327 protein-coding genes, 10 pseudogenes and 2 riboswitches (1 of these 339 running past the window's edge) are annotated in these 369,329 nt (G+C 71.7%); of the genes and pseudogenes, 185 read left to right on the top strand and 152 right to left on the bottom strand.

The window, feature by feature from the left end:
- A pseudogene (locus tag ACIPPM_RS07345) lies at positions 1 to 95 on the top strand (IS5/IS1182 family transposase); the annotation flags it as partial.
- 8 nt (positions 96 to 103) lie between these two features.
- Here the strand turns inward: ACIPPM_RS07345 and ACIPPM_RS07340 are convergent.
- Genes ACIPPM_RS07340 through ACIPPM_RS07325 form a run of 4 tightly spaced genes read right to left on the bottom strand, consistent with a single transcriptional unit; the run spans position 104 to position 4,756 of the window.
- A complete protein-coding gene (locus ACIPPM_RS07340) occupies positions 104 to 928 on the bottom strand; it encodes a transferase (RefSeq protein ID WP_401444079.1) in 825 nt (274 codons plus the stop codon).
- Positions 925 to 2,190 carry a glycosyltransferase family 4 protein gene (locus tag ACIPPM_RS07335; RefSeq protein WP_401444076.1) on the bottom strand — a complete coding sequence of 422 codons (1,266 nt, stop codon included), beginning with the start codon at positions 2,188 to 2,190 and terminating at the stop codon, positions 925 to 927. Before ACIPPM_RS07335 ends, ACIPPM_RS07340 begins: the two co-directional genes overlap by 4 nt.
- A gap of 41 nt (positions 2,191 to 2,231) precedes the next feature.
- Positions 2,232 to 3,143: a YegS/Rv2252/BmrU family lipid kinase gene (locus tag ACIPPM_RS07330; protein ID WP_401444074.1), complete on the bottom strand. Its 912-nt coding sequence runs from the start codon at positions 3,141 to 3,143 to the stop codon at positions 2,232 to 2,234.
- Between the two features lie 20 nt (positions 3,144 to 3,163).
- The gene (locus ACIPPM_RS07325) at positions 3,164 to 4,756 is read right to left on the bottom strand and encodes an FAD-binding oxidoreductase (protein ID WP_401444071.1); all 1,593 of its coding nucleotides are present in this window, start codon (positions 4,754 to 4,756) and stop codon (positions 3,164 to 3,166) included.
- An 80-nt stretch (positions 4,757 to 4,836) separates the two neighbouring features.
- Between ACIPPM_RS07325 and ACIPPM_RS07320 the strand changes: the two genes are divergently transcribed.
- The 3 genes from ACIPPM_RS07320 to ACIPPM_RS07310 are packed head-to-tail and all read left to right on the top strand — an operon-like array spanning position 4,837 to position 7,744.
- Positions 4,837 to 5,436 carry a TetR/AcrR family transcriptional regulator gene (locus ACIPPM_RS07320; protein WP_401444068.1) on the top strand — a complete coding sequence of 200 codons (600 nt, stop codon included), beginning with the start codon at positions 4,837 to 4,839 and terminating at the stop codon, positions 5,434 to 5,436.
- Positions 5,433 to 7,013, top strand: a complete 1,581-nt coding sequence (locus ACIPPM_RS07315) for a glycerol-3-phosphate dehydrogenase/oxidase (RefSeq protein ID WP_401444065.1) — start codon at positions 5,433 to 5,435, stop codon at positions 7,011 to 7,013. Before ACIPPM_RS07320 ends, ACIPPM_RS07315 begins: the two co-directional genes overlap by 4 nt.
- A 41-nt stretch (positions 7,014 to 7,054) precedes the next feature.
- A complete protein-coding gene (locus tag ACIPPM_RS07310) occupies positions 7,055 to 7,744 on the top strand; it encodes a hypothetical protein (RefSeq protein WP_401444242.1) in 690 nt (229 codons plus the stop codon).
- Here ACIPPM_RS07310 and ACIPPM_RS07305 read toward each other — a convergent pair.
- Together ACIPPM_RS07305 and ACIPPM_RS07300 are read right to left on the bottom strand one after the other, a co-directional pair.
- Positions 7,702 to 8,205, bottom strand: coding sequence for a GNAT family N-acetyltransferase (locus tag ACIPPM_RS07305; RefSeq protein ID WP_401444240.1), 504 nt, complete (start codon positions 8,203 to 8,205; stop codon positions 7,702 to 7,704). The genes ACIPPM_RS07310 and ACIPPM_RS07305 overlap by 43 nt on opposite strands.
- Positions 8,206 to 8,300: 95 nt before the next feature.
- On the bottom strand, positions 8,301 to 9,506 hold the full coding sequence (locus tag ACIPPM_RS07300; RefSeq protein ID WP_401444062.1) for an MFS transporter: 1,206 nt from the start codon (positions 9,504 to 9,506) through the stop codon (positions 8,301 to 8,303).
- 65 nt (positions 9,507 to 9,571) lie between these two features.
- Here ACIPPM_RS07300 and ACIPPM_RS07295 point away from each other — a divergent pair, with 65 nt between their 5' ends.
- Entirely contained in the window at positions 9,572 to 10,417 is an 846-nt protein-coding gene (locus ACIPPM_RS07295) for a DUF1206 domain-containing protein (RefSeq protein ID WP_401444059.1), read from the top strand.
- A 36-nt stretch (positions 10,418 to 10,453) separates the two neighbouring features.
- Here ACIPPM_RS07295 and ACIPPM_RS07290 read toward each other — a convergent pair whose 3' ends face one another.
- Positions 10,454 to 11,245, bottom strand: a complete 792-nt coding sequence (locus tag ACIPPM_RS07290; RefSeq protein WP_401444056.1) for an SDR family NAD(P)-dependent oxidoreductase — start codon at positions 11,243 to 11,245, stop codon at positions 10,454 to 10,456.
- 86 nt (positions 11,246 to 11,331) lie between these two features.
- On the opposite strand from ACIPPM_RS07290, the gene ACIPPM_RS07285 reads away from it, so the two are divergent.
- The gene (locus ACIPPM_RS07285; RefSeq protein ID WP_401444053.1) at positions 11,332 to 12,183 is read left to right on the top strand and encodes a helix-turn-helix transcriptional regulator; all 852 of its coding nucleotides are present in this window, start codon (positions 11,332 to 11,334) and stop codon (positions 12,181 to 12,183) included.
- On the opposite strand, the gene ACIPPM_RS07280 is transcribed toward ACIPPM_RS07285, so the two are convergent.
- A complete protein-coding gene (locus ACIPPM_RS07280; protein WP_401444050.1) occupies positions 12,175 to 13,056 on the bottom strand; it encodes a helix-turn-helix domain-containing protein in 882 nt (293 codons plus the stop codon). The two genes, ACIPPM_RS07285 and ACIPPM_RS07280, sit on opposite strands and share 9 nt — an antisense overlap.
- A gap of 165 nt (positions 13,057 to 13,221) precedes the next feature.
- On the opposite strand from ACIPPM_RS07280, the gene ACIPPM_RS07275 reads away from it, so the two are divergent.
- From ACIPPM_RS07275 to ACIPPM_RS07250, 6 genes are all read left to right on the top strand, one after another.
- Complete coding sequence (locus ACIPPM_RS07275) at positions 13,222 to 14,145, top strand: alpha/beta hydrolase (protein ID WP_401444047.1); 924 nt, start codon at positions 13,222 to 13,224, stop codon at positions 14,143 to 14,145.
- A gap of 437 nt (positions 14,146 to 14,582) precedes the next feature.
- A complete protein-coding gene (locus ACIPPM_RS07270; RefSeq protein WP_401444044.1) occupies positions 14,583 to 15,464 on the top strand; it encodes a CAP domain-containing protein in 882 nt (293 codons plus the stop codon).
- Between the two features lie 104 nt (positions 15,465 to 15,568).
- Positions 15,569 to 16,642: an NAD(+)/NADH kinase gene (locus ACIPPM_RS07265; RefSeq protein WP_401444041.1), complete on the top strand. Its 1,074-nt coding sequence runs from the start codon at positions 15,569 to 15,571 to the stop codon at positions 16,640 to 16,642.
- Positions 16,643 to 16,770: 128 nt separating this feature from the next.
- On the top strand, positions 16,771 to 16,926 hold the full coding sequence (locus ACIPPM_RS07260) for a DUF6131 family protein (protein ID WP_135784581.1): 156 nt from the start codon (positions 16,771 to 16,773) through the stop codon (positions 16,924 to 16,926).
- 145 nt (positions 16,927 to 17,071) lie between these two features.
- Entirely contained in the window at positions 17,072 to 18,316 is a 1,245-nt protein-coding gene (locus tag ACIPPM_RS07255) for a cytochrome P450 (RefSeq protein ID WP_401444038.1), read from the top strand.
- Positions 18,317 to 18,518: 202 nt separating this feature from the next.
- Complete coding sequence (locus ACIPPM_RS07250; RefSeq protein WP_401444035.1) at positions 18,519 to 19,010, top strand: peptidylprolyl isomerase; 492 nt, start codon at positions 18,519 to 18,521, stop codon at positions 19,008 to 19,010.
- Between the two features lie 58 nt (positions 19,011 to 19,068).
- Here ACIPPM_RS07250 and ACIPPM_RS07245 read toward each other — a convergent pair whose 3' ends face one another.
- Together ACIPPM_RS07245 and ACIPPM_RS07240 are read right to left on the bottom strand one after the other, a co-directional pair.
- The gene (locus tag ACIPPM_RS07245; protein WP_401444032.1) at positions 19,069 to 20,037 is read right to left on the bottom strand and encodes a pyridoxal-phosphate dependent enzyme; all 969 of its coding nucleotides are present in this window, start codon (positions 20,035 to 20,037) and stop codon (positions 19,069 to 19,071) included.
- A 29-nt stretch (positions 20,038 to 20,066) separates the two neighbouring features.
- Positions 20,067 to 20,693, bottom strand: coding sequence for a transcriptional regulator (locus ACIPPM_RS07240; protein WP_401444029.1), 627 nt, complete (start codon positions 20,691 to 20,693; stop codon positions 20,067 to 20,069).
- 137 nt (positions 20,694 to 20,830) lie between these two features.
- Between ACIPPM_RS07240 and ACIPPM_RS07235 the strand changes: the two genes are divergently transcribed.
- The 4 genes from ACIPPM_RS07235 (at position 20,831) to ACIPPM_RS07220 (ending at position 25,217) form a co-directional block, all read left to right on the top strand.
- A complete protein-coding gene (locus ACIPPM_RS07235; RefSeq protein WP_401444026.1) occupies positions 20,831 to 21,604 on the top strand; it encodes a GNAT family N-acetyltransferase in 774 nt (257 codons plus the stop codon).
- 121 nt (positions 21,605 to 21,725) lie between these two features.
- Positions 21,726 to 23,078 carry an MFS transporter gene (locus ACIPPM_RS07230; protein ID WP_401444023.1) on the top strand — a complete coding sequence of 451 codons (1,353 nt, stop codon included), beginning with the start codon at positions 21,726 to 21,728 and terminating at the stop codon, positions 23,076 to 23,078.
- Positions 23,079 to 23,148: 70 nt separating this feature from the next.
- Positions 23,149 to 23,835, top strand: coding sequence for a response regulator transcription factor (locus ACIPPM_RS07225; RefSeq protein WP_401444021.1), 687 nt, complete (start codon positions 23,149 to 23,151; stop codon positions 23,833 to 23,835).
- The gene (locus ACIPPM_RS07220) at positions 23,832 to 25,217 is read left to right on the top strand and encodes an ATP-binding protein (protein WP_401444019.1); all 1,386 of its coding nucleotides are present in this window, start codon (positions 23,832 to 23,834) and stop codon (positions 25,215 to 25,217) included. The genes ACIPPM_RS07225 and ACIPPM_RS07220 overlap by 4 nt, the downstream gene beginning before the upstream one ends.
- Here ACIPPM_RS07220 and ACIPPM_RS07215 read toward each other — a convergent pair.
- A complete protein-coding gene (locus ACIPPM_RS07215; RefSeq protein ID WP_401444017.1) occupies positions 25,196 to 26,164 on the bottom strand; it encodes a TAXI family TRAP transporter solute-binding subunit in 969 nt (322 codons plus the stop codon). The genes ACIPPM_RS07220 and ACIPPM_RS07215 overlap by 22 nt on opposite strands.
- Positions 26,165 to 26,278: 114 nt before the next feature.
- Between ACIPPM_RS07215 and ACIPPM_RS07210 the strand changes: the two genes are divergently transcribed.
- Together ACIPPM_RS07210 and ACIPPM_RS07205 are read left to right on the top strand one after the other, a co-directional pair.
- Positions 26,279 to 27,055: an isoprenyl transferase gene (locus tag ACIPPM_RS07210; RefSeq protein ID WP_401444015.1), complete on the top strand. Its 777-nt coding sequence runs from the start codon at positions 26,279 to 26,281 to the stop codon at positions 27,053 to 27,055.
- A gap of 75 nt (positions 27,056 to 27,130) precedes the next feature.
- On the top strand, positions 27,131 to 28,120 hold the full coding sequence (locus ACIPPM_RS07205) for an aminoglycoside phosphotransferase family protein (RefSeq protein WP_401444013.1): 990 nt from the start codon (positions 27,131 to 27,133) through the stop codon (positions 28,118 to 28,120).
- A 3-nt stretch (positions 28,121 to 28,123) separates the two neighbouring features.
- On the opposite strand, the gene ACIPPM_RS07200 is transcribed toward ACIPPM_RS07205, so the two are convergent.
- From ACIPPM_RS07200 to bla, 5 genes are all read right to left on the bottom strand, one after another.
- Positions 28,124 to 29,269, bottom strand: coding sequence for an RNA polymerase sigma factor (locus ACIPPM_RS07200; RefSeq protein ID WP_401444011.1), 1,146 nt, complete (start codon positions 29,267 to 29,269; stop codon positions 28,124 to 28,126).
- 8 nt (positions 29,270 to 29,277) lie between these two features.
- Positions 29,278 to 29,685, bottom strand: a complete 408-nt coding sequence (locus ACIPPM_RS07195) for a YciI family protein (RefSeq protein ID WP_393597512.1) — start codon at positions 29,683 to 29,685, stop codon at positions 29,278 to 29,280.
- 121 nt (positions 29,686 to 29,806) lie between these two features.
- A complete protein-coding gene (locus tag ACIPPM_RS07190; RefSeq protein ID WP_389000207.1) occupies positions 29,807 to 29,989 on the bottom strand; it encodes a hypothetical protein in 183 nt (60 codons plus the stop codon).
- A gap of 232 nt (positions 29,990 to 30,221) precedes the next feature.
- Positions 30,222 to 31,148, bottom strand: coding sequence for a hypothetical protein (locus ACIPPM_RS07185; RefSeq protein ID WP_401444008.1), 927 nt, complete (start codon positions 31,146 to 31,148; stop codon positions 30,222 to 30,224).
- A gap of 261 nt (positions 31,149 to 31,409) precedes the next feature.
- On the bottom strand, positions 31,410 to 32,318 hold the full coding sequence (bla, locus tag ACIPPM_RS07180; RefSeq protein WP_401444006.1) for a class A beta-lactamase: 909 nt from the start codon (positions 32,316 to 32,318) through the stop codon (positions 31,410 to 31,412).
- Positions 32,319 to 32,450: 132 nt separating this feature from the next.
- On the opposite strand from bla, the gene ACIPPM_RS07175 reads away from it, so the two are divergent.
- Together ACIPPM_RS07175 and ACIPPM_RS07170 are read left to right on the top strand one after the other, a co-directional pair.
- Positions 32,451 to 33,314, top strand: a complete 864-nt coding sequence (locus ACIPPM_RS07175) for a LysR family transcriptional regulator (protein ID WP_401444004.1) — start codon at positions 32,451 to 32,453, stop codon at positions 33,312 to 33,314.
- Positions 33,311 to 34,234 (top strand): serine hydrolase, encoded by a 924-nt coding sequence (locus ACIPPM_RS07170; protein WP_401444002.1) that lies wholly within the window; start codon positions 33,311 to 33,313, stop codon positions 34,232 to 34,234. Before ACIPPM_RS07175 ends, ACIPPM_RS07170 begins: the two co-directional genes overlap by 4 nt.
- A 7-nt stretch (positions 34,235 to 34,241) precedes the next feature.
- On the opposite strand, the gene ACIPPM_RS07165 is transcribed toward ACIPPM_RS07170, so the two are convergent.
- The 3 genes from ACIPPM_RS07165 to ACIPPM_RS07155 all read right to left on the bottom strand — a co-directional run bounded on the left by ACIPPM_RS07165 (position 34,242) and on the right by ACIPPM_RS07155 (position 37,734).
- On the bottom strand, positions 34,242 to 34,844 hold the full coding sequence (locus ACIPPM_RS07165) for a hypothetical protein (RefSeq protein ID WP_401444000.1): 603 nt from the start codon (positions 34,842 to 34,844) through the stop codon (positions 34,242 to 34,244).
- 169 nt (positions 34,845 to 35,013) lie between these two features.
- Complete coding sequence (gene katG, locus ACIPPM_RS07160; RefSeq protein ID WP_401443998.1) at positions 35,014 to 37,257, bottom strand: catalase/peroxidase HPI; 2,244 nt, start codon at positions 37,255 to 37,257, stop codon at positions 35,014 to 35,016.
- A gap of 36 nt (positions 37,258 to 37,293) precedes the next feature.
- Entirely contained in the window at positions 37,294 to 37,734 is a 441-nt protein-coding gene (locus ACIPPM_RS07155) for a Fur family transcriptional regulator (RefSeq protein WP_393597497.1), read from the bottom strand.
- Between the two features lie 299 nt (positions 37,735 to 38,033).
- Between ACIPPM_RS07155 and ACIPPM_RS07150 the strand changes: the two genes are divergently transcribed.
- Positions 38,034 to 39,194, top strand: coding sequence for an acyltransferase family protein (locus ACIPPM_RS07150; RefSeq protein ID WP_401443995.1), 1,161 nt, complete (start codon positions 38,034 to 38,036; stop codon positions 39,192 to 39,194).
- Between the two features lie 60 nt (positions 39,195 to 39,254).
- Here ACIPPM_RS07150 and ACIPPM_RS07145 read toward each other — a convergent pair whose 3' ends face one another.
- From ACIPPM_RS07145 to ACIPPM_RS07135, 3 genes are all read right to left on the bottom strand, one after another.
- A complete protein-coding gene (locus tag ACIPPM_RS07145) occupies positions 39,255 to 39,491 on the bottom strand; it encodes a chaplin (RefSeq protein WP_393914680.1) in 237 nt (78 codons plus the stop codon).
- A 301-nt stretch (positions 39,492 to 39,792) separates the two neighbouring features.
- Positions 39,793 to 41,949, bottom strand: a complete 2,157-nt coding sequence (locus ACIPPM_RS07140; protein WP_401443993.1) for a discoidin domain-containing protein — start codon at positions 41,947 to 41,949, stop codon at positions 39,793 to 39,795.
- 200 nt (positions 41,950 to 42,149) lie between these two features.
- Positions 42,150 to 43,241, bottom strand: coding sequence for a GNAT family N-acetyltransferase (locus tag ACIPPM_RS07135; RefSeq protein WP_401443990.1), 1,092 nt, complete (start codon positions 43,239 to 43,241; stop codon positions 42,150 to 42,152).
- A 288-nt stretch (positions 43,242 to 43,529) separates the two neighbouring features.
- Between ACIPPM_RS07135 and ACIPPM_RS07130 the strand changes: the two genes are divergently transcribed.
- From ACIPPM_RS07130 to ACIPPM_RS07120, 3 genes are all read left to right on the top strand, one after another.
- Complete coding sequence (locus ACIPPM_RS07130) at positions 43,530 to 44,750, top strand: chitinase (protein WP_401443988.1); 1,221 nt, start codon at positions 43,530 to 43,532, stop codon at positions 44,748 to 44,750.
- A gap of 130 nt (positions 44,751 to 44,880) precedes the next feature.
- Positions 44,881 to 45,651, top strand: a complete 771-nt coding sequence (locus tag ACIPPM_RS07125; RefSeq protein ID WP_401444238.1) for a polysaccharide lyase family 7 protein — start codon at positions 44,881 to 44,883, stop codon at positions 45,649 to 45,651.
- Positions 45,652 to 45,742: 91 nt separating this feature from the next.
- Complete coding sequence (locus tag ACIPPM_RS07120; RefSeq protein WP_401443986.1) at positions 45,743 to 46,192, top strand: hypothetical protein; 450 nt, start codon at positions 45,743 to 45,745, stop codon at positions 46,190 to 46,192.
- Between the two features lie 62 nt (positions 46,193 to 46,254).
- Here the strand turns inward: ACIPPM_RS07120 and ACIPPM_RS07115 are convergent, their stop codons facing one another.
- A complete protein-coding gene (locus tag ACIPPM_RS07115; protein ID WP_401443984.1) occupies positions 46,255 to 49,629 on the bottom strand; it encodes a pyruvate carboxylase in 3,375 nt (1,124 codons plus the stop codon).
- 76 nt (positions 49,630 to 49,705) lie between these two features.
- Positions 49,706 to 50,560 carry a hypothetical protein gene (locus ACIPPM_RS07110; protein ID WP_401443982.1) on the bottom strand — a complete coding sequence of 285 codons (855 nt, stop codon included), beginning with the start codon at positions 50,558 to 50,560 and terminating at the stop codon, positions 49,706 to 49,708.
- Between the two features lie 281 nt (positions 50,561 to 50,841).
- On the opposite strand from ACIPPM_RS07110, the gene ACIPPM_RS07105 reads away from it, so the two are divergent.
- From ACIPPM_RS07105 to ACIPPM_RS07075, 7 genes are all read left to right on the top strand, one after another.
- Positions 50,842 to 52,365: an ATP-binding protein gene (locus tag ACIPPM_RS07105; RefSeq protein WP_401443980.1), complete on the top strand. Its 1,524-nt coding sequence runs from the start codon at positions 50,842 to 50,844 to the stop codon at positions 52,363 to 52,365.
- Positions 52,362 to 52,769 (top strand): roadblock/LC7 domain-containing protein, encoded by a 408-nt coding sequence (locus ACIPPM_RS07100; protein WP_161149581.1) that lies wholly within the window; start codon positions 52,362 to 52,364, stop codon positions 52,767 to 52,769. Before ACIPPM_RS07105 ends, ACIPPM_RS07100 begins: the two co-directional genes overlap by 4 nt.
- The gene (locus ACIPPM_RS07095) at positions 52,766 to 53,113 is read left to right on the top strand and encodes a DUF742 domain-containing protein (RefSeq protein WP_401443977.1); all 348 of its coding nucleotides are present in this window, start codon (positions 52,766 to 52,768) and stop codon (positions 53,111 to 53,113) included. Before ACIPPM_RS07100 ends, ACIPPM_RS07095 begins: the two co-directional genes overlap by 4 nt.
- Positions 53,114 to 53,126: 13 nt before the next feature.
- Complete coding sequence (locus ACIPPM_RS07090) at positions 53,127 to 53,708, top strand: GTP-binding protein (protein WP_401444236.1); 582 nt, start codon at positions 53,127 to 53,129, stop codon at positions 53,706 to 53,708.
- A complete protein-coding gene (locus tag ACIPPM_RS07085; RefSeq protein WP_401443974.1) occupies positions 53,708 to 54,928 on the top strand; it encodes a cytochrome P450 in 1,221 nt (406 codons plus the stop codon). The genes ACIPPM_RS07090 and ACIPPM_RS07085 overlap by 1 nt, the downstream gene beginning before the upstream one ends.
- Positions 54,925 to 56,151, top strand: coding sequence for a cytochrome P450 (locus ACIPPM_RS07080; RefSeq protein ID WP_401443972.1), 1,227 nt, complete (start codon positions 54,925 to 54,927; stop codon positions 56,149 to 56,151). Before ACIPPM_RS07085 ends, ACIPPM_RS07080 begins: the two co-directional genes overlap by 4 nt.
- 136 nt (positions 56,152 to 56,287) lie before the next feature.
- Positions 56,288 to 57,277, top strand: coding sequence for an aldo/keto reductase (locus ACIPPM_RS07075; protein WP_401443969.1), 990 nt, complete (start codon positions 56,288 to 56,290; stop codon positions 57,275 to 57,277).
- Positions 57,278 to 57,328: 51 nt separating this feature from the next.
- Here ACIPPM_RS07075 and ACIPPM_RS07070 read toward each other — a convergent pair whose 3' ends face one another.
- The 6 genes from ACIPPM_RS07070 to ACIPPM_RS07045 all read right to left on the bottom strand — a co-directional run bounded on the left by ACIPPM_RS07070 (position 57,329) and on the right by ACIPPM_RS07045 (position 63,417).
- The gene (locus ACIPPM_RS07070) at positions 57,329 to 57,826 is read right to left on the bottom strand and encodes a hypothetical protein (protein WP_401443967.1); all 498 of its coding nucleotides are present in this window, start codon (positions 57,824 to 57,826) and stop codon (positions 57,329 to 57,331) included.
- A 56-nt stretch (positions 57,827 to 57,882) separates the two neighbouring features.
- Positions 57,883 to 58,872: an acyl-CoA desaturase gene (locus tag ACIPPM_RS07065; protein WP_401443964.1), complete on the bottom strand. Its 990-nt coding sequence runs from the start codon at positions 58,870 to 58,872 to the stop codon at positions 57,883 to 57,885.
- Between the two features lie 53 nt (positions 58,873 to 58,925).
- Positions 58,926 to 60,170, bottom strand: coding sequence for a beta-ketoacyl-[acyl-carrier-protein] synthase family protein (locus ACIPPM_RS07060; RefSeq protein WP_401443962.1), 1,245 nt, complete (start codon positions 60,168 to 60,170; stop codon positions 58,926 to 58,928).
- 119 nt (positions 60,171 to 60,289) lie between these two features.
- Complete coding sequence (locus ACIPPM_RS07055) at positions 60,290 to 60,607, bottom strand: hypothetical protein (RefSeq protein ID WP_401443960.1); 318 nt, start codon at positions 60,605 to 60,607, stop codon at positions 60,290 to 60,292.
- A gap of 32 nt (positions 60,608 to 60,639) precedes the next feature.
- Positions 60,640 to 62,724: an acetoacetate decarboxylase family protein gene (locus tag ACIPPM_RS07050; protein WP_401443957.1), complete on the bottom strand. Its 2,085-nt coding sequence runs from the start codon at positions 62,722 to 62,724 to the stop codon at positions 60,640 to 60,642.
- Positions 62,725 to 62,964: 240 nt separating this feature from the next.
- Complete coding sequence (locus ACIPPM_RS07045; protein ID WP_401443955.1) at positions 62,965 to 63,417, bottom strand: flavodoxin family protein; 453 nt, start codon at positions 63,415 to 63,417, stop codon at positions 62,965 to 62,967.
- Positions 63,418 to 63,525: 108 nt separating this feature from the next.
- On the opposite strand from ACIPPM_RS07045, the gene ACIPPM_RS07040 reads away from it, so the two are divergent.
- Positions 63,526 to 64,167, top strand: coding sequence for a class I SAM-dependent methyltransferase (locus ACIPPM_RS07040; RefSeq protein WP_401443952.1), 642 nt, complete (start codon positions 63,526 to 63,528; stop codon positions 64,165 to 64,167).
- Between the two features lie 65 nt (positions 64,168 to 64,232).
- Here ACIPPM_RS07040 and ACIPPM_RS07035 read toward each other — a convergent pair whose 3' ends face one another.
- Positions 64,233 to 66,311: a DUF1996 domain-containing protein gene (locus ACIPPM_RS07035; RefSeq protein WP_401443950.1), complete on the bottom strand. Its 2,079-nt coding sequence runs from the start codon at positions 66,309 to 66,311 to the stop codon at positions 64,233 to 64,235.
- A gap of 401 nt (positions 66,312 to 66,712) precedes the next feature.
- On the opposite strand from ACIPPM_RS07035, the gene ACIPPM_RS07030 reads away from it, so the two are divergent.
- The 6 genes from ACIPPM_RS07030 to ACIPPM_RS07005 all read left to right on the top strand — a co-directional run bounded on the left by ACIPPM_RS07030 (position 66,713) and on the right by ACIPPM_RS07005 (position 76,124).
- The gene (locus tag ACIPPM_RS07030) at positions 66,713 to 68,575 is read left to right on the top strand and encodes an NlpC/P60 family protein (RefSeq protein ID WP_401443948.1); all 1,863 of its coding nucleotides are present in this window, start codon (positions 66,713 to 66,715) and stop codon (positions 68,573 to 68,575) included.
- Between the two features lie 115 nt (positions 68,576 to 68,690).
- The gene (locus ACIPPM_RS07025) at positions 68,691 to 70,055 is read left to right on the top strand and encodes an FAD-dependent oxidoreductase (protein ID WP_401443946.1); all 1,365 of its coding nucleotides are present in this window, start codon (positions 68,691 to 68,693) and stop codon (positions 70,053 to 70,055) included.
- Between the two features lie 234 nt (positions 70,056 to 70,289).
- Complete coding sequence (locus ACIPPM_RS07020; protein ID WP_401443944.1) at positions 70,290 to 71,471, top strand: hypothetical protein; 1,182 nt, start codon at positions 70,290 to 70,292, stop codon at positions 71,469 to 71,471.
- A 78-nt stretch (positions 71,472 to 71,549) separates the two neighbouring features.
- A complete protein-coding gene (locus ACIPPM_RS07015; protein ID WP_401443942.1) occupies positions 71,550 to 71,840 on the top strand; it encodes a YkvA family protein in 291 nt (96 codons plus the stop codon).
- Positions 71,841 to 72,128: 288 nt separating this feature from the next.
- Positions 72,129 to 74,738, top strand: a complete 2,610-nt coding sequence (locus tag ACIPPM_RS07010; protein ID WP_401444234.1) for a SpoIIE family protein phosphatase — start codon at positions 72,129 to 72,131, stop codon at positions 74,736 to 74,738.
- A gap of 57 nt (positions 74,739 to 74,795) precedes the next feature.
- The gene (locus tag ACIPPM_RS07005; protein WP_401443940.1) at positions 74,796 to 76,124 is read left to right on the top strand and encodes a tetratricopeptide repeat protein; all 1,329 of its coding nucleotides are present in this window, start codon (positions 74,796 to 74,798) and stop codon (positions 76,122 to 76,124) included.
- 12 nt (positions 76,125 to 76,136) lie between these two features.
- On the opposite strand, the gene ACIPPM_RS07000 is transcribed toward ACIPPM_RS07005, so the two are convergent.
- Positions 76,137 to 77,975: a glycoside hydrolase family 15 protein gene (locus tag ACIPPM_RS07000; protein WP_401443938.1), complete on the bottom strand. Its 1,839-nt coding sequence runs from the start codon at positions 77,973 to 77,975 to the stop codon at positions 76,137 to 76,139.
- 146 nt (positions 77,976 to 78,121) lie between these two features.
- Here ACIPPM_RS07000 and ACIPPM_RS06995 point away from each other — a divergent pair, with 146 nt between their 5' ends.
- Entirely contained in the window at positions 78,122 to 78,328 is a 207-nt protein-coding gene (locus ACIPPM_RS06995; RefSeq protein WP_389000322.1) for a hypothetical protein, read from the top strand.
- Positions 78,329 to 78,341: 13 nt separating this feature from the next.
- On the opposite strand, the gene ACIPPM_RS06990 is transcribed toward ACIPPM_RS06995, so the two are convergent.
- Positions 78,342 to 79,331 carry a lysylphosphatidylglycerol synthase domain-containing protein gene (locus ACIPPM_RS06990; RefSeq protein WP_401443935.1) on the bottom strand — a complete coding sequence of 330 codons (990 nt, stop codon included), beginning with the start codon at positions 79,329 to 79,331 and terminating at the stop codon, positions 78,342 to 78,344.
- 155 nt (positions 79,332 to 79,486) lie between these two features.
- On the opposite strand from ACIPPM_RS06990, the gene ACIPPM_RS06985 reads away from it, so the two are divergent.
- Positions 79,487 to 79,876 carry a BlaI/MecI/CopY family transcriptional regulator gene (locus ACIPPM_RS06985; protein ID WP_401443933.1) on the top strand — a complete coding sequence of 130 codons (390 nt, stop codon included), beginning with the start codon at positions 79,487 to 79,489 and terminating at the stop codon, positions 79,874 to 79,876.
- 10 nt (positions 79,877 to 79,886) lie between these two features.
- Here the strand turns inward: ACIPPM_RS06985 and ACIPPM_RS06980 are convergent, their stop codons facing one another.
- Both ACIPPM_RS06980 and ACIPPM_RS06975 read right to left on the bottom strand, forming a co-directional pair.
- A complete protein-coding gene (locus ACIPPM_RS06980; protein WP_401443931.1) occupies positions 79,887 to 82,238 on the bottom strand; it encodes a glycoside hydrolase family 65 protein in 2,352 nt (783 codons plus the stop codon).
- Positions 82,235 to 82,975: an HAD family hydrolase gene (locus ACIPPM_RS06975; protein ID WP_401443929.1), complete on the bottom strand. Its 741-nt coding sequence runs from the start codon at positions 82,973 to 82,975 to the stop codon at positions 82,235 to 82,237. Before ACIPPM_RS06975 ends, ACIPPM_RS06980 begins: the two co-directional genes overlap by 4 nt.
- Positions 82,976 to 83,079: 104 nt before the next feature.
- On the opposite strand from ACIPPM_RS06975, the gene ACIPPM_RS06970 reads away from it, so the two are divergent.
- The 5 genes from ACIPPM_RS06970 to ACIPPM_RS06950 all read left to right on the top strand — a co-directional run bounded on the left by ACIPPM_RS06970 (position 83,080) and on the right by ACIPPM_RS06950 (position 89,540).
- Entirely contained in the window at positions 83,080 to 83,745 is a 666-nt protein-coding gene (locus ACIPPM_RS06970; protein WP_401443927.1) for a nucleoside/nucleotide kinase family protein, read from the top strand.
- Positions 83,746 to 83,909: 164 nt separating this feature from the next.
- Positions 83,910 to 85,583 (top strand): phospholipid carrier-dependent glycosyltransferase, encoded by a 1,674-nt coding sequence (locus ACIPPM_RS06965; protein ID WP_401443924.1) that lies wholly within the window; start codon positions 83,910 to 83,912, stop codon positions 85,581 to 85,583.
- A 54-nt stretch (positions 85,584 to 85,637) separates the two neighbouring features.
- Positions 85,638 to 86,579, top strand: a complete 942-nt coding sequence (locus tag ACIPPM_RS06960; RefSeq protein ID WP_401443921.1) for a MurR/RpiR family transcriptional regulator — start codon at positions 85,638 to 85,640, stop codon at positions 86,577 to 86,579.
- A gap of 108 nt (positions 86,580 to 86,687) precedes the next feature.
- On the top strand, positions 86,688 to 87,068 hold the full coding sequence (locus tag ACIPPM_RS06955; RefSeq protein WP_030805039.1) for a hypothetical protein: 381 nt from the start codon (positions 86,688 to 86,690) through the stop codon (positions 87,066 to 87,068).
- A gap of 99 nt (positions 87,069 to 87,167) precedes the next feature.
- Positions 87,168 to 89,540, top strand: coding sequence for a SpoIIE family protein phosphatase (locus ACIPPM_RS06950; protein WP_401443918.1), 2,373 nt, complete (start codon positions 87,168 to 87,170; stop codon positions 89,538 to 89,540).
- Positions 89,541 to 89,562: 22 nt separating this feature from the next.
- Here the strand turns inward: ACIPPM_RS06950 and ACIPPM_RS06945 are convergent, their stop codons facing one another.
- Together ACIPPM_RS06945 and ACIPPM_RS06940 are read right to left on the bottom strand one after the other, a co-directional pair.
- Positions 89,563 to 90,237: a peptidoglycan-binding protein gene (locus ACIPPM_RS06945; protein ID WP_401443916.1), complete on the bottom strand. Its 675-nt coding sequence runs from the start codon at positions 90,235 to 90,237 to the stop codon at positions 89,563 to 89,565.
- 67 nt (positions 90,238 to 90,304) lie between these two features.
- Positions 90,305 to 91,156: a hypothetical protein gene (locus tag ACIPPM_RS06940; RefSeq protein ID WP_401443913.1), complete on the bottom strand. Its 852-nt coding sequence runs from the start codon at positions 91,154 to 91,156 to the stop codon at positions 90,305 to 90,307.
- 165 nt (positions 91,157 to 91,321) lie between these two features.
- Between ACIPPM_RS06940 and ACIPPM_RS06935 the strand changes: the two genes are divergently transcribed.
- Positions 91,322 to 92,053, top strand: coding sequence for a TetR family transcriptional regulator (locus ACIPPM_RS06935; RefSeq protein WP_401443911.1), 732 nt, complete (start codon positions 91,322 to 91,324; stop codon positions 92,051 to 92,053).
- Positions 92,054 to 92,169: 116 nt separating this feature from the next.
- Positions 92,170 to 92,574, top strand: a complete 405-nt coding sequence (locus ACIPPM_RS06930) for a Zn-ribbon domain-containing OB-fold protein (protein WP_401443908.1) — start codon at positions 92,170 to 92,172, stop codon at positions 92,572 to 92,574.
- A 46-nt stretch (positions 92,575 to 92,620) separates the two neighbouring features.
- On the opposite strand, the gene ACIPPM_RS06925 is transcribed toward ACIPPM_RS06930, so the two are convergent.
- Complete coding sequence (locus tag ACIPPM_RS06925; protein WP_401443905.1) at positions 92,621 to 93,205, bottom strand: SMI1/KNR4 family protein; 585 nt, start codon at positions 93,203 to 93,205, stop codon at positions 92,621 to 92,623.
- A 36-nt stretch (positions 93,206 to 93,241) separates the two neighbouring features.
- Positions 93,242 to 93,628 carry a PPOX class F420-dependent oxidoreductase gene (locus ACIPPM_RS06920; protein WP_401443903.1) on the bottom strand — a complete coding sequence of 129 codons (387 nt, stop codon included), beginning with the start codon at positions 93,626 to 93,628 and terminating at the stop codon, positions 93,242 to 93,244.
- A 142-nt stretch (positions 93,629 to 93,770) separates the two neighbouring features.
- On the opposite strand from ACIPPM_RS06920, the gene ACIPPM_RS06915 reads away from it, so the two are divergent.
- Both ACIPPM_RS06915 and ACIPPM_RS06910 read left to right on the top strand, forming a co-directional pair.
- The gene (locus ACIPPM_RS06915; RefSeq protein WP_401443901.1) at positions 93,771 to 94,601 is read left to right on the top strand and encodes an SAM-dependent methyltransferase; all 831 of its coding nucleotides are present in this window, start codon (positions 93,771 to 93,773) and stop codon (positions 94,599 to 94,601) included.
- 136 nt (positions 94,602 to 94,737) lie between these two features.
- Positions 94,738 to 96,114 carry a S1 family peptidase gene (locus ACIPPM_RS06910; protein WP_401443898.1) on the top strand — a complete coding sequence of 459 codons (1,377 nt, stop codon included), beginning with the start codon at positions 94,738 to 94,740 and terminating at the stop codon, positions 96,112 to 96,114.
- Positions 96,115 to 96,197: 83 nt separating this feature from the next.
- Here the strand turns inward: ACIPPM_RS06910 and ACIPPM_RS06905 are convergent, their stop codons facing one another.
- The 6 genes from ACIPPM_RS06905 to ACIPPM_RS06880 form a co-directional block, all read right to left on the bottom strand.
- Complete coding sequence (locus tag ACIPPM_RS06905) at positions 96,198 to 96,386, bottom strand: hypothetical protein (RefSeq protein WP_401443896.1); 189 nt, start codon at positions 96,384 to 96,386, stop codon at positions 96,198 to 96,200.
- Positions 96,387 to 96,528: 142 nt separating this feature from the next.
- Positions 96,529 to 97,224 (bottom strand): L,D-transpeptidase family protein, encoded by a 696-nt coding sequence (locus ACIPPM_RS06900; RefSeq protein ID WP_401443894.1) that lies wholly within the window; start codon positions 97,222 to 97,224, stop codon positions 96,529 to 96,531.
- A 145-nt stretch (positions 97,225 to 97,369) separates the two neighbouring features.
- On the bottom strand, positions 97,370 to 98,176 hold the full coding sequence (locus tag ACIPPM_RS06895; protein ID WP_401443891.1) for an SDR family NAD(P)-dependent oxidoreductase: 807 nt from the start codon (positions 98,174 to 98,176) through the stop codon (positions 97,370 to 97,372).
- A gap of 77 nt (positions 98,177 to 98,253) precedes the next feature.
- A complete protein-coding gene (locus ACIPPM_RS06890; protein ID WP_399565732.1) occupies positions 98,254 to 98,883 on the bottom strand; it encodes an MBL fold metallo-hydrolase in 630 nt (209 codons plus the stop codon).
- Positions 98,883 to 99,971, bottom strand: a complete 1,089-nt coding sequence (locus ACIPPM_RS06885) for an S-(hydroxymethyl)mycothiol dehydrogenase (RefSeq protein WP_401443888.1) — start codon at positions 99,969 to 99,971, stop codon at positions 98,883 to 98,885. Before ACIPPM_RS06885 ends, ACIPPM_RS06890 begins: the two co-directional genes overlap by 1 nt.
- Positions 99,972 to 100,135: 164 nt before the next feature.
- Positions 100,136 to 100,435 carry a hypothetical protein gene (locus tag ACIPPM_RS06880; protein WP_401443886.1) on the bottom strand — a complete coding sequence of 100 codons (300 nt, stop codon included), beginning with the start codon at positions 100,433 to 100,435 and terminating at the stop codon, positions 100,136 to 100,138.
- A 171-nt stretch (positions 100,436 to 100,606) separates the two neighbouring features.
- Between ACIPPM_RS06880 and ACIPPM_RS06875 the strand changes: the two genes are divergently transcribed.
- A complete protein-coding gene (locus ACIPPM_RS06875) occupies positions 100,607 to 100,972 on the top strand; it encodes a nuclear transport factor 2 family protein (RefSeq protein WP_393599578.1) in 366 nt (121 codons plus the stop codon).
- Between the two features lie 70 nt (positions 100,973 to 101,042).
- Here the strand turns inward: ACIPPM_RS06875 and ACIPPM_RS06870 are convergent, their stop codons facing one another.
- Together ACIPPM_RS06870 and ACIPPM_RS06865 are read right to left on the bottom strand one after the other, a co-directional pair.
- Entirely contained in the window at positions 101,043 to 102,068 is a 1,026-nt protein-coding gene (locus tag ACIPPM_RS06870) for an alcohol dehydrogenase (RefSeq protein WP_401443884.1), read from the bottom strand.
- A 90-nt stretch (positions 102,069 to 102,158) separates the two neighbouring features.
- On the bottom strand, positions 102,159 to 102,653 hold the full coding sequence (locus tag ACIPPM_RS06865) for a metallophosphoesterase family protein (protein WP_401443881.1): 495 nt from the start codon (positions 102,651 to 102,653) through the stop codon (positions 102,159 to 102,161).
- Positions 102,654 to 102,741: 88 nt separating this feature from the next.
- Between ACIPPM_RS06865 and ACIPPM_RS06860 the strand changes: the two genes are divergently transcribed.
- Complete coding sequence (locus tag ACIPPM_RS06860) at positions 102,742 to 103,179, top strand: MarR family winged helix-turn-helix transcriptional regulator (RefSeq protein WP_393604714.1); 438 nt, start codon at positions 102,742 to 102,744, stop codon at positions 103,177 to 103,179.
- Positions 103,180 to 103,226: 47 nt separating this feature from the next.
- Positions 103,227 to 103,811: a hydrolase gene (locus ACIPPM_RS06855; RefSeq protein ID WP_401443878.1), complete on the top strand. Its 585-nt coding sequence runs from the start codon at positions 103,227 to 103,229 to the stop codon at positions 103,809 to 103,811.
- Between the two features lie 60 nt (positions 103,812 to 103,871).
- Here the strand turns inward: ACIPPM_RS06855 and ACIPPM_RS06850 are convergent, their stop codons facing one another.
- A complete protein-coding gene (locus ACIPPM_RS06850) occupies positions 103,872 to 104,141 on the bottom strand; it encodes a hypothetical protein (RefSeq protein ID WP_401444231.1) in 270 nt (89 codons plus the stop codon).
- Between the two features lie 125 nt (positions 104,142 to 104,266).
- A complete protein-coding gene (locus ACIPPM_RS06845; RefSeq protein ID WP_401444229.1) occupies positions 104,267 to 106,720 on the bottom strand; it encodes a SpoIIE family protein phosphatase in 2,454 nt (817 codons plus the stop codon).
- A 205-nt stretch (positions 106,721 to 106,925) separates the two neighbouring features.
- Here ACIPPM_RS06845 and ACIPPM_RS06840 point away from each other — a divergent pair, with 205 nt between their 5' ends.
- On the top strand, positions 106,926 to 109,058 hold the full coding sequence (locus ACIPPM_RS06840; protein ID WP_401444227.1) for a SpoIIE family protein phosphatase: 2,133 nt from the start codon (positions 106,926 to 106,928) through the stop codon (positions 109,056 to 109,058).
- 114 nt (positions 109,059 to 109,172) lie between these two features.
- Here the strand turns inward: ACIPPM_RS06840 and ACIPPM_RS06835 are convergent, their stop codons facing one another.
- Complete coding sequence (locus tag ACIPPM_RS06835; RefSeq protein WP_401443876.1) at positions 109,173 to 110,576, bottom strand: S1 family peptidase; 1,404 nt, start codon at positions 110,574 to 110,576, stop codon at positions 109,173 to 109,175.
- Between the two features lie 654 nt (positions 110,577 to 111,230).
- Here ACIPPM_RS06835 and ACIPPM_RS06830 point away from each other — a divergent pair.
- The 4 genes from ACIPPM_RS06830 (at position 111,231) to ACIPPM_RS06815 (ending at position 117,411) form a co-directional block, all read left to right on the top strand.
- Positions 111,231 to 111,446 (top strand): hypothetical protein, encoded by a 216-nt coding sequence (locus tag ACIPPM_RS06830; RefSeq protein ID WP_030805100.1) that lies wholly within the window; start codon positions 111,231 to 111,233, stop codon positions 111,444 to 111,446.
- A gap of 109 nt (positions 111,447 to 111,555) precedes the next feature.
- Entirely contained in the window at positions 111,556 to 112,362 is an 807-nt protein-coding gene (locus tag ACIPPM_RS06825; protein ID WP_401443873.1) for an HlyD family efflux transporter periplasmic adaptor subunit, read from the top strand.
- Positions 112,359 to 114,593 carry an NHLP family bacteriocin export ABC transporter peptidase/permease/ATPase subunit gene (locus ACIPPM_RS06820; protein WP_401443871.1) on the top strand — a complete coding sequence of 745 codons (2,235 nt, stop codon included), beginning with the start codon at positions 112,359 to 112,361 and terminating at the stop codon, positions 114,591 to 114,593. The genes ACIPPM_RS06825 and ACIPPM_RS06820 overlap by 4 nt, the downstream gene beginning before the upstream one ends.
- Before the next feature lies 1 nt (position 114,594).
- Positions 114,595 to 117,411 carry an NHLP bacteriocin export ABC transporter permease/ATPase subunit gene (locus tag ACIPPM_RS06815; protein WP_401443868.1) on the top strand — a complete coding sequence of 939 codons (2,817 nt, stop codon included), beginning with the start codon at positions 114,595 to 114,597 and terminating at the stop codon, positions 117,409 to 117,411.
- A gap of 195 nt (positions 117,412 to 117,606) precedes the next feature.
- Here the strand turns inward: ACIPPM_RS06815 and ACIPPM_RS06810 are convergent, their stop codons facing one another.
- A complete protein-coding gene (locus ACIPPM_RS06810) occupies positions 117,607 to 118,029 on the bottom strand; it encodes a subtilase-type protease inhibitor (protein WP_401443866.1) in 423 nt (140 codons plus the stop codon).
- Between the two features lie 453 nt (positions 118,030 to 118,482).
- Between ACIPPM_RS06810 and ACIPPM_RS06805 the strand changes: the two genes are divergently transcribed.
- A complete protein-coding gene (locus tag ACIPPM_RS06805) occupies positions 118,483 to 120,042 on the top strand; it encodes a purine-cytosine permease family protein (protein WP_401443863.1) in 1,560 nt (519 codons plus the stop codon).
- Between the two features lie 101 nt (positions 120,043 to 120,143).
- Entirely contained in the window at positions 120,144 to 120,968 is an 825-nt protein-coding gene (locus ACIPPM_RS06800) for an NAD(P)H-binding protein (protein WP_401443861.1), read from the top strand.
- Positions 120,969 to 120,980: 12 nt separating this feature from the next.
- Here ACIPPM_RS06800 and ACIPPM_RS06795 read toward each other — a convergent pair whose 3' ends face one another.
- Positions 120,981 to 121,889, bottom strand: coding sequence for a hypothetical protein (locus ACIPPM_RS06795; RefSeq protein ID WP_401443859.1), 909 nt, complete (start codon positions 121,887 to 121,889; stop codon positions 120,981 to 120,983).
- Positions 121,886 to 122,305 carry a hypothetical protein gene (locus ACIPPM_RS06790; RefSeq protein ID WP_401443857.1) on the bottom strand — a complete coding sequence of 140 codons (420 nt, stop codon included), beginning with the start codon at positions 122,303 to 122,305 and terminating at the stop codon, positions 121,886 to 121,888. Before ACIPPM_RS06790 ends, ACIPPM_RS06795 begins: the two co-directional genes overlap by 4 nt.
- 141 nt (positions 122,306 to 122,446) lie before the next feature.
- Between ACIPPM_RS06790 and ACIPPM_RS06785 the strand changes: the two genes are divergently transcribed.
- From ACIPPM_RS06785 to ACIPPM_RS06770, 4 genes are all read left to right on the top strand, one after another.
- A complete protein-coding gene (locus ACIPPM_RS06785; RefSeq protein WP_401443855.1) occupies positions 122,447 to 125,779 on the top strand; it encodes a CHAT domain-containing protein in 3,333 nt (1,110 codons plus the stop codon).
- 36 nt (positions 125,780 to 125,815) lie between these two features.
- Positions 125,816 to 126,976: a tetratricopeptide repeat protein gene (locus ACIPPM_RS06780; RefSeq protein WP_401443853.1), complete on the top strand. Its 1,161-nt coding sequence runs from the start codon at positions 125,816 to 125,818 to the stop codon at positions 126,974 to 126,976.
- Between the two features lie 102 nt (positions 126,977 to 127,078).
- On the top strand, positions 127,079 to 128,248 hold the full coding sequence (locus ACIPPM_RS06775; protein WP_401443851.1) for a lactate 2-monooxygenase: 1,170 nt from the start codon (positions 127,079 to 127,081) through the stop codon (positions 128,246 to 128,248).
- A gap of 203 nt (positions 128,249 to 128,451) precedes the next feature.
- On the top strand, positions 128,452 to 128,757 hold the full coding sequence (locus tag ACIPPM_RS06770; RefSeq protein WP_401443849.1) for a cupin domain-containing protein: 306 nt from the start codon (positions 128,452 to 128,454) through the stop codon (positions 128,755 to 128,757).
- 28 nt (positions 128,758 to 128,785) lie between these two features.
- Here the strand turns inward: ACIPPM_RS06770 and ACIPPM_RS06765 are convergent, their stop codons facing one another.
- From ACIPPM_RS06765 to ACIPPM_RS06755, 3 genes are all read right to left on the bottom strand, one after another.
- Positions 128,786 to 130,390, bottom strand: a complete 1,605-nt coding sequence (locus ACIPPM_RS06765; RefSeq protein ID WP_401443847.1) for an RICIN domain-containing protein — start codon at positions 130,388 to 130,390, stop codon at positions 128,786 to 128,788.
- Positions 130,391 to 130,775: 385 nt separating this feature from the next.
- Complete coding sequence (locus ACIPPM_RS06760) at positions 130,776 to 131,153, bottom strand: toxin Doc (RefSeq protein ID WP_401443845.1); 378 nt, start codon at positions 131,151 to 131,153, stop codon at positions 130,776 to 130,778.
- 6 nt (positions 131,154 to 131,159) lie between these two features.
- Positions 131,160 to 131,402, bottom strand: a complete 243-nt coding sequence (locus ACIPPM_RS06755; RefSeq protein ID WP_401443842.1) for a hypothetical protein — start codon at positions 131,400 to 131,402, stop codon at positions 131,160 to 131,162.
- A gap of 161 nt (positions 131,403 to 131,563) precedes the next feature.
- Here ACIPPM_RS06755 and ACIPPM_RS06750 point away from each other — a divergent pair, with 161 nt between their 5' ends.
- A complete protein-coding gene (locus tag ACIPPM_RS06750) occupies positions 131,564 to 133,189 on the top strand; it encodes a multicopper oxidase family protein (protein ID WP_401443840.1) in 1,626 nt (541 codons plus the stop codon).
- Positions 133,190 to 133,238: 49 nt separating this feature from the next.
- Here the strand turns inward: ACIPPM_RS06750 and ACIPPM_RS06745 are convergent, their stop codons facing one another.
- A complete protein-coding gene (locus ACIPPM_RS06745; protein ID WP_401443837.1) occupies positions 133,239 to 133,826 on the bottom strand; it encodes an RNA polymerase sigma factor in 588 nt (195 codons plus the stop codon).
- A 9-nt stretch (positions 133,827 to 133,835) separates the two neighbouring features.
- Here ACIPPM_RS06745 and ACIPPM_RS06740 point away from each other — a divergent pair, with 9 nt between their 5' ends.
- The 4 genes from ACIPPM_RS06740 to ACIPPM_RS06725 all read left to right on the top strand — a co-directional run bounded on the left by ACIPPM_RS06740 (position 133,836) and on the right by ACIPPM_RS06725 (position 138,008).
- Positions 133,836 to 135,212, top strand: a complete 1,377-nt coding sequence (locus tag ACIPPM_RS06740; RefSeq protein WP_401443835.1) for a serine/threonine-protein kinase — start codon at positions 133,836 to 133,838, stop codon at positions 135,210 to 135,212.
- Positions 135,213 to 135,400: 188 nt separating this feature from the next.
- Complete coding sequence (locus ACIPPM_RS06735) at positions 135,401 to 136,114, top strand: DUF4232 domain-containing protein (protein ID WP_401443832.1); 714 nt, start codon at positions 135,401 to 135,403, stop codon at positions 136,112 to 136,114.
- Positions 136,115 to 136,205: 91 nt separating this feature from the next.
- On the top strand, positions 136,206 to 137,459 hold the full coding sequence (locus tag ACIPPM_RS06730; protein ID WP_401444224.1) for an arsenic transporter: 1,254 nt from the start codon (positions 136,206 to 136,208) through the stop codon (positions 137,457 to 137,459).
- 30 nt (positions 137,460 to 137,489) lie between these two features.
- Positions 137,490 to 138,008: a universal stress protein gene (locus tag ACIPPM_RS06725; RefSeq protein WP_401443830.1), complete on the top strand. Its 519-nt coding sequence runs from the start codon at positions 137,490 to 137,492 to the stop codon at positions 138,006 to 138,008.
- Between the two features lie 8 nt (positions 138,009 to 138,016).
- Here ACIPPM_RS06725 and ACIPPM_RS06720 read toward each other — a convergent pair whose 3' ends face one another.
- The gene (locus tag ACIPPM_RS06720; protein WP_401443828.1) at positions 138,017 to 139,759 is read right to left on the bottom strand and encodes a ricin-type beta-trefoil lectin domain protein; all 1,743 of its coding nucleotides are present in this window, start codon (positions 139,757 to 139,759) and stop codon (positions 138,017 to 138,019) included.
- Between the two features lie 294 nt (positions 139,760 to 140,053).
- Here ACIPPM_RS06720 and ACIPPM_RS06715 point away from each other — a divergent pair, with 294 nt between their 5' ends.
- Positions 140,054 to 140,857, top strand: a complete 804-nt coding sequence (locus tag ACIPPM_RS06715) for an endo alpha-1,4 polygalactosaminidase (RefSeq protein WP_401443826.1) — start codon at positions 140,054 to 140,056, stop codon at positions 140,855 to 140,857.
- Positions 140,858 to 140,862: 5 nt separating this feature from the next.
- Here the strand turns inward: ACIPPM_RS06715 and ACIPPM_RS06710 are convergent, their stop codons facing one another.
- The 3 genes from ACIPPM_RS06710 to ACIPPM_RS06700 are packed head-to-tail and all read right to left on the bottom strand — an operon-like array spanning position 140,863 to position 142,848.
- Entirely contained in the window at positions 140,863 to 141,372 is a 510-nt protein-coding gene (locus ACIPPM_RS06710) for a flavoprotein (protein WP_401443824.1), read from the bottom strand.
- A gap of 32 nt (positions 141,373 to 141,404) precedes the next feature.
- The gene (locus ACIPPM_RS06705) at positions 141,405 to 141,605 is read right to left on the bottom strand and encodes a ferredoxin (RefSeq protein WP_401443821.1); all 201 of its coding nucleotides are present in this window, start codon (positions 141,603 to 141,605) and stop codon (positions 141,405 to 141,407) included.
- Positions 141,606 to 141,618: 13 nt separating this feature from the next.
- Entirely contained in the window at positions 141,619 to 142,848 is a 1,230-nt protein-coding gene (locus ACIPPM_RS06700; RefSeq protein ID WP_401443819.1) for a cytochrome P450, read from the bottom strand.
- A gap of 360 nt (positions 142,849 to 143,208) precedes the next feature.
- Between ACIPPM_RS06700 and ACIPPM_RS06695 the strand changes: the two genes are divergently transcribed.
- A complete protein-coding gene (locus ACIPPM_RS06695; protein WP_401443816.1) occupies positions 143,209 to 143,658 on the top strand; it encodes a nitroreductase family deazaflavin-dependent oxidoreductase in 450 nt (149 codons plus the stop codon).
- Between the two features lie 75 nt (positions 143,659 to 143,733).
- Here the strand turns inward: ACIPPM_RS06695 and ACIPPM_RS06690 are convergent, their stop codons facing one another.
- The gene (locus tag ACIPPM_RS06690) at positions 143,734 to 144,783 is read right to left on the bottom strand and encodes a cation diffusion facilitator family transporter (RefSeq protein ID WP_401443813.1); all 1,050 of its coding nucleotides are present in this window, start codon (positions 144,781 to 144,783) and stop codon (positions 143,734 to 143,736) included.
- Positions 144,784 to 144,885: 102 nt separating this feature from the next.
- Here ACIPPM_RS06690 and ACIPPM_RS06685 point away from each other — a divergent pair, with 102 nt between their 5' ends.
- Positions 144,886 to 145,209, top strand: a complete 324-nt coding sequence (locus ACIPPM_RS06685) for a DUF4235 domain-containing protein (protein ID WP_401443811.1) — start codon at positions 144,886 to 144,888, stop codon at positions 145,207 to 145,209.
- A 138-nt stretch (positions 145,210 to 145,347) separates the two neighbouring features.
- Complete coding sequence (locus ACIPPM_RS06680) at positions 145,348 to 145,716, top strand: anti-sigma factor antagonist (protein ID WP_401443809.1); 369 nt, start codon at positions 145,348 to 145,350, stop codon at positions 145,714 to 145,716.
- Here the strand turns inward: ACIPPM_RS06680 and ACIPPM_RS06675 are convergent.
- Entirely contained in the window at positions 145,713 to 146,666 is a 954-nt protein-coding gene (locus ACIPPM_RS06675; protein ID WP_401443807.1) for a ribose-phosphate diphosphokinase, read from the bottom strand. The two genes, ACIPPM_RS06680 and ACIPPM_RS06675, sit on opposite strands and share 4 nt — an antisense overlap.
- 191 nt (positions 146,667 to 146,857) lie before the next feature.
- Between ACIPPM_RS06675 and ACIPPM_RS06670 the strand changes: the two genes are divergently transcribed.
- The 3 genes from ACIPPM_RS06670 (at position 146,858) to ACIPPM_RS06660 (ending at position 149,587) form a co-directional block, all read left to right on the top strand.
- Entirely contained in the window at positions 146,858 to 147,547 is a 690-nt protein-coding gene (locus ACIPPM_RS06670) for a DUF4230 domain-containing protein (RefSeq protein WP_401443805.1), read from the top strand.
- A gap of 84 nt (positions 147,548 to 147,631) precedes the next feature.
- A complete protein-coding gene (locus tag ACIPPM_RS06665; protein ID WP_401443802.1) occupies positions 147,632 to 148,234 on the top strand; it encodes a VanZ family protein in 603 nt (200 codons plus the stop codon).
- Positions 148,235 to 148,351: 117 nt separating this feature from the next.
- Positions 148,352 to 149,587, top strand: a complete 1,236-nt coding sequence (locus ACIPPM_RS06660; protein ID WP_401443799.1) for an RICIN domain-containing protein — start codon at positions 148,352 to 148,354, stop codon at positions 149,585 to 149,587.
- On the opposite strand, the gene ACIPPM_RS06655 is transcribed toward ACIPPM_RS06660, so the two are convergent.
- Positions 149,588 to 149,854 carry a hypothetical protein gene (locus ACIPPM_RS06655; RefSeq protein WP_393599665.1) on the bottom strand — a complete coding sequence of 89 codons (267 nt, stop codon included), beginning with the start codon at positions 149,852 to 149,854 and terminating at the stop codon, positions 149,588 to 149,590.
- A gap of 123 nt (positions 149,855 to 149,977) precedes the next feature.
- Here ACIPPM_RS06655 and ACIPPM_RS06650 point away from each other — a divergent pair, with 123 nt between their 5' ends.
- Positions 149,978 to 151,006, top strand: a complete 1,029-nt coding sequence (locus ACIPPM_RS06650) for a PHP domain-containing protein (protein ID WP_401443796.1) — start codon at positions 149,978 to 149,980, stop codon at positions 151,004 to 151,006.
- Between the two features lie 165 nt (positions 151,007 to 151,171).
- Here ACIPPM_RS06650 and ACIPPM_RS06645 read toward each other — a convergent pair whose 3' ends face one another.
- Entirely contained in the window at positions 151,172 to 152,461 is a 1,290-nt protein-coding gene (locus ACIPPM_RS06645; RefSeq protein ID WP_401443793.1) for an ROK family transcriptional regulator, read from the bottom strand.
- A 125-nt stretch (positions 152,462 to 152,586) separates the two neighbouring features.
- On the bottom strand, positions 152,587 to 155,760 hold the full coding sequence (locus tag ACIPPM_RS06640) for a cytochrome P450 (protein WP_401443790.1): 3,174 nt from the start codon (positions 155,758 to 155,760) through the stop codon (positions 152,587 to 152,589).
- 217 nt (positions 155,761 to 155,977) lie between these two features.
- On the opposite strand from ACIPPM_RS06640, the gene ACIPPM_RS06635 reads away from it, so the two are divergent.
- From ACIPPM_RS06635 to ACIPPM_RS06615, 5 genes are all read left to right on the top strand, one after another.
- On the top strand, positions 155,978 to 156,625 hold the full coding sequence (locus ACIPPM_RS06635) for a PAS domain-containing protein (RefSeq protein WP_401443788.1): 648 nt from the start codon (positions 155,978 to 155,980) through the stop codon (positions 156,623 to 156,625).
- Positions 156,626 to 156,746: 121 nt separating this feature from the next.
- Complete coding sequence (locus tag ACIPPM_RS06630; RefSeq protein WP_401443785.1) at positions 156,747 to 157,241, top strand: FBP domain-containing protein; 495 nt, start codon at positions 156,747 to 156,749, stop codon at positions 157,239 to 157,241.
- A 96-nt stretch (positions 157,242 to 157,337) separates the two neighbouring features.
- Positions 157,338 to 158,597 carry an aromatic acid exporter family protein gene (locus ACIPPM_RS06625; protein ID WP_401444221.1) on the top strand — a complete coding sequence of 420 codons (1,260 nt, stop codon included), beginning with the start codon at positions 157,338 to 157,340 and terminating at the stop codon, positions 158,595 to 158,597.
- Positions 158,598 to 158,644: 47 nt separating this feature from the next.
- Positions 158,645 to 159,673: a hypothetical protein gene (locus ACIPPM_RS06620; protein ID WP_401443783.1), complete on the top strand. Its 1,029-nt coding sequence runs from the start codon at positions 158,645 to 158,647 to the stop codon at positions 159,671 to 159,673.
- Between the two features lie 85 nt (positions 159,674 to 159,758).
- Positions 159,759 to 160,958 carry a lactonase family protein gene (locus tag ACIPPM_RS06615; RefSeq protein WP_401443781.1) on the top strand — a complete coding sequence of 400 codons (1,200 nt, stop codon included), beginning with the start codon at positions 159,759 to 159,761 and terminating at the stop codon, positions 160,956 to 160,958.
- On the opposite strand, the gene ACIPPM_RS06610 is transcribed toward ACIPPM_RS06615, so the two are convergent.
- Together ACIPPM_RS06610 and ACIPPM_RS06605 are read right to left on the bottom strand one after the other, a co-directional pair.
- Positions 160,926 to 161,651 carry a DUF2470 domain-containing protein gene (locus ACIPPM_RS06610; protein ID WP_401443779.1) on the bottom strand — a complete coding sequence of 242 codons (726 nt, stop codon included), beginning with the start codon at positions 161,649 to 161,651 and terminating at the stop codon, positions 160,926 to 160,928. The two genes, ACIPPM_RS06615 and ACIPPM_RS06610, sit on opposite strands and share 33 nt — an antisense overlap.
- A gap of 103 nt (positions 161,652 to 161,754) precedes the next feature.
- Positions 161,755 to 162,360: a TetR/AcrR family transcriptional regulator gene (locus ACIPPM_RS06605; protein WP_401443776.1), complete on the bottom strand. Its 606-nt coding sequence runs from the start codon at positions 162,358 to 162,360 to the stop codon at positions 161,755 to 161,757.
- Between the two features lie 132 nt (positions 162,361 to 162,492).
- On the opposite strand from ACIPPM_RS06605, the gene ACIPPM_RS06600 reads away from it, so the two are divergent.
- Complete coding sequence (locus tag ACIPPM_RS06600; protein WP_401443774.1) at positions 162,493 to 164,007, top strand: cytochrome P450; 1,515 nt, start codon at positions 162,493 to 162,495, stop codon at positions 164,005 to 164,007.
- Here ACIPPM_RS06600 and ACIPPM_RS06595 read toward each other — a convergent pair.
- A complete protein-coding gene (locus ACIPPM_RS06595; protein ID WP_401443772.1) occupies positions 163,969 to 164,787 on the bottom strand; it encodes a pentapeptide repeat-containing protein in 819 nt (272 codons plus the stop codon). The genes ACIPPM_RS06600 and ACIPPM_RS06595 overlap by 39 nt on opposite strands.
- Before the next feature lie 95 nt (positions 164,788 to 164,882).
- Here ACIPPM_RS06595 and ACIPPM_RS06590 point away from each other — a divergent pair, with 95 nt between their 5' ends.
- The 4 genes from ACIPPM_RS06590 to ACIPPM_RS06575 are packed head-to-tail and all read left to right on the top strand — an operon-like array spanning position 164,883 to position 168,965.
- Positions 164,883 to 165,638 carry a (Fe-S)-binding protein gene (locus ACIPPM_RS06590; protein WP_401443769.1) on the top strand — a complete coding sequence of 252 codons (756 nt, stop codon included), beginning with the start codon at positions 164,883 to 164,885 and terminating at the stop codon, positions 165,636 to 165,638.
- A gap of 20 nt (positions 165,639 to 165,658) precedes the next feature.
- The gene (locus ACIPPM_RS06585; protein WP_401444218.1) at positions 165,659 to 167,116 is read left to right on the top strand and encodes a LutB/LldF family L-lactate oxidation iron-sulfur protein; all 1,458 of its coding nucleotides are present in this window, start codon (positions 165,659 to 165,661) and stop codon (positions 167,114 to 167,116) included.
- Positions 167,113 to 167,814: a lactate utilization protein C gene (locus tag ACIPPM_RS06580; protein WP_401443768.1), complete on the top strand. Its 702-nt coding sequence runs from the start codon at positions 167,113 to 167,115 to the stop codon at positions 167,812 to 167,814. The genes ACIPPM_RS06585 and ACIPPM_RS06580 overlap by 4 nt, the downstream gene beginning before the upstream one ends.
- Positions 167,811 to 168,965 (top strand): betaine/proline/choline family ABC transporter ATP-binding protein, encoded by a 1,155-nt coding sequence (locus ACIPPM_RS06575; RefSeq protein WP_401443766.1) that lies wholly within the window; start codon positions 167,811 to 167,813, stop codon positions 168,963 to 168,965. Before ACIPPM_RS06580 ends, ACIPPM_RS06575 begins: the two co-directional genes overlap by 4 nt.
- Position 168,966: 1 nt before the next feature.
- Here ACIPPM_RS06575 and ACIPPM_RS06570 read toward each other — a convergent pair whose 3' ends face one another.
- The 3 genes from ACIPPM_RS06570 to ACIPPM_RS06560 are packed head-to-tail and all read right to left on the bottom strand — an operon-like array spanning position 168,967 to position 171,313.
- The gene (locus tag ACIPPM_RS06570; protein ID WP_401443763.1) at positions 168,967 to 169,938 is read right to left on the bottom strand and encodes an ABC transporter substrate-binding protein; all 972 of its coding nucleotides are present in this window, start codon (positions 169,936 to 169,938) and stop codon (positions 168,967 to 168,969) included.
- Between the two features lie 26 nt (positions 169,939 to 169,964).
- On the bottom strand, positions 169,965 to 170,636 hold the full coding sequence (locus ACIPPM_RS06565; protein ID WP_401443761.1) for an ABC transporter permease: 672 nt from the start codon (positions 170,634 to 170,636) through the stop codon (positions 169,965 to 169,967).
- Complete coding sequence (locus ACIPPM_RS06560) at positions 170,633 to 171,313, bottom strand: ABC transporter permease (RefSeq protein WP_401443757.1); 681 nt, start codon at positions 171,311 to 171,313, stop codon at positions 170,633 to 170,635. The genes ACIPPM_RS06565 and ACIPPM_RS06560 overlap by 4 nt, the downstream gene beginning before the upstream one ends.
- A gap of 114 nt (positions 171,314 to 171,427) precedes the next feature.
- On the opposite strand from ACIPPM_RS06560, the gene ACIPPM_RS06555 reads away from it, so the two are divergent.
- Complete coding sequence (locus ACIPPM_RS06555; RefSeq protein ID WP_401443754.1) at positions 171,428 to 172,213, top strand: pyrroline-5-carboxylate reductase family protein; 786 nt, start codon at positions 171,428 to 171,430, stop codon at positions 172,211 to 172,213.
- A gap of 137 nt (positions 172,214 to 172,350) precedes the next feature.
- Positions 172,351 to 173,316: a pirin family protein gene (locus ACIPPM_RS06550; RefSeq protein ID WP_401443752.1), complete on the top strand. Its 966-nt coding sequence runs from the start codon at positions 172,351 to 172,353 to the stop codon at positions 173,314 to 173,316.
- A 335-nt stretch (positions 173,317 to 173,651) separates the two neighbouring features.
- On the opposite strand, the pseudogene ACIPPM_RS06545 reads toward ACIPPM_RS06550, so the two are convergent.
- Together ACIPPM_RS06545 and ACIPPM_RS06540 are read right to left on the bottom strand one after the other, a co-directional pair.
- Positions 173,652 to 174,545, bottom strand: a pseudogene (locus ACIPPM_RS06545) (transposase); the annotation flags it as partial.
- Between the two features lie 76 nt (positions 174,546 to 174,621).
- Positions 174,622 to 175,191, bottom strand: a complete 570-nt coding sequence (locus tag ACIPPM_RS06540; RefSeq protein WP_401443749.1) for a GNAT family N-acetyltransferase — start codon at positions 175,189 to 175,191, stop codon at positions 174,622 to 174,624.
- 178 nt (positions 175,192 to 175,369) lie between these two features.
- Between ACIPPM_RS06540 and ACIPPM_RS06535 the strand changes: the two are divergent.
- The 5 genes and pseudogenes from ACIPPM_RS06535 to ACIPPM_RS06515 all read left to right on the top strand — a co-directional run.
- A pseudogene (locus ACIPPM_RS06535) lies at positions 175,370 to 175,504 on the top strand (RHS repeat-associated core domain-containing protein); the annotation flags it as partial.
- Between the two features lie 336 nt (positions 175,505 to 175,840).
- Positions 175,841 to 176,917: a S1 family peptidase gene (locus tag ACIPPM_RS06530; protein WP_401444216.1), complete on the top strand. Its 1,077-nt coding sequence runs from the start codon at positions 175,841 to 175,843 to the stop codon at positions 176,915 to 176,917.
- 203 nt (positions 176,918 to 177,120) lie between these two features.
- Positions 177,121 to 178,026, top strand: a complete 906-nt coding sequence (locus ACIPPM_RS06525) for a hypothetical protein (RefSeq protein ID WP_401443746.1) — start codon at positions 177,121 to 177,123, stop codon at positions 178,024 to 178,026.
- Positions 178,027 to 178,434: 408 nt separating this feature from the next.
- A pseudogene (locus tag ACIPPM_RS06520) lies at positions 178,435 to 178,790 on the top strand (ferric reductase); the annotation flags it as partial.
- A gap of 109 nt (positions 178,791 to 178,899) precedes the next feature.
- Positions 178,900 to 179,070: a hypothetical protein gene (locus tag ACIPPM_RS06515; protein WP_401443744.1), complete on the top strand. Its 171-nt coding sequence runs from the start codon at positions 178,900 to 178,902 to the stop codon at positions 179,068 to 179,070.
- Positions 179,071 to 179,079: 9 nt separating this feature from the next.
- Here the strand turns inward: ACIPPM_RS06515 and ACIPPM_RS06510 are convergent, their stop codons facing one another.
- The 3 genes from ACIPPM_RS06510 to ACIPPM_RS06500 form a co-directional block, all read right to left on the bottom strand.
- Positions 179,080 to 180,444 carry an NAD(P)/FAD-dependent oxidoreductase gene (locus tag ACIPPM_RS06510; protein ID WP_401443742.1) on the bottom strand — a complete coding sequence of 455 codons (1,365 nt, stop codon included), beginning with the start codon at positions 180,442 to 180,444 and terminating at the stop codon, positions 179,080 to 179,082.
- A 254-nt stretch (positions 180,445 to 180,698) separates the two neighbouring features.
- The gene (locus ACIPPM_RS06505; RefSeq protein WP_401443739.1) at positions 180,699 to 181,934 is read right to left on the bottom strand and encodes a PucR family transcriptional regulator; all 1,236 of its coding nucleotides are present in this window, start codon (positions 181,932 to 181,934) and stop codon (positions 180,699 to 180,701) included.
- A gap of 239 nt (positions 181,935 to 182,173) precedes the next feature.
- Positions 182,174 to 183,622, bottom strand: coding sequence for an APC family permease (locus ACIPPM_RS06500; RefSeq protein WP_401443737.1), 1,449 nt, complete (start codon positions 183,620 to 183,622; stop codon positions 182,174 to 182,176).
- Between the two features lie 180 nt (positions 183,623 to 183,802).
- Here ACIPPM_RS06500 and ACIPPM_RS06495 point away from each other — a divergent pair, with 180 nt between their 5' ends.
- The 14 genes from ACIPPM_RS06495 to ACIPPM_RS06430 all read left to right on the top strand — a co-directional run bounded on the left by ACIPPM_RS06495 (position 183,803) and on the right by ACIPPM_RS06430 (position 200,327).
- Positions 183,803 to 185,338, top strand: a complete 1,536-nt coding sequence (locus ACIPPM_RS06495; RefSeq protein ID WP_401443735.1) for a flavin-containing monooxygenase — start codon at positions 183,803 to 183,805, stop codon at positions 185,336 to 185,338.
- Positions 185,331 to 186,257 carry an alpha/beta fold hydrolase gene (locus ACIPPM_RS06490; RefSeq protein ID WP_401443733.1) on the top strand — a complete coding sequence of 309 codons (927 nt, stop codon included), beginning with the start codon at positions 185,331 to 185,333 and terminating at the stop codon, positions 186,255 to 186,257. Before ACIPPM_RS06495 ends, ACIPPM_RS06490 begins: the two co-directional genes overlap by 8 nt.
- Complete coding sequence (locus tag ACIPPM_RS06485) at positions 186,241 to 187,635, top strand: flavin monoamine oxidase family protein (RefSeq protein WP_401443731.1); 1,395 nt, start codon at positions 186,241 to 186,243, stop codon at positions 187,633 to 187,635. Before ACIPPM_RS06490 ends, ACIPPM_RS06485 begins: the two co-directional genes overlap by 17 nt.
- Complete coding sequence (locus ACIPPM_RS06480; RefSeq protein ID WP_401443729.1) at positions 187,632 to 188,357, top strand: transporter; 726 nt, start codon at positions 187,632 to 187,634, stop codon at positions 188,355 to 188,357. The genes ACIPPM_RS06485 and ACIPPM_RS06480 overlap by 4 nt, the downstream gene beginning before the upstream one ends.
- Positions 188,354 to 189,712: an NAD-dependent succinate-semialdehyde dehydrogenase gene (locus ACIPPM_RS06475; protein ID WP_401443727.1), complete on the top strand. Its 1,359-nt coding sequence runs from the start codon at positions 188,354 to 188,356 to the stop codon at positions 189,710 to 189,712. Before ACIPPM_RS06480 ends, ACIPPM_RS06475 begins: the two co-directional genes overlap by 4 nt.
- Positions 189,713 to 189,741: 29 nt before the next feature.
- Positions 189,742 to 190,857, top strand: a complete 1,116-nt coding sequence (locus ACIPPM_RS06470; RefSeq protein ID WP_401443724.1) for a Zn-dependent alcohol dehydrogenase — start codon at positions 189,742 to 189,744, stop codon at positions 190,855 to 190,857.
- Positions 190,858 to 190,874: 17 nt separating this feature from the next.
- On the top strand, positions 190,875 to 192,131 hold the full coding sequence (locus tag ACIPPM_RS06465; RefSeq protein WP_401443722.1) for an aspartate aminotransferase family protein: 1,257 nt from the start codon (positions 190,875 to 190,877) through the stop codon (positions 192,129 to 192,131).
- A 99-nt stretch (positions 192,132 to 192,230) separates the two neighbouring features.
- Positions 192,231 to 193,787, top strand: coding sequence for a long-chain fatty acid--CoA ligase (locus ACIPPM_RS06460; RefSeq protein WP_401443720.1), 1,557 nt, complete (start codon positions 192,231 to 192,233; stop codon positions 193,785 to 193,787).
- 41 nt (positions 193,788 to 193,828) lie between these two features.
- The gene (locus ACIPPM_RS06455) at positions 193,829 to 195,508 is read left to right on the top strand and encodes a class I adenylate-forming enzyme family protein (RefSeq protein WP_401443718.1); all 1,680 of its coding nucleotides are present in this window, start codon (positions 193,829 to 193,831) and stop codon (positions 195,506 to 195,508) included.
- A gap of 3 nt (positions 195,509 to 195,511) precedes the next feature.
- A complete protein-coding gene (locus ACIPPM_RS06450; RefSeq protein WP_401443716.1) occupies positions 195,512 to 196,294 on the top strand; it encodes an SDR family oxidoreductase in 783 nt (260 codons plus the stop codon).
- Positions 196,295 to 196,322: 28 nt separating this feature from the next.
- Positions 196,323 to 197,561: an acyl-CoA dehydrogenase family protein gene (locus ACIPPM_RS06445; protein ID WP_401443713.1), complete on the top strand. Its 1,239-nt coding sequence runs from the start codon at positions 196,323 to 196,325 to the stop codon at positions 197,559 to 197,561.
- A complete protein-coding gene (locus ACIPPM_RS06440) occupies positions 197,561 to 198,661 on the top strand; it encodes a phosphotransferase family protein (protein ID WP_401443710.1) in 1,101 nt (366 codons plus the stop codon). Before ACIPPM_RS06445 ends, ACIPPM_RS06440 begins: the two co-directional genes overlap by 1 nt.
- Positions 198,662 to 198,745: 84 nt before the next feature.
- The gene (locus tag ACIPPM_RS06435; RefSeq protein WP_401443708.1) at positions 198,746 to 199,612 is read left to right on the top strand and encodes a phytanoyl-CoA dioxygenase family protein; all 867 of its coding nucleotides are present in this window, start codon (positions 198,746 to 198,748) and stop codon (positions 199,610 to 199,612) included.
- 262 nt (positions 199,613 to 199,874) lie between these two features.
- Positions 199,875 to 200,327 (top strand): hypothetical protein, encoded by a 453-nt coding sequence (locus ACIPPM_RS06430; protein ID WP_401443705.1) that lies wholly within the window; start codon positions 199,875 to 199,877, stop codon positions 200,325 to 200,327.
- Between the two features lie 149 nt (positions 200,328 to 200,476).
- Here ACIPPM_RS06430 and ACIPPM_RS06425 read toward each other — a convergent pair whose 3' ends face one another.
- The 5 genes from ACIPPM_RS06425 to ACIPPM_RS06405 form a co-directional block, all read right to left on the bottom strand.
- Positions 200,477 to 202,228: a phosphatidylglycerol lysyltransferase domain-containing protein gene (locus ACIPPM_RS06425; protein WP_401443703.1), complete on the bottom strand. Its 1,752-nt coding sequence runs from the start codon at positions 202,226 to 202,228 to the stop codon at positions 200,477 to 200,479.
- 128 nt (positions 202,229 to 202,356) lie between these two features.
- On the bottom strand, positions 202,357 to 203,061 hold the full coding sequence (locus ACIPPM_RS06420) for a transporter (protein WP_401443701.1): 705 nt from the start codon (positions 203,059 to 203,061) through the stop codon (positions 202,357 to 202,359).
- Positions 203,058 to 204,512: an MFS transporter gene (locus ACIPPM_RS06415; RefSeq protein ID WP_401443699.1), complete on the bottom strand. Its 1,455-nt coding sequence runs from the start codon at positions 204,510 to 204,512 to the stop codon at positions 203,058 to 203,060. Before ACIPPM_RS06415 ends, ACIPPM_RS06420 begins: the two co-directional genes overlap by 4 nt.
- 206 nt (positions 204,513 to 204,718) lie before the next feature.
- A complete protein-coding gene (locus tag ACIPPM_RS06410) occupies positions 204,719 to 205,336 on the bottom strand; it encodes a TetR/AcrR family transcriptional regulator (RefSeq protein ID WP_401443696.1) in 618 nt (205 codons plus the stop codon).
- A gap of 160 nt (positions 205,337 to 205,496) precedes the next feature.
- Complete coding sequence (locus tag ACIPPM_RS06405) at positions 205,497 to 208,715, bottom strand: bifunctional cytochrome P450/NADPH--P450 reductase (RefSeq protein WP_401443693.1); 3,219 nt, start codon at positions 208,713 to 208,715, stop codon at positions 205,497 to 205,499.
- Positions 208,716 to 208,971: 256 nt separating this feature from the next.
- Here ACIPPM_RS06405 and ACIPPM_RS06400 point away from each other — a divergent pair, with 256 nt between their 5' ends.
- Together ACIPPM_RS06400 and ACIPPM_RS06395 are read left to right on the top strand one after the other, a co-directional pair.
- Positions 208,972 to 210,033 (top strand): zinc-binding dehydrogenase, encoded by a 1,062-nt coding sequence (locus ACIPPM_RS06400; protein ID WP_401443691.1) that lies wholly within the window; start codon positions 208,972 to 208,974, stop codon positions 210,031 to 210,033.
- Between the two features lie 127 nt (positions 210,034 to 210,160).
- Positions 210,161 to 212,380, top strand: coding sequence for a SpoIIE family protein phosphatase (locus tag ACIPPM_RS06395; protein WP_401443688.1), 2,220 nt, complete (start codon positions 210,161 to 210,163; stop codon positions 212,378 to 212,380).
- A 14-nt stretch (positions 212,381 to 212,394) separates the two neighbouring features.
- Here ACIPPM_RS06395 and ACIPPM_RS06390 read toward each other — a convergent pair whose 3' ends face one another.
- Positions 212,395 to 213,600, bottom strand: coding sequence for a cation:proton antiporter (locus tag ACIPPM_RS06390; protein WP_401443686.1), 1,206 nt, complete (start codon positions 213,598 to 213,600; stop codon positions 212,395 to 212,397).
- Between the two features lie 96 nt (positions 213,601 to 213,696).
- On the opposite strand from ACIPPM_RS06390, the gene ACIPPM_RS06385 reads away from it, so the two are divergent.
- Genes ACIPPM_RS06385 through ACIPPM_RS06375 form a run of 3 tightly spaced genes read left to right on the top strand, consistent with a single transcriptional unit; the run spans position 213,697 to position 215,961 of the window.
- A complete protein-coding gene (locus tag ACIPPM_RS06385; RefSeq protein ID WP_401443684.1) occupies positions 213,697 to 214,320 on the top strand; it encodes a TetR/AcrR family transcriptional regulator in 624 nt (207 codons plus the stop codon).
- A 37-nt stretch (positions 214,321 to 214,357) separates the two neighbouring features.
- Complete coding sequence (locus tag ACIPPM_RS06380; RefSeq protein WP_401443682.1) at positions 214,358 to 215,323, top strand: M56 family metallopeptidase; 966 nt, start codon at positions 214,358 to 214,360, stop codon at positions 215,321 to 215,323.
- A 35-nt stretch (positions 215,324 to 215,358) separates the two neighbouring features.
- The gene (locus ACIPPM_RS06375; RefSeq protein WP_401443680.1) at positions 215,359 to 215,961 is read left to right on the top strand and encodes a helix-turn-helix domain-containing protein; all 603 of its coding nucleotides are present in this window, start codon (positions 215,359 to 215,361) and stop codon (positions 215,959 to 215,961) included.
- Positions 215,962 to 216,023: 62 nt separating this feature from the next.
- On the opposite strand, the gene ACIPPM_RS06370 is transcribed toward ACIPPM_RS06375, so the two are convergent.
- From ACIPPM_RS06370 to ACIPPM_RS06360, 3 genes are all read right to left on the bottom strand, one after another.
- On the bottom strand, positions 216,024 to 217,055 hold the full coding sequence (locus ACIPPM_RS06370) for a dihydrodipicolinate reductase (RefSeq protein WP_401444214.1): 1,032 nt from the start codon (positions 217,053 to 217,055) through the stop codon (positions 216,024 to 216,026).
- A gap of 174 nt (positions 217,056 to 217,229) precedes the next feature.
- Entirely contained in the window at positions 217,230 to 217,574 is a 345-nt protein-coding gene (locus ACIPPM_RS06365) for an SsgA family sporulation/cell division regulator (protein WP_401444212.1), read from the bottom strand.
- Between the two features lie 144 nt (positions 217,575 to 217,718).
- Positions 217,719 to 218,114 (bottom strand): hypothetical protein, encoded by a 396-nt coding sequence (locus ACIPPM_RS06360; RefSeq protein ID WP_401443677.1) that lies wholly within the window; start codon positions 218,112 to 218,114, stop codon positions 217,719 to 217,721.
- 308 nt (positions 218,115 to 218,422) lie between these two features.
- On the opposite strand from ACIPPM_RS06360, the gene ACIPPM_RS06355 reads away from it, so the two are divergent.
- Entirely contained in the window at positions 218,423 to 218,965 is a 543-nt protein-coding gene (locus ACIPPM_RS06355) for a DUF6328 family protein (RefSeq protein ID WP_401443675.1), read from the top strand.
- Between the two features lie 19 nt (positions 218,966 to 218,984).
- Here ACIPPM_RS06355 and ACIPPM_RS06350 read toward each other — a convergent pair whose 3' ends face one another.
- Entirely contained in the window at positions 218,985 to 219,902 is a 918-nt protein-coding gene (locus ACIPPM_RS06350) for a LysR family transcriptional regulator (RefSeq protein WP_401443673.1), read from the bottom strand.
- Between the two features lie 182 nt (positions 219,903 to 220,084).
- Between ACIPPM_RS06350 and ACIPPM_RS06345 the strand changes: the two genes are divergently transcribed.
- From ACIPPM_RS06345 to ACIPPM_RS06315, 7 genes and pseudogenes are all read left to right on the top strand, one after another.
- On the top strand, positions 220,085 to 220,822 hold the full coding sequence (locus ACIPPM_RS06345; protein ID WP_401443670.1) for an acetoacetate decarboxylase: 738 nt from the start codon (positions 220,085 to 220,087) through the stop codon (positions 220,820 to 220,822).
- 58 nt (positions 220,823 to 220,880) lie between these two features.
- Positions 220,881 to 221,858, top strand: a complete 978-nt coding sequence (locus ACIPPM_RS06340; RefSeq protein ID WP_401443668.1) for a 3-hydroxyacyl-CoA dehydrogenase NAD-binding domain-containing protein — start codon at positions 220,881 to 220,883, stop codon at positions 221,856 to 221,858.
- Positions 221,859 to 221,903: 45 nt separating this feature from the next.
- Positions 221,904 to 223,406, top strand: coding sequence for a CoA transferase (locus ACIPPM_RS06335; RefSeq protein ID WP_401443666.1), 1,503 nt, complete (start codon positions 221,904 to 221,906; stop codon positions 223,404 to 223,406).
- 205 nt (positions 223,407 to 223,611) lie between these two features.
- Positions 223,612 to 224,712 (top strand): hypothetical protein, encoded by a 1,101-nt coding sequence (locus tag ACIPPM_RS06330; RefSeq protein ID WP_401443664.1) that lies wholly within the window; start codon positions 223,612 to 223,614, stop codon positions 224,710 to 224,712.
- Positions 224,713 to 226,296, top strand: a complete 1,584-nt coding sequence (locus ACIPPM_RS06325; RefSeq protein WP_401443662.1) for a cytochrome ubiquinol oxidase subunit I — start codon at positions 224,713 to 224,715, stop codon at positions 226,294 to 226,296.
- 24 nt (positions 226,297 to 226,320) lie between these two features.
- A pseudogene (gene cydB / locus ACIPPM_RS06320) lies at positions 226,321 to 227,316 on the top strand (cytochrome d ubiquinol oxidase subunit II); the annotation flags it as partial.
- Between the two features lie 36 nt (positions 227,317 to 227,352).
- Positions 227,353 to 228,760, top strand: a pseudogene (locus tag ACIPPM_RS06315) (NAD(P)/FAD-dependent oxidoreductase).
- 159 nt (positions 228,761 to 228,919) lie between these two features.
- On the opposite strand, the gene ACIPPM_RS06310 reads toward ACIPPM_RS06315, so the two are convergent.
- From ACIPPM_RS06310 to ACIPPM_RS06300, 3 genes are all read right to left on the bottom strand, one after another.
- On the bottom strand, positions 228,920 to 229,237 hold the full coding sequence (locus ACIPPM_RS06310) for a putative quinol monooxygenase (protein ID WP_401443659.1): 318 nt from the start codon (positions 229,235 to 229,237) through the stop codon (positions 228,920 to 228,922).
- A 39-nt stretch (positions 229,238 to 229,276) separates the two neighbouring features.
- The gene (locus ACIPPM_RS06305) at positions 229,277 to 229,558 is read right to left on the bottom strand and encodes a hypothetical protein (protein ID WP_401443657.1); all 282 of its coding nucleotides are present in this window, start codon (positions 229,556 to 229,558) and stop codon (positions 229,277 to 229,279) included.
- 136 nt (positions 229,559 to 229,694) lie between these two features.
- Positions 229,695 to 230,231 carry a DUF3556 domain-containing protein gene (locus ACIPPM_RS06300; RefSeq protein ID WP_401443655.1) on the bottom strand — a complete coding sequence of 179 codons (537 nt, stop codon included), beginning with the start codon at positions 230,229 to 230,231 and terminating at the stop codon, positions 229,695 to 229,697.
- Positions 230,232 to 230,241: 10 nt separating this feature from the next.
- Here ACIPPM_RS06300 and ACIPPM_RS06295 point away from each other — a divergent pair, with 10 nt between their 5' ends.
- The 3 genes from ACIPPM_RS06295 (at position 230,242) to ACIPPM_RS06285 (ending at position 231,970) form a co-directional block, all read left to right on the top strand.
- Entirely contained in the window at positions 230,242 to 230,550 is a 309-nt protein-coding gene (locus ACIPPM_RS06295) for a hypothetical protein (protein WP_401443653.1), read from the top strand.
- A 235-nt stretch (positions 230,551 to 230,785) separates the two neighbouring features.
- Positions 230,786 to 231,370 carry a DinB family protein gene (locus tag ACIPPM_RS06290; RefSeq protein WP_401443651.1) on the top strand — a complete coding sequence of 195 codons (585 nt, stop codon included), beginning with the start codon at positions 230,786 to 230,788 and terminating at the stop codon, positions 231,368 to 231,370.
- A 45-nt stretch (positions 231,371 to 231,415) separates the two neighbouring features.
- Positions 231,416 to 231,970 carry a transposase gene (locus ACIPPM_RS06285; RefSeq protein WP_401443649.1) on the top strand — a complete coding sequence of 185 codons (555 nt, stop codon included), beginning with the start codon at positions 231,416 to 231,418 and terminating at the stop codon, positions 231,968 to 231,970.
- Positions 231,971 to 231,979: 9 nt separating this feature from the next.
- Here the strand turns inward: ACIPPM_RS06285 and ACIPPM_RS06280 are convergent, their stop codons facing one another.
- Together ACIPPM_RS06280 and ACIPPM_RS06275 are read right to left on the bottom strand one after the other, a co-directional pair.
- Positions 231,980 to 232,441, bottom strand: coding sequence for an SRPBCC family protein (locus tag ACIPPM_RS06280; RefSeq protein WP_401443647.1), 462 nt, complete (start codon positions 232,439 to 232,441; stop codon positions 231,980 to 231,982).
- Between the two features lie 35 nt (positions 232,442 to 232,476).
- Entirely contained in the window at positions 232,477 to 233,328 is an 852-nt protein-coding gene (locus ACIPPM_RS06275) for an SDR family oxidoreductase (RefSeq protein WP_401443645.1), read from the bottom strand.
- A 237-nt stretch (positions 233,329 to 233,565) separates the two neighbouring features.
- Here ACIPPM_RS06275 and ACIPPM_RS06270 point away from each other — a divergent pair, with 237 nt between their 5' ends.
- Entirely contained in the window at positions 233,566 to 234,948 is a 1,383-nt protein-coding gene (locus ACIPPM_RS06270) for a flavin monoamine oxidase family protein (RefSeq protein WP_401443642.1), read from the top strand.
- Positions 234,949 to 235,042: 94 nt separating this feature from the next.
- On the opposite strand, the gene ACIPPM_RS06265 is transcribed toward ACIPPM_RS06270, so the two are convergent.
- Together ACIPPM_RS06265 and ACIPPM_RS06260 are read right to left on the bottom strand one after the other, a co-directional pair.
- Complete coding sequence (locus ACIPPM_RS06265; RefSeq protein WP_401443639.1) at positions 235,043 to 235,669, bottom strand: TetR/AcrR family transcriptional regulator; 627 nt, start codon at positions 235,667 to 235,669, stop codon at positions 235,043 to 235,045.
- Between the two features lie 114 nt (positions 235,670 to 235,783).
- Positions 235,784 to 237,871 carry a DUF4157 domain-containing protein gene (locus tag ACIPPM_RS06260; protein ID WP_401443636.1) on the bottom strand — a complete coding sequence of 696 codons (2,088 nt, stop codon included), beginning with the start codon at positions 237,869 to 237,871 and terminating at the stop codon, positions 235,784 to 235,786.
- A gap of 386 nt (positions 237,872 to 238,257) precedes the next feature.
- Here ACIPPM_RS06260 and ACIPPM_RS06255 point away from each other — a divergent pair, with 386 nt between their 5' ends.
- Positions 238,258 to 239,121 (top strand): alpha/beta fold hydrolase, encoded by an 864-nt coding sequence (locus ACIPPM_RS06255; protein WP_401443633.1) that lies wholly within the window; start codon positions 238,258 to 238,260, stop codon positions 239,119 to 239,121.
- A 213-nt stretch (positions 239,122 to 239,334) separates the two neighbouring features.
- Here ACIPPM_RS06255 and ACIPPM_RS06250 read toward each other — a convergent pair whose 3' ends face one another.
- Complete coding sequence (locus ACIPPM_RS06250; protein WP_031179268.1) at positions 239,335 to 239,601, bottom strand: GlsB/YeaQ/YmgE family stress response membrane protein; 267 nt, start codon at positions 239,599 to 239,601, stop codon at positions 239,335 to 239,337.
- 271 nt (positions 239,602 to 239,872) lie between these two features.
- Here ACIPPM_RS06250 and ACIPPM_RS06245 point away from each other — a divergent pair, with 271 nt between their 5' ends.
- Genes ACIPPM_RS06245 through ACIPPM_RS06235 form a run of 3 tightly spaced genes read left to right on the top strand, consistent with a single transcriptional unit; the run spans position 239,873 to position 242,443 of the window.
- Positions 239,873 to 241,144, top strand: coding sequence for a saccharopine dehydrogenase family protein (locus tag ACIPPM_RS06245; RefSeq protein WP_401443631.1), 1,272 nt, complete (start codon positions 239,873 to 239,875; stop codon positions 241,142 to 241,144).
- The gene (locus tag ACIPPM_RS06240) at positions 241,141 to 241,737 is read left to right on the top strand and encodes a TetR/AcrR family transcriptional regulator (RefSeq protein WP_401443629.1); all 597 of its coding nucleotides are present in this window, start codon (positions 241,141 to 241,143) and stop codon (positions 241,735 to 241,737) included. Before ACIPPM_RS06245 ends, ACIPPM_RS06240 begins: the two co-directional genes overlap by 4 nt.
- 4 nt (positions 241,738 to 241,741) lie before the next feature.
- Positions 241,742 to 242,443 carry a transporter gene (locus ACIPPM_RS06235; protein WP_401443627.1) on the top strand — a complete coding sequence of 234 codons (702 nt, stop codon included), beginning with the start codon at positions 241,742 to 241,744 and terminating at the stop codon, positions 242,441 to 242,443.
- Positions 242,444 to 242,734: 291 nt separating this feature from the next.
- Here ACIPPM_RS06235 and ACIPPM_RS06230 read toward each other — a convergent pair whose 3' ends face one another.
- Positions 242,735 to 244,033 (bottom strand): NAD(P)/FAD-dependent oxidoreductase, encoded by a 1,299-nt coding sequence (locus ACIPPM_RS06230; RefSeq protein WP_401443625.1) that lies wholly within the window; start codon positions 244,031 to 244,033, stop codon positions 242,735 to 242,737.
- A 334-nt stretch (positions 244,034 to 244,367) separates the two neighbouring features.
- Here ACIPPM_RS06230 and ACIPPM_RS06225 point away from each other — a divergent pair, with 334 nt between their 5' ends.
- From ACIPPM_RS06225 to ACIPPM_RS06215, 3 genes are all read left to right on the top strand, one after another.
- Positions 244,368 to 244,490 carry a hypothetical protein gene (locus ACIPPM_RS06225; protein WP_401443622.1) on the top strand — a complete coding sequence of 41 codons (123 nt, stop codon included), beginning with the start codon at positions 244,368 to 244,370 and terminating at the stop codon, positions 244,488 to 244,490.
- A 120-nt stretch (positions 244,491 to 244,610) separates the two neighbouring features.
- Entirely contained in the window at positions 244,611 to 247,835 is a 3,225-nt protein-coding gene (locus ACIPPM_RS06220; RefSeq protein WP_401443620.1) for a cytochrome P450, read from the top strand.
- Positions 247,836 to 247,901: 66 nt separating this feature from the next.
- Positions 247,902 to 248,948: a zinc-binding dehydrogenase gene (locus ACIPPM_RS06215; RefSeq protein WP_401443618.1), complete on the top strand. Its 1,047-nt coding sequence runs from the start codon at positions 247,902 to 247,904 to the stop codon at positions 248,946 to 248,948.
- A gap of 69 nt (positions 248,949 to 249,017) precedes the next feature.
- On the opposite strand, the gene ACIPPM_RS06210 is transcribed toward ACIPPM_RS06215, so the two are convergent.
- Genes ACIPPM_RS06210 through ACIPPM_RS06195 form a run of 4 tightly spaced genes read right to left on the bottom strand, consistent with a single transcriptional unit; the run spans position 249,018 to position 253,021 of the window.
- Positions 249,018 to 250,055, bottom strand: coding sequence for an NAD(P)-dependent alcohol dehydrogenase (locus tag ACIPPM_RS06210; protein ID WP_401443615.1), 1,038 nt, complete (start codon positions 250,053 to 250,055; stop codon positions 249,018 to 249,020).
- Positions 250,056 to 250,080: 25 nt separating this feature from the next.
- A complete protein-coding gene (locus tag ACIPPM_RS06205) occupies positions 250,081 to 251,334 on the bottom strand; it encodes a cytochrome P450 (RefSeq protein ID WP_401443612.1) in 1,254 nt (417 codons plus the stop codon).
- 56 nt (positions 251,335 to 251,390) lie between these two features.
- Entirely contained in the window at positions 251,391 to 252,794 is a 1,404-nt protein-coding gene (locus ACIPPM_RS06200) for an NAD(P)/FAD-dependent oxidoreductase (protein WP_401443609.1), read from the bottom strand.
- Positions 252,791 to 253,021 carry a ferredoxin gene (locus tag ACIPPM_RS06195; RefSeq protein WP_401443606.1) on the bottom strand — a complete coding sequence of 77 codons (231 nt, stop codon included), beginning with the start codon at positions 253,019 to 253,021 and terminating at the stop codon, positions 252,791 to 252,793. The genes ACIPPM_RS06200 and ACIPPM_RS06195 overlap by 4 nt, the downstream gene beginning before the upstream one ends.
- Before the next feature lie 520 nt (positions 253,022 to 253,541).
- Between ACIPPM_RS06195 and ACIPPM_RS06190 the strand changes: the two genes are divergently transcribed.
- Positions 253,542 to 254,792, top strand: a complete 1,251-nt coding sequence (locus ACIPPM_RS06190; RefSeq protein ID WP_401443604.1) for a saccharopine dehydrogenase family protein — start codon at positions 253,542 to 253,544, stop codon at positions 254,790 to 254,792.
- A 315-nt stretch (positions 254,793 to 255,107) separates the two neighbouring features.
- Positions 255,108 to 256,643, top strand: coding sequence for a class I adenylate-forming enzyme family protein (locus tag ACIPPM_RS06185; RefSeq protein ID WP_401443602.1), 1,536 nt, complete (start codon positions 255,108 to 255,110; stop codon positions 256,641 to 256,643).
- 17 nt (positions 256,644 to 256,660) lie between these two features.
- Here ACIPPM_RS06185 and ACIPPM_RS06180 read toward each other — a convergent pair whose 3' ends face one another.
- Positions 256,661 to 257,248 carry a TetR/AcrR family transcriptional regulator gene (locus ACIPPM_RS06180; protein WP_401443599.1) on the bottom strand — a complete coding sequence of 196 codons (588 nt, stop codon included), beginning with the start codon at positions 257,246 to 257,248 and terminating at the stop codon, positions 256,661 to 256,663.
- 213 nt (positions 257,249 to 257,461) lie between these two features.
- On the opposite strand from ACIPPM_RS06180, the gene ACIPPM_RS06175 reads away from it, so the two are divergent.
- The 7 genes from ACIPPM_RS06175 (at position 257,462) to ACIPPM_RS06145 (ending at position 265,524) form a co-directional block, all read left to right on the top strand.
- On the top strand, positions 257,462 to 257,677 hold the full coding sequence (locus ACIPPM_RS06175; RefSeq protein ID WP_401443596.1) for a hypothetical protein: 216 nt from the start codon (positions 257,462 to 257,464) through the stop codon (positions 257,675 to 257,677).
- A gap of 87 nt (positions 257,678 to 257,764) precedes the next feature.
- Complete coding sequence (locus ACIPPM_RS06170) at positions 257,765 to 259,252, top strand: flavin-containing monooxygenase (protein WP_401443593.1); 1,488 nt, start codon at positions 257,765 to 257,767, stop codon at positions 259,250 to 259,252.
- Positions 259,249 to 260,193 carry an alpha/beta hydrolase gene (locus tag ACIPPM_RS06165; protein WP_401443591.1) on the top strand — a complete coding sequence of 315 codons (945 nt, stop codon included), beginning with the start codon at positions 259,249 to 259,251 and terminating at the stop codon, positions 260,191 to 260,193. Before ACIPPM_RS06170 ends, ACIPPM_RS06165 begins: the two co-directional genes overlap by 4 nt.
- Positions 260,190 to 261,764 carry a GMC family oxidoreductase gene (locus ACIPPM_RS06160; RefSeq protein ID WP_401443588.1) on the top strand — a complete coding sequence of 525 codons (1,575 nt, stop codon included), beginning with the start codon at positions 260,190 to 260,192 and terminating at the stop codon, positions 261,762 to 261,764. The genes ACIPPM_RS06165 and ACIPPM_RS06160 overlap by 4 nt, the downstream gene beginning before the upstream one ends.
- Positions 261,761 to 263,476: an aldehyde dehydrogenase family protein gene (locus tag ACIPPM_RS06155; protein WP_401443586.1), complete on the top strand. Its 1,716-nt coding sequence runs from the start codon at positions 261,761 to 261,763 to the stop codon at positions 263,474 to 263,476. The genes ACIPPM_RS06160 and ACIPPM_RS06155 overlap by 4 nt, the downstream gene beginning before the upstream one ends.
- Before the next feature lie 149 nt (positions 263,477 to 263,625).
- On the top strand, positions 263,626 to 264,564 hold the full coding sequence (locus ACIPPM_RS06150; RefSeq protein ID WP_401443585.1) for a M56 family metallopeptidase: 939 nt from the start codon (positions 263,626 to 263,628) through the stop codon (positions 264,562 to 264,564).
- A 72-nt stretch (positions 264,565 to 264,636) separates the two neighbouring features.
- Positions 264,637 to 265,524, top strand: a complete 888-nt coding sequence (locus tag ACIPPM_RS06145) for an MBL fold metallo-hydrolase (protein ID WP_401443584.1) — start codon at positions 264,637 to 264,639, stop codon at positions 265,522 to 265,524.
- Here ACIPPM_RS06145 and ACIPPM_RS06140 read toward each other — a convergent pair.
- From ACIPPM_RS06140 to ACIPPM_RS06115, 6 genes are all read right to left on the bottom strand, one after another.
- Positions 265,511 to 266,743, bottom strand: coding sequence for a cation:proton antiporter (locus tag ACIPPM_RS06140; protein ID WP_401443582.1), 1,233 nt, complete (start codon positions 266,741 to 266,743; stop codon positions 265,511 to 265,513). The two genes, ACIPPM_RS06145 and ACIPPM_RS06140, sit on opposite strands and share 14 nt — an antisense overlap.
- Positions 266,744 to 266,786: 43 nt before the next feature.
- Complete coding sequence (locus ACIPPM_RS06135) at positions 266,787 to 267,410, bottom strand: TetR/AcrR family transcriptional regulator (protein ID WP_401443580.1); 624 nt, start codon at positions 267,408 to 267,410, stop codon at positions 266,787 to 266,789.
- A gap of 56 nt (positions 267,411 to 267,466) precedes the next feature.
- Positions 267,467 to 269,119: an alpha/beta hydrolase gene (locus ACIPPM_RS06130; RefSeq protein ID WP_401443577.1), complete on the bottom strand. Its 1,653-nt coding sequence runs from the start codon at positions 269,117 to 269,119 to the stop codon at positions 267,467 to 267,469.
- 33 nt (positions 269,120 to 269,152) lie between these two features.
- Entirely contained in the window at positions 269,153 to 271,891 is a 2,739-nt protein-coding gene (locus tag ACIPPM_RS06125) for an aminotransferase class I/II-fold pyridoxal phosphate-dependent enzyme (RefSeq protein WP_401443575.1), read from the bottom strand.
- 134 nt (positions 271,892 to 272,025) lie between these two features.
- Positions 272,026 to 272,451, bottom strand: coding sequence for an SsgA family sporulation/cell division regulator (locus tag ACIPPM_RS06120; protein ID WP_401443573.1), 426 nt, complete (start codon positions 272,449 to 272,451; stop codon positions 272,026 to 272,028).
- A 73-nt stretch (positions 272,452 to 272,524) separates the two neighbouring features.
- A complete protein-coding gene (locus tag ACIPPM_RS06115) occupies positions 272,525 to 272,944 on the bottom strand; it encodes a hypothetical protein (RefSeq protein WP_401443571.1) in 420 nt (139 codons plus the stop codon).
- A gap of 210 nt (positions 272,945 to 273,154) precedes the next feature.
- Between ACIPPM_RS06115 and ACIPPM_RS06110 the strand changes: the two genes are divergently transcribed.
- The gene (locus ACIPPM_RS06110) at positions 273,155 to 273,757 is read left to right on the top strand and encodes a TetR/AcrR family transcriptional regulator (protein ID WP_401443569.1); all 603 of its coding nucleotides are present in this window, start codon (positions 273,155 to 273,157) and stop codon (positions 273,755 to 273,757) included.
- Positions 273,758 to 274,122: 365 nt separating this feature from the next.
- Here the strand turns inward: ACIPPM_RS06110 and ACIPPM_RS06105 are convergent, their stop codons facing one another.
- Positions 274,123 to 275,481: a flavin monoamine oxidase family protein gene (locus tag ACIPPM_RS06105; RefSeq protein WP_401443566.1), complete on the bottom strand. Its 1,359-nt coding sequence runs from the start codon at positions 275,479 to 275,481 to the stop codon at positions 274,123 to 274,125.
- 278 nt (positions 275,482 to 275,759) lie between these two features.
- Here ACIPPM_RS06105 and ACIPPM_RS06100 point away from each other — a divergent pair, with 278 nt between their 5' ends.
- On the top strand, positions 275,760 to 276,041 hold the full coding sequence (locus ACIPPM_RS06100) for a hypothetical protein (RefSeq protein WP_401444209.1): 282 nt from the start codon (positions 275,760 to 275,762) through the stop codon (positions 276,039 to 276,041).
- Positions 276,042 to 276,148: 107 nt separating this feature from the next.
- Here the strand turns inward: ACIPPM_RS06100 and ACIPPM_RS06095 are convergent, their stop codons facing one another.
- The 5 genes from ACIPPM_RS06095 to ACIPPM_RS06075 form a co-directional block, all read right to left on the bottom strand.
- Positions 276,149 to 277,279 (bottom strand): PP2C family protein-serine/threonine phosphatase, encoded by a 1,131-nt coding sequence (locus tag ACIPPM_RS06095; protein ID WP_401443564.1) that lies wholly within the window; start codon positions 277,277 to 277,279, stop codon positions 276,149 to 276,151.
- A gap of 54 nt (positions 277,280 to 277,333) precedes the next feature.
- A complete protein-coding gene (locus ACIPPM_RS06090) occupies positions 277,334 to 277,510 on the bottom strand; it encodes a hypothetical protein (protein WP_401443561.1) in 177 nt (58 codons plus the stop codon).
- A gap of 77 nt (positions 277,511 to 277,587) precedes the next feature.
- Positions 277,588 to 278,334, bottom strand: a complete 747-nt coding sequence (locus ACIPPM_RS06085) for a dienelactone hydrolase family protein (protein WP_401443559.1) — start codon at positions 278,332 to 278,334, stop codon at positions 277,588 to 277,590.
- Between the two features lie 189 nt (positions 278,335 to 278,523).
- Entirely contained in the window at positions 278,524 to 279,750 is a 1,227-nt protein-coding gene (locus ACIPPM_RS06080; RefSeq protein ID WP_401443557.1) for a tetratricopeptide repeat protein, read from the bottom strand.
- Between the two features lie 112 nt (positions 279,751 to 279,862).
- Positions 279,863 to 280,024 (bottom strand): hypothetical protein, encoded by a 162-nt coding sequence (locus tag ACIPPM_RS06075; RefSeq protein WP_401443554.1) that lies wholly within the window; start codon positions 280,022 to 280,024, stop codon positions 279,863 to 279,865.
- A gap of 219 nt (positions 280,025 to 280,243) precedes the next feature.
- On the opposite strand from ACIPPM_RS06075, the gene ACIPPM_RS06070 reads away from it, so the two are divergent.
- The 13 genes from ACIPPM_RS06070 to ACIPPM_RS06010 all read left to right on the top strand — a co-directional run bounded on the left by ACIPPM_RS06070 (position 280,244) and on the right by ACIPPM_RS06010 (position 297,039).
- A complete protein-coding gene (locus tag ACIPPM_RS06070) occupies positions 280,244 to 281,425 on the top strand; it encodes an NADP-dependent malic enzyme (RefSeq protein WP_401443551.1) in 1,182 nt (393 codons plus the stop codon).
- A 42-nt stretch (positions 281,426 to 281,467) separates the two neighbouring features.
- Positions 281,468 to 282,754 carry an adenylosuccinate synthase gene (locus ACIPPM_RS06065; protein ID WP_401443549.1) on the top strand — a complete coding sequence of 429 codons (1,287 nt, stop codon included), beginning with the start codon at positions 281,468 to 281,470 and terminating at the stop codon, positions 282,752 to 282,754.
- A 41-nt stretch (positions 282,755 to 282,795) separates the two neighbouring features.
- Positions 282,796 to 284,334 (top strand): FAD/NAD(P)-binding protein, encoded by a 1,539-nt coding sequence (locus ACIPPM_RS06060; protein ID WP_401443547.1) that lies wholly within the window; start codon positions 282,796 to 282,798, stop codon positions 284,332 to 284,334.
- A 10-nt stretch (positions 284,335 to 284,344) separates the two neighbouring features.
- Positions 284,345 to 285,262 carry a formyltransferase family protein gene (locus tag ACIPPM_RS06055; protein WP_401443545.1) on the top strand — a complete coding sequence of 306 codons (918 nt, stop codon included), beginning with the start codon at positions 284,345 to 284,347 and terminating at the stop codon, positions 285,260 to 285,262.
- A gap of 45 nt (positions 285,263 to 285,307) precedes the next feature.
- A complete protein-coding gene (locus ACIPPM_RS06050; protein WP_401443543.1) occupies positions 285,308 to 286,387 on the top strand; it encodes a thioesterase domain-containing protein in 1,080 nt (359 codons plus the stop codon).
- A gap of 95 nt (positions 286,388 to 286,482) precedes the next feature.
- A complete protein-coding gene (locus tag ACIPPM_RS06045; protein WP_401443540.1) occupies positions 286,483 to 287,778 on the top strand; it encodes an MFS transporter in 1,296 nt (431 codons plus the stop codon).
- Positions 287,779 to 287,836: 58 nt separating this feature from the next.
- A complete protein-coding gene (locus tag ACIPPM_RS06040; protein ID WP_401443538.1) occupies positions 287,837 to 290,956 on the top strand; it encodes an amino acid adenylation domain-containing protein in 3,120 nt (1,039 codons plus the stop codon).
- 55 nt (positions 290,957 to 291,011) lie between these two features.
- Positions 291,012 to 292,610 (top strand): amino acid adenylation domain-containing protein, encoded by a 1,599-nt coding sequence (locus ACIPPM_RS06035; protein WP_401443536.1) that lies wholly within the window; start codon positions 291,012 to 291,014, stop codon positions 292,608 to 292,610.
- A gap of 52 nt (positions 292,611 to 292,662) precedes the next feature.
- Complete coding sequence (locus tag ACIPPM_RS06030) at positions 292,663 to 293,928, top strand: FAD-dependent oxidoreductase (protein ID WP_401443533.1); 1,266 nt, start codon at positions 292,663 to 292,665, stop codon at positions 293,926 to 293,928.
- Entirely contained in the window at positions 293,925 to 294,413 is a 489-nt protein-coding gene (locus tag ACIPPM_RS06025) for an NUDIX hydrolase (RefSeq protein WP_401443531.1), read from the top strand. Before ACIPPM_RS06030 ends, ACIPPM_RS06025 begins: the two co-directional genes overlap by 4 nt.
- The gene (locus ACIPPM_RS06020; protein WP_401443528.1) at positions 294,410 to 295,114 is read left to right on the top strand and encodes an HAD family hydrolase; all 705 of its coding nucleotides are present in this window, start codon (positions 294,410 to 294,412) and stop codon (positions 295,112 to 295,114) included. Before ACIPPM_RS06025 ends, ACIPPM_RS06020 begins: the two co-directional genes overlap by 4 nt.
- Positions 295,111 to 296,544, top strand: coding sequence for an MFS transporter (locus ACIPPM_RS06015; RefSeq protein WP_401443525.1), 1,434 nt, complete (start codon positions 295,111 to 295,113; stop codon positions 296,542 to 296,544). Before ACIPPM_RS06020 ends, ACIPPM_RS06015 begins: the two co-directional genes overlap by 4 nt.
- Positions 296,545 to 296,577: 33 nt before the next feature.
- The gene (locus ACIPPM_RS06010) at positions 296,578 to 297,039 is read left to right on the top strand and encodes an SUKH-4 family immunity protein (RefSeq protein ID WP_401443523.1); all 462 of its coding nucleotides are present in this window, start codon (positions 296,578 to 296,580) and stop codon (positions 297,037 to 297,039) included.
- A 190-nt stretch (positions 297,040 to 297,229) separates the two neighbouring features.
- On the opposite strand, the gene ACIPPM_RS06005 is transcribed toward ACIPPM_RS06010, so the two are convergent.
- Both ACIPPM_RS06005 and ACIPPM_RS06000 read right to left on the bottom strand, forming a co-directional pair.
- Positions 297,230 to 298,261, bottom strand: a complete 1,032-nt coding sequence (locus ACIPPM_RS06005; RefSeq protein WP_401443521.1) for a hypothetical protein — start codon at positions 298,259 to 298,261, stop codon at positions 297,230 to 297,232.
- A gap of 31 nt (positions 298,262 to 298,292) precedes the next feature.
- Entirely contained in the window at positions 298,293 to 298,961 is a 669-nt protein-coding gene (locus ACIPPM_RS06000; protein ID WP_401443518.1) for a TetR/AcrR family transcriptional regulator, read from the bottom strand.
- A gap of 58 nt (positions 298,962 to 299,019) precedes the next feature.
- Between ACIPPM_RS06000 and ACIPPM_RS05995 the strand changes: the two genes are divergently transcribed.
- Positions 299,020 to 300,474, top strand: a complete 1,455-nt coding sequence (locus ACIPPM_RS05995; protein ID WP_401443515.1) for an MFS transporter — start codon at positions 299,020 to 299,022, stop codon at positions 300,472 to 300,474.
- Complete coding sequence (locus tag ACIPPM_RS05990) at positions 300,471 to 300,866, top strand: cupin (RefSeq protein WP_401443512.1); 396 nt, start codon at positions 300,471 to 300,473, stop codon at positions 300,864 to 300,866. The genes ACIPPM_RS05995 and ACIPPM_RS05990 overlap by 4 nt, the downstream gene beginning before the upstream one ends.
- A gap of 78 nt (positions 300,867 to 300,944) precedes the next feature.
- Here ACIPPM_RS05990 and ACIPPM_RS05985 read toward each other — a convergent pair.
- A pseudogene (locus ACIPPM_RS05985) lies at positions 300,945 to 301,055 on the bottom strand (TetR/AcrR family transcriptional regulator); the annotation flags it as partial.
- Between the two features lie 157 nt (positions 301,056 to 301,212).
- Entirely contained in the window at positions 301,213 to 301,350 is a 138-nt protein-coding gene (locus ACIPPM_RS05980; protein ID WP_401443510.1) for a hypothetical protein, read from the bottom strand.
- 375 nt (positions 301,351 to 301,725) lie between these two features.
- On the opposite strand from ACIPPM_RS05980, the gene ACIPPM_RS05975 reads away from it, so the two are divergent.
- The 5 genes from ACIPPM_RS05975 (at position 301,726) to ACIPPM_RS05955 (ending at position 306,274) form a co-directional block, all read left to right on the top strand.
- The gene (locus ACIPPM_RS05975; RefSeq protein ID WP_401443508.1) at positions 301,726 to 302,334 is read left to right on the top strand and encodes a hypothetical protein; all 609 of its coding nucleotides are present in this window, start codon (positions 301,726 to 301,728) and stop codon (positions 302,332 to 302,334) included.
- A 154-nt stretch (positions 302,335 to 302,488) separates the two neighbouring features.
- On the top strand, positions 302,489 to 304,402 hold the full coding sequence (locus tag ACIPPM_RS05970) for a hypothetical protein (protein ID WP_401443505.1): 1,914 nt from the start codon (positions 302,489 to 302,491) through the stop codon (positions 304,400 to 304,402).
- A gap of 429 nt (positions 304,403 to 304,831) precedes the next feature.
- Positions 304,832 to 305,191 carry a hypothetical protein gene (locus ACIPPM_RS05965; protein WP_401443503.1) on the top strand — a complete coding sequence of 120 codons (360 nt, stop codon included), beginning with the start codon at positions 304,832 to 304,834 and terminating at the stop codon, positions 305,189 to 305,191.
- Between the two features lie 72 nt (positions 305,192 to 305,263).
- Positions 305,264 to 305,677 (top strand): hypothetical protein, encoded by a 414-nt coding sequence (locus tag ACIPPM_RS05960; RefSeq protein WP_401443500.1) that lies wholly within the window; start codon positions 305,264 to 305,266, stop codon positions 305,675 to 305,677.
- Positions 305,678 to 305,785: 108 nt separating this feature from the next.
- Positions 305,786 to 306,274 (top strand): hypothetical protein, encoded by a 489-nt coding sequence (locus ACIPPM_RS05955; RefSeq protein WP_401443497.1) that lies wholly within the window; start codon positions 305,786 to 305,788, stop codon positions 306,272 to 306,274.
- 57 nt (positions 306,275 to 306,331) lie between these two features.
- Here ACIPPM_RS05955 and ACIPPM_RS05950 read toward each other — a convergent pair whose 3' ends face one another.
- The 3 genes from ACIPPM_RS05950 to ACIPPM_RS05940 form a co-directional block, all read right to left on the bottom strand.
- Entirely contained in the window at positions 306,332 to 306,544 is a 213-nt protein-coding gene (locus ACIPPM_RS05950; RefSeq protein WP_401443495.1) for a hypothetical protein, read from the bottom strand.
- Between the two features lie 173 nt (positions 306,545 to 306,717).
- Positions 306,718 to 307,107 carry a hypothetical protein gene (locus tag ACIPPM_RS05945; RefSeq protein WP_401443493.1) on the bottom strand — a complete coding sequence of 130 codons (390 nt, stop codon included), beginning with the start codon at positions 307,105 to 307,107 and terminating at the stop codon, positions 306,718 to 306,720.
- A gap of 99 nt (positions 307,108 to 307,206) precedes the next feature.
- On the bottom strand, positions 307,207 to 309,198 hold the full coding sequence (locus tag ACIPPM_RS05940; RefSeq protein ID WP_401443490.1) for a hypothetical protein: 1,992 nt from the start codon (positions 309,196 to 309,198) through the stop codon (positions 307,207 to 307,209).
- A 177-nt stretch (positions 309,199 to 309,375) separates the two neighbouring features.
- Here ACIPPM_RS05940 and ACIPPM_RS05935 point away from each other — a divergent pair, with 177 nt between their 5' ends.
- Both ACIPPM_RS05935 and ACIPPM_RS05930 read left to right on the top strand, forming a co-directional pair.
- Positions 309,376 to 310,317, top strand: a complete 942-nt coding sequence (locus tag ACIPPM_RS05935) for a zinc-binding alcohol dehydrogenase family protein (protein ID WP_401443488.1) — start codon at positions 309,376 to 309,378, stop codon at positions 310,315 to 310,317.
- 109 nt (positions 310,318 to 310,426) lie between these two features.
- Positions 310,427 to 310,714, top strand: a pseudogene (locus ACIPPM_RS05930) (hypothetical protein); the annotation flags it as partial.
- Here ACIPPM_RS05930 and ACIPPM_RS05925 read toward each other — a convergent pair.
- Entirely contained in the window at positions 310,693 to 311,193 is a 501-nt protein-coding gene (locus tag ACIPPM_RS05925; RefSeq protein WP_401443486.1) for a cupin domain-containing protein, read from the bottom strand. The pseudogene ACIPPM_RS05930 and the gene ACIPPM_RS05925 sit on opposite strands and share 22 nt — an antisense overlap.
- Before the next feature lie 25 nt (positions 311,194 to 311,218).
- Positions 311,219 to 312,160, bottom strand: coding sequence for an NADP-dependent oxidoreductase (locus tag ACIPPM_RS05920; protein ID WP_401443484.1), 942 nt, complete (start codon positions 312,158 to 312,160; stop codon positions 311,219 to 311,221).
- A gap of 172 nt (positions 312,161 to 312,332) precedes the next feature.
- On the opposite strand from ACIPPM_RS05920, the gene ACIPPM_RS05915 reads away from it, so the two are divergent.
- A complete protein-coding gene (locus tag ACIPPM_RS05915) occupies positions 312,333 to 313,316 on the top strand; it encodes a helix-turn-helix domain-containing protein (protein WP_401443482.1) in 984 nt (327 codons plus the stop codon).
- Between the two features lie 89 nt (positions 313,317 to 313,405).
- Here ACIPPM_RS05915 and ACIPPM_RS05910 read toward each other — a convergent pair whose 3' ends face one another.
- Positions 313,406 to 314,299, bottom strand: coding sequence for a LysR family transcriptional regulator (locus ACIPPM_RS05910; protein ID WP_401443479.1), 894 nt, complete (start codon positions 314,297 to 314,299; stop codon positions 313,406 to 313,408).
- A 95-nt stretch (positions 314,300 to 314,394) separates the two neighbouring features.
- Here ACIPPM_RS05910 and ACIPPM_RS05905 point away from each other — a divergent pair, with 95 nt between their 5' ends.
- From ACIPPM_RS05905 to ACIPPM_RS05895, 3 genes are all read left to right on the top strand, one after another.
- Complete coding sequence (locus ACIPPM_RS05905) at positions 314,395 to 315,567, top strand: nuclear transport factor 2 family protein (RefSeq protein ID WP_401443477.1); 1,173 nt, start codon at positions 314,395 to 314,397, stop codon at positions 315,565 to 315,567.
- 161 nt (positions 315,568 to 315,728) lie between these two features.
- The gene (locus tag ACIPPM_RS05900; RefSeq protein WP_401443475.1) at positions 315,729 to 316,934 is read left to right on the top strand and encodes a cysteine desulfurase-like protein; all 1,206 of its coding nucleotides are present in this window, start codon (positions 315,729 to 315,731) and stop codon (positions 316,932 to 316,934) included.
- A gap of 75 nt (positions 316,935 to 317,009) precedes the next feature.
- A complete protein-coding gene (locus ACIPPM_RS05895; protein ID WP_401443473.1) occupies positions 317,010 to 317,699 on the top strand; it encodes an HAD family hydrolase in 690 nt (229 codons plus the stop codon).
- Positions 317,700 to 317,720: 21 nt separating this feature from the next.
- Here the strand turns inward: ACIPPM_RS05895 and ACIPPM_RS05890 are convergent, their stop codons facing one another.
- Complete coding sequence (locus tag ACIPPM_RS05890) at positions 317,721 to 318,527, bottom strand: ATP-grasp domain-containing protein (RefSeq protein ID WP_401444207.1); 807 nt, start codon at positions 318,525 to 318,527, stop codon at positions 317,721 to 317,723.
- 234 nt (positions 318,528 to 318,761) lie between these two features.
- Here ACIPPM_RS05890 and ACIPPM_RS05885 point away from each other — a divergent pair, with 234 nt between their 5' ends.
- The 3 genes from ACIPPM_RS05885 to ACIPPM_RS05875 are packed head-to-tail and all read left to right on the top strand — an operon-like array spanning position 318,762 to position 322,028.
- A complete protein-coding gene (locus ACIPPM_RS05885) occupies positions 318,762 to 319,499 on the top strand; it encodes an acetoacetate decarboxylase (protein WP_401443470.1) in 738 nt (245 codons plus the stop codon).
- A 30-nt stretch (positions 319,500 to 319,529) separates the two neighbouring features.
- Positions 319,530 to 320,507 carry a 3-hydroxyacyl-CoA dehydrogenase family protein gene (locus ACIPPM_RS05880; RefSeq protein WP_401443468.1) on the top strand — a complete coding sequence of 326 codons (978 nt, stop codon included), beginning with the start codon at positions 319,530 to 319,532 and terminating at the stop codon, positions 320,505 to 320,507.
- Positions 320,508 to 320,540: 33 nt separating this feature from the next.
- Positions 320,541 to 322,028: a CoA transferase gene (locus ACIPPM_RS05875; protein ID WP_401443465.1), complete on the top strand. Its 1,488-nt coding sequence runs from the start codon at positions 320,541 to 320,543 to the stop codon at positions 322,026 to 322,028.
- 339 nt (positions 322,029 to 322,367) lie between these two features.
- Here the strand turns inward: ACIPPM_RS05875 and ACIPPM_RS05870 are convergent, their stop codons facing one another.
- The 5 genes from ACIPPM_RS05870 to ACIPPM_RS05850 all read right to left on the bottom strand — a co-directional run bounded on the left by ACIPPM_RS05870 (position 322,368) and on the right by ACIPPM_RS05850 (position 326,895).
- Positions 322,368 to 322,835, bottom strand: a complete 468-nt coding sequence (locus ACIPPM_RS05870; protein WP_401443463.1) for a DUF1772 domain-containing protein — start codon at positions 322,833 to 322,835, stop codon at positions 322,368 to 322,370.
- 147 nt (positions 322,836 to 322,982) lie between these two features.
- On the bottom strand, positions 322,983 to 323,750 hold the full coding sequence (locus ACIPPM_RS05865) for a glycoside hydrolase (protein ID WP_401443460.1): 768 nt from the start codon (positions 323,748 to 323,750) through the stop codon (positions 322,983 to 322,985).
- A gap of 42 nt (positions 323,751 to 323,792) precedes the next feature.
- A complete protein-coding gene (locus ACIPPM_RS05860; protein ID WP_401443457.1) occupies positions 323,793 to 325,916 on the bottom strand; it encodes a glycoside hydrolase family 6 protein in 2,124 nt (707 codons plus the stop codon).
- Between the two features lie 171 nt (positions 325,917 to 326,087).
- Complete coding sequence (locus tag ACIPPM_RS05855; protein ID WP_401443455.1) at positions 326,088 to 326,519, bottom strand: PaaI family thioesterase; 432 nt, start codon at positions 326,517 to 326,519, stop codon at positions 326,088 to 326,090.
- A gap of 1 nt (position 326,520) precedes the next feature.
- The gene (locus ACIPPM_RS05850) at positions 326,521 to 326,895 is read right to left on the bottom strand and encodes a winged helix-turn-helix transcriptional regulator (RefSeq protein ID WP_401443453.1); all 375 of its coding nucleotides are present in this window, start codon (positions 326,893 to 326,895) and stop codon (positions 326,521 to 326,523) included.
- 104 nt (positions 326,896 to 326,999) lie between these two features.
- Between ACIPPM_RS05850 and ACIPPM_RS05845 the strand changes: the two genes are divergently transcribed.
- A complete protein-coding gene (locus ACIPPM_RS05845; RefSeq protein WP_401443451.1) occupies positions 327,000 to 327,557 on the top strand; it encodes a carboxymuconolactone decarboxylase family protein in 558 nt (185 codons plus the stop codon).
- Positions 327,558 to 327,561: 4 nt separating this feature from the next.
- Here ACIPPM_RS05845 and ACIPPM_RS05840 read toward each other — a convergent pair.
- From ACIPPM_RS05840 to ACIPPM_RS05830, 3 genes and pseudogenes are all read right to left on the bottom strand, one after another.
- A pseudogene (locus ACIPPM_RS05840) lies at positions 327,562 to 327,993 on the bottom strand (AbfB domain-containing protein); the annotation flags it as partial.
- A gap of 63 nt (positions 327,994 to 328,056) precedes the next feature.
- Positions 328,057 to 330,390 (bottom strand): annotated as a pseudogene (locus ACIPPM_RS05835) (AbfB domain-containing protein); the annotation flags it as partial.
- 247 nt (positions 330,391 to 330,637) lie between these two features.
- Positions 330,638 to 332,116, bottom strand: a complete 1,479-nt coding sequence (locus ACIPPM_RS05830) for a dienelactone hydrolase family protein (protein WP_401443449.1) — start codon at positions 332,114 to 332,116, stop codon at positions 330,638 to 330,640.
- Positions 332,117 to 332,205: 89 nt separating this feature from the next.
- On the opposite strand from ACIPPM_RS05830, the gene ACIPPM_RS05825 reads away from it, so the two are divergent.
- The gene (locus ACIPPM_RS05825; RefSeq protein ID WP_401443447.1) at positions 332,206 to 333,153 is read left to right on the top strand and encodes a MerR family transcriptional regulator; all 948 of its coding nucleotides are present in this window, start codon (positions 332,206 to 332,208) and stop codon (positions 333,151 to 333,153) included.
- Positions 333,154 to 333,176: 23 nt separating this feature from the next.
- On the opposite strand, the gene ACIPPM_RS05820 is transcribed toward ACIPPM_RS05825, so the two are convergent.
- Positions 333,177 to 336,155: an ABC transporter substrate-binding protein gene (locus ACIPPM_RS05820; protein ID WP_401443445.1), complete on the bottom strand. Its 2,979-nt coding sequence runs from the start codon at positions 336,153 to 336,155 to the stop codon at positions 333,177 to 333,179.
- A gap of 201 nt (positions 336,156 to 336,356) precedes the next feature.
- Between ACIPPM_RS05820 and ACIPPM_RS05815 the strand changes: the two genes are divergently transcribed.
- The gene (locus ACIPPM_RS05815; protein WP_401443443.1) at positions 336,357 to 338,669 is read left to right on the top strand and encodes an ATP-binding protein; all 2,313 of its coding nucleotides are present in this window, start codon (positions 336,357 to 336,359) and stop codon (positions 338,667 to 338,669) included.
- Here ACIPPM_RS05815 and ACIPPM_RS05810 read toward each other — a convergent pair.
- From ACIPPM_RS05810 to ACIPPM_RS05800, 3 genes are all read right to left on the bottom strand, one after another.
- A complete protein-coding gene (locus tag ACIPPM_RS05810) occupies positions 338,633 to 339,097 on the bottom strand; it encodes a response regulator (protein ID WP_401443440.1) in 465 nt (154 codons plus the stop codon). The genes ACIPPM_RS05815 and ACIPPM_RS05810 overlap by 37 nt on opposite strands.
- Positions 339,094 to 340,878, bottom strand: coding sequence for a PP2C family protein-serine/threonine phosphatase (locus ACIPPM_RS05805; protein ID WP_401443437.1), 1,785 nt, complete (start codon positions 340,876 to 340,878; stop codon positions 339,094 to 339,096). Before ACIPPM_RS05805 ends, ACIPPM_RS05810 begins: the two co-directional genes overlap by 4 nt.
- Positions 340,879 to 341,156: 278 nt before the next feature.
- Positions 341,157 to 341,330 (bottom strand): CsbD family protein, encoded by a 174-nt coding sequence (locus ACIPPM_RS05800; protein ID WP_401443434.1) that lies wholly within the window; start codon positions 341,328 to 341,330, stop codon positions 341,157 to 341,159.
- A 153-nt stretch (positions 341,331 to 341,483) separates the two neighbouring features.
- Here ACIPPM_RS05800 and ACIPPM_RS05795 point away from each other — a divergent pair, with 153 nt between their 5' ends.
- Together ACIPPM_RS05795 and ACIPPM_RS05790 are read left to right on the top strand one after the other, a co-directional pair.
- Positions 341,484 to 341,654 carry a hydrophobic protein gene (locus ACIPPM_RS05795; protein WP_401443431.1) on the top strand — a complete coding sequence of 57 codons (171 nt, stop codon included), beginning with the start codon at positions 341,484 to 341,486 and terminating at the stop codon, positions 341,652 to 341,654.
- A gap of 281 nt (positions 341,655 to 341,935) precedes the next feature.
- The gene (locus tag ACIPPM_RS05790) at positions 341,936 to 342,172 is read left to right on the top strand and encodes a hypothetical protein (RefSeq protein WP_401443428.1); all 237 of its coding nucleotides are present in this window, start codon (positions 341,936 to 341,938) and stop codon (positions 342,170 to 342,172) included.
- A gap of 94 nt (positions 342,173 to 342,266) precedes the next feature.
- On the opposite strand, the gene ACIPPM_RS05785 is transcribed toward ACIPPM_RS05790, so the two are convergent.
- The 4 genes from ACIPPM_RS05785 to ACIPPM_RS05770 all read right to left on the bottom strand — a co-directional run bounded on the left by ACIPPM_RS05785 (position 342,267) and on the right by ACIPPM_RS05770 (position 347,553).
- The gene (locus ACIPPM_RS05785; RefSeq protein WP_401443425.1) at positions 342,267 to 343,994 is read right to left on the bottom strand and encodes a thiamine pyrophosphate-dependent enzyme; all 1,728 of its coding nucleotides are present in this window, start codon (positions 343,992 to 343,994) and stop codon (positions 342,267 to 342,269) included.
- 87 nt (positions 343,995 to 344,081) lie between these two features.
- On the bottom strand, positions 344,082 to 345,668 hold the full coding sequence (locus ACIPPM_RS05780) for an FMN-binding glutamate synthase family protein (protein WP_401443423.1): 1,587 nt from the start codon (positions 345,666 to 345,668) through the stop codon (positions 344,082 to 344,084).
- Positions 345,669 to 345,787: 119 nt separating this feature from the next.
- Entirely contained in the window at positions 345,788 to 345,964 is a 177-nt protein-coding gene (locus ACIPPM_RS05775; protein WP_107059607.1) for a hypothetical protein, read from the bottom strand.
- A 98-nt stretch (positions 345,965 to 346,062) separates the two neighbouring features.
- Complete coding sequence (locus tag ACIPPM_RS05770) at positions 346,063 to 347,553, bottom strand: sulfatase-like hydrolase/transferase (protein WP_401443420.1); 1,491 nt, start codon at positions 347,551 to 347,553, stop codon at positions 346,063 to 346,065.
- 131 nt (positions 347,554 to 347,684) lie between these two features.
- On the opposite strand from ACIPPM_RS05770, the gene ACIPPM_RS05765 reads away from it, so the two are divergent.
- Complete coding sequence (locus ACIPPM_RS05765) at positions 347,685 to 348,134, top strand: nuclear transport factor 2 family protein (protein ID WP_401443418.1); 450 nt, start codon at positions 347,685 to 347,687, stop codon at positions 348,132 to 348,134.
- Here the strand turns inward: ACIPPM_RS05765 and ACIPPM_RS05760 are convergent.
- The 3 genes from ACIPPM_RS05760 to ACIPPM_RS05750 form a co-directional block, all read right to left on the bottom strand.
- Positions 348,107 to 348,421: a hypothetical protein gene (locus ACIPPM_RS05760; RefSeq protein WP_401443415.1), complete on the bottom strand. Its 315-nt coding sequence runs from the start codon at positions 348,419 to 348,421 to the stop codon at positions 348,107 to 348,109. The genes ACIPPM_RS05765 and ACIPPM_RS05760 overlap by 28 nt on opposite strands.
- A gap of 66 nt (positions 348,422 to 348,487) precedes the next feature.
- Positions 348,488 to 349,138 carry a superoxide dismutase gene (locus ACIPPM_RS05755; protein WP_401443413.1) on the bottom strand — a complete coding sequence of 217 codons (651 nt, stop codon included), beginning with the start codon at positions 349,136 to 349,138 and terminating at the stop codon, positions 348,488 to 348,490.
- A gap of 133 nt (positions 349,139 to 349,271) precedes the next feature.
- Entirely contained in the window at positions 349,272 to 349,913 is a 642-nt protein-coding gene (locus ACIPPM_RS05750) for a superoxide dismutase (protein ID WP_401443410.1), read from the bottom strand.
- 175 nt (positions 349,914 to 350,088) lie between these two features.
- Between ACIPPM_RS05750 and ACIPPM_RS05745 the strand changes: the two genes are divergently transcribed.
- The 3 genes from ACIPPM_RS05745 (at position 350,089) to ACIPPM_RS05735 (ending at position 352,425) form a co-directional block, all read left to right on the top strand.
- Positions 350,089 to 350,721, top strand: a complete 633-nt coding sequence (locus ACIPPM_RS05745; protein ID WP_401444204.1) for a precorrin-8X methylmutase — start codon at positions 350,089 to 350,091, stop codon at positions 350,719 to 350,721.
- Between the two features lie 88 nt (positions 350,722 to 350,809).
- A complete protein-coding gene (gene tsaD, locus ACIPPM_RS05740) occupies positions 350,810 to 351,862 on the top strand; it encodes a tRNA (adenosine(37)-N6)-threonylcarbamoyltransferase complex transferase subunit TsaD (RefSeq protein ID WP_401443407.1) in 1,053 nt (350 codons plus the stop codon).
- A complete protein-coding gene (locus ACIPPM_RS05735) occupies positions 351,859 to 352,425 on the top strand; it encodes a GNAT family N-acetyltransferase (protein WP_401443405.1) in 567 nt (188 codons plus the stop codon). Before tsaD ends, ACIPPM_RS05735 begins: the two co-directional genes overlap by 4 nt.
- A 12-nt stretch (positions 352,426 to 352,437) precedes the next feature.
- Here the strand turns inward: ACIPPM_RS05735 and ACIPPM_RS05730 are convergent, their stop codons facing one another.
- Genes ACIPPM_RS05730 through ACIPPM_RS05710 form a run of 5 tightly spaced genes read right to left on the bottom strand, consistent with a single transcriptional unit; the run spans position 352,438 to position 359,696 of the window.
- Entirely contained in the window at positions 352,438 to 353,232 is a 795-nt protein-coding gene (locus ACIPPM_RS05730; protein ID WP_401443403.1) for an ECF transporter S component, read from the bottom strand.
- Positions 353,229 to 354,872, bottom strand: coding sequence for an ABC transporter ATP-binding protein (locus ACIPPM_RS05725; protein WP_401443401.1), 1,644 nt, complete (start codon positions 354,870 to 354,872; stop codon positions 353,229 to 353,231). The genes ACIPPM_RS05730 and ACIPPM_RS05725 overlap by 4 nt, the downstream gene beginning before the upstream one ends.
- Positions 354,869 to 356,044 (bottom strand): energy-coupling factor transporter transmembrane component T, encoded by a 1,176-nt coding sequence (locus tag ACIPPM_RS05720; RefSeq protein ID WP_401443399.1) that lies wholly within the window; start codon positions 356,042 to 356,044, stop codon positions 354,869 to 354,871. Before ACIPPM_RS05720 ends, ACIPPM_RS05725 begins: the two co-directional genes overlap by 4 nt.
- Positions 356,041 to 356,988 (bottom strand): hypothetical protein, encoded by a 948-nt coding sequence (locus ACIPPM_RS05715; RefSeq protein ID WP_401443397.1) that lies wholly within the window; start codon positions 356,986 to 356,988, stop codon positions 356,041 to 356,043. Before ACIPPM_RS05715 ends, ACIPPM_RS05720 begins: the two co-directional genes overlap by 4 nt.
- Positions 356,985 to 359,696, bottom strand: coding sequence for a prenyltransferase/squalene oxidase repeat-containing protein (locus tag ACIPPM_RS05710; protein WP_401443394.1), 2,712 nt, complete (start codon positions 359,694 to 359,696; stop codon positions 356,985 to 356,987). Before ACIPPM_RS05710 ends, ACIPPM_RS05715 begins: the two co-directional genes overlap by 4 nt.
- A 170-nt stretch (positions 359,697 to 359,866) precedes the next feature.
- Positions 359,867 to 360,002: riboswitch (cobalamin riboswitch) on the bottom strand.
- A 70-nt stretch (positions 360,003 to 360,072) separates the two neighbouring features.
- Positions 360,073 to 360,148: riboswitch (cobalamin riboswitch) on the top strand.
- A 121-nt stretch (positions 360,149 to 360,269) separates the two neighbouring features.
- Here ACIPPM_RS05710 and ACIPPM_RS05705 point away from each other — a divergent pair.
- Positions 360,270 to 361,682, top strand: a complete 1,413-nt coding sequence (locus ACIPPM_RS05705) for a hypothetical protein (protein ID WP_401443392.1) — start codon at positions 360,270 to 360,272, stop codon at positions 361,680 to 361,682.
- Positions 361,683 to 361,724: 42 nt separating this feature from the next.
- On the opposite strand, the gene ACIPPM_RS05700 is transcribed toward ACIPPM_RS05705, so the two are convergent.
- Positions 361,725 to 363,131, bottom strand: a complete 1,407-nt coding sequence (locus tag ACIPPM_RS05700; protein ID WP_401443389.1) for a short-chain fatty acyl-CoA regulator family protein — start codon at positions 363,129 to 363,131, stop codon at positions 361,725 to 361,727.
- Between the two features lie 319 nt (positions 363,132 to 363,450).
- Here ACIPPM_RS05700 and aceA point away from each other — a divergent pair, with 319 nt between their 5' ends.
- Together aceA and aceB are read left to right on the top strand one after the other, a co-directional pair.
- Positions 363,451 to 364,734 (top strand): isocitrate lyase, encoded by a 1,284-nt coding sequence (aceA, locus tag ACIPPM_RS05695; protein ID WP_401443386.1) that lies wholly within the window; start codon positions 363,451 to 363,453, stop codon positions 364,732 to 364,734.
- 92 nt (positions 364,735 to 364,826) lie between these two features.
- On the top strand, positions 364,827 to 366,428 hold the full coding sequence (gene aceB / locus ACIPPM_RS05690; protein WP_401443384.1) for a malate synthase A: 1,602 nt from the start codon (positions 364,827 to 364,829) through the stop codon (positions 366,426 to 366,428).
- A gap of 116 nt (positions 366,429 to 366,544) precedes the next feature.
- Here aceB and ACIPPM_RS05685 read toward each other — a convergent pair whose 3' ends face one another.
- The 3 genes from ACIPPM_RS05685 to ACIPPM_RS05675 all read right to left on the bottom strand — a co-directional run bounded on the left by ACIPPM_RS05685 (position 366,545) and on the right by ACIPPM_RS05675 (position 368,148).
- Entirely contained in the window at positions 366,545 to 366,775 is a 231-nt protein-coding gene (locus ACIPPM_RS05685; RefSeq protein ID WP_401443382.1) for an antitoxin, read from the bottom strand.
- 67 nt (positions 366,776 to 366,842) lie between these two features.
- Positions 366,843 to 367,676 (bottom strand): maleylpyruvate isomerase family mycothiol-dependent enzyme, encoded by an 834-nt coding sequence (locus tag ACIPPM_RS05680; protein ID WP_401443379.1) that lies wholly within the window; start codon positions 367,674 to 367,676, stop codon positions 366,843 to 366,845.
- Positions 367,677 to 367,839: 163 nt separating this feature from the next.
- Positions 367,840 to 368,148: a hypothetical protein gene (locus tag ACIPPM_RS05675; protein WP_401443377.1), complete on the bottom strand. Its 309-nt coding sequence runs from the start codon at positions 368,146 to 368,148 to the stop codon at positions 367,840 to 367,842.
- 187 nt (positions 368,149 to 368,335) lie between these two features.
- Between ACIPPM_RS05675 and ACIPPM_RS05670 the strand changes: the two genes are divergently transcribed.
- Both ACIPPM_RS05670 and ACIPPM_RS05665 read left to right on the top strand, forming a co-directional pair.
- Positions 368,336 to 368,752, top strand: a complete 417-nt coding sequence (locus ACIPPM_RS05670) for an ATP-binding protein (RefSeq protein ID WP_401443375.1) — start codon at positions 368,336 to 368,338, stop codon at positions 368,750 to 368,752.
- 156 nt (positions 368,753 to 368,908) lie between these two features.
- On the top strand, positions 368,909 to 369,329 hold the 5' portion of the coding sequence (locus ACIPPM_RS05665; RefSeq protein ID WP_401443372.1) for a sigma-70 family RNA polymerase sigma factor. Its footprint extends 149 nt past the window's final position; 421 of the gene's 570 nt are visible here — the first part of the coding sequence; its start codon is at positions 368,909 to 368,911; its stop codon lies off the right edge, out of view.

The following is a 369,329-nucleotide window of genomic DNA, read 5'->3' as shown; positions in this document are numbered from 1 at the left end:
CCACGCGCTACGACAAACGAGCCATCCACTACCAGGCCATGGTCACCCTCGCCTGCCTCCGCCTCTGGCTCAACGACTTTCCGGACACCCCCTAGGGCCTGCCTCAGCCGGGGGTGACCTCGAAGGCGAGGTCGTTGTCGACCGTGTAGTAGAGGCGTACGCGGCGGTCGCCGGTCTTTCTCGCCGGGTAGACGAAGGAGTGCTTGCGGTCCGCCACGTCGTCCAGGAGGCGGCCCACCCGGACGGGGGCCGCTCCTGCGGCGGGCAGCACGTCCACGTCCCAGTAGCGGGCGCCCGCGCCGTCGTCGCGGGTGAGTTCGGCGTGGTCGACGGTGAAGCGGAAGTCCCGGCCGTCGCCGTCGGTGCTCGCGCGGAAGGTGCGCTCGGCGCCGTTCTCCCGCCCCCGCACCCGGACGACGGCGCCTTCGCCCGGCTCGGTGCCGTGCAGGCGGGCGGTGACGGTGGTGGTGCGGTCGGCGACCTCGATCCGGTCGGTCTCCGCGTGCGCGGGACGCAGCCAGGCGCGCAGGGCGAGGAAGCCGTCCTGCGCCCGGTAGGGGATGCGGACCGCCACCGGGGACGGCCGGTCGGCGCGGGCGCCGTCGACCAGGACCCGCAGATCCAGCGGGCCGGAGCCCAACCGCTCGGGTTCGGCGTCCGGTTCGCGGACCAGGAAGGCGTCCCAGCGCCCCTCCTCCAGCGCGGGCAGCGGCTCCAGCACGGCACGGCTCCGGTCGTCGCCCGTGACGTGGAGCGGGAGACGGCGTGCGGCGGGGTCGGCCTCGCCGTTGCGGGGCCTGGCCTTGAGCAGCAGGTGGGGGCGGCCGTCCGGTGCGGGCAGGGGAAGGTCGAAGGTGAGGCGGCCGTCGGCGTCCGCCACACAGGTCACGCGGATCACGCGGGGCTCCTTGTCGCTGGTCGTGCTCATCGCCGCCACCCGCGCACGGTGCGCACCGCGGCGGAGGCGGCCGTGTACGCGAGGTCGTGGGCGCTCTGGCCGCCCGCCGTCAGGCGGCGGCGCGCGGCCTCGGGTGCGCGGGCGGGGCGGCGGCCGGCCTTCTTGGCGGCGAGGGCGTCGGCCAGCAGGCGTTCGGCGCCCGCCACGACGATGTCGGGGGCGAAGCGGCGGGAGTTCTCCAGGGCGGCCTTGCCCATGGTGCGGCGGCGTTCGTCGTCGCGGACCAGCTCCAGCAGGGCCGCGCCGAAGGCGTCGGCGTCACCGACCGGGACGAGCCGTCCGTCGACGCCGTCCTGGATGATCTCGCCGGGTCCGTGTGCGCAGTCGGTGCTGACGACGGGCAGCCCGCAGCGCATCGCCTCGACGATGGTCATGCCGAAGGGTTCGAAGTTGGAGGAGACCGTGGCGATGGACGCCTTGACCCACTCGGCCTCCATGGGCACGGCGGCGCCCATCAGGAAGGCGCTGTCGCTGAGGCCGAGCCGTTCGATGAGGGCGCGCAGCCGGTCGCGCTCCTGGCCTCTGCCGTAGATGCGCAGCCGCCAGTCGGGGTGGGCGGCGGCGACGTGCGCGAAGCCGCGGATCAGGGTCTCGTAGTCCTTCATCGGGACGAGCCTGCCCGCGGCGACGATCAGTCTGGTGCGGCCGTCCGAGGGCGGCAGTTCGGGCTCGGGCACGCTGTTGGGCACGGCCTCGACGCGGACACCGGGCAGCCACGCGCCGTGCCGGTAGGCCCGCGCGTCCGCCTCGGAGACGGTGGTGAGCAGGTCGAGACGGCGGTAGGCGCGGCGCAGCACGGTGCGCAGCCGAGGCGAGTGGTGCCCCCAGGTCAGGTGTTCCTGGCCGACGCGGAGCACATGGTCGGGCGCCTGGCGGGCGAGATGCACGTTCAGTCCGGGCCGGGTGCCGATGACGACCTCGGCGTCCGTGGTGGCCAGGTGTGCGGCGATCCGCTCGTCGCTCAGCCCGCTGTAGTCGGAGTGGCGTGCTTCGACGGCCGGGAAGACCCGCGAGGGTTCGCGGTGGGCCGGGTGGTCCTGTTCCTCGCGCAGGTCGATCAGGGACCGCAGCCGGACGCGCGGGTCCAGGGTGAGCTGCGGGCGTTCCCGGTTCCGGAACACGGAGACGATCTCGACGTCGTGGCGTTCGGCGAGTGCCCCGGCCTGGTTGAAGGTCGTGGCGATCGTCCCTCCGATCGGGTACGCGCTGTGGAGCAGGAAAGAGATCTTCATGCAGGTCCAGACCTTGTCGACGCGGGCGCGGTTGCAAGACGTTACCGCTTCGTTCCCTTCGGGCCTGGTGAGGGGCACAGTACGGCGAGGTCGGCGGGGCGGACCCGGACGGTGACGGGCAGCGCGGCCTCCACCTCGCCGTCGGCGCCGTAGGGCACGGGACGGTCGGCCTCGATGCGCAGTTCCCGGCCGCGCAGGACGCGTACCTCGGGGCGGTGCACGTGGGCGCCGGTCTTCAGCTCGTTCATGAGGGCGAAGAAGAGGCGGCGCGGGGCCTCGCGGATCAGCACGATGTCGAGGAGGCCGTCGTCGAGTTCGGCGGCGGGGGCGACGGCCCGGCCGAAGCCGTAGTAGGGCGAGTTGGCGGCTACGACGGTGTAGCCGCGGTGGCGCTGTTCCGCGCCGTCGACGGTGATCCGGTAGTCGGCGGTGCGCCAGGTCGCCACGGCGCGCAGTCCGCCCGCGTAGTAGGAGGCGGCGCCGCGCAGCAGCCGGGACTGGTTGGCGTACCGGTTGGCGAGGGCGTCGACCCCGGCGTACACGCTGCCGAGGACGACGGTGCGGGGGTGGACTGCGGACTCGACCTCGATGGTGTCGACGTACCGGGGCTCGGCGTGCAGCAGGATCTCGGCGAGGGCGGCGGGGTCGGCGGGCAGGCCGAGGGCGCGGGCGAAGTCGTTGCCGCGTCCGGCGGGTACGAGGCCGAGTACGGCGCCGGTGCCGCTCAGCGCTCCCCCGATGCCCCCGGCCATGCCGTCGCCGCCGACCGCGAGGACGACCCGGCCGCTCTCCCCGGCGCGCAGGGCGGTCTCGCGGGCGTGGGCGAGGCTGTGGCTGTACTCGGTCTCCAGGGTGGCGCCCGCCTCGCGCAGGTGCCGGGCCACCTGGAGCAGCGTGGCGGCCCCGGTGGAGGCGCCCGCGGTCGGGTTGACCACGGCGGTGAACTCTCGCATCGGTGTGCCTCCGGGCGCGGTCAGTCGGTGGGGAGCAGGACGCCGGGGTTGAGCAGCCCGGCGGGGTCGAGGCGGGCCTTGACGGCGCGCAGCGCGTCGACGGCGAGGGGTCCGGCCTCGCGGACGTACCAGTCACGGTGGTCGGTACCGACGCCGTGATGATGGGAGATGGTGCCGCCCGCCGCGAGGATCGCCTCGTTGGCGGCGTGCTTGGCCGGGGTCCAGTGGGTGAGGGGGTCCTCGCCCTGGGCGCTGACGACGGTGAAGTAGAGGGAGGCGCCGTTCTCGTAGACGTGGGAGATGTGGCACATGACCAGGGGCGGGGTGCCGGCGCGGGTGAGGGTGTCGGTGAGGGCGGTGCGTACGGCCGTGTACAGCTCGGGTATCCGGGACCAGAACGCGGCGGTCTCCAGGGTCTCGGCGAAGGCACCGGCGTCGAGGAGGGCGTCGCGTAGGTAGGGCGCCGCGTAGCGGCCGTGGGCCCAGCGTTCGCCGGGTTCGGTGCCGACGAGGGTGCCGCCGCACTCCCGGAGGACGGCGGCGGCCTCCTCGCGGCGCCGGGCGGTGTCGGCCGCGGTGCCCTCGTAGCCGGTGACGGCGAGGCAGCCGGTGCCGCCGTCGGCCAGGGCGGCGCCGATGGCGTCGGGCTGGGCGAGGCCGACCAGGGTCTCGGTCTCGTCGGAGAGCCGGAGCACGGTGGGCCGGGGTCCGTCCTGGGCGAGCCTGCGCAGCGCGGCGGCGCCCTCGGTGAAGGTGGCGAACCGCCAGCCCTCGTACAGGCGTTGCTCGGGCTGGGGTCGTACCCGGACGGTGACGGAGGTGATGACGCCGAAGGCTCCCTCGGAGCCCAGGATCAGCTGGCGGAGGTCGGGTCCGGCGGCGGAGCGCGGGGCACGGCCCGTCTCGACGGTGCCCTCAGGGGTGGCGAGGGTGAGGCCGAGGACCATCTCGTCGAACCGGCCGTATCCGGCGGACGCCTGGCCGCTGGAGCGGGCGGCGGCGAAGCCGCCGACGGTGGCCCACTCGAAGGACTGCGGGAAGTGGCCGAGCGTGAACCCCTGTGCGGCGAGCAGGGCTTCGGCCTGCGGACCGCGCAGGCCGGGCTGGAGGACGGCGGTGCGGGAGACCGGGTCGAGGTCGAGCAGGGCGTCCATCCGGCGCAGGTCGAGCGCGATGAACTCATTTTTGTGCGGCGAGAGTCCGCCGACGACACTCGTGCCCCCGCCGAACGGTACGACCGCCACCGCGTGCGCGGCGCAGGCCCGCAGCACGGCGAGCACCTCCTCGTGGGAGGCGGGCAGGACGACGGCCCGCGGTACGTCGGTGAGGTCGCCCGCGCGGATACGGAGCAGGTCGGGCGTGGACTTGCCGCGGGTGTGCCGGACGCGGCTCTCGGTGTCGGTGCGGACGTGGTCCGCGCCGCTCACCGCGTCGACGAGGTCCTTGAGGGCGGCCGGGGCGAGCGTGGCTTCGGGCAGCTCAAGGTCATTCAGCGTGACGGGAGTTGACGGGCTCGGGCGGACGCCGAGCAGGTCGTGCAGGAGTCCGGCCACCGCGTCGGGCAGGGGTGCCGCCTTCGCCGGGTCGCCCCAGCCGTTCCACAGCATGTCCATCGAACGGTCGTCCTCACCCAGTCGGTTCGGTGTGTGCGGCGCCATCTCGCCCCGGCCGCCGGGGCGTTACACTGTTACACATGACGTCCATCCGTCACAACAGTTCGGACGCCGACACCGTGCTCGACGCGGTGCGCGAATGCGTCCTGGCCGTAGGTGTCCGCCGCACCACCCTCGCCGACGTGGCCCGCCGCGCCGGGGTCTCCCGGATGACGCTGTACCGGCGCTGGCCCGATCTGCGCACGCTGGTGGGCGACTTGATGACCCGCGAGTGGCTCGCCGTGGCCACCCGCGCGATGCCCGACGCGTCCGAGGGCCCGCACACCCGCGCCCGGATCGTGACCGGACTGGTCGCGGGCGTCACCGAGTTCCGCGACCATCCCCTGTTCCACAAGATCCTGGACGTCGACCCCGAGCTGCTGCTCCCCTACGTCCTCGACCGGCGCGGCGCCACCCAGGAGGCCCTGCTGACCCTGCTGGCCGACGCCCTGCGCGAGGGCCACGCGGACGGCTCGGTACGCGTGACGCATCCCGAACGGCAGGCCCGCGCCGTGCTGTTGCTGGTGCAGTCCTTCGCACTGTCGCTGCGCACCATGACCGACGAGGACGACCCCGAGCTGGACGCCGCCGCCTTCCTGGGCGAGCTGCGCACCCTTCTGGAAAGGACCCTCACCCCATGAGCAACCGCGACCGCGCAGACCGTACGGCGGCACCGGGTTCGTCGCTCGACGCCGCCCGCCGCACCCGCGAGCTGGCCATGGCGGCCGGGGGCGGCACGGCCGACCTGCTGGTGGTGGGCCTCGGCGCCACGGGTGCGGGCGTCGCCCTGGACGCGGCGGCGCGTGGTCTGGACGTGGTCGCGATCGACGCCCACGATCTGGCCTACGGCACCTCCCGCTGGAGTTCCAAGCTGATCCACGGGGGCCTGCGCTATCTGGCGGCCGGGCAGTTCGACGTGGCGCACGAGAGCGCGGTCGAGCGGGGCGTGCTGATGACGCGTACGGCACCGCATCTGGTCGCCGCGCAGCCCTTCGTGCTGCCGCTGACCCCGCTGGTGTCCCGGGCGCAGGCGTCGCTGGCGTGGGCGGGGTTCCGGGCCGGGGACATGCTGCGGCTGGCCGCCCGCACCCCGCGCCAAGTACTGCCGGTGCCCCGCCGACTGACGGCGGCCGAGGCCCGCCACCTCGCACCCTCGGTCCGCGCGACCGGGCTGCGCGGCGGCCTGCTCTCCTGGGACGGCAAGGTGACCGACGACGCCCGCCTGGTCACCGCCCTGGCCCGCACCGCCGCCGCACATGGAGCACGGGTCCTCACCCGGGTCCGCGCCCTGTCCCTCGGTCCCACCGGCGCCCGTTTCCGGGACGAACTCACCGGCGAGGAAGGGGAGATACGGGCGCGTGCCGTCGTCAACGCGACCGGCGTGTGGGCCGGGGGCCTGGTCGACGGCTTCCGCGTACGCCCCTCCCGTGGCACCCACCTCGTCCTGCGCTCCGAACGCCTCGGCGCGCTCCCGGCGGGCCTGCACATACCGGTGCCCGGCGAGACCAACCGCTTCGTGCTCGTGCTCCCGCAGGGCGACGGCCGCACCTATGTGGGCCTCACGGACGAGCCGGTCGAGGGTGAGATCCCGGATGTGCCCGAGGTGCCGGAGACGGACATCGGCTTCCTGCTGGACGTGCTGGGCTCCGTGCTGGACACGCCGGTGCGGCGGGACGAGGTGGACGGGGCGTTCGCCGGGCTGCGACCGCTGCTGGACACGTCGGTGCCGGGCGCCCCCGACTCGACCCGCACCTCGGACATCTCGCGACGGCACGCGGTGCTGACCTCGGCGGACGGCGTGGTCACCGTGGTGGGCGGCAAGCTCACGACGTACCGGCGGATGGCGGAGGACGCCGTGGACGCGTGCGGTCTGACCTCCGCCCCCTCCCCCACCGCCACGCTCCCCCTGGTCGGCGCCGCCGCCCCGGAACACCTCCGCGACCTCCCCGCCCCCGCCCGCCTGGTCCGCCGCTACGGCACCGAGGCACCGGCCGTCCTCGCTCTGGCCGAGCGGGACCCGGCACTCGCCGAGCCGGTACTCCCCGGCCACCCGGTCACCCGCGCGGAACTCCTCTGGGCCGCCCGCCACGAGGGCGCCCTCGACCCGTCCGACCTCCTCGACCGCCGGACCCGCATCGGCCTCGTCCCGGAGGACCGCGCCGAGGCGCTGACCGTCGCCGCCGAGATCCTGTCGCGGGCCACCCCATCGGGCGTCTGACCTGTTTCGCCGCTTCCCACCAGGGGCATCCGTTGCGCGTGATGCCCCCCGGCCCCGACGCCCCGCCCCCACCCGCGCGCGACTCCGTCGACCTCCGCTTCGACGGCTGGATCACCGGTATCGGCACGGCCTCCGGCACCCGCCTGGTGCTGGGCCACTGGCCCCGCACCCCCTTCGGCCCCTTCAGCGACGTGATGCTGGAACGCCCGGACGGCCACCGCACGCTGCTGGCGCCGACCCGGCGGGTGGCCGACTTCATCGCGGGGACGTACGCCTTCGACGAGGTGCGGGTGGTGCCGGTGGGGGTGCGCGTCGCCGGGGCGCGGTGGACCGTGGCCGCCGGTGCGGCGCTCGACCTCACCTTCACCGTCGGCCGCCGGGGACCGCTGGGCACGCTGCTCAGGATCGCGGGACCCCTCGTCTCCCGCCCCGCCTTCGCCGCCGTGACCGACCCGGTCTCGCGGCTGCTGCTGGGGGTGCCCACGCGGGGCTCCGCCGGGAACGGCCGGTACGAATGGTACGGCGCCCACGACCTGCACCGGCTGACCTCCGCGACCACCGTGCTCGACGGCCACGACCTGGGCCCGCTCGCCCCGGTCGCCCCCCCGGTCCGCTTCGGCTTCGCCTCGACACCCCGCACCCCGTGCCAGGTCAGGGTGACGACGACGGTACGCGACCCGGGGCCGACCTACGGGGCGCCGATCCCACCGTCGCCACCCTCCGCCAGGTGAACAGCGGCCGACCGTCCGCGTTCCATCAGCAACCGGCTTCCCCGTGAGCCGACCGGGCGAAAGCCTGCCTTGCTCCACGCCCTGACGGCACGGCGATTGGACGCTTCGGGATCGACGGTCACCCGGTCCCATCCCACGACGGTATGCAGGTGCCGGACGAGGGCGCGGGCGGCGTCAGGACCGTGCCCCCGGCCCTGGGCGTGGGGCACGAGCACCATGTCGATGCCGCCTTCGTACGGACCGGCGGTCACGTACTGGGCGTACCCCACGGGGTCCACACCTTCGAGGACCAGCAAGGAGACCACTGCGGGACGCCGCCTTCCGATGTACTTGGCGGCCACTTCCTCGCGCCCGAGCGGCTGCCCGCCCCACTCTCGGACGAACTCGGGGTCGGCGAACCACCGCGCGAGCAGCGGCAGATGCTCCTCCGTGGCGGGAACGAGCAACGTCGCCTCGCCCATGATGCCGCCCTCCGGAATCCCCTGCACGACCGCCGACCCCTTTCGCATGCGTGTCCCGTCCAGCGCATCCCCGCGATCACAGCGACACGCGCAACCTACAGACCCCGAGGCGGACGCACCCGTACCCGCGTCCCCACCGCCACCACCAACACGATCGCGCAGGCCGTGAACACCATCCCGGCCCCCCGCACCCCCAGACCCACCGTCAGCGCGCCCACCCCGACGACCGGCAACGAGATGCCCAGGTAGGCCACGACGAAGAAGGCCGAGATGGTGGCGCCCCGGTGTTCCTCAGGGGCCGCCGCGCCGACTGCCGTGAGGCCCGCGCGGAAGGCCATGCCCTGGCCCGCGCCGCCGGTGATCCCGCCGATGAGGAGGAGGGGGAGGGACTCCACCAACAGGGAGGCGCCGACCAGGACCAGGCCGACGGCGAGGACGGCGCAGCCCCAGGGGAGGGCGGCGCGGGCGCCGATGCGGCCCATGAGGAGCTGGCCGCCGGTGGAGGCGCAGAAGACGCTGAAGACGACGGCGCCGGTCACCGCGAGGTCGTGCTCGCCGAGGGTCTCGGTGAGGAAGGCGGGCGCGACCGCCTTGAACAGGCCGAGCAGGGAGAACCCGGCGAAGGCGGCCAGCGCACAGGGGCCGAACACCCCGCGCACCTCGGGCGGTACCCGCATCCCCTGCGGCCTGAGCGGGGGGCGGGCCCCTTCGTGGTGGACGGTCTCCCTCAGTAGCAGGGTGACGACGAGGGCGACCGCGAGCAGGGCGAGGTGGACCAGGAAGGGCAGGATCAGCGGCCGGGGCGCGTACTGGGCGAGCAGCCCGGAGACCAGCGGCCCGAGCCCGAGCCCGCCCATGTTGGCTGCGGTGGCCGCCAGCGCGGCCCGCCCCCGGTGCTCGGGCGGCGCGAGGTCGAGGACGGCGGCCGTACCGGTGCCGCTGAGCAGGCCCGCCGAGAAGCCGGACAGCACCCGCCCGAGGTACAGCAGCGACAGCCCGCCCTCCAGCAGGAAGCACACCGCGCTGAGTGCGGACAGCGTCAGGGCGCCGATCAGCACCGGACGTCGTCCCAGCACGTCGGAGGCGCCGCCGGCGAGCAGCAGGGCGACGATGACGCCGACCGCGTAGACCGCGAACACCACGGTCACGATCAGCTCGGAGAACCCGATCCGCTCCCGGTACAGCCCGTACAACGGGGTCGGCAGCGTGGTGCCCATCATGCCCACGGCGAAGACGCCTGCCGCGCCGAGGTAGCCGGGGCGTCGGCGCCGCCGGGAGGGGGCGCTGTCGGAGTCGATCACAGCTCACCTTGGCACGCGGCCACCGTTCAGGCGTGACGCGGACACGCCGGGGCATCGGGTGTGTCATGGACTCAAGCGTTCTGGCACAGCGCGGTCGGGGGCAGGCCCGGCGAGCGGCCGACAGCCCGGTGATGACCGCGGCGGCGAAGGCGGGCTTCGTCGCCCGTGGACTGATCTACCTGCTCGTCGGGGTCATAGCCCTGCAGATAGCCCTGGGCGGTGACGGCGGCAAGAAGCAGGCCGACCGCGGCGGCGCCCTCGCCGAACTGGCGGACAAGCCGTTCGGCGCCGCCATCCTGTGGATCGTCGGCATCGCGCTGGCCGGCATGGCGCTGTGGCGGTTGTCGGAGGCGGTGATAGGCAGCGCCGGTGAGGACGGCGGCAAGGCGTCGAAGCGGGCGATGTCCGCGGCGCGCGCGGTGTTCTACGCGTTCGTCTGCTACTCCGTGCTGTCCTACGCGGCCGGGCAGAAGGGCAGCGGCGGCGGCTCCTCGGACAAGCAGAGCGACGACGTGACGGCGATGGCGCTGAAGTGGCCCGGCGGCCAGTGGATCGTCGGGGCCGCCGGGCTCGTGGTGATCGGGGTGGGCGTCTACATCGCGGCGCGGGCGGTGATGCGGAAGTTCCGCAAGCACCTGCGCACCGAGGAGATGTCCCCCACCGTCCGGAAGATCGTCGACGTCCTCGGCGTGGGCGGTGGCGCGGCCCGCGGCGTCGTCTTCGCCGTGGCCGGGGTGTTCGCCCTGATCGCGGCCGTCCAGCACGAGCCGGGCAAGGCCAAGGGGATGGACGACACCCTGCGGTCGTTCCGCGACCTGCCCGCCGGGCCCTGGCTGCTGGCGCTGATCGCGCTGGGCCTGGTCGCGTTCGGCGTCTTCTCCTGGTGCAACGCCCGGTGGCGCAAGGTGTGACCCTCCTACCGACCACGACCACGGCGCCCCGCCTTCTCAGGTGAGGGCGCCGCCGTCCACCCGCAACACCGCGCCGGTGACGAAGGAGGCGCGGTCGCTCAGCAGCCAGGCCGCGGCCTCCGCGATCTCCTCGGGCCGGGCGTCCCGGCGCAGCGGGGTGTGTGCCTGGAGCCTTTCCTGGAGGCCGGGCGACTTCTCCTCCCAGGAACGCATCATCGCGGTGGCCGTGTTGCCGGGCGCGATGGCGTTGACGCGGATGCCCTCCGGGCCGTACGTGACGGCGGCCGACTCGGTGATGCTGTTCAGGGCCCGCTTCATCGCGCCGTAGCCCGGCAGTTCGGGGTTGCCGCGCAGGCTGCCGACGGAGGAGTTGTTGACGATGGCCCCGGTGCCGGAGGTGGCGCGGATCGCCGCGACCTCGGCGTTCATGGCGAGCCACTGCCCCCTGAGGTTGACGGTGTAGAGCCGGTCGAACTCGTCCTCGGACAGCTCGTCCAGCGGGCCCGGCGCCTGGTTGGCGGCCCCGTTGTTGAAGGCGATGTCGAGACGGCCGTGCAGCTGTACGACGCGGTCGACGGCCGAGCGCACCGCGTCCCCGTCGGCCAGGTCGCACACCACGTAGTCGGCGGTGCCGCCCTCGGTACGGATCTCCTCGGTGACCGCCTTCAGCTGGTCCTCGCTACGGGCCGCCAGCACGATCCGCGCCCCCTCACGGGCGAAGAGCCGGGCGGCGGCCGCGCCGATACCGCGTCCGGCGCCGGTGATGAAGGCGACCTTGCCGGGGAGCAGTCCGGTGCCGGCGGGAGTGTCTGTCGCTGTGGTGTTCATACGGTCGAGCCTGCGCCGCCCGGCCCCGCTCATCCAGGCACAGGCGGTACCTGGCTGGCACCGCCGGAACGGCGCAGACTGGAGCCGTGGACCGAGACGAACTGGCGGCATTCCTCCGTGACAGGCGCGAGCGGATCGGCCCGGCCGAGGTGGGGCTGCCCGCCGGGCCGCGCCGCCGCACGCCGGGGCTGCGACGCGAGGAGGTGGCGCAACTGGCGTTCATCTCCACCGAGTACTACACGCGGCTGGAGCAGGCGCGCGGCCCGCGGCCGTCCCGCGAGGTGCTGTCCGGGCTGACGCGGGCGCTGCGGCTGACCGACGCCGAGCGCGACCATCTGCACCATCTGGCGGGGGCGCCCCCGGTCCCGCCGTCCGGTCCGCCGCGCGAGGTGCGGCAGAGCATCCTGGACCTGCTGACCCGGCTGCCGGGGACGGCCGCCATCGTCACCTCGGCGATCGGTGAGGTGCTCGCCTGGAACGACCTGGCGGCGGCGCTGATGGAGGACTTCTCCGCACTGTCGCGCCGCGACCGCAATCTGATCCGCCGCGTCTTCCTCGACCCGCACCCGGACGGGCCCCCGCTGTACGGCGTCTCGGACGCGGCCGAGTTCGCCCGCGACTCGGCACAGCGGTTGCGCGCGGCCTCCGCCCGCTACCCCGACTCCCCCGAGGTGACCGGTCTGGTGGCCGAACTCCTGGCGGGAAGTGCGGAGTTCGCCCGGCTGTGGGAGCAGTATGAGGTGTCCGTGCTGCCGACGCTGGCCAAGACCTTCCAGCACCCGGTGGTCGGCCCGCTGACCGTGAACTGCGACGCCCTGCACGTCCCGGACCGGGATCAGCGCCTCATCCTGTACACCGCCACGCCCGGCTCGGCCTCGGAGGAGGCGCTCCGGCTGCTGTCGGTCGTGGGGACGCAGCGGATGGACGTGTCAGGCTGAGCCGCCGCGCCGCCCCTGCGGTGTGTCGTGGTGGGTGTCGGCGGCCCAGGAGGACAGGATGCGCAGGCCGTCGTGGGAGGGGGTGCCGGGTTCGGCGGTCCAGACGACGAGTTGCTGGTCGGGGTCACCGACGCAGGCCAGGGCGTCCCAGTCGAGGGTGAGTTCGCCGACCAGGGGATGCCGCAGCACCTTGTCGCCCCGGCTCAGGTCGGCGACGCGGTGGTCGCCCCACCAGCGCCGGAAGTCGTCGTCCCGTACGGACAGTTCACCGACCAGCGCGGCCATCCGCTGGTCCTCCGGATCGCGGCCCGCCTCCTTGCGCAGCATCGCCACGCAGGACCGGGCGATGCGTTCCCAGTCGGCGTGGAGTTCGCGCATCGCGGGGTCGGAGAAGAGGAGCCACACGTAATTCCGCTGCTTCTCCGGAATGCGCGAGAAATCGGTGAGGAGTGCGGCGGCCATCGGATTCCAGTCGAGGATGTCCATTCGGCGGCCCATGATCAGCGCGGGGGACGTCGCGAGTTCGTTCAGCACCCGGCGCAATTGCGGGTGGGCCTTCTGTACGGTACGGCGGGGCGGCCGGGCGAGGGATTTCCCGGCCAGCTCGAACATATAGGCCCGCTCCTCCTCGGAGAGGCGCAGGATCTCGGCGAGCGCGTTCAGCACGGGTGCGGACGCCCGCCTCCGCCCCTGCTCCAGGCGGGTGTAGTAGTCGGTGCTGATGGACGCCAGCAGGGCGACCTCCTCGCGGCGCAGCCCCCGGACCCGGCGCCGGGCGCCCGCCTCGGGGAGCCCGGCGTCCCGGGGGCTGATGCCGGATCGCCGGGCCTTGAGGAATTCCCCCAGCTCATTGGAGTCACGCTGACCGCTCATGGGTCGAGTGTCGCAGAAAAGGCCCGCGCGGTGAGGGGGCCAGGATTGTCCCTGGACGACCGGGTCGGGGGCTGCGCGCGGCCCATTGTGCGGGAACCCCGTCGGGGGGAGTGTGGAGATGAAAGGCCCTCTGGGTTTTCCCGGAACAATTGAGGAGCAGCACCCATGGAATCCGTACGGTTCAAGAACCGCACCTGGGACGTGGCGGCGGACCTGCGTCTGCCGGAGGACTTCGACCCGGCGAAGAAGTACCCGGCGATCATCTGCGGCCACCCCATCAGCAGCTGCAAGGAGCAGACCGCGGGCTCCGTCTACGCCGAGGCGCTGACCAAGCTCGGCTATGTGACCCTGGCCTTCGACGCGTCGTACCAGGGAGAGAGCGGCGGGGAGCCCCGGTTCCTGGAGGACCCGGCCACGCGTGTCGAGGACTTCCGCTGCGCCGTGGATTACCTCGTCACCCTCGACCACGTGGACGAGGAGCGGATCGGTGTCGTCGGCGTCTGTGGCGGCGGCGGTTACGCGACCCAGGCCACGATGACCGACCACCGCATCAAGGCCCTGGCCACGGTGGTCGGCGCCAACTACGGCCGCCTGATGCGCGAGGGCGACCTCACCCCGGACGCGGCGCTGCACGCGCTGGAGGCGATCGGCAGGCAGCGCACGGCGGAGGCACGCGGCGCGGAGCCGGTGATCACCGGCTACATTCCCGGCTCGGTGGCTGAGCGCGAGCAGGCCGGGATCACCGACATCGACATCACGGAGGCCGTCGAGTACTACACCACCGAGCGCGGGCAGCACCCCAACTCCCCCAACAAGCTGCGCTTCTCGGGGCTGGAGGCCGCCTTCGCGTTCGACGCCTACCATCTGGCCGAGGTGCTGCTGACCCAGCCGCTGCAGATCGTCGTCGGTGACGTGCCGGGCGGCTTCGGCTCGTACCGGGACGGCTTCGAGCTGTTCGACCGGGCGCGCTCGGCGAAGAAGGACATCTTCGTCGTCCAGGGCGCGAGCCACTACGACCTGTACGACCAGCCCAAGTTCACCGGGCCCGCGCTGGAGCGTCTGGAGTCCTTCTTCGCGGAGAACCTGTAGCCCCGCGAGTGGCCGGAGAGGGGGATGGTTCCGTGACATCCCTCACAGCGTCCGATGACCTACGGGTGCCCCTTAGTAGGTGACGAGCCGTGACGACAAGTGCGCTTTGTCCGTCTTGGCGGGTATTTGGATCATGCTGTCCCCCGGACCGGCCGCTCCGTCGGTCAGAAACCCTCGCTTCTGCAAATCATGCGGGGTTCTGACGGCCCGGCAGCAGTAGGCGGAAGCCGCTGCCGCCGGGTCGGCACGCCTTCGTGACCTTGGCAAGGGGCTCCCAGGTCTACGAAGCGCATTAGTACGACAGTCTCTTTGCACGCCTTGTGTGGTCGTCCTAAGAATGACGACTCGCAGGGCGTCTTTTTGCTGTTCGGGAGGCGGGTTCCACCCAGAGGAAGCCGCGCGGCGGCGCCCGGCGTCTACCGAATGAGGTTTCACGCATGGGAAAGCACCGTAAGAACCAGCAGTACCGGCGGGTGCTGATAGCCGCCGTCGCCGTCGGCGCGGTGGGCGTACCGACCGCCGCCGTGGCCTGCGTCGACTGGAAGGACGACTCCCGGCAGCAGACCGAGGCCACCGCCTGGAAGACGGAGCGGAGCCCCCGTCACGAGGCGCACGAGGTGCGCGAGCAGCCCGCCTCCGCGACGCCCTCCGCTTCCCCGAGCGCCCGCACCGAGCACCGGGCCGCCCCGGCGCCCGCCCACCACCGCACCGGGCGCGCGACGGCCCCCGAGGCGGCGAAGACCACCGCGGCCGCCCAGCCTGTCAGGACCGCACAGCCCGTAAAGACCGCCAAGCCGGCCACCGCCAAGCCCGCCGTCGCCAAGTCGGCAGCCGCGAAGCCCGTTTCGGCTCCGACGGTGCGCCAGGTCTCCACCCGGCCCAGCCCCGCGCAGACCGCCACCGCCGCCGCGCCCAGCACCCCGCAGCCCGCCGCGACCGCCTCCGGTGACGTCGCCCGCGTCGTGGAACTGGTCAACGCGGAGCGCGCCAAGGTCGGCTGCTCCCCGGTCCAGCTCAACTCGACGCTGTCCAAGGCCGCGCAGGACCACAGCGCCGACATGGCCGCGCACAACACCATGTCGCACACCGGCTCCGACGGCTCCGACCCGGGCTCGCGCATCACCGCCGCCGGGTACCAGTGGAGCGCGTACGGCGAGAACGTCGCCTACGGCTACTCGACGCCCGAGCAGGTCATGGACGGCTGGATGAACAGCGCGGGCCACCGCGAGAACATCCTGAACTGCTCCTACAAGGAGATCGGCGTGGGCCTCGCCCAGCCCGGCAGCTACTGGACCCAGGACTTCGGCACCGCCCGCTAGTACCCCGGCGGCCAGTACCCCGGCGGCGTGGCGTCCCGTACGGGTGTCCGCATCCCGGTGAGGATGGGGCGGTCGTACGGGTCGGCTGGGAGGCGGGTGTCGGGATGACGGTGGACCGGATCGGCTTGGTCGTGCACGCCGGGCGTCCGGCCGCGCTCGCCGCGGCGGACGCGGTGCGCGCGTGGTGCGCCGAGCACGACGTGGGCTGCGCCGACATCGACGTCTGGCAGGAGGGCGCCCGGCACAGCGCCCGCGACGAGGTCGACAGCGCGGGCGACCCGGACCTCATCGTCACCCTGGGCGGCGACGGCACCTTCCTGCGCGGCGCCCGGCTGGCGGCCGAGAACGACGCCCTGGTGCTCGGCGTGGACCTCGGCCGGGTCGGCTTCCTCACCGAGGTGCCCGCCCCGGCCGTACGGGCCGCGCTGGACGCGGTGGCCGCGGGCCGGTACGAGGTCGAGAGCCGGATGCTGCTCACCATGCGCGCCTCGTGCCCGCTGGGCGTGCCCGAGCACATGGCGGACCTGGTGCGCTACGGGCGCGGCCCGATGCTGCCGCCGCCACGGGTGCGCGGGGAGTGCACGGTCGGCGACGACTGGGGCGTGGCGCTGAACGTCACCGCGCTGAACGACGTGGTCGTGGAGAAGCTGACCCGGGACCGGCAGGTGTCGGTGGGCGTGTACATCGCCGGGCAGCTGCTCGCCTCGTACTCCGCCGACGCGCTGCTGGTGGCGACCCCCACGGGATCGACCGCGTACAGCTTCGCCGCCGGGGGTCCGGTGGTCTCGCCGCGCATGGAGGGGCTGCTGTTCACGCCGGTCGCCCCGCACATGACGTTCAACCGCTCGGTGCTGGCCGCGCCGGACGAGCCGATCGCGTTCCGGGTGCTGGAGCGCTCCGGCCGGGCCGCCGTCAGCATCGACGGCCAGGTCCGGGGCGTGCTGAACCCCGGCGACTGGATCGGCGTGTACGCGTCCCCCCGGCGGCTGCGGGCGGTGCGGCTGGGGCCGATGGACTTCTACGGACGGCTGCGCGAACGGATGAACCTCACCGACGCGCCCGCGGCCGTCGCGGACGGTCAGGCCGCCCCGCTGTGGCCGGTGCGCTCGGCGCCGCCCGGCGACCTCGCCCATCTGGCACTTCCGCCGACTCCCGAGGACGGCCCGCCACACCACTGAGCTGCGGAAACTCCGTCCGGGGCGGAGCGGCCCGAAAGGATGTCCAGGTTTCCCGGCCGGAAGTGAGAATGTGTCCCGCATGGGGGCACTAGGAGAGCAGGCACTTCTCCTACGGCTGGAGGCACACCATGCTCGCCATCGGCGTCATTCTCCTGATCATCGGCTTTCTCACCGGGATCTCGATCCTGTGGACGATCGGCATCATTCTCGCGGTGATCGGCGCCGTGCTGTGGATCCTGGGCGCCACCGGCCACGCGGTCGCCGGACGACGTCACTACTGGTGACTCCTCGGTGGTGACCTCCAGGCCCCTCCGGTCCCCCTGACCGCGCTCCGGCGCGGCAGGGGGACCACTGATGTGGCGGAACCCGGTATGCGGGACACCTGAGGCTGCGGGAGGCTTTCGGACACAGCTGGAGAAGGGACCCGCCATGACCTTCGACTCCGCGTCCGTCGAACCCGTACCTCCGTCCTCACCGCCCCCGCCCCCGGTGCGGCCCTGGCTGGTGGAGGACCTGCCCGCGCTGGACCCCGATCCGTTCCTGGACTCGCTGCTGCGCGACGAGCCGGTCACCCGCATCCGCCTGCCCTACGGGGAGGGGCACGCGTGGCTCGTCACGCGCTACGAGGACGTCCGCTTCGTCACCTCCGACCCGCGCTTCTCCCGCGCGGAGCTGCGGGGCCGCTCGGTGACCACCATGGCGCCGCAGACCGTGGCCTCACAGACGGCCGGTCTCCAGTACATCGACGCGCCCCGGCACACCGTGCTGCGCCGGGTGGTGGCGCGGGCGTTCACCGCCAAGAGCATGGCCCGGCTGCGGCCGCTGGCCGAGCGCACCGCCCGCGAGATGCTGCGGGGCATGCGGCGCGCGGGCGCCCCCGGCGACCTCATGGAGCATCTGTACACGCCGTTCCCGATCGCGGTGGTCTGCGCCTTCCTGGGCGCCGACGAGGACGACTGGCGCGACTGGGCGGGCAACTCAGAGGCGCTGCTGACGAAGGCGAACGCGAAGGAGCGCAACCAGGCGGCCCGCCAGGACACCCGGAGCCGGGTCGTCGCGCTGCTGGAGCACCGCCGCACCGAGCCCCGCGACGACCTGGCCGGAGTGCTGGCCGCCGCTTCGGCGAGCGGGGAGATCACCGACGACGAGGCGATCTCGCTCGCCATGGCCGTGTACGTCAGCGGCGGGCACGCCGTGCGCAACAACAGCGGCTCGATGATGTACGCGCTGCTCACCCATCCGGACCAGTTGGAGCGGCTGCGCCGGGAGCCGGAGCTGCTGCCGAAGGCGGTGGAGGAGCTGTTCCGGTTCGTCCCGCACCGCAACGGCGTCGGCATCCCCCGTGTCGCCCTGGAGGACGTGGAGATCGGCGGCCATCTGATCCACAAGGGGGACGTGGTCTACAACGCCTACGTCGCCGCCAACCGCGACCCGTCCGCCTTCCCCACCCCGGACCTGCTGGACTTCGACCGCTCGGGCGCGGGGCACGTCGCCTTCGGGCACGGCCCGCACTTCTGTCTGGCCGCGCTGATGGCCCGGATGGAGGCCGAGGTGCTGATCGAGGCCGTGCTGACGGAGTTCCCGGAGCTGCGGCTCGCCGTACCACCCGAGGACGTCGAGTTCCAGCGGGACGGCCTGATTCGCGGTCCGAGAACACTGCCGGTGACCTGGTAGCGCCGGGCAGGGTTTGCCCCCGCGTATACGGGAGGCCGGTCTTCGGGCCAACATCTTAGGAGATAGGCTCACTTGACAAGGTCGATGAGTGTTTGCGGGTGCACATTTGACCCCGCGTGCCCGCAAAAGGACCGTCCCGACCCGGTCCGTCGTGCCCGGCTCCGGCGAACGTCCGGGACCGACCGGCGGTAGGTTGATCTCCATGAGCGACAACGTGTACTTCGACATCACCATCAACGACGAGCCCGCGGGCCGGATCGTGTTCCGTCTCTTCGACGACGTCGTGCCCAAGACCGCGAAGAACTTCCGCGAGCTGGCGACCGGCGAGCACGGCTTCGGCTACGCCGGTTCCCCGTTCCACCGCGTCATCCCGCAGTTCATGCTGCAGGGCGGCGACTTCACCAACGGCAACGGCACCGGCGGCAAGAGCATCTACGGCGAGAAGTTCGCCGACGAGAACTTCAACCTCCGCCACGACCGTCCGTACCTGCTGAGCATGGCGAACGCGGGCCCGAACACCAACGGCTCCCAGTTCTTCGTGACCACGGTCGTCACCCCCTGGCTGGACGGCAAGCACGTCGTCTTCGGCGAGGTCGTCGAGGGCCAGGAGATCGTGGACCGCGTCGAGGGCCTCGGCAGCGGCAGCGGCGCCCCCAAGGCCAAGGTGGCGGTCTCCGCGAGCGGCACCGTCTGATCCGCCCCGCCATTCGCCGTGCCCCCGCACACCGGGGGCACGGCGGCCGGTGCCCGGCTCAGCCCGCGGTGAGTTCCGCGAAGCGCCGGGTGTCGATGTTCCCGCCCGAGGCGATGATGCCGACACGTGGCGGAAGGTTCTCGACGCGCCCGGACAGCAGGGCCGCGAGCGGGGTGGCACCGCTCGGTTCGAGGACGATCTTCAGGCGTTCGAAGGCGAACCGCATGGCGTCGACGATCTCCTCGTCGCTGACCAGCGCGATGGCGTCGATCAGTCGCTGATTGAGCGCGAAGGTGATCTCGCCGGGGCTCGGCAGGACCTGCCCGTCGGCGATGGAGCGGGGCACCGGGATGGTGACGCGCTCCCCCGACTCCAGTGACCGCTTGGTGTCGTCGCCCGCCTCCGGCTCCACGCCGATCATCCGCACCGACGGGTACAGGGACTTCGCCACGACGGCGCTGCCCGCGATGAGCCCGCCGCCGCCCACCGGGACCACCAGCGCGTCCAGCTCCCCGGTGTCCTCCAGGAGTTCCAGCGCGGCGGTGCCCTGGCCCGCGATGACGTCGAGGTGGTCGTAGGGCGGGATCAGGGCCAGCCCCCGGTCCTTCGCCAGGCCCTCACCGAGCGCGCCGCGCTCCTGGGTGTAGCGGTCGTACGTGACGACCTCCGCGCCGTAGCCGAGGGTGGCCCGCTTCTTGGACTCGGGCGCGTCCTCGGGCATCAGGATGACGGCGGTGGTGCCGAGTTCTCGGGCGGCCAGCGCGACCGCCTGGGCGTGGTTGCCGGAGGAGAAGGCTGCGATGCCCTTGGCCAGCTGCTCCGGCGGCAGCAGCCTGGCGGCGTTGTAGGCGCCCCGGAACTTGAAGGCGCCGACCCGCTGGAAGTTCTCGCACTTGATGAACACCCGCGCCCCGACCCGGGCGTCGAGGGTGCGCGAGGTGAGGACGGGGGTGCGGTGGGCGACGCCCTCAAGGCGGGCGGCGGCCGCGCGGACGTCGTCGAGGGTGAGGTGCGGTTCGGCGGGCATCGTGGTCCCCCAGGGTGTGGTTCGGGCGCTTACTTGGTGTAGTTGTAGACGGTCGCTCGGGAGACTCCGAGCAGGTCGGCGATGGTCTGGGCGGCGTCCCGCGCGTCGAACCAGCCCTCGCCGTGCAGGTGCCGTACCAGCTCGCGCTTGGCGTCCCGGCCCAGCGACCTCGGGGTGCCCCCGCGCCGCGCGGCCAGCTCCTCCACTGTCCCGCGCAGCTCCCGCGAGCGCCGGTCGCGCAGTGTCTCGGGCGGTTCGGCGCCGTGTTCGGTGCCGGTGGCGACCAGGTTGGCCAGGGCGAGCGCGACCGGCGAGAGCACGGAGACGTCCAGGTTGAGGCAGAGCGCCGCGATGTACTCGCCCGCGCTGTTCCGGATGCCGATGGAGGTGCTCTTGGCGGGGCGCCCGTCGGGGAATCGGTTCGGGTAGTTCTGCACGACGTCCGGGTAGGCGGGGTCCGCGATGCGGGCCAGGCCCAGCTCGGTCGCGGGGTCGCCGGGGGCGCGGCCGGACAGGTTGTTCTCGATGATCCGGATCGCGTGGTCCGGGTCCCGCAGATCGTGCAGCACGACCTCGCACAGCCCCGGGAACATCCGCCCCAGCGCGACGGCGACCTTCTCGGCCTCGCCCAGCAGATGCTCGTCCTCGGACCCCATCGACACGCCTCCGTAGCTTCTGGACGGGTTTTCCAGTTCTGGACGATACATCTAGGAAGACCTCGGCACCAGGGGCGATAATCGGTTGGCCGCGCGGACCCGCTGTGGCAGCGTGCGGTGCCGTGCCCCTAGATGCCGTGCCCCGTGATGCCGCGCCACTCGATGTGCAGAACTTCGCCGCCGCCCACCTGCTGCGCCGCCCGGAGCCGGTGCGGGTCGGCGGCTTCGTGGCGGGCTTCGACCCCGCGACGACCAGCCCCTACGTCAACTACGCGACCCCGCTGCCCGGCACCACCCCCTCGGAGGCCGACGTGGCCGCCCTGGTGGCCGAGTTCCGTGGGCGCGGGCTGCTCCCCCGGCTGGAGTTCGCGCCGGACGCCGCGCCCGAGGTGGAGGCGGCACTGCGCCGGGCGGGCTTCAGCACCGAGGCGGTGCACGAGTACCTGGTCTGCACCCCGGCCACGCTGACTCTCCCCGCCGGTCTTCCCCAGGCCGAGATCCCCGCCTCGGACGAGGAGTTCACGGAGATCGACGCGGCGCTCGCCGAGGCGTTCGCCGGGGAGTTCCCGGCGTCCGCCGAGGGCGCGGCCCGGCTGCGGCGGACGCAGGAGCGGGGCGGCGCCGTGAGGTTCGTGCGCGCGGACGACGGTGGCTGTGCCGGGGCGGCCAGTTGCTCGGCACCCGCCGAGGGCACGGCCGAGCTGGCCGGGGTGGGCACGCGGCCCGCGTACCGGGGGCGGGGTGTGGCGGCGGCCGTCACCTCCGCGCTGGCCGGGGCGATGTTCGAGCGTGGCGCGGAGTCGGTGTGGCTGGAGTACTCGGGCGACGGCTCCCGGCGGGTGTACGAGCGGGTCGGCTTCCGCCCTGGCGGCACCCGGCTGTATCTGCGGCTGGGGCGCCCGCTTCCTTAGCGGCGTGTTAGATCTGCGCGTCGTCCCTTGTCCGGGGCGGGTGCGCGGCGCATGCTCGGGCGGCACTCGGGTCCGGCGTCCCACGGCGGCGGGCCCCGTCCCCCTTTTTTCTGGAGCCGCCATGTCCGCGTCCGCAGCACCGCCCACGCTGACCCCCGCCGCCCGCCGCTTCGCCCTGATCGGCGGGTCGCTGGGCAACCTCGTGGAGTGGTACGACTGGTTCGTCTACGCCAGCTTCGCGATCTACTTCGCGGACTCCTTCTTCCCCGGCGACAACCCGACGACCAAGCTGCTGAACACCGCGGGCATCTTCGCGGTCGGGTTCCTGATGCGGCCGGTCGGCGGCTGGGTGCTGGGGCGGGCGGCGGACCGGCACGGCCGCAAGAGCGCGCTGACCCTCACCGTCACCATGATGTCGGTGGCGGCCCTGCTGATCGCCGTCGCCCCGACCTACGGGCAGGCGGGCTACTACGGCGCGCTGGTGCTGCTGCTCGCGCGGCTGCTCCAGGGCCTGAGCATCGGCGGCGAGTACGCGGCCAGCGCCACCTATCTCACCGAGGCGTCCGCGCGGAACCGGCGCGGGCTCGGCTCGTCCTTCCAGTACGTGTCCATGACCTGCGGGCAGTTGCTGGGCCTGGCGATCCTGATCACCATGCAGCACACCCTGACCACGGAGCAGCTGCAGAGCTGGGGCTGGCGGGTGCCGTTCGTGCTGGGCGCGGTGTTCGCGCTGGTGGTGTTCTGGCTGCGGCGGCGGCTGACCGAGACGGAGGCGTTCACCGAGGAGACGGGCGGCGGCACCGACACCGCGCGCGGCTCCCTCAAGGCGCTGTGGGAGCACCGTCGGCAGGCCGGTCTGGTCATGGCGCTGACCCTGGGCGGCACGGTGGCCTACTACACGTACACCACGTACCTCACCAAGTATCTGATCGGCAGCGCGGGCATGGCCAAGTCGACGGCCACGCTGGTGAGTTTCACCGCGCTGGCGGTGTTCGCGGCGATCCAGCCGCTGGCCGGGATGCTCTCCGACCGGATCGGGCGCAGGCCGCTGCTGATCACCTTCGCGCTGGGGTGCACGGTGGGCACGTATCCGATCATGACGGCGCTGGGGTCGGCGCACTCGTACTGGTCGGCGCTGGGGCTGTCCCTGCTGGCGCTGGTGATCGTCACCGGGTACACCTCGATCAACGCGGCCGTGAAGGCGGAGCTATTCCCGACCCGGGTGCGCGCGCTCGGCGTGGCCCTGCCGTACGCGCTGGCCAACGCCCTGTTCGGCGGGACGGCGGAGTACGTGGCGCTGTGGTTCAAGGACGCCGGGCACGAGAGGATGTTCTTCTGGTACGTGTCGGGGTGCGCGCTGGTCTCGCTGGTCACCTACGTGCTGATGCGGGACACCCGGGACGCCGCGCTGAGCCGGGCCGAGGCGGAGACGGACACCGGTTCCACGCTCACCCCGGCGAAGGCGGCCGGCTGACCCGGTGCGATCCGGGACCCGGCGGGCCGCATAAGCTGCGGCCCAGGTCACCACGGCACGAGGATTCTCCATGCACGCCCTGCTCGTCGAGGACGACGACCGGATGGCCCAGGCGCTCACCACGGCCCTGGCCCAGCGCGGCCACACCGTGCGCCGCGCCGCCCGCGCCCTGGACGCGCTGCGGCACGTGCGGGAGGCCCAGTTCGTGCTGCTGGACCTCGGGCTGCCCGACCTGGACGGTCTCGAGCTGCTGCGGCGGCTGCGCACGGTGTGCGGGGCGCCGCTGATCGTGGTGACGGCCCGCTGCGAGGAACGGGACATCGTGCAGGCGCTGCGGGCGGGTGCGGACGACTACGTGGTGAAGCCGTTCCGGATGAACGAGCTGATGGCCCGCATCGACACCGTCCGCCGCCGCACCGGCGCGGTGGTGCCGCCGTCGCGCGCGGACGCCGACCGGGGTCCGGTGCGGGCCGGGGACGTGGAGGTGGATCTCGCGGGCCGCACGGTGACCGTCGCAGGCACCGAAGTACAGCTGACCCGGCGGGAGTTCGACGTACTGGCGGTGCTGGCCGCCCGGCCGGAGGAGGTGCACTCCCGCGAGGAGATCCTCGACCGGGTCTGGGGGGACGCGTTCCTCGCCGCGTCCCGCTCGCTGGATGTGCATGTGGCCGGGGTCCGCGCGAAGACCGGCCGGGCCGAACTGGTCCGCACCGTAAGGGGGTTCGGGTATCAGCTGGGCTCGCCGGGTACGCGATGAGGCGCAGGCTGCTGGCCGTGCTGATGGTGCTGATGGGCGTGGCGGCGCTGCTGCTGTCCGTCCCGCTGGCCGAGTCCTTCGCCGCGGGCCGCACCGAGCATCTGCTGCTCCAACGGCGGGCGGACGCCGTCCGGTTCGCCGACCTCGCGGACCGGGTCCGCTCCCCCGCCGACCGCACCGAGCTGACCACCGAGATCCGCCGCTACGCCGGGCTGTACGGCGCCTCCGTGGCGGTGTCGGACACGGCGGGCCGGACGGTCGCGCGGGCGGGGAGCGCGGTGCCGTCGGCCGAGGCGCGGGAGGCGCTGGGCCGGGCGCTGACCGGCCGGTCCACCGAGCGGCTGCCGACGGTGCGGCCGTGGGGTCCGCACCGGCTGGTGCTGGCCGAGCCGGTGGGCCGGGACGAGCGGGTGAGCGGGGCGGTGCTGATGGCGGTGCCGACGGGTGCGGCGCGCCGGGACGTGACCGTGCGCTGGCTGCTGATCGGGTGCGGCGCGCTGGCCGCCTTCGCGGCGGCGGGCCTGGTCGCGGCGGGGATCACCCGCTGGCTGATGCGTCCGGTCCGCGATCTCGACCGGGCGGTGGCACGGCTGGCGTCGGGCAGGCTGGAGGCGCGGGCCGTGTCGGACACCGGGCCGCCCGAACTGCGCAGTCTGCGCGAGCAGTTCAACGCGATGGCGGAGGCGGTCGCGGACTCGATCGGGCGCCAGCGGGCCTTCGTCGCGGACGCCTCGCACCAGTTGCGCAATCCGCTGGCCACGCTGGTGCTGCAACTGGAGAACGTGGAAACGCATCTCCCGCCGGGCCCCGGCCGCCAGGAGCACGCCCGCGCCCTGGACGAGACCGAGCGGCTGGCCGAACTCCTCGACGGGCTGCTGGCGTTGGCGCGGGTTGAGTCGGGTTCGGCCGAGCGGGTCGAGCAGGACCTGTCCGGCGCGGTGACGGCCCGGCTGGCGGCCTGGGAGCCGGTGTTCGACGCCTCGGAGCTGACGCTCACCGGGGACGGGGTGCCACCGGGGCTGCGGGTGCGGGCGGTGCCGGACGCGGTGGGGCGGGTACTGGACGCGGCGCTGGACAACGCGGTGAAGTTCGTGCCGTCCGGCGGCCGGGTGACCGTGACCGCCCAGCGCGCCGGGGACGGTCAGGTCGTGGTGCGGGTGAGCGATGACGGGCCCGGCGTCCCCGAGGAGCAACTCCCGCTGCTCACGCGCCGTTTCGTCCGGGCTCCCGAGCATCAGAACGTGCCCGGCACCGGCCTGGGGCTGGCCATCGCGGACGAGATCGCCCGGCTCAGCGGCGGACGGCTGGTCGTGGAGGCGGCGCTTCCACGCGGGCTGCTGGTGGAGCTGTGGCTGCCGGGTCAGCCGTACACGGACCGGTAGTAGGCCACGGCCCCCGGATGCAGCGGGAGATCGCCGGTGGCGACGGCGAAGCGGGGTTCCAGGCGCGCGCCCGCGGTCACCTCCCGCAACAGCACCCGCCACCGGTCGAACACCACCCGCAGCACGTCCCGTGCCTCCCGCTCCGGAACCCGGTCTCGGGCCAGCAGATAGTTGCCGACGCCGATGGTGGTGACCGGCCGGGTGAGCCCGTACACCCCCGCCGGGAGCGTGACCGCCGAGTACACCGGGCCGTACGCCGCGCGCAGCGCCTCCGCCTCGGCCTCCAACGAGACGAAACGCAAGGGGAGTTCGCGGGCGAGGGCCGACAGGGCCGGGGTGGGCACCCCACCCGCCCAGACCACGGCGTCCACGGTGCCCCGGCGCAGCGCGGCCACCGACTCGGCGAGCCCCAGCCGCTGTTCGCGCACCGCCCGACCGCCCGTGAGACCCGCCACCCCCAGCAGGCGCCCGGCGAGCACCTGGGCCCCGGAGCCGGTGGCGCCCGTGGCGACCGGGCGGCCCGCTAGGTCGGCCACGGAGCGGACCGGGCCGTCGGCACGCGCCAGCAGATGCGTGTAGTTGACGTAGACCCGGGCGAGCGCGGTCACCGGGGCCGCGGCCGTGAAGGGCGCCGCTCCGTGCAGCGCCTGCTCGGCGGCGTCCGCCATGGCGAGGCCCAGGTCCGCCGAACCGGCCGCCAGCCGACGCAGGTTGTCCACACTGGCGGCGGTACTGACCGGGGTGATACGCGGGTGCGGCGGGGTGCGCGCGGCCTGCTCGGCGAGGGCGTGACCGAAGGCGTGGTACGGCCCACCGGGCGCGCCCGTGGCCAGGGTGAGCCGCCGGTGCGGGCCGCCGTCGCGGGCGCAGCCGGGCAGCGCGAGGGCCGGTCCGCCCAGCAGGGCGGACCGCAGCAGCCCGCGTCGGCTGATCGGCTCTCCGGTCACCGCGGCAGCGTAACGCCCCTGCCGGGAGCGGCCGGAGGGCGGTGGGCGATGCGCCCCCGGCAAATGCGGCTATCGTTTGCGACCTCATCCCCCCGGCCTTGGAAGGATCTCGGCGTGGCATGGAAGGCACTGCGCTCGGCGCTGGAAGCGGTGTATCTGCGGCGGCTGCACGGCAAGTTGGAGGGTCTGCCCCGGCCCCGGCATGTGGCGATCATGCTGGACGGCAACCGGCGCTGGGCGCGCGGCGCGGGGCACACGGACGTCCGTGAGGGCTATCGCGTCGGTGGCGCGAAGGTCACGGACTTCCTGCACTGGTGCGCCGACGCCGAGATCAGCCATGTCACCCTGTGGATGCTCTCCGACGACAATCTGCACCGTCCGGCCGCCGAACTCGAGCCGCTGCTCGACATCATCGAGGAGACCGTGCGCCGGGTCTGCGCGACGGACGCGCCGTGGGAGATCGAGATCATCGGCGCGCTGGACCTGCTGCCGGGCGACACCGCGCGGGTGCTGAAGGAGGCCGCCGCCACGACGGCCGGCCGGGGTGGCCTGAAGGTCGACGTGGCGGTGGGCTACGGCGGGCGCCGGGAGATCGTGGACGCGGTCCGGGCCGCCTTCGACAAGCACATCCGCGCCGGGGGCGACCCGCGCGACCTGGCCGCCGACTTCGACCTGGAGCACATCACCGACAACCTGTACTCCCCCGCCGGGCACGACACGGACTTCGTCATCCGCACCTCCGGCGAGCAGCGGCTGTCCGGGTTCCTGCTGTGGCAGTCGGCGTACGCGGAGGTGCACTTCGTGGACGTGCTGTGGCCCGCGTTCCGCCAGATCGACCTGCTGCGCGCGCTGCGCTCGTACGCGGCCCGCGAGCGGCGTTACGGCCGCTGAGCGGACGTCGGTCCGCGGTCGGCGGAGCGGTGAAAACCCCTGGCCAGGGGCGGTTTCGCATGCTGGAATGACCCGATGGAACGCACGGCTGACGTGGACCGGGGGACGTACCCGGAGGTGGTGACGCCCTGGGAGCAGGAGGCGTGGCGGGGCCAGGTCTTCGACTGGGTGGAAGGCCGACTCGCCGATCGTGGGCTGCGATTGAGCGGGGCGCCTCGGGTTCGGGTGCGGCCGTGGTCGGTGACGATGCGGATTCCGGTCGCCGGGGGCGACCCGGTGTGGTTCAAGGCGAATCCGCCCGCGAGCGCCTTCGAGGGCCCGCTGACCGCCGCGTTGTCCCGCTGGGTGCCGGAGCATGTGCTGCGGCCGCTGGCCGTGGACGCCGGGCGTGGCTGGTCGCTGCTGCCGGACGGTGGCCCGCTCTTCCGCGAGACGCCCGGCGATGTACCGCCGCGCGTGTGGGAGGAGTTGCTCACCGGATACGCCCGGATGCAGCGCGCCCTGGTGCCGCGCGCGGACGCACTCGCCGGGCTCGGCGTGCCGAGGCTGCGGGTGTCCGAAGTGCCCGCCTCCTTCGACCGGTTGCGGGCCGGGAACGGCTCCCTGGACCCGGACCAGCGGGCGCGGCTCGACGCGCTGCGCCCCCGGCTGGCGGACTGGTGCGCGGAGCTGGCCTCGCTCGGCGTCCCCGACTCCCTGGACCACGCCGACCTGCACGAGGGGCAGCTCTTCCACCCCGGGCCGGGCCGGTTCACCTACTTCGACTGGGGGGACTCCGTCGTCTCCCACCCCTTCGCCAGTCTGCGCGTCCCGGCCCAGCGGGCGTGCGAGCGGTACGGGCCCGAGGTGCTGCCGCGGCTGCGGGACGCCTACCTGGAGCCGTGGACGGACGTCGGGCTGTCGGCGGCGGAACTCCGGCGCGCCGCACGGCTCGCGTGGCGGCTGGGCGCGCTGGGCCGGGCCCGCTCCTGGACCCGGCTCTTCCCGTCCGCCGCCTCGGCCGCGCCCACCGACATGGCGGGCGCCCGCTCGCTGCTGGAGGCCGGCGACACTCCCCCGCTCTGAACGTCAGCGGGACCGGCGGGAGTTCAGCCGGGCGGCCTGGCGGGTCAGGTGGTCGCGCTCGGGGAGGCTGGTCGCCCGGTGGGCCGCCTCGGCGTACAGCCGGGCCGCCGTCGCCGGGTCGCCGTCCCGCTCGTGGAGGTAGGCCGCCACCGCGGTGTACCGGGGCAGCGAGTCGTCCAATGCCGCGAGCGCGGCCAGTCCGGCGCGTGGTCCGTCGGCCTCGCCGACGGCGACCGCGCGGTTGAGCCGGACGACCGGGCTGTCGGTCAGGCGCGTCAGCTCGTCGTACCACTCGACGATCTGCACCCAGTCGGTCTCCTCGGCGGTGGGCGCGTCGGCGTGGAGTGCCGCGATGGCGGCCTGGGCCTGGAACTCGCCGAGCCGGTCGCGGGCCAGGGCCGCCTGGAGGACGGCGACGCCCTCGGCGATCGCCGTGGTGTCCCACCGGCCGCGGTCCTGCTCGGCGAGCGGCACCAGGCTGCCGTCGGGCGCGGTCCGGGCGGCGCGCCGGGCGTGGTGGAGCAGCATGAGGGCGAGCAGTCCCGCGACCTCGGGGTGGTCGATCGCGGCCGCGAGCTGCCGGGTGAGCCGGACGGCCTCGGCGGCGAGGTCTATGTCGCCGGAGTAGCCCTCGTTGAAGACCAGGTAGAGGACGCGCAGCACGGTGGCCACGTCGCCGGGCCGGTCGAGGCGAACGCCGGAGACGGTGCGCTTGGCGCGGCTGATCCGTTGCGCCATGGTCGCCTCGGGCACCAGGTAGGCCCGGGCGATCTGGCGGGTGGTGAGGCCGCCGACGGCGCGCAGGGTGAGCGCGACCGCCGACGACGGCGTCAGCGCCGGGTGGGCGCAGAGGAAGTACAGCTGGAGGGTGTCGTCCCCGGCGGTCGCGGGACCGGGCGCGGGTTCCTCGTCCACGCGGTCCTCGCGCCGTCGGCGGGCGGTGTCCGCCCGGTGCGCGTCGAGGAACTTGCGCCAGGCGACGGTGATCAGCCAGCCCTTCGCGTCGCGCGGCGGGTCGGCAGGCCAGACGCGCAGCGCCTCGACCAGGGCGTCCTGCACGGCGTCCTCGGCCGCCGCGAAGTCCGCTCCGCGGCGTACGAGGACGGCGAGCACCTGGGGGGTGAGGCGGCGCGGCAGGGCCTCGTCCATCGTCCGGGTCAGTCCGTGACGTGGCAGTGGTCGCCCAGGAACGGGCGCAGCTCCAGCCATTCGTGGATCGGCTTGCCACCGGCTCCGGGGGCGGCCGACAGTTCCCCGGCCAGTTCGAGGGCCCGCTGGTGGCTGTCGACGTCGATCACCATCCAGCCCGCGATGAGGTCCTTGGTCTCGGCGAAGGGGCCGTCGGTGACCGGCGGGCGCCCTTCGCCGTCGTACCGGACGAAGGTCCCCTCGGGGGCGAGTGCCTGGCTGTCGACGAACTCGCCGGTCTGCTGGAGGCGGGCGGCGAACTCGTTCATGTACCGCAGGTGGGCCGAGATCTCCTCCGGCGTCCACTGGTCCATGGGTACGTCGTTGGCCGGGGCCGGGGCGCCGCGGTAGTGCTTGAGCAGCAGGTACTTGGCCATCGTGGTCCTCCTCGCCGATGCGACCCATTGTGGTCGCGTTCGCAGCGGGGACGGAGCCGGACACGGGTTCTCGACATCGCCCGGCCGGTTTTTTCCGCGCGTTTCTTCCGCGCGGTGAGGGTCAGCCTCTGCGCGCCGTGCCGCCGGTGGCGCGGAGGTGGTCGCGGCGGGCGTTGTTGTAGCCGCGCAGGTGGACCTTGGCGACGGCGCAGGCCGCGCCGTCGGCACGGCACTGGCGGCAGGTCCGCACGTGCTGCTCATAGGTGGTACGGGCGTTTTCCAACGCCTCATCGGCAGAGGACATGGTCATCTCCGGAGGAGGGCGCACCCGTGCGGGCGACGCCTGGTTGACTGGCTAGTAACTTCCGGAGAAAGATCATCATGTTACTGCCGGTACTGGGAAACCGGCCCGGCAAAGACCGGGTACGCAGTCCGTCTGCGCAGGTCAAGGGTGTGTGAACGCCGAAAGAGGGGGAACCGTCCGCCGACGGTTCCCCCTCCTGCCTCCCCTTCCCGCGCCGGTGACGCGGGAGGGGTCAGGAACGGCGTGCGCGCGAGGCGTACACCGTTCCGGCTCCCACGGCCAGCACGAGCGCGGCCCCACCCGCGAGCATGCCGACCGGGGCGCTCGCGCCGGTCTCCGCCAGCGGCGGGTTGCCGCCGTTCGGCGAGGACTTGGGGGCGGGCCGGCTCGGCTGGGCGGGCGGCACGTCCGGGTTGGTGGACGGCGTCGCGCCGGGCTTCGGGCTCACCGGGGGCTTGCCGCCCTCGGCGGGGGCACTCGGCTCGCTCCCGGCGGGCGGCGCGCTCGGCGCCGGGCTCGCGGAGGTCTCCGGCGCGGACGGGCTGGGGGTGGCCGACTCCGGCGTACCGGACTCGCACCGCTTGTCCCCGCCGTTCCAGGCGGCTATCAGGTGGTACGGGGTGAGGACACCGGCGCGCACGTCGGGCAGCGGGCCGTGACCCTCGCCCTCCTTGCCGTCGTAGGTCACGTCCTCGCCGTACAGGTCGATCTGGCCGAAGCAGTCGGGCGCCTTGACGCTCAGCTTCTGCCAGGTACGGCCGTCGTCGTCCTTGCCCGCGACGTCCTTCGCGGTGAGGCTGACGGTGGCCTTGTCGATCATTTCCTGGCGGCCCGAGGAGGCCCAGTCCGGGCCCTCGGTGGTGTACTCGGCCAGGGAGACGGGGTAGGCGCAGCCCTCCCCGACGCTCTGGCCCGGCGCGAGGCGGACCTCGACGGTGCCGGGGGCGGAGTCCCAGCGGTGGAACCCGCCCTGCGAGGACCAGTCGGGGCCGACGACCTTGCCGTCGGCCCCGACCAGGCGGTACTGCACGGTGGCGGACGAGCAGTCGCCGCCCTCCTGGGCGTGGGCGGCGGTGGCGCCGATCAGGGGCGCGGCGGCCGCCGCGAGGAAGGCCGCGGCGGTGGTGGCGAGAAATCTGGCTGGTTGCGAGCGTGCCAAGGTGAGCCTCTGTCCGTTCAAAGGTGTGGGAGGTGGCCGGGCGCGCGCGAACCGGCGCGCGGCGCCCATCGTCCCTTCGCCCGCCCGAGGCGGAACGAGGACGGTCAGAGTCTTGTCGCCTTTACAACTCCCGTCAATTTTCCACGAGTTGAGCATCATCACAGTCTCGGGGGACCGATTGCGCAGGTCAGCACGGACGGCAGATTTCGGTACGGGACCCGACATCCCCGAATTGCGCGGGTCGGCCCCACCGGGGCACGGCTACTCGCCCGGTGCCAGGGTGGCCGCGAGGAGGCGGGCCGTCTCCGCGATCAGCGCGTCGTCCACCGGCGCGTCGGGAGTGGGCTTGGTGGACAGCACGGACAGCAGCAGGGGCGTCCCCTTGCCGGTCCAGGCGACACCGAGGTCGTTGGCGGTGGCGTAGGAGCCGGTGCCCGTCTTGTCCGCGAGGAGCCAGCCGGGCGGCAGACCGGCGCCGAACCGCTTGGCGCTGGTGGTGTTGCCGCGCAGCCAGCCGACGAGCTGCTGCCGGTCGCCATGGCTCAACGCCCGTCCCAGGGTGAGCAGTTCGAAGGTACGGCCGAGGGCGCGCGGGGTGGTGGTGTCGCGCGGGTCGCCGGGTACGGCGGTGTTCAGGTCGGTCTCCCACCGGTCGAGCCTGCTCACCCGGTCGCCGAGGGACCGGAAGAAGCGGGTGAGTCCCGCCGGGCCGCCGATCCGGCGGAGCATCAGATTGCCCGCCGTGTTGTCGCTGTACTGGATGGCGGCCGCGCAGATGTCGCCCAGCGACATCCCGGTCTCCTGACGGGCCTTGGTCTGCTCGGAGTTGGCCAGGATGTCCGCCGGAGGGTAGTGGATCACCTCGTCCAGCGCGGCACGCCCGCCGTGGTCGCGCAGGACGGCCGCGGCGGCGATCGCCTTGAACGTCGAGCACATGGCGAACGGCTCGTCGGCGCGGTACGCCACCGTCGCGCCCGTGCGCGGGTTGTGCGCGTACACGCCGAGCCGCGCCCCGTACCGCTTCTCCAGCGCGGCCAGCTCGGGGCGCGGGGCGGTGGGGCCATGAGAGGCACCCCAGGCGGGGGCGGCGGAGGTCGCGGCGGCGGTCGCGGTGAGAGCGGCGCCCGCGCGGAGCAGGCTGCGGCGCGGCACCGGGGTGACACGGGTCATGTGCGTTTTCCTCCACGGGAGTTGGGCCGTCGGGGGCGTTGGATCACCGACGGGGACAGCGAAACAGCAGGGCACCGCTCATGTCCAAGAGTGAACTTTGAACGTGCCATGACTTATTGATATGACTCCTGGATGGATCTGCTCGCGCATCTGGCGGCTTTCACCGCTACGGCCGACGAGATGAGCTTTTCGCGCGCGGCCGAGCGGCTGGGGATCGCGCAGCCGCTCCTCAGCCGCCGCATCAAGTCGCTGGAGGCGCACTTCGGCGGCCAGTTGTTCGACCGGTCGCGACGGCAGGTCGCGGTGACGGAGTTCGGCGGCTCCCTGCTCCCGTACGCGCGGGACGTGCTGGAGCGGGCCGAACGGCTCGGGCAGGCCGCCCGCTCGGCACGTGCCGCGCGGGTACGGGTCGTGGGCGTGCCCGCGCACTGCGCGCCACTGGCACTGGCCGCGGTGATCCGCGCCGGTACGGAACACGGCACCACCCTGACGGTACGTGAACTCCCGCCCAGGCAGCGGCAGTCGGCCCTCGGTGACGGCTCGCTGGCCTACGCCCTGCTCCGCGTGGCCCCCGAGCGGGCCGCCTTGCGTGTCCCGCTCGGCCTGGCGGAGGCGGGGCAGCACGCACGGCGCTCCGTCCACCTGGAGGACCTGCGCCCACCCCGAGGCGCGGCCGGGCTGCCGATCCTGACCCTGGAGGAGGACGAAGTGCCGTACGCCCAGGACCGGTTGGCGCGGGCCGCCGCCCGTGCCGGGCTGCCGGAGACGCTGGTCGGACCGGCGGGCCCGGCCGCAGCCGCGCTGGCCGACACGCTGGCCGGGCGGGCGCGGCTGCTGTGCGCTGAGCCGCTCGCCCGGCAGCACGGCGCGGGCTGGACCCCGCTGGCCGACGCCTCCCTGCACCGGGGGTACGAGGTCGGCGCGAGCGAGTACCACGGGGAGAGCGGCGAGGTCCCGGCGTGGCTGACGACGACCCTGGCGGAGGCGGCCGGATGAGCACCGAGGTCGGCTACACCGCCACGGACGGCCCCCTGCGCGATGTGGCGGACGGCATCGCCCGCGGGTGGGACGCGCTCGGGGTACGGGGTTCGTTCCTGGCCCGGAACATCGACACCGGTGAGCAGCTGGGCTTCGACGTCGACGTGCCGGTGCCGCTCGCCTCGGTGGTGAAGGTGCCGCTGGCCCTGGTGGTGCTGGACCGGATCGCGGCCGGGGAACTGGACCCCGCCCGGCCCGTGGCCTTCGTACCCACGGCGGGCGACGCCGGTCCGACCGGGCTCGCCGCGTTCCGCCATCCGGCGACGCTGGCCGTCGGCGATCTGCTGCTGATGATGCTCTCGGTGAGCGACAACGTCGCCGCCGACCTCCTCCTCGACCTGGTGCCGGTGCCGGAGGTGGACGCCCGGCTGCGCGCCTGGGACTGCCCCGGCCTGCGGGTACGGCACCGGCTGCGGCACATGTACGCCTGCGCGGCCGGAGCCTGTGGCGACGACTTCTCGCTCGCGCTGGAGCTGGCCGTACGCGACGAGCGCACCGGCCGTCACACCATCGAGACGCTGGACCCGGCGCATGCCAGCACCGGGACGGCCGGGGCGCTGGTGTCCCTGCTGGAGCGGGTGTGGCGCGACGAGATCTCCGACCCGCGCGCGACCGCCGAGCTGCGCCGTCTGATGGGCCTCCAGGTCTTCGCCCACCGGATGGTGGGCGAGCTGCGCGCGGACTCGTTGCGGTTCAGCGGGAAGACGGGGTCGTTCCTGCATCTGCGGCACGAGATCGGGGTGGTGGAGGCGGACTCCGGGGACCGGGTGGCGCTGGCGGCGCTGACCCGCGCGGACCGCAGGGCGTCCCTGGCGCCGGACATCGACCTGGCCATCGGGGTCGCGGCCCGGCGCGCGTTCGAGGCACTGCGGGGGTGAACGAGGCTCAACCCCGGCCACCGCTGAGCCGACGCCACTCGGGCCCGACGCGCCTCCACTCCTCGTCCCACTCCGCGAGCCGACGCCGGACGAGCGAGTTGCACGCCAGCCGTCCGGAGGCCCAGACGACCGTGCCGGTGATCTGAGCGACCAGGAGGCCGGTGAGGACGGTCTGGAGCATGGCCTCGGCCATGGAGGCGGGCGGCGGCACGGTGCGCCCGGTGCCGTCCGTCCACAGGTCGACGCCGGTCCCGGCCGGGGTGCCGGGGCTCACCTTGGCGCGGTCGGTGTGCACGGCGCCCTCGCCGTCCGTCCAGCGCACCTTGGCCCATACGCGTTCGTCGTCGTAGCCGCCGCGCGCGGGCGGGGTCTTCGGCGCCGGTCCGGTGAGCACCGCGCGGACCTGGTGCACCTGGTCGCGGCGCGCGGACAGCGAGGAGTCCACGGAACTCGCGGCGGCCCAGCCCGCGAGCGCTCCGCCCAGTACGACGAAGATCCAGGTGAGGAGCACGACCCACGCCTCGACGAGGTCGCCGCGCCGTCGCAGTGGATTGCGCCGCCAGCGCCACAGCCGTACCGGGGTGGTCGCCTCCGGAGGTGTCCGAGCCATCGGCAGCCGCCTCCTCTCGCCTGCCCACACCACCATCGTGCACCTGACCCGGCGAGCCCGCAGTCCGGACGGCCGGGATGGAAGAACCGCAGGCGGGAGAGGGTGCCAGGTAAAACGGGGCGCCCCCGGACCGGTCGGTCCGGGGGCGCCCACGGCGGAGTGCGAAGGCTCAGGCGAGGTCGAACCGGCCGAGGTTCATCACCTTGTGCCACGCGGCGGCGAAGTCCTGGACGAACTTCTCCTTGGCGTCGTCGGAGCCGTACACCTCGGCGACGGCGCGCAGCTCGGCATTGGAGCCGAAGACCAGGTCGGCACGGGTACCGGTCCACTTGGCCGCGCCGGTGGAGGCGTCACGGCCCTCGAAGGTGGCCTGGTCCTCGGAGGTGGAGCTCCACGTGGTGCCGAGGTCGAGCAGGTTGACGAACCAGTCGTTCGTCAGCACGCCCGGCGTCTCGGTGAAGACACCCAGGTCGGAGTTCTCGTAGTTGGCGCCCAGGACCCGCAGACCGCCGATGAGGACGGTCAGTTCCGGGGAGCTGAGGGTCAGCAGGTTGGCGCGGTCGACGAGCGCGTACTCGGCGCGGGCCGGGTTGGCTCCCTTGCCGGAGTAGTTGCGGAAGCCGTCGGCGGCGGGCTTGAGCGCCTCGAACGACTCGACGTCCGTCTGCTCCTGGCTGGCGTCCACGCGGCCCGGCGTGAAGGGCACGGTGACCGGGAAGCCACCGTCCTTCGCGGCCTTCTCCACCGCGGCGTCACCGCCGAGGACGATCAGGTCGGCCAGGGAGACGTGCTTGGCACCGGCGGAGGCGTTGAACTCCTCCTGGACGCCCTCCAGGGTGCGCAGCACCAGGGCGAGCTGGTCCGGGTCGTTGACCTCCCAGCCGCGCTGCGGCTCGAGGCGGACACGGGCGCCGTCGGCACCGCCGCGCTTGTCACTGCCGCGGAAGGTGGACGCGGACGCCCACGCGGCGCTGACCAGCTGCGACACGGTGAGGCCGGAGTCGAGGATCTTGCCCTTGAGCGCGTCGGCGTCGGCGGCGTCGATCGGCTCGCCCTGCGGCTGGGGCAGCGGGTCCTGCCAGAGCAGGGTCTCCTCCGGGACCTCCGGGCCGAGCAGCAGCGACTTCGGGCCCATGTCGCGGTGGGTCAGCTTGTACCAGGCGCGGGCGAAGGCGTCCGCGAACTCCTCGGGGTTCTCGTGGAAGCGCCGGGCGATGGGCTCGTAGATCGGGTCGAAGCGCAGCGACAGGTCCGTCGTGAGCATGTTCGGCGCGATCTTCTTGTCCGGGTCGAACGCGGTGGGCACGGTGTCCGCGCCCGCGCCGTCCTTCGGCTTCCACTGCTTGGCGCCGGCCGGGCTCTCGGTCAGCTCGTACTCGTAGCCGAAGAGGTTGTCGAAGAAGCCCTGGCCCCACTGGGTGGGGGTGTTGCTCCAGGTGACTTCGAGGCCCGAGGTGGTGGTGTCGGGGCCCTTGCCGGTGCCGTAGGAGTTCTTCCAGCCGAAGCCCTGCTGCTCCATCGGGGCGTCCATCGGGTCGGGGCCGACGTCGCTCGACGGGCCCGCGCCGTGGGTCTTGCCGAAGGTGTGGCCGCCCGCGATCAGGGCGACGGTCTCCTCGTCGTTCATCGCCATGCGGCTGAAGGTCTCGCGGATGTCGCGGGCCGCGGCGATCGGGTCCGGGTTGCCGTTGGGGCCCTCGGGGTTGACGTAGATCAGGCCCATCTGGACGGCCGCGAGGGGCTTGTCCAGCTCACGGTCGCCCGTGTAGCGCTCGTCGCCGAGCCAGGTGGTCTCCGGACCCCAGTAGACGTCGGCGTCGGGCTCCCAGGCGTCGACGCGGCCGCCGCCGAAGCCGAAGGTCTTGAAGCCCATGCTCTCCAGCGCGACGTTGCCCGTGAGGATCATGAGGTCGGCCCAGGAGATGTTCTTGCCGTACTTCTTCTTCACCGGCCAGAGCAGGCGGCGGGCCTTGTCCAGGCTGACGTTGTCCGGCCAGCTGTTCAGCGGGGCGAAGCGCTGCTGGCCGGTGCCGCCACCGCCGCGGCCGTCAAGGGTGCGGTAGGTGCCGGCGCTGTGCCAGGCCATGCGGATCATGAGCGGGCCATAGTTGCCGAAGTCGGCCGGCCACCAGTCCTGGGACGTGGTGAGCACCTCGGCGATGTCGCGTTTCACGGCCGGGAGGTCGAGCGCGAGGAACGCCTCGGCGTAGTCGAACTCCTCGCCCAGCGGGTTGGCGACGGGCGGGTTCTTGGCAAGGACCTTCAGGTTGAGCTGCTTGGGCCACCAGCGGTCGTTGCCGCTGCCGAGGGCCGGGTGCAGGGACGTGGGGCTGGTGGCGCCGTGCGCGACGGGGCAGCCGCCGGTCTCCTCGGGCTTCGGGTCGGTGACGATCGCGTCTTCGTTGTCAGGCATGTCGATCCTTCCGGAAAGGGCGAGATAACCCGGCGCTCAGGAGCTGCGGCCGGTGGAACAGGCGGAGCAGGTGCCCCAGTACACGACCTCGGCCTCGTCGATGGCGAAGCCGCGGTTGTCGGAGGCGGTCAGGCAGGGCGCGTGGCCCACCGCGCAGTCGACGTCGGCGACGGCGCCGCAGGAGCGGCACACGGCGTGGTGGTGGTTGTCGCCGACGCGTCCCTCGAACCGGGCGGCGCTGCCGGCCGGCTCGATGCGGCGTATGAGGCCCGCGGCGGTGAGCGCGTGCAGGGCCTCGTAGACGGCCTGGACGGAGATGTGGCCGACTCGCTCGCGGACCTGCGAGGCGATCGCCTCGGCACCGAGGTGGTCGCCCGCGCGAACGGTGTCCAGCAGCGCGACGCGGGCCGCCGTGACGCGGAGGCCCGCACCGCGGAGTTCCGCGGCGGCGGTGGTCGGAGGCTGGGATGCGGTCATGGGAGAAACCTACCGCCATAAACACGAGAGATTCAAGAAAACGAGCTGTGCAACTATTTGACTTCTTAGGGTGACCGGTCGGCACCAGAAGGTATCGAGCGAAACGGAACCCGAGGTTCTGGTTCCCCGCCGTGGCCCTGCTCACTCGTCCGGGTGCTCCGGCCCCGCCATCCGTGGCAGGGCGAGGAGTGTCTCGTTCGGCAGCAGTGTGACGTTTCCGGCATGACGTGAATGTGGGGGTCTGGCAGGGCAGCAGTCCCCTTCATGCCCCACGCGAACCTCCAGCGGCAGGTGATTGGATGACCACGGCGACGACCCGGACGCCCCGGACGCCGCCCGCACGGCCCGACGCGGCCGGCGCCGCCTCCCCAGCGGATGGCGTCAGACCCTCGCTGCCCTCGCTCACCGGACTGCGCTGGGTGGCGGCCCTGCTGGTGTTCGGACTGCACATCAACAACTTCGGCTACCTCGGCGGCCAGGCGGGGCGGCTCGTCTCCTGGGCCTTCACCCCCGGTGGCACCGGGGTGTCGTTCTTCTTCGTGCTGTCCGGGTTCGTGCTGACCTGGTCGGCCCGGCCCGGCGACCGGGCGCCCGGCTTCTGGCGGCGGCGGATCGCCCGGGTCTACCCGGTGCACCTGGCCACCGCCCTGCTCGCGGTCACCATCGCCTTCGCCATGGGCAAGCCCGCGCTCCCGACCTGGAAGCAGACCCTGGCGAACGTGTCGCTGGTGCACTCCTGGTGGCAGCCCTGGTGGCAGACGCTCAACCCGGTCAGCTGGTCGCTGGCCTGCGAGGCGTTCTTCTACGCGCTCTTCCCGGCCCTCTTCTGGCTGCTGCGCAGGCTGAACGCGCGCGGGACGCTGCTGCTCGGCGCGCTGGCGGCGGTGACCGCGCTGGTCCTGGCCTGGGCAGACGCCCACCACTGGCTGAACCAGCCGATGTACTCGCTGCCCCTGGCCCGGCTCCCGGAGTTCGTGCTCGGTACGGTCACCGCGCGGCTGGTGCTGCTCGACCGCTGGCGCGGCCCCGGCCTGGAGGGCTCGCTCGCCCTGGCCATCCTCGGCTACTTCCTCGTCCCCCAGGTGGCGCCCGGCTACGCGGCCACGTCCTGCACCCTGGCCGGGTTCACCCTGCTGATCCCGGCGGCGGCGGTCGCGGACCTGCGCGGGCTGCCCTCGCTGTGGCGGGGGCGGCGGCTGGTGCGGCTCGGGGAGCTGTCGTTCGCGTTCTACATGGTCCATCTGCTGGTGCTGCGCGCGGGCATCTCCGTCCTGGGTGACAAGCCGCGCTTCGGCGCGGCGGCCGGGATCGGGGTGACGGCGGCCGCGTTCGCGATCTCGCTCGGGCTGTCCTGGGCGCTGTTCGAGGGCGTGGAGCGTCCGGTGCGGCGCCTGCTGCTGCGGAGCGGCCGGCCGAAGGAGCGGCCCCCACTCCGGAAGGAACCGGTCGCGGCCGACTGATCCAGCACAGCCGGGTGCCGGCCCCTCGCGGAGAGGGACCGGCACCCTTCGCACGCGCCGTCAGGAGTTGGCGCAGATGTTGCCGAACGCGGGGTTCAGCAGGCCCACGACGTCGATCGTGTTGCCGCAGAGGTTGACCGGGATCTCCACCGGGACCTGGATGACGTTGCCGGAGGCGACGCCGGGGCTGTTGGCGGCGACGCCGGTGACGGGGTCCGGGTCGGCCGCCTGGGCCGCCGTGGCGCCGGAGAGGGCAAGGGCGCCCGCGAGAACGGCTGTTGCAGCAAGCTTGCGCATACGCATGAGATGCCTCACTGGTCGAGGTTGGGACTCTTCCATCAGAGCGGCAGCTCGGGCGGGGCGCCCGCCGTACTACTCCGTTCGGGCTGGTGGCCCCCGGTCCGGCGGTCGTCCGAGGCGGGAGCGAAGGCTCCCGGTGGGTGAAGTCGGCCCGGCCGCCCAGGAGTTGTCCTGGACGACCGGCCGCTCGGACGCCTGGCCGGGCCGGGGGCCGTGCACGGAGGACCGACCGGCCCGCCGTGCACGCCACCCTAGGCGCGTCGCGCGGAACCCGCCTTCCGGGCTCCGCGCGTCCGCGCTACGGGAACTGAGTGATCTTGGACGGGATGGTGTCCGACCCCGAGGTGGGGGCGCCGGTGTTGTTGACGACGTGGGCGTACTGGCCCTTGCCGCCGAGCGAGATCACCAGGATGTCGTGCAGCTTGACCCCGGAGTTCACCGGGACCTGGAAGCCGTGCGCCTGGACGATGGAGGAGTCCGTGGTGAAGTTGCAGTAGCTCCCCAGACCCCACGCCTCGTGCGAGGTGACCGAGTCGGCGACCTTGTAGGCCGCGTAGCCGACGATGCCGTCGTGGGTGATGGCGGCGGAGTTGGGCACGTCGTACGCCTTCTCGTTCTGGAAGAAGATCGTGCGCCCGCGCTGTCCGGCCCAGTACACGTCGTACTTGTTGTAGTGCTCGACGAACAGGCCGGTGGCCAGGACGTCGTTGCCGTTCACGCGCAGGCCGTAGTCGGCGCGGTTGGTGTTCCAGCCGACTCCGCTGCCGTGGTCGGCGCGCCACAGCCAGGTGTGGTCGATGACGACGTTGTTGCTGTTGACCACGACCGAGTTGGTGGCGAGGCCGGGTCCGGCACCGCCGATGCGCACGAACACGTCCTGCATGGTGGTGGGGTTGGCCGCGTGGTCGGCGGTGGAGCCGGCCGGGCCGATCCGCAGCAGAGTGTCGGAGTTGGCGCTGCCCGCGTCGATGAGGAAGCCCGCGAGCTTCACACCGTCCACGTCGGCCACGTGCATGGCGTCGACGCCGTTGTCCGGGACGATGGTGGCGAGACCCAGGCCGAGGACCACGGTGTTGGCGCGGTTGACCTCGATGGCCCGGTCCAGGTGGTAGACACCTGGGGTGAACAGGAGGTTGAGCCCCTGGGCGAGCGCCTGGTTGATGGTGGCCGCGGTGGCGCCGGGCTTGACCACGTAGAACTGGTCGAGCGGCAGCGAGGACCCCGCGTTGGCGGGCCAGGACACACCGCGCGCGTTGGTGCGCTTGGCCGGGACGAACACCTTGTACGTGGAGCCGTCGAGGTAGAGGAACGGCTTCTCGCGCGAGACCGGGGTGTTGTCCAGCGTGGTGTACGGGCCGCTGTCGAAGTTGGTCGCGGGCGCGCCCTGGACGCCGCTGAAGACCATGTTCCAGACGCCGTTGGTCCAGCCGCCGACCGAGCTGTCGCGGGTGTACCACTGCTGCTGGGAGTAGGGGCCCACCGTGCCGTCGATCTTCGAGTCCGCGATGTAGCCGCCGGACGCCCAGCCGTAGCCGTTGGGCGAGAGGTTGAGCCCGCCCTGGACGTGGATGCGGCGGAACGGCGCGGCCTGGGCGACGGCCCAGCGGTCGGTGCCGTTGACCGGGCGGATGGCGAGGTTCTCCGCCGAACGCCAGAAGTTCTGCGTGGCGTTGCCGTTGAACCAGCCCGCGTCCACGGTGATGTCACCGTTGATCTGGACGTCGTCGGGGTTGAGACCGAGGCCGGAGATCGAGGTGTAGAAGCCCAGCTGGGCGTTGATGTTGTTGTACGTGCCGGGCTTCATCAGGAACTGGTAGCGCGCGGAGCCGAACTGGTTCGACTCCTGACCGGCGAAGACGCTGTCGAACTTCTGCTGGAGGTTCGGCGTGCTCGGGTCGACGACGATCACATTGGGACCGAGGTCGCCGCCGCCCTGGACCGGCGGGACACCCGTGGTGCCGGTGTGCACGGCCATCTCCCACAGCGAGTAGCCGTAGGTGGTGCCGCGGGCGGTGGCGTTGATACGGACGTAGCGGCCGGAGCCGCTCACCGCGTACGCGGTGGTGCCGCCGGTGGCGCCGGTGACGGTCTTCAGCGTGGTCCAGTTGGTGCCGTCGGTCGAGCTCTGGAGCTGGAAGTCCTTGCCGTAGGCGGCTTCCCAGTTCAGGTCGATGCCGCACAGGTCCTGCACCGAGCCGAGGTCGACGCGGAGCCACTGGGGGTCGGCGAACGCGCTGGACCAGCGGGTGCCCGCGTCGCCGTCGAAGGCGGCGGAGGCCGGGGTGCCCGCGTTCTCGGTGGAGGACGCGGTCGCGGGCTTGCCCTGCGCGGCGTTGGCGGTGTTGCAGCCGGCCTGGGCGGCGTCCGGGGCGGCGACGGCCGGTGGTTGGAGGGTGGGCAGGGCGAGCAGTGCTGCCGTGGCGGCGAGCGCTGTCCCCAGGGATCTCAGTCTCATTGCGGCTCCCTGCGAATGCGGGACCGGGAGACCGGCCCCTGCTTAGTTCATGTTTTGATTTAAGGGATGAACCAAACGGGCGCAAGCCTTCGGAAGCCAAATCCTTCGCGCACAAGGGCGTTCACACCCAGCGGCTGTTCACATGCGGGCGGGACTGTCCGGACCATGTGCTTTGGTCCCGACAGCCCCGCCCGGTGTCCTCAGCGGCCCGGCCGCCCCTGGGTGCGTAGTTGACCGACCGTCTTCAGCAACCGATCGGCGGGGGCCAGCAGTTGGGGGTGGGCCAGCACCGTGTTGCGCAGTCCGCGCACCGGTCGGCGCCATACCCGCTGGGCCATGGCCACCGGATGGGCGCGGGCCGCGAAGCCCTCGCCGACCCGCAGTTCGCGGGTCTTGAGCCAGTCCTTGTACTCCTTGTCACCGCGGCCGAGGTCGACCAGGGTCACCCCGCTGCGGGCGGCACCCTCGGCCGTGCGCAAATGCATCATCAACCCCGGTGAGTAGTAGTGCAGTTCGGGGTCGTAGGCGGTGAACCAGGCGGCCAGGACGGTGCTGGAGCGGGGTCCGAAGTGGGCGGCGACCGGACGGTCACCCGCGTACAGCACGGAGAGCACACCGGTGAAGTGCTCCTCGCGGACGTGGAAGAGGTGGTTCACCAGGTCCACGATCCAGGGGCGGGAGAACCGGTCCATGCGGCCGGTACGGCGGTACTGGGCCGACTTCCAGCGCATCAGGGTGCGCAGCACCTGCGGGTCGCGCTCGTCGAAGACGAACCGCACCTCGCCGATGTCCCGCCCGAGCCTGCGTTCCTTCTTCAGGGTCGTCTTGGCGAGCCCGGGATAGGTGGCGCGCAGCCACGCGGCATAGGTGCCGTCGCCGGGCTTCACGTCGATGACGGGCGAGGCGAAGGTGCCGGTGAGGTGCGGGGCGAACGGCCGCTGTTCCTGGACGAGATGGTCGAACTCGAAGATGCTGAGCCCGCAGGCGCGCAGGAGTTCGGCCGTGTCCCAGGTGACGCCGGGCCGGTGCACCAGGGCCTGACAGTCGGACAGTCCGAGGCCGATGGCCCGCCCGGTGCCCAACGGACCCCGTTCGTACGGGAGGAAGCCGACCGGCTCACCGCCCTCGCGCAGCACCGCGATGCGGACGCCGCCGCGATGACGGCCGACTCCGATGGCGAACTCCGGTGCGAGGAAGGGGTTGGCGTACTCGGGTGACTCGTCCATCGCCCGGTGCCAGGCCCCGCGCAGCGCGGAGGTCAGTTCGCCGGGTCTGTGAATGGTGATCTCCACCGTGCTTCGCCCCGCCCTTCATGTGATCGTCCCCCTCGCGCACCGCCCACTCAAACATGGCGAAACGGTACGCACAGCGTCCAGGGTGCCCCAGAGGGCGGACGCTCCGCCACGGTTCCGCGCAGATCGGCGGGGATGACAAGTGCCCTGCACAGAGCGGGCGTTCACTTACCGCCGAGTAAAGAGACGGTTTGGTCCAGTCCAAAGACGCGTATTGGACTAGACCAAGTTGGGTGCCGTCCACGACTCTGGCATTCCCCCTCCCCCACCCCCCTCTGGAGGCTCGTAGTGAGACGTCTTCGGGCATGTCTGGGCGCGGCCGCCGCCGTCACGCTGGCCGCGGCCGGCACGACGGCACTGGTCGCGGGCAGCGCCTCGGGCGCCGCGAGCGCGCTCGACAACCGCTGGTACGCGGCGGCCCCCTATCTGATGCCGACGGACAACGACCCGCCGAACGCGGCCGCCATCATGGACGCCACCGGCCTCAAGGCGTTCCAGCTCGCGTTCGTGCTGGCGCCCAACGGCGGTGGCTGCTCCCCGACCTGGGGTGGCACCTCCCCGGTCTCCTCGGACACCGCCGTGCAGTCGGTGATCAACACCATCCGGTCCAAGGGCGGTGACGTCTCCATCTCGATCGGTGGCTACGGCGGCACCAAGCTGGGCCAGACCTGCGCCGACCCGGCGGCCACGGCGGCGGCCTACCAGCAGGTCATCACCAAGTACGGCCTGCACGCCATCGACTTCGACCTGGAGGAGCCGGAGTACGAGAACACCGCGGCCATCCACAACGAGATCGGCGCGGCCAAGATCCTCCAGCAGAACAACCCCGGCCTGTACGTCTCGGTGACCACGGCCGGTACGGCGGACGGCACCGGCTGGTTCGGCAAGCAGATGCTGCTGGAGGCGAAGTCCCAGGGGTTCACCCCGAACAACTTCTCCATCATGCCGTTCGACGGCGGCTTCAACGGCGCGGCGAGCCAGACCAGCGCGCTGGCCAACTTCAACGGCATTCTGCGCTCCACCTTCGGCTGGGACGAGGCCACGGCGTACGCGCACGAGGGCTTCTCCGGGATGAACGGCCGTAGCGACACCGGGGAGTACTTCTCCCAGGCCGACTTCCAGACCGTGCTGGACTTCGCCACCGGCCACCACATGGACCGCTTCACGTTCTGGTCCTTGAACAGAGATCGCCAGTGCACCCCGGCCGACAACGGCGGCCGTACGTCCGGCACTTGCTCCAGCGTGGCTCAGAGTGCCTGGGACTTCGCCAAGTTCTCGGTGAAGTTCGCCGGTGCGACCCCGCCGAACTCGACCCCCACGCCCACCCCGACCCCGACACCCCCGAACCCCGGCAACTCCTGCAAGGCCGCCTGGAGTTCGTCGGCCGTGTACGTCGCCGGGGACGAGGCGTCCTACAACCACCACAACTGGAAGGCCAAGTGGTGGACGCAGAACGAGACGCCGAACGGCTCCGACTGGGGCCCGTGGCAGGACGAAGGCTCGTGCTGACCGCGTGACCTCTTGACGGGCCTGGACCGGACCTTTAGCTTCACGGGTCATCGACGTCCAAGGATGCGTTCGGTGTTCAGCATGCTGAACGCATCCGGCCCGGCGACAGGACCCCCACATGACCCCCCACATGATCCGTTCCCGGCTGCTCACGGCGGCTGCCGCGAGCCTCGCCCTCACTCTCGGCGCTTTCGGCGGCACCGCGCACGCGGCCGATCCGAACAAGGCGCCCGGCGGCAACTTCGACCTCTCGGTCTGGCAGCTCCAGGAGCCGGTCGGCTCCCCCGGCTCCCCCACCACGATCTCCTCGTCCCGGCTGCGCGGCGCGAACGGCTACCAGGACGCGTACTTCTACACCGACACCCGCGACGGCGCGATGACCTTCTGGGCGCCCGAGAAGGGCGTCACCACGCCGAACTCGAACTACGCCCGCTCCGAGCTGCGCGAGATGAACCGCGACGGCGGCGCGGCCGACTGGGCGCTCGGCGGCACGCACCGGATGAACGCGACCCTGCGGGTGGTGTCGGTGACCAAGAACGTCTGCGTCGGACAGATCCACCTCGGCTCCGGCGGCTCCTCCACCAAGCCGCTGCTGGAGCTCTACTACCACGCGGACGGCGACATCGTCCTGGGCACCGAGAACTCCCCCTCCGGCGGCCAGACCCCGCACACGGTCGGACATGTGTCCATCGGAAAGACCTGGACGTACGGCATCGCCGTGACCGGCGGGAACACCATCGAGCTGACCGTCAACGGCAGCACCACGCGCTACCCGATCCCCGCGTCCTTCAACCCGTACAAGCAGTACTTCAAGGCCGGGTCCTACAACCAGTCGTCCTCGGACTCGACCACCAACGGCGCCCGCGTCGCGTTCTACGGGCTGACCGTCCAGCACGGGTGACCCACGCTCCCACCTGCGCGAGTGGTGCATTCGGGCGAACGGTCGTAGCGTCGGCTCACGGTCGGACACAGCACGACAGGTGGGAGCGACCATGCGCGGATCACTGGTGGGAACGACGGTCACCCTGGCGGCGGGAGCCCTGCTCACCGCGGCGATGACGACGGCGTCGGCCAGCCCGCCGACGGCCCCCCAGCCACAGCGGACCGCGCCCGTGCTCGTCGACTGCCAGTTCAAGAAGACCGTGCGGCCAGCCGACTTCCTCCTGGCCTGCGGTGACGGCAACAGCAGGCTCAGCGGGCTGAAGTGGTACAAGTGGGACTCGGAGTCGGCCGTGGCCGAGGGCGTGAACGTGGTCAACGACTGCAAGCCCTACTGCGCCAAGGGCGTCTTCCGCTCCTACCACGTGACCGTGCGCCTCGACCGTCCCTACGGATGGAAGAAGAACCCGGACGTCCAGCGCTACACCCGGATGAGCGTGACGTACGACGACGCGCGCCCGAAGGGCTTCACGCAGACCATGGTCTACCCGCTCTGGGACTGATCCCGCCCGTACGCCGTCCGCTCCGGCCCCCGGTACGAGGGGCCGGAGCGGACGGCGGCGGCTCAGGCCAGCTCGACCAGCAGGTCTCCGCCCTCCACCTGCTGGATGCGGTTGATCGCCAGCCGGGACACCCGGCCCGCCTTCGGCGCGGTGATCGTCGCCTCCATCTTCATCGCCTCGATGGTGGCCACGGTCTCCCCGGCCGCCACCTCGGCGCCCTCCTCCACCGCCAGCGTCACCACCCCGGCGAACGGCGCCGCGACATGGCCCGCATTCGAACGGTCGGCCTTCTCCGTCACCGGAACGTCGGTGGCGGCCGAGCGGTCACGGACCTGGATCGGCCGGAGCTGACCGTTGAGGGTCGACATCACCGTGCGCATACCGCGCTCGTCCGCCTCACCGACCGCCTGCAGCTCGATCAGCAGCCGCACTCCGGGCTCCAGGTCGACGGCGTACTCCTTGGCCGGGCGCAGTCCGTAGAAGAAGGACTTGCTGTCCAGCACGCTGGTGTCGCCGTACGCCTGCCGGTGGGTGTCGAACTCGCCGGTCGGGCCGGGGAACAGCAGCCGGTTCAGGGTGGGCTTGGGGTCCTTCTCCAGCCCCTCGCGGTCCTCGGCGGACAGCTCGCGCACCGGCTTGGCGTCGGCGCGGCCGCGCAGCGCCTTGGTGCGGAACGGCTCCGGCCAGCCGCCGGGCGGGGTGCCCAGCTCGCCGCGGAGGAAGCCGATCACCGAGTCCGGGATGTCGAAGCGGTCCGGGTCGGCCTCGAAGTCGTCCGGCGAGACACCCGCGCCGACCAGGTGCAGGGCGAGGTCGCCGACCACCTTGGAGGACGGGGTGACCTTGACCAGGCGGCCGAGGATGCGGTCGGCGGCCGCGTACATCGCCTCGATCTCCTCGAAGCGGTCGCCGAGGCCGAGCGCGACGGCCTGGGTGCGCAGGTTGGAGAGCTGACCGCCGGGGATCTCGTGGTGGTAGACGCGGCCGGTCGGGGAGGCGAGGCCCGCCTCGAAGGGGGCGTAGACCTTGCGCACGCCCTCCCAGTACGGCTCCAGTTCCTCGACGGCGTGCAGGCTGAGCCCGGTGGGTCGCTCGGAGTGGTCGGTGGCGGCGACCAGGGCGGAGAGCGAGGGCTGGGAGGTCGTCCCGGCCATGGAGGCGACCGCGCCGTCCACCGCGTCGACGCCCGCCTGGATCGCGGCGAGGTAGGTGGCGAGCTGGCCACCGGCCGTGTCGTGGGTGTGCAGGTGCACGGGCAGCCCGAACTCGCTCCGCAGCGCGGTGACCAGCTTCGCGGCGGCCGGGGCCCGCAGCAGGCCCGCCATGTCCTTGATGGCGAGGACGTGCGCCCCGGCGTCGACGATCCGTTCGGCCAGCTTCAGGTAGTAGTCGAGCGTGTAGAGCCGCTCGGCGGGGTCGCTGAGGTCGGCGGTGTAGCAGAGCGCCACCTCGGCGACGGCGGTGCCGGTCTCGCGCACGGCGTCGATGGCGGGCCGCATCTGGTCGACGTCGTTCAGCGCGTCGAAGATGCGGAAGATGTCGACGCCGGTCGCGGCCGTCTCCCGTACGAAGGCGTCGGTGACCTCGGTGGGGTACGGGGTGTAGCCGACGGTGTTGCGGCCGCGCAGCAGCATCTGCAGACAGATGTTGGGCACCGCCTCGCGCAGCGCGGCCAGCCGCTCCCACGGGTCCTCGGCGAGGAAGCGCAGCGCCACGTCGTAGGTGGCGCCGCCCCAGCATTCCAGGGACAGCAGCTCGGGCAGGGTGCGGGCGACGACGGGGGCGACCGCGAGCAGGTCCTTGGTGCGCACCCGGGTGGCCAGCAGCGACTGGTGGGCGTCGCGGAAGGTGGTGTCGGTGACGCCGAGCGCCGGGGACTCGCGCAGTTCGCGGGCGAAGCCCTCGGGGCCGAGGTGGACCAGGCGCTGCCGGGAGCCCGCCGGGGGCTCGCCCGCCGGGAGTGCGGGCAACTTGGTGACGGGGTCGAGGAGTTCGGGGCGCTCGCCGTGCGGCTTGTTGACGGTGACGTCGGCCAGGAAGGTGAGCAGCTTGGTGCCCCGGTCGGCCGAGTGACGGGATGTCAGCAGATGCGGGCGCTCCTCGATGAACGAGGTGGTGACGCGTCCGGCGCGGAAGTCGGGGTCGTCCAGCACGGCTTGCAGGAACGGGATGTTGGTGGACACGCCCCGGATGCGGAACTCGGCGACCGCGCGCCGGGCGCGGCCGACGGCGGCCTGGAAGTCCCGTCCCCGGCAGGTGAGTTTGACCAGCATGGAGTCGAAGTGGGCGCTGATCTCGGTACCGGCGTGGGTGGTTCCGCCGTCGAGGCGGATGCCGGAGCCGCCGGGTGAGCGGTAGGCGCTGATCAGGCCGGTGTCCGGGCGGAAGCCGTTGGCGGGGTCCTCGGTGGTGATCCGGCACTGGAGGGCGGCGCCGCGCAGGGTGATCCGGTCCTGGGCGAGCCCGAGGTCGGCCAGGGTCTCCCCGGCGGCGATCCGCATCTGGGACTGGACCAGGTCGACGTCGGTGACCTCCTCGGTGACCGTGTGCTCGACCTGGATGCGGGGGTTCATCTCGATGAAGACGTGGTTGCCGTCCCGGTCGAGGAGGAACTCCACGGTGCCCGCGTTGCGGTAGCCGATCTCGCGGGCGAAGCGCACGGCGTCGGCGCAGATCCGGTCCCGCAGCTCGGGGTCGAGGTTCGGCGCGGGGGCCAGCTCGATGACCTTCTGGTGGCGGCGCTGGAGCGAGCAGTCGCGTTCGTAGAGGTGGATCACGTCGCCCTCGCCGTCCGCGAGGATCTGCACCTCGATGTGGCGGGGGTCCACGACGGCCTTCTCCAGGAAGACGGTCGGGTCGCCGAAGGCGGACTCGGCCTCGCGGGAGGCGGCCTCGATGGACTCGCGGAGCTGGGCGGGCTCCTCGACCCGGCGCATGCCCCGCCCGCCGCCGCCCGCGACCGCCTTGACGAAGACGGGGAAGCCGATGTCGTCGGCGGCGCGCACCAGTTCGTCCACGTCGTTGGAGGGCGCGGAGGAGCCGAGCACGGGCACCCCGGCCGCGCGGGCGGCGGCGACGGCGCTGGCCTTGTTGCCGGTGAGTTCGAGGATGTCGGCGCTGGGGCCGACGAAGGTGATGCCCGCCTCCTCGCAGGCGCGGGCCAGCTCGGGGTTCTCCGAGAGGAAGCCGTAGCCGGGGTACACGGCGTCCGCCCCGGCGCGGCGGGCGGCGGTCACGATCTCGTCGACGGAGAGATAGGCGCGGACGGGGTGTCCGGGCTCGCCGATCTCGTACGCCTCGTCGGCCTTGAGCCGGTGCAGCGAGTTGCGGTCCTCATGGGGGAAGACGGCCACCGTGCGCGCGCCGAGTTCGTAGCCCGCCCGGAACGCGCGGATGGCGATCTCTCCGCGGTTGGCTACCAGCACCTTGCGGAACATCTGGGATTCCCTTCAGCCTGCCGGCGACGAACACCATGGTGTCAGCCACGTCCTGCCCCCGTACTTCGCGGAAACACTAGGGGGTGCGCGCCGGGGTCGAAGTGCGAAAACCGTCACATTGACGTGTCCGTGTCGGGTCGGTCGGAAGTACGGGCGGGATGCGGGGGTTCGGGACCGGAGGCACGGGCGGGGCGGCGGGCGGGGGTACCGGCCGGGATGGAGGCTGCCCGGCGTGCGGCAGGCGGAGGCGGCGGCCGCGCAGCAGGCCGAGGAGGACGGCGGCGGACACGGCGACGAGGTGCTCGCGCCCGGCGAGGTTGGGTACGGCGAGGGACTCCCACACCATCGATCCGCCTGTCAGGGTGAAAACCACGGGGGCGCGCCGGACCACGGCCAGATAGGTGAAGAGGCCCACGACGGCCGCCGACGGACCGGTGTCGAGGACAGCGCCGTACTCGGCGGGCAGACCGAACCCCCACCAGCCGGGGCCCAGCTCGATCATCAGCCGGGCGGTCAGGGTGCCGGCCAGCGTGGTGACGTAGGCGATGGCCAGGGTGCGGACGCGGCCGAGGACCAGTTCGGCGAGCGCGAAGGCGAGGAACAGCTGGGTGATGCCCGCCCATACCGGCAGGTCGAGCGCGGGGACGTACAGCGAGACGGGGGTGCGCAGCAGGGAGAGCCAGAGCGGGAGGTCGGCGGTGACGCCGCCGAGCCGCCGGACCCAGGTGGCGCCGAGGGGGTACTGGGCCAGGTCGTGGAAGAGGATGACGCCGGACGCGGCGACGAAGGCGAGGAGCAGCCCGGACAGTCCGCGGTGGGCGAGGCGGCGTACCGGGTCGACGACGACGGCGTGCCATTCGCCGCGCAGGGTGCGGCCGGTGAACCGGGCCGCGCGCACGAGGAGCGTCCCCGCTCCCGGGTCCCCCGCCACGCGCCGCTCCCCCTTCGCCGTCAACCCGCCGGGGCGGGCGGTGACAGTCCATCGGGCCGGGAAGCGGGAGTCAAGATCTACGGCTTCGGTGGATTCGCGACCAGCGCCCGGTTCACGGCCAACGCCACGTTTTGGACGTCCACTTCATGGAAGGCCGCTGCTTTCTTTCCATTTTGATCATCAACTCTCGTATAGTGACCGCCGGTTCACCCAAGACGCTGTTTCTTGTCGTTTCTCGTCTCCCGACCACCCCCGATTGCCGCGAGGACCAGACCGGACCGATGACCGCGCCCACACCCCCTGGCGACCGCCCAGCCCTCCGTACGCCCGCTCTCGCCCTGGCCGCCACCGCCGTCCTGTCGGCGCTCGCGCTCGGCGCGGCCGTGGCGGTGGCCCCGCACGCGGCGCGGACCGCGCTGCTGTGGGCCGGGGATGCGGCGGCGGTGGTGCTCTGTATCGCGGTGACCGTGGCCGCCCACGCCCGGGACACCGCCCGCAGGGCACGGCACCGGCTGGAGAAGGCGCTGGCCGACGTGGCCCGGCTGGAGCGGGAGCGGACCTCGGCGTCCGAGGAGACCCGTCGGGAGCAGCAGCGGCTCATCGACGAACTCGCGGCCCAACGCGCGGAGTTCAGCACCGAGCGGCTCCGGCTGGAGCAGGACGGCGCACGAGAGGCGGAGCGGCTGCGCGGCGAGGTGCTGCGACTGTCCGGCGACCTGGAGAAGGCCCGGCGCGAGCGGGCGGCGGCCATCTCGGCCACCTCCAACACGGCCGGCCGGATGCAGGCGTTGGCCACGGCCACCCTGGCCGACCTGCGGGCGATGGAGGAACGGCACGGCGACGAGGACGTGCTGGCCGACCTGCTGCATCTGGACCACCGCACCGCGCAGGCCGGACGGCTGGCGGACTCCATCGCCGTGCTGACCGGGGCGCGTTCGGGACGCCGGTGGGCGCGGCCCATCGCCATGGAGTCCATCCTGCGCGGCGCGATGGGCCGGATCGGCGGCTACCGGCGGGTGCGGGTGCACTCCGTCAGCACGGTCGCCGTCGCCGGGCACGCGGCCGAGGGCGTGATGCACGCACTGGCCGAACTGCTCGACAACGCCACCAACTTCTCCCCGCCGACCGCCGAGGTCCACGTCTACGTGGAGGAGGTCCCGGCCGGGGTCATCGTCTCCGTGGAGGACAGCGGCCTGGTGATGGGCGACGTCCAACTACGGCGCGCGGAGCGGGCGGTGACCGGTGACGTGTCCGGCCTGGGCGGTCTGACCGGTACCCGGCTCGGGCTCGCGGTGGTCGGCAGGCTGGCCCGCAAGCACGGCCTGAAGGTGTCGTTCCGCCCCTCGGCGCGCGGCGGCACCGGTGTGCTGATGCTCGTACCGCAGGAGATCCTGACCAGCCCCGCTCCGGCCACCCCGGCGGCCGAGCGCCCCGCTGCCCCGGCCACCCCCGTCACGCCTGCCGCCCCCGTCCACGAGTCTCCCGCACCGCCCGCCGACGAGGTGCACGGGCTGCCCCAGCGTCGGCGCGGCCGCACGCTGGCCGAGGCCGAGCGGTCCCGGTCGGCCGCACCCGACGGCACCGGGCGGACCGCGCCCGACCCCGACCAGGCCAAGGTCCGCGCGGCCCGCTTCAGCAGCTTCCGCAAGGCGGTCCGGCCCGGCGGCGGAGCCGAGGACCCGGCCCCGCACACCCGGCCCGCCGAAGCGCCCCCGAGCGATCCGGCCGACACCCCCGATGTCTCCCGTCCCACCCCTCCCCCTGAGCAACCGCACACGCATCTGGAAGGCGACCCCACCTCATGACCGGCCCGACCACCGCCGACGACACCCTCACCTGGCTCCTCGAGGGCCTGCTGGAGAAGACTCCGGGCGCCCGGCACGCGCTCGTCCTCTCCCGTGACGGCCTCAAGCTGTGCCGCACCCCCGAGTTGTCCGTCGACCAGGCGGACCAGCTCGCCGCGATCGCCGCGGGCATCCAGTCGCTGTCGCACGGGGCGTCCGTGGAGTTCGGCGACGGCAGCGGCGGCGTCCGCTCGGCCATGGCCGAGTTCTACGGCGGTGTGCTGTTCATCGTCGAGGCGGGCCAGGGCGCCCACCTTGCCGTGGTGACCAGCGAGGACGCCGACCCCGGAGTGGTCGGCCACACGATGAGCGAGCTGGTGGAACAGCTCGGCGAGCATCTGACCGCTCCGCCCCGCTCCTCATGAGCCGACCGGGCAGGGACGACGCTCCCGACCGTCTCTACACCATCACGCGGGGACGGATCGGGACCGGCGTCGGCAGTCCGCTGGACCTGGTCACACTGATCGTCGCCGAGTCGGCGGCGGCCACCGGCATGCAGTCCGAGCATGTGGCCATCCTGCGGCTGACGGAGTTCCCCACCTCGGTGGTGGAGATCTCCGCCGAACTGCGCCTGCCCGTCAGCATCACCAAGGTGCTGCTGTCCGACCTCCTGGCCACCGGCCATGTCAGCGCCCGCCATCCGCGCCGCCCCGCCATCACCGACCCCGACATCCTGGAGCAGGTGCTCGTTGGACTCCGCAACCTCTGACGCGCGCACCCCGTTGGGTGCCTCCGCCGACAACGGTCTGAAGATCGTCGTCGTGGGCGGCTTCGGCGTCGGCAAGACCACGCTGGTGCGCTCGGTCAGCGAGATCCGTCCCCTCAACACCGAGGAGACGATGACGCAGGCGGGCGCCTCGGTGGACGACATCGCGCAGGTGGGCGGCAAGACGGCGACCACGGTCGCCTTCGACTTCGGCCGCATCACGCTGGACGCGCACAACGTGCTGTACCTGTTCGGGGCGCCCGGCCAGGAGCGGTTCTGGTTCCTGTGGGACCGGCTGTTCTCGGGCACGCTCGGCGCGGTCGTGCTGGTGGACACCCGCCGGATCGACGACTCCTGGTACGCGATCGACCGGCTGGAGCGGCACGGCACGCCGTTCATCGTGGCCTGCAACGACTTCGGCGGCCCGGTGCGCGCGGGCGCGGACGTACGCGCCGCCCTGGACCTCGACCCGCACGTCCCACTGATCGACTGCGACGCCCGCTCCCGCGAGTCCGCGAGGGACGTCCTGATCACCCTGGTCAGCCATGTGCGGGCCCGGTACGCCACGGCCCCCGCGGTCAGAGGGGAGCTGGTGTGATGTCCGAGGCCGTACCGCTCGGCGGACCCCGCTTCCAGACCGAACCCGCCTGCCTGTACCGGGAGATGCGTCGCGACCACGGCTCCGTGGTCCCGGTGGAGCTGGACGGCGGCATCCCGGCCTGGCTGGTGGTGGGCTATCGCGAGCTGCATCAAGTGACCGGCGATCCGGTGCTGTTCAGCCGGGACTCCGAGCTGTGGAACCAGTGGGAGAACGTCCCGGACGACTGGCCCCTGCTGCCGATGATCGGGCACCGCCAGCCGTCCATCCTCTACACGGTCGGGGAACGGCACCGGCAGCGTGCCGCGATGATCAGCAACGCGCTGGAGACGACCGACCCCTTCGAACTCCGGCGCCAGGCCGAGCGGTTCGCGGACGAACTGATCGACACCGTCTGCCTCTCCGGCGAGGCCGACCTCGTCGCCCAGTACTCGGCCCTGCTGCCCGTACGGGTCCTCGCGCACCTCTACGGCTTCCCGGACGACGAGGGTCCCGGCCTGGTCACCGCGCTCAACGACATGATCGACGGCCGGGAGCGGGCGCTGGCCGGGCAGTCCCACCTCGCCACCTCCATGGCCCGGCTGGTCGCCGACCGCAGGGAGCGGCCCGCCGACGACGTGGTCTCCCGGATGCTGGCCGACGACAGCGGGTTCACCGACGAGGAGATCGTCCAGGACCTGATGGTGATGATGGCGGCCGGGCACCAGCCGACCGCCGACTGGATCGGCAACTCGCTGCGGCTGATGCTGACCGACGACCGGTTCGCCGCCTCCCTGTTCGGCGGCCGCAACAGCGTCGCCGAGGCGATGAACGAGGTGCTGTGGGAGGACGCGCCCACCCAGAACGTGGCGGGCCGCTGGGCCGCGCGCGACACCCACCTCGGCGGTCGCCGGGTCCGCGCCGGTGACCTGCTGCTGCTCGGTCTCCAGGGCGCCAACTCCGACCCCCAGGTGCGTACCGACGCCTCCGCGCTGACCGGCGGCAACAACGCGCACTTCTCCTTCGGGCACGGCGAGCACCGCTGCCCGTTCCCGGCGCAGGAGATCGCCGAGGTCATCGCGCGCACCGGCATCGAGGTCGTCCTCGACCGGCTGCCCGACATCGACCTGGCGGTGCCCGCCGGGTCCCTCACCCGTCGGCCCTCGCCCTGGCTGCGCGGGCTGACCGAGCTGCCCGTGCGGTTCACTTCGACCCCTGCCCTGGGAGGCACGTCACGATGACCACCGGTACCGGGATTTCCCGTATCGCCCTCGACCCCTTCGTCTCCGATCTGGACGGCGAGAGCGCGGCCCTGCTCGCGGCCGGACCGCTCGCGGCGGTGGAACTGCCCGGCGGGGTGCCCGTCTGGGCCGTCACCCGGCACGCCGAGGCCAAGGCACTGCTGACCGACCCGCGCCTGGTGAAGGACATCAATGTGTGGGGCGCCTGGCGGCGCGGCGAGATCCCGGCGGACTGGCCGCTGATCGGCCTCGCCAACCCGGGCCGCTCGATGCTCACCGTGGACGGCGCGGACCACCGCCGGATGCGCACACTGGTGGCGCAGGCGCTCACCCCGCGCCGGGTGGAGCTGATGCGGGAGCGGATCGGGAAGCTCACCCAGGACCTGCTGGACGCGCTGCCCGCCGACGCCGGGGTGGTGGACCTGAAGGCGGCCTTCGCCTATCCGCTGCCGATGTACGTGGTGGCCGAGCTGATGGGCATCGACGAGGCCGCACTGCCCCGCCTCAAGGTGCTGTTCGAGAAGTTCTTCTCCACCCAGACCCCGCCCGCCGAGGTCATCGCCACGCTGACCGAGCTGGCCGGGATCATGGCGGCGACCGTCGCGGCGAAGCGTGCCGAGCCGGGCGACGACCTCACCAGCGCGCTGATCCTGGCGTCGGCGGACGGCGACCACCTCACGGACGAGGAGATCGTCGCCACCCTCCAGCTGATGATCGCGGCCGGGCACGAGACGACGATCTCCCTGATCGTCAACGCGGTCGTCAACCTCTCCACCCACCCCGACCAGCGGGAGCTGGTGCTGTCCGGGCAGGCGGACTGGTCGGCGGTGGTGGAGGAGACGCTGCGCTGGTCCACCCCGACCTCGCACGTGCTGATCCGCTTCGCCACCGAGGACGTGCCGGTCGGCGATCGCGTGATCCCCGCCGGGGACGCGCTGATCGTGTCGTACGGCGCGCTCGGCCGCGACGAGGAGGCGCACGGGCCGAGCGCCGGGGAGTTCGACATCACGCGGGAGACGAAGAACCGGCACATCTCCTTCGGCCACGGCCCGCACGTCTGCCCCGGCGCGGCGCTGTCCCGGCTGGAGGCGGGCGTGGCCCTGCCCGCGCTGTACGCCCGCTTCCCGCACCTGGACCTGGCGGTCCCGGCGGCCGAACTGCGCAACAAGCCCGTGGTCACCCAGAACGACCTGTTCGAGCTGCCGGTCCGCCTGAACGGGTGACTTGACTTCGAGCGCTCTCCAGCTCGTAGCGTCGCAAGCGCTCCGGTGCCCGGCATCCCTCCACGGGATGCCGGGCGGCCAGATCCGTCGCTAGATGGATGAAGGGGCCCGAACGCGTGCGAAAGGTTGGAACCACATGCGACAGCGCAGTCTGCGTGACCTGCAAGTTTCCGCAATTGGTCTGGGTTGCATGGGAATGTCGGCCTTCTATGGGACGGCCGATCAGGACGAGGGCGTGGACACCATCCGGCGCGCCCGCGAGCTGGGCATCGACTTCCTGGACACGGCCCAGATGTACGGGCCGCTCACCAACGAGTCCCTGGTCGGCGAGGCGATCCGGGGCCACCGTGACCAGTACGTGCTGGCCACCAAGTTCAACTACCGGATGGACGACGCGGTACCCGGCGACATGTCGTCCGTCGGCCGCCAGGACGGCTCGGCCGAGCATGTCCGGGCCTCGGTGGAGGGCTCCCTCCAGCGCCTCGGCACGGACCACATCGACCTGTACTACCAGCACCGGGTCGACCCGAACGTGCCGATCGAGGAGACGGTGGGCGCGCTGGCCGAGCTGGTCGCCGAGGGCAAGATCGGGCACATCGGGCTGAGCGAGGCGAGCGCGGAGACGCTGCGCCGGGGCAACGCCGTCCACCCGATCACGGCCGTGCAGAGCGAGTACTCGCTGTGGTCGCGGGACGTGGAGGCGGAGGTGCTGCCGACCTGCCGCGAGCTGGGCATCGGCTTCGTCGCCTACTCGCCGCTGGGCCGAGGCTTCCTCGCGGGCCGCTTCTCCTCCCCCGAGGAACTGGACAAGGACGACTACCGCCGCAGCAGCCCCCGCTTCACCGACGAGCACCTCCAGGCCAACCTGCGCCTCGCGGCCAAGGTCAAGGAGATCGCCGAGAAGAAGGGCGTCACCCCGGCCCAGCTCGCCCTCGCCTGGGTCCTCGCCCAGGGCGAGCACATCGTCCCCATCCCCGGCACCAAGCGCCGCTCCTACCTCGAACAGAACGCCGCCGCGGTCGACATCATCCTCACCCCTGAAGAACTCGCCGCCATCGACGCCGAGTTGCCCGAGGTGTCGGGCGAGCGGTACGACGAGGCGGGGATGCGCGCGGTCAACCGCTGACGTCCGCTGTCCGGCCGGGCCCGGGGCGATCCGGGTCCGGCCGGGCGGGGATCACTTCGCGGGCTTCAGGTCCGTGATCTTGCGGGTCGTCAGGTCCGACTGGACGTCGATCCGGGTGACCTGCGGGTGCTTGCCGTCGCTCCAGGTGAGGGTGACGCGGCTGGTGGCGTGGCCCATGCCGGAGCCGGTGTAGGCGACCTTCCACTTCACCGGCACGTTCTGGGCGAAGAGGATGCCGTCGGCGTGGTTCTTCTTCTCCCAGGCGGTGACCTTCTTGCGGGCGGGGGGTGAGAGGTAGAAGTTGCGCAGGGCCTTGGCGTCGGCGCCGCTCGCCGGGTCCTCGGTGTCCCAGACGGCGTCGATGTAGGCGCCGTAGAAGTCGGTGACCCGCTGGGTGACGTTGCGGGGGTCGCCCTGCGCGGAGGAGGCGGTGGCGGGCCTGGCCGCGGCGGTGGTCGTACCCGCGAGCGCCGGGGTCACGGCGGCCAGGGCGAGGCCCGCGGCGAGAGCGACGACGGTCAGCGGAGTCGTACGAATGCGGATGGACATGTGTCTCGATTCCCCGTATACCACGCGGCCGGGCCGATCCCGGTCGTTGACGGTGCCTAAGACCGCAATTCTCGCGTGCCGGTTCCCGTTTCCGGTGCTTTGGCCTCCTTGCGCCGCGCCCGTAGCCGACCGGCGTCCGGCCAGCGCACGTCGTAGGCCCAGCCGAGGCCCTCGAACCAGCGGATCAGGCGCGCGCTGGCGTCCAGTTGACGGGTGAGGACGCCGTGCCGGGCGCTGGTCGGGTCGGCGTGGTGGAGGTTGTGCCAGGATTCGCCGAACGAGAGCGGGGCGAGCCACCACACGTTGCCGGAGTGGTCCCGGCTGCGGAACGGGCGTGAACCGGCCGCGTGGCAGATGGAGTTGATGGACCAGGTGACATGGTGCACCAGGCAGATCCGCACCAGCCCGGCCCAGAAGAACGCCGTCGCCGCGCCCGCCCAGGTCCCGGTGAGCAGCAGGCCGAGCAGCGCGGGCAGGGCCAGCGAGAGCACCACGAACACCCCGAAGCCCCGCGAGATCAGCCGTAGCGCCGGGTCGCGTTCCAGGTCGGGCGCGTACGTCCGGGTGGAGGCGTGGTCGGTGTCGAACAGCCAGCCGAGGTGGGCGTGGAACATGCCCTTGGCGAGCGCGGCCGGGGTGCGGCCGTACCGCCAGGGCGAGTGGGGGTCGCCGTCGCGGTCGGAGTAGCGGTGGTGCTTGCGGTGGTCGGCGACCCAGGTGAGCAGCGGCCCCTGCACGGCGAGGCTCCCGGCGACGGCAAGTGCGATCCGCAGCGGACGGCGGGCCTTGAACGAGCCGTGGGTGAAGTAGCGGTGGAATCCGACGGTGATCCCGAGCCCGCTGACCAGGTAGAACACGGCGGCGAGGACGAGGTCGGTGGGGCTGAGCCCGTTCCGCCAGGCGAGCGGGACGGCGGCGAGCAGCGCGAGGAAGGGCACGGCGACGAAGACACCGATGAGGATCTGCTCGGCGTTCGGCCAGGACCACACCCGGCCGAGGGGCGGTACGGCGTCCGGGATCTGCGGCGCTTCCGGGACTTCCGGCACGGGTGGGACCTTTCGGCTGGGCACGGGCACGTTGTGGGCCCGGTGGGGAGTGACTACTCGGTGGCGGTGAAGGCCAGTACGGCGTTCTGGCCGCCGAACCCGAACGAGCTGCTGAGGGCGGTGTGCATCGGCAGCGGGCGGGGGGTCTTGGTGACCACGTCGAGGTCGATGGCGGGGTCGAGGGTGTGGAGGTTGGCGGTGGGCGGGACGAGCTGGTGGCGCAGGGTGAGGGCGGTGCAGGCGGCCTCGATGGCACCGGCGCCGCCGATGGCGTGGCCGATGGTGCCCTTGACGGCGGTCACCGGGGGCGGGCGGTGGAAGACCTGGTGGAGGGCGTTGTGTTCGGCGAGGTCACCCTGCGGGGTGGAGGTGCCGTGGGCGTTGACGTGGTCGACATCCTCGGGGGCGAGCCCTGCGTCGGCGAGGGCGCTGCGGATGGCGCGGGCGGCGCCGTCGCCGTCGGGGTGCGGGGAGGTGAAGTGGTGGGCGTCGCAGGAGGCGCCGTACCCGGCGACCAGGGCGGCCGGGCGGGCGGCGCGGGCGCGGGCGTCGGCGATGCGTTCCAGGACGAGGACGGCGGCGCCCTCGCCGAGGACGAAGCCGTCGCGGTCGCGGTCGAAGGGGCGGGACGCCTCGTGCGGGGCGTAGGAGCGGCGGGACAGGGCGCGCATCTGGGCGAAGCAGGCGGCGGTCATCGGCAGCCGCGCCGACTCGCTGCCTCCGGCCAGCACGAGGTCGCAGGCGCCGGAGAGCAGCAGGTCGCGGGCGAGGCCGATGGCGCTGGTGCCGGAGGCGCAGGCGGTGGAGACGACGAGGTTGGGTCCGGTGGCGCCGAGGTCGAGGGCGATCTCGGCGGCGGCCATGTTGGGCACGCTGCGCGGCAGGGCGAGCGGCGAGACCCGGTCGGGGACGCGGGCGGCGAGCCGGTCGAACTCGGCCTGCCAGCCCTGCATCGAGCCGGTGCCGACGCCCATGACGATGCCGATGCGCGGGCCGTCCCAGTCGCCGGGGGTGAGTCCGGCGTCGGCGACGGCCTCGCGGGCGGCGAGCAGGGCGAAGGTGGTGAAGCGGTCGAGGCGGCGGCTGAGCCGGTGGCCGAGGAGGCGGGGTGCGTCCAGGTCGGGCACCTGGCAGGAGAACGCCACGGGCAGCCCGTCGAGCCCGGGGTCGGCGGTGGCCGTGGAGATTCCGGCGCACAGGCCCTCCCAGGCGGCCGCCTGTCCGACACCGGCCGGTGTGACCAGTCCCAGTCCGGTGACGGCCACGGGGGCGCGCCGGGTCGCTTGACCTGCGTTCACGAGCTGCATGTGCGGTGATTATCCGGACGTCCGGGGCGGCTGCCGGGGCGCCACGACCCGTTCGGCCCAGGACGGCACCGGCTACCACCCAGATGCCCGAACGTCCTTGACGCGGTCCCTCATTTCCGGTCGGTGGCCGGGAGTACGGCGGGTGCGGCCTGGCGGCGGCGGGGCCGTGACCGGCCGGGCCCGGTCTGGGTGAGCAACGCCTCGGCGACGGCGCGTAGTTGGCGGGCGGTCGTGCGGCAGGCGGCGGCCTGGCGGGCGAGGGTGGGCCTGCTCCACTCCGGTGCGGCGGTGCGGCCGCTCAGGGTGGCGGCGGTGGCGAGGAGGCGTCGGGCGTAGCCGTCCATCAGGTCGGCGTCGGTGCGCAACCGCGCTATGCGGTCGAGGAGTTCGGCGGCGATCGGCTGGGCGGGGGTGGAGTGGCTCACCATGGCGGCTCCCGGTCGCGTGGGGTCGAGGAGGTTCAGCGCGGCAGGACGGCGCCCGCGGCACGGTGGACCATGAACTGCGGGCAGGCCACGACGAACAGCGGCCGGGCGGTGTCGATGCCGAGCCTGCGCAGCTGTCCGGCCATGGGTTCGGCGGCGGCGGTGTCCAGCCGGAGCCGTACTCCGGCCCCGGCGTGCAGACGGGGCCGTCCGGAGGTGCGGATCGCGGTGCGTACGGTGCTCTCGCCGCGCCGCCCGTACAGCGCCCAGTCGGGTTCGGGGCAGCGCACGCCGGGTCCGAGGCGGCCGAGCACGGCGATGCCGAGGCCGGGCGCGCTGAGCCGGAGCCGGTGGGCGGTGAGTTGGACCTCGGCGGCGGCGCGTACGGCGGGCAGGCCCCAGAGTTCGCGGGCGGCGACGCGGGCCTCCTCGGTGGTGACGGCGAGGGAGAGGACGTGGCGGCCGGTGCGGCGGAGGTCGGCGCGGCGCAGCACGTCGGTGGCGAGGTCGGCCGGGCGGGGCCGCCACAGGTCGTCCACCGGCACGGACAGGGCGACCTCGGTGTAGGGGCCGAGGGTGGAGCAGCGGTGCTCGTACAGCGAGAGCACCGCCAGGGTGTGCCGCCCGATGCCGCTGGGCCGCACCCAGGGCACGTCGGGCAGGAGGGCCCGGACCGCTTCGGTATCGACCGGGAAGCAGAGGTGGGCGGCTGCGGAGTCCTGGTAGCGCACGGGCACGCCGACCGGGCCGGTGGCCGTCGGGACCGAGGCGGTCGGCAGGGTGAGGAAGGGGTGACCCTCGGGCGGCCGGGCCGGGTCCTTGAGCTGGTACGCCTGACTGCGTACGACGGGGCCCCGGTACGGGGTGAGGGCCTGGTCGATGTGCTCCCGCGCCTCGGGGGCGACGGTACGCAGATGCCCGATGTACTCGCGCAGCAGGTGGGACTGCGGGTAGGCGCGGGTGGGTCCGGTGTAGCGGGCCTCGTACCGGCCGGGGTGCGGGTCGGCGGTGGTCGCGGCGGGGACGAGGTCGTGCTCGTTGGTGAGGTGGCCGACCCAGGTGCGGGGGTCGGCGGGGCGCCCGGCGGGGGCCGGGGAGCCGACCGCGACGACATGGGTGATCCGGTAGGCGCGGCAGAACGCGGCGTCCCGCGCGAGGTTGAGCAGTGCGGTGCCGCCCTCGCCGTGCCCGATCAGGGCGAGTTCGGCACCGCGCGGGATGCCGTGGTCCTCGATGGCGGGCCGGAGTGCGCGGGTGTAGGGCGAGTCGGCGGAGAGCTGCTCGCGCCAGGCGCCGACGACATCGCGCGGGGAGCCGTGGCGGGGGCGGCCGGGGCTGGTGCCGGGGGCCTGGACGACGTACCGGACGACGCCGTCGGGGCCGCGTACGTTCTGCACGAGGACGCGGCCCTCGGGGGCGAGGAGGTCGATGTTGCGGAGGAAGCCGAGGAGCGAGCCCTCGGTGGCGAGGGTCTGCTTCTCCCGGTCGCCGAGGTCGACGGCCTCGGCGGCGCCGTGTTCCGCACCGGGGTCCGGTTCCGTCTCATCGCGCGGTTCGGCGTCCAACAGGGCTCGTACGGTGAGGAGTTCCGCCAGTACGGGGGTGAGTGCGGCCAGGGCGCGCTGGGCGCCGGGGTCCCGGAAGAGGGTGCGCAGCGCGCGTACCGCCTCCCGGTCGCCGCGGGTGCCGAGGGCCGCGGTGAGGCGGCGTATGCCGGGGTCGCGGGCGAGTTCGGGGTGTCCGACGAGCACGGCGGCGATCCGCAGCCGCAGCGAGGTGACGGCCGTCAGCGCGGCCAGGGGTTCCCCGCCCCGGCGGGCACCGAGCAGTCTGGTGAGCCTTCTGCCGGTCCGCGCGGCGGGGGCGCCCAGGCCGCGTGGGTCGGTGAGGGTCCGCAGCAGCGCCCAGCGGGCGGTGAGTCCGGTGCGGGGGTGGCGGGCGGAGTCCTTGTGGGGTGGGGCGAGCAGGGCTTCCGCGGTGCGTTCGGCGACGGCGCGGACGCCCTCGGCGACCTCGGCGACCTCGTGGGCGCCCTCGCGCAGGAGTTCCTCGGTGGTGCGCCGGTCGGCGTCCTGCCCGCCGGGCGCGGGCCGTCCGGGTGCGTGGCCGTCCGCTCGCATCCGAGGCTCCCTCGATTCAGACGACGTACGACGGGATGCGACCGCGTCCGCAGGGACGCGGCCTCGTGACCCATCGTCGGCCAGGGGTCCCGCGCCCGCACCTTCGTCCGGCCGGTGGGGGCGGCGGGACCAGCGGTTTCCCGGTCCGGCGCCGGGCCGGGCGGGGACCGCGGGGGATGCGCGCGGGCACCGCCGAACGGGCGACCCCGGTGTCGGCCGAGCGGGCCCGGCGCACCGGTGTCAGCCGACGAGGCCCGCCGCGAGGACGGCGCCCAGTTCCCAGCACGCCTCGGTGTCGGCCTTGCCCGGTGCGCCGGTGACGGTGACCGGCTCGGCGGCGCGGCGCCAGCCGAGGCCGGTGGTGATGGCGTCGATGGCGCGGGCGGCACCGGTCACGTCGTTGCCGCCGTGCACCCAGTAGCCGAAGGGGCGGCCCCTGGTGTCGTCCAGGCAGGGGTAGTAGATCTGGTCGAGGAAGTGCTTGAGGGCGCCGGACATGTAGCCGAGGTTCGCCGGGGTGCCGAGGAGGTAGCCGTCTGCGGCCAGCACGTCGGAGGCGGTCGCGGCCAGGGCGGCGCGCCGGACGACTCGGACACCCTCGATCTCGGGCGCGGTGGCGCCGGACACGACGGCCTCGAACAGTTCCTGGCAGTTCGGCGAGGGCGTGTGGTGGACGATCAGCAAGGTGGGCACGCCCGCACCCTGCCCTGTCCACGCTTTCCGGCGCAAACGCGGGCTTCGCGGGCAAAGGCATGGGTACGACGATGCCGGGCACCGGTACGGGACACGGGAGGAGCCGTTTTGGCCGAGGAAGATCCGCGAGCAGAGGCAGCGGTGGTGTTCGACACGCTGGGCATCGCGTACGAGCAGGCGTTCGCCACCTCGGGGCCGCATCTGGCCTCGCTGAGCTGGCTGCTGGACCATCTGATGCCGGGCAGCCGGGTGCTGGACGTGGGCAGCGGGACCGGTCGGCCGACCGCCGAGGCACTGGCCAGGGCGGGGCACCGGGTGCTGGGTGTCGATGTGTCCCCGGTGATGGTGGATCTTGCCGCGCGCCAGGTGCCGGACGCGGAGTTCCGCGTGGCCGACATCCGCGAACTTCCCCTGGAGGAAGGCTCGTTCGAAGCGGTCTGCGTGTACTTCTCGCTGCTCCAGATGTCCCGTGCCGAACAGCGGGACGTACTGGGTGCGTTGGCGCGGGCGCTACGGCCGGGAGGTCTGGCGGTGCTGGCCACGGTCCCGGTGGACGTGGCGGACACGGAGACGGAGTTCATGGGGCAGCCGGTGCGGGTGAGCAGCTTCTCCCCGGAGGACTTCTCCCGGCTGGTCACCGACGCGGGGCTGACCGTGCTGTCCGAGGCCCACGCCACCTTCGTACCGGCCCACCCGGACGCCGGGCCGGAGCCGCATCTGTTCCTGTACTGCCGCCGTACGGCGCACTGAGCAGGCGGAGAAAGCACTGAGCCCCCGGTCCCACGAGGGAACCGGGGGCTCACGTCATGCTCGGGTCAGTAGCGCAGACGCCGGGCGCGCAGCAGCATCACCAGGCCGGACGCGGCCAGCAGCACACCGAGCGCGGCGGGCCACAGGTTGGCGCCGGTCTCCGCGAGGCCGCCGTTGCCGACCGCCTGCGGCTCGAGGTTCGCGGGCGGCGGCGTGGTCACGGCGGCGGCCTGTGCCGGGGCGGAGTCGGACACCTGGGGCGCCGCGCTGGTGGCCGGGGCGGTGGCCGGGGCCGCCGGGGCGGTGGACTCGTCCCGGCCGCCCTTGCCGCCGTCGTTCTTGCCGCCGTCGTTCTTGGTGGTGTTGGGCGGCGCGAACGTCGCGTCGACGCGGGGCGCCTCGACCGGGTTGGACTGGGCAGGGTTGGACTGGGCGGGCTGCTGGGCCGGGGCGGTCTCGGCGGGCTTGCCCGGCTGCTCCGGCTGCTCCGTCTTCTCCGGCTGGGACTGCGCGGGCTTCTCGGGGCTGGTCTCGGCGGGCTTCTCCGGCGCTGCGGTCGCGCCGGGCTCGGCCGTGTCCTGGCCGCCGGGCTCCTCGCCCGGCCCGGCCGTGGCGCCCTTGCCGTCGTCGCCGGGGCCGCACTGACGGCCGGAGTTGATGCAGTCGACCATCGTGCGCATCAGGTTCTCGTCGAAGACGTTGATGAAGTCGCCGTGGTCGGTGACCGGCTTGTGCTGCTGCTCCGGGAAGGAGTCGACCGCGAAGAGCGGGGTGCCCTTGCCGCCGTCGGCCAGGCTCGGCGCGTCCACGTCGTAGACGATCCGCTGGACCAGCTGCGGGATGGCCTTGAAGCCCTCGGGGCAGTTGCCCTGGGCGTCGGCGAAGGCCACGTGGGTGCGGTGGTTGGCGCTGTCGGCGTTACGGCCGTCCCAGCAGCTCTGGAAGTGGAAGCTGCGCACCACGTCGCTGCCGGACGGGCACAGCGGGTACTTGTCCTTGAGCTGCCGGTCCTCGAACCCGGTGCAGCTCCAGGAGGCGTTGGCGTTGGCGGGGCCGTTGACGAACGCCTTGGCGTCGCCGGTGATGATGCGCAGCAGCCGCGGCATCTCGGTGACCTGGCCGCTCGGGCTACCGACGAAGGTCAGGGTGACCTCCTTGGGCGTGACGATCTGGCCCGCGTTGCCCTCGGTTCCGCCACCCGGCGCTCCGGCGTCCCGCTCCTGCTTGCCGTTCTGCAGACGCAGCACCGGCCAGTAGTACGTCGACTTGTCGCCCTGGTCGGCACAGCTGGTCTTGGCGGCGGCGAGGTCCTGGTCGCTGGCGAAGGCGGTGTTGGACTGGTTGCCGACGTAGTCGTGGAAGTGGTGGGCGCCGTTGGAGACACCGGGGGCCACGATCACGTTGTCCGAGTTGAACAGGCCGTTCTCGTTGACCCCGCACTCGGTGCGGAAGGTGCCGCCTGGGGGCGCCTTGGGGGCGTTGGGCTGTACGGAGTCGATGGCCGCGTAATCGGCGGCGACGGGTCCGTTGCCGCCCTGCCCGGTGCCGCCGTTCTGCCCCTGGCCGCCCTGTTCCTGACCCTGGCCGCCTTGCTGCTGGCCCTGGCCCTGGTTCTGGTCCCCGCCTTGTGAGGGCGCGGCGGACTCGCCACCGGGCGCCGCCTCGGCGGGACGCAGGGTGCAGGGGGCGAACTGGTCGAGCTGGTCCGGGCGGTTCCCGGCGCGGCCGATGGCGTCGGCGATACGGCCGAGGGTCGCGGTCCGCTTGTCCTTCAGCGGGTTCATCACCGAGTTGTCGGCGGCGTTCGGGTCCTGGCGGAGCGCGTCGGCCGACTGCTGGAGCCGCTGGTACGCCTCCGCGATCTGCTGGTCCAGCCGGGCCAGTTCACGGTCGACGTCCGCGCGGGCCGCCTCGGGTACGTCGGTCAACTGGGCGCCCACGTCGGGGCAGTCGACGGTGGCCATGCCGGCCGACCTGAGAGATGCGTTGGTCGCGTCGCCGGAGCCCTGTCCGCCCCAGCCGCCTTCGCTGGCCGACGCGTAGACGTTCGCCGCGACGAGGCCGCCGCCGCCGAGAATCAGCGCGACCGCGGCGAGGGTCACGCGTCGTGCGCCGGTCGGGCGCCTGCGCCTGTTCGGTTCCAAGATCGTCCCCTGCGAGTCGTGGTCGGTGGGGGCATGTGGCGCCCCACACTCTTACGCGGGGTGGTGCCGATGTGTTCATCGCGGCCCGGATTTCTTGGCGAACTCTCAAGAAAACCCGGCCACATGGGGCGCATGCGGCCACGAGTGCACCCGTAGAGGGGAGTTGGCCGCACGGGCGCCTAGTCTGCCCATCCGAACACGGCGGCGAACATCACAAATACGTATCGGACATTCCACCCGACGACCTTCACACGAGTGACACAAGTTGGCTAGGTTGACCGCAGGCCGCCCGGCTCCCCCATTCCAGTGAGCCCGCAGCGGCGTCCGGTACGGGAGATTCGACCGACTTCCGGGCGCGCCGGGCCAACTGCCCCGCGGGGCGAGGAAGGAGTACGTCTCCCATGGCGCCGGAGAACCACGAAGAGGTTCGGCAGCGGATCGACTCCCTCTACGCGCGTGCCGAGACCGCGACGGGCAACTACAACGCGACCCGTGCGATGGCGGCGGCCTCCCGCAAGCGGGGCGTGCCGCTGGCCAAGCGGCCCGGCAGCCGTCAGGACCCGGCGCTCGACTCCGTGACCCGGCAGTGGTTCGACGCGGCCCGTGCCAAGGCCGGTCCGACCGTGGCCGCCACCCTCCCCGCCGACCGGATGCCCGACAACACCCCTGTGGTGGAGCGGACTTGGACCGCCGCCGAGCTGGGCCTGCCCAGCGCCGAGCCGGAGACGCCCGCACTCCCCGCCGGCCCCTCGCAGCGCCCGGTGGCCGAACTCACCGGCGGCCCGTCCGCCCCTGCACTGGAGGCGGGTACGGCGATCGTGCTCCCTCCGGCCGCACCCATCGCCGCGCTCCCTGCCGCGCCGGTCGCCCAACTCCCGCCGAGCGCGACCGAGTCGACTTCCGCGGTCCTGCCGATCGGCGGACCGGACCTCGGTGGACCGGACCTCGGTGGACCGGGCCTCGGCGGAATGGGCCTGCCCGCCCCCCTCGGCATCCCCCCGATCCCCGCGCCGACACCGCCCGGCGGTGCTCCCGGCGTGCTGCCGACCCAGCCGGCCGGACCGGCGCGCACCTCCCCCGCCGACCTCAAGGCGGGCAACCGCCGCAAGCTCGCCTCCGCCAGGGACATGATGTCCCGCCACTCCTGGACCGCCGCTCCGGCGCAGGCGTGGGGAGGCGGTACTCCGCAGGCGCCCGCACCGGGCGCCGCACAGACTGCCGCGCCGGAGATCGCCAGCTCCGGCGCGGCGCAGACACCGGCCGCTCCGACGGGCATGTGGACGGCACCCCCGGCCCCGGTCACGGACACCGGCCCGCTGACGTACCCCATGCCGGACGCGCTGGGTGACACCGGCTCGCTGCCGTACCCGATCCCCGGCCCGCTGACCGACACCGGCGGCCTGAGCTATCTGGCCCCGGCCCCGCAGACCGACACCGGCACCCTGCCCGCCGTGGACACCAGCGCGTTCGCCTACCCGGCCACGCCGCCGACCGCGTACGACACGGGCGCGTTCCCGGCGGGGGCGTCCCTGGCACCGACGTACGACACCGGCGCGTTCCCGGCCGTGCCTCCGGTGGCCGAGGCGGCCCCGGCCCCGGTCCCGACTCCGGCTCCCTCTCCAGCCCCGATGTACGGCACCGGCGCGTTCCCGGCGGCGCCTCCGGTGGCCGAGGCGGCTCCGATTCCGGCCCCGACGTACGGCACGGGCGCGTTCCCCGCCGCACCCGCCTTCCAGCCCGCACCCCCGACAGCCCAGCCGACCCCGCCACCCGCACCGGCACCGGCACCGGCACCGGCACCCGCGCCCGTCCCGGCAGCGCCCGCATACGACCCCACCCCCCAGCCCCCCGCCTTCAGCACCGGCACCTTCCCCGCCGCACGCCCCGCCTCCGAATCCGCGCACGTCGTCCGCGCCGCCAAGGCCATCGCGTTCGCCGCCGCCCAGGTCGGCAAGCCGTGCGTCTGGGGTGCCACCGGGCCCGACTCGTTCGACTGCTCCAGCCTCACCCAGGGCGCCTGGCGCACGGCCGGGGTCGAGCTGCCGAGGTCCGCGCACGAGCAGGCGGCGGCCGGGACCGAGGTGGCGCTCGCCGCGGCGCTCCCCGGTGACCTGGTCCTGTTCTTCGAGGACGACCGGCATGTGGGCCTGTACGTCGGCAACGGCACGATGATCCACGCGCCGGGGCCGGGCGCGACCATCCGCGAGGAGTCCGTCTACGGCGCCGGAGAGGCCGCGATCCACCGGGTGATCAGGCCCGCCTGACCGCCCATAAAACGTGTTTATGAGCTCATAGACCGGACCCGTGTACTAACTTAGGGCTGCCTTAGCTTAGGCTTCCTGATCGAGTCGCCTGTCCACACTCGAAGGGAACCTGATCATGCCGCGCCCCCTGCGGGTAGCCATCGTCGGAGCCGGCCCCGCCGGGATCTACGCCGCCGACGCCCTCCTGAAGTCCGAGACGGCCACCGACCCCGGTGTGTCCATCGACCTCTTCGAGCGGATGCCCGCCCCGTTCGGCCTGATCCGGTACGGCGTGGCGCCCGACCACCCGCGCATCAAGGGCATCATCAACGCCCTGCACCAGGTGCTCGACAAGCCGCAGATCCGTCTCTTCGGCAATGTCGACTACCCGCGCGACATCAACCTGGACGATCTGCGCGCCTTCTACGACGCGGTGATCTTCTCCACCGGCGCCATGGCCGACCGCGACATGTCGATCCCCGGTCTCGACCTGGACGGCTCCCATGGCGCGGCGGACTTCGTGTCCTGGTACGACGGCCACCCCGACGTGCCGCGCACCTGGCCGCTGGAGGCCGAGAAGGTCGCCGTCCTCGGCGTCGGCAACGTCGCCCTGGACGTGGCCCGCGTCCTCGCCAAGACGGCGGACGAGCTGCTGCCGACGGAAATCCCGCAGAACGTCTACGACGGTCTGAAGGCCAACAAGGCGCTCGAGGTCCACGTCTTCGGCCGCCGTGGCCCGGCGCAGGCGAAGTTCAGCCCGATGGAGCTGCGCGAGCTGGACCACTCCCCCAACATCGAGGTCATCGTCGACCCCGAGGACATCGACTACGACGCGGGCTCCATCGAGACCCGGCGTGGCAACAAGCAGGCCGACATGGTCGCCAAGACGCTGGAGAACTGGGCGATCCGCGACGTCGGCGACCGCCCGCACAAGCTCTTCCTGCACTTCTTCGAGTCCCCGGCGGAGATCCTCGGCGAGAACGGCAAGGTCGTCGGCCTGCGCACCGAGCGCACCGCCCTGGACGGCACCGGCAACGTCAAGGGCACCGGCGAGTTCAAGGACTGGGACGTCCAGTCGGTGTACCGCGCGGTCGGCTACCTCTCCGAGAAGCTGCCCAAGCTGCCCTGGGACCTTCAGACGGGCACCGTCCCGGACGAGGGCGGCCGGGTCATCGAGGAGAGCGGCGCCCACCTGGCGTCGACGTACGTCACGGGCTGGATCAGGCGCGGCCCGGTCGGTCTGATCGGTCACACCAAGGGCGACGCCAACGAGACGGTGGCCAACCTGCTGGACGACCACGCCAACGGCCGTCTGCACACGCCGTCCGCGCCGGACCCGGAGGCCGTGTACGCCTTCCTGACCGGCCGCGGAGTCCGCTTCACCACGTGGGACGGCTGGTACAAGCTGGACGCCGCCGAGCGCGCCCTCGGTGAGCCGCACGGCCGGGAGCGCGTGAAGCTCGTCGAGCGCGAGGACATGCTCCGGGAGAGCGGCGCCTGAGGACGTAGCGCCCGCTGCACGACGCGAGACCCCGACGAGACCGGTCGCCCGGCCCTCGTCGGGGTCTCGCGCGCTCGGGGCCCGGCCCCCTACGGGGCGCGTACGAAGCGCACCAGGGGCGCACACGACCGCGCGCGCCCCTGTCCGACGCGCCGCCCCGGGACCCGGCGCCCCGGTGCCGGGGCAGAGCGGTGATACTGGAACGCGCACTGGCCCCCACCAGCAGATTGGCCCATGTCGAACTCCGCCACCGACCGCGCCCCCGTCCCGCAGACGCTCTGGGCGGCCCGCGGTCGTCACACCGGTCCCGCCCCCGAGGACGTCGTACGCCGCACCCTGAGAGAACGCCACAGGAGCGGGGATCTGGACGATTTCTCGGAGCCGCCCGCGCCCGGGGACTCCACGCACCACGTCTTCGAGGCCCGCTGGCGCGCCGGGGGCGCGGTCACCGTGCGGGCCAGGCTCACCCTGGTGCTCCGGCCGGAGCGGCCGGGGCACGAGTGGACGCTCGTCGCGGAGGCCGAGCAGCCGTGGCAGGAGGACTGGCCCTCTCCGGCCACCCTGTTCTGGCCCGAGGGCGGCACGTCGTCCGACGGTGACGGCGAGTGGGACCACCACCCCACCGTGCCGGGTCTGCGCTTCCGGCAGGTCAACGCGCTGCCGCTGGACGACAAGGAGATGCGTCGGCGGCTGCGGGACGCGGCCCGTGAGGCATGGTGCGTCAATCTGGTCGTGCACGAGGCGATGACGCCGGACGAGCGCGGGAAGCTGCCGCTGGCGCGGCTGCTGCCGCCGGGCCTGCGGCACCGGGTGATCGAGCACCGGGCCACTCCGCAGCAGTTCCGGGCGGTCAACTGGGCCCTGAAGGATCTCGGGGTCGAGGTGCCGCGCGGTGGTGCCGTGCTGCTGCCCTGGGACCCGGCGCCGGACGGCTACGACCGGCAGGCGCACCGGGTGCGCAGTGTCTTCCTGGACGGCTCGGAGCCCACCGACCTGGTCGCGGCCCTGCGGGACTTCGCCGCGCTGTCCAGGCCGCGGCCCCGGGGGCTCGGCGAGGCGCTGACCGATCTGCGGGAGAACTGGACGCTGATGACCCCGCAGGAGGAGCTGGAGCGGGAGCGGCGCATGGTCGTCCGGTACCGGGAGGCGCTGGACGCGATGACGAAGTCGCGGGATCTGTACCGGGAGGCCGCCGAGCAGGCGCACGAGGCGCTGGCCGCCTACCGCGACACCCCGCTGCCCGGCCTTCCCCAGCAGCGGCCCTCGGCCCGTGCCCAGTCGCCGTTTCAGCAGCTGACCCGGACGTTCGAGCGGCTGCGGCTCCCGGCGCGGGCGCAGCGGCCCGAGACTCCTGACACCGACCCCGACCCGAAGGCCGCCCCGGAGGGCGAGGCCGAGGGCAGCGACCGGGTGTGACCGGGCGGCTGCCTCGCGCCACAGCGGGCAGTAGGAAGAGGGCGCGGGCAGGCCGCGGAGCGGGAGGGGACAGGGCTCATGGACAACTCCACGATCGTGCTGGTGCTCGCGGCCGTCGCGGCGGCCGTCGTACTGGTTTTCGCCGTCGTCCTGCTGGTGCGGCTGGTCAAGGCACGCCGCTCGCTGCGGGACGCGGGGCTGCCGACCGGGCCGCGCTGGGTGTTCTGGGGCGCGATCCTCTATCTGGTGCTGCCGACCGACCTGCTGCCCGACCCGGTCTACCTCGACGACATCGGCGTGCTGCTGCTCGCGCTGCGCAGCATGCGTGCCGCGACACGCCCGCTGCCGGACAAGCCCGGCGACTTCTGAGCGTCCGGCGCCTCAGGACGGTTCGGGTGATCCCGTACGGGTTTCCACCGACCGGGTGAGCAGAGGGTCGGCGCAGGTGAGCGCGGATCTACCCCACAACGCCCTTCACCTCGGGGGATGGCCTCGCCTGACGGAGCGCGGCAGTGTAGACATGGGCACATGGTGCGACTGCCCGGCCGACCCGACACGCGGGCGCCCCGTTCGTTCGGGCATCCGCGCGCGCCCTTCGGCGCGCGGCATCCGGGCGGTGACGGCGAGGGCGGTCCGCCCGGAGTCCCGCGCGCCTCGATGACCGGACGCAGCCTGGCGGGGCAGGTGTTCCTGCTCCAGGTGGTGATCGTGCTGCTGCTGGTGGTGTCGGCCGTGGTGGCGCAGGTGCTCCAGGTACGGCACGACAGCGATCTGGAGGCCCGTAACCGCTCCCTGTCCGCCGCCGGTGCCTTCGCCAACGCGCCGGGTACGGCGGCCGCGCTGCGTTCGCCCGATCCGACGGCGATCCTCCAGCCGAGCGCGGAGGCGGCCCGCAAGGCGACCAAGGTGGACTTCATCGTCGTGATGAACACCGAGGGCATCCGCTACACCCACCCCGACCGGGACCGGATCGGCAAGAAGTTCGTGGGGACCATCGCGCCCGCCCTGCGCGGGGAGACGGTGGTGGAGGAGCTGACCGGCACGATAGGTCCGCTGGTCCAGGTGGTCGTGCCGGTGCGGGACTCGGGCGGCAAGGTGGTCGGGCTGGTCTCGGCGGGCATCACCACCGCGCACGTCGGCGGGGCGGCCGACCAGCAGGTGCCGCTGCTCCTCGCGGCGGCCGCGGCGGCGCTCGCGCTGGCCACGGCGGGCACGGCGCTCGTCAGCAGACGACTGCTCCGCCAGACGCATGGTCTCGGCCCCTACGAGATGACCCGGATGTACGAGCACCACGACGCGGTGCTGCACGCGGTCCGGGAGGGTGTGCTGATCGTCGGTGACGGCGGCAAGCTGCTGCTCGCCAACGACGAGGCGCACCGGCTGCTGGACCTGCCCGAGGACGCCGAGATGCGCAGCGTGCTGGACCTGGGGCTGGACGACGAGACGGCCGGGCTGCTCGCCTCCGGGCGGGTCGCCACGGACGAGGTGCATCTGGTCAAGGACAAGCTGCTGGCGATCAACCAGCGCCCCACCGATCTGGACGGCGGCCCGCCCGGCAGCGTCACCACGCTGCGCGACTCCACCGAGCTGCGCGCCCTGTCCGGCCGGGCGGAGGTGGCCCGCGAGCGGCTGAACATGCTGTACGACGCCGGGGTGGGCATCGGCACCAGTCTGGACGTGAGCCGGACGGCGGAGGAGCTGGCCGAGCTGGCGGTGCCCCGGTTCGCGGACTTCGTCACGGTGGACCTGTTCGACCCGGTGCTCAAGGGCGAGGAACCGAAGCCGGGCAACGAGCTGCGGCGGGCGGCGTTCAGCGGCATCCGCAAGGACGCACCGCTGTATCCGCTGGGCGAGCGCATCCGGTTCGTGCCGACGTCGCCGCAGGCGCGCAGCCTGGCCACCGGGCAGTCCGTGGTGGAGCCGGATCTGCGGGAGGCGCCGGGCTGGCAGGCGCAGGACCTGGAGCGCACCGAGCAGATCATCGAGTACGGCGTCCACTCGCTGATCACGGTCCCGCTGCGAGCGGGGAACCTGGTGCTGGGGGTGGCGAACTTCTGGCGTTCGGAGAAGCCGCAGCCGTTCGACTCCGAGGATCTGGCGCTGGCGGAGGAGCTGGTGGCGCGGGCGGCGGTGTCCATCGACAACGCCCGCCGCTACACCCGTGAGCACAGCATGGCGGTGACCCTCCAGCGCAGTCTGCTGCCCCGCACGCTGCCCGCGCAGGACGCGCTCGAGATCGCCTACCGGTATCTGCCCGCGCAGTCGGGGGTGGGCGGCGACTGGTTCGACGTGCTGCCGCTGCCGGGTGCGCGGGTGGCGCTGGTGGTGGGCGACGTGGTGGGGCACGGCCTGCACGCGGCGGCGACCATGGGACGGCTGCGTACGGCCGTGCACAACTTCTCCTCGCTCGACCTGCCCCCGGACGAGCTGCTGGGCCTGCTGGACGAGCTGGTGGCCCGCCTCGACCAGGACGAGACCCCGGAGGACGGCGCGGCCGCCGTCACCGGCGCGACCTGTCTGTACGCGGTGTACGACCCGGCGTCCCGGCGCTGCACCATCGCGCGGGCCGGGCATCTGCCGCCCGCGCTGGTCCTGCCGGACGGCACGGTCGAGTTCCCGGACGTGCCCGCCGGTCCCCCGCTGGGCCTGGGCGGGCTGCCGTTCGAGACCGCCGATCTGGAGCTGCCGGAGGGCAGCCGTCTCGTGCTGTACACGGACGGTCTGGTGGAGGACCGCGAGCGGGACATCGACGAGGGTCTTGACATGCTGCGGGACGCCCTGCGGCACGCGCCCGGCGCCTCGCCGGAGGAGACCTGCCGTGTCGTCCTCGACCGGCTGCCGGTGCGCCCCACGGACGACGTCGCGCTGATCGTGGCCGAGACCCGCGTCCTCGGCGCCGACCAGGTCGCCCAGTGGGAGGTGCCCGCCGACCCGGCGGCCGTCTCGGAGATCCGCGCCAAGGTGACCCGTCAGCTCGCCGACTGGGACCTGGAGGAGCTGACCTTCACCACGGAACTCATCCTGAGCGAGCTGGTCACCAACGCCATCCGTTACGGCCGGGGCCCCATCGGCGTACGCCTGCTGCGCGGCCGGGCCCTGATCTGCGAGGTCTCGGACGGCACCACCACCTCCCCGCACCTGCGCTACGCCGCCAGCACCGACGAGGGCGGCCGCGGCCTCTTCCTGGTGGCCCAGCTCTCCGACCGCTGGGGCACCCGCTACACCCCGACCGGCAAGATCATCTGGGCGGAACAGCCGCTGCCCTGAGGCGCTGCCGGACAACTGCCTTGAAGAAGTCAGCCGCCGGACGGCATGATCATGGGCATGTTCTTCCGCAAGAAGCGCCGCCGCCCCGAGTCCCCCGAACTGCAGGATGCCTGGGCCGCGTTGGATTCCTCCGACGTCCCCGGCGCCCTCCGGCTGCTGCGCCCCGCCGCCGAGGAGGCGCCGCTCGCCGAGGTGGCCCTCGTCGTCGAACGGGCTGCCACGGCCGCCGACTTCACCGATCTGGCCGAGGCCGCGTCCGCGCTGACCGGCGGCTCTCGGGAGCCGCGACCGCTGTTCCGCTTCGGGTACGCGTGCGTCGAGCGCGGTGTCCCGTTCCTGGCGATCCCCGCCCTGCGGGTGGCGCTGCGCGAGGCCCCGGACTCCCTCGCCATCATGCGGGAACTGGTCTCGGCCTACGAGCGTGAGGGCCGACACCGCGAGGCGGCCGACGAACTCGCCCGGTACGAGGGCCGGTTCGAGGAGTGGCCCGACCGCTACCTGCTGGTCTTCAACTCCCTCATGGTGGGCGACCTGGAAGCGGCCCGGCGCCACCACGCCCCGCTGGGCGATCCCGAGGACCAGGTCTGGCAGGCCACGCGGGAACGGCAGAATCTGATGCTGCGGCGCGCGGCGGACGCGGAGCAGGCCGGGCCGCTGGATCTCACCGACCTGCGCGGCTGGCAGTACGTGCTGGGCGGCACGGTCCTCGGCACGATCTCCCCGTACGGTTTCGACGCGGGCATGACCGGCCGGTACGCCTTCCTCCAGGACGAGGAGGAGCAGTGCCTGCGCGGTCTGCTGCGGCTGCGGACGCTGCTGGAGGCCACCGGGGTGCGGCCCCGGTCGGTGTCGCTGCTGCCGGACCGCGACTCCCGTGTGCTGGGCCTGGCCGCCGCCGAGGTGCTGGGCCTGTCGGCGGAGCCGTTCGCACCGGACCGGGAGGACACCGTGGTGGTGGCGTACGACCTGAACGAGCTCGCCGGGCACGAGGACGGCCCGGACATCCTCGTACAGTTGCGGGAGCGGACGCCGGGGCAGGTGCTGCACGAGCACGCGAGCTGCTGGACCGATCCGCCCGTCGTCGCGGCGGACAGCGTGACGCTGCTGCACCAGGTGGTGACGGCGCCGTGGGGCGCTCAGCTCCGGTCCGACGCGGAGGGCGGTGTCGAGCGGGGACCGGCGGACGACCGTCCGGAGCAGGAGCTGGCGGCCATGATCGTGGCCGCCTCGAAGGACCCCGAGGCCGACTCCGGCGACGGCGAGGGTCCGGACGACTCCGACGAGGCGTTCACCGTTTTCGCGGCCGCCGTGCGCGGCAGCTGGCTCCAGGGCTCGCGCTCGAAACTGCAGTCGTCGGGTCCGGTGCCGAGTTCGCGGTTCGCCTGAGCGGGCGGCGGCTCAGCCCAGCGCCTTGTCGAGGTTGAAGGCCGCGCTGATGAGGGACAGGTGGGTGAACGCCTGGGGAAAGTTGCCCTGTTGCTCGCCGGTGCGGCCTATTTCCTCGGCGTAGAGGCCGAGATGGTTGGCGTAGGTGAGCATCTTCTCGAAGGCCAGGCGGGCTTCGTCGACGCGACCGGCGCGGACCAGTGCCTCGACGTACCAGAAGGAGCAGATGGAGAAGGTGCCCTCGTCGCCGCGCAGGCCGTCGGGGCTGGCCTCGGGGTCGTAGCGGTAGACGAGGGAGTCGGAGACCAGGTCCTCGGTGAGGGCGTCGAGGGTGGAGAGCCACTTGGGGTCGGTCGGCGCGATGAACTTGGCGAGCGGCATCATCAGCAGGGACGCGTCGAGTACGTCGCTGTCCTCGCACTGGGTGAAGGCGCCCCGCTCCTCCGACCAGCCGCGGTCCATGATGCGGCGGTAGATGTCGTCCCGGGCGCGGCGCCAGACGGGCAGGTCGGCGGGCAGGCCGCGGCGGTTGGCGAGGCGGATGGCGCGCTCGATGGCGACCCAGCACATCAGGCGGGAGTACAGGAAGGGCTTGCGGCCGCCCCGGGTCTCCCACACGCCCTCGTCGGGCTGGTCCCAGTGCTCGCACACCCAGGTGACCAGGTGGCACACGTCGTCCCACTGGGCGCTGGAGATGGGCTGGGCCCACTTGTCGTAGAGGTAGATGGAGTCGATCAGGGCGCCGTAGATGTCGAGTTGGAGCTGTGGGGCGGCAGCGTTGCCGACCCGGACCGGGGCGGAGCCCAAGTAGCCTTCCAGGTGCGGGAGTTCACTCTCGGGTAGCTCGGTTCGGCCGTCGATGCCGTACATGATCTGCAGCGGGCCCTCGGTCGCGCCGTCGCCGGGGCTGATGTGGGTGGTGAGGAAGCGCATGAACGCCTCGGCCTCGCCGGTGAAGCCCAGGCGGAGCAGCGCGTAGACGGCGAAGGCGGCGTCGCGGACCCAGACATAGCGGTAGTCCCAGTTGCGCTCGCCGCCGAGCTGTTCGGGCAGGCTGGTGGTGGGGGCGGCGACGATGGCGCCGGTGGGGGCGTAGGTGAGCAGCTTCAGGGTGAGGGCGGAGCGGTGCACCATCTCGCGCCAGCGGCCCCGGTAGCGGGAGTGGGCGAGCCAGCGGCGCCAGTAGTCGACGGTCGCGTTGAACTCGTGCTCGGCCTCGGCGTGCGCGCAGCCGCGCGGGGCGATCTCGCCGCCCGCCTGGTCCAGGGCGAACACCGCCGTCTCGCCCTCGCCGAGCTTGAACTCGGCCCGGGCGTCCCGTTCGTCGCACTCCATGGCCACGGTGGCGGTGAGCGCGAGGGAGCGTTCCCCGGCGTCGAACAGCAGCCGGCCCTCCTCCTCGCGCACGGTGTGCGGTTCGGCGCCGTACCCGAAGCGGGGGGCGACCAGGGCCCGGAAGGGCACGGTGCCGCGTACGCAGACCACGCGGCGGATCAGCCGGTGCCGTCCCTCCTCGCCGGGCCGGGCGGTGCCGACCGGCATGAAGTCCTGCACCTCGCCGACGCCCTCCTCGGTGAAGAAGCGGGTGATCAGCACATTGGTGTCGGGGAAGTAGAACTGCTTGGTGTGGGCCGGGACGGAGGCGGCCAGCTCGAAGCGGCCGCCGCGCTCGGCGTCCAGCAGGGCGGCGAACACGCTGGGGGCGTCGAAGGACGGGGAGCAGTACCAGTCGATGGTGCCGTCGCTGCCGACGAGGGCCACGCTGCGCAGGTCCCCGATGAGGCCGTGCTCGGCGATCGGCAGATAGCGGTGGGTCTGCCTGGTCTCCTGCTGGAAGGGCGTCTCGGCCATCGCTGCGGCCTCCCGTGCTGGTGTGCGGCTGCCCATCCAGCGTAGGTCTCCGGATGCGCACGGGCGTCCGGCGGCCGATGGTGAGAGTGTGCCCCGTTCGGCGGCACCGGCACGGATGCGCCCATCCGGCCCGAGGAGGAGGCGTCATGTCGAGTTCCACGCCCGAAGAGTCCCGGTCGGCCGACGACCACTGCACCCCGGACGCCCTGCTGCACACCGCCCCCGCGGGCGGCATCACCCCGGAGGACCTGGTGATGGCTGCGGGCAGGGACGTCACCCCGAAGAGTCTGGACTGGGCCCGCCGCAAGCTGGAGACGGAGGGCTCGGCGGCCGTGGAGAAGCTTCTGCCCTGACCGGTCGGGAGCCTCACAGCGCCTTGCGGCGCAGCAGCACGGCGAGGGTGAGCAGGCCGGGCGGCAGGGGCAGCCAGACGGTCAGCATGCGGTAGCCGAGCACGGCCGAGGCGGCCGTCGCGGCGGGCGCGCCGGACGTGGTGAGCGCGAGGACGAGCGCCGCGTCCAGCGAGCCGAGTCCGCCGGGCGTGGGCAGGAGGGCGGCCGCGCCGCTCGCGGCGAGGTAGAGCAGGGCCACCTCGGGCGCGGGCAGCGGCAGCGCGACGGCACGCGCCACGGCGACGAGCACCCCGCAGTGCAGCGCGGCGAAGGCGAGGGACCCGCCCCACAGGGCGACGGCGCGCGCGGGCCGGGCGTGCACGGCACGCACGTCGCCCAGCAGGGCGGTCAGCGCGCGGCGGCAGCGCGGCCGGAGCGGTCCGGCGGCGACCGCCGTGACGAGCGCGGCCGCGCCGAGCGCGCCGACGAGCCAGATCAGCGGCAGTTCGGGTACGCGCAGCAGCCCCGGACAGAACGGCACCAGCAACGCGATCAGCGCCAGCCTGGACACTCCCCCGGCCCCGCCCTTGACGGCGAGCGCACCGGCGGAGCGGCCCATGGGCAGCCCGCAGCGCAGCAAGAACCGCAGGTTGACCGCCCCGGCGCCGATCCCGGCGGGCAGCAGATGGTTGGCGGCGCACGCGGCGAACTGGGCGGCGACGAGCCGGACGCCGGGCAGCCGCTCGGTGACGGCCCCCTGCTGGGCGAGCGCCGAAGCCGCCCAGGTCCCGACGGCGGCGACGGCCGCGACCGACAGCCAGCCCTGGTCGGCGAGCGTCAGCCGCACCGCCCCGTCGCGCACGGTGGGCCAGTACCGCTGGGTGAGGTAGGCGAGGAAGAGCAGGACGCAGAGCAACAGGGCCGTCTGCCAGACGAGGCCCCGCAGCCGCGGGCCCGGTCGGGCGTCCGGGGCCGGGAGCGCCTCGGGAGCCGGATGGTCGCGGGTGGCGCGCGTGTCCGTCATCGGCACCCCTCCCCCTCCACGGAAGCACCCGCCGACGGCGTCCGGGAGAACGGGATGCCGCGGCGAAATCACGGTCAAACTAACGTGGATCGACGCCGCCCGCCGCCCGCGTACGGCCATCCGGCGGTGGCCCTACGCGCTGTAAGGTGGAAGGCATGGCTGGTGCAGGGCCTCTCGGCAGGGCGGAGCGGCGGGGTGCGGGGGCGCTGGAGGGTGAGGTGCTGGCGGCGCTCTGGGGTGCGGGGCGGGCGCTGACCCCGGCGCAGATCCAGGCCGAGATCGGCGGGCTCGCCTACAACACGGTGCACACCATCCTCAAGCGGCTGTACGACAAGGGTCTGGTGCTGCGGGACGCCGACGGGCGGCGCGGCGCGTACCGTCCGGCGAAGGACGCGGCGCAGCTGACCGCCGAGTCGATGCGGGCGGCGCTGGACCGGAGCCCGGACCCGGTCGCGGCGCTGCGGCGGTTCGTGACCGGCCTGACCGCCGGCGAGGAGCGCGCCCTGCGCGACCTCCTCGCCGACGGCAAGGACGAGCACCGCTGACCGGCGCGGGTCAGAGCCCCTTCGGCACCCGGTGCGGTGGCTGTTCCGGGGTCGGGCGCTGGGTGAGCGGGGGCACGGTCCGCACGGCGGGTTCGTCGGTCTCCAGCGTCACGGTCTCCCCATGGTGCTCGATGATCAGCGGCGGCCCTTCGAGCAGGGTGTACGTCGTCTTGTCCGCGCCGATCTCCACGCGCAGCCTGCGCCCCCGGAACTGCAGGTGGAAGGCGAGCCGACGCAGCCGTTCCGGCAGCCGGGGCGCGAAGCTCATCCCGGCCGGGCCCCGCAGCACCCGCCGCATGCCGCCGAACCCGGCGACCAGCGCCATCCAGGTCCCGGCCAGCGAGGCGATGTGCAGTCCGTCGCGGGTGTTGTGCTCCAGGTCGTGCAGGTCCATCAGCGCCGCCTCGGTGGTGTAGGCGTAGGCGAGCCGCAGATGGCCCGCCTGGGCGGCGATGACGGCCTGGCAGCAGGCCGAGAGGGAGGAGTCGCGGACGGTGAGCGGCTCGTAGTAGGCGAAGTTCCGGGCGACCTGCTCGTCGTCGAAGTAGGACGCGCAGGTGTACATCGCCAGGACCAGGTCGGCCTGTTTGACGACCTGCTTGCGGTAGAGGTCGAAGTACGGGTAGTTCAGCAGCAGGGGGTAGTGCTCCGGCTCGGTCCCGGCGAAGTCCCAGCGCTGGTAGCGGGTGAAGCCCGCGCTCTGTTCGTGGACGCCGAGTTCGTCGTTGTAGGGGATGTTCATCGCCTCGGCCGCGTCCCGCCAGGCCGCGCTCTCCTCCTCGTCGGCGCCGAGATGCTGCGCCTCGTCGGGGTAGCGTTCCACCGCGTCGGCGGCGGCGAGCAGGTTCTGCCGGGCCATCAGGTTGGTGTAGGTGTTGTCGTCGGCGACCGCGCTGTACTCGTCGGGCCCGGTGACGCCGTCGATGTGGAAGGCGCCGCGGTGGTCGTGGTGGCCCAGTGAGCGCCACAGCCGGGCGGTCTCCACCAGCAGTTCCAGGCCCACCTCGCGCTCGAAGCGGACGTCGCCGGTGGCCTCGACGTAGCGGACGACGGCGTCGGCGATGCCCGCGTTCACATGGAAGGCGGCGGTGCCCGCGGGCCAGTACGCCGAGCCCTCCGAGCCCTCGATGGTGCGCCAGGGGAAGGCGGCGCCGCCGAGCCCGAGCTGGGCCGCGCGTTCCCGGGCGGCGTCCAGGGTGTTGTGGCGCCAGCGCAGCGCCTCGGCGACGGCGCGTGGCGCGGTATGGGTGAGCAGGGGCAGCACGAACATCTCGGTGTCCCAGAAGGCGTGCCCGTCGTACCCGGAGCCGGTGAGGCCCTTGGCGGGGATGGCGCGCTGCTCGGCGCGGGCGCCCGCCTGGAAGACGTGGAACAGGGCGAAGCGTACGGCCTGCTGGATCTCCTCGTCGCCGTGCACCTCGACGTCGGCGCGGGCCCAGAAGTCGTCGAGGGCCTCGCGCTGCGCGGCCAGCAGCCCGTCCCAGCCGTCGTGGGAGGCGGCGGCGAGGGCCGCGTCCACCTGGTCGGCCATGGCGGGCAGCGAGCGGGTGCCGGACCAGCCGTGCGCGACCAGCTTCTCCACCCGCAGGGTGTGTCCGGGCTCCAGTACGGAGGTGACGGTGAGCCGGGCGACGTCGACGCCGCTCTCGCTGCGGCTGGTGGTGCGGCCGGGCCCGGTGACGACGTGGTCGGCGCCGACCGCGACCCTGAGTCCGCTGCGCTTGGTGCGGTGCACCAGCCGGAGCCGCTCGCCGGAGGCGAAGCCGTCCTCCTGCTCCAGCGGCGAGCGCAGGCTCATCGCGGCGCGCGGGTCGCCGTTGGGTTCGGGGAGGCTCTCGTTGGCGACCAGCTCGGACTGGATCACGACGCGGCTGGGGCGGCCGACGGCCTCCACCTCGTAGGCGACGGCGGCCACCGCGCGCTGGGTGAGGGAGACCAGCCGGGTGGAGCGCACCCGGACCGTGGACCCGGCCGGGGAGGTCCACTCGCAGGTGCGTTCCAGCACCCCGCGCCGCATGTCGAGGACGCGTTCGTGGGAGACCAGGCGGCCGTAGCGCAGGTCGAAGGGTTCGTCGTCCACCAGCAGCCGCAGGATCTTGCCGTTGGTGACGTCGATGACGCTCTGCCCGGACTCCGGGTAGCCGTAGCCCGCCTCCGCGTACGGCAGGGGGTGCACCTCGTGCACGCCGTTGAGGTAGCTGCCGGGCAGGCCGTGCGGCTCGCCCTCGTCGAGGTTGCCGCGCCAGCCGACATGCCCGTTGGACAGCGCGAACACCGACTCGCTCTGGGCGAGGACGTCCAGATCGAGGGTGGTCTCGCGCACGTGCCAGGGTTCGACCGTGTAGGCCCGCTCAGTGATCACCGCTTGCCTCCCAGCTCGGCGAGGTCTTCCACGACGATATGCGCGCCGTGCGCGTACAGCGCGTCGGCCTGCCCGGTGCGGTCGAGACCCACCACGTATCCGAAGCCTCCGGCGCGGCCCGCGTCCATCCCGGCGAGCGCGTCCTCGAAGACGGCGGCCCGCTCCGGGGGCACGCCCAGGTCCTTGGCTGCGGCCAGGAAGGTGTCCGGCTTCGGCTTGCCCGGCAGGTGCCGTTCGGCGGCCACCACACCGTCGATCCGGACGTCGAAGAGGTCCTCGGCGTCGATCGAGCGCAGCACGTCCTGGCAGTTGGCGCTGGAGGAGACGATGGCGGTGGCCAGCCCGGCCGCGCGCACGGCGGCCAGGTAGCGCAGGGTGCCCTCGTACGCCTCGACGCCGTCGGTGCGGATCTTCGCCAGGAGGAGTTCGTTCTTGCGGTTGCCGAGGCCCTGCACGGTGCCCGCGTCCGGCGGGTCGTCGGGGCCGCCCTCGGGGAGTTCGATCCCGCGGGACTTCAGGAAGGAGCGGACGCCGTCGGCGCGAGGGCGGCCGTCCACGTACTCGTCGTAGTCGGCGACCTCGTCGAACGGCCGCGCGTCCGGGCCCTCGTGGTCGCGCAGGAAGGCGTCGAAGGTCTCCTTCCAGGCGGCCGCGTGCACGACGGCCGTCTTGGTGACCACTCCGTCGAGGTCGAACAGGCATGCCTGGATGGTGTCGGGCAGTCCGAGCTGAGTCATACCCTGCTCCCTTCCCCGGATCAGGCGCGGCGATCACGCCTCGCGGAGCGGAAACGGGGCGCCCGGCGGCCGCCCCGCGCACGCCCGGTGGCACACTCTGCTGCATGCCGCCGACCTTCGACGATCTTCTCCTCCGCGCCCGCAGCCTGGTCAAGGGCGGGCGGCGCGCGGTCCTCGGTATCGCGGGCGGTCCGGGCGCGGGCAAGACGACCCTCGCCGGACACCTGGTGCACGCCCTGAACGCGGACGGGCCGCCCTGGGTGGCGCACGTCCCGATGGACGGCTTCCATCTGGCCGACGCCGAGCTGGACCGGCTGGGCCGCCGGGACCGCAAGGGGGCGCCGGACACCTTCGACGCGGCCGGGTACGCGGCGCTGCTGCGGCGGCTGCGCGAGGCGCCCGCCGACGCGGACGAGGTGGTGTACGCGCCCGCCTTCGAGCGGGACCTGGAGCAGCCGGTGGCGGGTTCGATCCCGGTGCCGCCGTCCGCGCGCCTGGTGGTGACCGAGGGCAACTACCTTCTGCTGCGCGAGGGTTCATGGGCCGGGGTGCGGCCGCTGCTGGACGAGGTCTGGTACTGCGAGGTCGACGAGCCGGAGCGGGTACGGCGGCTGGTGGCCCGGCACGTGGAGTTCGGCAAGGAGCACACGGCGGCGGTGGCCTGGGTGCTGGGCACCGACCAGCGCAACGCCGAGCTGATCGCCACCACCCGGGACCGGGCGGACCTGGTGATACCGGCCTCGGCGCTGCCCGTGCCCGGCCGGGGCTGAACCGGCGGGGGTCCGGGACCGTATCCGGGGATGCGCGGCGGAGGGTCCGCCGAGCGGTCCGGCGGGGTGGTGGCACCGCCGGTCGCGGGAACGGTGCGCGGACACGGGCCTGACCGGGGCCGGTCGTCGCCGGGACCGGCGCGGCGCGTGCCACCGTGGGGCGGATGATGGCGAGCGAACACCACGGGACCGGGACGATTCCCGCACCGGCGCCCCCGGCCCCACCGCTCCCCCGGGTACGCGGGCGCCGATGGCTGGTACCGCTGTTCGTGGCGCTGCTCCTGGCCCAGCTGGCGGCGGCGATGGTCACCACGGCCGTCCGGCAGACGCCCACCATCGACGAGCCGGTGTACGTCGTCACGGCCACCGACTACCTGCGCGAGCACCGGCTGCGCTACAACCCCGAGCACCCGCCGCTCGGCAAGCTGCTGATCGCGGCCGGGGTCGCGGTGGCCGCCCCGCACTACGACCCGGACACCCCCGGCACCCAGGGCGACGCGGGACGGCACCTGCTGTACGAGTCGGGGAACGACCCCTGGCGGCTGATGCTGTGGGCACGGCTGCCGGTGATCGCGCTGACGCTGCTGGGCGGGCTGGTGGTGTTCGCGTTCGCGCGGGACCTGGCGGGCAGGGCGGCCGGGCTGGTGGCGCTGGCGCTGTACGCCTTCGCCCCCGACGTCGTCGCGCACGGTTCGCTGGCCACGCTGGACATGCCGATGACGGTCTTCCTGCTGGCCTCAGTCTGGCTGGCCCGGCGGGCCCGGGACCGGCCCCGGCGGTATGTGCCGCTCGCCGGGGCGGCGCTGGGCGCGGCGGTGGCGACCAAGATGAGCGCGCTGCCCGCGATCCCGCTGCTGATGCCGCTGGTCGCCTGGTCGGTGTGGCACGCGCGGGCGGCCCTGGGACGGCGGCGCCGGGTGCTGTCGGCGCTCGGCGGCGCGGGCACGGTGCTGCTGGTGGCCCTGGCCGTCGTGTGGGCGACGTATTTGGTGGTCAACCCCCGGCTGGGCTTCGCGCCCGCCGAACCGCTCCCGCCGCTGGCGGGCAAGCGCGCGCTGGTGAGCGGTCTGCTGCCGCTGCCGCCCGCGTACGGGGCCGGGCTGCGGACGCAGTTCGCGTTCGAGTACTACCCGTGGGAGGGCTTCCTCTTCGGCCGGGTGTACACGGGCGCCCTCTGGTACTACCTGCCCGTCGCGCTGCTGGTGAAGACGCCGCTCGGGCTGCTCGCGCTCGGCGCGGCCGGTGCCGTGACCGTGCTGGCGGTGCCCCGGCTGCGTCCGGCGGCCCCGTATCTGCTGCTGCCGCCCGCGCTGCTGCTGGCGGTGGCGATGACGGGCGCGCGGGACTTCGGCACCCGGTACGCGCTGTTCGTGCCGGTGTTCCTGGCGCTGGCCGGGGGCTGCGTCACGCTCTGGCGGCACCGGTGGGCCAAGGTGCTGGCCGGGGTGCTGATGCTGTGGGTGGCGGTGAGTTCGCTGCGGGCGTTCCCGTACTACCTCCCGTACGCCAACGAGGCGTTCGGCGGTCCGGCGCGGACCCATCTGCTGCTGCACGACTCCAACGTGGACTGGGGGCAGGACCTCGGCGCGCTCGCGGACCGGCTGCGGGAGCGGTATCCGGGCGAGCGGGTCTGGCTGGTGTACAAGGGCAGCGGTGTGCCGTCGTACTACGGCATCCGCGCCGGTGATCCCCGTACGGTGCCGCCGGAGCGGGTGCGGGGGCTGCTGGTGGTGTCGGACTCGGCCGTCGCCAAGGCGCGGGGGCGGCTGGCGGAACTGATCCGCACGAGCCGCCCGGTCGACGAGGTGGGCCACTCGATCACGCTGTACCGGCGCTGAGCCCGAGGGCCAACACGCCGAGTGGCCTGGGGCGGTGGGCTATGTTGGCTCGTCGTGGGAGACAAAGTCGACGGTCCGGCGCCCTCGCCGCAACAGGCACGCGCCCAGGCATCAGCGATCAGTTCGGGCGGGTCCGCCACGGGCGCCGGGGCCGCGCCGACCTCCCAGCTGCGGGCGCTGTTCGACGGGCCCCGGCTCTCCCCCGGACAGCGCCGGGTGGCGCGGTATCTCATAGAGCACCTCACCGAGGCCGCGTTCCTGTCCATCACCGAGCTGGCCGACCGGGCCGGGGTCAGCCAGCCCTCGGTGACCCGGTTCGCGGCCGCCGTCGGCTTCAGCGGGTATCCGGCGCTGCGGGAGCGGCTCCAGTCGATCGCGCTGGGCACGCTGGCGGGCGGCCCCGGTGAGGAGGACCGCGCCAACGAACTCCAGGCGGCGGTGGACGCGGAGATCCAGAACCTGGAGCATCTGCGCCGCGACCTGGCCGACCCGCGGCGGGTGGTCCGGGTGGGCCGCGAGCTGTCCCGCTCCACCCCGCTGACCGTGCTGGGGCTGCGCATCTCGGGGTCGCTGGCGGAGTACTTCGGCTACGCGGCCCGGCGTATCCACCCCGATGTCCGGCTGGTGACGCGGGGCGGCAGCGTGGCCTGCGACGCGCTGCTGCAGTCCCGTGAGGCGGGCGGCACCTGGGTGCTGGCGTTCGCCATGCCCCGGCATGCGCAGGAGACGCTCGCGGCGCTGCGGGTGGCGCGGGAGGCGGGGCTGAAGGTCGCGCTGGTCACCGACCTCGCGCTCGGCCCGCTGGCGGAGGCGGCCGATGTCACCTTCGCCACCGGCACCGGCTCCCGGCTGGTCTTCGACTCCTACGCCGCGCCGGGCCTGCTGGCCGCCGCGCTGCTCCAGGCGATGACCGACGCCGACCCGGAGCGCGCCCAGGGCCGCCTGGAGAAGTACGAGCAGGTCGCCGACCAGCAGCAGTTCTTCCTGCCGGAGTGAGGGAGCGCGGTGCTTTTCGCACCGGCGTGGATGAATGTTTTCATCCGTCTTGAAAAGCCGTTGGCATATATAAATACTGCTCCCGGACGACGAGGCACTCCGGAAGCGATGAGCATGCCGATCACCACCACGCGCATCAGCCCCGACTGGCCCTGCCAGGTCAAGCAGCCGGGCAGCTACGACTGGGAACGCTCGGCGGCCAAATGGCTGCGCGAGCTGATCCCGGCCCGCTACGCCAGCTATCCGGCGCTGATCCGGCACCCCGTGCTGCTCGCCCGGCACGCCGGGCTCCAGGTGCGGCAGGAGATCCGGGTGGCACGCACCGCGCTCCAGACCGCCCGCGCCGAACTGCCGATGCTCGGACTGCCCGAATCCGTCATCGAACACACCATCAAGCTGTACGCGGCCGAGCTGCTTCAGCTCCAGCACATCGCGCGCAGTGTCCGCGCCGTCTCCGAGGCGCTGGGCACCCGTGGCACCGGCCGCTGACCCGGCCTTCCGCGCCCCTCGTCCGACACCCGCCGCCCCTGATGGGAACGGTTGTGCCGGACAAGTGAGCGAGCGGCCGGGTTGTGCCATGCTCATCGCGTGACGAGCGAGCCCACCCCCTCCGCGGACCCCGGCTACGGCGCCGATGTCGCGGCGCTGGCCAAGGTCGTGGCCCGGCAGCGTGCCGAGCTGGAGCGGCTGCGCGATCTCGCCGCCTCCTCGGCGGTGCTGGAGCGGGCCAAGGGCGCGCTGATGGCCCTGACCGGCCGGTCCGTGGACGCCGCCCACGAGGAGCTGCTCGCGCGCGCCGAGGCTGGCCGCCGCACCCTGATCGAGGAGTGCTGGCTCACCCTGGGCGCGCTGGAGCGGCCGAAGCCGGTCACCCCGGACACGGCACCGGCCGGTGTCCTGGAGCCGGGGTCCGCCGTCTCCCGGCAGCCCGCGCCCACCGCGCCCGGCGACCTCGCGGACGTCCTCGGTGATCTGGGCCGCGACCTGGTGCGGGTCGGCTCACCGCAGGAGCTGGCCGGATATCTGCTGCGCCACCTGGGCCCCGACGCGGCCGCCGACGCCGTACTGCTGTACCGGCGCCTGCCCGAGGACGGTCTCGAACTCATCGGGTACGCGGGCATCGACGCCGCCCTCGCCGGGCGCTGGCACCACATGCCGACGCTGAGCAGGCTGGCCCCGCTGGAGTGCCTGCGCACCGGCGAGCCGCGCTGGCTGGAGGACCTGGCGGCGGACCGGCGTCAGTACCTGCTCGGGGACCCGCCCGAGCGGTGGCTGTCGCGGGCCTGGCTGCCGGTGCCCGCCGGGCACGGCTCCGGCGTGGCGCTCGGCGTACTGCGCACCCAGGAGGGGCCGTTCGAGCCGCGTGAACGCCAACTGCTGCTGGCGGCGGCCCGGTTGTGCGCGGGACGGCTGCGCGCCTTCGCCGCGGACCGGGACGGCGAGGCGGGCGGGGCCACGCGGTCCGTGCAGGCGGTGCTCGACGCGCTGCCGGGCGCCGCGATCCTGCTGCGTCCGCTGCGCGCCGCCTCCGGCGCGGTGGAGGACTACCGTATCGAGGCGGTGAGCCCGGAGGCGGTCGACGTGTTCGGCAACACCGGCCGCGAGATGCTCGGCCGGCACATCCTGGAGAGCTATCCCACCGTCGCGGGCGAGCAGTTGTGGCACGGCTATCTGACGGCGCTGACCACCGGAGTGCCCTTCGAGAGCGCGCCGTTCGCCTACCAGGACATGGTGGACGGGGTGCCGCTGACCGCCACGTACTCGGTGCGGGCGGCACCGCTGGGCGACGGCCTGCTGGTGACGTGGCTGCGACTGGACCCGGAGGACCGGCAGGAGCAGCGGCTGTGGGACGTGCAGCGGCTGGGCAATCTGGGCTGGGCCAACTGGAACCTGGTCACCGGGGAGACCTCCTGGTCGGCGCAGACGTACGCCGTGCTCGGTCTGAACGCGGCACGCGGGCCGGTGCCGCTGGCGGAGCTGCCCGCGCTGGTGGCGCCGCAGGACGCGGCACCGCTGCGCGGCGCGATCACCGAACTCGTCGACCACGCACGCCCCTTCGACGTGCCCTTCCGTGTCGACGCGCCGGGCGGGGTGCGGCACCTGCGGATCGTCGCGGAGGCGGTGACCGAGCCGGACGGGACACCCGCCGAGGTGCACGGGTTCGTGCAGGATCTCACCGCCCAGCGCAGCGCCGAACTCGCGCTGGTGGAGAGCGAGCGGGCGATGCTGCTCCAGCGCGGGGTGCTCCAGGCCGAGCGGGCGCTGGCCGACCGGTTGCAGCACGCGCTGCTGCCGCTGCCCGCGGGGCCGGTGCGGCTGGCCGGGCTGCGCGTCGAAGTCGCCTATCTGCCGGGCCAGTCGGGCATCCAGGTCGGCGGTGACTGGTTCAGCGCCGTCGAACTCTCCGACAGCACCGCGCTGTTCGTGGTCGGCGATGTGGCGGGGCATGGCATCGGGGCGGTCGCCACGATGGCCCAGCTCCGGTTCACCGCCAAGGGCATGGTGGGCACGGGCTCCTCGCTCACCGGTGCGCTGACCCGCCTCAACACCCTGCTGCTGCACTCACGGGACGGCCGCTCCACCGCGACGATGGTCCTCGCCCGGTACGACCCCACCACCCGGGTCCTCGCCTGGGCCCAGGCCGGGCATCCGCCGCCGCTGCTGGTGCGCGGGGGCACTGCCCGCTTCCTCGCCCGGCCCGTCGGCATGCTGCTCGGGGCGAGCGCGACCCCGGTCTTCGAGGCGGCCGAGGCCCGCCTGGAGCCCGGCGACCGGCTGCTGCTGTACACCGACGGCCTGGTGGAACGCCTCGGCGAGGACGTCCACGCGGGTTTCGCCCGCCTCGCCGACACGGTCCGCGCGCACGGCGGCGACAGCCTGGACGCCCTGCTCGGCACGATGCTGGTGGACGAACACCGCGACGACGTGTGCGTGGTGGACATCCGGCTGCCGGAGGAGTGAGGTTCACCCGGCTCGCTCCGGCTCACCCCGTGCCGGTGCGGAACTCCAGGGCGCGGCGGGTGTCGTCGCCGTAGACACCGGTCTCGTCGCCCCGGATGCCGTACCAGAGCTGGAACCGGGCTACGGCGGCGGTGAGTTGGGGGTCGTAGGCGCCGGTGGCGGCTCCTTCGTGGAAGACGTCGGGGATACGTAGCAGGCGGCGGCGCAGGTCGGTGACCTCGGGGCCGGAGTCGCCCTGGCGGAGGGTGCCGGGGCCGTCGGGGTCGGTGACCGAGGGCGCGGTGGAGGCGGTGGCGGCGGGGGCGGTCGCCTCGGCGGGTGGCGGTGCGGGGCGGGCGCTGGCCTCCTCGCGGCCGGGGAGCAGGAGGGCGCCACCGAAGCCGACGAGGGTGGCCGCGGCCAGGCCCAGGCCGATCGCCCAGCGCCGGTGGGCGGAGCCGGACGGCGCGCCGGGGCCTGTGTGTCGGCCTTGGGCTGGGCGCGAACGTGTGTCGTCGGGCGGTACCGGTGGCAGTTCCTCGGTGTCGGCGTCGGCCGGGGGCGCGGTGGGTGGCTCCGTCCGCACCCCGGCCCCCGGCTCCGGCATCAGCTCGCGCATCAGCTCCGCGAGGGCGTCGGTGGGGCGGGCCCGCAGGACGCGGACGGGTTCCACGACCCTTGCGGGGCGCGGGCGTTCGGGATCGGGGGGTGTCGGCACGCTGCTCTCCTTCCGTCCCTCGCCGGGAGATACGGAGCGCGGGGCGGCGTCGTTCAGCAGGCCCCCGTCACGCCGGAGCCAGGGCTCCCGCCAGCACGAAACGGCTCAGGGACGCGGTGAGGGTGCCCACGAACGCGTCCTGGTCCTCCTCGCCGAGCACGTCCAGGGAGAGATACGGGTTCAGGTCCTCCAGCTCGACCAGGAGCAGGTCGCCCTCGAGGGTGCGGCACGCGTCGACGCGCTGGATGCCGTGGCCGAGCGCGTTCCAGTCGATGAAGCCGCGCGCGAACTCCAGGTCGGCTGCGGTCGCCCGGTACGGCTTCAGGGTCCAGCGGTCGCGGGGGTCGGGGGCGTAGAGGGCGTACTGGAAGTCGTCGTCCACGAAGTAGAAGGACACCTCGTGGACGAAGTCGATGTGCGGCTGGACCAGGACCGAGCCGTCCGCGACCGGGGCGTCGGCGACCCGGCTCGCCGGGACGGTGCGCAGGCCGAGGGAGTCCGCGCCGTAGGTCGGCTTCACCACGTAGCGGTCGGCGACGGGCAGCCGGTGCAGGTCCTCGGCGCGGTCGACGGTGGGGATGACCGGGAGCCCGGCCTCGGTGAGGTCGAGCAGATACCCCTTGCCCGCCATGTCGGCCTTGCCGGTCAGCGGGTTGTAGACCAGGGTGCCGGTCTCCAGCGCGCGGGCGCGGAACGCCTCGTACTCGGTGTGATAGCCCAGCACCGGGCCGCTGTTGCGGACCACGACGGCGTCGAAGCCCTCCATCAGCGCGGCCGCGTCCATCGGATGGCACAGGGCGAGATCGAAGCGGTCGCGCAGCCGGGAGGTGAGGAAGACGTCCTCGTCGCCGTAGCGGCGCCCTCGGGCCGGGTACGCCAGGTCGGTGACGTAGAGCAGGCGGGGGCGGGCGGAGGGCATACGGGATCTCCTCGTACGGGCCGGGTGCCGACAGGGTGGAGAAAGGTTACGTCGCAGCGGACGGACGATGATCGCCGGGCCCGCACGGAGCACTCGGTTCCCTCATCAGGACCTGTCGGCTGCACTCAGTGCCACAGATGGCCCCCGGATGCTACTTTCCCGTCCATGAGCACCAGCAGTGCGGCGCCGCCCGCGAAGCCGCCGATGCGCGACGCCCTGGTGGCGGCCGCCTTCCAGCTCTTCCTGGAGCGCGGGTACGAGCAGACCACGGTGGACGACATCGTGGCGCTGGCGGAGGTCGGACGGCGGTCGTTCTTCCGCTACTTCCCCTCCAAGGAGGACGTGGTCTTCCCCGACCACGAGAGCTGCCTGGCCGACATGACCGCGTTCCTCGCGGCGGGCGAGGACGACGAGGAGCCGGTGCGGCGGGTGTGCGACGCGGCCCGGCTGGTGCTGCGCATGTACGCGGAGAACCCGGCGTTCTCGGTGCAGCGCTACCGGCTGACGCGCCGGGTGCCGGGGCTGCGGGCGTACGAGCTGTCGGTGGTCTGGCGCTACGAGCGCGCGCTCGCCGCGTATCTGCGCGGCCGGTTCGCGGACCGGACGGACGGCACGCTGCGCGCGGACGTGATCGCGGCCGCGGTGGTCGCCGCGCACAACAACGCCCTGCGCTCCTGGCTGCGTTCGGACGGCAAGGGCGACGCGGAGGCGGCCGTGGACCACGCGCTGGGCTGCGTCCAGACGGCGTTCGCCGACAACCCGGTCCGGCCCGCGCCCTCTCCCTTCCCGCCCGAGTCGCCGCGCCCCGACGACGTGGTGGTCCTGGTGGCCCGCCGGGACGCTCCCCTGTGGCAGGTGGTCCGGCAGTTCGAGGCGGCACAGGGCGAGGGCCGCTAATTCAGGGTACGCAGTGCCTTTACGAGTGACACTGAGTGCCATACGCTGTCGCTCGTGCACGGTGGCACGGCATCGGGCATGAGCGGATTCCGGCCCAGTGCAGGGAGTTGACGAGCGTGTACCACCACTCAGCAGGAACGGCCCAGCCGGTGGCAGGCTCGGCGGGCCTCCTCACCGAGCGCCCCGCCGACTCCATCGAGTACCAGCGCTGCGGCTGGTGCGGCACCGCGATGTACCACCGCCTCCTCTGTCCGGTCTGTCAGGGCAGCGACCTGCGCACCGAACGCAGCGAGGGCGTCGGCACGATCCGCCACTCCACGATCGTCCACCGCAACACCCCCGCCGCCCGCAACGTCTCCCTGGTCGAACTGGCCGAGGGCTTCGTCGTCCGCGGCCGCGTCATGGGCCCCCCGGTCGGCATCCACAGCGGCGACCGGGTCCGCCTCTCCACGGCCAAGGACCCGGTACGCGGCGAGCCGGTCTTCCAGCTCCTGGACGAGACGTGCCGGGCCTGGACCTGAGAAGCGCGCCCTCGCCGGGAGGGACGGGCCGAGGGCCGGCGGCGAATCAGCTCCCGGGCTCCGGCAGAGACCGGTCCGGACGACCGCGGAGCTGCGGCGAAGTGAGTTCGAGGGCCCGGTTGTCCCGGCCCCGGGACATGTGGTCGAGCCACCGCTCGTACCAGGCGAGGAAGTCCTGGGCGGAGGACACGTCGGGGCCCCAGTGACTGTCGGCGTTACCGGTCACCACCCGGCCCGCGAGGGGGCCGGTGAGAGCCAGCAGGCCGACGTCCGAGCAGCCCATCTCGACGAAGTGCAGAAAGAGGTCTCCGTCCTGCGCACCGCTCGGCGGACGGAAGCCGCGTGGCTCGCCGGGCCCCGGGCTCGGCTCCATCACGAGCAGCACGCACTTGTGGAGGGGCAGAAGACCGTAGAAGGGCCCCGCGCCCGATCCGCCGATGTGGAGCAGAAACTGTCGGTAGGCGTCGGGGAGAGTGACCGACTTCTCCGCCTCGAAGGCCGCGATCCGCCGGTCCGACAGCCGTGGGCCGAGGCGGAAGCGATGGCTCTCCTCGCCGAAGGAATGGCTGCGCAGCGGCTGGAACGGTACGGCGGCCAGTTTGCGCCGCACCCGGGGTATCCGGGGGTCCATCGGGCCACTTCTCCCGTCCGGAGTCATTGGCTTCCCCTAGGCGGGGAACGTCACCCGAATACCCACCGTGCCCTCGGTCCCGCGTCGCAGCTTGCTGCCGAGGAGTGTCAGGCGGCCCGCGATGCCGTACTTGCGGGCGATCAGGGTGCGGTAGCGGGCCGTGGTGGCGGGGTCGGCGATCTCGGCCTTCGCGGGGAGCTGGGCGCCGGTGGGGCGGCCACGCATGTCGCAGGGGCCCACGAGGACGTCGGCGCGGCGGCGGATGCGCTTGACCTTGTAGCTGTCGGCGGCCGTCCAGACGCCGAGGGCGTCGCCGTCGGGCACGACCCAGACCGGGGTGGCCACCGGAGTGCCGTCCTTGCGGTAGCTGGTGACCAGCAGATACTTGCCCGAGCCGAGCCGGGACACAAGCGCGTCGTCCATGCCCCGAGTCTACGAGGCGGGCCGCTGCGGGCCCCGGCCGACACCCCCCAATGCCGCGGACCTGCGGCGAGGATCAACTCCGGCGTCTAGATTGCGTCTTGACCGGTACCTCTCGCATCAGGCACCCCAGGAGCTGACCCCCGTGACCGACAACCCGGCCGTCACCAACGACGTGGCCGTGTCGCTGCGCGCCCGCATCAACACCGGCCAGCCGCACACCGCCCGGATCTGGAACTACTGGCTCGGCGGCAAGGACAACTACGAGGTCGACCGCGCGGCGGGCGACCAGATCCGCCAACTGCACCCCGGCATCGGGGAGTACGCCCGCCACGACCGTCTCTTCCTGGGCCGCGCCGTGCGTCACCTGGTCGGCGAGGTCGGCATACGGCAGTTCCTGGACATCGGCACCGGCCTGCCCACCGCCGACAACACGCACGAGGTCGCGCAGAGCGTGGCGCCGGAGACGCGGGTCGTCTACGTCGACAACGACCCGCTGGTCCTCACGCACGCCCGCGCCCTGCTCACCAGCACCCCCGAGGGCCGTACCGACTATCTGGACGAGGATCTGCGCAACGTCGACGCGATCTTCGAACACGCCGCGAAGACACTGGACTTCAGCAAGCCGGTGGCCCTGATGCTGCTCGGCGTGGTCATCTTCATCGGCGACGAGGAGGACCCGTACAGCCTGGTCCGGCAGCTGCTGGAGCGGCTGCCCGCGGGTAGCTACCTGGTGCTGTCGCACACCGTCACCAGCCCCTCGATGCCGGACGTGGACGAGGCGGTGAAGTTCTGGAACGAGCACGGCACCCCGAAGCTCACGCAGCGCACCCCCGAGGACGTGACCCGCTTCTTCGACGGCCTGGAGCTGCTGGAGCCGGGCGTGGTGTCCTGCTCGCGCTGGCGTCCCGAGGGTGCCGGGGAGGGCGAGCCGGAGGAGGTCGCCATGTTCGGCGGGGTGGCCCGCAAGAACTGACCCCGCCGACCGGGCGGAATCATGCCGTCCGGTGAACACTCCCGGCCCCGGACCCGTACTGACGGGGGGCGCTCATGACCGGAGGGCCCCGTGCCGCCGGTACGGGCGGTGCGCGCTCGGGGTTCGGGAGTCTGGCATGAGGCACGCACGACGGCGGGTCGTCCGGCGAGTGACACGGCTGGCGGCGGTCGGCGGACTCCTCCTGGGAGGAGGGATGGTCGCGCAGGCGGCCATGGCGAGCGAGACCCCGGCCGCGCCCGCGACGACGTTCAGCGCGGCCGGTACGGCCGGGGACAAGGGCGCGGCGCTCGCGGCGAAGCTCGGCACGGCCCGCTCGGCGGGCAACTGGGTGGACGCCGAGGGCCGTCCGGTCGTCGCGGTGACCGACGAGCGAGCGGCCGCCGAGGTGCGGCGGGCGGGGGCGCTTGCGAAGGTCGTCGGGCACAGCATGAATGAGCTGAAGTCGGCCACCGGCGCGCTGCGTTCGGCGCCCCGCGTGACCGGCACCGCGTGGGCGGTGGACTACCGCACCAACCGGATCGTGGTGAGCGGGGACCGTACGGTGTCGTCCGGCGACTGGACGAAGATGACCCAGGTCGCCTCACGCATCGGGAACTTCGTGACCATGGAGCGGACCGAGGGCAGGTTCACCACCCGCCTCAACGGCGCCCAGCCGATCCTGTCGACCGGCGGCCGCTGCTCGGCGGGGTTCAACGTGACCAACGGGCAACAGGAGTTCATCCTCACGGCCGGGCACTGCGGGCCGACCGGCTCCATCTGGTTCGCCGACGGCCAGGGCACCCGGCAACTGGGCGCGACGGTCAACAGCAGCTTCCCCGGCGGTGACTTCTCCCTCGTCCAGTACGACACCGGCAAGGCCGGGCAGGGTGCCGACGTGGTCGCGGTGGGCGGCGGCAAGGGGGTGCGGATCACCGGGTCGGCCGACGCGGCCGTGGGCCAGCGGGTGTTCCGCAGCGGCAGCACCAGCGGGCTGCGCGACGGCCAGGTGACCGCACTCAACGCCACCGTGAACTACCCCGAGGGCACGGTCACCGGGCTGATCCAGACCAATGTGTGCGCCGAACCCGGCGACAGCGGCGGCCCGATGTTCTCCGAGGGCATCGCGCTCGGCATCACCTCGGGCGGCAACGGCGACTGCACCACGGGCGGTACGACGTTCTTCCAGCCGGTGACGAAGGCGCTCGCCGCGCTGAACGTCAGGCTCATCACCGCCACCCCGCCCCCGGGCGCCGCCCGGAGCGCCTCCCCCACCCCCGCGACGGAGGCCGGCCAGAGCGGGATGACGCCGAGCGCGGCCCAGCCCGGTTTCTCGGCGCCGGTGACCGGTGTCGAGGGAGAGACCCTGCTGGCCCGGCTCACCGACCCCCGGAACGTCGGCCCCGGACTGCTGGTGATCGCGGGCAGCGTCATCGCGCTGATCGCCACCCGGTACATCCGCGCCGAGCAGGACCGCAAGGCGTACCAGCGGTACTACTCCGCGACCTGGGGCTGACCCCGGCCCCGGCGGGCGCGACGAAGGAGGGCACCCGGTCACGGGTGCCCTCTCGGCGGTACGACGATGGCTGCGGGGTCCGGTCAGACCGAGCGGCGCGGTGTGGGGGCCGCGGCGGCCCACTCCATCACGAGGCGCTGGTACTCCGCGCGCTGCTCGCTGGTCAGGATGCCGCCCGACCGGCGCCACAGGGCCCGGATCTCCTCGTTGACCTCCGCGGCCGAACGCCCGCAGGAGGCTTCAGCAGTGGTGGTGGACATGGTGTGAAGCATATGCCGGTCCCCGTGAAGGCAGCGTGAATAAGTACGCGCTATTCGGGCATTTCGGACCGTGTTACTCATCACGTCAAGAAGCCGCGCGGAAGGGCGAGTTCGGCTCCACCGCTCGCCCCGCCCGTCCGCGCGCGGGTCCCGCTCAGGTGCCGGGCTTGCGGCCGTAGACGAAGACGTCGTCGCCGTTCTTCAGCAGTGACCAGTACTTCTTCGCGTCCTTGGTGGTCATGTTCACGCAGCCGTGGGAGCCCGGCGGGTTCCACATGCTGAGACCGACGGAGTGGAACGCCTGCCCGCCGTCGAAGAACTGGCTGTAGGGCATCGGCACGTCGTAGAGGTTGGAGACGTGGTCGATGTCACGCCAGTAGATCTTCTTCAGGCCGGTGCGGGTCTCGTACTTGTCGCGGCCGGTGCGCACCGGGACCGGCCCGTAGACCAGCTTCTTGCCGTCCTGGACCCAGCTGAGCTGGAGGGTGAGGTTCACGCAGGCGATGCGGCCCTTGTTCACCGGGCACTTGCCGTCCTTGTTGGGGTTCTTGCCCACGGCCTTCTGCCGGTTCATGAGGTCCATCACACCCCAGGTGACCGGTCCGGCGTAGCCGATGTTGGGGGTGATGCCGTGCTTGTTCTGGAAGCTGCGGATGGCCGAGCAGTCCCCCGAGGACTGCTTGCCGTCCGCGGTGCGGCCGAGGAACCGCTCGACCTGCTTCTGGTACGGGCCCGCCGTGGTGGTGCAGCTCGCGGCCTGGGCCGGAGTGGCGGTGGCGGCGATGGTGAGCGGCGCGACCAGCGCGCCGACCCCGAGTGCGACGGCTCCCCGTCTGCGTATGTCGCCCATGGTCGGCCCCATCCCTTCTCCCCTGCGGGTCCCGGGGACGTCCCCCGGGCGGTCGCCCCGTGTTGTTCTCGGGGCTTCGGCCTACTAGACCGGCTCATCGGCCGGATGGTTGTGTTTCCGGCATGCTGTGACGAAACGGTGAACTTTACCCCGGCCCGGTGCGGCTCCCGTCCAGCGCGGTCCGGAACCCGGTGTGCACCGAGGTCAGGCCGCCGTCGACGACGAGGGTGGTGCCGGTGATCCAGGCCGCGTCGCGGGAGGCGAGGAAGGCGACGGCCGCCGCGATGTCCTCGGGCTCGCCGACCCGGCCGAGCGGGTAGCAGTCGCGCACGGCGTCCAGGTCGTCGTCCCGCCCTTCCCAGGCGGAGGTGCGCACGGTGCCCGGCGCGACCAGGTTCACCCGCACCCCGCGGGCGGCCGCGTGCCCGGCGAGGGTGCGGGTGAGGGAGCCGAGACCGGCCTTGGCGGCGCTGTAGGCGTGGTTGCCGAAGTCCATCAGGCCGTTGACCGAGCCGATGCTGACGATGGCGCCGCGGCCGGAGGCGGCGAGGTGGGGCAGCGCGGCCTGGCTGCAGCGCCGGACACCACCGAGGGTGATGTCCAGATCACGGGCCCAGGACTCGTCCGGGTCGTCCTCGAACGCCGGGCCTTCCGGGGAGCAGTGGGCGGCGCAGTTCACCAGCACGTCCAGCGAGCCGAAGGTCTCGACCGCGTGGGCGACGGCCGCCTCCACCGAGGTCCGGTCGGCCACGTCGCACGTCGACGCCGCCGCGGTGAGCCCCTGTCGGCACAGCTCGGCGGCGACGCGTTCCGCCTCGGGTGCGTCCTGGTCGGTCACCAGGACCCGGGCGCCCTCCTCGGCGAGGCGCCGGGCGACTGCCGCGCCGATGCCCCGGCCCGCGCCCGTGACGAGGGCGCCGTGGCCCGGGAAGCGGTGGGTGAGATCGGTCATGGGCCGACGGTAGGGCAGCGGGAACCACCGCGACAGAGGCTGTTCGGCCGCGGTGATCCCCTGTCGGGTCGTACGGCTCAGTGGCCGCGCTCGATCCATTCCTGGAGGTGGCCCGACTCCTCGCCGATCGTCGTCGGGTCGCCGTGGCCGGTGAGCACCTTGGTCTCCGGGGGGAGGGTGAGCAGCCGGTCGCGGATCGAGTCGATGATCGTCGGGAAGTGCGAGTACGAGCGCCCGGTGGCGCCGGGGCCGCCCTGGAAGAGGGTGTCGCCGCTGAACACCGCGCCGAGACCGGGGTCGTAGAGGCAGACGGCGCCGGGGGCGTGACCGGGGGTGTGCAGCACGGTCAGGTCGGCTCCGGCGGCCTCCAGGACCTGGCCGTCGACCAGGTGCTCGTCGGGCTCGCGGTCGGGGTGGGTGAGCTGCCACAGCGGCAGGTCGTCCGGGTGCAGCCAGATGGGGGCGCCGGTGCGTTCGGCGAGCGCGGGGGCCGCGTTGACGTGGTCGTTGTGCGCGTGGGTGCACACGATCGCGGTGAGCCTGCGGTCGCCGACGGCCGCGAGGATGGCGTCGGCGTCGTGGGCCGGGTCGATGACGACGGCCTCGTGGTCGTCGCCGACGATCCACACGTTGTTGTCGACGTCCCAGCTGCCCCCGTCGAGGGTGAACTGGCCGGAGGTGACGAGTCGTTCGATGCGGGCGGTCATCAGAACTCCACCACCGAGCGCAGCACGTCACCGTGGTGCATCCGCTCGAACGCCTGCTCCACCTGGTCCAGTTGGATGGTCTCGGTGACGAACGCGTCCAACGGCAGGCGCCCCTGGAGGTGCAGGTCGATCAGCATCGGGAAGTCCCGCGAGGGCAGGCAGTCGCCGTACCAGGAGGACTTGAGGGAGCCGCCGCGGCCGAAGACGTCCAGCAGGGGCAGTTCGAGCTTCATCTCTGGCGTGGGCACACCGACGAGGACGACGGTGCCGGCCAGGTCGCGGGCGTAGAACGCCTGCTGGTAGGTCTCCGGGCGGCCGACGGCGTCGATCACCACGTCGGCGCCGAAGCCTCCGGTGAGTTCGCGGATCGCCTCGACCGGGTCGGTCTCCTTGGAGTTGACCGTGTCGGTGGCGCCCAGCGTGCGCGCGGTCTCAAGCTTGCGGTCGTCGATGTCCACGGCGATGATCTTCGCGGCCCCGGCCAGCGCGGCACCGGCGATGGCCGCGTCCCCGACACCGCCGCAGCCGATGACAGCGACGGAGTCACCGCGGCCGACGGCGCCGGTGTTGATGGCCGCGCCGATGCCCGCCATCACACCGCAGCCGAGCAGTCCGGCGACGGCCGGGGAGACCTCGGGGTCGACCTTGGTGCACTGCCCCGCCGCGACGAGCGTCTTCTCGGCGAAGGCGCCGATACCGAGCGCGGGGGTGAGTTCCTGCCCGGTGGAGGCGAGGGTCATCTTCTGCTTCGCGTTGTGGGTGTTGAAGCAGTACCAGGGGCGGCCACGCAGACAGGCCCGGCAATTGCCGCACACCGCACGCCAGTTGAGGATCACGAAATCACCGGGCGCCACCTCGGTGACGCCGTCCCCCACCGACTCCACGACACCGGCGGCCTCATGGCCTAGCAGGAAGGGGTAGTCGTCGGAGATGCCGCCCTGCTTGTAGTGCAGATCGGTGTGGCAGACACCGCACGCCTGGATGTCGACGACGACCTCGCCGGGGCCCGGATCGGGAATCACGATGGTCTCGATCCGTACCGGCTCGTCCTTCCCCGGTGCGACAACGCCGCGTACTTCCTGCGCCATGGTCTGGCCCCTTTTCGTCGGTGTCCCTGTCCGCTCGACCCTACGCCACCGGGGGCAGCCGCCGGGAAGGCTCGACAGGGCTGGGACCAGCGGGTTTCCCGGCATGACAGAGGGCCGCCCGGTCACGGACGGCCCTCCTGGATACGGCTGTTCAGACGGGGCGCCTACAGGCCGGGGAGCAGCCCGGTGACGGGGGCGGCGAGGTCGGTGACCTGGTGCAGTTCGTTCAGCCGGTTCAGCTCGCTCACCTGGTTCAGGCCGCGCAACTGCTCGCCGACGCGCGGGACCTGGCTCTGGGCCTGGGGCGGGAGTTCGCTGACGGCGGCGTCGTCCAGCACGGTCATCGGGTTGAGCTGCCCGCCCGCCGGTGCGGTCGCGTCGGCCGCGTTCGCCATGGGTACGGCAAGGCCCGTGACACCGACGGCCAGACCGACGGCGGCGACGATGCGTCGTGTTGAGATCATGCCTTGAGCAACGCCCGTACCCCGTCGCCGGACACGGGCGGTGGCCGTCGCTCACCCGACAGGCGGACCCGGTCTCTTGCGTTTGCCGTGTCCGCCGGGGCGGAGGAGTCTCGGATGTGGGCCCCTGCGGCCCGCCGCCCGCCGGGCCGCGGGCGTACCAAGGAGGTCACCATGGGCAGCAAGCAGGACTCCGCCTTCACCACCGAGGCGTTGCGCGAGGCCATCGAGGCGGACTCCGGAGAGGGTCTGCTCGCGCTGTACGAGGACGACGCGCAGATCCGCGTCATCGACCACGCCGACCAGCCGAGCCATCCCAAGGTGCTGCGCGGCCGGGGCGAGATCGAGGAGATGCTCGCCGACATCTACAGCCGCGAGATGATCCACCGGCTCGACCAGTGCGTCATCGACGGCGACCACGCGGCGTTCACCGAGTCGTGCCAGTACCCCGACGGCAACAAGGTCTACGCCGAGTCGATGGTCACGCTGCGCGACGGCCGGATCTCCGACCAGATCATCATCCAGGCATGGGACGAGTAGGCGCGTAGCTCGCACGGGTCCAGGTCGGCTCTCGGCCGACCTGGACCTTCCCGGCCCGGCGCCGACCGGATCAGGTGGTGAGGACCATCCGGAAGCGGGCCTTGCCCGCGAGCATCTTCTGGAAGGCGGAGTCGGCGTCGTCCAGCGGCACGGACTCGCTCATCGGGCGGATGCCGTGCAGCGCGCTGAACTCCATGGTGTCCTGCACGTCCTGGGAGGTGCCGGAGGGGTGGCCCTTGACCTCGCGGCCGGCCATCAGGAGCTGGACCGGGCTGATGTCGAGCGGCTCCATGGTGGCGCCGATGACGACGAGCTGGCCGCGCGGGGCGAGGCCGTCCACGGTGGCCGACATGGCGTCCGAGTTCCCGGCGGTGGCCAGCACCACCTTGGCGCCGCCGAGCGCTTGGAGCGCCTCGGCGACCGGGGTGCCCGCCGTGCTGTCGATGTAGTGGTTCGCGCCCAGTTCCCGCGCGAAGTCGGCCTTCTCGGCGCCGCGCGCGATGGCGACGGTCTCGAAGCCCATCGCGGCCGCGTACTGCACGCCGAGGTGGCCGAGGCCGCCGATCCCGAGGACGGCGACCAGGTCGCCGCCGGGCCGGGCGTCGGTGTGCCGCAGCGCGTTGAACGTGGTGACGCCCGCGCAGGCCATGGGGCCGGCGTCGGCCGCGTCGAGGCCCTCGGGGATACGGGCGAGCGCGTCGACGGGGACGATCACCTGCTCGGCGAAGCCGCCGTCGTAGGCCCAGCCGGGCACCTGGAGGCGGACGCAGGTGATGAAGTCGCCCTCGCGGCAGGGCTTGCACCAGCCGCAGCTGCCGCCGAACCAGCCGACCGCGACCCGGTCGCCGACTTTCCAGTCCCGCTCCGCGGTGCCCTCGCCGAGTTCCGCGATCCGGCCGGCGATCTCGTGTCCGGGGACCTCGGGGAAGGTGATGCCGGGCAGCCCGCCCTCGACGAACATGGCGTCGCTGTGGCAGATCCCGCACGCCTCCACGGCGATCCGCACATGGCCGGGGCCCGGCTGCCGTACCTCCCGCTCGACCAGTTCGAAGCCGCCGCCGGGTTCCGTCACCTGCGCCACTCGATAGGTACTCATACGCCTCTCCGGAGAACGTCACCACAGCCCGCGAGGGCCCTCGCTCCAGCAGACCAGCCCCGCCCCGATCCCGCGCGCCGGAGCGACGGGCTACGGGAGTGCGTGCGTGGTGACGTCGGTCAGGGCGCCGTCCGCCACGGTCATGGTCATGTACGTGCAGTGCGGCTGGCGTCGGCGGTCGGTCGGTGAGCCGGGGTTGAGCAGGCGGAGGCCGCCGGGGGCGGTGGTGTCCCAGGGGATGTGGCTGTGCCCGAAGACCAGGACGTCGAGGTCGGGGAAGCGGGCGGCGCAGCGGGCCTCGCGGCCGGTGGCCTGGCCGGTCTCGTGCACCACGCCGAAGCGCAGGCCACCCAGCTCGGCGTACGCCACCTCCGTGAGGCGGGCGCGCAGGTCGGGGCCGTCGTTGTTGCCGTACACGCCGATGAGGCGGCGGCTCCGGGACTCCAGCACGTCGAGGGTGGCGGTGTCCACCCAGTCCCCGGCGTGGAACACCACGTCGGCGTGCGGGAGTTCGGCGAGCAAGCGGTCCGGGAGCCGCTTGGCCCGCTTGGGGAGGTGGGTGTCGGACATCAGGAGGAGGCGCACGGTCCCAGCGTAGGGAAGCCCAATGGACAGGTAAAACTGAACAGTCTCAACTGGACAGGCTGGGCTGACGCTCCCTACGGTGGCGGACATGGTCCACATCTCCGGCTCGGCCGCCCGCGCGGCACGCGATCTCCGCGTGGTGTTCAGCAGGCTGCGGCGCCGCATCCGTGAGGTGGCGCGGGACGCCGATCTCACGCCGCCGCAGGAGTCCGCGCTCTCCCTGGTCGGCAAGCACGGCGCGGCGACGGCGAGCGCCCTCGCGGCGGCGGAGGGCGTCCGGCCGCAGTCCATGGCGACGACGCTCGCCGCGCTGGACGGCCATGGGCTGATCCGCCGCGCCCCCGACCCGGACGACGGCCGCCGTCAGCTCGTCACCCTCACCGAGGCGGGCCGGGCCCGCGTGGAGGGCAACCGGCAGCTCCGCGAGGAGTGGCTGGCCCGCGCCTTCCAGGACCGGTTCACCGAGGAGGAGCGGGAGACGGTCCTGACCGCGCTGGAGCTGCTGGAACGGCTGTCCCGCCCCTGAGACCGGCCCCCTCCCCTCATCCCCCACCCTTTTCGAGAGGCCCCCGCATGTCCGTCACCACGCTCGACCCCCGTACCGCCCTCGTCGTGATCGACCTCCAGGCCGGGATCACCGCGATGCCCGTCCAGCCGCACTCCGCCGCCGACGTGGTGGCCCGCAGTGCCGAGCTGGCCGACGCCTTCCGCGCCCGTGACCTGCCGGTGGTGCTGGTCCGGGTCTCCTTCGCGGCCGACGGCGCGGACGCCGTGCCCGGCCGTACCGAGCGCCAGGCGCGCGGCCTGTCCTTCCCGGAGGGCTGGGACGTCATCGTGGACGAGCTGACCGGCCACCCCGGTGACATCCAGGTCACCAAGCACAACTGGAGCGCCCTGTTCGGCACCGACCTGGAGGTGCAGCTGCGCCGCCGGGGCGTCACCCAGATCGTGCTGACCGGCATCGCCACCAGCATCGGTGTGGAGTCCACGGCCCGTGACGCGTACGCGGCCGGATACCACGTCACCCTGGCCACGGACGCCATGTCCGACGCCGACGCCGACGCGCACACCAACAGCGTCGAGCGGATCTTCCCCCGCCTCGGGGAGAGCGGTACGACGGCGGAGATTCTGGACCTGCTGGCCAAGACCCACGCCTGAGCGCGCCAGGGCGGCCCGGCACCCACACGGGTGCCGGGCCGTTCCGCCATCGTCGTCCGGTCAGTCCCCGGCTGCCGCCGCCCGTTCCACCTCGGCCTCGACGTCGGCGCGGGCCCGCCCGGTCTCCCGGGCGTAGTCGCTCAGCGCGGTCTGCACATCGCGGGCCAGGTCACGCCAGGCGCGCAGGGCGGTCTCGTACGTCCCGGACTGCGCGCCGGTCATCGCCCGCTCGGCCGGGGGCCCGTAGGTGTCCCGCAGTTCGTCCACGGTGGCGTGGGCCGCGGCGGCCGCGCGCTGCTTCTGGACCAGTTCTTCGAAGGTGTGTGCCACACCAACCGACCCTAGGCACGCGGGGCGAACGCGCCACTCGGGGCCGCCGTCCGCGCCGTCCGCCGGGGTCCGTCTCGCCGTGCCGTCGCCCGCCTCGTCAAGCTCGCTCATCCCCCACCCGTCCCTCACGCCTCGTCCGTCATCAGCTCCGCCCAGACCTGTTTGCCGCCGCTGACCGGGACGGTGCCCCAGGCGCTGGAGACCGCCTCGACCAGCAGGATGCCCCGGCCGCCGGTGGCCTCCCAGCCGACACTGGTCGGTTTGAGGGGGCCGCGCGGCGAGGAGTCGGTCACCGCGATGCGCAGCCGGTCGCCGACCAGGCTCAGGTCGAGCCGTACCTGCCCCTCGGTGTGCACGAGGGCGTTGGTGACCAGCTCGGACACGATCAGCAGGGCGGTGTCGGCGGTGTCCTTCGGCAGGTCCCAGACCCGCAGGGTGCGGCGGACGAAGCGGCGGGCGTGCCGGACCGCCTCCGGGACCCGCCACACGCTCCAGCTCTCGCGCCGCGGACGTACGGCCATGCCGTCGTAACGCACCAGCAGCAGCGCCACGTCGTCGCCCCGGTGAGCGCCCGCGAGCAGGGCGTCGGCGGTCTGTCCGAGGTGGGCGGGGTCGGCGGCGGCGAGGTCGCGGGCGAGCCGGTCCATGCCGGTGTCGAGGTCGGTGCCGGTGGATTCGACCAGGCCGTCGGTGGTGAGCGCGAGGACCGTGCCGGGCTTCAGCTTCAGCGGGGTCATCGGATACTCCGCACGGGTGAGCACTCCGAGCGGCGGCCCGCCCTCGGCCTGCACGATCTCGGTGCTGCCGTCCGGGTGGCGCAGCACCGGCTGCGGGTGCCCGGCGCGTACGCACAGCGCGGTGCCCTGCTCCATGTCGATGTCCACGTACACGCAGGTGGCGAAGAGGTCGCTCTCCATGTCCAGCAGCAGCCGGTTGGCGTGGGCGGCGACCACGTCGGGCGGGTGGCCCTCGGCGGCGTAGGCGCGCAGGGCGGTGCGCATCTGGCCCATGAGGGTGGCGGCGCCCGCGTTGTGGCCCTGGACGTCGCCGATGACGAAGGCCACGTGGTTGTCGGCGAGCGGGATCACGTCGTACCAGTCGCCGCCGACCTCCAGTCCCTCGGTGGCGGGCAGGTAGCGGGCCACCGCCTTGGCGCCGGGGAGGCGGGGCAGTCGGCGGGGCAGCAGGGTGCGCTGGAGCATGCCGACGAGTTCGTGCTCGGCGTCGAAGGCGTGGGCGCGGCGCAGGGCCTGTCCGGCGAGGGCGGCGCAGGCGGTGAGCAGGGCGCGTTCGTCGGGGGCGAACTCGTGCGGGCGGTCCCAGCCGATCAGGCAGGCCCCGGCCATCCGGCCGCCCGCGGGCAGCGGCAGCACGGCGAGCCCGCCGGGGCCGACTCCGGCGAGGCCGGGCTCCAGGTCGGAGCCCGCGGGCCAGACGTGGGCGCGGCCGTCGCGCAGCGCGGCGGCGAGGGCGGGCATCGCGCGCACCGGCGCGTCGGGCCACTCGCCGCGCCACTCGGCCCGCCAGAGTTCGGGCCACGCCTCGGGTTCGGGCGGGTCGAGGACGGTGACGACGAGCCGGTCGTTCTCCAGTTCGGCCAGGGCGATGCGGTCGGCGCGCAGGGGTTTGCGCAGGGCGTCGACGACGGCCTGGCCGACGTCCTTGACGGTGCCCGCGGTGGCGAGGTCGGCGGCGAGGCGCTGGACGCGGGCGACGTCGGTGACGTCGGAGCGCAGCTTGGTGGCGTCGGCGACGGTGCCGACGAGCCGGGCGGGGCGGCCCTCGCCGCCGGGCAGCGGGCGGCCGCGCAGCCGGAGCCAGCGGGGTACGCCGGAGGGCTGGCGGACGCGGAACTCCAATTCGCGTTCGTCGAGCGACATGTGGTCGGGTTCGACCACGGACATCAGCGCGGGCAGGTCCTCGGGCACGGTGAGCCCGAGCAGCGTCTCCACCTTGCCGTCGAAGTCGTCGCGCGTGATGCCGAACAGCCGCAGGATCTCGTCGCCGACCTCGACCCGGCCGGTGTCCATGGCGAGGCTGAAGGCGTCGGCGGCGGGCTCGCGGGAGTCGGCCGGGCCGGAGTCGGGGACGGCGATGGCGCGGGAGATCAGTTCCAGCGCGGCCCGTTCGCCGGGGTCGAAGCCTTCGGGCCGTTCCGCGACCGCGAGCAGGCACCCGCTGCCGGGCCCGGCGAGCGGCAGCACGGCCAGGGAGAAGTCCGGCGACGGGGTGCGGCGGGACTCGGCGCGGTCGGCCAGCTCGCCCGGGCCGAGCCAGCGGGGGCGGCCGGTGCGGCTCGCCTCGGCGACCGGCGCGCCGCTGTCGGCGGGGTAGCCGTCGCGCAGCCCGAAGAGCGTGCGGGGCAGACCGGCGGACTCGGCGAGCCGCAGCACGGAGGGGTCGTCACCGGGGACGTACACCCCGGCGAACGCGGCCCCGGCGAGGACGAGCGCCTGTTCCAGGAGGCGGCGCGGCAGGTCCGGGGCGGCGGGCGCGGCCATGAGTGTGGCGAGGACGTGCTCGGCACGCCCGGCTCCCGTCCTGCGCACCGCAGCACCCTCACTCGCCACATCGGCCATTACAGCGCGTGCGGGCGCGCGGCGCAGCCCCTGTGCACCGACCACGCGCGGTTTTTCCCTACCTCGCGATCGCCGTAAAAGCCCTGAAGGGCTACGTACTCGCCCTTTCCGCGCCCGCTTGAGCCGTGTCCGGACCGGGTACTCGGACGATTCCCCGGATCCGGGACTCGTCCGCAGGCAAGGGCGCGAGGGGCCGTACGAGGAGGTGGTCGGCGTGTCCGACACGCCGGACCCCGCGCGGGAGCCCTCGGGGGCCGGACGCCCCCTGCTCTCGGTCACCCTGACCGCGATGATGGAGGACGTGGGCGCGCACTCCGGCGCGGTCTACCTGCTGCGGCCGGATGTGCCGGTGCTGGAGATGGCGGTGATGGCGGGACTGCCGCGGGCGTTCGCGGCGCCGTGGGAGCGGGTCGGGGTGAGCGCGCCGATCCCGGTCGCGGAGGCCGTGCGGCAGCGGCGGCCGGTGTGGGTGGCGGGCGGGGAGGAGATGGCGCGCCGTTTCCCGCGCGTCGCGGTGGTGCTGCCGTACCCCTTCGCGCTGGCGGCGCTGCCGCTGGCGACCGAGGACACCGTGCACGGCTCGGTGTTCGTGACCTGGCCGGCCGGGCACGGCCCGGAGCTGTCCGAGCGGGAGCGGACGCTGCTGGCGGCGGGGTGCGAGCGGCTGACCCGGCTGCTGGAGCGGGCCACGGCCGAGAACCGGACGCTGGGCCCCGAGCGCGATCTGGTGGCGGCGCCGGACGCGGCCGTCGCGGACACGCTGGGTCCGGTGGAGGCGGCGCGGATGGTGGCCCGGCTGCCGTACGGGCTCGTGTCGCTGGACCTGTACGGCCGGATCGGCCATGTCAACGCGGCCGCCGCCGAACTCCTCGGCCGTCCCGCCGCCGAACTGCTCGGCACGCTGCCCTGGGTGTCGGTGCCGTGGCTCGACGACCCGCTGTACGAGGACCGTTACCGGGCCGCGCTGATCAGCCGCCGCCCGACCTCGTTCGTGGCGCTGCGGCCGCCCGACCACTGGCTGTCCTTCCGGCTCTATCCGGGCAGCACCGGGCTGAGTGTGCGCATCACCCGGGTCCGGGTGCTGACGGAGCCCACGGATGTGCCCGCCGGAACGCGGCCGCACCGGCTGGTGACGATCTCCCGGCTGCTGAGCCTGACGGGGGCGCTGACCGAGGCGGTGGCGGTGGACGATCTGGTCCAGCTGGTCGCGGACGAGGTGGCTCCCGCGGTCGGCAGTCACGCCCTGGTGCTGCTCGCCGCCGAGGAGGGCCGGATGCGGGTGCTCGGACACCGGGGGTTCCCGGACGAGCGGGTGGTGCGCTGGTTCGACGGCATGCCGCTGACCGAACGGACGCCGGGTACGCGGGCGTTGAGCAGTGGGGTGCCCGCGTTCTTCGAGTCGGTGGAGCATCTGGAGCGGCTGTATCCCGTGCGGCGCGAGACCCGTGACGGCTACGCGGCCTGGGCGTACCTCCCGCTGGTCGCGTCCGGGCGCCCGGTGGGGACGTGCGTGCTGGCGTACGCGGAGCCGCACTCCTTCCCCGCCGAGGAGCGGGCGGTCCTGACGAGCCTCGGCGGGCTGATCGCCCAGGCGCTGGAGCGGACGCTGCTGTACGACGCCAAGCACCGGCTGGCACACGGGCTCCAGGAGGCGCTGCTGCCGCACTCGCTGTCGCCGCCGCCCGGCATCGAGGCCGCCGCGCGCTACCTCCCGGCGACCCGTGGCATGGAGATCGGGGGCGACTTCTACGACCTGGTGCCGACCCGGCCGCAGGCGTCCGCCGTGATCGGCGACGTCCAGGGGCACAACGTGACGGCGGCCGCGCTGATGGGCCAGATCCGCACCGGTCTCCGCGCGTACAGCGCGGTGGGGCAGGCGCCGGGCGAGGTGATGGGCAGCATCAACCGGCTGCTGATCGACCTCGGCACCGAACTCTTCGCCAGCTGCCTCTATCTCCGCCTCGACCCCGCGCACGGCCGGGCCGTGATGGCGCGGGCCGGGCATCCGCCGCCGCTGCTCAGGCGTCCGGACGGCCGGGTACGGGTGCTGGACCTGGCCGGGGGCCCGCTGCTCGGCATCGACTCGACGGCGGCGTACCCGACGACGGACGTGACCCTGGCGCCGGGCTCGGTGCTCGCCCTCTATACGGACGGACTCGTGGAGTCGCCCGGCGTGGACATCGAGGACGCGCTGATCGATCTGGGCGCGCTGTTCTCCGAGGCGGGCGACGGACCGCTGGAGGACGTGGCGGACGCGCTGGTCCGGCACGGCACGGCGGACCGGGAGCGGGTGGACGACGTGGCGGTGCTGCTGCTCCGGGCGCGGGACGGGAGATGAGCCCCGGCACACAGAGGGTCCGGCCCTCCCGCCGGAGGGCCGGACCGTCCCCGCCCGACACCCTCGTACGGCCGGGCGGGGGGCTCGAGTGCGGCTCAGCGGAGCCGCGGTGGGTCAGTTGGAGCCGGTGAGGGACGAGGTCCCGCCGCGCTGACCGCCCCGGTGGTGCCGCTTGGTGCCCTTCTCCTCGGCGGCACCCGCGCCCGCCTGGTCGTCGGCACCGGCACCCGCGCCCGCACCGGCCTGGTCTTCGGCGCCCGCACCGGCACCGGCCTGGTCGTCGGCGCCCGCACCGGCCTGGTCGCCCGCACCGGCTTCGTCACCGGCGCCCGCCTGGTCGTCACCGGCACCCGCACCGGCACCCGCGCCCGCGCCCGCGTCGCCGAGGGTGGCGCCGGTGGCCGCGAGGGCGGCGGTGACCGGCTGGAAGAAGGTCTCGCCGCCGCTGGTGCAGTCGCCGCTGCCGCCGGAGGTCAGGCCGATCGCCGCGCCCTCCTGGGTGAACAGGGAGCCGCCGCTGTCGCCGGGCTCGGCACACACGTCGGTCTGGATGAGCCCGGTGACGGTGTCGACGCCGTTCGGGTCGGTCTCGCTCTGGAAGTTGACGGTGGCGTCGAGGCCGGTGACCTGTCCGTCGTGCAGTCCGGTGGTGGAGCCCATGCGGAACACGGTGGAGCCGACGGTGGCCTCGGCGGCCTGGGTGATCGCCACGGTCTGCCCGTTGCCCGCGTTGACCTCGCTGGGCGCCTGGGTCGCCGGGTCGTCGTACTTGACGAGGGAGAAGTCGCCCTCGCCGGGGAAGGTGGCCTGGTCGACGGTGGCGATCGGCTGGCCGGTCTCGGAGTCGGACCACTGCTTCGCCGCGACCCCGCAGTGACCGGCCGTCAGGAAGGCGGGGCTGCCGTCGGAGGCGGTGACGTTGAAGCCGAGGGAGCAGCGGACGTTGCCGCCCTGCACCTGGGAGAAGATCGCGTCGCCGCCGGAGACGAAGGTCTTGAAGGTGCCGCCGGTCTTCTTCAGCGTGGCCGTGCCGGAGCCGAGACCGTCGACGGTGGACTCCAGCCGGTCCCACTTGGCGCCGGTCACCGTGGAGTCGGCGCTGACGATCACCTTGTTGGTGCGCGGGTCGACGGCCCAGGCGGTACCGGGGATGGACGCCTTGGTCCGCAGGGTCTGCGCGGCGGAGCGGAGGTCGGCGGTGCTGTTCTCCACCTGCCGTACGACGGCGCCCGAACTCTTCGCACGTGCGACGGCGGCCCCGTCACCGACGGCGTTGACGACGAGCTGCCGCTTGGCGCTGTCGTAGTAGGCACCGGCGAACTGGCCGCCGAGGGACTGCTTCAAGCGGGTGGCGAGCGTGGTCGCGTCGGTGGTCTTGAGGGTCCTCGCGGTGCCCGCCGCGGCCGCCCCCTGGTCCTGGGAGTTGTCCTGGGAGGCCATGGCGTTGGGCAGCAGCAGGGCCGCCGCTCCGAGGGCCGCGACACCGCCCACCGCTATCGCGGCCTTCCTCTTGGGCATGCGCTTGTGACTCAACTTCTCGACCTCCTGGGTACGGGGGTCTGCCGCTGTCGGGCAGTTCGATGGGGGGTGCCGGCTGGCTACAGGTACGGGCGTCCGGCCCGGCGCGTTCAATCCCGATTGCCAACTTCGTTGTGTGCGTGGGGAATCAGCCACGACCAGGCCCGACCTGACACACCGGCATCTCGATCACCACACGTCACGGAGCGGTGGCCCTCCGTCCAACACGCGGAGCGGAATCCCCGCTTCAGGGAATCTGCACATCCCGCACCCAGGCAGGTCACGGACCGCGAGGTTTGCGCACCGGTACGGGTGTCCCGGACACGCCTTTGGAGAGGTGTGCCGGATTCGCGTTACCCGCGGTAGTGGAGACGGCGCGATGACGGCGGGGGGAATGTGAAGGAGAACCGTCCACGTCGTGCGCGCCCCTGCACGAATGCACCGCACCGTGGGCCGAACTCGCTGGTGAGAGCCCTGCGCAAGTGGAATCCGGCGCGGCGTGCGTGCTTTGATCCATCGCATCGCAGGAACCGCCCCACGGCAGCCGGAGACGGCGGCCGGAAGGTCTGGAACTCCTAGCGGTCGCGGCCGTCATCTGTCCCCAGAGGGGGCCGCTCCCCCCTTGTGAAGACCTATACGAAGGGAAGTTCCCCCATGAACTCCACCCCCCGTGTCGAGACCGTCGAGATCTCGGACGCCGAGCTGGACAACGTTTCCGGCGGTCTGTCCGTGAACGCCCTCTCCACCGTGACCGGCGCCGTCAACGGCATCGCCCCGGTTTCCGGCCTGGTGGACACCGCCGTCGGCACCGTCGAGGGTGTCACCGGCCTCAACACGGCCCCGGTCACCGGCCTGGTCGCCGGTCTCTGACCGCACCTCGGTGTCACCGAGAGTCCCGGACCCCCTCGCGGGTCCGGGACTCTCGGGCGTCCCGAAACTTTTTCCGTGACATCGTCTCTCCTCGGGTGAGGGAAGTTCCGTGCAGTTCCGCCAACAGGCCCTCGCCAAGCTCCAGTCACCGGAGGATCTCGACCTCCCGGTGCGGCTGGCACGCCCGCAGGGGTGGCTCGTGCTGGGCATCACCGTCGTCGTGATGGCGGCCGCCTCGGTGTGGGCGGTGACCGGTACGGTCGCCTCCACCGTGAGCGCCCCGGCCATCCTCAACCACGGGCAGGGCAGTTACGTCCTCCAGAGCCCCGTCGCCGGTCAGGTCACCGGTGTGCTCGCCAGGCAGGGGCAACGGCTGCCCGCGAACGCCCCCGTGCTCAAGGTCCGTACCGCGCAGGGTGATTCCGTGATCCGGACGGTCGCCGCGGGCCGGATCACCACGCTGGCCGCGACCATCGGCCAGATCGTGCAGACCGGCGCCGACGTGGCCGCCGTGGAGAAGGTCGCGCACGACTCGGACCCCCTGTACGCGACGGTGTACGTCCCCGCGGAGAACGCCGCCGCCATCCCCGCGCACGCCACCGTGGACCTGACCCTGTCCTCCGTACCGGCCGAACGCTACGGCGTGCTGCGCGGCCGGGTGAAGTCGGTGGACCGTACGGCGCAGTCCGCGCAGTCGGTCGGCGCGTTCCTCGGCGACAACCAGCTCGGACAGCAGTTCACGCGTAAGGGACGTCCGGTCGCCGTCCTCGTCGCGCTCGACAGGTCGGCGTCCGCGAAGAGCGGTTACCGCTGGTCGACGGCGGGTGGGCCGCCGTTCGGGCTCGACTCCATGACCCTGGCGTCCGGTTCGGTGCATCTGACCGACCAGCGCCCGATCGATTGGCTGCTCCCGTGACCGCCCCGACCGACACCGCGCAGGAGAACCGCGGCCGCAGACGGGCCGCACCGGCCCGCCGCCCGGTACCCAAACCCCGTGGCGGCACGGTGCGTACGCCCACCGTGCTGCAGATGGAGGCCGTCGAGTGCGGCGCCGCCTCCCTCGCCATGGTGCTCGGCCACTACGGCCGCCATGTCCCGCTGGAGGAGCTGCGCATCGCCTGCGGTGTCTCCCGCGACGGCTCGCGTGCGAGCAACCTGCTGAAAGCGGCCCGGAGTTACGGGCTGACCGCCAAGGGCATGCAGATGGACCTGGCGGCGCTCGCCGAGGTGCGCGCCCCGGCCATCCTGTTCTGGGAGTTCAACCACTACGTCGTCTACGACGGCATGGGCCGCCGCTTCGGCCGGCGCGGGGTGTACATCAACGACCCCGCCAAGGGCCGCCGGTTCGTGCCCATGGAGGAGTTCGACGGCAGCTTCACCGGTGTGGTGCTGGTGCTGGAGCCGGGCGACGGCTTCAGCAAGGGCGGCCGCAAACCCGGAGTGCTCGGCGCGATGCCCGCCCGGCTGCGCGGCACGGCGGGCACGCTGCCCGCGGCGGTGCTGGCGAGCCTGCTGCTGGTCGCGGTGGGCGCGGCGGTGCCCGCGCTCAGCCGTACCTATATCGACATGTTCCTGATCGGCGGCCAGACCTCCCTGCTCGGCGTGCTGTTCGCGTCGATGGCGACCTGTGTGGCGCTGACCCTGGTGCTGACCTGGCTCCAGCAGGCCAATCTGCTGCACGGCCGGATCATCTCCTCCACCCTGTCCAGCGCGCGCTTCCTGCGGCATCTGCTGCGGCTGCCGGTCACCTTCTTCTCCCAGCGCTCCCCCGCCGACCTCGTCCAGCGGCTCCAGTCCAACGACCAGGTCGCCGAGACCCTGGCCCGCGATCTCGCGGCGGCGGGCGTGGACGCGATCGTGGTCGTGCTGTACGCGGTGCTGCTCTACACCTACGACCCGCAGCTGACCTTCGTCGGTATCGGCGTGGCACTGCTGAACATCGTGGCGATGCGGCTGGTGATCCGGCTGCGCGCGACCCGCACCGCCAAGCTGCGGGCCGACACCGCGCGGCTGACCAACACCTCGTACACCGGGCTCCAGCTCATCGAGACGATGAAGGCGACCGGCGGGGAGGACGGCTACTTCCGGAAGTGGGCCGGGCAGCACGCGGCGACGCTGGAGGAGCAGCAGAAGCTCGGGGTGCCGAGCGCCTGGCTGGGGGTGGTCGCGCCGACGCTGGCCACCTTCAACAGCGCGCTGATCCTGTGGATCGGTGGCCTCAGGGCGGTCGAGGGGCACATCTCGGTCGGTCTGCTGGTGGCGTTCCAGGCGCTGGTGGCCCGCTTCACCGCGCCGCTCACCCGACTCAACGGCGTGGCGGGCCGCATCCAGGACTTCGCGGCCGACGTGGCCCGGCTGAAGGACGTGGAGAACTTCCAGGCCGACCCGCTGTACGCGCGCCCCGGCGGCGCCGACGACACCCGCAGGCTGCGCGGGCACGTCGAGCTGGAGGGCGTCACCTTCGGCTACAGCCCGCTGGACAAGCCGCTGCTGACCGACTTCGACCTCACGGTGGGTCCGGGGCAGCAGGTGGCGCTGGTGGGCGGTTCGGGCAGCGGCAAGTCGACGGTGTCCCGGCTGATCTCGGGGCTGTACTCGCCCTGGGAGGGCGTGATCCGGATCGACGACCGCCGCCTGGAGGACATTCCGCGCGGCGCGCTCGCCGCCTCGGTGTCCTTCGTGGACCAGGACGTGTTCCTCTTCGAGGGCTCGGTCCGCGACAACGTGGCGCTGTGGGACCCCTCGATCCCGGACGAGGCCGTGGAGGAGGCGCTGCGGGACGCGGCGCTGTACGACGTGGTGGCGCGCAGGCCGGGCGGGGTGCACAGCAAGGTCGAGCAGGACGGCCGGAACTTCTCCGGCGGCCAGCGGCAGCGGCTGGAGATCGCGCGGGCGCTGGTGCGCAGGCCGAGCGTCCTGGTGCTGGACGAGGTGACCAGCGCGCTGGACGCGGAGACCGAGCTGACCGTGATGGACAACCTGCGCAGGCGCGGCTGCGCCTGTGTGGTGATCGCCCACCGGCTGAGCACGGTCCGGGACAGCGACGAGATCGTGGTGCTCCAGCACGGCACGGTCGTGGAGCGGGGCAGGCACGAGGAGCTGGTGGCGCGCGGTGGCGCGTACGCGGCGCTGGTCAGGGAGCGGTGAGATGACGTCCACGCACGATGGTGATCTGGTGCTGGGTGCCCTCGGCTCGCTCGGTACGCGGGTCGACTGCGCCGGGCTGAACCGGCTGGATCTCGAAGGTCCGCAGGTGCTCTGGCTGGTGGCGGCGGGCGCCCTCGACCTGTTCGCGGTGGACGCCGCCGAGCAGGGCCACTGGCACCACCTGGGCCGGGTGGAGGCGGGCGCGCTGCTGCTCGGCCCGGTCGCGGGACCCCAGCACACCCTGGTGGCCCGCCCGGTGCGGGACTGTGTGGTGCACCGGGTGAACCTGCGCGAGCTGTACCAGGGCGCGCACACCGAGACCTGGTCGTACGACGAGTACGGCAACCCGCAGTACGTGCCGCCCTCCTCCAGCCCGCTGGAGTACGCCCTCGCGCTGGGCGTGGGCCGCGGCCTGTCGGTGCTGTTCCAGGCGCCGCTGGCCGAGGACCGGTCGGTGGCGCCGTCGGACGACGACGTGTTCTGGATGCAGGTGCCGCCGGGCAGCGCCCAGTACGGCTCGATGTACGGCGCGGAGGCGGCCGCCGATCTGCTGATGGACCCGGCGCTGTGGCAGAGCCTGGTCGACCAGCAGTACCGGCTGCTGACCGCGCTGGACCGGTGGATCGAGCAGCTGGAGCGCACCCACGAGACGCGGGCGGCGGCCGGTATCAAGGCCGGTGAGGCGGTGCGCGCCCACGCCGACCAGACGCTGCTCGCCTCCATCGGCAAGCGCTCGGCGCAGCGGACGACGGCCGCCGACGCGGACGCCGGGTACGCGGCCTGCAAGCTGGTCGCCCGGGCGGCCGGGATCACGCTGGCCGACCCGGCGCGCGGGATCGGCGAGAGCGAGCGCCTCGACCCGGTGGAGCGGGTGGCGCTGGCCTCGCGGGTGCGGGTGCGGGCGGTGCGTCTGGAGGGCAACTGGTGGCGGGAGAATGTGGGCCCGCTGGTCGGTCATCGGGCGCTGTCCGGGGCGCCGGTGGCGCTGCTGTGGCGGCGCGGCGGCTATGTCGCGGTGCAGCCCGCGAACGGCCGGGAGACGCCGGTGGAGAAGGCGAACGCGGAGGAGTTCGAGCCGCGTGCGGTGATGTTCTACCGGCCGCTGCCCGAGAAGCGGCTCGGCCCGCTGGGCCTGCTCCGGTTCAGCCTGGGCGGGACCCGGAACGATCTGCTGAACCTGCTGCTGGCGGGGCTGGTGACGGTGGTGATCGGCGCGCTGGTGCCCATCGCCACGGGCAAGGTGCTCGGCGAGTACGTGCCGCAGGCGCGGGAGAACCTGATCGCGCAGGTGTGTCTGGCGGTGATGCTGAGCGGGGTGGTGTCGGCGGCGTTCACGCTGCTGGAGAACCTGACGATCCTGCGCCTTGAGGGCCGGATCGAGGGAGCGCTGCAACCGGCGGTCTGGGACCGGCTGTTGCGGCTGCCGACCCGGTTCTTCAGCGGGCGGTCCACCGGTGAGCTGGCGAGTGCCGCGATGGGCATCAGCTCGATCCGGCGGCTGCTGGCGGGCGTCGGCCCGGTGGTGGCGCAGTCGGTGACGATCGGCGCGATGAACGTCGGTCTGCTGCTGTACTACAGCGTGCCGATGGCGCTGGCCGCGATCGCGATGCTCGTGGTGATCGGCGGCGTCTTCACGGGGCTCGGGCTGTGGCAGGTGCGCTGGCAGCGGCGTCTGGTGACGCTCGGCAACAAGCTGAACAACCAGGCTTTCCAGACCCTGCGCGGGCTGCCCAAGCTGCGGGTGGCGTCGGCGGAGAACTACGCGTACGCCGCGTGGGCCGGTGAGTTCGCGCGCAGCCGGGAGCTCCAGCAGAAGGTCGGCCGGATCAAGAACCTCAGCTCGGTGCTGGGCGCGGTGTATCTGCCGGTGTGCACGCTGGTGATGTTCATGCTGCTGGCGGGCCCGGCGAAGGGCTCGATGTCGGCGGCGTCGTTCCTCACCTTCAGCACGGCGGTGACGATGGTGCTGACCTCGGTCACCCAGCTCACCGGCGCCTTCGTGTCGGGCGTGGCGGCGCTGCCGCTGTTCGAGGAGATCCGCCCGGTGCTGGACGCCACCCCGGAGGTGCGGGCGGGAAGCACCCGGCCGGGTCCGCTGACCGGCGCGCTGGAGGCCCGGCGGCTCTCCTTCCGGTACTCCGACGACGGCCCGCTGGTCCTGGACGACGTGTCCTTCGCGGTGCGGCCGGGCGAGTTCGTCGCGGTGGTCGGCCCGAGCGGCTGCGGCAAGTCGACCCTGCTGCGTCTGCTGATCGGCTTCGACAAGCCGGTCTCCGGCAGTGTGCTGTACGACGGCCAGGATCTCGGCGCGCTGGACCAGTCGGCGGTGCGGCGGCAGTGCGGGGTGGTGCTCCAGCACGCGCAGCCGTTCAACGGTTCCATCATGGACGTGGTCTGCGGCACCGAGCCGTACTCGCCGGAGGAGGTCATGGCGGCGATCGAGCTGGCGGGCCTCGCGGAGGACGTGCAGCGGATGCCGATGGGACTGCATACCATCGTCGCCGGGAGCGGCGCGGTCTCCGGCGGGCAGCGCCAGCGGCTGATGATCGCCCAGGCGTTGATCCGCAGGCCGCGCATCCTCTTCTTCGACGAGGCGACCAGCGCCCTGGACAACGAGACCCAGCGCACGGTCATCGAGTCGACCCGCAAGCTGAACGCGACCCGGATCGTGATCGCGCACCGGCTGTCCACCGTGATGGACGCGGACCGGGTGGTGGTGATGGAGGAGGGCAAGGTGATCCAGCAGGGCACCCCCGCCGAACTGCTCGCCGACACCGGCGGCCGGCTGCACGAACTGGTGCGCCGCCAGCTGGCGTAGGGGCAGACGCAGCTGGATGTGCCGCTTCCCGGCGAGGCCCCCCACGGACCTGCCGGGAAGCGGCTGTGGGTCCGGAAGGCGGCGGCCCCACTCCGCCTCGCCCTCCCGGTACGGGATCGCCGGTCGCTCCGCCGTAGGGGCCGCACTCCCCACTCGCGAAACCGGCCCTGTGCACGGAGCCCGTGCGATCCCGGTCTAGAACGCGAAGACGCTGCTGTCGAGCGCGTCCTTCGCGCAAGCGTTGCCGAACGTGCGCTCGTAGGCGACCCGTTGGCCCTGCCAGACCCCCTGCACGGTGACGACCACCGGGTCGTACTGGCGGGTGCAGTGCACGTCGGGGCGGGCCTTGAGGGCGGTGAAGTCGCCTCTGACCCCGCGCAGTTCGGCGCAGGCGGCGACCGCCGCGGGGTGGGTTCCGGTGGCCGTGGGCGCGCAGCTCAGGGTGACGGCGCGTTCCGGGGTGACCGTGGTCGCGCCGTCGCCGTGTCCGGTGGTGAGGACCAGTGCCGAGGGCGCGTACAGGGAGGCGGGCGCGGCTGCGGCGGGCCCGGTCAGGGCTCCGCAGACGGCGGCGGCGGTGAGGCCGAGGGCCCCGGCCCAGCGCGCGGTGTTCCGCATGGTGTGCATCCTTCCGCTCGATCAGTTGAGGGTGTGCCGCCCGGAACCCTGTGGGGCGCCGCTGCGGCGTGCGCCACTCTGCCGAGTCCGCAGCCGGAACACACATCCCACCCATGACTTTCAGTAACATTGCGTATTGAATCAGTGGCGCGAAGTCACGGAATTCGAACACGTCGGCCCCGTAACGCCGGGGATTCCGCATACCCGCATCGGCCCGATGGCCGGAACTCACCGCCTGAGCAATCGGCCTGAAACATTCCGGTCACGCATGTCGGGGCCGCTTTCACGATCCGCCCGTGACACCTTCACGATTCCTCGCGTTCGTACGGGTGGCGCCGGGCGGGACGGGTGGGCGAACCCTCCATCGGGGCGGTTGAGGATGGATGAAACATCCCCTGGCCGCACGCTCCGATCCGGCCGTACGGTCGGCAGACCCCGTACCTGGAGCCCCAGTTGACCTCACAGCCCACCGACTCCCCCGCCCCGGCGCCCTCGCTCACCGAGGTCGAGCCCTACGGTGTGGAGCGGATTCCGGACGCGGAACGCACCGCGACCCCGTTCGATCTGTTCCGGGTCGCCTTCGGCGGCGCCAACACCTTCTCCACCTGTGTGCTGGGGGCGTTCCCGATCCTGTTCGGGCTCTCCTTCTGGCAGGGCCTCGCGGCGACCGTCCTCGGGGTGCTCGCGGGCGCCCTGATCCTGTGTCCGATGGCGGTGTTCGGCCCGGCGAACGGCACCAACAACGCGGTGTCCTCCTCGGCCCATCTGGGCGTGCACGGCCGCGTGGTGGGCTCCTTCCTCTCCCTGCTGACGGCGGTGGCGTTCTTCTCCATCTCGGTGTGGAGTTCCGGCGACGCCCTGGTCGGCGGCGCGCACCGGCTGTTCGGCCTCGGGCGCGGCACGCTGTCGTACGTGGTCGCGTACGCGCTGTTCGCCGGGCTGGTGCTCGCGGTGTGCGTGTACGGGTTCCGGTTCATGCTGTTCGTCAACAAGATCGCGGTGACCTCGGCGACGGTGCTCTTCCTGCTGGGCGCGGTCGCGTTCGGCGGTGACTTCGACCCGTCGTACGCGGGCACGTTCACCGCCTCGGCGGACGCGGCCACGCAGGCCATGTTCTGGCCGTCGTTCATCGGCGCGGCCCTGATCGTGCTGTCCAACCCGGTGTCGTTCGGGGCGTTCCTGGGCGACTGGTCGCGGTACATCCCGGCGGACGCCCCGCGTCGGCGGGTGGTCGGCGCCGCGTTCCTCTCCCAGCTCGCCACGCTGCTGCCGTTCGTGTTCGGGCTGGCGACGGCGAGCATCATCGCCACCAAGGCGCCGAAGTACGTCGACCCGGCCGCGCCCGACTTCGTGGGCGGGCTGCTGGCGATCTCGCCGAGCTGGTTCTTCCTGCCGGTGTGTCTGCTGGCCCTGATCGGCGGCATGTCCACGGGCACGACCGCGCTGTACGGCACCGGGCTCGACTTCTCCTCGGTGTTCCCCCGGCTGTCGCGGGTGCGGGCGACGCTGCTGGTCGGCGTGGTGTCGATCGCGTTCATCTTCGTCGGCCGGTTCGCGCTGGACCTGGTGCAGTCGATCTCCACCTTCGCCACGATGATCATCACCTGCACCACCCCGTGGATGGTGGTGATGATCCTGGGCTTCTTCACCCGTCGCGGCTGGTACGACCCGGACGCACTCCAGGTCTTCAACCGACGCCAGCGGGGCGGCCGTTACTGGTTCACCCACGGCTGGAACTGGCGCGGGATGACCGCCTGGTGGGTGTCGGCGCTGCTGGGCGTCCTCTTCACCGACATTCCCGGCCAGTTCGTCGGCCCGCTGGGCGACCTGGCGAACGGCGTCGACATCAGCCTGCCGCTGTCGCTGGCCGTGGCGGCGGTGCTGTACCTGGCCCTGCTGTGGCTGTTCCCGGAGCCTCGGGCCGCGTACGGACCACAGGGCGCGCGGTGGGTGCCGACCAAGGAGGCTCCGGTGCCGCCGATCACGGAGGCGCCCACCCTGACCACCGTGTGACCTCCGCCACAACCCTGTCGCTTTCCTCTAGGTACCTACTGTCCTCGCGACAGTAATTTCGCCGTGCACGAGGCAAGTCGGACTCGGGACGGAGAAACAACATGATCGTGGTGACCGGAGCGACGGGGAACGTCGGACAGCCCCTGGTGCGGGCGCTGCTGGCGGCGGGCGAGCGGGTGACGGCGGTGTCCCGGCACGGCTCCGACCGGCTCCCGGAGGAGGCGCGGCAGCACCGGGCCGACCTGGCCGACCCGAAGAGTCTCGCCCCCGCGCTCGACGGGGCAAAGGCGCTGTTCCTGCTGACCTCGGGCGACTTCGCGGCCACCGAGGGCGCGTTGGGCGACCTGCTGGACGTGGTCCGGTCCGGGGGTGTCGAGCGGATCGTCCTGCTGTCCTCACAGGGGGTCGGCACGGGCGACCATCCGTCCGGCCCGGAGGACGCGGTCCGCGCCTCGGGGCTCGGCTGGACCGTGCTGCGGGCGGGCGGCTTCCACACCAACACCCTGCGGTGGGCGGACGCGGTGCGCGCGGAGCGGACGGTGACGGCGCCGTTCGGGGATGTCGGGCTGCCGACCGTCGACCCGGCCGACCTCGCGGAGGTGGCCGCGCTGGCGCTGCGGGACGCCACCCATGCCGGGCGCGGGTACGAGCTGACCGGACCGGCCCCGGTGTCGCCGCGCGAGCAGACCGCCGCGATCGGGGAGGCGCTGGGGGAGCCGGTGCGGTTCGTGGAGCAGACGCGGGAGGAGGCGAAGGCGGTGATGACGCGGTTCATGCCCGAGCAGGCCGTGGACAGCACGCTCGACATCCTCGGGTCGCCGTCGGCCGGTCTGCGGCGAGTGAGCCCCGACGTGGAGAAGCTGCTGGGCCGGGCGCCCCGGTCCTACGGCGAGTGGGCGGTACGCCATGCGGCCGCCTTCCGCTGAGGGCTGGGCCGGTCAGTCCGGCTTGCCCAGCAGCCGGGTCACCTCCTCCCCCGTCGCCGGGGTGAGTCGGCCCGCGCACTCCAGGCCGAGCGCCTGGGCCAGGTCCTTGCCGTGCAGGTCGACCAGTGCCTCCGCGAGTTCCGCGAAGGACGCCGCCGCCGTGCGGCCGCGTACGGCTCCGGTGGCCGCCGTGACCACGCCGACCAGCGCGGCGGGCCACCACCAGGCGGCAAGCAGGAGGTAGGCCAGGCCCCAGGCGGTGAGCCGGGCGGCGGCACTCAACGCGGCGCGGGCGGAGCCCAGTTCGGCCCGTGTGCTGTCGGGGGCGAGCAGCCAGAGGTGGGGCCAGGCGACGGTCAGGTCCAGGCGGTAGGCCCGCCAGACGCGCCGGTCGGGGGTGGTGACCCGGTCGCCGGTCCAGCAGGGGTGGCGGGGTGCGACGAGACCGACCTCGTTGCGGCGGACGTACCGCGCCTCCGCCTCGTCCGCGAGAGCGTCGGCGTCGGCCGCGCCGCCCAGCCGGGCCCGCCCGGCCGCGACCAGCGCCGTACGGTAGGCGTCGTCGGCCGCCCGCCACCGGCGCAGCCGCCGTGCCGTCAGCCACCGGGTCACCGGGCCGCGCGGCCCCGTCAGCCAGACCCGCTCGACCAGCGCGCCCACCGCCTGCACACCGGTGCCGGTCAGCGCGGCCCCGGCCAGCACACCGACCGCCACCACCGCGAGCACGCCCACGCTGTGCGCTCCCGGCGCGGCGGCGAGGGTGTCCAGGCGCTCCCGCAGCCGCCCGGTGTCCTGCCAGTGCCGCTGGCCGAGGGTAACCGCGACGGCCAGGGCGACGAGGTACACCAGGCCGGGGATGGCCAGCAGGGCCAGCCAGCGTTCGGCCAGCTTGCCGCCGAGCGCGTTGAGGAACGCGGTCACGGGCGCAGCCCGGTCTCCCGCAGCGGCCGTCCGAAGATCCCGCACCGCGCGGCCGGGCCGCCCTCCGGCGCGGGCGCCTCGACGCGGGCACAGCCCCCGCCCGGACAGGCCAGTACCCGCAGCAGGGGGTGCCCGGCGCCGGAGAACCTCCGGTAGACGGGCGGTGTGTCCGTCCGGTACGAGCCGAGGCCCGCGGTGAACCCGGCGGCCAACAGCAGGTCCTCCAACTCGTCGAAGGACTCCTCCAGTTCCTCGGGTGAGCGGCCACCTCGCACCTCGGCGGTGATGTGGTCGATCAACCGGTGCCCGTCCGGCCCGAGTTCGGGCACCCGGGAGGCGCCGAGCCGGTGACACAGCGCCGCGAGCCGCTCGTGGCCAGGCCCGTCGTGGCCGTCGTCGCCGTCGACGTCACTCATCCCCGGACCTCCCCGTGTCGGCCGACAGACGACTCAGCATAACGAGAGCCTCCGGTGGACCAGTTGGGTAAAATCGGGCTCAGGGACTCCCGTGGGGCAAGCCACGGGTCAGAGCCCGCGGCGAGACATACGGGGGCCGTCATGGCGGACGCGCACGGAGCCGTCAACGACGCGCTTCGCCAAGTCGCCGCTCTGGTCGATGAGTTCGACCGCACGGGTGAACGCCATTCGCTGGACCGCGCGGTCGGCGTCTGCCGGGACGCCCTGCGCACGACACCGACGGACGACCGCGGACGCACCGCGTTACGGGCGGGGCTGCGCAGCACCCTCGTGATGCGCTGGTCGGCGCTCCGCGACCGGCGCGACCTGGACGAGTCGATCACCCTGGGCCGTCTGCTCGCCGAGGGCACGGCACCCGACGAGCAGGACCTCCGCCTGCTGGGCCACATGCTGGCCGAACGCTACGAACTCGACCGTGATCCGGCCGACTTGGCGACAGGGATCACCGCGTTACGGCGCGCCGCCGAACTGCCCGTGCGCGGCTGGGACAACCGGCCGTTCATCCTCGACACGCTCGGCGGCCTGCTGGAGAAGCGCGGCGAGGCGACGGGCGACGGCGCCGACCTGGTGGAGGCGGAGCGGCTGCGCCGGGTGGCCCTGGCCCTGCTGCCCGAGGACTCGCCGGAGCTGCCCACCGTACGGAACAACCTGGCGGCGACCCTCCGCCACGCCGCCGAGCTGTACCGGAACCCGGACCAGGCGCGGGAGGCCGTGGAGCTGCTGGGCGCGGCCCTCTCCGGCACCCCGCCCGACTCGCCGCGCCGTCCGCAGGCGTTGTTCAACCTGGCCACGGCCTGGCAGACGAAGGCCGAACTGACCTCCCAGACGGCCGACGTCGAGGCCATGGTCGCCGCACACCGCGCGGCCCACGCCGAGACCCCCCAGGGGCACCCCCTGCGGGTGCGGACCCTCACCGGGCTGGGGGTGGCGCTGCGGCTGGCGGCCGAGCACACCGAGGACACCGAGCCACTTCGGGAAGCCGTGGCCCTGCTGACCGAGGCCGTGCGGGAGACGCCTCAGGGAAGTCGGCCGCTCCCCCACCGGCTGAACAGCCTCGGCAACGCCCTGCACCGGCTCGGGGAACGCACCGGCGACGCGGCCCTGCTGGACGAGTCGGTACGCGTCCTGCGCGCCGCCATCGCGGAACCCTCGCCCCAGGAGGAGGGCCACTTCGACCGGGTGGCGAACCTCGCCCTGGCCCTGCGCGAGCGCTACCACCAGACGAGCGACCTGGAGACGCTGCGCGAGGCCGCCCGGCTGGCCCGGCTGGCGCTGAACACGCCCCGTACGGCGCGGGACTCCGACACCCCGCTCGCCAACCTCGGGGTGATCCTCCAGACCTGGTCCGACCGGACGGGTGACCCGGACGCCGCGAGCGAGGCCGTGGACGCGGCCCGCGAGGTGCTCGCCCGGACCCCACCGGGCGGCACGAAGCGGGCCATGCGGCTGAACCACCTCGGCAACGCCCTGTTCAAGCGGTACGAGTCCGGCGGCGCCCCGGCCGATCTGGCCGAGTCGGTCGCGATCCTTACCGAGGCCGTGGAGCGGACGGCGTACGGCACTCCGGAGCACGCCGACCATCTGCACAACCTGGGTCTGGCCCAGCTCACCGGCGCCCGCGCGGCCGAGGACCCGGCGCTGCTGAACCAGGCGGTGACCACGCTGGGCCGGGCGGTGTGGGCGTCGGCCCCCGGCGCGCCGCACATCGCCAACCGCCTCCAGTCGTACGCGTCCGCGCTGCGCACCCTGCACGAGGTGACCGAGGACCCGGCCGTGCTGCTCGCGGCGGAGGACGCCTACCGGCAGGTCGCCCGGATCGCGACGCTGCCCGCGGCGCAGCGGGTCCGGGCCGCGTACTCCTGGGGCATCGCCGCGGGGGACGCGGGCCGCTGGGAGCAGGCGCTCGAAGGGTTCGAACTCGCCCTCTCCCTGCTGCCGTTCAGCATCACCAGACGGCTGAACCGCAGCGACCAGGAACACGGGCTGACCAGTGTGCAGGGGCTGGCCGCCGACGCCGCCGCGTGCGCGGTGCACCTGGGCCGCCTGGACCACGCGGTGCTGCTGCTGGAGCAGGGGCGGGGGGTGCTGCTCGGGCAGACCATCGCGGCGCGTGCCGAACTGGAGCGGCTGCGGGCCGCGTATCCGGAGGCCGCCGACCGTTTCACGGGGCTGCGCGACCTCATCGAGGCGCTGGACTCGGCGGAGGACGAGACCGGCCAAGGGGTGAACGCCGACGAACGGCACGCGCTCGCGGCGCGGTGGGAGCGGCTGGTCGCCGAGATCCGCGCGCTGCCGGGCTTCGGCGGCTTCCTGGCCGGTCCGACCACCGCCGAGGTCCAGGCGTGTGCCGGGCCGGGGCCGGTGGTCGTGGTGTACGCGAGTCCGTACCGCAGTGACGCGCTGGTGCTGCTGCCGGACCGGGTGCTCCTGGTCCCGCTGCCGGACGCGGGACCTCCGGCCGTGGAGAGGCAGGTGGGGCGCCTGATCGCCGCGCTCGCCGGGGCGGCCGACCCGGACGGGGAGCGGGCCGCCCAGGAGACGGTCGCGGAGGTGCTCGGCTGGACGTGGGACCACGTCACCGGGCCGGTCCTGGACGCGCTGGGGCTGTCCGCTCCGCCTCCGGACGGCGCCTGGCCGAGGCTGTGGTGGTCGCCGGGCGGGCCGCTCGCCGCGCTGCCGCTGCACGCGGCCGGTCACCACGGCGACCCCACGCGTACGGTGCTGGACCTCGCGGTCTCCTCCTACACACCGACCGTCCGCGCCCTCGCCTACGCCCGTGCCCGCGCGGCGGGCCGTCCGCCGACCGGGCGCCTGCTCGCGGTGGTCGTGCCGGACGCCCCCGGTGCCCGCAGGCTCGGCGGGGTGCGCCGGGAGGTGCGGGAGCTGAGCGCGCTGCTGCCGACCGAGGTGGTCGCGGGCGCGCGTGCCACGTTCGCCGGGGTGCTGGCGGCGCTGCCCGCGCATCCGTACGTGCACTTCGCCTGTCACGGGGTGAGCGAGCCGGACGACCCGTCTCGGGCGCGACTGCTGGTGCAGGACCACCAACAGCATCCGCTGACGGTACGTCATATCTCGCGCCTCGAACTGCCGGACGCCCGGCTGGCCGTGCTGTCGGCCTGCGAGACCGCGCGGGGCTCGGAGCGGCTGGCGGACGAGGCGATCCACATCACCTCGGCCTTCCAGATCGCCGGGTACCCGCACGCGATCGGCACCCTCTGGCCGGTGCACGACGCTGTGGCGGTACGGGTGACCCGGAGCCTGTACCGGGGGCTGCGTGGCGAACCCCGCGCCGAATCGGTGGAGTTGGACGCCGAACGGGCGGCCCTCGCGCTGCACCACGCCGTCCGGGAGTGCCGGACGGCCTTCCCCAGCAGCCCCAGCCTGTGGGCCGCCCATGTGCACTCCGGGGCGTGAGACCCCGGAGCCGGACGAGAGAGGAGGGGTCGGGAGATGGCCCTTGGACGACGCGGGAAGCGCGGGGACGACGCGGGGCGGGACGCCCGGCCGACGCCCCCGCCGGAACCGGAACTGCCCCCGGCCGCCGACCTGGTCTTCACACTGCTCGGGGACGACGGCAGCGAGCAGGAGATCTCACGCGTCGGCCTGCCCCCGCACGAGTTCTACGGCATGCGGGCCAACGCGGCCCATCAGCGGCTCGGCCCCGAACACCCGGAGACGCTCCTGGCGTTCCGCGACTACGCCCGCGTGCTGACCCATATGGAGGGCCGCCAGGAGGAGGCGCGCGAGCGGCTGTGGGACCTGGTGCGCATCCAGTCCCTCACCATCGGCTACGTCCACGAGGACACCCTGACGACCGCCGCCGACCTGGCCGGTCTGATGCACGTCACGGGCGAGCTGGGCAAGTCCGAGGAGGTGTGGCGCAGCGTGTGGACCAGCCGGGCCGAACTCCTCGGCCCCGACCACCCGCACACCCTGGACAGCGCGGCCTCACTGGCCTCGGTGCTGGAGGACCTGCGCCGGGAGGCGGAGGCGGCCGCGCTGCGCCGGGATGTGCTGGAGCGCCGGAAGCGGCTGCTCGGCCCGGACGACCCGGCGGTCCTCTCCGCCACCGGCAGCCATGCGGCGGCGCTGGTCAAGGCGGGCCACTGGGCCGAGGCGGAGCGCGAACTGCGCCTGATGGTCGCGCGGTTGGAGCTGCTCGGCCTCCAGGACGACGGCATCGGGCTGGCCGCGCGGGCCAACCTGGGCGCCGCACTGTGCCGACTGGACCGTCTCGACGAGGCCGAGGCGGTGATGCGCTCCGTACTCACCGCCCAGCAGCGCGCCAAGGGCCCGGACCACGACGACACCCTCTCCACCCGCAACAACCTCGCAGCCGTGCTCCACGCCCGCGGGCGCTACGCGGAGTCGGCGCACGTCCTGCGCGAGGTCCTGGCCCTGGTGTCCCGCCGGAGGGGCGAGGCCCATCCCGACACCCTCCACGCCCGCGACAACCTGGCCAACGTCCTGATCGACAACGGCGACCACCAGGAGGCCGCCACCCTCCTCACCCGCTGCCGGGCCGACTACGCCAGGATCTTCGGCCCCCACCACCCCCTGACCCGCACCGCGGCGGAACGACTGGCCTGGCTGCGGGACAACTCGTCCTGACCATTGCCCCCTTGAGCCCGAACGGTGGCCCGACCAGGCTCCGGTGCACTCTCTGAGGCACACTGAGCTGAGCATGACACCGTAGAGAGAGGGAGCGGCGGCGTGGGCGCTCGGTGGGCCGATTTCCAGTACGAGATCTATCTGAACGGCATGAACGGGACGGTGCCCCGGCTGCCCACCGATCTGACCCGGCTGGCGGAGCTGGCGGAGCACCGGCTCGGGCCGGGCCCGGTCGGGTATGTCGCGGGAAGCGCCGGCGACGGGAGCACCGAGCGGGCCAACCGGGCCGCGCTGGAGCGTCGTCGGATCGTGCCGCGCATGCTGCGGGACGTGTCGGAACGGGACCTGTCCGTGCGGGTGCTGGGTCGTACGCTGCCCGCGCCGCTCGCCCTCGCGCCCGTCGGCGTGCTGTCGATCATGCACCCGGACGCGGAGTCCGGGGCCGCACGGGCCGCCGCCGCGCAGGGCGTGCCGTACACCCTGTCGTCGGCGTCGAGCACACCGATGGAGACCGTCGCGGAGGCGATGGGGGACGCCGAGCGGTGGTTCCAGCTGTACTGGGGCAGCGACCGTGAGGTGACCCGGAGCTTCCTGGGCCGGGCGAAGGCGGCCGGGTTCTCGGTACTGGTCGTCACGCTGGACACCCCGTTGCTGTCCTGGCGCCCGCGCGACCTGGACCGGGCGTATCTGCCGTTCCTGCAGGGGGTGGGCACCGCCAACTACTTCACCGACCCCGCCTTCCGTGCCGGACTGGCCAAGCCGGTGGAGGAGGACCCGAACGCGGCCGTCCTGCACTTCCTCGGCCTGTTCGGGGACGCCGGGCACACCTGGCCGGACCTGGCGTTCCTCCGGGAGCACTGGGACGGCCCGATCGTCCTGAAGGGCATCCTGCACCCGGACGACGCCCGCGAGGCCGCGGAGGCCGGGATGGACGGGGTGGTGGTCTCCAACCACGGGGGCCGTCAGGTCGCCGGTTCGATCGCGGCGGCGGACGCGCTGCCGGGGGTCGTGGACGCGGTCGGCGACCGGCTGGACGTGCTGTTCGACAGCGGCATCCGTACCGGCGACGACATCGCCAAGGTCCTGGCCATGGGCGCCCGCGCGGTACTGCTCGGCCGCCCCTACGCGTACGGGCTCGGCCTGGACGGGCAGGCGGGCGTCGAGCATGTCATCCGCAGCGTGCTGGCCGAACTCGACCTCACCCTGGCCCTCTCCGGCCACGCCACCCCCGCCACCCTGAACCCGGCCACCCTGACGGAGGGACCTGCCTAGTGGCTCGCCTCGGCTCGTCGGCCGGGTGATGGAGGAGCCTCGGGCGTGGGCCGGGGGTTGGCTCGGGTCCGGCCCCGGAGACAGGCTTTGCACAACGGTCGACCACTTGTTTCCGCTGCGCGGATAGCTTTCAAGGCATCCATTGGTCCTTAGGTGCGGGCTCGTTCGGTATGACCGACCAGGCCCGTGAGGAGGGGTGTGCCATGAGTGCGATCGACCTGGCGGAGACTGCGGCCGGCCTGCCGGAGGCATGGAGCTCTCGCATGCTGGGCATGGTGGGGGCGGCCTGCGTAAAGGTGCTGCGCATGGACGCGCTGCCGGTCGAGGAGGAGAGCCATGGGGCCGCCGAGGCGCTGCTGGTCCTCGACGGCCGGCTGGAGCTGGAGGTGGACGGCATGCCGGTGTCGGTGCGGGCGGGCGAGCTGTTCATGGTGGCGGCGGGAGCGGCACACGCGGTGCGCCCCGGAAGCCGGGGCACATTGGTGATCGTGGAACTGCCGGAGGAGTGACGGCTCTTCGGGCTGCCTCGGCCGGAAGCTACGCGCGCACCTCACTGGGCGACGACGGTCCAGACGTCCGGGACGCCTGTCCACCCTCCTGCGCCGAACTAGGCGCCGACGGGGTGTCGGTCAGCCAGTGCTGGGCCGACGAGCGGTCCCGGAGCGAGACCACGATGTCGGCGCCGGGACGCGCGTCGGCCGACGCCAGGGCGAGCGTCTCGTCCCAGCGGGGCAGCAGCTCGCCCTGCACGGTGAGGTCGTAGCGCACGTCGTCGCCGCGCTCGGTGCCCGCGTCGTCGCAGGTGCCGAGGATGACGACGGCGGCGTCCGCGTGGGAGTCCAGGCAGAGCTGGGGGTCGGCCTGGCTGTGCAGGAGGCCGTCGGCGTCGTAGGTCCACTGCTGGGTGAGGGCGTCGGAGCACAGCGCCAGCGTCACCAGCGCGCCGCGCTCGGGCTCGCCCTTGATGCCCAGGCAGAGCCCGGCCGCGACGTTGCGCAGCCGGATCGGCCGCCCCGCGAGCGGCAGGGCGGGCTTGGAGGCGGCCGCCGAGGGCCGCGCGGTACGGGGGTCGGCGGCGGGCGCGGCCCCGGCGGAGGCCACGGGGGTGCGGCCGCCGTCGTCCTCGGGCCATACCGCGACGGCCAGGCCGGTCACCAGCAGCCCGGCCGAGACGAAGCCCGCCCCGGTACGCAGCGACCAGCCGGTGCCGCGCCCGCGCCCGGACCGGGCACCACGGGCCGGTGCCCCCCGCTTGCCGCCGCGCCTGCGCCCGCCGGAGCGTGGGGCGGCCTCGGCCCGGGTGACGGACTGCCCCCGGCCGGGGCGGGAGTCGAGGTAGCGGCGGGCGCCCCAGCCGAGGACCGCCTCGGCGAGCAGCAGCCCCGGGCCGGTGTCGATCTGGCCGAGCTGTTCGGCGGCGTACCGGCAGTAGGAGCAGGCGTCCAAGTGCTGGCGGACGTCGGGCAGTACGGCCCCGCCCCGGCGCACGGGCACGTCGAGCAGCCGGTTGTAGTGGCGGCACTCCCCACTGGGGGCCAGCTCACGGTGTGCGCGCAGCACACCCGCGCGCAGTTTCTCCCGGCTCTGTTCCAGCGCGGCGGCCGCGCCCACCGGGTCCACGCCGAGCAGCGCGGCGGGGACGGCCACCGGCTCGGCCTCCACCTCGGTGTGCCACAGCAGCGCCTGTTCGAGCCGGGGCAGCAGGTGGAAGGCCCGCTCGGTGAGGGCGCGGTTCTCCGGGGTGAGCGAGTTCGCGGCGCGCATGCCGCGCCCTCCGGCGGGCTTGGCGAGGCCGGGCAGGGCGGCGGTGACCCGGTCGGTGGCCGCCCAGTCGAGGACCGTGTCCCGTACGGCCACCAGCAGCCGGGGCCGCAGCGCCTCGGCGGGCTCGCCGAGGGTGAGCCGGTCCAGGGCCTGGTGGAAGACGGTGGCGGTGACCATCTGGGCCAGTGGTCCGGGGCCCGCGAGGCAGATGACGGCGTAGTCGGCGGCGGGCTGCCAGTGCCGGGCCATCAGCAGGGCGGCGGCCCGGGACGCCTCCACGTCCGAACCGGCGCGCAGCGAGGCGGCCGTGGACTCGTCGGACTCCCCCGCCGCCGTGCCGGGCAGGTAGGGAGGAAGAGGCGGCTGAGGGGTGGTCACTGAGCGGATTCCTTTGGCGCGTGCGGAGCGTCGGAGCGGACCTCCGGGAGGCGCACGGGGAGCGGGGACCCTTGCGGCCCACGACCGGCGTGGCTCCGGCCCGGCCGTCCAACTGCCGAATCGGTCCCGGACTTCACCCCCCGCACGGGAGTGTCACCCTCGCACAACATCTCCACACGCAACAAGGCGCACGTCCCACATCGGCGGGTTTGCAGGGAAGTCGGAGTCGGGTGGGTTCCGCGCGCCCCGTGTGAAGCCCGCGCACACGACGGCCGCCCGCGCGCGCTTCACCCGGCGCGCGAGGCGGGTGTGGACTGGGCGCGGTCCCGCCCGGAAGACCCCCCGGCCGATCGCCGTACGGCTTCCCCCGTCCGCCGGGGCGGTGTCAGATCCGCCAGGACCGCAGCCGGTCGGCCGCGCCGTACACGTCGGCGCGGCCGTCGGTCACCTCGCGGACGAGGTCGACGAGGGCACCGTACGGCGGGTCGATGCCCGCGCCGCTGATGTGCAGATAGGCGACGGCGGTGGCGCAGGCGAAGCGGGCGTTGGCCGCGGGCAGCGGGCGGAGCACGGCGAGGGTGTGCAGCAGGGCGGCGGCCCGCCAGGCCGGGTCGGAGTCGACGCCCAGCCGGGGCGGGTCCACGCGGTGCCGGGCGACGGCGGCGACCAGGGCGGAGAAGTCGTCCACCGAGGGCTGGTCGGGCAGGACGTCCTCATGACGCTGGAGCAGCCAGGGGACGTCGATGTGGATGACGGGTGGCATCGCCGGTCAGGCGGCCTCTCCCCTGGCCTGGACGGCCTCGTCGTCGGGGAACGCGGCGGCGAACTCCGCGGCGTGCGCGGTGAAGAAGGCCCGGAAGGTCTCCGCGCCCTCCTTCAGCGCCCGGTGCCGGGCGATGTCCGCCGCGGCCGCCTCCCGGACCAGGGCCTTCATCGACGTACCGCGTTCCTTGGCGATCTGCCGCAGGTCCGCGAGTTCGCGCTCGCTGAACTCCACGTTGAGAGCTGGCATGCCCTCACGGTACCGCGAGGGTACTCACCCGTAAATCGAGCCAGATCAGCCGTCCGCTCCCCCGGTACCCGGCGCCCCGTTCTCCTCGCCGGGCCGACACCAGCAGACGCGCCGCCCTCAGATCCCTCACATATGAGCACAAAAAGTGTCTTATTTCCTTCATGCATACACCTTCGCGGCGTACTCTCCTCCGCGTCCCGCTCGCTGCCGCGGGCGCGGGACTCCTGGCCGCCTGCTCCGACTCGGGCCCCCGGCCCCGGCCCGGACCGCGCGGCACGATGATGGCGGCGGGGAACTTCGTCCCGCCGGGGCCCGCGGGTTACGTGGAACCGTCGGGTCCGGAGGTCCGGGCCGCCGAGCGGCGGCGCGGCTCGGGCCGGGTGCGCATGTTCACGCTCACGGCCGGCGAGACCACGCTGGACCTGGGCGGCCGGTCCGTGCGCACCTGGGCGTACCAGGACGCGCTGCCCGGACCGCTGGTGCGGGCCACCGCCGGTGACGTGCTGAGCATCACGCTCGCCAACCGGCTGCCGGAGACCACCACGCTCCACTCGCACGGGGTCCGGCTGCGCTGCGACATGGACGGCGCGCCGGGCCTCACCCAGGAGTCCATCCCGGCCGGAATGGACTTCAACTACCGCTTCACCGTCGCCGACCCCGGCACCTACCTGCTGCACAGTCACGTCGGCATGCAGCCGGACCGGGGCCTGTACGCGCCGCTCGTCGTGGACGACCCCAGGGAGCCGCTGAAGTACGACAAGGAGTGGGTGGTCGTCCTCGACGACTGGGTGGACGGGGTCGACGGCTCCACCCCGGAGAAGGTGCTGCGGCAGCTCAAGCCGGGCGGCGGCATGGCGATGATGGGCCCCGAACACCCGGCCCGCCCGACCGCCCACCCGCACGAGCACCCGATGTCGGCCATGCCCAGCCCGCCGAAGAGCACCGGCCCCAACCGCATGCTGCACGGGCCGAAGAGCCGCATCCTGGACGGGGTCGGCGGCAATGTCGCGTACCCGATCTACCTGGTCAACGGGCGCAGGCCGGGCGCGCCGACCTCGTTCAAGTGCCGTCCCGGTGAGCGGGTGCGGCTGCGCATCATCAACGCGGGTTCGGACACCGCCTTCCGGGTGGCGCTCGGCGGTCACAAGATGACGGTGACGCACACCGACGGCTACCCGGTCCAGCACCGGGAGACGGACGCCCTGCTGATCGGCATGGCGGAGCGGTACGACGTGCTGATCACGGCCAAGGACGGGGTGTTCCCGCTGGTCGCCCTGGCCGAGGGCAAGGTCGGGCAGGCGCTGGCGGTGCTCCGTACCGATAACAGCAGAACCGTTCCTCCTGCCGATGTGAAGCTGCCCGAGCTGGACCGCGAGGTGGTCCCCGCGCGCCGTCTGCTGCCCGCCGACTCCGCCGCCCTGGACCACCGTGAGCCGGACCGCGAGATGCGGATCAGGGTCACCGGCACCATGGAGAAGTACGACTGGGGCTTCGACCACAAGCAGTACGACGTGCGCGAGCGGTACGCGGTACGGGCGGGCGAGCGGGTCCGGATGACCCTGATCAACGCCACCGACATGTGGCACCCGCTGCATCTGCACGGCCACACCTTCGCGCTGACCGGGATCGACTCGGTGGGCGCCCGCAAGGACACCGCCGTGGTGCTGCCGCACCGCAAGCTGGTCATCGACTTCGACGCCGACAACCCCGGCCTGTGGATGCTGCACTGCCACAACCAGTACCACTCGGAGAGCGGCATGATGACGATCCTCGGCTACAAGAAGTAGGCCGACCGCGCGACATGAGCCCGTCCCCCGGACCCGCCCCAGCGGCGGGTCAGTGGGCGCGCAGCCAGGGCCGCACCCGCTTGCGGGCCTCGTGCAGCCGGGACTTCAGGGTGCCGAGCGGGATGCCCGCGCGTTCGGCGGCCTCGGCGTAGTCCAGACTGCACAGGTCCCGGTAGACCAGCGGCGCGACCAGGTGCGGGTGTTCGCGCTCCAGCCGGTCGAGCGCGTCCAGCAGGTCGAGCCGGGAGCCCGCGATGACGCTGGTGGTGCGCGGGTCCACGGGTTCCGGCACCTCGGCGGGTGCGGGCTGTTCCGCGGCCCGCCGCTTCAGCTCGCGGTACTTCTGGCGGCAGCAGTTGGCGACGACCGTGTACAGCCAGGTGCTGAAGCGGCTGCGGCCCTCGAAGCCGCCGATGTGCCGGGCGACCTGGAGCAGTACGTCCTGGGCGGCCTCCTCGGCGTCCTCCCGGCAGGGCAGGAAGCGCCCGCAGCGGCGCACCACCTCCGGCCGCAGCTCGGTCAGCAGCTGGTCCAGGGCCGCCCGGTCACCCGCCGCCGCCAGACCGGCCAGCTCTTCGGCCCTCGCCGCGTCCGGCACGTCCGCTCCCCCCCTCGGAGTCGATCTCAGGGCAGGCATGATAGTCGTATGCACCCCCCGGAGCGGATCGGCCGGTACCGCCTTCAACAGCGCCTGGGCAGTGGCGCCTTCGCCACCGTGTGGCTCGCGCACGACGACGAACTCGACGCCATGGTGGCGGTCAAGGTCCTCGCCGACAACTGGTCCCACCGCCTCGACGTGCGCGAGCGTTTCCTGTCCGAGGCGCGGCTGTTGCGCCGGGCCGGGTCCAGCCGGGTGGTGCAGGTCTACGACATCGGTGAACTGGACGACGGCAGGCCGTACTTCGTCATGGAGTACGCCGACGGCGGCACCGTCGCCGACCTGCTCGCCGCGGGTCCGCTGCCGGTCACCGAGGCGCTGGAGCTGACGGCGCTGGCCGCGCGGGGGGCCGCCGCGCTGCACGAGGCCGGGATCGTGCACCGGGACGTCAAGCCGACCAACCTGCTGCTGCGCACCGCCCCGGACGGCGGGCGGCGGCTGCTGCTGGCCGACCTGGGGCTGGCCAAGAGCCTCGCGCAGGCGTCGGCGCTCACCCTCGCCGCGGGTTCGGCGGGCTACCAGCCCCCGGAGCAGGCCGAGCCCGGCGCGGGCATCGACGAGCGCGCCGACGTCTACAGCCTGGGCGCGGTGGGCTACGAGCTGCTCACCCGGGCCGTGCCGGGCCCGCCGGGCAAGGTGCTGCCGCCGGGCCGCCTGCGGACGGGCCTGGACCCCGCCGTGGAGCGGGCGGTGCTGCGGGCGCTGGAACCGGACCGGGAGCGGCGCTGGCCGTCCGCGCGGGCGTTCGCGGACGAGCTGGACCGGCTGGCGGCGGGCCCCGCCCGGCCGGGCTGGTCCGGCGCGGTGCGGGGCAGGCGCGCGGTGTTCGCGGTGGCCGCCGCGGTGGGTCTGGTGGCGGCCGGGGGCGCGGTGGCGCTGGTGCTGCACCGGCCCGCCGGGGGCGCCGAGGCGGCGCGGGTGCGGGACGCCTCCGGCCGGATCGCGGTGGAGGTGCCCACGGGCTGGGACCGGGAGCTGCGCGACTCCGGGTGGGACCCGCGGGCGCTCGGGCTGGCGGCCGGGCGGGAGCCGGGGCTGGTGGTGGCCGACGACCTGTCCCGCTGGTCCGACCTCGGCGCACCGGTGAACGGCGTGTTCGTGGGTGTCGGCGAAGGGGATCTCACCGGCCGGGTGGACGCGCTGGCGCACTCCGGCTGCCGGGGCGCGGACCGGCGCGCGTTCTCGGGGTCCGGCTGGCGGGGCACGGTCCGGGTGTGGAGCGGCTGCGCGGGCGGGGGCTCGGTCACCGAGACCGCGCTGCGCCCCTCGGACGGCGCGCACGGCCCGCAGCTGTACGTGCAGGTGCGCCAGCACGGCGACCCGGACGCCACCGACGGCATACTCCGCTCGCTGCGGGTCACCTGATCGGGGGGAACCCTCGTCCGGCGTGGCGGGGAGGCCCCGGTGAGCGGAGACTTCTTCGGGCGCGGAAGTTTTTCCCGCCGCGTCCCGAACTTTTCCGCCGGACGGCGCATCGGAAGGTGTGACGGCGCATCGGGCGCCGACGGCACGCGGTCCCCGTGTGCCGTGGATTTCAGGGAGGCATGTGCGACATGGCGAACTCATCCCCGGCCAGGCGGCGCGGGACCCTGCTCGTGGGCACCGCCGCCGTACTGGGCCTCCTGACCGCCTGCGGCAACGGCGACGTGGGCGCGGCACCGGCGAAGACGGTGTCCGGCTCGGCCGCGCCCGCGACCGAGACCTCGAGCCCGGCAGAGTCCACCGGGTCCACCGGCTCGCCCGACCCCGTCGACACGCCCTCGCCGGTGACCCAGAGCGGCGGCACCTCGAACCCCAGCTCGGCGCCGGACACGTCGACGCGGACCGTCAAGCCGGACAGCGCGAAGAGCACCCGCTGTCACACCTCGGAGCTGCGGGCCGCCGTGGGCCGCATGGACCCGGGCGCCGGGCAGGAGAACTTCCCCGTCGTGCTCACCAACAAGTCGTCCCGCACCTGCACCCTGCGCGGCTATCCGGGCGCGGCCTTCGTGAACGCCTCCGGCACCCAGCTGGGCCCCGACCCGCAGCGCACCTCGGGTTCCCCGGTGACGGTCACGCTCCGCCCCGGCCAGAGCGCGTGGGCCGGGCTGACCTTCTCCAACCCGCAGATCAGCGGCGCGAAGACGGCGAAGCCGACCTCTCTGGTGGTCACCCCGCCCGATGAGCGGGACCCGCTGAAGGTGACCTGGACGGGCGGTGCGGTGCCGGTCTCCGGGAACGCGTCCTCGGTCCGGCTGACCGTGTTCGCGCCCGGTTCGGGCGCCTGACCGGGCACGACGGCGCCGGGCCCCGGTCGGCCCGGCGCATCGGGGTCTGTTTTCATGAGCGGGCACATCACCCCAGGTCCGGAGGAACGCCCTGAACACCCCGCTCGCCGAGGCCCTGTCGGCCGTCCTGCTCGTCGCCGTGCTCGCCTGGGCGGTGATCCGGCCCTTCGGCTGGACGGAGGCGGTGCTCGCGGTGCCCGCCGCCGGTGTCGCCATCCTCACCGGCGCCATCTCCCTCGACCACGCCCGCGACGAGGTGGCCCGGCTGGGCCCGGTCGTGGGCTTCCTGGCCGCGGTGCTGGTGCTGGCCCACTTCTGCGACGTGGAGGGCCTGTTCCGGGCCTGCGGCGCGTGGATGGCCCGCTGGTCGCGGGGGCGGCCGGTACGGCTGCTGACGGCGGTGTTCGCGCTGGCCTCGGTGATCACGGCCGTACTGAGCCTGGACGCGACGATCGTGTTGCTCACCCCGGTGGTGTTCGCCACGGCCGCCCGCTCCGGCGTGCGCCCCAAGCCGCACGTCTACGCGTGCACGCATCTGTCGAACACGGCGTCACTGCTGCTGCCGGTGTCCAATCTGACGAACCTGCTGGCGTTCGCGGCGAGCGGGCTGTCCTTCACCCGGTTCGCGGCACTGATGGCGCTGCCGTGGCTGGCCGCGATCGGCGTGGAGTACGTGGTGTTCCGGCGCTTCTTCGCCCGCGACCTGTCGGCGGCGGCACCGGCCGCGCGGGACACCGGGGAGGAGCCGCCGCTGCCGGTGTTCGCGCTGGTCACCGTGGGCTGCACGCTGGCCGGGTTCGTGGTGGCGTCGGCGTTCGGTGTCGATCCGGCGTGGGCGGCGGCCGCGGGCGCGTTGGTCATGGCCGGGCGGGCGGTGCTGCGGAGGCAGGCGACCCCGCTGTCCGTGGTGCGGGCGGCTTCCCCGCCGTTCCTGGCGTTCGTGCTCGCGCTGGGCGTGGTGGTGCGGGCGGTCGTGGACAACGGGCTCTCGGACGCGCTCGGGCACCTGCTGCCCTCGGGGAGCGGGCTGCCCACGCTGCTGGGGATCGCCGCGCTGGCCGCCGTGCTGGCCAACCTGATCAACAACCTGCCCGCCGTGCTGGTGCTGCTGCCGCTGGCCGCGCCGGGCGGGGCCGGCGCGGTGCTGGCGGTGCTGCTGGGCGTGAACATCGGCCCGAACCTCACCTACGCCGGTTCGCTGGCCACCCTGCTGTGGCGGCGGATCGTGCACCAGCACGACGAGGGCGTGGACCTCGGGGAGTTCACCCGGCTGGGTCTGATCGCGGTGCCCTCGGCGCTGGCGGTGTCGGTGGTGGCACTGTGGGGGGCGCTGCAAATCTTCTGACCTGGTGGCGTGGAGCGAGGAGGACATCGGATGCGTGCGGTCGTCTGGCTCGTCGAGGGCACCTGGCCCGCCTGTGTGGACGCGGTGCGCGTGCACGCCCCGCACGCCCGTGAGGTGGTGCTGCTGCATGTGACGGGACCCGAGGTGCCGGATGTGGCGCATGGCGCGTTCGCGGGGCTGATGGGGCGGGGGCGGGCCTGGGGGCAGGGTCCGGCGGAGGGCTGGGAGGCCGATCCGGGGGACCGGCTGGCGGCCCTCGGCGACGGCTCGGCGGCGGAGCTGCTGGACGCGGCCGCCGAGCGGCTGGGCCGCCCGTGCCTGCGCGAGGAGCGGTCGGGGCGGCCGGAGCGGGAGGTGGTCGCGGCGGCCGAGGGCGCGGGCCTGCTGGTGCTGGCCCGCGACGGCGACCGGTCCCGGCTCGGCCCGCACAGCCTGGGCCCGGCCGCGCGCTTCGTCGTCGACCACGCCCCCTGCCCGGTCCTGCTGGTCTGGCCCGGAGAGGCTCCCGACCTGGGCACGATCCCGCCACCCCCGCCGCACCACCGCTGAACGACGGCTCAGCGGTGCCTGCCTCCGAAGCCGCCGCCACCGCCCCCGTACCGGCGTCCACCGCCCCCGCCGTCCCAGCCGCAGCGGTCCCGGTACGGGGAGCAGGTGTCGTCGTCCGTCGCGCTGGGCGTGGGACTTGCGGTCGCCGTCGGAGCGGGGCTGCTCGGGGCCGTACTCGTGGAGTGCTCGGCCGGGGTGGGCTCCGCCGGGGTCCGGCGGGCCGGGGCCTTGGTGGCTCCCTTGCCCTTGTCCCAGTTGACGACCTCCATCTGCGGGTCGTTCCCGGCGGTGTCCACCACCCAGCGCTGGACGGCGGTCTCGGCACGGTTCTTCAGCACCAGCGCGCCGGAGCCGTCCGTGGCGGCCGGGGTGAGGGCCAGGTTCTGGTCCCAGCGGGGTACCAGGGTGCCCTGGAGGGTGAAGTCGTAGCGGATGAAGCGGCCGTCGGTGCCGGTGGCCGAGCAGGGGGCGAGCCGGACCGAGTAGCCGAGCCGGGAGTCCAGGCAGAGGGCGGGCGCCGCGTCGCTGCGCAGCCTGCCGTCCGCCTCGTACCGCCAGCGCTGGCCGGGTGCCGAGGAGCAGGTGACGACCTCGGTCTCGGCGCCCTCGACGGCCTTCTGGCCGACGATGCCCACGCACCGCCCGGAGGCGACGTTGTGCAGTCGGCCGCGCACGGTGGGCCGGTTGCCCTCCGCCCCCGCCCAGGACGGCTGCGGCGCGGGAGTGGAGGTGCCAGGTGTCGAGGTCGGGGCGGCGCCGCCGCCCGTGACAGGACCGCCTTCGGTGCCGAGCACGGACCACAGGACGAGGGGCAGCGCGACCAGGGCGCTCACGGTGGTGACGGCCAGCGAGACGTTGCGCCTGCGGGCCCGCCGGGCCGCGCGTTGGGCGGTACGGGCGTTGGGGGCCTCGTCGGCCGTGACGGGTGCGGCGGCCGGGGGCGCGAAGTCCTCGCCGCCGGAGGGCAGCGGCGGCGCGGGTACGGGCGGTGCGGCGCTGTCGTCGGCGCGGGCGGCGAGGTAGGCGGTGGCGCCCCAGCCGAGGACGGCCTCGGCGAGGGCGAGGCCGAGCCCCTCGTTGAAGCGGGCCAGCTGGTCCGCGGTGCGGTCGCAGTGGCCGCAGCCGTCGAGGTGGCCGCGCAGGTCCGGGTCCATGGCGAGGCCGCCGCCGCGCCGGAAGGTGACGTCCAGCATCCGCAGATAGCGCCCGCACTCGGCGTCGGGGGCCAGTTCGCGGTGCGTCTGGAGGCACTCCTCGCGCAACCGGTCGCGGGCGCGGCCGAGTTCGACGGCCGTGCTCTCCTCGTCCAGCCCCAGCAGCGCGGCGGGCACGGCGAGGGGCTCGCCCTCGACCTCGGTGTGCCAGAGGACCGCGCGGGAGGGCTGGGGCAGCCGCTGGAAGGCGCGCGCCAGCAGCCGCCTGCCGGGCGCCGGGAGCAGCCGGGCGGCGGCGCGCTGCCCGCTCGCCTGGTCGGGCCGCAGCGCGGGGTGCAGGAGTTCCTGCCTGCCGTCGGTGTCCCATTCGGCGGCGATCCGCCGTACGGCGACCAGGAGTTGGGGGCGCCAGGCGGCGGACGGCCCGGCCTGGCGGAGCGACTCGCCGAAGAGCCGGGTGAACGCGGCCGTGGTCAGCATGCCCGCCGCGCGCGGTCCGTCGGCGCAGAGTCGGGCGTACGTGAAGGCGGCGGCCCAGTGCCGGTCGAGGAGTTCACCCACGGGGTGCAGCCCCGGCGTCGTTCCCGTCCACTTCATGAGTTCCGCGCTGAGTTCACCGTCGGATATACCGAACGGCCTCGTGGAATCCTGGGAATTCGACAGCCCTTCGCCCTTCACGCTCTGTTCCTCCAGAATCCACCCGGAATCAGGTCCGTACCAATCGGCGGGAGGGTGGCCGAGCCGACATCAACTCCCGTTCGGTGAGGGACAATCACTCCCGTCACAGCGACGCACACTTTCGCACAGGGCCACAGTGGGGAACAAGAGATCTCCCGTCGGAAAACGGGTTCACGGGAGATCTTTGACCCGTATTCAGGAGACACGAAATCGTTGACGCGTCATAGAAAGCCCGGTGCCGGGAGCCGAGCCGTTCTGCTCGCCCTCACCCTGCTCCTCACCGGCTGCGGCACCGGGAACCACCCGGCACCCCGGCTGCCGCCCCGGCACGCGGGGTTCGACTACCAGATCGGCGGCGCCTATCCCCCGCCCGCCGGGGTCCGCGTGGTCACCCGCGACCGCGCCGACTCCCCCGCCGAGGGCCTGTACAACGTCTGCTACGTCAACGCCTTCCAGGCCCAGCCGCAGGAGCGCGCCGACTGGCCGGCCGACCTGCTGCTGCGCGACCGCGCGGGCCGGGTGGTCGTCGACGAGGACTGGGACGAGCCCCTGCTCGACATCGGCACCCCGGCCAAGCGGGAACGGATCGCCGACCGGGTGAACCGCTGGACCGACGGCTGCGCGGACCAGGGCTACGACGCCATCGAGCCCGACAACTACGACAGCTACACCCGCTCCCGCCACCTGCTCACCCCCGCCGACGCGACCGCCTTCATGCGCCTGCTCACCCGGCACGCCCACGCCCGCCACCTGGCCGTCGGCCAGAAGAACACCCCGGAGCTGGCGGGGCGGCGCGAGGGCACCGGTCTCGACTTCGCGGTGGCCGAGGAGTGTGGCCAGTACGACGAGTGCGGGACCTACGCCCGCGCCTTCGACGACCGGGTGCTGGACATCGAGTACACCGACGACGGCATGCGCAGGGCAGTGGCCGACTGGGGCTCCCGGCTCAGCATCGTCCGCCGCGATCTGGACGTCTCCCCACCGGGCGAGGCGGGGTACGTACGCCGGACGGGTTGATGCCCTCAGGGGCGGTCCAGCAGCTCGAGACCGCCTACCCAGTCGAACCCGCCCGGCACCCGCCCCTCGCCGAAGCGGACGCCGAGACCGCGCAGCCGGGTCAGGCTCTCCTGGTAGGCGGGGTGGGCGGCCAGCGCCTCGCCCACGCTGGGCAGGACCGCGATGGGCACGCCGAGCCCCAGCGCCTCGCAGAGGGTGCCGACGACCAGGGTGTCCGCGATGCCCTGGGCCCATTTGTTGAGGGTGTTGAAGGTCGCCGGGGCCACCACGACCGCGTCCGGCGGCGGGAAGGGGCGCGGGTCGGCCGGGGAGCGCCAGGCGGAGCGGACCGGGCGGCCGGTGCGGGACTCGGTACCGGCCGCGTCGAAGAAGCCGTTCATCGCCGCCGGGGTGGCGATCACCCCCACCTCCCAGCCCCGCTGCTGGGCCCCGGCGATCAGCGTGCCGACGCCGGAGGCGACACCGGCCGCGCAGACGACGACGTAGAGAAAGGGTTTCCCGGTGGGTTCGGTCACCGGGAAACCCTACAAGTCCTGCTGAGCGGTGGTCAGTTCTCGGTGACGGTGATCGCGCCGACCGGGCAGGCGCGGGCCGCCTCCCGGAGCATGGGGCTGCCCGCCCCGTCCTCGGCGCCGGGCAGCAGCGTGCTGTAGCCGTCGTCGTCCTGGGTGAAGACGCTCGGTGCTGCCAGCGTGCACTGGCCCGCGCCGATGCAGAGGTCCTTGTCGATCTCGATGTCGGTGTGCATGGCGAGAAGCCTCTTACCAGGTCACGGGGAGTTCCAGCATCCCCTGGATCGTGTCGCCGGGCTTGAACGGGATCTCCTCGGCCGGTACCGCGAGGCGCAGGCCGGGCAGCCGGGCGAGCAGGGTGCCGAGGGCGATCTCCAGCTCCGCGCGCGCCAGGTTCTGGCCCAGGCACTGGTGGATGCCGAAACCGAAGGCGACGTGATGGCGGGCGGAGCGGTTCCAGTCCAGGGCGTCGGGGTCGGCGTACACGGAGTCGTCGCGGTTGATCACCGAGGTGGAGAACATCACCCCTTCCCCGGCGCGGATGGTGACGCCGTCGATCTCGATGTCGTCGACGGCGACCCGGACCAGGCCGTCCGCGATGGACAGCATCCGCATCAGCTCCTCGACGGCGGTCGGCAGCAGCGTGGGGTCGGCGCGCAGCTCGGCCAGCCGGTCGGGGTGCTGGAGCAGGGTGTAGGTGCCGAGGGAGATCATGTTGGCGGTGGTCTCGTGCCCGGCGACCAGCAGGATGACGGCGAGCGAGACGAGTTCGCGCCGGTCGAGCGCCCCGTCGCTGAGCTGCTTGTGGACCAGGTCGTCCAGTACCCCTTCGCCGGGCTCGGGGTGGGCGGCCTTGGCGTCGATCAGGCCGCCGAGGTAGCTCTCCAGCTCCTTGCGGGCGTTCTGGCTGTCCTCGGCCGTCGGCCCGCGCAGCAGCTTGCGGGACTGCTCCTCGAAGAACTCGTGGTCGGCGTACGGCACCCCGAGCAGGCCGCAGATCACCATGGACGGCACCGGCAGCGCGAACGCCGAGACCAGCTCGGCCGTCGGGCCCCGCTCGATCATGGCGTCCAGGAGGTCGTCGACGATCTCCTGGATGGCGGGCCGCATCGCCGCGGCGCGTTTGACCGTGAACGACGGGATCATCATCCGCCGCTGGATCTGGTGCTCGGGGTCGTCCAGGCCGAGGAGGGCGACCCGGCGGTCCCGGACGCCCGCGAACCGGGCGGTGGGGATGGGGAACTCCGGGCGGCACCGGTCGCTGGACAGCCGGGGGTCGGCGAGCAGCGCGCGGGCCGCGCCGTGCCCGGTGACGGCCCAGACCTCCCGGCCGTCGTACAGGGTGACGCGGGCGACCGGCCGCCCTTCGCGCAGCGGGCCGTACCCGGTGGGCGGGTGGTAGGGACAGGTGCGGTCCTGCGGGAAGGCGACGGGGTCTGCCGCCTTCGCGGGGCCGGTGGTGTCCGTCAGTTCCGTCATGGGGGACCTCGCAGACGAAGAAATACCTCGAACCGATCTTCATTAGATGCCCCGGGCACCTATAGGGCGACGCCAAGTTCGGCCAGATCGGCGACCCGTCGGATCTGGCCGAAGAATTGCGTCCGCCGGGGGTGTCCAGGCACCGGAATCCGGTCGTCCGACGCACATCGGTCCTCCCAGTGTCGTCGCCCGCGCCCCTTTTCGGCCACCCCCGGCCGGAGACGGCCGAAGAGATCCGGCTATTCACCCGCGTGGCCCAGGGATTGCGCGGTACGGATGATTCCAGCGGCCCTCCGTGTTGCGGTGGATCGCAGACGTGAAGCCGTCGGCACGAGGAAACACGACGAAGGGGACGAAGCCATGCCTCTTGAGGGCGAGTACGAGCCGAGCCCGGAGCAGTGGGTGCGCGATCAGGTCGAGCTGTACGAGAGCTCCGGCGGGACCGAGGGGACGACGCTGCGGGACACCGGAATGCCGGTGATCGTGCTGACCACGCGCGGCAACCGCAGCGGCAAGATCCGCAAGACGCCGCTGATGCGGGTGGAGCACGACGGGACGTACGCGGCGGTCGCCTCCCTGGGCGGCGCGCCCAAGCACCCGGTCTGGTACTTCAACGTCCAGGCCGATCCCGAGGTCGAGCTCCAGGACGGGCCGGTCAAGCGGGAGATGCGGGCCCGCGAGGTCACGGGCGACGAGAAGGCGAAGTGGTGGGAGCGGGCCGTCGCCGCCTATCCGCCGTACGCCGAGTACCAGGAGAAGACCGACCGGGAGATCCCGCTCTTCGTGCTGGAGCCCGCCAAGGCGAGCTGAACGGGCGCCGGGGGACGGTTCGCACACCTTCCGCGCGTCGCGGGTGTGAACCGTCCCCCGGCGGGCACGTGAGGGTCAGGCCCCGCCGCGCTCCCCCGTCGCGGCGGGGCTTTCGTGCACGGCACGCTCGCTGTGGTCGTGGTTCGTATGATCGTGGTCCGTGTGGTCGCGGTCGGTCACGTCGAGGAAGATCTGCCCGGCGTCGGGGAACATCTCGGCCACGGACCGCTTGATGCGGACGGCGACCTCCTCGACCTCCTCGCTGTCCATGCCCGGCACCAGGTCGACGCGGGCGGCCACGAGGGCGGAGTCGATGCCGGTCTTCATGGTGAACAGCGCCTCCACGCTGTCGATCTCCGGCTGGGCCCGCAGCAGTTCCCTTATCCGGCCGGTCAGCTCGGGGTCGGCGGCCTCGCCGATGAGCTGGTCGCGGGCGTCGCTGCCGAGCCGGTAGGCGATGTAGACCAGCAGGGCGCCGATCAGGATCGACGCGCAGCCCTCCCAGACGGCCTGGCCGGTGAGCATGTGCAGCACCATGCCGATGGCGGCGAAGGTCACGCCGAGCACCGCGGTGCCGTCCTCGGCGAGCACGGTACGCAGCGCGGGGTCCTGGACATCGCCGACGCTCTCCCCCTGCCGATGCACCTGGCGCACCGCCCGGATCAGGGAGATGCCCTCGGCGACGAAGGCGACGCCGAGGACGATCAGGCCCGCTATGTAGCCGCTGAACGTCTCCTCACTGCCGTTCCTGATCGCCTCGAAGCCCTGGAAGAAGGAGAAGCAGCCGCCCATGACGAAGATGCCGACCGCGGCGAGCAGGGACCAGAAGAACCGTTCCTTGCCGTAGCCGAAGGGATGCCGGGCGTCCGGCGGGCGGCGGCTGCGCTTCAGCGCGGCCAGCAGGAACACCTCGTTCAGGCTGTCGGCGACCGAGTGCGCGGCCTCCGACAGCAGGGCGGGCGAGCCCGCGAAGATCCCGCCGACGGCCTTGGCGACCGCGATCACCAGGTTCGCGCCGAGTGCCACGAGGACGGTCACACGGGTATGGCTGTCGGTCTTGGCGTCCTCCTGGCCGTCTCTGTCGTCGGTCTTCGTGTCCGGCTGCTGTTCCGAAGTAGCGCTCACCTGTCGCCGACTGCCCCCGGCGGGGAGGATCACACGGGCCCGGACGGGGGAGGTCGGGGGCTCACGGGAGAGGACGCGGGCCCGGTGAGGAAGGAGTGACACATGGCGAAGAAGAACAAGAACATGAGCAAGATCAAGGCGCCCCTCCTGCACAAACCGGTCGGTTTCGCGATCAGCTGGGCGGGCGGTGCGCTGGCCGGGCTGGCGTTCCGGAAGGCGTGGATGGTGATCCGGCACGAGGAGGAGGCGCCCGATCCGCTCGACCAGGACCGCGGCTGGGGCGAGATCCTGCTGGCGGCGGCGATGCAGGGCGCGATCTTCGCGGTGGCGCGCAGCGTGGTGGACCGGACGCGGGCCAAGGCGGTCATGCGCTCCACCGGCACCTGGCCGCACCCGAACGCCACTCCGGCCGTCAAGCGGGGCTGATCACAAACGAACAGATTCGAACTGACTACGTCAATCTCGAAGACATATGTCAAGCGAACATGCTCAAATTCCTCCTGTCGAGCTTGGTTGCCCAGGCGGCGCGGTGCGTCGCGGGCGCGGGTGGGAGGTGGTGCCGTCGTGCGGGAGGAACCCACCCCGCCCACCCGGCATCTGCGCGTGCACGAGGACCGCGGGTACATCGTGCTGGAGTTACGGGGTGAGATCGACATCGCTTCGGCGGCGGAGATCTCGCCCCTGCTGGACCGGCTCACCGGCCGCGAACACGCCCGTGTCGTACTGGATCTGCGCCCCGTGGAGTTCTTCGACTGCTCGGGGCTGCGCCTGGTGAACCGGGCCCGGCGCCGCGTCCTGGAACGCGGCGGCCACCTCCATCTGGTCTGCGTCCACCCCCTGACCCTGCGCGTCCTCCGGGCCACGGGCCTGACCGCCATCCTGCCCCCGCACCCGACCCTGGAGTCGGCCCTGCGGTCCGGGGACCTCCGCTAGGCCTCCGCGGGCTGCTCGAAGAGCGCGCTCACCGATTCCCCGTCATGGATGCGCCGTACCGCTTCCGCGAGGGCCGGGGCGATGGACAGTACCCGGAGCTTGTCGGTGCGCTCGTCCTCCGGGACCGGCACGGTGTTGGTGCAGACGATCTCCAGTACGTCGGGCTGCTCGCCCAGCCGCTTCAGGGCCCCGGCCGCGAACAGGCCGTGGGTGCAGGCGACGCGGATCGAGCGCGGGCCCAACTCCCTCAGCCGGTCCAGGAGTTCGAGGACCGTGCTGCCCTTGGCGACCTCGTCGTCCAGCACGATCACGTCCCGGCCGGTGATGTCGCCGATCACCGAGCTGATGCTGACCCGGTCGTCCGCGAACCGCTGTTTGGCACCGGCGGCGACCCGCGCGCCGAGCAGCCGGGCGAAGGCGGCGGCCTCCTTGGCGTTGCCGAGGTCCGGGGAGACGACCGTGGTGCGCGAGAGGTCGTACTGCCGGAAGTGCGCGGCGAGTTCGCGCAGCGCGTGCAGGTGGTCGACCGGCACCGAGAAGAAGCCGTGCACCTGCGGGGCGTGCAGGGTCATGGTCAGCACCCGGCTCGCGCCCGCCGCCACCAGCAGGTCCGCGACCAGACGGCCGCCGAGCGAGATGCGGGGCGTGTCCTTCTTGTCGGAGCGGGCGTAGGAGTAGTGCGGCATGACGACGGTGATCCGGGCCGCCGAGGCGCCGCGGGCCGCGTCGCACATCATCAGCAGCTCGACCAGGTGCTCCTGCACCGGCCGCACCAGTGGCTGGAGCAGGAAGACGTCCCGTTCCCGGCAGTTGGCCCGGAGCTGGACCTCCAGGCAGTCGTTGGCGAACCGGCTGACCCGTGCCGGGCTGAGGGTGACGCCCAGATGCGCGCACACCTCCTCGGCCAGCCGGGGGTGGGCGCTGCCGCTGAAGACGGCGATGTCTCGCACGATCCGCTCCTCGCATGATCGGTACGGGCTGGGCGGCCATGCTATCGGCCCTCCCCCGCCCGCCCCGGACGCCTGGCGTGGCGGGTCTCGTACGGGAGCGGCAGGGGTACGTACGTCAGCGGCGGGGGATGGTCAACTCGCTTGCTTGTTCGCTTACTTGGTGGGCATCCGAGGAGGGGGAAGGGAGAACCGTGGAGAAGACGACTACGGCCGGCGGCACGACCGAGGTCCAGCGGCGGCCCCGGCGGCGGACGCCGCTCTGGGTCAAGGTACTGGCGGGCATCGCCCTGGTGCTGGTGCTGCTGTTCGCCGGGATACGGCTGGCCGTGCTGCCCGGCATCAAGGACCTGTTCGGCACCGAGTCCCGCGACCGCTCGGGCCCGGCGCTGCTGCAGTCCATCCAGGACATGAGCCGCTACCAGGCCGCCTCGGGCAACTTCCAGGTCGTCGTGGACCTGGAGAAGAACGCCAAGTACCTGCCCGACGCGCTGCGCGGCACCCGCACGCTGTACGTCGGCGCGGGCACCGTGGACGCCTATGTGGACCTCGGCAAGGTCGGCGAGAAGGACGTGACGGTCAACGACGACCGCACCTCCGCCGTGCTGAAGCTGCCGCACGCCCAGCTCGGCAAGCCCGCGCTGGACCCGGACCGCTCCTACGCCGTGTCCAAGCAGCGCGGCCTGCTCGACCGGCTCGGCGATCTGTTCTCGGACAACCCCAACGGCGAGCAGGCGGTGCAGAAGCTGGCCGTCAAGCACATCGGCGAGGCCGCTCAGGACAGCGAGCTGACCACCCGCGCCGAGTCCAACACCACCGGCATGCTCCAGGGCCTGCTGCGCTCCCTCGGCTTCAAGGACGTACGCGTCTCGTACGGCTCCTGAAGCTTGGCCCGGACCGGCATCACCGGCCGTTTACCGGGCACTCGCTGCTTCTCACGGGGATGTTCACGACTGGAGGACCACCGCATGGCCCGTACCGCCCTTCGCCTGCCGACCGTACTGCGCACCCCTTTGCGGCGGGGGCGCCTGGAGAAGGCCGAGCCCGCGCCGGTCACCGAGCCGGAGACGGTGACGGAACCGGCGCCGGTGGTGGCGGAGCGCAGGCCGCTGCCGCTGCCGATCCGGCTGCCGATCATGCTGCTGGCGTTCATCTTCATGGTGGCGTTCGCCATCGCGCTGGCCCGGATCACCCTGGAGCCGTCGCCCGCGTCGGAGGCGCTGACGCACAGCAACATGCACCCGGGCAACTCCCTGAAGGCGTATTTCGAGTACGGCACGGTGCGCGACACCCTGAAGCAGATCGGCGGCAACGTCCTGCTCGGCGTGCCGTTCGGCGTGCTGGTGCCGGTGCTGGCTCCGCGGGCGCGGGGCGTGCTCCAGGTCCTGTTCCTCACCGCGCTGGTGATGCTGATGGTGGAGCTGACCCAGGGCGCGCTGATCACCGGGCGCGCCTTCGACATCGATGACGTCATCCTCAACACCACGGGTGCGCTGCTGGGTTGGCTGCTGCTGGGTCGCAGGCTCGGGCGGGCGGTGCACGCGCGGCGGCCCAAGGTGGTGGCGGACTGAGCGTCCTCCACCGGTTTGTCCGAGCCGTCGATCGCTGGTCTGTACCAAGGTATTGACGGCCCCGGTCCCGATCTCTACAACAAGAGGCGTCACTCCCCCCATGTGAAACGGAGAGTCATGGCATCCCCACGCCTGCTCCGCAGATGCCTCCTTGCCGCTCTCTCCGCCGCGCTGGTCGGTTCGGCGGCCGTCGGTCCCGCGAGGGCCGATACGGCCGCCGCCCCGGCCGTCGCGGCGGCGACGTTCTCGGACTCCTTCGACGGCCCGGCGGGTTCGGCCGTGGACGGCTCCAAGTGGACGCTGGAGACCGGAGACAACGTCAACAACCACGAGCGGCAGTACTACACCTCGGGCACCAAGAACGCGGCGCTGGACGGCCAGGGCCACCTGGTCATCACCGCGAAGCGGGAGAACCCGGCGAACTACCAGTGCTGGTACGGAAGTTGCCAGTACACCTCGGCCCGGCTGAACACCTCGGGCAAGTTCAACGCGCGGTACGGGCATGTCGAGGCCCGGATGAAGATCCCGCGCGGGCAGGGCATGTGGCCCGCGTTCTGGATGCTGGGCACGCCGGTGAACTGGCCGGACTCGGGCGAGATCGACGTGATGGAGAACGTCGGCTTCGAGCCCTCCACCGTGCACGGCACCATCCACGGCCCCGGCTACTCGGGCTCGGGCGGCATCGGCGCGGGCTACTCGCTGCCGAACGGGCAGGCGTTCGCGGACGCCTTCCACACCTACGCGGTCGACTGGGCGCCGGACTCCATCACCTGGACCGTCGACGGCAACGTCTACCAGCGGCGCACCCCGGCCGACCTGGGCGGCCGGACCTGGGTCTTCAACAAGCCGTTCTTCCTGATCCTGAACCTCGCGGTCGGCGGCTACTGGCCCGGCGACCCGGACGGCTCGACCCAATTCCCGGCGCAGCTCGTCGTGGACTCGGTGTCGGTGACCACGAGCGGCGGCTCGACGGGCGGCAAGGCCATCCGGGGCCTGGCGGGCAAGTGCGCGGACGTGGCGGCGGCGAACTCCGCCAACGGCACCCCCGTACAGCTCTACGACTGCAACGGCAGCGCCGCGCAGCAGTGGACCGTCGGCTCGGACGGCACGATACGGGCGCTCGGCAAGTGCCTGGACCTGAAGGACAACGGCACGGCGGACGGTACGCCCCTGCAACTGTGGGACTGCGCGGGCAGCGCCAACCAGAAGTGGGTGGTCTCCGCGGCCAACGACATCGTCAACCCCCAGGCCAACAAGTGCCTGGACGTGACGGGCGCCAACGCGGCCAACGGCACCCGCCTCCAGCTGTGGACCTGCAACGGCACAGCCGCGCAGAAGTGGACGGTGGGCTAGTCAGCCCTCGCCTCGGCGGGCGCCGCGCACCCGCCAGGTGAACTTGTCGCCGCCGACCCAGCGGACCACGTCGGGGTCGTCCAGATCGTGGATGACGATGCCGCGGGCGGCGGCGGCCTCCAGCACCCCGGTGATCGACGTGACCTCGCCGATCACCTCGCCGTCGATCTCCATGACCCGGAAGGGCGGCGACCCCGGCTTGCCCGGACAGACCCCGAGCACCCGGATGCGCGGGTTGGACATGTACGGAGCTGATTGTTCGGTCATGTCTCCGAGCGTAGAACGCGAGGCGCGGGGACGGCTCGTCCGCACGGGCCGTCCGGGCCGTCACCGTGCGGAGACCGCGCCGGTGGGCAACCCTGGAGGTCCGTGCGGAGCCGGGAGGTGGCCATGGAACCCGTCGCGGCGCTGGACCGGATCGCCTTCCTGCTGGAACGCTCCCTCGCGCCCACCTACCGGGTACGCGCGTTCCGTACCGCCGCGCGCGTGCTGAAGGACCTCCCCGAGGACGAGATCACCCGGCGGGTCTCCACGGGGACGCTGCAGACGCTGAAGGGGATCGGGCCGAAGACCGCGAAGGTGGTCGAGGAGGCGGTGGCCGGGGAGACACCCGCGTATCTGCGCTCCCTGGAGGAGGACGCCGGGGGCCCGCTGACGGCGGACGGCGGCGAGGAGCTGCGGGCGCTCCTGCGCGGCGACTGCCACACCCACTCGGACTGGTCGGACGGCGGCAGCACCATCGAGGAGATGGGCTGGGCGGCGGCCGAGCTGGGCCATGAGTGGACCGCGCTCACCGACCACTCCCCCCGTCTCACCGTGGCCCGCGGCCTCTCCCCCGAGCGGCTGCGCGAGCAGCTCGACCTGGTCGAGACGCTGAACGAGCGCTGGGCACCGTTCCGGCTGCTCACCGGCATCGAATGCGACATCCTGGACGACGGCTCGCTGGACCAGGAGCCGGAGCTGCTGGAGCGGCTGGACGTCGTGGTGGTGTCGGTGCACTCCAAGCTGAAGATGGACGCCGCCGCGATGACCCGGCGGATGGTGGCCGCCGTGTCCGACCCGCACGCCGACGTGCTGGGCCACTGCACCGGTCGGCTGATCACCGGGCGCGGGCGGCCCGAGTCGTCGTTCGACGCGGACGAGGTGTTCGCCGCGTGCGCCGAGGCCGGTACCGCCGTGGAGATCAACAGCCGTCCGGAGCGGCTGGACCCGCCGAAACGGCTGCTGCGCAGGGCGGTGGACGCCGGGACGCTGTTCTCGATCGACACCGACGCGCACGCGCCCGGCCAGCTGGACTGGCAGATCCTCGGCTGTGCCCGCGCCGAGGAGTGCGGGGTGCCCGCCGGGCGGGTGGTGAACACCTGGACGGCGGACCAGTTGCTGGACTGGACCCGCGAGGGGCGCCTACCCACACCCTGACCGGGTGACCCGGATCACCTCGCCGGGCGGGAACGCCACCCGCTGGTTGTCCGTTGAACCAGACGTGGACGCGGGCCCGACCTGACCTGGACCCCGTCCGCTGATGGACCGCCCCGGTCGTGATTCCCCCGTCACGGCCGGGGCATCTTCGTGTTCCGGCTCGGGTCAGCGCGGGGTGCGCTCGTCCAGCGCGGCCCGCCAGGCGGGCGGCCGGTCCTCGGGCGCCGGTTCGGCACGACGGCCGCCCCGGCCGAAGAAGTCGGCCAGCGGCAGGATCGCCGCGCCGACGGTGACCGCGTCGGGCCCGAGCCGCCCCAGCTCGATGGTGACCTGGTCCGCCGGGTACCTCAGCGCGTAGGTGGCCGCGTGACGGCGTACGGCGGGCAGGAAGCGGGTGCCGAGCTGGAGTCCGGCCCAGCCGCCGATGAGGATGCGCTCGGGCTGGAAGAGGTTGATCAGGTCGGAGAGGCCCGCGCCGAGGTACTCGGCGGTCTCCTCCAGCACGGCGAGCGCGACCGGGTCGGCTTCCGTGTCCCCGGCCGGGTAGGCGGCGGCGAGCATCGCGGTGAGCGCGGTCTCCTCGTCGGTGCCCTCGGGCGGGCGTCCGCCCTCCTCACGCCAGCGGGCCAGCAGCGACTCGGCGCCCGCGTACGCCTCCAGGCAGCCCGGCGCCCCGCAGCGGCAGCGGCGCCCGCGCACCCGTACCGTCAGATGGCCCCACTCCACCGCGCGGCCGTGCTCCACCTCGGGGGTGACCAGGCAGGCGCCGACGCCGGAGCCGAAGAGGACCACCAGGGCGTTGCGGGCACCGCGCCCGGCGCCGAACCACATCTCGGCCTGGCCGAGCGTCTTGGCGCCGTTGTCGATGAAGTACGGCACGCTCTCGGGGAGCCCGGAGGTCGCGCGGAGCAGCCGCTCCAGCGGGACGGCGTCCCAGCCGATGGTCTGGCCGTGCACCACGGCGCCCCGGTCGGCGGTGTGCTCGATGATGCCGGGCACGCCCACGCCGACACCGAGCAGCCGCTCGGGTCGGGCGCCGTCGGCGGCCAGCACCTCGGCGACGCCGTCCCGGATGTGGCCGGTGATGTCGTCCACGTCGTAGCCAGGGCGGGTCAACGGGCGTTCGGCGCGGGCGAGTTCGGTGAGGGCGAGGTCGAACAGCTCGACGCGGACGCGGGTCTCGCCCACGTCCACGCCGATCATCTGGCCGCTGTGCGGGGCGACCCGGAGCAGGGTGCGGGGGCGGCCGCCGTCGGAGTCGACGCTGCCCGCCTCCTCCACGAGTCCGTCCGCGATCAGGTCGGCGACGACATTGCTCACCGAGCCGGAGCTGAGTCCGGTGGCCGGGCCCAGTTCGAAGCGGCTGAGGGGGCCGTCGAAGTACAGCCTGTGCAGCACGGCCGTGCGGTTGCCCCGCCTGAGATCGCGTACCGTGCGCCCGTTCCGCCCCGCCATGTGGCCCCTTCCGAACCGTGCCCGACCTGCAACATACCCTTCGCGACAGGCCGGGCACGACTTCTCGGGCCCCCTTATTTCATGCTGTGAGATTTCCAGGGGGTGCGGGTGGGGCGGGGTGTGACTCAGCCTGCCGCGTACACGTCCTCCACATAGCGGCCCGCGCCGACCAGCTCGTCCAGCCAGCGGGTCGCCGCCGCCTCGTCCGCGCCGGGGGTGCGCTCGCGGTACAGGGTGCGGAACGCCTCGCGGACGCCGGGTGCCATGCGGGCGCCGTCGCCGCAGACGTAGATCCGCGCCCCGGCGCCGAGCAGCTCCCAGACCTCGTCGGCCTCGGCGGCGATCCGGTGCTGGACGAACATCGCGCCGTCGACGGGGGCCGCGCTGAAGGCGGGACGCAGCGAGACGGCTCCGGCGCTCTCGGCGGCGCCCAGTTCGGTCGCGTGGAGGTAGTCGGCGTCGGGGGCGTCGCAGCCGAAGTAGAGCAGTGCGGGCGGGAGTTCGGCGCCCCGGGCGCGGTCGGCCACCCGGTCCATGACGACGCCGCGGAACGGCGCGAGACCGGTACCGGCCGCGATCAGCACGATGGGGGTGGAGGTGTCGGTGCGGAACGCCTCGCGGCAGGGCTGGACGCGGGCGTACACCGTGTCGCCGGGCTTCACGCCGGCCAGATGGCCCGAACCGGTGCCCCGGTAGCGGCCGTTGCCGGAGCGGGCGGGGGCGTCCAGCACGGAGACCATGAGGTCGGCGTGGCGCGGGTCGGCGGCCGGGGAGGAGGAGATGGAGTAGTGCCGGGGGCGCAGCGGGGTGAGCAGGTCCAGCAGCCGGGGCCAGTCGAGGGCCTCGCGCAGGGCGGGGTGGTCCTCGATCAGTTCGAGCAGGGTGCGCGGGTCGCCGTCGGTGAGGGCGGCGAGGGCGGCGCGCTCGGGCGGGCACGGGTTGGCCGCGGCGAGCAGTTCGCGCTGGCGCGCGGTGGGCTTCTCCTGCAACTCGACGTGCCGGGTGAGGAGTTCACGCACGGTGAGCGGGCGGTCCACGGCGAGTCCGTCGCGGCGCGGCCGGGTGGCGCGGATGTCGAGCACCGTGTAGGGGTCGGCGCCGAGTGCGGCGAGGGCCCGTTCCACGGTCTCGGGGGCGTTGCCGGGCAGCACGGTGAGGTGGTCGGCGGTGCGGTAGGTGACGCCGTCGGGCAGGGCGACGCGCAGGAACCGCTTGACGCGGGGGTGTCCGGGCGCGGTGAGGTCGTACGCCTCGGTGACGGTCATCGGGAGCAGCTCGTGCCGCTCGACGAGGGCGTCGAGCGGGCCGCCGGTCAGGGCGCGGACCTCGTAGGCGGTCTCGGGCTCGTCGGCGGGGGTGGTGGCGTCGGGGTCGCCGTACTCGGTGAGCAGGGCGGTGCGCAGCGCGGTGGTGTAGTCGCGGACGGCGCCGGTGAGGTCGCCGGAGGCGTCGGCGGCAGCGCGCGGGGTGAGCCGGGTGGCGCCCAGTTCGGCGAGGCGGGCGTCGATGCGGGTCGGCATGTGCTGGTAGGTGGCGGCCCAGTTGCGGTCGCCGACGCCGAGCACGGTGTAGGTGACGCCGGTGAGGTCGTGGTCGCCCTCCAGCCAGGCGGCGAAGGCGACGGCGTCGTCGGTGGGGCGGCCGTTGTAGGAGGCGGCGGCGATGACCACGGGGCGGTCGGTGGGGAGGCCGTCGGCGTAGGCGTCCAGCGGGGCGACCTCGGTGGCGGCGCCGAGGGCGGCGGCCTCGTCGGCGAGCTGTCCGGCGAAGTCGCGGCAGGTGCCGTAGTTGCTGCCGTGCAGGAACAGGGCGGCGGTGCCGGGGCGGACCCGGGCGGGCAGGCCCTGCGCGCCGGTGTCCTCGACGGCCGTCACGGCGGCGGCGCCGGGCAGCGGGGAGTGGACGCGGTCGGCGTCGGTGCGCGGGGTCAGGCTGAGGGTGAAGCCCTCGGGCTTGAGGGTGAGGGTCTCCTTGATGTCCAGCGCGTAGTCGGCGTGGTCGTGCAGCCGGTAGCGGTGGACCAGCATGGCGAGCAGCATGGTCGCCTCGTGCAGCGCGAACTGGCGGCCGATGCAGGCGCGTTCACCGGTGCCGAAGGGCTTGAAGGCGTGCACGGGGCGGGCCGCCTCGGCCTCGGCGGTGAAGCGGTCGGGGTCGAACAGCTCGGGGTTGTCGCCCCAGACGGGCTGGCGGTGCAGCATCGGCACCAGCACGCTGACGGCCTGCCCGGCGCGCAGCGGGACCCGCCCGCCGAGCAGGGTGTCCTCGCGGGCCTCCCGGCTGAAGGCGGCGGCGGTCGGCCACAGCCGGAGTGCCTCGTTGAGCACCTGGCGGGTGTAGGTGAGCTTGCCGATGTCGTCGTAGGACGGCTCGGGGTCGGCGGTGTCGCCCCACAGGGCGTCGGCCTCGCGCTGGACCAGGCGGAGCACGGCGGGGTGCTTGGCCAGGTAGTACAGGGCGAAGGACATCGCGCCGGAGGTGGTCTCGTGCCCGGCGATGAGGAAGGTGATGACCTGGTTGCGGATGTTCGCGAGGTCCAGGGTCGTGCCGTCGGCGGGGTGCTCGGCGCTGAGCATCAGCCCGAGCAGGTCGGTGGCCTCGCTCTGGTCGGTGCCGGTGCGGGCGGCGATGACCTCGTCCACGACCCCGGCGAGGTAGTCGGCGTCCTCGCGGAAGGCGGCGTCGGCCTCGGTGTAGTCGCCGCCGGGCACGCGGGCCAGGCGGGTCATGCTCCACTGGAGGCAGCGCACCATCGACTCGACGAAGGGGTGCGGCTCGGGGCGCTCGAAGGAGCCGAAGTCGTAGTCGAACCCGGCGAGGCCGATGGTGTCGAGGGTCATCCGGGTCATGTCGTCGGGGACGTTCACCGGCTGTCCGGCGCGGGCGGAGCGGTCCCATGCCTCGATGAGCCGCTGGGCCACCTTCAGCATCACCGGGTGGTAGGCGCGCATGGAGCCGAGCGCGAAGGCGGGCATCAGGATGTCGTGGGCCTTGGCCCAGTTCGGCTCGTCGTTGTACGCGGTGAAGAGGCCGTCGGCGGCGAAGGCGCGCACGTTCTCCAGCGCGGGCCCGATGTGCTTGGCGAACCGGTCCTCGTCGGCGAGGTCGGCGATCAGGTCGGCGTCGGCGACGAAGAGGGCGTCGCGCCCGTGCAGGCGGCGCACCAGCACCGGCCCGTGGGTCCGCATCAGCTCCATGACCTGCTGGATGGGGGTGCGGGTCGGCCCGGTGGCGGAGATGTCGACGACCGGCACGCCGGTGAGTGCGGGGGGCTCGGGGTGCGGTGCGGTGGGGGGCATGGCGCGGCAACTGCCTTTCGCGGGGCGGGGACTGGCGTTTCGCGTGGGGGCTGGCGTCTTCCAGCGTGCTCCAGCGGCGGGGCGCGCCCGTGCCGGGCCACTACACGAACGTGCAGTGGAAAGTGGGCGCGGGCACTTGCGCACTGCCTGCGAAGTTGCCGCTGACCTGGGTTTTCGTCTTGGATGGTGGGGACGGTTCGGCACCTGGGAGGCTGGCGTGGAGTGGGGGCTGGCGGATGCCGTGGTGTGGCGCAACCGGGCCCTGATGCTCTTCGACCGGGTCGCGGTGCCGGTCGCGGTGTGCGACGTGTACGGCAAGGTGGCGATGGCCAACCCGGCGATGGCCGCCGAGTGCGGTACGTCGCCGGGGCAGCTGCGCGGCCGTGACGTGCTGGAGCTGTTCCGGCCGCAGGAGGCAGGCCAGGTGGAGCGGATCGCCCAGGCGCTGCGGCTGCGGCACCGCTCCCGCTACCAGGTGTCGGTGAGCTGGAGCGGGCCCGGCGGGGTGGAGCGGCACGGCGAGCTGACCGCCGACCCGGTGAGCGACTCCACGGACGAGACCCCGGCACTGCTGGTGATGCTCCGGGTACTCGGGGAGACCGAGCCGGACCCCGCCCCGGAGCCCGCGCCGGTAACCCCCGTGGAGGGCGCGGTGCTGGCGCTGCTGGCCCAGGGCGCCACGACCGGCCGGGCCGCTCGCGAGCTGGGCCTGAGCCGGGACGGTGTCACCTATCACCTGCGTCGGCTGTCCGCCCGCTGGCACGCGGCCAACCGCACGGAACTGGTCGCCCGCGCCTACGCCCTGGGTGTGCTCGCGCCGGGCGTGTGGCCGCCGAGGGTCCGGGAAGCCGAAGCCGACGAATAGCCGACGGGCAGCCGGCGAGCAGGGGGCGCACGGAAAACCGCTTGGCCCGGCACGCCGGACTTCTATACCCTCATAAACCTAGACCCCCTAGGCTCACGGCTACAACAGAAGGACTCCCCCTATGCGCCCCCTCACCGAGCAGGACATCCGTGCCTCCTTCGTCAACTGCTCCAAAGGTGACGCCAAGCGGCTGGCGGTCCCCCGCGACCTGGGCGAACGCCCCTGGGACGACCTCGACTTCCTGGGCTGGCGCGATCCGGGCGCGCCCGACCGGGGCTATCTGGTGCTCGAACGCGGCGCGGACGTCGTCGGCATCGCGCTGCGCTCCCCCACGGTCCGGCGCGGGTTCCAGCACCGCAGCATGTGCTCGGTGTGTCTGACGACCCATCGGGGCGGCGGGGTCTCCCTGATGACCGCCCGCAAGGTGGGCGCGGCGGGCCGTGACGGCAACTCCGTCGGCGTGTACATGTGCTCCGACCTGGCGTGTTCCCTGTATCTGAGGGGGAAGAAGGTGCCGGAGTCGGGGTCCAGGTTCGAGGAGAGCCTCACGACGGAGGAGCAGATCGCCCGCGCGGGCGGCAACCTGACGGCCTTCGTCGATCAGCTGTACGCCTGAGGGGGAGCCCTTTCGCGTGCACGGTGCTCGAACGGCCCCGTTCGACGCGGTGACGGAAAGGGAAGACGCCAAAGGATGCCAGACGTACGGAAGTGGATGGACGCGTCGCAGCGACGCAAGTGGGCCGACGCGCTGCGGCGCCTGCTCGCGCGCCGCCGGGAGCCGGTGGTCGTCCAGACACTCAGGTCGGCCGCGGCGGCCACGGTCGCCTATGTGATCGCGCTGCGGCTCAGCCCGGAACCGGCGCCGCTGACCGCGCCCCTGACGGCCCTGCTGGTCGTCCAGGTCACCTTCTTCGCCACCCTCACCAACGGCATCCGCCGGGTGAACGCGGTGGTGACCGGTGTCCTGGTCGCCATTGTCTTCAGCCTCCTGGTCGGCCTGACCTGGTGGAGCCTGGCGCTGCTGCTGGTCGCCGCGCTGAGCATCGGTCACCTGGTGCGCGTGCACGAGTACGTGAACGAGGTGGCGATCAGCGCGATGCTCGTGCTCGGCGTCACCACGGTCGGCTACACCGCGTGGGCGCGGATCGTGGAGACCCTGATCGGCGCCATCATCGGCATGGCCTGCAACTTCCTGCTGCCGCCCCCGGTGTGGGTGGACGCGGCCGGGCGGTCCATCGAGTGGCTCGCACGCCGGGTGCGTCAGCTGATGCTCCGGATGGGCGAGGAGGCGTCGGGCACCATTCCCTGGCAGCGGGCGGCCGAGCGGCTGCACGAGGCGCGTCGGCTGGACCACGACATCATCCAGGTGGACGCGGCCCTGCGGCAGGCCGAGGAGAGCCTCCGGCTCAACCCGCGCGTCAAGGAGGGCCTGCTGCACCGGGTGGTGCTGCGCACCGGCCTGGACACGCTGGAGATCTGCACGGTCGTTCTGCGCGTACTGGCCCGCTCCTTCACCGACCTGGCGAAGTCACGGGGCGCCAAGGAGCTGTTCCCGCCGCCGATCGGGGCGACCGTGGAGCAGGTGCTGTCCGAGATCGCGGACGCGGTGGTGAGCTTCGCGGTGCTGGTGACCACCGATCTGAGCGCGAACGCCGAGTCGGCCGAGTCCCGGCTGACCGCCGAGCTGCACATGGCCGCCGCCACCCGCGACCGGCTCGCGGAACAGCTCCAGGAGCACGTCGAGGAGGACTGGGCGGACTGGCAGCTCCTCGGCGCGGTCCTGACCGAGGTCAGCCGGATCATCGACGAGCTGGACACCGAGCACCGCAGCCACCGTCTGCTGGAGGAGCTGGACCGGGTGTCCCGGCAGCAGCGCGCGAAGATGCCCCGGATCAACCGGTTGCGCCAGCGCCTCGGCGTCCAGGAGGACCTGTGGCGGAACCGTGCGGGGGTCGGCGGACGTTCTGGGTGACGGGACACCGGACAGCACCGGTGCCGCAGCTTCGAGGGGGCGGGCCGATGGCCGAGCGGGCCGGGGTACGGATCGACGGGAACACCTTGCGGCTGGGTGACGGGGTGGTGGTGCGCTTCGTGCGCACGCTGCGGCTGCCGGAGCGGGGTACGCATCCGCTGCCGCCGGGGCTGGGCGAGTTCCCGCTGCGCCGGGTCGCGGACTACGCCGACCGGGTGCCGGAGGCATGGCGGGCGCGCGGCGGGGTGCTGCTGCCGATGTACCTGCGCGAGGCGATGTGGCTCAACTTCGCCGGTACGACGGAACCGGCCGCCCTCCAGGTCGGCGTCGGCAAGGTCTGCGCGGTCTCCGGCAAGCCCTGGCGGGGGCGGCTGGCGCGGGACCCGCAGAACTACGTCACGCTCCCCCGGCAGCCCTGGCTGGACGGCGTCAACTCCGGCAAGGGCACCGTCCGCCAGTTCGTCGCCGTACCCCTCGGGCTCGGCGCGACCGTGGAGGGGCAGGTGACCGGCGAGGAGACCTGGGGCGGGGTGCAGTTGCAGGCGTTCGGGCTGCGCCCGGAGGTGCTCGAGCGGTGGCGGGCGGCCGAGCGGGCCAGGAGCGCGCCACTGGCCGGGGGTTACGGCGCCGCGCCCGCCTTCGCCGCCCCGGCCCCCGGCGGTCCGCCGCCCGCGGGTGCCGCTCCCCGGCGGGCGGCGGCGATGGGGCTGGGCGTGGGCGGTTCGATGCGCCAGGAGGTCTACCGGGACGAACGCCCCGCGTCGGACTGGTCCGACACCCCGTCCGGCCGGGTCTTCGTCCACCTGGTCACCCCGCCGGAGTGGCGCCGCATCACCGGCGAGGAGCCCCCGCCCTCGCCCGTGGACCGGGCCGCGTACACCCGGGCGGGCCTGCCCTGGTTCGAGCACTACGACGACGAGGCCGACGACCTCTCCCCCGCCGACCCCCTGAAGCCGGTGCGTCCGGTGGGCGACTGGCTGGGCGACGACCTGGACCCGTGGCAGCAGCCGACGCCGGGGCAGGTGGTCCCGCTGAAGGACGCGCCGGGCAAGCCGGTGGCTGACGGGGACTGGTGACCGGCCGCACCGTCTTGCCTTCGGCGGGCGGTCCGCGACAGGGTGGCCGGGACCACGGTGACGGGTGAGGGACTCAAGGGGCGGCATGGACAAGGCGGCGCGGGCGGAGCGGGACGGCTGGAGCAGGCGGCGCTTCGTCGGCGCCATGGCGGGCACGGCCGCCGTCGTGACGGTGCCCGCACCCGCCGCACCGCCCCCGGACCCGACCCCGGACCCCGCCCCGGCGCCACACCGTCAGGCGGCCGCCGAACCGGGGCCCCGCCCGCTCCACCTGGGCACCTACACCTCCGTGGAGGGTGGCGGAAAGGGCGTGTCCGTGGCCCGGTACGACCCGGTGTCGGGCGCGGTCACCGACGCGGAGCCGCTGGCCGAGATCCCCGACCCGTCGTATCTCGCCGTCCACCCAGACGGGCACACGCTGTACGCGGTCGACGAGCGTGCGGACGGCGCGGTCACCGCCGTGCGGCTCTCCGACCGCGAGGTGCTGGGCAGCCGCAGCACCGGGGGTTCGGGTCCCTGTCATCTCTCGGTGCATCCGAGCGGCCGCTGGCTGCTGAGCGCGAACTACGGCTCGGGCAGTGTCGCCGTGCACCCGGTCGACGCCTCGGGCGCCCTCGGCGAGCGCACCGCGCTGGTCACGCACACGAGCCCGGCGCCGGGACCGGGCCAACAGGGCCCGCACGCGCACCAGTTCATCACCAGCCCGGACGGCGGCCATGTCCTCTCCGTCGACCTGGGCACCGACACCGTCTACACCTACCGGCTGGACGCCGAGCACGGCACGCTGACCGAGGTCTCCCAGGCGCACACCCGGCCGGGCGCGGGCCCGCGCCATCTGACGTTCCATCCGAACGGGCGGTACGCCTACCTGGCCAACGAGGTGGACGACACGGTGGCCGTCTGCGCGTACGACCCGGCGACCGGTCGGCTGACCGTGGGCGAGCCGCAGCCCTCGGGGGCGAGCGGGGACGCCACCAACTATCCGGCGCAGTTCGTGGTGACGCCGGACGGCGCCTTCGCATTCCTCGCCAACCGGGGGCACGACAGCGTCGCCCGGTACGCCGTCGAGGAGGACGGCTCCCGGCTGCGGCTGCTGGGCACGGTGCCGGTGGGCGGGGACTTCCCCCGTCAGTGCGCGCTCTCGCCCGACGGCCGTCTGCTGTTCACGGCGAACCAGCGCTCCGGCACGGTGAGCGTGTTCCACGTCGACACCGGTACCGGAGCGCTCAGCCGCGCGGGTGAGCCGTTCGTGTCACCCGTCGCCGTCTGCGCGGTGCCGCTGTAGGGCGCGCGGGCAGGCGGCGGCGCTGGCCTGGGTGAGCAGCGCGTGCATGCGCTCGGTGAGCTGCGAGACGTCGTCGGCGGGCGTGTGGAACGCCAGCCGTACGTCGCCGTGCGCGCGGGTGCGTTCGATGCGCAGGGTGAGCCCGTGCCGGTCGACCGCGACCGGGGCCACGCGGGTCACGGCGTGCAGGCTCTCGGGTCGGACCAGCCGGGTGAGCCGCTCCACGGCGTCCGGGTGGGAGTCGGCGAGGTGGGTCAGCAGCTGCGCCTCGGCGGTGGCCAGCGGGTCGGGGCGGGCGGCCGCGAACTCTTCCAGGCCGATCAGTACCGCTCCCGAGGGCTGGCGCAGCACCACCCGGGTGGGCTGGAACAGCAGCCGCGCGCCGCGCTGGGTGAACCAGCCGGCGAGCCACAGCCGGGCCCGGATGCGCTGGCGCACCGGTACCGGGGACACATCGGCGAACTCCAGCACGGCGGTGGGCTCGCCGCGCGGGGCGCACAGCGCGGCGGCGAACAGCGCGCTGTCCTCGGGGATGTCGAGCAGTACCCCGCCGTCCCCCGTCACGGTGTGCGCACCGACGTACTCCTCGCGGGCGCCGTCCGCGGTCACCGCGCACGACCACGCGGCCGCAAGGACCGACCGCGCCCGCTCCGCCGCTCCGGGTCCTGCCGCCCAGTCCTGCGTGTCACCCATCCCGAGTCCTCCTTAGGTAAGCCTTGCCTAACCTATCGAAGTTCCGGGCATACGCCAACCACGCTGCGCCGATCGGGTGACACGCGGTGGATCAAACGCCCCGTCAGGCGATGGCGCCGAGCAGCGCCCGCGCGCACAGCTCCCGCACCTGGTTCCGGCCCGGTTCGCCCTCGCGCAGCCACTCCAGGCAGACGGCGGTGGTGAAGGCGAGCCAGCCGCGCACGGCCAGCCGGGCCTGCGGGGCGCCCTCGAAGGCGGGCCCGAACTCGGGGTCGGCGGCCAGCGCGGCGAGGATCTGCCGCTCCTGCGCGGCCAGCGCCCGCTGATAGACCCGGCGTACGGCCTGGTCACCGGCCGCGTCGGCCCGGTGGAAGGCGCGGAAGCCGTGGGCATGCGCCTCGACGTACCCGAGGTAGGCGTCGAGCCCGGCGCCGAGCTGTTCGCGCACCGGTACGCCGGGGACGGCGGCGGTCATCCGCAGCATGCGCTCGCTCTCCCGCTCCACCACGGCGGCGAAGAAGTCCCGCTTCGTCGGGAAGTAGTGGTACAGCAGCCCCCGTGAGACCCCGGCGATCTCGGCGACCCGCTCGATCCACACGTCGTCGTACGGGCTCTCGGAGAACAACCGCGCCCCGACCGCCAGCAGTTGCTCGCGGCGCTCCTCGGTGCTCAGTCGGCGCCGGGCGCGTTCCCCCTGGTTGGCGGCCATGCCGTCACCCTACTGGACGTGTTGCTTGACGTCGGTTCAGTAGGCGGACCAGACTGCCAGCACTATTGAACTCGCGTTCAACACGCGGGTGGTGGACGGACAACAGGCCACCGGATCAAGGGAGATCGCGTCATGGCCGACACGACGGGGGCGGGGCTGCCCAAGGGGTTCCGTAGTGCCGAGCAGGGCTGGCCGGAGCTGGAGCGCATCCCGCATCCGCCGCGCCGACTGCCCCTGCTAGGCGATGTGCTGGGCGTCGACCGGCGCACCCCGCTCCAGGACTCGATGCGTCTCGCACGCGAACTGGGTCCGATCTTCCGACGCCGGGTGCTCGACCGGGAGTTCGTGTTCCTGTGGGGCGCGAAGCTGGCCGCCGACATGGCGGACGAGACGCGGTTCGCCAAGCACGTCGGGCTCGGAGTGGCCAACCTGCGCCCGGTCGCAGGGGACGGGCTGTTCACGGCGTACAACCACGAGCCCAACTGGCAGTTGGCGCACGACGTGCTCGCGCCGGGCTTCAGCCGGGAGGCGATGGCCGGGTACCACGCGATGATGCTGGCGGTCGCCGGGCGGCTGACCGGTCACTGGGACCGCGAACTGGCCGCCGGGCGCACGGTGGACGTGCCCGGCGACATGACCCGGCTGACGCTGGAGACCATCGCCCGCACCGGCTTCGGGCACGACTTCGGCTCCTTCGAGCGCGACCGGCCGCACCCCTTCGTCACCGCCATGGTCGGCACCCTCGCGTACGCCCAGCGGCTCAACAGCCTGCCGATGCCGCCGCTGCTCCAGCGGGGCGCCGCCCGGCGCAACGCGGCCGACATCGCCTACCTGGACGACACGGTCGACGCGCTGGTGGCCGAGCGCCGCCGCTCCGGACGCGGGGACGGCGACCTGCTGGACCGCATGTTGGAGACCGCCCACCCCGAGACCGGGGAACGGCTGTCACCGGAGAATGTCCGCAAACAGGTGATCACCTTCCTGGTGGCGGGCCACGAGACCACCTCCGGCGCCCTTTCGTTCGCTCTGTACTACCTGGCGAAGCATCCCGAGGTGGCCGCCCGCGCCCGCGCCGAGGTGGACCGGGTCTGGGGCGACACCCCGGAGCCCGGCTACGACCAGGTGGCCCGGCTGCGCTATCTGCGCCGGGTGCTGGACGAGTCGCTCCGGCTCTGGCCGACCGCGCCCGCCTTCGCCCGCGAGGCCACGGAGGACACCGTGCTGGCCGGGGAGCATCCGGTGCGCCGGGGCGGCTGGGCGCTGGTGCTCACCCCGATGCTGCACCGCGACCCCGAGGTGTGGGGCGAGGACGCCGAACGGTTCGACCCGGACCGCTTCGACGCCAAGGCGGTACGGGCCCGCGCACCGCACACCTTCAAGCCGTTCGGCACGGGCGCGCGGGCCTGTGTGGGACGCCAGTTCGCCCTGCACGAGGCCACCTTGGTGCTGGGCCTGCTGCTGCGCCGCTACGAGCTGGTCCCCGACCCCGGCTACCGGCTGAAGGTCACCGAGCGGCTGACGCTGATGCCGGACGGCCTGCGTCTCGGCCTGGAGCGCCGGACGGCTCCCGCCGCCGCACCGGTGGGTGCCCCGGAGCCGGACGCCGGTTCAGCGGGACGCTGTCCAGTGCGCGGGGCGGACGAGTGAGCCCGGCAGCCTGGTGCCGGGTCCCCCGCGGGCGGCGTTGACCTGTGGCTGGGTGAGGAAGAGCGCGCCGGTGAGATCGGCGTCGGTGAGATCGGCGCCCCGTAGATCCGCCCCGATGAGGTCGGCCTGCCGCAGGTCGGCGCCGGTCAGGTCGGCCCCGATGAGGCAGGCGCCGCGCAGGCTGACCCCGCGCAGGTCGGCGCCCTTGAGCTTCGCGCCCGCCAGGTCCGCGCCCCGCCGGTCCCGGCCCTTCCTGCGACCCCTGCGGGCCAACTCCGAGGCCTGAAGCAGGAGTTCAGCCACCTCGTGCCAGTGTTCGGCCGGGTCCAACGTCGCCAGCTCCTCGGGCTCCTGTGCGGCGAGGCGCTCGGTGTGTTCCAGCGCGCGGCGCAGCTCCGGGTGGAGGGGGCGGGCGGCGTCGAGGGCGAGCGCCTCGGTGAGGTACCGGAGCAGCTCGTGCAGGCGCCGGACGACCGGGAACACTTCGAACATCAGCCGGGCGTGCTTCTTGCCACCGGTGCGCCAGTCCCGGCCGCCGAAGGTGACCTGGGAGACGCGCTGGCCCGCGCCGAAGCAGTCGTACACCGTGCATCCGGCGTAGCCCTTGGCGCGCAGCTCGGTGTGGATGCCGCAGCGGTGGTCCTCGCGCAGGTTGGCGCAGGGTTTCCCGGCGGGCTTGTCGTGCGCGAAGTCGGCGGAGCGGGCGAAGGGCAGGGCGACGCAGCAGAGGCCGAAGCAGTTGGCGCAGTCGGCGCTGAGGACGGGTATGTGATCAGGCATCGCGGCAAGGGTACTGACCTGCGCGGTCCCTCTTCCGCCGGGCTCCGGTCTGACTACGCTGCCCCTGTCCGATCTTCGAGGCCCGAGGAGACGCGATGCGTGTGGCCCTGTTCCTGACCTGTGTCAATGACACGCTCTACCCGGACACCGGCCGCGCCGTGGTGAGACTCCTGAACCGCCTCGGCGTCGACGTCGACTTCCCCCTGGCCCAGACCTGCTGCGGCCAGGCGCACTACAACACCGGCTACCGGCACGAGACGGAACCCCTGGCCCGGCACTTCGCGGAGGTCTTCGGGGAGTACGACGCGATCGTCACCCCGTCCGGCTCGTGCGCGGCGATGGTGCGAGAGCTGTACCCGAGGCTGGGCGAGCGGGCCCGCGCGGAGGGGCGCGGGGAGGACCTGGCCGACGTACTGGCGCCGGTGGTGCCGAAGACGTACGAGCTGACGGAGTTCCTGGTGGACGTGCTGGGCGTCACCGACGTCGGCGCCGCCTACCCGCACAAGGTCACCTACCATCCCACCTGTCACGGCCTGCGCTCCCTCGGCCTCGGTGACCGGCCGCGCCGCCTGCTGGCGGCGGTGCGGGGTCTTGAACTGGTCGAGCTGCCCGGCGCCGACGAGTGCTGCGGGTTCGGCGGCACCTTCGCGGTCAAGAACGCCGGGGTGTCGGCGGCGATGGGCGCGGACAAGGTACGCAACGCCGAGTCGACCGGCGCCGAGGTGCTGTGCGCGGCCGACAACTCGTGCCTGATGCACCTGGGTGGCACGATGAGCCGGGCGGGCTCTCCGGTGCGGCCGGTACACATCGCGGAGATCCTGGCGAGCACGGAGGAGGAACCGGCCCGGTGAACGAGACGACCTTCGTCGGAATGCCCGCCTTCCCCGAGGCGGCAAAGGAAGCGCTGGCCGACAGCACCCTGCGCGGCAATCTGCGGCACGCCACCCACACCATCCGCGCCAAACGGGCGGCGGCCGTGGCGGAGGTGTCCGACTGGGCGGAGCTGCGCGAGGCGGGCAGCCGGATCAAGGAGCACACACTCCGCCATCTCGACCGGTATCTGGAGCAGTTGGAGGAGTCGGCCACCGCGGCGGGCGGCACGGTCCACTGGGCGGCGGACGCGGCGGAGGCCAACCGGATCGTCACCCGACTCGTCCAGGAGACAGGCGAGTCGGAGGTCGTGAAGGTCAAGTCGATGGCCACGCAGGAGATCGGGCTCAACGAGGCGCTGGAGGCGGCGGGCATCCGGGCCTACGAGACCGATCTGGCCGAGCTGATCGTGCAGTTGGGCGAGGACCGCCCCTCGCACATCCTGGTCCCGGCCATCCATCGCAACCGGGCCGAGATCCGCGACATCTTCCGTACCACGATGGCCGGTTGGGGCCGTCCGGCGCCCGAGGACCTCTCCGACAGTCCCGCCGAGCTGGCGGAGGCCGCGCGGCTGCATCTACGGGAGAAATTCCTGCGGGCCAAGGTCGGAGTGTCCGGGGCCAACTTCATGGTCGCGGAGACCGGCACGATGGTGGTCGTGGAGTCCGAGGGCAACGGACGGATGTGCCTGACCCTGCCGGAGACCCTGATCTCGGTGGTCGGCATCGAGAAGATCGTCCCCACGTGGCGTGACCTGGAGGTCTTCCTCCAGACCCTCCCCCGCTCCTCCACGGCCGAGCGCATGAACCCGTACACCAGCATGTGGACCGGCACGACGGACGGCGACGGACCGAAGACCTTCCACCTGGTCCTGCTGGACAACGGTCGCACCGACACCCTCGCCGACGAGGTCGGCCGCCAGGCACTGCGCTGCATCCGCTGCTCGGCCTGCCTGAACGTGTGCCCGGTGTACGAGCGCGCGGGCGGCCACGCCTACGGCTCGGTCTACCCCGGCCCGATCGGCGCCATCCTCAGCCCCCAACTCCGGGGCACGGCAAGCGAGATCGACGCCTCGCTGCCGTACGCGTCCTCGCTGTGCGGGGCCTGCTACGAGGTGTGCCCGGTCGCCATCGACATCCCCGAGGTACTGGTCCACCTGCGCGAGCGGGTCGTCCAGGGCGGCCCGGCGGTGCGCGAGGGCAACCGGGTCGTGCTGAGGCCCGCCAAGGGGCACGCGGCGGAGCGGGCGGCCATGCGGGCGGCCCGCTGGACCTTCACCCGCCCGGACGCCCTGCGCACCGGCCAGCGTCTCGCCTCCCGTGCCCGCCGCCTCCGCCCGCGCACCCTGCCGGGGCCCGGCGCGGCATGGACCCGGACGCGCGATCTGCCGGAGGTTCCGGCCGAGCCGTTCCGGGACTGGTGGGAACGCACCCGAGGCGGCGAGGAGGAGACGAAGTGAGCGACCGGGAACGCGTCCTCGGCCGGGTCCGGCACGCGCTGGCCGACGTACCGGAGGACGACACGCCGTACGACCGGGCGATCCCGCGCGACTACGCGCGCGAGCACGGCGAGCGCACGGTCGCGGAGACGGTGGAGCTGCTGGCGGCGAACCTGGCCGACTACCGGGCCGTGGTGCACAGGTGCGCGGGGACGGATCTGCCCGCCCTGATCGCCCGGCTGCTGGCGACGCGGGGCGCTCGGAAGGTACTCGTGCCGGACGGGCTTCCGTCGGCGTGGCTCTCGGGCGCCGACCTCGTACCCGTCCCCGACCGCGCGGAGAGCACCCCGTACGAGCTGGACGCCGTCGACAGCGTGGTGACCGGCTGCGCGGTGGCGATCGCCGAGACCGGCACCCTCGTCCTGGACGGCGGGCCCGGCCAGGGGCGCCGCCGGATCACCCTCGTGCCCGACCACCACATCTGCGTGGTCCGCGTCCCCGACCAGGTCGTGGCGTCCGTGCCGCAGGCTCTCGAACGCCTCTCCCCCACCCGCCCGTTGACCTGGATCTCGGGGCCGTCGGCCACCAGCGACATCGAGCTGGACCGGGTGGAGGGCGTGCACGGGCCGCGCACGCTGGAGGTCGTGTTCGTCGGGGTCATCCCTTCGGTCGGCGGGACCGGGCGGCCGGACGGGACCCCGGCTAGCGTGGGGGAATGATCCGGTTCGAGCAGGTCAGCAAGCGCTACCCGGACGGTACGACGGCCGTGGACGACCTCTCCTTCGAGGTGTCCGAGGGCGAACTCGTCACGCTGGTCGGCCCCTCGGGCTGCGGCAAGACGACCACCATGATGATGGTGAACCGGCTGATCGAGCCCACCGCGGGCCGGATCGTCGTGGACGGCGAGGACATCGCGCGGGTCGACCCGGTCCGGCTGCGTCGCCGGATCGGGTACGTCATCCAGCAGGTCGGCCTCTTCCCGCACCGCACGGTGCTGGACAACACCGCGACCGTGCCGTCCCTCCTCGGCTGGAAGCGGGCGAAGGCGCGGGCCCGCGCCGCCGAGCTGCTGGACCTGGTCGGCCTGGACCCCAAGACGTTCGGCGCGCGCTACCCCGAGCAGCTCTCCGGCGGCCAGCGGCAGCGGGTCGGGGTGGCGCGGGCGCTCGCGGCCGACCCGCCGGTGCTGCTGATGGACGAGCCGTTCGGCGCGGTCGACCCGGTGGTGCGGGAGCAGTTGCAGGACGAGTTCCTGCGCATGCAGCAGGCGGTGCGCAAGACGGTGCTGCTGGTCACGCACGACATCGAGGAGGCGGTCCGCCTCGGCGACCGGATCGCGGTGTACGGCGAGGGCCGCATCGAGCAGTACGACACCCCCGGCGCGGTGCTGGGCGCCCCCGCGACCCCGTACGTCGCCGGGTTCGTCGGCGCCGACCGGGGCCTGAAGCGGCTGTCGGTGACCGCGATCGAGCCGGACGACCTGGAGCAGCCCCCGGTGGCCCGCCCGGACGAGCCCGCCGGGTCGGCGGCGCGGCGGCTGCGCGAGGAGGGCGCTCGCTGGGCGGTCGTCCTGGACGCGAACGGCGACCTCAACGGCTGGGTGGGCCTGGAGGAACTGGCGGCGGGCGGCACGGTCGGCGAGCTGGCCCACCGGATGACGGCCTGGGTCCCGGTGGGCGCCCCGCTGAAGCAGGCGTTCGGCGTGATGCTCCAGTACGACGCCGGGTGGGTCGCGGTGCTGGACGGCTCCCGCCTGCTGGGGGTGCTGACCCCGGCCAAGCTGCACGAGGCGCTGCGCCGGTCGGTGGACGCGGACGTGCTGGGGGTGGCGCGGGGTCAGGTGCCGTTCGATTCGGTGTCGGACGCGTAGGTCACTTGATGAGGCCCTTGTCCTTCAGGTACGTGCGGGCCACGTCGGCGGGCAGCCGACGCCAGCTGTCGACCTGTTGGTTCATGTCGGCGAGGTCCTTCGTGGTGAGGACGTCGTTGAGCTTCCCGAGCGCCTTGGCGACCCGCTCGCTCCCGGCGCGGGCGCGGTTGACGACGGGGACGATGTAGTCGGCGTTCTGGAGGTGCTTGTCGTCGGCGAGCAGGACCAGGCCGAAGGAGCCGAGGGTGGCGTCCGTGGTGGTGGTCAGCACCATCTGGTCCCGCCCGGACTGCACGGCCTGCTTGGCCGGGGTGGTGCCGACGCCCTTGGGATCGACGGCGGTGATGTCGATCCCGTACACCTTCTTCAGGCCGGGGGCGCAGTACGGCCGCTTCACGCACTCGTCGCCCGCCGCGAGGCGCACCTTGAGGCCCGAGGCGCCCAGGTCGCTGAGGGTCTTGAGGTGGTGGCGGCGGGCGTAGGAGGCGCTGACCGCGAAGGCGTTCTGGTCGACGGCCCGGCCCGGCGGGAGGACGGTGAGCCCGCGCGGGGCGGCCAGGGCGCGCAGGTTCTTCATGGTCTTGGCGAGGTCGGGCGAGCCCGCCGGGGGTGCGTCGGCGCCGTGCGCCTTGGCGTTGAGCCAGTCGGCGAAGGTGGCGGCGTACTCGGGAGCGACGTCGATCTGCCCGGACTCCAGGGCGGGTTCGTACAGCTCCCGGTTGGCGACGGTGATGAGGGACGTCTGGTATCCGGCCTGGTCGAGCAGCTGGGCGTAGAGCTGGGCCAGCAGGTCGCTCTCGGTGAAGCCCGCCGAGCCGATGACGAGGTGGTGGCTGTCGCCGGGCGGCGCGGTGACGGCGCCCTGGTTCTCCAGGGAGGGGCCGGAGCCGCAGGCTGTGAGGGTGGCGAGGGTGGCGGCGGTGAGGACTGCGCGGGCTCTGACCGGCTGCCGTACGCCGGGGCGGGGTTTCACCGGTCGACGCGCATGGGGGCGGGGTTTCACCGGCCGCCCCTCGCCCAGGCGGGCCCCAGCCGCTCCACGACCTCGAAGACGCCCTCCACGAGCAGCGCGAACAGGGCGACGAGGATGGCACCCGCGACGACCTGCGGGGTGCTGGCCAGGTTGAAGCCCGCGGTGATGATCCGACCGAGGCCGCCGCCGCCCGCGAGCGCGGCGATAGTGGCGGTGGCGACGAGCTGGACGGCGGCGATCCGTACCCCGTTGAGGATCATCGGCAGCGCGAGCGGCACCTCGACCCGGACCAGTGTCTGCCGCCCGGTCATCCCCATGCCGCGCGCGGCCTGGACCACGCCCCGGTCGACCTCGCGCATGCCGACGTAGGCGTTGGTGAGCAGCGGCGGCACGGCGAACAGCACCAGGGCGACGACGGTCGGCCCCTCCCCCCACTTGCCGACCGGCGTCAGCAGGAGGAGCACCAGCACGGCGAAGGTGGGCACGGCCCGGCCGACGTTGGAGATGTTGACGGCGAGCGCGCCGCCCTTGCCGAGATGCCCGAGGACCAGCGCGACGGGCAGCGCGATCAGGCAGCTGACGATCAGGCAGACCACGGTGAGCAGCAGGTGCTGCAGCAACCGGTGCCAGACCCCGTCGTCGCCGGACCAGTGGGCGGGGTCGGCGAGCCAGTCCCAGGTGGAGCCGAGCACGTTCATGTACGGCCCTTCCTGGCCCACGGCGTGAGCAGCCACTGCACGCCCAGCAGGAGCAGGTCGGCGGCGACGGCGATGAGCACGCACAGCACGGACGCGGTGAGGACCTGGGCCTTGAAGTAGGTGTTCATGCCCGCGTAGATCAGATTGCCGAGCCCGCCGAAGCCGACGATCGCGCCGATGGTGACCAGGGAGACCGCCGAGACGGTGGCGATCCGCAGCCCGGCCATCGCGGCGGGCAGCGCGAGCGGCAGCTCCACGGCGAGCAGCAGCCGTACGGGCCCGAAGCCGAGCCCGCGCGCGGCCTGCCGGGTCTCCTCCGGCACGGCGCGCAGCCCGGCGAGGATGTTCCGGACGAGCAGCGTGAGCGAGTACAGCACCAGCCCCGCGACGACGAGCGTGGCGGAGAGCCCGTACACCGGCAGCAGCAGGGAGAACATCGCGAGCGACGGGATCGTATAGAGCACGGTGGTGACCGCGAGCACCGGTCCGGCGGACCAGCCCCAGCGGCGGGCGAGCACGGCGAGCGGCAGCGCGATGACGAGCCCGATCAGCACGGACAGCGCGGTCAGCTCCAGGTGCTGGCCGACCGCGTCGAGGAGGATCTGGCGGCGGGTGCTCAGATAGTCGCCGCAGATCCACTCGTTGCGCGCGAGGCAGTCGTCCGGGGCGGCGGTCACCCGTCCATTGCACCGGCCGGGGCAGCGGGTCGGCGCGTTGTGGTGACCCGTACGGGGGCCGGAACGCCCCTTTTGGTATCACTTCTGGCATCCGAAGCGAGGAGTGTGGCGGCTGTGGAACGCATCGTCGTGGTCGGCGCCGGCCACATGGGGTCGGTCATCGTACGGGGTCTGCTGGACGGGCTGCCGGGGGTCGAGGTGGTGATCGTGGAACCCTCGGCCGACCGCCACCCCTCCCTGGACAGCCGCGCGGAGGTGACGGCGGCGTACGACCCCCGCCCGGACGACCTCCTCGTCCTCGCCATCCCGCCCCAGGCGTTCGACTCCTTCGCGGACGGCCTGCCGCGCGGCGCGTGCGCGGAGGCGACGGTCGTCTCGATCATGGCGGGCGTACGGCTGGAGACCCTGGCGTCGGCGCTGGGCACGGGGACGGTCCTGCGCGCGATGCCGAACCTCGCCGCGCGCGTGGGCCAGAGCATGACGGTGCTGTGCCCGGGCGACCAGGTGCCCGCCGACGGGGTGGAGCGGGCGAAACGTGCACTGTCGGTGATCGGCAAGGTGCTGGTGGTCCAGGACGAGTCCCTGCTTGACGCGGCGACGGCCGTCGCGGGCAGCGGCCCGGCTCTGGTGGCGTACCTGGCCCGGTCCTTCACGGACTTCGCGCGGGGGGCGGGTTTCGACGCCGCCGACGCCCTGCTGCTGACCAGCCAGGTGCTACGCGGCACGGCGGACGTACTGGCGGAGCCGGGCGTGACCCCGGAGTCCCTCTACGAGCAGGCCAGCACCCCGAACGGCACCACGGCCGAGGGCATCGCCACACTCCGGGAGCACCGGGTGGGCGAATCGGTGCGAGCGGCACTGGAGGCGACGGCGGAGAGGGCGCGGAAACTGGCGGGGTGAATGGCTTGGCGTGGTCGGCCCGCGGCCGAGAAGTCGGCCGGGTGAGACTCGGCCCGGTCGGCCAGGAAGCCGCGGCGGAGAGGGCGCGGAAACTGGCGGGGTGAGGACTCCGCCGGGCCGGGCGCTAGGTTGGCGGCATGAGCAACCTTGACCTCGCGCCGGAGCCGAGCGCGTGCGGTGGCCGTGGCTTCGTCGTCGCCGAACCGGTCCGCGAACTGCTGAGCCCCCGTACGGTGAAGCTCGGGGAATCCACCGAAGTCCGCCGCCTGCTGCCGAACCTGGGCCGCCGCATGATCGGCGCGTGGGCTTTTGTAGATCATTACGGGCCCGACGACATCGCGGACGAGCCCGGCATGCAGGTGCCCCCGCATCCGCACATCGGCCTCCAGACGGTGAGCTGGCTGCACGAGGGCGAGGTGCTGCACCGGGACTCGACCGGCAGCCGCCAGACCATCCGCCCGCGCGAGCTGGGCCTGATGACGGCGGGCCGGGCGATCAGCCACTCGGAGGAGAGCCCGCGGTCGCACGCGCGCTACCTGCACGGAGCCCAGCTGTGGGTTGCCCTGCCGGACGAACACCGCCACACCGACCCGCACTTCGAGTACCACGCGGACCTGCCGACGGTGACGGCCCCCGGTCTGACGGCCACGGTGATCCTGGGCACCCTGGACGGCACGACGTCCCCCGGCACCACGTACACCCCCCTGGTCGGCGCCGACCTCACCCTCACCGAGGGCACCCGAACCCAACTCCCCCTCGACCCCGACTTCGAGTACGGCGTCCTCGCGATGTCGGGCTCCGTCCACGTGGACGGCGTCCCCGTCACCCCGGGCTCCATGCTCTACCTCGGCTGCGGCCGCACGTCCCTCCCCCTCCACGCGGACTCCGACGCCTCGATCATGCTGCTCGGCGGGGAGCCGTTCGCGGAGGAGTTGATCATGTGGTGGAACTTCGTGGGGCGTACGCAGGAGGAGATCGAGGAGGCTCGGGAGGAGTGGATGAGGGGTTCGCGCTTTGGGGAGGTGAAGGGTTACGACGGAGATCGGCTTCCCGCCCCCCAACTCCCGCCCGTGCCAGTGAAACCACGAGGGCGAGTGCGTTGAACTGGCACTTCTCAAAGCTCCACCACATACGGCTGGACAACGGCAAACCATCTCGTCGGGCTAGCATCGCATCGCAGAAGCAAACACTCCTCTGGCCGGTCATACGACCCACGCGCGACGTGCAAGTTTCGCCAGGCTTGACCGCCCTTGCTCGGACTGATGCTGACCCAATGCTGACTTTGCTGACGGCTAGTCAGGCTTTCACGTGGGGCTCTGCTCGTGCTTGTCGCACTGCTCTCACCACGCCGTTCTCGAACTTGCGCCCCACATCGTCGACGCAGCACCCCTCGCTCAGCACACACAAAAGCTCGGCCCCCTCAGGGACGATGCTGACCGGGGTCGGTGAAGTTGGCCTGGGCCTTCGGCTTCGGGCGGGCCTTGGCGGCGGCCTTCTCACCGGCGTCGGTGACGGCCTGCTCGTCGCTGCTGCCCGCACGGGCCTGGCGGCGGCGCTCGATGTCCTCAGCATGCTTGCGGGCCTTGTCGGCGGCTTCGGCCTCGATCTGGGCGCGGGCTGCCTGCAGGCGTGCGAGGCGCTTTTCGCGTCGGTCGAGTTCGGCGGGAAGGTCGGTGTCCTTGCCGTCGGGGCCGAAGGCCTGGTCCTCGGCAGCGTCGGTGGCCTCGGCGTCGGCGAGCAGGGCGGCGGCCTTGGCCTCCAATGCGGCGATCTCGGTCTCGATCCGTTCCTCTCTGTCGACCAGACGGCCGTAGCTCATCGCCTTGTGCTTGGAGGCGCTGGCTTCGAGCTTGGTGCCGTCCAGGGCGACGCGGCCCATCTTGACCATGCCGAGCTTGGTCGCGAGGTGCAGCGACTGGGTGAACAGGTCGGCGAGGGCGTCGAGGTGGCGGCGGCGGAACCGGGCGATCGAGCGGAAGCCCGGGGCCGCCCCCGCGGCCAGATAGCGGAAGGCCACATCATCGGTGCACTTGCGTTCGATCGCCCGCGACGAGCGCACTCCGGTGGTGTACCCGTAGATCAGCAGCCGGACCATCAACCGCGGGTCATACGGCGGGAACCCGCGCTTCTCGGTGTAGGACGCCAGGATCGGGCCCAGATCGAGCACCTCGTCGACCAGTTCGGCCACGAATCGGGCCAGATGCCCCTCGGGCAGCCACGCATCCAGCGACGGCGGCAGCATCAGCATCTGATCGGGGACGAACGCCCGGAAGGTCTTCTTCACCGCCACCGTCGGCGCGGTCTCCTGCTTCACCACCGCCGCCGGATCCACCTCGAACAGGCCATCCCCACCAGACATACCAGGATTCTCCCGTATGGAAGATCGCGAACAGGATGCGCCGTCGGGCTCAATCGCCTGATCGACTGCCAAGATCCGCGGACAGCGCCGCATAGATGTACTCGCTGCCCCAGCGATCCCCGTCGAGGTCGTTCTCGACCAGGTGTGCCTCCCGGCGCATCCCGAGGCGCTCACAGACCCGCACAGACCCGGTGTTCTCCACATCCAGCCGTGCGTAGAGCCGGTGCACGCCCAGCGTGTCGAAGGCAAACCCGGCCAGCGCCGCGGCCGCCTCGGTCGCGTAGCCGTACCCCTGGTGACCTGGGTCGAGAGTCCAGCCGATCTCGGCCTGAGCGGCGCGGGCATCGGCCAGGGTGAGGCTCACCTCGCCAAGGACGCCGGGCTCATCGCGTCGGCAGACAGCGAGCGCCAGCTTGTCCCCGTCGGCGCGCCAGGCCGTCTGCGCCGCACGCTCGGCGGCAACCTGCTCGCTGCGCTCACGCGTGTGCGCCGGCCGGTACAAGTAGCGCGCCACGCTCTGCAGGCTCTGGTAGGCGTACAGGTCGTCGGCGTCGCCGGGAGTGAACAGACGCAGCGACAACCGGGACGTGGTCAACGGCAGCAGCGAGGCGATGTCCATGCGGACCTCCGGGACGCGGATGTGGATCAAGTTGCGGACGGATTGTCGCATCACGACTGCCCGGCGGCCACGCCTTTTCTAGAGCAGCGCTCGGCAGCCGCACTTCACCACGACGCGCGTTATTCCAGGAGTTGTTTACTGACCCACGCTCCTAGGTGCTGAACAGCGTTCCACCGAGATGGCCACCGGACTCAGCCTCATAGGGGTTCGTCTCTACAACTCCGCCATCGGGCGCTTCCTGTCCACCGACCCGGTCTACGGAGGCAACACAAACGCGTACGAGTACTGCGTGGGCGACCCCGTCAACTGTTCCGACCTCAACGGAACTTTCCGGTACAGCTATTGGAAAAACGCCTGGTGGTCGCCCATCAACTGGAAGCCCCTCGCCCACCGCAGTCGGGCTACCCGGACGGCTGCCCTGTGCGGGTCTGTTCAGCAGGAGGAACAACAGACACCGTTGCTGTTTCGGCCAACGGGCACGTCCTTCAGGCCGATTGCGCCTCAATGCGATGCAGGGACATCTTCGGTTCATTCTCTGGCCACTTCGCCTCACCAGCCTCACCCGTGCCGATCACCAGCTTCCAGGTACGCGGGGGTACGAATGCGAAGACGTGAAGTGCACCGAGGAATAGCCACGATGGCGGGGGGCGTGGTTCTCGTGCTGGGTTCCATGCCGGCCGCGCAGGCGGCTCCGCCGGCCCTCACCGATCCCGTCAAGGCCGAAGCGATTGCTGAGCGCTTGGGCAGCGATCGGACGGCAGGTGTCTACTACCGCAACGACCGAGTTGTCGTGGCCGTCACCGATCAGGGCGCTGCGGAGACCGTACGCAACGCCGGCGCGACACCGGAGGTCGTCTCCCACAGTGCGGCCGAACTCGGATCAGCAAAAGCCAGACTGGATCAACTGCCCGGCATCCCGAACACCGCATGGCGCGTCGACCAGGCAAGCAACCGGGTGGTCGTCCAGGTGTATGACGGAGTTTCCTCAGCCGACCGGTCCGTCATAGAGGACGCCGTCTCCAGGTACGGCGACACGGTCGAGATCACGGAGCACTCCGGAAAGATCGAGCGATCCTCCTACGAGATGCGCGGCGGTGTGGGCATCACGTCGACTTACCAGCGCAGCGGCCAGTGGTGGAGCACCTTTTGCACCGCCGCCTTCAACGTGCAGAACAGCTCCGGCAAGAAGTACTTCCTCACCGCCGGACACTGCTTGGAAGACGGTTATGCCGAGTACTGGAACCGACGCAGTGGCGATATCCCTCTCGGCAAGAACACCGCCAACTGGGAATACGGCAACGACTCGAACCAGTCCGACTACGCAGTGGTCGAGTACACCAATGCCAATGTCGTTCCGTACGGGACGGTCCAGTACAGGGACGGCTCGTCGAGTCAGATCACTCGCTCCGCTTCTCCCTTCGAAGGCGAGAAGGTGAAGCGTGTCGGTACGGTGAGCCAGGACCTGGACGGAATGGTGCTGGGGACTGAGGCGACGGTCACCTACGACGACGGCACCACCCTGCGTCACATGATCGAGGCGAGTACCTGCGATATGCATGGTGACAGTGGCGGGGCGCTGTTCAGCGGCGAGACGGCCCTGGGCATCACCTCGGGCGGCAACTATCTGGAAAAGCCCTGCGGGGACACTGACGGCCAAGCAGATCGCAGTAGTTGGTACGAACCCGTATGGCGCGTGCTCGGCTGGGAGAACCTGGCGGTCTACTAGCCGGTGGTGCCGGAGGCCGTCCCCGCACCGCTTGCGTCCGCCGCTGAAAACGGGCCCGGCCGGCGGTGCGGGGAGCCGTCCATGAACCCGGCGGCCATCTTCTGCGTCGAAGCCATGGACCAGGGGCGGCATCCCCGAGTTGGCGAGTCACAGTGTCGCTCTTCGAGCAGGGCATCCTTCACAGGCGATCTCGAGGTAACTCCATGAACACACATGCCAAAGGCGTTCTCGGCACGTTGCTCGTGACCGGGCTGGGTTTCTGCCTCCTTGCCTCGTGCGGCAAAGGCTCCCCCGGAGACGGCAGTCACACCGAGTCAGCGCAGAGTCAGAAAAGGCGTGCTCGCCAAGTGGCAGAAGCCTGGGAGGGATCTGCGTCCGCGAGCATCTGGAACAAGGGTTACTACCCGATGGGAGACGTCGTACAGGGGCCGCCGTCCGGTTGGCACAGCCAGGCGGACAAACGAGCCTTCGAGGCCAAGAACTATGTCCTGAGCGGCAAGTTGCCGACGGCCGGTGCCCAGCAGGGGAAGGTGAGCTGGAAGAACGGAGACGCTCTCGATCGCCCACTGTCGAGCGCTCAGGCGGCGTACGATTCACTCGCCCTCAACAACACCAAGGGACCTCACCTGACCGTGACGGGAGCACGGCTCGGCGAAGCAACAATCGTCACTTCCCGCGGCGAGGCGAAGGTTCCCGCCTGGCTGTTCACTCTGCACGGCTACGACGAACCGCTGAAGCGCCTCGCGGTTTCCCCCTCCCGCCTCCCCAAATCGCCCATCAAGCAACTCGGTCAAGGGGAATCCGGTGGACTCCGGAGCCTCGCCGGGCTGGCCGACATGCCGAACGACGGTCGATTCGTCACGGTGGTGGCCACACATGGATCCTGCGACGACGGACCTGTTGTGAAGGCTTTTGAGACCGACCAGAGTGTCGTGCTGTATGCCGCGGTCGTCGGCGAGCGCGAGGGGCCCTGTAACGCCTCGATGGCTGAGCAGAGGGTGAAAGTGGAACTGCGAGAGCCAGTCGCTGACCGCATCCTCATCGACGCCCTCACCGGCCGGCCGATCCCGTACGCCGACCGGAACGGATCGTCGCCCAGCTGGACGTGACTCAGCCTCGATCTTGCCTGAGGAGCAGCAGCCGATCGGGCGGCCCCGTACAGGATCAGAGTTGGACCGCGCCCCTGCCGGAGCTCGCCTCGATGAGATCTATCGTCCGTTTCGACGAGCTGGCGGCGGGGGTCGGCGATGCGAGTGAGCCTCGCGGAGGCCGTGCCACCGCCCGCCATCGTCGCGGTGACCTCTTGCTGCCCGCGGGTCGCGACACCAGACACCTCCACATCCAATGGGCCGGGCCGGTCACGGAGCGCCAGCGGGGAGCGGGAGGCGACCGCCAGGTCGAACAAGCGCAGGATGCGCTCGGTCTCGCCGCAGAGCGGGGCGTGCACCGCTTCGGTGGCCAGGGTGAGGACGCGTTCGGTGACCGGGCGGGTGCCGCCCGCGCGCGAGGCGGCCTAGGTGGTGCTGCACTACCCGGACATGTTGAAGGCGCTCGCCGCCCTGGTGATCTTCCTGGTTACAGCCGTGGTCTCGGCGCGGGCCGCGCGCGGCCCGGCTCAGCCACGAGACCTGGTGCCACCTGCATCTGGCGACCTACGCCGCGGTGTTCCTCGCCTTCGGCCATCAGTTGTCCATGGGCGCCGACTTCGCCGGTGATCCCGTGGCGCAGGCGTGCTGGTACGGCGTGGTCGCGGCACTGGTCTGCTGGTTCCGGGTCCTGAAGCCTGTCCGGCTGTCCCGCCGGCATCGGCTGCGGGGTCGCCGAGGTACGCTCCGAGGGTCCGGGGGTGGTGTCGGTGCTGATCACGGGCCGTCGCTGACCGATGTCGACGAGATCGCGCGTGTACGGGCGCGGCTGGATCTGGTCCTGCTCGCGGTCGCCGGAGCGCCCCCTCCCCCGCCAACTCCGCCTCGGCCAGCGTCATGACGACCGTCGGCATGGTCGAGGAGGGCGCCATCCGGGAGCACGTCCGCAAGGGCGGACGCTGGCGCGACTCGGTCGTTCACGCGATCCTCGACCACGAGTGGGCCACCGTGTCCGCAGGGCCCGCCTGCCCGTCCGCGGGGAGAGCGGCCGGGCCTGGCGAGCAGTAGCCGGCACCTTCAGGAGTTCCCGCGCCTGCGGCGACGGAGCGTCCGTCGCGCCAGCGTCCTGCTGCCGCTGAGGAAGTCGTTGAACCGGTCCACCCCGGAGATGGTTCGGAGGACGAACGGCTGCATCAGCAGCGACATCGACGCCGAGTACTTCGAGGTGTTCGACCAGATACCGGCGAGGTCGTCCGCCATCTCACCGTCGACCATGTAGTCGGCGAGCTGATGGGCCACGTACGGCACCTGACAGAGGCCGTGGCCGTTGCAGGCCATCGAGTAGAAGACGTTGTCGCCCACCTGCCCGGCGACCGACAGCCAGTCCGGGCTGATGCCGATCCAACCGCCCCAGGCCCGCTCGATGGCCACGTCGGACAGCGTCGGGAACCGGTTGGCCAGGTCCTTCCCCATGTCCTGCACCACAACGGGGTCCGGGACCCGGTCCGGGAGCGGGAACGTCTGGCCGCGCTGCGCCTGGCGGACACCGCAGACGATGGTGTTGCGCTCGGTGAGCCGGTAGTGGGTCATCACCTGGTGCTGGGTGATGATGCCGCACCGACTGGTCCAGTCCAGCTCGGCGAGCCGCTCCGGCGCGATGGGCTCCGACTCGATCTCGATGACGTACAGCGGCGTCGCGAGGTTCTTGGGCGTGATGTCCCACTCGCCACCGTAGGCGTTGGTCGCGAGCATCACCTTGCTGGCCCGCACGGTGCCGTGCGGTGTCGTGATCTCGACGATGCCGCGTGTCCGCCGGACATCGCTCACCCGCGTCTGCTCGTAGACCTGGGCCGAGGAGGCGAGCACCGCGCGACGCACACCGCGAGCGAGCTTGCCCGGGTTCAGCATCCCGCCGATGGATTCCCGCATACCGCCCACGAAGCCCATGGGGAGGCCGAGTTCCTCGCGGTTCCCGACGGTCCCGCCGCCACCGAAGGCGCGCAGGATCGCCGCCTGGGTGCGCACCCTGAGCATCATGAGGGGCGAGACCGCACCCCACACCAGGCCGTTCGCCACGTAGTCGCACTCGATGTCGTGCGTCTTCATGAGGTTTTCCACGTAGCGGCCGGCGTGCTCCGCCAGTTTGGCCATGACGGGCATCTTCTTCGGGGACTGGACGCTGAGCATCCGCAGGTCGCCACCCGGCGCCCCGGCGATCTGACCGCCGTTGCGCGAGGCCGAGCCGTAGCCGCAGAACTCGGCCTCCAGCAGGACCACGTCCTGGCCGCGCTCCGAGAGGCGCAGCACGGCCGCCATGCCACCCATGCCGCCGCCGATGACGGCGATGTCGCAGGTGAGGTCCCCGTCCAGTGCGGGCCGCACGTCATCCGGCCGGTCGATCCAGCCGGTGAAGTTGCTGTACGTCGTGGTGTCGGTCCTCATGGTGTCCTGATCTCCTTTACGTGGGTTTGTCCTGCATGCTCCGCGTCAAGGTCTGCTCGGCGGCGCGTCCGAAGCGCTCGCTCCCGTTCAGCGGATCGACCGTGACAGGCAAATGACTAAGTCATTTGATCTACTTTTACGGTACCACGGCCCCATCACGGGCTCAGGTGTGGTTGTCAGGGCTGTTCACGGGCCGGTGGACGCTTGCCCCCTCACCGGTTCCCGTCCTGCGTCGGCGCCCGCTACGTCCGGGTTCAGCCCGGGTGGACAGCCACGATGTCGGGCGCGATGTCCAGCACCAGCAGTGCCGCCGCGACGTGCGCCGGGTTGTCCTCCACCTTGACGGCCGAGAGCTCATTGGCCCGCGATACCCGCCGCTCGACGGTGTTGCGGTGCGCGTAGAGGTTGGCGGCCGCGCGCGTGGTGTTGAAGCCGCACTGCACGTAGGTGAGGAGCGCCTGCCGTAGAGCCGGGTCGGCCTCGGCCAGCGGCCCGAGGGTGTTGACGACGAACCGACGCGCGCTGGCACGGTCCTTCGTGAGCGCGTCGATCAGCTCGACGTCGGCGTAGGCGGTGAATCGCCGGGCGGACCCGAGCCGGATGACCAGCGCCTGCGCCGCCAGGGCGCCTTGGTGGCTGGACCGGAAGCCTTCGAGACCGCGTCCGGGCCTTCCCACCGCCGCGTGGACCTGGTCGGTCTCCGCGAGGGCCTTCGCCACATGGAGAAGGTCGGGGACGGCCTCCCCCGAGAGCCAGATCCACCGCGACGTGGCACTGGCACGCGCCACCAGGGCGCACCGGCCCCCGGCCGCGGAGCGCACGGCGGAGACCGCCTGGTCCAGGGCGTCGGCCTGCCGCGGGTCGTCGATCCACAGCACGAGACCGACGTGCCACCGCGCCATCCGGTAGCGCAGGCGCCCTTCGGCGAGATCCTCCGCCATCGGTGCCCCGCTGGCGATGAGCTGGATCAGTGCGATCCCCTCGGAATCCGTGTTGTCCATCGCCGCGGCCAGACCGGCCTGGCGCAGGGCCGCGACCGAGTCGAGGGCGTACTGCACCAGCGACTTCCCCGTCACGTCCAGCACCCCTACGAGGAGGTCGGGGTCGGCGCAGTCCGCCACGCACTCCTCCAGCCATCGCCGCCAGCCGATCCCCAGTGCCACGCGCCAGGCGACGGCGAAGTCCGGCGCGATGCCACGGCAGACGAGATCGTTGATGTACGCCGTGGTCCGCGGGCCGACGTAGGGTTCCACCCGCCGTCCCGGTTGCTGCACGTTCGAGGTCAGCCACTGGACGAGATCGGAGCGGTTGAGCTCGCGGTCCTCCTCGACCAGCGACGCGTCCGCGAGGAGGGCCGGATCGTTCTGCGCGAGGAGCGAGGGCCTCGCGAAGGCGTCGACCATGGCCTCCGTTTCCGTGAGCAGCCGCTGGCACAGTGACCTGATCACATCAGCGACCTCGTGGGAGGGCGCGGGCCACAGCTCTTCCATGTCCTTAGTTTCCCCTGATCGCGAGGGGCCGATGCTGCCGAGGTGCCGGGTCACCAACAGTCGCACGGCCCATCTACCACCGCGGGCATGGGTCTCCAGGAGTCCGCGGGCAGCGTTTAGCTTCACTAAACCGCGCGGCAGGTTTATCAGGCTGGCGGCACGGCCGCAAGGGACTCGACGCGAAGTACCTGAGCGAGTTCGGGTAGGTCCTGTCGCCCACCCCGCCGCCCGCGGAGCTCCTAGAGCTGATCGAAGACGGCCGGTCGGCGTGCGCGCAGGACGAGAGCCTGCACCGCCCCGGCCACGGCCGAGAGGACGACGAGCCCGCCCATCACCCAGGCGCCCGCCACGGTGCCGACGAGCAGCGGGAAGTTGATGACCATGAAGAAGACCACACAGGCCAGACCGAGGAAAGCCACCACCGGAGCCACCACCGTGCGCCACACCGACTGCCGCTCAGCGGCGCGCCGGAAGAAGCCGATCACCGCGAGGCTGGTGGCCGCCATCAGCAGGACGATGCCGAGGGTGGCGGCGCCGGAGAACCAGGCGTAGAGATCTCCGATCGGGTCGAGTCCGAGCGCGGCGACGACGAGCGTGATGGCGAAGGCGACCGCCGAGGCGACGGCCGAGGACGCCGACGGCGCGCGGTGCCGGGGGTGAACGACCCCCAGCGAGGCCGGAAGGACACCGGCCCGGGACAACGTGAACTGGTAGCGCGTCACGACGTTGTGGAAAGCCAGCACGCAGGCGAACTGACTGGTGATCAGGAGTACCTGCATCACGTCGGCCCAGACCGCGCCGACGTACGTCCGGGCCACGGTGAGGACCAAGCCCTCGGGGTCGGCCTTCGCGGCCCCGGTCACCGCGTCGACGCCCACGCCCACCGCGACCGCCCACACGGTGAACGAGTAGAAGACGCCGATGATCAGGATCGCGACATACGTGGCCTTCGGGACCGTGACATCGGGGTCCTTCGCCTCGTTGCGGAAGACGGCCGTCGCCTCGAAGCCGATGAACCCGAAGACGGCGAACATCATGCCGAGGCCCGGTGAGCCGGTCCCCACCATCGAAGGGGACAACGGTTCGGCCGTCAGTCCGTGGGCGCCCCCATGGCCCACGATGCCGAAGTCCATGACCAGGAGCAGCAGGGACTCCACCACCAGCACGACACTGAGCACCTTGGCACTCAGCTCGATGTCGCGATAGCCGAGGAAAGCGATGACGCCCAGCGACACAAGTGCCCACAGCCACCACGGGGAGTCGATGCCGGGGTACCGCGCGATGACGTTGCGCGTCGCGACGCCGACGTAGGCGTTCACCCCCACGAGAAGCAACGTGTAGGAGAAGAGCGCGAGGGTCGCGGCCGACAGACCGGGTATCCGGCCCAGCCCCGCCTGGACGTAGGCGTAGAAGGCGCCCGCGTCACGTACCCGGCCGGCCATCAGCGTGAAGCCGACCGCGAAGACCAGCAGCAACACGGTCGCCAGCGCGAAGAAGAGCGGCATTCCCGGGCTGTCGCTCGCCGCGAAGCCGAGCGGCACACCGCCGATCACCAGCCCGAGCGGCGCCGCCGCGGCTACGACCATGAACACGATCTGCGATACGCCGAGCCCACGGTCGAGCAGGGCCACCGATCCTGCCTCACCCCCGGATGCTTCGCCGTGCCCTGTCTTCGAGAGGCCGCTCATGTCGACCGCCTTTCAGCTCATGGGCCGGTTCCGGCCGCCGATCACCGTAAGGGCGCGGCTGTGCGACTGGCTTGTGCACGGTGCACCTGACCTGGGCGAAGCAGGTGCTCACTGTCGTTCTCACCGCGTTCGTGGCTGACGACAGTGAGATGACCGCCACAGGAACAGCGAGGAAACGCCATGACAGCTGAGGTGTTGGACGCCGTCGAGGAGTTCGACGTGGTGATCATCGGAGCAGGGATCTCCGGGATCGGCGCGGCCGCTAATTTCAGCCGGGAGCTCCCCCACAAGTCGCTCGCCGTGCTGGAAGCGCGAGACGACATCGGGGGCACCTGGGACCTGTTCCGCTATCCCGGCATCCGCTCCGACTCCGACCTGCACACGTTCGGTTACGACTTCAAGCCGTGGCGCCACGAGGTCGCGATCGCCGACGCTCCGCTCATCAGGGAGTACCTGCGGGAGGCGGTCGAGGAGAACAAGGTGGACCACGTCCTCAAGCTCCGCCACCGGGTCGTCAGCGCGGAATGGTCGTCGGCGGATTCGAGGTGGACCCTCACCGTCCAGACGCCGGACCCGGTCACGGGTGCCACCCGGACCAAGACGATCCACGCGGGATGGGTCTTCGCCGCCACCGGCTACTACCGGTACGACCAGGGATTCTCCCCGGAGTTCCCCGGCCAGGACGACTTCGAGGGGCAGATCGTCCATCCCCAGCACTGGCCCGAGGGTCTCGACTACAGCGGGAAGAAGGTCGTGATCATCGGCAGCGGGGCGACCGCGATCACGCTGGCGCCGTCCATGACCGCCGGGCCGGGCGCCGCCCGGCACGTGACGATGCTGCAGCGCACTCCCACCTACGTCATGGCGCTCCCCCGGATCGACCGGATCGCCCTCGCGCTCACGAAGCTGTTCGGAGAGAAACGCGGGTACTCCGTGACCCGGTTCAAGAACATCTGGTTCGACCGGGCCGTCGTCAAGGGGCTGCGGACCTTCCCCAAGGCCGGGCGGGCGCTGATCCGGCGCGAGAACATCAAGCGCCTGCCCAAGGGATTCGACGTCGACAAGCACTTCAACCCGCCGTACGACCCCTGGGACCAGCGGCTGTGCCTGGCACCGGACGGCGACTTCTTCGACGCGATCAAGGAGGGCAGGACGTCCGTCGTCACCGACACCGTGGCAAGGTTCAGCAAGCGCGGCATCGTCCTGTCGTCGGGCGAGGAGCTGGAGGCCGACGTCATCGTCACCGCGACGGGACTGAACCTGCGGCTCTTCGACGGCATGCCCATCACGGTCGACGGGCGCCAGATCGACGTCGCGGACACCCTCTGTTACCGCGGCATGCTGCTGAGCGGGCTCCCGAACTGGGCGATGGCGATCGGCTACACCACCTCGTCCTGGACGCTCAAGGTGAGCCTGATGTGTCGTTACTTCATCGACCTGGTCCGGCACATGGACGCCCGCGGATACGACACGGTGGTACCGGTCGCGCCGACGGGGACGGCACTCCGGCCCGTCATGGACCTCAAGGCCGGATACGCGAAGCGCGGCGAGAAGTTCCTGCCGAAGCAGGGGCCGTCCGCCCCCTGGCGGATGGCGATGTCCTACCCGGAGGACGCCAAGGCCCTGCGCGGTCCGGTGGTCGACGAGAATCTCGAGTTCGGTGTCGGCCGGTCCGGCGCGCGGCGACCCGGCGGGAAGCGGGCGACCCGTGTCTGAGACGAACGGCGCCGACCAGTACGCGACTCTGCCGTCCGGACTGACCATCTGCTTCCGGGACTTCGGCGACAAGGCCGACCCCGCGATACTGCTCATCGCCGGACTGGGCGAGGACCTCACCTTCTGGACCGACTCGTTCTTCGGCTCACTCGTCAGCCGCGGCTTCCGAGTCGTCGCGATCGACAACCGCGACGTGGGCCAGTCCACCTTCGTCGCCACTCCCCCTCCCGCGCTCTGGCGTCAGATCGCCGCCCGGCCGCGCGGCGACGCGTACACGCTGGCCGACATGGCTCAGGACGCCATCGGCGTACTCGACCATCTCGGGATTTCGCAGGCCCACGTGGTCGGCCGGTCGATGGGCGGAATGATCGCGCAGACGATCGCGGCCACAGCACCTGAGCGGGTCCTGTCCCTGACCTCGATCTACTCCACCACCGGGGCACGGAAGATCGGCCAGCCGGCTCTGTCGACGATGCGGCTCCTCGCCGCCCCGCCGGCGAAGACCAGGACCGCGGCGGTCCGTGCGCACCTGCGGCTCACCCGGCACGTCGCGGGACTGGGACATCCGATCGATGACGCCGCCGAGGCGGCTGTCGCGGCGCGTGGCTGGGACCGCAGCGCCGGTGATCAGGCGGCCGGCGTCGCGCGCCAGATCCAGGCGATCCAACGCTCTGGAGACCGGACCGCCCAGTTGACCGGAATCACGGCACCGACGCTGGTCATCAACGGTGACCGGGATCTGCTGGTGCACCCGAGCGGCGGCGCCGCGACCGTACGGGCGATCCGTTCGGCGCAGCACGTGGTCATTCCCGGTATGGGCCACCACCTTCCCGAGGCCCTCGTCGGCCCGGTCACGACGTACATCTCGCAGCACGCGAACCGCGTGGGTGAGGGGGGAAACCATGTCCGGATCTCGTAAGCACGGTTCTGGGGACACCGCGGTCGACGTCGTGGTCGTCGGTGCCGGCTTCGCGGGGCTGAGCGCCGCCGAGCGGCTGGTGAGCACCGGGCGGTCCGTGCTGGTGCTGGAGGGCCGCGACCGGGTCGGCGGCCGGTCGTTCTCCGGCGAGGTGGCAGGCGTGAAGGTCGACCTCGGAGCGACGTGGGTGGCAACCCGCCACACGGCCATCCGGGACCTCGCGAGCCGAGTCGGGTGTACCACGACCGACCAGTTCGCCGAGGGTCGCAACGTGCTGTGGATGGCAGGGCGGCGCCGCACCTACAGCGGCACCATTCCCAAGGTGTCCCCCGCGGCCCTGGTGGACATGGCGCGCATGCAGACGGCGGTGAACAAGCTGGTCGCGACCATCGACGTGAACGCCCCATGGGAGACGCCCGGGGCGAGCCGGCTCGACGCCATCTCGTTCGGCGAATGGCTGGACCGTAAGAAAGCACTGCCCAGTACCCGTGCGCTGATGACCGTCATCAGCAAGGTGCAGTGGGGCTGCACCCCGGGAGACGTCTCCCTGCTGCACGTCCTGCGCTACATCCGCGCAGCGGGCGGGCTCGACCACATGCTGGACGTCGAGGGCGGAGCGAACCAGGACCGGTTCGTCGAAACCACCCAGGAGATCGCCAAGCGGGTGGCGGAGCGGCTCGGCGACCGGGTGCGGCTGGAGACACCGGTGCGCGGCATCGCGCAGGACGACAACGGCGTCACTGTCCGCACCGACTCCAGCGAGATCCACGCCAGGTACGCGATCGTCACGGCCACCCCGGAGCACCGTGCCGCCATCGAGTTCGACCCCGCTCTGCCCAAGCAGGCCGAGGGGCTCACCCGAACCTGGCGCATGGGTGTCCTCAGTAAGGCCTTCGTGGCCTACGAGAGGCCGTTCTGGCGGGCCGACGGATGCTCCGGTGAGGCGGTGACCGACACCGGAACCGTGTTCATCACCTTCGACGTGTCACCCGCCCACAGCGGACCGGGCGTCCTGATGACCTTCTGCGACCCCCGCGTCTTCGACGGCTTCGACCCCGAGACCCGACGCGACCTGGTCGTCAAGCAGCTCGTCGACCTCTACGGTCCGCAGGCCCGCACCCCGATCGACTACCTGGACCACTGCTGGGGATCGGAACCGTTCGCCCCGGGCGGCCCCCATCCTGTCGCCGGCCCGCACGCGACCGTGAGCTACGGCAAGGCGCTGACCGAGCCGCACGGCCGCATCCACTGGGCCGGCACCGAAACCGCCGGCGAATGGGCCGGCACCATGAACGGCGCGGTCCTGACGGGCCAGCGCACCGCCGAACGCGTCGTCACCCTCCTGTCCCGCGACGTCCAGGCGGGGGTGTCGCGGTGAAGGACGCGCTCTTCCTGCTGGCCGACCTGTGGATGATCTTCGCCGGGTACTTCTACGGCTGGAAATTCATCCGCCGGTACGGCAACTACCTCCTCGGTCTCGAGTGGATGGTCGTCGCGACGTCGGGCAGCAACTTCCTCATCTGGTCGCTGTCCGGAGCCAACAGCGGCAGTGTCCTGTACGACGTGGCGTACTTCTTCGACGCGTTCTCCAGGTCGGTGGGCATCACGCTCATTCTGGTCATGGGCCTGATGCAGGTCACCCACCGCTGGAAGCCGAGCCTCGGCGTCGATGTCGGCGTGTTCGGGGTCGCGGTCGTGGCGGGCCTGTTCCTCCGGCCCTTCCACGGCGCGGATCTCCACACCGACCGGGGCGCGTTCTCCGTCGCCGCCTTCTATGTCGTCGTCAATCTCCTCACGGCGGTCTTCCTCGGGTACTTCGTCAAGCGGCTCTGGACCGCGGGCGCGAAGCGGTCGGCGATCTGGACGGGTCTGGTCACGGCCGCGGGGACCACCATCGCGTTGACCTACGACTTCTTCCCCCTGCCCTTCGACGACGCGAACCGCACGATCTTCTACACCGCGGCGCTGGCGACGTGGGGCACCCAGGGATTCCTCTACTTCCGCGCCTACCGCACGCTGCACGACCTCAACGCGGCCCCGGACGCGAACGCCATCGGACCGATCACCCGAACCCCGGACACGAAGAGGGAGTCGATATGACGGACAAGCACCTGTACGCGGTGGTGGACCCCGCGACCGGCGAGCTGGTCGAGGAGTACCCCACCGCCACGGACGCGGCTGTCGACGCAGCGCTCGACGCGGCGGTCAACGCCCACGCTCAGTGGTCGAAGCAGACCTCGGTGGCTCAGCGTGCCCAGTTGCTGAGCACCGTCGCCAAACTGCACAACGAGCGCAGTCAGCGACTCGCCGAGATCATCCACCGGGAGATGGGCAAGCCCCTCGACCAGGCCGTCGCGGAGGTGGAGTTCAGCGCGGCCATCTACCAGTACTACGCGGACAACGCGCCCACGTTCCTCGCCGACGAGCCGATCGAGCTGCTGGAAGGAGAGGGCACCGCCTTCGTCCGCCGCCAGCCGGTCGGCGTGCTGCTGGGGATCATGCCCTGGAACTACCCGTACTACCAGGTCGCTCGCTTCGCCGCCCCCAACCTCGCGCTGGGCAACACCATCGTGCTCAAGCACGCACCGCAGTGTCCGGAGTCGGCCGCGGCTCTGCAGCAGCTGTTCACGGACGCGGGTTACCCCGAGGGCGCTTACGTCAACGTCTACGCCACCAACGAGCAGGCCGCCGGCATCATCGCGGACTCCAGGGTGCGAGGCGTCTCCTTCACCGGCTCGGAGCGAGCGGGCGCGGAGGTCGCCGAGAAGGCCGGGCGCAGCCTCAAGAAGGTGGTGCTCGAACTGGGCGGCTCGGACCCCTTCATCGTGCTGTCGACCGACGACCTGGACGCCACGGTCGACGCGGCGGTGGAGACGCGGTTCGAGAACACGGGGCAGGCGTGCAACGCCGGTAAGCGCGTCATCGTCGCCGACGACCTCCATGACGCCTTCCTGGAGAAGTTCACCGAGAAGGTGCTCGCCATGGCCGACGGCCTGGCGCCCCTGTCCTCGGTCGCCGCCGCCGAGCGCCTCGAGGAGCAGGTCGAGCGGGCCACCGCCGAGGGCGCGACCTTCGTCTCCGCGGGACAGCGCGCGGGAGCGTACTTCCCGCCCGGCGTTCTGACCGGCGTGTCACCGGCGGCGGCGTCGGCAGTCGAGGAACTCTTCGGCCCGGTCGCGACCGTCTACCGGGTCGCCTCCGAGGACGAGGCCGTCGAGCTGGCGAACGCGACCCCGTACGGACTCGGTTCCTATGTGTTCACGACGGACGCCGAGCAGGCGATACGCGTCGCCGACCAGATCGACGCGGGCATGGTCTTCGTCAACGGTGTCGGCCTCGAAGGCGCGGAACTGCCGTTCGGCGGTGTCAAGCGGTCCGGCTTCGGCCGCGAACTGGGCCGGGCCGGAATCGACGAGTTCGCCAACAAGAAGCTCATCCGCACCGCTCGGACCTGATCGCCACAGCGCACGGAAGGACACCTGACATGACCATCGAATTCGACGCCGCCGTTTTCCGGACCCCGAACGAACCACTGACGATCGAGAGGGTGACTGTCCCCTCGACACCCCCGCCCGGCGACGTGCTCGTACGGCTCAAGGCGAGCGGGGTGTGCCACAGCGACCTGCACGTGCTCCTAGGCGAATGGGACGTGCCCGCGCCGATGATCCTCGGCCATGAGGGGTCGGGCGTCATCGAGAGTGTCGGCGACGGCGTCACGACGCTGAAGCCGGGCGATCACGTCGTGCTGTCCTGGACGCCTTCCTGTCGCCGCTGCCGCTACTGCATCAGTGGCAGGCCGGTCCTCTGCGACATGGTCAGCGAGCACTCGGCGAACCACCTGTCGTTCGACGGCCGGTCCCGGATCACGTCCGTCGGCGACGGCGACGTGTACAGCTTCGCCGGCCTCGGAACGTTCGGCGAGTACGCCGTGGTGCCGGAATCCGGCGCGATCGCCATCCGGGACGACGCCCCGTTCGAACAGTCGGCTCTGGTCGGATGCGCCGTCACGACCGGAGTCGGCGCGGCCGTCAACACCGCCAAGGTGCGTCCGAGCGACACCGTGGTGGTCCTGGGCTGCGGCGGCGTCGGCCTGAACGCGATCCAGGGAGCCCGGCTCGCCGGGGCCCGGAAGATCATCGCCGCGGACATCTCCGACGAGAAGCTCGAGCAGGCACGCGTCTTCGGCGCGACCGATCTGATCAACAACGGCCGCGAGGACTTCGCGGACCGGGTGCGCCAACTCACCGACGGGCGCGGCGTGGAGATCGCCATCGAGGCGATCGGGCTGCCGCGCACCATTGAAGCGGCCTACGAGGTGCTGGCGCGGGGCGGCACCGCGGTGGTCGCCGGGCAGGTCGCGGACGGCATGCGGGTCTCCATCGATCCCTTCGTCATGTCCGATCAGGAACTCTCGCTCATCGGCTCCAACTACGGGTCCAGCAAGCCTGCTTCCGACTTCCCGTTGCTGATCGACCACTACATGAACGACCGCATCGACCTCGACTCCCTCGTGACGAGCGTGATCGGTCTGAAGGACATCAACGAGGCGTTCGACCAGATGAAGCGCGGCATCGGCATCCGCTCGGTGATCACGTACTGAAAGGCGGGGACTGTCACATGGCCCTGGAATCATCACGCTCGGCCTTCGAGCGGGCCCGCCGGAGCATCGGCGGGGGTGTGGGTTCCGGCCTGCGCGCCACCATGCCGCCCCATCCGCTCTTCGTGCGGGAGGCGCGGGGCGCGTACGTCTGGGACCTGGACGGCGACCGGTACACCGACTATGTGATGGCCTGGGGCCCACTGGTCCTCGGTCACGGTGACCGGCGCGTGCTGTCCGCCATGTCCGAGGTGGCGGCGAAGATGCAGGTCGTCGGCACCGGCCACCCGCTGGAGTATCTCGCGGCGGAAGCGGTGCTCGATGCCGTGCCGCACGGCGAGCGCCTGCTGTGGAGCAACACGGGGACCGAGGCGGTGCAGGTCGCACTGCGGCTGGCGCGCGCCGCCACCGGGCGGCGCCGCGTGCTCAAGTTCGCCAGGAGCTACCACGGTTGGCATGACACCGTGTACGCCGGGATGTCCGAGGACGACTGCGATCGGGCCGCGACGCCCGGCGGACCGGGGCAGTCGGCCAGCGTGCTGGACGACCTGGTCGTGGCACGCTTCAACGACGTGCGACTGGCCGAGCGCCTGCTGAGCGAGGCCGTCGAGCGCGACATCGCGGCAGTGCTCGTCGACCCGGTGATGAGCAACGCGGGCGTCGAGGCACCCGCACCGGAGTTCCTGTCGACGCTGCGCACTCTCTGCGACCGGCACGGCGTGGTCCTCGTCTTCGACGAGGTGATCGCCGGGTTCCGGATCGCCCGGGGCGGGGCGGCCGAGAAGTACGGCGTACGGCCCGACCTGTCCGTCTTCGGCAAGGCGATGGCGGGCGGTTTCACCCAGAGCGCCGTCGTGGGCCGGGCGGAGCTGGTGGATCAGGTGGCGACCGGTGTCGTGCATGCCGGAACCTTCAACGCCAACCCGATCGCACTGGCCGCCGTCGAGGCGACGATGCGCGTCCTGGCGGACCCCGCGGTCTACGAGCTGCTCGACCAGCGGGGGTCCGAGTTCGAAGCCCTCGTCGGTGGCGTCCTCCGTGCGTCTCCTGGCGCCGGACGCTTCAACAGGGTCGGCTCGCTCCTGCAGTACGTCCCCGCCGACGGCGCCACCGGACTCCACGGAACCGGCGGACTCTGGACCAAGATCCTCGAAGGGATGCTGCGCCGAAGTGTCCTCTTCATGCCGTCCGGCAAGGTCTTCCTCAGCACGGCGCACACCACCGCCGACATCGAGGCGACCGCCGAGGCCCTGGACCGAACCCTGCGGCAGTCGTGACCGCTCCATCAAGCCACCTCTGATCCCCACCCACTCCGGGCCAGGCCGTGTGTTCCATGCTCCGCGGCCTGGCCCGGCCCCACCCTCCCGGAAGACACCATGCTGAACCTGTCGGTCCTGCTCGAGGACTCCGCGCGCACGCACCCGAACCGGGACGCGGTCGTCCTCGGCACTACGCGCCTCACCTACGCGCAAGTCGACGCCGCCGCCAACCGGGTCGCCAACCTCTTGGCCGACCGAGGTGTCCGGCCCGGTGACAAGGTCGCGCTCAGTTGCCCGAACCTGCCCAGCTTCCCGATCGTCTACTACGGCATCCTCAAGGCCGGTGCGGTCGTCGTACCCCTCAACATCCTGCTCAAGCGCCGGGAGATCGCCTACCACCTCGCCGACTCGGAGGCCAAGGCGTACTTCTGCTTCGAAGGCGACGCGGCCCTGCCGATGGGTGCGGAGGGACACGCCGGGTTCAGCGAGACCGCGGGCTGCGAGCACTTCTTCCTCATCACCGCCGATCCGGCGGCCAAATCCCCGATCGAGGGCGTCCAGACCATGGGCGCCGCGCTGCGGGGCACGGCGACGACGTTCGACAGCGTGGGCACCTCGGGGGACGACCCGGCCGTGCTCCTCTACACCAGCGGTACGACAGGGCAGCCGAAGGGCGCCGAGCTCAGCCACGCCAACCTGGTTCTCAACACCCTCGCGTGCAACCGGGTGCTGGAGAACAAGCCTGCCTCGGACACTCATCTGGTCGTGCTGCCGCTGTTCCACTCCTTCGGCGCGACCGTGCAGATGAACGCCGGCTTCTCGACGGCGAGCACACTGGTGCTGCTGCCACGGTTCGACGCCCGGCAGGCGGTGTCCCTGCTGCGGCAGGAGGACATCACCGTCTTCGCGGGCGTCCCCACCATGTGGTGGGGCCTGTTGGGGGCGCTCACCGACGATGTCGACGTCGAACGCATCGCGCGGAACCTGCGCGTCGGTGTCTCCGGCGGTTCCGCACTCCCCGCAGAGATCATCAAGAAGGTCAGGGAGCGGCTGGGCGTCCAGGTCCGGGAGGGCTACGGCCTCTCCGAGACCTCGCCGGTGGTGACCTTCAGCGACCCGGCGCGGGAGCCTCGGCCCGGTTCCATCGGCGTGCCGATCTGGGGAGTGGAGCTCAAGCTCGTCAAGCCGGACTGGTCGGAGGTCGAGGACGACGGCACGGGCAGCGCCATCGGGGAGATCGCGGTCAAGGGCCACAACGTGATGAAGGGTTACCACGGCCGCCCCGAGGCGACCGCCGAAGCCGTCAGGGACGGCTGGTTCCGCACCGGCGACCTGGCCCGCCGGGACAAGGACGGCCTCTACTACATCGTCGACCGGGCAAAGGACCTCATCATCCGCGGCGGCTTCAACGTGTACCCGCGCGAGATCGAGGAGGTCCTGATGACGCACCCGGCGATCAGCCTGGCCGCGGTCGTCGGCGTGCCGCACGAGAGCCACGGCGAGGAGATCAAGGCGTTCATCATCCTCGACCGTGACGCCGAGGCCCATCCCGACGAGCTGATCGCCTGGGGCAAGGAGCAGATGGCCGGGTACAAGTACCCGCGCATCGTGGAGATCGTGCGGACCCTTCCGATGACGTCCACCGGGAAGATCCTCAAGCGCGAGCTCGCGTGACGGCTCGGCACACGCATGGACCTCGGCAGGAAGGACGACAGATGACGATGGATGAGGGTCGGCAGGGGGCCACGTCTCTCGACGGGTCCGGTACGGCAACGGCTTCGGCCCCCGCCTCACTGGTGGCCGCGTGGCAGGACCGGGTGGCGCGGAACCCGGAGGGCGTGGCGCTGCGCTACTTCGACGGGGCCCTGTCCGCAAGGGAGTTGGACTCCGCGACGGATGCCCTGGCCGCCGCGTTCGAGGCGCGCGGAACCAAGCGGGGCGACCGTGTCGGCGTGTACCTCCAGAACGTGCCGGGGTACGTGCTGGTGTTGCTGGCCCTGTGGAAGCTGGGAGCCACCGCGCTGGGGCTCAACCCCATGTACAAGCGGCAGGAGTTGCGCCGCATCATCGACGACTCCGGGGCGGTCGGCGTCGTCTGCGCGGACGCGGACGTCCACGAGACGCTCGGCACGCTGGCGGGCAGCTCGGTGCGGTGGCTGGTCAGCACGTCGGCCCTGGACCACCAGTCGAGGAACGACCCGCGCGTCCTCGCGACGACGCGGCGCCACGCCCCGGCGCCGGACGGCGACCTGGTGGCCCTCATCGACGAGTTCGCGGGACGCGGCCCCTCGCCGGTGCAACTGACCCGCGACGACGTCGCGTTCCTGACGTACACCTCCGGTACGACCGGCCCGCCGAAGGGTGCCATGAACACCCACGGCAACGTCCTCGCCGTGGTGGCGACCTGTGCGCCCTGGACCGGGGTGAGCGCGGGGGACGTCGTGTTCGCCATGGCCCCGCTGTTCCACATCACCGGCGCGGTGGTCAACGCGGCGATCTCCCTGCTCACCGACACCACGCTCGTCCTGGCCGGCCGGTTCCACCCCGAGGTCGCCCTGGAGGCGTTCGCCGAGCACGGGGTGACCTACACGATCGGCTCGATCACGGCGTACAACGCGATCTTCGAGCTGCCGCACGCCGGGCCGGAACACTTCGCCTCGGTGAAGAACCTGTACTCGGGTGGGGCGCCGATCCCGCCCGCGACCGTGGAGCGGTTCCAGGAGCGGTTCGGCGCCTACATCCACAACGGTTACGGGATGACCGAGACGACGTCCGCCGTCATCGCGGTGCCCGCCGGGCTCAGGGCGCCGGTGCACCTGCCGAGCGGCACGCTGTCCATCGGCAAGCCGCTGCCCGGTCTCACCGCGCGGGTCGTGGACCCCGAGGGACGGCCGGTGCCGCACGGGGAGCAGGGCGAACTGGAGCTGAGCGGGCCGCAGGTGGTGCCGGGGTACTGGGGAAAGCCCGATGTCACGGAGCTGACGATGCCGGAGGGGCGGCTGCGCACCGGTGACGTGGCCGTCATCGACCAGGAGGGCTGGGTCTATCTCGTGGACCGGCTCAAGGACCAGATCAACGTGTCCGGCTACAAGGTCTGGCCGCGCGAGGTCGAGGACGCGCTGTACGAGCACCCCTCGGTGCTGGAGGCCGCCGTGGTCGGGCGGCCGGACGAGTACCGCGGCGAGACGGTGGTCGCCTACGTCTCCCTCAAGTCCGGCCTGAGCGCCACCGAGGACGAGCTGATCGCCTTCACCCGCGACCGGCTGGCCGCCTACAAGTGTCCCCGCCAGGTCCACTTCATCGCCGACCTGCCCAAGACCCAGACCGGCAAGATCCGCCGCGCCGAACTCCGCGGCCTCGACGGACCGGGGGCGTTCTCCCCCACGAAGGACTGATCCATGAGCGACAACCACACCGATCGGGGCCGTTTCTCGGGCCGCGTCGCCGTCGTGACCGGAGCGAGCCGGGGCATCGGCCTCGCCGTGGCGGAACGGCTCGTCGCCGAAGGTGCGCGCGTGTGCATCACGGCGCGTAGCACCGGCCCGCTCGAGGAAGCCGCGGCTTCCTTCCCTCCGGGCAGCGTCATCACGGTCGCCGGTAAGGCCGACGATCGCGAGCATCGCCGCGAGGTCTTCGACACCGTCGCCCGCGAGTTCGGCGGGCTGGACGTCCTGGTGAACAACGCGGGCATCAATCCCGCGTACGGCCCTGTCGTCGGACTCGACCTCGACGCCGCACGCAAGGTACTGGAGGTCAATGTCCTCGCCACCCTCGCCTGGGTGCAGGACGCGGTGGCCCACCCGAAGCTCGGTTTCAGCGAACGCCGCGGCACGGTCGTGAACCTCTCCTCCGTCACCGGCGAGACCCCGGCACCCGGCATCGGCTTCTACGGGGTGAGCAAGGCGGCGGTGTCCCACCTGACCAGGACTCTCGCCGTCGAGCTCGGCCCGGAGATACGCGTCAACGCGGTGGCTCCCGCAGTGGTGAAGACCCGGTTCGCCGAAGCCCTGTACGAGGGCAAGGAAGCCGAGGTGGCCGCCGACTACCCCCTGCGGCGTCTGGGCGTGCCGTCCGACATCGCCTCGGCGGTGGCGTACCTGGCCTCGGAGGACTCCTCCTGGGTCACCGGCCACGTCCTCACCGTCGACGGCGGCCTCACGGTCGCCGGCGGCACCGCGTGACGACCCTGACCACCGACGAAGGACAACCATGACTTTCCCTCACCTTCCGCCCCACGTCGCGGACCTGCGTGAGCGCACCCGCCGGTTCGTCCGCGAGGTCGTCGTCGACGCGGAGCCCGCACCGGGCGAACGCCTCGACCGCGCCACCCGTGACCGGCTGCAGTCCGCGGCGAAGGAGGCGGGTGTCTTCGCGCCGCTCGTGCCGACGGAGTTCGGCGGGCAGGGCCTGCCCATCGAGCACTGGTCACCGATTCTCCAGGAGGCCGGCTACTCGCCGGTCGGCCCGGTCGCGCTCAACTGCATGGCACCCGACGAGGGGAACATGCACATGCTGGAGCAGATCGCGACCGAGGAGCAGAAGAAGCGCTATCTCGCGCCCCTGGCGGCGGGGGAGGTCCGTTCGTGCTTCGGCATGACCGAGCCCCACCCCGGAGCGGGGTCCGACCCGGCCGCGCTGCGGACCAAGGCCGTGCGTGCCGACGGCGGCTGGATCATCGACGGCCACAAGCGCTTCACCAGCGGTGCCGTGGGTGCCGCGTTCTGCATCGTCATGGCGCGTACTCCGGCCGTGGACGGCTCTCCGGAGGGGGCCACGATGTTCCTGGTCGACATGACGAACCCCGGGCTCCGGGGCGGCGAGGCGATCCACACCGTCGATCGCTCCATCGACGGCGGTCACCCGCACCTGTACATCGAGAACTGCTTCGTCCCCGACGACGCGGTACTCGGCGAGGTCGGACTCGGGTTCCGCTACGCGCAGGTCCGGCTCGGACCGGCGCGTCTCACCCACTGCATGCGGTGGCTGGGGCTGGCACGGCGGGCGCACGACATCGCACTCGACCGGGCCGGGAAGCGGGAGTTGTTCGGCGGCACGATCGATTCACTCGGCCTGGCGCAGCACCTGATCGCGGAGTCCGTGATCGACATCGAGACGTCCGACGCGATCATCACCAAGACCGCGGCGCTGCTGCAGAGTGACCCGAAGGCGGGCTCGGCGATGTCTTCGGTCGCGAAGGTGCACTGCTCGGAGGCGATCTTCCGGGTGATCGACCGTGCCATCCAGATCTGCGGCGGGGACGGGGTCTCCGACGGACTCCCGCTGGCGCAGTTCCTGAACGAGGTCCGCCCGTTCCGCATCTACGACGGCTCCAACGAGACCCACAGGTGGGCCATCGCCCGCCGCGCCTCGGCAGGACGCGGCGCCGCGGTCCGGGCCGGGGAGTCGTACCAGGGCGATGCGGTCGTGGGCCGGGACGGAGGCGCGTGATGCTCACTGTCCCCGACGGCGTGGAAGTCGTAGCGAGTTGGGAGAGCGCCCGTCGTCTCGACAGCCCTCCGCTCCTGATCCTCGACTCGGTCACCGGCTTCCTCGACCAGCACGGCATCGGCAGCGGCCCGATCGCCTGGCAGCGCATCGGTGACGGCCACTCCAACGTCACCTACCTGATCGAGCGCGGTGACAGGTCCGTCGTCCTGCGTCGCGGGCCGCGTCCACCACTGCCGAAGTCGACACACGACATGGTGCGCGAGGCCCGTATCCAGAGCATCCTCGGCCGGCACGGGGTACCGGTGCCGGAGATCATCGCCGTGTGCGAGGACGAGTCGCTCCTCGGTGTGCCGTTCTACGTCATGTCCCGGCTCGACGGCACGGTCATCACCGACACCATCCCGCCGCACCTCTCCTCCGCCGGACAACGCGTGGCCACCAGCGAGGCGGTCGTCGATGTCCTGGTCGCGCTGCACAGCATCGACGTGACCGAAGGCGAACTCGCCTCCCTGGGCTTCCCCGAGGGATACCTCCGCCGTCAGGTCGACAGGTTCCGCGGGCTGTGGGAGGTCAACACCACCCGCAGCCTGCCCGCGGTGGAGCGCATCGGGGACTGGCTCGGCCGTAACCTGCCGACGAGCGGTACGGCCTCGGTGGTGCACGGCGACTACCGCATGGGCAACCTCATGTTCGCGCCCGAGGCTCCGGCCAGGGTCCTCGGTGTCCTCGACTGGGAGATGGCCACCCTCGGCGACCCGCTCGCGGACCTGGGGTACCTGACCGCCACCTATTCCGAGGCAGGCAGCCCCGCCACCCCTCTCGAACTCACCCGGGTGACCCGGTCGCCCGGCTACCTCACCCAGCGCCAGCTGGCGGAGCGTTACCAGTCCCGGACGGGCCTCGATCTCACCGCGCTGCCCTGGTACCAGGCCCTCGCCCTGTGGAAGGCAGCGATCTTCTCCGAGGCCATCTACACCCGCTGGCAGCGTGGTGAGCGACCCCATGACACGTCCTTCGGACCGTCGCTCGAAGCGGGTGTCCCCCGACTGCTGGAGCGGGCCGGCCAGTACGCCGGTCTGACGGCGGCCACGCGCCGCTGATCTCACCGACTCGGCCCGGTCCCGGTCTCCAGCTGCACCAAGAAGTCACGTGACCAACGAAGTTCACGCCAAGAAGGAGATTCCATGACAGTGGAGAAGCAGACCCAGACCTTGTCGTCGGTGACGACCGACACTCCGACGGAGGAGATTCTCGGGCTCCTGGCCCGTGACGGAGGCGTCATCGTCAAGGGTTTCCTGACGACGGAGCAGATGAGCCACTTCAACACCGAGATCGAGCCGCCGTTGCAGGCGCTCCGTCCGGGCTCGACCCACGAGAACGAGATGGTGGCCGCCTTCCATGGCAGCAACACCAAGCGGCTCACGAACCTCGTCACGCACAGCGCGACGTTCCGCAACGAGATCCTCGAACACTCCCTGGTCCACGAGGTCTGCGACCAGATCTTCCTCCCGGAGTCGGGGACGTACTGGATGACCACCGCCCAGGTGATCGAGATCGGCCCCCACAGCCAGGCCCAGATGCTGCACCGGGACCTGGAGAACTGGTTCCCGTTCATCGGGATGGGGCCCGACGGCCCGGAAGTCACCCTCAACTTCCTCATCGCCCTGACCGACTTCACGGAGGAGAACGGCGCCACGCGCGTCATCCCGGGGAGCAACCACTGGAGCGACTTCGAGGACCGCGGGACTCCTGAGCAGACCGTCCCCGCGATCATGAACGCCGGAGACGCTCTCCTCTTCAGCGGCAAGACCGCGCACGGTGGTGGCGCCAACCAGACCGACGACGAGTACCGGCGGGCCGTGGCCTTCGCCCTCAATCCGGGCTTCCTCACCGGTGAGGAGGCGTACCCCTTCCTGGTCGACATGGAAGTCGCCAGGACGCTCTCGCCGCGAGTCCAGCGCATGCTCGGGTTCCGCTCCCAGTACCCGACGGGCTCTCCCGGCCTGTGGCAGGTCGACTACGCCGACCTGGGTGACTACCTCGATCTCTGAGAGACGAGCCGCAGCCTCTCGACGCGGAGATGGTTCCGCATTCCCTCACCTTTAGGCGAGAGGCAGGTCTCATCCTTCGCCGGAGCCCAGACGCGATTTTCCATACAAAGTATGTTTCACTGGCAGAAGTTTCCATACGACGTATGGAACTCGGGGTGCAGCCCATCGTGGCGTCCTCTCGTCCGGACAGCACCCCGCGAATCGCACCAGTGATCTCAACAGCCTTTGCGCTGCTGGACCACTCCAACCGAAGGAGAAAACTGTGAAGAACTTCGCGAAGCGCATGAGCGTCGCCGTCGCCTCTCTGACGATGGCCGGCGGAGCCCTTCTGGGTGCCGGCGGCGCGGCGTCAGCCGCGACGCCGACGTCCGGGCAGGTCAAGAGCGTGGCCGTCAGCACCGAGGCGATGGACCACGGCCGGGGCGGCATCCACCACCACGACCGGGACCACCGCCAGCACGCGGACCGCGACCACGACCACCGGGACGGCAAGCACGGCCAGCGCTGGAGCCGGGACCACGACCACCGCTGGAACCGTGGCCACGACCACCGCTGGAACCGGGACGCCGACTGTCGCTGGGATCGCCACTACGACTGGCGTGGGGACCACCGTGACGGCGACCGGCACGACCGTCACAACGACGACCGGCGTCACAGCACGGACCGTGACCGTGCGAACGGCCACGGCGCCAATCCGTACAGCGCCGCTCGCTGATCCAAAGGCCGCGTCTGCCCGTAAACCCGACCACACGTCGGACGGGCGCCTCTGACCGGCGGAACCGGAACCGCCCGCGGGCGGTTCCGGTTCCAGGGCGAGGACACCTCTACGTCAGCGACCCGTCCAGTAGTGAGGGCGGCCAAGCCTCAGCGGACGCGTTCCAACTGCTTGCGGTGCAGCCACTTAGGCAGTCCCGGCGCTTCCAGGAAACCCTCGGCCCGGGCGGCGGCCAGCCCGATGCGCAGTACGTCGGTGCTCTTCTCGAACAGCATGTAGCGGGGTTCCCAGGCCGGGCGGTACTTCGCGTTGGCGCGGTACAGCGACTCGATCTGCCACCAACGGGAGAAGAAGGCGAGCAGGGAGCGCCACAGCCGCAGTACCGGGCCCGCGCCGAGCCGTGCGCCACGCTCGAAGACGGAGCGGAACATGGCGAAGTTGAGCGACAGTTGGCTGATCCGGGCCTCGTCGGCGCGCTGGATGAGGTCCAGCACCATGAACTCGATCAGCCCGTTGTCGGACTCCCGGTCCCGGCGCATCAGGTCCAGCGAAAGCCCCTTGTCCCCCCAGGGGACGAAGCTCAGCAGCGCCCGCAAGCGGCCGTCAGCGTCCGTGCACTCGAGCATCAGGCAGTCACCGTCGGCAGGGTCACCCAGCCGCCCGAGCGCCATCGAGAAGCCCCGCTCGGTGTCCCCGTCACGCCAGTCATCGGCGAGGCGCACCAGCTCAGCCATCTCCCCGGCGGGGATCTCGGCGTGGCGCCGGATACGCACGGTGTACCCGGCCCGCCGGACCCGGTGGTACGCCTGCCGGACGCCGCGCATGGCACGGCCTTCCAGGGTGAAGTCCGCGATGTCGACGATCGCCTCGTCCCCCAGCTCCAAGGCGTCCAGGCCATGCCGCGCGTACACAATTCCGCCGCGCTCGCTCGCGCCCATGACCGCGGGCGTCCAGCCGTGTTCGCGGGCCTCGGTGAGCCAGCGGTCGATCGCGCCCGGCCACGCCTCGGGGTCGCCCAGCGGATCGGCCGAGGCCAGCGAGACCCCGCCGACCACCCGGTAGGTCACCGCGGCCTTGCCGCTGGGCGAGAAGACGACGCTCTTGTCCCGGCGCAGCGCGAAATAGCCCAGCGAGTCCGCCTGCCCGTGCCGCACCAGCAACTCACGCAGCCGGTCTTCATCGGCGGCGGTGATCGGGTCCGTGGCGCGCACCGAGCGGAACGCGGCCCACAGCACGGCCACGAACACCGCCGCGCTCGCGATGTTGATCACCGCGTCGGCCCAGCTCGGCGTGGAGATACCGGGGAAGTCGCCCTGCGCGGGGTCCATGGAGACCGCGCGCATCAGGCCGTAGGCCCAGCGGTCGACGAAGGTGGAGGACCGTGCGGGTGCCTCGTCTGCGACGGTGACCAGGAGGGCGGCCAGGACCGAGGTGACCAGGAGACCGCCGGCCGCGGTCAGGACGGCACGCCTGGGGTTGGAGCGATCCCCCTTGGCGTAGAACTCGCGTCGCCCCGCCAGCAGGGCGCCCGCGAACAGCACGGTCAGCGCCAGTGAGAGCCAGTTCTGCGCATGTGCCCGGAACTCGGGGACGAACGCCAGGACCGCCGCGAACACCGCGCCGAGGAGGCCGGACAGCGCCAGGTTGAGTATCCAGGCGGCCCGCTTGCGCCTGCGCAGGGTCACCGCCAGGAAGACCGCGAACGCGCCGGACGCGAAGCCGGGCGTGACCAGATAGGGCGTGAACAGTTCCGCCGTGTTGTGCCGCCGGATGTCCTCACCGAAGGACACCCACACCGCGCCGAGCACGTTCACGGCGGCGACCACGCGGAGATACCCGATCCCGAAAGCGGCGCCCCGCCGTGCCCATCTGCCGTCAGGCCGGTCCTCACCCGTACTCAAGCGATGTCTCCAGACCTTGACGAGGATGGTTTGCAGACATCCACACTAAAATGCGATTCGATATCGAGTGCTGGCTCAGCCGGTCCGCCGGGCGGATTGGGATACAGATCACGCCTGGTACGGCCCCACTACGGAGACGTGGGCAGCGCCCTGCCTGATTCGTTCGGAGCCGGTTCCACGCCTGTCGCCACGTTGTGGTCGTGCAGCGCGCGGTAGGCGATGAAGTAGACGAACGCCTGGGTTCCCCAGGTGGCGAGAGCGAGGATGTAGAAGGTGGTGCGGTATTCGTCGTCGCCGGACAGCGGGAAGAAGTCGTACGTGAGCGCGATGGCCGTTCCCGCCGCGGTGGCGAGCGCGACGCCGATGGCCGGCCCCCTGACACCGCTCTTCCAGAGGCGCCACGAGAACCAGGCGAGGAACAGGGTGGCGAGCAAGTTGACCACGACGAAGAACGTCGCCGGGACGACGTGCAGCTCATGGCCGTGGAACTTCCTGAGGTAGAGCCCGGCGACGACGCCGAGCGCGAACACGGCGATGTCGACGGGCAGAGTCGGCTTGTACCGATGGGTCACCCTCAGGAGGCCCATGACGAGGATCAGGGCGACACCCACGGATCGTGAGAAGGCGTCCAAGAAGTACGCGACGACGTACATGGGGCTGCCCTCGTCGCCGCCGAGGAGGGACCAGGCGAGGAAGTTCGAGGCGGAGATGGCGAGGATGAACCACTCCAGGCCGAGCAGGTAGTTGCCGTACCGGCGGATGAATTTCCATCCGTAGAAGAAGCCGGTGAAGATCAGCCAGCAGTCGGCCAGTACGAAGAGCAGCTCTTTCACGATTGCAGTTCCTCGGGGTCGGGCCTCCGGCGCTGAGCCGAGGGCCGGTCTGCATGGGATCGAGCGCGTGACACCAGCACGGTCGCGACGACCAGCAGGGCGAGAACTGCCGACAGCCAGTAGCCGGTCCCGTAAAGCCCTCCTGCGGCAACCTCAAGGCCGGTGCCTCGCACCGGAACCAGGTAGGCACTGAGGTCGCCGCTCACCAGTGCCGTGCCGAGGGTGAATCCCACGGCCATGAAGGTGCCTGCGGCGCCGGCCGCCATCCCCGCCTTCTCCTCGGGCGCCGCCATCTGCACCACGGTGAAGCCCGCCGTGTAGCCGATCCTGCAGCCGAGCCCCATGACGGCGGCGCCGACGAGGTAGTGCCACCGCTGGTCGTGCTCCACGGCGAGCCAGGTCAGCCCCAGCGCGTTGATCAGGGCCGCGAGAACGAACACGGATACGGCGTGGCCGTTGAGCAGAGCGCGGTCGAGCACGGCACCACGGATCAGGAACGCCACCGCGAAGGGCGCCATGAGCAAGCCGGTCCCCAGAGCACTGAGCCCGAGGCCGTACGCGTCCGCGGGGCGCAGGAGCGTGGGGGTGGTCTGTGCGTATGTGCTGAGCAGGAGCATGAACGCCGAGTTCATCGCCGCGATCAGCGCGATGCAGACGCACGAGGCGGTGACCAACGGCGCCTTCATCAGCGCGACGTCGAACACCGCCGAGGACGATCTGCGCTCCGCGCGCACCCAGGCGACACCGCCGAGGACGCCGGCCACCAGCGGAATCACCGCGGCTCTGCCCCACACGAGGCCCTGCGTCAGGGTGAGCAGGAGGGCGGCGACCCAGGCGATCATCCATATCGAGCCGAGCACGCCTATGCGGCGGGTGCGCTCGGCGGGTGGCATGCGCGGAATCGTGGCGTGGCACACGACAGTCGTGGCCGCGCACGCGGCGGTGAGGACGATGAAGAAACTTCGCAGCGACAGGTCCTTGACGACGAGACCGCCGCCGACCACACCGACGACGATGCCGACACCGGTGGCGATGACCAGGACCGCGACGCCCACCGCGATGCCGCTCTCGCCGAGCCCGCGGCGCAGAAAACCCAGCGGGAGCAACTGTGCCGCGCCGCCGAAGCCCATCAGTGCGCAGCCGACCAGCAGAGCCGGGTACGAGTCGCCCACGGCAGGGACGAGCGCACCGACCGTGAGGAGTGCGGAGGCCGCCACGGTGGCCTTCCGGTCGCCGTACACGTCGGCGACGCGCGGCAGCAGGATGAAGCCCGCTCCCCCGCCGAGGGTCAGCGCCGAGTAGAGCCACGTCGTCTCGGCCACGGTGGCGAGACCGTACCGCGCCTGGATGACCGGCAGGAGCGGCGGCAGGACGAAGACGACCGCGTTGGTCAGGACGACCAACAGCGCGCCCACGCCGATGAGAACGACAGGTCGACGGATTTCTGTCATGACTTCCCCGGTTCCTGATCAGCACGGCGACGACCGGATGTGCGGGGGTGTCACGACCTGGCGCGTTGGTCTGGCCATGTCAGGTTCAGCCCCGGCGTCCGCACGCTAGGGCGAAGTTAGTCATCTGTTCAAGACGTATGACCCAGAAATATCGAGCGCGGTCGCGTCCGCGAGGGAGGCGGGCGCCCTGTCGGAGGGCGTGACCATCACACCGTCGGCGAGCATCCCGCCGAGGGGTTTCGTTCGCGCTCGCTCAGGTAGGACTTGAGGATCGCGCAGGCGGTGGCGGTGTCGCGCAGCGTGCGCTCCTTGTCCCCGTCGGTGAGCAGCTGCAGGGAGAGCCCGTCGACCATGGACATCGCGACCCGCACCACCGAGTGCAGCTCCTCGTCCGAGAGCGACACGTCGACCTGGCGCAGTACGGCCTCGGTGGACCTGAGGAAGGTGTCGTAGAAGCTGACGGACAGCTCGGGGTCGTTGCGCTCGGCCCACAGCGTGACCTCGATCATGGCCCGCACGCGCACGGGGTTGTCGACGCTCCACCGTATGGCGTTCGTCAGGCTCTGCTCCATGACGTACGACAGCGTCGCGCTTCCGTCCTCGGGCAGGACGACGTCCACGGGCATCTCCGCGGAGAGCTGCTTGAACACGGCGAGCAGGAGGTTTTCCTTGTTCTGGAAGCAGTAGTGGAGGGAGGCGAGGGGCGCTTTGGCCTCGTCCGCGATCTTCCGGGTGGTGGCCCCGTCGGCACCCTCGCGGGCGACCACCCGAACCGCCGCCTCGAGCAACTGCTGTCGCCGCGCTTCCGCCGACACGTACGCCATTCAGCCCTCCGGAAGACCGTGACCGAGAGTATTGACTCAGTCATTTGAACTACTTCAACGGTAGCACGGCCCCTTTGCCGGATTTTGCCGGATTTGATGAAACGACCAGGTCAGGGGACACACCCGACGGGCGCGCCCCCTGACGTCGGGGTATCTGTGGTCAGCCGACCCAGACGTCCTCCACGTACCGGCCGGACTCGACCATGCCGGCCAGCCAGGCGCTGGCCTCCTCGTCGCCGGAGCCGGTGTGCTCGCGGTGGACGGCCATGAACGCCTCCCGCACGGCGGGGGCCATGCGGCGGCCGTCGCCGCAGATGTAGACCCGGCCGCCCGCTTCCAGGGCGGCCCAGACCTCGTCGCTCTCGCGGGCGATCCGGTCCTGGACGAAGCGGGCCCCGTCGACGGGTGCGTGCATGAAGGTGGGACGCATGCTGACGGCGCCCGCCGCCTCGGCGGCCTCGAACTCGTCCTGGTGGAGGTAGTCCACGTCGGGGTGGTCGCAGCCGAAGTAGCACAGCAGGGTGCCGGTCGAGCCCGTGTGGTGCCGGTCCAGGACGGCGCCCCGGAAGGGCGCGAGACCGGTGCCCGCGCTGACGAGGATCACGGGTACGGAGGTGTCCTCCGGGAGGCGGAAGGACTCGCTGCACGGCAGCACCCGCGCCCGTACCGTGTCACCGGCCTCGATCGTCTGCACGTAGTGCGAGCCGATGCCGCGGAACGTGCCCTCGCCTCCGCGGTGCGGGGCCGCGAGCAGCGAGACCATGAGGTCGACCTCGCCCGGCTGGGCCGCCGCGGAGGAGGAGACCGAGTAGTGGCGGGGGCGCAGGACCGGCAGCAGTTCGAGGAAGCCCTCGAAAGGCAGCTCGCAGGCGCGGTATCGCTCCAGCAGGTCCAGCACGCTGGTACCGGGTACGGTCACCTGCTCCCGGAACGTCTCCTCGTCCGCCGCGGCGAGCCGGGCCAGCGGCTGCTTCTCCGGCGGGCAGGGGGTGCGCTCGGCCAGCACCGCGATCTGCTCGCTGGTGGCGGCGTCCTGGAGCTCGACGAAGTCGGTCAGCAGGCGGCGCAGCGTCAGCGGCCGGTCGACGGGCAGGGCGTTCCGGCTCCGGCGCCGGGTCCGCAGCCGGACCGTGCGGTCCAGGTCCAGGCCGAAGCGGTCGGCGACCCGCCGCACCAGCTCCTCCGGGTTGCTCGGCAGCAGCGCGAGGTGGTCCGCGGTGCGGTAGGTGACGCCCTCGGGCAGCCGCAGCCGCAGGAAGCGCTTGGAGCGGCCGAGTTCGTGGTCCGTGTCGACCAGCTCGTATGCCTCCAGGACCTCCATCGGCTGGACACCGTGGCGGGCGGCGAGTCCGTCCATGACCGACTCGGTGGTGTCCTCCAGCTCGTACAGGCCCTCGCCCTCGTCCTCCGCCTCGGCGGCCGGAGCGGCGGCTCCTTCGACCTCCGTGCCGTACTGGTCGAGCAGCGCGGTCCACAGGTCGGCCGTCCACCGGTCCACGGTGCCCCCGAAGTCACCGGAGGCGTCGGCGGCCGCACGGTCCAGGATGCGCGTGGCGCCTGCCGCGGCCAGACGCTCGTCGATGAGGGTGGGCACCCGCTGGTACGTGGCGGCCCAGTTGCGGTCGCCGACGCCGAGGACGGCGTACCGCAGGCCGTCCAGCTCGCCGGGCTGCAGACCCTCCAGCCAGGTGACGAACTCGGCCGCGTCGTCGGTGGGCCTGCCGTTGTAGGAGGCCGCCACGATCACCACGGGTCCCTCGGCGTCGAGCAGTCGGCCGGTGTGGTCGTTCAGGGAGGCCACGGCCGGTGCGAACCCCTGGTCCGCGCCCTCGACGCCGAGGTCACCGGCGATGCCGGAGCAGGTGCCGAGGTTGGAGCCGTGCAGCAGGGTGAGGGCGGTGCCGTCGGCGCGCCGGACCGTGGCCGCCGCGTCCTTCGCGCCCGAGACCACGCTCGTGGCGACGGGCTTCCTGCGCTCGTCGCTCGTGCGGCGGGCCAGCTTGAGGCTGAACCCGTCGGGCTTGATGGTGAGCGACGCCTTGATCTTGAGCTGGTAGTCGGCGTGGTCGAGCAGCCGGTAGCGGTGCACCAGCAGACCGAGCAGCAGCGTGGCCTCGTGCAGGGCGAACTGCCGTCCGATGCAGGCGCGTTCACCGTTGCCGAAGGGCTTGAACAGGTGCACCGAGCGGGCTTCCTCACGCTCGGGCGAGAAGCGGTCGGGGTCGAACAGCTCGACGTTCTCGCCCCAGGCCGGGTCGCGGTGCAGCGCGGGGGTGATCACCATCAGCGGCTCGCCCTTGCGTACGCCGTACTTGCCTCCGATGACCGTGTCCTCGAGGGGCTCCACGGCGAAGCCCGGAGCGGTCGGCCACAGCCGCAGGCTCTCGTTGAGCACCTGACGGATGTAGGCGAGCTTGCCGATGTCGTTGTAGTCGGGGTCGGGATTCTCCGTGTCGCCCCACAGGGCGTCCACCTCGGCCTGGGCCCGCTTGAGGACCTCGGGGTGCTTGGTGAGGTAGTAGAGCGCGAAGGAGAGGGCGCCACTGGTGGTCTCGTGGCCCGCGATGAGGAAGGTGATCACCTGGTGGCGGATGTTGACGTCGTCCAGGGGTTCGCCGGTCACGGCGTCCTTGGTGTGCAGCATCATGCCGAGCAGGTCGTCGGTGCTGGTGTCGCCGGATTCCCTGCGCTGCCGAATGACGTCGTCGACCAGGTTCGCCATCAGCTCGGCGTCCTTGCGGAACTGCTCGGCCTGCTTGCGCCGGAAGATCTCCGTACCCGGTATGGACTCCCCCTTCTCCTGGAGGAAGTGCAGCGCGCGACCCATCGCCTCGACGAAGGGGTGCAGGTCGGTGCGGCGGAACGAGTTGAAGTCGAAGCCGAAGCCGCACAGGCCGATGGTGTCGAAGGTCAGCCGGGTCATGTCGTCGGGCACGTCGACCGACTGCACTTCGGCGAGCCGGTCCCACTTGCCGATGAGAGAACGGGCGACCGTGAGCATCGTGCCGTGATAACTGCGCATCGCGCCCAGTGAGAACGCCGGCATCAGGATGTCGTGCGCCTTGCGCCAGTTCGGCTCGTGGTTGAAGGCGGTGAACAGCCCGTCCTTGGCGATCTGCCGGACCTCGACCAGCTCGTCGTGCACGTTCTTGCGGAAACGGCTCTCGTCGGCCAGCTCCTCGACCAGGTCCAGACCCCCCACGATGACGGTCTCGTTGCCGAAGACACGCTGCCGGTACACCGGCCCCAGCTCCTTCACCTCCTTCAGGACGTGGGTCAGGAACTCGGCGCCTCCGGGGAGGGTCAGGGCGTGGCCGATCAGGGGGAGCGAGGGACGCTCAGGAATCGCCTGGGTCCCGCCGACGGTCGTCTGGGTCATGAACGTACCTTTCGTTGCTCATCAGCGGTCGCTTGCCCACCACCATACAGACGACCTTGTCACCTGCTCATGTCGAGTGACCGTATTGCTCGACACAGTCGTTCGCGGGAACCAAAGAAGCAGGTGGAACGTAGGGCTCGACACGCTTGACAGCCGCCCGCGTCACACGACACGGTTATGTGACTTGAGCGACTGACCAAGTCGCCTTGGCGCCACATTTCGCGCGCTTCTCCCGAGCAAGAATCGAGGGCCCACCATGAGCAGCATGCTCGCCGGACGACTCCGCCTGGACAGCCGAACCTTCGCCGTCGAAGAGGTCCCGATCCCGGTCCCCGGTCCGGGCGAGGTCCTGATCGAGGTACGCGCCGCCGGGGTCTGCCTGTCCGACGTCCACCTGATCGACGGCAGCCTGAGCCCCTTCTTCCCGGTCGACGCCGTCACCAAGGCGGGCGCCGTGACGCTCGGCCACGAGGTCGCCGGGGTCGTGCACACGCTCGGCCCGGACACGAAGGGCGACTGGACCCCCGGGCAGCGCGTGGTGCTCCAGGCCGGCGAGGCCTGCGACGACTGCCCCGGCTGTCTGCGGCGGATGATGTGCCAGCGACCGCTGACCCGCGGTCTGGACTACGACGGCGGCTGGGCCCAGTACACGGTCGCCCGCGAGGCCACCCTGCTCCCGATACCGGACGACCTGCCGTTCGACCAGGCGGCGATCATCCCCGACGCGGTCTCCACCCCGTACGCCGCGATCGTGGGCACCGGTGCCGTCCGGCCCGCACAGGCGGTCGGCATCTGGGGCGCGGGCGGTCTGGGCGCGCACGCCGTGCGGCTGGCCCGGATGGTCGGCGCGGCCCCGATCATCGCGATCGACCCGCTGCGCTCCGCCCGCGAACGCGCCCTCACCTTCGGCGCGGACGTGGCCCTCGACCCGCTCGCGCCGGACTTCGCGGACGCGGTACGGGAGGCGACGGCCGGACGCGGCCTGGATGTCGCGTTCGACTTCGCCGGGGTGGGCGCGGCGCGTGCCCAGGCCGCGTCGGTGCTCGGTCCGTTCGGCTCGCTCGTGCTCGCCGGTCTCACCCCGGAGCCGGTCACGATCGCCGACAGCATCGGCTTCTGCTTCAACGCCAACCAGGTACGCGGCCACTACGGCTCCGAGGCCGAGCACGTGGAGCAGCTCGTCGGTCTCGCCTCGGCCGGGCGGATCGACCTGGCTCCGTCCATCACCGCCCACGTGCCGCTGGCCGAGGCCGCGGAGGCGGTCGCCCGTCTGGAGAACAAGGTGGGCGACCCGATCCGCCTGGTGCTCACTCCCTGAGACGAATCCCGTGTGCGTGCAGCCCTTCCGGGGTCCCGGAAGGGCTGCACGCACGGCTATCGGCACGGGTGTCCGCCTCACCCGCCCCGGAAGGACAGACAGCGTGATCTTTCGATAGGTTCACCGTATGAGCGCAGAGGTCGACAAGCTGCTGCATGGCCTGGTTCAAGGGCTCCGCCCCCAGGTGGGTGAGCGGGCAGACACGCTCATCGATCGGCTGCGCGACGAGTTGCCCGGTCTCTGGGAGCACGAGGACCTGGCGGTACTGGCGCTCCAGGAGATCACCGGCCACCTGACGACCTTCCTGGACCTGCTCGACGGTCAGGTGGCCATGGACGAGGTCGCGCCGCCGGATCTGGCCATGGAAGTCTCCCGTGAATGCGCTCGCCGTGGCCTGCCGCTCAGCGGGCTCCTGCGGGCGTACCGGATCGGCCACATGATCCTGCTGCGGCAGATGCAGGCCGAGGCCGCCCGCCTCACCGACGACCCGGAACTCGTCAGCGCCATCGTGACGCGGATGACGGACTCGGGGTTCGCCTACGTCGACATCGGCTCGGAACTGGTGGTCACCGCCTACCAGGAGGAACGCGAGCGCCGCCTGCGACGGCGACTCGCCCTGACCGACGCGGCGGGACGGCGCATCGGCACGACCCTCGACATCACGCGTACGGCCGAGGAACTGGTGGAGGTCGGCACGGAGGACTTCGCCGACCTCGTGGTGGTCGACCTCCTCGACAGCGCGGTGAGTGAAACCCCTGTCACGGACGACGCGTCGCTCCGCCGTGTGGCACTGGGTACCCCCGGCGCCGTCCAGGACTGCCCCGTCGGCGGGACGGGCCACCGCTACCCCGAGGGGTCCGCGCAGGAGCGGGCTCTCAGGAGCGGGCAACCGGTGCTCCGCGTCGGCGTGGAGGCACCCGGGTCCGCCCCGTGGGAGCCGCAGGCCGGAGATTCGGTCCTGCTGCTTCCCCTCCAGGCTCGCGGGGCCGTCCTCGGCCTCGTCCAGCTCTTTCGCGGCCCCTCCGCCGCCCCGTTCGATCACGAAGATCTGTCGCTGGGCCAGGAGATCGCGGCGCGGGCCGCGGTGTCCATCGACAACGCCCGCCGCTACACCCACGAGCGCCTCACCGCCCTCACGCTCCAGCGCAGTCTGCTGCCCCAGCGGCCCGTGCGGAGCGCGGTGGTCGAGACGGCTGCCCGCTATCTGCCGAGCGGGGGCCGTGCGGGGCTGGGCGGCGACTGGTACGACGTCATCCCGTTGTCCGGGGCCCGGGTGGCGCTGGTCGTGGGCGACGTGGCGGGCCGGGGCCTGGAGGCCGCCGCCGCCATGGGCCGTCTGCGGATGGCGGTCCGGGCCTTCGCCGACATCGACCTGATGCCCGACGAACTGCTCACCCACCTGGACGACGTGGTCATCCGCCTCAGCCGCGAGGAAGGCAGGGACGAGGGCGGACTCGGCGCCACCTGCCTGTACGCCGTCTACGACGCCTCCACCAGGACGTGCTCCCTGGCGAGCGCCGGTCACGTCCTGCCCGCCCTGGCGACAGCGCCGCCCCTGGACGCGTCCTCCGGATCGGTGGCCAAGTCCGTCGAGTTCCTCGACGTACCCATGGGACCGCCCCTGGGTCGGGGCGGACTTCCTTTCGAGACCGCCCAGTTCGACGTCCCCGAGGGCAGCCTGCTCGCCTTCTACACCGACGGGCTCATCGAGGGCGGCGCGTCCGGCGGGACCGGTTCGCATGCGGTGCTCCGCGAACACCTCGCCTCGGCACCGGAGTCGCTCGACGCGGTCTGCGACGGGCTGCTGGACGCGCTCATGCCGGATCAGCCGGTCGACGACACCACGGTGCTGGTCGCCAGGACGCGCGCGCTCGACCCGCGGCACATCGCGGTGCTCGACGTCCCCTCCGACCCGGCGGCCGTGTCCCGCGCCCGTCGCTTCGCGGCCGGTCGTCTGGAGGAGTGGGGGCTGGAAGACCTGTCCTTCGCCACGGAACTGATCGTCAGCGAGCTGGTGACGAACGCCGTCCGGTACGGCCGGAGCCCCATCCAGCTACGGATGATCCTGCAGGCCTCACTCACCTGTGAGGTCTCCGACGCCAGCAGCACGGCTCCGCACCTGCGTCGTGCGCGCACCTTCGACGAGGGCGGCCGCGGTCTGCTGCTGGTCGCCCAGATGGCCGACCGCTGGGGCACGAGGCACTCCCGCGACGGGAAGGTCATCTGGGCCGAGCAGCCCCTCCCCCGTGCGGACGACGGCTCCGGCGAGGGTGCACAGGCCGTACCGGGAGTCGATCTCACGATCACCGTCCCCTCGACGCTCGACGACGCCTTCCCCTCCGCCTGAGGCGACCGGCGGCGCTACGCGGGGCCGGTCCGGGACCCCTCCCCGCCGTCGGCGATCACGGCGCGCCGTCCCAGCCACCGGGCGAGGGGCTCCGCCGTCACGCCGTGCAGGATGACGCTGAGCAGCACCGTGGAACCGGCCAGCTTGAGGACGAGCGAGGCGTCTCGCGCTCCCAACTCGACGTAGGCGAGGACCGCGAAGACGATGGACGTCACCCCGCGCGGGCCGAGCCATCCCATGACGTTCCGTTCGGCCCGGGTGAAGTCCGTGCCGGTCAGTGAGAGGACGACCGGCACGTACCTGGCGGCGGTCAGGGCGAGGAAGCCATAGGCGACGACGGTGAGTTCGATGCCGTGCGCGAACTCGTCGGCGACCAGCTTCCCGAAGGCGAACCACGCCCCGATGGCCATCAGCTGGCTGGCGTCGTGCACGAGATCGAGGTGGTCGCGTCCGACGTCATGAGCGGTGCGGGCGTAGCACATGCCGGTGACGAACGCGGCGACGAAGCCGTTGCCCCCGATCAGGACGGCACCGGCGTAGGCGAGGAAGGGCAGCGCCAGACCGGCGAGGCGCAGGACCCGGGGCTCGGCCCAGCCTGCCAGGTGACTCCGTCGGACGAGCCAGGAGGCACCCAGGCCCAGGGCCGTGCCGACGAGTACCGCGAGTACGGCACCCTGGAGCGCGTTCAGCACCAGATCCGCGAACGAGTCGTCGCCGTGGCCGACCGCGTTGGCCACGGCGAAGACGAAGAGCGGGGAGATGAGGCCGTCGTTGAAACCGCCCTCGATGTTCAGCGCGGCCCTGACCCGCCACGGCACCCGCTCGTCCTTGAGGAGGTTCAGCACGGGGGCGAGATCCATCGGCATCACGACCAGCGCGGCCACCACGAGCAGCCACCAGCCGGTCCCGGGGAAGAGGGCCGCGCCGAAGAGGGTCGCGAGCCCCACGGAAGCGGGCAGGGCCAGCCCCAGCAGCCGGTGCTCCACCGTCGGGTTTTCCAGCCGCTCGTAGCTCCTGGCCTCGGTCGCGTCGGCGAAGAGCATCACGGCCAGTACCAGTTCGACGCTCCGCCGGAAGGCATCGGTCTCGAAGTCCAGGCGTAGGACGGGGTGGTCCCCACCCGCCAGCACGGCACCGGCCAGGACGAAGGCGATCGGTGCGGTGATGCTCCAGCGGGCCAGCCGGTCCGATACCAGGGCCCACAGGAAAATCAGAGCCATGACGACGAGCAGGACGATCACAGGAGCCACCTTGGTCCTCCGGTTTGCTGCGAAATCGAGACTTAGTCAAACGACTGAGTCGATATAGTGGCACGCATGGCTCACGTAACCGCGGCCGAGCGCCGCCCACAGTTGATCAAAGCCGCCATCGACCTGATGGCCAGGGAAGGCGTGGCCGCCGGCAGCACGCGCGCCATCGCCGCCGAGCTCGGAGTCGCGCAGGCCACGGTCCACTACACCTTCGGCACGAAGGAGGACCTGTACCGCGCGGTCATGGACCAGATCACCGATGACCTCGTCGAGCAGGTGTGGCGGGCGGCGCCGGAGGACGCGGGATTCGAGGAGACCTTCAGCGCCCTGGCGGCCCAGTTGTGGGGCGCCATGCGTGAGCCGTCCTCGCACCATCAACTGCTCAACGAGCTGGCCATGTTCGCCCGGCGCGTGCCTGGACTGCACGAGGCCCGGCAGGGGCATTACCGGCGGGTCGTGGAGGTGACCGCGCGACTGATCAGCGAGACGGCCGCGAGGGCCGGACAGGAGCTGACCCCGCCCGCGGACACGGTCGCCCGGTTCTTCCTCTCCGGCTTCGACGGCCTGACCCTGCAGGCCCTGTGGCTCGGGGACGAGGCCGCGGAGCAGGAGGGACTGAGGGCGCTCGTGGCCGCGACGGTGGCTCTGGCCAAGGGGCACGTCGCGTTGCCGGAGATGCCGACGGTCTGAGCATCGCACACGAAGGGACATCCATCGGAGACATGACATGATCGGCTGCCTGCTCCTCCTTCTCACCGTCAGCCTGACGGCCGGTGTACCGGCCGCCCGACGACTGGACCGGGCGACCTGGCCCGATCGGGAGCCCGTACTCGGTCTGTGGGTGTGGCAATGTCTGGTCGCCACCGCTTTGCTGAGCTGCCTGACCGGACTGCTGCTCGGCACGGCCGCGGTCTTCCGGACCGTGCGCGACTCCCTCTTCGAGTCGGCACCGCCAGGCGTCCTCGCCGCCTACGAATTGGCCGCGGCCCCCGCTTGGACCATCGGGCTCACCGTGCTCCTGGCGGCGGGCGCGGTGTGGACGACGGCCGTGCTCGCCGGACGGTTCTGGGCGATCAGCCGGACCCACGCGGTGACCCGCGACCGTCTGCGGCGACGGGCGCCGGATCTACCCGGCGGCCTCCCCACCGCGAGCGGGCCCCTGCTGGTCCTGGAGGACGAATACCCGGACGCCTGGTGGCTGCCCGGCAGCCCGTCCCAACTCGTCGTCACCACAGGTGCGATACAGCGGCTGACCGACCGCCAGCTCGATGCCGTCCTCACCCACGAGCGCGGCCACGCGCGTGCCCGCCACGACTGGCTGCTGCACCTGTCCGCCGCCCTCGCCAGCGGGTTCCCCCGGGTCCCCCTGTTCACCCACTTCTGCGAGCGGACCCACCAACTGGTGGAACTGGCCGCCGACGACACCGCCGCGCGGCGCTGCGGGCACGTCACCACCGCCCTCGCCCTCATCGAACTCAACCAGCACCGGGGGGTCCTCTCCTGCGCCTCCAGCCGCCGCGCGCTGGGTGACCGGGTGGACCGCCTGCTCAGTCCCCCGCCGAGACTGAGGCGCCGCGACTGCGTCCTCATCGCCATGGCGGCGGCGCTGACTCCGTCGCTGCCCCTGCTCATCACCCTCGCACCGGGGATCGACGCACTCGACTGGAGTGCCACGGGCAGTCAGGGGATGTGACAGGCTCTCGCACGCATGCCTTAGCCTCGGTGTCCATGGACGACAACGGGGAAGCACGCGGGGCACCCAGCGGCTCCCAGGTTTTTGACGAGTCCACAGGCGCGCGGCTCAGGGAGATCAGACTCGGCCGTGGGCTGTCCCTGACGGAGGTCGCACATCAGGCAGACGTCACCAAGGGCTTCCTGAGCCAGCTGGAGCGCGGTCTGAGCAGAGTGTCCGTGCCGACGTTGCTGCGGGTCTGCGATGTGCTGCGGATCGGGGTCGGAGAGCTGTTCGCCTATCCGGATGAGCCGATCGTCACCGGCGGAAGCCCGATCGACATGGGTGGTGAAGGCGTCTCCGAGTACCTGCTCACCCCTGCCGACAGCACGGCTTTCCAAGTCTTCCGTTCCGTCGTCGAACCAGGCGGGGGCACCGGTGGCCCCTACCGGCTCGACACCGACACGATCTTCGCACTGGGACTGAGCGGCACGACCCGCCTGATCGTGGGCGGCGAGACACGGATGCTGTCCGCCGGCGCCTCCACCTCGTTCTCCGGCCGGACACTTCACCAGTTCGACAATCCGGGTACGACGGCGAGCGAGGTCCTGTGGGTCCTGTCGCCTCCGCTGCTCAGCAACACGCGCGGAGAACGATGACGGCGCGCGTCGCCGGGGGGTGTCAGTGCGCCTCGCTCGAAGACTCGAACTCGGCTTGCTCCTCAAGGTTTCGTGGTCTCCCGTGACGTCCGGGCTGCTCGTCGCGCCCCCTTGGCCGCGACCGCACGGGTGGGCAGATCTCCCATCGACAGGAGACCGGGTTCCGCCGCGACGACCGCGGCGGCGGCGTTGACGGCCGCTGCGATCGTGCTGAGGAAGGAGTCGAAGCCCACGCGGGAGCGAAGGTCGATGACCTGCTCCTCACCGACGATCCGATAGTCGTCGCCCGCGGTCACCTCGTCAGTCGGCTCGAAGAAGCCGAACATGATCTCCAGGTCGATCACCGCTTCACCGTCGAGCACCCCGCGCGCCGCGTGCGTGACGGCCGAGATCCGCCCCGGCTCGATGCGCAGGTGGTCCCCGACTCGCGGCGACGTCGTCACGACAGCGGGCTCGACCTCCCCCACCTCCACCGAGTCGAGATCCCACCCGAGCCCCGCCGCGAGCGCCGCGATGGCCTGCTCGAAGCCGTAATGGCCGACGACGTCGCCACGGCTGCGAGCCGCCTCGAACTCCTCCGGGTCCAGACCGAGACCGAACTTCGAGAGGATCGCTCCGTAACGCGACATGTTCGTGCGTCGGCGGATGCGCACGCTCTCCACGCGCTGGGTCAACGCGGTCAGCAGGAGCGGAAGCGTGTCCATCAGGACGCCCGGGTTCGCCCCGCCGCCCAGAACCGTCACACCGTGCGCCTTCGCCGTGTCGTCGAGCCGCCGGGCCAGCTCCGGATGGCTACGCCAAGGATGGGCGAGTTCCTCGCAGATGCTCAGGACGTTGTACGACCGCTCCAGCAGGGGCAGCAGGGTGCCCACGACCTGGTTCAGATCCGAGGTGGTCGCCACGACCGCGAGGTCAGCGGCAGGCAGATCGGCGAGGTCGCTCACGACGACGACGCCGTTCGGTGCGCCGCCGAGCACCACTCCGAGATCCTGACCGACGACGCGCGGGTCTCGGTCCACCGCTCCCACGATGTCGACGTCCGTGCGCTCCAGCAAGGAGGAGGCGATGGCCCGGCCGGTGGCACCGAGACCCACGACGACTGTCTGACTGCTCAACTTCGCTCCCTTGCACGACTGAACGAGCGTGACCGCGCGGCGTGTTTAGTGGCACTAAACACAGCCAAGCTCTATCACGCCGTGGGGGTCACAACAAGGGGTGCCCGCATTGAGGGCGCGGTCCGAACGGGGCACCTCGGGTGAGCTGCTGGCTCACCCCTCGGCGAGCAGATGGGTCAGCAGGGCGTCGGTGTCCACGTGCCGGGACTCGGTGCCGGTGGGGACCACCGCCTCCGTGGCCCGCAGAAATGCCGCGATCTCCTCGGTCGGGGCTTCGAACAGGGCCGTGCCGGTCGGCGAACTGAGCCGGATGCGGACGGCCTTGCCGGCCGTCCTGCGGGCGGGCCAGATCCGCACGTCCCCCTCACCGACGGGTTCCGCCAGACCCGCGGCGAGCAGGTCCCGGCCGATGATCCACTCCACGGTCTGTCCGGTGCCCGGATGGACGAACGAGACACGGACGGCATAGGGATCGTCCAGCTCGTACGCGAGGTTCATACGCAGTGGCAGGGTCACCGGTCCGGGCGCGAAGAGGAACTGTACGGGCAGCCCGGTGATCGCGGCCTTCGACGGTCTCATCGGTCGTGCTCCTCAAGTCGGGCGGCACCTGCTCGGCGACGGCGGGAGGCTCGGATGCGTCAGTCAGCGAACGGCGCCGGACCGGACCACGACGATGTGGCGGCTCGCCTCGCCCCGCTCCGGGAAGCGATGCGCGTCGTACCCGTTGCCACAGAGCTGGCTCAGACCGTGGTCCCAGCGGTAGAAGTCGGGGTCGCCCGGACCGGGCAGCAGGGCGCAGGGGTCGCGGCCGTCACGTGAGCGCGGGGCGTGGACGGCGGGCGCGCGGTGGCCGTCGGAACCGTCGAAGCGCCCGTCGTGACCATGGACCCGGCCGTGGCCACCGGCGTCCGTACCGACACTCGCGTGGTGCCCGGTCTGCGGCGCGGCGGACGCGATGCCACCGGCGCCCAGCACGGCCCCCCCGGCCAGCAGCAGCGACGCGAAGACGACGCCCATGTGCTTCGTGGTGGCGGTCATGTGATTCCTGCGGATGCGCACGGGGTTCTCCTCGGTTTCGACTCGCTTTCCATACGTCGCATGGAAGCTGCTTCAGTTTTACCATACGTTGTACGGAAACACGCAAGCCGGCGAGCTTGAGGCGCGTACCGGTGCATGCCGGGGGCTCTACCGCACCAGGGTCGCCGAGGGGCTGGGCGCCGCCACGTCTCAGCGGGCCGTCACGCCGTGCCACACCCCGATGAGCGCGCAGCGTGTGCCGTCCGAAGACTGACGCCCTAGTCTGGCGAAGGCGGCGCAGCCCGTCCCTCGCATGTGCTGGGAGTCCCATGCAGATTCGCTACCAGCTCCAGGCCCAGCGTCGCGAAAAGGCGCGGGAACGGGAGAGCCTCACCGTCGCCGAACTCCTTCAGGAACTGCGCGCGGTGCAGACGGGCGTGCAGATCCTCTTCGCTTTTCTCCTCGGCCTCGCTTTCAGCGGTCGTTTCACGAATTTGGACGATGTCGAGCTCGGTATCTACGTCGCGACCCTGGTGCTGACGGTCATCACGACAGCCCTCATCGCCACTCCCATCGCGCTGCACCGCCGGATGGGCCACGGCGGCTCCAGTCCTCGCATCGTCCCTATCGCGGCGCTCATGGCAGAGATCGGATTCGTCCTGTTGGCCCTGGCCCTCAACGGCGCGATCCTGCTCGTCACGACCTTCGTACTGGGGCGTCTCGCGGGCATCTGCATCACGATCATGACGACGTCGGTCTTCGTCGCGCTGTGGCTCGTACTGCCGTGGGTGCTGCGTCCTACGCGGGCCGCGAGGGTGTCGCACCGCCAGTCCGGCGCCGGTCAGCGGGTGAAGGCGTCACGCACCCCGTGACGGGCGGAACACGGGCCGGTCACGACGCCATGTGGCGGGTGATCAGCTCCAGCAGGCGCAGCACGGCGGGGTCCGCTTCCGGCCGGTGCACCGCCACCAGGGAGGTTTCCAGGTAGGGCGATTCCCCTCGTAGAGGCACGAAGGTGACTTCGGGCACTCGGAAGTCGCGCAGCCGCTCGGGCAGGAGGCTGACACAGAGTCCGGAGGCGACGTAACTGAACAGGCCGGTCAGGTCGTCGGACACGGCACGACTGCGCGGAGTGAACCCCGCTTCGTGACAGGCCAGTTGTACTTGGTGCGCCAGGGCTGGGAGTACCGCGGGATCGGGCAGGACGAAGTCCTCTTCGCTCAGGTCGCCCAGCGTGATCTCGGCGGCGTCGGCCAGCGGGTGATCGTGGGGTACCGCCGCGGCGATGCGTTCGACGGCGAAGCCGCGGCTGACCAGGTCCGCCGAGAGCGGTGAGGGGTCGCGGAGGAATCCCAGATCCAGGGTGCCGGAGCGGACCATCTCGGCGAGGGCTGCCGCCGAGTCCTGGTGGAGGTGTACGCGCAGGCCGGGCAGTTCCTCGGCGGCCGCGCGCAGCAGACGCGGCAGGTAGTGGTGACTGAGAATGCTGACGTATCCCACCCGGACGTCACCGGCCAGGCCACCGGCCACCCGGCGCGCGCGCTCGATGGCCGCGGACTGCGCATCCAGCAGACGCCGCGCGTCCGCGGCGAACGTCTCACCGGCAGCGGTCAGCGACACCCCGCCCGACCCGCGCTTGAACAGACGCACCCCCAGCCCCCGCTCCAGACGCTGGATCGACTGACTCAGCGGGGGCTGGCTCATGGACAGGCGTTCCGCGGCCCGACCGAAGTGCTTCTCGTCCGCGACCGTCAGGAACTGCTCCAGCAGGCGCTTGGTCAGGTGAATATCGTCAATCATATCGGTCATGACTCAACTATATATTGGACAGACCCACATTGCTGGGTGTCCACTGAGTTGTGGGTGCTCAGCACGAAGCGCCCTTCCCCCGAAGAAATGCGATTCGGGAGAGGTCCGCGCGTATCTCCGCGGACCACGACAGATACCCCGCCTCGCCCTCTGCGTGGCGCGCTTCTCCCCAGGAGGCTTTTATGCAGAAGCAGGATGTCGCCCGGCTCTTCACCACTCCGGTGGACGCCCCCGCCTATGCGCCCACCAGGTACCAGTTCACCAACCGCGAGTACCTCAACATCTACTACCGCACCGACCCCGACGCGCTGCGCCGACTGGTTCCCGAACCGCTGACGGTGACCAACCCCGTCGTCCGGTTCGAGATCATGCGCATGCCCGACGTCACCGGCCTGGGCGACTACACCGAGGCGGGCCAGCTCGTCGCCGTCGAACACGAGGGCGAGGCGGGTGAGTTCAACCTCGCGATGTACGTCGACAGCGTCCCGGCGATCTCCAGCGGCCGCGAATACAGCGCGTACCCGAAGAAGTCCGGCTCCCCCTCCCTCTACGTGGACTCGGACACGTTGGTCGGCACGCTCGACTACGGCACCCTGCGGGTGGCCACCGCCACGATGGGCTACAAGCACCACGCCATGGACCTCGACGAGGCCCGTGCGGAGATCTGCTCGCCCAACTTCATGATCAAGACGGTGCCGAACTATGACGGAAGCCTGCGGGTGTGCGATCTCGTCCGCACTCAGGTCACCGACGTCACCGTGAAGAGCGCCTTCACCGGTCCCGCCCGCCTGGAGCTCTTCGCCCACGTGATGGCTCCGCTCTCGGACCTGCCCGTCCTCGAGGTCGTCAGCGCCAGTCACATCGTCACCGACCTGACGCTCAACCCGGTCAAGCCCGTCTACGACTACCTGGCCGCCTGATCCAGCGGCGACCGGGACAACTCTCACCACCTCGTACTTCTCGAGAAAGGCTCGACCCATGACCCCCACTTCTGAGCCCGCTCTGGGTTCCTACCAGCGCGCCGCGATCATCGGCGGCGGCGTGATCGGCATTTCCTGGGCCGGTCTCTTCCTCGCCCGCGGCATCGAGGTCGTCATCAACGACCCCCGCAGCGACATCGAGGACCTGGTCCTGGCCGGACTGGCTGAGATCACCCCCGCCTTGGCGGAGCTCGGACTGCCCACCGAGAACCTCGCCGCCGGTCTCACCTTCGAGGCCGACCTGGCCACCGCGGTCTCCGGCGTCGACCTCGTCCAGGAGAACGGCCCCGAGCGTCTGGAGCTCAAGCAGCAGATCTGGCAGACCATCGAGCAGAACGCCCCGGCGCACGCGCTGCTGGCCACCTCGACCTCCAGCATCCCGGCGACGGCCATCGCCCAGGCGATGTCGCAGCCCGAGCGCCTGATCGTGGGCCACCCCTTCAACCCGCCGCACCTCGTGCCGCTGGTCGAGATCGTGCCCGGTGAGAAGACCTCCGAGGCCACCGTCCGCCAGGCCAAGGCGTTCTACGCCGTCCTCGGCAAGAAGCCGCAGGTGCTGCGCAAGGAGATCCCCGGCTTCGTCGCCAACCGCCTGCAGTCCGCGATCTTCCGCGAGTGCGTCTACCTCGTGGCCCAGGGCGTGGTGACCGAGCAGGAGCTGGACGACATCGTCACCTCCTCCATCGGGCTGCGCTGGGCGGTCGGCGGCCCCTTCCGCACCTTCCACCTCGGGGGCGGCCCGGCCGGACTGCCCCACTTCATCGAGCACCTCGGCCGCGCCATGGAGGCCGACATGTGGCCGGCCCTGGGCAACCCCACCTTCGACGACACCACCGTCGCCACCCTCGTCAACCAGGCGAACGAGGCTTTCGGCGGTGGCACCGTCGAGGAGCTCGCCGCCGAGCGGGACCGGGCGCAGATCGCCCTCATGCGCGCCCTCGGCGAGACGCCGGACGCCGCCACCAGCAACGTCTGACCAGCCTTTCCCCCCACCGCACCACACGTGAGAAACGAAGAGATCATGTCCCTCCCTGACAAGTCCCTCACCGGCAAGATCCAGAAGGCGATCGCCAACCCGGCCACGGACGACGCGTTCGACGTGCACGCCGAGACGAACGAGGTCCTCGCGGGCATCGGCCTGCGGCCCGGCGACACCGGCGGCCACATCACCTTCGAGGGCGCCGACCCGGTCGTGCCCAGCACCCTGCGCCTCGGCGCGGCCTCCGGCATCTCGCTGGTCGCCAAGTCCGCGGCCATCGCGGCCCTGTGGAAGGACCGCACCGGCCGCGGTCAGGACATCCACATGGACCTGCGCAAGGGCCCGCACCGCCTGTGCCCCTTCTACGAGGGCAAGTGGGAGCTGCTCAACGGCTACACCAGCGGCACGCCGTCGATCATCAACATGGCGTACGCCAACAACTTCTACCGCACCGCGGACGAGCGTTGGATGATGCCGTTCAACATCTATCCCAACATCAAGGTCGCCGCGCAGCGCCTGCTCGGCGTCGGTGACGTCCCCGAGCACGTCGCGGCCGCGATCTCGAAGTGGAACGCCCGGGAGCTGGAGCAGGCCGGTGCCGAGGCCGGCTGTGTCATGCCGATGGTGCGCACCCCGCAGGAGATCCTGCAGGAGGAGCAGTACAAGCAGGTGCTCTCCAAGCTGCCGCTGGTGGAGATCACCCGCATCGGCGACAGCGACCCCGAGCCGCTGCCCGCCAACCCCGTCGCCCCGTTCGACGGCGTGAAGGCGCTGGGCATGGGCCACATCATCGCCGGTGCCGGGGCGGGCCGCGCCATGGCGCTGCACGGCGCCGACGTGCTGAACCTGTGGCGGCCCTACGAGCTCGAGCACGACGTCACGTACAACACCACCAGCGTGGGCGTGCGTTCGGCCACGGTGAGCCCGTACACCAAGGAGGGTCTCGCCCTCATCCACAAGCTCCAGTCCGAGGCGGACGTCTTCTACGCCAACCGGCGTCCCGGCTTCCTGAACCGCGTCGGACTGTCCGAGGAAGAGGTCATCGCCCGCCGCCCCGGCGCGATCTACGCGACCGTGTCGCTGAACGGCAAGACCGGCCCGTGGAAGGACTACCTCGGCTTCGACCAGACCGCGGGTGCCCTCACCGGCCTGCTGCACCTGGAGGGCGACGGCGACCAGCCCGCGCTGCCGCCGATCACCGTCGTCAACGACTACCTCGTGTCGTGGTTCATGACGGCCGGCATCGCCGAGGCCCTGCGCCGCCGGGCCAAGGACGGCGGCAGCTACCGCGTCCACGTCTCCCTGTCCCGCGTCGCCCTGTGGATTCTCTCCATGGGCATCTTCGACCAGGACTACGCGAAGCAGATCGCGGGCACGGGCGAGCTGCACGCCTACCCGGACCCGGAGCTGTTCACCGCCGAGACCCCCCTCGGCCACTACCAGGGCATCACCGACCAGGTCCGCATGTCCGACACGCCCGGCGCCTACCGCCAGATCCTCGTCCCCCGCGGCTCCCAGCGCCCGGAGTGGCTGACCACCGCCTGACCGTCGGTCTCCGACAGTCCACCCGTCCGTGCAGCAACCCTGACGGGCTGACCGGGCCGACCGCCCCACAGGTCACCACCGTGCCCGACCCCGCGAAACGGAGCCGGGCACGGTGGTTCCTGCGGCGGCCCGCGTCGAATCCTCCCGCGCCGTGTCACCCCGCCAGTGCCGCGCGCTCGTATCCACGTAAAAGGAGCCGGCCTTCATGACCACTCCGACCGCCGTCCACCCCACACCCGTACGAATACACCACGCCTCCCCCAGTCGGCGCTCCACCGTCGTCCGGCTGGTCGCCCTGATGATCGGCCCGGTCCTGGTGTGCCTGGGCCTGGGGCTGAGCTACCTCGGCGCGTTCCACGACCCGCAGCCCAACGACATGAAGGTGGCGGTCGTGGGCTCCTCGCCCGAGACCAAGGTCCTGGCGCAGACCATCAAGGACAAGGCCGGCAACGGCCTGGACGTCACCACGGTGCCCACCCGGCAGCAGGCCCGTGAGCACCTGCTGGACCGTGACCTCGTCGGCGCCTACGTGCCGACCCCGAAGCACCCCGAACTCCTGGTGGCCCGGGCCGGTTCCAATTCCGACGCGAACACGGCCCAGTCCATCTTCCGGATGGTCACCGACAAGCAGGGCGTGCCCCTGAAGGTCACCGACGTCGCGCCGCCCACGCCGCAGGACCCCAATGGCGGCGGCCTGTTCTTCCTGCTGATCACCCTCAGCGTCGCGTCGTACTGCTGTGTGCTCGTCCTGGCGCCCCTGGAGCAGGCGCTCGGTATGCGGGCCCGCGCGCTCATGGGGCTCGGGGCCTGCCTTGCCGTGAGCGGTGTCGGAATCCTGCTCGCCGGACCCGTCTTCGATGTCGTCGACCACTCCTACGGCTCCGTCTGGGCCATGAGCCTGCTCTACTGCGTCGGTGTCTTCGCCGTCGGTCTCGGGCTGCAGACCTTCCTCAAGCAGCTCACCCCGCTGGTGCTGATGGGCCTGTTCGTCATGCTGAACCTGACCAGCGCCGGTGGTCTGATGAGCCCGGAGCTGCAGAACGACTTCTTCGGAGCGCTGCACTCCTTCTGGAACGGCGCCGCGTTCGTCGAGGGCGCGCGCAGCATCCTCTACTTCGACCACCACGATCTCGGCTCGCACCTGCTCTCCCTGTGGCTGTGGCTGGCTGCCGGAGTCCTCCTGACCCTGCTGGCCGCCCGCACCGAGACGCGCCGCGGGCTTTCCCGTCTCTCGTTCGAGCAGCGGGGTCTTTCTTCGGACCAAGTTAGTGAATGTGTTCACATTCACGAACAGGGAGAGTGCTAGATGAACCTGGCCATGGCACCCGAGACCCTCGCCCGCTGGCAGTTCGGCATCACCACCGTCTACCACTTCCTCTTCGTCCCGCTCACCATCAGCCTCGCGGCGATCACGGCGGGCCTGCAGACCGCATGGGTGCGCACGAGCAAGGAGAAGTACTTCCACGCCACCAAGTTCTGGGGGAAGCTCTTCCTGATCAACATCGCGATGGGCGTGGTCACCGGCATCGTGCAGGAGTTCCAGTTCGGCATGAACTGGTCGGACTACTCCCGCTTCGTCGGTGACGTCTTCGGCGCCCCGCTCGCCATGGAGGCGCTGATCGCCTTCTTCTTCGAGTCCACCTTCATCGGCCTGTGGATCTTCGGCTGGGACAAGCTGCCGAAGAGGCTCCACTGCGCCTGCATCTGGATGGTCTCGCTCGGCACGGTCCTCTCCGGCTACTTCATCCTCGCGGCCAACTCCTGGATGCAGCACCCCGTCGGCTACACGATCGACGAGAAGACGGGCAAGGCGCGGCTCACCGATGTCTGGCTCGCCCTCACCCAGGAGACCACGCTCGTCGGGTTCGCCCACGTCCTCACCGCGGCCTTCCTGACCGGCGCGGCCTTCATGGTCGGCATCTCCTGCTTCCATCTGTGGCGGGCCAAGCGCGCCGAGGCCGGGGGCGAACAGCCGAGCGAGAAGCGGTCCAAGCAGATATCGGCACTGCGCGTGTCGCTGCGGACCGGTCTGGTCATCGCGGTGATCGCGGGCCTCGGTACCGCGCTGAGCGGCGACCGGATGGGCCAGGTCATGTTCGAGCAGCAGCCGATGAAGATGGCTTCCGCCGAAGCGCTGTGGGACACCCGGAGCCCCGCACCGTTCTCCGCCTTCGCCGTAGGCGATGTCGACCAGGGCCGCAACAGTGTCGAGGTGGAGATCCCCGGACTGCTGTCCTTCCTCGCCCACCACGACTTCCACGAGGCGGTGCCGGGCATCAACGACATCGCCGCACACGAGGCGAAGCTCTACGGCGGCTCCCCCGGCGACTACCTGCCGAACATCTTCATGACTTTCTGGGCCTTCCGTCTGATGATCACGTTCGGCATGACGTCCTTCGCGTTCGGACTGGTCGGCCTGTGGCTCACCCGCCAACGCCGACTGGTGGCACCGCGGTTCCGCACCAAAGCTGACGAGGTGCCTCGCCTCATGCTCACCGCCGAGCGCGAGTTGCACCCCACCCTGACCAAGTGGTTCTGGCGGATCGGCGTCCTCACCATGGGCTTCCCGCTGATCGCCAACTCCTTCGGCTGGATCTTCACCGAGATGGGCCGTCAGCCCTGGGTCGTCAACGGCCTGATGCGAACCGCCGACGCCGTCTCCCCCGGCGTCAGCGACGCCCAGGTGATCACGTCCATGAGCGTGTTCACCCTCCTCTACGCGGTCCTCGCCGTCATCGAGGTCCGGCTCATGGCCAAGTACGCGAAGGCCGGCCCCGACATCACCGAGAAGCAGCCCGTGAGGGACCCGCTGTTGCGGGGACCACGCGGCACCGGCTCCGGCTCCGGCGAGGACACGGACGCCGACCAGCCCCTGTCGTTCGCCTACTGATACCCGGAAAGGAGACATCGGGTCATGCACCTTCACGACCTCTGGTTCGTACTGATCGCCTTGCTGTGGATCGGCTACTTCTTCCTGGAGGGCTTCGACTTCGGCATCGGCGTCCTCACCAAGGCCCTCGCCAGGAACCGCGCCGAGCGCCGGGTCCTGATCAACACCATCGGACCCGTATGGGACGGCAACGAGGTCTGGCTGCTGTCCGCGGTCGGCGGCACCTTCGCCGCCTTCCCCGACTGGTACGCCACCCTGCTCAGCGGTTTCTACCTGCCGTTCCTGCTCATCCTCGGCTGCCTCATCCTCCGTGGCGTCGCCTTCGAGTACCGCCACAAGCGCGGTGAGGAGCGCTGGCAGCGCAACTGGGAACACACCACCTTCTGGTGCTCCCTGATCCCCGCATTCCTGTGGGGCGTCATCTTCGCCGACATCGTCCGCGGTGTCCCCATCGGCGCGGACCACGACTACGCCGGGGACCTGGGCGACCTCGTGAGCGGCTACGCCCTGCTCGGCGGCTTCTTCACTCTGGCGCTGTTCACCTTCCACGGCGCGGTGTTCGCCACCCTGAGGACGCTCGGCGACGTGCGGGTACGAGCCCGGAGCCAGGCCCGCGTGCTGGGCCTCCTCGCCCTGGCCCTGGGCGCGGCGTTCCTGATCTGGACCCAGGCCGACCATGGCAGGGGCCGCAGCCTGGTCGCCGTGGTGATCGCGGGTGTCGCGCTGGCGGCCTCGCTGCTGCTGAACAGGCGTGGCCGGGAGGGCTGGGCGTTCGGGCTGTCCGGAACCGCTGTCGTCGCCGCGTTCTCCTCGCTGTTCCTGGCCCTCTTCCCGGACGTGATGCCCTCCACGCTCGACCCCGCGTGGAGCCTGACCGTGACCAACGCGGCGTCCGGCCACTACACGCTCACGATCATGACCTGGGTCGCCCTGATCGTCACCCCGCTGGTCATGTCCTACCAGGCGTTCACCTACTGGGTGTTCCGCCGCCGGATCGGCGTCCAGCACATCCCCGGCGCAACGACGTCCGCCGCGCCCTCCCCGAAAGGAATCACCATGTCCCCCGCCCACGCGGCCCAGCCGCCCCGCATTCTGATCGTCGGCGGTGGCTACGCCGGTCTGTACACCGCCCTGCGCGTGCTGAAGAAGCTCCGCGGCGACGAGGCCACGGTGACCGTGGTCGACCCCCGCTCCTACATGACCTACCTGCCGTTCCTGCCGGAGGCCGCCGGAGGCAACGTCGCCGACCGCAACCTCGTCGCCCCGCTGCGGCCCACCCTCAAGAAGGCCGAGGTCGTCACCGGACACGTGGTCGCCGTCGACCACAGCCGCAAGACGGCGACGATCGTCCCCCCGGCCGGTGACGAATACGAGCTCGGCTTCGACCATCTCGTCGTCGCCACCGGCTCCCTCCCGGACCTTCCCCATCCCCGGTCTCGCGCAGTACGGCATAGGTCTGAAGACCGTCGAAGAAGCCGTCTCCTTGCGCAACCACGTGCTCTGGCAGCTCGACAAGGCCGACTCGACCACCGACCCCGAGGCGCGTCGCAAGGCCCTCACCTTCGTCTTCGTCGGCGGCGGCTTCGCCGGTGTCGAGGCCGTCGGTGAGATCGAGGACATGTGCCGCGACGCGGCGAAGAACTACCGCACCATCGGCCGTGAGGACATGCGCTTCATCCTCGTCGAGGCCGCGAACCGCATCCTGCCCGAGATGGGCCCCGACCTCGGTGTGTGGACGAAGGAGAAGCTCGAGGAGCGCGGCGTCGAGGTGTACCTGAACACCTCGATGGAGTCCTGCACCGACCAGCGGGTGCTGCTCAAGAACGGGGTCGAGACTCCCGCTTCCACCATCGTCTGGACGGCCGGCGTCAAGCCCAGCCCGCTCCTCACCGGCTTCGGGCTGCCGCTCGGACCCCGCGGGCACATCGACACCGCGGCCACGCTCCAGGTCCAGGGCTTCGACTACGTCTGGTCGGCGGGCGACAACGCCCAGGTGCCCGACCTCGCCGTCGGCGACGGCGCCTGGTGCCCGCCCAACGCCCAGCACGCCTACCGCCAGGCGAAGGTACTCGGCGACAACATCGTCGCCCGACTGCGCGGCCGTCGGCAGAAGGAGTACAAGCACGCCAACCTCGGCGCGGTCGCCAGCATCGGCCTGCACAAGGGCGTCGCCATCATGTTCGGCAAGATCAAGCTCAAGGGCCTGCCTGCCTGGTGGTTCCACCGCCTCTACCACGGAGCCATGATGCCCACCGTCAACCGCAAGGTCCGCGTCTTCCTCGACTGGACACTCGCCATGTTCCTGCGCCGCGAGACCGTCGGACTCCCCGAAATGGCCCACCCCCGCGACGCGTTCATCGACGCCGCCCTGCCGCAGCCGCAGCTGCGCCGGGCCGACCGGGGCAACGGCTTGTCCCTCGTCACCGGCAACGACCACTCCGGTGGTGTGACGACCACTCCATGACATCCGGGCCTGTCGGCGCGCGGGAGGGCTCAGCCGTCCCGCGCGCCGACGGGTTCGCCATGCGGCGGCGCGCGGTACCGGAGTCGCCCTGGCAAGCTGACGCACGCATGCCGATGGGGCGAGAAACTGACCGTTTCTCGCCCCATCGGCATGCGTGTGTCAGAGAGCGCCCTTGCCCGGCTCTCCGGCCGGGAGCGCTTCGAGGACGACCACCTCCGGCGGGCCGTCCAGGGCGCTGGCGAGGGCCTCTCCGACCCTGGCCATCACGGCTCCCTCGCGGTGCGCCTGGAGGTCCTGCTCGGAATCCCACTTCTCCACCATGACGAAGTGGCCGTCCGACCCCTTCTTCTTGTGCAGGGAATAACGGGAGCAGCCGCGCTCGGCGTGCACTTCCGGCACCACTTCCCGAAACACCTTCTCGACGAGTTCCTCTTGTCCGGGCTTCGCAATCAGCTGGGCAACGATGACAACCGGCATACCAAATACTCCTTCAATCGAGTTCTTCTTTAGACAGCCTCAGCCGTGACAGAGGGCTGGTACGTCACCACGGAACTGCACCAACTGGTCGTACACCCAGGGGTAGTAGCGACTGTCGAGGCTATACGGGTCCTCACATCGGGTGATGTGCCGATGGCTGAGGCCGCTTTCATCGGCGTGCTCTGCCGTGCTCACATGAGAACCGTGTCCGCCGACCGGCGCGACGGCCGCCGAGGCAGAGCCGCCCGCGGCGAACAAAACAACTCCGGCAATCATTACAGAGGTGGCCGCTGACGCCATGCGCAATATCAGCTTACCCATAGTGATCCCCTTGCCTTGTCCGCTTCTCCATTTACCCTGATTCATCCTCGGAAATGGAGGCGATCGAGTTTCACTACGACCGTACGCGCCAACCCTCTCACCGCAGTGCGGCCTTACTACATGTTCCTGTAGGCCGTCACCCGTGAAAGTCCTTGATACTGCCGGTGACCTGTACCTTTCCACTCCGCCCACCGAGGTGTTTCAACGCCCTCGCGGCAGCGTGGGCGCCGGGACCGGGCATGTGCAACCACGGCTGCTCGTTCACCGCGTCGGCGACCTTCCAGTGGCCCCGTTCGACGACTCCGAGGGCGGCGTCGATCACCTTGTAGTGCTGCACCGCGGAGTGGATGGCCTGGGACTCGACCCAGACGACGACCCACTCCCCCGGCGCGAAGCCGACGCGCCTCTGCACGGCGCGGATCAGATCCTCGTCGTGGAGGTGACCGTCTCCGAAGTTGAACCCGACCAGCGAGTCGCACCCGAACTCGGCCTCCCGGACGGTCCGGAACTCCAGGTCGGGGAGGGCGTGTGCCAGCACGCTGAGCAGACCCCGCCCCTGACTGTGCATCGACCGCCGTGCCACCGGCTGCTGCATGGTGATCTCTGCTGCTTCCGGGGAGTATCCCATCGCCCCTAGCCGGTCGATCTGGTTCACGGTGGGCCGGCGGGCCACCGTGTTGAGCTTGGCCTCCGCGCCCGGGGCGCGTGCCGCCGACGTGTGCCATGAAGGTCGCGAGCCGCGACGGGCGCAGGTCTGCGGTGGTCGGCAGGCGTTTCTGCTTCTGCCGGACGGGGCTCGCGCACCTGAAGACGTCCTGGTGGACAACGCGGTCGCGCCCAGATCCGACGTCGGGCACGCGGCCGCCGTGCAGTTCCTTTGCTCACGCCGTATTCAGGACGGCGGGAGCGAAGTCTTCGAGGCCGGCCGTCTCGCGGTGCGCTGGTTCGAGCAGCAGGTCGGGCCTGAGACACATCAGCTCATGACCTCGTGACCAGCAGCGGGATGCTGCTGACACGAGGCGGTGTCCAACGTCTGCGTCTGGCCACCGCTCCCCCAACCGTTCAGATGCGGAACAAGCTTTAGAGGTTGTCTCACGTGGCACGGTTCCGCGAGCTGCTTGTAGCAGCTCAGGGCGGTGGCTTCGGCCAGGCTTCGGCCTCTTGGGCGCTGCGGTCCGCGTACGGGATTCTTGAGGCCACGAGTAGCCCGTGGCAGGCTCATGCCGCATGATCGATGACTTCGCGAAGGACAACCTGCACGGGAGACTGCGGCGGGACCGCAAGTCGCTGCTCTGGAAACTCGACGGCCTGTCCGAATACGACGCCCGCCGACCTTTGACGACGACCGGGACCAACCTCCTCGGCCTGGTCAAACACGTGGCCGGCGTCGAGGCCAGGTACTTCGGTGAAGTCTTCGACCGGCCGTCCCCGGAACCGCTGCCCCGGTGGCAGGACCACAACGGCAGCGATCTGTGGGCAGCTGAGGACGAGACGCGCGATCAAATCATCGAGTCCTACCGGCGCACGTGGGAGCACTCAGACGCGACGATCGACGAGCTTGCCCTCGATGCCCCCGGCCACGTGCCGTGGTGGCCGGAGCCTTATGCCAACACGAACCTGTTCGCCATCCTGGTCCACGTCCTCGGCGAGACCAACCGGCATGCCGGGCACGCCGACGTCCTGCGCGAAGGCATCGACGGCCGAACCGGGATGCGCCCCGAACACGAGATGCAGATCGATGAAGAAGCCCGCGCCGCCTACTGCGCGAAGATCGAGCAGGCCGCCAGATTGGCCGCGTCAGGCAAGGGTTAGAGGGTGTCCCACGTGACTTGATGTCCGAGCGGCATCATGCCGACCGTGAGTGCTGATCTGTCGAAGCGTCTGGTTCCTGATGAGCTCTGGGAGCTGGTCGCCCCATTACTGCCGTCGTTCGCGGCTCGACCGCAAGGTGGCGGGACCGCTCCGCGTGACGAGCGGGCCGTGTTCACCGCAGTGGTGTACGTGCCGTCCGATGCCCAGGGCGTCCCGCTCGCCGTGGCCGTGTCAGGTGCGAACATGCACGACAGTCTCGCCCTCGAGCCGCTCATCCTCGGCATCCCCGCCGTCCGGTCCCGTCGGGGACCACGGCGGCGCCGGCCCGTCAAACTCCGCGCGGACAAAGCGCACTTCCCCGCCGAACACCTCAGCTGGCTGCGCGAGCGTGGACTCGTCGCGCGCATCGCGCGGCCAGGCATCGAGCCCGGCGAACGCCTTGGCAGGCACCGCTGGAAGATCGAGCGGTCGATCGCTTGGCTCTTCGGCTACCGCCGCCTGACCGTCCGATACGAACGCAACCGCTCCCACTTCCTCGCCTTCCTCGGCCTGGCCGCTGCCCTGACCCGCTACGAGAAGCTCGGGAAACTTGCCACGTGAGACGCCCTCTCAGGCGACCGTGCGAGCAAGGATTCCCAGCGTGGCACGCAGACCGGCTTCCGGGATGACCGGGAAGATGCCCGACTCCCGGTACTTGTCGTCGATCTGGCTCCAGTCGTAATACGAAGTGACGAGCGTGCCCGACTCGTTGGGCGTGAGACGGTACCCGTACAGGTGGCGGATGGGTGGCTGGATGGTGCCCGAGATCGTCCACTCCAGGAGCGCGTCCGGTTCGTAGCGGGTGATGATCACGGTCACGTCGTAGCGGCCCATGGGGAGATCTCCGAGAGCCTCCCGGTCCATGTGGACGACGAACTGGTCGCCCACCGCGCTCACGAGCTCGCCCTCCGCCGATTGCAGCATCCCCGAGCTGTCGATGGCCACGTGGCCCTGGGGTGAACGCAGCACGTCGAAGATCGTGGAGGGGGACGCGGCCAGCTGGCGCGTGACTTCAAAACGGTCCGTAGTCATGCCCAACCCTTTCATGCGTACGCCGACAGACCGCGCTACTGCGCGACCCACGCACCCGTCATGCCGAGGACCCTCGACCCGTCCGGGTCGGCCAGCTTCGAGGAGACGAAGGCCCGGGCGCCGTCGGAGGTCTGTACACGCAGCGCAGGCTGCTCGGTGTTCAGCACCTCGACCACGACCGCGGCGGCGTCCCGCGCCGACTGGGCCGCGGCGAACGCGTCGGCGGTGCGCGTCAGGTAGGCGTCCATCGCGGGGGCGTAGGGGCCCATCCGGTCCGCGAGGGCGGCCCGGTCGTCGGGGATGCCGACGTTGGCGACGAACTCGCTGGCCACCGCACCGGGCTCGATGAGCGTGACGCTCACCCCGACGGTGGCGGCGACGGGTGCGAGTGACTCGAGGTAGCCCTCGACGGCGAACTTGGCAGCGCAGTAAGCCTCGTTGAAGGGCTGGCCGACGACACCGCCGACGCTGGAGACGGTGAGGACCCGGCCCCCGCTCGCCCGCAGGTGCGGAAGGGCGGCGGAGGTGGTGTTCAGGACGCCGAAGAAGTTGACCTCCATGACGCGGCGGGCCGCCTCCACCCCGTCCGTCTCCAGCGTGCCGACGTGTCCGGAGCCCGCGTTGTTGATCAGCGCGTCCAGCGCGCCGTGCTCCGCCACGACCGCGTCCAGGCACTCCTGGACGGACGCGGGCTCGGTGACGTCCAGCTTCCGCACCTGGATGCGCTCGGTCACCCCGGCCTCGGCGGCGGCCTCCTCGAGGAGACCGGCCTTCGTGGTGTCCCGCATGGTGGCGATCACCTGCCACCCGGCGCGCGCGGCCCCGAGCGCCGTCTGCAGGCCGATGCCACTGGAGGTTCCGGTGATCAGAACAGTCTTGCCGGTCATGTCGAGAACTCGCATTCGTCGGAACAGCCACGAGCAGGTCCCACTCGGTGAACCCGTGTTCCCAGGCTGTCGTGGACCCTGCGGTTCAGATCATGACCCTTGGAGTGCGCTCCAAGGCAAATGCGACACCCATCGGTGCAGGTCCCGAGCGGCACAGACGCCCGGCCACCCCCGCCACTTCCAAAGTTTCATACGGCGTATGGTAATACTGGAAGTACCCAAGCGAAGGAGAAACCCATGACTATGGGAACCAAGGGCCGCTCCAAGGTCACGGCAGTCGATGTCGTGATCGTCGGTGCGGGCTTCGCCGGTCTGAGCGCCGCGGAGCGGCTCGAGAACATGGGCCTGTCCGTCCTGGTCATCGAGGGCCGGGACAGGGTCGGCGGCCGGTCGTACTCGGGTGAGGTGGCCGGGGTCAAGGTCGACCTCGGGGCGACGTGGGTCGCCGAGCGCCACACGGCGATCCGGGACCTCGCCCTGCGACTGGGGTGTTCCACGACCAGCCAGCACCACGAGGGCCTCAACGTCCTGTGGATGGCCGGCCAGCATCGCACCTGGACGGGCACCCTGCCGATGGTCGAGCCCGTGGACCTGGAGGACCTCGGCCGCGTCCAGGTGGAGATGGACAAGCTGCTGGAGACCATTGACGTCGACGCCGCCTGGAACTCCCCCAACGCCGGTGAGCTGGACTCGATCTCGTTCGGCGAGTGGCTGGACCAGCAGCAGGCGGGCACCAGCACCCGTGCACTGATGGCCATCGCCAGCAAGGTGCAGTGGGGATGCAACCCGGGCGACGTGGCGCTGCTGCACGTACTGCGCTACATCCAGGCCGTGGGTGGGCTCGACCACATGCTCGCCGTCGAAGGCGGCCAGCAGCAGGACCGGATCACCGAGACCACTCAGGAGATCGCCCACCGGCTCGCCGAGCACCTCGGCGACAAGGTCGTGCTGGACACCCGCGTCAACCGGATCTCCCAGGACGACAACGGCGTCACGGTTCACACCGACGACGCCGTGATCAACGCCAAGTACGCCATCGTCACCGCGGCCCCCGAGCACCGCGCCTACATCGAGTTCGAGCCGGCCCTGCCGGAAAAGACCGAGGGGCTCATCAGGACCTGGCCCATGGGCGCGCTGAGCAAGGCGTTCGTCGCCTACGACAAGCCCTTCTGGCGCGAGGCGGGGCTCTCGGGCGAGTCCCTGACCGACACCGGGACGGTGTTCATCACCTTCGACGCGTCGCCCGACGACGGACCGGGCATCCTGATGGTCTTCTGCGTCCCGCGCGTCTACGACGGGTTCAGTCCGGAGATCCGGCGCAGCCGGGTCACCCAGCAACTGGTCGACCTGTTCGGCGCCCAGGCGAGCGAGCCCATCGACTACGTGGACCACTGCTGGGGCACGGAACCGTTCGCCCCGGGTGGCCCGCACCCCGCTGTGGCTCCCTTTGCGTCCACCAGTTACGGCAGCGCGCTCACCGAGCCGCACGGACGTATCCACTGGGCCGGGACCGAAACCGCGGGCGAGTGGGTCGGCACCATGAACGGCGCCGTCCTGACTGGTCTGGACACCGCCGAGCAGGTCGCCCGGCGACTCGGCGTCGAAGGCGCCCAGGCTTGAGCGATCCGCCCCCCTTGAAGCAGCGACCCGGACCAGCGCCGTCAGCGGCACCGGTCCGGGTCGCCGCGGTCGTACGTGCCCGGTCCCCGGCGGATCAGTGGCCGACCGCACCACCAGCGGCGAGCCGGGCTTCCAGGCCCGCGATCAGCGTGTCCACCGCGAGGAGGAACATGCGCTCCTGGTCAGGACCCGCAGGGGCCACGTCCGCGGGGTCGGGGCCCTCACCGTCGTTCGCGGGAGGGGACTCGAGGGTCGCCCACCGGTGGAGCGAGCCGTTGAGCTCGGCGGCGAGCACACCGACGACGACGGCGATCATCAGCGCCGCGATCTCCGGGACCTCCGACCGCGGAATCCCGGCAGCCTCCACGATCGCGGTGAGCGCGATCCAGAACGGGTCGTCGGCCCGGATGAAGTCGGGCTGCTGGGTGATCGAGTAGGCCATGAGCTGGGGGTGACGATGCGCCAGGGCCCGGAAGTCCGTGGCGAGCAGGCGGATGCGCTCCTGCCAGGAGACGTCCTCGGGCAGCTCCGTGCGGAACTGGCCGCCGACCACTCTCGTCACGCCGCGCATGAGCGCGTCCTTGTTCGGCACGTGGTAGTACAGCGACATCGGGTTCGCGTCGAGCGCGGTGGCGAGCTTGCGCATGCTGAGCGCCTCGACGCCTTCCGCGTCGATCAGCCGCAGGGCGGCGGCGTAGATCCCGGCCTCGGTCAGAGGCACATCCCTCTTCCTCGTTCCCCGCGCAGGACGACTCACCTTCTTTTCCATACTGCGTACGATACCAATGTCATACGGCGGAGGAGTTCGCGACGAATCGGACGTGCGCAGTAGGCGCTATCGCCCGTCCTTCTTGTACTTCAGGGTCCGCTCCTCGTTCAAGCGCTGGACCAGGTCGTAGGCGGCCAGGGCGAGGGGCTGGAGGTCCGCGGTGCGCAGGTTGTCCGCCATCCGGCGCAGCTCGGCCACCAGGGCGACGGCCTCCTCGCCGGGCCTGCCCACCTTGTCGTCGACCGTGCCGAGCGCGCCGAGGGAGCCGTGGATGTGCTCCCAGCCCTCCTTGCGGTCTCCGACCTGGTTCTTCTCCTCCTCGGTCAGATGCTTGTAGTTCCGCAGCAGGTCCTTGCCGACCGGGATGCCGTCCAGCCATTCGGAGCGGGTCAGCGGGATCTGCTTCCGCTCACGGTGGCCCGCCTCCCCGTGCTCGACGGCCCGGGAGTACAGCGAGACGTCCCCGCTGCCCGGCAGTCCCGCCGCCCTGAGGACGAACGCGGTGAACTCGCCGGGGTTCGCGCGGTAGTGCACGCGCAGCGGATGGGGCAGCAGCGTGAAGTTGTGGGCGAAGGAGGTGCGGGACATCATGCCGCCCGCGATCGACTTCGAGTTCGCCTTGTCGCCCAGCTCGGAGCCGTACGCCAGGTAGCTGCCGAGCAGGGTGACCAGACCCACCAGCTCGCTGGTGGGCTCACCCCGGGTGATCTCCTCGGGGAGCGCCCTGGCCTGGTCCTCGGCCGACCGCCGGATGCCGTCGACCCTCTGGAGGCTGTCCTGGTGCAGGTCCTGCCTGGCCTCCTTGCGCTGCTCGAACGCGGACCGGCCGGTGAACCTGGGCGCCTGGTCCGGCAGTTGGAGGTACTCCAGCAGCCGGGGCAGCTCGGACAGCTTGAACCCGCCGGTCATCTGCGGTGTGTAGACCAGCTCGCCGTTCAGCGGGAACACCCTCATCCCCGGTTCGGCGTCGAATCCGGGCACCCGGACGTCCGCGAGGGAGAAGGACTCGGCGTCCTTCCGGGCGTCCAGGGCGGCCGAGACGCTGGTGATCGCGGTCATCACCGCGACGACCTCGTCCCTCGTGCTGAGCGGGTCGGTCACCCATTCCAGGGCCGAGCCGCCGGTCGGGCTGACGTCGGAGGTGAGTCGGTAGTTCCTGCCCCGGCCCACCGTGCCCATCTTGGGTATGTCGCGGCCGCGCACCGGTGTCTCGCGGATCAGATTCTTCATGAGCAGCGGCAACTCGACGGTGGTCATGAGTTCTTCGTACTCGGCGGAGAACTTCTGCCGCAGCGTGTCGAGCCGTGCCGCGCCCTCAGCGGTCGGCAGGTACTCCCCCGGCTCACCCCCGGGCACCGGGGTGAGCCACCTGTCCTTCAACTTCTCTTTCGAGGACTCTTCGGACGGCTCCAGGAGACGGGCGTAGGTATTTTGGGTGGCGATCGTGGCGAGGACCCGCGCGCCGCGGAGCGCGTCGCGCTCCGCTACCTCGTTCTGGTAGTTCTGCTCGTCCTGGTCGGTCAGGTCGTTGTGGTCGCGCACCCGCCACTGCGACTCGAACTCGAAGCCCACGCGGCGCTGGACCGCGGTGCGCTGGACGCCCTCGTCCCGGTGCTCCCCGCCGTCCCCGGTGTGGTGGTGGACGCTCTGCCCGCGGGCGACCCGGGCACCGACCTCCGACGCCTCACGCTCCCAGCCGTCGCCTGGATCGCTGAGGCCCGCGGGCGCGTCGAGCTGGGTGGTGTGATGGATCTCGTGGGCCATCGTCTCGACGTCCCGCAGGACGCTCGCGCTCTGTACGACGATGTCGGTGCCCACCGTGTACGCCTTGGCGTCGATGCTCGCGGCGGCCTGTTCGTCGACCTTGACCCTGAGATGGTCGAGCGGGGTGCCGAAGGCGTTCTCCATGGTGGTGCGCATGCTGTCCGGCAGTCGGCTGCCCCCGCGCCCGGCCGCCCTCGCGGCCTCCCGCACGGCGTCGGACCCCGTTGCGTCGCCTCCCCCGAACGCCTGCACGGCGCCACGGTCCGAGCCGGTGGCACTCCGGTTCCGCTCGCGCTCGACCATCCGCGCGGTGGCCGTGTTCCCGACCGCCCGCTGCAGGGCGCCCAGCGGACCCGCAGGAAGGGGCCTGCCCCCGTGGGCAGCGGTCATGGCGGTCTGCGGTCTGCCGGTGTTGCGAACGGGGGCGCGTCCCTGAGTCTGTTGACGGTCGGGGGCCGCGTTCCCTCGGGGTTCACTGGTATGCCGCATGGCGCAATCCGTTCGAACGAGGTCTCGTGCGTCATCTCTTGCGTCGCCTCGAAACACGATCCTGCCGCACGCGTACGGCGCGCCGGAAGGGCAGCGCGGGCCGACAACAGGGCAGTTCCCGCTGCCCGAACGGCCATCCGGCAGACGGCCCACCCGGCCGCCCGCGACGCCACGCCGCACGGACGGGCAAGTTCACCTGAATGCCTCGCGTATGAGGCGGGCCCAAGGGAGGGGCGCAAGCCTGAGGGCCTGGGCGTCGTGCGGCGCCCTCACCCCTAGGGAGCGGCATGAACGTATCCGGCAGGTCGCCTCGCCACGCGAAACTCGTCCGCTGGGGAGCGGCCCTCCTGGCCGTGTCCGGGACCGCCGCTCTGGCCACCGTGGCCGCCTACGCCGGTGGTCCCGACGCCGGGGACGCACCGAACGCGAAGCCGACGATCGTTCTGGTGCATGGCGCGTTCGCGGACGCGTCGAGCTGGAGCGGTGTGGTCGAGCGGCTGCAGAAGAGCGACTACAAGGTCGTCGCGCCCGCCAACACCCTGCGCGGCATTCCGCAGGACTCGACCTACCTCGCGAGCCTGCTGAAGTCGATCAAGGGGCCGATCGTACTCGTCGGTCACTCCTACGGTGGTGAGGTCATCTCGCAGGCCGCCGCCGGGAACGACAACGTCAAGGCGCTCGTGTACGTCAACGCGATCATGCCGGACGTCGGAGAGTCCTTCACCAGCCTGTCCGCGAAGTTCTCGCCTCCTCCGCTGCTCAGCGCCCTCAACCAGGTGCCCTACCGAGCCGGTGACGGCAGCAGCGGTACGGATGTCTACGTCCAGACCGACAAGTTCCACCAGGTCTTCGGCGCGGACCTGCCGAAGAACCGCACCGACGTTCTCGGCGCGTCCCAGCGGCCGATCGCGCAGTCCGCCTTCACGGACAAGGTCACCGGAGCCGCCTGGCGCGACAAGCCCGTCTACGTGCTCATCGGCCGACAGGACCTCGCGATCAACCCCGACCTGCAGCGTTTCGAGGCCAAGCGGGCCAAGGCCCGCAAGACGGTGGAGATCGACGCCTCCCATGTCTCGCTCATCTCGCAGCCACAGGCGGTCGAGCATCTGATCGTCGATGCCGCGGATGACTACGAGTGGCAGAAGAAGTAGCGCCGGACGCCGCTTGCGCAGGCCCCGGCTTTCGCGAGACGACGAGGATGGCCATGTCGTCCCGCTGCCGTCAGGAAACGGCGAACGGCACCGGTCGCGGGGGCGAACCCCGGGGCCGGTGCCGTTCCGTTCCGCCGTCCGGTCGTGGAGTCGCACATGCGGGCGCGGGGCCCGGCGGGAACTCCGGCTACGCGGACGGATCGCCGGTCGCGGTCAGTGCGAACGCCGACCGGTCACGAGGCGGTACAGCAGGAGCACGATCACCGAGCCGACGACGGCGGCGATCCACGTCGAGAGGTGGAAGAAGCCGTTGATGGAGTGCACACCGAAGATCACCTTGCCGAGCCAGCCGCCGAGCAGACCGCCGACGATGCCGATGAGCATCGTGACGAGGCAGCCGCCCGGGTCCTTGCCCGGCATGAGCGCCTTGGCGATGGCGCCCGCGATGAGGCCGATGAGAATCCAGGCGATGATGCCCACGGTGCTTCCTTTGCTGTAGGGGATGCCGAGGAAGACCCGACGGGAATTCCGCCGGGGCTGCCCGCCGGTCGCTCCGCGCGGAGGACCGGCGACACACGAATATCCACTCGGGAGCACTCCACACGGCATCCCGTCCCCGTTTCCTCCAACTGGCCCGCCCGGCACCCCCGAGAGCCATGTCCAGTTCGTCGGCAGCAGCCTCACCCCCGTCACCGAACAATAATTACACGTTGTCATTGACGTCACGTAAGTGGAGTCCTAGCCTCGCCCTATGACGAGACAGAAGAAGAGGATTGTCTTCATCGGCGCGGCGGGTGACATGTGCCGAGTCGCGATCGAGCGTTTCGCCGAAGCCGCCGGGGGCGCGGACTGGAAGCTGGAGCTGTACGACATCCGGCCCGACGCCCTCGACGCACTGGTCGCGAGCCTGCCCCCCGGATCGGCGAGCTCCGGCTCCTTCGACCTGTTCGACCCGGTCGCCCTTCGTGAGGCCATCGAGGGTGCCGCACTCGTCGTGCTGGGCGCCGGGCCGTACATCCGCACGGCGGAGCCGGTCATGGAAGCGTGCATCGAGAAGGGGGTCCCCTACCTGGATCTCGATGACGACGAGGCCAGCACCCGAGCCGCGATGGAGCTGGACGCGGAAGCGAAGGCGGCCGGCGTGCCGATCTTCGTCGGCTGCGGCGCGTCCCCCGGACTCACCAATGTGATGGCTGCCGATGCGACACGCGACATGGACAGCGTGGACCAGATAGACGTGGGCTGGGCGACCGGTGACGAGGGGCCGGTCGAGTTCGGGCGTGCCGTGCTCGATCACGCGATCCGAGGCTTCGCCGGACCGTGCCAGACCTGGGAGAAGGGACGGGCGGTCACCCACCAGACGTTCGTGGAATCGGATGTGTTCGACCTGGGTGGTTCGTTCGGCTCTGCCTATCGGCTGTACGAGTGCGCCCATCCGGAAGCGGTGACCATGCCGCGACGATGGCCCGGCGCGGACAGGATCCGTGTCCTGGGAGCCCTCGACCCGGCGCCGGTCAGCGGCGTCATGCGCGGAGTCGCCGTCGCGGTGGAGGACGGGAGGATCTCGATGGACCAGGCCATTGATTTCGTCAACGCCGTCGTCACCGACAAGCCGGGCTCGCCGAAGGTGTGGCGCCACGCCCTCGCAGGGCTGTGGGGTTCGGTTCGCCGGGGTGAGATCGCCGTGGGTGAGGTGGCGAAGTACTTCGCGGCCGCAGCACGCAAGAAGCACCCCGACTTCCGCGGCATCAACTACGTCCGGGTGACGGGCAGGCGCGACGGCAGGAGGGTCGTCTCGATTCGGCGCGTTCCGGTCAGCGGGCCGGGCACACCGTGGACGAGCATGGCGGCGGGAACCGGATCGGCGACCGCGGCGTTCATGATGCTCGCGGTCGACGAGCTGGGCGGTCTGGCGGGTGTCCTCGCGCCGGAGGACTGGGCGAACCCGGAGAGGTTCTACGCCGCGATGGCGCGGGCCGGGCGGACGTCGGTCGATCAGGTCGTCGAGGTGCTGCAGCCATGAGCAGGCGCCCGAAGCACGACCCCAAGGAGTCGGAACGCGAGATCCTCCACGCGGCGGAGGCCTTTCTCAGGGAGCGGCCGTTCCGGGAGATGACGGTGGACGCGGTCATGAGCCGGACCGGGCTCAAGCGGCCTGCCTTCTACGTACACTTCCGCGACCGTCACGACCTGGCGCTTCGCGTCGTGGAGGAGCTGGGCCTCGAACTCGGGGCGATGATCGACCGCTGGCTGACGGGCGTCGATCTGACCGTCGACGCCAGGTCGGCGTTCCAGGGCCTGGCCGAGGTCTACGCCGAGCACGGTCCTGTACTCCGGGCGCTCTCGGAGGCGGCGGGCAGCGACGACAAGGTCGAGGCCGCCTACAACGCCCTGGTGCAGCGGTTCATCGATGCCACCGCCATCCGTATCTCCGCCGACCAGGCCGCAGGGCTCATCAGTGCGGATCTGGATGTCGAGGAGACTGCCCGCGCCCTGGTCTGGATGGACGAGCGCTATCTGACGCAGGCGTTCTCGAGACAGCCCCACCCGGATGTGCGACGCGTGGTCGACGTCCTTTACAACATCTGGTTCTCGGCGCTCTACGGAGGGGATTGAGTTCATGAAGGAAGGCGCTTTCATACTGGCCGACCTGTGGATGATCTTCGCGGGGTTCTACTGCGGCTGGAAATTCTTGCGGCAGTACGGCAATCATCTGCTCGGCCTGGAGTGGATGATCGTTGCTACGTCAGGCGTCAATTTCCTGATCTGGGCGCTTCGCGGCGGGGACCAGACCGATCCGCAGGGCATGCTCGTGTCCTTCTTCGACGCATTCTCCCGAGGGGTCGGCATAACCCTCATCCTGATCATGGGCCTGCTGCGGGTCACCCATCGCTACCGCCCCGGACTGGTCCTGGACATCGGAGCGTTCACCCTCGCCACCGCGGCCGGGCTCTACCTCGTGCGGTTCGGCGGTCATGGGTTCCACCTGGGCCCGGCGACCTTCTTCGTCGTCGTCAACGCGCTCACGACGCTGTTCCTGGTCTACTTCACGTGGCGAGTCTGGAAGACGGGCGCCAGAACCCGAGCGGTATGGACGGCGCTCGCGACCGCGGCGGGAACCGTCATCGCGATCACCTACGACTTCTTCCCACTCGCCGGTGACGACGCCCACCGCACGATCTTCGCCAGCGCCGCGCTGGCGACCTGGGGCACTCAGCTCTTCGTGTACTTCCACGCCTATCGCGCCCTGGCGCGCCACGACCGGGCGGCCGAAGCCGACGGGATCGCGATGCCGCTGAGCGCGGCAGGGGGGAACCGCTGACGAGAACCGGCGACATGGCAGGACCCGGCCATCGGCTGTCATGGGATCTTGAAGCCCGGCAGTAGCAAGGCCACACAGGACGGCGCGGTGCCGTGCCCCGGCGGAGGCGAGGGGCGCGGCACCGCGGTGCGTCGGCCGGGCGGCCGCCGGAGCCGACTGCGGGGACGCGGAGCCGGTGCCGTCACGCATCCGCCGCGCGGCACCCCCGGGCCTGTCCCCTGACGTGGCGACCGGACCCCCGCGAACCGCTTCGCGGGGGTAGGCGCGTGGCAGGGGCCTCGCAGGGGGCCTTCAGCTCCTGCCACGGTTGAGACGATCCGCCAGCCGGTCGGCCATCCATCCGGCCGTCAGCGTCGCGCTGTTGAGGAAGGGCGACGGAGCGAACCGCGGCCGGTCCCGCCACAGGGGGGCGAGGTCGTCGTGGAGTTCGTCGCCGGCGAGCCGGTCGGCGAGCAGCGCGCCGAGGTAGGGAGCCTGGGCGAGGCCGTGGCCGTTGCAGGCGATGGAGTAGAAGACGTTCTTCGTGGACTCTCCGACGACCGGCAGCCACGACGGAGTCATCGCGATCCACCCGCCCCACGCCCGCTCCACCGCGACATCCCGGAGTGAGGGGAACCGGTCGTGGAAGCCTCGGGTCAGGTCCGCCACGACCGAGGGGTCCGGCTGACGAGAACCCAGCGCCGAATGCGCCAGCTGCAGTCGGCGAACACCGAACGCGATCGTGCCGCGGGGCGTGATGCGGAAACTCTGCATCAGGTTGTGCAGGGTCACGAGGCCCGCCCGGCTCGTCCAGCCGGTCGCCTCCAGGCGCTCGGGCGCGATGGGTTCGGTCTCGGCCATGCTGACCCAGACCGGCGCGGCCAACCGCTTCGGAGCGAACGCGAGATCACGCGAGTGGGCGTTCGTGGCGAGCACGACCCGTCCGGCACGGACTCGTCCGCGCGGCGTGCTCAGGTGGACCGACCCGCCGTGACTTTCCACCGCGCGCACGGGAGTCCGCTCGAACACCCGCACCCCAGCGCCGCGGAGTGCCTTGCGCACACCGAACGCCAGCAGACCGGGGTTCAGCGTTCCTCCGCCGCGCTCGAAGCTGCCGCCCAGGATGCCTTCGGGCACACCGAAGTCACCCCCCTCGACGAACTCGGCGTCCGCCCCTGCCTTCTGGAGGATCTGGGTGTTCCGCTTGGCCTTGCGAAGCTGCCCCTTGGAGACGGCGGCCATGAGGTTGCCCGTCCGCTCGTACCCGCAGTCGATGTCGAACCGGTCGAGCAGGCCCTCGACGAAGGGAACAGCTCCCTCGGCGAAGCGCACGACGTCCCGGAAGCGGCGTGGGTGCATCGTGCTCAGGATCTGGGGGTCGCCCGCGGGGGCGTTCGTCAACTGCCCGGCGTTGCGCGAGCTCGCCCCGGCGCCGCAGACTCCGGCCTCGATCAGGACCACGTCGACGCCTCGCTCGACCAGTCGCAGGGCCGTCGCCATGCCGCCCAACCCGCCACCGACGACTGCGACATCACATTCGGTGTCGCCCTCGAGCGCCGGCAGGACATCGGCGGGGGTATCGGCCCAACCGGTGAAGGCCGAGTACGTCACTCCATCAATGATCGTCACCTCACGCTCCCACGGCTGAACATATGCCGCCGACGACGTGGGCTTCGCGTGGTTCCGGTGGGCTGTCGAACTCAGTCACATGAGCCTCCCTGATCATTCGAAATTAGATCTCGATTCGACTTCGACTCTATGGATCGTAGGAGGAGCCGTCAATTCGCGTGACGAGCCACGCCGCGAGCGCGTGGATCACCGAACGAACGCACCCGGAAGCCTCCGGCGCGACTTTCCGTACAAGGTATGGTTCACTGGTAGCGGGTTTCCATACGACGTATGGAACTCTGGGTACGTCCCGTCGCGGCAACCCCGCTCGCTCCCGGTGCCCCGGCGCGGAGCGGCCGAGGACCACGGCATCAGCCACGCGGGGGACGACCGGCGTCACAGCGCGTCCCGCGACCAGGCGGTCGACCACGGCGCCAACCCGTACAGCGCCGCTCTCTGACACGAAGGCCGCTTCTGCCCGTGAACCCGACCACGCGTCGGACGGGCACCCCTGACCGGCGGAACCCGAACCGCCCGCGGGCGGTTCCAGCTCACAGATCACGGAAGGCGATTCGCCACCATGACCGAAACCCGACTCTCACCGCAGCCCGCAAGCCACGACTTCTCCGTCGTCGACGCTTCCACGGCTTCGACCAGCAGTACGTTCCTCCAGGGCCTCATGGACGTGGCCCGGCAGCAGGGTCCGAACTTCGTCCTGCGTGAACAGGGCGAGGACGCCCTCTACGTCAGCGGCCTCGACCTGGTCACCGAGCTCTCCGACGAGCAGCGGTTCCGCAAGGCGATCGGCCCGGATCTGGAGAACGTCCGCGAGTTCGCCCACGACGGCCTGTTCACCGCGTACAACGACGAGCCGAACTGGGCCAAGGCGCACGACATCCTGATGCCGGCCTTCGCTCTCGGGTCGATGCGCACCTACCACCCCGTGATGCTCAAGGTCACCCGTCGGCTGATCCAGGCCTGGGACCAGCGGGGGGCCGCAGGCAACCCGGTCGATGTGTCCGACGACATGACCCGGATGACTCTGGACACCATCGGCCTGGCCGGGTTCGGGTTCGACTTCGGTTCGTTCGACCGTGACGAGCCGCACCCGTTCGTCGATGCCCTGGTGCGCTGCCTCAGCTGGTCGATGGACAAGCTCGGGCGTACCCCGGACGGCGACTACACGGAGGCCGACGAGGCGTTCCGCGAGGATGCCGCCTTCCTTGCCTCCGTGGTGGACGAGGTCATCGCGGCGCGCACCGCCCCGGACGCTCCGGTCCTGGAGCACGAGGACCTGCTGGACCTGATGCTCACCGCCACCCACCCCTCCGACAGCACGACCCTGGACCGGGAGAACATCCGCAACCAGGTCATCACCTTCCTGATCGCCGGGCACGAGACCACGTCGGGCACGATGTCCTTCGCTCTCTACAACCTGGTGAAGAATCCGGCCGCGCTGCGTCTGATCCAGCGCGAGGTGGACGAGCTGTGGGGCGACACGGCCGACCCCGAGCCGTCGTACGACGACATCGGCAAGCTCACCTACACCCGCCAGGTGCTCAACGAGACGCTGCGGCTGTTCCCGACGGCCCCCGGCTTCTGGCGCGAGGCCCGCCACGACACTCACCTGGGCGGCATGCCGCTGCGGGCCGGACAGTGGGCGGGGGTACTGACCCCGATCCTGCACCGCGACCCCGTCTGGGGTGACAACCCCGAGCTGTTCGACCCCTCCCGCTTCTCACCGGAAGCGGAGGCGGCGCGTTCCCCGCACGCCTTCAAGCCGTTCGGTACCGGCGAACGGGCCTGCATCGGAAGGCAGTTCGCCCTGCACGAGGCCACCATGCTGCTCGCCATGCTGGTCCACCGCTACCGGCTGCTCGACCACGCCGACTACCGGCTGAGCATCCAGGAGACGCTCACCATCAAGCCCGAGGGATTCACCCTCGCCATCGCCCCGCGCACCCCGGCCGACCGTGCCGCCAACCGTGCGGCCGTCCCCGCGTTCGGCGTCGCCGCGGCCGCCGACGAGGAGTCGGCCGACGCCGACGGCCTGCCCACCCGAGTGCGGCAGGACACCGGCCTCCTGCTGCTGCACGGCTCCAATTACGGCACCTGCCGTGACTTCTCGGCCCAACTGGCGGACTCCGCCGCAGAGATCGGATGCGAGACCGCCGTGTCCGCGCTCGACGCACACGCCGACGCGCTGCCCACCGACCGGCCGGTGGTGATCACCGCCGCCTCGTACAACGGGCAGCCCACCGACGACGCGGCCGCTTTCGTCCAGTGGCTCGAGAACGCCGGACCCGGCGCCGCCGACGGTGTCACGTACGCCGTCCTCGGCATCGGCGACCGCAACTGGTCGGCCACTTACCAGCGCGTCCCCACCCTCATCGATGAGCGGCTGGCCGCGCTCGGTGGAACCCGGCTGCTGGAGCGCGCCGAGGGCGACGCCTCGGGTGATCTGACCGGCGCGGTCAAGGCGTTCACCGGCACGCTGCGCACCGCCCTGCTGGAGGGCTACGGTGACCCCGCCACGGTCGGCGCCGCCCCGGAGGTGGACGCCGACGCCCCCGCGTACACCGTCACCGAGGTCACCGGCGGCGTACTGGAAGCACTGGCCGCCCGGCACGGGATGGCGGCGATGACGGTCACCGAGACCGGCAGCCTGACCAGTCCCGGCTACCCGCGCGCCAAGCGCTTCGTGCGCCTGGCACTGCCCGAGGGCGAGACCTACCGCACCGCGGACCACTTCACCGTGCTCCCCGCCAACCACCCCGACCTGGTCGAGCGTGCCGCCGAGATCCTGCGGGCGGACCTGGACACCGTCCTCAACATCGCGGCGAGCCGCCCGCGTCGTGACGGCATCGCGGTCGACCGGCCGGTGACCGTACGCGAGTTGCTCACGCACTTCGTCGAACTCCAGGACCGCCCGACCGCAGGGCAGTTGACCACTCTGTCCGACCTCAACCCGTGCCCGCCCGAGAAGAAGGCACTGGGGGCCCTCGCCGACGACGCCGAGGCCCTGGCCGCCGACCGGCGTGGCCTGCTCGACGTGATCGAGGACAACCCCGCGCTCGGCGAGGTCCTGACCTGGCCGGTGCTGCTGGACCTGCTGCCGCCGATCCGGCCGCGCCACTACTCGGTCTCGTCCTCGCCGACGAGCGACCCCCACCACGTCGATCTGATGGTCTCCCTGCTCCAGGCACCCGCACGCTCAGGCCGGGGCACCTTCCGCGGCACCGGATCGGGATACCTGAACGGCGTCCGTGCGGGCGACACCGTGTACGCCCGGATACAGCCGTGCCGGGAGGTCTTCCGGATCGACCACGATGCGGCGACCCCGGTGATCATGATCTCGGCCGGTACCGGCCTCGCCCCCTTCCGAGGCGCTGTCGCCGACCGTCTCGCCCTTGCGCTGAACGGCTCCGAACTCGCCCCCGCGCTCTGCTACTTCGGCTGCGACGCCCCGGACGCCGACTACCTGCACGCCGAGGAACTGCGCGCCGCCGAGCTGGCGGGCGTGGTCGCCATGCGTCCGACCTTCAGCGAGGCGCCGGTCGACGACCAGATGTTCGTCCAGCACCGCATCGCCGCCGAGGCCGACGAGGTGTGGAAGCTGCTCGGCGACGGCGCCAAGGTCTACGTCTGCGGCGACGGCGCCCGGATGGCCCCGGGCGTACGCGACGCCTTCCGGGCCGTCTACCTGGACCGCACTCCCGGTGCCGACGACGCCGACGCCACCGCCTGGCTCGACTCGCTGGTCTCCGACGGCCGCTACATCGAGGACGTCTACGCCGCGGGCTGAGCCGCACGATCCGCTCCAGCGGAAGCCAAGAACCGACCACCCCACAGAAGTCAGAGGTTCCATTCCATGAACACCATGCTTGCCGGACGCCTTCACGTTCCCAGTGGTGCGTTCCGCGTCGAAGAGGTCGCCATACCCGTCCCCGGTCCGGGTGAGGTACTGATCGAGGTCAAGGCCGCGGGTGTGTGCCTGTCCGACGTGCACCTGATCGACGGCAGCCTGAAGCCGTTCGTACCCATCGAGGAAGTCACCCTCGGGCACGAGGTCGCCGGAGTGATCCACACCCTCGGCTCCGACCTGCTCGGCGACTGGTCCCCTGGGATGCGCGTGGTCCTGCAGGCCGGCCAGGGCTGCGGGCGGTGCGACGACTGCCGCCTTCGCATCGGGACGTGTGTCGAGCCCCTCACCCGCGGCCTCGACTACGACGGCGGCTGGGCCCAGTACACGATCGCCCGCGAGGACACCCTCGCCCTGATCCCGGACCACCTGCCGTTCGACCAGGCGGCGATCATCCCGGACGCGGTCTCCACGCCGTACTCCGCCATCGTGACCACCGGTGAGGTCCGCCCGGCCCAGGCCGTGGGCGTGTGGGGCGTGGGCGGCCTGGGCGCCCACGGCATCCAGCTCGCCCGCCTGGCCGGTGCCGCACCGGTCATCGCCGTCGACCCGCTGCCCAGCGCCCGGGAACGCGCGCTGGCCTTCGGCGCCGACCTCGCACTGGACCCTGTCGACCCGGGCTTCGCCGGGGCCGTGCACCAGGCCACGGCGGGCCTCGGCCTGGACGTCGCCCTCGACTTCGCCGGTGCGCCCGCCGTACGGGAACAGGCCGCAACCGTCCTCGGACAGAACGGGATCATGGTCCTGGCGGGGCTGACCCCCCACCCGCTCACCATCACCGACAGCACGCAGTTCAGCTGGAAGAGCAACCAGATCCGCGGCCACTTCGGCTCCGGCTTCCGGGACCTCCACCAGTTGATCCGGCTGGCATCGGCCGGGCGCCTCGACCTGTCTCCCTCCATCAGCGCCCACATCCCGCTGACGGACGCGGCGGAAGCGGTCCACCGGCTGCAGAACAAGATCGGGGACCCGATCCGCCTGATACTCGTCCCCTGATACCTCGATCTCCCCGCAGGACGGGACCGGCCGTGCCGGCGCGCGGCCGGTCTCCCACGGCTACGACTCTCAGGTCTGTGGCGTGATCACGGCGCGGCCTTTGATCCTGCCGTCGTGCAGGAGCCGGTACGCCTCTGCGGCGCGATCGAGGGGGAAGTGTTCCACCAGCAGCTCGATCTTGTTCTGCCGGGCCAGGGTGACCACTTCCATGAGTTCGGTGAGGGAGCCCCAGTAGGGCGCGGTGACCGAGCACTCGTGGGGCGGGCTCAGGAAGTTGACCGGGAGGGCGCCGCCGCCGAGACCGACGAGGGTCAGGTCGCCGAGCACCCGGGCCACCTGCGCGGCCATGCGCAGCGTCGGATCGACGCCCACCATGTCCAGCACGAGTTCGGCGCCTTGGCCCCGTGTCATGTCCCGGATGCGCTCGACCGTCTCGCCGTCGGAGGTCAGCGCCTCGTCCGCGCCCATGCGCTTGGCGGTCTCCAGCTTGTCCGCCGCCGTGTCCACCGCGATGACGGTGGTGGCCGCGCTGAGCGCGCGCAGGATCTGGATGGCCATCTGCCCCAGCCCTCCGGCTCCTATCACCACCGCGGTGGAGCCGGGCCCCAGCAGGTGCAGCGACCGCTTGACAGCGTGATAGCTGGTCAGGCCCGCGTCGCTGAGGGGAGCGGCGTCCCGGGGGGCGAGGTCGCCGAGCGGGATCAGGAACCGCGTCGACGGGACAAGCAGACAGTCGGCCATCCCGCCGTCGTACTCGGCCAGACCGCCTCCGACACCGTTTGTCTCCAGGCAGTAGTTGTCCTGGCCCTGTCGACAGTTGGCACACACCCCGCAGCCCCACGGACCGTAGACGATGACAGGATCGCCGACGGCGACGCCGGAGGCACCGGGGCCGGTCGCCTCGACCCATCCGGCGTTCTCGTGGCCGAGTGTGAGGGGCAGTCCGGTGCCGTCTTCCGGTCCCGGTTCCTCCATGATGTGCAGGTCGGAGTGGCAGGCGCCGGCGCCTCCGATCCGGATCAGGACCTCTCCCGGCCCCGGTTCGGGCACCGGTACCTCGCGCAGCTCTGCCGGCTTCTGCCATGCGACGAGTCGGAAGGCCCTCATGGCGCTCCCTTCGAGCGGATCAGTGTCAGCCGCGAACTCCGTCGGCGTCCATCAGGACGTGACGCGGGCCGCGGAAGACCTGGTTGTGACGGTACGGCGGCGGGTCGGTGACCAGGCGCGGGTTCTCGACGCGGCGGATGAACTCCTGCACCGCGACCTGGACCTCCAGCCGGGCGAGTGGGGCGCCGAAGCAGAAGTGGATGCCCTGGCTGTAGCCGAGGTGCTCGTTGTCGGGGCGCTCCAGGTCGACCTGCTCGGGGTCGGGGAACCGGTTCGGATCGCGGTTGGCCGAGCCGTACACCAGGAAGATCGGCGAGCCCTTCGGGATGGTGGTGCCCGCGATGTCGATGTCCTCGAGCGCGGAGCGGGTGAACCAGAACTGCACCGACGACTCCAGGCGCAGCATTTCCTCCACCCCGGGCACGATCAGCTCGGGCCGAGCGCGCAGTTCCGCGAGCGCCTCCGGATGCCTCAGGAGGGTCAGCAGGCTGTGGGCGATCAGGTTGACGGTGGTCTCGTGCCCGGCGAAGAGCAGGAGGAGAGCGTTGCTGATGATCGCGTCCCTGGGCATGGGACCCGACGCGCTGTCGTCGTGCACCATCGCCGACAGCATTCCGGGTCCGGGCTCCCTGGCGTATCGGTCGATCAGCCCGGACATGTACCGATGGATGTCGGCGTAGGCCGCGTCGCCCGCCTGCTGTCGGCCCAGGACCTCCTCGGACTTCGCCTCGGGGCCGAAGTCCAGGGAGTCCAGGGCCGATTCGATCCATGCGTGGAAGAGCGGTTCGTCTTCCAGCGGCACGCCGAGGATCTGGCAGATCAGGGACACCGGCAGGGGATAGGCGAAGTCGTCGACGGCGTCGAAGCGGGGCTTGTCCCGCAGCTTGTCCAAGAGGTCGTCCACGATGCGGTGGATGTCGGGCTCCGTGCGGGCGATCCAGTCAGGTGCGTCGGGAGGGCCGTAGAAGTGCCGCGTCATCAGGCGGCGGAACCGGTCGTGCTCGGGCGGGTCCGAGCTGATGATGTCCGGCGTGCTGAACTCGTCCGCCGTCGTCTCGCCCTCGCCCCCCGCGATCCAGGACAGCCGGGGACACTTGGTGGGGTCCGAGCTGACACGGGGGTCATGGAGGAGTTGGACGACCTCCCAGTAGGTGCCGACGACGTAGGAGCCGTCCGGCTCGCGGGTCACCGGCGTCTTGCGCAGCTCCTCGTAGAACGGATAAGGATCGGCGCGGTTGGCATAGCGGAGTGCCTGCTGCCAGGGGGTTTCCTCGTCCATGATGTTCCTCCGCTCGTGAGGCGCTGTTCGGCCGCGCGCGTCGGCCGAAAGCCACGTCACCGGCCGGGACGCTGGAACTCGGCCCTGCGTTCGGTCGGGTCGTGACCGGTCAGGACCACGTCGGGTACTCCGGCCGGGACGCCCGGCGTCGGGAACTCGGCCGGCATCGGCTGCATGAAGTCGGGCAGGTCCCAGCCCGCCCGCGGGGGCGGGAACGGCGCCGACTGCTCGATCAGCCGCCCGTAGTGCTCCAGCCACTTGCCCCCGTCGAAGGCGACGGCGGCGACGATGCGCCCTCTGCGACCGTAGGCCGCGACGAAGCGGCGCTCTCGGACGGACCCTTGCGTGAACACGATCTCGTCGCCGAAGGGAGGCACCCCCACGGACTTGATGTTCCGTCCGAACTGGCCGGACCAGAAGCCGGGAAGCAGCAGGTTCGGCCGGTAGTCGGGCTCAAGGTTGATCATGTTGTGGGCGGCGACCTCTGCGCCGAAAACGGCGTTGTCCCAGTGCTCCATCGCGAGGAACTCGTAGTCGTACAGCACGTACGGTGAGCGGGCGATGTCACCTGCCACGTAGACGCTGTCGGTCGCCACACCGTTGATGTCGAAGGCACGGCCTCCGGCGTCGCAGCCGACGCCCCAGTAGCCGGCCGCGAGACCGGAGCCCTCCAGCCATTCGACGTTGCGGATCGATCCGAGCGAGGCCAGCACCAGGTCGGCCTCGACGGTGGTCCCGTCCGAGAGCCGCGCGCGCCGCACGTGTCCGGCGGTGTCACCCTCCAGCGCCGACACACCCACCCCGCAGCGCAGATCGACCCCGTGTTCGCGCTGCATCTCAGCGGCGATCTTGCCGATGACTCCGCCGAGGGCGCCGACCAGCGGTGCCGAGGCCCGCTCGGCGACCGTCACCGGGATGTCGAGTTCCCGGCAGACGGATGCCGCCTCCGAGCCGATGAACCCGGCGCCGATGACGAGCACCCGCGACGGGCGTGCGGCCAGCGCCTGCCGCACCTGTGCCGCGTCGTCGCGCGAGCGCAGGGTGTGCACCCCGTCGAGGGCGGCCTCGGCCGGGTTGGGCCACTGCCGCGCCCGGGTTCCCGTGGCGATCAGCAGTCGGTCGTACGGGACCTGCTCGCCGCCGGCCAGGTGTATCAGTCTGTTGGCCCGGTCCAGTTCGACGGCCGCGTCCCCGAGCCGCCACGTGGCGTCCGAGCCCCGCAGCCGGGGCAGTTTGGTGTTGTCGGCCGACACCCACCCCTTGAGTACCTGCTTGGACAGGGGAGGACGGTCGTACGGCTCGTAGGGTTCGTCCCCGATGATGGTCAGCGGACCGGTGAACCCTCCCTCACGCAAGGCTTCGGCGGCCCGGAGCCCAGCGAGCGAGGCACCGACGATGACGATCCTGCCGTTGGCCCTGAAGTCGCCGACCAGTTCCGCGAATGTCTCCGACAGGTTCATGAGGCGGCACCCCGGTCCGCGTCGTCCGGCTCGACGTCCACCCGGTCTATCTTGATCGCCTGGACCGGGCAGGCCGCCGCGGCCCGCTCGATGTGCAGGCGCTGCGATTCGTCGGGATTGGGTTCGTAGGAAAGGGCCTCGTCGCCGGTCAGCTTGAAGACCTCATGGGCGAGGTACACGCACTGCGCGTACCCCTGGCATCGGTTCAGGTCCACGACGATGCGCATGACACTGCCTCCGTCCGCAGGTCCCAGCCGAAGCCGAGTGCCGAGAATCCGGACTCCGGTCAGCACGTCCGGATCGGGTGAACGGGCCCGGCAGCGGTGCGGTCCCCGGCGGGGGCATCTGGATTCGGGCCCATTGACGAAAAGGCTTCTCCGCCCCGCCTCTTTGTGACGATACCGACCCATTCATCACCTTGCATGCGCCGTACGGGGCCGGGCTCGTCAGGCAGTCACCGTCGGCGGGGTCCCTCAGCCGTCCGAGATCCAGCGGTGCAACCGGCCCGGCAGACCCGGTTGCTCTCGAGCAAAGCCTCCAAGACCTTGACGACGGCCGTTGGCCCACCCTTAGACTGAAAGCCGATTCGAAATCGAATTCCTGTCATCCGGGCTACCGGACGAATCGGGACACGGATCACGCCGGATGCACGGGTCGTCGGACCACCAGCAACAACGGAGCGGAGAGAGTCGTGGCTCACTGTTATGACATTGGCATGCGCGGGCTTCAGGGCACCGGAGGTGCCGCGTGACGGCGCGGAGGGTCGTCTTCATCGGCGCGGCCGGGGAAATGTGCCGCGTGGCCATCGAGCGCTTCGCCAAGGCCGACGGGGACTGGGAGCTGACCCTCTGCGACATCCGGCCCGAGCTGCTCAAGCCCCTGCTGAAGCGGCTGCCGCCGGGCCGGGCCAGGGCCAGGCGCCTGGACCTCTACGACCGCGCCGACCTGAGGGAGGCGATCGACGGCGCCGCCCTGGTCGTGCTGGGCGCGGGACCGTACATCCGCACCTCGGAGCCCGTCATCTCGGCCTGCCTGGAGGCCAAGGTGCCCTACCTCGACTTCGACGACGACGTGGAGAGCACGGAGCACGCGCTGACCCTCCAGGACAAGGCGCGCGAGGCCGGGATTCCCGTCTACGTGGGCTGCGGTGCCTCGCCGGGCATGAGCAACGTCCTCGTCGTGGACGCGGCGAGCGAACTCGACACCGTCGAGGACATCGACCTGGCGTGGCTCGTGGGCGACGAGCGGCCGCAGGTGGGCCGGGCGGTGCTCGAACATCTCATGCACATCGCCGCCGGTGACTGCCTGACCTGGGAGGACGGCGGCCCCGTCGTCCACGAGTCCTACGTGGAGACCGACTCGGTCCCGATGGGTGCCGGTATCGGCGAGATCCTGCTCTACGAGACGGCCCACCCGGAGCCCGTCACCCTCCCCCGCCGGTACCCCGAGGCGCGACGCATCCGATGTATCGGCGGCCTCGCCCCCTCGCCCTTCAACGGTCTGGCGCGCGGTCTCGGCCTGGCCATCCAGGAGGGGAGGATCACCGTCGACGAGGCGCTCGACTTCCTGGAGGCGATCCTGAAGAACCGGGTCAGCGATCCCAAGGCTCTGCGATACGCGCTGCGCGGGATGGTCGGCCAGGTGCGCCGGGGCGAGAGCGGGGCGGGCACGCTGGCCAAGTTCCTGCTCTCCTCGGCGCTGGGCCGCAAGGAGAAGTGGCAGGGAGGTCTGCTGGCCCGCGTCACCGGTACCCGCAACGGCCGGCCGGCGGTCGCCGTCCGGCGCACGCCGGTCAGCGGCACGGACACCTACCTGGTCAGCAGCATGGGCAGCCTGACCGGCACCGCGTGCGCGGCGTTCATGGTCCTGGCCCTGGACGAGACCGGCAAGCGGTCCGGCGCCTTCTCCCCCGAGGACTGGGCCGACCCCGAAGCCTTCTACAAGGCGCTGGAGCGCGTCGGCACTCCGCGCCACGAGATCGTCGAGGCGCTCGTCTAGGGCCTTTCTTCCGGATCAGGCCGGCTCGGGCCGACGGCGCCTTCTGGCTGACCCGAGCGGGGTCTGGTGCGTGCAGCTGCAAGGCGGAGGAGGGAGTCGACGCGGAGCGTCGGCGAGTGACGACAACGCCGCAGATGTGCGTGCCAGACCCCGCGACTACGGCAAGATCCGGAAGACAGGCCCTAGCCCGTCTCGCCACCGGATCTGGCGGCCGGGGCACCGAAGCGGCGGTGCCCTGGCCGCCTCGTGCCGAGAGCGGCACGGTTGCTCCGGTCGCACCCCCACCCGTACCCGCACCCCGAATGGAGCCGCCGCATGAGCCGCGCAGTCATCGAGATACCCCGCTCCACGTGTCCGTTCCCCCAGGACGCCGTGGTCCGCGGCGCCGACGGTGTTCCGCGCTACACCGATCTGCCCGAGACCCTGCTCGACGTGCTGCGGACGCATGCCGAACGGCGGCCGGAGGGCGAGGCGGTGGTCGAGTTGGGCGGGGAGCGCCTGACCTACGCCCAGCTGTGGGCGCGCGCCGCGCGGGTGGCGGGGGGCCTCCGGGCGGCCGGGCTGGAGCGCGGCGACCGGGTGGCCGTGCGGTATCCGGCGGGCATGGACTGGGTACTCGCCTTCTGGGGCACCCTGCTGGCCGGGGGAATCGTGGTGGCGGTCAACACGCGGTCCGCTCCGCCGGAGGTCGAGTTCGTCCTCACCGACTCCGGCGCCCGCGTCGACCTGGCGCCCGGCACCCCGCTCCCCGACGGCGACCCGTACACGGCCGAGGGCCTCGGCGCCGACGACGTGGCCGCGCTCTTCTACACCTCGGGCACGACCGGCCGCCCCAAGGGCGTCCCCACCACGCACGCCGCGTTCCTCACCAACGCCGAGAACATGATGCGCTGCCTCGGACTGCCCCGGACCGTCGGGCCGGAGCTGCGCACGCTGGTCTCCGTACCGCTCTTCCACGTCACCGCGTGCAACTCGCAGTTCGTGGTGGCCGCGTACGCGGGTGGCACTTCGGTGATCATGCCCGCACTCGACCTGCCGAAGCTGGCCGGTGCGCTGGCGGCGGAGCGGATCTCCTTCCTGGTGACCGTGCCCGCCGTCTACGCACTCCTGCTGCGGCACCCGCCCTTCGCGGACGCCGACGTCTCCGGGGTTCGCACGGTCGCCTACGGTGGCGCGCCGATCGCCCCCGCCCTGGTGCGGTCCCTCAAGGCGGCTTTCCCCGGCGCGGCACTGATGAACGGGTACGGCATGACGGAGACGGCCTCACTGATCACCGTGCTGCCGGACCGGGACGCGGCGGAGCACGCCGACTCCGTCGGCTACGCGGTGCCCGCGGTCGACCTCGGCGTCGCCCCGATCGGGGACGATCCGCAGGTGGGCGAGCTGGTGGTACGGGGCGCCAACGTGACGACCGGCTACTGGAACCGGCCGGAGGCCACGGCGGAGGCGTTCGTGGACAGCTGGCTGCGTACCGGCGACATCGTGCGCGTGGACCCGGCCGGGCGGGTCCACATCGTGGACCGGGCCAAGGACATCATCAACCGGGGCGGGGAGAACGTGTCCAGCGTGGAGGTGGAGACGGTGCTGCTGACGGCGCCCGGCGTGGCCGACGCGGCGGTCCTCGCGGTGCCCGACGACGTGATGGGCGAGAAGGTCGGAGCGGTGCTCCAGGGCGACGGGGCCGGGATCGACCTGCCCACCGTGCTCGCGCACTGCCGGGAGCGGCTGGCCGACTTCAAGGTGCCGCAGTACGCCACGGTGACCGTGCATCCGCTGCCCCGCAACGCCGGGGGCAAGCTGCTGAAGAAGCAGCTCCGCGCCCAGGTCGAATGGGGCGACCCGTTGCGTTAGCGACGGTACGGCCTGACCTACGCGTCTTCGGGGGCGTAGGTCAGGAAGTAGGCGGTGAGCATGCGACGGGCTTCGTCGATCGTCGCGTCGTCGCCGTCCGGCGAGCGCCGGAAAGCCACGTCGAAGAGCCGGTTGGCGGCCTCGAAGGCCATTTGCGGGACGAAGCGCGAGGTGTCGGCGGCGATCAGCTTCCGCTCCAGGAGGAGGAGCCAGAGCCGCTCCGCCTGGGCCTCGTCGAAGGTGCGGACCAGCTCGTCCAGCGCCTCGTTGCGCCCCGCGAACCACAACTCGGTGCAGCTGCGGTGGCGTCGGAAGTACGTGAGCACGACGTCGATGAGGGCGTCCGCGATCTCCCGGACCGTGCCCGGCCCGATGTCCCGCAGCACGGTGTCCACGACGGCGTCCAGAGCCCGCATGTGCTGCTGCAGCAGCTCGGCGTCGACCTGGTGCCGGTCCGGGAAATAGTGGTACATGGAAGCGGTCGGAATGCCGGCCCGCTCCCCGATGGCCTTGAGCGTGGCCGCCTCGTAGCCCTTCTCGGTGAGCAGGGCCTCCGCCGCGTCGAGGATGGCGCGCCTGCGCTCCACGCCTCGCCGCTGCACCACGGGAGGCCGGGTCGGAGCCGTTGAATCCTTGTCGAACACGACTCGAAATCATATCAGCCGCGACCTGGGAAGACCTTGCCGACGGAGGTTGACACTCTATGAACGGCCCATAAACTCGACTACGATTCGTATTCGAATCCCGTACGACCATGCCCGGTGCCATCGACCGCGCCCTGCTCCCAGGTGCCACGTCGAGCAGAGACGGAGAAGGTCATGACCGAAAGCTCGTGCGAGGGTCTGCTCCGATCGCTCGGCGGCTTCGGGGCTTTCCTCGACGCTGCGGGATTCTGGTCGATCGAGGGCGGGACCGAACGCCTGCCCCACGCGATCCCCGGCGAGCCCGAAGCCGCCCTCCGTCCGACAACGCCGGTCGGCGCCGTCGAGGACGACGGCTCCGGTGTCCGGGCGCTCGCCGACGGTCCGTCGTGACCCGGCGCCGCGCAGCGCCTGCGGTCGGCCCACCGCAGTCAGGCAGTCAGCACGACCCCGCCGCCGTGACGGCGGCAAGGAGGCACCATGACCAACACCACCAACGGCTCGGCCGCCGATGTCGATGTGCTGATCGTCGGCGCCGGGATCTCCGGCATCGGCGCGGCAGGTCATCTGACGTCCCGGCGCCCCGGTACCACGTTCACGATCCTGGAGGCCCGGGAGTCGATCGGTGGCACCTGGGACCTGTTCCGGTATCCCGGTATCCGCTCGGACTCGGACATGTCCACCTTCGGCTACGGCTTCAAACCGTGGACCCACCGCAAGGCCATCGCCGACGGCCACCTCATCCTCGACTATCTCCAGCAGACCGTCGCCGACAAGCGCCTCGCCCGGCACATCCGGTTCGGGCACCGGGTGATCGGCGCGGAGTTCTCGACGGCCGAGCGGCGCTGGACGGTCACCGCCGAACGGACCGACACCGGGGAGCAGTTGACGTTCACCGCCCGCTTCCTGCTCCTGGGCACCGGCTACTACGACCACGGGGAGGGGTTCACCCCGGAGTTCGCCGGGGTCGAGGACTTCCACGGCCGGGTGGTCCATCCGCAGCACTGGCCGGAGGACCTCGACCACACCGGCAAGCAGGTGCTGGTGATCGGCAGCGGCGCCACGGCGGTCACGCTGATCCCTGCGATGGCGGGCCGGGCGGGGCACGTGACGATGCTCCAGCGGTCTCCGGGGTACATCTTCTCGCTGCCGTCCGAGGACGCGGTCGCCGGTGTACTGCGGAAGGTGCTCGGCCAGCGGCGGGCGCACGGACTGGTCCGGCGCAAGAACATCTGGCTGACCCGGAGCATGTACAAGCTGTGCAGGCGGGCCCCGAAGCTCGCGCGCAGGCTGCTCATCGCCGGGGTGCGGCGGCAACTCCCCCGGCACTTCGACGTGGACACGCACTTCACGCCCAGCTACGCCCCCTGGGACCAGCGGCTCTGCGTGGTGCCCGACGGCGATCTGTTCAAGGCGCTGTCGAGCGGCCGGGCCTCCGTCGTCACCGACCGGATCGCACGGTTCACCGAGTCGGGCATCCTGCTGGAGTCGGGCCGGGAGCTGGCCGCCGACATCGTCGTCACCGCGACCGGGCTGAACATGTCGCCCTTCGGCAAGGTGCGGCTCCAGGTGGACGGACGCCAGGTCGACCCGTCCGACACCACGGCCTACAAGGCGATGATGCTGTCCGGCGTCCCCAACCTGGTCTTCGCACTCGGCTACACCAACCTCTCCTGGACCCTCAAGGTGGACCTGGTCTGGGAGCACTTCTGCCGCCTGCTCGACCACATGAGCTCCCACGGCTACGACACCGTCACCCCGGTGCTGCACGACCCGGCGATGGAGCGGGTCCCGTTCATGGACCTGTCCGCAGGCTACGTCGAGCGCGGGATCGGGGCCTTCCCCAGAGCTGGGACGCGTGGTCCGTGGACGGTGGAGATGGCGTACGAGAAGGACGTGGAGCGGCTGCGCGACGGGCCGGTGGCGGACGCCGCCCTGCACTTCACCGGGACGAGGCGCGCCCGGTGAGCCGCCAGGTCACCTTCCCCAGCCACGGCGTCACCTGCGGCGCCACGCACCTACCGGCCAAGAGCGACGCGCTGACCGGTCCGGCCGGGCGCCCGTGCGTCGTCATGGCCCACGGCTTCGGCGGCACCCGCGACAGCGGCCTCATGGGATACGCGCAGGGCTTCGCCGACGCCGGGATGGACGTGTTCCTGTTCGACTACCGGGGCTTCGGCGACTCCGGCGGCACGCCCCGGCAGGACGTGTCGGTACGACGGCAGCGGCAGGACTACCACGCGGCCCTCGCCGCCGCCCGGCACCTGCCCGGCGTCGACCCGGACCGGATCGTCCTGTGGGGCACGTCGTACGCGGGCGGCCATGTCGTCGCCGTCGCCGCGCAGGACGGGCGCGTCGCGGCGGCGGTCGCGCTGACGCCCGCCACGGACGGGCTCGCCACCCTGGCGCACGTCGTGCGCCTGGCGGGGGTGGGCCGACTGCTGGAGCTGGCCGGGCACGGCCTGCGCGACGTGGCGCGGGCCCTCACCGGGCGGCGGCCGCACCACCTGCCTGTCGTCGGCCCGCCGGGGACCGTGGCGATGATGACCACGCCGGACATCGACCGGATCAGCGTCGTCATGGCCGGTCCGACCTGGCGCAACGAGGTCTGTGCCCGCGCCGCGCTGAAGGTGGGGGCCAACCGGCCGGTCGGGTACGCCGGGCGGGTGTCCTGCCCGGTGCTGTTCCAGGTCGGCCTGCACGACCGGGTCGCCCCGCCCGGCGCTGCCCGCCGCACCGCCCGCCGTGCCGGTCGGTGGGCGCGGCTGGCCGAGTACCCCCTGGACCATTTCGACGTCTACGACGGACCCTGGCAGGAACGCGCGCTGGCCGACCAGCTCGGCTTCCTCACCCGCGTCCTCGGTCCGTGTTCCGCGCAACTCCCGCTCTCATCGAAGGAGATGGAATGAGCTCGTACGACTACGTGATCGTCGGTGCCGGATCGGCGGGCTGCGTGCTGGCCGCGCGGCTGTCGGAGGACCCCGAGGTACGGGTGGCGCTGATCGAGGCGGGCGGTCCCGACACCGCGCCCGAGATCCATGTCCCGGCCGCTTTCCCGCAGTTGATGAAGAGCGAGCTGGACTGGGACCTCGACAGCGAGCCCGAACCGGGCATCGGCGACCGGCGGACCTATCTGCCGCGGGGCCGGGTGTTCGGCGGTTCCAGCTCCCTGAACGCGATGATCTACATCCGGGGTGCCCGCGCCGACTACGACGGCTGGGCCGCGGGCGGGGCCGAGGGGTGGTCGTACGCCGATGTGCTCCCGTACTTCCGGCGCGCCGAGGACAACGAGCGCGGTGAGGACGAATTCCACGGCGTGGGCGGGCCGTTGACGGTGAGCGACGGTCGGTCCGGGCATCCGCTCGCGTCGGCCTTCGTGGACGCCGCCGAGCAGGCCGGGTACAAGACGAACGACGACTTCAACGGTGAGCGCCAGTTCGGCGTCGGCCGTTACCAGGTGACCCAGCGCGGTGGCATGCGGTGCAGCGCCGCCGTCGCCTATCTGCATCCGGCGCTCCAGCGGCCGAACCTGACCGTGCTGTCCTCGGCGCGCGCCCACCGGGTGGTGATCGAGGGTGGTCGCGCGGCGGGCGTGGAGGTGGAGCGCGGCGGCACAGTCGAAGTGGTGCGCGCCGAGCGGGAGGTGATCCTGTCGGCGGGGGCGTACGAGTCGCCGAAGCTGCTGATGCTGTCCGGGATCGGGCCGGGCGCGGTGCTGTCCGCCTTCGGGATCGGGGTGGTGCGGGATCTGCCGGTCGGCCAGGGCCTCCAGGACCACTACATGGCACTGCTCAACTTCCGTACAGGCACGGAGTCGTTGATCGCGGCGGCGACCGAGGAGAACGCGGCGCTGCTCCAGAGCGAGGGGCGCGGTCCGCTGACCTCCAACATCGGTGAGGCGGGCGGTTTCTTCCGTACCCGCGACGAACTCGACGCCCCGGACGTGCAGTTCCACGCGGCCCCGGTGCTGTTCCATCAGGAGGGCCTGGGCGCGGCCGCCGAACACGGCTTCGCCTTCGGCCCCTGCGTGCTCGCTCCGACCAGCCGGGGCGCGGTGACCCTGCGCTCCCCGCGGCCGGACGCCGCACCCCGGATCGTGCACAACTACCTGACGACACCCGAGGACCGGGACGCCATCGTCGCCGGGATCAGGATCGCGCTGGACATCGCCGCCCGACCGGCGGTGTCGGACCTCGTCACCGGTCCCTTCGACGTGCCCGCCTCCGACTCCGACGCGGACCTGCTCGCCTGGGCGCAGCGGGCCGGACAGACCCTCTACCACCCGACGTCGACCTGTGCGATCGGCTCGGTGGTCGACCCCGAACTGCGGGTGCTCGACGTGCCGGGCCTGCGGGTGGTCGACGCCTCGGTGTTCCCGTCCGTGACACGGGGCAACACCAACGCACCCGTCATCATGGCCGCCGAGAAGGCTGCCGACCTCATCAAGGCGGGCGACCGACGACAGGGAGCGACACGATGACGGCCTCCATACCCGCGACCGGCCGGGCGGCGGAGATCGACCGGGCGCTCGACGAACTGACCCGGGGCGAGGCGGCCTGGGCCGCGCGGAGTCTGGCCGAGCGGCGCGAGCTGCTGGAACGGGTGGGCGCGGCGACCGCGGCCAACGCGCGGGACTGGGTGCGCGCGGCCGTCGCGTACAAACGGCTGCCCGAGAACGATCAGCTCGTGGGCGAGGAGTGGATCACCGGCCCGTACCCGGTGCTGACCTCGGTGGGCGCACTGTCCGCGAGCATCCGGGCGTTGGAGCGCGGGGCGAGCCCGGTCGACGGCTTTTCCGTCGGGCGAGCGCCCGGTGACCGGGTCGCGGTGCGCGTGCTGCCGCACGGTGTCTGGGACCGGCTGTTGCTGAACGGGTTCTCCGCCGAGGTGTGGATGCCGCCGGGCGTCCCGGAGGAGCGGGTACGCGCCCGAGCGGGTCTTTCCCTGCGTCGGCCGACCGAGACCGGGGGCGTCGGTGTCGTGCTCGGGGCGGGCAACATCACCTCGATCCCGGTGCTGGACGTGCTGTACGAGGTGTACGCGAACAACCGGGTGGTGGCGCTGAAGCTCAACCCGGTCACGGATGGTCTGTTCGAGGTGTTCAGCCGGGTGCTGGCCCCGCTGATCGAGGCCGGCGCCGTCCGCATCGTCACCGGCGGCGCGGACGTGGGTGCGTACCTCGTGCACCACCAGAGGACCGGGCACGTTCACATGACCGGGAGCGCGGCCACACATGACGCGATCGTGTTCGGTACGGGCCCGGAGGGAGCCGCCCGCAAGAGGGCCGGGACGCCGCTGCTGGACAAGCCGGTCACCAGCGAGCTGGGCGGGGTCTCCCCCACCATCGTGCTCCCTGACGTCTGGACCGACGCGGACCTGCGCTACCAGGCCGGGCACATCGCCACCCAGCGCCTGCACAACGGCGGGTACAACTGCGTGGCGAGCCAGGTGGTCGTGGTGGCCGCAGACTGGCCGCAGAAGGACCGTTTCCTGGCCCACCTGCGGTCCGCCCTGTCGGGAGCGCCTGAGCGGCCCGCCTACTATCCGGGCAGCGACGAGCGCGTACGCGCGGCCCGTGCCGCGTATCCGGGCGCCGAGGCCGTCGGCGGCGGGCGGGTACTGATCGAGATCCCCGATTCCGACGAGCCGGGTCCGGCGCTCACCGAGGAGTACTTCTCACCGGTGCTGGCCGTCCTCGAACTGCCGGGTGACACACGACAGTTCCTTGATCGCGCGGTCCGCGCCGCGAACGAGCGGTTCACGGGCACGCTCGGGGTGAACCTCGTCGTGCATCCGCGTACCGTCTCCGCCCTCGGCCCCGAACTGGACCGGGCGGTGGCGGCGCTGCGCTACGGCACCGTCGCGCTGAACGCCTGGACCGGCGTGGGCTACCTGACCGCGACCGCCACCTGGGGCGCGTTCCCGGGGCACACCCCGGACGACGTGCAGAGCGGGATCGGCGTGGTCCACAACGCCCTGCTGCTGGACGAACCGGAACGCACCGTCGTCCGTGGGCCGTTCCGGCCCGCGCCGCGCGCGCTCCTGCACGGGAGCGCGGTCATGTCGCCCAAGCCGCCCTGGTTCGTCGACAACCGCACCGCCGCCACCACCGGCCGGCTCCTCACCGAGTTCGCCGCGGCCCCCCGCTGGTCCGCACTGCCGGCGATCTTCGCCTCGGCGCTGCGCGGCTGAACCGGGCCCCCACCACGCAAGTCGCTGCGCCGGTCCGCCCCGAGGGGACCGGCGCAGCGAGAAACAAGGAACGCCAGACAGATGCATCACACGCCGGGGCGGACCCCCGTCCGCCGTACTCCCCACCGAGCCCCCACCGGAGCCCCGGCATGATCGGCTGCCTTCTCCTGCTCGCCGCCGTCAGCCTGACGGCAGGCGTACCGGTCGCCCGCGCGCTGAACCGGGCGACCTGGCCGGAGCGGGAACCCGTGCTCGGCCTGTGGGTGTGGCAATGCCTGGTCGCCACTGCCCTGCTGGGTTGCCTGACCGCGCTCGTCCTCGGCACGGCCGCGGTCTTCCGTACCGTGCGCGACGCCCTGTTCGACTCGGCACCGCCCGGGGTCCTCGCGGCCTACGGCTTCTCCGCCGCCCCCGCCTGGGCCACCGGGCTCACCCTGCTCCTGGCGGCGGGCGCGGCCTGGACGGCGGCCGTGCTCGCCGGCAGGTTCAGGGCGGTCCACCAGACCCGGGTGGCGACGCGCGACCGCCTACGGGATCGGGCACCCGAACTACCCGGCGGTCTTCCCGCCGCGAACGGGCCTCTGCTGGTCCTGGAGGATGAGTACCCCGATGCCTGGTGGCTGCCCGGCAGCCCCTCGCAACTCGTCGTCACCACAGGTGCGATGCACCGGCTGACCGACCGCCAGCTCGATGCCGTCCTCACCCACGAGCGCGGCCACGCGCGTGCCCGCCACGACTGGCTGCTGCACCTGTCCGCCGCCTTCGCCGAGGGCTTTCCCCGGGTACCGCTGTTCACCCACTTCTGCGCGCAGACCCACCGCCTGGTGGAACTGGCCGCCGACGACACCGCCGCGCGGCGCTGCGGGCACGTCACCACCGCCCTCGCCCTCATCGAACTCAACCAGCATCGCGGGGTCTTCTCCTGCGCCTCGAGCCGCCGCGCGCTGGGTGACCGGGTGGACCGCCTCCTAGCTCCCCCGCCGAGACTGAGGCGCCGCAGGCGCGCTCTCATCACGGTGGCGGCGATGCTGACTCCGTCACTGCCGCTCCTCATCACCTTCGCGCCGGGGATCGACGCCCTCGACTGAGGCACCGCGGACCCTGCTACGGTTTCGACTCCGATTCGACTTTCAGCGTGAGCCGAGAGATGGGTGGCGCACATGGGCGCGGAATACACCGAGGAGACCTACGGAGGCGTCGCGGTGCTCGTGGGTGCCCGGCGGGGCGCCTATCCGTACGCCAACTCGCTCCTGGTGCGGGGGACGGACGCCACGCTGGTCGTCGACCCTTCGTTGTCGCTCGTCGGCGGGGCACCGCCCGCCGATCTGGTCCTGGTGAGCCACGCGCACGAGGACCACATCGCGGGGCTCGACGGATACGACGTGCCGGTCCACGTCCACGAGGAGGACCTCGGCCCGCTGCGGTCCCGCGCGGTGATGGTCGCCGGGTTCGGCTACCCGCCCGAGGAGGCCGACGCCGCGGACCGGATGCTGCGCGACGACTTCCATGTGACGGGGCGCCCGGACGCGCTCGGCTTCACCGACGGCACCGTCTTCGACCTCGGCGGTCGCACGGTCACCGCGGTCCACCTCCCCGGCCATACACGAGGCCACAGCGGCTTCCTGGTCGAGCCGGACGGCTTCCTGTTCGTCGCGGACATCGACCTCACCTCGTTCGGCCCGTTCTACGGGGACGCCGGCAGCGACCTTCCGGACTTCGAGGCGTCGATACGCCGGTGCGCGGACATCGACGCCCGCTGGTACGGCACCGCCCACCAGAAGGGCGTGATCGAGGGCGCGTCGGACTTCCGGCGCGGGCTGGCCGAGTTCGCTGAGGTGATCGAACGGCGGGAGGCGGCGCTGCTTGCCTTCCTCGCCGAGCCGAGGACGGTCCCGGAGATCGCCGAGCACCGCCTTGTGTACCGGCCACATGTGGCGGGACCACACGTGGAGCCGGTGGAACGACGTACCGCGACCCACCACCTCGCCCGGCTGGCCGCCAGGGGCCTGGTGCGGGAGACCGAGCCCGGGCTGTTCAGGACGGCCTGATCCGCGGCTGCCCCTCCTCGGCCGCCGCCACGAGCCGGGCGCGGCGGTCGAACCAGCGGGCCAGGGGCTCGACCGTGATGCCGTGCAGAAAGATGCTCAACAACACGGTCGCGCTCATCGCCTTGACCACGAAGGCAGCGTCCTGGCTGTTCAACTGGGTGTACGCGAGCACCGCGAAGACGATCGAGGTGACCCCGCGGGAGCCGAGCCAGCCGCTTGCCCAGCGTTCGGGCCAGGTGAAGTCGGTGCCGATGAGGGACACCAGCACGGGGAGTATCCGTACGACGGTGAGGGCGAGCAGCGCGTAGCCGATGAACGCGAGATCGACACCCTCCGCGAACACGTCGGCGATGAGCTTGCCGAAGGTGAACCACACGGCGAGGGTCATCAGGTAGGTGGCATCGTGCACCAGGTCGAGGTGATGCCTGCCCAGCGAGTGTGCGGTGCGTGCGTACCAGAGCCCGGTGACGAACGCGGCGACGAAGCCGTTGCCGCCGAGCAGCACGGATGCGGCGTAGGCGACGACGGGCAGCGCCAGACCGGCCAGGCGCAGATCGGCGGCAGTCGCCCACCCGGCGGCCAGGGAGCGGCGCACCACCCCGATGGCGAGGAAGGCGACGACGGTGCCCGCGAGCACCGCGTAGGCGGCGCCCTTGACCGCGTCGAGCACGAGGCTGCCGAAGGAGTGCCCCTGAGCGGTGACGAGGTTGGCCACGCAGAAGACGAACAGCGGTGAGATCAGGCCGTCGTTGAAGCCGCCCTCGATGTTGAGGGCGGCCCGCACCCGGAGCGGCACCCGCTCGTCCCGCAGGAACATCATGATCGGCGCGAGGTCCATGGGCATGACCACCAGGGCGGCCACGCCCAGCAGCCACCAACTGGTGCCGGGGAAGAGCACAGCGCCCGCCAGGACGGCGAGAACGAGAGACGCGGGCAGAGCCAGGCCCAGCAGCCGGATGTCGCCGACCGAGCCCTCCAGCCACTCGTAGTCGCGCGCCTCGGTGGCGTCGGTGAAGAGCATCACCGCCAGCACGAGTTCGACGCCCCGCTGGAAGGTGTGCGTCTCCATGTCGAGCGTGAGGATCGGATGGTCGCCACCGGTCAGGAGGATGCCGGCCCCGGCGAACGCGATGGGCGCGGTGACGCTCCACCGTGCCAGCCGGTCCGAGACCGCTCCCCAGAGGAACAACAACGACAGCAGGACGAGCAGTGCGATCACGGGATTCACCCTAGTCGGTCACGTGACTGATGGATTTGCCGGTTCAGTCCGCGATGGCGCCGACATCCGCGCGCACCCCTGCGAGCCCCACGAGCATCTCCGTGACGGCTTCGAGGTCCTGCCGGGAGCGGGCCTCGTGCGGGTCGCACACATACTGCATGATCAGCCCGTCGAGGCTCGCCACGACAAGCCTGGCCAGTTGGGCGAAGGGCACCGCGCAGCTCTCCCCGGCCCGCTGGGCGGCCTGCTGACACCAGTCCGCGATGACGGCGCCGTACCGCTCGTACTGCCAGCGAGCCAGGCTCTCCATCCCGGCGGTACGCAGGGCATGGTTGGTCAACTCGTACTGCATGACCTGGAAATCGGGCCGTCCGTCGACGAGACGGGACCAGAAGTCGGCGATGCCGAGCCGGATGGCGTGCTCCAGGCCGCCGTCCAGGTCGGCGGCGGCCCGGAAGACCCCCGCCGTCTCCTCGATCACGTCCTCGATGACGGCGCGCAGGAGGAGTTCCTTGGAGGGGAAGACGTACTGCATCGTCCCCAGCGGGAGGCCGGCCTCGGCGGCGACAGCCCGCAGCGACGTGCCGCTCACTCCGTCCCTGGCCAACGCGATGCGGGCTGCGGCGACGCACTGCCGGTGACGAACCGATGCTTCGACGTAAGGCATAGCTCTACTTTCTCAGTCGTATGACTGAAATGTCGAGAGCTCAGCGCTCCTTGACGTCACCGTGCCCGGGCCAGGACGCGCCGCAGACGAGCGACGTCGTCAGCATCGACTCCGGCCGGACGCAGCACCGCGTTCCAGGCATCGGCGTACTCGGCTCCATAGCGGTGCCCGTGCCCGGCGGGGACATTGGTGGCGAACGGGAGGTCGGCCGTGACCTGCCAGAACGTCACGAACGGGACCCAGAACATGGACTCGAGCACATCGTGGCCGGGGGCCTCCCCGATCCAGTCCGGCTCCTCGTAGGTGAGCTGCGGGCCCCACCACACGATGGGGTCGGACGGGTGGACCAGGTACAGCACCCGCGAGCCCTTCCAGGGCGCGCCGGGCGGTGGGATGGTCGCCCCGGCGCCGTCGACGAAGCGCACGGTGCGGCCGTCCTTGTAGACGGGCTGGATCTCCGGGCTGCCGGGTTCACGCTGGTCGGTGAACCGCCGGAACAGCGTGTTGAACTGGGGCGGCCCCGCGAAGACCGCACCCGACGTGCGATTGCGGAGGTCGTACTCCCCGCTGAACGCGGTCTCCGCGCCGAACGAGCCGAGGCTCTCGCCCGCCACGAAAAGGCGCGGGCGGCTGTCCGGGGGCAGCTTCGACCAGACGTCGTACACGGCGTCGAAGAGCTCGCGGCCCGCCTCACGGGCCTTGGACTGGTCGACGAGGTAGGACATCCAGGAGGGCAGATACGAGTACTGAAGGGCCACGGTCGCGCAGTCGCCGCCGGTGAGGTACTCGAAGCTGTCCACGGCGGCGGGGTCGACCCAGCCACTTCCGGTCGTCGTCATGACCAGCAGGTCCTTGCGCCGGAACCCACCGGCGCGGCGCAGGTCGGCCACCGCGCGGGCGGCCCGGCCTTCGGTGCTCCCGGCCGTCTTCAGCCCCGCGTAGACCCGGATCGGTTCCTGCGCCCGGTGACCCGTGAAGTCCGCGATCCGCGCCGCCGTCGGACCTCCGGCCGTGAACGTCCGCCCCTTCATGCCGAGTGTGTGCCAGGGCACGGTCGAGCCCGCAGCGCCCGAGCGCAGCGCGCTCGCCGGACGGCTCACTCCCGCCTCGGTCTGCTGGTCACGCAGCGAGAAGGCGTGGTTGGCCGCCGCCACCAGGCCGTCGACCAGCAGGCCGCTGAGGACCAGGAAGCACCCGGTGGCCACCAGGATTCCGCCGACGGCCCGTGCCGCCCGTGGACCGATCCAGTGCCGCAACCGGGCGGCGAGCTTGCGGTGGACCCACCGGACACCTCGGGCCCCCGACACGATGAGAGCGAACACCAGCAGGGCGATCAGCGGCATGAGGATGGTCTGGAGGGGGCTGTAGTCCGTCACCTCGAGCAGTTGGCGGATGCGGTGCTGCCAGTACTGCCCGAGCCCGAAGGCGACGCCGAACAGAACAACCGCGACCACCGCGAAGACGGCCCAGGACCGACGCGTCGCGGGACGCGGTCCCCGGTCGGCGAAGGCGCGCCAGATCCAGGCGGCCACGACCGCCAGCCCGTAGCCGATCGAGGCCAGGATGCCGGTGATCACGCCCTGGAGGATTCCGCCGCGGGGCAGGAGGGACGGGGTGAAGGACAGACCGGCCAGGAGGAGAGCTCCGCAGGCTCCGGGCAGCGTGGCCCGCGGCATCCTCGCCGTCGGGGTCGGTGTGTCCGTGGACACGGGCAACTCCCTGTTCGTCAGCGTGCGGCCGGCTCAGGCCGGTTCGTCCGTGAGCGCCGACCGGGTGAACACCCGGTAGCCCTGCGCCGGGTCGAAACCGTGGATCTCCTTGGTGTCCAGAGCGTCCATGAAGTCGAGGATGTCCGTGCTGAACTCCTGGCCGGGCACGAGGATCGGGAAGCCCGGTGGGTACGGGGTGACGAAGATCGCCGAGACCACCGGTTCGCCCGCTTCCAGCCGGTCCCGCACCTCGCCGGAGCCGAGGAACTCGCACAGCTCCGCACGGTAGGCCAGGTAGTACGCCTTGCGGATGTTGCCGTCCCGCGTCGCGCCGCCGGGGTCGGCACGGAAGGTCGCGTGGAAGCGGGAGAAGTCGGGCAGCGGCGGGTGGTCGTGCGCGAGTGCGTCGGCCTGTCGGTGGAACCTGCGCCTCTGGTCGGGCGACATCTGGGCGGCCGCCTCCTCCAGGTCCTCCGCGATGCCGATCAGGGCGCGCAGCAGGTGCGCGACGGCGGTGCGGGTGGTGCCGATGTTCGTCATCGCGAGCACCGTGTTGCGCGTGGTCTTGTTGACCTGGATGCCCCAACGGTCCATCAGCTGCTCGTGCTTGAAGGTGTCACCGTCGATACCGGTGGCGGAGGTCTCGATGGTGAGCCGACAGGGGTCGAGGACGAACTCGTCCATGCCCCATGCCTCCTCCATGGCGAGGGGCCCGGCGTGCAGCGGGCATTCCCCGGCCCACGACCGGTACTCGGGCGGGATCAGGTCGGCGCTGGTGAGCACCCGGAAGTACTTGGACAGCAGGGGATGCTCGGCGATGCGGTCCCGCACGGTCATCGCCAGTTCGAGCTGGCGCAGCACGAGTTCGTATCCCTCCAGCTCGACCTGGCACCGGCCTGCGTCGAGGGAGGCGAGGATCTGGTAGTTCGGCGAGGTCGACGTGTGCGTCATGTACGCCTCGTGGAACTCCTCCTCACCGCGCAGGCCGAAGTCGTCGTCGTGGATGTGGATCATCGAGCCCTGGCGGAGGGAGGTCAGCGTCTTGTGCGTCGACTGCGTGGCATAGGCGCGCACGCGGACCTGATCCGGGTCCGGGAGCAGCGGTTCGCGCACCAGCTCCTCGTCCGTCATGTCCCGGACCCGGGCGCGGTGGCGCTCGTACTCGGCGCGGTACTCGTCCGTGGCGAAGCGCTCGGACAGTCGCGCCGCCGCCGCCATGGCGGTGCGCCGCCGGTAGACGGGGTGGCAACGGGCGAAGGCGAACCACGCCTCGTCCCACAGGAACGCCAGGTCGGGCTTGATCGCAAGGCATTCCGTCATGACCCGTTCGACGTCGTAGACGATCCCGTCGAAGGTGCAGTTGGTCAGCGAGATCAGGGCGATCTCGTCGAGCCGTCCCTCGCGGCGGTACGTCAGCAGCGTCCGCTTGATGTCCGCCAGCGGGATCGCGCCGTACATGGCGTACGCGTCGAGCGAGTAGCTGTCGAGGTAGGCGACGTTGGACCCGGCCAGCACCTGCGCGTAGTGGTGCGACTTGTGGCAGTTGCGGTCCACGAGCACCACGTCGTCCGGAGCCACCAGCGCCTGGATGGCGATCTTGTTCGCGGTCGAGGTCCCGTTGGTGACGAAATAGGTGCGCCGGGCGCCGAAGGCCCGGGCCGCCAGGTCCTGCGCCTCCCTGATCGCACCGTGCGGTTCGAGGAGCGAGTCCAGCCCCCCGGCGGTGGCGGACGTCTCGGCCAGGAAGAGATTGAGACCGTAGAAGTCACAGAGGTCGTGGACCCACTCAGAGCGCACCACCGAGTTGCCGCGTGAGACGGGCAGCGCGTGGAAGACGCCGGCGGGCCTGCGCGCGTACTCGACCAGGGCCGAGTAGAACGGCGTCCGGTACCGCTTGCCGACGCCGCGCAGAATGGTCAGGTGCAGGTCGAGAACGTCTTCCTGCTGGAGGATGATCGAGTCGTACTCACGCCCGATCTCAGTGGCCAGCCGTTCGACCGAAGCCTGTTCCACCAGGTAGAGGTCCAGTTCGGGTCGTATCGCACGGACCTCGCGGGCGAACACGCGGGCGCGGTCGGCAGCGGTCATGTAGTCCAGTTCCGGTACCAGGGAGGTGGGAACCAGATCGCGCAGCAGCGTCTGGTCGATCGCCGAGCGGGTGCGGAAGTCGGGGCGCGTCACGACCGCCTGGACCCAGGGGTTGATCATGATCGCGATCAGCGCGCTCTCAAAGCTGGACACCGTGATCGCGTCATAGACCAGGGGGTCCTCAGGACGGCGCAGCGCACGCAGTTCGCGGTGCAGTCTGGCTTCCTCCGCCTCGGACAGATCGGCGACGACCAGTACGTCGAAGCCGGGCCGACGGATCACGGGATGATCCGCCACCCTGTCGTCCCCACCGTGCATGCCGGTCAGCGACGCGGCGGTGACCGGCGGGTCACCGATCAGGCCGCGTCCGATGCCTTCCGCCGCCCGGCTCAGGCCGAGGTACGAATGCTCGCGCTGGTCCCGCAGGGTCGCGACGGCATGCCGGCCGGGACGGCTGAAGTAGTGCGACAGGACCTCGATGTCCGCGAGCGCCGCGTCCAGCGCGGCTTCGGCCCCGGCCCGCTCGGCGGGGTCGAGGCCGGGCACGGCCAACCGGCGGGCCAGGTCGCTGATCGACCACCAGAGGTCGGTCTGCAACTGGGCGACGCTGGTGTAGGCGTGCACTCCCTCGGATTCGCTCGGCGCGGTCGACTGCGCCGCGGGCCCGCTGGGCTCGGCTTCCATGGGTATCGGCTTCCTGGATCAGGCGATTCGACAAAGGGTGGAACAAGCGCACTCGCTCCGAGCCTCGTGCCCGACCCGGGTCGCAGCAGCACGGGGTGGTCCGAACGGGGCTCCTCCGCGCCCGCCGTGCCGGCTCACCCTTCGGCGAGCAGGTGGGTCAGCAGGGCGTCCGTGTCCACGTGCTGTGACTCGGTGCCGCTGGGGACCATCATCTCGGTGGCCCGCAGGAATGCCGCGACCTCCGCGGCCGGGGCCTCGAACAGGGCCGTGCCGGTCAGCGGGCTGAGCCGGATGTGGACGGCCGCGCAAGCCGCCGTGCGAGCGGGCCAGATCCGCACGTCGCCCTCGCCGACGGGTCCTGTCAGGCCCGCGGCGAGCAGGTCCCGGCCCATGATCCACTCCACGGTCTGCCCGGTGTCCGGGTAGGTGAACGAGACACGGACGGCATAGGGATCGTCCGGCTCGTACGCGAGGTTCATCCACAGGGGCATGATCACCGCCCCGGGCGAGAGAAGGAGCTGTACGGGCAGCCCCGTGATCGCGACCTTCGACGGTCTCATCGGTCGTGCTCCTCAGCTCGGGCGGGACCTGTTCCGCGACGGCCGGACCGGGCGGCGGGCTCAGACGCCTCGGTCAGTGAACGGCGCCGGTCCGGACGACTATCTGGCGGCTCGCCCCGTCCCGCTCCGGGAATCGGGGTGCGTCGTACCCGTTGTCGCAGAGCCGGCTCAGACCGTGGTCCCAGCGGTAGAAGCCGGGGTCTCCGGGGCCGGGCAGCGCGGCGCAGAGGTCACGGCCGCCACGCGAGCGCGGAACATCGGCTTTGGGCGGACGGTGACCGTCGGGCCGGTCGGAGTGGCGGTCGTGGTCGTAGCCCCGGCCGTGGTCGCGGGCGTCCGCATCGACGCCCTGATGGTGCCCGGTCTGCGGCGCGGCGGACGCGACGCCACCGGCGCCCAGCACCGCTCCCCCGGCCAGCAGCAGTGCGGCGAAGGCGGCGCCCATGTGCTTCTTGGCGGTGGCGGCGGTCAAGTGGCTCTTGTGAATTCGCATGGGGCTCTCCCTCGATTCGGTTCGATTCGGTTGGGTCCGCCTTCCATACGTCGTACGGAAGCGTGGTTCCAGTACTACCATACGTTGTATGGAAATGCGAACCCCCCGCCTCAGGTCGAGGCCGGAACGGCGCGGACAGACGGCATGGGCGGTAACATACGACGTATGGAACCTGGCAAGAAGCCTCCGCGAGGAACACGGAAGAGGGAGGTGCCACTCACCGAGAACGGCATCTATGACGTGGCACTGCGGTTGATCGAGACCGACGGGGTCGAGGCGCTCACCATGCGCAAGCTGGCGACGGCACTGGACGCAAACCCGATGTCGCTGTACCACCACGTACCGAACAAGGAGGCCGTACTGCGCGGAGCAGCGGCCCGCGTCGGCTCACGGTTCAGCGCGCAGGACCCGGAGGGTCTGCCCTGGCAGGACCGCCTGCGCCACATGTTCCTGGATTTCCGCGAGTTGGCACTCGAGCACCCGAAGCTGATGACCTACTGCCTCGTGCGCGCCGAGTACATACAGCCCGACGACTCCTTCTGGCTGGACCTCACCGACGTGCTGGCCTCGGCGGGCCTGCCGACCGGGGAGATCCCACGGGTGGCCGCCACCCTGTGCGCGACACTCACGGGACTGATGATCAGCGAGCTGACCGGTGTCGTGCAGCAGTGGGCCACCCTCCCCTCCGCTCCCGGCAGTGACGAATGCCCGGCGCCCACCCGGGCCGAGCTGGACGCGATGGTCCACTTCGCCCTGGACGCGGCGGTCACGGGCGTCGAGAACCACCCGGCCCGGGTACGCGAGCGGGACTGAGGCACGAACCGACGCTAACCGGGTGTTCTAGCAGATGAACGGCTCCATCTCGCGCGCCCTGCCCAGCAGGAGGGTCGCAGTCCCGCGACGCGCCTCGCAGTATGAGCTCGCGAAGAGCTCTACCGCTGCGCACGCTCGGCAAGCATGCCGACCATGTAGAGGGAGCCGTAGGCGATGAACACGTGGTAGAACACGCGCAACGCGACGCCCTTCGCCTTGCGCCTCTCGTTCATCCTGTCCGTGTCATGTCGCTCGCTGGTCAAGGCGCTTGCTCTTTCTGGAGGCGTGGAGGTCTGGAGTTCCTGGAGTCACGCACGGCTGGTCGGCCCTGGTCGGCCCTGGTCGGCACCGGCACGGAGCCCGCGTCAGCTCTTCAGAGCCGCGAGTACCGCCTTCGCCGCGTTCTCGCCCGACGTAGCCGCGTCAGCGAGTGAAGGCATGTCGAGCTGGTAGTCACCGGCCAGGTGGATCGGGCCGAGGGGAGCCCGCAGCGCAGGCAGCGACGCGCGGCGTCCGGGGGCCCAGAAGGGGACCACACGGTGGTGTCGCCGCACGATGCCCTCACCGAGCTTGCCTCGGAGCTGGGGGTAGACCGAGATCAGGTCCCGTTCGAACCGGCCGGTGATCTCGTCGTCGGACAGCTCGAAGAGGTTGTCGGCGGCGGCGCCGCCCGCGAAGCAGGCAAGAGCGCCGCCCGGCTTGCGCGTTCCGCCCTTGCGCATGGCGGCGGCGTGGTTGAACATCGCCTGGAACGAGAGCTGGGGCGTGGACACGCCGAAGAAGTCGTCCCAGGGCTGGGGCCCCTCCTCGTCGGTGAAGAAGCCGACGATCACGTAACGGCCGTAGCGAATGTCGTCGAACGCGTTGCGGTAGGTCTGCGGGAGTCCGGGGAGGATGCGCGTCGCGACATCGCTGGGAACCGCGACGATGGCTCGCTTCGCGCGCACCCGCACCGGTCCGTTCGCGTCCACGTAGTTCACGACGACCCCGCCCCCGTCCGATTCGACGGACCGGACGCTCGCGCGGAGCCGGAGGCTTTCACCGAGACCGTCGGCCAGAATGTCGGTCAGCGTCTGGTTGCCTCCCACGGGGAGCGCGAAGTTGGGCACCTTCGCCGGGTCCGTCAGCGCGATGCCGATCGACGTCACCAACTGGGTCGCCGCCGTTTCGCCGGGCTCACATCCCATCCACTGGCCGGACCACGACCGGACGATGTCACGAGTCAGCTCGGAGCGGACGCCACGCAGCAGGTCCGACGCCAGACGCCTGTCCATCTTGGCGCGCACCCGCCGCGCGAGGCCGCTGTCCGACTCCAGGAACGGGGCGGCCGAGATGATGCGGGCCCCCACCATCGCCATGCCGATGCGGTCCATCAGGCTCATCCGCGTACGGAACATGAGCGCGAAGAGCTTGGAGGTGTCGACGATGCCCCCGTTGAGGGCCAGCGCCACGCTCTTGCCGGTCAGCGATCCCATCTCGATGTCGTGGTGGTGGAGAGCGTCGATCAGCGGCCCGGTTCCCTCGGTGAACTGCGTCCCGACGTTGATCCAGTAATCGCCCTTCCGCACGGTCTCGACGCGTCCGCCCGCCCGTTCCGACGCCTCGAGCACGACGACATCGGTCTTGCCGTGGAGGGTCGTGGCCGCCATCAGCCCGGCCATGCCGGCACCGACGACCACGACGTCGCGGCTCTCCTCGCGCACGGCCTGCACCGCGTTCGCCATCTTCTTCCTCGCTTCATCCCGCAGGGACGGCTCTCGACGGTGGGGGTGATCAGCCGAGAGACGTGATCCGATCTCGAATCGAATTCGACTTTAGCGGCTGGGTAGCGTGCGGGGATCACCGCCCCCCTCCTGCGTGTAGGCGCCGAACCGGCTTGCGCAACGGCTGATGCGACGGTCGTTCCCAGCGCCTCGGACAACGCTGTGGCCTGGGGAGACGTCGTGCTCGTAATTCCTTCGCCGGTCGCACGGGACGCCGATAGGCTTGGCGGGTGATCAATATGGCGGTGCGCGGTGACCGTGGGAGCGTCGTGGCTCGGGGCGAGGGCGGTGTGGAGTGGACCGCGGCCTTCGCGGACCTGGACCAGGCTGCCTTCCCGATGCTCTGGGCCCTGACCCCGTACGGGGACGCGGTCTTCAACAAGCGTCAGGTGCCGCTGCTGTTGGCGGAACTCGACCGACTACCGGCTGCTTGTGGCGGGGACTGGGTCGGACAGGCACGCGAGTTGTGCCAGGTCGTCGAGCGGGGAACGCATCTGTATCTATGGTTCATCGGCGACTGACCGGGGTCAGGCGATGGTCCCGTTCAACCGTTCGATGCGTTCGATGCGTTGCGGGCAGCTTGCCCGGTGTGTGGGGCGTCATCCCGGCCCGGCTTGTCGCGGTGAGATCACCGAGGCCGGTCGCGTGCTGGGGGCGAAGGGACCGCGGCCGGTTTCCGGGCGACGGCGAGGATGGCCATGTCGTCCTGCTGCCCGCCTCCCGTCCAGCGGTGGACGTCCGCGGTGAGCGCGCGGACCAGGGACTCGGGGGTGTCGAAGCCGCGCCCGGCGAGACAGGACGAGCAGGGATCGTAGAAGAGGCCCTCGCCATTGCGCGCCTCGGTGACGCCGTCGGTGACCAACAGCAGCAGGGCTCCGACCGGCAGTGGCAGGACGTCGACCTGCGCGGGCTCCGGGCCGGGGGCGAGTCCCGTCAGGCCCATGCCCAGGGGCAGCTGCGGAACGCCGGTGTCGAGCCGGGTCAGCCGTCCGCCGTGCACCAGGTACGGTGCCGGATGGCCGCGGTTGAGGAGTCGGACGACATCGCCCCGCGCGGACACCTCCACCAGCAGGGCCGTGACGAAGGCCTCGGTGGCGATGTCCTGTGACAGGCCCCGGCCTGCCTCCCGGGCCAGTGCGCCGTCGAGCCGTTCCGCCAGGGCGGCCAGATCGCGGGCGTACTCGGCTTCCTGGCGGAACGCGCCGATCGCCACCGAAACCGCGGCGACGGCCTGCAGACCCTTGCCGCGCACATCCCCGATGATCATGCGGATGCCGAACGGGGTGTCCTGCACCGCGAACAGGTCCCCACCGATCCGCGCCTCGGCCTGGGCCGCGATATAGCCGGAAGCCACGGCCAGGGGCCCTACCCGGTCGGGAGGTTGCGGCAGCACAGCCCGCTGGACGGCCTCCGCGATGCCCCGGGCCTGTGCGAGATCACGCCGTTGGCTCTCCACCAGCGCGTTCACCGCCAGGGCCAGGGCCCCGATCACGCCGATCACGGCCAGATCCACCCAGAGCGCCGACGCCGGGCGCCCCCGGTAGAGATCCAGGCCCACCGAAGCGGCGACCGCCACGCACGCGAAGCCCAGAGCCGTCCGGAACGACAGCGTCGCCCCGGCCATCAGCGGCGACGCCGCCAGCAGGGGAAGCCCCACGTAGGGGCGCGGCGCGAAAGCGGTGAGCAGCCCGCCGACCACGAGGACGCATGCCGCCAAGGCCCAGGGGGACTTCCCGGACGCGCGTCGCAACCTCTCCACGGATGTCTCCTCGCCTGGCCTACGACGGTACTCAAAGGGGCATACCCGTTGAATTCACCCGCGGATCACTCGATGGGGGCAGCGGTTTCCCCGGGACCAATGGAAGCCTCCGCCGGTGACCACGTTGCCGGTGACCGCGACGTCGCTGACGGGCGAGACGTACCCGACCGTGTCCGCGCTGATACGGACCGCGTTGCGCGAGGCACCCGAGGCGCCTGCCTCGATCGTCACGTGGTTGTCGATGATGTCGACCCGGCCGATCCGTCCACGGCCCGGCCCCGGCCCGCTCGGTGCGGGCGGTGGCGGTTTCACCCGGGGCGTGGACTCGGGTCCTCCGTCACGGGCAGGCACTCGGCGAGCAGGGCGACGATGTCGCGCCAGGCCCGCCGCGCATGCCGGGGGTGGTGGCCGACGCCGGGACGCACGGTGTGACCGACCGTTGGATGGTGGAAGGCGTGCAAGGCGCCGCCGTAGACCGTGAGGCGCCAGTCGACGCCCGCGGCCTGCATCTCGGCGGTGAACGCGTCCCGTTGTGCGGGCGCCATGATCGGGTCTTCCGACCCGACCCCGGCCCACACCGGGCAGCGGATGCGCGCCGCCTCGCCCGGTCGGCCCGTGATCAGCCCGTTGACCGTCGCGATCGCACGCAGGTCGACGCCGTCGCGCCCGAGTTCCAGCGCGATCGCGCCCCCGGTGCCGTAGCCGACGGCGGCGATGCGGTCGGGGTCGGTTCGCGGTTCGGCCCGCAGCACGTCGAGCGCCGCGTGGCCGATGCCCCTCATCCGGTCGGGGTCGCCGAGCAGCGGCATGCAGCGGGCCAGCATCTCCTCGGGGTCACCCAGGTAGCGCCCACCGTGAAGGTCGAAGGCCAGCGCGACATGTCCCAGCTCGGCGAGAGCATCGGCCCTGCCTCGCTCGACGTCGCTGAGCCCCGTGCCCTCCGGTCCGAGCAGCACCGCGGGCCGGCGGTCGACACCGGCCGGGAGCGCGAGGTGGCCGATCATCGTCAATCCGTCGGCCGGATACTCGACCGTACGCGTCGTGATCGTCGTCATGAGTACGGACTGTAGGGATCGTCGGGCCCGTTCCGGCCGCTGTTCTGCCGCTGGCGGAACAGCCCGGTCATCCCGGATACGGCGAGGCTCACATGAATGCATCACAGTCGGCGTCCCGGCGGGATGTCGGCCGAAGGTGCGGGCGGGGCGAGGGACCGAGTGCTCCAGGACGTGGTGCCCGCGGACTCGTCACCCGGTGGACGACGCGGTTCCCTCGGCCACGGAGCGCCACACTTCTGCGGCGAGGTCGAGCATCCCGGCGTGCCGGACCTCGGCGGCGAGCCCGCGCAGTCGCAGGAGGGCGCCTTCGTCCCCGGCGCGCGCGTCGAGCAGTCCGCGGAGCACCTCAAGCCGGATGCGGTCGCGGTAGGAGAGCAGGTGGGCGCCGTCCTGGGCACGCTTGCACAGCTCTCGGGCATCGTCCAGTTCACCCTTCTGGAAGGCGAGTTGGGCCCGGAGGAACAGGCTCTCGTGATGATGCTGAGGGGTGCCGGCGAGCTCGAGCGCGGGCTCGACGGCCCGGAGATAGCCCTCGGCCTCCTCGATCCGGGCAGGTTCGGCCTGCAGCGCGAGTGATGCCGCCGCCAGCCGCATGCGCATCCAGAGGGTGAGATCCTCGCGGCTGTCGAGTGCCGCCAGAGCCCGATGGAGCAGGGACGTGGCCTGCTCGTACTGGCCGAGGCGGGTGTGGACCGTCGCGCTGACCCAGAAGCACTCGGCGGCGAGCGCACCCTCGGTTCGCGGGAGCGAGCCGCACGCGTCCGCGCTCTGTCGCGCGGCTTCGGCGAGGTTGCCGAGTTCGGCCTCGACGGAGGCCAGCAGAAGCTTGCTGCGGAGCAGGTCCGCGGTGGGCACATGGAGATGATGCCGCTCGCACAGGGCGAGAGCCTCGCGTACGCACTGGCGAGAGGCTTCGGCATCGCCCAGGTTACGGACGCTTCTGGCGAACCTGATCCGCGAGTGCACCCTGAGCAACGGGCGTTCCATGGCGTCGCTGAGGTCCCGCAGCTCTTGGAGTACGCCGCGCTCGTCCTCGTAGTCGCCGAGCGCTCGGTGCAGGCCGGCCAGCTGGGAGAGGGCCTGCCAGCGGGTGTGCGGGTCGATGTCGAGGGTCTCGGTGAGCGCGCTCTGGAGCATCGCGCGCGTCTCGGCGTCCCGCTCCTTGTCGAAGAGCGTGAAGCTCGCGGCCAGGACGTCCCCGAGGTCGGAATCGGGCGGCGTGTCGAACGACTCGCCCGGAAGCTGCAGGTGTTCGACGAGATAGTCGACGGCTCGCTGCGTGGGCGGGCGCGCTCCGGACTCCAGCCTGGAGAGGTACGCGGCGGACATTCCGGGGCCGGTCAGATCGGCTTGCGACTTGCCTTGCAGTCGCCGCAGCTGGCGCAGGCGTCGGCCGAATGCGGGTTGCTCCAGCATCCGTACCACCTCGTGACATCTTGGTTCTCTTTGACCGGGCAGGGTTGCCCCTGGTAACCGTTGCCCGAATTAGGCAATGACCATACCAGGGGCGACAACTCCCCGCGGCCGATCAGGGCCAGTCGATGTTGCGGTACGGGGATGCCACGACGGCTGTCGAGGTCGCTCCCTCCGCAGCGGTGTGGCTCGCCGAGGTATTGCCGAGCTGGATGGCCCCGAGGGCCAGGAGTGCGGCAAGGCCGAGGCCCACCGTCGCGTGCAGAACAGCCGTCATTGACTTGATCTCCCCCACTTGCGGCCCATCAGAACATCCCCGTCCGCCTGTTGGCGACCGGCGTCCCCCCCTGGGGTCAATGGATGCAGGTGAAAGGTAATCGCACGTGACGAGCTTGGCAAGCATTGACAACATTCGGCAAGTGTCTCTACCTTCAGCGGCGAACCGCTGGGACCGCTGGCTGAATCCGGACGCCCGGCCACAACGGAAAGGGCGACCATGACCGCAGAGCTGTCCCACTCCCTCCAGGCGGAGGACCCGGTGCTGGCCTACCACCGCGCCGGAAAGATGGAGATCTCCGCGACGGCACCGCTGCGTGACGCCGACGACCTCTCCCTCGCCTACACCCCGGGGGTTGCCCGGGTGTGCACCGCGATCGCGGCCGACCCGGCGCTCGCGTACGAGTACACCTGGAAGTCCACCTCGGTGGCCGTGGTCACCGACGGCACGGCCGTTCTCGGCCTCGGCGACATCGGTCCGGAGGCGTCGCTGCCCGTGATGGAGGGCAAGGCGATCCTGTTCAAGCAGCTCGGCGGCATCAACGCCGTACCGATCGCGCTGAACTGCACCGACCCCGACGAGATCGTCGAGACGGTGGTGCGGCTGGCACCGGCGTTCGGCGGTGTCAACCTCGAGGACATCGCGGCCCCGCGCTGCTTCGAGATCGAGAGTCGGCTCCAGGAGCTCCTGGACATCCCGGTGTTCCACGACGACCAGCACGGCACGGCCATCGTGACGCTGGCCGCGCTGTGGAACGCCGCCCGCGTGACCGGGCGCGAACTCGCGGACCTGCGCGCGGTGGTGGCCGGCGCCGGGGCCTCCGGCATCGCGGTGGCCCGCATCCTGCTCGACGCGGGCATCGGGGACATCGTCGCCTGCGACAGCAAGGGGATCGTCCACGAGGGGCGCGACGACCTCAATCCCGCCAAGCGGGCCCTGGCCCGCGACTCCAACCGCGACGGCCGCACCGGCTCCATCGCGGACGCGATGCGCGGCGCCGACGTCTTCATCGGCCTGTCCGGCAGCCCGATGGCCGAGGAACCCTTCGCGACCATGGCCCCCGACGCCATCATCTTCGCGCTCTCCAACCCGAACCCGGAGATCCTGCCCGCCGCCGCGCGTCGCTACGCGGCCGTTGTCGGCACCGGCCGCTCCGACTTCTCCAACCAGGTCAACAACGTGCTCGCCTTTCCCGGCATCTTCGCCGGAGCGCTCCAGGTACGGGCCACCCGCATCACCGAGTCCATGAAGCTGGCCGCGGCCCGCGCGCTGGCCGACGTGGTCGCCGACGAGCTGACGCCCGACCGGGTGCTGCCCGACTCCTTCGACACCCGCGTGGCGCCCGCCGTCACCCGCGCGGTCGCGGCCGCCGCCCGCCACAGCGGAGTCGCCCGCGTCTAGAGAACCAGGCGACCGAGCCGGACGAACGAGGAACGAGAAGACATGACCCTGCACGCAGTCGTCGGCATCAACTGGGGCGACGAAGGAAAGGGCCGGATGATCGACTATCTGGCCCGCGACGCGGACCTGGTGGTCAGATACCAGGGCGGCAACAACGCCGGCCACACCGTCATCAACGACCTTGGCACCTTCAAACTCAGGCTGATCCCCTCCGGCATCTTCAACCCGGGCACCGTCAACGTGATCGGCCCCGGCACGGTCCTCGACCTGGAGTCCCTCGACGAGGAACTCTCCCAGCTCCGTACGCGCGGCATCGACACCTCCGGGCTGCTGATCTCCGACCGGGCGACCGTCTGCTTCCCCTTCCACCGGGACCAGGACGCCCGGGAGGAGGACCGCCTCGCCGACCAGCCCTTCGGCTCCACGCGTCGCGGCATCGCCCCCGTCTACGGCGACCGCCATCTGAAGAAGGCCCTCCAGCTCGGGGAGCTCTTCGACGAGGAGCTGCTGCGCGAACGGCTCGCCCCGGTGATCGAGTGGAAGAACCTCGCCCACGGCGCGCTCTACCCGGACGCCCCGCCGATCTCGCTCGACGACATGGTCAAGTGGGGCCACGAGCACGCCGAGCGGCTGCGCCCGTTCGTCCGCGACGTCAGCCCCGAGCTCCTGCGTGCCGAGCGCGCGGGACAGCACATCATGTGCGAGGCGCAGCTGGGCGCCCTGCGCGACATCCTGTACGGGATCTTTCCGTACACCACCTCCTCCTCGACACTGGCCGGTTACGCCCCGGTCGGCTCGGGCCTGCCCGGTACGCCGCTCGCCCGGGTGACCGGCGTGATGAAGGCCTTCTCCACCTGTGTGGGCGAGGGACCCTTCGTCACCGAGGAGGACGGCGAGTGGGGCGACAGGCTGCGCACGGCCTCCGGTGAGTACGGGGTGAACACCGGACGCCCGCGCAGGATCGGCCACTTCGACGCCGTCGCCTCCCGCTACGGCGTCCGCGTCCAGGGCGCGGGCGAACTCGCGCTCACCAAACTGGACAGCCTCAGCGGCCTGCCCGAGCTGCGGATCTGCACGGCGTACCAGATCGGCGGGGTGCCGGTCACCGACTTCCCCATGACCCATCTCCTCGGCGGCGCCCGCCCGGTGTACGAGACCGTGCCCGGCTGGGACGAGGACCTCACCGCGATCCGGGACTTCGACAGGCTCCCCCCGGCCGCGGCCGCCTACGTGCTGCGCGTGGAGGAACTCGTCGGCGCCCACGTCCGGTACGTGTCGGTGGGCCCCGAGCGCGAGCAGCTCATCGATCGCGGCCCGCGGCGCCCCTGAGCACTCCTCCCTGCAGCCACCACGAAAGGCTCGGCCAACCAATGTCAGCCGAAAGCGACGCAGTGCCGCGCTCCGACCGGGCCCGGCGGTTCGCGGTCGTCGGTATGGGAGCCAGCGGCGTCGGCGTCTTCGTCGAGCTGGTCCGCTCGCTGGCCGCGAGCGACCTTGCCGCGGACGCGGAGATCCACATCTTCGAGACCAAGGAACGGCTCGGCGCGGGCGTCGCCTACAGCACCCCGCACGACTGCCATCTGCTGAACATGCGGGCAGGCACCATGAGCGTCCACGCCGACGACCCCGGGCACTTCGTGCGCTGGCTCGCGAGCCAGGAGGACGGGACGCGGGCTTCGTCGGGCACCGACTACGTGCCGCGCCGGCTCTTCGCCGTCTACCTGCAGGAGTTCTTCGAGGAGGCGCTCACCCGGGCACGCCGGCACGGCATCAGGGTCGTCACCCACAGGTCCATGGTGAGCGACTGCCGCGAGGACTCCCGCGGAGTCCATCTCATCGCCGGGCTCGACCACTTCCTCTTCGACTACTCCTTCCTGTGTCTGGGCGACCTGCCCTCGACCGAGTATCTGGAGTTCACGAAGGTCCCCGCCTACGTCCATTCGATGTGGCACGGGGCCGGCCTCGAAGCGATCGACCCGGACACCACGGTGGGCATCCTCGGCACCAGTCTGACGGCGGTCGACGCACTGCTTCAGCTTCGTGCGTCCGGCCATCGCGGCGTCATCACCTGCTTCTCCCGGCGCCGCTCCCTGCCCAAGGTCCAGGGCCCCCGGGTACGCCACACGCTGCGTCATGTGACCGAGGAGAACCTGCGACTGCTCACCGAGGACCACACCAGGAAGCTGGAGTTTCCCGAGGTCGCCGAACTCTTCCAGCGCGAGCTGGAGGACGGCCTCGGACTCGCGATCGACTGGCGGCGGGTACTGACCGAGCCCTCGGCGGCGTTCACCCCGACGCTGGCCAGGGACATCGAACTCGCCGAGAACGGCCAGACGCTCTGGTACTCGATCCTCGACGCCACCTCGGAAGTCGTCCCGCAGGTCTGGCGGTCCATGTCCGCCGACGCCCGCGCGGCCTTCATGACCGATCACCTGTCGATCTGGTCGATGTTCCGCCACTGCATGCCGCTGGACAACGCGCACCGGTTGCTCGCGATGGCCACGGAAGGCGCGTTCCAGGTGGCCAGCGGCCTGACCGCGGTGACGTACGACGAGGAGCGTGCGGTCTTCCGCGTCGAGGTCGCACCGGTGGGTGGCGAGGCCGCGGCGTACGACGTCGACCATCTCGTCAATGCCACCGGCACCGGCTTCGCGCTGGAGCGCAGCGACTCCTCACTGATCCAGAACATGCTGATGCGCGGCGACATCAGTCCTCATCCGCTCGGCGGTATCGACGTCGACTTCGACACCATGCGGGTGGCCCGGCGCGACGGCTCCTTCTCCGAGCGCGCGTTCTACGTCGGACCGCTCACCCGCGGCGTGCACTTCTACACCAACTCGTTCGAGACGAACCTCGCGAACGCGCACAGCGCGGTGGCCGCTCTCGGCACTCTCTCGTACGCCCACTAGGAGATCCCTCATGCGGGTGGCGTTCTTTGTCGGCAACGACATCACGTCCCACTTGATCGTCGGCCAGGTGCTCAACGATGTCCTGCGCGCCGGCCACACCCCTTACATCTGCTACACCAACCAACAGCCCGGCGCCCGTGCCGAACCCGAGCTGCGTGAGCTGTTCCACTACGAGCGCACGCTGCTCGGCAGTTGTGTCTACCCCTATCTCGACAGCCTGTCGGCCCCGCTGCACGGTGCCCTGCTGTCCCCGGCCGGCATCGCCAGACTGCACCGCGACAAGGTGGTGGTCCGGGTCGTCGAGGACGTCAACGACCCGGCGTTCCTCGCCTATCTGGCGGCCGAGGACGTACGAGCCGGATTCTCCGTCCGCTGCTACCAGAAGTTCCGGGCGCCGCTCATCGACCACTTCCGTCCGGCTCCGGGAGCGCCCACCCTCTTCGCGAACCTGCATCCCGGAATCCTGCCGCGGTACCGCGGCGTGCTGACCTTCGCCCGCTCCATGCTGCACGCGGAGGCCGAGGCCGGCTTCACCCTGCACCGGGTCGACGAGGACTGGGACGCGGGCGGCGTCATCTCGCTGTCGCGCGCCCCACTCCATTACGGACGCTCGGTCCTGGAGAACATGGCAGCCCAGCGCGGGCAGGCCGCCGGGCTCCTCCTCGACGCGATCCGGCGGGCCGCGGACGACGGCCGGTGGGAGGACCGACCGCAGGACCCCGCCGCGGCCGGGTACTACTCGCATCTCCGCCGGGACGACCTCGACGAGCTGCACCGCAAGGGCATCGAGCTGTTCCGGCCGCGCCCCCTCATCGACCTCATCGTCAGCGCGTTCACCCCCGCCGGATCGCCGGAGAGCTTCGAACTCGGCGGAATCCTCACGGGAATCACCAGCCGACGTCCCGACACCGTGGGCGCGCCCGCCTGACCCGGCGCCCCTCCCACCCGTATCACCATCAGAAGGGACGCCCCCATGGCGTTGAACCGTAATGACATCGAACAGATCCTCAGCGAGATCTGGGAGGACCTGCTCGATGTCGACGTCGAGCCGGACGACGACTTCTTCGAGCTCGGCGGCTACTCGCTGCTGATCGTCAACGTCGTCACCGAGGCTCGCAAGCGCGGTCTGGAACTCGCGGCCAACGACATCTACACGCACAAGACCGCGGCCGCGATCGCGGACGCCCTGAGTGCCGCGACCGCGACCGCCGCGCCTGCCGCGGGCGCCGACCCCGACTTCAGCACGGTGTGGGAGAGCGGCCTGAGCCCGATGCGGACCGAGCCCTCGACCACCCTGGTGGCGCTGGCTCCGGAAGGCACCGGCACTCCGGTCTTCTGCTTCCACTGGGGCACGGGCAACGTCCGTTTCATGGCCGACCTGGTCGACACCTTCCGTGGCGAACGGCCCGCCTACGGGCTGGAGATGGCCGGGCTGTGGGGTCGCGAGCGACCCGCGCTCTCCATCGTGGAGATGGCCTCGCGCTATCTGAAGGAGATCCGCGCGGTCCAGCCCGAGGGCCCGTACCTGTTCGTCGGCCCGTGCGCGGGCGGTCGGATCGCGTACGAGATCGCGCGGCAGCTGGAGGCGAACGGCGAGGAGGTCGCCGTGCTCGCCGTGATCAACACCATGCCGCCCGGCACCACCGAACTGGACGCGGCCTGGGGGCTGCGCGAGCTGTACGACTTCCGGCTCACCTCGCTGCGCGAGCGGTACTCGGTGCCCGACCTGTACACCGACCAGGAGCGGGTGCTGCGCGGCATGGTCGACATCGCCTGGCTGGACGAGGGCGTCGACCCCGCCGACCTGCACTGGCGGCAGGCTGTCTGGGCCGCCGGCGTCTTCGCCCAGGAGCACTACGAGCCGCGCCCGTACGGCGGTGAGGTCACCGTCATCCAGCTCGCCGAGGACGCGGACCGCCCGGAGGCCGACTGGGGCCCCCTGGCCGGCTCCACGGAGACCCACGCCTTCACGTCGGCCGGCACGCTGGCGCTGCTCCGTGACGCCGCCGTCGCGGAGGTCATCGCAAAGAAGCTGGCGAACCACAGCGCCTGAGCCGCCGCGACGGCCGTCCCGGGACCCCGACGGACCCCGACGGGCAGTCCCACCGAACCGACCATGACCGATGAGACTCGAAGGTAGACGCGACTGTGGCAAGCAATCCGGCCGTCAAGGCGATCCGCTCCTGGGCGAGCGACCTCGTGCCCGCGCGGGGGCCGGCCCGCCGGCTCGCCGTACTGACCGTCGTGCAGGCGACCGGTTTCGGACTCTTCCTGACCGCCAGCGCCATCTTCTTCCAGAGTGCCATCGGCCTGTCGGCAGGCCAGGTCGGCGCCGGACTCTCCGTCGCCGGCCTGGCCGGGATGGCGTGCACGGTGCCCATCGGCCGCCTCGCCGACCGGTTCGGGGCCCGCCTTCCGCTGCTCGCCTCCTACGCCGCGCTGACCATGCTGTTCGCCACGTACTGCGGTGTCACGGGGTTCGTCGGCTTCCTGGTGCTCGCCGCCCTCGTCTCGGTCTGCGAGACCTCCTCGCATCCGCTGCGGATGACCCTGACCCACGAGGTCTTCCCGGCGGACGAACGGGTCCGCGTGAGCGCCCAGATGCGCAGCCTGTTCAATGTGGGCTTCATGCTCGGCGCGGCGATCGCGGGCAGCGCGCTCGCGGTCGGCAGCCGGTCCGCCTTCTACGCGGTCGCCCTGCTCACCGCGGTGGCGCACGCCTGCTGCGCCGTGATCACCTGGCGACTGCCGGGCAGGGCGAAGAAGGCCGCCGAGCCGGACTCTCCCGCCGAGCCCAGGTCTCGCTCGGGCCTTCGGGACATCAGGTTCGTCTCGCTGGCGCTGCTGTGCGGTGTGCTCGAGTTCTACCAGCCGATCCTGATGGTCGCTCTCCCCCTGTGGATCATCGGTCACACGGAGGCCCCGAGCTCGGTCAACGCCGTTCTGCTCATCCTGGACACCGTCCTGGTCATTGCCTTCCAGGTGGCCGCGAGCCGGGGCGCCGAGACCGCTGCGGGCGCCGCGCGGACGCTGCGCCGCTCCGGGGTGCTGCTCGCGGCCTGCTGCCTGGTGTTCGCCTTGACCGAGAACGTCTCGGCGGTGGTGGCCGTACCGCTGCTGCTCGTCGGAACGGCCGTGCTCGTGCTCGGAGAGCTCAGCCAGGCCGCCGGCTCGTGGGGACTCTCCCTCCATCTGCCGCCGGCCGGCAGACAGGGCGAGTACCAGGGGGTGTTCGCGCTCGGCCGCGGGCTGCAGCAGACCGCGGGCCCGTTCCTCGTCACCGCCCTCGCGGTCGGCCAGGGCCGGATCGGCTGGGTGCTCCTGGCGACCCTGCTGCTGTTCGCGGGCCTCGCCTGCCCGCCCCTTGCCCGAGCGGCCGAAGCGGCCAAGCAGGCTGCCGCCCAGGCGGACCCGAGCCCGGCGCACCCCGAGCCGGTGCGCTGAATCCCGCACCTGTGCCGCTGGTCCCGCCCCTTCTCGAGAATGTGTGAGACGACGACCGATGACGAACTCTCCCGCCGCGTCAGCAGACCGGCGTCCGATCGATGCCGCCACCTCGCTGCTGGAGCTGTTCCGGCTGGTGGCCGCGGGTTCCCCGGACGCGGAGGCGGTCCATGACGACGGCCGAACGCTCAGCTATGCGGAGTTGGACGCGGCGTCCGACAGGCTCGCGGCACGCCTCGCCGCCGCCGGTGTGGGACGCGGTGACCTGGTCGGGCTGCTGCTGGAGCGGTCGGCGGACATCCCGGTGGGGATTCTGGGCGTGATGAAGGCGGGGGGTGCCTATGTGCCGCTCGATCCCACGTATCCGGCCGAGCGGCTGCGGTACATGGTTCAGGACGCGGGCGTACGCATCGTCGTGGGCGCGGTGGAGGAGGCCGCCGACCACGGGCTGGACGAGGTCGCCGTACTGGCCCCGCATGACGCGACGTCTGCCGAACTTACCGTTCCCATCGTGGAGTTGGCCGGGGACGAGTCGGCGTACGTGATCTACACGTCGGGTTCGACGGGTAATCCCAAGGGCTGTGTGGTGACGCACGGGAACGTGCTGTCGCTGCTGCGGGGCGCGCTTCCGCTGTTCGAGGTGGGCGCGGACGACCGCTGGGCGTTGTTCCACTCGTTCAGTTTCGATGTGTCCGTGTGGGAGCTGTGGGCGTGTATCGCTTCGGCTGCCACGGCCGTGACGGTGCCGTTGCGGGTGGCGCAGTCTCCTGCCGAGTTCCTGGAGCTGCTGGCCGGGCAGCGGGTGACGGTGCTGGGTCAGGTGCCGTCGGTCTTCCGGTCGTTGGCGATGGCCTACGAGGAGGCGGGGCGTCCCGCTCTGGCCCTGCGTCATGTGGTGTTCGCCGGCGAGAGCGTGGATCTGGATGTCGTCAGTGGCTTTCTGCAGAAGTACGCGGGCAGCGCTCCGGTGGCGGTGAACATGTACGGGCCGACGGAGACCACGGTGTACGCCACGCATCGGGTGCTGACCCAGGCGGACTTCGACGGATCGGTGCGTTCGCCGATCGGGGCCGGACTGCCCCATCTGCGGCTGGAGATCCGTGACGAGGATCTGCGGCCTCTCGCCGACGGCGAGGTCGGGGAACTGTTGATCGCCGGTACCGGCGTCGCCACGGGGTATCTGGGCCGACCCGAACTCACCGCGGAACGCTTCGTGACGCTGGACGGACCGCAGGGACCCGACCGCTACTACCGCACCGGCGACCTGGCACGGAAGCTGGCCGACGGTTCCTTCGAATACCTCGGCCGCAACGACCAGCAGGTCAAACTCCGCGGTCACCGGATCGAACTCGGCGAGGTGGAAGCCGCACTCCGCGCCCATGAGTGGGTCCGTGACGTGGCCGTCACCGTGGTCGACACCGCGGCGGGCGCGACGTTCTTCGTCGCCTGTGTCGTGCCCATCGAGGGCGCGCCCGCCGAGACCGCGGGCGAACTGCGCCGGTACGCGCGGACCGTGCTGCCGCGCTACATGGTGCCGGACCGCTACCAGGTGGTGGAGACACTGCCGCTCACCGGCTCCGGCAAGCTCGACCGGAAGGCCGTGACCGCGCTGGCGGCCCGCCCACCCCGCGTCGGACAGGCGTCGGCCGCGTCGACCGGGGACCCGCACATCGATCTGGTGGCGGAGGTCTTCGCCGAGGTACTCGACCTCACCGGGGTGGCACCGGACGACGACTTCACCGCGCTGGGCGGTAGTTCCCTCGGAGCAGGCCGGGTCTGTGCCCGGCTGGCGGCCCGGCTGCGGCACCCGGTGCCCGTGTCCGCGCTGTTCCGCCACCCGACGCCGGGCGCACTCGGAGCCTGGCTGCACACCGTGGAACACGTCACCCCGGCGGACGCCCCCGCGGAGGGCGGCACCGACCGCACGCCGCTCACTCCCGCCCAGGAGGGCTTCCTCACCCGGCACCTGATCGCGCCGGACGATCTGGCGGGGCACTGCCTCGGTGCCTGGGTGGGCGAAGGCGACCTGGACGAGCGGGCCATGGGCCGCGCGATGGCCGACGTACACGGCCGGCACCCCGCACTGCACTCCACGTACACGATGGACCGCGGACGCACGTTCGTGCTGCCCGGCGCCTCGGAACCCCCGGAGCTGGTGCGGCTGCCGGGCGCCTCGTCGGTGCCCGAGGCGCTGACAGCCGTCCGTACCGCGCTCGCCGCGCCCCTCGACCCGACGTCGGGCCTGCTCTGGCGGGCCGTCCTCGCGCCGGTCGCGACCGGCGGCTGGGTGCTCGGCCACGCCGTGCACCACGTGGCCTTCGACGGCTGGTCGGAGTCGGTCCTGGCGGACGACCTGGCCGTCGCCTACAACGCCCGCCGCGCCGGTGACGAGCCCGCCCTCCCCTCCGTTCCGTCCTCGCAGCAGGCCTGGACGATGCGGGAAGCGCATCTGCGCTCCGCCGGCCTGGACGACCAGCGAACGCGCCTCAAGGCCGCGCTTCAGGGCGTGCCGGACCTCAGCTACCCGTCAGCACCGGAGGGCGCGAGAGGCGAGGTGCCCGAGGTGCTGCGCGTCGAAGTGCCGCTCGGGGCCGCGGAGACGGCGGCACTCGACCGGCAGGCGGCCGCCGCCGGGCTCACCCGCTTCCCGCTTCTCCTCGCCCGCTACGCCCAGGCGCTGTCCGAACTCACCGGCCAGGACGACTTCGGCATCGGGGTTCCGGTGGCGCAGCGGATCGACACCCGCCTCGAGTCGGCCGTCGGCTGCCACATCGGCACGGTCTGCGTGCGTGTGGGCGGCACCGTGACGGCGGGCGGCGACGCGGCCGTGGCCGAGGCCGGACGGCTGGTCCGGGCGGCGTTCGCCTGCCAGGACGTGGGCATCCCGGAGATCGTCCGGCTGGTGAACCCGCCGCGTACGACCCGTGCGCCCTTCTTCCAGACCCTGTTCGCGTACCAGGACAACGCGCCCGCGCGTCTGGCCCTCGACGGGGCGCGAGCCGAGTTCCGCCGTCTGCCGTATCTCGGCATCCCGGCGGAGATCCAGGCCGAGGTGTGGCCCGCCGGTGACGGCCTGCTCGTCGTGCTCAACGCCGTACGGCCGCAGGTCCCCGAGGACTTCGCGCACGGCCTCGCCAAGACCTTCGCCGACCTGCTCCGTGCCGACGGCTCCGCCTGACCCGATCGCCGCCGCGGCACGCCATTACCCGTTCTCGAGAAGCTGTGAGACCCGCATGAGCGACACCTCCCTGCCCAGCTCCCCCCGACCGCACCTCGATGCCGCCACGTCGCTGCCGGAGCTGTTCCGGCTGGTGGCGGCCGGCCGCCCGGAGGCCGATGCGATTCACGACGACGGCCGCACCCTCAGCTACGCGGAACTCGACACCGCCTCCGACCGCCTCGCCGCCCGGCTGACCGCACACGGTGTGAGCAGCGGTGACCTGGTCGGCCTGCTGCTGGAGCGGTCCGCCGACATCCCGGTGGGCATCCTCGCGGTGATGAAGGCGGGCGCGGCGTACGTGCCGCTCGACCCGACGTATCCGCAGGAGCGGCTGCGGTACATGGTCCAGGACGCCGGGGTGCGTACCCTCGTCGGCTCTCCCGACCGGGCCACGGCCTGTGGTCTGGACGAGGTCGCCGTCCTGACCCCGGACGACGACGGAGCCGCCGAGCTTCCCATCCCGGTCGTGGAGTTGAGCGGTTCCGAGCCCGCCTACGTGATCTACACGTCCGGCTCGACCGGCAACCCCAAGGGCTGTGTGGTGACGCACGCCAATGTGCTGTCGCTGCTGCGCGGCGCGCTTCCCCTGTTCGACGTGGACACCGAGGACCGCTGGGCCCTCTTCCACTCCTTCAGCTTCGACGTGTCCGTATGGGAGTTCTGGGCGTCCATGTCCACGGGCGCCACCGCGGTCACCGTGCCCCTGCGCATCGCCCAGTCGCCCGCGGAGTTCCTGGGGCTGCTGTCCGAGCAGCGGGTCACCGTCCTCGGCCAGGTACCGTCCGTCTTCCGCTCGCTGGCCATGGCCCACGAGGAGGCCGGCCGCCCCGGTCTGGATCTGCGGTACGTGGTGTTCGCCGGTGAGAGTGTGGACCTGGACGTGGTCGACGGCTTCCTCAAGGCGTACCCCGGCACCGCACCGGTCGCGGTGAACATGTACGGGCCGACGGAGACGACGGTGTACGCCACGCATCGGGTGCTGACCCAGGCCGACTTCGATGGCTCGGTGCGTTCGCCGATCGGGGCCGGACTGCCCCATCTGCGGCTGGAGATCCGTGACGAGGACCTCAGGGGGGTTCCCGACGGTGAGAGCGGTGAACTGCTCATCGCCGGCACCGGCGTTGCCGAAGGCTATCTGGGCCGACCCGAGCTCACCGCGGAACGCTTCGTGACGCTGGACGGACCGCAGGGACCCGACCGCTACTACCGCACCGGCGACCTGGCACGGAAGCTGGCCGACGGTTCCTTCGAATACCTCGGCCGCAACGACCAGCAGATCAAACTCCGCGGCTACCGCATCGAACTGGGCGAAGTCGAGGCCGCGCTCCGCAGCCATCCCACGGTCGAGGACGCGGCCGTCACCGTGATCACCACCGCGGCGGGGGCGACCTTCTTCGTCGCCTGCGTCGTGCAGGCCGAGGGCGCTCCCGAGAAGCCCACCGGTGTGCTGCGCGAGCACGCGCAGACCGTGCTGCCGCGCTACATGGTGCCGGACCGCTATCAGGTCGTGGAGGCACTGCCGCTCACCGGCTCCGGCAAGCTCGACCGCAAGGCCCTCGACGTGCTGGCGTCGACCCGCCCGGCCCGCTCCGCCCGAAGGACACGCGCCTAGCCGTTCCCCGCACCATCGGCTCCCCCCCTGTCGCCCCTGCCATTGGAGAACTGTGAACACCTTCGACCTGGCTGTCATCGGCGCCGGCCCCGCCGGCCTCGCCGCCGCCCAGCGACTCGCCGGCTCGTCGATATCGGTCGCGTTGATCGACGGCGGGAAGCCCGTCACCGAGCGCGACCGCTATGCCGCCTCCGACATGACGCGCGGCCATGGCGGAGCGGGCCTCTTCTCGGACGGCAAGTTCTCGTTCTTTCCGTCGGCCAGCGAGCTGTGGACCCTGCCGCGCTCCTCCGACCTGCGGGACGCCTACGCCTGGACCTGCGAACTGCTGGGCTCCTACGGGCTGGACACCCCGCCGTTTCCCTCCGACCCGACCGCTTACACGGTCGGCGCCGGGGAGTGGGTCCTCAAGGAGTATCCGTCGGACTACCTGCCCCTGGAGGCGCGACTGCGGCTGACCGCCGACATGGTCGCCGCGACCGATGCGACCGTCCTCGACGAGTTCGAGGTCGAGAGCGTGGCGTACGACCGCGACGCGGACCACTTTCGGCTGGCGCTGCGCGACTCCAAGGGACAGGAGTCGGAACTGGTCGCCCGGCGACTGCTGTTGGCCAGTGGCCGGTTCGGCCCGCTCGGCCTGCGTGAACTGACCGAAGAGCGGTCCTTCCGTCGGCTCGAGGTGGGATTCCGGATCGAGCAGCCGGCCGACCGGGCGTTCTTCCGCGACATGAGGCAGCTCGACCCCAAACTGCGTTTCCGTGAGGGTGACGGCAGCGTGGAGTGGCGGACGTTCTGCGCCTGCCGGGACGGCGAGGCTGCGCTCACCGAGACCCAGGGCCTGTGGACCGTGTCCGGGCGCTCCGACTGCCCTTCCACGGGGCGCTCCAACGTGGGCTTCAACACCCGCATCCTGGACGAGACCGTGGCCCGACGGGCGTTGGCACCGGCGCTCGCCGCGATGGGCGACGAGGAGTCGTACTTCGTCCTGTCCATGGACGCGCTGGTGAACGACGAGCCGGAACAGCTCGCGGCCTTCGACCGCGTCTACGGCCCGGAACTTCGCGAGATCATGCTGCGGGGACTGTCCCGCCTCGCGGAGGCATATCCTGACCTGCGGAACAACGGGACCCAGCTCATCGGCCCCACGCTCGAGGGCGTCGGCTGGTACCCGAAGGTGGACGGTGACCTCAGGCTGCTCGACACCCCTGCCTGGGTCGCCGGTGACGCGTGCGGCCTGTTCCGCGGCATCGTCGCGGCCATGATCAGCGGTCACTACGCGGCGGACTCCGCGCTGCGCGAACTCGAGGGGTCCCGATGACGGCTGCTTCTTCCGGGCACCGTACGCCCGTTGTCGGTGTCGGCGCCGTGGTGATCCGGCCCGACGGCGCCGTATTGCTCGGCCACCGGATCAAGCGGGGGGAGTCCGCGAGCTGGTGCCTGCCGGGAGGCCACGTCGAGGCGGGTGAGTCCTTCGAGGCCGCCGCCGTGCGCGAGATCGCCGAGGAGAGCGGCATCCACGAGGTGAGTCACGCACGGGTCTTCACGGTCGCCCTGCACACCGCCGCCGACCGTACCCGGGTGACCGCGGGTGTGGTGGCCGAGGTGACGGAGCGGAGCGCGGTGCCGGCCGTCCTGGAGCCGGAGGTGTTCGACGAGTGGATCTGGGCCCGCCCGGAGGCCCTGCCCGCGCCCTTGTTCCCGGCCAGCGCCGCACTGCTCGCCTTGTGGGCGGGTGGGCGTGCCCCCGACGGCTGGACCCCGTACGCGGCGGCGTCGCCGGACGGCGGGCCGGTCCTGCCATGAGCCGACTGCATGTGTTCGACATGGACGGCACCCTGCTCAGCGGCACCACCGCGAGTCTGGAGATCGCCCGCCGTCTGGGGTGTGTGACCGATCTCGTACGGCTGGAGGAGTCCTTCGCCGCCGGAACCGTCGACACCTCGGCCTTCGCCGCCCGGATCTGTCAGCTCTGGCAGGGCCTGACCCCACGCGTCACGGCAGAGGTGTTCGCCGCCGCCCCGTGGATAGGTGGTCTGCGGGACGTACTGGCGGACATCCGGCGTCGGGGCGAACGCTCGGCCGTGGTGACCCTGTCGCCGGATTTCTTCGCCGAGCGACTCACGGCCTTCGGGGTGGACGACGTGGTCGCCTCCCGCTTTCCCCCGCTGCCGCTGCGCGCCCTGCCGGACCCGGCGGGAATCCTCACCCCGGCGGGCAAGGTGGAGGCCGTGGACCGCCTCCGCGCCGTTCACGGCCTGGAGCGTGACTCCTGTGTCGCGTACGGCGATTCCGGCTCGGACATCCCGCTGTTCCGCGCGCTGGAGCACACCGTCGCGGTGAACGCCACCGAGAGCCTGCGCAAGCTCGCGCGCAGTCGCTACGACGGCGACGACCTGCGCGCGGCCTACCACTTGGCCAGATCCCGATCGGCGCCTGTCCCGGCGCCTCGCCGACCCGTCCCGTCGCCACCGTCCAAGACGTTCAAGGAGCCCGAGCGGACATGAGTCCGGAACCATCCGAGCCCACATCATCCGAGCTCGACTTCCATTTCGGCACGCGGGCCTGGACGAAGCTCCTCGTCCTCTGCACGGCCATCCTCTTCGAGGGGATGAGCCTGTCGAGCATCAACGTGCAGCTCGCCGGCATTCGCGGCAGCCTCGACCTCCGGCCCGACCAGCTGCAGTTGGTCGCGGGCGCCTTTCTCGCCACCTATGCGGGACTGCTCCTGGTCGGCGGCGCGTGTGCGGACCGGTGGGGCCGACGGCGCATGTTCCTCACCGGAGTGGCTCTCTTCGGCGCGAGCTCACTCGGCGCGTCACTGGCCCAGGAGGACGTGCTGCTCACCGTCGCCCGGGCACTGCAGGGCGTGGGCGCCGCCGTCACCGCGCCCGCGGCGGTGGCGTTGATCGTCACGAGCTTCCCGGAGGGTGCCGCACGCAACCGGGCCCTGGGTGTCTTCAGCGCGATGGGCGCGGCGGGCTTCTCCCTCGGAGTCGTCGTCGGCGGCGTACTTACCGAGGCTTTCGGCTGGCGGGCCGCGTTCTTCCTGTATGTGCCGCTGAGCCTGCTGGTCGTGGCTCTCGGCACCCGGGTCCTCGACCGTGACACCACGCGCTCCGGGACGGCCCGGAGGCGGATCGCCTGGCCGCCCGCGCTGCTGATCACCGGCGGCCTGATCGCCGTGGTGTACACGATCGGGCGGCTCGGGACCGGATCACCGGCCGGGATCGCAGTCGTCGGCGGTACGGGCCTCGTGGCGACGGCCGCGTTCTTCGCGACCCAGGCCCGGTCCCCGGTCCCGCTGCTGCCCCCGGCCCTCATGGCCGATCGCCGCGTCGTCGCTTCCTGTGTCGCTCTCGGCAGCGCGTTCGCGGCGATCACGGGTGCGATGTTCCTGGTCGCCCTTGATCTGCAGGACCGTCAGGGCTACTCCGCCATGGCGGCGGGGCTCGCCTTTCTGCCGCAGGGACTCGCCGTGGGCGTCCTCTCCACTCCTGCGGCGCGCCTGGCCGACCGTCGTCCCACCACCCGGCTGCTGCTCGGCGGACTCGCCGTGATCGCGCTGGGGCAACTGCTCTACACCACCGTGCAGAACGGCGGCTACCTGACACACTTGCTGCCGGCCGCCCTCCTGGTCGGCGGCGGCATCGCCCTGACGTACCCAGCCGCGGTCATGCTGACCAGCTCCGCCGCGTCACTGGACGACCAGGGCACCGCGTCCGGTGCCCTGACCGCCGCCCAGCAGGCCGGGGGCGCACTGGGAGTCGCGGCGGTGACCGGTCTCCAGAGCATGGCACCCGGCAGCTTCGGAACCGGAACCACCGGCCTGTGGGGATGCTTCGGTTTCGCCGCTGTCGGCCTGCTCGGCTGCTCCGTGCTGCTCCTGCGCGGCGAACGGTCCGGCGCGGCTCTGCGCGGACCTGAGGCCGGGTGACGTGGTCGGCGAGGGAGTGGCTATGTTCTCGGCATGAACGATGCTGAAGTCGCCGCGCTCTTGGCCGGATGTGCTCGGTGCCCGTACCCCGGGGTGTGGCTGGACTCCCCTCTTGCCGAACGCACGGTCGAGGGTGTGCGGTATGCCCTGGTCGCGGTCGACCCAGGGCTGAGCGCGCTCGCCCTACGGCGTGCTGACGGCTCGCTGTGGTGTGTGCCGGAGGGCGGTGCTCCGCAACTGGTGAACTCCAGCGTCGAGGCGTTCGTCGCCTTCAACCGCGCTTACGAGGAAGCCGCTGGTGAGGCCGCTGCATACGAGGGGCCCGGTGACGGTCTGAGCGAGGACGAGACCGTGGACCTGGCCGAGCGGGCCGCGGACGCGCTCACGGAAGCGTTGCTGGAACGATTCGGGATGCTTGACGCCGAGGCCGTTGCCGACGAGAACTCCTTCTGGCGCATCGGGGCCGAGGAGCTCGGCTACGGCATGATTGTGTGACCACGCGGATCATCGGGGCAGGCTGCTCAAGCTGCGACGACAAGGGGGCGTCCGCCCCGGCGGAGGCCCTTTTCGGCGGGCGAGCAGGCGGCGTAGCGCCTCACGGCCGATGCGGATGATCCGGCCGTGGACTTTCCACAGGTAGGCGACGTATGACGAAGTTGGTGCTGCCCCGACGCGGGATCTGCCGCTACTGGATGCTCCAGCGGTGCGGATGCTCGGGATCGTCAGGACAGGCGAATATGTTGAGCTCACCCCAGCGGCCCACGGTGACCTCCGTGGGAGTGGCACAACGGTGAGTGGGCTGGTCATGGTCCTCCAGCGGTTTCCAGCTGCCGCTGCCGCCGTCCCATTCCGAGCTGTCGATGGTCAGCAGCAGGTGCATCGGTGTCGCGCAGGTCGGACAGTCCATGGGGCAGGGGTCGGTGGCGTGCCAGGAGGCGAAGCCGCCCGCGCGCCAGCCCGGCGGGATGGACAAGTCGTACTGGTAGCCGAGGGGTTCGTCCGTGCTGTCGTCCGCCGACTGCTCGGCTTCCTCTTCCAGGGCTTCCTCCCAGGCGTCGATCCGGGCGCGCGGTTCCTCCGGCAGCAGGCCGGCGAACGGGTAGGTGACCACCTGCTCCGGGTGCAGCACACAGGGCTCGGGTACGAAGCCGTCGGACCCGACGACCAGCGGCTGCGGCGGCACGGTCAGCACCTCGCCGACCTCCCACGACCGTCGCCAGCGCAGGTGCAACTCCAGGTCGTACCCGCCCGGACCGTGCGCGTCTAAGGGACACCAGAACACTTGGAGCAGATCGCAGTCGGACGGCCCCGCCCGCAGGTCCGGCACATCCCGCCGGTACAGCTGCGCGAGGCCGATCATCGGCAGCGGGTCGGTCTCGGACGCCCCGGGAATCCGGTGCTCCCGGTGCAGCTCGTCCAGGAGCTTCCGTTCCTCATCCGTCGGGCCGGGAGCCTGCTCGCGGGCCCATGCGGCAGACAGAACCTGCCGATGGCGGTGGATGTCGGCCGGGCGTCGACCACGCCCGCGGGTGTGTGCCTCGCCGCACACCGGCCAGGGCTCGTCCGCCGGCCACAGCAGAGGACCGCCCACGGAACTGGCGGAAGGGTCTGGCCTGCCCGGCCGCGGATGGAGCCGAGTCGTCGTTCCCCGAAAGGTGACCAACTCCGGGAAGAGCGCCTCGACATCGAGCGGCCGGGTGGGAGTGGTCCTCGTCATGGACACGACCCTATACGCCTCGAAGCCCCGGTCAGCGGCTGACGAGCAGGCCGTCCACCAGGGACTGGAGCCCGTCCCGATAGGTGTCCTCGGCGGTCAGCGGAGCCCAGCGGTCCGCGGCCTGTGTCAGGCGGGGCAGCTCGCTCGGGTCGAGATCGGCGAAGACCTGCTCCCGGTAGGTCGCACGGTCGTCGTCCGCGCGCCGTCGGGCCGCCGATGCCCTGACCACGATCTCTCCGGCGGTGTAGTACCAGATCGCCCGGTAGCCGTGCACGGCCCGGTCGAGGGAGAGGCCGCATTCGACCAGGCCGTCGACGATCTGCTCGACGAACCACAGCGCGCTCGTGGACAGCAGGTCGTCGGCGGTCAGCACCTCCACGATCCAGGGGCAGGCGGCGAGCGCCTCGCGGACGGCGGTGGCGGCAACGATGATCCGCTCGCGGGGCTGGGCGGGCAGTTCCGGGCGGCGCAGGGTCCGGGCGGCGTAGTCGTCCAGCAGGAGGACGAGCAGTTCCTCCTTGTCGCGGACGTGGTGGTACAGCGCCATCGGTGTGCTGCCGACCTCCGTGGCCAGTCGGCGCATGGTCAGCCGGGCCACGCCTCCCTCGTCCACGATCCGGCGGGCTGTCTCGATGATCTCCTCGCGAGAGATACGGGCAGGCCGACCCGGGGTCTTACGCGGTACGGACGGTTGCGGCATGCCGCCCATCATTCCCCAGCCGTCGACAACGGCGAACCCCGGCGCTATGTTTTCTTACATGTATAGAAACTCTCGCGGGCGGCCCGGAGTGGTGCTGGCGGCAGCAGCCGTCGCCCAGTTCGTCGTCGCCCTGGACATGTCCGTGGTCAACGTCGCGTTACCCGCGATCCGCACGGCGCTGGGATTCGCGCCGCTCGACCTGTCATGGGTCGTGCACGTGTACGCGCTCACGTTCGGCGGGTTCCTGCTGCTGGGGGGACGCGCTTGCGACCTGTACGGCCGACGGCGGATGTTCGTGCTGGGGCTGAGCGTCTTCGGGCTGTGCTCCCTGGTGGGCGGCCTGGCCCAGGAGCCCTGGCAACTGATCGCCGCACGCGCCGGTCAGGGCCTGGGCGCCGCCGCGGTGGCACCGGCCGCGCTCGCGATGCTCACCACCACCTTCACCGAAGGCCCGCAGCGGGTACGGGCGTTGGGGGTGTGGAGCGCGGTGAACGCCGCAGGCGGCGCGCTGGGCGTACTGGCAGGTGGACTGCTGACCGAGTACGCGAGCTGGCGCTGGGTCATGCTGATCAACCTGCCCATCGTCGCGGCGGCGCTCGTCTTCCTCCCCGCGGGGGTGTCCGCCGGAGCATCACCCGAACCCGCCCGGCGGGAGAGGCTGGACGCACTGGGCGCCGTCCTGGCGACAGCCGGAGTCGGGCTGCTGGTGCTCGGTGTCGTCCGGACCGACACCCTGGGCTGGGGCTCCCCCACCACGTGCGCGACGCTCGCCGCCGCGGCCGTGCTGCTGGGCGTCTTCGCCTTCGCCGAGGCGAGGGTCGCCGCACCGCTGCTGCGCCTCGGTCTGCTGCGCGGCCGCTGGGTCGCGGGCGCGAACGTACTGGTGTTCCTGGCCGCCGCCGGGCAGTTCGCGGCGTTCTACTTCGTGTCCCTGTACATGCAGCAGGTCCTGGGTATGAGCGCGGCGGCGACCGGCACCGCTTTCCTGCCCTTCTCCCTGGGGCTGGTCGCGGGAACCGTGGTCGCCACCCGTGTCACCGCGTCCCGGACCCCCCGCGCGTCCTTGGTTCCCGGCGCCCTGCTGGCCGCCGCGGGCCTGGGCTGGTTCGCCCTCATCAGCCCCGACGGCGGCTTCGTCGCCGACGTGCTCGGGCCGTCCCTCGTCACCAGCTTCGGCACCGGACTGGTCCTGGCTCCGGTTGCCGCTGCCGCCACCACCGGCGTAGCTCCACATGAGGCCGGCATGGCCGGTGGTCTCATGAACAGCTCCCGCCAACTCGGTGGCTGCATCGGCCTGGCCGCCCTGGCCACCATCGCCGCGCGCCACTCCGGCGCGACCGCCACCCCCGCCGCGCTCAACGACGGCTACGCCCTGGGCCTGGCCATCGCCGCCGCCATGTTCGTGCTCGCGGCGGTCGTGGCCATCGGCGTACTGCCGCGCCGCCGAGCCACCATCTCCGTCCCGCGATCCACCGATCCGGCAGAGAACCAGCTGGAAGGAACTCCGTCATGACGACCACCGCCGTCGACCTGTTCGCCTCGGCACTGCGTTTCCACCCCGACGGCGAAGTCCGAGCCGTCGAACGGCAGATGACGAGCGGCGACTCGGGCACCTGGCAGATCGCCACGTTCCACGTCGAGACCGACGCCGACGTGCACGCCGACCACTGGGAGATGCACCCGGAGGCCGAGGAGGCGGTGTGCTGCCTGACCGGCGGCATCCGCCTCTACTTCCGCCCCGACGCGACCGGCGCGACCGAGGACATGGTGCGACTGCGGGCAGGCGCCGCAGTCATCATCCCCCGCGGCCGCTGGCACCGCCTGGAACTGGACGCCCCCAGCGACCTGATGTCGGTCACCCGCCGACACGGCACCCGCCTCGAAAAACGCACCGAAGCCCACTGATCGGTGCGGCTGCCGACGAGTAGGAGCTGACCAGGACCATCGCCCGCCACCGCGCGACCCGAGACCGGGGCTCTTCGGTCACGACCGAAGTGGTCGCAAGGCACCGGCGATGACAGCGGTCACCATCCTGCGGACCGAGGCGATCTGCGGTGGGGGGCCTGTCCGGTCGGCGAACAGCAGATGTCCGGATCGACCTGCTCGGCGGCCACGCCACGATGCCCTACACATCCGTCGTGATCACCTCGACCCGTCATCCAGGATGACCAGGTTCACCGCGAGCGGCGACATCGACCCCACGAAGGTTCGTCGGCAAGGCTGTCGGGGTCCCCGACAGCCGTCGCGGTGGCTATCTCTTGCCCTTCTTGACCCTGCGCTCGTACATCGTCCAGGAGACGGAACTGATCACGACAATGACGATGATCATGATTACCCCGGTGGGCCAGAAGCTGCCGTCACCCTCGGAGGCCAAGAAGAGGTGATCCACGAAGGTCCTTCCCTGTCAGCAGACGATCGGGTCCCGTCCCATGCCCGATGCGAGCCGAAGTAGTCGATGGTGCGGTCCGCCGCGGTGTGTTGGCAGTGTCTGGACGGGAGGCCGACTTCGGATTCCCTCCGGCTCCTTCCTGATCCCCCGCGAGCGGAGGGTGTCGCGGGCGTCCGTGCCTATTGTGTACCGAAAACTCTCTTTTGGTTCCTCCGCGTCACCCAACGCACCGAAACGCAACCGTCGGGACTCGCTCCGGCATCCTTCCGTGCAGGTCGCTGGAGGCCATTTACCCAACGATTAGCGGGCAGTTGACCTCAAGGTTTCGTGGTAGCGTCCTTGTTCTGAGGGATAGCGCAACCTGAAAGGGAAATCGTGAACACGGAGAAGATCGCCGCTCGCCGCCTCTCATTGGAAGAGGTGACGAAGCTCGATGTGAAGGACAAGCTCTTCGTTTCCGCCGACACGGCGGAACTCAAGCTTCCCGGCTGCTATGTCCCTGCTTTTCTTACCAAGTCCGGTGAGCATTTCGAGGGTGGCTCGATAACGGCGAGGACCATATTCCAGGAGGAGGTTTCCTGCCTCCCCGACGACGAGAACGAAGCCGGAATCTTCCTGGCCGACGAGAACGGCTCGGCGACCATCGAGGTCCTCCAGTCCGCCGGTGTCGTACTGGATCTGGCACTCTTCGTTCCCAGTGGGGACAAGGGCGCCCTCTCGGCCCTCTACGCCGCGGCCCGGCAGGCGTTCGGCGCCGACGTCGTGCAGATCTGGCGCCAGGGCCTCAAGGAGGTTCCCGACGTCAAGGTCGACATCTTCGAGGAGCAGGTTCCCCGGGGCCGCAAGGGGGGCGACACCCCCAAGCGTGACCGTCGCGCGATCGACACCTACCCCACCCGTGCGGACTTCATCGAGTTCACCGCGGGATGGAAGCCGGTCGTCGAGATTCACCGTCCGGTGATTGACGACACCCCGACCATTTGATGCGGCGTCATTTCTGACGTCGCCCCAGGCTGCCATAGCGGCGCGGGGGTGCGCTGTCCAGCCACCACCGCGCACGTGGCCACCGCCCGGCGAGATAGATTGACCGGACCGACAGCACGGGTGCCGTCCGTGCGGGCGTGGGGGCGGGGTGGGCATGGGGGGTGCCGCGGGTATCTCGGACCGCGAGTTCGAGGTCCTCAAGACGGACTACGAGATGGCGCGGGAGGACGAGCGCACCTTCGCCACCATCCAGGCGGCGGTCGCCGGGATCGTCGTCGCGCTCCTGGCGGCCCTGGCCACCGTGCTCACCCAGACCTGCCAGCTCAACCACCGGGCGAAGAACTGCACCGAGGCGCCCGCCCTGTTCCTGGCCATCGCGCCCGCCATCCCCTTCGCCGCCCTGGCGCTGCTGCAACTTCTGGGCCTGGTCGCCACGTTGCGCAGCTACTATCTGCGGGCCGTGGAGGCGGAGCTGCGCCGGGTGGCCGCCGTCCCCCTCGGTGAGCTGACGGGTGTCGGCCTCAGCTCCCCCTCGTACGCCGCGCTGATCGCCGAGGCGTCCACGATGCGCCGCGGCCGCTCCCGGTACCGGATTCTCAGCATCCTGGTCCTGCTCATCACCCTGTCGGTCTTCTCCGGTCTGACGGCCTTCATCGCGGTGAGCCTGGGCGGCCGCACCGGGCTCGTCATGGCCATCGGCTACGGCTGGGCCTTCCTGCTCCTCGTCGCCGATGTCGCCGCCGCCACCATCGGGGGCCGCTCGACCTTCCTGCGCCTGGCCGAACAGCTCGCCGTCCGGCAGGGCACCGGCCTCCTCGCCGGGAGCCCGCCACGTGGCCCTCGCCGACGCGGCCTGCTCTCCTACCTCGTCCTGCCCCGTCCCGAGGACTGGGTCAAATGGCTGCTGATTCCCCTGGCGTTCACCGTCGTCGTCCTCGCCCGCGACCTCACGCCCCAGTGGGGACGGCTGCTCCTGACGATGCTCCTCGTCGAGTACCTGGTCTATGCCGCCCGCTACCAGGTCAACGACATCCGCGGCTACGCCGAGGACGCCTCCCATCCCGAGGCCGCCGCGCGCATGCGTCTGCCCCACCCCGCCGACCCGGCGGCACGGCGTCTTGTCGTGGTGTGCAGCGCGCTGGTCGCCGCGTTGCGCCTCGTCACGGCCTTCGGCGTCGCCGCCGCCACCGGGCTGACCCGCGGCCTCCTCGCGGCGACCGCCGTCATCGTCGTGGCCGGGATGCTCTACGAGTACCTGCGCACCGCCGAGGCCCGCCCGGGCGGCGCACACCGTGCCGCCGCCCTGGGCCTGTGGCTCCTGGTGGGCACCGGGTACGCCCTGCGCTACGCGGTGGGCGCGCACGCCGCCGGGCTGCCGGTCGGCGACCCGCTGGTGTGGACGGGTGCCCTGTACGCCTACGGCCTGGGCGTGATGTTCGTCCTGCTCACCTGGGTCCTGGAAGCGAGCGCGTACTGCGACGCGCCGCGCCCGGGCCGCTGGTACGCCTCGCCCGTGCTGCGTGCCAAGCCGCACCTGCTGCTCCTCCTGCGGCACGTGCGGGGCGTCACCCTGATGCCCGGGCCGCCGCCCGCCGGGCAACCGGCCCACGCGAGCTGCGGGGAGGTCCCCGTACTACGCGGCCGATGCGCCCCGGCAGCGCCGTGGAACCTGGCGTACTGGGCCACCGTCGCGGCCGCCGCCCCGCTCGCCCTGTGCCTGACCGGCCTCACCCCGGACGATGCCGCCGGAGTGTGGGTTCTGGCCGCCTCGGCACCGGTTGCCGCGCTGCTGCCGCTGGCGGGCGGTCCGGCGACGCGGACGCTGCTCCTGGCGGCGGGCACCGTGCTGCCCGCAGTCGGCGTGGCGCTGCTCGCCGGTCTCGGGGCCGCCCTGTTCACGGCGCTGCCCTTCGCGGTGTGCGGCGGCCTCTACACCTCCTTCCGGCAGCAGTCCTACCGCGACCTGAAGCACTTCCTCCCCGACCTGACCGCCGCCACCCGCCAGACCGCCGCTCGCGCGCTCCGCGCCCTGGTCGGCCGCGCCACCTGGGACGACCTGACCCACTGAGCGCCCGCCACGTCGCCACGGACGCGGCCGACGGGCGGCCGGTCGGGCTCGGACCTGACGCAGGTCGGCACACAGGTGATCTTGACAGGACACGTACAGAATCATGCAAGATCCCTCACATCCAGCTTCTTGATCAAGAAGCAGTCGCTCCCTCGATGGAGCCGTGCGGAGGGACGAGCACGTATGCCACTCGACGAAACCGGCCGCACCTCGACCGCAGGCCGAAGACGGATGTCTGCGCGAGGTCCTCAGCGATGCCGACAACTTCGTGATCATGCGTGCGAGGCCCGAATGGTCCTGACCCGGACACGGAAACCGGCACTCACGGGTGTGCTGTGCGCGGCCGTTCTGGCCACCGTCGCCTTCTTCGCCCTCCGGGGTCCGGACCTCCCTTACGGGGTCGCGGCGTCACCGGCCGTCGATGTGCAGGTGGCCGGGGACGAGCCCGAGAGATCCGACGCCGAGACGGTGATGCGCGCGTACGTGCAAAAACTCGTGGCGAAAGACGCGAAGGGCATCGAGAAGCTGGCGCGGCCCGGGAACCTGGACACGCGATGCGTCGCCGACCACTGGGTGTCCAAGTACGGCGAAGCCGCCGAACTCGGGCGGGTGTTCGTCCGCGTCTACGCGGCGGACACCCCGAGCCGGACGCACGCCTTGCTCATCTACGACGGCACGCAGGACGAACAGAAAGTCAGGCTCCAGAAGGTCGAGAACGTCTGGTGGATCAACATGGGGCGCGTGCGGGGATCGGGTGTCGATCCCTGCGGGGCTCCGGCGCACGACTGATCCCCGCCCCCTCAGGACACCTGCCGTCCCCGCGGTCCCCTGGAGGGATTTCGGCGTGAGATCCTCACCCCCGTGGCTACCGAGAACCAGGTGGGAGAGCTGTTGCACCAGCGCGGCTGGCGCACGGAGTTCAGGGTCGCTGAAAGGGTGAACGCGTGGGCCGCCCTGGTGAGCGCCGTCGAGCGCGGCTACGGCGACCATGTCGACGAGTACACCAACGACCTCTACTGCCGAAACTGGCTGCACGAGGCATGGCTCCTGCTGGACGAACACATCGTCCAGCTCTGGACCCCGCAGATCAAAGCCCTTGACGACCGGTACAAGGCCGCGACCATCGACGACGACGGCATGGCGCTCGACCAGTTCCACGGGCTTCCCCGATACGGCCTGTGGTGGTGGCGGCGTCACCCTCGCATCCTCACCGGGAACCTCGGGCGTTCCCTTCGCTCGGCCGGTGCCATCGGCGTCGCCCCGGACACCGCCTGACCCTCGGCGCACGGGTTTCGGAACAGTCCTCAGTCCCTTCCGCCTGAGGTGGAATGCTGGGTACGACGATGGGTTACCCGTGGACGGGCAGAGGGAAGTGACACACGCATGACCTACCCAGCAGCCCTTGACGGCGAGGACCTCCTCGCCCCGGCCGGCATTCTGGAATTCTCCGACGACCTCCGCAGGTCTGACGTTCGCCCGCTCCGGGACTTCCTCGCCGCGCGCCTGGATGAGATCACGCTGGCCCAGCCGGTGGGCAGCGATGCCCACTGGGCCGCCGGACACCTCGCCGAGACCGTGGACGCGGCCTGCCGCGACCTCAGCGACGCACTGGTCTCGTGGGAGATCGAGCTCCTGGAGGGAAACATCAACCGTCCAGGTCTCGTGCAGAGCCTGCGTCAGAGCCTGGGAATCGACTGGAACCGGCTCATCAACACCGCCCGGCGCTTCGCCGACCACCCCGACTACCTCCCCCGCTGGCGCCCCCTGCGCCACTGCTGCGTCGAGCACGCCGAGTTCCTCGACCACGCCCTCGGTGACGAGGCCGACGGCGGCATCCTGCACGCCCCGGACTCGGGCTCCGACCCGTCGTAGCCGTTGCCGAAACGCCCCGTCCCGGGGACACTGATCGGCGGCAGACGCCGTGAACGCTCACGCCGCGGTGCCCGGTCCGGCCTCCCGAGGGTCTCCGATCGGCCAGGTCGCTCCCTCGTCCGCTTGTCGACGACGGCCGCGGTCGGTCTCGTCCAGCTCCCAGTGATGTCGGCACTCCTCGCACCGGACGCCGTCCACGAGTTCGGTCTCCCCGTTGGGGCAGTCGGTGCCGTCTCCGCGTCCCGTGCACGCTTCCGTGGTGTCTGCCATGGGGTCGACGGTGCGGCGGCCCTCCGAGGCTGCGGGAGGGGGCGTGGCGGGGCGCACGGGCGCTCGCTGCGGGCAGCACGGCACAGTTGCCACCAGCAGCCCCATTAGCGTTCACGCGGACTGCTGAGCAGCCTTCCCCGAGTGGGCGACCGGTGAGCGCTTGAAGGGCTGGGTCAGGAGTCGGGGTCGACCTCGGGGTGGGTGAACCGGGTGGGCTTGCCCAGCGACCGGGCGTAGGCGATTTCGGCTCGGGTGCTGTCTCCGATGTAGTCGCCGACCACGAGCACCTCGTCGGCGAGCCGGATCTTCGCCCGGTGCAGGTCGTCGAGTCGGACCTTCAGCGCCTCGGCCTCGGCCGGGTCGGCCCAGAGTTCGTGCGGCGACTTCAGGTCGCACCCCGGCTTGACGACGATGTTCCCGGCGCTGGTCTCCCGCAGATCGGCCTCGGTCATCTCGGCCATGAAACGGGTGGAGCCGCAGATCACGACGATACGCGGGAGGCTCAGCCGCTTCTTCGCGTCGGCGAGGTTCTCCTCGGGGGTGAGCGGTCGCGGGTATGACACCGGTTTTCCTCCTGCGGAGACGAGGACGAGGGCGTCCAGGATCTCCCGGACGCTGTGTCGGCCAGGGACACAATCGGCCATGCCGGATCGACCCCGTCGTCACGGCAACGCGAGCACCTCGTCGATCGCGGACGAGATCTCCTCGTGTTGCAGGAAGGCCCGGTAGTCCCCGTACTCCGAGAGCCGTCGGTCGGAGCTCCGGAGCGTGCGCAGGGTTGCCCGGGCCGCCGGGGAGACGGTGCCGATCCGGGCGAGGGCGCGCAGGGCGTCGAGGAACGGGCCGTAGGCGTCCCCGCCACCGGCGACGGGAAGGAGGTACTCCTCCAGGACGGAGACGGTCGGCTCCGGTTCGCCGGTCATCGACCACAGTGCGACCGCCGCGTCCAGCCGCAGCCGGTTGTCACCGTGCTCCATGACATGCCGCACCCGGTCCGCGTAGCGTGCGGCCGCCGTTCCGAAGTCACCCAGTAGGCCGAGGGCGACGTGCAGCGGTTCGTCCTCGGTCAGTACCGTCTCGCCGATGAGCCGCAGCGCCGAGTCACGGTCGCCGCCCAGGCGCCAGGCCGCCCAGGCCACTCTGAGGTGGTTGCCCGAGAAGTCGGGGACCGCGCAGCCGCGTACGGCGGGCTCGGTCGACTTCGCGGCAGGCCCCATCGCCGCCAGCGCGTCGATCGCGTGGAACGCGTACCGGGCGTCGCCCAGCAGAGCCACCACCTCCGGCAGCGCGGGCGCCGCGGCCGGGCCCCACGCCGTGAGGACCTTCAGGAAGCGGCAGGTCACCGGGGAGCCCGAGCCGTCCTCCCGGAGCAGCTCCCGCACCCCGGGCAGTAGCGCCTCCGCGTGCGCCCCCAGCGGGATCAGGACGTCCTCGACCTCCGGCAGGTGCGGGTCGCCCAAGACGTACCCGCGGGCGCCCGCGCCCCGGTACGGCGCGTACAGCCGCTCGACCAGCCCCGGCAGGGCGCGCACGTCGCCGATGCGGGTCAGCGCCCAGCGGGCGTGGTCGCCCACGGTGCCCTCGAGGACATCGGCCTCGCCCGGGTCGTCGAGGAGGGCGGCCAACTCGTCGGCGTACGGCGCCGCCCGCGACCCCAGCACGGCCAGCAGGTGAGCCGCCCGGTACCGTACGCCGTCGTCCGGGTCGGCGAGCAGCGCGCCCGCGAGCGGCAACAGCGACGACGCCGCGAACGGCCGGTCCACCGACAGCCGCCATGCCTCGTCCAGCGCGGCGCGGCACAGCAGGGTGTCCCCGTTCCGGCGGGCCGTGTCGATGAGCCGGACGACGAAGTCGAGCGCCGTCCGCGGCGCGTTCTCGAACAGGTAAGCCGTCCAGGAGATGACGTCCTCGCGGGTGAAGGCACTTTCGACATCCGGTATGTACCAGATCGCCTCGAACTGTGGGCGCACGGCCGGGTCGGAGAGAACCTCCACCAGTCGATCCAGCTCACGGACCGACGCCCGGGAATCGAATGCGGCCCAGGCGTGCACGGCCGCGATCCGCATGACGGGACCGTCCGTACGCAGCACCTCCGCCACCACCGTCCGTACCCGGTCCACCGGTTCGGCTCGGGCGGAGCGGGCCGCGGCGGTCCCCAGGGCGAGCAGCAGCGGCAGCCGTACCGTCGGGTCCGTCTCCGTGTGCCACCGTTCCAGCAGCACGCCGACCCCCTCTGCGAGCGGCAGGGCTTCTCTCCGCACGTCGGGCCGGGGGTCCGCGAGCAGGGCCTGGATCGTGGGGTGTTGAGCCCGCCATGCGTCACGCCATCCCGCGTCCACCAGGGCGGGGTCCGCTTCGGCCGCCGTCCTGGACAGACTCGCCAGCAGCTGGACGAGCGTGGTCCGGGCACCCATGTCCGCATCCTGGGCGAGTGCAATGATGAACGGCAGCGCGGCGGTTACGACGGAGGCTATGCGGCCGGTGCCCGGCGCGTAGCAGTCGAACAACGGATAGCAGTCTTCCTCGGTCGCCGAGGCGCCCTTGCGCGCCAGGCGACGCAGCGCTCGTCCCATCTCCTCGGCCGGATGGTGCCCGAGCGTCGACTCCAGCTTCTCCCACGGCACATCGTCCAGCGCCTCAAGGACTGTCCGCACCACCCGTGACCCCCGTGACCTCGTGAATCGGCTTCCCCGCCGGACATCCTGTCATCGAAAGCCGACTGCTTCGATGTACTCGGTGCCGAGTCGCGCCGGCTCCGCCGACTGTCCAGGATGGACAGCGGAACGCGCGTCGATGACGAGACCTTTCACCCCCTACCGCGGAGGCGTCCCGTGCGAGCAGTCGTGATGGACCAGTACGGCGGCCCCGAGGTCCTGAAGGTACGGGACATCCCGGTGCCCGGCGTCGAGCCGGAGCAGCGGCGGATCGAGGTGACCCGCTCCGGGGTCAACTTCGCGGATCTGCTGGTCCGCGAGGACGACTACCTCACCGGGGTGCCGTTGCCCTTCGTTCCGGGGAACGAGGTGGTCGGCCGCTCGGAGGGGGAGCGCGTGGCCGCGTTGATGCGCGGCGGTGGCTACGCGCAGGTCTCCACGGCGCGGGTCGCCACCACGTTCCCCGTCCCGGACGACATCGACGACGACACCGCGCTGGCGCTCACCCTGCAGGGCCAGAGCGCCTGGCACCTGCTGCACACGGTGCTGCGGGTGCGGTCCGGGGAGACCGTGATCGTCCCCGCGGCCGCGGGCGGTGTCGGCTCGCTCGCCGTCCAGCTCGCCAAGCGTGCGGGGGTCCGCGTGGTGGCGATGGCCGGTACGCCGGAGAAGCGGGCGTTCGTGGCCGGACTCGGGGCCGACGCCGTCGTGGACAGCAGGTCCGACACCCTCGCCGACGATCTCGCGGCGGCGGCCGGGGGTGGCGCTCAGGCCGCGCTGGAGATGACCGGCGGGGACACCTTCCGCGCCACGATGGACGCGCTCGCCCCCTTGGGGCGCATGGCCGTGTACGGCGGCGCCGAGTCCATGGAGACGCCCGTCGACACCCGTGAGCTGATGTCCACCGGGAAGGGCGTCCAGGGCTTCTGGCTCCCGCTCCTCTACGGCAAGCGCGAGCTGCTGACCGAGGCGGCGGACGACCTGTTCGCGGCGGTCCGTTCCGGCGACCTCCGGGTTCCCCCCGTCACCGTCTACCCGCTCACCGAGGCGGCCCGGGCCCAGGAGGACCTGCGCGCCCGCCGCACCGTCGGAAAGGTCGCCCTGGACCCAGCGGCCTGACGACCGGGTCCGCGGGGGGCCACCCGTCAGATCGCTTCGAGTTCGAGGCCGGAGCAGCCGCCGCCGACGGGGTAGTTCCGGGCGCGGCGGGGACGGCTTCGACGTCTGGGGGCTGCCCACGGTCTACGTCAGCGGGGACAACGCCTCCCTCGACACGGTCAGGGAGATCGCCGAGCGCTTCGCCCTGGTGGACACCGCCATCCTGTTCGCCGGTGCGCCTCGCTTCCCCGCGCTGTTCGACGGCGGGCTGCTCGTGCTGGACAGCGCGGAAGCGGCCTGCACCGCCGCCGGTCTGGCCGACCGCCTGGACCAGGACTGGACGCGACGCGCCCGAGCCCGGGCACCGGCATCCAAGGGCCGGTCCCGCCCGCCGAGTTACAGGAACTCGCTCCGATAGGTCGAGGCCAACTCGGCGGCGAGGAGGCGGCGTTCGGCGCGCTCGTCCTCCGACAGCGGCGGGGGCGGCGCGTCCTTGCCCGCGACGACGTCACCGATGCGCAGGAAGTACTCGTCCTGCCCGGCCGGGGTGCACATGCACAGCATCCGGGCCGAAGCACCGGACACATTGCGGAAGTTGTGCGGAGCGTTGGCCGGGATGTTGATCGTGGACCCGGCCCGTACGGTGTGCTTCTCGCCGCGGAAGGTGAACTCGAGCTCGCCCTCCAGGATCGTGAACATCTCCTCGAAGTCGTGCCGGTGCGGCGGCGGGCCTCCGCCGTCGGGGACGTGCATCTCGATCAGGCAGTAGCGGCCGTCGGTCTGCTCGCCGGTGACCAGCATGCCGTAGGTGTTGCCCACCAGGGAGACGTACGTCGTGCCGGGGTCGTCGGGGTGCGCCACGGTCAGCGAGCGCGCCGGATCGTCGTCGGGGATCATCGTGGTCCTCTCCTTCACCGATCGGTCAGACTGGCGTGACGACGATCTTGCCGTTGGGCAGCGTGCCCGCGGCGGCGTCGGCGTGCAGCGCGGGCAGCTCGGCCAGCGGCACCCGCCGCGCGACCTCGACGCGCAGCCCGGCGCCGTCGACCAGCTCCACCAGGTGCGCCAGCTGCTCCGCGTCACTGCGCACGAACAGGTCGATGCCGCGCACGTCACGCTCCTCGTCACTCGGCGCGGGCATCCACACGGTGGTGTTGACCAGAACACCACCGGGGCGGATGACACCGAGGAGTGCGGCCAGTTGTGCCGGTTCGACCGGCGCGAGATTGAGGACGACGTTAACCGGCCCGCTCACCGCCGCGACGACATCGGTGGTGGTGTGGTCGATGACCTCGTCCGCGCCCGCCTCCGTGACGCGTGTGCTACTGCGCGGACCTGCCGTGGCGATCACGAAGGCGCCCGCCTGCTTGGCCAGTTGCACGGCGTAGCCGCCGACCGCGCCGCCCGCGCCGTTGATCAGTACACGCTGTCCGGCGGTCAGCCCGGCGTGCTCGAAGAGCGCCTGCCACGCGGTCAGGCCCACCAGCGGCAACGCGGCCGCGTCGGCCGGCGCGATGCTCTTGGGCGCCGGGGTCAGGGCCTCGGCCGGTGCCAGGACGTACTCGGCGGCGGCGCCGGGCTCCCCCATAGGCAGGAAGCCGATGACCTGGTCCCCCGCCCGGAGGCCGGTCACGCCCTCGCCGAGCGCGTCGACCGTGCCCGCGACGTCGATACCGGGCGTGTGCGGCAGCGTCACCGGGATCGGCCCCCGCATGAATCCGGCGCGGATGTTGGCGTCGACCGGGTTGAACGACGTCGCCGCGACCCGGACCAGCACCTGCCCGGCGCCCGGAACGGGCTGCTCCACGTCCTCGTGACGCAGGACGTCGGGGTCGCCGTACTGGTGGTAGCGCACTGCCTTCATGGTTCTTCTCTCTTTCACCCGAGGAGACCGCGGGCGAGGGATAGTCGGGGAGGTCGAAGCGCCTGCCCAGCGTAGGAACAGGCGTACGGACGAGGGGTGTACCTTCGCGACACGGGATGGGATCGCGGCGACATCCTCTTCGCCGCGGCATCCTCATCGGGGCGGAGGACACATGGTGAGCGGGCGGCGTTTACCCGGCCCGGTCGGCAAGGTGGGCACGTTCGCCGTCGACGCCGACTCCACCGGCACCGGCCGGGGCACGTGGGAGCCGTTCATCGACACCTGGAACGACCGGATGGGCGACCTGTATCCCCTGCCGGAGTTCAGCGCCTCCACGGTCGACGGCTTCCAGGGCACGATGCGCTCGGTGGCCCTGGAGGACACCGCCGTCAACGAGCTCTGGGCCTCCTCCCCCGTGAGCACCCGGGCGGTGGGTACGCACGAGCACGACCAGGTCAGGCTGTACGTCGGGCTGCGCGGCGCGGTGACCCTGCGGGACCCGCACGATCAGGGCGGTGACGCGGACGTCGTGTCCGGCACCTATTTCATGCACCACGTCGTGACGGAGAACCACTTCCACACCACGCCCGTGATCGGCACCCGCATCTTCATCTTCCCCGGCGACGCCCTGCGGTCCCTGGTCGCCGGGAAACCCCGCACCGGCCCGGCGGCGTCGCCCGCCGCGCAGATCCTCATGGCACACACCAGCATGGTGCAGCGGACCGTGAGCGGCCTCGGCCCGGCCGGAGCGCACGCGTCCCGCAACGCCCTGCTCGAACTCGCCAGAGGGCTGGTCCTCGACCACTTCGACGACCGCGAGCCCATCTTCACCCCGGCCCTGGCCCAGGCGGCCAGGAACCTGGCCGACACCCGGCTCACCGACGCCGAGTTGTCGCCCACCACGATCGCCGGTCAACTGCACGTGTCGGTACGCACGTTGCAGCGGGCCTTCGCAACTCTGGACGAGTCGTTCAGCGCCTACATCCGCCGCCGACGCCTGGAAGCGGCGGCCGAGGCGCTCACCGCCCCCGGATCACGGCTCAGCGTCTCCGAGGCCGCCGCGCTCTGGCACTTCACCGACAGCAGCCACTTCATCCGCGCCTTCAAGAAGCAGTACGCCGCGACCCCGGCGCAGTTCGCCCGCCGGGTGACGTGAGGACTCAACGGGGCACCTGCCGGCCCGTAAGCCGGGCTGGGCGAGTCGGCCGATGTGGCCGGACAGCGGGCCCGGTCGCCCAGATGCCGCTACCTCGGTCGTGGGACCTGGGCCGCGACGAGCTGGTCATGGAGAGCGGCCGCCCAGGGGTGGGGCTCGCGGCGCGGTGTGATCGTGTAGAGGCCCCGGGTCGGGGGGTCCACGAGGCCGACCGTGACGACATCGGACCGCAGCGCGCGCGTCAGCGCTCCGGGTATCAGCGCGATGGCGTGACCCGTGGCGACCAGGGCCAGCTTGCCGGGCAGGTCGGCCGCGGTGAGGTCGATACGGGCGGTGACACCGGCGCGGGCGGCGTGCTGGCGCAGCAGCGCCGCCGAGCCCTCGTTGTCCTCGACCCAGATCTGGTCGGCCAGCGCCCGCACGGGTACGGGACCGCGCCCGGCCCGGGGATGGCCTGCGGGCAGGACGGCGACCATCTCGTCCAGCCCGAGGAACCGGCGTTCCACCCTCGGGTCCGCCGCCAGCCCCGGTGGTGCGTCGGTGACCACGGCGATGTCGAGGTCACCGGCGATCACCCGGTTGTGCAGCTGTGCGCTGAGCGCCGGGAGCAGGCTCCACCGGACGGGTCCGGCCTGGTTCAGCAGGTTCCGGACGGCCTCGGGGACGATCCCCGCCGCGAGTGAGGGCGTCGCGCCGATGGCCAGGGGCCGGTCGGCCACCCCGTCCCGCACGTCCCGTACCGCGCGAACCGCACGGTCGGCCTCCGTGAGCGTCGCCAGGGCGTGGCGCCGGAAGACCTCACCTGCCGGTGTCGGGCGCACGCCCCGCGCATGACGCTCCATCAGGGTCACGCCGAGCTGCCGTTCCAGCCCGGCGATCTGCCGGGAGACGGCGGACTGGGTGTGGTTCAGTTCGGCCGCCGCCGCCGACAGGGACCCGACCCGGCACACCGTCACGAAAGCACGCCACACGTTCAGATCCATGGCGGCAGTATGGCCTGTCGGTATGCGACTGTCGCAGGGCCGGTGTGCGAACTCTGCGCTTGTCGCACCGCTCGTGGTGCACCAGGGTGGCGGGCATGATCACACCGCATTCGATCGCCGTCCTCGGCCTGGGGCGCATGGGCGGCGCCATCGCGACACGACTGGCGGGCGAGGGCGGGGACGTCGTCGGCTGGACCCGTTCCGGGCGCGCGTCGGGCACCGTCAGGACGGCCGATGACCCGAAGAAGGCCGTGGCGCGGGCCGACCTCGTCCTCCTGTCGCTGTTCGACGGACCGGCCTGCCGACAGGTCCTGGACGACGTGAGTGACTCGCTGGGAGCGGACACGGTCGTGCTCAACACCAGCACGATCGCTCCCGCCGAAGCCTCCACGCTGGCGCGGCGGTTCGGCAGGTCCTACGTCCACGCGCCCGTGCTCGGCTCGGTGCCCGCGGCCGCCTCCGGCGCACTGCGGGTCCTCGCCGCCGCCGACCAGGACGTACTCGACCGGGTCCGGCCGGTCCTCGAAGTCCTGGGCAGCGTCCGGCGCGTGGCCGACGCCCCCACCGCCGCCGTGCTCAAGCTGATCGCCAACAGCGGCCTCACCGGCGCCGTCCTGGCACTGCGCGACTCGCTGCGGCAGGCCGACGCCCTCGGCGTGACCCGCGCTCAGGCGCTGGACATCCTCGAACTCGGCCAGCTCGGCGGGCTCGTGGCTCGCAAGCGCCCCTTCCTCCTCGGCGAACCGGACGCGCCTACGGCCGAGTTCACGATCGGCGCGCTGGCCAAGGACATGGCCCTGCTGACCTCCGCGTCGGGAGTCCCGCTGCGCGGCAGTTCGGGCCTGTCCGGCGCTCCCGAGGCCGACATCGCGTCGGCCGCCACGGTCGCCGCCGTGGAGGACTCCCTGCTCGCACCGCTCCGTGCCTACATGCGCGGACACGCCACCGGCGACTCCGCCCACTTCCGCGACGCGTTCCTGCCCACCGCCCACATCGAGGGCATCCGGGACGGCGCCTTCGTCTCCTGGCGCCTGGACGAGTACTGCGCCCTCTTCCCGGGCCACCCCGCCCCGGACGAGTCGACCCGTAGCCGCCGCATCGACACCGTCGACGTCCACGGCACCGTCGCGACCGCCACCATGACGCTCTCGCACGGCGCGGACACGTTCACGGACGTCTTCCTGCTGGTCCGCCAGGAAGACGGCTGGCGGATCGCCAACAAGGTCTACCACCGGGAGCCGCACGTCCCGGGCGAACGTCCGCAGTGACAGCCCCCGGACTCGACGACGGGTCGCCGCCGCAGGCGGTCTGTCGGCGGTGGCCGCCTTCTGCGACGATCCCACCGGACCGCCTACCGTGCTGCGAGGTCCATCCGTGCCGGGCCACCGGGGCGGAGCGGCCCCCGACCCCACGACGCGAGGACCTTCCCGTGACCTACGACGTCAACGCCCTGCGCGCCCAGTTCCCCGCCCTCCGCGCCGGTATCGCGCACTTCGACGGCCCCGGCGGCACGCAGACGCCGACGCCCGTCATCGAGGCCATCGCGGGCGCCCTCGGCAGCCCCCTGTCGGTGCGGGGCACGGTCGCCCCCGGCGAGATCAACGCCGAGCGGATCGTGGGCGACTTCCGGCACGCGATGGCCGACTTGCTGGGCGCCGATCAGGCCGGGATCGTCTTCGGCCGCAGCGCGACCCAGCTGACCTACGATCTGGCCCGCACGCTCGCCGCCGGGTGGACGGCGGGCGACGAGGTGATCGTCTCCCGGCTCGACCACGACGCGAACATCCGGCCGTGGGTCCAGGCCGCGGAACGGGTCGGCGCGGTCGTCCGCTGGGCGGAGTTCGACCCGGCCACGGGTGAGCTGCCCCCGGAGGCCGTCGGCGCGCTGCTCTCCCCGCGCACGCGACTGGTCGCCGTGACCGGCGCGTCCAACCTGATCGGGACCCGGCCCGACGTCCCGGCCATCGCGTCCCTCGTGCACGCGGCGGGGGCGCTGCTCCATGTCGACGCCGTCCACCTCGCCGCGCACGCCCGCGTCGATGTGCGTGACCTCGGTGCCGACTTCGTGGTCTGCTCCCCGTACAAGTTCTTCGGCCCCCACCACGGTGTGCTCGCGGCCGACCCCGCGCTCCTGGCCACCCTGCGCCCGGACAAGCTGGCCCCGTCCAGCGACGCGGTCCCCGAGCGCTTCGAGCTGGGCACCCTGCCGTACGAGGCGCTGGCCGGGACCATCGCGGCCGTGGACTTCCTCGCGGACCTCGCCCCGAGCCGGGAGGGCGGCAGGCGGGACCGGCTCCGGGCGGCCTACGCGGCGATCGAGACCCACGAGAACGCCCTGCGGGAGACCGCGGAGGACGGCCTGTACGCCCTGGACGGAGTGACGGCGTACGCACGGGCGGCGGACCGGACCCCCACCCTCCTGCTCACCTTCCGGGACCGCCCCGCCGTGGACGCGTACCACTTCCTCGGCACGCTCGGCGTCCACGCCCCGGCAGGCTCCTTCTACGCCCTCGAAGCCTCCCGGCACTTGAGCCTCGGTGACACCGGCGGTCTGCGTGTGGGGCTGTCGCCCTACAGCGACGCGGAGGACGTGGAGCGCCTGGTCGCGGGGTTGGCCATGTTCCTGAAGAGCTGAGCGGCCGCACCGTTCACCCGGGGGAAAACGGGTACCCGGCAGGGAATGCGGACACGAGGAGACGAGGTGCGTTCCATGCCCCCCACCGATGACCAAGGCGCCGCTCGCGCGGCCGTGTTCGACGTGGACGGCACTCTCGTGGACACCAACTACCTGCATGTCACGGCGTGGTGGGAGGCGCTGCGGCAGGCTGGGCACGACGTGCCGACGCAGGCGATCCACCGGGCCATCGGTCTCGGTTCGCGTGACCTCGTGGCCCATCTGCTGGGCATGGACAGGGCCCGCGAGGAGGCGGAGGCGCTGGGTGCCGCCCACAAGACCCTCTACGGCCAGTACTTCGGGCGCCTGACGGCTCTCCCGGAGGCCGGGCGGCTGCTGCGGCGCCTGGCGGACGACGGCTGGAAGGTCGTCCTGGCCACGTCGGCGGGCGGCCAGGAGCTGTCCGCGCTACGGACCGCGCTCGACGCCGACGACGCGATCTCCGGCATGGCGAGCGCCGACGACGTCACCGAGGGCAAGCCCGCCCCCGAGCCGGTCGAGCAGGCGCTGGAGCTGGCGGGCGCGGGGCCGGAGGGATCGGTGTTCGTCGGCGACACCGTGTGGGACATGCAGGCGGGTAGCCGGGCCGGGGTCACCTGCGTGGGGCTGCTCTGCGGCGGGATTCCCCGCGAGGACCTCGAGAAGGCGGGCGCGGACACCGTATACGACGACCCGGGCCAGCTGCTCGCCTCACTCGCCCGGAGCCCGCTGGGCCGCCGTCCCTGAGTCCCCCCACCCGAGGTCGTTTCAGCCGGTCCGGCAGAACCTGCGGTCCCGCTCGGCCAGTCGCGTCCGGGGACCGGCCGAGCGCAGGACGACGTCCAGGACCCGGTCGGAGTCGGCGGCGTAGCAGTTGCTGAACCAGGCCATGTTCGCCTCCACCACCGCCCATTGACCGGCGGTGCCGTGCTCGGGCGCGGTGAGCAGTCCGATGTCCAGGACCACCGCGCTGGGCAGGCCGTCGCCGCACCTGGTCAGGAGGTCGTCCGCGAACTCCCGGGCGGCGTCCTCGTACCGGTGCCCGTGCAGCGGTTCGGCGTCGAGACGGCCGAAGGTGGTGTACTGCGAACCCGTACGGACCTCGCCGTCCAGGATGTGCAGGCGGAACTCCGCCGCCCAGGTCACCACGTCGCTGATCAGCACCGGCACGTCCGGTGCCAGTTCCGGCCCGGTCGGGAGGTGGCTGCCGTCGGCGTAGACGGCGGCCGGGAAGCTCTTTTCGCGGGGCGGCTTGACGAACGCGGGCCGGGTCAGAGTGCGCGCCTCGCCCAGGGTCGCCGTGGTGATGTGCCGTCCGGTGTACTGGCGGGGCAGCGTGGCCAGCCAGTCGTCGGACGGCTCCAGGAGCGCGACGTCGAGGTCGTCCACGACGCGTGCCGCGAAGGCGGGGCCGCCGTAGTAGTGGCCGCCCGCCCTGCGTACGGCGGTGGGCGTGAGGACGTCCACGTCCATCCCCCGCCGCCGCGCCGACGTCGAGAGCAGCTCGGACGTCGTGGTGTACTGCGGCGCCAGCGCCAGAAAACCCTGCTTCGTCACGGTCACCGACCATGCCATCCGCTCGGCCGGACGGTCCACAGCATTCCTGCCGGGGGCCCGAAGTGCCGCTCGTCGGCCACCACCAGAAACTGTTCCAACAGCCTCCTGATGAGCTGAATATCCTCAAGCATATTGCTGATGGCTACATCATATATTGGACGGACAGGGGCGATGAGGTGTCCACTGGAACACGAGCGTCACCGGAACAGCGTGTCGCACTTTCCCCCACGGCCCTCTCCCTGGAGGCCCCTCATGCGCAAGCAGGACGTCGCGCGGCTCTTCACCACCCCGGTGGACTCCCCCGCCTACGCCCCCGCCCGGTACCGCTTCACCGACCGCGAGTACCTCAACATCTACTACCGCACCGACCCCGAGGCGCTGCGCCACCTGGTGCCCGAGCCGCTGGTCGTCACCGACCCGGTCGTCCGCTTCGAGATGATGCGGATGCCCGACACCACCGGTCTCGGCGACTACACCGAGGCCGGGCAGCTCATCGCCGTCGAGCACGAGGGCGAGCGGGGCGAGTTCAACCTCGCCATGTACGTGGACAGCGTGCCGGCGATCTCCAGCGGCCGGGAGTACAGCGCGTACCCGAAGAAGGGCGGCTCCCCGCGCCTCTACGTCGACTCGGACACCCTGGTCGGCACCCTCGACTACGGCACCCTGCGCGTCGCGACCGCCACCATGGGCTACAAGCACCACACGCTGGACCCGGACGAGGCCCTGACGGAGATCAGCACCCCCAACTTCATGGTCAAGACGGTCCCGAACTACGACGGCACCCCGCGCATCTGCGAGCTGGTCCGCACCCGGATCACCGACGTCACCGTCAAGAGCGCCTTCACCGCCCCGGCCCGGCTCCAGCTGTTCGCCCACGTCATGGCGCCGCTCGCCGACCTGCCGGTGCTGGAGATCGTCCGGGCCGGCCACATCGTCACCGACCTGACGCTCGCTCCGGTCGAGCCGGTCTTCGACTACCTCGCCGCCTGAGCGTCACCCGATCGAGAAAGCCACCGAACCATGACCTCTCCCACCGACCCCGCCCTGACCTCCTACCGGCGTGCCGCGATCATCGGCGGCGGCGTGATCGGGATCTCCTGGGCCGGTCTCTTCCTGGCCCGCGGCATCGACGTGGTGATCAGCGACCCGCGCGAGGACATCGAGGACCTCGTCCGTACGGGCCTCGCCGAGATCACCCCGGCCCTGGCCGAACTCGGTCTGCCGACGGAGCACCTCACCGATGGGCTCTCCTTCGAGGCCGACCTCGCCACCGCCGTGTCGGACGTGGACGTCGTCCAGGAGAACGGCCCCGAGCGCCTGGACCTCAAGCAGCAGATCTGGCGGACCATCGAGGACGCGGCTCCGGCGCACGCGCTGCTGGCCACCTCGACGTCCGGCATCCCGGCGAGCGCCATCGCCACCGCGCTGCGGCAGCCCGAGCGACTCGTCGTCGGGCACCCCTTCAACCCGCCGCACCTGGTGCCGCTGGTGGAGATCGTGCCGGGCGAGAAGACGTCGGCGGAGACGGTCGAGCGGGCCAGGGCGTTCTACGCCGCTCTCGGCAAGAAGCCGCAGGTGCTGCGCAAGGAGATCCCCGGCTTCGTCGCCAACCGGCTCCAGTCCGCGCTGTTCCGCGAGTGCGTGCACCTCGTCGCCGAGGGCGTGGTGACCGAGCAGGAGCTGGACGAGATCGTCACCTCCTCCATCGGGCTGCGCTGGGCGGTCGCCGGGCCGTTCCGCACCTTCCATCTGGGCGGTGGCCCCGGCGGACTCCCCCACTTCATCGAGCACCTGGGCCGCGCCATGGAGGACGGCATGTGGCCGGCCCTGGGCAACCCCACCTTCGACGAGGCCACCGTCACCACGCTCGTCGACCAGGCTGACGAGGCGTTCGGCGGGCACTCGGTCGAGGAGCTGGCCGCCGAGCGCGACCGGGCGCAGATCACGCTGATGCGTGCTCTCGGCGAGACGCCCGGCTCCGCCGGTACGCACGCCTGAACCACCGACCACGCACACACGAGGCGAAGAAGCATGGACCTCACGCAGAAGATCAAGAAGTCGATCGCCAACCCGGCCACGGACGACGCGTTCGACGTGTACGCCGAGGCGGCGGAGGTGCTCGCGGGCATCGGCCTGAAGCCGGGCGACACCGGCGGTGACCTCACCTTCGAGGGCGCCGACCCGGTCGTGCCCAGCACCCTGCGCCTCGGCGCGGCCTCCGGGATCGCGCTGGTCGCCAAGTCGGCCGCCGTCGCCGCGCTGTGGAAGGACCGCACCGGCCGCGGCCAGGACATCCACATGGACCTGCGCAAGGGCCCGCACCGGCTGTGCCCGTTCTACGAGCGGAAGTGGGAGCTGCTCAACGGCTATCCGGGCGGCACCCCGTCCATCATCAACATGGCCTTCGTCAACAACTTCTACCGCAGTGCGGACGGCCGTTGGATGATGCCGTTCAACATCTACCCCAACATCAAGGTCGCCGCGCAGCGCCTGCTCGGGGTGGGTGACGTGCCCGAGGACGTCGAGGCCGCGATCTCGAAGTGGGACGCGCGGGACCTGGAGCGGGCGGGCGCCGAGGCCGGGTGCGTGATGCCGATGGTGCGCACGCCCCAGGAGATCCTGGACGAGGAGCAGTACCAGCAGGTGCTGTCGAAGCTGCCGCTGGTGGAGATCACCCGCATCGGCGACAGCGACCCCGAGCCGCTGCCCGCCGACCCGGTCGCGCCGCTGGACGGGGTGCGGGCGCTCGGCATGGGCCACATCATCGCCGGTGCCGGGGCCGGACGGGCCATGGCGCTGCACGGCGCGGACGTGCTGAACCTGTGGCGGCCGACCGAGCTGGAGCACGACGTCACGTACAACTCGACGGGTGTGGGCGTGCGTTCCGCGACGGTGAGTCCGTACACCGAGGAGGGGCTCGCCCTCATCCACCGGCTCCAGTCGGAGGCGGACGTCTTCTACGCCAACCGGCGCCCCGGCTTACTGGACCGCATCGGCATGTCGGAGGAGGAGGCGATCGAGCGCCGCCCCGGTCTGATCTACGCCACCGTCTCCCTGAACGGGCGGACCGGCCCGTGGCAGGACTACCTCGGCTTCGACCAGACGGCAGGCGCGCTCACCGGTCTGCTGCACCTGGAGGGCGACGGCGACAAGCCCGCACTGCCGCCCATCACGGTGGTCAACGACTACCTGGTCTCCTGGTTCATGACCGCCGGTATCGCCGAGGCACTGCGGCGCCGTGCCATGGACGGCGGCAGCTACCGCGTCCACGTCTCGCTGTCCCGCGTCGCCCTGTGGATTCTCTCCATGGGCATCTTCGATCAGGAGTACGCGAAGCAGATCGCGGGCACGGGCGAGCTGCACGCCTACCCGGACCCCGACGTCTTCACCGCCGAGACCCCCCTGGGCCACTACCAGGGCGTCACCGACCAGGTCCGCATGTCCGACACCCCCGGCGCCTACCGCCAGATCCTCGTCCCCCGCGGCTCCCAGCGCCCGGAGTGGCTGACCACCGCCTGACGCACCACGCCGGGACGGTCACGGCCGTCCCGGCACGGTCCGCCTCAACGCACGGCGGCGCTCACCGGCCCCGCCAGGACGGGCGGCTCACCGGTTCTCCAGACGGGGCGTACGAGCGTCCGGCTCATCCGCCAGCCGCCACCGGTGAGCCAGAACTCCGCCTCCCAGACCCCGCCCACCGTGAACAGGGGGTCGGCGCCCTCGCCCCGTGCCGGCCTTGAACCGGCGGAGGGCCTCCTCCGTCAGCCGTACCGCGCCCTCGGCCGTGCCGACCGGTGTCGCCGTCCGCATTCGACCTCGACAAGGCTTGAGGTCAAGGCCCCCTCACCGGGGAGCGTCTCACCCGACGACGCAGGCCAGGGCCGTCAGGACGAACGCGCCCGTGGCGAACAGCGTCCGTACGGTGTGCAGCGCCCGCCACCGGCCCTCGAACGCCGTGCGGGCGGCCCGCTCGTCCCCCCGCTCCCGCGACGAGTCCAGCGCGTTGTTCAGGGGGATGTTGCCGACCGCGGTGATCGTGTGGCCGACCAGCGCGCAGGCGGCCGCCGCGCCCAGGAGCACCGTGGCCTCACCTCCGCGCCCCTCCGGTGCGACGAAGCAGGAGACGAGTGGGAGGACGGGCGAGCCCAGGAAGAGGAGCAGGAACAGCGGGCCCGGCACCTTCCGGTTCACCGCCCTCATCACCAGGGTGAACGACGCGTCGTCCACCTCTCCGAGCGCGGGCATGACGCCGGACTGGAACGCGATCATGTATCCGGCGTACAGACCGGTGCAGCACAGGGCGAGGATCTCGATCGCTTCCGACATGGCGGTCATCATCGCGGCTCGGGAATGGCGCACACAGGTATGGTTTCGGACGCGCCACGGGGTGCGCGGCCGGTTTCCGACGCGGCGGCGCCGGGGTCGTGCGGCGTCTCGGGACGACGGCGCACGACCCCGGCGAGGGTACTCAGGTCAGTTGACGCCCACCGAGAAGCTGGTGACCGCCAACCCCGCGCCGTTCTCCCAGGGTTCGAAGCCCGCCTGGACGCTGGTGAGGTACCAGTCCGGGGTGGCGAGGCCCTGGGAGACGGTGTGGTCGATGAACTCCTTGATGTCGAAGTTCAGTCCGGACAGGGACGAGGGAGCGACATAGGAGATCACGTCGTTCGAGCCGTTGCTGCCCCGCCACACGTCCCAGGTGTGCCCGGCGAGGGTGACGGTGCCGGTCACCGAGCCGATCGGCTGGATGGGCCCGGTGCGGTTGAGCCAGATCATGATCTCGGTCTTGTTGACGCCGTCCGTCTTCGGCGTCGGGTCCAGCCAGATGTCGTACGCGGCGTCGTACACCGCCCCGCCGACGTACTGGTACGCGATGCTGCTGGGCGCGCTGCCGATGCTTCCGATCCGCTTGGGGAGGTTCGTGCCCGGCGAGCAGTTGGTGTAGTGGCAGCCCGCGAAGATCGAGGGGTACGACTTCGGGGCGCCGTTGGTGGGCACGGAGCCGTCGGCGCGGGTGAGCTGGAAGCCGTCGCCGACCTGGGTCACGCACTGCGGGGCGGAGGTGCCCCAGGCGTTGTTCTGCACGACGTAGCCGCCGGGCGTGGTGACCGAGCCGAACTGGTCGCAGACCTGTGCGTCCGCCTCGGCCGCGCCGGAGGTGGCGGTGAGGGCGGTGACGGAACCGGCGGCCAGGACCAGGGCGGCCACGAGGGGGCGTAACTTGCGGGACTTCAGGTGCATGGGGGGAGTTTCCTTCCGTACCTGCGTGGGGGGGACTGCGCTTTACGGCTCGACGCCCCAGGCGAGCGTGCCGTTGACGTAGACGGTCACCTTGGGGGCGTCGGCGTACGACGTGCCCGTGCCCCGGCTGTAGTCGTCCGCCTCGTCGAAGTTCGACCAGTCCGACTTGGCGACCCGGAGCTGGAGGTCGCCCGTGCTCGCACCCGCGGCCAGCGAGCCCGAGGTGAAGGTGACGTCGAGGGTGCGGTCGGCGCCGGTGCGGGCCGCCGGGAGCGTCGTGACGGAGGTCTTCACGGCGGAGCAGCCGAGCTGGGCGTAGTCGCACCACGTCTGGTAGCCCGCGGCGGCGGACTCGCCGGTGAACCAGTACCGCACGGTCACCTTGGACAGATCGACGGCGCCGGAGCCGGAGTTGACGAGCTGGATGCCGGGGCGGATCTGGTTGTCGGCGGCCGAGGAGTCGTTGTTCTTGTACTGCGCCTTGAGCCCGGTCGAACCGCCTCCCCCACCGGACGCCTTGGTGGTCGCGGAGAGGGCCGCCGAGGCCGCCGAGACGTTCCCGGCCGCGTCCTTGGCCTTGACCGTGTAGGTGTAGGTGGTGGCGGCGGACAGGCCCGTGTCGGTGTACGAGGTGCCGGTGGCGCTGCCGACCTTGGTGGCGCCCCGGTAGACGTCGTACCCGGTCACGGCGGTGTTGTCGGTGGCCGCGCGCCAGGTGAGGGAGACGCTGTCGGCCGTCGTGGCCGTGGCGGCCAGTCCGGTGGGTGCGGTCGGCGCCTGGGTGTCGCCGCCTCCGCCGCCCGAACCGCTCAGCGGCGGGTAGGCGTTGGCGAGCAGCTGCCGGAACTCCGCCGAGAACCAGTGCCCGGCCAGCGGGGAGTTGGGCAGGGCGCCGGTCGGGTTGTTGCCGTTGCGCCCGTTCCCGGCGTACGTCGGGTCGCACATCCGGTCGAAGCCCTTGCCCTCGTCGTTGTCGAGCGGCTGGCTGGCGCCGTCGGACTCACCCGGGGGCTTGGCCCAGACGTACGCGTCGATGCCGGTGTCCGGCGCGGTCGCCGGGCGTTCGCCGATTCCGGCACCGCTCTGGTTGCACCAGTTCCCGGCATGGATGCGCCGGTCGATACGGCCGCCGTCGACATAGGCGTCCACGCTGGTCGAGGGGCCGGGACCGGTCGGCCGGGCGGAGCCGCCCCAGCCGTTGCGGGAGGTGTCGATCAGCATGCCGATGCCGCTGTCGAAGCCCTGGGCGACGAGGGCGGAGCGCAGCCCCTGCGCGAACGTCGTCTCGTCGTCGTACTGGTTCCAGTCGATCCACTTCGACTGGCGCACGGTGGTGCCGTTGACCGTGTCGGTGATCTTGACGTGGGGTTCGCGGGTGGCCGAGTAGTTGGCCGTGTTGACGATGAACCCCGTCACGTCGTTCACGGTGGCGCCGCTGGTGGTCGCCGCCTTCTTGAACTCCTGGGCGGACGGCACCAGGTTGGAGTCCCAGCCGAGCCAGCCGTGGTGTCCGGCGTCGATGTAGTTGTAGGCGTTGGGCAACGCGCCGAGCTTGTGCAGGGCGTAGCCGACGCCCTTCTCGTAGTTGCCGTTGGCCTTCATGGTGGCGCACTGGGGCGTGGAGCCCGCCGTGCCGCCGGCGTTGGTGACCAGGTTGGGCAGCGAGTCGGGCTCGATCAGGTTGACGATGCGCAGGCTCGCGTACGCGGGGTCGGCGAGGACGACCGCGATCGGATCGATGTAGTCGGTCTGGTAGCGGCCCAGTTCGTCGGCGCCCAGCTCGCCGTTGGAGGCGAGGGCGGCGCAGTCCCGGCCCGGCAGGTCGTAGATCACCAGCTGGACGAGGTTCGCGCCCTGCGCCTTCGCCGCGTCGAGGTGGGCCTTCAGGCCGCGCGCCTCCGAGGTGCCCTTGATCGCGGCGATCCGGTCCAGCCAGACGAAGGTCGGCTGGTTGGACACCGCCGAACCACCGGGCTCCGCGGCCGCCTTGGCCGACCAGTCGGGGTTCACGTACGGCTTGGCGCCCACGTAGGGGTTGTCCAGCTTGGCGGCGGCCGAGGCGTGCTGCGGCAGGGCGCCGAGGGAGAGCGTGCCGAGGAGGGCGGCGGCGGCCAGTACGGCGGCTCGTCTCGGGGCGTGCGGGTGTGCGGCTCTACGGGAGGACATGCGGGTCTCCTGAAGGTCACGGTGAGCGGGTGGGGGGTACGGCAACGCGCTGACGGTGCCCGGCAACGGGCCGTGCACCTACCTTGGGAGCGCTCCCACCGTGCGGCCGCTCAACGGAACTGTCAACACCTGATGCTCGAACTCGCGTTGACGGCCGCACCTTTGGCGGCTTCAGTTCCCTCGCGCGGGCTCCGGCACGGCGATGGTCCCCTGCGCCACCGCGCACAGCGTCACCTTGCCCGCGCCGTCCACCACCGACAGATCGCAGCGGCACACGACACGGGACCGGCCCGCCCGCACGACCTGGGCATGGGCGCGCAGCAACGTGCCCTCGGCCGGGCGGAGGTAGTCGATGGTGAACCCGGCGGTGAGCAGCCGCGCGCCCACGACGGTGCCCGCGGCGAACGTCAGCGTGTTGTCCGCCGCGTAGGCGAGCACGCCGCCGTGCAGGAAGCCGTTCTGCTGGCGCAGGTCGTCGCGGATGTCCAGCTCCAAGGTCGCCTCCCCGTCCCCGAAGGCCACCAGGCGGGCACCGAGCAGATTGCTGAACGGCTGGGCCGCCAACACCTTCTGGGCGAGGGTCAGATCTAGGGCGTCCGTCACTTCACACCTGGTCTTCCGTGTTCGTCAGGGGGTCGCCGGGCCGCTCGGCGAGGGTCTCGGCCCAGCCCTCGGCCCAGCGGGTGAGCGGACCGAGGGCGCGGCAGGCTTCCTCGCCGAGTGGGGTGAGGGTGTAGTCGCTGTCGTCCCGCTGGGCGACGAGCCCCGCCTCGGCGAGTTCGAGGAGGCGTCGGCGCAGGACGCTGGAGGACATGCCGTCGCAGCGCTGCTGCAGGGACCGGAAGCCGCTCGGCCCCTGGTGCAGCTCCCAGAGGACGCGCAGGCTCCAGCGCCGCCCGAACAGGTCGAGGGCGGCCATGATCGGACGGCCGGTGGCGGACCCGCGCACCGGCAGCCCTGGCCTGGGTGCCTCTGTCATGCGACCCGACATCCCCCCTGGTGCTTCGTTTTCCGAAACGCTAGCATCCCTGTCGCTTCGGAAACAGAAGCAGAGTCGGGAGAGACCAGAGTCGGGAGAGACAAGTGACCGCTCGTATCGCCCCCGTGTCCCAGCCCTATCCGGAGTTCGCGCAGGAGCCACTGGCGCGCCTGTCCTCGCCGGAGGGCGATCCGCTCGTCCTCTTCACCACCCTGGCCACCGACCGGCGGCTCTTCGAGCGCTTCTTCGGCGGGGGCCTGCTGGACCGTGGGCAGCTCACCCTCAGGCAGCGCGAGATCGTCATCGACCGCGTCACCGCCCGGTGCGGAAGCGAGTACGAGTGGGGCGTGCACGTCAGCGTCTTCGCCGAGAAGGCCGGACTGACCCGTGAGCAGATCGTGTCCACGCACGCCGGTGGCCCGGAGGACGGCTGCTGGTCCGCGGAGGAAAGCTGCCTGGTGCGGCTCGTCGACCGGATCGACGCGGGCTGTCGGCTGGACGACGCGGACTGGTCGGACGGCCTGCGGTACTTCACCCCGCAGGCCGTCCTGGAGATCCTCATGCTCTGCGGCTACTACCGCACGGTCTCGTACGTCACGGGCGGCCTGGACCTCCCGCTGGAGCCGTGGGCCGCGCGGTTCGCGCAGTACGGGACGTCCTGAACCGTCACGGTGCCCACGGCGCCGCCAGGGTCCAGCTGCTGTCCGCCGTCAGGGTCTGCGGACGGTTGAAGCCGTCGCCCGCGGTTCCGGCGGCGATGTACACCTGGGCCTCGAAGTGGCGGAGGTAGGAGCCGGGCAGGTTGAGCGACTCGAAGGTGACGCCGGTGCCGCTCAGGCCGGGGCGGGCGCAGAAGGTGGCGTCGGCGCGGAAGAGGGCGGAGCCGTCGTCGGGCGAGTTGCGGGCCCGGCTGTCGGCGTGCCGGAGGAACTGGCCGGGGAAGTTGACCGACTCGAACGAGTAGCAGGAGGAGTCGGCGAGCCCCCGGCGCACCGTGTAGGTGGCGTCCTGCTTGAGCTGGGCGCTGCTGCCCGCGTCCACGACCTCGGTGTAGGCGAGGCTGTTCGCGTGCCGCAGGTAGCGGTTGGTGAAGCCCCAGGTGGTCACCTGGAGGGAGCGCCGTACGTCGGTGGGCAGGAGGACGGAGCTGCGCCACAGCGCGGGCTGGGCCACGTCCCAGGTGGCGTCGGCGGTGAACGAGGTGGCGGTGTCCCAGGCGTTGGGGCCGCCGCTGCGGGCGAGGTACACGTTGTCGGCGTAGTGCCGCAGATAGGAGCCGGGGAAGTTGGCCGACTCGAACGAGGTGCCGCCGGAGGCGAGTCCGGGCCGGGCGCACCAGGTGGCGTCGGCGGCGAAGGAGCCGGCGGTGTCGGAGTCGATGCGGACCCGGCCCGAGGCGTGGCGCAGGTAGCGGCCGGGGAAGTTCACCGACTCGAAGGAGTAGCAGCGCGGGTCGGACAGGCCGGTCACGGTGCGGAACGAGGCGTCCTGGCGGGCCCCGTCGGCCGAGGCACCGCTGAGCACGTCGGTGCGGGCCGGCGAGTCGGCGTGGCGCAGGTAGCGGTCGGTGAAGCCGGGCGTGGTGACCTTGAAGGACCGTACGTGCCCGAGGGTGAGCGGGGCGGGCGAGTTGAGGTTGCGGGAGGCGGCGATCAGGTCGCGGTGGGCGGTGCGGAGCCGGGCGGTGTCGACCTTCTGCACCCGCCGGTCGTAGCTGAACAGCCCGTTGTACTCGCCCTCCACGTCGGTGATCTCGGTGTAGACGTACGCGGAGACCCCCTTGGTGGTCATGAGCTGCTGTACGTCGCGGACCATGCCGGTGTAGCGGTCGTCGAGCTGGGCGCCGCTGGAGACCTGCTCGTAGGCGAAGAACTGGCCGTTGGGGCTGTACTCGTGGCCGGGGGTGCGCAGTCCGATGCCGCCGAACTCGCCGAGCACGGAGACCCTGGAGTCGGTGGGCCTGGGTGCGTCGGGCCCGGTGTAGACGTGCCAGTCGAGGATGTCACCGGTGCCCGGATCGCCCTTGGACTGGCAGCAGTTGTAGCCGCTGTGGGGGTTGACGAGGCGGGAGGGGTCGTAGTTCTTGAGGTCGGTGGTGACGCGCCGGGTGGCGTTCAGGTCCCACTCGCCCCAGCCCTCGTTGAACGGGACGTAGGTGACCACGGCCGGGGAGAAGCGGTGTTCGTCGATGATCTCGCGGGCCTCCGACTCGAACTCGGCGGTCTGCGCGGAGGTCCGGTTCTGGTCGGCGGCGGTGGTGGAGGGGATGTCCTGCCACACCAGCAGGCCGAGCCGGTCGGCGTGGTAGTACCAGCGGGCGGGTTCGACCTTGATGTGTTTGCGGACCATGTTGAAGCCGAGGTCCTTGTGCTTCTGGATGTCGGAGGCGAGGGCGGCGTCGGTGGGCGCGGTGTACAGGCCGTCCGGCCAGAACCCCTGGTCGAGGGTGCCGATCTGGAAGACGAACTCCCCGTTGAGGGTGGGCCGCAGCACGCCGTTCAGCATCTTCTTGCCGATCTCGCGCATGCCGAAGTAGCTGGTGACGCTGTCGACGGCCGCGCCGGAGGCGTTGCGCAGGGTGACCTTCAGGTCGTAGAGGAACGGGTCGTCGGGCGACCATCGCCGGGCGTTCGGCACGGGTACGGAGAACTCGGTGAAGCCGCCGGTGGCGCTGCCCACCACGGTGGTGCCGTTCAGCGCCTCGGCGCGCACGGTGTGCCCGGTGACGTCGCCACGGGTGAAGACCTTCACGCGGGCGGTGTTGGTGGCCAGGTCGGCGCGGATGTCGACCGAGTAGATGGAGGAGGCCGGGGTGGGCTCCAGCCACACGGTCTGCCAGATGCCGGAGGTGGGGGTGTAGAAGATGCCGCTCGGGTTGGCTACCTGCTTGCCGAGGGGCTGCTTCTCCCCGCGCCCGTCGGTGGGGTCGTAGACCCGTACGACGATCTCGTTGGTGCCGCCGTTGAGCCGCGCGGTGATGTCGGTCTCGAAGCGGTCGTAGCCGCCTTTGTGGGTGGCGACCTGGGTGCCGTTGACCCAGACGGTGGCCTCGTAGTCGACGGCGCCGAAGTGCAGTTGGACGTGGCGGCCGTTCCAGCTCTGGGGGACGGTGAAGGTGCGCCGGTAGAACATCAGGTCGCGGTTGTCGTTGCGCATGATGCCCGACAGCGCGGACTCGACCGGGTACGGGACGAGGATGCGCTCGGGGAGGGTCTGACCGAGGGGCGGGGCGGCGTTGCGGTTGACGTTCCCGGCGCCGTCGGTGGGCGGGTTCAGGAACTCCCACTCACCGTTGAGGGACTGCCAGTCGGGCCGCGTCATCTGCGGGCGCGGGTACTCGGGCAGCGGGTTGGTGGTGGACACCTGGCTGGTCCACGGGGTGGTCAGCGGGGGCGTCTTGGGTACTACGGCGGCGGCCGCGGTGCCGGTGGTGCCGACGAGGATTCCGCCGACGGCCATCAACAGGGCCGCCACACAGGCGATCAGGCGACGCATCGAACTCCTCCAGGGCAGAGCTGGACGGGCAGGACGGTGCGCGGATTCCGTGGCGCTGACCATCGTGCGGGCCGGGAGCGGGAGTCCGTGCGGTGGGACGGGCGGCGCGTGAACGGGGACGAACCCCGCACCCCGGCCCGGGCGTCGGCCCGGCGGTGAGGTGCGGGGAACGTAGCACGGAACATTCTTCAACGGAATCACTCAGGACCGATCAGAAACCAAACCCGTTCGCCCGCGTGGGTGTGGATCAGGCTCCGAGGTGGCCGAGCACGCGGCCCATCGCCTCCCGTATGACCGAACGCGCCTCGTCGGTGTGGTCCATCGTCTCGAAGCCGTGACGGCAGTGCGGGGCGGTGATGACCTCCACCTCGGCGCCGCACTCACCGGCGGCTGCCAGGAAGTGCTCCACGGTCGCGTCGAGCATCGGGTCCTCCAGACCGACGCGCGTGAGCACGATCGGGAGGTCCCCCGCACCGCGCACCGCCGCTGCCGGACGGAACTGGTCGGCGTCCGTGCCGCGCCCCGGAAGCGGCTCCAGCAGGGGGTAGTTGGCCGCGACGCACCGCAGCCACGGCGGAGGCGCGGAGAGCCACGGTGCCGCCATCGGGCTGCCGCCGGAGAAGAACCAGAGGGCCACTCGGTCGCCGTCGACCCGAGGGTGCGCGCGGATGAGGTCGACGGCCGCGGACACGTCCTCGGCGGCCCGGGCGAGGTCGTCCGGGGCGTGCAGGCTGTGGTCCAGCGTGACGCCCACGGCTCCCAGTTGGGCGGTGAGTGCGCCGTACCCGGTGAAGGCCGGCCAGTCCCGTGGTGTCGGCTGGATTCCGGCGGGCAGCGGGCCGCCGTGCACGAACAGCACGGCGGGGCGCGGCTCTTGGTCGTCGGGCAGATAGAGGTCGACGTGCTCCCCGCGCTCCCGTGGCCGGTCCGGCACCTCCACGGCGAACGGCCGCAGGTGGTCCGGGACATGGTCGGCGGGGAGCGCGAGGCTCTCCCCCTCACCCGCCGCGGCCTGCCGCAGGGCCTTGGCCAGCAGGTCCGGCTCGGACAGCATCGGCCAGTGTCCGGTGGGCACTTCGAGGAAGGTGTTGCCCGGCTGGGTGAGCTGGCTCAGCCGGGGGACGCCGAGGGAAGCCATCCAGCGCAGCCGGTCGATGGTCGAGCCGTCGGCCGGGCACAGGACCCCGGTCCTCGGGATGCGGGCGGCGCTCTCGGAGAGCCGGAGCGGCTGGGTGAGCGTGGCGGCGGGCTGCGGCAGGGCCCGCGCGGCGAGCTTGTCGAGTACGGCCGGGGTGAGCCCCTCGGTGCTGCCCATGCGCTGCCATTCCTCGCGCGTCGGCGGCGGCACCTCGGTCGCCCCGCTCGCGGGGCGGGGCAGGGCGGGGAGTACGTCGAGGGCGGTGTCGCCGTCCTCGGGCAGCCCGGCCGCGTCCAGGTGGACGACCCGGACGACCCTGTCACGGCGCCGGTCGGCGGCGCCCAGTGCGGGGAGCAGTCCGTAGCCGTGTCCGACGACCACCACCCGCTCCCCCGCCGCGTCGATCTGGCGGATCACCTCCGCGATGTGCGTCTCCAGATCGGAGGAACTGCCCTTGGAGAGCGTCGCGCAGAGCACCCGCGCCCCCGCCCGCCGCAGTACCGCCGCCACCCGGTCCCACACCCAGTCCCCCGTGTGTGCCTCCGGCACCAGGACGAACGCGGCCTCGACCCCTGTGTCCACCGTCATCCCCGACTCCTCCCGCTGGTCCGGCGCGGCCCTGTCGTCGGCCGCGCGCGCCGCTACCGTAGGAACTCCCCCTGGAGGAGGTTCAAGGCGTGACCGGCAGTACTTCGTGGAGCATCGGGGAACTCGCCGCGCGGGCGGGCGTCACCGTGAAGACCGTCCGCTTCTACTCCGACCAGGGGCTGCTGCCCGAGACCGGACGCAGCTCCGGAGGCCACCGCCGCTACGGCCAGGAAGCACTGGGGCGACTGCGGATGATCCGCTCCCTGCGCACCCTGGACCTGCCGGTGCCGGACGTGGGCCGGGCACTGGAGCGGGACGACGCGCTGGAGGGGCTGGTCGCGGACCGTCTGCGTGAACTGCGGCCCCAACTCACCTCGCTGCGCTGGCGGGAGGCCGCGCTCCACCTCCTCACGGACTGCACGCCGGACGAGCGGGCCTCGCGGCTGGACCTCATCGGCGCCATGGGCCTGCCGCCCGACACCGACGTCCTCGCCCGCTTCTGGCGGCGGTGGCTCTTCCCGGCCCGGCTGCCCGCACCCCTGCTGGCCGGGATCGTCGACACGGCGGTACCCGCACCGTCCCACGACCCCACCCCGGCGCACGTCCTGGCCTTCGGGCGGCTGCGGGCGATCGCCACGGCACCCTGCCCACCGGGCCTCCTGGACCGGCCGCCCGCGCCGAAGCGGTTCGGCGACGGCTTCCGCCCCGCCGTCCTCTACTCCGGGCTCACGGAGGCGTACGACCTCGCCGCCCCGGAGCTGCGGGCCGGGCGGGCCCCGGCCGGGGGCGCGGCGCTGGACCGGTTCGTCGGGGCCTGGGCGGAAGCCGGAGGTGCCCGCGACGACGCGGCGTTCCGGCACCGGCTGACCGGTGTCCTCGCCGACGAGCCCCGCCTCGACCACTACTGGGACGTGGTGTCCGAGCTGGCGACCCCGCCCGGCGCCGCACCGGTGCCGACGCCGGGCGCGGCGGAGGCGTGGCTGCGCGAGGCGCTCAGCGGCACGGCCGGAGACGGGGACGCGATCGTGCGCGTATGACTCGCGGCCGACCCCGCACGGGCCTAGGGGCGCGGTTGCGGGGACGACGGCGCCTTGCGGTTCACGTCGCACTCCTTCTCCGTCAGGGGGCGCCGGTCGCCCGCGCGGCGGGAGCAGAGGACGGTGCGGTCGTAGTGGGCGCCGCCGGTGTTGGCGACGCGGACCAGGGAGATGGCGTAGTTGTCGCGGGTGCCCGGTTCGAGGCCCTGGTCGTGGGCGTTGTCCTGGGTGACGGCGGTGAAGTCGATGCGGCCGGTGGCGAGGTTGTCGATGTTGGTGCGCAGGAGGCCGGACCACGCCTCCGCCCGGCCGCGTGGCTGTCCGTCGCCGGTCGCGGCGCGGTAGAGCACCTCGGTGGCGTCGTGCATGAGCATCGTCTGCCCGTCGCTGAGCGCGCTGTCGGTCTGCGGGGTCGCCGCGCTCAGGCCGAGGATCTTCTCCTGGTCGGGGCCGAGTTTGCGCAGGTTGTTGACGAAGATGGTGCCCTGGTTCTTGGTGCCGGGGGCGGTGAGGACCAGGTGGTAGAGGGTGACGTTGGCGGCGACGCTGCTGCGCTCGGAGTCGAAGCCCGCCTGGGAGAGGTCGTCCCCGGCGAGGACCGCGATCTGCTTGCCGTTGCAGCCGGGCTCGGAGGTGATGCCGTCCATCAGGGCATTGACGTCCTCGGTGCGGCCCGCGAAGTAGACGACCCGGGGCACCTCGCCCTCCTGGCAGATCTGATCGACCTGGCGGCCGAGGACCGGGCGGCCGTTGCTCAGTTCGTACCGTTCCAGCCGGTCGACGCGGTAGCCCACGTCGGTGAGCATCCGGGCGCCATGGTCCATCTGCTCGCGGGTGTAGCGGTCGTGGGTGACGGGGCTGCGGCCGAGGACGACGGCCCGGCCCGCGGTGCCGTAGCCGTGGGTGCCGGGTGCGCGCAACTGCTCGGCCAGCAGCCTGAGTTGCCGCACCTGCCACTGGTCCGTGGCGGCCAGGTTGAAGAAGTTGGGCTTGTCGAGCAGCCAGGTGCCGGAGTTGGTGCCGGAGACGACGGGGAGTTCGGCCTGCCGCAGGGTCTCCAGCACCTGGTCGGTGTCGGTCATGTCGCGCCCTATGCCCACCACGCCGACGATCGTACGGTCCCGGCGCGCCACCTCCACGATCCGCTCGGCCATGGTGGCCTGGTTGGCCATGTCCGTGCCGCCGTTGGCGACCAGCAGGCGCAGCTTCACCGGCTGGGAGGCGTTGTTGGCACGCTGGGCGATATAGGCGCCGCGCAACTCCTCGAAGCCCTTGACCAGTTGGTCGTCGTTCTTGCCCTCCGGGTCGGGTCCGCTGAGTGGACCCGCGTAGACCAGCGTGACGTAACCGCTGTTGCCGATCGACTCGTTCTCCTGACGGATGAGTTCCTGGAGCTGCCGTGCGACCGGGAAGGTGACGCCGCCGGTCGCCACGCCGACGCACTCGGAGCCTTTTCCGCTCGACGCCTCGACACGGCGGGTGTCCTGGTTGGCGCCGCGCAGGTCGCTGGAGCAGTACTGGCTGGTCAGCCGGTGGTCGCGGACGCCGAGCCCGAGCCCGGTGGCGGCGAGGACGAGGGCCAGTGCGGGCAGTGACCACAGCCAGGTCCAGCGGGGGCGCCCGGTGGACAGCCGGGAACGGCGCGCGGAGCCGACGCCGAGGTCGGGGTGGAGCAGCAGCCCCTCCGGCAGCGGCACCCGCAGCACCCACGGCAGGGTGCTGCCCTCCAGGCTGGGCGACTGGCTGACCCGGCGGGCGCGGTTCCAGCTCGCGTACCAGGCGGGCAGGTCGGCGCCGGAGCCGTTGAGATGGCTCGCGGCGGGCTCGGCCGCGTAGCTGCGCTGGAGCAGGCCGATGTCCTCGTGCCGTACGGCGGCGATGACGAGCAGTGGGTCGAGTTCGCTGCGGATGCTGCGGATGTCGCTGACGGCGCGCAGGAGTTCGATGAGGCCGTTGTCGGGGGTGGCGTCGGGCAGGACGAGCACCGGCGGGGTGGGGCGCTTGCGGCCGCGCAGGTCCAGCGACCAGGCGCGGTGCGCGTCGCGCAGGTCCTCACGCAGGGCGTGCACCCGCAGCTGGAGGTGGCGGCGCTGGGCGTCCTCGTCGCCGCTGCCGGTGCGGTGTTCGTCGAGGAGGCCGCCGTCCTGGATGTCCCGCGCCACGGCGGCGACCCGCTGGCGCACCGCGCCCGGCGGCCAGAGCCGCAGCAGGCGCCAGGTGAGGCCCTCGCCCCGGTCGGCGCGCGGGCCCTGGTTGAGGTAGGTGGTGCTGAGGAACCAGCGGACCTCGCGGCGCAGCCCGAGGAACACCGGCGCGCGTCCCGGCAGGATGCTCAGGGCGAGCAGCGCGGCCATCACCACGGCGAGGAACAGCAGTGTCACGTACCAGGGCTTGTCGGTGATCAGGACCGCGACGACCGCGATGAGCAGGGCGGGGACGGTCCGGGAGGCGTCGGTGGCGGCGTCCCGCAGCCGGGCCGTCCACTGGATGCCGCCGGGCCGCCAGCCGGTGCGGTTCAGTCCGTGCAGCAGCTCGTCCGGTTCGGCGTCGGGCCCGGCCTCCCGGACAACGTTCTCTATGGCGAGGAGCAGCTCGCTGCGCGGGAAGGTGTACTGGCCGTACTGGCGTCCGCCGCCGCGCCAGGCGTGCGGCTCGACGTACGGCTCGCTCCCGGAGCGGGCGGGCTTGCCACCGAGAGCCTGGACGACCCGCAGGGCGCGCACCATGGGGCTGCCGCCGTCGGTGGGGTCGACGAGCGCGGACTGCCGGACGGCGGCGAACGGCACTCCACGGGCCCGTAGTTCCTGCCGCAGCTCGGCGAGGCTGCCGCGGGCGGCCTCGTCGCCGTCGTGCGTGCCGCCCTCCGCGTACAGCACGAACTCCGGCAGTGCCATGGGGCTGCGGCGCCGGAACGCCTGGAAGATCGCGTCGAGCATCTCGATGAGATGCGGGGTGGTCGCGTAGTGCCGTCGGCTCTCCGCGCTGCCCGGCAGGGTCACCAACTCATCCTCCTCAGGGTCGACTTCGTACTCCGTTCGGACAATCAGTGCTGTGCAGTCTGCCCAGCCGGTGTGCCGTGCGAGGGAGAGTGGCACAAATGTGACCAGGCCGCGGCGGGACGGGCATCAAAGGACGGAAGCGGGCGATCGGCGGGTGGCTTTGCGATCATTGGCCTTTCGCCGATCGAAAAGAGTGGGTCTCGGATGGACGAGGACTGGTTGTCCCAGCGGGTGCGCAACGCGGAGGCGTCCGTCGCGGGCGGCTTCGACCTGTCGGCGTGCGTGACCGAGCGGATTCACCTGCTGGGCGGTGTGCAGTCGTACGGCACGCTGCTGGCGGTGGACGCGGCGACCGGGCTGGTGGACACCGCCGCCGAGAACACCGGGGCGCTGCTCGGGGCGGACGCGGCGGAGCTGGTGGGGCGGCCGGTGACCGCGGTGCTGGACGCGGCGGACTGGGCGGAGGCGGTGGAGTCGGCCGTCGAGGGCGATGCGGTGGCCGTGGCCTTCCCGGTGACCGCGGGCGCGGAGCCGGTCCGGTCGGCGTTCGACCTGGGGGTGCATCGCCGGGACGGGCTGGTGATGCTGGAGTTCGAGCCGCGGGAACCGGGCGACACGCTCCGCTTCGCCGGTTTCTACCAGGGTGTCCGGCGGGCGCTGCGGCGGCTGCGGTCGGCCACCACCGTGCTGGACTGCTGCCGGGCGGCGGCCCGCGAGGTGCGGGCGCTGACGGGGTACGACCGGGTGGTCGCGTACCGCTTCGACGGCACCGACGGGCCCGGCGAGGTCGTCGCCGAGGACCTCGCCGAGGGGCGCGAGCCGTGGCTCGGGCTGTGGTTCCCGGCGACGGACATCCCGCCGCAGGCCCGGCGGCTGTACGAGGAGAACTGGATCCGGGTGATCGCCGACGTGAACGACCCGACCGCCCGCCTGCTGCCCCCGGTCCGCCCGGCCACGGGTGAGCCGCTGGATCTGTCGGGGGCGGCGCTGCGTACCGTCTCGGAGTTCCATCTGGAGTATCTGCGCAACATCGGGGTGCGGTCCTCGATGTCGGTGTCGCTGCTGCGGGAGGGGCGGCTGTGGGGGCTGATCGCCTGCCACGGGGACACTCCCACCCGGCTGGCGCCCGAGGTGCGGTCGGCGTGCGAGCTGTTCGGGGTGGCGTTCTCCATGCAGCTGGCCGCCATCGAGGAGCGGGAGCGGGCCGACGCGCTGGCGCGGTCCGGTCGGGACGCGGCGGCGGTGGCCGAGCTGCTGGACGCCGATGTGGACGGTTCGCTGTTGCGGCACGAGGCGGAGCTGCGGCGGCTGGTGGACGCCGACGGGGTGCTGCTGGTGCGCGGCGGGCGGGCGTCCGGGGCGGGCCTGGCGGTCCCCTCGGAGCTGGCCGCCGCGCTCGGCCGGTACGCGGCGCGGCTGCGGTCCGGCGAGGTGTGGGCGACGGACCGGCTGGGCGAGCTGCTGGCCGAGGACGGCGTGGACGTGCCCCTCACGGCGGACGGTCCGGCCGGGGTGCTGATGCTGCCGCTGAGCCCGGACGGCGACTACCTGGCCTGGCTGCGCGCGGAGCGGCCGCTCCCCCGCGCCTGGGCGGCGGACCCGGCCCGGCCGGTGCTGGTGGGTCCGCGCGGCGAGCGGCTGACCCCGCGCGGCTCGGGGGCGGTCTTCCGGTCGATGATGCGGGGCCGCAGCCTGCCGTGGAGCACCCACGACGAGGCCGCCGCGCTCGAGATGGGACGGCTGTTCACCCGGCTGGTGCTCCGGCACGCCGATGAACTGGCCGCGCTGAACGACGAGTTGCGGCTGACCAACCTGGACCTGGACTCCTTCGCGCATGTCGCCGCGCATGACCTCAAGGAGCCGCTGCGGGGCATCGCCAACGCCGTCACCTTCACCCTGGAGGACGCGGCGGACGGCCTGGACGCGACCAGCGTGCGCCGACTGGAGACGATGCGGCGGCTGGCCGCGCGCATGGACGACCTGCTCAACTCCCTGCTGCACTACGCCCGGATGGGCCGGGCGGGGCTGCGCCGCACCGATGTGTCCCTGGACGAGATCCTGGACCGCGCGCTGGAGGTGGCGGGCCCCCGCCTGGCCGAGGAGGGCGTGACGGTACTGCGCCCCGAGCCGCTGCCCCGGGTGAGCGCCGACCCGGACCGGGTCTACGAGATCCTGCTGAACCTCCTGGTCAACGCCGCGAAGTACGCCGCCGACCGGCCCGACCGCACGGTGGAGATCACCATGGAGGACGCGGTGCCGCCCGGCGCGGACTCCGCGGTGCCCGCGGTGGTGGTGCGTGACAACGGGATCGGCATCGCGGCGGAGCTGCACGAGGAGGTGTTCGACCTGTTCCGGCGCCTGCACGCCCCGCAGGAGCACGGCGGCGGCACGGGGGTCGGCCTCGCCGTGGTCAAGCGCATCGTGGAGCGCCACGAGGGACTGCTCTGGCTGCGCAGCGCGCCCGGCGAGGGCACCGCGTTCTACTTCACGCTGGGCGAGGACCGGCCCGCCGACTGACCCTTGTTCTGCTGCCAGTAGTCCAGGGCGCCCTTGAGGACGGTACGGAAGAGGTCGAAGTTGAGCGGCTTGTAGATGTAGCTGTCCGCCCCGGCCGCGTAGCAGGCGTCGACCTCGGCCGGGGCGGTGGAGGAGGTGAAGACCACCAGGGTCATCTCCGCCAGCTCCGGCCGGGCGCGCAGCGACTTCAGCACCGCGAAGCCGCTCATGCCGGGCATGTTGAGGTCGAGCAGCACGATGCCGGGCACCTCGGGGGCGGCCAGCAGCCGGTCGACCAGGCCGTCGCCCCGCGAGGTGAACTCCAGCCGCAGGTGCGGGTGGGTCCGGGACACGGCGCGCTCGATGGCCTCCGCGTCCTCCTGGGAGTCCTCCAGGACGAGGACGCGCTCCATGTCGACGGGCTTCAGGGGTACGTGGTCGGGTGTCATCGCTGTCCTCTCACCCGTGCGATCAGCACGGCCGTGTCGTCGTCGCCCAGGTGCCGGAACGCGGAGGCGGCGGCCACGATCCCGGCGGCCGGTTCGTCGCCGCCCGCCAACTCCCGTACGGCGGCGGGCAGGTGTTCCTCGAAGTGGGTTCCGTCGGCCGAGCGGGCCTCGATCAGCCCGTCGGTGAACATCAGCACGGCGTCGCCGTCGCCGAGCCGGACCCGTACGGGCTCGTACGTGGTGCCGGGGACCACCCCGAGGAGCAGTCCGTGCGCGGGTACCTCGGTGACCTCGCCGTCGGCGCGGCGGAGCAGCGGCAGGGGGTGGCCCGCGGCGGCGATCTCGGCGTCCCAGCCGCCGTCGGCGGGGGTGAGGACCACGACCAGGGCGGTGACGAAGCGGGTGGCCCGCTCGTCGGTCAGTGCCCGGTTCAGCCTGCTCAGCGCGGGGCCGGGCGCGGTGCCGTCCTCCAGCAGCGTGCGCAGGGTGTGCCGGGCCAGGGCGGTGAAGGCGGCCGCTTCCGCGCCACGGCCGCACACGTCGCCGATGAACAGGGCGACCTTGCCGCCCGCGGCCACCACGTCGTAGAAGTCGCCGCCGACGTCGAGGCTGGTGTCCCCCACCTCGTAGGCGGCGCTCAGTTCGAGTCCGTCGACCTCGGGCAGTGCGCGGGGCAGCAGATGGTGCTGCAACAGCCTCACGTGCTCGCGCCGTTGGGCGTAGAGGGTGGTGGTGTCGATGGCGAGGGCGGCGCGTCCGGCCAGGTTCTCCAGGGTGAGCGGGTCCGCTGTGCCGTCGTCCTCGCCGCCGTAGAGGAACGTGAGGGTGCCCAGGGTGCGGCCGCGAGCGCGCAGCGGGCTGACGCTGAGCGCGGACAGGGCGAAGGGGGCGTCGGCCGTGTCCGGGGCGAAGGGGCCGCCCGCCAGGTCGGCGCCGCGCAGCACCACGCTGTCGCGACCGGCCGCGGCGGCGCACAGGGTGGCGTCCAGCCAGGGGTCGTCGTGGGCGATCCCGGCGAGCCGTTCCTGTGCGGTGACCGCCACATGGGCCACGGCCACCGGTTCGAGTCGGCCGTCGGGGCGGAACAGGTGCACCGCGCACCCCTCGGCGACCGCGGGCACGGCGAGCCGGGCCACCCGGCCGAGGGTCTCCTGCGCATCGAGGCTGGCGTCCATCTGGAGCGACGCCTCGGCCAGGAAGGCGTCCCGGGCCTGCCGTCGCTCGTCGGAACGCGCCGCCAGGATGCGCTCGTTGCTGGCCATCAGCACGTCGGCCACCTGCGCGAGCTGTTCGCCGAGCCGCTCGACGGTCACCGGGTCGGGCAGGTTCTCCAGCCCGACCCAGAGGCCGGCGGTGTCGCCGGTGGCCAGCGGGAAGACGCACTCCAGTACGACGGCGGCCTTGGAGTCGAGCAGCGTCCCCTCCACCAGGGGCAGGTGCGCGCGGTCCGGTCCGGCCAGGTCGTGCAGGCGGGACAGGGGCTCGTCGCCCGCGTCGGGCGAGGGCGGAAGCGTGGGACCGCCGGGCCAGTCGGGTGCCGTGGGGAGCCAGGTGACGGGGTTCTCGCCGCCCGCGGCCAGCAGCCGCATGTACTGAGGTTCGCGGACGCCCCAGCGGGCGCCCACCACGACGACCGCGCCGGGCAGCTGGATCAGTGCGCGGTACACCTGGTCCGCGATGCCCGTGACGTCCTCGACGGCCATGGCGTCCAGCCAGAGCCGGTGCAGCCATTGCCACCAGGCGCCGGGCGCCGGGGGCGACGGACTGGCCGGATTGTTCACGCGGGTCTCTCCATGGGTCCCCATGCTAGGCGCAGTGGCCGGGATGGCACCGTACGGGGTGCTCGCCCGTGGAACGCGACGAATTCGCCGGAGAAATACTCTGGGCGGAGAATGTACTGGCGTCACGATTTCACACCGCCGTCGGTGACGAATGGGCAACGATTTCAAAATGTCGCGGCATGGGGGGCGTGGCATGAAAGAACGGCGTGCGGCCGAACCTCGCACCTCGACAGGTGCCGGTTCCGCCGCACGCCGTTCCTCCGGAACGCTCCGCCGGATCAGTCCTTGGCGACGTCCTTCAGCTTCTCCTTGGCCTGGCGGGCGTCGCCCGTGGCCTGCTCGGCGCGGCCCTCGGCGGTCAGCTTCTCGTTGCCCACCCCGCGGCCCGCGGCCTCCTTGACCTTGCCGCTCGCCTGCTCGGTCGTGGCCTTGGCCTTCTCGCTGGCGCTCATGCCGCTCACCTTTCGCTGTGCCGCTGTTGCCTGACGAGATGGCGAATGACCGCGTATCCGTTCCGTAAACCTCGTGAACCTCGTGAACCAGATGTGATTCAGATGTGTGTGCGACGAAGACGCGGGCATTCGGCGGCCAGGAGGTTGATGACAATGGTTCCCCTGATTCTGGTTCTTCTTCTGGCTCTGATTCTTTTCGGTGCGGGCTTCGCGCTCAAGGCACTGTGGTGGATCGCGGTGATCGTGCTCGTCGTGTGGGTGCTCGGCTTCATCGTGCGGCCCGCCGGGAACGGCGGTCGTAAGGGTCGCTGGTACCGCTGGTAGAGCGCCCCCGCGCGGCGAAGTGGCCCGGCCGGAATCGGCCGGGCCGTTTCGTCATGTCCGGGATCGGGCGTATCGCCGCCCTTGCCGGGGTACCAGGGAGTACGTCGGCCCCGCGGGGGGCCGCAGGGGAACCCTGCAACCTCCTTCCCCCGCGGGGCCGACCCGCGCCCGCCATGCCCCTCCCCCCGGCCCGGCGTCACTCCTTTGCCCTACACCAGGTGCGCCCCTCACCGCCGCCCCGGAACGTGGTGCAGGTGTCGTCTAGCCCGTGAGGGAGAGTCATGATCATCAAGTTCCTGTACGACAAGGGTCTGCGCAGCGAGCACGCCAACACGGTGGCCTGTGCGGCCATCGGCCTGTCCATCGCGTCCTGGTTCACCTCGCGCAAGGTGGAGGGCCAGGGCCTGGAGCGGGCCGACCGCTGGGGCATATTCGTCGCCACCTGGCCCGCGACCTGGTTCGGCCTCGGCCAGGCCCTGAACCAGTACGAGCGGAGCGTCCTCGCCTTCGGGCGCTGACGGCGACGCGTCCCCGTCGCGGCCGGGAACCCCGGTCCGAGCATGAAGCGGCGGCGCCCGGTGTTCTCCACCGGGCGCCGCCGTACGGGGTTGTTCAGCGGCTCGAACTCGACAGGTTCTCCCGGACCTTGGCGATGGCGAATCCCCAGCCCTGCTGGACGGTCGCCTTGCCGGGTACGGCGATCTCGTCGGGGTTGGTGAGCACGTCCAGCAGCACGGGTCCCGGCTCGGCGAACGCGCGCTTCACCGCGTCGGCCAGCTCCTCGGGCCGGGTGACCCGGATACCGGTGATGCCGAGGGCCTGGGCGACGGCCGCGAAGTCGGGGTTGTCGAGGACCGTGCCGAACTCCGGCAGCCCCGCCTGCTCCTGCTCCAGCTTGACCATGCCGAGGCGCTGGTTGTCGAAGACGACGAGCTTGACCGGCAGCCGCTCGGTGCGGATGGTCATCAGGTCGCCCAGCAGCATGGACAGCCCGCCGTCGCCGCAGAAGGCGACGACCTGCCGGTCCTTGTCGAGCAGCTGCGCGCCGATCGCCTGCGGCATGGCGTTGGCCATCGAGCCCAGGTTGTAGGAGCCGAGCAGACGGCGGTCGCCGCGCATCTCCACGAACCGGGACAGCCACACGGTGGCCATGCCGGTGTCGGAGGTGAAGATGGCGTCCTCGTCCGCGACGGCGTCCACGGCGGCGGCCAGCGCCTCGGGCCGCACGAGGTGGGAGCGGTTGTCGAACTTGGAGCGGACCTTGCCCAGCAGCCCCCGGTCGTGACCGGGCGAGGCGAGGTCCCGCTGTCCGTCCTGCCACTTGGTGAACTTCTCGCGCGCCGCGTCCAGATGACCCCGGTCCGTGCGCTGCCCGACGCGCGCCAGCAGCCCCCGCACGGTCGGGCCGACGTCCGCCGCGAGTCCGACGTCCACCGGCACCCGGCGCCCGATGTGCTCGGCGACCCGGTCGATCTGGATCACCTTCTTCCCCTCCGGATACCAGTCGCGGTACGGGAAGTCGGTGCCGAGCAGGACCAGGGTGTCGGCGTGGTCCATCGCGTGGGCGGCGGCCGGGTTGCCGATGAGGCCGGTCTGGCCGACCTGGTAGGGGTTGTCGCCCTCGAAGCCCTCCTTGGCCTTGAGGGTGATCACCATCGGCGCGGCCAGCCGCTCGGCCAGGGTGAGGACCTCCTCGCGGCAGCCGCGCGCTCCCCGGCCGACGAGCAGGGTGACCTTGCCGCCGTCGTCGATCACGGAGGCGGCCTCGTCCAGCGCGGGGTCGTCCGGCCGGTTGGCGGAACCGGTCAGCGACAGCCGGACCGGCCGGTCCTCGGGCAGCTCCTGGTCACCGATGTCCCCGGGCACGGTGAGCACGGCGACGCCACGGCGACCGACGGCGGTGCGCACCGCGACCTCCAGCAGCGCGGGCAGCTGCGCGGGCGAGGTGACGGTGGCGCGGAAGACGGCGACGTCCTTGAAGAGCAGGTCGTTGTCGACCTCCTGGAAGTAGTCGGTGCCGATCTCCGCCTGCGGCACCTGCCCCGTGATGGCCAGGACCGGCGTGCCGCTCTTCGCGGCGTCGTACAGGCCGTTCAGCAGGTGGACCGCGCCGGGACCGACCGTGCCCATGCAGACCCCGAGCGTGTCGGTCAGCTGGGACTGGGCACCGGCCGCGAAGGCCGCCGCCTCCTCGTGGCGGCAGCCCACCCAGGACACGGCCTCGGAGGCGCGGATGGCGTCGGTGAACGGGTTGAGCGCGTCGCCGACGACGCCGAACACCTGGCGTACGCCGAGTTCCTCCAGCGTGTCGACGACGAGACGGGCGACGGTGCGGGCCATGGGGTGCGTCCTCTCCACGGGCCCTTGAGGCCCGCTGGTGTCGTACGGCGCGCGGTGTGCCGCCGTACCGGTACGGGTGCCTGCGGTTCAGCCGGCGAAACGGTCCGGGTCGGCTGCTTTCCAGTCGGCGGCCCAGGCGGCGGGCGGCCGCTCGATCAGCTCGCCGGGGGCCAGCCAGTCGTGGAGCCCGGCGTAGGAGCGGAAGTCGCCGGTGGGGGTGTCGCGGCGGCGCAGCATCTCCGGGCGCAGGTCCTTCGGGTCGGTGACGCCCATCGCGGCCATGATCTGCTGGGCGCTGCGGACGGTCGCCTCCTGGTAGCGGCGGACCCGCTCGGACTTGTCCGGGACGTCGAGGGCGCGGGCGCGGCGCGGGTCCTGGGTGGTGACGCCGGTGGGGCAGCGGTTGGTGTGGCAGCGCTGGGCCTGGATGCAGCCGACGGCGAACATCATGCTGCGGGCCGCGTTGGTGTAGTCGGCGCCCATGAGCAGCCGCTTGACCAGGTCCGCGCCGGTGGCGACCTTGCCGCTCGCGCCGACCCGGACACGGTCCCGCAGTCCGGCGCCGGTCAGGGCGTTGTGGACCATGATCAGCCCTTCGGTGAGGGGCATGCCGAGGTGGTCGGCGAACTCCAGCGGCGCGGCGCCCGTACCGCCCTCGGCGCCGTCGACCACGATGAAGTCGGGGGTGATCCCCTCGGCCAGCATCGCCTTGCAGACGGCGAGGAACTGGGTGCGCGAGCCCGGACAGAGCTTGAACCCGACCGGTTTGCCGCCCGCGAGGTCCCGCATCCTGGCCAGGAACCCGACCAGTTCGCGCGGGGTGTGGAACTCGCGGTGGTACGGGGGTGAGATCACCGTCTCCCCCTGCGGGACCCCGCGCACCTCGGCTATCTCGGCGTTCACCTTGCCGCCGGGCAGGACACCGCCGATGCCGGGCTTGGCGCCCTGGGAGAGCTTGAGCGAGACGCACTTGACCGAGGGGTGGGCCGCCTTCTCGGCGAACTTCGCGGCGTCGAAGCCGCCGTCCTCGGTACGGCAGCCGAAGTACCCCGTGCCGATCTCCCACACCAGGTCGCCGCCGGGGCGCAGGTGGTACTCGGAGAGGCCGCCCTCGCCGGTGTCCTGGGCGAAACCGCCGCGCACGGCACCGGTGTTGAGGGCGAGGACCGCGTTGGCGGAGAGGGAGCCGAAGCTCATGGCGGAGACGTTCAGGAGTGCCATGTCGTAGGGCTGGGCGCAGTCGGGGCCGCCGATCCGGACCCTGGGCGGCGTGTCCGGGGTGTCCACGGGGGCCATCGACGGGACCAGGAACTCGTAGCCCTGCTGGTACATGTCGCGTTCGCTGCCGAAGGGTTCCTCGGCGTCGATGCCCTTGGCCCGCTCGTACACGATGTTCCGGGTGTCGCGGTCGTAGGGGCGGCCGTCGAAGTTGCGCTCGACGAAGTACTGCTGGAGTTCCGGGCGGATCGCTTCGAGGAGATAGCGGGCGTGGCCGATGACGGGGTAGTTCCGCAGCACCGTGTGGCGGCGCTGGAGGAGGTCGTAGCCGCCCAGCAGGCCCAGGACCCCGAGGACGCCCGCGGCGAACCACCACCAGGGGGACACGTGAACAGCGGCGGAGGCCGCGGCGGCGGCACCGATCAGAAGGAGACCCACGGCCCCGAAACGCACCATGGCTTCCCGGTAACCGCTGCCGGGGCCGTCATGCAGCCGCCGGGTAAGGAACGCACGTGAGTTCGACATGGCCGCGCCGGGCAGCCGAGTCACCGCTCGACCGCCCGGCGCGGAGGGCTTCAGCGTCTGCGGCCGCGGGCGCTCCAGCCCGCGCCGATGCCCGCGACGTGCAGCGCCAGCAGGGCGAGACCGATCAGCATGACGTTGGTCGAGCTGAAGGTGTCGTTGGTGGAGATGTCCGCCGCGTTGATCAGGAAGGCGATGAAGAACAGGACCGCCGAGATGATGGCCAGCATGATGTGCTCCCCTTCGGGTTCGGGTGAGTGAGGTCTTCCGGAACACAGACCTGATGCCCGTGAAGGGGTGCGCCAGTCACCTCGGCGGCACCGCCTTTTCACCGCTCGACGTGTCCGGCCTTCCGGCACGCCTCGGCGCCCTCGCATTTCTGAAGGTCCGTCAATGTCTTGTGCAGCGCGTCCTGTTGGGACTTGGGCAGCGAGGAGGCCCGGTTGTGCAGCTGGTCCGGGTCGTTCCTGGTGTCGTAGTACTCGCGCTCGCCGTCCGCGTACTCGACCCACAGTGCGTCCGGGGTGCGGATGGCCTCGTAGGAGGGCGGGTTGCCGCTGTTGTCGTCCGCTGCGTCGGGGTCGTCCTTCTTGGAGGCGGGGTGATGGTGTTCGATCAGCACCGCCTGGCGCCAGTCGGTCACCTGCTCGCCGTGCAGCAGGGGAGCGAGGCTGTCGCCGTCGGCCGTCCCGCTCGGTTTCACCCCGGCGAGGTCCTGGAAGGTGGGGCTGAGGTCGACGTTCGCGGCCGGCTGGGTGATCTCCTTGCCCGCGGCCACGCCCGGCCCCGCGACGACGAGCGGCACCCTGATGTCGGTGTCGTACGCCGTCTGCTTGCCGGGGCGCAGCCGGTGCTCGCCCATGTGGAAGCCGTTGTCGGAGCTGAACACGATGTACGTGTCGTCGGCGAGCCCCTTGGCCTTCAGCTCGGCCCGGACGCGCCCGATCATGTCGTCCACGGCCTGCACGGAGCGGGCCCGCTTGGCGAACTTCTGGTCGATGGAGCGCTGTTCGTCCGCGGAGAGGGGCTTGAGGCCGCTCTGCCACTTGGGCGTGGGCTCGGCGGGCTTGTCGTAGGCGGGGGTGCGGGGTGCCTTGAGGCCGGGGAAGTCCTTCTCGTCGCGGGGCGCGGGGGTGGAGGGGCCGTGCGGGGCGAAGGTGGCCAGTTCGAGCACGAACGGCTTATTGGCCGCCGCGGAGGAGTCGATGAAGGAGGTCGCCTTCTTCGACACCACGTCGGTGAGGTAGTCCTCGGGGTCGTGGCCGTACTTCACGACCTTGCCGTTCTCGTTCAGGCTGTAGTCGAACTCGGGGTAGCCGTTGCCCGCCACGTCCCACTCGTCCCAGCCCGGCGGGACGTAGGGCTTGCCGGTGCCGTGCTGGTCGGCGGGGAGGTAGCCGTTGAGGTACTTGCCCATGAAGCCGGTGCGGTAGCCGGCCTTCTGCAGGGCCGGGCCGTAGCAGTCGCGCTCGTTGCCGTTGCGGTTGTAGGCGCCGTATCCCCCGTCGTCACCGTTGTTGGTGAACACCCCGGTGTTGTGCGGGTACTTGCCGGTGAGGATCGAGGAACGGGACGGGCAGCACAGGGAGTCGGTGACGAAGTAGTCGGTGAACGAGGTGCCGTCCTTCTGTAACTGCTTCACGTTCGGCATGTACGGCACGAGGTTGGTCGCCAGGTCGTCGGTGAGCACGAAGACGATGTTGGGCTTCTTCGGGGCGTCGGCCGTGTCGCCGCGCGCCTCGGTGCTTCCCGGTGCGCTGCAGGCGGCGAGCAGGAGGGCCGCGGCCCCCAGGCCGCCGAGCAGCCGATGTCGTTTCATCGCGGTGAGACCTCCAGGTCGGGGACGGGAGGGCAGCACCGTAGGAACCAACATTGTCGAAACTCTGTGGAGGGCACCGAACCGCTGGGCAGGAGACGATGTAGGTGTTCCCGAGTGGAAGGTGTGACGAGATGAGCGACCGGACCGAGAGCCCTGCGGATGTCGTGCGCGCGCTGTACGACGCCCTGAGCGGGGGTGACGTGCCGGGCGTCCTGGCCAGGGTGGCCCCCGACGTGATCGTCGACGAGCCGAACCGGCTCCCCTACGGCGGTGTGCACCGGGGCCGCGAGGCGTTCGCGGAGTCCGTCCTGGGCGGGATCACGGCCCACGCCGACTTCAGCATCGACGCCGCCGACGTCTTCGAGGGCCCGGCCGGGGTCGTCGGCAGGCTCACCGGCTCGCTCAAGGCCCGTTCCACGGGCGAGGAGTATCCGCTGACCGTGGTCGAGGTCCACCGTGTCGAGGACGGCCTGGTGCAGGAGATCGACGTCTACATCAAGAATCCCGAGCGGCTGGCGGAGTTCTTCGCCCACGCGGAGTCGGGGGCGCCGGATCACTCCGGGCAGTCGGCGTCGAGCTGAGCGAGCCCCTGCTCCCAACGCCGACGCCGCTGCTCTTCGGCCTCCTCCCACCAGGGTGTCCCCCGCTCCCCCAGCGCGACCTTGGCCCGCTGCACCCGGTCCCGCGCCGCACGCTCGGCTTTCTCGTCCTTCGCGTCGCGCACGGCACGCCGGGCCGCCATGAGATGCCGCCGGAGGCGGGCGGCGGTGTCCTCGGGCACGTCCGGGTCCGTCGCCCGCCACCGTCGGCCGTTGATGACGACGAAGTGCCCGTCGGGCGTCTTCTCGGGCGGGGAGGGCGCGGGCATGCCCCGATTCTCACCAGCGGGGGTGCGGGAGCGGGCGGGGCACGCCGGGAATGCTCTGGACGCCCGTCAGTGCTGCGGCAGCAGCATGGCGTCGCCACGCTCCTTGGCGGCGGCGTACCGCCGGGCGACGTCCTGCCAGTTGACGACCTGCCACATGGCCTCGATGAAGTCGACCTTCTGGTTCTTGTACTGCAGGTAGAAGGCGTGCTCCCAGGCGTCGAAGACGAGCACCGGGACGGAGCCCTGACCGACGTTGCCCTGGTGGTCGTAGATCTGCTCGACGATCAGGCGGCCGCTGAGCGGCTCGTAGGCCATGACGCCCCAGCCCGAGCCCTGGGTGGTGCCCGCGGCCTTGGTCAGCTGGGTCTTGAAGCCCTCGAAGGTGCCGAAGGACTCGGTGATGGCGTCGGCGAGGTCGCCCAGGCCGTCCTGGGCGAGGGGCTCTCCGCCGCCCTCGTGCGGGGCGGTCATGTTCTGCCAGTAGATGCTGTGCAGGACGTGGCCGGAGAGGTTGAACGCCAGGTTCTTCTCCAGCCCGTTGGTGCAGCCCCAGGAGTCCGTGTCCCGCGCCTCCGCGAGCTGCTCCACCGCGGTGTTCGCGCCCTTGACGTAGGCCGCGTGGTGCTTGTCGTGATGCAGCTCGATGATCTCGGGGCTGATCACCGGCGCGAGCGCCGCATAGTCGTACGGCAGTTCCGGAAGCGTGTACAGCGCCATGTGGGACGCCCTCCGATGTTATTGCGAACAGTATGCAAATGCACGCTAACAGTAAGAACCGGACAGGGCGTCGAAGACGACGGCAGCGCCCGCACGTGTCGTGCGAGCGCTGCCGTCAAGGGGTGCCGATCCGTCAGGGAGTGAGCAGCAGGCTGTCGCCGCGCTCCTTGGCGGCGGCGTAGCGCTTCGCCACGTCCTGCCAGTTGACGACCTCCCACATGGCCTCGATGAAGTCCACCTTCTGGTTCTTGTACTGCAGGTAGAAGGCGTGCTCCCAGGCGTCGAAGACCAGGATCGGGGTGGAGCCCTGGCCGACGTTGCCCTGGTGGTCGTAGATCTGCTCGACTATGAGGCGCCCGCTGAGCGGCTCGTAGGCGAGGACGCCCCAGCCGGAACCCTGCGTCGTCGCGGACGCCTTGGTGAGCTGGGCCTTGAAGTTCTGGAACGAGCCGAAGGACTCGGCGAGGGCGTCCGCGAGCTCACCGACGCCGTCCTTGTCGAGCGGCTCGCCGCCACCCTGGCCCGTCATGTTGTGCCAGTAGATCGAGTGCAGGATGTGGCCCGACAGATGGAACGCCAGGTTCTTCTCCAGGCCGTTGATCGAGCCCCAGGACTCCTTGTCCCGCGCCTCCGCCAGCTGCTCCAGCGTGTCGTTCGCGCCCTTGACGTACGCGGCGTGGTGCTTGTCGTGATGCAGCTCGATGATCTCGGGGCTGATCACCGGCGCGAGCGCCGCGTAGTCGTACGGGAGCTCCGGGAGCGTGTACACCGCCATGTCCAACGTCCTCCGACATAATTGCGAGTGATGTGCAGTTGCACGCTATCAGCGACAAGGTGCCCCGCTGATCCGGCATCAGTCCTCGGACTTGTATGCTCACCGCCGTGTCCGCGGCCGGGAGGACGACCTCTCGGGCGACCCGCCGGACGAGAACAGCGAGAAGGGCGGCACGGTGAGTCCCCACGTCTACGAGAAGGACGGGGCGGCCATCTACCGCCAGTCCTTCGCCACCATCCGCGCGGAGGCGGACCTCGCGGGCCTGCCCGACGACGTAGGTCAGGTCGCGGTCCGCATGATCCACGCCTGCGGGATGACCGACCTCGTGCGGGACCTGTCGTACACGCCCAAGGTGGTGGCCCGCGCCCGCGAGGCACTGCGCGCGGGTGCGCCGATCCTGTGCGACGTGCGGATGGTGGCCAGCGGGGTGACCCGTAAGCGGCTGCCCGCCGACAACGAGGTGCTCTGCACCCTCTCGGACCCGGCCGTTCCGGAGCTGGCGGCGAAGCTCGGCACCACGCGCAGCGCCGCCGCGCTGGAGCTGTGGCGCGACCGGCTGGAGGGCGCGGTCGTCGCCGTCGGCAACGCGCCCACCGCTCTCTTCCGGCTGCTGGAGATGATCGAGGAGGGCGCTCCCCGCCCCGCCGCCGTCATCGGGGTGCCCGTCGGCTTCGTGGGCGCGGCGGAGTCGAAGGACGCCCTGGCCGGGCATCCGGCGGGGCTGGAGCACCTGATCGTCCGCGGCAGGCGCGGCGGCAGCGCCATGGCGGCCGCCGCGCTCAACGCGATCGCCTGCGAAGAGGAGTAGCGCCGGTAGCGCCGGGCCGCGTTCCCGTCTGCGCCGCTCTTATTGCACAATGGTTGCAATAGCTTAGGTGACGCAGAAGGGAGCGGGCGTGGGCTCTCCGATCGTGCTCGGGATCGAGTCGTCGTGCGACGAGACCGGTGCGGGACTCGTCCGCGACGGACGCCTGCTGGGGCATGCGGTGGCGTCGAGCATGGACGAGCACGCCCGCTACGGCGGAGTGGTGCCCGAGATCGCCTCGCGCGCCCACCTGCATTCCCTGCGCGCCGTCGTCCGGCAGGCACTGGACGACGGCGGCCTGGAACTCGGTGACATCGGCGCCGTCGCCGTCACCACGGGGCCCGGGCTGTCCGGCGCGCTCCAGGTGGGGCTGGCCGGCGCGAAGGGGATCGCGTACGCGCTCGGGGTGCCGCTGTACGGGGTGCACCACCTCGCCGGTCACGTCGCCGCCGACACCCTGGAGCACGGACCGCTGCCCGACCCCTGCATGGTGCTGATCGTCTCCGGCGGCCACACCTCGCTCCTCCTGGTGCGCGACCTGGCCCGCGATCCGATCCTCCATCTGGGTGACACGCTCGACGACGCGGCCGGGGAATGCTTCGACAAGGTCGCCCGTGTCTTCGGACTGCCGTACCCCGGCGGCCCGGCCGTCGACCGGGCCGCCCGTGACGGAGATCCGCGCGCCGTCCCCTTCCCGCGCCCGCTGCCCGGCTCGTACGACTTCTCCTTCTCCGGCCTCAAGACCGCGGCCGCGCGCTGGGCGGAGAGCCACGCGGGCCGGGACTTGCCCGTGGCCGATGGTGCCGCTTCCCTCCAGGAGGCCATCGCGGACGTACTGACCCGCAAGGCGGTCGCCGCCTGCGCCGAGCACGGTGTGAACACCCTCGTCGTGGTCGGCGGGGTCGCCGCCAACTCGCGGGTCCGGTCCCTCGCCGAGGAGCGGTGCCGGGCGGCGGGCATCGAGCTGCGAGTGCCGCCGCTGCGGCTGTGCACCGACAACGGCGCGATGATCGCCGCCGTGGGCGACCTCCTCGTACGGGCCGGGGCACGGCCCACGCCGCTGGACGTCTCGATCGACCCCTCGGCGCCGCTGGAGTACGCGGCGCTGCACCCCGGCACGGCCCTGGCGGGTGCGGGGCGATGAGCGTCCGGGTGTGCGCGGGGACGGAACTGCTGGACCTGGGTACGGCCCTGCGCTCGGTCTACCTGGACGCCTTCGGCGCCCCGCCCTGGCACGAGGGCGAGGCGGAGGCGGACGCCTTCACAGCGCGGCTGGTCGCGAACGTCGGGCGTCCGGGTTTCGTCGCGGCGGTCGCCGCCGAGGACGGGCGGCTGACCGGCTTCGCCACCGCGTGGACCACACCCGCGCCGTTCCCCACCGACCGCTCCTACGGGCAGGCCACGGCCGCGCTGGGCTCCGAGCGCACCCGTGCGTGGCTGTGCGGCGCACTGGAGATCGACGAACTGGCCCTGCGTCCGGCGGCCCAGGGCACCGGTCTCGGCGCCCGCCTCCTCGACGCCGTCACGCGGGACTGCCCGGAGGGCCGGGCGTGGCTGCTCACCTCGCAACGGTCGGCGCGCGCCCTGTCGTTCTACCGCCACCTGGGCTGGCACCAGGCCACCCACCCCACCCCCGACGGCGGCGGGCTCATCGTCTTCCTCGGCCCCCGCCACCCCGCCCGGCACCTGACCGTCCAGCCCCTGTGACGCGTGCCGCCCTCACGACGAGGGCGGCACGAAGGTGACCGGTGCCCGGAAGCGGGCCCTGCGTGCCGCGCGCCGGAACGTGGTGAGTACGGCGGGGCCCGCGAGGAGGACGCACACGAAGTTGGTGACGGCGCGGCCGGTGTCCCAGCCGAGCGAGGTGGCCAGGTCGAAGGCGACGTAGCGGTGCCACTGCTCGGTGAAGGGCAGGCCGGGCAGGTAGGCGATGGAGCTGTTCGGGTCGAGGGAGAACGGCCAGAAGGACAGATTGAGCAGGAAGCCGAAGAGGTAGCCGGAGACCGATCCGTAGCAGGCGAGGAGGAGGACCTCCCGGCGTCCGGTGGCCCTGGGCAGGAACCCCGCGAGCATGCCGACGAACGCGCAGCCGAACATCTGGTACGGCATCCAGGGGCCGACGCCGCCGGTGATGAGGGCCGACGCGAACAGGGAGGTGCAGCCCAGGGTGAACCCGAAGCCGGGTCCGTAGACGCGTCCGGCGAGGACGAGGACGAAGAAGACCGTCTCGATACCGGCGGTACCGGCGCCGAGCGGACGTAGGGCCGCGTTGACGGCGGACAGGACGCCCAGCATGGCCAGCGCCTTGGAGTCGATGCCCCCTTCGGCGATCTCGGACAGCACGACGCACAGGACGAGGACGAGCAGCACACCGAAGATCAGCGGCGGTGCGAAGTTGGAGCCGAACGTGCCGGGGGCCACGACGAAGGGCCAGAAGAAGGCGACGACGCCCAGGAACGCGGCCATGGCGATGACGACGCCGACGCGGGGCGTGAGCCGGATGGCGGCGTTCATGGCCGCGCCCCCTCGGGCTCGGTCTCGGTCTCGGCGAGCGCGGCGGTGACCTGGCCGACGGTGAGGAACGGCAGGGGTGCCAGGATCTTCGCGGTCTGCGGTGCGAAGACGGGCGAGGCCACGATGACCTCGGCGGTGGGCCCGTCCGCGACGATGTCTCCCTCGGCCATCACCACCACCCGGTCGGCGGCGCGGGCGGCGAACTCCACGTCGTGGGTGGAGACGACGACGGAATGCCCTTGTGCGGCCAAGTCGTCCACCACATCGATGAGTTCGCTCTTCGCCCGGTAGTCGAGGCCGCGGGTCGGCTCGTCGAGGAGCAGCACCTTCGGCGCGGCGGTGAGCTGGATGGCGAGCACCAGGGCGAGCTTCTGCCCCTCCGAGAGGTCCCGTGGGTGGGTGGCGTCGTCGATGCCCGGCGCGAGCCGGTCGAGGAGGGCCCGTGCGCTCACCCCGGTCGCGGACTCGGTCTCCGCCTGGCCGAGTTCGTCGCCCACGCTCTCCAGGTACAGCAGATCCGCGGGGGTCTGCGGGACGAGCCCGACGAGCTGCCGGGCGTCGGCGGCGCGCAGTTCGTGGGGGTCCGCCGTGCCCGGGCCCCGGGTGACGGCGACCGTTCCGGCGCGGCGCGGACCGGTGCCCTGTAGGGCCCACAGCAGGGACGACTTGCCCGAGCCGTTGCGTCCCATCAGGGCGGTCACCTCCCCCGCGCGCAGCACGAGGTCCACCTCGCGCACGGCGGGCACGCCCTGGTACGCGACGGTCACCTTGCGGGCGGTGAGCAGCGCGGGCCGGTCACCGTCGGGCGCGGCACGCACGGGTGCCGGTGCGGTGAGGCGTGCCCGCAGCGGGGCGGCCCTCCTGCGGGCATCGCGGATGGACAACGGCAGGGGCTCCCACCCGGCCGCACGGCCGAGTTCGACGATCGGCGGTGCGATGGACGAGGTGCGCAGCATCGCCTCGGGCGCACCGATGTGGGCGTGGCCGTCGCCGGGGAGGTGGATGATCCGGTCGGCGTACTGGACGACGCGTTCGAGCCGGTGCTCGGCCATGAGGACGGTGACGCCGAGGTCGTGCACGAGCCGGGTGACGGCGGCGAGGACTTCCTCGGCGGCGGTCGGGTCGAGCGCGGAGGTCGGTTCGTCCAGCACCAGGACGCGGGGGTGGGCGGTGAGGACGGAGCCGATGGCGACGCGCTGCTGCTGTCCGCCGGAGAGTTCGTGCAGGGCGCGGTGGCGCAGGTCGGCGAGGCCCAGCAGGTCGAGGGTCTCCTCGACCCGCTTGCGCATGGTGCCGGGCTGGATCGCCAACTGTTCCATGGCGTAGGCGAGTTCCTCCTCCACCGTGTCGGTGACGAAGCCGTCCAGCGGGTCCTGGCCCACCACGCCCACGACGTCGGCGAGTTCACGCGGCGGATGGTGTGCGGTGTCGCGTCCGTCGACCGTGACCCGGCCGTACAGGGTGCCGCCGGTGAAGTGCGGGACGAGACCGTTCACGGCGCCGAGGAGAGTGGACTTGCCGACGCCGGTGTGGCCGACGACCAGGCACAACTCGCCCTCTTCGATGGTCAGATCGACATCGCGCAGGGCCGGTGCGGGGGCTTCGTCGTAGGCGACGGTGACGTGTTCGAAGGTGATCACGCGGCGGCGGCTTTCGGTTCGGTACGCGGGGCGTGGGGTGGCGGGGCCAGGAAGGCCGCCGTCCCGGCGAGCAGGATGGCCGCGGTCGGGACCAGTGGCAGTTCGGGCCACGTCAGCGGGTAGAAGGTCGGGTTGAGCTGGGCCGCGTCGTAGCCGGGGTGGGTGAACAGCAGGACCGCGGAGAGCAGTCCGCTGCCCGCCACCGTCCACTCGGGCAGCAGCCAGGGGTCGGGGCGGTAGGTGGTGCGGGTGACGCGGCGGCCGCCGATCCGTAGCCCGGCGACGCACAGCGCCGCGCCCACCACCATGGCGGGCAGGCCCAGGAAGGCGGGCGCGGTGGCGTCGAGGAGCCCGTAGGCCCCCGCGCACAGTCCGCACATGCCCAGCAGCATGAGGGCGCCGGTGATCCGCCGGGACCGGCGGGTGGCGGTGCCCGCGCGCCCGTAGCCGCGTGAGTCCATGGCGGCCGCCAGCCGCAGCGAGCGCTCCAGGGCGTCTTCGAGGACGGGTACGACGATGCCGCGCAGCGCCCGCAGTCCTCGGGTGTGTCCGGCGCGCAGCTTCCGTGCGCGGGAGACGCGTTGGACGCTCTGCACCAGTTGCGGCGCCACGCTGATGGCGACGGTGACGGCGACGCCGAGTTCGTACAGGGCGCCGGGCAGCACGCGCAGCGCCCGCTTGGGGTTGGCGAGGGTGTTGGCCGCGCCGATGCAGCACATCATGCAGGCCAGGCGGAGCCCGTCCGTCGCGGAGGAGAGTACGGCCTCCAGCGAGACGGGGCCACCGATCCGGATGCCCGCGTACCAGTCGGGGGTGGGGAGGTGGGGCAGGGCGAACAGGAAGTGGTCGTGCGGGGTGATGCCGGTGGCGAAGACGGCGCGGAACACGACCCGGACGGCCACGACCGTCAGCGCCAGGTACAGGTAGTACTTGAAGCCGCGGGCCCAGGGTGCGGTGGTGCGGCGGGCCGTCACGACATGGCCGAGGACGGCCAGGACGAGGAACAGCAGCAGCGGGTTGGCGGTGCGGCTGACGGCGGTGGCCAGGGCGAGGGCCCAGATCCACCAGGCGAGCGGATGCAGGGTGCGGGGCAGGCGACGGCCGCCCTGGTCGGTCCTCGGACCGGTCCGGGCGGCCGTCGTGTCGAGGGAGGTCTGGGCCACGGGCGTCACTCGTGCGGTCTGCGGCGTGCGGAGTACACTCCGGCGCCCACGATCATCAGGACGAGGGCCGCGCCCGCGACCACGGGCAGCACGGAGCCGGTGTCGTGCGGCGCGTCGGCGGCGGGCTCGGCGTCGAGCACCTGGGTGGTACGACTGCTCGTCGGCGAAGGGGTGCCGCTCGCCGCCTCGGTCGGGCTGGGCGACGCGGAGACGGACGGTGAGGGGCTCGGGTCCGGCTTCTCGGTGGGCTCCGGCTTCGGCTTCGGCTTCGGCTTCGTGGTCGCGGGCGCGGGCTTCTTCGGCTCCTCGGTGGGCTGCCGTTCCGGTGCCGGGCCGGTGTCCACGCCCGGGGGCGGCTGTGGGGCCTTGGCGGTGGAGGCGGGACGGCCGGTGCCGCTCGGCCTGGTGTTGTGCGCGCGCAGTTGGTCCGGGGTGACCTTGGGGCGGCCCTGGGTGCCCTCGATGTCGGTGCCACCGAAGATCCACAGGTCGACGCTGCCGGGCCTGGGCTTGTAGAGCATGGCGCCGAGCTGGCTGTACGTCCAGGTCGTGGCGCCGGGGTCGGCGTGCCAGTACGACCAGTAGGCGGAGGCGGGCGGGGTGAGCACGCAGTCGTCCTGGGCGGCGGTCGGGTACTGCCTGCCGCCCTGGTATCCGCTGTAACCGATGCGGCAGATGAACGCCGGGCCGTCGTGACCGGTGCCGGTGGTGCGCCAGCCGCCCTGGTTGAGCAGCTCGTACCCGGTGGTCGGCGTGGTGCCGCACGACCGGTAGACGGGGCCGCCCCAGTGGCTGAAGTCCACGGCGAGGACCACCCCGGAGGTGGTGGTGCAGCGGCCCATCGCCTGCGGGTCGGCCGCCGCCGGGGCGACGGTCGCGCCGAGCCCGGCGGCGGTCAGGCCGAGCGCGGCCACCAGCCGGGCCAGCGCGCGCGGGAACCGTCCGGTGATCATCGCTTCTCCAGTGCGTCGGTACGTCGCCGTGCGAGGACGACGGTGCGCCAGCCGACGGCACACAGCAGCGCGGCGATCCCGGCGAGCGCGCCCGCCTGTACGCCGGTCGAGGCGAGGACGCCGTCCCCCGCATCGCCGTTCGCGTCCACGGTGGTCGGCGCGTCCGGACCGCCGCCCGGCGTGTCTCCGGGTGTGACGATCTGCGGCGCACCGCCGCCGCTAGCCGTCGGGGTGGGCTGCGCCGACGTGCCGTCAAGGCTGCGCTTCAGCGTGCCGAAGGAGACGCCGGTGGCGCCGCCGACGGCCTGGGTGGAGGCTCGCAGGTCGGAGCCGCGCTGGCCCTCCTTGGCGACGTTGAAGCCGCCGTCGGGGTTCTGCTGCGAGGCGAGGAACTTCAGCGCCCGGGAGATCTCGTCCCCGTACTCCGCCTTGTCCAGGGACAGGCCCTGTACGGCGAGCGCGGCCGAGTTCACCGAGTCACCGGCCGCGCCGGGGAAGCCGCCGTCGGCCAACTGCTTCGAGGCGAGCCATCCCAGCGCCTTGTCGACGGCCTGGCCGGCCCGGTCGCCGCCCGCGAGGTCCAGGGCCATCGCGGCGATGGCGGTGGAGTCGACGTCCGCGTCCCCGGTCGGCGGGATCAGGCTCGGCCACGCGCCGTCGTCCCGCTGCAGGCTCTCCACGTAGGCGATCGGGGACCGGGCGGCCTCCGCCTCCCCGGCGCGCAGTTGCGCCATGACGGCAAGGGACTGGGAGAAGACCGAGGGCGCGTAGGTGTAGGCGCCCTCGGCGGCGCAGGAGCGGTCCGGCGCCGTGCTGGGCGCCGCGCACACGGCCTTGTCGAGGGCGGCGATCAGGTCGTGCCCGGCGAAGTCGCGCGGGTCGCGGCCCACGGCCTCGGCGAGCAGCGCGGTCTTGCCGATCGAACCGCCGCCCGCGTACTGGGTGCCGATGCCCGTCCAGTCGCTGACGGTGCGGCCCTCGCCGTCCTTGCCGCCGTGGTCGAGGAAGTCGACGATGCCTCGCAGCCCGGCGTTGTCCAGTCCGGTGGCGGCGAGCGCGTAGGCGCCGTCGATGGTGAGGCCGAAGTCGGCGCGGCCGGAGCCGGTGCCGGTCGGGTAGTACCGGCCCTGTGTGAGCTGCCCCGCGCCGGTGAGGTAGGCGACGCCCCGCTTGAGGTCGGGGCCCTTGCCCGGTGTCGGGTTGGGAGTCGGCTCGGTCGTGGTCGGCGGAGGGGTGGTGGGTTCGGCCTTCTTGGTGGTGAGTGCCGTCAGGTCGGTGCGGGCGCCCGCGAGGACGGCCACCGGGGTGGCGTAGAGGGTGGAGTCGGTGGCGTCCTGGTCGAAGCCGAAGCCGCCGTCCGCGAGCTGCGTGCGGGAGAGCCAGCCCTCGGCGGCGTTGGCCCGGTTGATCCGGCCGAGGGCGCGCAGTGCTTGGGCGGCGTACGAGGTGGCGATCACGTCGCCGGTGTCCGAGCCGGTGGAGCCGGGGAAGGCGCCGTCGTCCCGCTGGTTCCTCATCAGGTAGTCGCGGGCCTTAGTGACGGCGGCGGTGTGGCCGCCCGCCTTCTCGAGGGCGAGGGCGACCAGGCCGGTGGTGGCGGCGTCGCCGTCGCAGTTCTCGCCCGGCCGGATCAGGATGCTGGTGACGCCACCGTCCTTGCACTGGACCTGAGTGAGCCGGTCCACCGTCTCGGCGGGGGGTTCGTGACCCGCCCGGAGCAGCGCGAGGACCGCGCGGGCCTGTTCGTCGGCGTAGCCGATGCCGCGGAAGTCGCCTCGCGCGGTGCATCCGTCGGCGGGTGCGGCGGCGGTGCACACGTGCGCGGTGAGGTCGGCGAGCAGGTCGCGGCCGCCGAAGTCGCGGGGGTCGCCCTCGGTGGACTCCGCGAGCAGGGCCAGCCGGGCGGCGGCCGCCGTCTCGGGCGTCCGGCCCGTGCCGCCGGGGGTCACGTAGTCCGCGACGTGTCGTGCCAGGAAGGACGTGACCTTGTCCAGGGTGGCGCCCCTGCCGTCGGCGGCGGCCAGCGCGTAGCCGGTCTCCACGGTCAGCAGGTAGTTCGGGCTCTCCGCGCCGTCGTCGACGACGCGTTCGCCGTCGGTCAGCCGCCCCTTGAGCCAGGTGGCGGCGGCGGCCACACCGACGGTGCCGGGAGCCCCGGTGGGCTCGCCGGGCTCGGGGATGGTCGTGCCACCGGCGCGTACGTCGTCGGGGGTGAAGGCGGGCCTGCCGGTGGTGCCGCCGATGTCGGTGCCGCCGTACACCCAGGCGTCGACGTCACCGTCCTTGAGCTTGCGGTCCATCGCACCGTACTGGCTGTACGTCCAGTCGTCCTGGCCGGGAGAGGCGGTCCAGTAGGACCAGTAGGCGGTGGCCTGCGGGGTGAGCACGCAGGGTTCCCGGTCCGGGGTCGGGTACTGGGTGCCCGAGCCGAAGGTGCCGAAGCCGATGCGGCAGATGAAGGCGGGGCCGTCGTGCTGGGTGCCGGTGGTGGTGAAACCCCCGTCGTGGAGGAGTGCGTAGCCGGTGGTGGGGGTGGTGTCGCAGCCTCGCTCGACCTTGCCGCCGAAGGGCTTGAAGTCGACCGCGACCACGGCGCCCTTGGTGCCGGTGCAGTCGCCGACCGGTGCCGCCGCGGCGGGCGGAGCGGTGGACAGGAAGGCGAGGCAGGTGGCGGCGGTGACGAGCATCGCGGACAGCGCGGCCGTCATAGCTCTCGGCCATCTTCGTGCCAGTGCGTGCGTGCTCCCCATGGTCCTCACCACGGCCCCCTCGGTGTGTGGCCGAGGCGGGGGAACGAACACGTGGCGCACGCCCCTGGCCGGGGCGGTGAGCCGGGCGGCTGGGCGGGTCGCACCACGCCGTAGTCCGCGACGGCGTCTGTTGCTGTGGATCACGCTCCAGGCATTCCGGCTCGCCCGACGGATCGGGCCCACGGTTGCGGGTCAGCGCCGGAATTCGACCGGCTTCCCCTGGAACTGCGTTGCGTAGCAGGCGGATTGGAGCACGAGTTCACAGAACCCGTCAAGGCGGTGGCACTGTGGCGGGATCGGGCACGCGTCGGGTACTGTCCCGCCCTGCCGAGTGGGGGAACCCGGTGGGAGTCCGGGGCTGACGCGCAGCGGTGTGGGGGCGGATCGACCGTCCCCGAGCCCGAATGCCCAGACGGCACAGGTTGGTTGGAAGTCGGTCCACGCGTCCCGGACGGCGGCCATGTCCCGCCGCGTGCACCCGTCAGGGACCCGCTCGGGCCGGTCGGCGTCCCCCTATTCCTGGAGCACGCCATGCCCCGTCCCCTGTCCGTCCGTCGCGCCGCGTTCACCGCGGCCGCCGCATGCGGCGCCTTCGCGCTGACCGCGCTGCCCGCGGCGGCCACCGCCACCCCGGCCCAGATCGCGACCTCGAAGACCAACGGCGTCGCCTACCTCAAGTCGCTGCAAGCCGCGGACGGTTCGTACGCGGGCTCGGGCCTGTCCAACGAGTGGGCGTTCAGCGCCTTCGCCGCGGCCGGGACCGCCGCGGTGGACGTCACTCCCGGCGGCGACACGACCAAGAACGCGAGAACGGTCTACAGAAACCTGCTGGCCACCAGCACCTGGCCGTCCGCCTCCCCCGTGGTCACCGACTACGAGCGCGCCACCCTCAACGCCTACGCGGCCGGGATCGACCCCGCCCGTGTCTCCGCCTCCCGCAATCTGATCGCCGACGTCTACCGGTACTGGCAGACCGCCGAGCCCGGCTACTTCGGCCCGTCCGCCAACTTCAACGGGACCGTCTTCGCCGCCCTCGCCCTGGGCGGCGCGAGGACCACGTCCGCCCAGCCCCGCGTCCCCCAGGCGCTGCGCGACTCCCTGATCACCCGGATACGCGCCAACCAGCACGACGACGGCGGCTGGAACTACGGCAAGGCCGAGGGCGACCCCTCCCAGCTGGGCGCCACGAGCGACATCGACATGACCGGCGCCGCGATGGCCGCGCTGTGCGTCTCCGGCGTGCCGAACACGGACACGGACATCGCGCAGGCCAAGGCGTTCCTCAAGGGGAAGCTGGTCGCCAACACCGGTGCGTTCAACGCCATGTTCGGCGTCAACACCGACTCCAACGGCTGGGCCGTCTCCGGCCTCAACGCCTGCGGCATCAACCCCCAGACCGGCGACTTCCTCACCTCCAAGGGCAAGACACCGGTGGACTTCCTGATCAGCCAGCAGTTCAACCCCGGCGGCGGCTTCAAGTACCTGCCCAGCGACACGTCACCACAGGCGTACGCGTCCATCGACGGCCTGCGCGCGGTCGCCGGAGGCGGCTTCACCGCCACTCCCCCGGTGCCGGTCACCTCGGGCGCTTCGCAGTGGGTCGCGCAGGGGTCGCTGACCGCGGGGACGGCCACCTCGTTCGCCGTCACCGTGGACGACGGTGCCGGAAACCTGAAGGTCTGCTCGGTCGCCCTCACCCCGACCGGCACCACGACCACCCTCGGCGCGGTCCTCGACGCGGCGGCCGGTGCGGCGACCCCCTCCGGCTGTGCCGGCGGTGTGACGCCGTCGTCCGGCACGGGGCAGATCACCTCGCTCAACGGCAAGGCGAACAGTGGCTCCAACACGTGGAAGGTGAGCGTCGACGGTTCGTCGTTCGCCTCGGCCACCCGTGGCAAGAGCATCGCGGTGGGCGACACGATCGCCCTGCGCTGGGGGGCCTGAGCCCGACCGTGGGGCTCGCCGAATCCGGCGGGCCCCACGTCCTCAGCCCGTGTCCTCGGCCACGGGGTACGGGACGAACGTGCTCGCGTTCTGGTCGATCAGCAGCTCGCGCCCGAGCGGTGGGGCGGCCCGCTGGGGGCAGTCGAGGCGTTCACAGACCCGGCAGCCCATGCCGATGGGGGTGGCGGCGGAGCCGCTGGCGAGGTCCAGCCCGTCGGAGTAGACGAGCCGGTGGGCGTGCCGGATCTCGCAGCCCAGCCCGATGGCGAAGGTCTTGCCGGGTTCGCCCCAGCCGCCCCGGTGCCGGGTGAGTGCGCGGGCGGTCCACAAGTAACGCTGCCCGTCGGGCATTTCGGCGATCTGAACATGGATGCGGCCGGGCGCGGCGAACGCCTCGTACACGTTCCACAGCGGGCAGGTGCCGCCCGCGCGGGAGAAGTGGAACCCGGTGGCGGACTGCCGCTTGGACATGTTGCCCGCACGGTCGACCCGGACGAAGGAGAACGGCACCCCGCGCAGCCGGGGGCGCTGGAGGGTGCTGAGGCGGTGGCAGACGGTCTCGTAGCCGAGGCCGTAGCGGTCGGTGAGGCGCTCGATGTCGTAGCGCGCCTCCTCGGCCGCGGTGTGGAAGGCGCGGTACGGCAGGACCAGCGCGGCGGCGAAGTAGTGGGCGATGCCGATGCGGGCCAGGGCGTGGGCGGCGGTGCCGGGGGCGAAGTCCTCGGCGGCCAGCAGGTCGAGGGCGTCGCCGTGCTCAAGCAGGGCGAGCTGGGTGGCGAGGCGGAACGCGCGCTGGCCGGGGCGGAGCCGGGTGGAGAGGTGGAGGGTACGGGTCGGCTCGTCGTAGTGGTGCAGCCGGTCACCGGGGTCGCCGGTGAGGCGTACGCCGTGCTGGTCGGCGAGGCGGGCGGCGAGGGCGCGTTCGACCTCTCCGGGGCGGATGCCGATGCGTGCGGCGAGGTCTTCCGCCGCGAGGTCGGTGTCGTGGAGGTAGTTGCGGCGGCGGTAGAAGAAGTCGCGGATCTCCTCGTGCGGCGAGCGCGGCTGGTCGGGGTCCGGGGCGCGGCCGTCCGTGGCCCCGGTGAGGCGTTCCGCGAGCCGCTGGTTGCGGCGGCCCAGGCTGATCAGGGTCTCGGCCACGGCCGGGGTGCGCCCGGCGAGTTCGGCCAGTTCGGCGGCGGAGACGCGGCCCTCGGCCAGTTCTCCGGCCAGTGCCTCCCGGAGGTCCGCGACCAGGCGGGTGGTGTCGTGCTCGGAGAAGAACCCCGGATCGACGCCGAACACCTCGGTCAGTCTCAGCAGCACCGGCACGGTGAGCGGGCGGGAGTCGTGCTCCATCTGGTTGAGATAGCTGGGCGAGATGGCCAGCACCCGGGCCAGCTCCGCCTGGCTCATCCGGCGTTCCTCGCGCAGTCTGCGCAGCCGCGCCCCCGCGTACGTCTTGCCCACCTCGTGCGCTCCTCCCGCTCCGACCGCGCTCAGCCTAGGTGATCCATGGCCGCCCGAACCCTTCGCAACCTTGGCAGAAGACGGCTGGAAGATTCGCAGAAGTTGGCAATGATCCACGGTTGATGGCACTCAGTGCCAGTGTCAGAGTCGAAGTGCGGCCCGCCGGACACCGGCAATGTTGCTCACTCCGCCCCATGTCCACGGTGAGCCGCACCTTCTTGAGCGACACACAGTGCCACTCCCGCTCGTGACGATGGCGGGATTGGCGGACGGCACCGGGCAGACAGCACGGAACGGACCCGAGGAGACGGTGACAGTCATGGCAGAGGCGACGACACAGGCGGCCGGAGAACTCGCGCGGCGCTGGGCCACCGACCCCCGGTGGCAGGGCATCGAGCGCACCTTCACCGCCGAGGACGTGGTCCGGCTCTCCGGCAGCGTCCGCGAGGAGCACACGCTGGCCCGGCGCGGTGCCGAGCGGCTGTGGCGGCAGCTGCACGAGCTGGACTACGTCCACGCGCTCGGCGCGCTGACCGGCGGCCAGGCCGTGCAGCAGGTGAAGGCGGGGCTCCAGGCGATCTACCTGTCCGGCTGGCAGGTGGCCGCCGACGCCAACCAGGCGGGGCACACCTACCCGGACCAGAGCCTGTACCCGGCCAACTCCGTTCCCCAGGTGGTCCGTCGCATCAACAACGCGCTGCTGCGCGCCGACCAGATCGCCACCGCCGAGGGTGACGGCGACACCACGGACTGGCTGGCGCCGGTCGTCGCCGACGCGGAGGCCGGGTTCGGCGGACCGCTGAACGCGTTCGAGCTGACCAAGGCGATGATCGCGGCCGGTGCGGCGGGCATCCACTACGAGGACCAGCTCGCCTCGGAGAAGAAGTGCGGCCACCTCGGCGGCAAGGTGCTGGTCCCCACCTCCCAGCACATCCGCACCCTCAACGCGGCCCGCCTCGCGGCCGACATCGCGGACGTGCCGACCGTGATCGTGGCCCGTACCGACGCGCTCGCCGCCAACCTGCTGACCAGCGACGTCGACGAGCGCGACGCCGAGTTCACCACTGGCGAGCGCACGGCGGAGGGCTTCTACCGGGTGCGTAACGGAATGGGCCCGGTGATCGCCCGCGGGCTGGCCTACGCCCCGTACGCCGACCTCATCTGGGTGGAGACCGGCACCCCGGACCTGGCACAGGCCCGCGAGTTCGCCGAGGCGATGCACGCCGAGCACCCGGACCAGATGCTCGCCTACAACTGCTCGCCCTCCTTCAACTGGAAGGCGGCCCTGGACGACGACCAGATCGCCAAGTTCCAGCGCGAACTGGGCGCGATGGGCTACAAGTTCCAGTTCATCACGCTGGCGGGCTTCCACTCCCTCAACCACGGCATGTTCGACCTGGCCCGCGGCTACGCCGACCACGGCATGACCGCGTACGTCGACCTCCAGGAGAGGGAGTTCGCCGCCCAGGCGCACGGCTTCACCGCCGTCAGGCACCAACGCGAGGTCGGCACCGGCTACTTCGACCTGGTCTCCACGGCCGTCAACCCCACCTCCTCGACCACCGCGCTCTCCGGCTCCACGGAGGAGGAGCAGTTCCACTAGGGGGTGTCTTGTCGATCACGCCGGGCGGGGGTCCCGCACCCCCGCCCTTCCCTCGCAGGAACCTTCGCCGGAACCCTCGTAGGAGACCCAAGATGTCCACCCGTGAACTGACCCACCATGTCCGTGTCCTGGCTCCGTCGGCCGACCGGCACGAGGAGATCCTCACCCCCGCCGCCCTGGACTTCGTCGGCCGGCTGGCCGGAGAATTCGGGCCCCGGAGGCTGGAGTTGATGAAGGAGCGGAGGCGGCAGGCGCTTCGGCTGGCCGCCGGTGCCCCGCTCGACTTCCCGATGGTCACCTCGGCCGTCCGTGCCGACCCTGACTGGCGGGTGGCCCCGCCCGCGCCGGGGCTGACCGACCGCCGGGTGGAGATCACCGGCCCGCCGGAGCGCCGTATGGCGGTGAACGCCCTCAACTCCGGTGCCGACGTGTGGATGGCCGACTTCGAGGACGCCACCGCGCCCACCTGGGCCAATGTCGTCGGCGGCCAGCTCACCCTGCTCGACGCCATCGAGCGCCGTATCGACTTCACCACCGAGGGCGGCAGGGAGTACCGGCTCGGCGCCGACCCGGCCACCATCGTCGTGCGGCCCCGCGGCTGGCATCTGGACGAGGAGCACCTGGAGTTCGACGGCCGCCCGGTCCCGGCCGCCCTGGTCGACTTCGGCCTCTACTTCTTCCACTGCGCCCAGCGCCAGATCGACGCCGGATGCGGCCCGTACTTCTACCTGCCCAAGCTGGAGAACCGCTACGAGGCCCGGCTGTGGAACGACATCTTCGTCCGGGCGCAGGAGTTGCTGGACATCCCGCGCGGCACCGTCCGGGCCACCGTGCTCATCGAGACGATCACGGCCGCGTTCGAGATGGAGGAGATCCTCTACGAACTGCGCGAGCACGCGGCCGGGCTCAACGCGGGCCGCTGGGACTACCTGTTCAGCCTGATCAAGACCTTCGGCCACCGCACCGACTTCCTGCTCCCCGACCGCGCGAAGGTCACGATGACCGCGCCGTTCATGCGGGCGTACACCGAACTCCTGGTCCGCACCTGCCACAAGCGGGGCGCGTACGCCATCGGTGGCATGGCCGCCCAGGTTCCCGGCAACGGCCCGGAGGCCCGCGAGGCCGCGCTCGCCAAGGTGCGCCTGGACAAGGAGCGGGAGGCCGAGGACGGCTTCGACGGCTCCTGGGTGGCACACCCCGGCCTGGTGCCGGTCTGCCGGGAGGTCTTCGACGGGGTGCTGGGCGACCGGCCCCACCAGCTCGACCGTACGCGGGACGACGTGGCGGTGACGGCGGCCGACCTGCTGTCCGTGCGCCGGATCGGCGGGCCGCCCACGGAGGAGGGAGTGCGGACCAACATCGCGGTGGCGCTGCGCTACTTCGCCGCCTGGCTGCGCGGCCGGGGCGCGGTCGCGCTGTACGGCCTGATGGAGGACGCGGCCACCGCCGAGATCGCCCGGACGCAGGTCTGGCAGTGGCTGCGGCACCGGGTGGTCGACCGGGAGACGGTGCTGCGGCTGCTGGACGAGGAGACGGCCGCGCTCGGCGCCGAGTATCCGTTCGCACCGGTGGACGAGGTGCGGGCGCTGTTCGAGCGGACCGCGATGGCCATGGAGCTGCCGCTGTTCTTCACCCCCGACGCCTACACCCGCCACCTGGTGCGGTACGCGGACCGGGAGAACGGCCGGGCTTGAGGGAGCCCGGGCAGCGCGCGCACCGGTTGAGGGACCGGTGGGCGCGGACAGGGAGAGGGCGGGAGACGCGTGCCGCGTCTCCCGCCCTCGGTGTTCCCGTACCGGTCGCAGGCCGGTCAGCGCTCGGGCGTGCCCTCGGCCCCGGTAGTGCCGTGGGTTCCGGCGGCGCCCTCGCTGCCGTAGGAGCGGCGGATGGCGTCGGCGGCCTTGTCGGTCTGGGAGTCGTACTTGTTGCCCGTACGCTCGTCGATCAGGCGTTCGGCACTCTCCACGCCCTTGTCGGCCTGGTCGGGGTGACCCTTCGCCAGATCCTTGGCCTTGTTCGCCAGATCCCCGAACTTGCTCATGGGAAGCCTCCTGCGTTCAGTGCGTACGTCGTTCCCGGCAACGCCTACCCGCCGATTACGCCCTGAATCAGGGCGCTTTGAACAGTGTGGGGAACCTTGGTGCGAGCCAGGGCTTGCGGCCCCAGGCGAGTACGCCCCCGCGCGCCATGGCCTGCCAGGGACCGAGGCGGCCCAGCGCGATGAGGAGGAAGGTGACCGGCTCGGTGAGGATGGTGCAGTCGGAGCGCTCCGGCGGGCCGGGGAGCACCTCGACCGTGCCGTCGGTGAAGGTGACGCCGAACGTCTCGCCGCCCCGGACGCGCAGGGTGTAACGGGCCGTCAGCGTGGCGGGGGCGACGGCGACGCGCGGCATCGCCGTCTTCAGGAACGGCAGGCACAGCCCGACCCGCGCCGGGTCGATCATGTGCGGGCGGCCCACCCCGCGGGCGAGGTCCCAGCCGTGGCCCAGCATGTGGGTCAGCAGGTACGAGGCGAGCACGTCGTTGCCCATGGATCCCAGCGGGGTCAGTGACGTCCGGTCCGGTCCGGCCCGGCCCACCGCGTCCAGGAAGGCGTCGGCCTGCTCCACGATCATCACGGCCAGCGGTTCCGCCGCGCGCTCGGGGAACGCCGTGAGGCTCCGCGCGTTGGCCGCCGCGAGGCTCTGCGGTGTGCCGTCGCCGTAGGGGCGTTCCTGTCCGGCCGCGAGTTCGGCCATCAGCCCGTTGGCCAGGGCCAGATGGGCCGCCGTCTCACCGATGGTCCAGTCCAGCCCGGGTACGGGCGCGGTCGTGTCCGTCGCGCCGTCAAGGAGGTCGGCGATGGCCCCGGCCGTCTTCCGAATCGCCTGGCCGAGCCCCTCGGGCAGGGAATCCCTGGTGCCGCTCTCCGTTCCCCGCTCCACGCCGTCCGCTCTCCTCATGTCCGCGTGATCATGTACTCGTCGCGCGGTACGAAACCAGACCCGCCTGCTCAGGACAAGGGGCGCGGGGCTCCCGTCGTCCGCCCGCTCCTCGTGCGGGGTATGGGCGGTGGGACCAGCCCCCGCTCATGGGCCGGTCCCACCGCTCGCTCCGGTCACCGGATCAGTACCAGTAGCCGGAGTGCCAGCAGCCGTTTCCCCACCAGCCGTCGTGCCAGTGGTGGTGCCAACGGTGGTGCGAGTTGCCCCAGCCGTCGTGACCGTGGCGGTCGTGGCCGTACCGGTCGTGGTGGCCGTTGCTGTAGCCGTGGTGGCCCGACCCCCGGTCGCCGTGGTACTGGCTGTGCGAGGCAGGCGCCGACGTGGGTACGGACGCCGACGCGGTACCCGCCGTCCCGATGGCGGCGCCGCCCGCCAGCATCGCTCCGGCCGCCGCGAGGACAGCGGCCCTCTTCACACTGAGTGCGCGCATTGAGTACACCTCCCCTCAGGTCTCGAAGCATTCATGTCTGTGATTCGGAGCAGTGGATGCCATGGTTTGCCCCGCTTCGGGACTTTCTCCCCAGGGGCACCACGGCCGCCTGCCGGTCACCCATCCATGGCGCACTCCGTGACGAATTACGTAAAAGGCACCTGAAAGTCCACTGAAGGTGTTCGCCATGAAGCGCGATTCCTGCCGTCTCAGCTACGACTCCGCCGAACCCGCCGACGCGGTGCGCGACGATCTGCGCGACCACCTCGCCCGCTGGCAGGTGGCGGAGTTCGCGGACGACGCCGCCGTGGTGGTCAGCGAGCTGCTGGCCAACGCACTGCGCCACGGCCGGCCACCCGTGCGGGTCGCGTGCGCGCTGCGCCGCCGGTCCTCCGACCGGGCGGCCCTGCGCATCGAGGTGGCCGACGCGGGACCGAGCTTCGACACCACCCTGGTCCGGGCCCGCTGGCGGCATCCGTCCTTCACGCTCGAGGAGTCCGGCCGCGGTCTGTTCCTGGTCGACGCCCTGGCCAGCCGTTGGGGCGACGAGCCGACCCGGAACGGGCACACCGTCTGGGCCGTCCTCGGCGCCGCGGACGGATAGCAGCCCCTTGGCGGCCCCCGAGGCTCCGGGCACTCGAACGGACGGACTTCCGGGCGGCAGGGCGTCCAGCAGGCGCGGGATCGGCACCGGACACCCAGGCTGGTCGGGGAGGGCCCGGCCCCGGGCGACGCGAGGACGAGGGGAGGAGCGACACGGATGCACAGGGACAGGTCCGCCGCCGACCGCCGTCTCGACGGTTACCTGACGGCGACCGCACGCGGCAGCGAGGAGGCGTTCACCCTGCTGTACGACAGCCTGTCCGGTTCCGTGCGCGGTCTGGCCCTGCGCGTGGTGCGCGACGCCTCGCAGGCGGAGGAGGTCGCGCAGGAGGTGATGCTGGAGGTGTGGCGTACGGCGGCCCGTTTCCACCCCGAGCACGCGTCGGCCAAGTCGTGGGTGTTCGCCCTGGCGCACCACCGCGCGGTCGACCGGGTCCGCTCGGCGCAGGCCGCGTCCGACCGGGACCGCCGGGTGGCGCAGGGCAACAGCGAGCGCCCGTTCGACATGGTGGCCGAGCTGGTGCAGGACCGCGACGAGCGGCGCAGGCTGTACCGCTGCCTGGCCGCGCTGTGCGGGA

This window comes from Streptomyces sp. NPDC090119 (assembly GCF_044747085.1).
GTDB lineage: Bacteria > Actinomycetota > Actinomycetes > Streptomycetales > Streptomycetaceae > Streptomyces.
This window is presented reverse-complemented; position numbering and strand designations above follow the sequence as displayed.

Bases quoted from the DNA above. Each gene is read 5' to 3' on its own strand.
- ACIPPM_RS07340 (WP_401444079.1), bottom strand. From the start codon at position 928: ATGAGCACGACCAGCGACAAGGAGCCCCGCGTGATCCGCGTGACCTGT.
- ACIPPM_RS07335 (WP_401444076.1), bottom strand. From the start codon at position 2,190: ATGAAGATCTCTTTCCTGCTCCACAGCGCGTACCCGATCGGAGGGACG.
- ACIPPM_RS07330 (WP_401444074.1), bottom strand. From the start codon at position 3,143: ATGCGAGAGTTCACCGCCGTGGTCAACCCGACCGCGGGCGCCTCCACC.
- ACIPPM_RS07325 (WP_401444071.1), bottom strand. From the start codon at position 4,756: ATGGACATGCTGTGGAACGGCTGGGGCGACCCGGCGAAGGCGGCACCC.
- ACIPPM_RS07320 (WP_401444068.1), top strand. From the start codon at position 4,837: ATGACGTCCATCCGTCACAACAGTTCGGACGCCGACACCGTGCTCGAC.
- ACIPPM_RS07315 (WP_401444065.1), top strand. From the start codon at position 5,433: ATGAGCAACCGCGACCGCGCAGACCGTACGGCGGCACCGGGTTCGTCG.
- ACIPPM_RS07310 (WP_401444242.1), top strand. From the start codon at position 7,055: ATGCCCCCCGGCCCCGACGCCCCGCCCCCACCCGCGCGCGACTCCGTC.
- ACIPPM_RS07305 (WP_401444240.1), bottom strand. From the start codon at position 8,205: ATGGGCGAGGCGACGTTGCTCGTTCCCGCCACGGAGGAGCATCTGCCG.
- ACIPPM_RS07295 (WP_401444059.1), top strand. From the start codon at position 9,572: ATGGACTCAAGCGTTCTGGCACAGCGCGGTCGGGGGCAGGCCCGGCGA.
- ACIPPM_RS07290 (WP_401444056.1), bottom strand. From the start codon at position 11,245: ATGAACACCACAGCGACAGACACTCCCGCCGGCACCGGACTGCTCCCC.
- ACIPPM_RS07280 (WP_401444050.1), bottom strand. From the start codon at position 13,056: ATGAGCGGTCAGCGTGACTCCAATGAGCTGGGGGAATTCCTCAAGGCC.
- ACIPPM_RS07275 (WP_401444047.1), top strand. From the start codon at position 13,222: ATGGAATCCGTACGGTTCAAGAACCGCACCTGGGACGTGGCGGCGGAC.
- ACIPPM_RS07270 (WP_401444044.1), top strand. From the start codon at position 14,583: ATGGGAAAGCACCGTAAGAACCAGCAGTACCGGCGGGTGCTGATAGCC.
- ACIPPM_RS07265 (WP_401444041.1), top strand. From the start codon at position 15,569: ATGACGGTGGACCGGATCGGCTTGGTCGTGCACGCCGGGCGTCCGGCC.
- ACIPPM_RS07260 (WP_135784581.1), top strand. From the start codon at position 16,771: ATGCTCGCCATCGGCGTCATTCTCCTGATCATCGGCTTTCTCACCGGG.
- ACIPPM_RS07255 (WP_401444038.1), top strand. From the start codon at position 17,072: ATGACCTTCGACTCCGCGTCCGTCGAACCCGTACCTCCGTCCTCACCG.
- ACIPPM_RS07250 (WP_401444035.1), top strand. From the start codon at position 18,519: ATGAGCGACAACGTGTACTTCGACATCACCATCAACGACGAGCCCGCG.
- ACIPPM_RS07245 (WP_401444032.1), bottom strand. From the start codon at position 20,037: ATGCCCGCCGAACCGCACCTCACCCTCGACGACGTCCGCGCGGCCGCC.
- ACIPPM_RS07240 (WP_401444029.1), bottom strand. From the start codon at position 20,693: ATGGGGTCCGAGGACGAGCATCTGCTGGGCGAGGCCGAGAAGGTCGCC.
- ACIPPM_RS07230 (WP_401444023.1), top strand. From the start codon at position 21,726: ATGTCCGCGTCCGCAGCACCGCCCACGCTGACCCCCGCCGCCCGCCGC.
- ACIPPM_RS07225 (WP_401444021.1), top strand. From the start codon at position 23,149: ATGCACGCCCTGCTCGTCGAGGACGACGACCGGATGGCCCAGGCGCTC.
- ACIPPM_RS07220 (WP_401444019.1), top strand. From the start codon at position 23,832: ATGAGGCGCAGGCTGCTGGCCGTGCTGATGGTGCTGATGGGCGTGGCG.
- ACIPPM_RS07205 (WP_401444013.1), top strand. From the start codon at position 27,131: ATGGAACGCACGGCTGACGTGGACCGGGGGACGTACCCGGAGGTGGTG.
- ACIPPM_RS07200 (WP_401444011.1), bottom strand. From the start codon at position 29,269: ATGGACGAGGCCCTGCCGCGCCGCCTCACCCCCCAGGTGCTCGCCGTC.
- ACIPPM_RS07195 (WP_393597512.1), bottom strand. From the start codon at position 29,685: ATGGCCAAGTACCTGCTGCTCAAGCACTACCGCGGCGCCCCGGCCCCG.
- ACIPPM_RS07190 (WP_389000207.1), bottom strand. From the start codon at position 29,989: ATGTCCTCTGCCGATGAGGCGTTGGAAAACGCCCGTACCACCTATGAG.
- bla (WP_401444006.1), bottom strand. From the start codon at position 32,318: ATGACCCGTGTCACCCCGGTGCCGCGCCGCAGCCTGCTCCGCGCGGGC.
- ACIPPM_RS07175 (WP_401444004.1), top strand. From the start codon at position 32,451: ATGGATCTGCTCGCGCATCTGGCGGCTTTCACCGCTACGGCCGACGAG.
- ACIPPM_RS07170 (WP_401444002.1), top strand. From the start codon at position 33,311: ATGAGCACCGAGGTCGGCTACACCGCCACGGACGGCCCCCTGCGCGAT.
- ACIPPM_RS07165 (WP_401444000.1), bottom strand. From the start codon at position 34,844: ATGGCTCGGACACCTCCGGAGGCGACCACCCCGGTACGGCTGTGGCGC.
- katG (WP_401443998.1), bottom strand. From the start codon at position 37,257: ATGCCTGACAACGAAGACGCGATCGTCACCGACCCGAAGCCCGAGGAG.
- ACIPPM_RS07155 (WP_393597497.1), bottom strand. From the start codon at position 37,734: ATGACCGCATCCCAGCCTCCGACCACCGCCGCCGCGGAACTCCGCGGT.
- ACIPPM_RS07150 (WP_401443995.1), top strand. From the start codon at position 38,034: ATGACCACGGCGACGACCCGGACGCCCCGGACGCCGCCCGCACGGCCC.
- ACIPPM_RS07145 (WP_393914680.1), bottom strand. From the start codon at position 39,491: ATGCGCAAGCTTGCTGCAACAGCCGTTCTCGCGGGCGCCCTTGCCCTC.
- ACIPPM_RS07140 (WP_401443993.1), bottom strand. From the start codon at position 41,949: ATGAGACTGAGATCCCTGGGGACAGCGCTCGCCGCCACGGCAGCACTG.
- ACIPPM_RS07125 (WP_401444238.1), top strand. From the start codon at position 44,881: ATGATCCGTTCCCGGCTGCTCACGGCGGCTGCCGCGAGCCTCGCCCTC.
- ACIPPM_RS07120 (WP_401443986.1), top strand. From the start codon at position 45,743: ATGCGCGGATCACTGGTGGGAACGACGGTCACCCTGGCGGCGGGAGCC.
- ACIPPM_RS07115 (WP_401443984.1), bottom strand. From the start codon at position 49,629: ATGTTCCGCAAGGTGCTGGTAGCCAACCGCGGAGAGATCGCCATCCGC.
- ACIPPM_RS07105 (WP_401443980.1), top strand. From the start codon at position 50,842: ATGACCGCGCCCACACCCCCTGGCGACCGCCCAGCCCTCCGTACGCCC.
- ACIPPM_RS07100 (WP_161149581.1), top strand. From the start codon at position 52,362: ATGACCGGCCCGACCACCGCCGACGACACCCTCACCTGGCTCCTCGAG.
- ACIPPM_RS07095 (WP_401443977.1), top strand. From the start codon at position 52,766: ATGAGCCGACCGGGCAGGGACGACGCTCCCGACCGTCTCTACACCATC.
- ACIPPM_RS07085 (WP_401443974.1), top strand. From the start codon at position 53,708: ATGTCCGAGGCCGTACCGCTCGGCGGACCCCGCTTCCAGACCGAACCC.
- ACIPPM_RS07080 (WP_401443972.1), top strand. From the start codon at position 54,925: ATGACCACCGGTACCGGGATTTCCCGTATCGCCCTCGACCCCTTCGTC.
- ACIPPM_RS07075 (WP_401443969.1), top strand. From the start codon at position 56,288: ATGCGACAGCGCAGTCTGCGTGACCTGCAAGTTTCCGCAATTGGTCTG.
- ACIPPM_RS07070 (WP_401443967.1), bottom strand. From the start codon at position 57,826: ATGTCCATCCGCATTCGTACGACTCCGCTGACCGTCGTCGCTCTCGCC.
- ACIPPM_RS07055 (WP_401443960.1), bottom strand. From the start codon at position 60,607: ATGGTGAGCCACTCCACCCCCGCCCAGCCGATCGCCGCCGAACTCCTC.
- ACIPPM_RS07050 (WP_401443957.1), bottom strand. From the start codon at position 62,724: ATGCGAGCGGACGGCCACGCACCCGGACGGCCCGCGCCCGGCGGGCAG.
- ACIPPM_RS07030 (WP_401443948.1), top strand. From the start codon at position 66,713: ATGGCGCCGGAGAACCACGAAGAGGTTCGGCAGCGGATCGACTCCCTC.
- ACIPPM_RS07025 (WP_401443946.1), top strand. From the start codon at position 68,691: ATGCCGCGCCCCCTGCGGGTAGCCATCGTCGGAGCCGGCCCCGCCGGG.
- ACIPPM_RS07020 (WP_401443944.1), top strand. From the start codon at position 70,290: ATGTCGAACTCCGCCACCGACCGCGCCCCCGTCCCGCAGACGCTCTGG.
- ACIPPM_RS07015 (WP_401443942.1), top strand. From the start codon at position 71,550: ATGGACAACTCCACGATCGTGCTGGTGCTCGCGGCCGTCGCGGCGGCC.
- ACIPPM_RS07010 (WP_401444234.1), top strand. From the start codon at position 72,129: ATGACCGGACGCAGCCTGGCGGGGCAGGTGTTCCTGCTCCAGGTGGTG.
- ACIPPM_RS07005 (WP_401443940.1), top strand. From the start codon at position 74,796: ATGTTCTTCCGCAAGAAGCGCCGCCGCCCCGAGTCCCCCGAACTGCAG.
- ACIPPM_RS07000 (WP_401443938.1), bottom strand. From the start codon at position 77,975: ATGGCCGAGACGCCCTTCCAGCAGGAGACCAGGCAGACCCACCGCTAT.
- ACIPPM_RS06995 (WP_389000322.1), top strand. From the start codon at position 78,122: ATGTCGAGTTCCACGCCCGAAGAGTCCCGGTCGGCCGACGACCACTGC.
- ACIPPM_RS06990 (WP_401443935.1), bottom strand. From the start codon at position 79,331: ATGACGGACACGCGCGCCACCCGCGACCATCCGGCTCCCGAGGCGCTC.
- ACIPPM_RS06985 (WP_401443933.1), top strand. From the start codon at position 79,487: ATGGCTGGTGCAGGGCCTCTCGGCAGGGCGGAGCGGCGGGGTGCGGGG.
- ACIPPM_RS06975 (WP_401443929.1), bottom strand. From the start codon at position 82,975: ATGACTCAGCTCGGACTGCCCGACACCATCCAGGCATGCCTGTTCGAC.
- ACIPPM_RS06970 (WP_401443927.1), top strand. From the start codon at position 83,080: ATGCCGCCGACCTTCGACGATCTTCTCCTCCGCGCCCGCAGCCTGGTC.
- ACIPPM_RS06965 (WP_401443924.1), top strand. From the start codon at position 83,910: ATGATGGCGAGCGAACACCACGGGACCGGGACGATTCCCGCACCGGCG.
- ACIPPM_RS06955 (WP_030805039.1), top strand. From the start codon at position 86,688: ATGAGCATGCCGATCACCACCACGCGCATCAGCCCCGACTGGCCCTGC.
- ACIPPM_RS06940 (WP_401443913.1), bottom strand. From the start codon at position 91,156: ATGCCCTCCGCCCGCCCCCGCCTGCTCTACGTCACCGACCTGGCGTAC.
- ACIPPM_RS06935 (WP_401443911.1), top strand. From the start codon at position 91,322: ATGAGCACCAGCAGTGCGGCGCCGCCCGCGAAGCCGCCGATGCGCGAC.
- ACIPPM_RS06925 (WP_401443905.1), bottom strand. From the start codon at position 93,205: ATGGACCCCCGGATACCCCGGGTGCGGCGCAAACTGGCCGCCGTACCG.
- ACIPPM_RS06920 (WP_401443903.1), bottom strand. From the start codon at position 93,628: ATGGACGACGCGCTTGTGTCCCGGCTCGGCTCGGGCAAGTATCTGCTG.
- ACIPPM_RS06910 (WP_401443898.1), top strand. From the start codon at position 94,738: ATGAGGCACGCACGACGGCGGGTCGTCCGGCGAGTGACACGGCTGGCG.
- ACIPPM_RS06905 (WP_401443896.1), bottom strand. From the start codon at position 96,386: ATGCTTCACACCATGTCCACCACCACTGCTGAAGCCTCCTGCGGGCGT.
- ACIPPM_RS06900 (WP_401443894.1), bottom strand. From the start codon at position 97,224: ATGGGCGACATACGCAGACGGGGAGCCGTCGCACTCGGGGTCGGCGCG.
- ACIPPM_RS06895 (WP_401443891.1), bottom strand. From the start codon at position 98,176: ATGACCGATCTCACCCACCGCTTCCCGGGCCACGGCGCCCTCGTCACG.
- ACIPPM_RS06890 (WP_399565732.1), bottom strand. From the start codon at position 98,883: ATGACCGCCCGCATCGAACGACTCGTCACCTCCGGCCAGTTCACCCTC.
- ACIPPM_RS06885 (WP_401443888.1), bottom strand. From the start codon at position 99,971: ATGGCGCAGGAAGTACGCGGCGTTGTCGCACCGGGGAAGGACGAGCCG.
- ACIPPM_RS06880 (WP_401443886.1), bottom strand. From the start codon at position 100,435: ATGATCTCAACACGACGCATCGTCGCCGCCGTCGGTCTGGCCGTCGGT.
- ACIPPM_RS06875 (WP_393599578.1), top strand. From the start codon at position 100,607: ATGGGCAGCAAGCAGGACTCCGCCTTCACCACCGAGGCGTTGCGCGAG.
- ACIPPM_RS06870 (WP_401443884.1), bottom strand. From the start codon at position 102,068: ATGAGTACCTATCGAGTGGCGCAGGTGACGGAACCCGGCGGCGGCTTC.
- ACIPPM_RS06860 (WP_393604714.1), top strand. From the start codon at position 102,742: ATGGTCCACATCTCCGGCTCGGCCGCCCGCGCGGCACGCGATCTCCGC.
- ACIPPM_RS06855 (WP_401443878.1), top strand. From the start codon at position 103,227: ATGTCCGTCACCACGCTCGACCCCCGTACCGCCCTCGTCGTGATCGAC.
- ACIPPM_RS06845 (WP_401444229.1), bottom strand. From the start codon at position 106,720: ATGGCCGATGTGGCGAGTGAGGGTGCTGCGGTGCGCAGGACGGGAGCC.
- ACIPPM_RS06835 (WP_401443876.1), bottom strand. From the start codon at position 110,576: ATGCCCAAGAGGAAGGCCGCGATAGCGGTGGGCGGTGTCGCGGCCCTC.
- ACIPPM_RS06830 (WP_030805100.1), top strand. From the start codon at position 111,231: ATGAACTCCACCCCCCGTGTCGAGACCGTCGAGATCTCGGACGCCGAG.
- ACIPPM_RS06815 (WP_401443868.1), top strand. From the start codon at position 114,595: ATGACGTCCACGCACGATGGTGATCTGGTGCTGGGTGCCCTCGGCTCG.
- ACIPPM_RS06810 (WP_401443866.1), bottom strand. From the start codon at position 118,029: ATGCGGAACACCGCGCGCTGGGCCGGGGCCCTCGGCCTCACCGCCGCC.
- ACIPPM_RS06800 (WP_401443861.1), top strand. From the start codon at position 120,144: ATGATCGTGGTGACCGGAGCGACGGGGAACGTCGGACAGCCCCTGGTG.
- ACIPPM_RS06790 (WP_401443857.1), bottom strand. From the start codon at position 122,305: ATGAGTGACGTCGACGGCGACGACGGCCACGACGGGCCTGGCCACGAG.
- ACIPPM_RS06785 (WP_401443855.1), top strand. From the start codon at position 122,447: ATGGCGGACGCGCACGGAGCCGTCAACGACGCGCTTCGCCAAGTCGCC.
- ACIPPM_RS06780 (WP_401443853.1), top strand. From the start codon at position 125,816: ATGGCCCTTGGACGACGCGGGAAGCGCGGGGACGACGCGGGGCGGGAC.
- ACIPPM_RS06770 (WP_401443849.1), top strand. From the start codon at position 128,452: ATGAGTGCGATCGACCTGGCGGAGACTGCGGCCGGCCTGCCGGAGGCA.
- ACIPPM_RS06760 (WP_401443845.1), bottom strand. From the start codon at position 131,153: ATGCCACCCGTCATCCACATCGACGTCCCCTGGCTGCTCCAGCGTCAT.
- ACIPPM_RS06755 (WP_401443842.1), bottom strand. From the start codon at position 131,402: ATGCCAGCTCTCAACGTGGAGTTCAGCGAGCGCGAACTCGCGGACCTG.
- ACIPPM_RS06750 (WP_401443840.1), top strand. From the start codon at position 131,564: ATGCATACACCTTCGCGGCGTACTCTCCTCCGCGTCCCGCTCGCTGCC.
- ACIPPM_RS06745 (WP_401443837.1), bottom strand. From the start codon at position 133,826: ATGCCTGCCCTGAGATCGACTCCGAGGGGGGGAGCGGACGTGCCGGAC.
- ACIPPM_RS06740 (WP_401443835.1), top strand. From the start codon at position 133,836: ATGCACCCCCCGGAGCGGATCGGCCGGTACCGCCTTCAACAGCGCCTG.
- ACIPPM_RS06735 (WP_401443832.1), top strand. From the start codon at position 135,401: ATGGCGAACTCATCCCCGGCCAGGCGGCGCGGGACCCTGCTCGTGGGC.
- ACIPPM_RS06725 (WP_401443830.1), top strand. From the start codon at position 137,490: ATGCGTGCGGTCGTCTGGCTCGTCGAGGGCACCTGGCCCGCCTGTGTG.
- ACIPPM_RS06720 (WP_401443828.1), bottom strand. From the start codon at position 139,759: ATGAAGTGGACGGGAACGACGCCGGGGCTGCACCCCGTGGGTGAACTC.
- ACIPPM_RS06705 (WP_401443821.1), bottom strand. From the start codon at position 141,605: ATGCACACCGACATCGAGATCGACAAGGACCTCTGCATCGGCGCGGGC.
- ACIPPM_RS06700 (WP_401443819.1), bottom strand. From the start codon at position 142,848: ATGACGGAACTGACGGACACCACCGGCCCCGCGAAGGCGGCAGACCCC.
- ACIPPM_RS06695 (WP_401443816.1), top strand. From the start codon at position 143,209: ATGCCTCTTGAGGGCGAGTACGAGCCGAGCCCGGAGCAGTGGGTGCGC.
- ACIPPM_RS06685 (WP_401443811.1), top strand. From the start codon at position 144,886: ATGGCGAAGAAGAACAAGAACATGAGCAAGATCAAGGCGCCCCTCCTG.
- ACIPPM_RS06665 (WP_401443802.1), top strand. From the start codon at position 147,632: ATGGCCCGTACCGCCCTTCGCCTGCCGACCGTACTGCGCACCCCTTTG.
- ACIPPM_RS06660 (WP_401443799.1), top strand. From the start codon at position 148,352: ATGGCATCCCCACGCCTGCTCCGCAGATGCCTCCTTGCCGCTCTCTCC.
- ACIPPM_RS06655 (WP_393599665.1), bottom strand. From the start codon at position 149,854: ATGACCGAACAATCAGCTCCGTACATGTCCAACCCGCGCATCCGGGTG.
- ACIPPM_RS06650 (WP_401443796.1), top strand. From the start codon at position 149,978: ATGGAACCCGTCGCGGCGCTGGACCGGATCGCCTTCCTGCTGGAACGC.
- ACIPPM_RS06645 (WP_401443793.1), bottom strand. From the start codon at position 152,461: ATGGCGGGGCGGAACGGGCGCACGGTACGCGATCTCAGGCGGGGCAAC.
- ACIPPM_RS06640 (WP_401443790.1), bottom strand. From the start codon at position 155,760: ATGCCCCCCACCGCACCGCACCCCGAGCCCCCCGCACTCACCGGCGTG.
- ACIPPM_RS06630 (WP_401443785.1), top strand. From the start codon at position 156,747: ATGCGCCCCCTCACCGAGCAGGACATCCGTGCCTCCTTCGTCAACTGC.
- ACIPPM_RS06625 (WP_401444221.1), top strand. From the start codon at position 157,338: ATGGACGCGTCGCAGCGACGCAAGTGGGCCGACGCGCTGCGGCGCCTG.
- ACIPPM_RS06620 (WP_401443783.1), top strand. From the start codon at position 158,645: ATGGCCGAGCGGGCCGGGGTACGGATCGACGGGAACACCTTGCGGCTG.
- ACIPPM_RS06615 (WP_401443781.1), top strand. From the start codon at position 159,759: ATGGACAAGGCGGCGCGGGCGGAGCGGGACGGCTGGAGCAGGCGGCGC.
- ACIPPM_RS06610 (WP_401443779.1), bottom strand. From the start codon at position 161,651: ATGGGTGACACGCAGGACTGGGCGGCAGGACCCGGAGCGGCGGAGCGG.
- ACIPPM_RS06605 (WP_401443776.1), bottom strand. From the start codon at position 162,360: ATGGCCGCCAACCAGGGGGAACGCGCCCGGCGCCGACTGAGCACCGAG.
- ACIPPM_RS06600 (WP_401443774.1), top strand. From the start codon at position 162,493: ATGGCCGACACGACGGGGGCGGGGCTGCCCAAGGGGTTCCGTAGTGCC.
- ACIPPM_RS06595 (WP_401443772.1), bottom strand. From the start codon at position 164,787: ATGCCTGATCACATACCCGTCCTCAGCGCCGACTGCGCCAACTGCTTC.
- ACIPPM_RS06590 (WP_401443769.1), top strand. From the start codon at position 164,883: ATGCGTGTGGCCCTGTTCCTGACCTGTGTCAATGACACGCTCTACCCG.
- ACIPPM_RS06585 (WP_401444218.1), top strand. From the start codon at position 165,659: ATGCCCGCCTTCCCCGAGGCGGCAAAGGAAGCGCTGGCCGACAGCACC.
- ACIPPM_RS06575 (WP_401443766.1), top strand. From the start codon at position 167,811: ATGATCCGGTTCGAGCAGGTCAGCAAGCGCTACCCGGACGGTACGACG.
- ACIPPM_RS06565 (WP_401443761.1), bottom strand. From the start codon at position 170,636: ATGAACGTGCTCGGCTCCACCTGGGACTGGCTCGCCGACCCCGCCCAC.
- ACIPPM_RS06550 (WP_401443752.1), top strand. From the start codon at position 172,351: ATGAGCAACCTTGACCTCGCGCCGGAGCCGAGCGCGTGCGGTGGCCGT.
- ACIPPM_RS06540 (WP_401443749.1), bottom strand. From the start codon at position 175,191: ATGGACATCGCCTCGCTGCTGCCGTTGACCACGTCCCGGTTGTCGCTG.
- ACIPPM_RS06525 (WP_401443746.1), top strand. From the start codon at position 177,121: ATGAACACACATGCCAAAGGCGTTCTCGGCACGTTGCTCGTGACCGGG.
- ACIPPM_RS06515 (WP_401443744.1), top strand. From the start codon at position 178,900: ATGACGACCGTCGGCATGGTCGAGGAGGGCGCCATCCGGGAGCACGTC.
- ACIPPM_RS06510 (WP_401443742.1), bottom strand. From the start codon at position 180,444: ATGAGGACCGACACCACGACGTACAGCAACTTCACCGGCTGGATCGAC.
- ACIPPM_RS06505 (WP_401443739.1), bottom strand. From the start codon at position 181,934: ATGGAAGAGCTGTGGCCCGCGCCCTCCCACGAGGTCGCTGATGTGATC.
- ACIPPM_RS06500 (WP_401443737.1), bottom strand. From the start codon at position 183,622: ATGAGCGGCCTCTCGAAGACAGGGCACGGCGAAGCATCCGGGGGTGAG.
- ACIPPM_RS06495 (WP_401443735.1), top strand. From the start codon at position 183,803: ATGACAGCTGAGGTGTTGGACGCCGTCGAGGAGTTCGACGTGGTGATC.
- ACIPPM_RS06485 (WP_401443731.1), top strand. From the start codon at position 186,241: ATGTCCGGATCTCGTAAGCACGGTTCTGGGGACACCGCGGTCGACGTC.
- ACIPPM_RS06475 (WP_401443727.1), top strand. From the start codon at position 188,354: ATGACGGACAAGCACCTGTACGCGGTGGTGGACCCCGCGACCGGCGAG.
- ACIPPM_RS06470 (WP_401443724.1), top strand. From the start codon at position 189,742: ATGACCATCGAATTCGACGCCGCCGTTTTCCGGACCCCGAACGAACCA.
- ACIPPM_RS06465 (WP_401443722.1), top strand. From the start codon at position 190,875: ATGGCCCTGGAATCATCACGCTCGGCCTTCGAGCGGGCCCGCCGGAGC.
- ACIPPM_RS06460 (WP_401443720.1), top strand. From the start codon at position 192,231: ATGCTGAACCTGTCGGTCCTGCTCGAGGACTCCGCGCGCACGCACCCG.
- ACIPPM_RS06455 (WP_401443718.1), top strand. From the start codon at position 193,829: ATGACGATGGATGAGGGTCGGCAGGGGGCCACGTCTCTCGACGGGTCC.
- ACIPPM_RS06450 (WP_401443716.1), top strand. From the start codon at position 195,512: ATGAGCGACAACCACACCGATCGGGGCCGTTTCTCGGGCCGCGTCGCC.
- ACIPPM_RS06445 (WP_401443713.1), top strand. From the start codon at position 196,323: ATGACTTTCCCTCACCTTCCGCCCCACGTCGCGGACCTGCGTGAGCGC.
- ACIPPM_RS06440 (WP_401443710.1), top strand. From the start codon at position 197,561: ATGCTCACTGTCCCCGACGGCGTGGAAGTCGTAGCGAGTTGGGAGAGC.
- ACIPPM_RS06435 (WP_401443708.1), top strand. From the start codon at position 198,746: ATGACAGTGGAGAAGCAGACCCAGACCTTGTCGTCGGTGACGACCGAC.
- ACIPPM_RS06415 (WP_401443699.1), bottom strand. From the start codon at position 204,512: ATGACAGAAATCCGTCGACCTGTCGTTCTCATCGGCGTGGGCGCGCTG.
- ACIPPM_RS06410 (WP_401443696.1), bottom strand. From the start codon at position 205,336: ATGGCGTACGTGTCGGCGGAAGCGCGGCGACAGCAGTTGCTCGAGGCG.
- ACIPPM_RS06405 (WP_401443693.1), bottom strand. From the start codon at position 208,715: ATGACCCAGACGACCGTCGGCGGGACCCAGGCGATTCCTGAGCGTCCC.
- ACIPPM_RS06400 (WP_401443691.1), top strand. From the start codon at position 208,972: ATGAGCAGCATGCTCGCCGGACGACTCCGCCTGGACAGCCGAACCTTC.
- ACIPPM_RS06395 (WP_401443688.1), top strand. From the start codon at position 210,161: ATGAGCGCAGAGGTCGACAAGCTGCTGCATGGCCTGGTTCAAGGGCTC.
- ACIPPM_RS06390 (WP_401443686.1), bottom strand. From the start codon at position 213,600: ATGGCTCTGATTTTCCTGTGGGCCCTGGTATCGGACCGGCTGGCCCGC.
- ACIPPM_RS06385 (WP_401443684.1), top strand. From the start codon at position 213,697: ATGGCTCACGTAACCGCGGCCGAGCGCCGCCCACAGTTGATCAAAGCC.
- ACIPPM_RS06380 (WP_401443682.1), top strand. From the start codon at position 214,358: ATGATCGGCTGCCTGCTCCTCCTTCTCACCGTCAGCCTGACGGCCGGT.
- ACIPPM_RS06375 (WP_401443680.1), top strand. From the start codon at position 215,359: ATGGACGACAACGGGGAAGCACGCGGGGCACCCAGCGGCTCCCAGGTT.
- ACIPPM_RS06365 (WP_401444212.1), bottom strand. From the start codon at position 217,574: ATGAACCTCGCGTACGAGCTGGACGATCCCTATGCCGTCCGTGTCTCG.
- ACIPPM_RS06360 (WP_401443677.1), bottom strand. From the start codon at position 218,114: ATGACCGCCACCACGAAGCACATGGGCGTCGTCTTCGCGTCGCTGCTG.
- ACIPPM_RS06355 (WP_401443675.1), top strand. From the start codon at position 218,423: ATGCAGATTCGCTACCAGCTCCAGGCCCAGCGTCGCGAAAAGGCGCGG.
- ACIPPM_RS06350 (WP_401443673.1), bottom strand. From the start codon at position 219,902: ATGACCGATATGATTGACGATATTCACCTGACCAAGCGCCTGCTGGAG.
- ACIPPM_RS06345 (WP_401443670.1), top strand. From the start codon at position 220,085: ATGCAGAAGCAGGATGTCGCCCGGCTCTTCACCACTCCGGTGGACGCC.
- ACIPPM_RS06340 (WP_401443668.1), top strand. From the start codon at position 220,881: ATGACCCCCACTTCTGAGCCCGCTCTGGGTTCCTACCAGCGCGCCGCG.
- ACIPPM_RS06335 (WP_401443666.1), top strand. From the start codon at position 221,904: ATGTCCCTCCCTGACAAGTCCCTCACCGGCAAGATCCAGAAGGCGATC.
- ACIPPM_RS06330 (WP_401443664.1), top strand. From the start codon at position 223,612: ATGACCACTCCGACCGCCGTCCACCCCACACCCGTACGAATACACCAC.
- ACIPPM_RS06325 (WP_401443662.1), top strand. From the start codon at position 224,713: ATGAACCTGGCCATGGCACCCGAGACCCTCGCCCGCTGGCAGTTCGGC.
- ACIPPM_RS06310 (WP_401443659.1), bottom strand. From the start codon at position 229,237: ATGCCGGTTGTCATCGTTGCCCAGCTGATTGCGAAGCCCGGACAAGAG.
- ACIPPM_RS06305 (WP_401443657.1), bottom strand. From the start codon at position 229,558: ATGGGTAAGCTGATATTGCGCATGGCGTCAGCGGCCACCTCTGTAATG.
- ACIPPM_RS06290 (WP_401443651.1), top strand. From the start codon at position 230,786: ATGATCGATGACTTCGCGAAGGACAACCTGCACGGGAGACTGCGGCGG.
- ACIPPM_RS06280 (WP_401443647.1), bottom strand. From the start codon at position 232,441: ATGACTACGGACCGTTTTGAAGTCACGCGCCAGCTGGCCGCGTCCCCC.
- ACIPPM_RS06275 (WP_401443645.1), bottom strand. From the start codon at position 233,328: ATGACCGGCAAGACTGTTCTGATCACCGGAACCTCCAGTGGCATCGGC.
- ACIPPM_RS06270 (WP_401443642.1), top strand. From the start codon at position 233,566: ATGACTATGGGAACCAAGGGCCGCTCCAAGGTCACGGCAGTCGATGTC.
- ACIPPM_RS06260 (WP_401443636.1), bottom strand. From the start codon at position 237,871: ATGACCGCTGCCCACGGGGGCAGGCCCCTTCCTGCGGGTCCGCTGGGC.
- ACIPPM_RS06255 (WP_401443633.1), top strand. From the start codon at position 238,258: ATGAACGTATCCGGCAGGTCGCCTCGCCACGCGAAACTCGTCCGCTGG.
- ACIPPM_RS06245 (WP_401443631.1), top strand. From the start codon at position 239,873: ATGACGAGACAGAAGAAGAGGATTGTCTTCATCGGCGCGGCGGGTGAC.
- ACIPPM_RS06240 (WP_401443629.1), top strand. From the start codon at position 241,141: ATGAGCAGGCGCCCGAAGCACGACCCCAAGGAGTCGGAACGCGAGATC.
- ACIPPM_RS06235 (WP_401443627.1), top strand. From the start codon at position 241,742: ATGAAGGAAGGCGCTTTCATACTGGCCGACCTGTGGATGATCTTCGCG.
- ACIPPM_RS06220 (WP_401443620.1), top strand. From the start codon at position 244,611: ATGACCGAAACCCGACTCTCACCGCAGCCCGCAAGCCACGACTTCTCC.
- ACIPPM_RS06215 (WP_401443618.1), top strand. From the start codon at position 247,902: ATGAACACCATGCTTGCCGGACGCCTTCACGTTCCCAGTGGTGCGTTC.
- ACIPPM_RS06210 (WP_401443615.1), bottom strand. From the start codon at position 250,055: ATGAGGGCCTTCCGACTCGTCGCATGGCAGAAGCCGGCAGAGCTGCGC.
- ACIPPM_RS06205 (WP_401443612.1), bottom strand. From the start codon at position 251,334: ATGGACGAGGAAACCCCCTGGCAGCAGGCACTCCGCTATGCCAACCGC.
- ACIPPM_RS06200 (WP_401443609.1), bottom strand. From the start codon at position 252,794: ATGAACCTGTCGGAGACATTCGCGGAACTGGTCGGCGACTTCAGGGCC.
- ACIPPM_RS06195 (WP_401443606.1), bottom strand. From the start codon at position 253,021: ATGCGCATCGTCGTGGACCTGAACCGATGCCAGGGGTACGCGCAGTGC.
- ACIPPM_RS06185 (WP_401443602.1), top strand. From the start codon at position 255,108: ATGAGCCGCGCAGTCATCGAGATACCCCGCTCCACGTGTCCGTTCCCC.
- ACIPPM_RS06175 (WP_401443596.1), top strand. From the start codon at position 257,462: ATGACCGAAAGCTCGTGCGAGGGTCTGCTCCGATCGCTCGGCGGCTTC.
- ACIPPM_RS06170 (WP_401443593.1), top strand. From the start codon at position 257,765: ATGACCAACACCACCAACGGCTCGGCCGCCGATGTCGATGTGCTGATC.
- ACIPPM_RS06160 (WP_401443588.1), top strand. From the start codon at position 260,190: ATGAGCTCGTACGACTACGTGATCGTCGGTGCCGGATCGGCGGGCTGC.
- ACIPPM_RS06155 (WP_401443586.1), top strand. From the start codon at position 261,761: ATGACGGCCTCCATACCCGCGACCGGCCGGGCGGCGGAGATCGACCGG.
- ACIPPM_RS06150 (WP_401443585.1), top strand. From the start codon at position 263,626: ATGATCGGCTGCCTTCTCCTGCTCGCCGCCGTCAGCCTGACGGCAGGC.
- ACIPPM_RS06145 (WP_401443584.1), top strand. From the start codon at position 264,637: ATGGGCGCGGAATACACCGAGGAGACCTACGGAGGCGTCGCGGTGCTC.
- ACIPPM_RS06135 (WP_401443580.1), bottom strand. From the start codon at position 267,410: ATGCCTTACGTCGAAGCATCGGTTCGTCACCGGCAGTGCGTCGCCGCA.
- ACIPPM_RS06125 (WP_401443575.1), bottom strand. From the start codon at position 271,891: ATGGAAGCCGAGCCCAGCGGGCCCGCGGCGCAGTCGACCGCGCCGAGC.
- ACIPPM_RS06120 (WP_401443573.1), bottom strand. From the start codon at position 272,451: ATGAGACCGTCGAAGGTCGCGATCACGGGGCTGCCCGTACAGCTCCTT.
- ACIPPM_RS06115 (WP_401443571.1), bottom strand. From the start codon at position 272,944: ATGCGAATTCACAAGAGCCACTTGACCGCCGCCACCGCCAAGAAGCAC.
- ACIPPM_RS06105 (WP_401443566.1), bottom strand. From the start codon at position 275,481: ATGGCGAACGCGGTGCAGGCCGTGCGCGAGGAGAGCCGCGACGTCGTG.
- ACIPPM_RS06100 (WP_401444209.1), top strand. From the start codon at position 275,760: ATGGCGGTGCGCGGTGACCGTGGGAGCGTCGTGGCTCGGGGCGAGGGC.
- ACIPPM_RS06085 (WP_401443559.1), bottom strand. From the start codon at position 278,334: ATGACGACGATCACGACGCGTACGGTCGAGTATCCGGCCGACGGATTG.
- ACIPPM_RS06080 (WP_401443557.1), bottom strand. From the start codon at position 279,750: ATGCTGGAGCAACCCGCATTCGGCCGACGCCTGCGCCAGCTGCGGCGA.
- ACIPPM_RS06075 (WP_401443554.1), bottom strand. From the start codon at position 280,024: ATGACGGCTGTTCTGCACGCGACGGTGGGCCTCGGCCTTGCCGCACTC.
- ACIPPM_RS06070 (WP_401443551.1), top strand. From the start codon at position 280,244: ATGACCGCAGAGCTGTCCCACTCCCTCCAGGCGGAGGACCCGGTGCTG.
- ACIPPM_RS06065 (WP_401443549.1), top strand. From the start codon at position 281,468: ATGACCCTGCACGCAGTCGTCGGCATCAACTGGGGCGACGAAGGAAAG.
- ACIPPM_RS06060 (WP_401443547.1), top strand. From the start codon at position 282,796: ATGTCAGCCGAAAGCGACGCAGTGCCGCGCTCCGACCGGGCCCGGCGG.
- ACIPPM_RS06055 (WP_401443545.1), top strand. From the start codon at position 284,345: ATGCGGGTGGCGTTCTTTGTCGGCAACGACATCACGTCCCACTTGATC.
- ACIPPM_RS06050 (WP_401443543.1), top strand. From the start codon at position 285,308: ATGGCGTTGAACCGTAATGACATCGAACAGATCCTCAGCGAGATCTGG.
- ACIPPM_RS06040 (WP_401443538.1), top strand. From the start codon at position 287,837: ATGACGAACTCTCCCGCCGCGTCAGCAGACCGGCGTCCGATCGATGCC.
- ACIPPM_RS06035 (WP_401443536.1), top strand. From the start codon at position 291,012: ATGAGCGACACCTCCCTGCCCAGCTCCCCCCGACCGCACCTCGATGCC.
- ACIPPM_RS06025 (WP_401443531.1), top strand. From the start codon at position 293,925: ATGACGGCTGCTTCTTCCGGGCACCGTACGCCCGTTGTCGGTGTCGGC.
- ACIPPM_RS06020 (WP_401443528.1), top strand. From the start codon at position 294,410: ATGAGCCGACTGCATGTGTTCGACATGGACGGCACCCTGCTCAGCGGC.
- ACIPPM_RS06015 (WP_401443525.1), top strand. From the start codon at position 295,111: ATGAGTCCGGAACCATCCGAGCCCACATCATCCGAGCTCGACTTCCAT.
- ACIPPM_RS06010 (WP_401443523.1), top strand. From the start codon at position 296,578: ATGAACGATGCTGAAGTCGCCGCGCTCTTGGCCGGATGTGCTCGGTGC.
- ACIPPM_RS06005 (WP_401443521.1), bottom strand. From the start codon at position 298,261: ATGACGAGGACCACTCCCACCCGGCCGCTCGATGTCGAGGCGCTCTTC.
- ACIPPM_RS06000 (WP_401443518.1), bottom strand. From the start codon at position 298,961: ATGCCGCAACCGTCCGTACCGCGTAAGACCCCGGGTCGGCCTGCCCGT.
- ACIPPM_RS05995 (WP_401443515.1), top strand. From the start codon at position 299,020: ATGTATAGAAACTCTCGCGGGCGGCCCGGAGTGGTGCTGGCGGCAGCA.
- ACIPPM_RS05990 (WP_401443512.1), top strand. From the start codon at position 300,471: ATGACGACCACCGCCGTCGACCTGTTCGCCTCGGCACTGCGTTTCCAC.
- ACIPPM_RS05970 (WP_401443505.1), top strand. From the start codon at position 302,489: ATGGGGGGTGCCGCGGGTATCTCGGACCGCGAGTTCGAGGTCCTCAAG.
- ACIPPM_RS05955 (WP_401443497.1), top strand. From the start codon at position 305,786: ATGACCTACCCAGCAGCCCTTGACGGCGAGGACCTCCTCGCCCCGGCC.
- ACIPPM_RS05950 (WP_401443495.1), bottom strand. From the start codon at position 306,544: ATGGCAGACACCACGGAAGCGTGCACGGGACGCGGAGACGGCACCGAC.
- ACIPPM_RS05925 (WP_401443486.1), bottom strand. From the start codon at position 311,193: ATGATCCCCGACGACGATCCGGCGCGCTCGCTGACCGTGGCGCACCCC.
- ACIPPM_RS05920 (WP_401443484.1), bottom strand. From the start codon at position 312,160: ATGAAGGCAGTGCGCTACCACCAGTACGGCGACCCCGACGTCCTGCGT.
- ACIPPM_RS05915 (WP_401443482.1), top strand. From the start codon at position 312,333: ATGGTGAGCGGGCGGCGTTTACCCGGCCCGGTCGGCAAGGTGGGCACG.
- ACIPPM_RS05910 (WP_401443479.1), bottom strand. From the start codon at position 314,299: ATGGATCTGAACGTGTGGCGTGCTTTCGTGACGGTGTGCCGGGTCGGG.
- ACIPPM_RS05905 (WP_401443477.1), top strand. From the start codon at position 314,395: ATGATCACACCGCATTCGATCGCCGTCCTCGGCCTGGGGCGCATGGGC.
- ACIPPM_RS05895 (WP_401443473.1), top strand. From the start codon at position 317,010: ATGCCCCCCACCGATGACCAAGGCGCCGCTCGCGCGGCCGTGTTCGAC.
- ACIPPM_RS05890 (WP_401444207.1), bottom strand. From the start codon at position 318,527: ATGGCATGGTCGGTGACCGTGACGAAGCAGGGTTTTCTGGCGCTGGCG.
- ACIPPM_RS05885 (WP_401443470.1), top strand. From the start codon at position 318,762: ATGCGCAAGCAGGACGTCGCGCGGCTCTTCACCACCCCGGTGGACTCC.
- ACIPPM_RS05880 (WP_401443468.1), top strand. From the start codon at position 319,530: ATGACCTCTCCCACCGACCCCGCCCTGACCTCCTACCGGCGTGCCGCG.
- ACIPPM_RS05875 (WP_401443465.1), top strand. From the start codon at position 320,541: ATGGACCTCACGCAGAAGATCAAGAAGTCGATCGCCAACCCGGCCACG.
- ACIPPM_RS05870 (WP_401443463.1), bottom strand. From the start codon at position 322,835: ATGTCGGAAGCGATCGAGATCCTCGCCCTGTGCTGCACCGGTCTGTAC.
- ACIPPM_RS05865 (WP_401443460.1), bottom strand. From the start codon at position 323,750: ATGCACCTGAAGTCCCGCAAGTTACGCCCCCTCGTGGCCGCCCTGGTC.
- ACIPPM_RS05860 (WP_401443457.1), bottom strand. From the start codon at position 325,916: ATGTCCTCCCGTAGAGCCGCACACCCGCACGCCCCGAGACGAGCCGCC.
- ACIPPM_RS05850 (WP_401443453.1), bottom strand. From the start codon at position 326,895: ATGACAGAGGCACCCAGGCCAGGGCTGCCGGTGCGCGGGTCCGCCACC.
- ACIPPM_RS05830 (WP_401443449.1), bottom strand. From the start codon at position 332,116: ATGACGGTGGACACAGGGGTCGAGGCCGCGTTCGTCCTGGTGCCGGAG.
- ACIPPM_RS05815 (WP_401443443.1), top strand. From the start codon at position 336,357: ATGGACGAGGACTGGTTGTCCCAGCGGGTGCGCAACGCGGAGGCGTCC.
- ACIPPM_RS05810 (WP_401443440.1), bottom strand. From the start codon at position 339,097: ATGACACCCGACCACGTACCCCTGAAGCCCGTCGACATGGAGCGCGTC.
- ACIPPM_RS05800 (WP_401443434.1), bottom strand. From the start codon at position 341,330: ATGAGCGCCAGCGAGAAGGCCAAGGCCACGACCGAGCAGGCGAGCGGC.
- ACIPPM_RS05795 (WP_401443431.1), top strand. From the start codon at position 341,484: ATGGTTCCCCTGATTCTGGTTCTTCTTCTGGCTCTGATTCTTTTCGGT.
- ACIPPM_RS05790 (WP_401443428.1), top strand. From the start codon at position 341,936: ATGATCATCAAGTTCCTGTACGACAAGGGTCTGCGCAGCGAGCACGCC.
- ACIPPM_RS05785 (WP_401443425.1), bottom strand. From the start codon at position 343,994: ATGGCCCGCACCGTCGCCCGTCTCGTCGTCGACACGCTGGAGGAACTC.
- ACIPPM_RS05780 (WP_401443423.1), bottom strand. From the start codon at position 345,668: ATGGTGCGTTTCGGGGCCGTGGGTCTCCTTCTGATCGGTGCCGCCGCC.
- ACIPPM_RS05775 (WP_107059607.1), bottom strand. From the start codon at position 345,964: ATGCTGGCCATCATCTCGGCGGTCCTGTTCTTCATCGCCTTCCTGATC.
- ACIPPM_RS05770 (WP_401443420.1), bottom strand. From the start codon at position 347,553: ATGAAACGACATCGGCTGCTCGGCGGCCTGGGGGCCGCGGCCCTCCTG.
- ACIPPM_RS05765 (WP_401443418.1), top strand. From the start codon at position 347,685: ATGAGCGACCGGACCGAGAGCCCTGCGGATGTCGTGCGCGCGCTGTAC.
- ACIPPM_RS05760 (WP_401443415.1), bottom strand. From the start codon at position 348,421: ATGCCCGCGCCCTCCCCGCCCGAGAAGACGCCCGACGGGCACTTCGTC.
- ACIPPM_RS05755 (WP_401443413.1), bottom strand. From the start codon at position 349,138: ATGGCGCTGTACACGCTTCCGGAACTGCCGTACGACTATGCGGCGCTC.
- ACIPPM_RS05750 (WP_401443410.1), bottom strand. From the start codon at position 349,913: ATGGCGGTGTACACGCTCCCGGAGCTCCCGTACGACTACGCGGCGCTC.
- ACIPPM_RS05735 (WP_401443405.1), top strand. From the start codon at position 351,859: ATGAGCGTCCGGGTGTGCGCGGGGACGGAACTGCTGGACCTGGGTACG.
- ACIPPM_RS05730 (WP_401443403.1), bottom strand. From the start codon at position 353,232: ATGAACGCCGCCATCCGGCTCACGCCCCGCGTCGGCGTCGTCATCGCC.
- ACIPPM_RS05715 (WP_401443397.1), bottom strand. From the start codon at position 356,988: ATGATCACCGGACGGTTCCCGCGCGCGCTGGCCCGGCTGGTGGCCGCG.
- ACIPPM_RS05710 (WP_401443394.1), bottom strand. From the start codon at position 359,696: ATGACGGCCGCGCTGTCCGCGATGCTCGTCACCGCCGCCACCTGCCTC.
- ACIPPM_RS05705 (WP_401443392.1), top strand. From the start codon at position 360,270: ATGCCCCGTCCCCTGTCCGTCCGTCGCGCCGCGTTCACCGCGGCCGCC.
- aceA (WP_401443386.1), top strand. From the start codon at position 363,451: ATGGCAGAGGCGACGACACAGGCGGCCGGAGAACTCGCGCGGCGCTGG.
- aceB (WP_401443384.1), top strand. From the start codon at position 364,827: ATGTCCACCCGTGAACTGACCCACCATGTCCGTGTCCTGGCTCCGTCG.
- ACIPPM_RS05685 (WP_401443382.1), bottom strand. From the start codon at position 366,775: ATGAGCAAGTTCGGGGATCTGGCGAACAAGGCCAAGGATCTGGCGAAG.
- ACIPPM_RS05680 (WP_401443379.1), bottom strand. From the start codon at position 367,676: ATGAGGAGAGCGGACGGCGTGGAGCGGGGAACGGAGAGCGGCACCAGG.
- ACIPPM_RS05675 (WP_401443377.1), bottom strand. From the start codon at position 368,148: ATGCGCGCACTCAGTGTGAAGAGGGCCGCTGTCCTCGCGGCGGCCGGA.
- ACIPPM_RS05670 (WP_401443375.1), top strand. From the start codon at position 368,336: ATGAAGCGCGATTCCTGCCGTCTCAGCTACGACTCCGCCGAACCCGCC.